The organism is Pseudomonas sp. NPDC089422, assembly GCF_044749405.1.
In the GTDB taxonomy this organism is placed as follows: Bacteria; Pseudomonadota; Gammaproteobacteria; order Pseudomonadales; family Pseudomonadaceae; genus Aquipseudomonas.
On record NZ_JBIVHW010000001.1, the window covers coordinates 1 to 454,949 of the forward strand.

388 protein-coding genes, 7 tRNA genes, 13 pseudogenes and 1 riboswitch (1 of these 409 running past the window's edge) are annotated in these 454,949 nt (G+C 62.4%); of the genes and pseudogenes, 205 read left to right on the top strand and 203 right to left on the bottom strand.

Features of this window, described 5'->3' with window-relative positions:
• From ACIPZ8_RS00005 to ACIPZ8_RS00040, 8 genes are all read left to right on the top strand, one after another.
• The coding region (locus ACIPZ8_RS00005) for a putative PEP-binding protein (RefSeq protein ID WP_400718987.1) at positions 1-180 on the top strand (180 nt) is incomplete at its 5' end.
• 102 nt (positions 181-282) lie between these two features.
• Positions 283-1,275, top strand: coding sequence for an alpha/beta fold hydrolase (locus ACIPZ8_RS00010; RefSeq protein WP_400718989.1), 993 nt, complete (start codon positions 283-285; stop codon positions 1,273-1,275).
• A 91-nt stretch (positions 1,276-1,366) separates the two neighbouring features.
• Positions 1,367-1,858, top strand: a complete 492-nt coding sequence (gene rraA / locus ACIPZ8_RS00015; protein WP_085674904.1) for a ribonuclease E activity regulator RraA — start codon at positions 1,367-1,369, stop codon at positions 1,856-1,858.
• 27 nt (positions 1,859-1,885) lie between these two features.
• Positions 1,886-2,881 (top strand): zinc transporter ZntB, encoded by a 996-nt coding sequence (locus tag ACIPZ8_RS00020; protein WP_400718991.1) that lies wholly within the window; start codon positions 1,886-1,888, stop codon positions 2,879-2,881.
• Between the two features lie 93 nt (positions 2,882-2,974).
• Complete coding sequence (locus ACIPZ8_RS00025; RefSeq protein ID WP_294334533.1) at positions 2,975-3,238, top strand: CrfX protein; 264 nt, start codon at positions 2,975-2,977, stop codon at positions 3,236-3,238.
• A gap of 2 nt (positions 3,239-3,240) precedes the next feature.
• Entirely contained in the window at positions 3,241-4,065 is an 825-nt protein-coding gene (locus tag ACIPZ8_RS00030; RefSeq protein ID WP_400718993.1) for a mechanosensitive ion channel domain-containing protein, read from the top strand.
• Between the two features lie 113 nt (positions 4,066-4,178).
• A complete protein-coding gene (sigX, locus tag ACIPZ8_RS00035) occupies positions 4,179-4,745 on the top strand; it encodes an RNA polymerase sigma factor SigX (protein ID WP_033696348.1) in 567 nt (188 codons plus the stop codon).
• Positions 4,746-4,855: 110 nt separating this feature from the next.
• Complete coding sequence (locus tag ACIPZ8_RS00040; RefSeq protein WP_400718994.1) at positions 4,856-5,893, top strand: OmpA family protein; 1,038 nt, start codon at positions 4,856-4,858, stop codon at positions 5,891-5,893.
• A gap of 74 nt (positions 5,894-5,967) precedes the next feature.
• On the opposite strand, the gene cobA is transcribed toward ACIPZ8_RS00040, so the two are convergent.
• The 5 genes from cobA to ACIPZ8_RS00065 form a co-directional block, all read right to left on the bottom strand.
• On the bottom strand, positions 5,968-6,708 hold the full coding sequence (gene cobA / locus ACIPZ8_RS00045) for a uroporphyrinogen-III C-methyltransferase (protein ID WP_400718996.1): 741 nt from the start codon (positions 6,706-6,708) through the stop codon (positions 5,968-5,970).
• A gap of 27 nt (positions 6,709-6,735) precedes the next feature.
• Positions 6,736-8,403, bottom strand: a complete 1,668-nt coding sequence (locus tag ACIPZ8_RS00050; RefSeq protein WP_400718998.1) for a protein kinase — start codon at positions 8,401-8,403, stop codon at positions 6,736-6,738.
• A gap of 9 nt (positions 8,404-8,412) precedes the next feature.
• Positions 8,413-9,624, bottom strand: coding sequence for a nitrate/nitrite transporter (locus ACIPZ8_RS00055; protein WP_400719000.1), 1,212 nt, complete (start codon positions 9,622-9,624; stop codon positions 8,413-8,415).
• A 200-nt stretch (positions 9,625-9,824) separates the two neighbouring features.
• Positions 9,825-10,400, bottom strand: coding sequence for an ANTAR domain-containing response regulator (locus tag ACIPZ8_RS00060; protein ID WP_110632488.1), 576 nt, complete (start codon positions 10,398-10,400; stop codon positions 9,825-9,827).
• Between the two features lie 11 nt (positions 10,401-10,411).
• A complete protein-coding gene (locus ACIPZ8_RS00065) occupies positions 10,412-11,614 on the bottom strand; it encodes a CmpA/NrtA family ABC transporter substrate-binding protein (RefSeq protein WP_400719002.1) in 1,203 nt (400 codons plus the stop codon).
• A 127-nt stretch (positions 11,615-11,741) separates the two neighbouring features.
• Here ACIPZ8_RS00065 and ACIPZ8_RS00070 point away from each other — a divergent pair, with 127 nt between their 5' ends.
• The gene (locus ACIPZ8_RS00070) at positions 11,742-12,767 is read left to right on the top strand and encodes a quinone-dependent dihydroorotate dehydrogenase (protein ID WP_400719004.1); all 1,026 of its coding nucleotides are present in this window, start codon (positions 11,742-11,744) and stop codon (positions 12,765-12,767) included.
• Positions 12,768-12,866: 99 nt separating this feature from the next.
• On the opposite strand, the gene rmf is transcribed toward ACIPZ8_RS00070, so the two are convergent.
• Positions 12,867-13,082 carry a ribosome modulation factor gene (gene rmf, locus ACIPZ8_RS00075; RefSeq protein ID WP_079227119.1) on the bottom strand — a complete coding sequence of 72 codons (216 nt, stop codon included), beginning with the start codon at positions 13,080-13,082 and terminating at the stop codon, positions 12,867-12,869.
• Positions 13,083-13,645: 563 nt separating this feature from the next.
• Here rmf and rlmKL point away from each other — a divergent pair.
• The gene (rlmKL, locus tag ACIPZ8_RS00080; protein ID WP_400719006.1) at positions 13,646-15,838 is read left to right on the top strand and encodes a bifunctional 23S rRNA (guanine(2069)-N(7))-methyltransferase RlmK/23S rRNA (guanine(2445)-N(2))-methyltransferase RlmL; all 2,193 of its coding nucleotides are present in this window, start codon (positions 13,646-13,648) and stop codon (positions 15,836-15,838) included.
• A gap of 94 nt (positions 15,839-15,932) precedes the next feature.
• A complete protein-coding gene (locus tag ACIPZ8_RS00085; protein WP_400719008.1) occupies positions 15,933-18,326 on the top strand; it encodes a diguanylate cyclase in 2,394 nt (797 codons plus the stop codon).
• An 80-nt stretch (positions 18,327-18,406) separates the two neighbouring features.
• Here the strand turns inward: ACIPZ8_RS00085 and dacB are convergent, their stop codons facing one another.
• The gene (dacB, locus tag ACIPZ8_RS00090; RefSeq protein WP_400719010.1) at positions 18,407-19,870 is read right to left on the bottom strand and encodes a D-alanyl-D-alanine carboxypeptidase/D-alanyl-D-alanine-endopeptidase; all 1,464 of its coding nucleotides are present in this window, start codon (positions 19,868-19,870) and stop codon (positions 18,407-18,409) included.
• Between the two features lie 187 nt (positions 19,871-20,057).
• Between dacB and ACIPZ8_RS00095 the strand changes: the two genes are divergently transcribed.
• Positions 20,058-20,402 carry a YggL family protein gene (locus ACIPZ8_RS00095; RefSeq protein WP_085674884.1) on the top strand — a complete coding sequence of 115 codons (345 nt, stop codon included), beginning with the start codon at positions 20,058-20,060 and terminating at the stop codon, positions 20,400-20,402.
• Between the two features lie 38 nt (positions 20,403-20,440).
• Here ACIPZ8_RS00095 and ACIPZ8_RS00100 read toward each other — a convergent pair whose 3' ends face one another.
• From ACIPZ8_RS00100 to ACIPZ8_RS00130, 7 genes are all read right to left on the bottom strand, one after another.
• Positions 20,441-24,040, bottom strand: a complete 3,600-nt coding sequence (locus ACIPZ8_RS00100; protein WP_400719012.1) for a transporter substrate-binding domain-containing protein — start codon at positions 24,038-24,040, stop codon at positions 20,441-20,443.
• Between the two features lie 8 nt (positions 24,041-24,048).
• Positions 24,049-24,669, bottom strand: coding sequence for a response regulator (locus tag ACIPZ8_RS00105; RefSeq protein WP_400719014.1), 621 nt, complete (start codon positions 24,667-24,669; stop codon positions 24,049-24,051).
• Between the two features lie 282 nt (positions 24,670-24,951).
• Positions 24,952-26,283: a deoxyguanosinetriphosphate triphosphohydrolase gene (locus ACIPZ8_RS00110; protein WP_400719016.1), complete on the bottom strand. Its 1,332-nt coding sequence runs from the start codon at positions 26,281-26,283 to the stop codon at positions 24,952-24,954.
• A 103-nt stretch (positions 26,284-26,386) separates the two neighbouring features.
• Positions 26,387-26,716: a hypothetical protein gene (locus ACIPZ8_RS00115; RefSeq protein ID WP_060508091.1), complete on the bottom strand. Its 330-nt coding sequence runs from the start codon at positions 26,714-26,716 to the stop codon at positions 26,387-26,389.
• Entirely contained in the window at positions 26,713-27,087 is a 375-nt protein-coding gene (locus ACIPZ8_RS00120; RefSeq protein WP_400719018.1) for a phage holin family protein, read from the bottom strand. The genes ACIPZ8_RS00115 and ACIPZ8_RS00120 overlap by 4 nt, the downstream gene beginning before the upstream one ends.
• Before the next feature lie 9 nt (positions 27,088-27,096).
• The gene (locus ACIPZ8_RS00125) at positions 27,097-27,411 is read right to left on the bottom strand and encodes a YqjD family protein (RefSeq protein WP_016500773.1); all 315 of its coding nucleotides are present in this window, start codon (positions 27,409-27,411) and stop codon (positions 27,097-27,099) included.
• A 149-nt stretch (positions 27,412-27,560) separates the two neighbouring features.
• Positions 27,561-27,791, bottom strand: a complete 231-nt coding sequence (locus ACIPZ8_RS00130) for a hypothetical protein (protein WP_400719753.1) — start codon at positions 27,789-27,791, stop codon at positions 27,561-27,563.
• Here ACIPZ8_RS00130 and ACIPZ8_RS00135 point away from each other — a divergent pair.
• The 5 genes from ACIPZ8_RS00135 (at position 27,733) to ACIPZ8_RS00155 (ending at position 31,112) form a co-directional block, all read left to right on the top strand.
• Positions 27,733-28,941 (top strand): ammonium transporter, encoded by a 1,209-nt coding sequence (locus ACIPZ8_RS00135; RefSeq protein ID WP_400719020.1) that lies wholly within the window; start codon positions 27,733-27,735, stop codon positions 28,939-28,941. The two genes, ACIPZ8_RS00130 and ACIPZ8_RS00135, sit on opposite strands and share 59 nt — an antisense overlap.
• A gap of 76 nt (positions 28,942-29,017) precedes the next feature.
• Positions 29,018-29,257 carry a glutaredoxin family protein gene (locus ACIPZ8_RS00140; RefSeq protein ID WP_159409487.1) on the top strand — a complete coding sequence of 80 codons (240 nt, stop codon included), beginning with the start codon at positions 29,018-29,020 and terminating at the stop codon, positions 29,255-29,257.
• A 108-nt stretch (positions 29,258-29,365) separates the two neighbouring features.
• The gene (locus ACIPZ8_RS00145) at positions 29,366-29,797 is read left to right on the top strand and encodes a D-Ala-D-Ala carboxypeptidase family metallohydrolase (RefSeq protein WP_400719712.1); all 432 of its coding nucleotides are present in this window, start codon (positions 29,366-29,368) and stop codon (positions 29,795-29,797) included.
• Between the two features lie 71 nt (positions 29,798-29,868).
• On the top strand, positions 29,869-30,177 hold the full coding sequence (locus tag ACIPZ8_RS00150; protein WP_400719021.1) for a transcriptional regulator: 309 nt from the start codon (positions 29,869-29,871) through the stop codon (positions 30,175-30,177).
• Between the two features lie 50 nt (positions 30,178-30,227).
• On the top strand, positions 30,228-31,112 hold the full coding sequence (locus ACIPZ8_RS00155; protein ID WP_400719022.1) for a pseudouridine synthase: 885 nt from the start codon (positions 30,228-30,230) through the stop codon (positions 31,110-31,112).
• A 73-nt stretch (positions 31,113-31,185) separates the two neighbouring features.
• Here ACIPZ8_RS00155 and ACIPZ8_RS00160 read toward each other — a convergent pair whose 3' ends face one another.
• A complete protein-coding gene (locus ACIPZ8_RS00160) occupies positions 31,186-32,751 on the bottom strand; it encodes a methyl-accepting chemotaxis protein (protein ID WP_400719023.1) in 1,566 nt (521 codons plus the stop codon).
• 308 nt (positions 32,752-33,059) lie between these two features.
• A complete protein-coding gene (acnA, locus tag ACIPZ8_RS00165) occupies positions 33,060-35,801 on the bottom strand; it encodes an aconitate hydratase AcnA (RefSeq protein WP_400719024.1) in 2,742 nt (913 codons plus the stop codon).
• 222 nt (positions 35,802-36,023) lie between these two features.
• Between acnA and rlmM the strand changes: the two genes are divergently transcribed.
• From rlmM to pdxB, 3 genes are all read left to right on the top strand, one after another.
• On the top strand, positions 36,024-37,088 hold the full coding sequence (gene rlmM, locus ACIPZ8_RS00170; RefSeq protein WP_400719025.1) for a 23S rRNA (cytidine(2498)-2'-O)-methyltransferase RlmM: 1,065 nt from the start codon (positions 36,024-36,026) through the stop codon (positions 37,086-37,088).
• Between the two features lie 356 nt (positions 37,089-37,444).
• Positions 37,445-37,687: a sulfurtransferase TusA gene (tusA, locus tag ACIPZ8_RS00175; RefSeq protein ID WP_027919534.1), complete on the top strand. Its 243-nt coding sequence runs from the start codon at positions 37,445-37,447 to the stop codon at positions 37,685-37,687.
• Positions 37,688-37,747: 60 nt separating this feature from the next.
• A complete protein-coding gene (gene pdxB, locus ACIPZ8_RS00180) occupies positions 37,748-38,890 on the top strand; it encodes a 4-phosphoerythronate dehydrogenase PdxB (RefSeq protein ID WP_400719026.1) in 1,143 nt (380 codons plus the stop codon).
• Between the two features lie 86 nt (positions 38,891-38,976).
• On the opposite strand, the gene ACIPZ8_RS00185 is transcribed toward pdxB, so the two are convergent.
• Positions 38,977-39,150, bottom strand: coding sequence for a PA1571 family protein (locus tag ACIPZ8_RS00185; RefSeq protein ID WP_400719027.1), 174 nt, complete (start codon positions 39,148-39,150; stop codon positions 38,977-38,979).
• A 202-nt stretch (positions 39,151-39,352) separates the two neighbouring features.
• Here ACIPZ8_RS00185 and ACIPZ8_RS00190 point away from each other — a divergent pair, with 202 nt between their 5' ends.
• The 4 genes and pseudogenes from ACIPZ8_RS00190 to ACIPZ8_RS00205 form a co-directional block, all read left to right on the top strand.
• Entirely contained in the window at positions 39,353-41,116 is a 1,764-nt protein-coding gene (locus tag ACIPZ8_RS00190; protein ID WP_400719028.1) for an ABC transporter transmembrane domain-containing protein, read from the top strand.
• A gap of 762 nt (positions 41,117-41,878) precedes the next feature.
• A pseudogene (locus tag ACIPZ8_RS00195) lies at positions 41,879-42,037 on the top strand (HAMP domain-containing protein); the annotation flags it as partial.
• A 117-nt stretch (positions 42,038-42,154) separates the two neighbouring features.
• Positions 42,155-42,922, top strand: a complete 768-nt coding sequence (locus ACIPZ8_RS00200; RefSeq protein WP_400719714.1) for a methyl-accepting chemotaxis protein — start codon at positions 42,155-42,157, stop codon at positions 42,920-42,922.
• A 69-nt stretch (positions 42,923-42,991) separates the two neighbouring features.
• Positions 42,992-43,912 (top strand): annotated as a pseudogene (locus ACIPZ8_RS00205) (malate:quinone oxidoreductase); the annotation flags it as partial.
• Between the two features lie 52 nt (positions 43,913-43,964).
• On the opposite strand, the gene ACIPZ8_RS00210 reads toward ACIPZ8_RS00205, so the two are convergent.
• Positions 43,965-44,041: transfer RNA gene (locus ACIPZ8_RS00210), tRNA-Pro, on the bottom strand.
• Positions 44,042-44,120: 79 nt separating this feature from the next.
• On the bottom strand, positions 44,121-44,342 hold the full coding sequence (locus ACIPZ8_RS00215; RefSeq protein ID WP_110631211.1) for a YgdI/YgdR family lipoprotein: 222 nt from the start codon (positions 44,340-44,342) through the stop codon (positions 44,121-44,123).
• A 168-nt stretch (positions 44,343-44,510) separates the two neighbouring features.
• Here ACIPZ8_RS00215 and moaB point away from each other — a divergent pair, with 168 nt between their 5' ends.
• Together moaB and glp are read left to right on the top strand one after the other, a co-directional pair.
• A complete protein-coding gene (gene moaB, locus ACIPZ8_RS00220; protein WP_294341679.1) occupies positions 44,511-45,050 on the top strand; it encodes a molybdenum cofactor biosynthesis protein B in 540 nt (179 codons plus the stop codon).
• The gene (gene glp, locus ACIPZ8_RS00225; protein ID WP_400719029.1) at positions 45,034-46,260 is read left to right on the top strand and encodes a gephyrin-like molybdotransferase Glp; all 1,227 of its coding nucleotides are present in this window, start codon (positions 45,034-45,036) and stop codon (positions 46,258-46,260) included. The genes moaB and glp overlap by 17 nt, the downstream gene beginning before the upstream one ends.
• Here glp and ACIPZ8_RS00230 read toward each other — a convergent pair.
• Positions 46,249-47,496: a glycosyltransferase family 4 protein gene (locus ACIPZ8_RS00230; RefSeq protein WP_400719030.1), complete on the bottom strand. Its 1,248-nt coding sequence runs from the start codon at positions 47,494-47,496 to the stop codon at positions 46,249-46,251. The two genes, glp and ACIPZ8_RS00230, sit on opposite strands and share 12 nt — an antisense overlap.
• A gap of 51 nt (positions 47,497-47,547) precedes the next feature.
• Positions 47,548-49,002, bottom strand: a complete 1,455-nt coding sequence (locus ACIPZ8_RS00235; RefSeq protein WP_400719031.1) for a mannose-1-phosphate guanylyltransferase/mannose-6-phosphate isomerase — start codon at positions 49,000-49,002, stop codon at positions 47,548-47,550.
• A 307-nt stretch (positions 49,003-49,309) separates the two neighbouring features.
• Here ACIPZ8_RS00235 and yegS point away from each other — a divergent pair, with 307 nt between their 5' ends.
• Positions 49,310-50,197, top strand: a complete 888-nt coding sequence (yegS, locus tag ACIPZ8_RS00240; protein ID WP_400719032.1) for a lipid kinase YegS — start codon at positions 49,310-49,312, stop codon at positions 50,195-50,197.
• On the opposite strand, the gene ACIPZ8_RS00245 is transcribed toward yegS, so the two are convergent.
• From ACIPZ8_RS00245 to ACIPZ8_RS00255, 3 genes are all read right to left on the bottom strand, one after another.
• Positions 50,181-50,840 (bottom strand): response regulator, encoded by a 660-nt coding sequence (locus tag ACIPZ8_RS00245; RefSeq protein ID WP_400719033.1) that lies wholly within the window; start codon positions 50,838-50,840, stop codon positions 50,181-50,183. The two genes, yegS and ACIPZ8_RS00245, sit on opposite strands and share 17 nt — an antisense overlap.
• Entirely contained in the window at positions 50,837-51,727 is an 891-nt protein-coding gene (locus ACIPZ8_RS00250) for a sensor histidine kinase (protein ID WP_400719035.1), read from the bottom strand. Before ACIPZ8_RS00250 ends, ACIPZ8_RS00245 begins: the two co-directional genes overlap by 4 nt.
• Positions 51,728-52,116: 389 nt before the next feature.
• Positions 52,117-52,626 carry a histidine kinase gene (locus ACIPZ8_RS00255; protein ID WP_400719037.1) on the bottom strand — a complete coding sequence of 170 codons (510 nt, stop codon included), beginning with the start codon at positions 52,624-52,626 and terminating at the stop codon, positions 52,117-52,119.
• Positions 52,627-52,976: 350 nt separating this feature from the next.
• Between ACIPZ8_RS00255 and ACIPZ8_RS00260 the strand changes: the two genes are divergently transcribed.
• Both ACIPZ8_RS00260 and ACIPZ8_RS00265 read left to right on the top strand, forming a co-directional pair.
• The gene (locus tag ACIPZ8_RS00260) at positions 52,977-53,912 is read left to right on the top strand and encodes a chemotaxis protein CheV (protein ID WP_027919546.1); all 936 of its coding nucleotides are present in this window, start codon (positions 52,977-52,979) and stop codon (positions 53,910-53,912) included.
• Between the two features lie 56 nt (positions 53,913-53,968).
• Complete coding sequence (locus ACIPZ8_RS00265) at positions 53,969-54,772, top strand: MOSC domain-containing protein (protein WP_400719039.1); 804 nt, start codon at positions 53,969-53,971, stop codon at positions 54,770-54,772.
• A gap of 58 nt (positions 54,773-54,830) precedes the next feature.
• Here ACIPZ8_RS00265 and ACIPZ8_RS00270 read toward each other — a convergent pair whose 3' ends face one another.
• Positions 54,831-56,759 (bottom strand): transglycosylase SLT domain-containing protein, encoded by a 1,929-nt coding sequence (locus ACIPZ8_RS00270; RefSeq protein WP_400719041.1) that lies wholly within the window; start codon positions 56,757-56,759, stop codon positions 54,831-54,833.
• A 222-nt stretch (positions 56,760-56,981) separates the two neighbouring features.
• Between ACIPZ8_RS00270 and ACIPZ8_RS00275 the strand changes: the two genes are divergently transcribed.
• Positions 56,982-58,910 (top strand): ATP-binding cassette domain-containing protein, encoded by a 1,929-nt coding sequence (locus ACIPZ8_RS00275; protein ID WP_400719043.1) that lies wholly within the window; start codon positions 56,982-56,984, stop codon positions 58,908-58,910.
• A gap of 57 nt (positions 58,911-58,967) precedes the next feature.
• On the opposite strand, the gene ACIPZ8_RS00280 is transcribed toward ACIPZ8_RS00275, so the two are convergent.
• Positions 58,968-59,408: a universal stress protein gene (locus ACIPZ8_RS00280; protein ID WP_294341649.1), complete on the bottom strand. Its 441-nt coding sequence runs from the start codon at positions 59,406-59,408 to the stop codon at positions 58,968-58,970.
• Positions 59,409-59,518: 110 nt separating this feature from the next.
• Here ACIPZ8_RS00280 and ACIPZ8_RS00285 point away from each other — a divergent pair, with 110 nt between their 5' ends.
• The 7 genes from ACIPZ8_RS00285 to ACIPZ8_RS00315 all read left to right on the top strand — a co-directional run bounded on the left by ACIPZ8_RS00285 (position 59,519) and on the right by ACIPZ8_RS00315 (position 67,752).
• Positions 59,519-59,956, top strand: coding sequence for a hypothetical protein (locus ACIPZ8_RS00285; RefSeq protein WP_400719045.1), 438 nt, complete (start codon positions 59,519-59,521; stop codon positions 59,954-59,956).
• 472 nt (positions 59,957-60,428) lie between these two features.
• Positions 60,429-62,576, top strand: coding sequence for a fatty acid oxidation complex subunit alpha FadB (fadB, locus tag ACIPZ8_RS00290; RefSeq protein WP_400719047.1), 2,148 nt, complete (start codon positions 60,429-60,431; stop codon positions 62,574-62,576).
• A gap of 31 nt (positions 62,577-62,607) precedes the next feature.
• Positions 62,608-63,783, top strand: a complete 1,176-nt coding sequence (gene fadA / locus ACIPZ8_RS00295) for an acetyl-CoA C-acyltransferase FadA (RefSeq protein ID WP_400719049.1) — start codon at positions 62,608-62,610, stop codon at positions 63,781-63,783.
• A gap of 79 nt (positions 63,784-63,862) precedes the next feature.
• Entirely contained in the window at positions 63,863-64,114 is a 252-nt protein-coding gene (locus ACIPZ8_RS00300; protein ID WP_079227151.1) for a DUF1653 domain-containing protein, read from the top strand.
• Positions 64,115-64,214: 100 nt separating this feature from the next.
• Entirely contained in the window at positions 64,215-66,827 is a 2,613-nt protein-coding gene (topA, locus tag ACIPZ8_RS00305) for a type I DNA topoisomerase (RefSeq protein WP_294341641.1), read from the top strand.
• A 125-nt stretch (positions 66,828-66,952) separates the two neighbouring features.
• Positions 66,953-67,468, top strand: a complete 516-nt coding sequence (locus ACIPZ8_RS00310; protein WP_103449819.1) for a DUF6586 family protein — start codon at positions 66,953-66,955, stop codon at positions 67,466-67,468.
• Between the two features lie 50 nt (positions 67,469-67,518).
• On the top strand, positions 67,519-67,752 hold the full coding sequence (locus ACIPZ8_RS00315; RefSeq protein WP_133970879.1) for a hypothetical protein: 234 nt from the start codon (positions 67,519-67,521) through the stop codon (positions 67,750-67,752).
• A gap of 39 nt (positions 67,753-67,791) precedes the next feature.
• On the opposite strand, the gene sulA is transcribed toward ACIPZ8_RS00315, so the two are convergent.
• Positions 67,792-68,268 carry an SOS-induced cell division inhibitor SulA gene (gene sulA / locus ACIPZ8_RS00320; protein WP_400719051.1) on the bottom strand — a complete coding sequence of 159 codons (477 nt, stop codon included), beginning with the start codon at positions 68,266-68,268 and terminating at the stop codon, positions 67,792-67,794.
• Positions 68,269-68,281: 13 nt separating this feature from the next.
• Positions 68,282-68,890 (bottom strand): transcriptional repressor LexA, encoded by a 609-nt coding sequence (gene lexA, locus ACIPZ8_RS00325; RefSeq protein WP_261940922.1) that lies wholly within the window; start codon positions 68,888-68,890, stop codon positions 68,282-68,284.
• Positions 68,891-69,102: 212 nt separating this feature from the next.
• Here lexA and ACIPZ8_RS00330 point away from each other — a divergent pair, with 212 nt between their 5' ends.
• Genes ACIPZ8_RS00330 through nagZ form a run of 3 tightly spaced genes read left to right on the top strand, consistent with a single transcriptional unit; the run spans position 69,103 to position 71,396 of the window.
• Positions 69,103-69,810, top strand: coding sequence for a TetR/AcrR family transcriptional regulator (locus tag ACIPZ8_RS00330; RefSeq protein WP_400719054.1), 708 nt, complete (start codon positions 69,103-69,105; stop codon positions 69,808-69,810).
• 40 nt (positions 69,811-69,850) lie between these two features.
• Positions 69,851-70,375 carry a L,D-transpeptidase family protein gene (locus ACIPZ8_RS00335; RefSeq protein ID WP_400719056.1) on the top strand — a complete coding sequence of 175 codons (525 nt, stop codon included), beginning with the start codon at positions 69,851-69,853 and terminating at the stop codon, positions 70,373-70,375.
• A 22-nt stretch (positions 70,376-70,397) separates the two neighbouring features.
• Positions 70,398-71,396: a beta-N-acetylhexosaminidase gene (gene nagZ, locus ACIPZ8_RS00340; protein WP_400719716.1), complete on the top strand. Its 999-nt coding sequence runs from the start codon at positions 70,398-70,400 to the stop codon at positions 71,394-71,396.
• 48 nt (positions 71,397-71,444) lie between these two features.
• Here the strand turns inward: nagZ and ACIPZ8_RS00345 are convergent, their stop codons facing one another.
• The 3 genes from ACIPZ8_RS00345 to mfd are packed head-to-tail and all read right to left on the bottom strand — an operon-like array spanning position 71,445 to position 78,789.
• A complete protein-coding gene (locus ACIPZ8_RS00345) occupies positions 71,445-74,753 on the bottom strand; it encodes an SNF2-related protein (RefSeq protein WP_400719058.1) in 3,309 nt (1,102 codons plus the stop codon).
• Between the two features lie 4 nt (positions 74,754-74,757).
• A complete protein-coding gene (locus ACIPZ8_RS00350; protein WP_400719060.1) occupies positions 74,758-75,330 on the bottom strand; it encodes a CsiV family protein in 573 nt (190 codons plus the stop codon).
• Between the two features lie 9 nt (positions 75,331-75,339).
• Complete coding sequence (gene mfd / locus ACIPZ8_RS00355; RefSeq protein ID WP_400719061.1) at positions 75,340-78,789, bottom strand: transcription-repair coupling factor; 3,450 nt, start codon at positions 78,787-78,789, stop codon at positions 75,340-75,342.
• A 168-nt stretch (positions 78,790-78,957) separates the two neighbouring features.
• Between mfd and ACIPZ8_RS00360 the strand changes: the two genes are divergently transcribed.
• The 3 genes from ACIPZ8_RS00360 (at position 78,958) to sthA (ending at position 83,195) form a co-directional block, all read left to right on the top strand.
• Positions 78,958-80,421, top strand: coding sequence for a glyceraldehyde-3-phosphate dehydrogenase (locus ACIPZ8_RS00360; RefSeq protein ID WP_159409522.1), 1,464 nt, complete (start codon positions 78,958-78,960; stop codon positions 80,419-80,421).
• Between the two features lie 178 nt (positions 80,422-80,599).
• Positions 80,600-81,598 (top strand): FAD:protein FMN transferase, encoded by a 999-nt coding sequence (locus ACIPZ8_RS00365; RefSeq protein ID WP_400719062.1) that lies wholly within the window; start codon positions 80,600-80,602, stop codon positions 81,596-81,598.
• Positions 81,599-81,800: 202 nt separating this feature from the next.
• Positions 81,801-83,195 (top strand): Si-specific NAD(P)(+) transhydrogenase, encoded by a 1,395-nt coding sequence (gene sthA, locus ACIPZ8_RS00370; RefSeq protein ID WP_400719064.1) that lies wholly within the window; start codon positions 81,801-81,803, stop codon positions 83,193-83,195.
• Between the two features lie 48 nt (positions 83,196-83,243).
• On the opposite strand, the gene ACIPZ8_RS00375 is transcribed toward sthA, so the two are convergent.
• Both ACIPZ8_RS00375 and ACIPZ8_RS00380 read right to left on the bottom strand, forming a co-directional pair.
• The gene (locus ACIPZ8_RS00375; protein WP_400719066.1) at positions 83,244-83,960 is read right to left on the bottom strand and encodes a glycerophosphodiester phosphodiesterase; all 717 of its coding nucleotides are present in this window, start codon (positions 83,958-83,960) and stop codon (positions 83,244-83,246) included.
• 30 nt (positions 83,961-83,990) lie between these two features.
• Complete coding sequence (locus tag ACIPZ8_RS00380; protein ID WP_400719068.1) at positions 83,991-84,575, bottom strand: PilZ domain-containing protein; 585 nt, start codon at positions 84,573-84,575, stop codon at positions 83,991-83,993.
• A gap of 93 nt (positions 84,576-84,668) precedes the next feature.
• Here ACIPZ8_RS00380 and ACIPZ8_RS00385 point away from each other — a divergent pair, with 93 nt between their 5' ends.
• Genes ACIPZ8_RS00385 through ACIPZ8_RS00395 form a run of 3 tightly spaced genes read left to right on the top strand, consistent with a single transcriptional unit; the run spans position 84,669 to position 87,911 of the window.
• Positions 84,669-85,919 carry a lipoprotein-releasing ABC transporter permease subunit gene (locus ACIPZ8_RS00385; RefSeq protein ID WP_400719070.1) on the top strand — a complete coding sequence of 417 codons (1,251 nt, stop codon included), beginning with the start codon at positions 84,669-84,671 and terminating at the stop codon, positions 85,917-85,919.
• 7 nt (positions 85,920-85,926) lie between these two features.
• A complete protein-coding gene (gene lolD, locus ACIPZ8_RS00390; RefSeq protein WP_176506135.1) occupies positions 85,927-86,610 on the top strand; it encodes a lipoprotein-releasing ABC transporter ATP-binding protein LolD in 684 nt (227 codons plus the stop codon).
• 59 nt (positions 86,611-86,669) lie between these two features.
• The gene (locus ACIPZ8_RS00395; RefSeq protein WP_400719072.1) at positions 86,670-87,911 is read left to right on the top strand and encodes a lipoprotein-releasing ABC transporter permease subunit; all 1,242 of its coding nucleotides are present in this window, start codon (positions 86,670-86,672) and stop codon (positions 87,909-87,911) included.
• Between the two features lie 40 nt (positions 87,912-87,951).
• Here the strand turns inward: ACIPZ8_RS00395 and ACIPZ8_RS00400 are convergent, their stop codons facing one another.
• Both ACIPZ8_RS00400 and cinR read right to left on the bottom strand, forming a co-directional pair.
• On the bottom strand, positions 87,952-89,295 hold the full coding sequence (locus tag ACIPZ8_RS00400) for a heavy metal sensor histidine kinase (RefSeq protein ID WP_400719074.1): 1,344 nt from the start codon (positions 89,293-89,295) through the stop codon (positions 87,952-87,954).
• The gene (gene cinR / locus ACIPZ8_RS00405) at positions 89,295-89,975 is read right to left on the bottom strand and encodes a two-component system response regulator CinR (RefSeq protein ID WP_294341565.1); all 681 of its coding nucleotides are present in this window, start codon (positions 89,973-89,975) and stop codon (positions 89,295-89,297) included. The genes ACIPZ8_RS00400 and cinR overlap by 1 nt, the downstream gene beginning before the upstream one ends.
• 150 nt (positions 89,976-90,125) lie before the next feature.
• Here cinR and ACIPZ8_RS00410 point away from each other — a divergent pair, with 150 nt between their 5' ends.
• Positions 90,126-90,650 carry a plastocyanin/azurin family copper-binding protein gene (locus ACIPZ8_RS00410; protein ID WP_400719076.1) on the top strand — a complete coding sequence of 175 codons (525 nt, stop codon included), beginning with the start codon at positions 90,126-90,128 and terminating at the stop codon, positions 90,648-90,650.
• 68 nt (positions 90,651-90,718) lie between these two features.
• Positions 90,719-91,549 carry an NADPH-dependent 7-cyano-7-deazaguanine reductase QueF gene (gene queF, locus ACIPZ8_RS00415; RefSeq protein ID WP_400719078.1) on the top strand — a complete coding sequence of 277 codons (831 nt, stop codon included), beginning with the start codon at positions 90,719-90,721 and terminating at the stop codon, positions 91,547-91,549.
• 45 nt (positions 91,550-91,594) lie between these two features.
• Here the strand turns inward: queF and ACIPZ8_RS00420 are convergent, their stop codons facing one another.
• Both ACIPZ8_RS00420 and ACIPZ8_RS00425 read right to left on the bottom strand, forming a co-directional pair.
• The gene (locus ACIPZ8_RS00420) at positions 91,595-91,858 is read right to left on the bottom strand and encodes a DUF4404 family protein (protein WP_060508039.1); all 264 of its coding nucleotides are present in this window, start codon (positions 91,856-91,858) and stop codon (positions 91,595-91,597) included.
• Between the two features lie 123 nt (positions 91,859-91,981).
• Positions 91,982-92,545: a phosphonoacetaldehyde phosphonohydrolase-related protein gene (locus ACIPZ8_RS00425; protein WP_400719080.1), complete on the bottom strand. Its 564-nt coding sequence runs from the start codon at positions 92,543-92,545 to the stop codon at positions 91,982-91,984.
• Between the two features lie 189 nt (positions 92,546-92,734).
• On the opposite strand from ACIPZ8_RS00425, the gene ACIPZ8_RS00430 reads away from it, so the two are divergent.
• Positions 92,735-93,442, top strand: a complete 708-nt coding sequence (locus ACIPZ8_RS00430) for a VacJ family lipoprotein (protein ID WP_400719082.1) — start codon at positions 92,735-92,737, stop codon at positions 93,440-93,442.
• Positions 93,443-93,493: 51 nt separating this feature from the next.
• On the opposite strand, the gene ACIPZ8_RS00435 is transcribed toward ACIPZ8_RS00430, so the two are convergent.
• Positions 93,494-93,793 (bottom strand): PilZ domain-containing protein, encoded by a 300-nt coding sequence (locus ACIPZ8_RS00435; protein WP_400719084.1) that lies wholly within the window; start codon positions 93,791-93,793, stop codon positions 93,494-93,496.
• Positions 93,794-94,063: 270 nt separating this feature from the next.
• Between ACIPZ8_RS00435 and rssB the strand changes: the two genes are divergently transcribed.
• Together rssB and rssC are read left to right on the top strand one after the other, a co-directional pair.
• On the top strand, positions 94,064-95,248 hold the full coding sequence (gene rssB, locus ACIPZ8_RS00440; RefSeq protein ID WP_400719718.1) for a two-component system response regulator RssB: 1,185 nt from the start codon (positions 94,064-94,066) through the stop codon (positions 95,246-95,248).
• Complete coding sequence (gene rssC / locus ACIPZ8_RS00445) at positions 95,245-95,727, top strand: anti-sigma factor antagonist RssC (RefSeq protein WP_027919583.1); 483 nt, start codon at positions 95,245-95,247, stop codon at positions 95,725-95,727. Before rssB ends, rssC begins: the two co-directional genes overlap by 4 nt.
• A 40-nt stretch (positions 95,728-95,767) precedes the next feature.
• Here rssC and ACIPZ8_RS00450 read toward each other — a convergent pair whose 3' ends face one another.
• From ACIPZ8_RS00450 to dusA, 3 genes are all read right to left on the bottom strand, one after another.
• A complete protein-coding gene (locus ACIPZ8_RS00450; protein WP_400719086.1) occupies positions 95,768-97,609 on the bottom strand; it encodes an alkaline phosphatase D family protein in 1,842 nt (613 codons plus the stop codon).
• A gap of 96 nt (positions 97,610-97,705) precedes the next feature.
• Positions 97,706-98,632 carry a transaldolase gene (gene tal / locus ACIPZ8_RS00455; RefSeq protein ID WP_400719088.1) on the bottom strand — a complete coding sequence of 309 codons (927 nt, stop codon included), beginning with the start codon at positions 98,630-98,632 and terminating at the stop codon, positions 97,706-97,708.
• A gap of 144 nt (positions 98,633-98,776) precedes the next feature.
• On the bottom strand, positions 98,777-99,772 hold the full coding sequence (dusA, locus tag ACIPZ8_RS00460) for a tRNA dihydrouridine(20/20a) synthase DusA (protein ID WP_400719089.1): 996 nt from the start codon (positions 99,770-99,772) through the stop codon (positions 98,777-98,779).
• 171 nt (positions 99,773-99,943) lie between these two features.
• Between dusA and ACIPZ8_RS00465 the strand changes: the two genes are divergently transcribed.
• On the top strand, positions 99,944-100,603 hold the full coding sequence (locus ACIPZ8_RS00465) for a hypothetical protein (protein ID WP_400719090.1): 660 nt from the start codon (positions 99,944-99,946) through the stop codon (positions 100,601-100,603).
• 116 nt (positions 100,604-100,719) lie between these two features.
• Here ACIPZ8_RS00465 and ACIPZ8_RS00470 read toward each other — a convergent pair whose 3' ends face one another.
• Together ACIPZ8_RS00470 and ACIPZ8_RS00475 are read right to left on the bottom strand one after the other, a co-directional pair.
• Entirely contained in the window at positions 100,720-101,322 is a 603-nt protein-coding gene (locus ACIPZ8_RS00470; RefSeq protein WP_400719091.1) for a phosphatase PAP2 family protein, read from the bottom strand.
• A 149-nt stretch (positions 101,323-101,471) separates the two neighbouring features.
• Positions 101,472-103,226, bottom strand: a complete 1,755-nt coding sequence (locus tag ACIPZ8_RS00475) for a phosphoethanolamine transferase CptA (RefSeq protein WP_400719092.1) — start codon at positions 103,224-103,226, stop codon at positions 101,472-101,474.
• 93 nt (positions 103,227-103,319) lie between these two features.
• Here ACIPZ8_RS00475 and ACIPZ8_RS00480 point away from each other — a divergent pair.
• From ACIPZ8_RS00480 to ACIPZ8_RS00510, 7 genes and pseudogenes are all read left to right on the top strand, one after another.
• Positions 103,320-103,791 (top strand): annotated as a pseudogene (locus ACIPZ8_RS00480) (LLM class flavin-dependent oxidoreductase); the annotation flags it as partial.
• Positions 103,792-103,858: 67 nt separating this feature from the next.
• The gene (locus ACIPZ8_RS00485) at positions 103,859-104,671 is read left to right on the top strand and encodes an RHS repeat-associated core domain-containing protein (RefSeq protein WP_400719093.1); all 813 of its coding nucleotides are present in this window, start codon (positions 103,859-103,861) and stop codon (positions 104,669-104,671) included.
• Between the two features lie 297 nt (positions 104,672-104,968).
• Complete coding sequence (locus ACIPZ8_RS00490; protein WP_400719094.1) at positions 104,969-105,451, top strand: formate dehydrogenase subunit gamma; 483 nt, start codon at positions 104,969-104,971, stop codon at positions 105,449-105,451.
• Positions 105,445-107,004 (top strand): formate dehydrogenase beta subunit, encoded by a 1,560-nt coding sequence (locus ACIPZ8_RS00495; RefSeq protein WP_400719095.1) that lies wholly within the window; start codon positions 105,445-105,447, stop codon positions 107,002-107,004. The genes ACIPZ8_RS00490 and ACIPZ8_RS00495 overlap by 7 nt, the downstream gene beginning before the upstream one ends.
• Entirely contained in the window at positions 107,001-109,883 is a 2,883-nt protein-coding gene (fdhF, locus tag ACIPZ8_RS00500; protein ID WP_400719096.1) for a formate dehydrogenase subunit alpha, read from the top strand. The genes ACIPZ8_RS00495 and fdhF overlap by 4 nt, the downstream gene beginning before the upstream one ends.
• Positions 109,880-110,083: a formate dehydrogenase subunit delta gene (locus ACIPZ8_RS00505; protein ID WP_400719097.1), complete on the top strand. Its 204-nt coding sequence runs from the start codon at positions 109,880-109,882 to the stop codon at positions 110,081-110,083. The genes fdhF and ACIPZ8_RS00505 overlap by 4 nt, the downstream gene beginning before the upstream one ends.
• 172 nt (positions 110,084-110,255) lie before the next feature.
• The gene (locus ACIPZ8_RS00510; RefSeq protein ID WP_400719098.1) at positions 110,256-112,061 is read left to right on the top strand and encodes an ABC transporter ATP-binding protein/permease; all 1,806 of its coding nucleotides are present in this window, start codon (positions 110,256-110,258) and stop codon (positions 112,059-112,061) included.
• Positions 112,062-112,098: 37 nt separating this feature from the next.
• On the opposite strand, the gene ACIPZ8_RS00515 is transcribed toward ACIPZ8_RS00510, so the two are convergent.
• Positions 112,099-112,803 (bottom strand): SOS response-associated peptidase family protein, encoded by a 705-nt coding sequence (locus ACIPZ8_RS00515; protein WP_400719099.1) that lies wholly within the window; start codon positions 112,801-112,803, stop codon positions 112,099-112,101.
• Between the two features lie 101 nt (positions 112,804-112,904).
• On the opposite strand from ACIPZ8_RS00515, the gene ACIPZ8_RS00520 reads away from it, so the two are divergent.
• Positions 112,905-113,336 (top strand): LexA family protein, encoded by a 432-nt coding sequence (locus ACIPZ8_RS00520; protein ID WP_400719100.1) that lies wholly within the window; start codon positions 112,905-112,907, stop codon positions 113,334-113,336.
• 6 nt (positions 113,337-113,342) lie between these two features.
• Here ACIPZ8_RS00520 and ACIPZ8_RS00525 read toward each other — a convergent pair whose 3' ends face one another.
• Positions 113,343-114,545 (bottom strand): MFS transporter, encoded by a 1,203-nt coding sequence (locus ACIPZ8_RS00525; protein ID WP_400719101.1) that lies wholly within the window; start codon positions 114,543-114,545, stop codon positions 113,343-113,345.
• Positions 114,546-114,682: 137 nt separating this feature from the next.
• On the opposite strand from ACIPZ8_RS00525, the gene ACIPZ8_RS00530 reads away from it, so the two are divergent.
• Positions 114,683-115,957 carry a Y-family DNA polymerase gene (locus tag ACIPZ8_RS00530; RefSeq protein ID WP_400719102.1) on the top strand — a complete coding sequence of 425 codons (1,275 nt, stop codon included), beginning with the start codon at positions 114,683-114,685 and terminating at the stop codon, positions 115,955-115,957.
• Positions 115,958-116,052: 95 nt separating this feature from the next.
• Here ACIPZ8_RS00530 and ACIPZ8_RS00535 read toward each other — a convergent pair whose 3' ends face one another.
• From ACIPZ8_RS00535 to ACIPZ8_RS00555, 5 genes are all read right to left on the bottom strand, one after another.
• Positions 116,053-117,336, bottom strand: a complete 1,284-nt coding sequence (locus tag ACIPZ8_RS00535; RefSeq protein ID WP_400719103.1) for an arsenic transporter — start codon at positions 117,334-117,336, stop codon at positions 116,053-116,055.
• A gap of 11 nt (positions 117,337-117,347) precedes the next feature.
• On the bottom strand, positions 117,348-117,842 hold the full coding sequence (locus tag ACIPZ8_RS00540) for an RES family NAD+ phosphorylase (RefSeq protein ID WP_400719104.1): 495 nt from the start codon (positions 117,840-117,842) through the stop codon (positions 117,348-117,350).
• Positions 117,824-118,300 (bottom strand): antitoxin Xre/MbcA/ParS toxin-binding domain-containing protein, encoded by a 477-nt coding sequence (locus ACIPZ8_RS00545; protein ID WP_400719105.1) that lies wholly within the window; start codon positions 118,298-118,300, stop codon positions 117,824-117,826. Before ACIPZ8_RS00545 ends, ACIPZ8_RS00540 begins: the two co-directional genes overlap by 19 nt.
• A 104-nt stretch (positions 118,301-118,404) precedes the next feature.
• Positions 118,405-119,496, bottom strand: a complete 1,092-nt coding sequence (locus ACIPZ8_RS00550; RefSeq protein ID WP_400719106.1) for a pyridoxal phosphate-dependent aminotransferase — start codon at positions 119,494-119,496, stop codon at positions 118,405-118,407.
• A gap of 97 nt (positions 119,497-119,593) precedes the next feature.
• A complete protein-coding gene (locus ACIPZ8_RS00555) occupies positions 119,594-120,175 on the bottom strand; it encodes a biliverdin-producing heme oxygenase (RefSeq protein ID WP_400719107.1) in 582 nt (193 codons plus the stop codon).
• 140 nt (positions 120,176-120,315) lie between these two features.
• On the opposite strand from ACIPZ8_RS00555, the gene ACIPZ8_RS00560 reads away from it, so the two are divergent.
• Positions 120,316-120,855, top strand: a complete 540-nt coding sequence (locus tag ACIPZ8_RS00560; protein ID WP_400719108.1) for a histidine phosphatase family protein — start codon at positions 120,316-120,318, stop codon at positions 120,853-120,855.
• 19 nt (positions 120,856-120,874) lie between these two features.
• Here ACIPZ8_RS00560 and ACIPZ8_RS00565 read toward each other — a convergent pair whose 3' ends face one another.
• Together ACIPZ8_RS00565 and ACIPZ8_RS00570 are read right to left on the bottom strand one after the other, a co-directional pair.
• Entirely contained in the window at positions 120,875-121,660 is a 786-nt protein-coding gene (locus tag ACIPZ8_RS00565) for a sulfite exporter TauE/SafE family protein (protein WP_103448188.1), read from the bottom strand.
• 103 nt (positions 121,661-121,763) lie between these two features.
• Positions 121,764-122,009, bottom strand: a pseudogene (locus tag ACIPZ8_RS00570) (cupin domain-containing protein); the annotation flags it as partial.
• On the opposite strand from ACIPZ8_RS00570, the pseudogene ACIPZ8_RS00575 reads away from it, so the two are divergent.
• Both ACIPZ8_RS00575 and ACIPZ8_RS00580 read left to right on the top strand, forming a co-directional pair.
• A pseudogene (locus ACIPZ8_RS00575) lies at positions 121,996-122,556 on the top strand (NAD(P)/FAD-dependent oxidoreductase); the annotation flags it as partial. The pseudogenes ACIPZ8_RS00570 and ACIPZ8_RS00575 sit on opposite strands and share 14 nt — an antisense overlap.
• Positions 122,554-123,244 (top strand): annotated as a pseudogene (locus ACIPZ8_RS00580) (hypothetical protein); the annotation flags it as partial. The pseudogenes ACIPZ8_RS00575 and ACIPZ8_RS00580, both read left to right, overlap by 3 nt.
• Before the next feature lie 43 nt (positions 123,245-123,287).
• On the opposite strand, the gene ACIPZ8_RS00585 reads toward ACIPZ8_RS00580, so the two are convergent.
• The 3 genes and pseudogenes from ACIPZ8_RS00585 to ACIPZ8_RS00595 all read right to left on the bottom strand — a co-directional run bounded on the left by ACIPZ8_RS00585 (position 123,288) and on the right by ACIPZ8_RS00595 (position 126,197).
• Positions 123,288-124,028 carry a methyl-accepting chemotaxis protein gene (locus ACIPZ8_RS00585; protein WP_400719720.1) on the bottom strand — a complete coding sequence of 247 codons (741 nt, stop codon included), beginning with the start codon at positions 124,026-124,028 and terminating at the stop codon, positions 123,288-123,290.
• A gap of 117 nt (positions 124,029-124,145) precedes the next feature.
• A pseudogene (mcpA, locus tag ACIPZ8_RS00590) lies at positions 124,146-125,249 on the bottom strand (methyl-accepting chemotaxis protein McpA); the annotation flags it as partial.
• Positions 125,250-125,318: 69 nt separating this feature from the next.
• Positions 125,319-126,197: a LysR family transcriptional regulator gene (locus tag ACIPZ8_RS00595; RefSeq protein ID WP_400719109.1), complete on the bottom strand. Its 879-nt coding sequence runs from the start codon at positions 126,195-126,197 to the stop codon at positions 125,319-125,321.
• Positions 126,198-126,297: 100 nt separating this feature from the next.
• On the opposite strand from ACIPZ8_RS00595, the gene ACIPZ8_RS00600 reads away from it, so the two are divergent.
• Positions 126,298-126,726, top strand: a complete 429-nt coding sequence (locus tag ACIPZ8_RS00600; RefSeq protein ID WP_400719110.1) for a PACE efflux transporter — start codon at positions 126,298-126,300, stop codon at positions 126,724-126,726.
• Here ACIPZ8_RS00600 and ACIPZ8_RS00605 read toward each other — a convergent pair.
• The 8 genes from ACIPZ8_RS00605 to folD form a co-directional block, all read right to left on the bottom strand.
• A complete protein-coding gene (locus tag ACIPZ8_RS00605) occupies positions 126,723-127,787 on the bottom strand; it encodes a hypothetical protein (RefSeq protein WP_400719111.1) in 1,065 nt (354 codons plus the stop codon). The genes ACIPZ8_RS00600 and ACIPZ8_RS00605 overlap by 4 nt on opposite strands.
• Before the next feature lie 81 nt (positions 127,788-127,868).
• The gene (locus tag ACIPZ8_RS00610; RefSeq protein WP_400719112.1) at positions 127,869-128,549 is read right to left on the bottom strand and encodes a GntR family transcriptional regulator; all 681 of its coding nucleotides are present in this window, start codon (positions 128,547-128,549) and stop codon (positions 127,869-127,871) included.
• A 16-nt stretch (positions 128,550-128,565) separates the two neighbouring features.
• Positions 128,566-129,270 (bottom strand): FadR/GntR family transcriptional regulator, encoded by a 705-nt coding sequence (locus ACIPZ8_RS00615; RefSeq protein ID WP_400719113.1) that lies wholly within the window; start codon positions 129,268-129,270, stop codon positions 128,566-128,568.
• A gap of 44 nt (positions 129,271-129,314) precedes the next feature.
• The gene (locus tag ACIPZ8_RS00620; protein WP_400719114.1) at positions 129,315-130,625 is read right to left on the bottom strand and encodes a C4-dicarboxylate transporter DctA; all 1,311 of its coding nucleotides are present in this window, start codon (positions 130,623-130,625) and stop codon (positions 129,315-129,317) included.
• 342 nt (positions 130,626-130,967) lie between these two features.
• Positions 130,968-135,758 carry a dermonecrotic toxin domain-containing protein gene (locus tag ACIPZ8_RS00625; protein WP_400719115.1) on the bottom strand — a complete coding sequence of 1,597 codons (4,791 nt, stop codon included), beginning with the start codon at positions 135,756-135,758 and terminating at the stop codon, positions 130,968-130,970.
• Positions 135,759-135,822: 64 nt separating this feature from the next.
• On the bottom strand, positions 135,823-136,314 hold the full coding sequence (locus tag ACIPZ8_RS00630) for an Lrp/AsnC family transcriptional regulator (protein ID WP_400719116.1): 492 nt from the start codon (positions 136,312-136,314) through the stop codon (positions 135,823-135,825).
• A 75-nt stretch (positions 136,315-136,389) separates the two neighbouring features.
• Positions 136,390-137,454: an ornithine cyclodeaminase gene (locus ACIPZ8_RS00635; protein ID WP_400719117.1), complete on the bottom strand. Its 1,065-nt coding sequence runs from the start codon at positions 137,452-137,454 to the stop codon at positions 136,390-136,392.
• Between the two features lie 285 nt (positions 137,455-137,739).
• Positions 137,740-138,594, bottom strand: a complete 855-nt coding sequence (gene folD, locus ACIPZ8_RS00640) for a bifunctional methylenetetrahydrofolate dehydrogenase/methenyltetrahydrofolate cyclohydrolase FolD (RefSeq protein WP_400719118.1) — start codon at positions 138,592-138,594, stop codon at positions 137,740-137,742.
• 270 nt (positions 138,595-138,864) lie between these two features.
• Between folD and ACIPZ8_RS00645 the strand changes: the two genes are divergently transcribed.
• The 11 genes from ACIPZ8_RS00645 to ACIPZ8_RS00695 all read left to right on the top strand — a co-directional run bounded on the left by ACIPZ8_RS00645 (position 138,865) and on the right by ACIPZ8_RS00695 (position 148,556).
• Positions 138,865-138,941, top strand: a tRNA-Arg gene (locus tag ACIPZ8_RS00645).
• Between the two features lie 43 nt (positions 138,942-138,984).
• Positions 138,985-139,060: transfer RNA gene (locus ACIPZ8_RS00650), tRNA-His, on the top strand.
• Positions 139,061-139,116: 56 nt separating this feature from the next.
• Positions 139,117-139,201: transfer RNA gene (locus ACIPZ8_RS00655), tRNA-Leu, on the top strand.
• A 44-nt stretch (positions 139,202-139,245) separates the two neighbouring features.
• A tRNA-His gene (locus ACIPZ8_RS00660) sits at positions 139,246-139,321 on the top strand.
• Positions 139,322-139,526: 205 nt separating this feature from the next.
• Positions 139,527-139,826, top strand: a complete 300-nt coding sequence (locus ACIPZ8_RS00665) for a DUF6388 family protein (protein ID WP_400719119.1) — start codon at positions 139,527-139,529, stop codon at positions 139,824-139,826.
• A 249-nt stretch (positions 139,827-140,075) separates the two neighbouring features.
• Complete coding sequence (tig, locus tag ACIPZ8_RS00670; RefSeq protein ID WP_294333553.1) at positions 140,076-141,389, top strand: trigger factor; 1,314 nt, start codon at positions 140,076-140,078, stop codon at positions 141,387-141,389.
• A 91-nt stretch (positions 141,390-141,480) separates the two neighbouring features.
• The gene (gene clpP / locus ACIPZ8_RS00675) at positions 141,481-142,122 is read left to right on the top strand and encodes an ATP-dependent Clp endopeptidase proteolytic subunit ClpP (protein WP_003250240.1); all 642 of its coding nucleotides are present in this window, start codon (positions 141,481-141,483) and stop codon (positions 142,120-142,122) included.
• Positions 142,123-142,230: 108 nt separating this feature from the next.
• A complete protein-coding gene (gene clpX, locus ACIPZ8_RS00680; RefSeq protein ID WP_054883550.1) occupies positions 142,231-143,514 on the top strand; it encodes an ATP-dependent Clp protease ATP-binding subunit ClpX in 1,284 nt (427 codons plus the stop codon).
• Between the two features lie 165 nt (positions 143,515-143,679).
• Positions 143,680-146,076 carry an endopeptidase La gene (gene lon, locus ACIPZ8_RS00685; protein ID WP_159409581.1) on the top strand — a complete coding sequence of 799 codons (2,397 nt, stop codon included), beginning with the start codon at positions 143,680-143,682 and terminating at the stop codon, positions 146,074-146,076.
• Positions 146,077-146,228: 152 nt separating this feature from the next.
• A complete protein-coding gene (gene hupB / locus ACIPZ8_RS00690) occupies positions 146,229-146,501 on the top strand; it encodes a nucleoid-associated protein HU-beta (RefSeq protein WP_054883552.1) in 273 nt (90 codons plus the stop codon).
• Positions 146,502-146,684: 183 nt separating this feature from the next.
• On the top strand, positions 146,685-148,556 hold the full coding sequence (locus ACIPZ8_RS00695; protein WP_400719120.1) for a SurA N-terminal domain-containing protein: 1,872 nt from the start codon (positions 146,685-146,687) through the stop codon (positions 148,554-148,556).
• A 117-nt stretch (positions 148,557-148,673) separates the two neighbouring features.
• Here the strand turns inward: ACIPZ8_RS00695 and ACIPZ8_RS00700 are convergent, their stop codons facing one another.
• Entirely contained in the window at positions 148,674-149,714 is a 1,041-nt protein-coding gene (locus tag ACIPZ8_RS00700) for a patatin-like phospholipase family protein (protein WP_400719121.1), read from the bottom strand.
• Between the two features lie 165 nt (positions 149,715-149,879).
• Here ACIPZ8_RS00700 and ACIPZ8_RS00705 point away from each other — a divergent pair, with 165 nt between their 5' ends.
• The 3 genes from ACIPZ8_RS00705 to ACIPZ8_RS00715 all read left to right on the top strand — a co-directional run bounded on the left by ACIPZ8_RS00705 (position 149,880) and on the right by ACIPZ8_RS00715 (position 151,833).
• Positions 149,880-150,158, top strand: a complete 279-nt coding sequence (locus ACIPZ8_RS00705) for a hypothetical protein (RefSeq protein ID WP_103448165.1) — start codon at positions 149,880-149,882, stop codon at positions 150,156-150,158.
• A gap of 14 nt (positions 150,159-150,172) precedes the next feature.
• Positions 150,173-150,940 (top strand): CHAD domain-containing protein, encoded by a 768-nt coding sequence (locus ACIPZ8_RS00710; protein ID WP_400719122.1) that lies wholly within the window; start codon positions 150,173-150,175, stop codon positions 150,938-150,940.
• Between the two features lie 95 nt (positions 150,941-151,035).
• Complete coding sequence (locus tag ACIPZ8_RS00715; RefSeq protein ID WP_400719123.1) at positions 151,036-151,833, top strand: acyl-CoA thioesterase; 798 nt, start codon at positions 151,036-151,038, stop codon at positions 151,831-151,833.
• Between the two features lie 3 nt (positions 151,834-151,836).
• Here ACIPZ8_RS00715 and ACIPZ8_RS00720 read toward each other — a convergent pair whose 3' ends face one another.
• The 3 genes from ACIPZ8_RS00720 to ACIPZ8_RS00730 form a co-directional block, all read right to left on the bottom strand.
• Positions 151,837-152,205, bottom strand: coding sequence for an Mpo1-like protein (locus ACIPZ8_RS00720; protein ID WP_400719124.1), 369 nt, complete (start codon positions 152,203-152,205; stop codon positions 151,837-151,839).
• 87 nt (positions 152,206-152,292) lie between these two features.
• The gene (locus ACIPZ8_RS00725; RefSeq protein ID WP_400719125.1) at positions 152,293-153,771 is read right to left on the bottom strand and encodes a methyl-accepting chemotaxis protein; all 1,479 of its coding nucleotides are present in this window, start codon (positions 153,769-153,771) and stop codon (positions 152,293-152,295) included.
• 88 nt (positions 153,772-153,859) lie between these two features.
• Positions 153,860-154,657, bottom strand: a complete 798-nt coding sequence (locus tag ACIPZ8_RS00730; RefSeq protein WP_400719126.1) for a TatD family hydrolase — start codon at positions 154,655-154,657, stop codon at positions 153,860-153,862.
• A gap of 158 nt (positions 154,658-154,815) precedes the next feature.
• Here ACIPZ8_RS00730 and ACIPZ8_RS00735 point away from each other — a divergent pair, with 158 nt between their 5' ends.
• The 4 genes from ACIPZ8_RS00735 (at position 154,816) to greB (ending at position 157,781) form a co-directional block, all read left to right on the top strand.
• Positions 154,816-156,222, top strand: a complete 1,407-nt coding sequence (locus tag ACIPZ8_RS00735; RefSeq protein ID WP_400719127.1) for a transglycosylase SLT domain-containing protein — start codon at positions 154,816-154,818, stop codon at positions 156,220-156,222.
• A 114-nt stretch (positions 156,223-156,336) separates the two neighbouring features.
• Complete coding sequence (locus ACIPZ8_RS00740; RefSeq protein ID WP_400719128.1) at positions 156,337-156,771, top strand: DoxX family protein; 435 nt, start codon at positions 156,337-156,339, stop codon at positions 156,769-156,771.
• 216 nt (positions 156,772-156,987) lie between these two features.
• Entirely contained in the window at positions 156,988-157,296 is a 309-nt protein-coding gene (locus ACIPZ8_RS00745; protein WP_400719129.1) for a hypothetical protein, read from the top strand.
• 11 nt (positions 157,297-157,307) lie between these two features.
• The gene (gene greB, locus ACIPZ8_RS00750) at positions 157,308-157,781 is read left to right on the top strand and encodes a transcription elongation factor GreB (RefSeq protein WP_400719130.1); all 474 of its coding nucleotides are present in this window, start codon (positions 157,308-157,310) and stop codon (positions 157,779-157,781) included.
• Positions 157,782-157,824: 43 nt separating this feature from the next.
• Here the strand turns inward: greB and ACIPZ8_RS00755 are convergent, their stop codons facing one another.
• Together ACIPZ8_RS00755 and ACIPZ8_RS00760 are read right to left on the bottom strand one after the other, a co-directional pair.
• The gene (locus tag ACIPZ8_RS00755; RefSeq protein ID WP_400719131.1) at positions 157,825-160,332 is read right to left on the bottom strand and encodes an ABC transporter permease; all 2,508 of its coding nucleotides are present in this window, start codon (positions 160,330-160,332) and stop codon (positions 157,825-157,827) included.
• Positions 160,332-161,015 (bottom strand): ABC transporter ATP-binding protein, encoded by a 684-nt coding sequence (locus ACIPZ8_RS00760; protein ID WP_400719132.1) that lies wholly within the window; start codon positions 161,013-161,015, stop codon positions 160,332-160,334. The genes ACIPZ8_RS00755 and ACIPZ8_RS00760 overlap by 1 nt, the downstream gene beginning before the upstream one ends.
• A 10-nt stretch (positions 161,016-161,025) precedes the next feature.
• Between ACIPZ8_RS00760 and ACIPZ8_RS00765 the strand changes: the two genes are divergently transcribed.
• The 3 genes from ACIPZ8_RS00765 (at position 161,026) to ACIPZ8_RS00775 (ending at position 163,080) form a co-directional block, all read left to right on the top strand.
• Positions 161,026-161,631 carry an arylesterase gene (locus ACIPZ8_RS00765; protein WP_294333510.1) on the top strand — a complete coding sequence of 202 codons (606 nt, stop codon included), beginning with the start codon at positions 161,026-161,028 and terminating at the stop codon, positions 161,629-161,631.
• Between the two features lie 58 nt (positions 161,632-161,689).
• On the top strand, positions 161,690-161,971 hold the full coding sequence (locus ACIPZ8_RS00770; RefSeq protein WP_027919636.1) for a hypothetical protein: 282 nt from the start codon (positions 161,690-161,692) through the stop codon (positions 161,969-161,971).
• A gap of 131 nt (positions 161,972-162,102) precedes the next feature.
• On the top strand, positions 162,103-163,080 hold the full coding sequence (locus ACIPZ8_RS00775) for a L,D-transpeptidase family protein (RefSeq protein WP_400719133.1): 978 nt from the start codon (positions 162,103-162,105) through the stop codon (positions 163,078-163,080).
• Between the two features lie 139 nt (positions 163,081-163,219).
• Here ACIPZ8_RS00775 and ACIPZ8_RS00780 read toward each other — a convergent pair whose 3' ends face one another.
• A complete protein-coding gene (locus ACIPZ8_RS00780; protein ID WP_003250288.1) occupies positions 163,220-163,471 on the bottom strand; it encodes an Lpp/OprI family alanine-zipper lipoprotein in 252 nt (83 codons plus the stop codon).
• A gap of 509 nt (positions 163,472-163,980) precedes the next feature.
• On the opposite strand from ACIPZ8_RS00780, the gene ACIPZ8_RS00785 reads away from it, so the two are divergent.
• Positions 163,981-164,262, top strand: coding sequence for a GNAT family N-acetyltransferase (locus ACIPZ8_RS00785; RefSeq protein WP_023379662.1), 282 nt, complete (start codon positions 163,981-163,983; stop codon positions 164,260-164,262).
• A gap of 65 nt (positions 164,263-164,327) precedes the next feature.
• Here ACIPZ8_RS00785 and ACIPZ8_RS00790 read toward each other — a convergent pair whose 3' ends face one another.
• On the bottom strand, positions 164,328-165,404 hold the full coding sequence (locus ACIPZ8_RS00790) for a 3-deoxy-7-phosphoheptulonate synthase (protein ID WP_400719134.1): 1,077 nt from the start codon (positions 165,402-165,404) through the stop codon (positions 164,328-164,330).
• Positions 165,405-165,605: 201 nt separating this feature from the next.
• Between ACIPZ8_RS00790 and ACIPZ8_RS00795 the strand changes: the two genes are divergently transcribed.
• The 3 genes from ACIPZ8_RS00795 to cysB all read left to right on the top strand — a co-directional run bounded on the left by ACIPZ8_RS00795 (position 165,606) and on the right by cysB (position 168,259).
• Positions 165,606-166,553 carry a putative 2-dehydropantoate 2-reductase gene (locus ACIPZ8_RS00795; protein ID WP_400719135.1) on the top strand — a complete coding sequence of 316 codons (948 nt, stop codon included), beginning with the start codon at positions 165,606-165,608 and terminating at the stop codon, positions 166,551-166,553.
• A gap of 104 nt (positions 166,554-166,657) precedes the next feature.
• A complete protein-coding gene (locus ACIPZ8_RS00800; RefSeq protein ID WP_110631661.1) occupies positions 166,658-167,155 on the top strand; it encodes a universal stress protein in 498 nt (165 codons plus the stop codon).
• Between the two features lie 129 nt (positions 167,156-167,284).
• Positions 167,285-168,259 (top strand): HTH-type transcriptional regulator CysB, encoded by a 975-nt coding sequence (gene cysB / locus ACIPZ8_RS00805; RefSeq protein WP_027593928.1) that lies wholly within the window; start codon positions 167,285-167,287, stop codon positions 168,257-168,259.
• Between the two features lie 86 nt (positions 168,260-168,345).
• Here the strand turns inward: cysB and ACIPZ8_RS00810 are convergent, their stop codons facing one another.
• From ACIPZ8_RS00810 to ACIPZ8_RS00830, 5 genes are all read right to left on the bottom strand, one after another.
• On the bottom strand, positions 168,346-169,080 hold the full coding sequence (locus ACIPZ8_RS00810) for a phosphoadenylyl-sulfate reductase (RefSeq protein ID WP_400719136.1): 735 nt from the start codon (positions 169,078-169,080) through the stop codon (positions 168,346-168,348).
• Positions 169,081-169,170: 90 nt separating this feature from the next.
• Complete coding sequence (gene pabB, locus ACIPZ8_RS00815) at positions 169,171-170,514, bottom strand: aminodeoxychorismate synthase component I (RefSeq protein WP_400719137.1); 1,344 nt, start codon at positions 170,512-170,514, stop codon at positions 169,171-169,173.
• Between the two features lie 207 nt (positions 170,515-170,721).
• Positions 170,722-171,702 (bottom strand): alpha-L-glutamate ligase-like protein, encoded by a 981-nt coding sequence (locus tag ACIPZ8_RS00820; RefSeq protein ID WP_152956369.1) that lies wholly within the window; start codon positions 171,700-171,702, stop codon positions 170,722-170,724.
• Positions 171,702-173,237, bottom strand: coding sequence for an inactive transglutaminase family protein (locus ACIPZ8_RS00825; RefSeq protein WP_294333384.1), 1,536 nt, complete (start codon positions 173,235-173,237; stop codon positions 171,702-171,704). The genes ACIPZ8_RS00820 and ACIPZ8_RS00825 overlap by 1 nt, the downstream gene beginning before the upstream one ends.
• 5 nt (positions 173,238-173,242) lie before the next feature.
• Positions 173,243-173,779 carry an ATP-dependent zinc protease gene (locus tag ACIPZ8_RS00830; protein WP_027919647.1) on the bottom strand — a complete coding sequence of 179 codons (537 nt, stop codon included), beginning with the start codon at positions 173,777-173,779 and terminating at the stop codon, positions 173,243-173,245.
• A 299-nt stretch (positions 173,780-174,078) separates the two neighbouring features.
• Between ACIPZ8_RS00830 and ACIPZ8_RS00835 the strand changes: the two genes are divergently transcribed.
• The 6 genes from ACIPZ8_RS00835 (at position 174,079) to prpD (ending at position 182,386) form a co-directional block, all read left to right on the top strand.
• Complete coding sequence (locus ACIPZ8_RS00835) at positions 174,079-174,795, top strand: GntR family transcriptional regulator (RefSeq protein ID WP_400719138.1); 717 nt, start codon at positions 174,079-174,081, stop codon at positions 174,793-174,795.
• Complete coding sequence (prpB, locus tag ACIPZ8_RS00840) at positions 174,792-175,682, top strand: methylisocitrate lyase (protein WP_060507956.1); 891 nt, start codon at positions 174,792-174,794, stop codon at positions 175,680-175,682. Before ACIPZ8_RS00835 ends, prpB begins: the two co-directional genes overlap by 4 nt.
• A 61-nt stretch (positions 175,683-175,743) precedes the next feature.
• Positions 175,744-176,871 carry a 2-methylcitrate synthase gene (prpC, locus tag ACIPZ8_RS00845; RefSeq protein WP_400719139.1) on the top strand — a complete coding sequence of 376 codons (1,128 nt, stop codon included), beginning with the start codon at positions 175,744-175,746 and terminating at the stop codon, positions 176,869-176,871.
• A gap of 80 nt (positions 176,872-176,951) precedes the next feature.
• Entirely contained in the window at positions 176,952-179,540 is a 2,589-nt protein-coding gene (acnD, locus tag ACIPZ8_RS00850) for a Fe/S-dependent 2-methylisocitrate dehydratase AcnD (RefSeq protein WP_400719140.1), read from the top strand.
• Positions 179,541-179,553: 13 nt separating this feature from the next.
• Positions 179,554-180,744, top strand: a complete 1,191-nt coding sequence (gene prpF, locus ACIPZ8_RS00855) for a 2-methylaconitate cis-trans isomerase PrpF (RefSeq protein WP_400719141.1) — start codon at positions 179,554-179,556, stop codon at positions 180,742-180,744.
• A 157-nt stretch (positions 180,745-180,901) separates the two neighbouring features.
• A complete protein-coding gene (gene prpD, locus ACIPZ8_RS00860) occupies positions 180,902-182,386 on the top strand; it encodes a 2-methylcitrate dehydratase (protein ID WP_400719142.1) in 1,485 nt (494 codons plus the stop codon).
• Positions 182,387-182,457: 71 nt separating this feature from the next.
• Here the strand turns inward: prpD and acnB are convergent, their stop codons facing one another.
• Complete coding sequence (acnB, locus tag ACIPZ8_RS00865) at positions 182,458-185,067, bottom strand: bifunctional aconitate hydratase 2/2-methylisocitrate dehydratase (protein ID WP_400719722.1); 2,610 nt, start codon at positions 185,065-185,067, stop codon at positions 182,458-182,460.
• A 404-nt stretch (positions 185,068-185,471) separates the two neighbouring features.
• Between acnB and ACIPZ8_RS00870 the strand changes: the two genes are divergently transcribed.
• Together ACIPZ8_RS00870 and ACIPZ8_RS00875 are read left to right on the top strand one after the other, a co-directional pair.
• Entirely contained in the window at positions 185,472-185,939 is a 468-nt protein-coding gene (locus ACIPZ8_RS00870) for a DUF1289 domain-containing protein (RefSeq protein WP_400719724.1), read from the top strand.
• Positions 185,940-186,012: 73 nt separating this feature from the next.
• Entirely contained in the window at positions 186,013-186,633 is a 621-nt protein-coding gene (locus tag ACIPZ8_RS00875) for a hypothetical protein (protein WP_400719143.1), read from the top strand.
• Between the two features lie 3 nt (positions 186,634-186,636).
• On the opposite strand, the gene queD is transcribed toward ACIPZ8_RS00875, so the two are convergent.
• Positions 186,637-186,993, bottom strand: coding sequence for a 6-carboxytetrahydropterin synthase QueD (gene queD, locus ACIPZ8_RS00880; protein ID WP_012271598.1), 357 nt, complete (start codon positions 186,991-186,993; stop codon positions 186,637-186,639).
• Positions 186,994-187,046: 53 nt separating this feature from the next.
• The gene (locus ACIPZ8_RS00885) at positions 187,047-188,126 is read right to left on the bottom strand and encodes a patatin-like phospholipase family protein (RefSeq protein WP_400719144.1); all 1,080 of its coding nucleotides are present in this window, start codon (positions 188,124-188,126) and stop codon (positions 187,047-187,049) included.
• A gap of 152 nt (positions 188,127-188,278) precedes the next feature.
• On the opposite strand from ACIPZ8_RS00885, the gene ACIPZ8_RS00890 reads away from it, so the two are divergent.
• The 5 genes from ACIPZ8_RS00890 (at position 188,279) to ACIPZ8_RS00910 (ending at position 192,288) form a co-directional block, all read left to right on the top strand.
• Positions 188,279-188,587 carry a PepSY domain-containing protein gene (locus tag ACIPZ8_RS00890; RefSeq protein ID WP_400719145.1) on the top strand — a complete coding sequence of 103 codons (309 nt, stop codon included), beginning with the start codon at positions 188,279-188,281 and terminating at the stop codon, positions 188,585-188,587.
• Complete coding sequence (locus ACIPZ8_RS00895) at positions 188,587-188,901, top strand: PepSY domain-containing protein (protein WP_400719146.1); 315 nt, start codon at positions 188,587-188,589, stop codon at positions 188,899-188,901. The genes ACIPZ8_RS00890 and ACIPZ8_RS00895 overlap by 1 nt, the downstream gene beginning before the upstream one ends.
• Before the next feature lies 1 nt (position 188,902).
• Complete coding sequence (locus ACIPZ8_RS00900) at positions 188,903-189,571, top strand: response regulator transcription factor (RefSeq protein ID WP_400719147.1); 669 nt, start codon at positions 188,903-188,905, stop codon at positions 189,569-189,571.
• On the top strand, positions 189,568-190,887 hold the full coding sequence (locus ACIPZ8_RS00905) for a sensor histidine kinase (protein ID WP_400719148.1): 1,320 nt from the start codon (positions 189,568-189,570) through the stop codon (positions 190,885-190,887). Before ACIPZ8_RS00900 ends, ACIPZ8_RS00905 begins: the two co-directional genes overlap by 4 nt.
• A gap of 243 nt (positions 190,888-191,130) precedes the next feature.
• Positions 191,131-192,288 carry an HPP family protein gene (locus ACIPZ8_RS00910; RefSeq protein WP_400719149.1) on the top strand — a complete coding sequence of 386 codons (1,158 nt, stop codon included), beginning with the start codon at positions 191,131-191,133 and terminating at the stop codon, positions 192,286-192,288.
• On the opposite strand, the gene ACIPZ8_RS00915 is transcribed toward ACIPZ8_RS00910, so the two are convergent.
• On the bottom strand, positions 192,262-193,128 hold the full coding sequence (locus ACIPZ8_RS00915; RefSeq protein ID WP_400719150.1) for a LysR family transcriptional regulator: 867 nt from the start codon (positions 193,126-193,128) through the stop codon (positions 192,262-192,264). The two genes, ACIPZ8_RS00910 and ACIPZ8_RS00915, sit on opposite strands and share 27 nt — an antisense overlap.
• A gap of 193 nt (positions 193,129-193,321) precedes the next feature.
• Between ACIPZ8_RS00915 and ACIPZ8_RS00920 the strand changes: the two genes are divergently transcribed.
• Entirely contained in the window at positions 193,322-195,211 is a 1,890-nt protein-coding gene (locus tag ACIPZ8_RS00920) for a propionyl-CoA synthetase (protein ID WP_400719151.1), read from the top strand.
• A 95-nt stretch (positions 195,212-195,306) separates the two neighbouring features.
• On the opposite strand, the gene zapE is transcribed toward ACIPZ8_RS00920, so the two are convergent.
• Entirely contained in the window at positions 195,307-196,395 is a 1,089-nt protein-coding gene (zapE, locus tag ACIPZ8_RS00925; RefSeq protein WP_400719152.1) for a cell division protein ZapE, read from the bottom strand.
• Positions 196,396-196,553: 158 nt separating this feature from the next.
• On the opposite strand from zapE, the gene ACIPZ8_RS00930 reads away from it, so the two are divergent.
• A complete protein-coding gene (locus ACIPZ8_RS00930; protein WP_400719153.1) occupies positions 196,554-196,979 on the top strand; it encodes a DUF1810 domain-containing protein in 426 nt (141 codons plus the stop codon).
• 1 nt (position 196,980) lies between these two features.
• On the opposite strand, the gene ACIPZ8_RS00935 is transcribed toward ACIPZ8_RS00930, so the two are convergent.
• A complete protein-coding gene (locus tag ACIPZ8_RS00935; protein ID WP_400719154.1) occupies positions 196,981-197,223 on the bottom strand; it encodes a hypothetical protein in 243 nt (80 codons plus the stop codon).
• Positions 197,224-197,493: 270 nt separating this feature from the next.
• Between ACIPZ8_RS00935 and ACIPZ8_RS00940 the strand changes: the two genes are divergently transcribed.
• A tRNA-Gln gene (locus tag ACIPZ8_RS00940) sits at positions 197,494-197,568 on the top strand.
• Between the two features lie 104 nt (positions 197,569-197,672).
• Here ACIPZ8_RS00940 and ACIPZ8_RS00945 read toward each other — a convergent pair.
• From ACIPZ8_RS00945 to ACIPZ8_RS00955, 3 genes are read right to left on the bottom strand one after another with little or no spacing between them, the layout of a single operon-like run.
• Complete coding sequence (locus tag ACIPZ8_RS00945; protein ID WP_400719155.1) at positions 197,673-200,060, bottom strand: response regulator; 2,388 nt, start codon at positions 200,058-200,060, stop codon at positions 197,673-197,675.
• Positions 200,061-200,073: 13 nt separating this feature from the next.
• Entirely contained in the window at positions 200,074-200,535 is a 462-nt protein-coding gene (locus ACIPZ8_RS00950; protein ID WP_400719156.1) for a response regulator, read from the bottom strand.
• A 15-nt stretch (positions 200,536-200,550) separates the two neighbouring features.
• The gene (locus ACIPZ8_RS00955) at positions 200,551-202,800 is read right to left on the bottom strand and encodes an ATP-binding protein (protein WP_400719157.1); all 2,250 of its coding nucleotides are present in this window, start codon (positions 202,798-202,800) and stop codon (positions 200,551-200,553) included.
• 252 nt (positions 202,801-203,052) lie between these two features.
• Between ACIPZ8_RS00955 and ACIPZ8_RS00960 the strand changes: the two genes are divergently transcribed.
• Genes ACIPZ8_RS00960 through ACIPZ8_RS00990 form a run of 7 tightly spaced genes read left to right on the top strand, consistent with a single transcriptional unit; the run spans position 203,053 to position 209,400 of the window.
• Positions 203,053-203,580, top strand: coding sequence for a spore coat U domain-containing protein (locus ACIPZ8_RS00960; RefSeq protein WP_400719158.1), 528 nt, complete (start codon positions 203,053-203,055; stop codon positions 203,578-203,580).
• Positions 203,581-203,610: 30 nt separating this feature from the next.
• On the top strand, positions 203,611-204,147 hold the full coding sequence (locus ACIPZ8_RS00965; RefSeq protein ID WP_400719159.1) for a spore coat U domain-containing protein: 537 nt from the start codon (positions 203,611-203,613) through the stop codon (positions 204,145-204,147).
• A 19-nt stretch (positions 204,148-204,166) separates the two neighbouring features.
• Positions 204,167-204,700, top strand: a complete 534-nt coding sequence (locus ACIPZ8_RS00970; RefSeq protein WP_400719160.1) for a spore coat U domain-containing protein — start codon at positions 204,167-204,169, stop codon at positions 204,698-204,700.
• Between the two features lie 15 nt (positions 204,701-204,715).
• Positions 204,716-205,219 carry a spore coat U domain-containing protein gene (locus tag ACIPZ8_RS00975; RefSeq protein ID WP_400719161.1) on the top strand — a complete coding sequence of 168 codons (504 nt, stop codon included), beginning with the start codon at positions 204,716-204,718 and terminating at the stop codon, positions 205,217-205,219.
• 42 nt (positions 205,220-205,261) lie between these two features.
• Positions 205,262-206,038 carry a molecular chaperone gene (locus ACIPZ8_RS00980; RefSeq protein ID WP_400719162.1) on the top strand — a complete coding sequence of 259 codons (777 nt, stop codon included), beginning with the start codon at positions 205,262-205,264 and terminating at the stop codon, positions 206,036-206,038.
• Positions 206,039-206,050: 12 nt separating this feature from the next.
• Positions 206,051-208,444: a fimbria/pilus outer membrane usher protein gene (locus tag ACIPZ8_RS00985; protein ID WP_400719163.1), complete on the top strand. Its 2,394-nt coding sequence runs from the start codon at positions 206,051-206,053 to the stop codon at positions 208,442-208,444.
• A complete protein-coding gene (locus ACIPZ8_RS00990; RefSeq protein WP_400719164.1) occupies positions 208,435-209,400 on the top strand; it encodes a spore coat protein U domain-containing protein in 966 nt (321 codons plus the stop codon). The genes ACIPZ8_RS00985 and ACIPZ8_RS00990 overlap by 10 nt, the downstream gene beginning before the upstream one ends.
• A gap of 42 nt (positions 209,401-209,442) precedes the next feature.
• Here ACIPZ8_RS00990 and ACIPZ8_RS00995 read toward each other — a convergent pair whose 3' ends face one another.
• The gene (locus ACIPZ8_RS00995) at positions 209,443-210,591 is read right to left on the bottom strand and encodes a M14-type cytosolic carboxypeptidase (RefSeq protein ID WP_400719165.1); all 1,149 of its coding nucleotides are present in this window, start codon (positions 210,589-210,591) and stop codon (positions 209,443-209,445) included.
• A gap of 505 nt (positions 210,592-211,096) precedes the next feature.
• On the opposite strand from ACIPZ8_RS00995, the gene ACIPZ8_RS01000 reads away from it, so the two are divergent.
• From ACIPZ8_RS01000 to ACIPZ8_RS01010, 3 genes are read left to right on the top strand one after another with little or no spacing between them, the layout of a single operon-like run.
• Positions 211,097-212,143, top strand: a complete 1,047-nt coding sequence (locus ACIPZ8_RS01000) for a SagB family peptide dehydrogenase (RefSeq protein WP_400719166.1) — start codon at positions 211,097-211,099, stop codon at positions 212,141-212,143.
• A 14-nt stretch (positions 212,144-212,157) separates the two neighbouring features.
• Positions 212,158-213,093: a diiron oxygenase gene (locus ACIPZ8_RS01005; protein ID WP_400719167.1), complete on the top strand. Its 936-nt coding sequence runs from the start codon at positions 212,158-212,160 to the stop codon at positions 213,091-213,093.
• Entirely contained in the window at positions 213,086-214,300 is a 1,215-nt protein-coding gene (locus tag ACIPZ8_RS01010) for an MFS transporter (protein ID WP_400719168.1), read from the top strand. The genes ACIPZ8_RS01005 and ACIPZ8_RS01010 overlap by 8 nt, the downstream gene beginning before the upstream one ends.
• On the opposite strand, the gene ACIPZ8_RS01015 is transcribed toward ACIPZ8_RS01010, so the two are convergent.
• Positions 214,280-214,795, bottom strand: coding sequence for a DUF4880 domain-containing protein (locus ACIPZ8_RS01015; protein WP_400719169.1), 516 nt, complete (start codon positions 214,793-214,795; stop codon positions 214,280-214,282). The genes ACIPZ8_RS01010 and ACIPZ8_RS01015 overlap by 21 nt on opposite strands.
• 429 nt (positions 214,796-215,224) lie before the next feature.
• Positions 215,225-215,536 carry a DUF6124 family protein gene (locus ACIPZ8_RS01020; RefSeq protein ID WP_294325582.1) on the bottom strand — a complete coding sequence of 104 codons (312 nt, stop codon included), beginning with the start codon at positions 215,534-215,536 and terminating at the stop codon, positions 215,225-215,227.
• An 87-nt stretch (positions 215,537-215,623) separates the two neighbouring features.
• On the opposite strand from ACIPZ8_RS01020, the gene ACIPZ8_RS01025 reads away from it, so the two are divergent.
• Positions 215,624-216,331, top strand: a complete 708-nt coding sequence (locus tag ACIPZ8_RS01025) for a S24 family peptidase (RefSeq protein WP_400719170.1) — start codon at positions 215,624-215,626, stop codon at positions 216,329-216,331.
• A 118-nt stretch (positions 216,332-216,449) separates the two neighbouring features.
• On the opposite strand, the gene ACIPZ8_RS01030 is transcribed toward ACIPZ8_RS01025, so the two are convergent.
• Genes ACIPZ8_RS01030 through ACIPZ8_RS01045 form a run of 4 tightly spaced genes read right to left on the bottom strand, consistent with a single transcriptional unit; the run spans position 216,450 to position 222,008 of the window.
• Positions 216,450-218,402 (bottom strand): acetyl/propionyl/methylcrotonyl-CoA carboxylase subunit alpha, encoded by a 1,953-nt coding sequence (locus tag ACIPZ8_RS01030; protein WP_400719171.1) that lies wholly within the window; start codon positions 218,400-218,402, stop codon positions 216,450-216,452.
• Positions 218,399-219,214 (bottom strand): gamma-carboxygeranoyl-CoA hydratase, encoded by an 816-nt coding sequence (locus ACIPZ8_RS01035; RefSeq protein WP_400719172.1) that lies wholly within the window; start codon positions 219,212-219,214, stop codon positions 218,399-218,401. The genes ACIPZ8_RS01030 and ACIPZ8_RS01035 overlap by 4 nt, the downstream gene beginning before the upstream one ends.
• Before the next feature lie 3 nt (positions 219,215-219,217).
• Entirely contained in the window at positions 219,218-220,825 is a 1,608-nt protein-coding gene (locus ACIPZ8_RS01040) for a carboxyl transferase domain-containing protein (protein WP_400719173.1), read from the bottom strand.
• 19 nt (positions 220,826-220,844) lie between these two features.
• Entirely contained in the window at positions 220,845-222,008 is a 1,164-nt protein-coding gene (locus tag ACIPZ8_RS01045; RefSeq protein ID WP_110631769.1) for an isovaleryl-CoA dehydrogenase, read from the bottom strand.
• A gap of 206 nt (positions 222,009-222,214) precedes the next feature.
• On the opposite strand from ACIPZ8_RS01045, the gene ACIPZ8_RS01050 reads away from it, so the two are divergent.
• Positions 222,215-223,891: an AMP-binding protein gene (locus ACIPZ8_RS01050; RefSeq protein ID WP_400719174.1), complete on the top strand. Its 1,677-nt coding sequence runs from the start codon at positions 222,215-222,217 to the stop codon at positions 223,889-223,891.
• Between the two features lie 51 nt (positions 223,892-223,942).
• On the opposite strand, the gene ACIPZ8_RS01055 is transcribed toward ACIPZ8_RS01050, so the two are convergent.
• The 4 genes from ACIPZ8_RS01055 to ACIPZ8_RS01070 form a co-directional block, all read right to left on the bottom strand.
• The gene (locus ACIPZ8_RS01055; protein ID WP_400719175.1) at positions 223,943-224,203 is read right to left on the bottom strand and encodes a hypothetical protein; all 261 of its coding nucleotides are present in this window, start codon (positions 224,201-224,203) and stop codon (positions 223,943-223,945) included.
• A gap of 53 nt (positions 224,204-224,256) precedes the next feature.
• A complete protein-coding gene (acpP, locus tag ACIPZ8_RS01060) occupies positions 224,257-224,493 on the bottom strand; it encodes an acyl carrier protein (protein WP_400719176.1) in 237 nt (78 codons plus the stop codon).
• A 224-nt stretch (positions 224,494-224,717) separates the two neighbouring features.
• A complete protein-coding gene (locus ACIPZ8_RS01065) occupies positions 224,718-224,954 on the bottom strand; it encodes a hypothetical protein (protein WP_400719177.1) in 237 nt (78 codons plus the stop codon).
• A 96-nt stretch (positions 224,955-225,050) separates the two neighbouring features.
• On the bottom strand, positions 225,051-225,212 hold the full coding sequence (locus ACIPZ8_RS01070) for a hypothetical protein (protein ID WP_400719178.1): 162 nt from the start codon (positions 225,210-225,212) through the stop codon (positions 225,051-225,053).
• A gap of 140 nt (positions 225,213-225,352) precedes the next feature.
• Here ACIPZ8_RS01070 and ACIPZ8_RS01075 point away from each other — a divergent pair, with 140 nt between their 5' ends.
• The 3 genes from ACIPZ8_RS01075 (at position 225,353) to glgB (ending at position 233,077) form a co-directional block, all read left to right on the top strand.
• On the top strand, positions 225,353-227,371 hold the full coding sequence (locus ACIPZ8_RS01075; protein ID WP_400719179.1) for an alpha-1,4-glucan--maltose-1-phosphate maltosyltransferase: 2,019 nt from the start codon (positions 225,353-225,355) through the stop codon (positions 227,369-227,371).
• 171 nt (positions 227,372-227,542) lie between these two features.
• A complete protein-coding gene (gene treS, locus ACIPZ8_RS01080) occupies positions 227,543-230,866 on the top strand; it encodes a maltose alpha-D-glucosyltransferase (RefSeq protein ID WP_400719180.1) in 3,324 nt (1,107 codons plus the stop codon).
• Complete coding sequence (gene glgB, locus ACIPZ8_RS01085) at positions 230,867-233,077, top strand: 1,4-alpha-glucan branching protein GlgB (RefSeq protein WP_400719181.1); 2,211 nt, start codon at positions 230,867-230,869, stop codon at positions 233,075-233,077.
• 99 nt (positions 233,078-233,176) lie between these two features.
• Here the strand turns inward: glgB and ACIPZ8_RS01090 are convergent, their stop codons facing one another.
• From ACIPZ8_RS01090 to ACIPZ8_RS01125, 8 genes are all read right to left on the bottom strand, one after another.
• Entirely contained in the window at positions 233,177-234,256 is a 1,080-nt protein-coding gene (locus ACIPZ8_RS01090) for an autotransporter domain-containing protein (protein ID WP_400719182.1), read from the bottom strand.
• A gap of 514 nt (positions 234,257-234,770) precedes the next feature.
• Entirely contained in the window at positions 234,771-236,924 is a 2,154-nt protein-coding gene (glgX, locus tag ACIPZ8_RS01095; RefSeq protein ID WP_400719183.1) for a glycogen debranching protein GlgX, read from the bottom strand.
• 135 nt (positions 236,925-237,059) lie between these two features.
• Positions 237,060-237,326 (bottom strand): DUF2934 domain-containing protein, encoded by a 267-nt coding sequence (locus ACIPZ8_RS01100; protein ID WP_294325618.1) that lies wholly within the window; start codon positions 237,324-237,326, stop codon positions 237,060-237,062.
• A 14-nt stretch (positions 237,327-237,340) separates the two neighbouring features.
• A complete protein-coding gene (locus tag ACIPZ8_RS01105) occupies positions 237,341-240,115 on the bottom strand; it encodes a malto-oligosyltrehalose synthase (RefSeq protein WP_400719184.1) in 2,775 nt (924 codons plus the stop codon).
• Positions 240,112-242,181 (bottom strand): 4-alpha-glucanotransferase, encoded by a 2,070-nt coding sequence (malQ, locus tag ACIPZ8_RS01110; RefSeq protein ID WP_400719185.1) that lies wholly within the window; start codon positions 242,179-242,181, stop codon positions 240,112-240,114. Before malQ ends, ACIPZ8_RS01105 begins: the two co-directional genes overlap by 4 nt.
• Complete coding sequence (gene treZ / locus ACIPZ8_RS01115) at positions 242,178-243,920, bottom strand: malto-oligosyltrehalose trehalohydrolase (RefSeq protein ID WP_400719186.1); 1,743 nt, start codon at positions 243,918-243,920, stop codon at positions 242,178-242,180. Before treZ ends, malQ begins: the two co-directional genes overlap by 4 nt.
• A gap of 13 nt (positions 243,921-243,933) precedes the next feature.
• On the bottom strand, positions 243,934-245,493 hold the full coding sequence (glgA, locus tag ACIPZ8_RS01120) for a glycogen synthase GlgA (RefSeq protein WP_400719187.1): 1,560 nt from the start codon (positions 245,491-245,493) through the stop codon (positions 243,934-243,936).
• A gap of 522 nt (positions 245,494-246,015) precedes the next feature.
• Positions 246,016-246,183, bottom strand: a complete 168-nt coding sequence (locus ACIPZ8_RS01125; protein WP_400719188.1) for a DUF6026 family protein — start codon at positions 246,181-246,183, stop codon at positions 246,016-246,018.
• A 204-nt stretch (positions 246,184-246,387) separates the two neighbouring features.
• Between ACIPZ8_RS01125 and gnd the strand changes: the two genes are divergently transcribed.
• The 5 genes from gnd to ACIPZ8_RS01150 all read left to right on the top strand — a co-directional run bounded on the left by gnd (position 246,388) and on the right by ACIPZ8_RS01150 (position 251,744).
• Positions 246,388-247,368 (top strand): phosphogluconate dehydrogenase (NAD(+)-dependent, decarboxylating), encoded by a 981-nt coding sequence (gene gnd, locus ACIPZ8_RS01130; protein ID WP_400719189.1) that lies wholly within the window; start codon positions 246,388-246,390, stop codon positions 247,366-247,368.
• A complete protein-coding gene (zwf, locus tag ACIPZ8_RS01135) occupies positions 247,368-248,873 on the top strand; it encodes a glucose-6-phosphate dehydrogenase (protein ID WP_400719190.1) in 1,506 nt (501 codons plus the stop codon). Before gnd ends, zwf begins: the two co-directional genes overlap by 1 nt.
• A gap of 18 nt (positions 248,874-248,891) precedes the next feature.
• Complete coding sequence (locus tag ACIPZ8_RS01140; protein ID WP_400719191.1) at positions 248,892-250,688, top strand: glycoside hydrolase family 15 protein; 1,797 nt, start codon at positions 248,892-248,894, stop codon at positions 250,686-250,688.
• 79 nt (positions 250,689-250,767) lie between these two features.
• Entirely contained in the window at positions 250,768-251,124 is a 357-nt protein-coding gene (locus ACIPZ8_RS01145) for a VOC family protein (RefSeq protein ID WP_400719192.1), read from the top strand.
• Positions 251,124-251,744: a TetR/AcrR family transcriptional regulator gene (locus tag ACIPZ8_RS01150; RefSeq protein WP_400719726.1), complete on the top strand. Its 621-nt coding sequence runs from the start codon at positions 251,124-251,126 to the stop codon at positions 251,742-251,744. Before ACIPZ8_RS01145 ends, ACIPZ8_RS01150 begins: the two co-directional genes overlap by 1 nt.
• A 131-nt stretch (positions 251,745-251,875) precedes the next feature.
• Here ACIPZ8_RS01150 and preA read toward each other — a convergent pair whose 3' ends face one another.
• The 3 genes from preA to hydA form a co-directional block, all read right to left on the bottom strand.
• On the bottom strand, positions 251,876-253,150 hold the full coding sequence (gene preA / locus ACIPZ8_RS01155; protein ID WP_400719193.1) for an NAD-dependent dihydropyrimidine dehydrogenase subunit PreA: 1,275 nt from the start codon (positions 253,148-253,150) through the stop codon (positions 251,876-251,878).
• A complete protein-coding gene (locus ACIPZ8_RS01160) occupies positions 253,151-254,518 on the bottom strand; it encodes an NAD(P)-dependent oxidoreductase (protein ID WP_400719194.1) in 1,368 nt (455 codons plus the stop codon). It abuts the gene before it with no gap.
• Between the two features lie 146 nt (positions 254,519-254,664).
• Complete coding sequence (hydA, locus tag ACIPZ8_RS01165) at positions 254,665-256,104, bottom strand: dihydropyrimidinase (protein WP_400719195.1); 1,440 nt, start codon at positions 256,102-256,104, stop codon at positions 254,665-254,667.
• Positions 256,105-256,461: 357 nt separating this feature from the next.
• Here hydA and ACIPZ8_RS01170 point away from each other — a divergent pair, with 357 nt between their 5' ends.
• Both ACIPZ8_RS01170 and ACIPZ8_RS01175 read left to right on the top strand, forming a co-directional pair.
• On the top strand, positions 256,462-257,961 hold the full coding sequence (locus ACIPZ8_RS01170) for an NCS1 family nucleobase:cation symporter-1 (RefSeq protein WP_400719196.1): 1,500 nt from the start codon (positions 256,462-256,464) through the stop codon (positions 257,959-257,961).
• Between the two features lie 11 nt (positions 257,962-257,972).
• On the top strand, positions 257,973-259,256 hold the full coding sequence (locus tag ACIPZ8_RS01175) for a Zn-dependent hydrolase (RefSeq protein WP_400719197.1): 1,284 nt from the start codon (positions 257,973-257,975) through the stop codon (positions 259,254-259,256).
• Positions 259,257-259,316: 60 nt separating this feature from the next.
• Here the strand turns inward: ACIPZ8_RS01175 and ACIPZ8_RS01180 are convergent, their stop codons facing one another.
• The 3 genes from ACIPZ8_RS01180 to ACIPZ8_RS01190 all read right to left on the bottom strand — a co-directional run bounded on the left by ACIPZ8_RS01180 (position 259,317) and on the right by ACIPZ8_RS01190 (position 261,671).
• Positions 259,317-260,279, bottom strand: a complete 963-nt coding sequence (locus tag ACIPZ8_RS01180; RefSeq protein ID WP_400719198.1) for a ribonuclease Z — start codon at positions 260,277-260,279, stop codon at positions 259,317-259,319.
• A gap of 60 nt (positions 260,280-260,339) precedes the next feature.
• Positions 260,340-260,903 (bottom strand): lipocalin family protein, encoded by a 564-nt coding sequence (locus tag ACIPZ8_RS01185; RefSeq protein WP_400719199.1) that lies wholly within the window; start codon positions 260,901-260,903, stop codon positions 260,340-260,342.
• Positions 260,904-261,035: 132 nt separating this feature from the next.
• A complete protein-coding gene (locus ACIPZ8_RS01190) occupies positions 261,036-261,671 on the bottom strand; it encodes a dihydrofolate reductase family protein (RefSeq protein ID WP_400719200.1) in 636 nt (211 codons plus the stop codon).
• Positions 261,672-261,833: 162 nt separating this feature from the next.
• On the opposite strand from ACIPZ8_RS01190, the gene ACIPZ8_RS01195 reads away from it, so the two are divergent.
• A complete protein-coding gene (locus ACIPZ8_RS01195; RefSeq protein ID WP_346653674.1) occupies positions 261,834-262,646 on the top strand; it encodes a crotonase/enoyl-CoA hydratase family protein in 813 nt (270 codons plus the stop codon).
• Between the two features lie 34 nt (positions 262,647-262,680).
• The gene (nudC, locus tag ACIPZ8_RS01200) at positions 262,681-263,511 is read left to right on the top strand and encodes an NAD(+) diphosphatase (RefSeq protein ID WP_400719201.1); all 831 of its coding nucleotides are present in this window, start codon (positions 262,681-262,683) and stop codon (positions 263,509-263,511) included.
• Here nudC and ACIPZ8_RS01205 read toward each other — a convergent pair.
• The 5 genes from ACIPZ8_RS01205 to ACIPZ8_RS01225 all read right to left on the bottom strand — a co-directional run bounded on the left by ACIPZ8_RS01205 (position 263,479) and on the right by ACIPZ8_RS01225 (position 268,559).
• Complete coding sequence (locus tag ACIPZ8_RS01205) at positions 263,479-264,258, bottom strand: TSUP family transporter (RefSeq protein ID WP_400719202.1); 780 nt, start codon at positions 264,256-264,258, stop codon at positions 263,479-263,481. The genes nudC and ACIPZ8_RS01205 overlap by 33 nt on opposite strands.
• A 144-nt stretch (positions 264,259-264,402) precedes the next feature.
• Positions 264,403-265,233 (bottom strand): alpha/beta fold hydrolase, encoded by an 831-nt coding sequence (locus ACIPZ8_RS01210; protein ID WP_400719203.1) that lies wholly within the window; start codon positions 265,231-265,233, stop codon positions 264,403-264,405.
• 130 nt (positions 265,234-265,363) lie between these two features.
• A complete protein-coding gene (locus ACIPZ8_RS01215) occupies positions 265,364-266,716 on the bottom strand; it encodes a glutamine synthetase family protein (protein ID WP_400719204.1) in 1,353 nt (450 codons plus the stop codon).
• 9 nt (positions 266,717-266,725) lie between these two features.
• Positions 266,726-267,277 (bottom strand): helix-turn-helix domain-containing protein, encoded by a 552-nt coding sequence (locus ACIPZ8_RS01220; protein ID WP_400719205.1) that lies wholly within the window; start codon positions 267,275-267,277, stop codon positions 266,726-266,728.
• Positions 267,270-268,559 (bottom strand): NAD(P)/FAD-dependent oxidoreductase, encoded by a 1,290-nt coding sequence (locus tag ACIPZ8_RS01225; protein ID WP_400719206.1) that lies wholly within the window; start codon positions 268,557-268,559, stop codon positions 267,270-267,272. The genes ACIPZ8_RS01220 and ACIPZ8_RS01225 overlap by 8 nt, the downstream gene beginning before the upstream one ends.
• Before the next feature lie 233 nt (positions 268,560-268,792).
• Between ACIPZ8_RS01225 and ACIPZ8_RS01230 the strand changes: the two genes are divergently transcribed.
• From ACIPZ8_RS01230 to ACIPZ8_RS01240, 3 genes are all read left to right on the top strand, one after another.
• Entirely contained in the window at positions 268,793-269,647 is an 855-nt protein-coding gene (locus tag ACIPZ8_RS01230) for a LysR family transcriptional regulator (RefSeq protein WP_400719207.1), read from the top strand.
• A gap of 93 nt (positions 269,648-269,740) precedes the next feature.
• Positions 269,741-270,850, top strand: a complete 1,110-nt coding sequence (aguA, locus tag ACIPZ8_RS01235; protein ID WP_400719208.1) for an agmatine deiminase — start codon at positions 269,741-269,743, stop codon at positions 270,848-270,850.
• Positions 270,850-271,947, top strand: a complete 1,098-nt coding sequence (locus tag ACIPZ8_RS01240) for an extracellular solute-binding protein (RefSeq protein ID WP_400719209.1) — start codon at positions 270,850-270,852, stop codon at positions 271,945-271,947. The genes aguA and ACIPZ8_RS01240 overlap by 1 nt, the downstream gene beginning before the upstream one ends.
• 66 nt (positions 271,948-272,013) lie before the next feature.
• On the opposite strand, the gene ACIPZ8_RS01245 is transcribed toward ACIPZ8_RS01240, so the two are convergent.
• From ACIPZ8_RS01245 to ACIPZ8_RS01280, 8 genes are all read right to left on the bottom strand, one after another.
• Positions 272,014-273,975, bottom strand: coding sequence for a DNA topoisomerase III (locus ACIPZ8_RS01245; RefSeq protein ID WP_400719210.1), 1,962 nt, complete (start codon positions 273,973-273,975; stop codon positions 272,014-272,016).
• 257 nt (positions 273,976-274,232) lie between these two features.
• Positions 274,233-274,661, bottom strand: a complete 429-nt coding sequence (locus ACIPZ8_RS01250) for a GNAT family N-acetyltransferase (RefSeq protein WP_060511170.1) — start codon at positions 274,659-274,661, stop codon at positions 274,233-274,235.
• The gene (locus ACIPZ8_RS01255) at positions 274,654-275,820 is read right to left on the bottom strand and encodes a JmjC domain-containing protein (protein ID WP_400719211.1); all 1,167 of its coding nucleotides are present in this window, start codon (positions 275,818-275,820) and stop codon (positions 274,654-274,656) included. The genes ACIPZ8_RS01250 and ACIPZ8_RS01255 overlap by 8 nt, the downstream gene beginning before the upstream one ends.
• An 81-nt stretch (positions 275,821-275,901) precedes the next feature.
• Complete coding sequence (gene purB / locus ACIPZ8_RS01260; protein ID WP_033693092.1) at positions 275,902-277,272, bottom strand: adenylosuccinate lyase; 1,371 nt, start codon at positions 277,270-277,272, stop codon at positions 275,902-275,904.
• A 77-nt stretch (positions 277,273-277,349) separates the two neighbouring features.
• The gene (hflD, locus tag ACIPZ8_RS01265; RefSeq protein ID WP_027919723.1) at positions 277,350-277,976 is read right to left on the bottom strand and encodes a high frequency lysogenization protein HflD; all 627 of its coding nucleotides are present in this window, start codon (positions 277,974-277,976) and stop codon (positions 277,350-277,352) included.
• Complete coding sequence (mnmA, locus tag ACIPZ8_RS01270; RefSeq protein ID WP_400719212.1) at positions 277,973-279,097, bottom strand: tRNA 2-thiouridine(34) synthase MnmA; 1,125 nt, start codon at positions 279,095-279,097, stop codon at positions 277,973-277,975. Before mnmA ends, hflD begins: the two co-directional genes overlap by 4 nt.
• A gap of 59 nt (positions 279,098-279,156) precedes the next feature.
• The gene (locus tag ACIPZ8_RS01275; RefSeq protein WP_400719213.1) at positions 279,157-279,597 is read right to left on the bottom strand and encodes an NUDIX hydrolase; all 441 of its coding nucleotides are present in this window, start codon (positions 279,595-279,597) and stop codon (positions 279,157-279,159) included.
• A 204-nt stretch (positions 279,598-279,801) separates the two neighbouring features.
• Entirely contained in the window at positions 279,802-282,027 is a 2,226-nt protein-coding gene (locus ACIPZ8_RS01280) for an NADP-dependent isocitrate dehydrogenase (RefSeq protein ID WP_400719214.1), read from the bottom strand.
• A 416-nt stretch (positions 282,028-282,443) separates the two neighbouring features.
• Between ACIPZ8_RS01280 and icd the strand changes: the two genes are divergently transcribed.
• A complete protein-coding gene (icd, locus tag ACIPZ8_RS01285) occupies positions 282,444-283,700 on the top strand; it encodes an NADP-dependent isocitrate dehydrogenase (RefSeq protein WP_159409684.1) in 1,257 nt (418 codons plus the stop codon).
• 72 nt (positions 283,701-283,772) lie between these two features.
• On the opposite strand, the gene cspD is transcribed toward icd, so the two are convergent.
• On the bottom strand, positions 283,773-284,033 hold the full coding sequence (gene cspD, locus ACIPZ8_RS01290; protein ID WP_400719215.1) for a cold shock domain-containing protein CspD: 261 nt from the start codon (positions 284,031-284,033) through the stop codon (positions 283,773-283,775).
• Positions 284,034-284,263: 230 nt separating this feature from the next.
• On the opposite strand from cspD, the gene clpS reads away from it, so the two are divergent.
• A complete protein-coding gene (gene clpS, locus ACIPZ8_RS01295) occupies positions 284,264-284,626 on the top strand; it encodes an ATP-dependent Clp protease adapter ClpS (protein ID WP_003251220.1) in 363 nt (120 codons plus the stop codon).
• Positions 284,627-284,656: 30 nt separating this feature from the next.
• On the top strand, positions 284,657-286,927 hold the full coding sequence (gene clpA / locus ACIPZ8_RS01300) for an ATP-dependent Clp protease ATP-binding subunit ClpA (protein ID WP_152955990.1): 2,271 nt from the start codon (positions 284,657-284,659) through the stop codon (positions 286,925-286,927).
• Positions 286,928-287,073: 146 nt separating this feature from the next.
• Here the strand turns inward: clpA and infA are convergent, their stop codons facing one another.
• The 3 genes from infA to aat all read right to left on the bottom strand — a co-directional run bounded on the left by infA (position 287,074) and on the right by aat (position 288,837).
• A complete protein-coding gene (gene infA / locus ACIPZ8_RS01305) occupies positions 287,074-287,292 on the bottom strand; it encodes a translation initiation factor IF-1 (protein WP_002553999.1) in 219 nt (72 codons plus the stop codon).
• Positions 287,293-287,393: 101 nt separating this feature from the next.
• Positions 287,394-288,101, bottom strand: a complete 708-nt coding sequence (locus ACIPZ8_RS01310; RefSeq protein ID WP_313201219.1) for an arginyltransferase — start codon at positions 288,099-288,101, stop codon at positions 287,394-287,396.
• Between the two features lie 55 nt (positions 288,102-288,156).
• Positions 288,157-288,837, bottom strand: a complete 681-nt coding sequence (aat, locus tag ACIPZ8_RS01315) for a leucyl/phenylalanyl-tRNA--protein transferase (RefSeq protein ID WP_400719216.1) — start codon at positions 288,835-288,837, stop codon at positions 288,157-288,159.
• Positions 288,838-289,139: 302 nt separating this feature from the next.
• Between aat and ACIPZ8_RS01320 the strand changes: the two genes are divergently transcribed.
• From ACIPZ8_RS01320 to cysG, 6 genes are all read left to right on the top strand, one after another.
• Positions 289,140-291,758 (top strand): DNA translocase FtsK, encoded by a 2,619-nt coding sequence (locus ACIPZ8_RS01320; RefSeq protein ID WP_400719728.1) that lies wholly within the window; start codon positions 289,140-289,142, stop codon positions 291,756-291,758.
• A 62-nt stretch (positions 291,759-291,820) separates the two neighbouring features.
• Complete coding sequence (gene lolA / locus ACIPZ8_RS01325) at positions 291,821-292,444, top strand: outer membrane lipoprotein chaperone LolA (RefSeq protein WP_060511141.1); 624 nt, start codon at positions 291,821-291,823, stop codon at positions 292,442-292,444.
• Positions 292,445-292,456: 12 nt separating this feature from the next.
• On the top strand, positions 292,457-293,782 hold the full coding sequence (locus ACIPZ8_RS01330) for a replication-associated recombination protein A (protein WP_079227299.1): 1,326 nt from the start codon (positions 292,457-292,459) through the stop codon (positions 293,780-293,782).
• Positions 293,779-294,153 (top strand): fluoride efflux transporter CrcB, encoded by a 375-nt coding sequence (crcB, locus tag ACIPZ8_RS01335; protein WP_400719217.1) that lies wholly within the window; start codon positions 293,779-293,781, stop codon positions 294,151-294,153. Before ACIPZ8_RS01330 ends, crcB begins: the two co-directional genes overlap by 4 nt.
• Before the next feature lie 30 nt (positions 294,154-294,183).
• Positions 294,184-295,464, top strand: a complete 1,281-nt coding sequence (gene serS / locus ACIPZ8_RS01340; RefSeq protein WP_400719218.1) for a serine--tRNA ligase — start codon at positions 294,184-294,186, stop codon at positions 295,462-295,464.
• Positions 295,465-296,856, top strand: coding sequence for a siroheme synthase CysG (gene cysG / locus ACIPZ8_RS01345; protein WP_400719219.1), 1,392 nt, complete (start codon positions 295,465-295,467; stop codon positions 296,854-296,856).
• Between the two features lie 118 nt (positions 296,857-296,974).
• Here cysG and ACIPZ8_RS01350 read toward each other — a convergent pair whose 3' ends face one another.
• The 8 genes from ACIPZ8_RS01350 to ACIPZ8_RS01385 form a co-directional block, all read right to left on the bottom strand.
• A complete protein-coding gene (locus ACIPZ8_RS01350; RefSeq protein ID WP_400719220.1) occupies positions 296,975-297,934 on the bottom strand; it encodes a glutathione S-transferase family protein in 960 nt (319 codons plus the stop codon).
• Positions 297,935-298,030: 96 nt separating this feature from the next.
• Entirely contained in the window at positions 298,031-299,032 is a 1,002-nt protein-coding gene (locus ACIPZ8_RS01355) for a glycosyl transferase family protein (RefSeq protein WP_400719221.1), read from the bottom strand.
• Positions 299,029-299,364, bottom strand: coding sequence for a TusE/DsrC/DsvC family sulfur relay protein (locus ACIPZ8_RS01360; RefSeq protein ID WP_294325731.1), 336 nt, complete (start codon positions 299,362-299,364; stop codon positions 299,029-299,031). The genes ACIPZ8_RS01355 and ACIPZ8_RS01360 overlap by 4 nt, the downstream gene beginning before the upstream one ends.
• A complete protein-coding gene (gene tusB, locus ACIPZ8_RS01365; protein ID WP_400719222.1) occupies positions 299,361-299,657 on the bottom strand; it encodes a sulfurtransferase complex subunit TusB in 297 nt (98 codons plus the stop codon). The genes ACIPZ8_RS01360 and tusB overlap by 4 nt, the downstream gene beginning before the upstream one ends.
• Positions 299,657-300,016 carry a sulfurtransferase complex subunit TusC gene (gene tusC, locus ACIPZ8_RS01370; RefSeq protein ID WP_400719223.1) on the bottom strand — a complete coding sequence of 120 codons (360 nt, stop codon included), beginning with the start codon at positions 300,014-300,016 and terminating at the stop codon, positions 299,657-299,659. Before tusC ends, tusB begins: the two co-directional genes overlap by 1 nt.
• A gap of 1 nt (position 300,017) precedes the next feature.
• The gene (gene tusD / locus ACIPZ8_RS01375) at positions 300,018-300,410 is read right to left on the bottom strand and encodes a sulfurtransferase complex subunit TusD (protein ID WP_400719224.1); all 393 of its coding nucleotides are present in this window, start codon (positions 300,408-300,410) and stop codon (positions 300,018-300,020) included.
• Between the two features lie 173 nt (positions 300,411-300,583).
• On the bottom strand, positions 300,584-301,963 hold the full coding sequence (locus tag ACIPZ8_RS01380) for a nucleobase:cation symporter-2 family protein (protein WP_400719225.1): 1,380 nt from the start codon (positions 301,961-301,963) through the stop codon (positions 300,584-300,586).
• Between the two features lie 178 nt (positions 301,964-302,141).
• A complete protein-coding gene (locus tag ACIPZ8_RS01385) occupies positions 302,142-302,813 on the bottom strand; it encodes a Bax inhibitor-1/YccA family protein (protein WP_060511118.1) in 672 nt (223 codons plus the stop codon).
• A 132-nt stretch (positions 302,814-302,945) separates the two neighbouring features.
• Between ACIPZ8_RS01385 and ACIPZ8_RS01390 the strand changes: the two genes are divergently transcribed.
• Positions 302,946-303,033, top strand: a tRNA-Ser gene (locus ACIPZ8_RS01390).
• Between the two features lie 109 nt (positions 303,034-303,142).
• Here ACIPZ8_RS01390 and ACIPZ8_RS01395 read toward each other — a convergent pair.
• The 3 genes and pseudogenes from ACIPZ8_RS01395 to ACIPZ8_RS01405 all read right to left on the bottom strand — a co-directional run.
• A pseudogene (locus ACIPZ8_RS01395) lies at positions 303,143-303,406 on the bottom strand (integrase); the annotation flags it as partial.
• 469 nt (positions 303,407-303,875) lie between these two features.
• On the bottom strand, positions 303,876-304,514 hold the full coding sequence (locus tag ACIPZ8_RS01400) for an IS3 family transposase (protein ID WP_400719226.1): 639 nt from the start codon (positions 304,512-304,514) through the stop codon (positions 303,876-303,878).
• Positions 304,515-304,633: 119 nt separating this feature from the next.
• Positions 304,634-304,993, bottom strand: a complete 360-nt coding sequence (locus tag ACIPZ8_RS01405; RefSeq protein ID WP_400719227.1) for a transposase — start codon at positions 304,991-304,993, stop codon at positions 304,634-304,636.
• 547 nt (positions 304,994-305,540) lie between these two features.
• Here ACIPZ8_RS01405 and ACIPZ8_RS01410 point away from each other — a divergent pair.
• From ACIPZ8_RS01410 to ACIPZ8_RS01425, 4 genes are all read left to right on the top strand, one after another.
• Positions 305,541-307,007, top strand: coding sequence for an NAD-dependent succinate-semialdehyde dehydrogenase (locus ACIPZ8_RS01410; protein WP_400719228.1), 1,467 nt, complete (start codon positions 305,541-305,543; stop codon positions 307,005-307,007).
• Between the two features lie 16 nt (positions 307,008-307,023).
• The gene (locus ACIPZ8_RS01415; protein WP_400719229.1) at positions 307,024-308,430 is read left to right on the top strand and encodes an aspartate aminotransferase family protein; all 1,407 of its coding nucleotides are present in this window, start codon (positions 307,024-307,026) and stop codon (positions 308,428-308,430) included.
• Positions 308,431-308,594: 164 nt separating this feature from the next.
• Positions 308,595-310,052, top strand: coding sequence for an amino acid permease (locus ACIPZ8_RS01420; protein WP_400719230.1), 1,458 nt, complete (start codon positions 308,595-308,597; stop codon positions 310,050-310,052).
• A 330-nt stretch (positions 310,053-310,382) separates the two neighbouring features.
• Positions 310,383-310,856: an Lrp/AsnC family transcriptional regulator gene (locus tag ACIPZ8_RS01425; RefSeq protein WP_186553627.1), complete on the top strand. Its 474-nt coding sequence runs from the start codon at positions 310,383-310,385 to the stop codon at positions 310,854-310,856.
• Between the two features lie 61 nt (positions 310,857-310,917).
• Here ACIPZ8_RS01425 and ACIPZ8_RS01430 read toward each other — a convergent pair whose 3' ends face one another.
• Positions 310,918-311,271, bottom strand: a complete 354-nt coding sequence (locus ACIPZ8_RS01430; RefSeq protein ID WP_400719231.1) for a RidA family protein — start codon at positions 311,269-311,271, stop codon at positions 310,918-310,920.
• Between the two features lie 460 nt (positions 311,272-311,731).
• Here ACIPZ8_RS01430 and ACIPZ8_RS01435 point away from each other — a divergent pair.
• Positions 311,732-312,706, top strand: a pseudogene (locus ACIPZ8_RS01435) (cache domain-containing protein); the annotation flags it as partial.
• 129 nt (positions 312,707-312,835) lie between these two features.
• Positions 312,836-313,561 carry a methyl-accepting chemotaxis protein gene (locus tag ACIPZ8_RS01440; RefSeq protein WP_400719730.1) on the top strand — a complete coding sequence of 242 codons (726 nt, stop codon included), beginning with the start codon at positions 312,836-312,838 and terminating at the stop codon, positions 313,559-313,561.
• A gap of 47 nt (positions 313,562-313,608) precedes the next feature.
• Here ACIPZ8_RS01440 and ACIPZ8_RS01445 read toward each other — a convergent pair whose 3' ends face one another.
• Together ACIPZ8_RS01445 and ACIPZ8_RS01450 are read right to left on the bottom strand one after the other, a co-directional pair.
• Complete coding sequence (locus tag ACIPZ8_RS01445; protein WP_400719232.1) at positions 313,609-314,442, bottom strand: MurR/RpiR family transcriptional regulator; 834 nt, start codon at positions 314,440-314,442, stop codon at positions 313,609-313,611.
• Between the two features lie 186 nt (positions 314,443-314,628).
• Complete coding sequence (locus ACIPZ8_RS01450) at positions 314,629-315,252, bottom strand: cysteine hydrolase family protein (RefSeq protein ID WP_400719233.1); 624 nt, start codon at positions 315,250-315,252, stop codon at positions 314,629-314,631.
• Positions 315,253-315,616: 364 nt separating this feature from the next.
• Between ACIPZ8_RS01450 and ACIPZ8_RS01455 the strand changes: the two genes are divergently transcribed.
• Genes ACIPZ8_RS01455 through ACIPZ8_RS01465 form a run of 3 tightly spaced genes read left to right on the top strand, consistent with a single transcriptional unit; the run spans position 315,617 to position 319,480 of the window.
• Positions 315,617-316,936 (top strand): glutamine synthetase family protein, encoded by a 1,320-nt coding sequence (locus tag ACIPZ8_RS01455; RefSeq protein ID WP_400719234.1) that lies wholly within the window; start codon positions 315,617-315,619, stop codon positions 316,934-316,936.
• 56 nt (positions 316,937-316,992) lie between these two features.
• Positions 316,993-318,315: an APC family permease gene (locus tag ACIPZ8_RS01460; RefSeq protein WP_400719235.1), complete on the top strand. Its 1,323-nt coding sequence runs from the start codon at positions 316,993-316,995 to the stop codon at positions 318,313-318,315.
• 49 nt (positions 318,316-318,364) lie between these two features.
• Positions 318,365-319,480, top strand: a complete 1,116-nt coding sequence (locus ACIPZ8_RS01465) for a succinylglutamate desuccinylase/aspartoacylase family protein (RefSeq protein ID WP_400719236.1) — start codon at positions 318,365-318,367, stop codon at positions 319,478-319,480.
• A gap of 507 nt (positions 319,481-319,987) precedes the next feature.
• Here the strand turns inward: ACIPZ8_RS01465 and alr are convergent.
• The 4 genes from alr to ACIPZ8_RS01485 all read right to left on the bottom strand — a co-directional run bounded on the left by alr (position 319,988) and on the right by ACIPZ8_RS01485 (position 323,660).
• Complete coding sequence (gene alr / locus ACIPZ8_RS01470) at positions 319,988-321,226, bottom strand: alanine racemase (protein WP_400719237.1); 1,239 nt, start codon at positions 321,224-321,226, stop codon at positions 319,988-319,990.
• Between the two features lie 67 nt (positions 321,227-321,293).
• Entirely contained in the window at positions 321,294-322,049 is a 756-nt protein-coding gene (locus ACIPZ8_RS01475) for an amino acid ABC transporter ATP-binding protein (RefSeq protein WP_400719238.1), read from the bottom strand.
• 5 nt (positions 322,050-322,054) lie between these two features.
• Complete coding sequence (locus tag ACIPZ8_RS01480) at positions 322,055-322,951, bottom strand: amino acid ABC transporter permease (RefSeq protein ID WP_400719239.1); 897 nt, start codon at positions 322,949-322,951, stop codon at positions 322,055-322,057.
• Complete coding sequence (locus ACIPZ8_RS01485; protein WP_400719240.1) at positions 322,890-323,660, bottom strand: ABC transporter substrate-binding protein; 771 nt, start codon at positions 323,658-323,660, stop codon at positions 322,890-322,892. The genes ACIPZ8_RS01480 and ACIPZ8_RS01485 overlap by 62 nt, the downstream gene beginning before the upstream one ends.
• Positions 323,661-324,116: 456 nt before the next feature.
• Here ACIPZ8_RS01485 and ACIPZ8_RS01490 point away from each other — a divergent pair.
• From ACIPZ8_RS01490 to ACIPZ8_RS01525, 8 genes and pseudogenes are all read left to right on the top strand, one after another.
• A pseudogene (locus ACIPZ8_RS01490) lies at positions 324,117-325,098 on the top strand (IS5 family transposase).
• Between the two features lie 415 nt (positions 325,099-325,513).
• Positions 325,514-325,855, top strand: a complete 342-nt coding sequence (locus ACIPZ8_RS01495) for a hypothetical protein (RefSeq protein WP_400719241.1) — start codon at positions 325,514-325,516, stop codon at positions 325,853-325,855.
• A gap of 178 nt (positions 325,856-326,033) precedes the next feature.
• Complete coding sequence (locus ACIPZ8_RS01500) at positions 326,034-326,267, top strand: hypothetical protein (protein ID WP_400719242.1); 234 nt, start codon at positions 326,034-326,036, stop codon at positions 326,265-326,267.
• Positions 326,268-326,482: 215 nt separating this feature from the next.
• Positions 326,483-326,827 (top strand): hypothetical protein, encoded by a 345-nt coding sequence (locus ACIPZ8_RS01505; protein ID WP_400719243.1) that lies wholly within the window; start codon positions 326,483-326,485, stop codon positions 326,825-326,827.
• Positions 326,828-326,924: 97 nt separating this feature from the next.
• A complete protein-coding gene (locus ACIPZ8_RS01510) occupies positions 326,925-328,181 on the top strand; it encodes a TolC family protein (RefSeq protein WP_400719244.1) in 1,257 nt (418 codons plus the stop codon).
• Entirely contained in the window at positions 328,178-329,665 is a 1,488-nt protein-coding gene (locus tag ACIPZ8_RS01515; protein ID WP_400719245.1) for an efflux RND transporter periplasmic adaptor subunit, read from the top strand. Before ACIPZ8_RS01510 ends, ACIPZ8_RS01515 begins: the two co-directional genes overlap by 4 nt.
• Positions 329,662-332,820, top strand: a complete 3,159-nt coding sequence (locus tag ACIPZ8_RS01520) for an efflux RND transporter permease subunit (protein WP_400719246.1) — start codon at positions 329,662-329,664, stop codon at positions 332,818-332,820. The genes ACIPZ8_RS01515 and ACIPZ8_RS01520 overlap by 4 nt, the downstream gene beginning before the upstream one ends.
• Positions 332,817-333,170: a copper-binding protein gene (locus ACIPZ8_RS01525; protein ID WP_400719247.1), complete on the top strand. Its 354-nt coding sequence runs from the start codon at positions 332,817-332,819 to the stop codon at positions 333,168-333,170. The genes ACIPZ8_RS01520 and ACIPZ8_RS01525 overlap by 4 nt, the downstream gene beginning before the upstream one ends.
• 151 nt (positions 333,171-333,321) lie before the next feature.
• Here ACIPZ8_RS01525 and ACIPZ8_RS01530 read toward each other — a convergent pair.
• The 6 genes and pseudogenes from ACIPZ8_RS01530 to ACIPZ8_RS01555 all read right to left on the bottom strand — a co-directional run bounded on the left by ACIPZ8_RS01530 (position 333,322) and on the right by ACIPZ8_RS01555 (position 341,678).
• A pseudogene (locus ACIPZ8_RS01530) lies at positions 333,322-334,003 on the bottom strand (transposase).
• 252 nt (positions 334,004-334,255) lie between these two features.
• Positions 334,256-334,699 carry an EF-hand domain-containing protein gene (locus tag ACIPZ8_RS01535; RefSeq protein WP_400719248.1) on the bottom strand — a complete coding sequence of 148 codons (444 nt, stop codon included), beginning with the start codon at positions 334,697-334,699 and terminating at the stop codon, positions 334,256-334,258.
• A gap of 979 nt (positions 334,700-335,678) precedes the next feature.
• The gene (locus ACIPZ8_RS01540) at positions 335,679-335,933 is read right to left on the bottom strand and encodes a hypothetical protein (RefSeq protein WP_400719249.1); all 255 of its coding nucleotides are present in this window, start codon (positions 335,931-335,933) and stop codon (positions 335,679-335,681) included.
• Positions 335,934-336,203: 270 nt separating this feature from the next.
• Positions 336,204-336,839: a hypothetical protein gene (locus tag ACIPZ8_RS01545; RefSeq protein ID WP_400719250.1), complete on the bottom strand. Its 636-nt coding sequence runs from the start codon at positions 336,837-336,839 to the stop codon at positions 336,204-336,206.
• A gap of 1,081 nt (positions 336,840-337,920) precedes the next feature.
• Positions 337,921-339,051, bottom strand: a complete 1,131-nt coding sequence (locus tag ACIPZ8_RS01550; protein WP_400719251.1) for a TauD/TfdA family dioxygenase — start codon at positions 339,049-339,051, stop codon at positions 337,921-337,923.
• A 107-nt stretch (positions 339,052-339,158) separates the two neighbouring features.
• Complete coding sequence (locus tag ACIPZ8_RS01555) at positions 339,159-341,678, bottom strand: CoA transferase (RefSeq protein WP_400719252.1); 2,520 nt, start codon at positions 341,676-341,678, stop codon at positions 339,159-339,161.
• A 366-nt stretch (positions 341,679-342,044) separates the two neighbouring features.
• On the opposite strand from ACIPZ8_RS01555, the gene ACIPZ8_RS01560 reads away from it, so the two are divergent.
• The 3 genes from ACIPZ8_RS01560 to ACIPZ8_RS01570 all read left to right on the top strand — a co-directional run bounded on the left by ACIPZ8_RS01560 (position 342,045) and on the right by ACIPZ8_RS01570 (position 345,708).
• Entirely contained in the window at positions 342,045-343,205 is a 1,161-nt protein-coding gene (locus tag ACIPZ8_RS01560; RefSeq protein ID WP_400719253.1) for an iron-containing alcohol dehydrogenase, read from the top strand.
• Positions 343,206-343,221: 16 nt separating this feature from the next.
• Positions 343,222-344,718, top strand: a complete 1,497-nt coding sequence (locus ACIPZ8_RS01565) for a CoA-acylating methylmalonate-semialdehyde dehydrogenase (RefSeq protein WP_400719254.1) — start codon at positions 343,222-343,224, stop codon at positions 344,716-344,718.
• A gap of 99 nt (positions 344,719-344,817) precedes the next feature.
• A complete protein-coding gene (locus tag ACIPZ8_RS01570; protein WP_400719255.1) occupies positions 344,818-345,708 on the top strand; it encodes a LysR substrate-binding domain-containing protein in 891 nt (296 codons plus the stop codon).
• Between the two features lie 48 nt (positions 345,709-345,756).
• On the opposite strand, the gene ACIPZ8_RS01575 is transcribed toward ACIPZ8_RS01570, so the two are convergent.
• Both ACIPZ8_RS01575 and ACIPZ8_RS01580 read right to left on the bottom strand, forming a co-directional pair.
• Positions 345,757-346,875 (bottom strand): mandelate racemase/muconate lactonizing enzyme family protein, encoded by a 1,119-nt coding sequence (locus tag ACIPZ8_RS01575; RefSeq protein WP_400719256.1) that lies wholly within the window; start codon positions 346,873-346,875, stop codon positions 345,757-345,759.
• A 308-nt stretch (positions 346,876-347,183) separates the two neighbouring features.
• Positions 347,184-348,806 (bottom strand): BCCT family transporter, encoded by a 1,623-nt coding sequence (locus ACIPZ8_RS01580; RefSeq protein ID WP_400719257.1) that lies wholly within the window; start codon positions 348,804-348,806, stop codon positions 347,184-347,186.
• A gap of 175 nt (positions 348,807-348,981) precedes the next feature.
• On the opposite strand from ACIPZ8_RS01580, the gene ACIPZ8_RS01585 reads away from it, so the two are divergent.
• On the top strand, positions 348,982-349,899 hold the full coding sequence (locus tag ACIPZ8_RS01585; RefSeq protein WP_400719258.1) for a LysR substrate-binding domain-containing protein: 918 nt from the start codon (positions 348,982-348,984) through the stop codon (positions 349,897-349,899).
• A gap of 9 nt (positions 349,900-349,908) precedes the next feature.
• On the opposite strand, the gene ACIPZ8_RS01590 is transcribed toward ACIPZ8_RS01585, so the two are convergent.
• The 3 genes from ACIPZ8_RS01590 to choX are packed head-to-tail and all read right to left on the bottom strand — an operon-like array spanning position 349,909 to position 352,600.
• A complete protein-coding gene (locus ACIPZ8_RS01590) occupies positions 349,909-350,493 on the bottom strand; it encodes an HD domain-containing protein (protein ID WP_400719259.1) in 585 nt (194 codons plus the stop codon).
• Positions 350,493-351,620, bottom strand: coding sequence for a TauD/TfdA family dioxygenase (locus ACIPZ8_RS01595; RefSeq protein ID WP_400719260.1), 1,128 nt, complete (start codon positions 351,618-351,620; stop codon positions 350,493-350,495). Before ACIPZ8_RS01595 ends, ACIPZ8_RS01590 begins: the two co-directional genes overlap by 1 nt.
• 35 nt (positions 351,621-351,655) lie before the next feature.
• Positions 351,656-352,600 (bottom strand): choline ABC transporter substrate-binding protein, encoded by a 945-nt coding sequence (gene choX / locus ACIPZ8_RS01600; protein ID WP_400719261.1) that lies wholly within the window; start codon positions 352,598-352,600, stop codon positions 351,656-351,658.
• 174 nt (positions 352,601-352,774) lie between these two features.
• Between choX and ACIPZ8_RS01605 the strand changes: the two genes are divergently transcribed.
• Complete coding sequence (locus tag ACIPZ8_RS01605) at positions 352,775-353,680, top strand: LysR substrate-binding domain-containing protein (RefSeq protein WP_400719262.1); 906 nt, start codon at positions 352,775-352,777, stop codon at positions 353,678-353,680.
• A gap of 350 nt (positions 353,681-354,030) precedes the next feature.
• Here the strand turns inward: ACIPZ8_RS01605 and ACIPZ8_RS01610 are convergent, their stop codons facing one another.
• Positions 354,031-354,720, bottom strand: coding sequence for a CerR family C-terminal domain-containing protein (locus ACIPZ8_RS01610; RefSeq protein WP_400719263.1), 690 nt, complete (start codon positions 354,718-354,720; stop codon positions 354,031-354,033).
• Between the two features lie 279 nt (positions 354,721-354,999).
• Between ACIPZ8_RS01610 and ACIPZ8_RS01615 the strand changes: the two genes are divergently transcribed.
• From ACIPZ8_RS01615 to ACIPZ8_RS01645, 7 genes are all read left to right on the top strand, one after another.
• Complete coding sequence (locus tag ACIPZ8_RS01615; RefSeq protein ID WP_400719264.1) at positions 355,000-355,932, top strand: HlyD family secretion protein; 933 nt, start codon at positions 355,000-355,002, stop codon at positions 355,930-355,932.
• Positions 355,925-357,499, top strand: coding sequence for an MDR family MFS transporter (locus tag ACIPZ8_RS01620; protein WP_400719265.1), 1,575 nt, complete (start codon positions 355,925-355,927; stop codon positions 357,497-357,499). Before ACIPZ8_RS01615 ends, ACIPZ8_RS01620 begins: the two co-directional genes overlap by 8 nt.
• Before the next feature lie 2 nt (positions 357,500-357,501).
• A complete protein-coding gene (locus tag ACIPZ8_RS01625) occupies positions 357,502-358,905 on the top strand; it encodes an efflux transporter outer membrane subunit (RefSeq protein WP_400719266.1) in 1,404 nt (467 codons plus the stop codon).
• An 8-nt stretch (positions 358,906-358,913) separates the two neighbouring features.
• Positions 358,914-360,416 (top strand): PLP-dependent aminotransferase family protein, encoded by a 1,503-nt coding sequence (locus ACIPZ8_RS01630; RefSeq protein ID WP_400719267.1) that lies wholly within the window; start codon positions 358,914-358,916, stop codon positions 360,414-360,416.
• A 306-nt stretch (positions 360,417-360,722) separates the two neighbouring features.
• On the top strand, positions 360,723-361,982 hold the full coding sequence (locus ACIPZ8_RS01635; protein ID WP_400719268.1) for a carbohydrate porin: 1,260 nt from the start codon (positions 360,723-360,725) through the stop codon (positions 361,980-361,982).
• 67 nt (positions 361,983-362,049) lie between these two features.
• The gene (locus ACIPZ8_RS01640; RefSeq protein ID WP_400719269.1) at positions 362,050-363,537 is read left to right on the top strand and encodes an amidase; all 1,488 of its coding nucleotides are present in this window, start codon (positions 362,050-362,052) and stop codon (positions 363,535-363,537) included.
• 70 nt (positions 363,538-363,607) lie between these two features.
• Complete coding sequence (locus tag ACIPZ8_RS01645; RefSeq protein ID WP_400719270.1) at positions 363,608-364,930, top strand: spinster family MFS transporter; 1,323 nt, start codon at positions 363,608-363,610, stop codon at positions 364,928-364,930.
• 57 nt (positions 364,931-364,987) lie between these two features.
• Here the strand turns inward: ACIPZ8_RS01645 and ACIPZ8_RS01650 are convergent, their stop codons facing one another.
• The 4 genes from ACIPZ8_RS01650 to ACIPZ8_RS01665 form a co-directional block, all read right to left on the bottom strand.
• Positions 364,988-366,358: an aspartate aminotransferase family protein gene (locus tag ACIPZ8_RS01650; protein WP_400719271.1), complete on the bottom strand. Its 1,371-nt coding sequence runs from the start codon at positions 366,356-366,358 to the stop codon at positions 364,988-364,990.
• Between the two features lie 35 nt (positions 366,359-366,393).
• A complete protein-coding gene (locus ACIPZ8_RS01655; RefSeq protein WP_400719272.1) occupies positions 366,394-367,152 on the bottom strand; it encodes an SDR family oxidoreductase in 759 nt (252 codons plus the stop codon).
• Between the two features lie 24 nt (positions 367,153-367,176).
• Positions 367,177-367,914 (bottom strand): sulfite exporter TauE/SafE family protein, encoded by a 738-nt coding sequence (locus tag ACIPZ8_RS01660; protein WP_400719273.1) that lies wholly within the window; start codon positions 367,912-367,914, stop codon positions 367,177-367,179.
• Between the two features lie 73 nt (positions 367,915-367,987).
• A complete protein-coding gene (locus tag ACIPZ8_RS01665) occupies positions 367,988-369,484 on the bottom strand; it encodes a PLP-dependent aminotransferase family protein (RefSeq protein WP_400719274.1) in 1,497 nt (498 codons plus the stop codon).
• Positions 369,485-369,668: 184 nt separating this feature from the next.
• On the opposite strand from ACIPZ8_RS01665, the gene tauA reads away from it, so the two are divergent.
• From tauA to ACIPZ8_RS01680, 3 genes are read left to right on the top strand one after another with little or no spacing between them, the layout of a single operon-like run.
• The gene (gene tauA, locus ACIPZ8_RS01670) at positions 369,669-370,673 is read left to right on the top strand and encodes a taurine ABC transporter substrate-binding protein (RefSeq protein WP_400719275.1); all 1,005 of its coding nucleotides are present in this window, start codon (positions 369,669-369,671) and stop codon (positions 370,671-370,673) included.
• Between the two features lie 54 nt (positions 370,674-370,727).
• Positions 370,728-371,567, top strand: a complete 840-nt coding sequence (locus tag ACIPZ8_RS01675; protein ID WP_400719276.1) for a taurine ABC transporter ATP-binding protein — start codon at positions 370,728-370,730, stop codon at positions 371,565-371,567.
• Positions 371,564-372,433 (top strand): ABC transporter permease subunit, encoded by an 870-nt coding sequence (locus ACIPZ8_RS01680; protein ID WP_400719277.1) that lies wholly within the window; start codon positions 371,564-371,566, stop codon positions 372,431-372,433. The genes ACIPZ8_RS01675 and ACIPZ8_RS01680 overlap by 4 nt, the downstream gene beginning before the upstream one ends.
• 74 nt (positions 372,434-372,507) lie before the next feature.
• Here ACIPZ8_RS01680 and ACIPZ8_RS01685 read toward each other — a convergent pair whose 3' ends face one another.
• Positions 372,508-373,128: a Rid family hydrolase gene (locus ACIPZ8_RS01685; protein WP_400719278.1), complete on the bottom strand. Its 621-nt coding sequence runs from the start codon at positions 373,126-373,128 to the stop codon at positions 372,508-372,510.
• Between the two features lie 81 nt (positions 373,129-373,209).
• Between ACIPZ8_RS01685 and ACIPZ8_RS01690 the strand changes: the two genes are divergently transcribed.
• Complete coding sequence (locus tag ACIPZ8_RS01690) at positions 373,210-373,719, top strand: hypothetical protein (RefSeq protein ID WP_400719279.1); 510 nt, start codon at positions 373,210-373,212, stop codon at positions 373,717-373,719.
• Positions 373,720-373,757: 38 nt separating this feature from the next.
• Here the strand turns inward: ACIPZ8_RS01690 and ACIPZ8_RS01695 are convergent, their stop codons facing one another.
• Positions 373,758-374,012, bottom strand: coding sequence for a hypothetical protein (locus ACIPZ8_RS01695; RefSeq protein WP_400719280.1), 255 nt, complete (start codon positions 374,010-374,012; stop codon positions 373,758-373,760).
• A gap of 181 nt (positions 374,013-374,193) precedes the next feature.
• On the opposite strand from ACIPZ8_RS01695, the gene ACIPZ8_RS01700 reads away from it, so the two are divergent.
• Positions 374,194-375,072 carry a LysR substrate-binding domain-containing protein gene (locus ACIPZ8_RS01700; protein ID WP_400719281.1) on the top strand — a complete coding sequence of 293 codons (879 nt, stop codon included), beginning with the start codon at positions 374,194-374,196 and terminating at the stop codon, positions 375,070-375,072.
• 76 nt (positions 375,073-375,148) lie between these two features.
• Here the strand turns inward: ACIPZ8_RS01700 and ACIPZ8_RS01705 are convergent, their stop codons facing one another.
• Positions 375,149-376,366: an amidohydrolase family protein gene (locus ACIPZ8_RS01705; RefSeq protein WP_400719282.1), complete on the bottom strand. Its 1,218-nt coding sequence runs from the start codon at positions 376,364-376,366 to the stop codon at positions 375,149-375,151.
• A gap of 282 nt (positions 376,367-376,648) precedes the next feature.
• On the opposite strand from ACIPZ8_RS01705, the gene ACIPZ8_RS01710 reads away from it, so the two are divergent.
• The gene (locus ACIPZ8_RS01710; protein ID WP_400719283.1) at positions 376,649-377,803 is read left to right on the top strand and encodes an MFS transporter; all 1,155 of its coding nucleotides are present in this window, start codon (positions 376,649-376,651) and stop codon (positions 377,801-377,803) included.
• 96 nt (positions 377,804-377,899) lie between these two features.
• Here ACIPZ8_RS01710 and ACIPZ8_RS01715 read toward each other — a convergent pair whose 3' ends face one another.
• Positions 377,900-378,085, bottom strand: a complete 186-nt coding sequence (locus tag ACIPZ8_RS01715) for a hypothetical protein (RefSeq protein ID WP_400719284.1) — start codon at positions 378,083-378,085, stop codon at positions 377,900-377,902.
• A gap of 293 nt (positions 378,086-378,378) precedes the next feature.
• On the bottom strand, positions 378,379-379,368 hold the full coding sequence (locus tag ACIPZ8_RS01720; protein WP_400719285.1) for a zinc-dependent alcohol dehydrogenase family protein: 990 nt from the start codon (positions 379,366-379,368) through the stop codon (positions 378,379-378,381).
• A gap of 115 nt (positions 379,369-379,483) precedes the next feature.
• Here ACIPZ8_RS01720 and ACIPZ8_RS01725 point away from each other — a divergent pair, with 115 nt between their 5' ends.
• On the top strand, positions 379,484-380,377 hold the full coding sequence (locus ACIPZ8_RS01725) for a LysR family transcriptional regulator (RefSeq protein ID WP_400719286.1): 894 nt from the start codon (positions 379,484-379,486) through the stop codon (positions 380,375-380,377).
• Here the strand turns inward: ACIPZ8_RS01725 and ACIPZ8_RS01730 are convergent.
• Both ACIPZ8_RS01730 and ACIPZ8_RS01735 read right to left on the bottom strand, forming a co-directional pair.
• Positions 380,370-381,143: an AraC family transcriptional regulator gene (locus tag ACIPZ8_RS01730; protein WP_400719287.1), complete on the bottom strand. Its 774-nt coding sequence runs from the start codon at positions 381,141-381,143 to the stop codon at positions 380,370-380,372. The two genes, ACIPZ8_RS01725 and ACIPZ8_RS01730, sit on opposite strands and share 8 nt — an antisense overlap.
• Before the next feature lie 34 nt (positions 381,144-381,177).
• Complete coding sequence (locus tag ACIPZ8_RS01735; protein WP_400719288.1) at positions 381,178-382,413, bottom strand: MFS transporter; 1,236 nt, start codon at positions 382,411-382,413, stop codon at positions 381,178-381,180.
• A 269-nt stretch (positions 382,414-382,682) separates the two neighbouring features.
• On the opposite strand from ACIPZ8_RS01735, the gene ACIPZ8_RS01740 reads away from it, so the two are divergent.
• Positions 382,683-382,970: a DUF3303 domain-containing protein gene (locus ACIPZ8_RS01740; protein WP_085674329.1), complete on the top strand. Its 288-nt coding sequence runs from the start codon at positions 382,683-382,685 to the stop codon at positions 382,968-382,970.
• 9 nt (positions 382,971-382,979) lie between these two features.
• On the opposite strand, the gene ACIPZ8_RS01745 is transcribed toward ACIPZ8_RS01740, so the two are convergent.
• Positions 382,980-383,216, bottom strand: coding sequence for a hypothetical protein (locus ACIPZ8_RS01745; protein ID WP_400719289.1), 237 nt, complete (start codon positions 383,214-383,216; stop codon positions 382,980-382,982).
• On the bottom strand, positions 383,209-383,988 hold the full coding sequence (locus ACIPZ8_RS01750) for a VacJ family lipoprotein (protein ID WP_400719290.1): 780 nt from the start codon (positions 383,986-383,988) through the stop codon (positions 383,209-383,211). Before ACIPZ8_RS01750 ends, ACIPZ8_RS01745 begins: the two co-directional genes overlap by 8 nt.
• A 167-nt stretch (positions 383,989-384,155) precedes the next feature.
• On the opposite strand from ACIPZ8_RS01750, the gene ACIPZ8_RS01755 reads away from it, so the two are divergent.
• The gene (locus ACIPZ8_RS01755) at positions 384,156-384,866 is read left to right on the top strand and encodes a response regulator (RefSeq protein WP_400719291.1); all 711 of its coding nucleotides are present in this window, start codon (positions 384,156-384,158) and stop codon (positions 384,864-384,866) included.
• A complete protein-coding gene (locus tag ACIPZ8_RS01760; protein WP_400719292.1) occupies positions 384,863-386,218 on the top strand; it encodes an ATP-binding protein in 1,356 nt (451 codons plus the stop codon). Before ACIPZ8_RS01755 ends, ACIPZ8_RS01760 begins: the two co-directional genes overlap by 4 nt.
• On the opposite strand, the gene ACIPZ8_RS01765 is transcribed toward ACIPZ8_RS01760, so the two are convergent.
• Both ACIPZ8_RS01765 and ACIPZ8_RS01770 read right to left on the bottom strand, forming a co-directional pair.
• Entirely contained in the window at positions 386,219-386,683 is a 465-nt protein-coding gene (locus tag ACIPZ8_RS01765) for a nuclear transport factor 2 family protein (protein WP_294325794.1), read from the bottom strand.
• A 407-nt stretch (positions 386,684-387,090) separates the two neighbouring features.
• Entirely contained in the window at positions 387,091-388,542 is a 1,452-nt protein-coding gene (locus ACIPZ8_RS01770) for an alpha/beta hydrolase (RefSeq protein WP_400719293.1), read from the bottom strand.
• Between the two features lie 80 nt (positions 388,543-388,622).
• Between ACIPZ8_RS01770 and ACIPZ8_RS01775 the strand changes: the two genes are divergently transcribed.
• Positions 388,623-389,096, top strand: coding sequence for a sn-glycerol-3-phosphate transporter (locus ACIPZ8_RS01775; protein WP_400719294.1), 474 nt, complete (start codon positions 388,623-388,625; stop codon positions 389,094-389,096).
• A gap of 43 nt (positions 389,097-389,139) precedes the next feature.
• On the opposite strand, the gene dkgB is transcribed toward ACIPZ8_RS01775, so the two are convergent.
• From dkgB to ACIPZ8_RS01795, 4 genes are all read right to left on the bottom strand, one after another.
• Positions 389,140-389,943: a 2,5-didehydrogluconate reductase DkgB gene (dkgB, locus tag ACIPZ8_RS01780; protein WP_400719295.1), complete on the bottom strand. Its 804-nt coding sequence runs from the start codon at positions 389,941-389,943 to the stop codon at positions 389,140-389,142.
• 185 nt (positions 389,944-390,128) lie between these two features.
• Positions 390,129-391,634, bottom strand: coding sequence for a hypothetical protein (locus ACIPZ8_RS01785; protein ID WP_400719296.1), 1,506 nt, complete (start codon positions 391,632-391,634; stop codon positions 390,129-390,131).
• Positions 391,635-391,825: 191 nt separating this feature from the next.
• On the bottom strand, positions 391,826-392,320 hold the full coding sequence (locus ACIPZ8_RS01790; protein ID WP_027919848.1) for a DUF934 domain-containing protein: 495 nt from the start codon (positions 392,318-392,320) through the stop codon (positions 391,826-391,828).
• Positions 392,304-393,956 (bottom strand): nitrite/sulfite reductase, encoded by a 1,653-nt coding sequence (locus ACIPZ8_RS01795; protein WP_400719297.1) that lies wholly within the window; start codon positions 393,954-393,956, stop codon positions 392,304-392,306. The genes ACIPZ8_RS01790 and ACIPZ8_RS01795 overlap by 17 nt, the downstream gene beginning before the upstream one ends.
• A 214-nt stretch (positions 393,957-394,170) precedes the next feature.
• On the opposite strand from ACIPZ8_RS01795, the gene ACIPZ8_RS01800 reads away from it, so the two are divergent.
• Positions 394,171-395,247, top strand: a complete 1,077-nt coding sequence (locus ACIPZ8_RS01800) for an ABC transporter substrate-binding protein (RefSeq protein WP_400719298.1) — start codon at positions 394,171-394,173, stop codon at positions 395,245-395,247.
• A gap of 277 nt (positions 395,248-395,524) precedes the next feature.
• Here the strand turns inward: ACIPZ8_RS01800 and ACIPZ8_RS01805 are convergent, their stop codons facing one another.
• Both ACIPZ8_RS01805 and metH read right to left on the bottom strand, forming a co-directional pair.
• Positions 395,525-395,743 (bottom strand): DUF2970 domain-containing protein, encoded by a 219-nt coding sequence (locus ACIPZ8_RS01805; protein WP_103448030.1) that lies wholly within the window; start codon positions 395,741-395,743, stop codon positions 395,525-395,527.
• Between the two features lie 76 nt (positions 395,744-395,819).
• Entirely contained in the window at positions 395,820-399,527 is a 3,708-nt protein-coding gene (gene metH / locus ACIPZ8_RS01810) for a methionine synthase (RefSeq protein WP_400719299.1), read from the bottom strand.
• A 189-nt stretch (positions 399,528-399,716) separates the two neighbouring features.
• On the opposite strand from metH, the gene ACIPZ8_RS01815 reads away from it, so the two are divergent.
• From ACIPZ8_RS01815 to ACIPZ8_RS01835, 5 genes are all read left to right on the top strand, one after another.
• The gene (locus tag ACIPZ8_RS01815; protein WP_400719732.1) at positions 399,717-402,017 is read left to right on the top strand and encodes a fatty acid cis/trans isomerase; all 2,301 of its coding nucleotides are present in this window, start codon (positions 399,717-399,719) and stop codon (positions 402,015-402,017) included.
• Positions 402,018-402,122: 105 nt separating this feature from the next.
• Positions 402,123-403,157 (top strand): acyltransferase family protein, encoded by a 1,035-nt coding sequence (locus ACIPZ8_RS01820; protein ID WP_400719300.1) that lies wholly within the window; start codon positions 402,123-402,125, stop codon positions 403,155-403,157.
• Positions 403,158-403,215: 58 nt separating this feature from the next.
• Positions 403,216-403,800, top strand: coding sequence for a Fe-S biogenesis protein NfuA (gene nfuA / locus ACIPZ8_RS01825; protein WP_016393607.1), 585 nt, complete (start codon positions 403,216-403,218; stop codon positions 403,798-403,800).
• Between the two features lie 197 nt (positions 403,801-403,997).
• Positions 403,998-404,606 (top strand): SCO family protein, encoded by a 609-nt coding sequence (locus ACIPZ8_RS01830; RefSeq protein WP_400719301.1) that lies wholly within the window; start codon positions 403,998-404,000, stop codon positions 404,604-404,606.
• Positions 404,607-405,089 (top strand): copper chaperone PCu(A)C, encoded by a 483-nt coding sequence (locus ACIPZ8_RS01835; protein WP_400719302.1) that lies wholly within the window; start codon positions 404,607-404,609, stop codon positions 405,087-405,089.
• A 74-nt stretch (positions 405,090-405,163) separates the two neighbouring features.
• On the opposite strand, the gene ACIPZ8_RS01840 is transcribed toward ACIPZ8_RS01835, so the two are convergent.
• The 8 genes from ACIPZ8_RS01840 to ACIPZ8_RS01875 form a co-directional block, all read right to left on the bottom strand.
• On the bottom strand, positions 405,164-405,391 hold the full coding sequence (locus ACIPZ8_RS01840) for a hypothetical protein (RefSeq protein WP_012313790.1): 228 nt from the start codon (positions 405,389-405,391) through the stop codon (positions 405,164-405,166).
• 73 nt (positions 405,392-405,464) lie between these two features.
• Positions 405,465-406,298, bottom strand: a complete 834-nt coding sequence (locus ACIPZ8_RS01845; RefSeq protein ID WP_400719303.1) for an AraC family ligand binding domain-containing protein — start codon at positions 406,296-406,298, stop codon at positions 405,465-405,467.
• A complete protein-coding gene (locus ACIPZ8_RS01850; protein ID WP_027919859.1) occupies positions 406,295-406,609 on the bottom strand; it encodes an AzlD domain-containing protein in 315 nt (104 codons plus the stop codon). Before ACIPZ8_RS01850 ends, ACIPZ8_RS01845 begins: the two co-directional genes overlap by 4 nt.
• Positions 406,606-407,307: an AzlC family ABC transporter permease gene (locus tag ACIPZ8_RS01855; protein ID WP_110632103.1), complete on the bottom strand. Its 702-nt coding sequence runs from the start codon at positions 407,305-407,307 to the stop codon at positions 406,606-406,608. Before ACIPZ8_RS01855 ends, ACIPZ8_RS01850 begins: the two co-directional genes overlap by 4 nt.
• Positions 407,308-407,426: 119 nt before the next feature.
• Positions 407,427-408,125 carry a sel1 repeat family protein gene (locus ACIPZ8_RS01860; protein ID WP_400719304.1) on the bottom strand — a complete coding sequence of 233 codons (699 nt, stop codon included), beginning with the start codon at positions 408,123-408,125 and terminating at the stop codon, positions 407,427-407,429.
• A gap of 150 nt (positions 408,126-408,275) precedes the next feature.
• The gene (locus tag ACIPZ8_RS01865) at positions 408,276-409,370 is read right to left on the bottom strand and encodes a hypothetical protein (RefSeq protein ID WP_400719305.1); all 1,095 of its coding nucleotides are present in this window, start codon (positions 409,368-409,370) and stop codon (positions 408,276-408,278) included.
• A gap of 41 nt (positions 409,371-409,411) precedes the next feature.
• Complete coding sequence (locus ACIPZ8_RS01870) at positions 409,412-410,041, bottom strand: LysE family translocator (protein ID WP_400719306.1); 630 nt, start codon at positions 410,039-410,041, stop codon at positions 409,412-409,414.
• 2 nt (positions 410,042-410,043) lie between these two features.
• Positions 410,044-410,826, bottom strand: coding sequence for a YqcI/YcgG family protein (locus ACIPZ8_RS01875; protein WP_400719307.1), 783 nt, complete (start codon positions 410,824-410,826; stop codon positions 410,044-410,046).
• 161 nt (positions 410,827-410,987) lie between these two features.
• Between ACIPZ8_RS01875 and ACIPZ8_RS01880 the strand changes: the two genes are divergently transcribed.
• From ACIPZ8_RS01880 to ACIPZ8_RS01925, 10 genes and pseudogenes are all read left to right on the top strand, one after another.
• Complete coding sequence (locus ACIPZ8_RS01880) at positions 410,988-411,908, top strand: LysR substrate-binding domain-containing protein (protein ID WP_400719308.1); 921 nt, start codon at positions 410,988-410,990, stop codon at positions 411,906-411,908.
• 34 nt (positions 411,909-411,942) lie between these two features.
• Positions 411,943-414,303, top strand: a complete 2,361-nt coding sequence (locus ACIPZ8_RS01885) for a DNA polymerase II (RefSeq protein ID WP_400719309.1) — start codon at positions 411,943-411,945, stop codon at positions 414,301-414,303.
• A 75-nt stretch (positions 414,304-414,378) separates the two neighbouring features.
• Positions 414,379-418,833 (top strand): NEL-type E3 ubiquitin ligase domain-containing protein, encoded by a 4,455-nt coding sequence (locus tag ACIPZ8_RS01890; protein ID WP_400719310.1) that lies wholly within the window; start codon positions 414,379-414,381, stop codon positions 418,831-418,833.
• Between the two features lie 86 nt (positions 418,834-418,919).
• Positions 418,920-423,488, top strand: coding sequence for an NEL-type E3 ubiquitin ligase domain-containing protein (locus ACIPZ8_RS01895; RefSeq protein ID WP_400719311.1), 4,569 nt, complete (start codon positions 418,920-418,922; stop codon positions 423,486-423,488).
• Positions 423,489-423,764: 276 nt separating this feature from the next.
• Positions 423,765-424,475, top strand: a pseudogene (locus ACIPZ8_RS01900) (dermonecrotic toxin domain-containing protein); the annotation flags it as partial.
• A gap of 216 nt (positions 424,476-424,691) precedes the next feature.
• A complete protein-coding gene (locus ACIPZ8_RS01905) occupies positions 424,692-428,054 on the top strand; it encodes an NEL-type E3 ubiquitin ligase domain-containing protein (RefSeq protein ID WP_400719734.1) in 3,363 nt (1,120 codons plus the stop codon).
• 173 nt (positions 428,055-428,227) lie between these two features.
• Complete coding sequence (locus ACIPZ8_RS01910) at positions 428,228-428,788, top strand: DUF4174 domain-containing protein (protein ID WP_400719312.1); 561 nt, start codon at positions 428,228-428,230, stop codon at positions 428,786-428,788.
• 110 nt (positions 428,789-428,898) lie between these two features.
• Positions 428,899-429,150 (top strand): annotated as a pseudogene (locus ACIPZ8_RS01915) (hypothetical protein); the annotation flags it as partial.
• 77 nt (positions 429,151-429,227) lie between these two features.
• Positions 429,228-430,052 (top strand): DUF692 domain-containing protein, encoded by an 825-nt coding sequence (locus ACIPZ8_RS01920; protein ID WP_400719313.1) that lies wholly within the window; start codon positions 429,228-429,230, stop codon positions 430,050-430,052.
• Positions 430,045-430,743: a DUF2063 domain-containing protein gene (locus tag ACIPZ8_RS01925; RefSeq protein WP_400719314.1), complete on the top strand. Its 699-nt coding sequence runs from the start codon at positions 430,045-430,047 to the stop codon at positions 430,741-430,743. Before ACIPZ8_RS01920 ends, ACIPZ8_RS01925 begins: the two co-directional genes overlap by 8 nt.
• Positions 430,744-430,775: 32 nt before the next feature.
• Here the strand turns inward: ACIPZ8_RS01925 and ACIPZ8_RS01930 are convergent, their stop codons facing one another.
• The 4 genes from ACIPZ8_RS01930 to ACIPZ8_RS01945 form a co-directional block, all read right to left on the bottom strand.
• Positions 430,776-431,267 (bottom strand): DoxX family protein, encoded by a 492-nt coding sequence (locus ACIPZ8_RS01930; RefSeq protein WP_400719315.1) that lies wholly within the window; start codon positions 431,265-431,267, stop codon positions 430,776-430,778.
• 15 nt (positions 431,268-431,282) lie between these two features.
• Positions 431,283-431,885, bottom strand: a complete 603-nt coding sequence (locus ACIPZ8_RS01935) for a hypothetical protein (RefSeq protein ID WP_400719316.1) — start codon at positions 431,883-431,885, stop codon at positions 431,283-431,285.
• 144 nt (positions 431,886-432,029) lie between these two features.
• The gene (locus ACIPZ8_RS01940; RefSeq protein ID WP_400719317.1) at positions 432,030-433,313 is read right to left on the bottom strand and encodes a sensor histidine kinase; all 1,284 of its coding nucleotides are present in this window, start codon (positions 433,311-433,313) and stop codon (positions 432,030-432,032) included.
• Entirely contained in the window at positions 433,310-434,050 is a 741-nt protein-coding gene (locus tag ACIPZ8_RS01945) for a response regulator (RefSeq protein ID WP_400719318.1), read from the bottom strand. Before ACIPZ8_RS01945 ends, ACIPZ8_RS01940 begins: the two co-directional genes overlap by 4 nt.
• A 222-nt stretch (positions 434,051-434,272) precedes the next feature.
• On the opposite strand from ACIPZ8_RS01945, the gene ACIPZ8_RS01950 reads away from it, so the two are divergent.
• The gene (locus tag ACIPZ8_RS01950) at positions 434,273-434,548 is read left to right on the top strand and encodes a DUF2790 domain-containing protein (protein ID WP_400719319.1); all 276 of its coding nucleotides are present in this window, start codon (positions 434,273-434,275) and stop codon (positions 434,546-434,548) included.
• Positions 434,538-435,077 (top strand): thioredoxin family protein, encoded by a 540-nt coding sequence (locus ACIPZ8_RS01955; protein WP_400719320.1) that lies wholly within the window; start codon positions 434,538-434,540, stop codon positions 435,075-435,077. Before ACIPZ8_RS01950 ends, ACIPZ8_RS01955 begins: the two co-directional genes overlap by 11 nt.
• A gap of 52 nt (positions 435,078-435,129) precedes the next feature.
• Here the strand turns inward: ACIPZ8_RS01955 and ACIPZ8_RS01960 are convergent, their stop codons facing one another.
• Both ACIPZ8_RS01960 and aroQ read right to left on the bottom strand, forming a co-directional pair.
• Positions 435,130-435,978 (bottom strand): shikimate dehydrogenase, encoded by an 849-nt coding sequence (locus ACIPZ8_RS01960; protein ID WP_400719321.1) that lies wholly within the window; start codon positions 435,976-435,978, stop codon positions 435,130-435,132.
• A complete protein-coding gene (gene aroQ / locus ACIPZ8_RS01965; protein WP_400719322.1) occupies positions 435,975-436,424 on the bottom strand; it encodes a type II 3-dehydroquinate dehydratase in 450 nt (149 codons plus the stop codon). Before aroQ ends, ACIPZ8_RS01960 begins: the two co-directional genes overlap by 4 nt.
• 217 nt (positions 436,425-436,641) lie before the next feature.
• Here aroQ and ACIPZ8_RS01970 point away from each other — a divergent pair, with 217 nt between their 5' ends.
• Genes ACIPZ8_RS01970 through ACIPZ8_RS01980 form a run of 3 tightly spaced genes read left to right on the top strand, consistent with a single transcriptional unit; the run spans position 436,642 to position 442,253 of the window.
• Complete coding sequence (locus ACIPZ8_RS01970) at positions 436,642-437,895, top strand: TolC family protein (protein WP_400719323.1); 1,254 nt, start codon at positions 436,642-436,644, stop codon at positions 437,893-437,895.
• Positions 437,888-439,099, top strand: coding sequence for an efflux RND transporter periplasmic adaptor subunit (locus ACIPZ8_RS01975; protein WP_400719324.1), 1,212 nt, complete (start codon positions 437,888-437,890; stop codon positions 439,097-439,099). The genes ACIPZ8_RS01970 and ACIPZ8_RS01975 overlap by 8 nt, the downstream gene beginning before the upstream one ends.
• 16 nt (positions 439,100-439,115) lie before the next feature.
• Complete coding sequence (locus tag ACIPZ8_RS01980) at positions 439,116-442,253, top strand: efflux RND transporter permease subunit (protein ID WP_400719325.1); 3,138 nt, start codon at positions 439,116-439,118, stop codon at positions 442,251-442,253.
• A 33-nt stretch (positions 442,254-442,286) separates the two neighbouring features.
• Here ACIPZ8_RS01980 and ACIPZ8_RS01985 read toward each other — a convergent pair whose 3' ends face one another.
• The 6 genes from ACIPZ8_RS01985 to ACIPZ8_RS02010 form a co-directional block, all read right to left on the bottom strand.
• The gene (locus ACIPZ8_RS01985) at positions 442,287-443,621 is read right to left on the bottom strand and encodes an MFS transporter (protein WP_400719326.1); all 1,335 of its coding nucleotides are present in this window, start codon (positions 443,619-443,621) and stop codon (positions 442,287-442,289) included.
• A 165-nt stretch (positions 443,622-443,786) separates the two neighbouring features.
• Positions 443,787-445,937 (bottom strand): TonB-dependent receptor, encoded by a 2,151-nt coding sequence (locus tag ACIPZ8_RS01990; protein ID WP_400719327.1) that lies wholly within the window; start codon positions 445,935-445,937, stop codon positions 443,787-443,789.
• A gap of 68 nt (positions 445,938-446,005) precedes the next feature.
• A complete protein-coding gene (locus ACIPZ8_RS01995) occupies positions 446,006-446,416 on the bottom strand; it encodes a DUF2946 family protein (protein WP_400719328.1) in 411 nt (136 codons plus the stop codon).
• A gap of 64 nt (positions 446,417-446,480) precedes the next feature.
• On the bottom strand, positions 446,481-447,257 hold the full coding sequence (locus ACIPZ8_RS02000; RefSeq protein ID WP_400719329.1) for a ParA family protein: 777 nt from the start codon (positions 447,255-447,257) through the stop codon (positions 446,481-446,483).
• Positions 447,258-447,400: 143 nt separating this feature from the next.
• Complete coding sequence (uvsE, locus tag ACIPZ8_RS02005) at positions 447,401-448,420, bottom strand: UV DNA damage repair endonuclease UvsE (RefSeq protein WP_400719330.1); 1,020 nt, start codon at positions 448,418-448,420, stop codon at positions 447,401-447,403.
• Positions 448,421-448,526: 106 nt separating this feature from the next.
• Entirely contained in the window at positions 448,527-449,006 is a 480-nt protein-coding gene (locus ACIPZ8_RS02010) for a hypothetical protein (protein ID WP_400719331.1), read from the bottom strand.
• Positions 449,007-449,255: 249 nt separating this feature from the next.
• Here ACIPZ8_RS02010 and ACIPZ8_RS02015 point away from each other — a divergent pair, with 249 nt between their 5' ends.
• Positions 449,256-449,567, top strand: a complete 312-nt coding sequence (locus ACIPZ8_RS02015; RefSeq protein WP_400719332.1) for a hypothetical protein — start codon at positions 449,256-449,258, stop codon at positions 449,565-449,567.
• On the opposite strand, the gene ACIPZ8_RS02020 is transcribed toward ACIPZ8_RS02015, so the two are convergent.
• The 5 genes from ACIPZ8_RS02020 to ACIPZ8_RS02040 all read right to left on the bottom strand — a co-directional run.
• Positions 449,553-450,902 (bottom strand): OprD family porin, encoded by a 1,350-nt coding sequence (locus ACIPZ8_RS02020; protein WP_400719333.1) that lies wholly within the window; start codon positions 450,900-450,902, stop codon positions 449,553-449,555. The two genes, ACIPZ8_RS02015 and ACIPZ8_RS02020, sit on opposite strands and share 15 nt — an antisense overlap.
• Before the next feature lie 17 nt (positions 450,903-450,919).
• Positions 450,920-451,699 carry an ABC transporter ATP-binding protein gene (locus ACIPZ8_RS02025; RefSeq protein ID WP_400719736.1) on the bottom strand — a complete coding sequence of 260 codons (780 nt, stop codon included), beginning with the start codon at positions 451,697-451,699 and terminating at the stop codon, positions 450,920-450,922.
• Between the two features lie 5 nt (positions 451,700-451,704).
• Positions 451,705-452,718: a FecCD family ABC transporter permease gene (locus ACIPZ8_RS02030; protein WP_400719334.1), complete on the bottom strand. Its 1,014-nt coding sequence runs from the start codon at positions 452,716-452,718 to the stop codon at positions 451,705-451,707.
• Positions 452,718-453,728, bottom strand: coding sequence for an ABC transporter substrate-binding protein (locus ACIPZ8_RS02035; RefSeq protein ID WP_400719335.1), 1,011 nt, complete (start codon positions 453,726-453,728; stop codon positions 452,718-452,720). The genes ACIPZ8_RS02030 and ACIPZ8_RS02035 overlap by 1 nt, the downstream gene beginning before the upstream one ends.
• A 108-nt stretch (positions 453,729-453,836) precedes the next feature.
• A riboswitch (cobalamin riboswitch) is annotated at positions 453,837-454,035 on the bottom strand.
• A gap of 28 nt (positions 454,036-454,063) precedes the next feature.
• Positions 454,064-454,949: the 3' portion of a DUF1624 domain-containing protein gene (locus ACIPZ8_RS02040; RefSeq protein ID WP_400719336.1), read on the bottom strand. The gene runs 281 nt beyond the window's last position; 886 of the gene's 1,167 nt are visible here — the last part of the coding sequence; its start codon lies off the right edge, out of view; the stop codon is at positions 454,064-454,066.

Sequence of the window (454,949 nt, forward strand, 5' to 3'; positions counted from 1 at the left end):
AACGCCATCCAGGCGTGCAACAAGGCTGGCAAGTACATCGGCATCTGCGGCCAGGGCCCATCGGACCACCCGGACCTGGCCAAGTGGCTGATGGAACAGGGCATCGAAAGCGTGTCGCTGAACCCGGACTCGGTCCTGGAGACCTGGTTCTTCCTGGCCGAAGGCCAGGGCGCGGCCTGATGCGGTAAATTGCGGGGGCGCGTCTGGCGCGCCCCCGCCTGGTTTTTTCCAGGGCGAGTTCCAGTGATGGATCCCGCCCTTTTTTGTGCACCAAGCAACCTTATGCAAAGCAGCAGCAACCTTTTTCCCGTGGCCTTGCTCAGTGCCGAGCGCCGCGGCGACCTCAGCGAAGACGTGTACCGGATCAAGGCCGGCAACGGCCCTGACCCCAGCGTCGAGCTGGCCGTGACCCGCCTGGGGCTGGCTGATCTGGGCCGGCCCCAGGGTGTGCCGGTGATTCTGCTGCATGGCAGTTTCTCCAATCGGCGCTTCTGGTATTCACCCAAGGGCATCGGCCTTGGCGCCTCCCTGGCGCGGGCCGGGTTCGATGTGTGGATCCCGGAAATGCGTGGCCACGGCCTGTCACCGCGTAACCGCAACTGGAAGCACAACAGCGTGGCCGATTATGCCCGCGACGACTTGCCGCTGATCGGTGCGTTCGTGCGCGAGCAGTCTGGCCAGGCGCCGCACTGGGTTGGTCATTCCCTGGGGGGCACCACCCTGGTGGCGGCCTTGGGTGGCGGTTTCCTCAAGGCCGAGCAGGTGGCCAGCGTGGCGCTTTTCGGTACCCAGATCAGCCGGGTCTACTGGCCGCTCAAGGTGCCGCCGCTGACCTGGGGGGCGAAACTGCTGCTCAAGCGCTGGGGGCAGATTTCCGGACCGCGGTTCAAGCGTGGGCCGGAGGACGAGCCGATCGGCCTGGCGCTCGAGAGTATGCGCTGGCATGGCTTGTTCGGGCGCTTTGGCGACAAGCAGAACGACTGGTGGGCAGGGTTGGCCGACGTGGATGTGCCGTTGCTGGCGGTGGCCGGCGCGGGGGACCACCAGGACCCGGTGTGGGCTTGCCGCAAGCTTTTCGATCAGCTGGGTGGCGAGCGCAAGCAGTTCCTGCGCCTGGGCCACGAAGAGGGCTTCGAGGCCTTCGGGCATGTCGACATGCTGGTGAGCAAGGCGGCGCAGGCGCAGGTCTGGCCGTTGGTGGAGCGCTGGTTGCGTGATCCGCTGCTGCCGGTGCATGAGTCGACGGTGGCTGCCGAGCCGGTGCCTGTTGGCTGACTCTGACTGCTCAGTCCCGGATGACTGCGACAGCTTCTACGGTGTAGCCTTGGCCGATACCCGCTTTCGTTGTGACTGACAGGAGCTTCCCATGCAGCATTACGTAACGCCCGACCTGTGTGACGCCTACCCGGACCTGGTACAGGTGCTGGAACCGATGTTCAGCAACTTCGGTGGCCGCGATTCCTTCGGTGGCCAGATCGTCACCATCAAGTGCTTTGAAGACAACTCGCTGGTCAAGGATCAGGTCGAGCTCGATGGCAAGGGCAAGGTCCTGGTGGTCGATGGGGGGGGCTCGCTGCGCCGTGCGCTGCTCGGCGACATGCTCGCCGAGAAGGCCGCCAAGAACGGCTGGGAAGGCCTGGTGATCTATGGCTGCGTACGAGACGTCGACGTGCTGATCCAGACCGACGTCGGTGTGCAGGCGCTGGCCAGCCACCCGATGAAAACCGACAAGCGCGGTATCGGCGACCTCAACGTGGCCGTGACCTTTGCCGGTGTCACGTTCCGCCCGGGCGAGTACCTGTATGCCGACAATAACGGCGTGATCATCTCACCAAGCCCGCTGAAAATGCCGGAGTGACGCGCCGTACGCGCTGATGGAGCTTTGATGTTCGAGGAAGACAACGCGCAGTGGGGGCTGGTGCATGCCCTGGTGCTCGATGGTGAAGGCGGCGCGCGTTCGATCGCCCGGACCGAGCTGGACGAGTTGCAGCTGCAGCCACAGGAAAGCCTGTGGCTGCACTGGGATCGAAGCCATCCGCAAACCCGCACCTGGCTGCTGCAGGACAGTGGCCTGAGCGAGTTCGCCTGCGACCTGCTGCTGGAGGAGAACACCCGGCCACGGCTGTTGCCGCAGGCCGGTGAGCAGATGCTGCTGTTCTTGCGCGGGGTCAACCTCAACCCGGGCGCCGAGCCCGAGGACATGGTGTCGGTACGCATCCATGCCCAGGCGCAGCGGGTCATTTCGCTGCGTTTGCGGCCGTTGCGTGCCAGTGATGAGATCCTTCAGCAGCTTGAAGAGGGCAGGGGGCCGAAATCGGCTTCCGAACTGCTGCTGCTGATGGGCGAGCTGCTGACCGAGAAAGTCCAGAGCCTGGTCAGCGACCTCTCGGAACTGGTCGACGACGAAGAGGAAAAGGTCGAATCCGACGAACGGTATACGCCGGAACATGGCAGCCTGCAGCAGACTCGTCGCCGCGCTGCGGGCTTGCGCCGGTTCCTGGCGCCACAGCGGGAGATCTATGCCCAGCTGTCGCGCAGCAAGTGGAGCTGGTTCTGTGATGCCGACGCTGATTACTGGAACGAGCTGAACAACAGCCTGATCCGCTACCTCGAAGAGCTCGAGCTGACCCGCGAACGGGCAGCGCTGGTGCTGGAAAGCGAAGACCGTAGGCGCAGCGAGCGGATGAACCGGACCATGTACCGCTTTGGCATCATCACCTGCATCTTCCTGCCCATGAGCTTCATCACCGGGTTGCTCGGTATCAACGTCGGTGGCATTCCGGGGTCGAGCAACCCCTATGGCTTCCTGCTGGCCTGCATCGTCGTGCTGGGCCTGGCGGTGGGGCAGTGGTGGTTGTTCCGGCGGTTGCGCTGGGTATGAAGGTGCAGCGTCATCCTGAAACATTCGTCCCAGTGCGATGTGTGACCCATCGCTCGGCCATCTCGTCTCTGACTGACACTGCGCGAGGTGCCCATGCACGATCCGTTTGAAGAATCCCTGCGTGACCTGCTCAAGGCATCGCCCTCCGGTGAGGAGCGAGACGATGCCGCGTGCCTGGGTCGCGTGCTCAAAACCGCCAACCGTCAGGTCGGTGCCGGTGATCTGTTCAGCCTGCTTGGCCGCTGGAGCCAGGCGCTGCTGATCGCCGTGAACAATGGCTCGGCGCACGTTGCGCCGGTGCGTCGACACTCTACCCGCAACGCTGCCACTGGCAGCAAAGCAGATAAGGCCGATTGAATATGGAACTCGATCTCTGGACCCAGAGCCTGGTCACTGCCATGACCGCCCTATGGACCAAGGTAGCGAACTTCATCCCCAACCTGTTCGGCGCGCTGGTCGTGGTGCTGCTCGGTTTCGTGGTGGCCAAGCTGCTCGATACACTGCTTTCCAAACTCCTGGCCAAGTTCGGCCTGGACCGCCTGATGGCCGGCACCGGAGCGACCAAGATGCTTGGCCGGGTTGGCATCCAGGTGCCGATCTCGACCTTGGTCGGCAAGGTCGTCTACTGGTTCGTATTGCTGATTTTCCTCGTCTCGGCCGCCGAATCGCTGGGCCTGGAGCGGGTTTCGGCAACCCTCGACATGCTTGCCCTGTACCTGCCCAAGGTGTTCGGCGCAGCCCTGGTACTGCTGGCCGGCGTGCTGCTGGCGCAGGTGGCCAACGGCCTGGTGCGCGGCGCGGCGGAAGGGATCGGCCTGGAATACTCCGCAGGCCTGGGGCGCATCACCCAAGGTCTGGTGATCATCATCAGCATCTCGGTGGCTATCAGCCAGCTCGAGGTCAAAACCGACCTGCTCAACCACGTGATCGTCATTGGCCTGATAACCGTTGGTCTGGCCGTTGCGCTTGCCATGGGCCTAGGCAGCCGCGAAATCGCCGGGCAGATCCTGGCCGGCATCTATGTTCGCGAACTCTACCAAGTCGGCCAGCAGGTGCGGATTGGAGAGGTTGAAGGAATGATCGAAGAGATCGGCACGGTCAAGACGACGCTGTTGACCGATGATGGCGAACTGGTGTCGCTGTCCAATCGCGTGCTCCTCGAGCAGCGAGTCAATAGCCGCTAACCGCACAAAAGCTGTTAATGTATGCCGCCGCGAAAATCGCCCCATGGGGCTGAGCGGCGACATTGACCTGACTGTCGGCCAGATCCGTTTTGAATAAAGTTCATTCGCCGCCCATGCGTTATGACCCCCGCGAACTCACCGACGAGGAGTTGGTGGCGCGTTCGCATGAGGAGCTGTATCACGTAACCCGCGCCTATGAGGAGCTCATGCGGCGCTACCAGCGGACCCTGTTCAACGTCTGTGCGCGTTATCTGGGGAACGACCGCGACGCTGATGATGTCTGTCAGGAAGTGATGCTGAAGGTGCTGTACGGTCTGAAGAACTTCGAGGGTAAGTCCAAGTTCAAGACCTGGCTCTACAGCATTACCTACAACGAGTGCATTACCCAGTACCGCAAGGAGCGTCGTAAACGCCGGTTGATGGATGCCTTGAGCCTGGACCCTGTAGAAGAGGCGTCCGAAGAGAAGGCTCCGAAACCGGAAGAAAAAGGCGGGCTGGACAAGTGGCTGGTGCATGTGAACCCGATCGATCGGGAAATCCTGGTGCTGCGTTTTGTCGCAGAACTGGAGTTTCAGGAAATCGCCGATATCATGCACATGGGCTTGAGCGCAACGAAAATGCGCTACAAGCGCGCGCTAGACAAGCTTCGTGAGAAATTTGCAGGCCTGGATGAAACTTAGTCCCTTGTAAATATCTCTAACGGATCGGCGAGTTCTGCTAGACTTGCCGTCGAGTTGTCCCCCGGATGTTGGTGGGACTGCTTAACTATCACCAGATGGGGATTTAACGGATGAAATTGAAAAACACCTTGGGCTTGGCCATTGGCTCGCTCGTCGCAGCTACTTCGTTCGGCGTTATGGCTCAAGGCCAGGGCGCAGTCGAAGTCGAAGGCAACGTGACCAAGCAGTACTACGACAGCGAACGTAACTTCAAGAACGACGGCACCAACCCTGGTGTTCGCCTGGGTTACTTCCTGACCGACGACGTATCCCTGGACCTGGGCTACAACGAGACTCACAACGCTCGTGGCGACGACGGCAACAAGGACATCAAAGGTTCCAAGGCCAAGCTGGACGCTACCTACCACTTCGGTACCGTCGGCGACGCTCTGCGTCCGTACGTTTCCGCTGGCTTCGCTCACGAGAGCCTGGGCCAGGCCACTCGTGGCGGCCGTGACCACTCCACCTTCGCCAACGTTGGCGCTGGCGCCAAGTGGTACATCACCGACATGTTCTTCGCCCGTGCCGGCGTTGAAGCCAACTACAACATCGACAGCGGCTACACCGAGTGGGGCCCAAGCGTTGGTGTTGGTCTGAACTTCGGTGGCAGCGGTGGCAAGGTTGCTGCTGCTCCTGCTCCAGTTGCTGAAGTCTGCTCCGACTCCGACAACGACGGCGTTTGCGACAACGTCGACAAGTGCCCAGACACCCCAGCCAACGTTACCGTTGACGCTGATGGCTGCCCGGCTGTTGCCGAAGTCGTTCGCGTTGAGCTGGACGTCAAGTTCGACTTCGACAAGTCGGTCGTCAAGCCAAACAGCTACGGCGACATCAAGAACCTGGCTGACTTCATGAAGCAGTACCCACAGACCACCACCGTGGTTGAAGGTCACACTGACTCCGTCGGTCCAGATGCTTACAACCAGAAACTGTCCGAGCGTCGTGCCAATGCTGTGAAGCAGGTTCTGACCCAGCAGTACGGTGTTGAATCCGGCCGCGTTCAGTCGGTTGGCTACGGCGAAACCCGTCCGGTTGCCGACAACGCCACCGAAGAAGGCCGCGCTATCAACCGTCGCGTTGAAGCTCAGGTAGAAGCCCAGGCCAAGTAATTGGTTTGAAGCTTCAATGAAAAACCCGGCCTCGGCCGGGTTTTTCTTTGCCTGTCATTTGTGCAGGCAGCGCATCACACGGCTTCTGCTACCCATGCCTGCATCACCTGCTCCCCAACCACCTCGCCGATGACCAGAATCGCCGGGCTGCACAGCCCGAATGCCTGGGCATCCTCGACCATCTCTGCCACATTGCTGCGGCACTCCCGCTGCTGCGGTAAAGACGCATTCTCGATCATCGCCACCGGCATCCCTGGCGCCATGTCGCCCTCCAGTAGCCCCCGGCGGATCTGCTCCAGCCGCGCCACGCCCATGTACACCACCAGGGTCGTGCCACCCTGCGCAAGTGCCGCCCAGTTCAGCTCGCTGTCATCCTGGGTATGCGCTGTCACCAGCGTCACCCCGCGGCTGATCCCGCGGGAGGTCAGCGAGATCCCGCACTGGGTCGCACCGGCCAGGCCTGCGGTAATACCGTTGACCAACTCCACTTCGATGCCATGGCCTTGCAACCACGCTGCTTCTTCGCCGCCACGGCCAAAAATGCACGGGTCTCCGCCCTTGAGGCGCACTACGCAACGACCCTGCCGTGCATGACGCAGCATCAGGCGCTGGATGAAGGACTGGGGTGTGGAACGACAGCCGCCGCGCTTGCCCACGGCAATCACCCTGGCCTGCGGGCAATGCACCAGCACCTGCGGATTCACCAGGTCGTCGATCATCACCACGTCGGCCATTTGCAGTGCACGCACGGCCTTGAGGGTGAGCAGTTCAGGGTCGCCAGGGCCAGCGCCGACCAGCCAGACTTTTGCATTCATCAGTGTTTCCTCATCGGCAGGGCGCGTTCAGCCCTTGAGCAGGGCGAACAGCAGTATCAGGTTGAACAGCAGGGACAGCAGGGCCAGGGTGCGCCAGACCTTCAGCGGTTCACGCTCCAGCAATGGACGGGGGCGGCTGAGCAGTTCCTGGCGGTCACCGCGTTCGAGCAACAGCAACCATTGCTCGGCGGTCTCAAAGCGTTGCGCCGGGTCCGCCGCCACGGCTTGCAGCAGGTTGTGCTGCAGCCATTCAGGCAGGTCGGGTCGGTAGCGGGAGGGATTGACGGGCTGGCCATAGCGCGGGCGCTGGAAGGCCTCGATCTCCCCGTAAGGGTAATGCCCGGTCAGCAAGCGATAGAGCGTGACGCCGACGGCGTACAAGTCCTGGCGCGGGCTTGGTGGTTGGCCTTCGAAGGCTTCCGGGGCGATGTACGATGGCGTGCCGGGCAGCTCGTGCAGTGGGTCCTGGGACAGGCCCGGGCAGTACGCCAGGCCGAAGTCCAGCAGGCGCACCTGGCCGTCATCGCCCAGGTGCAGGTTTTCCGGTTTGATATCGCGGTGCAGCAGGTTGCGCCGGTGTAGCACGCCGACGGCCTGCAGCAGCTGGCGGGCGATTTCCAGCCACTGTGCCAGCGTTAAGGGGCCCTGTTCGTCAAGGTGCGTGGCGAGGGTCTTGCCGCTATGTTCGCGCATCACGTAATACAGGTGCTGGCGCTGGCTCGCGGGATGCAGTTCGGGGAAGTGACGGCCAGCGACCCGGCGCAGGTACCATTCTTCCAGCAGCAGGCCCTGGGCGGCACCGGGTTCCTGTTCGCGCTCGCCGGGCAGGGTTTTCAGCAGCCATGGTTGGCCCTGGGTATCGCGTACCCGGTAGAGCAGCGACTGGCGGCTGTGTGCCAGGCGCGTCTCGACCTGCCAGCCATCGAGCGCCTGGCCCTCGCGCAGCGGCCCAGGCAATGGCCATTGCTGCAGTTGCACCAGGGTGTCGCCGAGGTTGGCCGTGCCCAGTTGCTCGACCCGCACCAGCAAGGCGCTGGCGTTGTCCTGGCTGCCGTTGTGATGGGCACTGGCAACCAGGGTGTCGGCGGCCGACTGCAAGTCGGGCTGCTCGCGCAGCACGGCCTGGATGTGTTGGTCGCCGAGACTGGCCCAGACGCCGTCGCTGAGCAGCAGGTAGCACTCGCCAGCGTGCAGTTCGCCGTCCAGGTAGTCGACCAGCAGGTGCTGGTCCAGGCCCAGGGCGCGCTTGAGCACGTGTTGCATGCCGGGCTGGTCCCAGACGTGGTCTTCGCTCAGGCATTGCAGGCGGCCAGCGTGCCAGCGATAGGCCCGGCAATCACCCACGTGCGCCAGGGTGAAGCGGCGCCCGCGCAGCACCAGGGCGCTCAGTGTGGTCAGCAGCGGCTGGCTGCCTTGGGCGCGCAACCAGCGGTTCTGTGCCAGCAGCAGGCGGTCCAGGGCCTGGGCCACGCCCCAGGTGGCAGGCGTGGCATAGTAGTCCATGGCCAGCGCCTGCAGGCTGGCGCGGGCTGCCAGGCCGCCGTCGGCGCACTGGCTGACGCCATCGGCGAGGGCAAACAGGTAGCCCTTGCTGGCGGCCAGTTCCGGGGCTGGCGTGACCAGGCGCAGGGCGTCCTGGTTCTCCGCGCGTGGCCCGGTGGCGCTGGCCTGGGCGAAGCTGAGCAGCAGGCTCATCGGCGTGCCTCAGACCCGTGCAGCGGTAACCGCTGCCGAGCCCCAGGTGGTGCGCCAGCGTTGCTTGACCCCGTGCAGGCCGAACCAGGCGATCAAGCCGAGGCTGGCGAACAGCCACAGGCCCAGCTGATAGTCGCCGGTGTGCTGTTTGATGGCGCCGAGCCCTGCCGCCAGCAGGAAGCCGCCGATGCCACCGGCCATGCCGATCAGCCCGGTCATTACGCCGATCTCCTGGCGAAAGCGTTGTGGCACCAGCTGGAACACCGCGCCATTGCCGGCGCCGAGGCCGAGCATCGCGCTGACGAACAGTGCCAGGGCGGCGGCTGCGCTCGGCAGGTTGAAGCCGACGGCTGCGATGCAGATGGCGGCCACGCTGTACATGCCGAGCAGCGTGCGGATGCCGCCGAAGCGGTCGGCCAGGGCGCCCCCCAGCGGGCGCATCAGGCTGCCGGCGAATACGCAGGCGGCGGTGTAGTAGCCGGCGGTGACCGGGCTCAGGGCGTACTGGTCGCTGAAGTAGCCGGGCAGGGCACTGGCCAGGCCGATGAAACCGCCGAAGGTGACGCTGTAGAAGAACATGAACCACCAGCTGTCACGGTCGCCCAGCGCCTTGAGGTAGTCGGCTGCCGCCTTGGGCTTGGGCCGCTGCGGGGCATTGCGGGCAAGCAGGGCGAACAGCGCCAGGGTCAGCAACAGCGGGAGCACGGCAAAGCCGAACACATTGTTCCAGCCAAACCCGGCGGCCAGTACCGGAGCCAGCAGGGCGGCGAACACGGTGCCGGAGTTGCCCGCACCCGCGATGCCCATGGCCTTGCCCTGGTGCTGCGGCGGATACCACTGCGAGGCGAGCGGCAGCGACACGGCGAACGAAGCACCGGCAACACCGAGGAATACGCCCAGCAGCAGGGCTTGCTCATAGGTGTGCACGCCCAGATGCCAGGCGCAGGTCAGGGCGACGATGACGATCACCTGGCCGATCAGGCCAGCGGTCTTCGGCGACAGGCGATCGACCAGCACGCCCATGACGAAGCGCAGCACCGCACCGGCAAGGATCGGCGTAGCCACCATCAGGCCGCGCTGCTGGGCACTCAGTTGCAGGTCGGCGGCGATCTGCACCGCCAGCGGGCCAAGCAGGTACCAGACCATGAAGCTCAGGTCGAAATACAGAAACGCGGCGAACAGCGTGGGCACATGCCCGGATTTCCAGAAGCTGGTACTCATCGAACACCTCACTCGGCAATGCAACGGAAACGAAAAAGACGCCGCTACCCGGTCCACTGGCGTGGAGGGGAGAGCGACGTCTTTGTCGGGAGTTTTATGAGGCAACCGCCGTTGGCTACCGGTGAAATGTATTCAGCAAAAGCTGGGCCAATTCTGTACCCCTGGCCGGAACGCTCCTACAACAGCTCGCAATTTCAGTGTTAGCCCAGCATTTCATGCATGGCGATGATCTGCTCGGCCACCTGGATGAGCTTCTGCTGCCGGCTCATGGCCTGCCGACGCATCAGGGTGTAGGCCTGTTCCTCGTTGCAGTCTTTCATCTTCATCAACAACCCCTTGGCCTGCTCGATGCGCTTGCGCTCGGCCAGTTGCTGGTCGCGGGCCAACAGCTGGGCCTTGAGCGCCTGGTCGCTCTCGAAGCGCGCCATGGCGACATCGAGAATGGGCTGCAGCCGCGCCGCATGGATGCCTTCGACGATGTAGGCGCTGACCCCCGCCTGGATCGCCTGGCGCATCACCGCCGGGTCGTGCTCGTCGGTGAAGAGCACGATGGGCCGTGGCTGGTCGCGACTGACCAGTACCACCTGCTCCATCACGTCACGGTCGGGTGAGTCGGTATCGATCAGCACCACGTCCGGACGCACCGTTTCGACGCAGGCTGGCAGGTCGATGGTCAGGTCTGGCGCCTCGATCACTTCGAATCCGGCTTCGCGCAGTGCGGCCTTGAGGCGGCCAACCTTCTTCTGGGTATCGTCGATCAGCAGGATGCGCAACATGGTGATGGCCCTCACAGACCGACGTGGGCATCGGGCGCAGGGCCCAGGGCGTGCAGGCGGAAGCTGCGGGCGTAGGCATGTGGGTTCGTGCCGTCCCAGCGCGTGCCGTCGATCAGTAGGCTGCTGCGCATGGCTGACCCGGGGCAGGGTACGCCGAGTGCGTCGGCGGCCTCGCGGTACAGCGTCAATTGCTGCACCTGGCGAGCAACGCCGAGGTAGTCGGGGTCGTCACGCAGCAGGCCCCAACGGCGGAACTGGGTCATGAACCACATGCCGTCCGACAGGTAAGGCAGGTTGGCGCGGCCCTGGTCGTACAGGCGCAGGGCGTGCCGGTCGTGCCAGGCGTTACCCAGGCCGTCCTGGTAGTCGCCCAGCAGGCGCGGCTCGACGTTCTCGATCGGCGTGTCGAGGTAGGCGCTACCACTGAGCAGTTGCGCGGTGCTGCGCAGGTTTTCCGGGCTCTGTTCGATGAACCGGCTGGCAGCGAGTACCGCCTTGACCAGTGCACGTGCGCTATTGGGGTTGTGCTCGGCGAAGGCGCGGGTGCAGGCCAGTACCTTCTCCGGGTGGTCGGGCCAGATCGACTGGCTGGTGGCCAGGGTAAAGCCCTGGCCCTGGCTGACGGCGGCAGCGGCCCAAGGCTCGCCAACGCAGAAACCGTCGATGCGCCCGGCCTGGATATGCGCCGCCATCTGTGCCGGTGGCACCACCACGCTGGTGACGTCATGCAGCGGGTGGATGCCCTGGCTGGCCAGCCAGTAATACAGCCACATGGCATGGGTGCCGGTAGGGAAGGTCTGGGCGAAGGTCAGCCGTGCGCCATGCTGGTGCACCTGTTGTGCCAGTGCCTCAGGGCTGGTCACGCCCTTGCGCTGCAGGGCCGGCGACAGGTTGATGGCCTGGGCATTCTGGTTCAGCCCCATGAGCACCGCCAGGTCGTTCGCCGGCACACCACCGATCCCCAGGTGCACGGCGTAGACCAGGCCATAGAGACAATGGACGGCGTCCAGCTCGCCGCTGGCCAGCTTGTCGCGCAGGCCGGCCCAGGAGCCCTGGCGCTTGAGGTTGAGGGTCAGGCCGTGTTGCTGGGCGAAGCCCTGGGTGGCGGCGACCACCACCGAGGCGCAATCGGTCAGGGCCATGTAGCCGATGTTGAGGCTGGGTTTTTCCGGCGCATCGCTGCCGTTTACCCAGGCTAGAGGTGCTGTATTCACGAAGGTCCTCGGCCGAACTGAACAGGCTGTAGGCAAAGGAAGTAGCAACCCATGTGCCAAGCCCCTGTCATGCCGGGCGCGCGCTGGCTATAATCGCTGGCTCACTCACCCCGAGCCTTGCCCGCCCATGTATACCCTGGCCCGCCAGCTGCTGTTCAAGCTTTCCCCGGAAACCTCCCATGACCTGTCCCTGGACCTGATCGGCGCCGGTGGCCGGCTTGGGCTCAACGGTGTGCTGTGCAAACAGCCGGCCGCGTTGCCGGTGACCGTGATGGGCTTGAACTTCGCCAACCCGGTGGGGCTGGCGGCGGGCCTGGACAAGAACGGCGCGGCCATCGACGGCTTTGCCCAGCTGGGCTTCGGCTTCGTCGAGATCGGCACCGTGACCCCGCGTCCGCAGCCGGGCAACCCCAAGCCACGGTTGTTCCGCCTGCCGCAGGCGACGGCGATCATCAACCGCATGGGCTTCAACAACCTGGGCGTTGATCACCTGCTCGAGCGCGTGCGTGCTTCGCGCTACGACGGTGTGTTGGGCATCAACATCGGCAAGAACTTCGATACCCCGGTCGAGCGTGCGGTAGACGACTACCTGATCTGCCTGAACAAGGTCTACGGCGAAGCCAGCTATATCACCGTCAACGTCAGTTCGCCGAACACTCCGGGCCTGCGCAGCCTGCAGTTCGGCGACTCGCTCAAGCAGCTGCTCGATGCCCTGGCCGAACGCCGTGAGCAGCTGGCCACCGAACATGGCAAGCGCGTACCGCTGGCGATCAAGATCGCGCCGGACATGAGCGACGAGGAAACCGCACTGGTGGCCTCGGCGCTGATGGCGTCGGGAATGGATGCGGTAATTGCCACCAACACCACCCTGGGCCGCGAGGGTGTCGAAGGGCTGGAGCATGGTGGCGAGGCCGGCGGCCTGTCGGGAGCGCCAGTGCTGGAGAAGAGCACCCATATCGTCAAGGTGCTGGCGGGTGAGCTGGGTGGCAAGCTGCCGATCATCGCCGCCGGTGGCATTACCGAAGGCCGTCATGCGGCAGAGAAGATCGCTGCCGGGGCGAGCCTCGTGCAGATCTACTCCGGCTTCATCTACAAGGGGCCGGCGCTGATCCGTGAAGCGGTGGATGCGATCGCGGCAATGCCCAAGGCCTGAAGGCGGGCATAAAAAAGGGCCCCTTCAAGGGGCCCCTGGGCCGAAGCCCGCCGCCCGGATAGGGCGCGCATGGTAACTCGAATTCAGTGTCGTCCTCGTTCAGCCAACGGCGTGATTTTCGTTGAGTCTATGGATGCCAGCGGTGCCAGTCATTCCGTCCCAGTTATCACCGCGACCTTCGCGCCAGCCGTTGATCCAGGCTTGGCGAACTGAAGGAAGAGTAAAGGGGCAAAGTTCGCGGGATTTGCCGGTGACCCCGTATTGGTAGCCACGTGAATATGCTCTTTCCAACGGATCACGCTTAAGTCTTCTCATAGGGTGTTGCCCTCACTTGTTGACTGTAATGTCCCGTCGGCCTCTCCGAGGCCGGGCAGAGTCTTTCTGCCGGTTTTGCGCTCGCTGCCGGCGTGGCGAGCTGAAGGTGCCGCCTCGTTGCGAAGCGGCCTGAGACCAGTTCTATCGAATGCAGGTCACCGTGTGAATGATCGATTTGTCATAAGCACGTAACCTTTCCAAGGGTGAGGGGATAAGTAAATAAATGCGACTCAACCTTGTTTGGCGTTGAGCCCGCTGTGATCAGGGTTTGCCGAACCTTGACGTCATTTCGCCAGCGTTGCGGCGGGATGGCAGAAATATCTGGTAATGCGACGAAGGGTCACACGGGCCCCGAAGTCGACGGAAATTATTGGTACTGCCTGATGATCTAAGCTGTTTTTGCCACCTCGCGAGCGGCAGATCGATCAGGCGGCCCGGCCGCCCGGCTGCGATGAAGCAGCGGGGAAGGCCACTCGGACGCTTGCTGGAAGGGCGTTCGGGCAAACATCGGCCAGGCGATGCGTCGCCTCGTCACTTACATAGCCCAAGGCGCTGGAAAACTCATGTCGGACCGTTTCGAACTCTATCTCACCTGCCCCAAAGGCCTGGAAGGCCTGCTTGCCGAAGAGGCCCGAGGCCTCGGCCTCGATGATGTGCGTGAGCACACCTCGGCCATTCGCGGCGCCGCCGACATGGAAACCGCCTACCGCCTGTGCCTCTGGTCGCGCCTGGCCAACCGCGTGTTGCTGGTGCTCAAGCGCTTCTCGATGAAGAACGCCGACGACCTCTACGATGGCGTGCACGCCGTCGACTGGGCCGACCACCTGGCTGCCGACGGTACCCTGGCGGTGGAATTCAGCGGCCATGGCTCGGGCATCGACAACACCCATTTCGGTGCGCTCAAGGTCAAGGACGCGATCGTCGACAAGCTGCGCAACCGTGAGGGCCTGCGCCCGTCGGTGGAGAAGGTCGACCCGGATGTGCGCGTGCACCTGCGCCTGGACCGTGGTGAGGCGATCCTCTCGCTCGACCTGTCCGGCCACAGCCTGCACCAGCGTGGCTACCGCCTGCAGCAAGGCGCCGCGCCACTGAAGGAAAACCTCGCGGCTGCGGTGCTGATCCGCGCCGGCTGGCCGCGCATTGCCGCCGAGGGCGGCGCGCTGGCCGACCCGATGTGCGGTGTCGGTACCTTCCTGGTGGAGGCCGCGATGATCGCCGCCGATATCGCGCCCAACCTCAAACGTGAGCGCTGGGGCTTCAGTGCCTGGCTCGGCCATGTGCCGGCCACCTGGCGCAAGGTTCACGAAGAGGGCCTGGCCCGCGCGCAAGCCGGCCTGGCCAAGCCGCCACTGTGGATTCGCGGTTATGAAGCCGACCCGCGGCTGATCCAGCCGGGGCGCAACAACGTCGAGCGTGCAGGCCTGGGCGACTGGGTGAAGATCTACCAGGGCGAAGTCAGCACCTTCGAACCACGCCCGGACCAGAACCAGAAAGGCTTGGTCATCAGCAACCCGCCGTACGGCGAGCGCCTCGGTGACGAGGCCAGCCTGTTGTACCTCTACCAGAACTTTGGCGAGCGCCTGCGCCAGGCCTGCATGGGCTGGGAAGCGGCGGTGTTCACCGGCGCACCGGAGCTGGGCAAGCGCATGGGTATCCGCAGCCACAAGCAATATGCCTTCTGGAACGGCGCCTTGCCGTGCAAGCTGCTGCTGTTCAAGGTCCAGCCTGACCAGTTCGTCACCGGCGAGCGCCGCGAGGCCCAGGCCGACAATGGCGAGGCCCGCCGCCCTGCGGCGGTTGCCAGCGAACCGGCACGCCTGTCGGAAGGCGCACAGATGTTCGCCAACCGCCTGCAGAAGAACCTCAAGCAGCTCGGCAAGTGGGCCCGCCGTGAGCAGGTCGACTGCTACCGCCTGTACGATGCCGACATGCCTGAGTATGCCCTGGCAGTCGACCTCTACCAGGACTGGGTGCATGTGCAGGAATACGCAGCCCCCCGTTCGATCGACCCGGACAAGGCCCAGGCGCGCCTGCTCGATGCCCTGGCGGCGATCCCCCAGGCCCTGAACATCGACCCGCAGCGTGTGGTGCTCAAGCGTCGCGAGCGCCAGAGCGGTACTCGCCAGTACGAGCGCCAGGCTACCGAAGGTCGCTTCCAGGAAGTGAACGAGGGTGGTGTCAAGCTGCTGGTCAACCTCACCGACTACCTCGACACCGGGCTGTTCCTCGACCATCGCCCTATGCGCATGCGCATCCAGCGCGAGGCCAATGGCAAGCGCTTCCTCAACCTTTTCTGCTACACCGCCACGGCCACCGTGCACGCGGCCAAGGGCGGTGCACGCAGCACCACCAGCGTCGACCTGTCGAAAACCTACCTGGACTGGGCGCGGCGCAACCTGTCGTTGAACGGTTTCTCCGAGCGTAACCGCCTGGAGCAGGGTGACGTGATGGCCTGGCTGGAAGCCAACCGCGACAGCTACGACCTGATCTTCATCGACCCGCCGACCTTCTCCAACTCCAAGCGCATGGAAGGGGTGTTCGACGTCCAGCGTGACCATGTGCAACTGCTCGACCTGGCCATGGCTCGCCTGGCACCCGGTGGCGTGCTGTATTTCTCCAACAACTTCCGCAAGTTCCAGCTCGACGAGCATGTGAGCACGCGCTACGCGGTGGAAGAAATCAGTGCCCAGACCCTGGACCCGGACTTCGCTCGCAACAACCGCATTCACCGCGCCTGGCGCCTGCAATTGCGTTAATTCGACGAGGCGCATTGCGTGGCTAATGGCCAATAGCTATAACTCTGCACAGGGCCAGAGAATTCGCAGGACGCTGACGTGATGAGATTGATCTATGTCGAAGTGGGGCGTGCGTGCGAAGGTGCTGGGCCTGTGCAGCGAGGCGATGGCTGGCTGGGCGGTGGCGCTGGTGGCGTTGGTCGCCGGCGTCCTGCTGTCGGTTGGCCTGGCGCTGGCCGCGCAGGCCTTCTACAAACAGCAGTTGCGCCAGCGCTTCGAGCTGCTGGCCAGCGAGCGCCATAGCCGTATCGCCGAGCGTTTTGACGACCAGGAGCAACGCCTGGATGGCTTGCGGCGTTTCTTCACCTACTCCAACGAAATCACCCCAAGCGAGTTCGATGGCTACGCCCGGCCCTTGCTGCAGCGGACCCAGGCCTATTCCTGGGCGCCACGGGTCGAGGCCGGGCAACGGCGCGAGTTCGAGCGCCAGGCCAGTATCTGGTTGGGGCAGGATTACCTGATCCGCGAGGTGGATGGGGCAGGCAACTGGCACCCCTCGCCACGGCGCGACCATTACTACCCGGTGCTCTACACCCAGGCCGACCATTTGCAGGGGCAACCCTACGGGCTCGACCTGCGCAGCCAGCCGGCCCGCGAGCAGACCTTGGCGCGGGCACTGCAGCCAGGCAGCATGGCGGTTTCCGAGCCGCTGGACATGCTCAACGTCGCCCCCGGCTTTACCCGAGGGCTGCTGATGGTGGCCCCGGTGTTCTCCGATGCACGGCCTGATGAACCGCCTGCGGGGTATGTCATGGCCTTGCTTAACATGCGCCAGTTGATCACCGAAGGCCTGCCGGTCGCTGCCAATGACAACCTGGTGGTCCGTATCATCGACCCGAGCGGGCGCGATGGCCATGAAGTGTTGTTCGATTCGCAGAACCCGGTGGCGCCATTGGCTTTGGTGAGCACGCAGTTGCTGCACCTGGCCGACCACCATTTCCAGCTCGACATTCGCCCGAGCCAGGCATTCATGCAGGCCAACCAGTCCGCCGCCGTCCTGGCCGTGGGGCTGCTCGGTGGGTTGCTGAGCCTGTTGCTGAGCGCGTTGCTCTACAGCCTGTTCAGCCAGCGCCAGCGTGCCTTGACCCTGGTCGAGCAGCGCACGGCGGAGCTGCGGGTCAGCGAGCAATCGTTGCGCGATACCCACAACCAGTTGCGCAGCGTACTGGATGCCGCAACCCAGGTGGCCATCATCGCGACCAGCCTCAAGGGTGAGGTCAGCACCTTCAACGCCGGTGCCGAACGCATGCTGGGCTATTCGGCCAGTGAAGCCATCGGGCACCTGCAGCTGGAAAACCTGGTGATGCCTGAAGAGCTCAGCCAGCGTGCTCATGCCTTGAGCCTGCGCTATGGGCGGCACATCGCCGGTGGTCAGGCGATGTTCGCCGAGACCATCCAGGACAGCGGTGGCGAACCGGGCGAGTGGACGTTGGTGCGCAAGGATGGCAGCCACCTGCTGGCCAACATGCTGGTGACCGCCGTGCTCGACGAACAGGGGCTGTGGGTCGGCTACCTGGCGATCTGTATCGATGTCACCGAGCGGCGCCGGGTGCACGAGGCCTTGGCCCTGCGTGATCGCCTGCTGGAAAAGCTCAGCGCGGAAGTACCTGGCGGGATCTATCAGTACCAGCTGGATGCCGATGGTCACTCGTGCTTCCCCTATGCCAGCCAGGGGCTGTTCGATATCTACGAGGTCGACCTGCAGTTGCTGCGCGAGGATGCCACGGCGGTATTCGAACGCATTCATCCCGATGACCTGGAGCGCGTGCGCCGTTCAGTGCGCTACTCCGCAGAACACCTGTCACCGTGGCGCGAAGAGTACCGGGTGTGCCTGCCGCGTGCCGGGTTGCGCTGGGTGCGCGGCGAAGCGACGCCGGAGCCCGGCGAGGATGGATGCACGCTGTGGCATGGCTACCTCACCGATATCTCCGACCTCAAGGGGGTCGAGGAGGAGTTGCGTGCACTGTCGGTGACCGACGCGCTGACCGGTATTCACAACCGCCGCTATTTCCAGGAGCGGCTCAAGGTCGAGCTGGACCGCGCCCAGCGTGATGAGCTGGATCTGGCCGTGATCATGCTCGACATCGATCATTTCAAACGGATCAACGATCAGTACGGTCATGCCGTGGGTGACCATGTGTTACGCAGCTTGTGCCAACGGATTGGTCAGCGCTTGCGCCGCACCGATGTATTCTGTCGCTTGGGTGGGGAGGAATTCATGGTGCTGTGCCCGGGCAGCAACGCCGAGCAGGCGCGGATGCTGGCCACGGAGTTGTGGCAAGGCGTGCGCAGCGTGCCGGTGGAAGGGGTGGGCAAGGTGACTGCGAGCTTTGGTGTGGCCGGGTGGCGGCAGGGGGAGGGGGCCGATGCCTTGCTGTTGCGGGCGGATGCTGGGGTATATGCGGCCAAGCAGGCCGGCCGGGACCGGGTCGAAGGTGAGCTGGCCTGAGGTTTCTTGACTGCCTTTACCGGCCTCTTCGCGGGGCAAGTCAGATCGCCGCGAAGAGGCCGGTAAAGGTTATCGACGCATCATTGTGCGGCTGCAGTTGTGCTGTTGTTCAGCTTCGGTTGGCGATACAGGTCCAGCAGCACCTGGTCGAGCACCTGCGAGGCACCCCACGGCTTAGGATCGTTGAGGATCGCTGCCACCGCCCAGGTATTGCCATTGCTGTCGCGGCTGAAGCCGGCAATTGCCCGCACGGTGTTCAGGGTGCCGGTCTTGATGTGCCCTTCACCGGTCATGGCGGTGCGCTTGAGGCGTTTGCGCATGGTGCCGTCCATGCCCACCAGCGGCATCGAGCTGATGAACTCGGCCGAGTAAGGGCTGTTCCACGCCGCCTGCAGCAGCGCCGCCATCTCGCGGGTGCTGACCCGCTCGGCACGTGACAGCCCGGAGCCATTCTCCATCACCAGGTGCGGCGCGGTGATGCCCTTCTTTGCCAGCCACTGGCGCACCACGCGCTGGGCGGCACGGGCGTCGTCGCCATCGGCGTCGGTGCGGAACTGCGCACCCAGGCTCAGGAACAGCTGCTGGGCCATGGTGTTGTTGCTGTACTTGTTGATGTCGCGGATCACTTCCACCAGGTCGGGCGAGAAGGCCCGGGCCAGCAGGCGTGCACTCTTCGGCACGTTCTCGATGCGGTCTCGGCCCTGGATGCTGCCACCCAGCTCGTTCCAGATTGCCCTCACGGCGCCGGCAGCGTAGGTCGGGTGGTCAAGCAGCGACAGGTAGGTTTGCGAGTTGCAGCCATCGCCCAGCTGGCCGGTGACGGTCACGCTGATGCCGTCAGGTTGCGGCACCGGGTTGTAGCGCACGTCGCCGCTGCACTGCTTGGAGGCTACGGCCTTGACCTGGTTGTCGATGCGGATGCTGGCGATCGGGGGCTCGACAGCGACGGTGACCTTGCCGCCGTCATTGCGGGTCACGAAGCGCAGGGCCTTGAGGTTGATCATCAGCGAATCGGGCTTGACCAGGAACGGTTTGTTGACGTCGCCACCGTCATCGTCGAACTGCGGCAGGTTGGGTTGCACGAAGTGGCTGCGGTCCAGCACCAGGTCGCCGGTAACGGTGCGTACGCCATTGGCGCGCAGGTCACGCATCAACAGCCAGAGCTTTTCCATGTTCAGCTTGGGGTCGCCGCCGCCCTTGAGGTACAGGTTGCCATTGAGCACACCATTGCTCAGGGTGCCATCGGTGTAGAACTCGGTTTTCCACTGGAAGGTCGGGCCGAGCAGTTCAAGGGCGGCGTAGGTGGTGACCAGCTTCATGGTCGAAGCCGGGTTGACCGATACATCGGCGTTGAACACCGTGGCCGAGCCTGGGCCGTTCAGCGGCAGCATGACCAGCGACAGTGCGCTGTCCTGCAGCTTGTTGGCCTTGAGCGCCTGCTGGACTTTCGGCGGCAGGGAGGTATTGACGGCAGCTGCCTGGCTGGGCAATGCAAGCGGCAACAGCAGGCCGGCGAGAACGAGGGGGCGGAGCTTTTTGATCATAAGGATTAAATACCCTGCGGACGAGGGGAAAAGACAATGGGGCTGTAGGAGATGATCACCCCAGGATGAAATATAGAGCGCATTATGCCCCAAGCGCAGCGCTCATGCGCCACGTTCGACGGAAAAGCGCCTTTGTAGCGCGGAAACTGGTAAAGTGCCGCGCGTTATTACTCAAGAGGATTGTTTCATGGCTACCAACCGTTCCCGTCGTCTGCGCAAGAAACTGTGCGTTGATGAATTCCAGGAGCTGGGTTTCGAACTGAACCTGGGTTTCAAGGAAGACCTGTCCGACGAAGCCATCGATGCCTTCCTCGACGCCTTCCTGGCAGAAGCCATGGATGCCAACGGCCTGGACTACGTCGGCGGCGATGACTTCGGCCTGGTCTGCCTGGCCAACCGCGGTTCGGTCAGCGAAGAGCAGCGCGCCACTGTCGAAGCCTGGCTCAAAGGCCGCAGCGAACTGACCAACATCGAAGTCAGCCCGCTGCTGGACGCCTGGTATCCGGAAAAGCCGATCAACCCGGCTTCCTGATGCGTGCTTGAGCGGCGCCCCGCACGGGCGTCGCTCAGTCAAGCCCTGGTCAGTTCCCTGGCCAGCGCTTTCTCCACTCGGCGCATATGCCGTGCCAGTACCTGCCGCTGCAGTTTGATGCAGGCTGCAGGCGAACGTGCTTCCTCCAGGGCCTCGCAGGCCTTCATCATGCCCTTGGCTTCCAGCAGCCGTGCCGCGCTGAGGATCTTGTGTGCCTGCTCGCGAATCTCGGCGGCCTGGTGGTGGGGATCAAGGTCCATGAGCAGTGCCAGGTCTTCCTTCAGGCTTGTGTGCACGGCGGTGAGAAAGCGGGTACGGCTTCTGGCGTTGTCGCCGACGATGCCGGCCAGGCCCGCCAGGTTGAACAGTGAGGCAATGGCTGGCCGTCGATGGGGCGCAATCTTGGCCAGGCGTTGGCTGAGGGTGCGCAGGCTGATGGGCTTGAGCAGGCAATCGTCCATGCCGGCACTGAGGCACTTTTGCCTGACTTCGGGTTGCGCGTTCGCCGTGTAGCCCAGGATGACGCAACGCGGGCGCCCGCTCTGGCGTTCCTCGCTGCGAACCGCGGTGGCTAGCTGGTAGCCGTTCATGTGTGGCATGTTGCAATCGAGTACCAGCACGTCGAACGGCGCGTGTCGCCATTTGTCCAGGCCCTCGCGGCCATTGCTGGCGCTGGCATGGCTGAGGCCCAGATAGCCCAGTTGTTGGGCCATCAACAGCAGGTTGGCAGGGTGATCATCGATTACCAGCACCTTCAGGTCGGGGGCGGGGGCTTCGACCTCTTCGACTTCTAATATGGGGGACGCCGGGGCGTCGACACGCTCCAGCGGCATCATCAGGCGAACCTGTGTGCCCAACCCCGGAAGGCTCTTGATGCTCAGGTTGCCACCCATCATCTCGCACAGGCTGCGGCAGATAGCCAGGCCCAGCCCAGTGCCCGCCCGCGCACCCTGGCTGTGTGGGTTGGCCTGGACGAACGGGTTGAACAACCGCAGCAGGTCATCGTCATGAATGCCGATGCCGCTGTCACGTACCTCGAGCTCCAGCGTTGGCGGTGCGTCGGGACCTTCTTCGCGCAAGCCGAGCGTGACGTGGACTTGCCCTTGCTCGGTGAACTTGATGGCATTGCTGACGAGGTTGGACAGGACCTGCTTGAAGCGCAGTGGGTCGAGCAACCCATGACAGCGGGCATCGGGGCTGATGCTGATGTCCAGGGCCAGGCCTTTCTGCCGGGCCTGGCCATCGAATACCCGGCCAACCGACTCGACCAGTACGGCGGGATCGACCGCTTCCGGGCTGAGGGACAGGTGGCCTGACTCGATACGCACGATATCCAGGATATCGCCGATCAGGCCGAGCAAGTCCCTGGCCGAGTGATGGGCGACTTCCAGTGAGGTGGGATCCACCTGCCCCTGCCGGGCGCGCCTCAATGCCAGTTCGAGCATGCCGATGACCGCGTTCATCGGTGTGCGGATCTCGTGGCTGATGGTGGCAAGGAAGGTGCTTTTGGCGCGGTTGGCGTCGTCGGCCAGGCGCTTGGCTTCGCGCAGCTCCTGAACCAGTTTGCGGCGCTCGCTGATGTCGATCCAGCCGCCGATGATCCCTTGCACCTCACCCAGCGAATCGCGATAGGGCAGAATCCAGTGGTAGATGGTGATTTCCCTATCCTTCAAACGCAAAGGGCGGTCGATGATCAGCGGCACGCCGGCAGCCATCACCTGTTGGTAGTCGGCCTGGATCTGGGGGGTGTTCTCGGCGCCCGCGAACAGGGTCTCATCCAGGCGCCTGCCAATCACGTCTTCAAGGCGGGACTGGACGGCTTCGAGATAGCTGGCATTGCAGCTTTGCAGATGGCCTTCCCGGTCGCGCACGTACATGGGGTGCGGAGTGCCGTTGAGCAGCGCCCCCATGAACTCCAGCTGATCGTTCAGTGCGCGTTCGGCGCGTCGGCGCTGTTTGATCTGCCCCCGCAGGTGGGCGTTCCAGATCAGTGCCAGCAACAGTAGCATGCCAGTGCCCAGCAGCACTTTCAGGATCAGGCGTCGCCAGGTTGGCCAGCTGGCATCTTCATGCACGTCGTAGCCGCGCCAACGGTTGTTTATGACCCCCAGCTCTTCCGGTGAAATACTCAGCAGGGCCTTGTCGAGGATCGAGGCAAGCGGCATGTCCTGATTGCTGGTGGCCATGGAGAAGATGGCCGGCTCGCTACCCACCGTGCTGCGAATGATCAGGTCGGAATTGCTTGCCAAGGCGTGGTTGGCATCGATCAAGGGGGTGATCACGGCGTCGACGGCGCCACTGTTGAGCAGCGCCACGGAATAAAAGGGGCTCTCCGTCTCGATCCAGCCAACCTGTGGAAAGCGGGTTGTCAGCAAGTCGTCCAGGTTGCTGTAGCGAGAAATGGCAACCCGCTGCCCGTTCAGATTTTCCAGTGAACCGTACTGTTTGTCTTGGGCGCGCGTGACCAGCACAAATGGGCTTTCGAGGTATGGCCGGCTCAGGTGCAGGCGCTTGTCGCTGGTACCGTCGTTGGTAAGGGCGGCGATCATGTTCACGCGGCCTTTTTCCAGCCGGGCGAGCAAATCGGCGATGCCATTGGCTCGCTGTACCTCAAAGCGCAGGCCGGTACGCAGGCGTATCAGGTCCAGCAGGTCGGCGGTTATCCCGCGAAAATGGCCATTGCCATCGAAATAGGACAGGGGTGCCGCCGTTTCGTCGATGGCGACCTGCGTGATTGGATGGCTCATCAGCCACTGTTCTTCCTCGGGCGTCAGCTGAAGTTTGCGATCGCTCAGCAGCAGTTCAGCGCCGGCACTCCAGCGTTTGAAAAGGCTGGCCCGCACGGCGCTGGACTGGCGGTCGAGCGTCGCATTCACCAGTGCCTTGAGGTGCACGTCCTGAGCGCGCATGGCAAAGCTGAAACCGAAGTTTTCGTGCTGGCCGAAACTGGCCATGCGCAGGCGCGGCAAGTGGCCGCGATTGAGTTGGTAGTGTGTTGAAAGGGTGTCGCCGATGAACACGTCAGCCTGGCCAAATGCCACGGCGTTGAGGGCCTGGGTGGAAGAACCGAACGCCAGTATTTCGGCCATGGGGTAGGCCGCATGGATTTTCTCCTGGGGCAGGTAGTGGTCGAGCATGCCCAGGCGCATGCCCGCCAAGCCCCCGTTGAGGGTTCGTCGTTCATCTTCCCGCGTCACCAGCACGGGTTGGTCGATGGCATAGGGATGCGAAAGCACCAGCCCCTCGGTTGCCGCTTCGTAACCATTGGCGCTGCCGAGCAGGTCGATGTCCCCCCGTTTGAGCGCCTGGACCGCCGCGTGCCGGTTGGGGTAGCGCATGACCTGGATCGGCAGGTGCAGTGCCTCGCCGATCAGGTTGGCGTATTCGGCAGTGAGGCCCTGATAGTCCTGCCCGCCACTGGTGATGTCGAAGGGCGGATAGTCGGGCGCCGAAGTGCCGAGGATGAGGGCATGTCGGCCCTGCAGCCATTGCCGTTGCGGTTCTGTCAGTGGCGGGCTCAGTGGCATGGTTGAAGAGCGGGCCAGCAGCGTATAGGGCATGACTTCATGGGATGAGGCCTGTGCCAGGTTGCAGGCCAGTGTCAGGGCAAGCCCAAGACAGGCAATCATTTGCACCATTGACGACCTCAGACCAGCGCGTTGCGTTTGGCCATTTCGATCAGATCGACCAACGAGTCGGCCTGCAGTTTCTGCATGAGTCGCTTCTTGTAGGTACTGACGGTCTTGTTGCTGAGGAACATCCCTTTGGCGATCTCCTGGTTACTGCGGCCCTGGGCGAAAAGTTGCAGGACCATAAGTTCTCGGTCGTTAACGAGTCGGAAAAGTCGTAAATCAGAGTCTGCAGTTTCGTGGTTGCTGTGAATGGCTTGGCTGGGGAAATAATTGTATCCGGCGAGTACGGCCTTGATGGCACTGAGCAGTTCGTTCAGGTCTTCCTGCTTGCATACATAACCCGCCGCGCCTGAGTGCATGCAGCGCACAGCGAACAGCGCCGGAGACTGCGCAGTGAGGATCAGGACCTTCAGTGGCAGGGCCATTGCCTGGAAGCGCGAAAGGACCTCAAGGCCGTCGAGCTTGGGGATGCTGATGTCCAGAATGACCAGTTCAGGCTGGGTTTCACGAATCATCTGCATGGCTTCCACGCCGTTGTCCGATTCGCCCACTACCTTGTAGTTCTGGTTTTCGAGCAACATGCGGACAGCAAGACGGATGACAGGATGGTCATCGACAATAAATACAGTATTCATGTTCAAGTTTCCTGCGGCGGATGACGGAGGCAGGAGGCACCTTACCCCAGTTGCAACTCGGCAGGGGGACGCGGCAGGGAGATTAGGTATATATGGGAAACGCCTTACAGCTGAGTTCAAATTCGGCTACGAAGTGTAAGGATATGCTTCGCTTTCAGCTGTGTTTTGGCAACTTTTTAGTTGCCTGTTTAGCTGCTGTTTAGTGGCTGAGTGATGCTTGTAGGAAGTTTCTGATAGTCAAGTGCGTCGCTCGGTACTGCACCGGGCGACGCTGCCGTGGCTTCAGGTCGGGCTTGAGCGCCCGGTCATTTCCCGGGCCATCTCGCTGGCATAGCTGTCGGTCATGCCGGCGATGAAATCGATCATGCGCAGGAACGCCTTGTGCAGCGAGTCTTGCGGGGTGGGCGCATTGTTACCGATCAGATCGAGCACGCGGCGGCTCTTGAACGAAGGGGTGCGCCCGCCGTGCTGTTCCAGGGCGGCACCGCAGAACGTGTTGAGGAGGATTTCCAGCGTGGTATAGGCGCCAATCTCATGCAGCGTCTTGCGCTTGTCCTGGAAAATCTTGTTGCGTGCCATGTCCTTGGCCTGCAGTACGCAGCGCTTGGCCGGGCCGTGCATGTGCTCGACCAGGTCACCACTCAGGTGCCCGCCCAGCAGAGCCTGCTGCTGCTCGACGAAGGCGTGGGCCGCGGCATTGGTCAGGTGCTCGATCGCTTTGCCACGCAGGATTGCCAGTTTGCGTCGCCGGGAGTCGGCAGGGCCAAGCTGGCGATAGGTTTCCGGCAAATCGTCACCGACCAGGTCGAGCAACAGTGCCTCGACTTCAGCGTAGTCCAGCAGCTCCATCTCCAGGCCGTCTTCCAGGTCGATCAGGGCATAGCAGATGTCATCTGCCGCCTCCATCAGGTAGACCAGCGGATGGCGCGCCCAACGCTGTGCCTCGAGCAGTGGCAGGCCGAGCTTGCGGGCGATCTGCTCGAGCAGTGGCAGCTCGCTCTGGTAGCAGCCGAACTTGTGCTTCTTGTAACCGAGGGCATCGGCATGCCGGGCAGTCCAAGGATACTTGAGGTAGGTGCCAAGGGTGGCGTAGGTGAGCCGGGTGCCGCCATCGAACTGGTGGTACTCGAGCTGGGTGAGCACGCGAAAGCCTTGGGCGTTGCCTTCGAAGTTGAGGAAATCGGCTCGCTCGTCGTCGCTCATGTCGTCCAGCCAGCCACGCCCGGCGGCCTGCTGGAACCAGTGGCGGATGGCGTCTTCACCGGAGTGGCCGAACGGTGGGTTGCCAATGTCGTGAGCCAGGCAGGCCGACTGCACGATCATGCCCAGGTCGCTGGGCTCGCACCACTCGGGCAGGCTGGCGCGCAGCGTTTCGCCGGCGCGCATGCCCAGTGAACGGCCCACGCAGCTGACCTCCAGGGAATGGGTCAGGCGCGTATGGATATGGTCATTGCTGGAAACGGGATGGACCTGGGTCTTGCGCCCGAGGCGGCGAAAAGCCCCTGAGAAGATGATCCGGTCATGGTCTTTGTGGAAAGGGCTGCGGCCCAGTTCTTCGGCGCTGTAGAGGGCTTTGCCGAGGCGTTCGCGGGTGAGCAGGGTGTGCCAGTCCAAGGCGCGGTCTCCTGTCGATCGAAGGGTATAGCTTCAGCTGTCGTGGGCAGGCGTGCAAGGGGCAGATCGAGACCGGCCCTGAGGGATCAGGGCCGGAAGGCGTTCAAGGGCGCCGGTTGCCTTGCAGGTACAGGCGCACCAGCGGCAACAGGCTGGTACCCAGCCGGACCAGGCGACTCAGGTTACCGCTGCGTACCCCTTTGCCGGTCAGAAAACCCAGTGCCACGACGGCGCCGATGCCCCACAACGGCGCATGCTTGATACCCAGCCCGTCATGCAGCGAGCTGCCCATGCCGCGCAGGCGTTGCAAGGGTTGCAGCAACTGCCCGGACTCATGGCGAATCTCCTGGCGGTGCATTTCCATGCGCAGGCGCAGCAGCGCCTTGCGCAGCTCCCGTGGATTACGGGTATTCGGTAGTTCAGGCAGGTTCATGGCAACAGGCGCTCCCGGTCCTTGGCCAGTTCGTCGAGGGTCGCACCAAAGGGGGACGACTCATCGAACACCGCGGCCTTCAGGCGCAGGCCGCAATACAGTGCCGCAACACCATAGAAGATGCACAGGCCAATGATGCCAGCCAGGCGATAGCTGTCCCACAGCAGCACCAGCAGCAAGCCGGACAAGGCCGTCAGCAACAGCAGCGCGAACACCAGTGCCAGGCCGGCGAACAGCAGCAGGCTCAGGGTGCGTGCTTTCTGTTCCTGCAGTTCGATGCCGAACAGTTCGATATGGCTGTGCAGCAGCCCCAGCAGCGCCGCACCCAGGCGTTTGCCCGAGGCGCTGGTGCCCATGCTGTCATTCTCCATGGGGGCTCCTCAGCGCCGATTGGCCAGCAGGCCGATCAACAGGCCCACGCCTGCTGCAATGCCAATGGCCTGCCAGGGGTTTTCCTGGACGTACTGTTCGGCGCTGCCGAGGGCTGCCTGGCCGCGCTCACGCACAGAGTCCTGAGTCAGTTGCAAGGTTTCGCGGGCCTGGGTCAGGCGGTCGTGGATCTGCTCACGCAGCTCGTCGGCCTGGTCGCCCGCCAGGTTGGCGGTATCGGCCAGCAGCCTCTCGGTATCGCGGACCAGGGCTTGGAAGTCAGCCATCAATATCTCTTGTGCAGTCTTTGCCGATTTGCTGGCCATGGGGCTCTCCCTATGCAGGTGTGCAGGTGTGTAGGTCATTCGAGTGACCGGTTGCGTGGAAGGTTCACTGGCGGCGCTGGTATGGGCCTTGCTAATGAAATTTGCCACAACGCGGGGCGTAACCCGGGGCGGTGCGCCGAACCAGGGCGTCAACCCTGGCGAATACCGATAAACCTTAACCCAATCCACGACAAACCCAAGAAAAAACCACGCAGGCTGCGCCCGGTCAGGCAAAACAGGGCAAAAGCTGGCACCGATTCGGTGCAGGGATGCAGGTTCTTGAACTGTCCTGGTGCTTTTTTCAGCAGGTCTGCCACTTTCATGGAAAACATGCACAGCGCGATGGACTCTTTGGTCCACGGTTCCAACACCTTGTTCATCCTCATGGGCGCCATTCTGGTGCTCGCCATGCACGCCGGCTTCGCCTTTCTCGAAGTGGGCACCGTGCGCCACAAGAACCAGGTCAACGCGCTGTCGAAGATCCTCAGCGATTTCGCCATCTCCGCGCTGGTGTATTTCTTCATCGGCTACTGGATCGCCTACGGCGTGAATTTCCTGCAGCCAGCGTCGCAACTGGCTGCCGACCACGGCTATGCGCTGGTCAAGTGCTTCTTCCTGCTGACCTTCGCCGCGGCGATTCCCGCGATCATCTCGGGGGGCATCGCCGAACGTGCGCGCTTCGCGCCGCAGCTGTGCGCCACGGCACTGATCGTGGCGTTCATCTACCCCTTCTTCGAGGGTGTGGTGTGGAATGGCAACTTGGGTGTGCAGGCCTGGCTGCAGGCCCGTTTTGGTGCGCCGTTCCATGATTTTGCCGGCTCGGTGGTGGTGCATGCCATGGGCGGCTGGCTGGCGCTGGCGGCGGTGCTGTTGCTGGGTGCGCGGCGCGGGCGTTATCGCGACGGCCGGCTGGTCGCCTTCGCACCGTCGAGCATTCCGTTCCTGGCGCTGGGCTCGTGGATCCTGATCATCGGCTGGTTCGGCTTCAACGTGATGAGTGCCCAGACCTTGCAGGGCGTCAGTGGCCTGGTGGCGATCAACTCGCTGATGGCGATGGTCGGCGGCACCCTTGCGGCCTTGCTGGCCGGGCGCAATGACCCGGGCTTCCTGCACAATGGGCCGCTGGCGGGCCTGGTGGCGATCTGTGCCGGCTCTGACCTCATGCACCCCATCGGTGCGCTGGTCACCGGTCTGGTGGCGGGGGTGCTGTTCGTCTGGAGTTTCACGGCCGCGCAGAACCGCTGGAAGATCGACGATGTGCTCGGGGTCTGGCCGCTGCACGGCTTGTGCGGCCTGTGGGGAGGCATTGCCTGCGGTGTGTTTGGTCAGACGGTGCTGGGTGGTATGGGCGGGGTCAGTCTGATCAGCCAGCTGTTGGGCAGCCTGGCGGGCGTGCTGGTCGCGCTGAGCGGTGGTTTTGCCGTGTACGGCCTGATTCGCCAGCTGCATGGCCTGCGTTTGAGCCATGAGCAGGAGTTCCAGGGCGCAGACCTGTCGCTGCACCGGATCGGTGCCACCAGCCAGGATTGAGCGGGGTCAGGTGCAGAGGGGGCAGGACAGACTTAGAATAAGTCTCTTCCTACAGCCAAATCGGGTCTCGCCCTCCATGCTGCCTGAATGCCAACTCTTCGGTACCGTCGGGTGCCACTTGTGCGAAGTGGCCGAAGCCGTGCTGATGCCCTTTGTTGAACACGGCTTGCTGATCGAGTTGGTCGACATCGCCGATGACCAGGCGTTGTTCGAGCGGTACGGATTGATCATTCCGGTGTTGCGGCGCAGCGATACGTCGGCAGAGCTGCACTGGCCATTCGATGCCGAACAGGTCGTGGCCTTCCTCGCCCAGTGACGGGCAGAGTGAATGCTTGCCCTCGTGCATGGACTGCAGGCCAGAAATGAAGATGACGAACCGTTGAATGGTCATCGGTACTTTTGCATCTTCATCGAGAGCCCCGCCATGCAGATCACGCCACATTTTACCTTGGAAGAACTGATTGCTTCGCAAATGGCCGCGAGAGAAGGGTTGGACAACACCCCTACGCCTGAAGTCCTGAGTAATCTGCGCCTGCTTTGCCAAACGCTCGAGCAGGTCCGGGTGTTGTTCGGGTGCCCCGTCATCGTCAGCAGCGGATACCGCAGCGCAGCGGTCAATGCGCGCGTCGGCGGGGCGCGAGGCAGCCAGCACGTGAAAGGCCTGGCTGCGGATTTCACGGTGATCGGCGTCGACAACCGGGAAGTGGTCAAGCAGATAAGCGAGAGTGATGTGGCGTTCGACCAGTTGATCCTGGAGTTCGACCGCTGGGTTCACCTGTCGGTGTCAACCGCCGCACCGCGCCGCGAGGTGCTGACGATTCGCAAGGGTACCGGCTACCTGCCAGGCTTGCAGTGACGTTCGAGCCGATTGACGCAGCGGTGCCGCTCTTCGTATGCTGTATATAAATACAGTATAGGGGTGGGCCCATGCTCAACGTCGAGCAACTCAAGTACAGCGTCAACCGCATGCCGGTAGAGCGGGTGTGCGACGCTGTACTGGAATTGCGCCTCGAAGGCCTGGTCACCGATGACCGCACGCCGTTCGGCAAGGTGCATTTCAACACGTGTTTTGCCGAGATCGAGGCCTTGTTCCAGCGTGCCGGTTACCACCGGGGGCTGGATGTCGTGGGTTACCAGGGCCTGGTCTATGCGCTCTACGATCCCGGGCGCTGGGAGCCCGTGCAGGTATTGCGCTGGTTGAAGGCGCATAGCGAGGGGATGGTCGAGGCTGGTTGAGGCGCCGGGCTTGGGGGATAATGTTCGGCTTTGATTGCTCGAGCCCTGCCATGACCACGCCTTTCGACCCCGCCCACCAGCAAGCCAGCACGGTCTGCCTGCCACCCGGCAACTGGGCGACGGTACTCGATTGCCTGTGCGACCATTTCAAGGCCATCGAGCGCGCGCAGTGGCTTGACCGCTTCGCCCGCGGCCGGGTGCTCGATGCCGAGGGCAGGGCAATTGCTGCCGACTTGCCTTACCGTCGCGGCATGCGCCTTCACTATTTTCGCGAGGTGCCTAACGAGCGACCGATTCCGGTGCAGGAAACCATCCTGCACGTGGATGAGCACGTGGTGGTGGCCGACAAGCCGCATTTCCTGCCGGTGACGCCAACCGGTGAGTACGTCGAGCATACCCTGTTGCGCCGTCTGATCCGGCGCCTGGACAACCCGCACCTGGTGCCGTTGCATCGCATCGACCGGCACACTGCCGGGCTGGTGCTGTTCTCCGCCAATCCGCAGACGCGCAGCGCGTATCAGCGGTTGTTCCCGGAGCGGCGGATCGACAAGCGCTATCAGGCCATCGCGGGTGCCTTGCCGCAGCATGCGTTCCCCCTGGTGCACAAGAGTCGCCTGGTGCATGGCGAGCCGTTCTTCCGCATGCATGAAGTGGCAGGGGAGGCCAACAGCGAGACCTTTGCCGAAGTGCTGGAGAAGCATGGCGAGTTGTGGCGCTACGGGCTGTCGCCGATAACGGGCAAGACGCATCAGTTGCGTGTGCACATGGCGGCGTTGGGGGCGGGGATCTGCAATGACCCGTTCTATCCCGAGTTGCTCAAGGAACAGGACGACTATCAGCGGCCTTTGAAGCTGCTGGCGCAGAGCTTGCGATTTGCCGATCCGTTGACCGGCGAAGAGCGCTACTTCGAGAGCCGGCTGACACTAGACTGGTGAGGCGCCTGTGCGCGATCTGTGTAGGCGCGGCCCGGCAAGGCCGCTCCTACAGTAACCGCGCAGGCAGTGGCCTTTAGCGGTTGAACCGCTCCACCAGCGAATACTGACTGCCGGCAGTGCTGGTCAACTCTTCGCTGAGCAGCGCCGAGTGTTGCGCCTGCTCGGCTGTCTGGTCGGCCAGCTGGGCGATGGTGCTGATGTTGCGGCTGATCTCGTCGGCCACTGCAGTCTGCTCTTCGGTGGCGGCGGCAATCTGGGTCGCCATGTCAGTGATATTGGCCACTGCTTCGCTGATCCCGACCAGTGCCTGATCGGCCTGCATGACACGGTCGACGCCTTCCTGGGCCTGGCGGTGGCCGGTTTCCATGGTCAGCACGGCGTTGTTGGCCGTCTGTTGCAGCTTGGCGATCAGGCCGTGGATCTGCCCGGTCGATTCGGCGGTGCGCTGGGCCAGCTGGCGTACTTCATCGGCGACCACGGCGAAACCACGGCCCATCTCGCCAGCACGGGCCGCTTCGATGGCGGCGTTGAGCGCCAGCAGGTTGGTCTGGTCGGCGATGCCCTTGATCACATCGACCACGCCACCGATCTCGTCACTGTCCTTGGCCAGTTGGGTCACGGTCTGGCCGGTTTCGCCCACGGCGGTCGACAGGCGCTCGATGGCCTCACGGGTTTCCCCGGCGATCTGCCGGCCTTGGCTGGTCAGGCGGTTGGCTTCCTGGGTGGCGTCAGCGGTGCGTTGCACGTGGTTGGCCACTTCCTGTGTGGTGGCGGCCATCTGGTTGACGGCGGCGGCAACCTGCTCGGTTTCCACGCGTTGCCGCTCCAGGCCCGAGGAGCTCTTGTGCGCCAAGGCATCGGACTGGCGGGCCTGGTCGCTGAGGTGCTCGGCGCTGTCCTGCAGGCGGGTCAGGCAAGTCTTCATGCGCGCATCCTGGCTCAGCATGGCCATCTCCAGGCGTGCCTGTACACCACGGCTGTCGGTGTACATCTGCGCGATCAGCGGGTCGGAGGTGGTTTGTTCGGCCAGGCGCAGCAGGCGTTTCAGGCCGCGTTGCTGCCAGCTCAGGCCGAGCAGGCCGAGCGGTACCGACAGGCCGGCGGCCAGTGCGAAGCCCCACGAGTGGCCGAGCCAGTTGCCAATCAGGAAGCCGACCTGGCTGATCAGGATGAACGGCAGCCAGTCCTGCAGCACCGGCAGCCAGCGATCACGGCGCGGGATGGCAGTCTTGCCATCGTTGATGCGCTGGTACAGGGCCTCGGCACGGCGGATCTGCTCGGCGGTCGGTTTTACGCGCACCGACTCGAAACCGACGACCTGGTTGTTCTCGAAAATCGGTGTGACGTAGGCGTTGACCCAGTAGTGGTCGCCGGATTTGCAACGGTTCTTGACGATGCCCATCCACGGCAAGCCTTGCTTGAGGGTTTGCCACATGTGGGCGAACACCGCAGTCGGCACATCGGGGTGGCGCACCAGGTTGTGGGGTGCGCCAATCAGCTCTTCGCGGGTGAAACCGCTGATCTCGACAAACGCATCGTTGCAGTAGGTGATCACACCCTTGGCGTTGGTGGTGGAGATCAACCGTTGTTGGGCAGGGAAAGTCCGTTCCCTCTGGGTAATCGGCTGGTTGTTGCGCATGAGCTGAATAGTCCGTAAGGCTTTCGACAGGTATCGGCAAGCCACTGGTTTTGTTGAATGGATATTTAAATTACTTGATCTGAGGCAATTGGCCATCATCGCGATTGCGTTAAAGGCAATCGCCGTCCAGCGCTGAGAAGGTGGCTTGTTTGCCCGAGTTCATGACCGATAGCTGACAGTTCGGGCCAATGATGACCGACCGGCCATCAAAGTGCTACTGGCAAATGGCAGACTTTTCTTGTGGGCATGCGCCTCCAGCGCCGCAGGCGCGGCGCTGGAGGCAACAGGGCACTAAACGGTTCAGGAGGTCAGTTGCGAATCATCTGCCGCAGCACATAGTGCAGAATCCCTCCTGACTTGAAGTATTCCACCTCGTTAAGGGTATCGATCCGGCAGAGCACTTCGATCTGCTGCTGTTGCCCATCTTCGCGGGTGATCCGCAGCGGCAGGCTCATGCCGGGTCTGATCTGCGCGCCACTGAGGCCCAGCAGGTCGATCTGCTCCTTGCCGGTCAGCCCCAGTTGCTTGCGATCCTGCCCGGCCCTGAACTGCAGTGGCAGCACGCCCATGCCCACCAGGTTGGAGCGGTGAATGCGCTCGAAACTCTCCGCCAGCACTGCCTTGACCCCCAGCAGGTTGGTGCCTTTGGCCGCCCAGTCGCGGCTCGAGCCGGTGCCATATTCCTGGCCGGCGATCACCACCAGCGGTGTGCCTTCGGCCTGGTAACGCATGGCGGCGTCATAGATCGACAGCTTCTCGCCGCTGGGCACATGCACCGTGTTGCCACCTTCCTCGCCCGCCAGCATCTCGTTGCGGATGCGGATATTGGCGAAGGTGCCACGCATCATCACCTCGTGGTTGCCGCGCCGCGAGCCGTAAGAGTTGAAATCCCGTGGCTCCACGCCCTTGCTGCGCAGGTAGCGCCCGGCCGGGCTGTCGGCCTTGATGTTGCCGGCCGGGGAGATGTGGTCGGTGGTCACCGAGTCGCCCAGCAAGGCAAGGATGCGTGCACCCTGAATGTCCTTGATCTCGGGCAGCGGCCCGCCGATGTCATCGAAGAACGGTGGGTGCTGGATGTAGGTGGAGTCGTCCTGCCACACATAGGTCGCCGCCTGCGGTACCTCGATGGCCTGCCATTGCGCATCGCCGGCGAAGACTTCGGCGTATTCCTTATGGAACATGGCCGTGTCGACCTTGGCCACGGCGTCGGCGATTTCCTGCTGGCTTGGCCAGATGTCGCGCAGGTATACCGGCTGGCCGTCCTTGCCGGTACCCAGTGCATCCTGGGTCAGGTCGACACGCACGCTGCCGGCCAGCGCGTAGGCCACCACCAGCGGTGGCGAGGCCAGCCAGTTGGTCTTGACCAGCGGGTGCACGCGGCCTTCGAAGTTGCGGTTGCCCGAGAGGACCGAGGCGACCGTGAGGTCGGCACTGCCGATGGCTTTTTCGATGGCATCGTCCAGTGGCCCGGAGTTGCCGATGCAGGTGGTGCAGCCATAGCCGACCAGGTCGAAGCCAAGTTGGTCGAGGTAAGGGGTAAGTCCTGCGGCCTTGTAGTAATCGGTCACCACCTTGGAGCCGGGGGCCAGCGAACTCTTGACCCAGGGTTTGCGCTGCAGGCCTTTTTCCAGGGCCTTCTTCGCGACCAGGCCGGCCGCCATCATCACGCTGGGGTTGGAGGTGTTGGTGCACGAGGTAATCGCCGCGATCACCACGGCGCCGTCGCGCAGGGTGTAGGTCTGCCCGTCATGGCTGTAGTCGATTTCGCCGGCCTGATCGGCGTTGCCGACCGCCACGCCGCCACCGCCTTCACTCTCCAGGCGGCCGACCTCCTTGGCCAGCGGCTTGGGCTGCAGTTCGATGAAGTGGTCGAAGGCCTGGCGGACCTGGCCCAGGGCGACTCGGTCCTGTGGCCGCTTGGGCCCGGCCAGGCTGGCCTCGACGTCCTGCATGTCCAGGGCCAGCGTGTCGCTGAACAGCGGCTCCTGGCCAGGCAGGCGCCACAGGCCCTGGGCCTTGCAATACTGTTCGACCAGTTGCACCGTTTCGCTTGGGCGGCCGGACAGGCGCAGGTAGTCGAGGGTGACCTCGTCGGCCGGGAAGAACCCGCAGGTGGCGCCGTACTCGGGTGCCATGTTGGCGATGGTCGCGCGGTCGGCCAACGGCAGGTCGGCCAGGCCGTCGCCGTAGAACTCGACAAATTTGCCCACGACACCTTTCTTGCGCAGCATTTGCGTCACGGTCAGCACCAGGTCGGTGGCGGTGATGCCTTCGCGCAGCTTGCCGGTGAGCTTGAAGCCGATCACTTCGGGGATCAGCATCGACACCGGCTGGCCGAGCATGGCCGCTTCTGCTTCGATGCCGCCCACGCCCCAGCCAAGCACGCCTAGGCCGTTGATCATGGTGGTGTGCGAGTCGGTGCCGACCAGGGTGTCGGGGAAGGCATAGGTGCGGCCATCGGCCTCGCGGGTCCATACCGTGCGCCCTAGGTATTCCAGGTTGACCTGGTGGCAGATGCCGGTGCCCGGTGGTACCACGCGGAAGTTGTCAAATGCACTCTGGCCCCAGCGCAGGAAGGCATAGCGCTCGCCATTGCGCTGCATTTCGATGTCGACGTTCTGGGTGAAGGCCTGTGGCGTGGCGTAGCGGTCGACCATTACCGAGTGGTCGATGACCAGGTCCACCGGCGACAGCGGGTTGATCCGATGCGGGTCGCCGCCGGCCTTGGCCATGGCGGCGCGCATGGCGGCCAGGTCGACCACCGCCGGTACGCCGGTGAAGTCCTGCATCAGCACCCGCGCCGGGCGATACTGGATTTCGCGGTCGGAGCGGCGTTCCTGCAGCCAGCCGGCGAGGGCGCGCAGGTCATCGGTGGTGACGGTCTCGCCGTCTTCCCAGCGCAGCAGGTTTTCCAGCAGCACCTTGAGCGACATGGGCAGGCGCTGCAGGTCGCCAAGCTGCTGGCCGGCTTCGGCAAGGCTGTAATAGTGATAGGTGCGGTCAGCCACCTGGAGGGTCTTGAGGGTGTTCAGGCTATCGAGCGAGGGCATTGCCAACTCCTTGTGCGGCGGGGCCCGGCACGGCGGGTCGTGGCCGGTGCCACCGCGCTGTTTCGGCCCGCACGGCACGGACCTGGCTGAATGGTCAGGTTAGCTCTGTTTGGTGCCCCTGACTCTTTTCTGGACCGGCGGGGCATGTCGCAGGTTCCGATCTTCCTTTATCATCGCCGCCCTGCCGGCGCCCGTGGTGCGCCAGCCGTAGTGGAGTGAGAGATGAATACCCTGTTCATGCATTGCCGGCCCGGTTTCGAGGGTGAGGTCTGCGCCGAGATCAGCGAACATGCCGCCCAGCTGGGTGTGGCCGGTTATGCCAAGGGCAAGCCGCAGAGCGCTTGTGCCGAGTTCGTCTGTGCCGAGGCCGAAGGCGCCGCACGGCTGATGGCCCAGCTGCGCTTCGCGCAATTGATCTTCCCGCGCCAGTGGGCGCGAGGCACGTATATCGAGCTGCCGGAAACCGACCGCATCAGCGTGCTGCTGGCGCATCTGGCCGAATACCCGGTGTTCGGCAGCCTGTGGCTGGAAGTGCTGGACAGCAACGAAGGCAAGGAGCTGTCGACCTTCTGCCGCAAGTTCGAAGTGCCGCTGCGCAAGGCCCTGGAAAAGGCTGGCCGCCTGGTCGACAACACCAGCCTGCCGCGCCTGCTGCTGACGTTCATCAGCGGCCGCCGGGTATTCGTTGGTGTGGCCGAGGCGAACAACAGCGCGCTGTGGCCGATGGGTATCCCGCGCTTGAAGTTCCCGCGTGAGGCGCCTAGCCGTTCGACCCTCAAGCTGGAGGAGGCCTGGCACCAGTTCATCCCGCGTGAGCAGTGGGAGCAGCGCCTTGGCGACGACATGAAGGGTGTCGACCTGGGCGCTTCGCCAGGCGGCTGGACCTACCAGCTGGTACGCCGTGGCATGCTGGTCACGGCCATCGACAATGGGCCGATGGCCGAGAGCCTGATGGAGACGGGACTGGTAGAACACCTGATGGCGGACGGTTTCACCTGGCAGCCGAAGCAGCCGGTGGACTGGATGGTCTGTGACATCGTCGAGAAACCGGCGCGGACCACCTCGCTGATCGAGACCTGGCTGGGTGAGGGCTTGTGCCGTGAAGCGGTGGTCAACCTGAAGTTGCCGATGAAGCAGCGCTATGCCGAGGTGCGTCGGTTGCTGGACCGTATGGAGGCGACGTTCAAGGCGCGCAAGGTCAAGGTGTCAATTGCTTGCAAGCAGCTGTATCACGACCGTGAGGAAGTGACTTGCCACCTGCGTAGGCTTGATTTGAAACCGCGTTGAGGTTGCCAGGTGCATGCCTTGAGTGGTGTGTGTGCGTTGAGATCGAGCGCCGCCCGCGCGGCGCATCGCAGGCAAGCCTGCTCCTACATCTGTCTCGGGCCAGTCAGGCCTGTGCCATTCGCGCGCGGACCCTTGGCGTATGGCATGCCATCGCGTCGTACAGACAAGGGGCCGCGCGCCATTGTCTCTGGAATAATTGGCCCGAAACATATGTAGGAGCAGGCTTGCCTGCGATGCGCCGCGCGGGCGGCGCTCGATCTCAACGCACACGCACCACTCAAGGCATGCACCAGCGTCCCACCTCTTGGTCGACACGAGCGGATGCGCCACAATAGCGATCATTTGCGGAGCCCCCCATGACTGATTTCACCCCCGATGCCATCCTCGACGCCACCGGCCTGAACTGCCCGGAACCGGTGATGATGCTGCACCAGCACGTGCGTAACCTGGCCGCTGGCGGCCTGCTCAAGGTTATCGCTACCGACCCGTCGACCCGCCGTGACATCCCCAAGTTCTGCAACTTCCTCGGCCACGAATTGCTGCAGCAGCAGGAAGAAGCCGGTACCTACCTGTACTGGATCCGCAAGAAAGCTGACTGAACCGCGCTGGAACACACCTCGCGTAGCGCCTACACTGCGCTCCCCAGACAGGAGAGCGCCATGCTGATAGTTGCCGACGAGAATATCCCGCTGCTCGATGCCTTCTTTGAAGGCTTCGGCGAGATCCGCCGTTATCCCGGCCGCAGCCTCGACGCCGCCAGCGTCAAGGACGCCGATGTGCTGCTGGTGCGCTCGGTGACCAAGGTCGACCGGCAACTGCTTCAAGGCAGCAAGGTGCGCTTTGTCGGCACCTGCACCATCGGCACCGACCACCTGGACCTGGACTACTTCGCCGAAGCCGGCATCCACTGGAGCAGCGCGCCGGGTTGCAATGCCCGTGGCGTGGTCGATTACGTGCTGGGCAGCCTGCTGACCCTGGCCGACCTGGATGGCGTGGCACTGGCAAAACGCACCTACGGTGTGGTGGGGGCCGGCGAAGTCGGTGGCCGCCTGGTGCGTGTGCTGCACGGCCTGGGCTGGAAGGTGCTGGTCTGCGACCCGCTGCGCCAGGCCGCCGAGGGCGGCGACTTCGTCAACCTGGCGACGATCCTTGAACAATGCGACGTGATCAGCCTGCACACCCCGCTGCAACGGGGCGGTGAGCATCCGACCTGGCATTTGCTCGGTGCAGCGCAACTGGCGCAGCTGCGCCCCGGCGCCTGGCTGATCAACGCCAGCCGCGGGCCGGTGGTGGATAACGCGGCGCTACGCGAGCTGCTGCTGGATCGCGAAGATGTGCACGCGGTGCTCGATGTCTGGGAAGGCGAGCCGCAGGTCGACCTGCAACTGGCAGACCTGTGCACCCTGGCCACGCCGCACATTGCCGGCTACAGCCTGGATGGCCGCCAGCGTGGCACGGCGCAGATCTACCAGGCCTTGTGCCGCTACCTGGCTAAAGCCGAAGAAGTGCAGCTGGCCGACCTGCTGCCACCGCCGCCGCTGGCGCAAATCGAGCTGGACGGCGCTGTCGAGCCTGCCTGGGCCCTGGCGACGCTGTGCCGGGCAGTGTATGACCCACGGCGTGATGATGCCGATTTCCGTCGTAGCCTGAGTGACGATGTGGCCGAGCAGCGGGCGGCGTTCGACCAGTTGCGCAAGCAGTATCCGCCGCGGCGGGAGATCGAAGGGTTGGCGGTGCGCGTGCGGGGCGAGGCGCCGCAGTTGGCGCAGATGGTCAGTGCCCTGGGCGGCGTGCTGGCCTGATTGCTGTGTAACCTGTACCGGCCTCTTCGCGGGGCAGGTAAAAACAAAAAACCCGGCATATAGCCGGGTTTCAACGCATTCGTACTTCAGCCCTGACGTACTTTCTTCACGCGGCTGTCTTCCAGGTCCTTGCAGGCCTTCTGGATCATCTGCTCGGTGATCTCGATCTCGCGGCCCTGGGCGTCGATGATCGAACCACAGGCCTTGGGCTGCGGTTTGTTCTGCGATTTCACGGAGTCGCTGCCATGTTGCAAGCTCATTGAATATCTCCTCATCAGGTTCAGGCTCAGGTTAAACCTGCGCCATGACTGGCCTGTTACAAAAGTTATCGGGCACCAAGGCCTTCACAGTCCATCAGAAAGCGCGGCAAAGCTCCAGAGGCCTGTTAGAACGATGGGTTATAGGCATTCCCAGCGTGGATGAATGGTAGTCTTCAACCTTCCTGTTTTCCTGGTTCACGTCATGCCCGATTCGGCTTCTTCTCGCCAACGCCGTGCCCTGCGCCTGGCCTGGCAGTTCATGCGTCCCTACCGTCGCCAGGCACTGCTGGCGTTGCTGGCTCTGGTCGTCACTGCCGGCATCACCCTGTCCATGGGCCAGGGTATCCGCCTGCTGGTCGACCAGGGTTTCATGACCCGCTCAGCGCACCAGTTGAACCAGACCATCGGCCTGTTCCTGGTACTGGTGCTGGCCCTGGCGGCAGGCACGTTCAGCCGCTTCTACCTGGTGTCGTGGATCGGCGAGCGCTGCGTTGCCGACATCCGCCGCGCGGTCTTCGATCACCTGGTGGGCTTGCACCCGGGCTTTTTCGAGGACAACCGCAGTTCCGAGATCCAGTCACGGCTGACCGCCGACACAACCTTGCTGCAATCGGTGATCGGTTCGTCGTTGTCGATGTTCCTGCGCAATGCGCTGATGGTGATCGGTGGCGTGGTGCTGCTGTTCATCACCAATCCCAAGCTCACCAGCATCGTGGTGGTGGCATTGCCGCTGGTGTTGGCGCCGATCCTGCTGTTTGGCCGGCGGGTGCGCAGCCTGTCGCGGCAGAGCCAGGACCGGGTGGCCGATGTCGGCAGCTATGTGGCCGAGACCCTGGGGCAGATCAAGACCGTGCAGGCCTACAACCACCAGGCACGTGACCGCGAGTTGTTCGCCGGTACGGTGGAGGCTGCATTTGCCGTGGCCCGGCAACGTATCGCCCAGCGCGCCTGGCTGATCACCCTGGTGATCGTGCTGGTGCTGGGCGCGGTTGGCGTCATGCTGTGGGTGGGGGGCATGGATGTGATCGCCGGGCGCATTTCCGCAGGGGAGCTGGCAGCGTTCGTGTTCTACAGCCTGATCGTCGGCAGCGCCTTTGGCACCCTGAGTGAAGTGATCGGTGAGTTGCAGCGCGCCGCCGGGGCCGCCGAGCGCATCGCCGAACTGCTGGCGGCGAGCAGCACGATCCTGGCGCCAGAGGCCCCCGTGACGCTGGCGCAGCAGCGTGCCAGTGGAAGCATCGAACTGCAGCAGCTGACCTTCGCCTATCCCTCGCGGCCCTCGGTGGCCGCCATCGACCACCTCAGCCTGATCATCGAGCCAGGCCAGACCGTGGCGCTGGTGGGGCCTTCGGGGGCGGGCAAGTCGACCTTGTTCGACCTGCTCTTGCGCTTCTACGATCCGCAACAGGGGCGCATCCTGCTCGACGGCCTGCCGATCACGGCGCTGGAGCCAGACGACCTGCGCCGCCAATTCGCTTTGGTGGCGCAGAACCCTTCACTCTTCCGCGGCACCGTCGAGGCCAACATCCGCTACGGTCGGCCCGAGGCGACCCTGGCCGAGGTCGAGGCGGCAGCCCACGGCGCCCACGCCGACGAATTCATCCGGCAGTTGCCACAGGGTTACCAGACGCCACTGGGCGAGGGGGGCATTGGCCTTTCCGGTGGCCAGAAGCAACGCCTGGCAATCGCCCGGGCGCTGCTGGTGGATGCGCCGATCCTGCTGCTCGACGAAGCCACCAGCGCCCTCGATGCGCAGAGCGAGCACCTGATCCAGCAGGCCCTGCCGAGCCTGATGGCCGGGCGTACCACGCTGGTCATCGCGCACCGCCTGGCCACGGTACAGCACGCCGACCGCATCGCGGTGATCGACAAGGGGCGTGTGGTCGCGGTCGGTACGCACCGGCAGCTGATCGAGGAAAGCCCGCTATACGCTCGTCTGGCCGAGCTGCAGTTCACCACAGGCTAGGCATCGTGCAGTTGTAACATTTCTGTAGCAATTGCCTGAGAGTATTGATTTCAACTGTTGCGTAAGTGCTCGACCTGGCTGCTATCGATCGATGGCAGCTTTTTTTTGGCCTGCGAACGAGGACAAGGATGTCTGTCGCGGCGCTGCAACGGCGCGCCGTTTTCTTAATCCTTGTTCCCGAGATCCGCGATGTTGCGTAAATCACTCCGAGTGCAATTTCTTACCCTGCTAGGCGGCAGCCTGGCGGCGATGTTGCTGATCGCCCTGGTGTGCTTTCAGTTCCTGTCCTCCAGCGTGCGTGGCTATGGCGAATTGGTGGACGGGCCGCTGCGGGCTTCGCAATTGATCGATGAAGCCAACCTGCAGTTCAAGATCCAGGTGCAGGAATGGAAGAACGTGCTGCTGCGTGGCCGCCAGCCGGCCGAGCTGGACAAGTACTGGCAGCAGTTCCAGGCCCGTGAGCAGCAGGTTCAACAACTGCTCGGGCAACTGATCGACAGCAGCGACGCCACGCTCAAGGCACCGCTGCAGCAATTGCGAGACAGCCACCGCCAGCTCGGCCAGGCCTACGAGCACGGGCGTCAGGCATTTCTGGCCGCAGGTGGCGATCCGGTGGCCGGCGACCAGGCGGTGAAGGGCGTGGACCGGGCGGCCAGCGAGCAGATGAGCGCACTGGTCGAGCAATTGCGCGCCGACGCCCGCGGCCGTGCCGCCGAGATCAATGCCGGTGCCGAACGCACCGTGTGGCTGGGCGTGCTGGTGATGCTGGTGTCGGCATTGCTGGTCGGCCTGCTCAGCCTGTGGCTGCTCAACCGCAGCCTGATCGAGCCGATCCGCCAACTGATCGAATACGTGGCGCAACTCAGCCAAGGGCACTTCGCCGCCCGCGTGGACAGCCGTCGCGAGGACGAACTGGGCCGTCTGGCGCGTGCTGCCAATACCCTGCGCGACTTCCTGGCCGAGACCGTTGGCCGCCTCAAGGACAACGCCCAGGAACTGGAAGGCGCCAGTGGCCAGTTGCGCAACATTGCCGGTGACATGGCCCGTGGCACCCACGACCAGTTCCAGCGCACCGATCAGGTGGCCACGGCCATGCACGAGATGTCCGCCACCGCCCAGGAGGTGGCCCGCCACGCCGCCGAGGCCGCACGTGCCGCCGATGATGCCGACCACAGTGCCCAGGCGGGCGAGCAGGTGATGCAGCAGACCATCGACATCATTGGCGTGGTCAACCGCGAAATCGCCGGCACTGCTGCGGTGATTCGCGATCTGGAAAATGACAGCTCCCGCATCGGCAAGGTGCTGGAAGTGATTCGTGGCATTGCCGAACAGACCAACCTGCTGGCGCTCAATGCCGCCATCGAGGCGGCCCGTGCGGGCGAGGCCGGGCGTGGCTTTGCCGTGGTCGCCGATGAGGTGCGCAGCCTGGCTCAGCGCACGGCAGCATCGATCGCCGAGATTCACCAGATCATCGAAGCCGTGCAGTCGGGGGCGGTGGAAGCGGTCAAGGCCATCGAGAGCGGCCAGCAGCGCAGCGAGGAGGGCGCCGAGCAGGTGCAGCAGGCCGGGCAGATGCTGCAGCGCATCACCCTGGCGGTGGAGGCGATTCGCGACATGAACCGGCAGATCGCCACAGCGGCCGAAGAGCAGACCAGCGTGGCTGAAGACATTTCCCGCAACCTGATCGAAATCACCCGGATTGCCACCGCCAACCAGGCGGCGGTGAAGCACACCGAGCAGGCGGGGCAGCGTCTGCATGGGTTGTCGGGGCAGTTGGGTGAAGTCACCTCGCGGCTGACCGCCTGATGGATTGCCGGGGCCGCTGTGCGGCCCTTTCGCGACACAAGGCCGCTCCCACAGCAATACGCGATCCCTTACCTCACCGAGCTGGAGCCGAACTGGAAGGTCGGCGTCTACGAGCGCATGGACCAGGTCGCCGAGGAGAGCTCCAGCGCCTGGAACAACGCCGGTACCGGCCATTCGGCATTCTGCGAGCTGAACTACACCCGCGAAGGCAAGGACGGCAGCATCGACATCAGCAAGGCAGTCCCCAACGTCAAGCCCTTCCCGGTCGGTGGCCAGTTCCTGATGACCGACAACCCGGACATCGTCGCCCGGCACAAGGCCAAGCTGTATGGCAAGGCTTCGGTCGGGGCGCCACCGATGTCGGTACCGCACCTGGACACGCGCGTGATCGATGGCCAGGAAGTGCTGCTGTTCGGCCCGTTCGCGACCTTCTCCACCAAGTACCTCAAGCACGGATCGTTGCTGGATATGTTCGCCGCGCTGACTAGCCACAACATCCTGCCGATGGTGAACGCCGGGATCGATAACTTCGACCTCAGCACCTACCTGATGGGCCAGCTGATGCTCAGCTTCGACGACCGCATGCAGGCCCTGCGCGAGTACTTCCCCAATGCCAGTAACGAGGACTGGAAGCTGCTGCAGGCTGGCCAGCGCGTGCAGGTGATCAAGAAGGACCCGGTGCTCGGTGGCATCCTGCAGTTCGGTACCGAAGTGGTGGCCGCACAGGATGGCAGCATTGCCGCGCTGCTGGGGGCTTCGCCGGGCGCCTCGACGGCTGCGCCGATCATGCTGACGGTGCTGGAGAAGACCTTCAAGGACCGCGTCAAGACGCCGGAGTGGCAGGCGCGCCTGAAGCAGATCGTGCCGAGCTACGGGCAGAAGCTGAACAATGACATCGAACTGACCAACCGCACCCGCGAGTGGAGCAGCTCGCGTCTGCAGTTGCTGCATGTGCCGGTACAGGCAGAGCAGGTGACCGCGGTCGAGTAATTTCGCGAGGCAACAAAAAGCCCGCGCAAGGCGGGATTTTTGATGAGGATTCTGGTCGGAGAGACAGGATTCGAACCTGCGGCCTTCTCGTCCCGAACGAGACGCGCTACCTGGCTGCGCTACACTCCGATGAACAAAATCCTACTGCATAGCATTTTCGGCGGCAAGCCCTTGTTGCTGGAAGGGCTTGCCCACCAGAACACCCGGGTCAGAGCTCCTTGACGGTGCGGATCTGGTCCTTGTTCAGGCGCGTGCGCTTGCCGTCGAGCTGTTCGAATTCGTAGAAACCGGAGTCCTCGTCATAGGAGGGGGTATCCACTGCCTGGATTTCGCGGCCGTCGTTCAGGGTGATCACGGTCGGCGATGCGCAGCCGGCGAGGGCGCCAAGGCCCAGGGCAAGCAGGAAGGCGGGAAGGGTCCGTTGAATCATCGTGTTTCTCCAGTGCGATGGTGCAAGATGACTTTATGACGCAGGGCGTCCACGCAAGTTCCTTTTACATTCCAGCATAGCGGCACGCCTGGGTCATTGACCTGTGACTGCCTGCATGGCCGCCTGTGATATAACTGCGCCCATCCCCTTTCCCTGCGAAGGATACCCATGAAAGCCAAGGCAGATACCCCCTTCGTGGCGCTGAACATTGCCGTGCTCACGGTCAGCGACACCCGCACCTTTGAAACCGACACCTCCGGGCAGACCTTCGTCGACCGCCTCACCGCTGCTGGCCACACACTGGCTGCGCGTGTGCTGCTCAAGGACGACCTGTACAAGATCCGCGCCCAGGTCGCCACCTGGATTGCCGACGACAGCGTGCAGGTGGTGCTGATCACCGGTGGTACCGGCTTTACCGGCCGTGACAGCACGCCGGAGGCGGTCGCCTGCCTGCTGGACAAGCAGGTCGAGGGCTTCGGCGAACTGTTCCGGCAGATTTCCGTGGCCGATATCGGCACTTCCACCGTGCAATCCCGTGCCCTGGCCGGCCTGGCCAACGGCACCCTGGTGTGCTGCCTGCCGGGCTCGACCAATGCCGTGCGCACCGGCTGGGACGGCATCCTCGCCGAACAGCTGGATGCCCGCCATCGGCCGTGCAATTTCGTCGCCCACCTGAAGCAGGTAGCGGCCTGTGACAGCCGTGGCTGAGGCACCTGCTGTCCGGCCACTGATGCCGGTGGAAGAAGCCCTGGAGCGCCTGCTGGCGCTGGCCGAGGCCGCGCCAATCACGGAAACCGAAAGCGTCTCGCTGGCCGAGGGCGAAGGCCGCGTGCTGGCCGTCGAGCTGGTGGCCACGCTCGACCTGCCGCCGTGGCCGAACAGCGCCATGGACGGTTACGCCTTGCGCCTGGATGACCTGCAGGGCGAGCCTTTGCCGGTCAGTCAGCGGATCTTCGCCGGGCATGCTCCCGAGCCCCTGCAGCCCGGCACCTGCGCACGGATCTTTACCGGTGCGCCGATGCCGGCAGGTGCCGACTGCGTCGAGATGCAGGAAAACACCGAGGTGCTGGAGGATGGCCGGGTGCGCTTCCTCGAAGCGCTGACGCGTGAGCAGAACGTGCGCCCGCAGGGCCAGGAAACCCGCAAGGGCGAGCAGGTGATGGTGGCTGGTACGCGGCTCGGGCCTATCGAGCTGGGCCTGGCGGCGACCCTTGGCCATGGGCAGTTGCAGGTGGTGCGGCGGGTGCGGGTGGCGGTGCTGTCCACCGGCGATGAGCTGGTCGAGCCTGGCCTGCCACTGGGCCCGGGGCAGATCTACAACAGCAACCGGCGCTTGCTGGTCAGCTGGCTGCAGCGGCTGGGTTGCGAAGTGCGCGACATGGGCATTCTCCCTGATGACCTGGAACGTACCCGCGAGTGCCTGGGTGGCCTGGGCGATGTCGACCTGATCCTGTCCACCGGTGGCGTTTCCGTGGGCGAGGCCGACTACCTCGGTGCCGCACTGCGGGAGGCTGGCGAACTGGCGCTGTGGAAGCTGGCGATCAAGCCTGGCAAGCCGCTGACCTTCGGGCATTACCGCGGTGTGCCGGTGATCGGCCTGCCCGGCAACCCGGCGTCGACCTTGGTGACGTTCGGCCTGTTGACGCGGCCCTACCTGCTGCGCCGCCAGGGCGTGGCCGATGTCACGCCGCTACGCTTCGATGTCCCGGCCGGGTTCGAATGGACCAAGGCAGGCACCCGCCGCGAGTACCTGCGCGCGCGCATCGACAATGGCCAGGTGCGCATCTACAAGAACCAGAGCTCCGGCGTGCTGCGCAGCGCGGCCTGGGCCGAGGGGCTGGTGGAAGTGCGTGAAGGCAGCACGCCGAAGCCGGGCGACAGCGTGCCGTTCATACCGCTGAGCGAACTACTCGGCTGAGCGACCGAGCCAGGCGCCACCGCCCTGGGTGGCGTCGGCCGGCGCCGACTGGGTGAGGCGCATGTGCACCGTTTCCAGTTGCTGGGCGGCCACGCTCCAGTCGTGGCGATTGCGGGCAAACTGGCGGCCGGCCTCGCTCAATTGGCACATGCGCCACGGCTGGTTGAGCAGTTGCGTGACCAGCAGCGCCAGCTGGTCACCGTCGTCACTGCCCAGGTAATGCTCGCCGTTGTTGGCGGCCAGGCCTGATACGCCTTTGCCGGTACTGATCACCGGCAGCCCGGCGGCCATGGCTTCGAGGATCTTCACCTTGGAGCCACCGGCATAGCGCAAGGGTGCAAAGAACAGCGCGGAACGGCGTTGCAGTTCGCGCAGGTCAGGGCGATAGCCGACCCACTCGATGCGCGGGTCGTTCCAGCGCAGTTTCCAGCTGATCGGCAGGGCATGCCCGGCGATGGCCAGGCGTACCGCCGGATTGCTCATCCACACCTGGGGCAGGATTTCTTCCAGGGCCCATTCGATGGCCTCGACATTGGCGGCGTACTCGAAATTGCCCACGAACAGCAGGCGCTGGCTGTGCAGGGCTGGATGGACGTTCTGGTAGTAATCGCAATCGACGCCGTTGACCACCACATTGACCGGGCGGCCGCTGACCTGGCTGATCAGCTCGGCATCATGCGGGCTCACCGCCACCACTTCGGTGGGCTGGCGCAGCACGCGCTGCTCCCAGCGTCGATAGCGCCAACGGTCGAAGGCGTTGAGCGGGCGTAGCCACAGCGGCAGGCGGTCATGGCAGGCGGCGCCGGTTACCGACTCCAGGTTGTGTTCGCAGAGCACGTAGGGCAGTTCGCGTGCCTGCAGTGCTTTTTCGAATGGCTGGAAGCTGTAGCTGTGCTCGATCTGGATGACGTCCCAGGGCTCGTCCAGCAACTGCTCGAACTGGTGCCGCAAGCCAGGGGCCAGGCCGTTGATGATGGCCCGCATCGGGTAATCGATGATGGGCGAGGCGAGCAGGTTGAGCGGGCTGTGCAGTGGGCGCCGAGGCAGTACGATCAAGCGTTCGAGCAAGGGTTCGAGGGCTTCACGGGCGACATCGCACAAGGGAATTTTCGACTGGACCAGCAAGGTGATCCGGTGGCCCTGCTGCGCGAGGGCGCGCAGCAGGTGGTATTGCCGGGTCTTGCTGCCACTGGTGGTGGGCCAGGGCAGGTAAGGCAGAGTCCAGAGAATGCGCATGAACCGGAAACCTCGCTGAAGGCTGCGGACAAAAAACGCGTCCGCCAGCCCTCAACCGATGGCTGCTGCCGGGACGCGTCCGTAGATATCAGTAAAGCGCACGATGTCGTCTTCGCCCAGGTACTCGCCGCTCTGGACTTCGATCATCACCAGGTCGATGACGCCGGGGTTGGTCAGGCGGTGCGTGCGGCCGGGTTTGATGAAGGTCGACTCGTTGGTGTCGAGCAGGAACTCTTCTTCGCCGTTGGTCACGCAGGCCATGCCGCTGACGATGATCCAGTGCTCGCTGCGGTGATGGTGCATCTGCAGCGACAGCGATTCGCCAGGGCGCACCATGATCCGCTTGATCTTGAAGCGCGGGCCTTCCTCGAGCACGGTGTACATGCCCCAGGGGCGGATGACGGTGCGGTGCAGACGGTAGGCTTCATGGCCCTGATGCTTGAGCTGCTGGGCAATCACTTTGACCTCCTGGCTGCGCGCGGCGTCGGCGATCAGCAAGGCATCGGGGGTGTCGATGACGATCAGGTTGTCCAGGCCGACGGCGCCGACCAGGCGCTTTGGTGAGTCGATGTAGCAGTTGGTCACGTCGTGCAGCACGGCTTCACCGTTGCAGTGGTTGCCGTCGTCGTCGGTGTGGCGCAGTTCGCGCACCGCCTCCCAGCTGCCGATATCGCTCCAGCCCAGTTCGCAAGGCACCACGGCAACCTTGTCGGAGCGCTCCATCAAGGCGTAGTCGATGGAGATGTCCTCGGCCAGGGCAAAGCTGTCCGGGTCCAGTTCCACCTGCAGTGCCTTGTCGCCCTCCTTGGTCGCGCTCTGCTCCAGGCAGCAGGTCACGCAGGCCAGCAGTTCCGGGGCATGTGCCTGCAGCTCGGCGAGTACGCTGCCTGCACGCAGGCAGAACATGCCGGCATTCCACAGGTGGCGGCCGCCTTCGAGGTAGTCGCGGGCGGTGAGGGCATCGGGCTTTTCCACGAAGCAGCTGACCTGATGCGCATGCTTGCCGATTGCCTTGCCTTGTTCGATGTAACCGAAGCCGGTTTCGGCGCGACTGGGCAGCAGGCCGAAGGTGGCCAGCCAGCCATCGTTGGCCAGTTGCCGGGCGTGCTCGACGGCGTTGGCGAAGGCTTCGGCGTCCTGGATCAGGTGGTCGGCCGGCAACACCAGCAGCACGCTGTCGTGGCCGTAATGCCTGGCACAGTGCAGTGCGGCTGCAGCGATCGCCGGCGCGGTGTTGCGACCGCTGGTTTCCAGCAGGTAGTCGAGGGCCAGGTTGTCGGGGTTGACCTGGCGGTATTCGTCCTGGGTGCGGAAGAACACTTCGCGGTTGGTCACCGTCAGTATCCGCTCGACGCCCGGTAGCGCCGCAGCGCGGATGAAGGTTTTCTGCAGCAGGCTCTGGCCATCGGGCAAGCGCATGAAGGGTTTGGGCATGGCTTCGCGAGAAACCGGCCACAGGCGGGTGCCGGCACCGCCGGCGATGATGCAGGGGATCAGAACGCTCATTTCACAGCCTCGACTCATGGCGCTGGTTACAGCGCAGTGAAGGGGAACTTCGCGACCTGTCACGGTTTTGGCGGAAAAGTCAAAAAACCGACTTTTCACTAAAGCTTCGTCCATGAAGGCCAAATATTTGTCGATCATGCGCCCGATGAGAAAAGCTTTCAATGATATTTATGTGAATGTGACTGTTTTTTGCTCGGCTGTGATCTCGGTCAATGTGCGATCTAGAGCAGATTTGCCTGCGCCGTGCAGCATTTTGGCCCTGTTTGTGGTCGAGATCTGGACCGAACAAATGCCACGGAGACACGTGATGCCAGAGCGCAAGGCAATCTTGATCCTGCATGGCAAGCAGGCTATGAACGAAGCGGTACGCCAGGCGGTGTGCGCCATGCGCGAGCGTGGCTGGACGCTGGATGTGCGGGTGACCTGGGAAGGCGGTGATGCCCGGCGGCTGGTTGGCGAAGCGTTGGCGGCCGGGTACAGCCATGTGATCGCTGGCGGTGGTGACGGTACCTTGCGAGACGTCGCCGAGGCCATGGGCCAGGCGCGCAGCGAAGCCAGCCTGGCGCTGCTGCCGCTGGGGACAGCCAACGACTTCGCCAGGGCCGCCGGTATTTCACTGGAATCTGCCGAGGCCCTGGCATTGCTGGAACTACCGCCACGGCCGATCGACCTGGGCCAGGTGGGTGACCAATTGTTCCTGAACATGGCCACAGGCGGTTTCGGCAGCCAGGTTACCGCCAGCACCTCTGAAGACCTGAAGAAGATGCTCGGCGCCGCGGCCTACCTGTTCACCGGGCTGTCGCGCTTCAGCGAGCTGCAGGCCGCCTCGGTCGAGTTGTCAGGGCCGGGGTTCGACTGGCAGGGCGACCTGCTGGCGCTGGGGATCGGCAATGGTCGCCAGGCCGGCGGCGGGCAAGTGTTGTGCCCGGAGGCGCACGTCGATGATGGCCTGCTCGATATCGCCATCCTCCCGGCACCCCAGGAAATGGTGGGCGCACTGCGTGATTTGCTGGCGGGTGAGGGGTTGTTCGTGCGGGCGCGCTTGCCGTGGGTCGAGATCACCTGTTCGCAGGGGCTGGACATCAACCTCGATGGCGAGCCCCTGCAGGCCGACAGCTTGCGCTTTGCGGCGGTGCCGGGGGCGTTGCGCCTGCACTTGCCGCCTAACTCGGCGCTGATCAGTCGTCCAGGCTGATGATCTTCTCGCGCACGGCGAACAGGACCAGGCCGGCGACATCGTAGATCTGCAAGCGTTTCATGATCTGCGAGCGGTGGGTTTCCACGGTCTTGATCGACAGGCCCAGGCCGGCGGCGATCTCGCGGGTGGACTTGCCGCGCACGATCAGGCGCAGGATCTCCAGTTGCCGTGCGGTGAGGTTGTGGCGGTCGACGCCAGGCTGCTTGCCGTGCTGCGCACGCATGAGTGCCTGGTTGATCACCGTGTGGGCGATGGCCGGGCTGAGGTAGCGCTCGCCATGGCGCAGGGCAACCAGGGCCTGCTCAAGCTCGGTCGCCGTGGCATCCTTGAGCAGGTAACCGTGGGCGCCGCTTTCGAGCGCCCGCATGATCAGGTCCGGGTCGGTATGCATGGACAGGATCAGCACCTTGCAGGAGTTGCCAGTGGCGCGCAGCTGGGTGAGAGCATCGAGGCCGCTGGTCGAGCGCATGGAAATGTCCAGCAGGACGATATCGGGTGCCAGCTGCCGAACCTGCTCGAGCAACTGATCGCCGTCGTCGGCTTCGCCGACCACGGTATAACCGGGGATGTCGGATACCAGGGCACGGACCCCGGCGCGAATCAGTGAGTGGTCATCCACCAGCAGCAATCTACAGGTCATGATGAAGCGGTAGTCCTGGCGCGTTCATGGGTACGGGGTGGCCACGGGAACAGCACGTCGATCGTCGTGCCCAGGCCGAGCTGGCTGGTGATCGCCAGGCTGCCGTTGAGGGCGGTTGCGCGCTCCTGCATGCCGGCCATGCCGCGCTGGCCGGCCTCGGCCGGATTGGCGGCAGGGAGGAAGCCCTGGCCATCGTCCTGGATTGACAGGGCAAGCCCTGCGGCGCTGCGCTGCAGGCGGATGGTCAGGTTGCGAGCCCGGGCATGGCGCAGCATGTTGGTGACTGCCTCCTGGGTGATGCGAAACGCCGCCATGGCGACCTCTTCGGAGATACCGCCCAGGCGCTGATGGCATTCCAGGCTCCAGTGCACGTCGGTGCTTTCCAGGGTGCGCACCAGGTGCGCCCGCAGGCTGGCCTCGAGGCCAAGGCTGGCCAGTTGCCGCGGGTTGAGGATGGCGGAAACGTCGCGCACCTTGCTCAGGGTGTCTTCGAGGGTGCTGCGCAAGCTGCCACAGTGCACCTGCAAGTCGTTCGGTACGCGGCGTTGCAACCATTCCAGCTGCATCTTGGCGGCGGTGAGCAACTGGCCGATGTCGTCGTGCAGTTCGCGGCTCAAGTGCTGGCGCTCGCTTTCCTGGACCTTGAGCATGCGCCCGGCCAACTCGGCCGGGCGCAGACTGATCGACTTGGCACCGTGGCTCAGGTGCCAGCAGACGCCAAACGTGGCCACCAGCTGCAGGAGCAGCAGACTGGCAGGCATGCCGTGCCCGCCGGCAAACAGGGCCAGGTTGGCAAGCAGGGACACCACGCACAGCAATGCCGTCGCCCAGCGCAGCAAGGTGGCGCGTGAACGGCGGCGCAGAGATATCTTCAAGCGTGGGAACATAAAATGAGAAGCCACTGAAGTCTTGCTGATGGGGGACCGTGCACAGCTCTTGGCAGAGGCATTGGCGTTGTGCTTGCAACAAATGACGAGCGCGGCTCGAAGCGATACGTGAGGGCGCGGCCGGCATTTGTTTGCGCGCATCTTAACACTTCGGTGCAATTTGGTCGCGACTGGGCAATGCTATGAAACCTCGGCATTTTCGGGCTCCGGAGAGGGGCTCGGCGAGGTCGTTTGGTGTCAAGGTGCCACTATTGAGTCAGGTGATGACCGCCGCAAGTTCAACTTGCAGAAGACCGCTAAAGTGCAAGGGCCTGAACTAGTGAAGAACAGCACAAGTTCGGCCTCTTTTGCAGTTTTAATCCTGTGCTTAGTTGCGTTTGCCAAGCCGGCTAGTGGCGCAGCGCGGAGCCGCTGGCTGAAGATCTGGCAGGCACCGCCGAATGCGGATGCATGCAGTTGTTGCGGTTATCGTTGCAAGTCGCACACGTTTGCGGCAGCGGTTGATTCAGGGCGGCCGCCAGTTCGCTCAGTAGCGTGACCTGCTCGCAGGTATCGAGGGCGAGTCGGCCGGTGTGCAGGTCGACCAGTTCCAGTTGCCAGGCCAGCAAGGTCAGGCAGGCATTCAGCGTGGGCAGGGCGGCGTTGTCCAGGCGCTGCTGTTGGCAGGCCGGGGCGAGCAGCAGGTGCAGGACGCTTGCATAGTGGGCGACTTCGAGCAGGCCCAGGGTGCCGGCGCGTCGGGCCAGGGTCTGGAGGGCATTGCTGAGGCATTGGCAGGCGTCCGGATCATTGCGGATCAGTTCCAGATGCTGGAGGCATTCCTGGGACTGGGTCAGCAAGACTTGGGCATCCAGCAGGAAGTCCTGCAGGGTGTCGATGTTAGAGACGCTGCTGTCCATCAAGACACTCCGGCGCGTTGGGCTGGAGCAGGGGATGGCCACGCCATGTCGATCGCTAGCAAAAGCCTGACTCCATTCATGCAGTGAGAATGGCGTCACATTAATGGCTAAAGGATATCGCGAACATCAGGTTGCACCTGATTGCTCCTAGGGGTTTCCCTGAGGGTGCCTAAGGTGCGACAAGTTGCCCTGGAATGGATCCAAGCGGGTCATGCCGCAGTAAAGCATGATGCTAATGTGATATCAATTGCCCTGCAGAGCATTTTTTCGCGAGGGTCAAGATGCGCAGGGAAGCGCCGATATAGAACGGATCATTTCATATTTTTCGACACAACCCTGGGGGTTTTCCAATGGCTGGCATTCTCGACACGGTAGACCAACGCACGCAGCTGGTGGGTGAGAACCGTCTGGAAATCCTGATGTTCCGCCTGGCCGGTCGCCAGTTGTTCGCGATCAACGTATTCAAGGTGCAGGAAGTGCTGCAGCTGCCCAAGCTGACCCTGATGCCGCAGCGCCACGCGTTCGTCTGTGGTGTGGTCAACCTGCGTGGGCAGACCTTGCCAGTGATCGACCTGTCTCAGGCGATCGGCATGCGCCCGCTGCAGCCAGGGCCGGACAGCACCATCATCGTCACCGAGTACAACCGCTCGGTGCAGGCGTTCCTGGTGGGTGGCGTCGATCGCATCGTCAACATGAACTGGGAAGCCATCATGCCGCCGCCTTCCAGTGCCGGGCGCCAGCATTACCTGACCGCTATCACCAAAGTGGACGACAAGCTGGTCGAAGTGATCGATGTGGAGAAGGTGCTGGCCGAGATCGTGCCCTACAACGCCCGGGTCTCCGGTGACAAGCTGGCCGACCCGGTACTGGCGCGTGCGCGTGGCCGCGAGGTGCTGCTGGTGGATGACTCCAGCGTAGCCCTGGCGCAACTGCGCGATACCCTGTCGCAACTTGGGGTGAAGCTGCATGTGGCCAGTGATGGCCTGAAGGCCCTGCGCCTGCTCAAGGGCTGGGCTGATGCCGGGGAGGATGTCTGCGAGAAACTGTTGATGGTCTTCACCGATGCGGAAATGCCGGAGATGGACGGCTATCGGCTGACCACCGAGATTCGCAGCGATGCACGCCTGCGCAAGCTCTACGTGGTGCTGCACACCTCCTTGTCGGGCAGCTTCAACGAATCGATGGTGAAAAAGGTCGGTTGCGACAATTTCCTTTCCAAGTTCCAGCCTGATCGACTGGTCGATGTGGTCAAGCAGCGCCTGCTGCTGGATACCAGCAATGCGTGATCCCGCCGTCGGCCAGGTATAAGCTTGGCTTTTGACAAGGCATGAGGCAGGCAGGGATGTTTCTCAGTGAGTTGTATCGATACCCGGTGAAATCGGGGCAGGCGCAACGCCTGCAGGGTTCGCCGGTGGGGCTTCTGGGGTTGCAGGGCGATCGACGCTGGATGCTGGTCGAGGAAGAGAACGGACGCTTCCTCACCCAGCGTGCCTGGCCACAACTGGGCCAGTTGAAGGCCAGCGCGGGTGAGGCTGGCGAGTTGTGGCTTGAGCTGCCCGGGCAAGCGCCACTGCGCGTGGCGGTGCCTGCCGCTGACGATGCGCTGCGCGGCGTTACCCTCTGGCGCGACACCTTGCGCGTGCCCGATGCGGGCGACGAGGTGGCTGCTTGGCTGTCGCAATGGCTTGGCAAGGCGGTGCGCCTGGTGCATTGCCCGGAGCAGCGGGCACGCTACCTGCCCAATGGTTACGGCCTGAACAGTGACCGTGCGGCTTTCCCCGATGGCTTTCCGTTGTTGCTGATCGGCCAGGGCTCACTGGATGATCTGAGCCACAGGATCGGCCGGCCCATGGAAATGCTGCGCTTTCGGCCGAACCTGGTGGTGCAGGGGGCTGAGCCGTTTGCCGAGGATGGTTGGAAGCGGATTCGCATTGGTACGCTGGAGTTTCGAGTACTCAAGCCCAGTGTGCGGTGCATCTTCACCACGCTCGACCCGGCGACCGGGGAGCGCAGTGCCGACCGCGAGCCCTTGACTACCCTGAAGACCTTCCGCGAGAAGGAAGGCGACATCCTGTTCGGGCAGAACCTGGCCGTGGATGGTGCAGGTTGGCTTGAGGTGGGGATGGAAGTCGAAGTGCTCGAGTAACCTGTACCGGCCTCTTCGCGGGCTGCCCGCGAAGAGGCCGGTACAGGCTCAGCCATGATCACATGTCATCGAAGTACCGCTCATGCCAGTCCACCAGCGGCTGCGGCACATTGAGCTTCTGCCCGTAGATCACCGAGTACGACAGCACGTTCTGCACATACTGGCGCGTTTCGTCGAACGGAATCGACTCCACCCATACGTCGAAGCTCAGGTGCTTGGCGCCCTTGAGCCACTGCCGCACGCGCCCGGGGCCTGCGTTGTAGGCGGCGGACGCCAACACCCGGTTGCCGTTGAACTGGCCGTGCACCTGGCTCAGGTAGGCCGCACCGACCTGAATGTTCTTCTCCGGGTTGAACATCTGCTGCGGCGAGGCCAGCGGGATGCTGAACTTGCGCGCGGTTTCCTTGGCGGTGGCCGGCATCACCTGCATCAGGCCACTGGCACCGACGCTGGAGCGGGCATCCTCCATGAAGGCGCTCTCCTGACGGGTGATGGCGAACACCCAGCTCGAGTGCAGCCCACGCACCTTGGCTTCACGCACCAGGGTGTCGCGGTAGGCCATCGGGAAGCGGATATCCAGGTCGTCCCAGTACTGCGCCTGGCTGATGGTGCGGATGGCCGGGAAGTACCAGTGCATGTCGTAGGCCAGGCGTGCCTGGGCGACCATCTCGTCGCGGGTGAAGTGGCGGCTGACGTGGTACCACTCACGGCGGCCCTCCACGACCTGGCCGCGGGCGTGGAACTCCAGGGCGCGCTGGATGCCCGGGGTGTTGCGCACCTTGTTGACCAGTTGCGGGCTCAGCAGCAGTGGCTTGTTGTTCAACTGGTAAGGGGTTTTTGCCCGATCAGCTGCGAGGAAACCGTAGAAGTCACGCTCGCGCGCCACGTTTTTGTACAGCAACGGAATCTGCGGGTTGTTCGGCTGGGCCAGCTCCAGGCTGCGTGCTTGCCAGTATTTCCAGCGGCTGCTGCTGGCCAGGTCCTGCGGCAGCCGCCGGGTCAGCTCGTAGGCATCTTCCCAGCGGCCCAGGCGCAGCAGCAGGCGCAGGCGCCATTCGCTGACCGTGTTGTCGCGCAGCTCGGGGTCGTAGCGGGTCATCAGGTCCAGCGCGCGCGGGTCGTAACGGCGGGCCAGGGTCAGGCCGATCTCGCGGGCGATGGCGACCTTTTCGTCACGTGAAAAATGCATGCGCTGGGCGTAGTCGTCGAGCATCTCCATGGCCCGATCGGGATCCTGCCGGGCCAGGCGGCGCAGCCCGAGGCTGACCACGTCGGACATGGCCTCGTTGGCCGGGGTGAAGCGTGAAGGTTGGTTGAGCAGCTCAGGCTTCTGTGCCACGTCGATCAGCAAGCGGCCCTGCGGCCCGAGTGTGGTCAGGCCCTGCACCATGTTGCTGGCCAGCGCGTAGTTGCGCGCCTGGGCTGCGAGCTTGGCGCGGTTCCAGCGCCTTGCCTCGGTCAGCTGGCCTTCAGCGGCCCACATGCCGAACAGGATGTCACAGGCAGCTGGCTGCGATTTGCCGACGTTCCACAGTTTTTCGGCGCTGGCGAAGCCTTCGGCGCGTTGGCCGTGGCTCAACTGGTACTGGCCATTGAGGCAGTCGAGTTCGGTGAAATTGAGCTTGGGATCGTAGTATTTGACGAAGGTGTTCCACTCGCCGCGTTCGGCCAGCCAGCGCAGCCAGCGCAATTTCATCCAGTTGGCCTGAGGCAGGTCGCCGTGCTTGGCCAGGAAACCTTCGATTTCCTCGTTGCTGGCACTCTTCAGGCGCGCGGTCAGTTCGTCGTACGCCAAGTACGGCGTGAGCGGATAGTCGCGAAGCGCCTGGGCGTAGCGCAGGTAAGGGCCTTTGTCGCCCTTGGCCAGCGCACGCTTGGCCTCGTCGTAGTACTGGCGTTGCGTGGAAAGGTCGGTGGCCTGCGCCGCACTGACGGTGGCGGCGGTGAGCAGCAGGCAGGAAGCAATCTGTAACAGGCGGCTGCGCATGATACGTCCGGGCAGTTGAACCATGGGGAAGTGACGGCGAAGCCAGCACTGTTGAAATCTGATTGCCTTAGCTTAGCCGTTTGCCGGCGGCGGGTGATAGCGCTGTGCTTGTAACCGGGCGTTAACCCCGACCGGGTGTCACCAAACCCCTGTGCGGTAGTCAACTTAATGCCGGAAAGGGCCAAGTCAGGTAGAATGCGCGCCCGCTTTCTGGAGACGAACATGACCCTGCTCAAATTCAGCGATGTGTCCCTCGCATTCGGCGCGATGCCGCTGCTGGACAAAGTGTCCTGGCAGATCGCCCGTGGCGAGCGGGTGTGCATCATCGGCCGCAACGGTACCGGCAAGTCGAGCATGCTGCGCCTGGTCAAGGGCGAGCAGAAGGGCGACGACGGCGAGATCTGGCGCGCCCCTGGCCTGAAGATCGGCGAGCTGCCACAGGAGCTGCCGGTTGCCGACGAACGCACGGTGTTCGACGTGGTCGCGGCAGGCCTGGATGGCGTTGGCGAGTTGCTGGCCGAGTTCCATCACCTGAGCCAGAACATCCAGGGCGATGACGACCTGGAAAAACTCATGCACGTCCAGCACGAACTGGAGGCCCGCGACGGCTGGCGCCTGCAGCAGGTGGTGGAAAGCACCCTGAGCCGCCTGCAGTTGCCCGCCGACAAGACCCTGGCCGAGCTCTCCGGTGGTTGGCGCCGCCGCGTGCTGCTGGCCCAGGCGCTGGTGTCCGAGCCTGATCTGCTGCTGCTCGACGAACCGACCAACCACCTGGACATCGGTGCCATCGCCTGGCTCGAAGAAGCCCTGCGCGGCTTCAACGGCGCCGTGCTGTTCATCACCCACGACCGTTCCTTCCTGCAGAACCTCGCCACGCGCATCCTCGAGCTGGACCGCGGCGGCCTGATCGACTGGAACGGCGACTACGCCAGCTTCCTGGTGCACAAGGAGGCCGCACTGGCCGCCGAAGAAACCGCCAATGCGCTGTTCGACAAGCGTCTGGCCCAGGAAGAGGTGTGGATCCGCCAGGGCATCAAGGCCCGCCGTACCCGTAACGAAGGCCGTGTGCGTGCGCTCAAGGCCTTGCGCGTCGAGCGCAGCGAGCGTCGCGAGCGCCAGGGCAAGGCGAACATCCAGATCGAGGCGGCGGACAAATCCGGCAAGCAGGTGATGGTGCTGGAGAACGTCAGCTTCCATCACGCCGATGGGCCGCTGCTGGTCAAGGACTTCTCCATGGTCCTGCAGCGCCAGGACCGTATCGGCCTGCTGGGTGCCAACGGTACCGGCAAGACCACCCTGCTGAAGATGATGCTCGGTGACCTGGAGCCTACGGCAGGCAAGGTCGAGCGCGGCACCAAGCTGGAAGTGGCCTACTTCGACCAGATGCGCCATCAGCTGGACCTGGAAAAAACCGTCATCGACAACCTCGCCGAAGGCCGCGATTTCATCGAGATCGATGGCCAGAACCGCCATGTGCTGAGCTACCTCGGTGATTTCCTGTTCAGCCCGCAGCGTGCGCGCACGCCGGTCAAGGCGCTGTCCGGTGGCGAGCGTGCACGCCTGCTGCTGGCCAAGCTGTTCAGCAAGCCGGCCAACCTGCTGGTGCTCGACGAACCGACCAACGACCTGGATGTGGAAACCCTCGAGCTGCTCGAAGAGGTGCTGTCCAACTACAAGGGTACCGTGCTGATGGTCAGCCACGACCGGGCCTTCCTCGACAACGTCGTCACCAGCACGCTGGTGTTCGAAGGTGAGGGCAAGGTGCGCGAGTATGTGGGTGGCTACGAAGACTGGATTCGCCAGGGTGGTTCGGCGAAGTTGCTCGGCGTGACCGAGAGCAAGGGTGGCAAGTCCGAGCTCAACAGTGCCGTGGTCGAAAAGCCGGTGGAAGTGGCAGCGCCTGCGCCAGCCGCGCCGGTGGCGGATGCTTCGAAGAAGAAGCTCAGCTACAAGCTGCAGCGCGAGCTGGAAATGCTGCCGGGGCAGATCGACGAGGTCGAGCAGCGCATGGCCGAGGCGCAGGAAGAAGTGAACGCTGCCGGTTTCTATCAGCGGCCAATTGCCGAAACCTCGGCAGTGCTGGCCAAGATCGAGAAGCTGCAGGGTGAACTGGATGCGCTGGTAGAGCGGTGGGCTGAGCTGGAAGGCTAATCAGTCCTGACTGGCCTCTTCGCGGGTAAACCCGCGAAGAGGCCAGTGCAGGCTCCATCATTCTTTCTTCTGCAGTCGCACCGCCAGCACATCGCACGGCGCCCCGTGCAGCACGTCATTGGCGGTGGAGCCCAGCAGCAATGCCAGGCCATGTCGGCCGTGGCTGCCGACCACGATCAGGTCGCAGTGCTGCTCCTTGGCCAACTGGTGGATTTCCTGGCGCGGCTGGCCGTAAGTCAGGTGCGAATCGCCACGGTTGATGTCGGGGTACTTGTTGAACAGGCGGTCCATGCGCTCCTTGGCCTGGTCGAACTGCTGCTGTTGCAGTTGCGACAGGTCCATCGGCACGTCGCCGCCAAAGGCCATGGCCATCGGTTCGACGATATGCACCAGCGAGACCTTGGCATTCGACGGTGCCGCCAGCGCCATGGCACGTTTGATCACCGGGTCGCATTCTTCGGTAAGGTCGACGGCGACCAGAAGATGTTCGTAGGACATGAGCTGTACTCCTGACAATCGCGATAGTAGAAGTATGGTCGCTTTCCGGCAGGTCATCCGTGAATCCTGAGTAACCCGCTCATTTGCAACGTTTTATGGAATCTACAGATATGACGGTATGGCTAGTGGTGTCAATCCTTGCGCTGATTCTCAGTCCGCTTTCCTGGCTGCGCCTGTCGCGCAAGCAGGGGCAGCAGATGAGCCTGCGTCTGGAGGCGCGGCGCATGGGCCTGGCCATGCAGCTGGCACCGCAACAGTGGCCGCACTGGCTGGAGAACGAGCCGCCGAGCCCGTGCCCGCAGTACCATCGCGGGCGCCGTCGGGGGCATGAAGACAGCTGGTGCTACTGGCAGGTCAGCCCTGGCGTCTGGTGGAACCAGTGGAAGGAAGTGTGCGAGGAACCGCGCCTGAACGAGGTGTTCGCGCGCCTGCCGGAGACCGTCTACAAGGTCGAGGCCGACAAGCGCATGATCGCCCTGTACTGGAGCGAGCGCGGTGATGAATCTGTATTGCAGGATATTGCCCACGCCTTCGACACCCTCGCTTGATGGCCCACAACGACAAAGCGGCAACCCGGTAGCTACCAGGTTGCCGCTTTGTCGTTTCTGCAGCGCAGAAAAGGCCAGGCAGGCCGGGAAATTCTTGAATGCAGTCGCAGTGTAGCCATTGCCTGGCCGGTTGTATGAAAAAAATGCAGCGCCGGCCGTTTCCTTGTGGTCAATCGCTGACATGAATGATCGGCAATCACTGTCATCATGTTTTGCTCTCCGGCGATACAAAATGACCGCAAAGTCGCGTTTTCACCCCGTTCGGGAGCATTTGACAACGCCGATCTTTTCGGAGAATGTGTGCATACCCAAATCAAACGGGCGTATGAATTGAGCGTTTGTATGTCATACCGCTCATACAGAATCCCGACTAGCGCGCTGACGGGTGTGCCTGGGGCAAGGGCGGCAAGACCTACTCTTCCACCAGCGATCGGCGTGTACAGTTCAGCTTCCATATCGTGGAGATCAGTTGATGATTTACGAAGGTAAAGCCATCACGGTTAAGGCTCTTGAAAGCGGCATCGTCGAACTGAAGTTCGACCTCAAGGGTGAGTCCGTCAACAAGTTCAATCGCCTGACCCTGGACGAGCTGCGCCAGGCCGTCGATGCCATCAAGGCCGACGCCTCGGTGAAAGGCGTGATCGTCAGCAGTGGCAAGGACGTGTTCATCGTCGGCGCCGACATCACCGAGTTCGTCGACAACTTCAAGCTGCCCGAGGCCGAACTGGTTGCCGGCAACCTGGAAGCCAACCGCATCTTCAACGCCTTCGAAGACCTCGAAGTGCCAACCGTGGCGGCCATCAACGGCATCGCCCTGGGCGGCGGCCTGGAAATGTGCCTGGCAGCCGACTACCGGGTCATGTCCAGTAGCGCCAAGATCGGCCTGCCGGAAGTCAAGCTGGGTATCTACCCAGGCTTCGGCGGCACCGTGCGCCTGCCACGCCTGATCGGCTCGGACAACGCCATCGAGTGGATCGCCGCCGGCAAGGAAAACCGTGCCGAAGACGCTCTGAAAGTCGGTGCCGTCGATGCCGTGGTCGCCCCTGAGCTGCTGCAGGCCGCTGCGCTGGACCTGATCAAGCGCGCCATCAGCGGTGAGCTGGACTACAAGGCCAAGCGCCAGCCCAAGCTGGAAAAGCTCAAGCTCAACGCCATCGAGCAGATGATGGCCTTCGAGACCGCCAAGGGCTTCGTCGCTGGCCAGGCTGGCCCGAACTACCCGGCACCGGTCGAAGCCATCAAGACCATCCAGAAGGCCGCCAACTTCGGCCGCGACAAGGCGCTGGAAGTCGAGGCCGCAGGCTTCGCCAAGCTGGCCAGGACCTCGGTTGCCGAAAGCCTGATCGGCCTGTTCCTGAATGACCAGGAGCTCAAGCGCAAGGCCAAGGCCCATGACGAAATCGCCCACGACGTGAAGCAGGCTGCCGTACTCGGTGCTGGCATCATGGGTGGCGGTATCGCCTACCAGTCGGCGGTCAAGGGCACCCCGATCCTGATGAAGGACATTCGCGAGGAAGCTATCCAGCTGGGCCTGAACGAGGCCTCCAAGCTGCTCGGCAACCGCGTCGAGAAAGGCCGCCTGACCCCGGCGAAAATGGCCGAGGCGCTCAACGCCATTCGCCCGACCCTGTCGTACGGCGACTTCGCCAACGTCGACATCGTCGTCGAAGCCGTGGTCGAGAACCCGAAAGTCAAGCAGGCCGTGCTGGCCGAAGTGGAAGGCCAGGTGAAGGAAGATGCGATCCTCGCCTCCAACACCTCGACCATTTCCATCAACCTGCTGGCCAAGGCGCTCAAACGCCCGGAAAACTTCGTCGGCATGCACTTCTTCAACCCGGTGCACATGATGCCGCTGGTGGAAGTGATCCGTGGCGAGAAGTCCAGTGAGGTAGCTGTCGCCACCACCGTGGCCTACGCCAAGAAGATGGGCAAGAACCCGATCGTGGTCAACGACTGCCCGGGCTTCCTGGTCAACCGTGTGCTGTTCCCGTACTTCGGCGGTTTCGCCAAACTGGTCAGCGCCGGCGTCGACTTCGTGCGCATCGACAAGGTCATGGAGAAGTTCGGCTGGCCGATGGGCCCGGCCTACCTGATGGACGTGGTCGGCATCGACACCGGCCACCACGGCCGCGACGTGATGGCAGAAGGCTTCCCGGACCGCATGAAGGACGAGCGCCGCTCGGCCGTCGACGCCCTGTACGAGGCCAACCGCCTGGGCCAGAAGAACGGCAAGGGCTTCTACGCCTACGAGACCGACAAGCGCGGCAAGCCGAAGAAAGTCTTCGATGCCACCGTACTGGATGTGCTCAAGCCGATCGTCTTCGAACAGCGTGAAGTGACCGACGAAGACATCATCAACTGGATGATGGTGCCACTGTGCCTGGAGACCGTGCGCTGCCTGGAAGACGGCATCGTCGAAACCGCCGCCGAAGCCGACATGGGCCTGGTCTATGGCATTGGTTTCCCTCCATTCCGCGGTGGTGCGCTGCGTTACATCGATTCGATCGGTGTGGCCGAATTCGTTGCCCTGGCCGACCAGTACGCCGACCTGGGGCCGCTGTACCACCCGACCGCGAAGCTGCGTGAAATGGCCAAGAGCGGCCAGCGCTTCTTCAACTGAGTGGTCAACGAGCTAGAGCGAGAGATTTGATATGAGCCTGAATCCAAGAGACGTGGTGATTGTCGACTTCGGTCGCACCCCCATGGGCCGCTCCAAGGGTGGCATGCACCGCAACACCCGCGCCGAAGACATGTCCGCGCACCTGATCAGCAAGCTGCTGGAGCGCAACGACAAGGTCGACCCGAAAGAAGTCGAAGATGTGATCTGGGGCTGCGTCAACCAGACCCTGGAGCAGGGCTGGAACATCGCCCGCATGGCGTCGCTGATGACCCAGATCCCGCACACGTCGGCGGCCCAGACCGTCAGCCGCCTGTGCGGCTCGTCGATGAGCGCGTTGCACACCGCTGCCCAGGCGATCATGACCGGCAACGGTGACGTGTTCGTGGTCGGCGGCGTCGAGCACATGGGCCACGTCAGCATGATGCATGGCGTCGATCCCAACCCGCACCTGTCGCTGCACGCGGCAAAGGCGTCCGGGATGATGGGCCTGACCGCCGAGATGCTGGGCAAGATGCATGGCATCAGCCGTGAGCAGCAGGATCTGTTCGGCCTGCGTTCGCACCAACTCGCCCACAAGGCGACGGTCGAAGGCAAGTTCAAGGACGAGATCATCCCGATGCAGGGCTATGACGAGAACGGCTTCCTGAAGGTCTTCGATTTCGACGAGACCATTCGCCCGGAAACCACCCTCGAGGGCCTGGCGTCGCTGAAACCGGCGTTCAACCCGAAAGGCGGCACCGTGACTGCCGGTACTTCATCGCAGATCACCGACGGCGCTTCGTGCATGATCGTCATGTCCGGCCAGCGCGCCATGGACCTGGGCATCCAGCCTCTGGCGGTGATCCGCTCGATGGCGGTAGCCGGTGTCGACCCGGCGATCATGGGCTATGGCCCGGTGCCATCGACCCAGAAAGCCCTCAAGCGCGCCGGCCTGACCATGGCCGATATCGACTTCATCGAGCTCAATGAAGCCTTCGCCGCACAGGCCCTGCCAGTGCTCAAAGACTTGAAAGTGCTCGACAAGATGGATGAGAAGGTTAACCTGCACGGCGGCGCCATCGCTTTGGGCCACCCGTTCGGTTGCTCCGGTGCGCGTATTTCCGGCACCCTGCTCAACGTCATGAAGCAGAATGGCGGCACCCTGGGGGTGGCGACCATGTGCGTCGGCCTTGGCCAAGGTATCACCACTGTCTTCGAACGCGTCTGATCGCGTTGCGGGACAGCAGCCGGGGCCTTGTGCCCCGGTTTTTGTTTTTTACAGAATTTGTTTCAAGAGGAAGGGCGACATGCAGATACAACCAGGCGTATACCGGCATTACAAAGGGCCTGAGTACCGTGTCTTCAGTGTTGCACGGCACTCCGAGAACGAAGAGTGGATGGTCTTCTACCAATGCCTGTATGGTGACTACAGCTTCTGGGTGAGGCCCCTTGCGATGTTCCAGGAGTCCGTCGAGGTTGACGGCGAGCAGGTGCCGCGCTTTGCTTTGGTCAAGGCCGAAGAAGGGCTGCCCGAGCTGTCTGGCAAGTCGCAAGCGTGATCGACCACGCTTGACCTCACTCTTTTGCCACTATATATAGCGGTGCCGCGTCCGGCACCTGACGCGTTTTTCATCTTCAGATTCAGGAATACTCCGATCCATGGGCAAATCGCTGGTCATTGTGGAATCCCCGGCCAAGGCCAAGACCATCAACAAGTACCTGGGCAACCAGTACGTGGTGAAGTCGAGTATCGGCCATATCCGAGACCTCCCCACCAGCGGTTCGGCCAGCGCAAGCAAAGAGCCGGCCGCCAAGCGTGGCAAGGCTGCTGCGGGTGAGGCTCCGGCGCTGTCGCCGAAAGAGAAGGCCCGTCGCCAGTTGGTGGCGCGCATGGGCGTCGACCCCGAACACGGCTGGAAGGCCAAGTACGAGATCCTGCCCGGCAAGGAAAAGGTGATCGAAGAGCTGCGCCGCCTGGCCAAGGATGCCGACACCATCTATCTCGCAACCGACTTGGACCGCGAAGGGGAAGCCATTGCCTGGCACCTGCGCGAAGCCATCGGGGGTGACGACACCCGCTACAAGCGCGTGGTGTTCAACGAAATTACCAAGAAGGCGATCCAGGAAGCGTTTTCGCAGCCGGGCGAGCTGGACATCGACCGGGTCAACGCCCAGCAGGCGCGGCGCTTCCTCGACCGCGTGGTGGGCTACATGGTCTCGCCACTGCTGTGGGCCAAGATCGCCCGTGGCCTGTCTGCCGGCCGCGTGCAGTCGGTGGCGGTAAAGCTGGTGGTCGAGCGTGAGCGCGAGATCCGTGCCTTCGTCCCGGAAGAATACTGGGAAGTGCACGCCGACCTCGGCACCGCCAAGAACGCCAAGGTGCGCTTCGAAGTGGCGCGCGAGAAGGGCGAAGCGTTCAAGCCGCTGAACGAAGCCCAGGCGATGGCCGCGCTGGAGAAGCTCAAGGCTTCCAGCTACAGCGTGATCAAGCGCGAAGACCGCCCGACCAGCAGCAAGCCGTCGGCCCCGTTCATCACCTCCACCCTGCAGCAGGCCGCGAGCAACCGCCTGGGCTTCGGGGTGAAGAAGACCATGATGATGGCCCAGCGTCTGTACGAAGCGGGTTACATCACTTACATGCGTACCGACTCGACCAACCTGTCGGCCGACGCCCTGGACATGGCGCGCAGCTACATCGAGCGCGAGTTCGGCAAGCAGTACCTGCCGGAAGCCCCGCTGGTGTATGGCAGCAAGGAAGGCGCCCAGGAAGCGCACGAAGCGATTCGCCCCTCCGACGTCAACACCCATCCGACCAAGCTCAGCGGCATGGAGCGGGACGCGGAGCGCCTGTACGAGCTGATCTGGCGCCAGTTCCTGGCCTGCCAGATGCCACCGGCGCAATACCTGTCCACCAGCGTCACCGTGGCCGCTGGCGACTTCGAGCTGCGTGCCAAGGGCCGCATCCTCAAGTTCGACGGTTACACCCGCGTGTTGCCACAACAGAGCAAGCCGGGCGAAGACGACGTGCTGCCGGAAATGGCCCAGGGCGAAGCGCTCAAGCTGATTCAGCTCGACCCGAGCCAGCACTTCACCAAGCCGCCGGCGCGCTTCACCGAAGCCAGCCTGGTCAAGGAAATGGAAAAGCGCGGTATTGGCCGCCCGTCGACCTACGCAGCGATCATTTCCACCATCCAGGACCGCGGCTACGTGACCTTGCACAACCGTCGCTTCTACTCCGAGAAGATGGGCGACATCGTCACCGAGCGCCTGTCGGAAAGCTTCTCCAACCTGATGGACTACGGCTTCACTGCCGGCATGGAAGAGAACCTCGACGATGTCGCCCAGGGCGAACGTGACTGGAAGAACGTGCTCGACGAGTTCTACGGCGACTTCAGCAAGAAACTGCTGACCGCCGAGTCTGCTGAAAGCGGTATGCGTGCCAATCAGCCGACCATGACCAACATTCCGTGCAAGGAATGTGGCCGGCCGATGATGATCCGCACCGCCTCCACCGGTGTGTTCCTCGGTTGCTCGGGTTACAGCCTGCCGCCAAAAGAGCGCTGCAAGGCGACCGTGAACCTGGTGCCGGGCGACGAGATTGCCGCGGACGACGAGGGTGAATCGGAATCGCGCGTGCTGCTGGGCAAACACCGCTGCCCGATCTGTGCCACGGCGATGGATGCCTACCTGCTGGACGAGAAGCACAAGTTGCACATCTGCGGTAACAACCCGGACTGCGCCGGCTACGAGATCGAAGAGGGCAGCTACCGCATCAAGGGCTATGAAGGGCCGAGCCTGGAGTGCGACAAGTGCGGCAGCGAAATGCAGCTCAAGACGGGCCGTTTCGGCAAGTTCTTCGGTTGCACCAACCCGACGTGCAAGAACACCCGCAAACTGCTCAAGAGCGGTGAGGCAGCGCCACCGAAGATGGACAAGGTGGAAATGCCGGAGCTCAAGTGCGAGAAGGTCGACGACACCTACGTGCTGCGTGACGGTGCCTCGGGGCTGTTCCTGGCTGCCAGCCAGTTCCCGAAAAACCGTGAAACCCGTGCGCCGCTGGTGCTGGAGATCGTGCCGCACAAGCACGAGATCGATCCGAAGTACCACTTCCTGTGCGATGCGCCACAGAAAGACCCGGAAGGGCGCCCGGCGGTGATTCGTTACAGCCGCAAGACCAAGGAGCAGTACGTGCAGTCCGAGGTCGATGGCAAGCCGACCGGCTGGAAGGCGTTCTACGACGGTGGTAGCTGGAAAGTCGAAGACAAGCGCTGATCTGTCAGTGTTGTAGTTGGGGCTGCTTTGCAGCCCTTCGCGGGCTTGCCCGCGAAGGGGCGCAAAGCGGCCCCAATCATTTATGATGCAGCTATCCGCCTTGCAGCCTTACGGAGGGCACTGAAATGGCCCAGGAACTCTACACCCGCACCAACCAGAAACTGTTCTTCGCAGGCCTCGCCCTGGAGTCGATGGCCAAGGCCGAACAGAGCCAGGCCATGAACGCTCAAGGCCTGGTCCAAGCTGAGCGCGAGTCGGCGCTGTTTCACCTGTACGGCGCGCTGCTGGGGCTGTGTCATGAAATCGGTGGTTTCTACCGCCTGCCGGTGGTGGCTTCGGTCGAACAGGCGCTGGCCGACGATGCGCTGAACAACATCGCCATTCCTGAAGTTGCGGAGATGCTCGAGTTGGTTCGCCAACGCGAAACCTGGTTGGCGCAATTGCTCAGCGCTTATGCCGATTTGTTCCGACCACCGGTCGCGAAAAAAGCAGCAAAAACCGACGTCACCCAGCCGCTGATTCAGGCCGTCAATCTCGATGAGCCCGAGCATCCTGCGCTTTCACGGGAAGAGCTGGAAAGCTGGCGTAATAACCTCAAAGGCTTGGTGAGACGTTTCCGCGACGCGTTGAGTGAGTGCTGATAGCCGCAACGGCTGGTACACTAACGGCCTTTCGTGGAGAACAGCCCTATATGTCTACGTCGTTTCTGGAAATTGTCGAGTTGCCTGATGGCCGTATCGAGCTGCGTCGCGCCGAGGATGAAGGCTCCCTGGTAACCCTGGATTTCTCGGAAGACGCCAAGGCGTTTCTGCAGGGGCAACATGTCGAGGTCGCCAAGGCCATGCTGAGCGTTGGCGTGCAGATGGCAGGTCGCCTGATAGATGGTGAGCTGGAACGCGACGAAGGGCCGCGCGTACTGCACTAAAGCTCGCGTTTGCACTGCTTCACAGGCAAAGCCTGAACATCAGCCGAGGCGGATGTTCAGGCTTTGTGCGTTTCCGGCACTGGCTGCGCGTACCAGTTGTTGGCGAGCGGTAGCGTTGACGCTGCCAAGCCAGCTGACGACTGTGTGGCTGCGGCCCAGGCGCAGCGCTTCGCAGGCCAGTTGCAGCGCGCTCTGATTGCCGCGGGGATGCAGCAGCAGGATCCGTTCGCGGTTCAGCCCGGCATCACGCAGCCAGGCCTGGGTCAGGCTGGCCGGTGGGGCGATCAGCGTCAGCCAGCGGGCTTCTTCCTCTTCGCTCAGCTCACGCAAAACCGGTGCCAACAGGCTTTGGCAGTGCTCGGGGGCGCCACGCAGAGACAGCTCGCTGAACAGTTCCGGATGGCTGCTCTTGCGTGCCTGCTCGCTGGCCTTCAGGCCTGGCAGTACCGGCTGGGCGAGGAACGCTTCGAACAGCGGAAGCTGGACTTGCTGATGTGCTTGGATGGACTGCTGCATGACGCCTCCTGGATCAGCGGCGAATGACGCCGACACTCAAACCCTCGATCACCAGTTCCTGTTCTTTCAGGTCGACTTCGATGGGGGCGAACTCGGGGTTTTCGGCGATCAGCCAGACCTTGCTGCCTTCGCGCTTGAAGCGCTTGACGGTGACTTCATCGCCGATGCGAGCGACGACGATCTGGCCATTACGGGCCTCGCGGCAAGTGTGCACTGCCAGCAGGTCGCCGTCGAAGATGCCGACGTCCTTCATGCTCATGCCGTGCACGCGCAACAAATAGTCGGCACGGGGGTGGAAGAAGGTCGGGTTGATGTTGCAGGATTGCTCGATGTGCTGCTCGGCGAGGATAGGGGCGCCAGCAGCTACGCGGCCGATGATTGGCAAGCCGTTTTCTTCGGCCTTGGCCTCGAAGCCCGGGATGCGGATGCCACGGGAAGCGCCCGGGGTCATTTCGATCGCGCCTTTGCGGGCAAGGGCCTTGAGGTGCTCCTCGGCGGCGTTCGGCGACTTGAAACCCAGCTCCTGAGCGATTTCCGCACGCGTCGGTGGGAAGCCGTTGTCTTCGAGGCAGCGTTTGATGAAGGCCAGGATCTCGGCTTGGCGTGGCGTCAGTTTCAACATGGCAGGCGCTCTGTCTTTTTATACAGTGACTGGAATTATATACAGTACTGGATGCGCTGCAAGCACAAAGCAGCGGGAAATACCCAGGATGACGCTTGCAGCCTGCAGTCTGGCGCTTTTAAATGGCGACTGCCCAGTCACCGAGCCTTGACATAAGCAGGCCTGAAACGTATGTTTCAAACACCTGTTTGTCTCTGTCTGGCGGAGTAGTGATGGCCCAATCTGAAACCGTTGAACGCATCCTCGATGCTGCCGAGCAGCTGTTCGCGGAACGAGGCTTCGCGGAAACCTCATTGCGGCTGATTACCAGCAAGGCCGGGGTCAACCTCGCAGCGGTCAACTATCATTTCGGCTCGAAAAAAGCCCTGATCCAGGCCGTCTTCTCGCGCTTCCTCGGGCCGTTCTGCGCCAGCCTCGAACGCGAGCTGGAGCGGCGTCAGGCCAAGCCTGAACAGAAACCCAGCCTCGAAGAGCTGCTGGAAATGCTGGTGGAGCAGGCGTTGGTGGTGCAGCCGCGCAGCAACAACGACCTGTCGATCTTCATGCGTCTGCTGGGCCTGGCCTTCAGTCAGAGCCAGGGCCACCTGCGGCGCTATCTCGAAGACATGTACGGCAAGGTGTTCCGCCGCTACATGCTGCTGGTCAACGAAGCCGCACCGCGCATTCCGCCGCTGGAGCTGTTCTGGCGCGTGCACTTCATGCTCGGCGCCGCAGCGTTCAGCATGTCCGGGATCAAGGCATTGCGCGCCATTGCCGAGACCGATTTCGGGATCAACACCTCGATCGAGCAGGTCATGCGCCTGATGGTGCCGTTCCTGGCCGCCGGCATGCGTGCCGACACCGGTGTCACCGACAGCGCCATGGCCAGCGCCCAGCTGCGCCCGCGCAGCAAGACGGGCAGCGCCACCGCCAAGGCCTGAAGGCTGGGCGGGGCAGGGCGCTTCGGCTAAGCTAGCGCCCATGCCTGACCTCGATTTCCTGCACATCTCCCTTGCCGACCAGCGCCTCTACGGCTTTGCCCAGGGCCAGCTGCGCGTGCGCCTCGCGGTATCCACTGCGCGCAATGGCGCGGGTGAGCGTATCGGCTCGGGTTGTACGCCGCGCGGGCTGCACCAGGTGCGTGCACGGGTCGGCGCGGGCTTGCCGGTCAATGCCGTGCTGCAAGGCCGGCGCTGGACCGGCGAGGTCTGGTCGCCGGCGCTGCACGCGCAGCATCCCGGGCGTGACTGGATCCTGACCCGCATCCTCTGGCTCAGTGGCTGTGAGCCGGGCATCAACCGCCTGGGCAATGTTGACACCTTTCGCCGCTACATCTATCTGCACGGCACTCCGGATACGGAACCCTTGGGCGTGCCGCTGTCCCATGGCTGCATACGTTTGCGCAACACCGATCTGCTTGGCCTGTTCGAGCGCGTTCCGGCGCATTGCCCGGTGCGTATCGACGAGGCCGCCTGCCCCCAGTGGGCTTCACTGAATCTGCAATGAAGGATTGCCTATGACCGCCAGCCTGCAAGGCTCCCTGATGGTGGATATCGCCGGTAAATGGCTGACTGCCGAGGATCGCCAGCTCCTGCGCCAGCCGGAAGTGGCCGGCCTGATCATATTTGCCCGCAACATCGACAGCCCGCGCCAGGTGCGCGAGCTGTGCGCATCGATCCGCGCGATCCGCCCCGACCTGATCCTGGCGGTCGACCAGGAAGGCGGGCGGGTACAGCGCCTGCGCCAGGGCTTCGTGCGCCTGCCGGCGATGCGCGCGATCGCCGACAATGCCAATGCCGAGTACCTGGCCGAGCAGTGCGGCTGGCTGATGGCGACCGAAGTGCTGGCGGTCGGCCTGGACCTCAGCTTCGCTCCGGTGCTCGACCTCGATCACCAGCGCAGCGCGGTGGTTGGCAGCCGTGCCTTCGAGGGCAACCCTGAGCGCGCCACGCAGCTGGCCGGCGCGTTCATTCGCGGCATGAATGCCGCGGGCATGGCGGCCTGCGGCAAGCACTTCCCGGGGCATGGCTGGGCCGAGGCGGATTCTCACGTGGCGATTCCTACCGACGAGCGCAGCCTCGAGCAGCTGCGCCAGGCGGACCTGGTGCCGTTCTCCCGCCTCAGCGGGCAACTGGCGGCGGTGATGCCGGCGCATGTCATCTACCCGCAGGTCGACAACCAGCCGGCCGGGTTCTCGCGGCGCTGGCTGCAGGACATCCTGCGCGGCGAGCTGGGCTTCGACGGGGTGATCTTCAGTGACGACCTGTCCATGGCCGGTGCGCATGTGGTCGGTGATGCCGCCAATCGCATCGAGGCGGCGCTGAGCGCCGGTTGTGACATGGGCCTGGTGTGCAACGACCGGGCGGCGGCCGAACTGGCATTGACCGCAGCACAGCGCTTGAAGGTCACGCCGTCGCCGCGTATTGCGCAGATGCGTGGGCGTGGCTTTGCGCGTACCGATTATCGCCAGCAGCCGCGTTGGCTGGAGGCCCTGGGGGCCTTGAAGGACGCACAGCTGGTCGATTGACTGTGCTGGCCTCTTCGCGGGCTTGTCCCGTGAAGAGGCCGGTACAGGCTATCGGGCTCGCTTGCCAGGCAGCGGCGCAAACAGTGCGTCGATCTCATCATCACCCAGCCGCCACTGCCCCGTCTGCCCACCATCGAGCAGGCTTGCCGCCAGCGCCGCTTTCTCCTGCTGCAGCGCCTGGATTTTCTCTTCCACCGTCCCCCGGGTAATCAACTTGAACACGAACACCGGCTTGTCCTGGCCGATCCGGTAGGCGCGGTCGGTCGCCTGGTTCTCGCTGGCCGGGTTCCACCACGGGTCGAAGTGGATCACGGTGTCCGCAGCGGTCAGGTTCAGCCCCACGCCTCCAGCCTTGAGGCTGATCAGGAACACTTCGCTGTCGCCCTGCTGGAACTGCTGCACCGGTGTGCGCCGGTCGCGGGTGTCACCGGTGAGCAGGCTGTAGCGGATCTTGCGCTTTTCCAGCTCCTGCTCGATCAGTGCCAGCATCGAGGTGAACTGCGAGAACAGCAGGACCCGGCGCCCCTCGCTGAGCAGCTCTTCGAGCATCTCCAGCAGCGCGCCGAGCTTGCCCTTGTCGGCCTGGCTGCCCTTGGTCTCGACCCCTTTGACCAGGCGCAGGTCGCAGCACACCTGGCGCAGCTTGAGCAAGGCGTCGAGGATCACGATCTGGCTGCGCGCCGCACCATTGCGGGCGATTTCGTCGCGGACCTTCTTGTCCATTGCCACGCGCACCGCCTCGTAGGTGTCGCGCTGGGCGTCACTGAGCTCGACCCAGTGAACCATTTCGGTCTTGGCCGGCAGCTCGGTGGCCACCTGTTCCTTGGTGCGGCGCAGCAGGAACGGGCGCACCCGGCTGACCAGGTGGGCCAGGCGCTCGGTGTCGGTGTGGCGTTCGATCGGGGTGCGGTAATCCTGGTTGAAGCGTTTCACGTCACCCAGCCAGCCGGGCATGAGGAAGTGGAAGATCGACCACAGCTCCCCCAGGTTGTTTTCCATTGGCGTGCCGGTCAGGCACAAGCGCTGGTTGGCCTGCAGCTCGCAGACGGCGAGGGCGGCCTTGCTGGTGCTGCTCTTGATGTTCTGCGCCTCGTCCAGCACCAGCACATGCCAGGTTTGCGCGCGCAGGTGTTCCAGGTCGCGTGGTACCAGGGCATAGGTGCTGAGCACCAGGTCGTATTCGTGCAGCTTGGCGAAGTGCTTGCTGCGACCCGGGCCGTGCAGGGCCAGTACGCGCAGGTCGGGGGCGAAACGTCGGGCTTCGTCGAGCCAGTTGGGCACCAGGCTGGTGGGCATCACCGCCAGTGCCGGAGAACTCAGGCGCCCGGACTGTTTTTCCAGCAGCAGGTGAGCCAGGGCCTGCAGGGTCTTGCCCAGGCCCATGTCGTCGCCGAGGATGCCGCCGGTGCCCATTTCGCGCAGCGCCTGCAGCCAGTTCAGGCCCTGCTGCTGGTAGGGCCGCAAGGTGGCGTTGAGCCCGCTCGGCACTTCGACCTGCAGGTCGCGGGCATCGCGCAGGCGCCGGCCGAGGTCGCGCACATGGGCGCCGCCTTCCCAGTGCAGCGGCAGGTGCTCGATGTCGTTCAGGCGTGCGGCGTCGGCGCGGTCCATGCGCAGGGTCGGGCCGACCGCATCCTCGTGCAGGTACAGCTCGCCTAGGGTGCCCATCACCGCCTTGATGCGGCCGTAGGGCAGGGCGACGCGCAGCGCCGGGCTGTCCAGGCGGCCGCGGTTGAGGTCGATCAGCAGGTGCTCGTCGTCGCTGCGCCGTGCCAGCTCGCTGGGGCGCAGCAGCTCGGGGTTGCTGCGCAGCAGTTGCAGCACGATCGGCAGCAGGCTGTGACGCTGGCCTTCGACCACGATGCCCAGTTCCAGGTCGAACCATTCATGCCCTGGCGCCTCGTCGATGCTGGCGTACCAGTCGTCCACGTCCTGCAGGTTGAAGGCGAAATCGCGGTGGATGTCGATGTCCCAGCCAGCCTCACGCAAGCGTGGCAGGCCGTCGCGGGCGAAGCGCAACCAGGCTTCGTCGTCGGGCAGCTGGAGCATTTCGCCAGCACTGTCGGGCAGGGCCTTGCTCTGCCGGGTGGCGGGCTTGAAACCGAGGTCGCGCAGCATCTTGCGCAGCGCCTGCTCGGCCTGGGGCTGGCGGCGGACGCGCTGGCTGGTGGCGTCGACCAGGCGGGTCAAAGGCTTGTCGTCGCTGCCGCTGGCGCGCAGGCCGTCGTAATCGAACGCCAGCGCGGCGCGGTGCTGCATCTGCCGTTGCATGCGCCCGGTCTTGGGCATGTAGGCGCTGAATTCGAGGCTGCCGAGGGTCAGGTGTGGCCTGGGCTGCAGATCGTCGATGAGTTGTTCGTCCAGCGTTGTCGGCGTGGGGAGTTGGTGGTTCAAGGCGTTGAGCTTGTGGCTGAGAGGCACGACGAGGTGTTCCGGGACATCAGGAGCGATGGTCAGTTGCAGGGCAATGTGTGGATCGAGGCTGTGCTCGATCTTGCCCACTTCACTGCTCGAAAAATCGAAATAATAAAGTGGCAGTAGCGCAATCACACAGCTCAGCGGTGTTTCGCCGTGATACCAGATGCCGCGATAGTGACCATTATCCAGCCGCACCCAGCGGAATTCGGCCGCAAGCGCAGGCCCCTCGCGCAGCAGCGGCTTGTTCTCGTCGCACAGCATGCGCCCGGTATCCAGCGCGCGCTGGAACAGTTCGCCGCCTTCCTGGCCTCTGAGCTGGTAGCCGCGGTCCTGGCTACCGGTCTGATTCAGTGCCGAGAGCAGGCGCAGGATGCGGATGTCTTCTTCCTTGACGAAGCGCGGGGGCTCGTAAAGGAATTCGTACAGTGACTGCACGCGGCTGTAGCGCAGGCCCTGCTCTTCGCGCATGCCTTTGCGTACCCGCAGCGCGCAGCCGGGTTCTTCGGTCAGCCTGAGCTGGTAGCAGACCATGCGCCCGCGTTTGTCTTGCGCGTCGGGGGGCGCCTGCGCGGGTTGCTCGAGGCCTTTCAGCCAGCGCTGCAGGTCGGCCGGCAGTGCGTCACCGCCATCTTTCGGCGCTGGCTGCGGTTCGCTCAAAACGAACAATGCGGCGGCGCAATGCTTGCAGTTCTGCCCCACCGGGCAGCTGCACTGGCCGCGTACGTGGCAGCGGCCAGCCAGGGCAGTGAGGGTGATCTTCTGCCGATAGGGGCTGCCTTCGCTGCCACGACAGGTAGCTTCGATGAGCGGGCCGCTGCAGTGTTCGATTTCCACCCGGTCTTCCCGGGCGTAACGCTCGCCGCGCTGCAGAACCGGGTCGGTGAACGACTGGGTCCAGTTCGGGTACTCGCGCAGCAACTGGTGAGCGTCGCGGGTCATTGAATCACTGCTCCATCATCTCCGGGTCCATCACGGGCATTTTCGGCGTGCCCGGTGGCGTGACCTTCAGCAGCAGCGCCAGGTGGCCGCCATCAAGGAAGGTCAGCTGGCCGCCTTTCATGTTGCTGTTGCTCTGCTTGAACTGCTCGCTTTGCAGCACGTTACCGTTGTTGTCGAGCTGGTTGACCCAGAAGTTGGCCTCCACGGCGATAAAGCGGCCGGCGGTGATGCCCAGGTTGCCCTCGATGGGGAAGTGGCCGAACTGCTCGTTGCCGGCGCCCAGGGCGATGCGGCTTGTGTCGTTGCTGACCGGCTGCTGCCAGGCCTTGTGCAGCAGCACGGTGTAGTCGGCGGTGGCCTCCAGCCGGGTGGCCTCGTCCTGCAGGGCCAGCGGGCGTTCGGCGCCCTTGTCCAGGCGCGGGGCGCCTGCGCTCCAGTCTTCCGGGGCGAACGGGCTGGTGAAGGCAGGCACGCTGTTCTGCCGCACCAGGATCATTTCCACCTGATACATCCCTTCGGCAAAGGCGGCTGGCGCGAACAGCGCGAGCAGCAGGGTCAGGCAACGGATGGCACGCATGGATCTTCCTTAGGCAGGCTGTGGGGTCAGGCGCTCGAACAGCGCCTCCAGGGTATTGAAGCGTTCTTCGGGGCGTTCCATCGGTACCAGGAAACGGAACTGCGTCGCGCCCTCGAACTTGTAGCGTTTGGGCTGGCCCTGGATCAGCTTGATCAGGGTCAGCGGATCGACTGGGGTTTCGGCCTCGAATTCGAGCTTGCCGCCGTTGGGGCCGGCGTCGACCTTCTTGATGCCGAGGGTTTCCGCCTGCAGCTTGAGCTGGGTCAGGCGCATCAGGTTCTTGGTCGGCTCGGGCAGCAGGCCGAAGCGGTCGATCATCTCTACCTGCAGGTCCTTGAGGCCTTCTTCGTCGGCCGCCGAGGCGATGCGCTTGTAGAGGATCAGGCGGGCATGCACGTCGGGCAGGTAGTCCTCGGGGATCAGCGCCGGCAGGCGCAGGTTGATTTCCGGGCCGCCACCCAGCGGCTGCTCGAGGTTTGGCTGGGTACCCTTGCGGATGGCCTTGACCGCACGTTCGAGCATTTCCATGTAAAGGGTGAAGCCCACCGCCTGGATCTGCCCGCTCTGGCCTTCGCCAAGCAGCTCGCCGGCACCGCGGATTTCCAGGTCGTTGGTGGCCAGCACGAAACCGGCCCCGAGGTCCTGGGTGTTGGCGATGGCCTCCAGGCGCTTTTCGGCGTCGGCGCTGATCTTCTGCCGCTGCGGCGTCAGCAGGTAGGCGTAGGCCTGGTGGTGGCTGCGGCCAACCCGGCCGCGCAGCTGGTGCAGCTGGGCCAGGCCGAACTTGTCGGCGCGCTCGATGACGATGGTGTTGGCACTGGGCACGTCGATGCCGGTCTCGATGATGGTCGAGGCGATCAGCACGTTGAAGCGCTTGTGGTAGAAGTCGCTCATCACCTGTTCCAGTTCGCGCTCACGCATCTGCCCGTGGCCGATCCCGATACGCGCTTCCGGAACCAGCTCGGCCAGCTCGGCGGCGCACTTCTCGATGGTCTTCACATCGTTGTGCAGGTAGTACACCTGGCCGCCGCGCAGCAGCTCACGCAGCAGCGCTTCCTTGACCGTGCTCTTGTTCTGCTCCATGACGAAGGTGCGCACCGACAGGCGCCGCGCCGGCGGGGTGGCGATGATCGACAGGTCGCGCATGCCCGCCACCGCCATGTTCAGCGTGCGCGGGATCGGCGTGGCGGTCAGGGTGAGGATGTCCACTTCGCTGCGCAGGGCCTTGAGCTGCTCCTTCTGGCGCACGCCGAAACGGTGTTCCTCGTCGATGATGGCCAGGCCCAGGTCCTTGAAGCGCACGTCATCCTGCAGCAGCTTGTGGGTGCCGATGAGGATGTCGATCTTGCCTTCGGCGAGGTCGGCGGCCGCAGCGGCCACTTCTTTGGCCGACTTGAAGCGGCTCATCACCTCGACCTTCACCGGCCATTCGGCGAAGCGGTCGCGGAAGCTGTTGTAGTGCTGCTGGGCGAGCAGGGTGGTCGGCACCAGCACCGCCACCTGGCGGCCGCTGTGCACGGCGATGAAGGCGGCGCGCATGGCCACTTCGGTCTTGCCGAAGCCGACATCGCCGCACACCAGGCGGTCCATCGGCTTGGGTGCCAGCATGTCGACCCGCACCGCCTCGATGGCCGCTTGCTGGTCGGGGGTTTCCTCGAACGGGAAGCCTGCGCTGAAGGTGGCATAGTCGGCAGCCGGGTCGGCAAACGCATAGCCCTTGCGCGCGGCGCGGCGAGCATAGATGTCGAGCAGCTCGGCAGCCACGTCGCGGACCTGTTCGGCGGCCTTGCGCTTGGCTTTCTGCCAGGCTTCGGAGCCCAGCCGGTGCAGCGGCGCCAGGGCGTCATCGCTGCCGGTGTAGCGGGCGATCAGGTGCAGGTTGGCCACCGGCACATACAGCTTGGCGCCCTCGGCGTATTCCAGGGTGAGGAATTCGGCGGCCTGGCCGTCGATCTCCAGGGTAGCCAGGCCCAGGTAGCGGCCCACGCCATGGTCGATGTGCACGACCGGCGCGCCTTCGCGCAGCTCGGTGAGGTTCTTGATGACCGCGTCGTTGGCGGCCTCGCCGCGCTTTTCGCGGCGTCGGCGCTGCATCACGCGCTGGCCGAACAGCGGGCTTTCGGCGACCAGGGCGACGGCCGGATCGTCCAGCAGCAGGCCGTCGTCGAGCGGGGCGATGGTGATCGCCAGGCGCTCGCGGCCGGTAATGAAGTCGGCCCAGCTGTCGACCGTCTGCGGGCGCAGCTTGAGGCGCTCGAGCAGCTCCAGCAGCACCTCGCGGCGGCCCGCCGATTCAGCGGTGAACAACACGCGGCCGCTGAACTGGTCGAGGAACTCGGCCAGCGCCGCCAGCGGCTGGTTGGCCTTGGCTTCGATGGCCAGGTTGGGCAGGGCGCGTGCCGGGAAGCGCTCGCGGCCGGCACCGGCTTCGATGTCGTCGGCGCTGACCACCACCCGTGGCCACTGCTTGAGCTGGGCGAAGCAGTCTTCCACGGGCAGGAACAGTTCGGCGGGCGGCAGCAGTGGGCGGGTCAGGTCGCCACGGCGTTCTTCATAGCGCCCGCGCACGTCGTTCCAGAAGTGCTCGGCCGCCTGCTCGACGCCCGGCAGCGAGAACACCTGGGTGTCGGCGGGCAGATAGTCGAACAGGGTCGAGGTTTCTTCGAAGAACAGCGGCAGGTAGTACTCGATGCCGGCGGGAATGATGCCGCTGGCCAGGTCCTGGAAGATCGCGCTGCGGCGGAAGTCGACATCGAAGCGCTCACGGAAGCGCGCCTTGAAGCGGGTCACCTCTTCCTTCTGCATCGGGAATTCGCGCGCCGGCAGCAGGCGGATCGAGTCGACCTTGTCGATCGAGCGCTGGGTCTCCGGGTCGAAGGTGCGCAGGGTCTCGATCTCGTCATCGAACAGGTCGATGCGATAGGGCAGCTTGCTGCCCATCGGGAACAGGTCGATCAGGGCGCCACGCACGGCGAACTCGCCATGCTCGTAGACCGTGTCGACGCAGCGGTAGCCGGTGGCTTCCAGGCGCGTGCGCATCTGTTCGACATCGATGGTCTGGCCCACGTCCAGCACCAGGCTGCTGCCCAGCAGGAAGCGCGTGGGCGCCAGGCGGTGCAGGGCGGTGGTGATCGGCACTACAAGAATGCCGTGGCTCAGCTCCGGCAGCCGGTAGAGGCTGGCGATACGCTGGGAAATGATGTCCTGATGCGGCGAGAACAGGTCGTAGGGCAGGGTTTCCCAATCGGGGAACGGCAGCACCGGCAGGTCCGGGGCAAAGAAACGAAGTTCCTGTTCCAGACGATCGGCCGCCTGGCTGTCGGCGGTCAGCAGCAGGGTGAAGCGGCCCGCGCTGCTGGCGGCCTCGGCGATGGCCAGGCTGAGGGCGGCACCGGGCAGGTTGCCCCAGGTTTGTTTGCCGGCCGTGGCCGACATTTGCGGTAGGCGCAGAACTGACACGGGAGATTGCACTCCAAGCGTTGCGGCAAAGAGATCGATTGTACCGGTGACAGTGCCTGCTGTCAGGCTTCGCAGGCCATGAACAGCGGGCTTTGCCATCGGCGACAGGCGCTCATTGCCGGTTACGCGCAGGGGCGTCATAATGTAGCCCCTTTTTTCTGTCCCTACATGTGGAAGGTTCCCGTGACTCAGAAGCCCGACCAGTGTCTTGGTGAGTGGATTGATCGTGAAGCTCTGGCTGAAGCGATGATCCCGCTTATCGGTCAGCTCTACCGCAACAACAACGTGGTGAGCTCGATTTATGGCCGTAGCCTGATCAACCGTTCGGTTATCTCGATCCTCAAAGCCCACCGCTTTGCGCGTCACCGTCAGACCGACGAGACCGAACTGTCCGTACACGAGACATTCCCCCTGCTCAAGGCCATGAGCGAGCTGAAACTGGGCGCCGCTTCGGTCGACCTGGGCAAGCTGGCCAACAAGTTCAAGCAGGAAGGCAATGGCCGTACTGCCGAGCAGTTCGTCCGTGAAGAGCTGGCCGACGTGGTTGGCCAGCAGAACGCATCGGCCCGCAAGGGCACCGACGTCGTCCTGTACGGCTTCGGCCGCATCGGCCGCCTGCTGGCGCGCATCCTGATCGAGAAGACCGGTGGCGGCGACGGCCTGCGCCTGCGTGCCATCGTCGTGCGCAAAGGCGCCGAGAACGACCTGGTCAAGCGTGCCAGCCTGCTGCGCCGTGACTCGGTGCACGGCCCGTTCGATGGCACCATCACCATCGACGAAGCCAACAACACCCTCACTGCCAACGGCAACCTGATCCAGATCATCTACGCCAAGAGCCCGAGCGAAGTCGACTACACCCAGTACGGCATCGACAACGCGCTGATCGTCGACAACACCGGCGTATGGCGTGATGCCGACGGCCTGGGCCAGCACCTGGCCTGCCCGGGCGCCGCCCGCGTGATCCTCACCGCGCCTGGCAAGGGCGCGCTGAAGAACATCGTGCACGGTATCAACCACGGTGACATCACTGCCGATGACAAGATCATCTCGGCAGCGTCCTGCACCACCAACGCCATCGTGCCGGTGCTCAAGGCCATCAACGACCAGTACGGCATCGTCAACGGCCACGTCGAAACCGTTCACTCGTTCACCAACGACCAGAACCTGATCGACAACTTCCACAAGGGCAGCCGCCGTGGCCGTGCCGCGCCGCTGAACATGGTCATCACCGAAACCGGCGCCGCTACCGCTGCCGCCAAGGCACTGCCAGTGCTCAAAGGCAAGCTGACCGGCAACGCCATTCGCGTTCCGACGCCGAACGTTTCGATGGCCATTCTCAACCTGAACCTCGAGAAGCCGACCACCCGCGACGAGATCAACGAGTACCTGCGCCAGACCGCCATGCACTCGGAACTGCACAAGCAGATCGACTACGTCAGCTCGCAGGAAGTGGTTTCGACCGACTTCGTCGGTTCGCGCCACGCCGGTGTGGTGGATGCCGAGGCGACCATCGCCAACGACAACCGCGTTGTCCTGTACGTCTGGTACGACAACGAATTCGGCTACAGCTGCCAGGTCGTTCGCGTGATGGAAGAGATGTCGGGTGTGAACCCGCCAGCGTTTCCACGCTGATTCGCTTGTAAGCGCATGAAAAAACGGGAACCTTCGGGTTCCCGTTTTTTTATCCAGATTTTGTGTTGTCTGTACTGGCCTCATCGCGGATAAATCCGCTCCTACACAATCGGTGCATATCCTGTAGGAGCGGATTTATCCGCGATGAGGCCAGCACAGGCAACCGAGAACCCGACCCTTGCGCACAGCCCTCCTGTTCATTCTGATGCTCCTGACTGCCTGCAACCAGGGCCCGACCCTGGAGCGCCTGGGCGGCCCGACCATGGGCAGCAGCTACAGCATCCAGTACGTTCGCGACCCCGGCGGCCCGGCGCCGGCTCAGGTCCAGGCGGCGGTCGAGGCTATCCTCAACGATATCGATCAGCATTACTCGACCTACCGCGGCGACTCCACAGTCAGCCAGTTCAACCTGCTGCCCGCCAACCAGTGCATGGCCTTGCCGCCCGACATGCTCGAACTGGTCGCCTTCGGCCAGCACCTGGCCGAACTGAGTGACGGTGCTTTCGACCTCACCGTCGAGCCGCTGCTCGACCTCTGGGGCTTCGGTCCGCAGGCCCGTCACGAGCAGGTGCCCGACCCGCAGGCGCTGGCCCAGGCCCGCCAGCGCGTCGGTTATCGCCACCTGCGCATCGATGGCCAGGCACTGTGCAAGGACGCCCCGGTACAACTGGACTTCAACAGTATCGCCGCTGGCCATGCCGTCGACCTGATCGCCGAGCGCCTGCGCGCCATGGGCGTGGCCAGTTTCGTCGCCGAAGCCACCGGCGAGCTCAAGGCCGTGGGCCGCAAGCCCGATGGCAGCCCCTGGCGCATCGCCCTGGAACTGCCCCGCGAAGACCATCAGATCGCCCGCCAGATCATTGCGGTCAATGGCTTGGGGGTGTCGACCTCGGGTGACTATCGCCACTATTTCGAGGAGAATGGCCGGCGCTATTCACACACCTTCGATGCCCGCCTGGGGCGCCCGGTCGACCACGACCTGGCCGCGGCCACCGTGCTCGATGCCTCGGCGCTGCAGGCCGATGGCTATTCGACCTTGCTGTTGATCCTGGGGCCGGAGCGCGGTTGGAACTTCGCCGTGGCCCATGATCTGGCTGCGGTTTTGGTGACTCGGGCCGAGGGTGGCTTCGTCTCCCGAGCGACCCCTGCATTCGATCAGGCGGTGAAAGGCGATTGAAAGCGTTGGCAGGGATGATCGCCGCCAGGGATCGGTGAATGACATGTAGTGCAGGCAAAATTGGCCTACGACGCGACCAAGGGTTAATGTGCGCGGCGTTCACGCTTGATTAGACTGCACCCGAATTTTCTCATGACGCCCAGGCGGCATGATCGAGTCCCGCGGGTAACCGTAACCCCGGGCCAGTTCTGAAGGAGTACGCATGGCTGTCTATAACTACGACGTAGTGGTGCTGGGTTCCGGCCCGGCCGGTGAAGGCGCGGCAATGAACGCCGCCAAAGCGGGGCGCAAGGTGGCAATGGTCGACAGCCGCCGTCAGGTCGGCGGCAACTGCACCCACCTGGGCACCATCCCGTCCAAGGCGCTGCGTCACTCGGTGCGGCAGATCATGCAGTTCAACACCAACCCGATGTTCCGTGCCATCGGTGAGCCGCGCTGGTTCTCCTTCCCCGACGTGCTCAAGAGCGCCGAGAAGGTCATCGCCAAGCAGGTTGCATCGCGCACCGGCTACTACGCCCGTAACCGCGTCGATGTGTTCTTCGGCACCGGCAGCTTCGCCGACGAGCAGACCGTCGAAGTGGTCTGCCCCAATGGCGTGGTCGAGAAGCTCAACGCCAAGCACATCATCATCGCCACCGGCTCGCGCCCGTACCGCCCGGCCGACATCGACTTCCACCACCCGCGTGTCTACGACAGCGACACCATCCTCAGCCTCAGCCACACCCCGCGCAAGCTGATCGTCTATGGCGCCGGCGTGATCGGTTGCGAATACGCCTCGATCTTCAGCGGCCTTGGCGTGCTGGTAGAGCTGGTCGACAACCGCGGCCAGCTGCTGAGCTTCCTGGATTCGGAAATTTCCCAGGCGCTGAGCTACCACTTCAGCAACAACAACATCACCGTACGCCACAACGAAGAGTACGAGCGGGTCGAAGGCCTGGAAAACGGGGTGATCCTGCACCTGAAGTCGGGCAAGAAGATCAAGGCCGACGCCCTGCTGTGGTGCAACGGTCGTACCGGCAACACCGACAAGCTGGGCCTGGAGAACATCGGCATCAAGGTCAACAGCCGTGGCCAGATCGAGGTCGACGAGGCCTACCGCACCAGCGTGCCGAACATCTACGGCGCCGGCGACGTGATCGGCTGGCCGAGCCTGGCCAGTGCTGCTCACGACCAAGGCCGTTCGGCCTCTGGCAGCATCGTCGACAACGGCAGCTGGCGCTTCGTCAACGACGTGCCGACCGGCATCTACACCATCCCGGAGATCAGCTCGATCGGCAAGAACGAGCAGGAGCTGACCCAGGCCAAGGTGCCGTACGAAGTGGGCAAGGCGTTCTTCAAGGGTATGGCGCGCGCGCAGATCGCCGGCGAGCCGCAAGGCATGCTGAAGATCCTGTTCCACCGCGAAACCCTGGAAATCCTCGGCGTGCACTGCTTCGGCTACCAGGCCTCGGAAATCGTTCACATCGGCCAGGCGATCATGAACCAGCCGGGCGAGCAGAACAATCTGAAGTACTTCGTCAACACCACGTTCAACTACCCGACCATGGCCGAAGCCTATCGGGTAGCTGCCTACGACGGCCTGAACCGGCTTTTTTGAGCGGCTCCGGCCGGTGGCCTGAGCCGGTCGGGGAGACCGATTTCAGCCCTACCCGAGGGTGGTCTTGGCCAAACCGGGAAAGTCTGTAATCAGGCTGTCCACGCCAAAGTCAGCGAGCCGGCGCATCAGTGCCGGTTCGTTGACCGTCCACACCGACACATGCAGACCCTGGGCCTGGGCTTTGAGCAGGCGCTCGGGGGTGCACAGTGTCCAGTTCAAAGCCAGCATTTCGCAGCCATAGTTCTGCGCGACCTTCAACGGGTCGAGCCAGGCGTACTCGGCAACCAGTCCGCGCTTCACATCCGGTACCAATTCTTGCGCCGCGCTCAGCACTTCGCGTGAGCTTGAGGTGATGGTGACCTTGTCCAGCAGGCCGTATTGCTGGGCCAGTTCGCGGATAGCCAGCACGGTGGTGGCGGCACGGGTGCGCGAGGCGCTCTTGACCTCCAGCTGCCAATGCTCGAACGGGCACTTCTCGAACAGCTCTTCGAGTTTCGGAATAGGGCAGGGCTGCACGTGGCCCGGGCCGCCCTTGCGGGCATCGATCTTGATCAGCTCGGCGGCCGGGTGTTCGACCACCTTGCCGCGTCGGCCGGTGGTGCGCTTGAGGGTAGGGTCGTGGATCACCATCAGCTCGTTGTCGGCCGACAGGTGCAGGTCCAGTTCGCAGCGAGTCACGCCGTGGGACAGGCACTGCTGAAAACTCTTCAGGGTATTTTCGGGGGCTTCGCCCTTGGCGCCGCGGTGGCCGTAGATCAGGGTCACGTTCGTTCCTTCAAATCAGGGGGATAGGGCTCAGGAGGCGGGGCCGTCTTGTTCCAGCTGCTGGCGCCGTTGCTGCTGTTGGCGTTGCAGGATGTAGCGGGCCAGCAGTTGCCGTTGGGCATCGGTCATGTCGGTGAATTCCGTACCGACCCCGAAATCACCCTCCGGGCGCAGGTCGCAGTGGGTGACCCTGCCGCGCAGCAGCAGGCCGTGGGCACGCGGCATCAGCACCATCTTCACCTTCACCTGGGTGCCGGGGGCGATCTGCCGAGGTTGCGCGAACTCGATGCCGCCTTCGGAAATGATCACCCGCTGCGGTTGGCCGATTTCACCGAGCAGGGTTTGCGCGACCACAGCGCTGAGCAGGTCGAGGCGCTTGTTCTGTGCGCGCAGGAAGGCCGCCAGGGTACGGTCCTTGTCGCTCAGCTGGCGCAGCAGATGCTGCGACTCGAAGTCGGACAGGTGCAGCTCGCTGAGCAGGTTGAACAGTGGTGAATCATCCTGCAACAGTTCTGCCTCAAGGGCTTCGGCCGCGCTGAGGGGGCTGATTTCCAGTGCGATCCGATCTTCGATGCGGTAGTATTCGCGGCGATCTTCTTCGTCTAATGTCGTCATGGCGAACCCATGGTTGCGGCGGTGGTCCGAGTGTAAAGCCGCCGTAGGCGCCTCGCCACAAGGACGTTCCCTTTCATCCGAACAAGCCCCGACATGTTCAGACCTCTTTTCGCATTCATCGGTACGCGTTACACCCGTGCCAAGCGCCGTAACCACTTCGTCTCGTTCATTTCCCTGACCTCGATGATCGGCCTCGCCCTGGGCGTGGTAGTGATGATCGTGGTGCTCTCGGTCATGAACGGTTTCGACCACGAGATGCGTACCCGCGTGCTGGGCATGATCCCCCACGCCACGCTGGAGAGTGGCCAGCCGATCAACGACTGGTCTGCCCTTGCCCAACAAGTAAAGCAGAATCCTCAGGTGCTGGCGGTCGCCCCGTACACGCAGATGCAGGGCCTGCTGACCCACGACGGCAAGGTGCAGAAGGTGTTGCTCAATGGCATCGACCCGGCGCGCGAGCGCGAAGTGTCGATCATCGACAACTTCATCCAGCAAGGCAGCCTCGATAAGCTGGCGCCTGGCGAGTGGGGCATCATGATCGGCGACAAGGCCGCGGCCAAGCTGGGCGTCGCCATCGGCGACAAGCTCACGTTCGTCGCTCCCGAGGTCAGCGTGACCCCGGCCGGCATGTTCCCGCGCATGAAGCGCTTCACCGTGGTCGGCACCTTCCACGTTGGCGCTGGCGAGATCGACGGTTACCTGGGCCTGACCAACATCACCGACCTGTCCCGCCTGCACCGCTGGAAGCCGGACCAGGTGCAGGGCCTGCGCCTGAAGTTCGACGACCTGTTCCAGGCGCCGCGTGTAGCCTGGAGCATCGCCCAGCAGCTGGGCGAGCAGGAGTACTACAGCCGCGACTGGACCCGTACCCACGGCAACCTGTACCAGGCGATCCGCATGGAAAAGGCCATGATCGGCCTGCTGCTGCTGCTGATCGTCGCGGTGGCGGCGTTCAACATCATTTCCACCCTGGTGATGGTGGTCAACGACAAGCGTGGCGACATCGCCATCTTGCGTACCCTGGGCGCCACGCCCGGGCAGATCATGCTGATCTTCATGGTCCAGGGCACGGTGATCGGGGTGATCGGCACCCTGATCGGCGCCGTGGTCGGGATCGTCGCCGCGCTGAACGTGAGCGCGGCGATCGCCGGCATCGAGACGCTGATCGGGCACAAGTTCCTCAACGCCGACGTGTATTTCATCGATTACCTGCCGTCGCAGATCCAGGCCCAGGACGTGTACATGGTCTGCGGTGCGGCGCTGGTCCTGAGTTTCTTCGCCACCCTGTACCCGGCCTGGCGTGCGGCCCGCACCCAGCCTGCAGAGGCGCTACGTTATGAGTGAGTCGCGCATGAGTGATAAAGCCGTTCTGAGTTGCCGCAACCTGGGCAAGTCCTACGACGAGGGGCCGGAGTCGGTGCAGGTACTGTCCGGGCTCAACCTGGAGCTGCACGCCGGTGAGCGCGTGGCCATCGTCGGCAGCTCCGGTTCCGGCAAGAGTACCTTGCTCAACCTGCTCGGCGGCCTCGACCGGCCGACCCAGGGCAGCGTGTGGCTGGCCGGCGAAGAGCTGTCGGCCCTTGGCGAGCGCGCCCGCGGCCTGCTGCGCAACCGTGAGCTGGGCTTTGTCTACCAGTTCCACCACCTGTTGCCAGAGTTCACTGCCATGGAGAACGTGTGCATGCCGCTGCTGATCGGCCGCACCGCCATTCCGGAGGCCCGTGAGCGGGCCGAGGCGTTGCTCAAGCGGGTGGGCCTGGGCCATCGCCTGCACCACAAGCCGGCCGAGCTGTCCGGTGGCGAGCGCCAGCGGGTGGCGATCGCCCGCGCCCTGGTCAACCGCCCAGGCCTGGTGATGCTCGACGAGCCGACCGGCAACCTCGACCACCACACCGCCCAGGGTATCCAGGAGCTGATGCAGGAGTTGTCCAGTGCGTCGCGCACCGCCTTCCTGGTGGTGACCCACGACCTCAACCTGGCGCGCCAGATGGACCGCGTATTGAAACTCGACGACGGCCACCTGGTGGCGATCTGACCGAGTGCACGGGGTGGCAGTGCTGCCCCGTTTCCCCGTTTTAATTGGGTGTTTCCTACATGTTCAGACCCTTGCCCATCTTCATCGGCGCGCGCTACACCCGGGCCAAGCGCCGCAACCACTTCATCTCGTTCATTTCGATGACCTCGATGATCGGCCTGTCGCTGGGCGTGCTGGCGATGATCGTGGTGCTGTCGGTGATGAACGGCTTCCAGCGCGAAATGAGCTCGCGCATTCTTGGCCTGGTGCCGCATGCCTCGATCCTTGGCGTGCAGCCGCTGGACGACTGGCACAAGGCAGCCGACGCTGCGTTGCAGAACCCGGCAGTGATGGCTGCGGCGCCGATCACCGAGATGGAAGGCATGCTCTCGTACAAGGGCGCGATGCAGCCGATCCAGGTCAGCGGCATCGACCCGGCCGAGGAAGACAAGGTCTCGATTGTCGGCCAGCATATCGTCCAGGGCCGCCTGCAGGACCTGCAGCCGGGTGAGTACGGCGTGGTCATCGGTGAACTGACTGCGCGGCGCTTCCGCCTCAATACCGGCGACAAGCTGACCCTGATCGTGCCGGAAATCAGCAAGGAACCTGGCGGTATCACCCCGCGCATGCAGCGCCTGACCGTGGTCGGTATCTTCAAGGTCGGTGCCGAGCTGGATGGCTCGCAGGCCTACATGCATGTGGCCGATGCCGGCGAAATGCAGCGCTGGGCGCCGGGGCAGGTACAGGGCGTGCGCCTGAAACTGCACGACCTGTATGCCGCGCCGCAGGTGTCCAAGGCGATCGCTGCCGGGTTGGGCGATGGCTTCCGTGCCGATGACTGGTCGCACACCCAGGGCAGCCTGTTCAGCGCGATGAAGATGGAAAAGACCATGATCGGCCTGCTGCTGCTGATGATCATCGCAGTGGCGGCATTCAACATCATCGCCACCCTGGTGATGGTGGTGAACGACAAGGGGCCGGACATCGCCATCTTGCGGACCCTGGGCGCCACCCCTGCGCAGATCATGGGTACGTTCATGGTTCAGGGCAGCCTGATCGGCATTGTCGGCACCTTGATCGGTGGCGTGCTCGGGGTGATCGCTGCGCTCAATGTCAGCCAGATCGTCGGCTGGCTGGAGCGAGTGAGCGGGCAGCACATCTTCACGTCGGATGTTTACTTTGTAAGCAGCTTGCCGTCCGAACTGCAGGGCGGGGATGTGCTGATGATCTGTGCTGCCGGGTTGGTGATGAGCTTCCTGGCGACCATCTACCCGGCTTATCGGGCGTCGCAGGTGCAGCCGGCGATTGGCCTGGCAGTTTGATGTTTGCCTGGATCCTGGGGGCTGCAAAGCAGCCCCAATTTCACCGAGCTTCAGGCAGCTCGATCACGAACCTTGTCCAGCCGTCCTGGCATTGCGCCCGAATACTCCCGCCATGGGCCTGCACGATCGACCGGGTAATCGCCAATCCCAACCCGGCATGCTCACTGCTACCTTCCCGCCGCGCCGGGTCCACCCGGTAGAAACGATCAAACAGGCGCGGTAACGCCGCTGCTTCGATTGCCGCCCCGGTATTGGCCACGCAAATCCGCAATCCCGGCTCCAGCGTCACCCGGATCTGCCCGCCCGCCGGCGTAAAGCGCAAGGCATTGTCGAGCAGGTTGGACAGGGCCCGGCGCAGCATATGCCGGTCGCCCTGCACTACCGCCTCGCCTTCGCGCAGCAGGTGCACCTCATTGTCCTCGGCCAACGGCGCGTAATACTCCAGCAGTGCATCCACGTCTTCGTGCAAGGCCAGCGCCGCCTGCCCCGGCACCAGCAGGCCATGGTCGGCCTTGGCGAGGAACAGCATGTCGTTGATCATCTGTGCCATCCACTGCAACTCCTCGAGGTTGCCATGCAGTGCCTCGCGGTATTCCTCCAGGCTGCGCGGGCGGGTGAGGGTGACCTGGGTGTGGGTCAGCAGGTTGGACAGCGGTGTACGCAGCTCGTGGGCGATGTCGGCGGAGAACGCCGACAGGCGCTGGAAGGCGTCGTCCAGGCGTTGCAGCATGGCGTTGACCGTTGTGGCCAGCTCAGCCAGCTCCTCAGGCATTTGCGCCACCGGCAGGCGCGTAGTCAGTGAGCGCGCTGACACACTGGCGGCCACCTGGCCCATCTGGCGCAGTGGGCGCAGGCCGCTGCGTGCGGCCCAGGCACCGAGCAGGGCAGTGGTCAGGGCTGAGAGCCCGACGGTGAGCCAGATCAGGCGCTGCATGCCCTGCAGGAAGTGCTGGTGATGGGTGATATCGAGAAACAGCGTCAGTTGCGCAGCCGTCTGATCGTCCGCCGGCACTGCCAGGCTTCGATAATCGACGCCGTCTGCGTGCAGGGTCGTCAACCCGGGCGTTGATGGTTTACCTGGCAGGCCGTCGCGGCTGGCAAACCAGATTGCGCCGTCGCGGCCATCGATGCGCAGCGCCAGGTCAGCCTGGTGGCTGAGCTCGTTGCGCAGGGCTGGCAAGCGGCTTTGCAGTTCGTCAGGGCCCTTCAGGCCGGCGAGCTGGCTGCGAAACAGGGACAGGCGCGACTCCAGCAGTTGCTGGTCCAGTTCGACGAAATGCTGCTCGCTGGCACGGTTGAACAGCAGCCCCGCACCCAGCGACACGCTGGCGGTACAGGCGGCAAACAGCAGTGCCAGGCGCGTGCCGAGGGAAAGCCGGCGCATCAGTCCTGGCGCTCTTCGAGCACGTAGCCCATGCCACGCACGGTATGGATCAGCTTGTTCGGGTGCGGGTCGTCGATCTTCAGGCGCAGGCGGCGTACCGCCACTTCGATGACGTTGGTGTCGCTGTCGAAGTTCATGTCCCACACTTGCGAGGCAATCAGCGATTTGGGCAGCACCTCGCCCTGGCGGCGCAGCAGCAATTCGAGCAGGGCGAACTCCTTGGCGGTCAGGTCGATGCGTGTGCCGGCCCGTTCGGCGCGGCGGCGGATCAGGTCCAGGCGCAGGTCGGCCAGGGTCAGGGTGGTGTCCTGGCTGGGGCTGGCGCCGCGGCGTAGCAGGCTGCGTACCCGGGCCAGCAGTTCGGAGAAGGCGAAGGGCTTGACCAGGTAATCGTCGGCGCCCAGTTCCAGGCCGTGCACGCGGTCTTCGACGGCGTCGCGGGCGGTGAGGAACAGCACCGGGGTGTCCAGCCCGGCAGTGCGCACGGCCTGCAGGATCTGCCAGCCGTCACGCCCGGGCAGCATCACGTCGAGGATCAGCAGGTCGTGGTCGCCGGTCAGGGCCAGGTACTGGCCGGTCTCGCCGTCGGTGGCCAGTTCGGTGGCAAAGCCGGCTTCGCTCAGGCCCTGGCTCAGGTACTGGCCGGTGCGGGCCTGGTCTTCGACGATCAGCAGTTTCATGGGGTTCCCAAAGGGTCGGGTGATGGCTGAAATGATACGTGACGATGTGCCTGCTCGCCCAAGCTGACAAGGTTGTAATCTTCCCGTCAGCTAACCGCCAGCCGTGCCTTTCTAGAGTGGTCTCATCCCGCCGTGATTTTCGGAGTCATCATGAAACACCTGTTCATCGCCGCCGCGCTAGCCCTGGTCAGCTTGCCCACCCTGGCCGGCGAGGCGAAAACCTTCGCTTTCGGCGAGCCCGCCCCGGCAGCCAAGGCCACCCGCACCGTCGAAGTAGTGCTCAAGGACATCGCCTTCGAGCCCAAGAACCTGAAAGTGAAGGCCGGCGAGACCGTGCGCTTCGTGCTGATCAACGAAGGCAAGCTGCCCCATGAGTTCAACCTCGGTGACAAGGCCATGCATGCCGAACACCAGAAGCAAATGATCGCCATGCAGGGCATGATGCACAATGCTGCCATGCAGCATGAGGGTATGGACCATTCGCAGATGGGCCATGCGTCCGCCATGCCGATGGACCACGGTGCCCATCACAACGGCGGCAACACCGTGCTGGTGCAGCCTGGCCAGCGCGCCGAGCTCACCTGGACCTTCCGCAAGTCGGCGCCGATCGAGTTCGCCTGCAACGTGCCGGGGCATTATCAGGCCGGTATGGTCGGGGAGCTGACCATCGAGTGACTTGCACTCCAAGGCGGGGTGCAAAACCGGTAGACTAGGGGCAATTTCGAACCTCCAGGTCAGTTTCCATGCATCCCGCCGCCGAACATTCTCCGCTGGGCAAGTCCAGCGAATACATTGCCACCTACACGCCTTCGTTGCTGTTCCCGATTCCGCGTACGGCCAAGTGGGCTGAGCTGGGCGTGACTGCCCAGACCTTGCCGTGGCAGGGTGTGGACTACTGGAACTGCTTCGAGCTGTCGTGGCTGCTGCCCTCGGGCAAGCCGGTGGTGGCCATTGGTGAGTTCGCCATTGCGGCCGATTCGCCGAACATCATCGAGTCGAAGTCCTTCAAACTCTACCTCAACTCGTTGAACCAGACCGTGTTCGCCTCGATCGGCGAGCTGCAGGCGTGCCTGGTGAAGGACCTTTCGGCGGCCGCTGGCAAGCCGGTGGGTGTGCAGGTGCGCACCCTGGCGGAGGTGGAGGCGCAGGGCGTGGTTGCCTTGCCTGGGCAGTGCATCGATGTCCTGGATGTGGCGATCGACAACTACGAGCAGCCGCAACCGGAACTGCTGAGCTGCAACCCGGAGCGCATGGTCGAAGAGACCGTGCACAGCCACTTGCTCAAATCCAACTGCCCAGTGACTGGCCAGCCAGACTGGGGGAGCGTGGTGGTTGAGTACAAGGGCAGGGCGCTGGACCATGCCAGCCTGCTGACCTACCTGATCAGCTTCCGCCAGCACGCCGACTTCCATGAGCAGTGCGTGGAGCGGATATACCTGGACTTGAAGACCCTGCTGCAGCCTGAGCACCTGACCGTGTATGCGCGGTATGTGCGCCGCGGCGGGCTGGATATCAACCCATACCGCAGCACTGGGGCGATCAGCCCGGCGAACCTGCGACTGGTTCGCCAGTAAGCTCTGTGTAATTGGGGCCGCAAAGCAGCCCCAGCTTTGGCTTTGTCAGATGCCCATGCTGTGCAGCGAGTTGGCAATGCTGCGCAGGGTGGCGGTCAAATCCGGGTGTTCGGCCTCGAAGCGTTCGATCGCCAGGTTCACCCCGTCGACCACGTTGTTGTCCGGCGTGGCTTCCTCGAGCTTCAACTGCGCTTCGATCTGCCTGGCCTCTTCGTGCAGGGCGGCCAGTTCTTCATCCGTAAGCGGTACGTTGCGGTCCAGTTGCTCGCGCAGGCTGTTCAAGCGCTCTTGCAATTCGCGGGCAGGCATTGGCTGTTCTCCATCAATGGCTTGGCAAGGCATGGACCTCAGCGAAGCGGCAAAGGTTCTCGCCTGTCTCCTAGCGTAATCCACTCGCTGACGCTTTGCATGATCCGCATCAATGGGGCTGTGTCAGGGTTTTTCGCCCTTGCTGCAGCGCAGGGCGATGTCGGCAAGGCAGGTGTCCAGTTCGTCGAGGTGGTCGATCACCGAATGCACGCCCAGGCTGAACAGGGCCAGCGTGGCCTTGCCGCGGGCCAGATCCTGCTCTTGCTGGGTCATGGCCTGCCATTGCCTGGAGGAGAGGTCGCACGAGGGGCTGCAGGCCGCCAGGCCCACGGTCCACAAACCGGCGTTGAGGCCTGACTGCAAGAGCTTGGGCTCACCGCTGACCAGCACGCAACCTTCCAGGCGTTCGCTGTCCAGGCTCATCAAGGCCTGCCAGCAGGCATTTGGCGCGGGCCAGCGCACGCCGTTGACCGAGTGGCCCGGCAACCAGTCTGGTAACACGCTGGCCAGGCGCCTGCTTTGCAGGCTGCTCAGGTCGTCCAGCCAGATGCACGGCACCTGGGCATGGCGCAGGCCAGCCAGCGTTTCGAGTGCGCCAGGGGCGGGCAGGGGGCTGCCGTCGGTGGCCTGGACCAGGCAACCGCGCAGGCCGAACAGCACAGCGGTAATGGCGGGTGCAGCGAGCATGGTAACGTCCCTGAAATAGTCCGCAGGCTATTGGACGATTGTTACCGTGCTGTGACGGGCAACAGTTGTTCACAAATTATTGAGCAAAAATGTGTAAAGCTGTTTATCAGCGTGCAAGGCTCTATACTGCCGCGGTACAGCAGCGCACCCGTTGCGCTTGCGGCCGAGAATTTCGATGGAGAAACATCTATGCGTAGGATCGGTGCCGGAGTGATCGAGCGAGTCACCCAGGCCTTTGTCTGCGCCAGCTTGCTGCTGGCGCCCATGGCAGCCACTCAGGCCGCCACCGAGGAGGATCCTTGGGAAGCGGTCAACCGCCCGATCTTCCGTTTCAACGATACGATCGACACCTATGGCCTCAAGCCATTGGCCAAGGGCTACCAGTGGGTCACCCCGCAGTTCCTGCAGGATGGCATCCACAACATGTTCAACAACGTCGGTGATGTCACCAACCTGGCCAACAACGTGCTGCAACTCAAGCCCCATGCTGCGGGCGTGGATACCGCGCGACTGATCGTCAACACCGTGTTCGGCCTTGGCGGCTTCTTTGATGTCGGCACCAAGATGGGCCTGCAGCGCAACGACGAAGACTTCGGCCAGACCCTCGGTCGCTGGGGCGTGCCCAGCGGTCCGTACGTCGTGATCCCGCTGCTCGGCCCGAGCACCGTGCGTGACGGCCTGGCCAAGTACCCGGACAGCTACACCGAACCCTACCGCTACATCAACGATGTGCCGGTGCGTAACTCGATCTTCGCCCTGAACGTGGTCGACACCCGGGCCAGCCTGCTGTCGGCCGAGAAGCTGATCCAGGGGGACAAGTACATCTTCATCCGCAATGCCTTCCTGCAGAACCGCGAGTTCAAGGTCAAGGATGGCGAAGTCGAAGACGACTTCTGATCATTGCTGGCATGAAAACGGCGACCCAAGGGTCGCCGTTTTTGTTACAGATCAATGCATGGCCAGGATGCGCAGGCCTAATTTCTGCTGCCCGCCGGGCTGATCGGCGATCCACACCACTTCGGTACTGGCATGCAGGCCCTTGAGTGCCGGGTGGTCTGAGTCGATGCGCACCTCCAGATGGTCGCCGACCTTGAATGGCCGCGGCGCCTGCACCTGCATGCCGCCGCTGGAAAGGTCCAGGCACACCGCCGCGATGACCTGCCCCTCATGCAGCAGGCTGACCTCGGTGTCGATGCGCATGCGGATGAAATCGCGTTTCTCGCTGTGGTTGGAGGGCGTATGAGGCATGCTGCATCCTTCCCAATAGGTTGTACTGGTTGGCGTTTTTATAACTCTCGGTGATTTACCCTGTAAAGAGCAGCGGACTCCACCCATGTATGCTTGAAACACCTGGCGGATGGGAGTACCGTCTGCGCCTTACGAGTTGCCTCTGCTGGTTGCCTGGCCTGAGTTCTTGGCCTACAACTCAAGTAGAGTGTTACCACAGAGTATTCCAGCAGTTGGATGTCAGCCTTGCAGACGCCCCTGCACCAACCCAAATCGGCGCCGTTCGCCCACATGCAGAAAATCAGTGCAACGCTGCTGATCATCGATGATGACGACGTGGTCCGTGCGAGCCTCGCCGCCTATCTGGAAGACAGTGGCTTCAGCGTCCTCCAGGCCGGTAATGGCCAGCAGGGGCTCCAGGTCTTCGAAGAACACCAGCCCGACCTCGTGATCTGCGATCTGCGCATGCCGCAGATGGGCGGCCTCGAACTGATCCGCCAGATCAGCGAGCGCGCACCGCAGTTGCCGGTGATCGTGGTGTCTGGTGCCGGCGTGATGAGCGACGCGGTCGAGGCCTTGCGCCTGGGCGCTGCCGACTACCTGATCAAGCCGCTGGAAGACTTGGCCGTGCTCGAACACTCGGTACGCCGGGCGCTCGACCGTTCGCGCCTGGTACTGGAAAACCAGCGCTACCGCGACAAGCTGGAAGCGGCCAACCGCGAGCTGGAGGCCAGCCTGCACCTGTTGCAGGAGGACCAGACCGCCGGTCGCCAGGTGCAGATGAACATGCTGCCGGAAAGCCCCTGGACGCTCGGCGAGTTCACCTTCGAGCATCAGATCATTCCGTCGCTGTACCTGTCGGGCGACTTCGCCGACTACTTCCGTGTGGATGACCGGCGCATTGCCTTCTACCTGGCCGATGTCTCCGGGCACGGTGCGTCGTCAGCATTCGTCACGGTGTTGCTGAAGTTCATGACCACGCGGCTGTTGTTCGAATTCAAGCGCAGCAGCAAGCTGCGCGAGTTCAAACCTTCGGAAGTGCTGAGCCACATAAACCGCGGGCTGATCAACTGCAAGCTGGGCAAGCACGTGACCATGGTCGGTGGCGTGATCGACGAAGAAACCGGCCTGCTGACCTACGCCGTGGGCGGCCACCTGCCGCTGCCGGTGCTGTATACCCCGGGCCAGGCCCGCTACCTGGAAGGCCGCGGCCTGCCGGTGGGGCTGTTCGACGAGGCGACCTATCAGGACCAGGTGATCGAGTTGCCGCCACAGTTCAGCCTGAGCCTGATGTCCGATGGCATTCTGGACCTTTTGCCAGGGCATACGCTCAAAGATAAAGAAGCTGCCTTGCCGGAGATCGTCAATGCAGCGGGTGGTAGCCTGGATGGGCTGCGCCAACGTTTCGGATTGGCTACGCTTGGGGAGATGCCGGATGATATCGCCCTATTGGTGTTGAGCAGGAACCTTCAATGAGTACCGGTAGAATCCAGTTCGCCGAGCAGAGCGGTACCTTTGTACTGAAATTCGTCGGTGAAGTGCGCCTGACCCTGTGTTCGGCGCTGGATGCGACGATCGAGAAGATTTTCACCGCGCTGAACTTCTCGACCATCGTCATCGACCTGACCGAAACCGAAAGCATCGACAGCACCACCCTGGGCCTGCTGGCCAAGCTGTCGATCCTGTCGCGGCAGAAGGTTGGCCTGTTGCCGACCGTGGTCACCACCAACCCGGACATTTCGCGCCTCCTGCAATCCATGGGCTTCGATCAGGTGTTCAACATCGTCGACCGCCCGGTGCCACGTCCTGAGTGCCTGACCGACCTGCCGTCGCAGGATCAGAACGAGGATGTGGTGCGCTCCAAGGTGCTGGAGGCGCACAAGATTCTCATGGGGCTCAATGACTCCAACCGCGAAGCCTTCCATGACCTGGTGAATGCGCTGGAGCGGACCTGATCTTCAGCCTGTGCCGGCCTCCACAACGCCACCAGCCCAATCACGCTCGCTGGGCAAACTCGGTTGCCTCGCTGCCATCCGCACTCAGCTGAAACACCCGCGCCGGCCGCCCTTGCTCATCGAACAGCACCTGGCCCAACCCCGCCCCATTCCACAGCCGCTCCCCGGCCTTGCTACGGCTGGGGGGGCGTGGCAACACCTCCATCTGCCGGCGTTTGGTGAACCAGTTCAGCGGTGAGCGTGGCGAGTACAGCCAGCGGTTCAGCCTGTCCAGTACGTCCAGCAAGCGCCGTGGGAACTCGTTCTTGATCCCGCTGCTGGTCACCTGCCACAGATGCGGGCTGCGCTGGCGATGGCGGATCAGCACCTCGTAGACGAACGAATAGTGCACATCGCCCGAGAGGATCACGTAATGCCCCGGTGTGCGCGAATGGCGGAAGATGTTCAGGATCACCTGCGCCGCGCCACGGTGGGCCATCCAGTTCTCGGCATCCACCAGCAGCGGGTAGCCCAGCCAGCTGAACACCTTCTGCACGGTCTCGATCAGCTTGACGCCAAAGATCGGTGCCGGCGAGACGATGATTGCCGAGGGGTGATCCAGCAGCGCCTGCTGCAGCTCGCACAGCGCTTCCCAGTCGAGCAGGCCGGACGGCTTGCCCAGGTCGCTCTCGCTGCGCCAGCGGCGGGTGCGGGTGTCCAGCACCAGTAGCGGAGGCTCGCTGGGCAGGCTGTACTGCCAGCCCTGGAAGCGCAGCAGTTCACCGATCAGCTCATCCTGCTGCTGGGTCAGCGTCTGGCACTGCTCGACCAGTGTGTTGCAGCCATCCGGGTCGTTGCCCCAGGCCTGGCACAGCAGATAGCCCAGCAACGCATTGCCGATTATCCGCCGTGAGAAGGGATGGCCATAGGCGGTTTCTTCCCACTGTGCCGAGAGGTTCCAGTCGTCGGTGATGTCGTGGTCGTCGAAGATCATCAGGCAGGGCAGGTGGGCCATCACCCGTGCCACGTCGCCCAGGCTGGCGGCGAAGGCCGCGATCAGCGGCAGCTCCTCGCGATAGCGCGCCTGGTGCTGCGGGCTCAGGCCGGCAGGCATGTCCAGGTTCACCAGGCGCCAGGGCGCGGGCGCCCACACCAGCAGATACATGGCCATGACTTCGGCGAAGGTCACCAGGTGGTTGTCGGCGTTGCTGGAGGAAAAGATCGGCTTGCGCTTGCCGCCGAAGAAGCGTTCGCGCAGGGTTTCGTTGCGTGCCTGTGCGGGCAGCAGGTCGGCGCGATGGTAGTAGCTGGCTGGATGGCGGTAGAGTGCCTGGCTGTCGGCGACCACCGCGCCATCCAGCGCTTCGTCGAACAGGCCCAGGCGTTCGATTAGCGAATGGATGGCGCGCAGCATAGGGCCGGCGACGTCGTCGGCATAAATCTGGTCGCCGGTCATCAGCAGCACGGCGGGGCGGTCTTCCGGTCGATGGCTGGCCTGTAGCAAGCGGTCGGCGCAGAGCAGGCCGTCGGCTGCCGGGTGATGCGGTTTGCGACAGGATCCGTGCAGCAGTTGGTCGAGGCGGTCGCGCAGTACCAGGCTGGGGCGATGGCTGCCGGGGTAGAGCAGGTGCGGAGCCCAGCCGGCAATGCCTTGGCCGTCGAGCAGCAGGTCATACTCGATGGCGACGTTGCGCGGCAGAGGCTCGGCGAAGTGAATGTCCAGCAGGTGAATGAAGGCGTGCTGGCCGACAGCAACGACCTGGCAATCGACCGTGACGGTGCCGTCGAGGATGAATTCGGGTTGCAGGGGTTGGCTGCCGACCAGCCAGATGGCCAGCCTTTGTGGCTCGAGGCGGCGCAGTACCGGGCCGGCGAGCACGAGGGGCAATGGGGATGAGGTCATTTGGCCTTTGAGTTCAGGACGCGTTCACAGCCCGCTTAAACAAAACGGGCGGGAAATGCTGAACATTCCCCGCCCGCCTGGCAAACCTTAGATGTATCAGGCTTTTTCAGCCATCAACTTCTCGAGCTTTTCCTGATCCCGGGCAAACTGGCGAATACCTTCAGCCAGCTTCTCGGTGCCCATGGCATCCTCGTTCATCGCCCAGCGGAACTGGCTTTCGTTCAGCACCTGTCTGGCTTCACCGGCATTGCCTGGCTTGAGAATGCGCGGCAGTTCGCCCTGGTCGCTGCCCAGCTTGTCCAGCAGGTCCGGGCTGATGGTCAGGCGATCGCAGCCGGCCAGCTGTTCGATCTGGCCGAGATTGCGGAAGCTGGCACCCATGACCACGGTGTCGTAGCCATTGGCCTTGTAGTAGTTGTAGATGCGCGTGACCGACTGCACGCCCGGGTCTTCGGCGCCGACGTATTCCTGGCCGGTGCTTTTCTTGTACCAGTCGTAGATGCGGCCCACGAACGGCGAAATCAGGAACACGCCAGCATCGGCGCAGGCCTGGGCCTGGGCGAAGGAGAACAGCAGGGTCAGGTTGGTCTGGATGCCTTCCTTTTCCAGCTTCTCGGCGGCGCGGATGCCTTCCCAGGTGGAGGCCAGCTTGATCAGCACGCGGTCTTTCGACACCCCGGCGGCTTCGTAAAGGCCAATCAGCTGGCGCGCCTTGTTCAGCAGGGCCGGCTCATCGAACGACAGGCGTGCATCCACCTCGGTGGAAATACGCCCCGGAATGACCTTGAGAATACCCGCGCCCACAGCCACGGCGAACTTGTCGCAGGCCAGGTCGACATTGCCTTTTGCATCGGCCTTCACCTGCTTGAGCAGCTCGGCATAGCCCGGGATGGCGGCGGCCTTGAGCAGCAGGGACGGGTTGGTGGTGGCATCGACCGGCTTGAGACGGGTGATGGCATCCAGGTCCCCGGTGTCGGCAACCACGGTGGTGAACTGCTTGAGTTGTTCCAGCTTGGAGGTCATGGGCGTGCTCTGTCCTGTGCGTTTACTCGACATTACCCGAGGCCCGACGGGCGCTCAAGAGGCCAGTGGGGCGGGGCAGAATTGCCGAAGGTGATGATTCGAGTCAGCAGCGCACGCGAGGTTCCCTGGCCCGCCCAGGCAACCTCACCGCCCTTGCATCAACTCCGCCGCCTGGTCGAACACCTTCAGCGGCTCCGCCGCCTTGTGGATATCCGCCGACAACAACTGCCGGAACCGCCGCGCCCCCGGGAACCCCTGGCCAAGCCCCAGAATATGCCGGGTGATGTGGTGCATCGCGCCACCGCTTTCCATGTGCGCCACGATATAAGGCCGCAACTGCTCCAGTGCCTCGCTGCGGCTCACCACCGGCGCTTGGCTGGCAAACAGCTGCTGATCCACTTCGGCCAGCAGGTATGGGTTGTGGTACGCCTCGCGCCCCAGCATCACGCCATCGAAGGTCTCAAGATGCGCCTGGCATTCCGCCAGGGTCTTGATCCCGCCGTTGAGCACGATTTCCAGGTCCGGGAAGTCCGCCTTCAGCTGCGCGGCCACGTCGTAGCGCAGCGGCGGGATCTCGCGGTTTTCCTTCGGCGACAGCCCCTCGAGAATTGCGATCCGCGCATGCACGGTAAAACTCCGGCAACCGGCGTCACGCACCTGGCCAACGAAGTCGCACAGCTCGGCATAGCTGTCGCGGCCATTGATGCCGATGCGATGCTTGACCGTCACCGGCGTGGACACCGCGTCCTGCATGGCCTTCACGCAATCGGCCACCAGTGCCGGGTGGGCCATCAGGCAGGCGCCGATCATGTTGTTCTGCACCCGGTCGCTTGGGCAGCCGACGTTGAGGTTGACCTCGTCGTAGCCGGCTTCCTCGGCCAGCTTGGCGCAGGCGGCCAGGTCGGCTGGCACGCTGCCGCCCAGTTGCAGGGCCAGCGGGTGCTCGGAGACGTCGTGGCGCAGGAAGCGGTGGGCCTCGTTGTGCAGCAGGGCGCCGGTGGTGACCATTTCGGTGTAGAGCAGGGTGTGCTTGGAGAGCAGGCGCAGGAAGAACCGGCAATGGCGGTCCGTCCAATCCATCATCGGCGCGACGGAGAAGCGCCGGGAGAGTGGGGTGGGTGTGGCGGAGATTGGGGGCATTGGGTTACGAAATCGGTGTGGCTGGGAGGTGGGGGAGTTTATCAGGAATGGCCGGTCGGGCTCAGTGATATCCGGCGGAAATGCAACCTCTTCAAGCGTGGGATTAGGCAAGACAGCCACGAAATGGGCTGATAGCATTGGGCTATCAATTCACAGTAAGGAATGGACCCCATGCTGAAGAAAGTCGCGTCATCCATCCTCGTTGCTGGCGCCCTGCTTGCCTCCGCTCAAGGGGCTTTCGCCGAAGAAAAGCTGTTCAAGAACTACGTCTACCAAACCCCCCTCGCAAAATTCACTGAAGCCGCCGGTTACTATGACTGCTCCGAAGACGTCGGCGGGACCGCGAGGTGTATTGACGATGTGGATTTCCTGGAAGAGAAATTCACCGTCGCGCTGATCTTCTCCGGCGACAAGCTGATGATGGTTTCATTGATCAGCCCGTTTGATCAAAACCTCTACGCCAAAGCCATCGCGGGCCTTTCCAAATCATTCACGCTGGTTTCCATGAACGATGAAAAATCCATCCTGGATGTGTTTGATACCGCGAAGAAGTCGAGAAGCACTGACGAGCTGACGACGAAGATTTCCAATTTTGAGCAGGTCGGTCTGGCGTCCGGAAGCCTGACTTACACCTTTCTCGAAGGGCTGAGTGCTGAAGGGCAAACCAATGCTGTGAGTGCGTTGGCTGCTGCGCCGGAGAATATTCGGTCCGCCGAATTGGTGATGGCTGGGCAAGGTGCGGATTCGGGGATAATTATTCGTTTTACGTTTCCGCGGTTAGAGGCGAACAAGTTCCTGGCTGAGTCTGAGAAGCCTGTTGAGTCGTTTTGATGAGTTGATTGCTACGAAGGCGTTCAGTCCCAGAGCGTCATGATGCATCCGTCTTGTGCGGGGCTGAGGATGCGCCATGGCTTTCTGGGGCTGAACACCTGAACGTCGCTATGAACTCAGCCTCGCACCCAGCCTGCCCGTATGGGTGTCGCCATCAGCCTCCGATAAAGCCGTTCCGTCGTATTGGTGATACGCAGACCGAAACGCCTCCAGATCGGCGAAAACCCTGAATAAACCAGAAACGAAACAACCACCGCCCCCACCATATCCAGCGGAAAGTGCACCCCCAGAAATACCCGCGCCCAAGCCACGCTCAACCCGGTCACCAAAATGACCACGCCCCACCCAGACAAACCATCCAGCAACAAGGTCAAGCCCATGCAGGCAAACACGGTCATATGATCGCTAGGAAATGACGAATCCGGCGCATGCAGCATCCAGTTATGCCCCAACCCGATCATGAACGGTCGTGGATGCGGCCATACCGCCCAGATGACCTGATTGACCACCAACGCGATCACCGTCACCAGCGTCGCCTTGAGCACCAGCCTGCGCTCCCCGCAATGCCCCCACAACCAGAACCCCAGCATCAACACGGGCAGCAGAAAGATCAGCACCTTGGCAATGCCGATGGCGAGCAGGACTAGCCACTGCGGCGTATCACCGCCGCCGTTGATCAGCAGGAAGAGGGAGCGGTTGAATGTTTCGAGTTCGCCCATCGTGTATGTCCCCGCCGTGCGTTCAGACACTGTTTCAATTTCAATTTAAGCCGCATGCGCGCATTGCACCGCAGTCGACAAGCAAAAAAGCCGATGGCGCGATCAGGGATATCGCCATCGGCTTTCAGACGTCTGTTTCCGTCCGCGCGCTACTTCTGGTCGTTGGCCGCCGTCTGCTGAACCTGCTCAGCCTGGTCCTGCGGCAGCTTGTCGAACTCATGCAGCCCATCTTTACGGTACGGGTCGCCAATCCAGCGCGGTGCCGCGGCAAACTGTGCGCTCACCAGGCTTTTCGCCGGCTCGTACTTGTCGTAGCTCAAACCGGCCAGGTCCGACAGCGTGTGAATCAGGTGCGAGCTGCTGTAGGGGCGGCTGGCCATCGACTGCAGGTCGCGTGGGTGCTCGGCCTGCCAGCTCGGTGAGGTCCACAGCAGGAACGGCACGGTGTACATCGGCCGGGTCGGCGCGCCTTCGTTGCGGCCCAGGCGGTCGTGGTTGCCGGAGCTGTACACGTCTTCGCCGTGGTCGGACAGGTACAGCAGGAAGCCGTTGGGCGTGGCTGCCGAATATTGCTTGATCAGGCTCGACACCACGAAGTCGTTGTAGCGCACGGCGTTGTCGTAGAAGTTGTAGGTTTCCACCTGGTCATCGGTCAGCGCAGCCGGCACACCTTTGCGATCGGTGAAGTGCTGATAGGCATCCGGGTAGCGGTAGCGGTAGTCCATGTGCGTGCCCAGCAGGTGGACGATGATGAACTTCTTCGGCGCCGGGTCTTTCAGGGCCTTCTCGAACGGTGGCAGCACCACTTCGTCGTACTGGCTGGCGTTCTGGTTGCGCTGGTTGTTCAGGTACACCGGCTCGTCCGTCTGCTGCGAGAAGGTGGTGAGCATGGTGTTGCGCTTGGTCATGGTCTGCTGGTTGGTGATCCAGAAGGTCTTGTAGCCCGCCTGTTTCATCAGGTTGATCAGCGATGGATCGGTGAGGAAGCGGTCGGGGTGCTCCTCGTCACCGAAGGTGAGGATCTGCTGCATCACCTCGATGGTGTAGGGGCGTGGGGTGACCACATTCTGGAACACGGTCAGGCTCTTGTCGGCGGCCAGGGCATCCAGGTTGGGGGTGGTGTCGCGGTTGTAGCCATACAGGTGCATGTGCTCGCGGGTGGTCGACTCACCCAGCACCAGCACCAGCGTGCGCGGGGCGTCGCCGCTGCTGTCCTGGAGGTTCTGCAGGGGCGGCAGGGCGGCGTTCTGGGCCAGCAGGTTCTGCATGTTGTTCAGCTGCTGCAGGTATTGGCGGTAACCGACCACCAGCTGCCACGGTACGGCCGGTTCCATGCGTTGCTGGACCTTCTCCATGGCATCGGCGAAGTTGCGCTCCTGGGTGACCATCTGCTTGTAGAACGGCAGCACCAGGTTGGCGGCCAGCAACAGCACCACCACCGGGATACGGCTGCGCAGGCGCAGGGTGACCGGGCGTACGCGGGTCCACAGCAGCACGGCGCCCACGGTGTAGGCCAGCAGACCGAGCATCAGGCCAATGCTGAAGTACTGGCTGAAGTATTCGCCCGCTTCGGCGGTGTTCGACTCGAACATCACGAAGATGACGCTTTGCGAGAATTCCTGATGGTAGATGCCGAAGTAGCTCAAACCCACCAGCGAGGCGGCCCACAGCACCACGCCGATGACGGCGGCGAGGGTGCGGGTGAGGCGTGGCAGCAGCAGAACCGGCACGAACCACAGGGTGCTGAGGAACAGGGCGTCACGGAAACCGGCGAAACCGGTGGTGCCACTGAACAGCAGAAGCGCCTGGGTGACGCCGGAGAAGTACCAGAAGAACAGCAGGAGCCAGCCCAGGCCGGCCCAGTCCACGCGCTTGGGCGCGGATGGGGATGCGGTGTTTGCCACGTGTGCCTCGTAGAACCATGGCGGCAGCCAGAAGAAGGGGCTGCCGGAAAGGCAGAGAGGCTAGAGGGCGGATCGTGAAAATTACGTTAACGAAAGATGGAAGAAACCTTAACTGGCGAGCCGTGGCTGGACCATGACGAACGCTATCGCCGTTCCGAGGAATTCATCCGGGCGCTCAAGGGCATCTGGACTGAAGACAACTTCACCTTCAACGGCGACTCCTATCGCTTTCGCAATTACAACCTCAAGCCCAAGCCATTGCAGCAGCCGCACCCGGAAATCTTCCAGGGCGGCAGTTCGCGGGCGGCGCGGGACATGGCGGCGCGGGTGTCGGACTGGTACTTCACCAACGGCAATACGGTAGAAGGGATCAAGGCGCAGGTCGATGACATCCGCGCCACGGCAGATTGCCGAGCGCATCGTGGCATTGAAGGCGGTAGGGGTGGATCTGATTCTGTCCGGATTCCTGCATTTCCAGGAGGAAGTGGCTTACTTTGGTGAGCGTGTGTTGCCGCTTGTGCGGGAGCTGGAAGCCGCCGGGCAGGAAGAGAAAGCGGTCGCCTGATAATTCTGTCAGTTCTCACTCATGCTGGACTTCCCTACAGTCTGTTTTCCTGGGATCGGGGTCCAGCATGGCTAAGATCGCTAGTTTCCGCCGCATAAGGCTTCTGCTCTATACCCCTTATGGTTTCCGCCCTCATTTGGAAGGGACGGTGCTTCGATTTGCCGGCCAGGCTCAGGACCCGGTTACGGGTCACTACCTGCTGGGTAATGGCCAGCGCAGCTACAGCCCATGGCTGATGCGCTTTTGCTCAAGCGACCGGCTAAGCCCGTTCGGTCATGGCGGAATCAACAGTTATGCGTATTGTGCTGGTGATCCTGTGAACCAGGTGGATCCGTCAGGGCATGCGCCCTTGCGGAGACTTTCCGGCGATAGCACTGTGTCCGAACCGTCACGGCTCCAGCATTACGCCGCGCGTGTAGCAACGGCTGCAGGTTCTGGCATCGGGATGGTGATAGCGCTTGTGGACATTGCCAGCGAGCATCAGAACGCGCCTGCGGGGTCCATCCCACCAGGCCAGCGACTCAGGCGCATCGCCGGATTTCACGCGCTGGCAATCGGTGCAATATCCGATGGCTATGAAGTGTTCCTTCCCGTTGGTGATGCTGGTCGAGTCGGTCCGGTCGATAACATGGGACTTGCGGGTGCTGGCTTTTTCGCACTGGACGCTTCAATCGGGGTTGCCTCAAACGTGTATCAGCACGGCTGGCGCGGGTTGGCAGTGAATGTGCGCTCTTTGGCATATGCGTTGGGTGAGGTCAGCCTGATCGGGCCTCTGAAAGACCTGATGATTTATGGTTATAAAAGGATGTCAGCCCGATCGGCGCAGCAAAATCCCGTGGAGCTGATGAATGTAATCAGGCAGTCAGGCTCCAGGGTATGAGTGTTTCCATTCGGTTACGGAGCAGCTGTCGAACTGCCGCAAAGGCACCTTGTCAGCAGTCCAATTCCTCAGGTCGGTTTCAGGATGCGCCTGGTCGCTCGCACACAACCTTCCGGCGCCACAAGTGCCATGCTTGTGGGATGCCCATGAGCCCAGTGCGCGCAGACGCACGGCCATTGGCAAGGAGGCCTCCGTGCCCACGCCACCGTGACGTGGCCGGTGAGCCGCAGCAGAACACGCCGGATACCTGCCCTCCATAACCGTTCAGGCGGGGTCCGTGATGCCGAGGTCCGCTGTATGCCTGATGAACTGCTCCACCTGCCGGTAATCCAGAGCATCCTGACCCGCGAGAAGGACACCCCCGGCGCGCTGTTGCCGATCCTTCACGCCGTCCAGGAAGCCATCGGTTTCATCCCCGAAGCTGCCGTCCCTGAAATCGCCCATGCCCTCAACCTCAGCCTCGCCGAGGTGCGCGGGGTGATCAGCTTCTATCACGACTTCCGCACCACGCCACCTGCTCGCCACACCTTGCGCCTGTGCCGCGCCGAATCGTGCCAGAGCCGTGGCAGTGAAGCCCTGGCGGCGCAACTGCGCGAACAGCTGGCGCTGGATGACCACGGCACCAGCGCCGACGGTGCCATCAGCTTGCGTCCGGTGTACTGCCTGGGCGCCTGCGCCTGCTCGCCGGCGCTGGAGCTGGATGGCCAGGTGCATGCACGGCTTACCCCTGAACGCCTGCGGGCGTTGGTGAACGGTTGCCTGGAGGGTGAAACATGCTGAAGTTGTTCCTGCCCTGTGACTCGGTCGCCCGTGCAGTCGGCGCCGACCAGGTCGCCGATGCTATCAAGGCCGAGGCCGAGACCCGCCAGTTGCCCATCGAGATTCAACGCACCAGCTCGCGCGGCCTTTACTGGCTGGAGCCGTTGCTGGAGTGTGAAGGCAGCGAAGGGCGCCAGGGCTTTGGCCCGGTCACCCCGGCAGACGTGCCGTCGCTGCTTGACGCCCTGGCCGGCGAGCCCGGCGGCCATTCGCTGGCGCTGGGCCCGGTCGAAGACATCGCCTACCTGAAGTCCCAGCAACGCCTGCTGTTCGCCCGTGCCGGTATCACCCGTCCATTGTCGCTGGACGACTACCGCGCCCACGGCGGTTTCAAGGGCCTTGAGAAGGCCGTGGCACTGGATGGCGCCGCCGTGGTCGCTACCGTGCTCGATTCCGGCTTGCGCGGCCGTGGCGGCGCGGCGTTCCCGGCCGGCATCAAGTGGCGCACTGTGCGTGACGCCAAGGCAGGGCAGAAGTACGTGGTGTGCAATGCCGATGAAGGCGACTCCGGCACCTTCGCCGACCGCATGCTGATGGAGGGCGACCCCTTCCTGCTGATCGAAGGCATGATCATCGCCGGCCTCGCCGTCGGGGCCGACAAAGGCTACATCTATGTGCGCTCGGAATACCCCGACGCCATCCGCGTGCTCGACCAGGCGTTCGCCATCGCCCGCGATGCCGGTTACCTGGGCAGCAACGTGGCCGGCAGCGGTCAGGCCTTCGACCTGGAAGTGCGGGTGGGGGCCGGTGCGTATATCTGCGGCGAGGAAACCGCACTGCTCGAATCGATCGAAGGCAAGCGCGGCATTGTTCGCGCCAAGCCGCCGTTGCCCGCGCTCGAAGGCCTGTTCGGCCTGCCAACCCTGGTGCACAACGTGCTCACCCTGGCCTCGGTGCCGACCATCCTGGCCGAGGGCGCGGCGTTCTACCGCGATTTCGGCATGGGCCGCTCGCTGGGCACCATGCCGTTCCAGCTGGCCGGCAACATCCGTCACGGCGGCCTGGTGGAACGCGCCTTTGGCCTGACCTTGCGCGAACTGGTGGAAGGCTACGGCGGCGGCACTGCCAGCGGCCGCCCGCTCAAGGCCGCCCAGGTCGGCGGCCCGCTCGGTGCCTGGGTACCGCCCAGCCACTTCGATACCCCGCTGGACTACGAGGCCTTCGCCGCCATGGGCGCGATGCTTGGCCACGGCGGCGTGGTGGTGGCCGACGACACCCTGAACATGGCCAGCATGGCGCGCTTCGCCCTGCAGTTCTGCGCCGAGGAATCCTGCGGCAAATGCACCCCATGCCGGATCGGCTCGACCCGTGGCATGGAGGTGGTCGACCGCCTGATCGCGACCAGCGATCTCACCGAGCGCCATGACCAGGCTCTGCTGTTGCGCGATCTGTGTGACACCATGCAGTACGGCTCGCTGTGCGCCATGGGCGGCATGACCGCCTATCCGGTGGCCAGCGCCCTCAAGTACTTCCCCGCCGATTTCGGGCTGACCACCACGGAGGCCGCACAGTGATCAATTACTTCGACCCCGCTTCTGATAGAAGCAGCGACCTCGGCACGCCTGCCCGAGAAAGCGACGTGCAGGTCAGCGTGAACATCGACGGCCGCAGCATCAGCGTACCGGCCGGCACCTCGGTGATGCGCGCCGCCGCCATGCTCGGCTCCAGCATCCCCAAACTGTGCGCCACCGACAGCCTCGAAGCCTTCGGCTCGTGCCGCATGTGCATGGTCGAGATCGACGGCATGCGGGGTTACCCGGCCTCGTGCACCACGCCGGTCAGCGAAGGCATGGTCGTGCGTACGCAAACCCCGCGCCTGGCCGACCTGCGCCGCAACGTGATGGAGCTGTACATCTCCGACCATCCGCTGGACTGCCTGACCTGTTCGGCCAACGGCAACTGCGAACTGCAGACCGTTGCCGGCCAGGTCGGCCTGCGCGAGGTGCGCTACGGCTATGACGGCGCCAACCACCTGGCCGAGAAGAAAGACACCTCCAACCCGTATTTCGACTACGAGCCCAGCAAGTGCATCGTCTGCAGCCGCTGCGTGCGCGCCTGCGAGGACATCCAGGGCACTTTCGCCCTGACCATCACCGGGCGCGGTTTCGATTCGCGGGTGGCCGCGGCCGGCGGCGACAACTTCCTGGCCTCCGAATGCGTGTCCTGCGGCGCCTGCGTGCAGGCCTGCCCGACCGCGACCCTCACTGAGAAGAGCCTGGTCCAGCTCGGCCAGCCCGAGCGGGCGGTGATCACCACTTGTGCCTACTGCGGCGTAGGCTGCTCGTTCCGCGCCGAGATGAAGGGCGACCAGCTGGTGCGCATGGTCCCGGACAAGAACGGCGGTGCCAACCACGGCCACGCCTGCGTCAAGGGCCGCTTCGCCTGGGGCTATGCCACCCACCCCGACCGCATCACCAAGCCGATGATCCGCAAGCGCCTGGAAGACCCGTGGCAGGAAGTCAGCTGGGACGAGGCGGTGACCTACGCCGCCAGCGAGTTCCGCCGCATCCAGCTCAAGTACGGGCGCGACTCCATCGGCGGCATCACTTCCAGCCGCTGCACCAACGAAGAAGCCTACCTGGTGCAAAAACTGGTGCGCACGGCGTTCGGCAACAACAACGTCGACACCTGTGCCCGGGTGTGCCATTCGCCGACCGGCTATGGCCTGAAGCAGACCCTCGGTGAGTCGGCCGGCACCCAGAGCTTCGACTCGGTGATGCAGGCCGACGTGATCCTGGTGATCGGCGCCAACCCCACCGACGCCCACCCGGTGTTCGGCTCGCAGCTCAAGCGCCGCCTGCGCCAGGGCGCACGGCTGATCGTCATCGACCCACGGCGCATCGACCTGGTCGACTCGCCCCACGCCCGTGCCGAACTGCACCTGCAGCTGCGCCCGGGTACCAACGTGGCCATGCTCAACGCCCTGGCCCACGTGATCGTCAGCGAGGGCCTGCTGGCCCAGCGTTTCATCGACGCCCGCTGCGAGACCGAAGACTTTGCCCGCTGGCGCGACTTCGTCAGCCTGCCGGAAAACGCCCCGGAAGTTCTGGGCCCCGTATGCGGCGTGCCCGCCGAGCAGATCCGCGCCGCCGCCCGGCTGTATGCTACCGGCGGCAACGCGGCGATCTACTACGGCCTGGGGGTGACCGAGCACAGCCAGGGCAGCACCGCAGTGATGGGCATCGCCAACCTGGCCATGGCCACCGGCAACATCGGCCGCGAAGGGGTCGGGGTGAACCCGCTGCGCGGGCAGAACAACGTGCAGGGTTCCTGCGACATGGGCTCGTTCCCCCACGAGCTGCCCGGTTACCGGCACATCTCCAACGAGGGCGTGCGCGCCGAGTTCGAGCAGGCCTGGGGCGTGACCCTGCAGCCCGACCCGGGCCTGCGCATCCCCAACATGTTCGAGGCGGCGCTGGATGGCAGTTTCAAGGCGCTGTACTGCCAGGGCGAGGACATCGCCCAGAGCGACCCCAACACCCAGCACGTCACCGCCGCCTTGCGCGCCATGGAGTGCGTGGTGGTGCAGGACATCTTCCTCAACGAGACGGCCAAGTTCGCCCACGTGTTCCTGCCGGGCAGTTCGTTCCTCGAGAAGGACGGTACCTTCACCAACACCGAGCGGCGTATCTCGCGGGTGCGCAAGGTCATGGAGCCGCTGGCCGGCAAGGCTGACTGGGAGGCTACCGTGGCCCTGGCCAATGCCCTGGGCTACCCGATGAACTACCGTCATCCGTCCGAGATCATGGACGAGATCGCCCGCCTGACGCCGAGCTTCCACCGCGTCAGCTATGCCGAGATCGACCGCCATGGCAGCTTGCAATGGCCGTGCAACGACGCCGCCCCGGACGGCACCCCGACCATGCACATCGACCAGTTCGTGCGCGGCAAGGGGCGCTTCATGCTGACCGGTTATGTGCCCACCGACGAGAAGGTCAACAGCCGTTATCCGCTGCTGCTGACCACCGGGCGCATCCTCAGCCAGTACAACGTCGGCGCTCAGACCCGGCGCACCGCCAATACCGCCTGGCATGATGCCGACCGGCTGGAGATCCACCCCAGCGACGCCGAAAGCCGTGGCATCCACGACGGCGACTGGGTGGGTATCGGCAGCCGCGCGGGGCAGACCGTGCTGCGGGCCAAGGTCAGTGCGCGGGTGGCGCCGGGGGTGGTGTACACCACCTTCCACTTCCCCGAGTCCGGCGCCAATGTGATCACCACCGACAACTCCGACTGGGCCACCAATTGCCCGGAATACAAGGTCACGGCGGTGGAGGTGGTGAAGGTGTTCCACCCCTCGGAATGGCAGAAGCGCTACCAGGACTTCAGTGACGAACAGCGGCGCCTGCTCAAGGAACGCCGCACTGCGGAGAAAGCCGAGGTGCGCCGATGAGCAGCGACAACCTGGTCAAGATGGCCAACCAGATCGCTCACTATTTCGACAGCGAGCCAAACCGGGCGCTGGCGGTGCAGGGGGTGAGGCAGCATCTGAACAGCTTCTGGACACCGGCCATGCGTCGGCAACTGGGCGAGTGGATTGCCGAGCATGGCCAGGACGGGCTGGATGCCAAGGTGGTGGAGGCCCTGGCTTAGCGGCTGCCTGTCCCGGCCCTTTCGCGGGCAAGCCCGCTCCCACAGGGTGATTGTGTGAGCGGGCTTGCCCGCGAAAGGGCCGGTACAGGAAAAATGAAATGTCCGTCATTTATGCAAGACGAATCCCACCGCGATGCTACGCTCGCGGAAACACTCGTCACGGATACCTGTTATGGACATGAACTGGCACCAGGCCCTGCAAGAGAGCCTGAGCTGGCTTGCAATCGCCTCGTTCATCACCCTCATCGGCTTTACCGCCGCTGCTTCCCTGGCCGTGCGCTACACGCGCTGGGGCAGCCAGTTCTGGCAGCTGGCGGGGCCGTACTTCACCTTCCGGCGCAGCTGGCGCCCGCTGCTGGTGTTCGGCCTGCTGCTGGTGCTGACGCTGTTCTCGGTGCGCCTGAACGTGCTGTTCTCGTTCTGGTACAACGGCTTCTACAGCGCCCTGCAGGCCCTCGACCAGAGCGCCTTCTGGTACCTGCTGGGGGTGTTTGCGGTGCTGGCCACCATCCATGTGCTGCGTTCGCTGTTCACCTTCTACGTGACCCAGGCGTTCAGCATCCAGTGGCGGGTGTGGCTGACCGAGCGCCTGACCGGCGACTGGATGAAAGGCGATGCCTACTACCGCGGCCGCTTCCTCGCCGAGCCGGTGGACAACCCCGACCAGCGTATCGAACTGGACGTCAGCGCGTTCGTCACCAATTCGGTGTCGCTGGCCCTGGGCGCGGTCAGCGCGCTGGTCTCGCTGGTGGCCTTTACCGGCATCCTCTGGGGCCTGTCGGCGCCGCTGACGGTGGCGGGGTACGAGATTCCCCGGGCGATGGTGTTTGCGGTGTATGTCTATGTGCTGATTGCCACCTGGATCGCCTTCCGCCTGGGCCAGCCATTGATCCGCCTGAACTTCCTCAACGAAAAACTCACGGCGAACTTCCGTTATGCGCTGATGCGCCTGCGCGAGAACGCCGAGAACATCGCCTTCTACCAGGGCGCTCCGGTCGAACGGGCGACTCTGCTGGGGCGTTTCGGCGCGCTGATCGTCAACGTCTGGGCACTGGTGTTCCGGAACCTGAAGTTCAGCGGCTTCAACCTCGGTGTCAGCCAGGTGGCGGTGGTGTTCCCGTTCATTCTCCAGGCGCCACGTTTCTTCAGCGGGGCGATCAAGCTGGGTGACGTGATGCAAACCTCCCAGGCGTTCGGCCAGGTACAGGACTCGCTGTCGTTCTTCCGTGAGTCCTACGACACCTTCGCCCAGTACCGCGCCACCCTTGACCGTCTGACCGGTTTCCTCGATGCCAACGACCAGGCCAGCACGCTGCCACGGGTGCTGACCGAAGACCAGCCGCGGGCGCTGGACATCATCGGCCTGCAGGTGCTGCGCCCGGACGGCCACGCGCTGATTGCCGACCTCGACCTGCGCCTGCACGGTGGCCAAGCGCTGTTGATCAAAGGGCCGTCGGGCAGTGGCAAGACCACCTTGCTGCGCGCCCTGGCGGGCCTGTGGCCGTATGCCGAGGGTGAGGTCCGGCGGCCGTTGGGCACCCAGGCGTTGTTCCTGTCGCAGCGGCCCTACCTGCCGCTGGGCGACCTGCGCACCGCCATTGCCTACCCGGCCGACAGCCAGCCGGAGGATGAAGCACGCATGCAGCACGCCCTGCGCGAGGTCAACCTGGCGCACCTGGCCGAGCGGCTGGCGGTGAGCTGCGACTGGTCGAACATCCTGTCGGTCGGCGAGCAGCAACGCCTGGCGTTTGCCCGGGTGCTGTTCAACCGGCCACAGGTGGTGTTCCTCGATGAGTCCACCTCGGCGATGGATGAAGGGCTGGAGCATGCGATGTATGCGTTGTTGCGCAAAGAGATGCCCGAGACCTTGCTGGTGAGCGTGGGGCATCGCAGTACCCTGGCCGATTTCCATACCCATCGGCTGGAAGTGGACGGGCAGGGCGGCTGGGCGCTGCGGCAGCAGGAGGTCCTGGCTTGACCAGTGCCGGCCTCTTCGCGGCACTGGCGGCAAAGATTCAGGGCTGATGCTCGGCATCGAGCATCACGATCAGTTCAGCCCCTTCATTTCGCACATTCCCCACGCCCTTGCCCACCGCAAACCACTCGAACGCCTCCACCGGCAGGCACTGCTCCCGCGCCAGGCGTTCGGCCTCCTCGGCAGGTACCTCAGGGTCGATCCACGCCCTTGCATGCTCAGGGCTCAGCACCAAGGGCCGGCGGTCATGGATATCGACCATCCCCGCATCGCTGGCGGCGGTGATGATGACGAAGCCATCCCCCTCGTTCGGCTCCAGCCCCGCATGCACTTCGGCCAGTGCCGCCATGAACATGGGTGCCTGGCTTTTCAGGCGAATGAACCAAGGCTGCTTGCGCTTGGGATCCTGTGGGTCGGCCACCCACTCATACCAGCCATCGGCCATCACCAAGGCCCGCCCTTGCGGCCAAAGGGCCTTGAAGAACTTGCCGGTGGTCACCGTCTCGACCCGTGCGTTGATCGGTGCCGGCCGTTTACCCGTGGCCCAGAATGGCGCCCAACCCCAATGGCAGGGGTCGATGCGCAGGCCATCGGTGGCGTGATGCAAAATCAGCACGCGGCTGCCGGGGGCGACGTTGTAGCGGCCGATGGGCACGTTGTCGTAGCCGCTGATCACGTCCTGCTCGGCGTCCAGTTCACGCAGGTAGTCGGCCAGGCCCTGGTACTGGGCGAAGCGTCCGCACATGGCATGTCCCCCATTTGTCGAAATATCCTACGGCGAAATTGACCGGATACTCGCTACAGCGTTTACTGTATATACATACAGTTTAATATCAAGGCCGTCGCATGACTTCCATCCTGGGTCCCATCACGGGCGGCAGTGCTGCCGTGCCGCGCTACCTGTTCCGTGTCCCGGCGGGCTTTCCGTCGCCAGCCGCCGACCACATGGAGCAGCCCATCTCGCTGGACGAGCTGCTCAACCTGCGCGCACCGCACATCTATCTGGTCAGGATAGACGGCGACAGCATGCAAGGCGCCGGGATCTTCGACGGTGACCTGGTGCTGGTCGACCGCTCGATCGAGGCGCGCCATGGCCATATCGTGATTGCCGCAGTCAACGGCGAGCCTTTGTGCAAGCGGTTGCAGCGCGTGGCCGGGCAGGTGCTGCTGCGCTCGGAGAACCCGCGCTATGCGCCACGCTACATCATGGAGGGTGACGACTTCATGATCTGGGGCGTGGTGACCTTCAGTGTGCGCAGCCATGACCCGGCAGCCTGAACCGGCTTAGCGCAGCAGCGTCACCCCGACCAGGGTGGCACCGGCAAAGCCCGCCCCGACCAGGAAGGTCGCCTGGAACCCCGCGCCATCCCACAGCAGCCCGGCCACCACGCTGGCGATCAGCAGTGCCACACCGGTCAGCAGGTTGAACAGGCCGAATGCCGTGCCACGCAGGTTGGCCGGCGCACTGTCGGCGATCAGTGCGGCGAAGATGCCCTGGGTGAAACCCAGGTGCAGCCCCCAGGCCGCTACCCCCAGTGCCAGCCCGGCCCAGCCTGGCATCAGTGCCAGCAACAGGTCGGCGGCGATCAGCAGGCCCAGCCCCAGCATCAGCACGCCACGGCGGCCTGCGCGGTCCGACAGCGCACCGGCCGGGTAGGCCGACAGCGAATAGGCCAGGGCCATCAGCACCAGCACCGCGGGCGCCCACAACGGCGCCAGGCCCATGTCCTGGGCGCGCAGCAGCAGGAACGCCTCGCTGAAACGGGCCAGGGTGAACACCATGGCCAGGCCGGTCAGCCGCCAGTAGGCCGGGCCCAGGCGCGCCAGCTCGTGCAGTGCCAGTGGCGAGCGCACCGGCCGTGCGCCGGGCGCCGTCTCGGGCTCGCGGACGAAGGCGACGAGAATGTACACGGCGACGAATGCCGGGATCACCGCCACCCAGAACACCGTCTGGAAATGGCTCGCCGTCAGCCACATCAGCACGATCGCCAGCAACGGGCCGAGAAACGCACCGACGGTGTCCAGCGTCTGGCGCAGGCCGAACGCCGCGCCACGCAGCTCGGGCGGGGTCACATCGGCCACCAGCGCATCACGAGGGGCACCGCGGATGCCCTTGCCGATACGGTCGACGAAGCGCGCCGCCGTCAGCCATTCCAGTCCGGAGGCCATGGGGAACACCGGCTTGGTCAACGCGCCCAGGCCATAGCCCAGCACCGTCAGCAGCTTGCGCTTGCCGAGGCGGTCGCTGAGCGCGCCGGAGAAGACCTTGGTGATTGCCGCGGTGGCCTCGGCGATGCCTTCGATGAAGCCGACGGCGACCACCGAAGTGCCGAGCACGGTGACCATGTACAGCGGCAGCAGGGCGTGGATCATCTCCGAGGAAATGTCCATGAACAGCGACACGAAGCCCAGCGCCCAGACGCTGCGGGGCATCTTCGGCAGGGCCTTGGCGGTGGTGCTGTGCTCGGTTTTTTCGGCGCTGCGCATCGGGAGCCTCGGCGCGGTTGTCACAGTTCGAAACTGTAGGAGCCCGTGCGCAGGATGCAAATCGGATGAGTGGCTGGAGGCATCGGCAGGGTGTTGTGGTTAACTGTATATAAATACAGTATTGCTGGCGCTGCCCGATGAACCCCACACCTGTCTTTGCCCTGATCGACTGCAACAGCTTCTACGCCAGCTGCGAGCGCGTGTTTCGCCCCGACCTGCAGCGTACGCCCATCGTCGTGCTCAGTAACAACGATGGCTGTATCGTCGCTCGCAGCGCCGAGGCCAAGCCGCTGGTGAAGATGGGCCAGCCGTACTTTCAGGTGAAGGACCTGCTGCGTCGGCACGGGGTGGTGGCGTTTTCCTCCAACTATGCGCTGTATGGCGACATGAGTCAGCGAGTGATGACGGTGATCGAAGGCATGGTCCCGGCGCTGGAGGTGTACTCCATCGACGAAGCGTTCGCCGACCTGGCCGGCATGCCCGGCGACCTGGAGCGCCTTGGCCGGGACATCCGCGCCCGGGTGTTCAAGCACACCGGCATTCCGGTGGGGGTTGGCATTGCAGGCACCAAGACCCTCGCCAAGCTGGCCAATCACGCAGCCAAACGCTGGTCGGTGCAGAGCGGTTGGGTAGTTGATCTGCGTGACCCGCTGCGTTACGAGCGGGTGCTGAAGCGCTGTGATGTGTCCGAAGTTTGGGGCATCGGCAAACGCCTTACGGCCCACTTGCAAGAGATGGGTATCCGCACTGCCTGGGACTTGTCCCGCGCCAACCCCGGCCTGCTGCGCAAGACCTTCAGCGTGGTGGTGGAAAAGACCGCCCGCGAACTGGCCGGCACGCCTTGCCTGCAGCTGGAGGAGGTCGACCCGCCGCGCCAGGAAATCTGCTGCAGCCGCATGTTCGGCCAGCGCCTGACCAAGCTCGCGCCGCTCAAGGAAGCGGTGGCCACCTACGTGATGCGCGCGGCGGAAAAACTGCGCAAGCAGCGCTCGCTGGCGCAACGGATGCGGGTGAGCATCCGTACCGGCATGTTCAACCCCGAAGAGCCGTGCTACGCCAACGGCGTGGTGGTGCAATTGCCGTATCCGACCGATGATGAGCGGCTGCTGACACGCATGGCGCTGGAGGCAGTGGAGCGGGTGTATCGCGAGGGGTTCCGCTACAGCAAGGCCGAGGTGTTGCTGATGGAGCTGTGCCAGCGCGGGGAAGTGACGGGCGACCTGTTTGCGCCGACGCAGAGCGTGAAGGCCGAGCGGGTGATGCAGGTGATCGATGGCGTCAACGGGCGCTGGGGGAGGGGGACACTGCGCAGTGCGGCAGTGCCGGCGCAGGCGCAGTGGGCGATGCGGCGGGAGCTGATGAGTGCGGGGTTTACCACGCAGATGGCCGGGTTGTGGCGGGTCAATCCTTGAGCCCATTGGGGGGCGGATGAGCAGGTTCGGTGGGCGCGGTCAGGTGTAGGAACGACCTTGTGTCGCGAAAGGGCCGCGCAGCGACCCCGGCAATCTCAAAGGCTCAACCGCACTGCCAGTGCCGCCAGGGTCACCAGCAACACCGGCACGGTCAGCAGCACGCCAACCTTGAAGTAGTAACCCCAGCCAATCGTCACCCCCTTGCGCGCCAGTACATGCAGCCACAACAGGGTCGCCAGGCTGCCGATCGGGGTAATTTTCGGCCCCAGGTCACAGCCGATCACGTTGGCGTAGATCATCGCCTCGCGGACCGCGCCGTGCGCCTCGCTGGCCTGGATCGACAGTGCGCCGATCAGCACGCTGGGCAGGTTGTTCATCACTGAGGACAGCAGCGCGGCAATCAGCCCGGTACCCAGCGAGGCGGCCCACAGGCCTTGCCCGGCAAGGCCGTTCAGCGCCTGGGTCAGCGAGTCGGTCAGGCCGGCATTGCGCAACCCGTAGACCACCAGGTACATGCCCAGCGAAAACACCACGATGTGCCATGGCGCCTCGCGCAGTACACGGCGGGTCATGATCACGTGGCCACGCGCTGCCACCGCGAACAGCACCAGCGCGCCAGCAGCGGACACCGCACTGACCGGGATACCGAGCGGCTCCAGCACGAACAGCCCGGCCAGCAACCCAACCAGCACCACCCAACCCACGCGGAAGGTGGCGCGGTCGCGAATCGCCAGGGCTGGCAGCTTGAGGTCCGCGATGGCGTAACGGCCGGGAATGTCGCGGCGAAAGTACAGCCACAGCACCAGCAGCGTGGCCGCCACCGCCACCAGGTTGACCGGCACCATCACGGACGCATAGGTATTGAAACCCAGGCCGAAGTAATCCGCCGACACGATGTTCACCAGGTTCGACACCACCAGCGGCAGGCTGGCGGTGTCGGCAATGAAGCCGGCGCCCATGACGAAGGCGAGGGTCGCGGCGGGGGAGAAGCGCAGTGCCAGCAGCATCGACATGACGATCGGGGTGAGGATCAGCGCCGCCCCGTCATTGGCAAACAGCGCCGACACTGCGGCCCCCAGCAGCACCATGAAGGCGAATAACCGGCGCCCGTCGCCACGCGCCCAGCGCGCCACGTGCAGCGCCGCCCACTCGAAGAAGCCCGCTTCATCCAGCAGCAGGCTGATAACGATCAGGGCAATGAACGTGGCAGTGGCGTTCCAGATGATCGCCCACACGGTGGGGATGTCGTGCAGCGAGACCACCCCGAACAACAGCGCCAGCACGGCGCCGAGGCTGGCGCTCCAGCCGACGCCGAGGCCCCTGGGTTGCCAGATGACCAGGGTCAGGGTGAACAGGAAGATCAGCGCGGCTGGGAGCATGAGTAGAGTATTCAGTGGTTGTGGGAGCCGACTTGAAACATCCGTGGGTCGTACATGAAATCGTACATTTCAACCACCTGGATCTGATTCACCGCTGGGTGGCCGGGGTTGATCACGATATTGCGCTCCAGCGGCAGGATGGCAGATGGGATGATCAGCCCAAGGTGGCTGTTCGACTTCAGCCAGGCAGTGCCGAATTCCATGCTTGGGCGGTCGGCAGGCAGGCTGGCCCAACCTTCGGGCAGATCCGCCGCATCGACGTGCAGATACAGCGAAGTCTCTGCAGGTAGCTCGAAGCAGGTGATCTTCAAGGGAACGGTGGGTTCGCCCGCCGCATGTACAAAGGTTTCCAGGCAACAGATTGCCGGCGTCATGCCCATGTATACGGCAGGTACGTCCTGATCGTTCCAGCGCCCGCCTTCGATGGCCGCACCCTTGCCGCTCAAGTCAGTGGCGCGTTTTGCCTTCGCTATTCGCCACCCCCGCATCAGGCAACCCCACCCCATTCCAGGGCCTGCAGTACCCGGCGCACCTGCTTGGCACCGATTTCGGTTTCGCAGAGCAGGATCGGCGCAATATCACCCAGGGCCTTGTTCGGCTTCGATAGCCACTGTGCAGCAGCCTCGCGGCTCTCGAAGACTTCCTCGGCCTGATGGGACACCGAGGCGATGCGGTCCAGGCGTTCGGAGGCAACGGTATCGAGCACTTCGTGCTCCCGAACACGCCGCTCCAGCGTGGAGATCGAGGCATTGAGCAACAATGCCAGACTGGGTTCTTCCAGGTTGAAGGTGTAGCGCACGGCACGGAAGAGGTGGGCAGAAAAGCCGCGCTTGATCTGCACCAGCCGCTCCGACTCCCGGAGTGCATAGCGGCTGGCGCTGAATGCCCAGAATTCATCGATGCCTGAATTGCGCACATCCTCTCTGGCTTTTTCCTGGCGCCGCTGGGCGATTGAAGTGCTCATCACGCCTCCGTCAATTGACTGCTTTTTTTGCGTCAAATGAAGTATAGGTGTGTCTGGCACTCAATTGCACCTACCTTCCGGCAGGTGCATGGTTTCCTGCTCGCTTATCCGGCCGTCACCCTGGCAAAGGCTTCCCGAAAGCGCAGCATGTCTTGTTCATCGCCGACACTCACCCGCATCCAGTTCGGCCAGCTTGGCCACACCCGCCCCACCAGCACGCCGTGCTGCGCCAGCCGGTTCGCCACCGGCTGTGCCGGCCCGCGCATGTCGATCATGAAGCAGTTGGTCTGCGACGCCGTGCAGTGCCAGCCGCGCGCGCCCAGCCAGGCGATGGTGTGGTCACGCAGGCGAGCGTTCTCGGCCTTGCGCCGGGGCACCAGTTGCCGGTCGTTCAGGCTTGCCAGCCCCGCCAGCAAGGTCGAGGCAGCGGCGACGTTGTCGCCGTCATACACTTCCAGGCGCTTAAGCAGCGGCGCCTGGCCGATGGCCAAACCGAGGCGCGCCCCGGCCATGCCGTAGAGCTTGGAGAACGTCTGCAACACCAGCAGCTGCGGGTGCTCCTTGACCAGGCCGATGCAGCTTTGTGCGTCGCTGAAATGGATATAGGCCTCGTCCACCAGCACCACGCTGTCGGCTGGCGTGTGCTCGAGCAGGCGCTCGATATCCCGCCGCGGGGTGAGCGTGCCGGTGGGGTTGTTGGGGTTGCACAGGTAGATCAGCCCGGGGGTGCTGTCGGCCGCCAGCATGGCATCGATGTCATGGGCATGGCGCGCATCCAGGGCCACCGCGTGCACGGCACTGCCATGGCCGCGGGCGGCTTCGGCAGCGGCTTCGTAGGACGGTTCGGCGAGCACCAGGCTTCGTGGACCAGTGAAGGCCATCACCGCGTGCTGCAGGGCCAGTTTCGAGCCACAGAACACCTGGACCTGCGACGGCTCCAGGCCATGTTCGGCAGCGAAGGTGTCGATCAGGCGGTACTGCGCCTTGTACGGGTAACGCCCGCATTGCTCGATGCCGTCACGCATGGCCTGGCGAGCAGCGGGGCTCGGGCCCCAGGGGCTTTCGTTGTAGTTGATGCGCACCGGGCCCCGGTCGGTGCCTGGCGCTACAGGGGCTTCGCCGGCCCAACCCAGTTGGCCAAACAGCGGTAGGGCCATGCCCAGGCCCACCAACGAGCGACGTGTCATATCGGTCATGAATCGACTTCCTTGTTGTCATTGGATACAACAAGTAACGAGAGCCGGCGCTGGCAATTCATGGTGGCAAAGCGCCGAATAGCGCCTGGTAAAGGCTCTAATTCAACACATTGCGCTGGCCGAGCCACTGTTCGAAGTGTGTGAACGTGTCGATGGCGGCCTGTACCGTGGCGGCTTGCGCCGGCCCTGTAGCCGATGCCTGGCCAAGCCGCTCGAGGAAGCTGCGCCAGTAGCTGCCGGTCAGCGGCCCGTACACATCGAGAAAGGCTGCACCGCTGTCGTGGCCGATGCCCAGGCGCTCGGCCATCGCCCGCTTGAGCACCTGGCCACCCAGGGTCGAGCCCTCCAGCACATACATCACCCCCAGCGCGCTGGCCTCGTCGCGAATGGCCGGCAGTGCCTGGCACAGTGGCAGAGCGTCGATGTCGGCTTCGCTCAGCTTCAGGGCCTGCAGGTCGCGGGCCAAGGTCGCGGTCTTGCGGCGTTCCGGCCCCTGATAAGCGCTCAGGTGATGTTCCAGGGGGGCATGAAAGCCGTAGTAGGCCTGCAGCAGGCGACGGTAGGCGGCACTGTCGAAGCCAGGGCTGAAGAAGGGCAGGCGGGCTTCCAGCGCCTTGTGGCAGTCACGGGTGCCTTCACGCAAGGCGAGCAGCAAGGGGCTGGTTGAGGTGGCGGGCATCGATAGGGCTCTGGTGGCATTTCGCCTAGGTTGGAGTGGCGATGCTAACCCGGCGTTCCGCGTTGGCGCGACTTTGTTGCGGTAAAAATGCGGCCGGCGTGTTAAACCAGTCGGCCTGACTTTCAGTGAAGAACGCCCTGGTGAAAGCCGTACGCCTGACCTTGCTCTGCCACGCCCTGACCCAGGCCCAGAAAAGCGCGCGCCTGGCGCAGCTTGACGACGGCATTTTGCCTTTGGTCGTCGAGCCTTTGGCGATCAGCCCCGATACGCAGCTGCTGGCTGCCCCTGAGCGGCGTGCAGCGCAGACGGCGGCGTGGCTCTCGTCCCAGGCGCAGATCGAGCCGGCCTTGGCCGATTGCGATCTCGGCCATTGGCAGGGCTTGCCACTCAAGCAGTTGCAGGCCGAGCAGCCTCAGGCGTTGGCGCAGTGGCTCAACGAGCCGTTCAGCGCACCCCATGGCGGTGAGTCGTTCGCGCAGTTGTGCGAGCGTGTGGGGGCCTGGTTGATGGCCTTCGACAGGCCGGGTGAATGGCTGGCGGTGACTCACCCTTGGGTGATCCGCGCGGCGCTGGTGACGGTGCTGGAGTGCCCGCTCGCTGCCGCGCAGCGGATCGATGTGCTGCCGTTGTCACGGGTCGCGTTGAGCTTTACCGGGCAGTGGCGCTTGCGGCTGGGTTGAGCAAGCGCCGCTTGCCGGGTCAGAACGCCAGCTTGTAGCCGATCAGCAGCAGCATGGTCGCCAGGCACGGGCGCAGCACGCGGTCGGAGATGCGCCCGGTGAGGTGGCTGCCCAGGTAGATGCCGGGCAGCGAGCCCAGCAACAGGTAGCCCAGCAGCGACCAGTCCATGTTGCCCATGCCAGCGTGACCGATACCGGCGACCAGGGTCAGGGGCACGGCGTGGGCGATTTCGGTACCAACCAGGCGGCGGGTGGCCAGGAACGGGTAGAGCAGGAACAGCGCCACGGTGCCCAATGCGCCAGCGCCGATCGAGGTCAGGGTGACCATCACCCCCAGCACCACGCCGGTCAGCACGGTGAGGGTGTTCAGGCTGCGGTCGCTGAGGTGATAGTGGTCACCGGCGTGACGACTGGCGAAGGCTTGCAGGCGCGACTTGAACAGGATCGCCAGGGCAGTGAGGATCAGCACCACCGCCAGGCCTTGCTTGATGATGGCATTCAGCGCCGTGGTGTCGGTGTGCAGGGTGCTGAGGAACCACAGGGTCAGGGCTGCCGCCGGCACGCTGCCGAGGCTGAGCAGGCCGGTGATCTTCCAGTCGATGTTCTTGTTGCGCGCGTGTACCCAGATGCCACCGCCCTTGGTGATGGCGGCATACAGCAGGTCGGTGCCCACGGCAGTCGCGGGGTTGATGCCGAACCACAGCAGGATCGGGGTCATCAGCGAGCCGCCGCCGACGCCGGTCATGCCGACGATGAAACCCACAACCAGTCCGGCAATGGTGAAACCGAAAGATCCTACATCCATACGCTACTCGACTGCCCAGCTTTGCCCGTTATCGGATGGGTGCCAGCATATAGGGAGTTTTTATAGCCAAATAGACTTGTTCGTTATTAGGTTATAACCGGCCTCAGCGATCGGTCATCACCACCATCACATGGGCATCGCCGCCATCCTCGCTTTCCGACAGGTAGATATGCCCCACCTGGCTGTCGAAATACGCCGTTTCCTGTGGCCCGATGCTGACGGCCTCGCCGGTTTCGAATTCGATGCGTACCCGGCCGCTCAGCACCACTGCGAACTCCTGGCCTGGATGGCGGATAAAATCGTCGAACTGGCCACGTTCACGCGCGATGATGCGGGCGCTGGCGCTGGTCCCCAGCCTGAACGCAGACAGCCTGGCCGGTGCGGTGCATGAGCCGGGCGCCATGGACCTCGACGTGCACGCCCTGCACCAGGGCTTCCTGCGTGGCTACCGGGCCGCTGGCGGCGAACTGCGTTGCAACGCCGAATTGCTGCGGGCCTGGTACCTCGACGACCTGTGGCACGTGCAGCTGGCCGATGGCAGCCACGTGCAGGCCGACACCCTGGTCAATGCCGCCGGTGCCTGGGCTGACCGGGTGGCCGAGCAGTGTGGCGTGGCCCGCGTCGGCCTGCAGCCGTGCCGGCGCAGTGCGTTCACCTTCCCCGGCCCGGCCGATCAGGACTTTGCCCGTTGGCCTGCGGTGATCGGTGTCGACGAGCGCTTCTACTTCAAGCCCGACGCCGGCCAACTGTTGGGCTCACCAGCCAATGCCGACCCGGTAGAGCCCCAGGATGCCGCGCCCGAGGAGCTCGATATTGCCCTGGGCATCTACAACATCGAAGCCATGACGTCGCTGTCCATCCGCCGTCCCAGCCACACCTGGGCGGGCTTGCGTTCGTTGTTCACCTTCCTCGGCATGGCCCTGGCCGGGCTGGGCAACCGCCAGCGCGCCACCTCGCACAAGGATGTGATCCAGGCCATCTGCGGGCGCCATCTGGGGCTGTTCGTCGACGGGCTGATCACCTTCTTCATGTTCGCCGTGACTGTGGTCATGCTGGCCGGTGGTGGTGCATTGCTGGAACAGCAGTTCGCCATCCCGGCGCTGACCGGCAGCGTGCTGGTGACACTGCTGGTGGTGGCGATCGTGTGCCTGGACGTGCGCAAGGTCATCGTCGCCATTGGTGCCATTACCCCGTTGCTGATCCTGGTGGCCTCGGCGATTGCCCTGTACGCGGTGTTCACCCGCGGGCAGAGCCTTGCCGCGCTCGACCAGCTGGCCAGCCAGCAGCAGGCCGGCACCCGCCACTGGTTGCTCGGGGCGTTTCTGTACGTGTCCTACAACATCGTTGCCGGGGCACCGATCCTGGCGATCCTCGGCGGTTCGGCCAAGGGCGAGAAGGCCGCCGTATGGGGCGGCCTGCTCGGTGGTGACCGGGGCGGTGGCATTCGTCTGCAGCCTGGTGGGGTTCATCAGCCTGGTGGGCGAGGTGTATCCGCTGTTTGGCTATCTGGGCTTTGTGCTGATGGCGGCGGTGTTGCTGGCCTGGGTGCGGCGGGGCAGGCGCGGCCAGGCAGTGGTCGCGTAGCGCGCTAACCCCTCGTCGGCGAGCGCCGACGAGGGGCGCTGCATCAGATGCGGAAGCTGCCCACCAGCTGCTTCAGGCGCCCGGCCTGCTGCGCCAGGGCATCGCAATGCTGCAGGGTCTGGTTGAGGTTCTCCACCCCTTGCTGGTTCAGCGCGTTGATCTGGGTGATGTCCAGGTTCAGGCTCTCGACCACCGCGGTCTGCTCCTCGGTGGCGGTGGCCACCGACTGGTTCATGCCGTCGATTTCACCGATGCGCTGGGTCACGCTGGCCAGGCGCTCGCCGGCCTGGTTGGCCACTTGCACGGTCTGTTCGCTCGATACCTGGCTGGTGTTCATGGTGTGCACCGCCTCGCGCGAGCCTACTTGCAGGCTGGTGATCATGCGGTGGATCTCTTCGGCCGACTCCTGGGTGCGGTGTGCCAGGTTGCGGACCTCGTCGGCAACCACGGCAAAGCCGCGCCCGGCCTCACCGGCACGGGCGGCCTCGATGGCGGCGTTGAGCGCCAGCAGGTTGGTCTGCTGGGAAATGCCCTTGATCACGTCGAGGATCTTGCCGATCTCGTCGGTGCTGGCATTGAGGGTTTCGATCTGTTCGCACGACTCGCTGATGCGCTGGGACAGCGCGGTCATGGCGTTGATCGCCTGCTCGACCACCTCACGGCCATCATGGGCCTGGTCACTGGCGCCACTGGCGTGTTGCGAGGCATCGGCCGCATTGCGGGCGATCTCCTGGGTCGCGGCGCCCAGCTGGTTGATGGCCGCAGCCACGCTGTTGGTGCGCATGCTCTGTTCTTCGGAGCCGATGATCGAGGCATTGGAGGCGTTGACCACTTTTTCCGACAGGTCGTGCACCAGGCGGGTAGCCGAAGACACTTCGCTGATCGAGGTATGGATACGCTCGACGAAGCGGTTGAACGAGCTGGCCAGTTCGCCGAATTCGTCCTTGTGCTGCACATCGAGGCGGCGGGTCAGGTCGCCTTCACCTTCGGCGATGTCGCGCATGGCGCGGCCCATGGTGGTCAGCGGGCGCATCAGCACTGGGATCAGCAGGCCGAGCAGCACGGCGATGGCGACCACGGCGATGAGCATGGCGATGATCGCCGAGGTGCGGAACTGACTGAGGGCGGCGTAGGCCTTGTCCTTGTCGATCGACAGGCCGATGTACCACTGCGCCGACGGCAGGCCCGCGACCGGGGCGAACGAGATCAGCCGTTCTTCGCCGTTGAGGGTGACGTCCTGCATGCCGGCAGTCACGCGCAGGCCGCTGCCTGGGTAGATGTCTTTGAGGTTCTTCATCAGCTGGTCCTTGTCCGGGCTGACGATCACCTGGCCACTGCTGTCGGCGAGGAAGGCGTGGCCGATGCCGCCGAAGTCGACCGAGTTGATGATCTCGACCAGGGTGTCGAGGGTCAGGTCGCCACCCACCACGCCGATCAGCTCGCCGCTGCGCTTGCTTTTCACCGGTACCGCGATGGTCACCATCAGGCCCCCGACGGCGCCCTGGTACGGGGCGGTGAGCACGGTCTGGCCAGCGCTGACCGCGCTGGCGTACCACGGCCGCTGGCGTGGGTCGTAGCCGGCCGGCATCTGCGTGTCAGGGCGCTGGGTGAACACGCCGTTGGCCTGGCCCAGGTAAGTGAAAAGGAAATTTCGTGTGTAGGAAGGCTGCTCGATCAGCCCGCCCAGAGTCTCTCCTGCCCCTTGTTCGGCAATGTCCTGCGCCAGGTTTTCCAGCACCAGAATGCGCCCGCTCATCCAGTTCTGCACGCTGCTGGCGGTCAGTGCGCCGGCCTGCTGTACAGAAGATTCGATGTTCTGGCGAAGGGTGTTGCGTTGCAGATAATCGTTGTAGAGCGTGAACAGCGCAAAGGCCAGCACCACGACACCGCAGGCGCTGAGGAGGATCTTGTGGCGAAATTTCAGGTTCATGTTTCGAGACCTTGAGCCATGGAGGGGAGGGCGCCGCGCGCTTGTGGCGCGATGGCGGGGCCTGTCCCCTGGCATATCGGCATGGCCGGTAAAAGGTTGAAACACTTAGCTATTTTTTTGCAGCCCCGGTCGACGGACGGTGAGCTAGCCAGCGGCCAGCAGGTCGATCAGCAGGCGTGCGCCCCGGCGCAGGGGCTGCTGCTTGCGCCAGAAGGCGTGGATCGGCAGCTGCAGTTCGTTGCGGGTGTTGCGAAACTGCAGGCGCACCAGGCGCCCGGCATCGACCAGCGGCGCCACCCGGGCCAGTGGCAGGTCACCCCAGCCAAGGCCGGCTTCGACCATCTGCAGGGCCAGGTCGAAGCTGTCGGTGGACCAGTGCGTGGCACCGATCAGCGGGCGTGGGTCGAGCAGTGGCAGGTCGCGGCTGCGGACCAGGATCTGGCGCACATTGACCAGGTCTTCGAGGTAGTGGATACGGCCCTCGCGCAGGGCCGGGTGGGCCGGCGCCAAGGTGGCCACCAGCGACTCCATGCCGATGTGCTGGAAGCTGCGGCGAACATCGACCTGCAGGCCGGCAAAGGCCAGGCACAGGTCGGCGCGGCCGCTGTCGAGCAGGAGCAGGGCTTCTTCCTGTGGGGCGCTGAGCAGCTGGATGTCGAGCAGTGGGTAGCGTGCACCGAGGCTGGCAATGGCGGCCAGTAGCGGGCGATGGTCGATATCGGGGACCACGGCAAGGGTCAGGCTGCTTTCCAGGCCCTGGGAAAGCTCCAGCGCGTGCACCTGCAGCAAGCCCAGCTGTTCGGCGATCAGCCGCGCATGGGGTTCGAGGGCCAGGGCCTGGGCCGTGGCGCGGACCTCGCGTGGGCCGCGCTCGAACAGGGGGTAGCCCAGTTCGGCTTCAAGGTTGCCGATGGCCATGCTCACCGCCGAAGGCACGCGCTGCAGGGCGCGGGCAGCGGCGGAAAACGAACCGCGGTCGAGCACGGCGAGAAACAGCTGGATGTTGTCGCTGGAAAAATTCATGGCAGCCTCCTGTCAGGCAATCTGAAAGCTGCTGACTTTTTCTGTCAAGCGGATTGAATCATTCTTGCGCCTCATCGCATTTCGACACATGAGGTAACCCGTGCAGGGCGTCAAACGCAAACTGGTCTACGTGACCTTCTATGAACTGATCGGCCTGTGCATGTCGACGCTGGGGCTGGCCTACCTGTCGGACACCCAGGCGTCGCACACCGGGCCGCTGGCGGTGATGATCACCACCATCGCCATGCTCTGGAACCTGATCTACAACAGCCTGTTCGAGTACTGGGAGAGCCGCCAGGCCAAGCGGGGGCGCAGCGTGGCGCGGCGGGTGGCGCATGCCGTCGGTTTTCAGCTGACCTTGGTGGTGTACCTGATTCCGCTTATTGCCTGGTGGCTGGACATGAGCCTGGTGGAGGCGTTTCTGGTGGACCTGGCGTTCATCATTCTGATCCCGTGTTACACCTTCGCCTACAACTGGGCGTTCGACCGGATCTTTGGCCTGCCGACTTCGGCCATGGCTGCGGCCTAAGGCAGGCGAATCAGCAGCGGCTCCTGTGATGCCGGCGCCTGCCGTTGTTCACTCTGCTGCTGCATCGAGGGTTGTGGCATGGTCGCCAGCAGGCTGTCCTCGACCTGCCCGGACAGGTAATACACCCCCGCCAGGGCGCCGCTCTGGCGGTTCTCCATCAGCTCCTGCCATTCCTGGTTGAGGGCCACATTCAAGATCACCCGCAACTGTTCGATCATCTGCGGCTGGTCCCGGTTATGGGCCATGATCCCGTAGCCGGTCGAGACAATCGAAATCATCGCCCCGGCCACCTTGCCCACGGCGCTGGCCACGGCGCTGGCGATACCGCGTGGGGCCAGGGTGGCACCGATTTTTTCGCTGGCATCCGTCGCCACGGAGGACAAGCCCGCGTCGGTTTTGCCAGGGCCTTTGGCGGCCTGCTTGTGCAAATGGTCACGCAACGCCAGCCAGGCCGGTTGCTGCTCCAGCGACTTGGCCCGGAGCAATTCATACAGCGAGGCATTGCGGGCAGGTGGTGGCCCCAGGTGGATGGCCGGGATACGGTTAAGACGTTGGCTTATCTGCTCGGGGGCGGCGTTGTAGCGCTGGATGATCGCCGGTAACTGCTGGCCGAAGAGTTGCACGTAAAGCTCGCAGGCACGATCGCGGATGCCTTCGGGGTTGATCTGTTCAGCCACCGGCTCGATCACACGCTCGTGATACTGCTCTTGCAGGTACAGCGCCAGGCGTTTTTCCGCAGGCTCGCGGCCCTCGCCGCTGTCGAGCTTGTACCAGGCCACCTTCATGGTCAGCCATTGCTGGGTCCAGTAGCCGGTGAACCATGGGATGAAGTCTTTTTCGGTGCGTTGCTGCACCTGCTCTTTCCACACCCGCATCGAACGCCGTGCATAGTCGTTGGCCGACCCAGCGGCACCGGCGGATGCCTCGATCAGTTCCTGGTCGATGCGCTGCCAGGTCGCCGGGTCGAGCACCGCCGGCGGGGGCGGGGCAGGCGTGCGCTTGCCGGCGCAGCCGGCGATGGCCAGCAAGAGGCACACTAGAACCAGGATGCGTCGGCTCACTCGGCTGCCTCCCGGGGGTAGAGGCTGGGTGGTTATCCGAGTATAGGGCGGTGCTTATGGGGCCGCACAGCGGCCCACTGCTTAATCGAGGTCGAGCTTGTCTTCGAGGCGGTCGAGGTGATCATGCATCAAGGTCAGCGCCGCCCCCGCATCGCCCGCTTCCACGGCATCGATGATCGCCGCATGTTCCTCCCAGGCGCAGTGGTCGCAGCAAGGCGATTCATAACGGGCGATGATCAACGAGGTCATCGGCACCAGGCCGTTGAGAAAGCGCGCCAGCGGTGCATTGGCCGCCACCTGGGCGAGCTTGAGGTGAAATTCGCCACCCAGGCGGATGGCGGCGCAGCGCTCGCCGCGTTCGTGGTGCTGGCGCTCGCGTTCGACCAACTGGCGTAGCTGGCGAATCTGCGTTGGCCGGGCGCGTTGGGCGGCCAGGCTGATCAGGGTGGTCTCGGCCAGGCGCCGGGCGCTGAGCACCTGACGCGCCTGCTCGGGGTCGGGGGCGGCCAGGTGCGCGGTGTGGCTGGGGCGCTGTACCACCACTTGCTGATCCGACAGGCGCCCGAGCACCCGGCGGATCACCGTGCGGCTGACGCCGAAGGCATTGCCCAGGGCCTGTTCGGGCAACAGGCTGCCAGGTGGCAGGCGCTGTTCGAGGATCGCGTCGAACAGGCGCGGGTAGATCTGCTCGGCCGACAGGCGGGTCTCGCCTGCGGCGAGCAGGGCAGGCAGGCGGGGGGCGGCTTGGGCGCAGGCGGTCATGGTCGCTCTCCTGGGGTCATTGGCCGGGCTGGTCGTCCGGAATGTTGAGTTGAATGCCCATGCGCTGGCCTTCGGCGAGGATGTGCTGGCGCATCTGGGCGCTGGCCTGGGCGCTGTTGCGTTCGCGAATGGCGCGCACCACGGCTTCGTTTTCCTTGAGCCGTGCGGCCAGGTGTTCGGGCGAGTTGCGCAGCATGCTGGCGCTTTGCTTGAGGGCGTTGCCGGTCTGCTGCACCACGCTCTGGAAGATCGGGTTGGTGGTCAGTGCGAACAGTGCTTCGTGGAAAGCGATGTAGGCCCTGACCCCGGCTTCGCTGTCTTCGGCTTCCAGGGCTTCGCGCATGTCCATCAGGGTCAGTCGCAACTGGCCGATGTCCTGATTGTTGGCCGATTGCGCGACCAGGCCGACGATGAACGGTTCGAGGGTGTAGCGCAGCTCCAGCACATCGGCCAGGCTGGCCGCCGCGGCGCTTTCGCTGGCCGGGTCCTGGGAGGCCACCTCGGCATCCAGCACCAGCACGCCCTTGCCTGGCAGCGAGCGCACCAGGCCGAGGGTTTCCAGCACAGTTACTGCTTCGCGCAGGCTGGGGCGGCTGATGCCGAGCTGTTCGGCCAGCTCGCGCTGGCCGGGCAACATGTCGCCGGAGCGCCACTGGCCGCGGGCCAGGGCCTGGCGCAGTTTTTCCACCACTGAGGTGACGACGGTTGATGAGCTGATCACGGTTTGCTCCTGAAAAGGCCGGCGTCGGTGCCGGCCACGCGGGCTCAGAATTCCTGCTGATGGGCGTTGGGTTGTTTGCGCGGCGTATGGGCGAAGCCGGGTTTGCCATCGAGCACGTTCTGCGCGCGCTCAAGGTCGATGTCCTTTTCCCAGCGGGCGATGGCCACGGTGGCCACGCAGTTGCCGATCAGGTTGGTCAATGCCCGGCCAATGCCCATGAACCAGTCCACCGCCAGCACCAGTACCAGGCCCACCACCGGGATCGCCGGCACGGCGGTCAAGGTCGCGGCGAGGATCACCAGCGCCGAGCCTGGGATGCCGTGAGCGCCCTTGGAAGTCACCAGCGACACCAGCAGAATGGTCAGCAGGTCGGTCATCTCCAGCGGTGTGCCGGTAGCGTTGGCAATGAACACGATGGCCAGGGTCAGGTAGATGGAGAAGCCGTCGAGGTTGAACGAGTAGCCGGTGGGGATCACCAGGCCGACGGTGGAACTGCCGATGCCCAGGTGTTCCAGCTTGCGCATGATCTGCGGCAGCACGGCGTCGGACGAAGCGGTGCCGAGAACGATGGTCAGTTCTTCACGCAGGTACTTGATGAACGGCAACAGTTTCAGGCCCGACACGCGCATCACGGTACCCAGGACGATGAGCACGAAGCCGGCGCAGGTCAGGTAGAACAGTGCCACCAGGCCACCCAGGTGCTGCAGCGACTCCAGGCCGTACTTGCTGGTGGTGAAGGCGATGGCACCGAACACACCGATCGGCGCCAGGCGCACGATCATGCCCATGATGCGGAAGATCACGTGGCTCAGTTCGTTGATCAGTCGCGAGATGCCGGCGGCCGATTCGCCCACCAGGTTCAGGGCGCTGCCGAACAGCACCGAGAACAGCAGCACCTGGAGGATGTTGTTGTCGGCGAAGGCGCCCACCACCGAGGTCGGGATCAGGTCCATGAAAAACGCGGTGGCCCCATGTATATGCTGGCCGCGCTCGGCCAGGCTGCTGGCGTCGGCGCTGGACAGTTGGTCGAGGTGGATGTTGGCGCCACTGCCGATGCCGCTGCTGAAAGCGAACACCAGGCCGATGACCAGGGCGATGGTGGTCAGCACTTCGAAGTAGATCACCGATTTCAGGCCGATGCGCCCGACCTTCTTCAGGTCGCCAGCGCCGGAAATGCCGCTGACCACCACGCAGAAGACGATCAGGCCGATGAGCATCTTGATCAGTTTGATGAAGCCATCGCCAAGGGGTTTGAGCTGCAGGGAGACTTCGGGAAAGCTGAGGCCGCAGGCGATGCCGAGGGCAAGGCCGAGCACGACTTGCAGGAAGATCGAACGCGAGCACCATTTGAGCATGGGAGTGATCTCTGATCGGTGTCCTTGCTTCGGTGCCGCACGGGGCGAAAGAGCGCAGGACTTCATTATTGTTGTGGTCTTACCGGTTTGTTCAGCGCCGGATCATAAAACCGCGAAAAATCCGACATTGCAAGGGATTTCGGCCTTACCGGTCTGACCAGTTGTGGGGCATTGGCACCGATCGGGCTCTAGTTCGGTGCATGGGGCGTTACCGCCACCCCAGGCAGCCCGACGAAATGAGGTAAGTACGGGTCAATGCCTGGTCAGGCGATGCAATCAGCTTGCCAGAGTCCCAGGGCGGGGGAGGCGCCCGTGCCGGGTCACCGACACGGGATGACTGGCTCAAACGTCGGGCACGAACGCTCGCGGATGGGCTTCGCTCATGCTGGCGGTCAGGCCGGCCAGTAGCGCTTCCCGGGCTTGCAGGCGACTTTGCAGCAACAGTTGCGAAGCCCGCAGGTAGCGCTCACTGTCGTTGGAAAGGTCGACACGCTGCAGCACACCTGCGCGGCGCCAGGCAATCTGCCCCATGTGCTGCTCAAGGCTGGCGATGTAGCCCGGCGGGACTTCGGGCCCGGTGTAAGCTCCAGTCTCGGCGGTGCTGTCATTGAGCGTGTCGAAGTATTCCGAAGCGCCTTCCCAGTGCCGGGCAAAGGCCTCCATGTCATGAGGGTGCAATCGTTCAAGCCAGCGCTGCCAGAAGGGTTGATCGCTGGCCCAGCCATTGAGGTGTTGCGCGCTGGCCTCGGCCCACACTGCGTGCTCCAGGCGCTGTAATGTGTTGTCGCTCAGGCGCGCGAGATATTCATACTGCATGGTGGCCGGCTGCGCAGGCAGCCGGAGCCGCTGCTGCAGGCGGATGCGTGCGAACAAGGCCATTTCCAGTTCATCCAGAAGGAAGTCCGGTTCGCTCAACAGCGCGTCGCTGAGGTCATCATGGTTCGACAAAGCCGGTGCCGCCTCGCGTTCGTCCGCATTGCCGGCCTCGGCCAAGGCCCTGCGTCGGGCACGCCGTGCGTTATACAGCCCGCCGACGTGCTCATCGAGCAGGTGCTGGCGCATCAGGCTCGCGGCGCTTTCGATGGCGACCTGCTCATTGCTGGCCCCCGGTTGTGCGTGGACCACCGATTGCCACAGTGTCACCTCGGTCTCGACCTGCTGGAAGAGCAGGCTGGCCTGGTCGACGCATTGCTGGCCTGCATCTGTCAGCAGGTCGTTGATCTGCTGCTGCAACTGGGCAATACCTGTACCAGGCTGATCGGCATGCGCACCGTCGACCAGTGTCTGCAGCACGTGGCGCATGCGTTCATCCATCGTCGCTGCGCTGGCCCGGTAAGCCTGTGTACCGGGCATGCGCTGATACAGGTCAAACAGCGGTTGCCAGTTTGCATCCATCCAGTAATGGGACACGTGCTCCCGCAGTGCGCCGGGCCAACCGGCTGACCAGTCTTCTTCGCTGGTGCCTTGCTGGGGCGCCAGTCCGGCGTCGTCGAGCCGTTGCAGCGCCAGATCGCTGAGCGGATTGTCGTCGAAGGCATGGCTCAGTTCAGCGTCGCCTTCGCGTACTCGGCGGGCGAACGCCGTATCGCGCAACACAGGTACATCGATCAGTTCGTTCAGGCTCAGATCGATGGCGCGCAGGTTCATGGGCTCTTGATTCATCAATGCGATCAGCCCGGTAGGCCATTCGAAGATCAGTGTACGTTCCAGGTCGAGTTGTTCGAGCGCGGTCCAGCCGGTCAGGTCGGGCGCCAGTTCCAGCGGGTTGTAGCGCAGCGAAAGCAGGCGCAGGCGGTTCAGGCCGGCAAGCGCCGAGCGGCTTTCTTCGGTCAGCACGATTTCATTGCGCCCCAGTTCGAGGTGGGTAAGGCTGGGCCAGCGCTGCAATGCCTGAAAATGCTCCGCGCCGAAGGTCAGATTGTTGAGGTCGGCCTGGAAAAAGCTCAGGGCCGGCAGTGCGGCCAGCCGCTCAAGGGCGCTGACGGAGAGACTCTGCAAACTTTGTGACAGGTTCAGGCGCTGGAGGTTGAGCAGGCGCGTCAGCGTCGTGAGATCGGCCTCCCGTGAGAGGTCGAGCAGGTTGTGCGACAGGTCGAGCGATTGCATGTCGGCGAGTTCGCCCACCGCTGCAGGAACTGCCCGCAGGGCGTTGTCTTCGAGGTCCAGGTTGCGTACCCGAGGGAAGGCTCTGAGAAAACCATCCAGCTGAGTATCGGCACGATCCGTCAGGCCGCTGATGCGCAGCTGGCGAACTTGGGGAAGGGTTACGCTCAGCGTTGGCAGAGTCCCTAGTTGTGCTGCATCGATCTCGACTATCACGAAGTCGACGGCGCCAGTCGTGTCCACAGGGTTTTCCCGTCGCCACGCCTGGCGTATGAACTGGGCTTGCAGGTCGCGTGCCGTGCGCTGCTGGCCTCGGGCAGTTTCGACCCAGCCTTGCAGCTCGCCGTCGAGGCGTTGGTAATCGGCGCGCAGTCCTTCGAGCAGGCGGGCGAATGCGCCAGGCCAATCGCCAGCTTCATGCCGCAGCTGCTGGCGCAACCATTCGCGCTCCTCAAGGTTGCCGGCCGGGTACAGTTGGTCGAACAGTTCGTCGTCGCTCAGCCAGCCGCGACCGCGGCCACTGAGCCGGTAGCCCGGCTTGCCGGCCAGCCAGCTCGGTGGGTTGTACAGCGGGCGAACCGGCGCCATGCCCAAGTCGCGCGCAGTGGTTTCGCGATCCTGGCATGCCAGTTCGAACAAGGCGTCACGCAGCCCCGTTACATCGTGGATATCCAGCTGCAGAGCGTTGCGTTCGCTATCGGGCAGGGCTCGCAGGATGGATGCCAGCAGCTCGTCGCGGTTGCCCAGGACCTGGCCTGAGTCGTCGGCGGGCTCATAACCCAGGTCGCTGCGCAGCACCTGTTTGCCTGTCGCACCATTGCCGGCAACGTCGATCAGGCGGCCATTGTCGTGCAGCTCCAGGCGTATGTCGCCAGTCCACCCAGGTAGCCGAGGCAGGTTGGCGAACACCAGCCGGTCGCGGTCCGCACCGCTTCCCGGCACTTGCCGGAGCTGACCTAGCGCGCGGTTGAGGCGCGCGTCACGCAGGTACAACCGCGCCTGTTCGGCCAGGCGCAAGGGCAGCCGACCACTGTGCTTGAGAGCGGCCAGGTCCTGGCTGGAAGCGGTTGCCAGGATTTCGTTGCGCATTCTGGGGCTGAGTGAAGGAAAGTCTCGAGCCAGCACGCTGCTATCGCCGAGGCCGGCGTTTTTGGGCAGCTTGGCGCCAAAGGCTTCCAGGCTGTCCAGGAGCAGGGCCGGCAAAGGGCGATGATCCTGCAGCAATCGGCGCAAGGCTGCATCGTCATAGCCACTGCTGCGCAGTGCATGCGTCAGCGCGGTATCGTCCAGACCGGCGCTTGCCTGGCCGAGGCGACGTACCAGGCCAGGGCTTTGCCAAGCCAATGGCCGCTCGTGCTCCAGCAACCAGGTACCGTCACCGTTGCCCAACAGCCTGGGCTGGTGACGATGATACTTGCCAGGTGCGAGGCGCCAGCGGCCCTTGCCGGCAGATTCCACGGCGTATGCCTGGCCTTCGTGTAGCCACCAGCGCTGCCCTTGCCAGGCGTGCAAGCCGTTGGCGGGCAGCGCAGTCTGTGTCGGCCAGGGGCGAGGCTGGGCGAACGCTGACAGGCTCCCGTGCCAGAGGCGTTCGCTGTCGCCGTGACCGACGCGCTGCCAATCATGCAATGGCCCGGTCGGTTCGACGAAGTGCCCGGCGGCGCCAATGGCGGCGAACTGTGCCAGGTTTTCGAACACGGCAAACAAATGGCTGACAGCCGCATCGGTTTCGCCTTCATTGGCCGCATGCACGCCTTCGAGAAATTCGTCGACCACTTGCGCTGCGCCCACCACCAGCATGACTTCGGCAAGCCCGGGGACGAAGAAGCTCGCGACATTCAAGATGTTCAGCCCAGCCCCCAGCCAACCTTCGACGGTTGCGCGCAGGGCCGCCGCATCGCGCTGCTCGGTCGGCACCACGATATGGGCTGCATCCTGGCGTTTGCGCTCAAGCATCGTGCGTGCGCGTTCGGCGAAACAGTCTTTGCGCCAAGGCGTTGCGCTCCACGGCAATCTGGCGTTTTTATCCAGGGTCTCCTGCCACAGATGGCGAGGGTTGGGAAACAGCCGGGAGATCCAGCTGAAATGCTCGCCTTTTTCCAGGCTCGGTGTAACTGGCAGCAGCGTGGCATAGGGGAAGCGAGGAAACAGCGTCTCGCGTAGCCGCTTGGCGAATAGAGGCTGTTGGTCATGGCTGACATAGCGCAGGAAAAAGCGCCGTTGCTCGTCGTGCCAGAGCATTTGCGTCATGGCTTGGCCCAGCGCTGCGAGCGAAGGGTACTGGCGCAGGGCCTTGGTGGGGTGCCCGGGCAGGTAAAGCAGGCACACTTGTTTGTTGGTCTGCGACGGCATACGGATCAGCAGCGGGCCGTTGAGCGGGCAGTCGAGCAGGGTGAGGTAGCAGCATTCCAGTGCTTGCACGCTACCATCGGGGCGCGGGAGCGAAAATGCGCCCGCCAGTGCTGCCTCGCCCAAGGCCTGACCGCGGCTATCGATGTGCCCGTGCAGCTTCGCCAGGCTGGTTTCGGCGGCAAAGGCGGCCTTGTCCTGACGCTGTTGCATGTGCCGTGTCAGGTCGGTGTCGAGCAGATCAGCCAGGTGAGCCTGGTAACGTCGCCCGAGGTCCAGATTCCGGACTGCATTGACGAAGCGTCCGGCATCGATGTCGGTGCCGGCCGCTGCGTCTTTGCTCAGATACAGCCTTACCCGGTCGCCCTCGCCGAAGTTCAGCATGGCCGCCTCCAACCATGACCTGTCGCGTCCTTGGGCGATGTCCCAGAGCCAGCCCTGGCCAACATCAGGCAGTTCCCGTTCGGCAAACCAGTGCGCCAGGGCATCCTCCAGTTGCGGGCGGCAGAAGGCTTCGGGTGTCTGCACACCGGCCAGATGCAGGCGAAGCTGACGGGTGGCACGATGGCTTTCCCGTACACGCAATTCCAGTTGCTTGCGTTCTGCGGGCGTACTGGTTGTCAACCATTGCGGTGCGCGTCGTTGTATGAACGCCAGGTGAGGCGAAGGCTGTCTAGGCATGAGCCGCTCTCCAATGTCGGGACGGCCAGCGTAGTAAGGGGCACGAGGCGATTGGGTTATCGGGTTACAGCCCGGTCGGTGGTGGTATACATTTGATCGCGGCCAGTTCCGGGTGTGCCACCAGTTTGTCGATATGCAGCGAATCGTCGTCCATCCAGCTTTCGCTGAGCACCCGATAATGCTCCATGTCGCGGCAGCGCAGGCGCAGGCTGTAGTCGAAGTGGCCGCTGATCAGTTGGCATTCGTAAACTTCCGGGCACTTCAGCATGGTGGCCTCGAAGGCTTTCTGCGCGGTGCGCCCGCTCTGGTTGGACAGGGCTACCAACACCAGCAGCGACAGGCCTGGCGCAAGTTTCTGCAGGTCGATGATGGCGCCGTAGCCGCGGATCACGCCGCGGCGTTCGAGCTTGCGCACGCGCTCCAGGCAGGGGCGTGGGGTGAGGTGGACCAGGGTCGAGAGCTTTTCGAACGTGATGCGCCCGTCGTGGCGCAGCACCTCGAGGATGGCTTCGTCGATGCGGTCGAGTGGCGGGGCATTGGCGTCCTTGGTGTCCATGCGTGCGGCTTCTTTCGAAAGTGGGCATGGACAGGGTAGGCGCAAACCGGGGCCGTTGCGCGGCCCCAGGGTTGATTACGCGCAGGCGGTATCTGCCTTGTGCATCGACCGTACTCCCACCACCCGGGGTTGCAACAGCGAATACAGGTCCTTTGGGTTCTCCAGCTTGGGCACCAGCGCAATGTCCTGGCCGATTCCCAACATGCGCGCGCTATCCAGCACGTAGCGCAGCGCCGAGTAGTCTTCCAGGGCAAACCCGACCGAGTCGAACAAAGTCACCTGTTCGGCATGCTCGCGGCCTTGCACAAGCCCCGCGATCACTTGCCAGAACTCGACCACCGGCGAGTCGCCAGGCATGTGCTGGATCTCGCCCTCGACACGGCTTTGTGGCTCGTACTCGACGATCACCCGCGCCTGTTCGACGATGTCGCGGTGCAGTTCGGTCTTGCCTGGGCAGTCGCCCCCCACGGCGTTCAGGTGCATGCCCGGCTCGATCATGTCCGGCGTGAGGATGGTCGCACAGGCCTTGTCGGCGGTGACCGTGGTGACGATGTCGGCACCGCGCACGGCTTCGGTAACCGAACTGGCGACGCTCAGTTTAAGGCCGGGCCGGCCGGCCAGGTTGGCCACCAGCTTGGCAGAGGCCGTCGGGTCGATGTCGTACAGGCGGATTTCGTCGATACCCACCAGGGTGTTGAAGGCGATGGCCTGGAACTCGCTCTGCGAGCCATTGCCGATCAGCGCCATGCTGCGGCTGTCTTCACGCGCCAGGTAGCGTGCCGCCAGTGCCGAGGTGGCGGCCGTGCGGATCGCGGTGGTCAGGGTCATCTCGCTGAGCAGCAGCGGGGTGCCGGTGTCGACATCGGCCAGGGTACCGAAGGCCATGACCGTGGGCAGGCCATGGCGGGTGTTCTTCGGGTGACCGTTGACGTACTTGAAGGCGTACAGGTCGGCGTCGGACACCGGCATCAGTTCGATGACGCCGTCGGGCGAGTGGTTGGCCACCCGTGCACACTTCTCGAAGGCCGGCCAGCGCAGGTAGTCCTGGCGGATATACTCGGCCATCTCCACCAGGCAGGTGGGCAGGCCTTTGCGGTTGACCAGGCGGGCGAGGTCTTGCACATCGATATAGCGGGTCATGACGGGTCTCCTTGCGGCGACGCTCCAGTAAGGGCTGTGGAGGTATTGTCAGACGCGCAGCGTTGCGATGCTGGCTGAAGCAGGGGCTGGCGACAGCGGGGGCGGCTGATTTCGGCCAGGTGGCAGCAGAATCGGCTGTGTTCGCCGTGATCGGGTTGGCGCCTGTGAGATCGAGCACCGCGCGGGCGGCGCATCGCAGGTTTGCCCGCGAAGAGGCCTGCGCAGATATCACAGGCAAAAAAAACGGCACCTGCCAGAGGTGCCGTTTTTTCGTATCACGCGCTGTTACTTGTGCAGCTCTTCGGCTGCATACAGCGTGTTCTCCAACAGGCAGGCGCGGGTCATCGGCCCGACCCCGCCCGGAACCGGCGTGATCCAGCCGGCGCGCGGCAGGGCGGTCTCGTAGACCACGTCGCCGACCAGCTTGCCGTCTTCCTGGCGGTTGATGCCGACGTCGATGACGATGGCGCCTTCCTTGATCCACTCACCCTTGACCAGGCCCGGCTTGCCGGCAGCCACGACCACCAGGTCGGCGCGGCCGACGTGGCCAGCCAGGTCCTTGGTGAAACGGTGGCAGACGGTCACGGTACAACCGCCCAGCAGCAGTTCCATGGCCATCGGGCGGCCTACGATGTTGGACGCACCGACGATCACCGCGTTCATGCCGTACAGGTCCTGACCGGTGCTTTCCAGCAGGGTCATGATGCCTTTGGGGGTGCACGGGCGCAGCAGCGGAATGCGCTGGGCCAGGCGGCCGATGTTGTACGGGTGGAAACCGTCGACGTCTTTGTCGGGGCGGATGCGCTCGAGCAGCAAGGATGCGTCCAGGTGCGCTGGCAGCGGCAGTTGCAGCAGGATGCCATCGACGGCCGGGTCGTCGTTGAGGCGGTCGATCAGCTCGGTCAGCGCTTGCTGCGAGGTCTCGCTGGGCAGGTCGAATGCCTGGGAAATGAAGCCGACCTCTTCGCAGTCCTTGCGCTTGTGCGAGACATAGACTTGGGAGGCGGGGTCGGTGCCGACCAGGATCACCGCCAGGCCCGGCGTGCGCAGGCCTTGCTGGCGACGCTCCTCGACACGTTGAGCGATCTGCTTGCGCAGGTTGGCGGCGATCGCCTTGCCATCGATTAGGTGTGCAGTCATAGACGCGTGATTAACCATCGAGAAAGGAACAATAAAGAGGGCGCATTCTCGCACGACATCGCCCAAGGGCAAAGGCGGGTGGTCGGGCAAATCCCCTAACCCCTTAAATAATTTAAATTTTTTGGAGAAAGGTGTTGACGACCTAGAGGCTCGCCTATAAGATTCGCCGCACTTGTCGGGCACAGCCTAGCACTGGTTGGCGAGGTCGGGCAGAATGAGTGGTTTAGCAGTTACCTGTTAAAGGCTTGTTCGGTTAGGCTTCAAGCTTAAGCGCCCGTAGCTCAGCTGGATAGAGCATCCGCCTTCTAAGCGGATGGTCGCAGGTTCGAGTCCTGCCGGGTGCGCCATTTAGGCAGCTTGGGCAAGCAAGTAAGGCTGTAATGCAATATGGTGGGCGTAGCTCAGTTGGTAGAGCGCTGGATTGTGATTCCAGTTGTCGTGGGTTCGATTCCCATCGTCCACCCCATATTCGACGAAGGCGCCTTTGATTGAATGATCTGGCGCCTTTGTTTTAAGCGTTACGCGGACGTGGTGAAATTGGTAGACACACTGGATTTAGGTTCCAGCGGCGCAAGCTGTAAGAGTTCGAGTCTCTTCGTCCGCACCATGCTTCTGTAAGGCTGTATCGCAACACTGCAACACCGCAATATGGTGGGCGTAGCTCAGTTGGTAGAGCGCTGGATTGTGATTCCAGTTGTCGTGGGTTCGATTCCCATCGTCCACCCCATATTTTTCGAAGGCGCCTTGGTCGTGAGATCGGGCGCCTTTGTTGTTTTCGGGGTGTATGCCTTGGGGCTTTCAGCGCCTCAAGCCATGAGCTTCGCAGCCATCACTCAATCCCCCTTGTAATCCTCTGGTGGCACCCCAATAAAAGCTGTTAGATTTCAGCCGGTTGAAACACCGGCCCATTTGGCCGGCAGAGGAACACCCCGATGATTGCAAAAGAAGCCCGCCAGGCCCTGGCGTTGCAGCGCTTTGCCGAAGCCAATCCGCAGCTGCTCGAGGAAATCCGTGAGCTGGATGCGCGTGAGCAGGCCCAGCAGATCGAGTGGGCATTCGAGGATGCCGCCGATGAGCAGGGGGTTCAGCCCTGGGAGTTGGCGCTACAGTTGATCGCCGAAAGCCCCGAGCAACTGCAGGCCATGCGCCTGGAGACCCATCGCGAAGTGGCTGAAGCGCTGGGTATGGAGTGGGAGGAGTACTGCCAGTTCAACGAGATCGATCCTGAGTAAGCGGGTCGCCTTCAAGCTGGCGGTTGTTTGACAAGGTATTTCGGTTGTGTGCCACCCATCGGGAGGTATGCGGCTCTCTGTATAAAGAGGCTCGGCACTTCACCGTGCGGGCCAAGCAAGTTAATTGACCGGCGTGGTTTCCCGTCGTCCCGGGTGGGGTGACTTCTGGTGCGTGACTCACTAGAATGTTTGCCCTTGATTCTGGAGTCGGGCTATCGCCGGCTAACGTCTGTGCAACGAGGAATATCCATGCAAGTTTCTGTTGAAAACACTTCCGCTCTCGAGCGTCGCATGACCATCGCCGTTCCGGCCGAGCGCGTCGAGAACGAAGTCAACAAGCGTCTGCAACAGACTGCCAAGCGCGCCAAGGTCGCGGGCTTCCGCCCAGGCAAGGTGCCGATGAGCGTGATCCGTCAGCGTTTCGAAGCCGATGCTCGTCAAGAGGCTTTCGGTGACCTGGTCCAGGCTTCCTTCTACGAAGCCATCGTCGAGCAGAAGCTGAACCCGGCTGGCGCGCCGGCCGTCGAGCCGAAGTCCTTCGAGAAGGGCAAGGATCTGGAATTCGTTGCCATCTTCGAAGTGTTCCCGGAGTTCACCGTTGCCGGCTTCGAGTCGATCAACGTCGAGCGCCTGAGCGCCGAAGTGGCTGACGCCGACCTGGACAACATGCTGGAAGTCCTGCGCAAGCAGAACACCCGCTTCGAGGCCGTCGAGCGCGCCGCGCAGAACGACGACCAGGTCAACATCGATTTCGTCGGCAAGGTCGACGGTGAAGTGTTCGCCGGTGGTTCCGCCAAGGGCACCCAGCTGGTACTGGGTTCCGGCCGCATGATCCCTGGCTTCGAAGATGGCCTGGTGGGCGCCAAGGCTGGCGAAGAGCGCGTTGTCAACGTGACCTTCCCAGAGGACTACCAGAACCTGGATCTGGCTGGCAAAGCCGCCGAGTTCACCATCACCGTCAACAGCGTATCGGCCCCTGCGCTGCCAGAGCTGAACGAAGAATTCTTCGCCCAGTTCGGCATCAAGGAATCGACCCTGGAAGGCTTCCGCACCGAAGTTCGCAAGAACATGGAGCGTGAGCTGCGTCAGGCGATCAAGACCAAGGTCAAGAACCAGGTCATGGACGGTCTGCTGGCCGCCAACCCGATCGAAGTGCCAAAGGCCCTGCTGGAAAACGAAGTCAACCGTCTGCGCGTCCAGGCTGTTCAGCAGTTCGGTGGCAACATCAAGCCTGAGCAACTGCCGGCCGAGCTGTTCGAAGAGCAAGCCAAGCGCCGCGTGGTCCTGGGCCTGATCGTCGCCGAAGTGGTCAAGCAGTTCGAACTGAAGCCGGACGAAGGCAAGGTTCGCGAAATGATCGAAGAAATGGCTTCGGCTTACCAAGAGCCTGAGCAGGTCATCTCCTGGTACTACAAGAACGACCAGCAACTGAACGAAGTTCGTTCGGTTGTGCTGGAAGAACAAGTTGTAGATACTGTTCTGCAGAAAGCGACTGTGACCGACAAGTCGGTCTCGTACGAAGATGCCGTTAAGCCAGCACAGGCTCCTGCCGCCGCTGAGTAACAGGCTTCTCTCGTAGGAAACCCCCACAAGCCAGCCTTCGAGCTGGCTTGTGCGTATTCAAGCCATGACTATTTGGGAGTGAGCGCAGGACATGTCCCGCAATTCTTATATTCAGCAGAGCTCTGACATCCAGGCCGCAGGCGGCCTGGTCCCGATGGTTATCGAGCAGTCCGCCCGTGGCGAACGTGCCTACGACATCTACTCGCGCCTGTTGAAGGAGCGAGTGATCTTCCTGGTTGGCCCGGTAGAGGATTACATGGCCAACCTGGTAGTGGCGCAGCTGCTGTTCCTTGAAGCGGAAAACCCGGACAAGGATATCCATCTGTACATCAACTCCCCGGGCGGCTCGGTGACTGCTGGCATGTCGATCTACGACACCATGCAATTCATCAAGCCGGACGTCTCGACCATCTGCATCGGCCAGGCCTGCAGCATGGGCGCGTTCCTGTTGGCCGCAGGTGCCAAGGGCAAGCGTCACTGCCTGCCGAACTCGCGCGTGATGATCCACCAGCCACTGGGCGGTTTCCAGGGGCAGGCCACCGATATCGAGATCCACGCCCAGGAAATCCTCAATATCAAGGCGCGCCTGAACGAGCTGCTGGCCTACCACACCGGCCAGGAACTCGAGACCATCAAGCGTGACACCGAGCGTGACAATTTCATGAGCGCCTCGCGCGCGGCCGAGTACGGCCTGATCGACTCGGTATACGACAAGCGGCAACTGGCCTCCTGAACCCAGGTGCCAGAGCAGGTAGGTGCGCAAAGCGCCTACCTGCGGACTTGAAAAAGCCCGCAATTGCCTTCATCTTGTGTTGCAAGCCTACCGGATTGGATCGATCGAATGACTGACACCCGTAACGGCGAGGACAGCGGCAAATTGCTTTATTGCTCCTTCTGCGGCAAAAGCCAGCACGAAGTGCGCAAACTGATTGCCGGGCCCTCGGTATTTATCTGCGACGAGTGCGTCGACCTGTGCAACGACATCATCCGTGAGGAGGTGCAGGAAGCCCAGGCCGAGAGCAGCGCGCACAAATTGCCTTCGCCGAAAGAAATCAGCGGCATCCTGGACCAGTACGTCATCGGTCAGGAACGCGCGAAGAAGGTGCTGTCGGTAGCGGTGTACAACCACTACAAGCGCCTGAACCAGCGTGACAAGAAGGGCGACGAAGTCGAACTCGGCAAGAGCAACATCCTGCTCATCGGGCCTACCGGCTCGGGCAAGACCCTGCTCGCCGAAACCCTTGCGCGGCTGTTGAACGTACCGTTCACCATTGCTGACGCCACCACCCTGACCGAAGCCGGTTATGTGGGTGAGGACGTCGAGAACATCATTCAGAAACTGCTGCAGAAGTGCGACTACGACGTGGAAAAGGCCCAGATGGGCATTGTCTACATCGACGAGATCGACAAGATCTCGCGCAAGTCGGACAACCCGTCCATCACCCGCGACGTTTCCGGTGAAGGCGTGCAGCAGGCGCTGTTGAAGCTGATTGAAGGCACCGTTGCTTCGGTTCCGCCGCAAGGCGGCCGTAAGCACCCGCAACAGGAATTCCTGCAGGTTGATACCCGCAACATCCTGTTCATCTGCGGTGGCGCCTTCTCCGGCCTGGAAAAGGTCATCCAGAACCGCTCCACCAAGGGTGGCATCGGTTTTGGCGCCGAAGTACGCAGCAAGGAAGAGGGCAAGAAGGTTGGCGAATCGCTGCGCGAAGTCGAGCCGGACGATCTGGTCAAGTTTGGCCTGATCCCTGAGTTCGTCGGCCGCTTGCCGGTTCTGGCGACCCTCGATGAGCTGGACGAGGCTGCGCTGATGCAGATCCTCACCGAGCCGAAGAATGCCCTCACCAAGCAGTACGCCAAGCTGTTCGAGATGGAAAGCGTGGACCTCGAGTTCCGCACCGACGCCCTCAAGGCCGTCGCGCGCAAGGCCCTGGAGCGCAAGACTGGCGCCCGTGGCCTGCGTTCGATCCTCGAAGGCGTGCTGCTCGACACCATGTATGAAATTCCTTCGCAGAAGGATGTCAGCAAGGTGGTGATCGACGAGAGCGTCATCGAAGGCACCTCGCAGCCGCTGATGATCTACGAGAACAGCGAGCCGCAAGCCAAGGCCGCGCCCGACGCCTGATTTCAGGTAAATGCCGGGTAATGGCAGCAAGCAAGAAAGGGGCCTACGGGCCCCTTTCTGCTTTTCCTATGCAAGCGCTTGTAATTTCCCAAGCGTGCCCCCACATTAGGTCCAAGCATCATTTCCACCGGTTTCCGGCCATAAGGCCGCTGTAGAGGCGAAATCATGAAGACCACCCTCGACTTGCCTCTTTTGCCATTGCGCGATGTCGTCGTCTATCCGCACATGGTCATCCCACTGTTCGTGGGGCGTGAGAAGTCAATCGAAGCCCTCGAGGCCGCGATGACGGGCGAGAAGCAGATCCTGCTGCTGGCCCAGAAGAACCCGGCCGATGACGATCCAGGCGAAGACGCCCTGTATCGGGTCGGTACCGTCGCTACTGTATTGCAACTGCTGAAGCTGCCCGATGGCACTGTCAAGGTGCTGGTCGAGGGCGAGCAGCGCGGTGCGGTGGAGCGCTTCACCGAAGTAGAAGGGCACATCCGTGCCGAAGTCTCCCTGATCGACGAAACCGACGCCGCCGAGCGTGAGTCGGAAGTCTTCGTGCGCACGCTGCTGTCGCAATTCGAGCAGTACGTGCAGCTGGGCAAGAAAGTCCCCGCCGAAGTGCTGTCGTCGCTGAACAGCATCGAAGAGCCTGGTCGCCTGGTCGATACCATGGCCGCGCACATGGCGCTGAAGATCGAGCAGAAGCAGGAAATCCTCGAGATCGTCGACCTGGCCACCCGTGTCGAGCACGTGCTGGCACTGCTGGATGCCGAAATCGACCTGCTGCAGGTCGAGAAGCGTATCCGTGGCCGGGTCAAGAAGCAGATGGAGCGCAGCCAGCGCGAGTACTACCTGAATGAGCAGATGAAGGCCATTCAGAAGGAGCTCGGCGATGGCGACGAAGGCCACAACGAAGTCGAAGAGCTGAAAAAGCGCATCGAAGCCGCTGGCCTGCCGAAAGATGCCCTGGCCAAGGCCCAGGCCGAGCTGAACAAGCTCAAGCAGATGTCGCCGATGTCCGCCGAAGCCACCGTGGTGCGCTCGTACCTCGACTGGCTCGTGCAGGTGCCGTGGAAGGCCCAGAGCAAGGTGCGTCTGGACCTGGCCAAGGCCGAGGAGATCCTCGATGCCGACCACTATGGCCTGGAAGAGGTCAAGGAGCGGATTCTCGAGTACCTCGCCGTGCAGAAGCGGGTGAAGAAGATCCGCGGCCCGGTGCTGTGCCTGGTCGGCCCGCCTGGCGTGGGCAAGACCTCGCTGGCCGAGTCGATCGCTGCCGCGACCAATCGCAAGTTCGTGCGCATGGCCCTGGGCGGCGTGCGTGACGAGGCCGAAATTCGGGGTCACCGTCGTACCTACATCGGTTCGATGCCTGGCCGCCTGATCCAGAAGATGACCAAGGTGGGTGTGCGCAACCCGCTGTTCCTGCTCGACGAGATCGACAAGATGGGCAGCGACATGCGTGGCGACCCTGCTTCGGCGCTGCTGGAAGTGCTCGACCCGGAACAGAACCACAATTTCAACGACCACTACCTGGAAGTCGATTACGACCTCTCGGACGTGATGTTCCTGTGCACCTCGAACTCGATGAACATTCCACCGGCGCTGCTCGACCGCATGGAAGTCATCCGCCTGCCGGGTTACACCGAGGACGAGAAGATCAACATCGCGGTCAAGTACCTGACGCCCAAGCAGGTCAAGGCCAACGGCCTGAAGGCCGAAGAGCTGGACATCGACGTCTCGGCGATTCGCGACATCATCCGTTACTACACCCGCGAAGCCGGTGTGCGTGGCCTGGAGCGCCAGATCGCCAAGGTCTGCCGCAAGGTGGTCAAGGAACATACCGGGCAGAAACAGGTCAAGGTCAAGGTCACCAGCGAACAGCTCGAACACCTGCTTGGCGTGCGCAAGTTCCGCTACGGCCTGGCCGAGCAGCAGGACCAGATCGGCCAGGTTACCGGCCTTGCCTGGACCCAGGTGGGCGGCGAATTGCTGACCATCGAGTCGGTGGTCATTCCTGGCAAGGGCCAGCTGATCAAGACCGGCTCGCTGGGTGATGTCATGGTCGAATCGATCACTGCCGCGCAGACCGTGGTCCGCAGCCGTGCCCGCAGCCTGGGGATTGCCGCCGACTTCCACGAGAAGCACGACGTGCATATCCACATGCCCGAAGGTGCCACGCCGAAGGACGGCCCGAGCGCCGGTATCGGCATGTGCACCGCGCTGGTGTCCGCGCTGACGCAGATTCCGGTACGCGCCGATGTGGCCATGACCGGTGAAATCACCCTGCGTGGCCAGGTACTGGCCATTGGCGGGTTGAAGGAAAAACTGCTGGCCGCACACCGTGGCGGGATCAAGACGGTGATCATTCCCGAGGAGAATGTTCGCGATCTGAAGGAAATTCCGGAAAATATCAAACAGGATCTGCAGATCAAACCGGTCAAATGGATTGACGAAGTCCTGCAAATTGCGCTGCAATACGCCCCGGAGCCCTTGCCAGATGTGGCTCCGGAGATTGTCGCTAAAGATGACAAACGCGACGGCGATGCTAAGGAAAGAATCAGCACGCACTAGTAGTTTTTGGCCGGGGGGCTTTCCTTGACAGTTTTTTCGGGGCCTTGCTATAAAGCGGCACGCTATTGTCAAGCTGCCACCCGGCACACGTTTCATAAGCTTTTCTTTACATACTTAGAAACAAACTCAATAGAGAAATAAGGGGACTTAGAGTGAACAAGTCGGAACTGATTGACGCTATCGCTGTATCGGCTGACATTTCCAAGGCTGCCGCCGGCAAAGCTCTGGACGCTGTGATCGACTCCGTGACTGGCGCCCTGAAAGCAGGCGACGACGTCGTTCTGGTTGGCTTCGGTACCTTCTCGGTCAAAGAGCGCGCCGAGCGCACCGGCCGTAACCCACAGACCGGCAAGGCAATCAAGATCGCTGCTGCCAAGGTTCCAGGTTTCAAGGCAGGCAAAGGCCTGAAAGACGCCGTCAACTAAGTCGTCTCTTTCAGCCGGACCCGGCCTGGCCAGGTCCGAGCACGCTGATGGCGGGCCGCAAACGTTCCCGCCTGACACGTTTGCTAAGAAAAGGCGCATCCTCGGATGCGCCTTTCTTTTATCAGGATTCTACCCACGCTCCGCGGTTGTCGACGCAGTGGTACAGCCGTTTCTGGGGGACGCATGCTGCAAAATATCAGGGACAATTCACAAGGTTGGATTGCCAAGACCATCATTGGCCTCATCGTCGTGTTGATGGCGTTGACCGGCTTCGACGCCATTTTCAAGGCCGCCACCCATAGCCAGGACGCGGCCAAGGTGAACGGCCACACCATCAGCCTGAACGAGCTGAGCCAGGCCGCCGACATGCAGCGCCGCCAGCTGATGCAACAGCTGGGCAAGGATTTTGACCCAGCGCTGCTGGATGAAAAACTGCTGCGCGACTCCGCGCTCAAGGGCCTGATCGATCGCAAACTGCTGCTGCAGGGTGCCGAAGATGCCAAGTTCGCCTTCTCCGAAGCCGCGCTGGATCAAGTGATCCTGCAGACGCCTGAATTCCAGGTCGATGGCAAGTTCAGCGCCGATCGTTTCGATCAGGTCATTCGCCAGATGGGCTATGGCCGCATGCAATTCCGCGACATGCTCGGGGAAGAGATGCTGATCGGCCAGTTGCGTACCGGTATCGCCGGCAGCAGCTTCGTCACCGACCAGCAGGTCGACGCCTTTGCCCGCCTGGAAAACCAGACCCGCGACTTCGCCTCCCTGACCTTCAAGGCCAACCCGGCTGCGGTCAAGGTCAGCGATGACGAGATCAAGGCGCATTACGACCAGCACGCCAAGGAGTTCATGACGCCGGATCAGGTGGTCATCGACTACATCGAGCTGAAGAAGTCGGCGTTCTTCGATCAGGTCAAGGTCACCGACGAAGAGCTCAAGGCCCAGTACGAGAAGGAAGTCGCCAACCTCGCCGAGCAGCGCCATGCCGCGCATATCCTCATCGAGGTCAACGACAAGGTCACCGACGCCCAGGCCAAGGCCCGTGCCGAAGAGATCGAGCAGCGCCTGGCCAAGGGTGAGGATTTCGCCAAGCTGGCCAAGGAGTTCTCCCAGGACCCAGGTTCTGCCAGCAATGGCGGTGACCTCGGCTTCGCTGGCCCGGGCGTGTATGACCCGGCCTTCGAAGACGCGCTGTACAAGCTCAACGACGGCCAGGTATCGGCCCCGGTGCGCACCGAGTTCGGTTACCACCTGATCAAGCTGCTGGGCAAGCAGGCGCCGGAAGTACCGAGCTTCGCCAGCCTGAAGGACAAGCTGACCCGCGACCTGAAGACTCCGCTGGTCGAACAGCGTTACGTCGACGCCAGCAAACAGCTGCAGGATGCTGCCTACGAGGCTTCCGACCTGGCCCAGCCTGCCCAGGACCTGAACCTCAAGGTGCAGACTTCCGCTGCGTTCGGCCGCGAAGGCGGCGAGGGCATCACCGCCAACCGTGGCGTGATTCAGGCGGCGTTCTCCGAAGAAGTGATGGATGAAGGCGCCAACAGCACCGCCATCGAGCTTGACCCGGAAACCACTGTGGTGCTGCGCGTCAAGGAGCACCGCAAGCCGGAGCAACTGCCGCTGGAAGCTGTGGCCAAGCACATCAGCGAACACCTGGCCAAGGAGAAGGCGACTGCCGAGCTCAAGACCAAGGCGGACAAGCTGATTGCCGGTCTGCGTGACGGCTCCATCGTTGCCGCTGGCGCTCACGACGGTCAGGGATGGAAGACTCACGAAGCCGTGACCCGTGGTCAGGACGGTATCGATCCGGCCGAACTGCAGGCGCTGTTCCGTCTGACCAAGCCGCAAGCCAAGGACAAGCCGGTGTACGGCAGCGTGGTCCTGGCCGACGGCAGCCTGGTCGTGCTGCAGCTCAAGGGCGTCAACGAAGGTGCCGCCGCCAGCGACGACGAGAAGCAGCAGATCCGCCGCTACCTCGCTTCGCGTGCTGGCCAGCAGGACTTTGCGGCCTACCGCAAGCAGCTGGAAGGCACTGCCGACATCACCCGTTACTGAGTGATGGATGCATGATGAAACGGGCCGCTAGATGCGGCCTGTTTCATTTCTGTCGCCTGTGTAGTACCTGTAGGAGCGGGCTTGCCCGCGAAGAGGCCGGTACAGGCAAAACAAGGCCTAGCGCTTCTTGCCTTCGTAATTGTCCAGCGTATCCCGCGCAATCTCCCGCCCCAGCGCTATCAGTTCCGGCGCCTTGTAGAACTCGAAGAAGCGGCACACCCGCTTGGGCACGTTGATCAGCACATCCGGCGGATACCCGGCAATCTTGTACTGCGCCAGTGACGTCTGCATCACCTCGAAGCTCTGGTTGATCAGGTCGAGCAGCGAGGCCGGCCCGACGTTGTCGATGATGAATGAGCCGGTCGCTGACTTCGGTGCGCCTTCGCGCTCCGGCGCCGCAGCGGGTTGCTGGGCCTCGGGGTCGGCCGTGTCGGCCAGCCACGGGTTGGGCGGCGCCAGTCCTTCGGCGACGATCTCCTGCTCGATGCGAATCAGCTCCTCGGCAGGCTTGCGTCGAAACGGCAGGCGCGACCCGAGTGAACTCAGCAAGGCGTCAAAGCGCATCTTGAAGGCTGCGGGCCGCTCGATCACCGGCAGCTGGTACTGCTTCTGGTTGGTGGCGTTGAGGTTGACCGCGATGATCAGGTCACAGTGGCTGGACACCACCGGTACGATCGGCAGAGGGTTGAGAATGCCGCCGTCGACCAGCATGCGGTTGCCCTGCATCACCGGCGTGAACAGGCTCGGAATCGCCGCCGAAGCACGCATGGCCTGATGCAAGCAGCCTTCCTGGAACCAGATTTCCTGCTGGTTGGTAAGGTCGGCCGCTACCGCCGTGTAAGGGATGCGCAACTGCTCGATGTTCATGTCGCCGACGATCTTGCGAATCTGCCCGAACACCTTGTCACCGCGGATGGCGCCAAGGCGGAAGCTGACGTCGACCAGGCGCAGCACGTCCAGGTAGTCCAGGCTTTCGATCCAGTTGCGGTATTCGTCGAGCTTGCCGGCCGCGTAGATACCGCCAATCACCGCACCCATGGAGCAGCCAGCGATACAGGCGATGTCGTAGCCGCGCCGTTCGATTTCCTCGATCACGCCGATATGGGCATAGCCACGGGCGCCTCCCGATCCCAACACCAATGCCACGCGTTTACTCATGAACTTTCCCCGGCTGGTACAACCATGGTCCTACAATGCACTCATCGCTGCCTGTGCTTCAATCCAGAGCGTGCTGAACTACTCTAAGCAAAGCATATCGAACCGGGCACTTTTCAGTGGCGCGGGCGTCGAACAGCCACTCTTTTGACCTTTGAGGTATTACTGATGAAAGCCTGGATCTGCCTTCCACTGATCGCCCTGGCCCTTGCCGGCTGCGCGGGCAAGACGGCCTACCGCGAAAGCTGCGCGACTCAGCTGGATGGCGCCTGGAAGGAGCTGGACCTGGCCAAGGCCGAAGGGTTTGCCGGCACCGTCAGCTATTCCAAGGCCCTGTCGCTGCTGACCGGGGCCAAGACGCAGCAGCAGTTCGAAGGGTACGAAGGCTGCACCCACAAGGCCGAAAAGGCCCGCTTCTACATTCGTGAGTCGCGCGCCGGGCGCTGACCGAGGAGCGTCACATGTCCGCCATGCTCGATCATGTCGTTGCCCAGCTGCTGACCTTGCAGGTGCGCCTGCTGGCCTGTCGCGAGCGCCTGGCCGCCAATACCGACAGCGAGGCCCTGCACGACCTGCGCACCAATCTGCGGCGCCTGCGCAGCCTGTTGCGGCCGCTGAAGGGGCTGCCGGGGGTGGAGCAACTGGAGGAGGCGGCCAGGTCATTGGGAACGTTGACTACCCCCCTGCGTGATCGTGAGGTGCTGGCCGCCGAGCTGATCGGGCGCGGCCATGCCGGCGCCGGGCAGCGGCGCCTGGCAGGGCGGGACAGGACCTTCGCCAGCGTTGCCGCCAGCCCTCAGCTGACTCGGGTGCTGGCGATAGTCGATGCATTTCCGCTGTTCTTGCGGGCAGCGGATCGCGAGGGGCTGGCCAAGTCGCTGGACAAGCGTATCGACAAGCGCCTGGTCAAGCAGTGGCAAAAACTGCGCGAGGCCCTGCAGGACCCCGCCCATGATCGCCATCGCTTGCGCCTGCTGATCAAGCGGGCGCGCTATGGCGACGAGGCCTATCCGCAGCTCGATCATGCCGGCAAGAAACTGCAGCGCCTGTTGAAGAAGGCCCAGGGCGATCTGGGTGATTGGCATGACCGCCTGCAGTGGTTGCTGCAGGCCAAGGATCACCCCGACCTGGCGCCCTGCAAGGCCGGCTGGGAGCAGGAGCTGCACGAGGCTGAGCGCAGGTCCGATATCACCCTTGATGCGTTGCAGGCCGCGCTGAAGCGGCGTTAGCCCGGCAATTGACCGATATGCGGGCTGATCGCCTCGGGTTTGCTGGCTAGTATTGGCGAACCTTTCGCTACAAGGCAGGAGCCAGGAGCCGGCCGATGAATTTCAACCAACTGCTCAACGCCGTGCGGGAAAACCCCGACGCGGTCAGCATTCCGCCCAGCTGGACCCAGGGGCGTGCCGTTTTCGGTGGCCTGATGGCGGCGATGGTCTATGAAAGCATGCGTCTGAAGCTCGCTGACGATCGCCCGGTGCGCTCGCTGGCCATCAGCTTCGTCAGCCCGGCGGCAGCGGATGTGCCCATTCGTTTCGAGGTCGAAGTGCTGCGTGAGGGCAAGGCGGTCAGCACGCTGCTGGGCCGGGCCATTCAGGCGGGTCAGGTGGTGACGCTGGTGCAGGGTAATTTCGGTGCGGGTCGGCCATCGGTGGTCGATGTTGCGGCTGCCCCTGCCGCGCAGATGACGCCGCTTGAGCACGCGGCACCAGAGTTGCCCTACATCAAGGGCGTCACCCCCGAGTTCATGCGCCATGTCGCCTTGCGCTGGTCGGTCGGAGGCCTGCCGTTCAGTGGCAATCAGTCGCGCCACATGGGCGGCTGGGTACGCTTGCGCGATGTTGCCGAAGAGCAGGTCAACGAGGCGCACCTGCTGGCGCTGGTGGATGCCTGGCCACCGAGCCTGCTGCCGTTCCTCAAGCAGCCTGCAGCGGGCAGTACGCTGACCTGGACCATCGAATTCATCCAGCCGACGGCGAAACTGTCAACGCTGGACTGGTGCCATTACCGTGTCGAGACCGAACATGCGCGCGATGGCTATGGCCATGCGGCGGCGGCATTGTGGAGTGCAGAAGGGCAGCCGCTGGCCTTGAGCCGGCAAACGGTCACGGTATTCGCCTGATCATCAGCGCCGGTGCTTGTGCCGTTCGCGCCAGGCCTTCCACCAGGCACCGCTGAGGACGAAGCGTGGGAATGTGATGAACTGCTCGGTCAGCAGCCGCTGCACGGCGTCCTTGCGGTTGGCAAACGGTTCGGGCTGTTCGGCTTCCAGGCGATGCCCTTGGCGCTGCAGGCCCAGGCCGGCGACAAGGGCAATGATGCCGACGGCAATCTGGCCCAGGTCCAGGGCGAACAGGCCTGACAGCACCAGCAGGGCGCCCAGGATGAACAGCGGCACGGCAATCAGGTGCAACACCAGGTTGGTCGGGTGCCGGTGATTGTGGTGGTAGCCGCGCCATTGCCAGGTGTGCAGGTTGGGCAGTCGTTTGCTCATGGGCAGGTCCTCGCGATGTTCGTTGCAAGCATGCCCAAAGCTTAGTGCGGCCCCGGTGGCGGGGCCAATCGAGGCTGGCTATGGCGACTATAGCTTGAGCTGGCCAATGGCCTTGCTCAGTTCGCCGGCCAGGGTCGCCAGCTGGCTGCTGGTGGTGGCCGAGCCGACGGTCTGCTGCACGGTTTCTTCGGTGACATCGCGGATGCTCACCACCGCGCGGTTCATTTCTTCAGCTACCTGGCTTTGCTGCTCGGCGGCGACGGCAATCTGCGTGTTGCTCTCGCGCATCTGGGCGACCGCACCGGTAATCTCGGCCAGTGCCGCGCCGGCCTCCTGGGCCTGGCGGACGCAGTCGTCGGCCTTGTACGAACTCTCCTGCATGAACTCCACGGCGTCACGGGTGCCGGTCTGCAGGTCGGCGACCATTCGGGTGATTTCGTCGGTGGAGGTTTGCACGCGCTTGGCCAGGTTACGCACTTCATCGGCAACCACGGCAAAACCACGGCCCATTTCCCCAGCGCGGGCGGCTTCGATGGCGGCGTTGAGTGCCAGCAGGTTGGTCTGCTCGGCAATGCTGTGAATGACCCCGACCACGCTGTTGATCTTCTGGCTGTCGTCGGCGAGCTGACGAATCATTTCGGCGGTTTGCTGAACGCCGCTGGAAAGCCCGGCGATCGAATCCTGCACCCGGCTGACCACTGCCTTGCCGCTGCCGGCGAGGGTGTCGGCAGTCTGCGACAAGTCCCGGGTGGCGCCGGCATGCTGGGCAATGTGGTGCACGGTGGCCGACATCTCGTTGATCGCCGTGGCCGCCTGGTCGGTCTCGCTCTGTTGGCCGAGCATGCCATGGCGCACATCGTTCATGCTCGCGGCCAGGCGTGCGGCCCCGGAGTCCAGTTGCGCGGCGGTGTGGGCGACGGTGGCGACCACCCGGTGGTAGGTGGCCTGCATGGCGTTGAAGGCGCCGGCCATCTGACCGACTTCATCGCCGCAGGCCAGGGGCACGCGAGCCGACAGGTCGCCAGTCTTTTCCACGTGCAGCATCACGTCCTTGAGGGTATTGAGCTGGCTGAGCAGGAAGCGGATCAGCAGCTGCGAGGCACCGAGCATCGCCAGCATCAGGATCAGCACGCAGAAGGCGTAGTTGCTGAAGCGGTCGAAGAACACCTGGCGCAGGCTTGGCGCTGCAGCCAGCACGGCCAGTTGCTGGTCGCCATGGCGCAGCACCTGGGCGCCGCGCAGCGGGTTGTCGCCCAGGATCCAGGCAGCCGGCAGGGCTACCCAGCCTTGTGCATTGGCCAGGGCTTCGAGATTTTCACCCGCGTAAGTCGGGGTCTGGCCGGGTTGCCAGGTGATCAGGTTGGCCAGGCGGGGCAGGGCCTGCCCGCTGGGCCAGGCAGCCAGCAGTTCGGCCTGGGCTTGCGCCTGGGCCTGCGCGGCATCGGCGCGGGCGCGTTGCTCCAGGTGCACTGCATACAGCACCAGCAGCAAGGTCGTGACGAAGGCCACCGCGTTGACGGCCCAGAATTTGTACTTCAGGGAAATATTGCTAAGCCAGGCACCCATGGGTAGGTCTTCTCTGAGTTGAGCGGAAACAGTATTGGCAAGGTGCCATCATTGTGCCCGCGCACTCGAGAATCGCTCATGACATGGGTCAAGGAAGTTGGAAGAAGGCCTTTGCCGTGGCGCTGGTGTGCTGGGCGCAGTGCTCGATGCGCTCGTTGCGATGCAGCGCCACTTCACGCAGCACCTCGGTGAGGAATGCCGGCTCGTTGCGGCCGTTTTTCGGCTTCGGTCGCAGGCTGCGTGGCAACAGGTAGGGCGCGTCGCTCTCCAGCATCAGTCGGCCTTCGGCAATATTGCCCACCAGTGGGTGCAGGTGGGTGCCGCGCCGCTCGTCACAGATCCAGCCGGTGATACCGATGTGCAGGTCCATGTCCAGATAGGCGAACAAGGCTTCGCGCTCACCGGTAAAGCAATGCACCACGGCGGCTGGCAGGTGGTCGCGGTAATCCTTGAGGATGGCCAGCAGGCGCTCGCTGGCATCGCGTTCGTGCAGGAACACCGGCAGGCGCAGTTCTGCCGCCATTGCCAACTGGGCTTCCAGGGCTTTCTCCTGCAGTGGGCGAGGGGAGAAATCACGGTTGAAATCCAGCCCGCATTCACCCACGGCACGCACCCGTTCTTCAGCCAGCAACTGGCGCAATTGCCGCTCGCTGTTGCCATCCCATGACTTGGCATCGTGTGGGTGTACGCCGGCCGTGGCGAACAGGTGCTGGCCGTCGCCATCGAGCTGCTGGCAGAGCTCCAGCGCCTGCTCGCTGACCTCCAGGCTGGTGCCGGTCAGGACCATCTGCACCACGCCGGCCTCGATGGCGCGCTCGACGATGGCGGCCTGCTGGTCGTGGAAACTGCTGTTGGTCAGGTTGACGCCGATATCGATCAATTGCATGGTGCTACCTCGTGCCGCGGGGCGGCCAGCATAGCAAAAAGCGTGATATTCGGAAAAAACCAAGAACTTCAGGCGTTTGCCGTGGTCTTTTACCGTCATTTCTCACGACTGCGCGTACCGCCATGGCTGCCGCCCACCGACCACGGACACGAATTCGCATGCTGCGATACCTGCTGACCCTGTTGCTGATGCTCGGGCTGACCACGGTCGGTCCGGCTTATGCGCGGCTGCCGGGGCCACAGCAGAGCGTGCCGGTGAGCACGGCCCGTGACCTGCAGCAGATCCGCAGTACCAAGGTGCTGCGTGTGCTGGTCAACCAGAGCCGCAACAGTTCGGGTGAGATCAAGGGCGAGCCGGTGGGTATCGAATACTACCGCCTGCGTGGCCTTGAACATTATCTCAATGCCCGGGCCGGCGATGGCCAGCAGATCAGCCTGAAGATCATTCCACGGGCCAAGGAGCAACTGCTGGGTGCCTTGCAGCGCGGCGAGGGTGACCTGGCTGCTCCGGGCGAACTGCTTGACCCGGCCGTGACCGGTGGGGTCAACAGCAGTGCACCGGTGCTGGACCGCGTGCCGTTGTTGCTGGTCGGACGCAAGGGTGAGCGCAGCTATACCCGTGCCGAGCAGCTGTCCGGGCGTACGGTGGCATTGACCAGCGCCAGCGCGGCGGGTGCGGTGATCCAGCAGCTCAACCAGCAGCTGGCGCTGCGCAAGCGGGCGCCGATCAAGATCGAATGGGTCGATTCGACCCTGGCGGTGGAAGATGTGCTGGAGATGGTCCAGGCCGGTATCTATCCATTGACCATGGTGGAGCGCCCGATCGCCCAGCGTTGGGCCAGGGTCATGCCGAACCTGCGCCTGGACACCCGTGTGCAACTGGGGCAGGCGCAGGCCATGCGTTGGTATGTGCGGCATGATGCGACCATGCTGCTGGCCACGGTTGATCGCTTTCTCCAGGGCTATCATGCACCGGAAAACCAGGATGCGGCCTTCGAGCGCATCTACCGGCGCCAGTACCGTGTGCACAACCCGTTGGCGCGCAAGGACCGTCAGCGCCTGAACGCACTGCGCCCGGTGTTGCAGAAGCATGGCGAGGCGCAGCAGATCGACTGGCTGAACCTGGCGGCCCTGGCGTTCAAGGAGTCCACCCTCAACCCTGCGGCGCGCGGCAGCGGCGGGGCACACGGCCTGATGCAGATCACCCCGTCGGCTGCGCAACGGGTGGGGGTCAGTGACACCGGCTCGGTCGATGGCAATGTCCAGGCCAGTGCGCGCTACCTGGCGCTGATCCGCCGCAAGTTCTTCGCCAGCCCGCAGATCAACGAGCGCGAGCGCATGGCATTTGTGCTGGCGGCCTACAACCTTGGCCCGGAGCGGGTCCAGGCCATGCGCGCCGAGGCCCGCAAGCGCGGCCTCAACGGTAACCAGTGGTTTTTCCAGACCGAGCGCATCGCCATGGAGCAGGTCGGCATGGGGCCGGTCAACTTCGTCAACAGCGTCAACAAGTACTTCCTGGCGTTCAATCGCGAACGCCCGGCACTGGAGCGTGTGGTCAGTCGCTGACAAATCGATTTTGTCGATTGTTATGCTGGGTTTTTTGCGATTTTCATATCGTATGAATTGATTATGATGGCGCCCATCCCAACACAACATCCCGGTTTCAAGGAATCATTCGAAATGAACAACGCAATCAGCAAACTGCTCTCGACCCGCGCTAGCCTGGGCCTCAGCGTGATCCGCATCCTGGTCGGTGTGATCTTCATGGCGCACGGTGCGCAGAAACTTTTCGGCTTGTTCGGCGGCTATGGTCTGGAAGGCACCGGGCAATGGATGGAAAGCATCGGCCTGGCGCCGGGCTACCTGATGGCCCTGTTGTCCGGTAGCGCCGAGTTCTTCGGCGGCCTGGCCCTGGTGATCGGCCTGCTGGCCCGCCCGGCAGCACTGGCGCTGACGGTAACCTTGGTGGTGGCGATCTTCTCGGTGCATATCAACAACGGCCTGTTCATGTCCAACAACGGCTATGAGTTCGCCCTGGCGCTGCTGGCCGGCACCGTGGCGGTGCTGATCGAAGGCGCGGGCCGCTTCTCGCTCGACCGTCTGATCGCCCGCTGATGCGGCAACGCTGCAAACCCGTGGCAGGCTGCGATAAAGGTCTACTTGCAGCTTGCCGCTCCAGGCTCTAGGATACCGTCTGCGCCGATTTAAACAGCTACTTGCGGGGCGCAGGACTGGCCCCCTCTCCGGGTCATCCGAAATACCGCTAAAGCGCTGGTTCGGTGACGCCTCCCACCGCTGCCCAGCGGGATTCGCGAGGCGGAGAGAAACTCCATGAGTTGTCCACGTACCAGTGTCTGTTTGAGCCCATTGCCTGCCAGCCAGGCTTCCCGCACACCGCGCATCCTGCTCGGTGGCCAGCATCAGCCCACTCTCTTGCGCCACCTTGAAGGTTTGTCGCGCCGCAAGGGCCAGGCCCGCGCCTTTCTCATTCAGTTCGCCGAAGAGGCATGCCGCCTGGAGCAGTTCGGCAACGACCGCTTCGACCTGGCGGTGATCCAGGCACCCGCCCGGGAAGACGCGGCCGAAGTCATTGGCCAGCTTACCCGCATCGCGCGTCAGGGCCTGATTACCCGACGCTGAGGAGCGCGCCGTTGAGCACCAATATCATCACCACGGAAGGTCATGAGGCCCTGAAGAAGGAGCTGGATCATCTGTGGCGGGTGTATCGCCCGGAAATCACCCAGAAAGTGACCTGGGCTGCTTCGCTGGGTGACCGCAGCGAGAACGCCGACTACCAGTACAACAAGAAGCTGCTGCGCGAGATTGACCGCCGGGTCCGCTATCTGCGCAAGCGCCTCGAAGACGTGAAGGTGGTCGCCTACTCACCGCAGCAGGAAGGCAAGGTGTTCTTCGGTGCCTGGGTCGAAGTCGAGAACGATGATGGCGAGACCATGAAGTTTCGCATTGTCGGGTATGACGAGATCTATGGCCGTAACGACTATATCTCGATCGACTCGCCGATGGCCCGGGCCCTGCTCAAGAAGGAGGAGGGCGATGAGGTGCTGGTGAATACACCGACCGGCCAAGCGACCTGGTATGTGAACAGCATCCATTACGGGCAATGAACCGGTGTTGCCGGTACTGGCGACGAGCCAGTGCCGGTAACCATCAGGCTTCGCGCAGTACTGTCAGCGGGCTGGCATTCAGGGCTCGCTGAGTCCCCAGCACTCCGGCCCCACCCACCAGCAACGCCCCGGCCAGTGGCAATACCAGCAGCCACGGATGCGGGTTCCATTGCAGGTCGAACGCATAGCGATACAGCACCAGGGTAATCAATTCGCAGCCCAGCGCCGCCAAGGCACCACTGGCCGCCCCCAGCAAACCGAACTCGATGCGCCGAGCCTTGACCAGCAAGGGGCGAGCAGCGCCCAGTGCGCGCAGCAGGGCGCCTTGGCGAATCCGCTCGTCGAGCGTCGCCTGCAACCCGGCGAACAACACGGCAAGCCCCGCCGCCAGCACGAACAGCAACACATATTCGACCGCCAGGGTGACCTGGGCGAGGATGCTGCGTAGCTGCTCGAGCAAGGCATCGACCTGCAGGATGGTCACCGCCGGAAACGCCCGCGACAGCGCCACCACATCCAGGTCATGGCCCGGGGCCAAATAGAAGCTGGTCAGGTAGGTGGTTGGCAGCCCCTGCAGGGTGCCTGGCTGGAAGATCATGTAGAAGTTCGGCTGGAAGCTGTCCCAATGCACGCTGCGCAGGCTGCTGACGCGTGCCTGACGCTGCTCGCCTCCGATGTCGAAGGTCAGCAGGTCGCCCAGTTGCAGCTTGAGGCTGGCCGCCAGCTCGGCCTCGACCGACACGCCGGGGATTTCATTGGCGCCAGGCAAGGCCTGCCGCCAGCGGCCTGCGCTCAGCACGTTGCCCTCAGGCAGTTCGGCAGCCCAGGTCAGGCTGAGGTCGCGTTGCACGGCTCGCTCGCCAGCGGAATCCTTGCTGACGATCTGCTGTACCGGTTGATCGTTGATCTGAATCAACCGGCCGGGAGTCACCGGATACAGCGGTGCCGAGTTGGCATTCACATCGTGCAGGCGCTGGGCGAACGGCTCGCGATCAGCGGGCAGGATGTTCAGGGCAAAATGGTTGGGGGCGTCCTTGGGCAGTTGCGCCTGCCAGTTGTCGAGCAACTCTGCCCGCAGCAGCGCAACCAGGGCCATGGCCAGCAGGATCAGGCCAAAGGCCAGGGCTTGCCCGGCAGCGGCCATCGGGTGGCGCAGCAGCTGGCCGAGGCCCAGGCGCCAGGCCAGTGGCGCGCCAGCGAGTGCCTTGCGCAGGCTCTGCAAACCGAGCAGAAGCAGCCCGCCCAGCAGCAGCGCGGCGATCAGGCCACCGCCCAGCAGGGCGAAGGTGAGGAGCAAGTCGAGGCTCAGGCGCCACATGATCAGGCCCAGGGCGAGCAGGGCGGCGCCATACACCAGCCAGCTGCTCGGTGGTACGGGCAGCAGATCGCGGCGCAGTACGCGCAATGGTGGTACCTGGCCCAGTGCGGCGAGCGGCGGCAAGGCAAAACCGGCCAGGGCCACCAGGCCGGTGGCGATGCCGGCCAGTGCCGGAACCATGCCCCCGGCCGGCACTTCGCTGGGCAGCAGGCCATGCAGCAGGCGGAACAGGCCCAGTTGTGCCAGCCAGCCGAGCAGGGCGCCAGTCAGGGCGGCGACCAGGCCGAGCATCGCCAGTTGCAGGCAATACAAACCCAGCGCCTGGTGCCGCGACAGCCCCAGGCAGCGCAGCAAGGCGCTGGCATCCAGGCGGCGCGCAGCGTAGCGGCTGGCCGACAGCGCCACGGCGACGCCCGCCAGCAGCACGGCGACCAGGCTGGCCATGTTCAGGTAGCGCTCGGCCTTGCCCAGAGCGCCGCCGATCTGCCGGTTGCCATCACGGGTGTCGAGCAGGCGCTGGTTGGCGGCAAGGTGCTTGCCCACGCCCTTGTGATACTGCGCGATGGCTTCGGCATCGCCGCGCCAAAGGTCGCGGTAGGTGACCCGGCTGCCTGGCTGGATGACCCCGGTAGCCTGCAGGTCGGCCAGGTTCATCATCAGTCGGGGTGTCAGGCTGTAGAAGTTGTTGGCACGGTCTGGCTCGTAGGTCAGTACCCGGCTCATGCGCAGGGTCTTCATGCCGACGTCGATGCTGTCGCCCACCTTCAGCCCCAGGGCCGCGAGCAGGCGCGGTTCGACCCAGGCTTCTCCGGGGGCCGGGCCGCCCCCAGGGGCTTCCTCGGCATAGGGGGCGGCAGCACTGCGCACCTGGCCGCGCAATGGATACGCACCATCCACTGCCTTGATGCTCGAAAGCTGGATGCCGGCATCGCTGCCCACCACGCTGGTGAACTCCACCACCTGGGCATGCCGCAGCCCCAGTGCCTGACCCGCGCCGAGCTGTTCTTCACGGGCTGGTGCGCTGCCCTGTAATACCAGGTCGGCGCCGAGGAACTCGCTGGCGCGCAACTGCATGGCGCCATTGAGCCGGGCGCCGAAATAGCCGATGGCCGTGCTGGCGGCGACCGCTACCAGCAAGGCAAAGAACAGTACGCGCACTTCGCTGGCGCGGATGTCGCGCAGCAGCTGGCGCAAGGCCAGGCCGCACAGGCGAGACAGCGGCATGTGCTTCATCAGGCCTCCACCGGCGCCACCAGGCGGCCTGCGTCCAGGCGGATCTGGCGCCGGCAGCGCCGGGCCAGGCGCTCGTCATGGGTCACCAGCACCAGGGTGGTGCCGCGTTCCTTGTTCAGCTCGAACAGCAGGTCGCTGATGCGCTCGCCGGTGTGGCTGTCGAGGTTGCCGGTGGGTTCGTCGGCGAACAGCACTGCCGGTTGCGCAGCGAAGGCGCGGGCGATGGCGACCCGCTGCTGCTCGCCACCGGAAAGCTGGCGCGGGGTGTGGGTCAGCCGCTTGCCCAGGCCGACCCGCTCCAGCAGGGTGCGGGCGTGCTCGCGGGCGTCGCGCCGACCGTCCAGCTCCAGGGGCAGCATCACGTTCTCCAGGGCGTCGAGGCTGTCGAGCAGCTGGAACGACTGAAAGACGAAACCGACATGCTCGGCGCGGACCCTGGCGCGCTGGTCCTCGTCCAGCGGGCCGAGGTCGTGCCCGGCGAGGATGACCTGGCCGGCGCTGGGGCGGTCGAGGCCGGCGAGCAGCCCGAGCAGGGTCGACTTGCCCGAGCCCGAGGCACCGACGATGGCCAGGCTGTCGCCCTGGGCGAGGTCGAGGGAGAGGGCGTGGAGGATGGTCAGGTCACCTTCCGCGCTGGGGACCACTTTGCTAAGGTTCTGCGCAACGAGAATACTGGGGCCCATGGAGAATCCGATGCGAGTGTGGTGGTTGAGTGCCGGTCTGGCCCTGTATTGCCTGGCCCAGAGCGCGGCGGCGGGAACATTGCTGGTTGTCGGCGATAGTATCAGCGCCGGTTTTGGCCTGGATACCCGCCAGGGGTGGGTCTCTTTGTTGCAGACCCGGCTCAAGGACGAAGGTTTCGACGATCAGGTGGTCAACGCGTCGATCAGTGGCGACACCAGTGCAGGTGGCCAGGCGCGGCTGCCGGCGCTGCTTGCAGCGCACAAGCCGAGCCTGGTTGTGCTGGAGCTGGGGGGCAACGATGGCCTGCGCGGGCAGCCTCCGCAGCAATTGCAACAAAATCTTGCCTCGATGATCGAGAGTGCCCGCAAGGCGGGGGCCAAGGTGCTGCTGCTGGGCATGCGCCTGCCACCGAACTATGGCGTGCGCTATACCACGGCCTTCGCCAACGTCTATGAACAGCTTGCAACGGAAAAACAGGTGGCGCTGGTGCCGTTCTTCCTCGAAGGGGTTGGCGGTGTGCCGGGGATGATGCAGGCCGATGGCATCCATCCGGCACAGGGTGCCCAGCAGCGTTTGCTGGAAAATGCCTGGCCGGCGATAAAACCCTTGCTGTGACGCTTTAAACGGGGCCGGCTTTCGGCTAATGTTGCGCCCCCCGTTTCGAGAGCCCCCGATGCCGCGCCCTGCCTGGTCCTTGTTTGCCTACCAACTGATCGAGCCCGATGAGCAGCTCGACCTGTTCGCTTGCCAGGAAATCCGCGTCCACCTCGTGGCCCGTCAGCTCGAACTCGGCGTGCCGGTCGACCGAACCTTGTGCGGCGGCCTGCTGCCTGCGCAGCCGCGCTGGTCCGGTGTGCCTCGCAGCATCTACCGCGACGGGCGCCTGTGCGACCTGTGCCGGGCGATTCTCGATGCCCAGCGCCGCGGCATGCGGCCGGTCTGGCCCGAGCTCTGAGGTGAATGGCAGGTGCGCAACCGAGCGCACCTTTCATCATCTGAAACGTCTGTAAGGCGCCAATGCCTCCCGCTCGCAGCGAGGCGGGTGTACAATCGTGCTTCTTGACTACCTTTCGAAGGATTTACCGGATGTTGCCGCGCTTTCCCGCCGTCACCCGTTGCCTGTCCCTGGCCGCCCTGCTGGTAGCGGGCCCCGCTGCTGCGCTGGAACTGCCACTGCCACCACCCGGTGAAGACGTCGTTGGCCAGGTCCAGACGATCAAGGCCAAGTACGAAGACACCTTTGCCGACATCGGCACTGCCAATGACCTCGGTTACCTGGAAATGATCGCTGCAAACCCGGGTGTCGACCCGTGGCTGCCGGGCGCCGGCACCGAGATCGTCCTGCCGACCCGCTACATCCTGCCGCCGGGGCCGCGTGAAGGCATCGTCATCAACCTGGCCGAGTACCGCATGTACTACTTCCCGAAAGGGCAGAACGTGGTGCATACCTTCCCGCTGGGTATCGGCCGTGAGGGCTGGGGTTCGCCTGTAGCGCTGACCAAGATCACCGCGAAGACGCCGAACCCGACTTGGACCCCGCCCGCTTCGATCCGTGCCGAGCACGCTGCGGACGGTGACATCCTGCCGACCGTCGTGCCTGCTGGGCCGGACAACCCGCTCGGGCCGTTCAAGTTCACCCTGGGTGTACCGGGCTACCTGATCCATGGTTCGAACAAGAAGTTCGGTATCGGCATGCGCACCAGTCATGGCTGCTTCCGCATGCTCAACAACAACGTGCTGGAACTGTCGAAGATGGTGCCGGTGGGGACGCCGGTGCGCATTATCAACGAACCTTACAAGTTCGGCATCAGTGGCGGCAAGGTTTACCTCGAGGCGCACACGCCGCTGGACGATCATGGCAACCCGTCTGTGGTCGACAAGCACACGGCGGTCATCAATGCCTTGCTCAAGCGTGAAGACCTCGCCAACAACCTGCGCATGAACTGGGACATGGTGCGTGACGTGGTTGCGGCAGAAGACGGTATGCCGGTTGAAATTGCCGTGCCTGTCAATAACCAGGGTGCTGCCCCCATGGTTACGAGCATCCCGCCCGAACTGCAGTAACGCTTTTGCAGCACCGCCGGGGCCCGCTCAGGTAAACAGCCTGCTGCGGGCCTCTTCGTTTCCGGTGGGAGACTTTCGTCCAGGCAATAAAAAAGCCGACCCACAAGTGGGTCGGCTCCATAACAATCCGTGAGGACTATTACTTGCGGCTGGCTTTGTCCAGCATACGCAGAGCGCGCTCGTTGGCTTCGTCAGCGGTCTGCTGAGCCTTCTGAGCGGCTGCCATTGCGTCGTCAGCCTTACGGTAGGCTTCGTCAGCACGGGCTTGAGCGCGAGCTGCTGCGTCTTCAGTCGCAGTCAGACGAGCTTCGGTTTCTTTGGATACGCTGCTGCAACCGGTAGCCAGAACTGCGGCCAGAGCCAGAGCAGAGAATTTCAGAACGTTGTTCATCGTGTTCCCCTTCAAGGACTTTCTATTAAATAGCCATCTCTCGGAAAAGAGAAACTGGCCGGCGTACATAGTACCCATTACTTGTAGTAAGTAAACTGACAGAGCGCAAGAACTGCAAAAAAAATGTTGCCGGGGGGCACGCCGACAAGATTTGCGGGTTTTTTGTGAAAAAACCGTGTAGCGGGCGCAAGCGATTGTAGTGCAGGAACTTTTTTGTTGAACTAACGGTGACTTTAACTGTCCTTCAGCGTCTCAAGCACAACAACATCCGGTTGCTGTAGCAGGGCATGCCAGGGCAAGGTCCTGGGTTGCCTTCCTGCTACTATTTAACGCTGGCCACCTTGAGCAATCCCGCTTGCGGCGCCTACTATTTGGGAGTGCCCGATCCGGCCGAACGATTGCTGTCGGCTGATGGTCCAAGGGGCAAGACGTGGCGTTGAGGTTCCTCCGCCGGATAAACCACATCGGTCAAGGTAAGGGTCTGCCAGAAAGACCTGCGAGGAGTAGTGATGAGTGAAGCGCTGACCATCCACCATGACCAGGCCGGTCATCAGTTCGAAACCAACGTGGACGGTCATCGTGCCTACCTGACGTACATGGACCTGGGCAAGCAGACGCTGGACATCTATCGCACTTTCGTGCCCAACGCCCTGCGTGGCCGCGGGATCGCAGCAGCGCTGACCGAGAAGGCCCTCGAGTACGCCGACCAGATGGGTTACACGGTGATCCCTTCCTGTTCGTACGTCGAGCGCTACATGGAGCGTCAGCAGCGCCATTCGAGCAAGGTCTGAACGGGCGACAAGCACCAGATACAATAACGCCGGGCAATGCCCGGCGTTTTTCATTGCGCTGAAACTCAGCTGCGCTTGCGCTGAGGCAACACGTCCTTGAGCTTGGCGTGCATGCTGCGCAGGGTTTTCTCGGTGGCCGACCAGTCGATGCAGGCATCGGTGACCGACACGCCGTACTGCAGTTCGTCGAGGTTTTTCGGGATCGACTGGCAGCCCCAGTTCAGGTGGCTTTCGACCATCAGGCCGATGATCGACTGGTTGCCTTCGAGGATCTGGTTGGCGACGTTCTCCATGACCAGCGGCTGCAGGGCCGGGTCCTTGTTGGAGTTGGCATGGCTGCAGTCGACCATGATATTGGCCTTGATCCTGGCCTTTGCCAGGTCCTGTTCGCACAGGGCGACACTGACCGAGTCGTAGTTCGGCTTGCCGTTGCCGCCACGCAGCACCACGTGGCCATAGGGGTTGCCCTTGGTGGTGACGATCGATACGCCGCCTTCCTGGTTGATACCGAGGAAGCGGTGCGGCTTGGACACCGACTGCAGGGCGTTGATGGCCACGGTCAGGCCGCCATCGGTGCCATTCTTGAAGCCGACTGCCGAGGACAGGCCCGAGGCCATCTCGCGGTGGGTTTGCGATTCGGTGGTGCGGGCACCGATGGCCGACCAGCTGATCAGGTCTTGCAGGTACTGCGGGGAGATCGGGTCGAGCGCTTCGGTAGCGGTCGGCAGGCCCATTTCGGCCAGGTCCAGCAGCAGCTGGCGGCCAATGTGCAGACCGTCCTGGATCTTGAACGAGTCATCCAGGTACGGGTCGTTGATCAGGCCTTTCCAGCCGACGGTGGTGCGTGGCTTTTCGAAGTACACACGCATGACCAGGTACAGCGTGTCAGACACTTCCTCGGCCAGCACCTTGAGGCGTTCGGCGTATTCGTGGGCGGCCTTGATGTCATGGATGGAGCAGGGGCCGACCACCACGAACAGGCGATGGTCCTTGCCGTCGAGGATATTGCGCACCACTTCGCGGCCGGCAGTCACGGTCTGCAGGGCCTTGGCGCTGAGGGGGATTTCCTTCTTGAGCTGATCGGGGGTGATCAAGGTCTCGTTGGAAGCAACGTTAAGGTCGTCGATCGGTAAATCAGCCATCGTGTTACTCGTCAGGTCACGGGTGCCGGCCGCCAGCAATCCCCGTGCGGCCCAGCAGCAATAATGTTCGCAGCGGGGAGCCGAACCTTAGCGCGTTACAGGGGGCGCGACAATGGGATTCGGCGCGTGTTGACACACTTGTGTGTGCCTGGCTGGCCCTGAAGGTGTAAAAAAGCGGATCAACCTGTCCGGGAGAATGACATGGCTTTTCGCAATCCACGTATCGGCATCATTGGCAGCGGTGCTATCGGCGGTTTCTATGGGCTGATGCTGGCACGCGCCGGTTTCGATGTGCATTTCCTGCTGCGCAGTGAATATGACGTGGTCCGCGAACAGGGCCTCAAGCTCGAGCATGCGGTGCATGGCGCGCTGCAGATGCCGGTCAATGCCTATGCCAGCGCTGGCGACATGCCGCCCTGCGACTGGCTGCTGGTGGGCGCCAAGGCGACCCGCAATGCCGAGCTCGCACCGCTGATCGTCCAGGCCGCCGCTGCCGATGCCAAAGTGGTGCTGCTGCAGAATGGCCTCGGCGTGGAGGAGCAGCTGAGGGCGGCCTTGCCGGGCAGCCTGCATTTACTGGGAGGCCTGTGTTTCATCTGCGTCAATCGCCAGGCTCCAGGGGTGATTCGTCACCAGGCGCTGGGTGCGGTCAACCTCGGCTATCACAGCGGGCCAGCCGAAGATGGCGGTGCGGCGATCGTCGAAGCGGGCGCCGGGTTGTTCCGTGCGGCGGGCATCGACTCCCAGGCCATGGCCAATCTCGGCCAGGCGCGCTGGCAGAAACTGGTGTGGAATGTGCCGTACAACGGCCTTTCGGTGTTGCTGGGAGCCAGCACCGCGCCGCTGATGGCCGATGCCGACAGTCGCGAACTGATTCAGGCACTGATGGCTGAAGTGGTGCAGGGTGCCGCCGCGTGCGGTCATGTGTTGCCAGCTGGCTACGCCGAGCAACTGTTGCGCATGACCGAACAGATGCCCGATTACTGGCCGAGCATGTACCACGACCATGCCCAGCAGCGCCCGCTGGAACTGCAGGCGATCTATGCCGAGCCGATTGCCCGCGCGCAGGCGGCCGGCTGCAGTCTGCCGCAGATGCAAATGTTGTATCAGGCCCTGGCCTTCATCGACCGCGCCAACCGGGCTGGCTGAACCCTCTGCAGGCCGCACCAGCAGTGCGCCGGACGGCAAAGCGCGGGTCCGGTGCGCTGCTAAGCTGAAGCTTGCTCTGCCGCAACGGCAGTCGAGGAGGTCGAATGATCCGCTCCATGCTGTACGCCACCGACCTCGGTGTCTACGCGCCTTTTGTCATGCAGCACGCCCTGACCCTGGCTCGCGCCTTCAGCGCAGAGCTCTACGTGATTCATGCGGTGGAGCCCATGGGGCAGTTCGCCGAGTCCCTGCTGCAGAGTTACCTCGATGAGCAGACGCTGGATGAATTGCACAGCGAAGGCGTCAACACGGTGATGGCCAATATCGAACAGCGGGTGCTGGAAAACTTTCGTGACGAATTGGGCGAGGACGCAGATCTGGCACTGATCAAGGCGGTGCGGGTGCGTCAGGGTGATCCGGCGCAGGTCATCCTTGACCAGGCGCAGCGGCTGAGCGTCGACCTGCTGATCTTTGGCAGCCACACCGCCGGTGCCGGGGTGGATGTGCCGATTGGCCGAACGGCAGTGCGCTTGCTGCAACTGTCGCCGGTGCCGGTGTACATGGTGCCGCTCTCTCAGCACCTTGGGCGTAGGAAATCGTGAAGCTGGAGGTAGGCTGTTTCGGAGGCGCGTGTAACAAAATAGTTCTAGTTTTATTTCGAGAACCACTAATATAGTTATATCTCGTCGCTGCCTGCTGCCGCTGACTTACCGCCGATTCGAGGGAAACCTATGAAGCTTCAACAACTGCGCTACATCTGGGAAGTGGCGCACCATGACCTCAACGTCTCCGCGACGGCGCAGAGCCTGTACACCTCGCAGCCGGGGATCAGCAAGCAGATCCGCCTGCTCGAAGACGAACTGGGTGTTGAAGTCTTCGCTCGCAGCGGCAAGCACCTGACCCGGGTAACCCCGGCCGGTGAGCGCATCATCAACACCGCTGGCGAGATCCTGCGCAAGGTCGAGAGCATCAAGCAGATCGCCCAGGAGTTCTCCAACGAGAAGAAAGGCACGCTGTCCATCGCCACCACCCACACCCAGGCACGCTATGCGCTGCCACCGGTGATCAGCAGCTTCATCAAGCAATACCCGGAAGTGGCCTTGCACATGCACCAGGGCTCGCCGATGCAGATCGCGGAAATGGCGGCCGACGGCACCGTCGATTTCGCCATCGCCACCGAGGCGCTGGAGCTGTTCGGCGACCTGATCATGATGCCGTGCTACAAGTGGAACCGTTGCGTGGTGGTGCCGCAAGGTCACCCGCTGACCAAGCTGCCGAAGCTGACCCTGGAAGCCGTTGCGGAATACCCGATCGTCACCTACGTGTTCGGATTCACCGGCCGTTCGAAGCTGGACGAAGCCTTCAACCACCGTGGCCTGACGCCGAAAGTGGTGTTCACCGCTGCTGACGCCGACGTCATCAAGACGTACGTGCGCCTGGGTCTGGGCGTGGGCATCGTGGCCAAGATGGCAGTCGACACCAAGCTCGACAGCGACCTGGTGGCGTTGGATGCCAGCGAGCTGTTCGAGGCCAGCATCACCAAGATCGGCTTCCGCCGTGGCACCTTCCTGCGTGGCTTCATGTGCGACTTCATCGAGAAGTTCGCACCGCACCTGACCCGTGAAGTGATGGCCAAGGCCATTCAGTGCCACAACAAGCAGGAACTCGAAGAGCTGTTCGAAGGCGTCGAGCTGCCGGTGCACTAAAAGCAGCGGCAAGCTGCAAGCGGCAAGATACTAGAAAAAGCAGACCGTACGCGGGCTGCTTTTTTCTTGCAGCTTGCGGCTTGCTTTCAGGCCTTGCCGATCAGGTTGCCGGCATGTAGCCCGCATTCCTTCTGGGTCGACTCTTCCCACCACCAGCGGCCTTCGCGCTCGTGCTGGTTCGGCAGCACCGGTCGCGTGCAAGGCTCGCAACCGATGCTGATGAAGCCGCGTTCGTGCAGGCTGTTGTACGGCAGCTCCAGCATGCGGATGTAACCCCACACTTCCTCGCTGGTCATTTGCGCCAGCGGGTTGAACTTGTACAGGGTGCGCTCGGGCGTGGAGAACGCGCCGTCGATTTCCAGCGCTGCCACCTGGCTGCGGGTACCTGGGCTCTGGTCGCGACGCTGGCCGGTGGCCCAGGCGCTGACGGTGGCGAGCTTGCGCCGCAGTGGTTCGATCTTGCGGATGCCGCAGCATTCGCCATGGCCGTCCTTGTAGAAGCTGAACAGGCCTTTTTCCTTGACGAACGGGTCGAGCTTGGCGCGATCCGGGCTGAGGATTTCGATCGGCAGGTTGTAATGCTCGCGCACCTGGTCGATGAAACGGTAGGTCTCCGGGTGCAGGCGGCCGGTGTCGAGGCTGAATACCTTGACCTGCTTGTTCAGCTTCCAGGCCATGTCGACCAGCACCACATCCTCGGCGCCGCTGAAGGAGATCCACAGGTCATCGCCAAAGTGCTCGAAGGCGAGCTTGAGGATGTCCTGCGGGGACTTGTTGGCATAGGTCGCGGCCAGGGCGGCGACGTCGAAGGGTTGGCTCATCAGGCGGTTTCCATCTTGGCTGTGGCGCTGTGCGCTCGTAATGGGGTGATGGTAACAAAAAATGGCGGGGTAGACGCCTGGCGATGAGCCTCAAAGGCTCTGCAGCGTTTCCATCAGCACCCGCACCTTGGCAATCGATTCCTCGTATTCGGCCTGCCAGTTCGAGTCGGCCACCACTGCGCCGCCGCCCCAGCAACTGACTTGGCCATCCTTGACCAGCAGGCTGCGGATGGCGATGGAGCTGTCCATTTCGCCACGCACGTCCACGTACAGCAGCGAGCCGCAGTACAGCGCGCGGCGGGTGGGTTCCAGCTCGTCGATGATCTGCATGGCGCGGATCTTCGGCGCACCGGTGATCGAGCCGCCCGGGAAGCTGTCGCCGATCAGGTCCAAGGCGTCCTTGTCGCGGGCCAGCTGGCCGGTGACGCTGCTGACCAGGTGGTGGACGTTGGGGTAGCTTTCCAGGCTGAACAGCTCCGGCACCTTCACCGAGCCGATTTCGCAGGTACGTCCCAGGTCGTTGCGCAGCAGGTCGACGATCATCAGGTTTTCCGAGCGGTCCTTGGCGCTGTGGCGCAGCTCTTCGGCATTGCGTGCGTCCTCGGCAGGGTCGGCCGAGCGCGGGCGGGTGCCCTTGATCGGCCGCGTTTCCACCTGCCCCTGGCTGACGCGGATGAAGCGCTCCGGGGAAAAGCTCAGCAGCGCACTGCCGTCAGCCAGCTGCTGGTAGCCGGAGAACGGCGTCGGGCAGGCTTGACGCAGAGCCTGGTAGGCGTGCCATGGGTCGCCCTGGCAGGGCGCGCGGAAGCGCTGGGTGAGGTTGATCTGGTAGCAGTCGCCGGCCTGGATGTAGCGCTGCACCTGGTCGAAGGCGGCTTTGTACTGTTGCGGTTGCAGGTCGCCCCGCATGGGGGCGAGCAGCTGGAAATTACCGCACGTCGAAGTGTCGACAGTCTCGAACAGTGCCGTCAGGCGAGCCCGCTCTTCATGGGCCAGGCTCGGGTGGAACACCAGTTGGCTGGTACCAAGCTGGTGGTCGGTCACCACTGCCCAGGCGTACAGCCCCAGCTGCGCATCGGGCAAGCCCAGGTCGTCGCTCGACAGGCTGGGCAGCTGTTCCAGGCGACGGCCGAAGTCGTAACTCAGGTAGCCGATCAGGCCGCCGGCGAAGGGTAGCTCGATGCCGGCCGGCAGCTGTGCTTCACCCAGTTGCGCCAGGCTGGCGCGCAGGCGTTCGAGGAAGGCCCGGCCGTTCTCGTCGGGCTGGGCCTGTAGCTGCTGCACGGGCCAGGCGCTGAGCAGGTCGAAGCGGCCGCGCTCGGCACCGGGGCGGGCGCTGTCGAGCAGGATCGCGCCGGGTGCCTGGCGCAGGCGGGCGAAATAGGCAGCGGGGTCGGGCTGATAGGGCAGGGGGTGGAGCGTACAGGTCGGCATCAGTGTGGACGGCGATGTAAAAGCGAGGAGGGCGATTGTAGACCTGTGTAGGAAATGCGCCTAGCTCTGATGCGACATTCAAACATCGCGTTTGGACGGGGCCGCTTTGCGGCCCTTTCGCGACACAAGGCCGCTCCTACAGGGGGCGCATCAATCTGTAGGAGCGGCCTTGTGTCGCGAAAGGGCTGCGCAGCAGCCCCAGGGGGCTTAACGCGGATGCACGTGCCCGAACAGGTTCTGGGTCACCCGCACCCGCTGCTCGGCGTCTTCGGTGATCCCTTCCTTGGCCAGCGCTTCGATGTGCGCTTCGATGGCATGGGTGCGCTGGGTCAGCCCGGTGTCGTTGGCGATCTGGATGTTCAGGCCAGGGCGGGCGTTGAGTTCGAGAATCAGCGGCCCCTTGTCCTGATCCAGCACCATGTCCACGCCGATGTAGCCCAGCCCGCACAGCTCGTAGCAGCCGGCGGCCAGCTTCATGAAGCCGTCCCAGTTCGGTAATTGCACGCCGTCCACCGCGTTGGTGGTGTCCGGGTGCTTGCTGATGATGTTGTTCAGCCAGGTGCCGCGCAGGGTAACGCCGGTGGCCAGGTCCACGCCCACGCCGATGGCGCCTTGGTGCAGGTTGGCCTTGCCGCCGGACTGGCGGGTCGGCAGGCGCAGCATGGCCATCACCGGGTAGCCCATCAGCACGATGATGCGGATGTCTGGCACGCCTTCGTAGCTGATGCTCTTGAAGATCTGGTCCGGGGTCACCCGGTACTCGATCAGTGCACGGTCTCGGTGGCCGCCGAGCGAGTACAGGCCGGTGAGGATGCTCGACACCTGGTGCTCGATTTCCTCGTGGCTGATGATCTTGCCGGACACCGTGCGATAGCGGTCCTCGAAGCGGTCGGCGATCACCAGGATGCCGTCACCGCCGGCGCCCTGCGCCGGCTTGATGACGAAGTCGTTGCGCCCGCCGATGATTTCGTGAAGCTTTTCGATCTGCTTCTCGGTCTCGATGATGCCGTACATCTCCGGCACATGGATGCCGGCTGCGAGTGCTCGCTCCTTGGTGATGATCTTGTCGTCGACGATCGGGTACAAATGGCGCTTGTTGTACTTCAACACGTAGTCCGCGTTGCGCCGGTTGATCCCCATGATGCCCCGGGCCTCCAGGGCTTTCCACGTCTTGATCAGGCCAAACATCAGGCGTCAGCCTTCTTCAGGAATGCCTTGAAGCGCACGAGCTCGGTCAGGCGGTAGCCGCGGTAGCGGCCCATCGCCAGCATGAAGCCCACCAGGATCAACAGCACGGCCGGGAAGGTGAAGACGAAGTACACCAGCTCCGGCACCATCATCAGCAGGTGCGCCAGGGATGCGGCGAACAGGGTGCCGATCGCCACTTTCATGGCATGGCCACCACCGCGCTCTTCCCAGGTGATCGACAGGCGTTCGATGGTCATGGTCAGGATCACCATCGGGAACAGCGCCACCGACAGGCCGCGCTCCAGGCCCAGCTTGTGGCTGAACAGGCTGATGGCGGCAATCAGGACCACGACGAAGGTCAGCACCACCGACAGGCGCGGCAGCATCTGCAGCTTCAGGTGCTCCAGGTACGAGCGCAGCGACAGCCCCAGCGCGGTAATCACCGTGAACAGCACGATGCCGAAGCCCAGCTGGGTCTCACGGAAGGCCAGGGCGATCAGTACCGGGGTGAAGGTACCCAGGGTCTGGATGCCGATCAGGTTGCGCAGGATCAGGATCACCAGCACGCCGATCGGGATCATCACCATGATCATGAAGGTCTGCTGGGTCTGCAGTGGCAGGCCGTACAGCGAGTACTCGAGGAAGTCGGCGTCGGTGTTCTCGTCGGTCAGCTTGGCCAGGCGGATGGCGTTCATCTCGCTGTTGTTCATGCTGAAGGTGACGTTGGCCTTCTTGCCGCCATCGACGGTGATCAGGTTGTCGTCACCGGTCCACCACAGCAGGCGGTCGGCTGGCAGGCCCTGTTCGCCGGTGTCCGGGTTGAAGTACAGCCAGTCGTTGCCGTTGAAGCTGCGCAGCCACAGCTCCGGGGTCTGGGGTGTGTCGGCAACCAGCCGGATGGTGTGGACCTTTTCCATCGGCACATGGGCGATCGACAGCAGCAGGTCGATGACCTGGGCCTTCTTCATCGGCGAAGTGTCGCCGGCCAGCAGCAGCTTGACGTTATCGTCGTTGAGGTTGTTGACCCGCTTGATGGTCTCGCTGACGAAGGTCTCGACGTCAGCCGAGTGCTGGCGGATCGGTGCCATCAGGGCTTCGGCGGCGATCTTCTCGGGGCCGTCGATGGCCAGGCTGTCACGGAAGGTCGGGCCCTTGATGGCGGACTTCTCGTTGCTGTAGCGCTTGGTCAGCACCAGGCGGTAGTACAGGGTCTGGTTGCCGCTGACGCGGCGCGCCGACCAGGTCACCTTGCGGTTGCCGTCGACGCGGTTGACGCTGACCCCGTAGTTGTTGGAGATGAAGCTCTCGTTGAGGCTGACGTAGTCACGGTTCAGCGGCGGCACGAACATCTGGATCTTGACCGGGTCCTTGGAGCTGGCGACGAACTCGACCTTGGCGTCGATGTTCCACAAGTCGTCGGTCTCGTCCTCGGTCACCGGGATGCCGAGCACGAAGATCTGATAGGCCGTGACCGCCACGCCGAGCAACACCAGCACGGTGATCAGGACTTTCAGATGGAGGGTAAGAGAGCGCATCGGGGTTACTCTGCTTTGGGAGCGTCGGTGGCACAGGCAGGTTTGCCGGCCGCGTATTTAAGGCTTGGGTCGACCAGCGCGTCGAAGTGCTTGAGCGCCTCGGAGCCGATCAGCAGCGGGAACTGGAAGGCGCTGCGGTCGGTGAGGTTGACTTCGATGGTGCGCCGGGCCTGGCCCATGCAGATTTCAAGTTCGATGACCGGGCGGGCGGTGTAGGCCTTGCCGGATTCCGCATCATAGTCGCCGGCACGGCGCTTGATTTTGCTCACGCGCGCCAGGGGGCGTTCGATGGGGTGCGAATGGGCGGCGTCGATGGCCAGGTAGAAGCGCACCCAGCTTTCGCCGTTACGCTTGAAGCGCTTGATGTCGCGGGCACTGAGCGACGCGGTCTTGGCGCCGGTGTCGAGCTTGGCGGCCACTTCCAGGTCAAGGTCGCCGAGCCGGGCGTACTCGTTCAGACCGTACACGGTCTTGCCCGCCGCCTGGCCAAGGGCCGGCAGCAGGGTGAGGCATAACAGCAATAATACGGGTGTAAGTCTCATAATCCTGGCGCGGTGCTGAGCTGTGCGGGGTTCGGGGCAAAGGTGACTGGCAACGACTGCACAAGCTTCCTCGTTCATCTGTCATCAACATGAATTGATGACAAACACACTATCGATACTCCGTTGGAGGCGCGGCATTCTATCACGCCGACGTCTTGACGCCAGCGTGCCGCGATCTGACAACGCCATCACTGGGTAAGTTCGTTCTTAGACGATTGTCGACAATATTCATTTTGTCTTTGACTGTGCGCCTTTGATTCGCTAGTTTCTGCTCAAGCGATTAGCAAGGTGTCGACAATATGCTGGACCTCACCACCCCAAGCCCCGTCGAGTCAGACGAAACGGAAACCTTGTCCGAGAATGTCTTCCGGCGTATCCAGGCGGCGATCGTCAAGGGTGACATCGCCCCGGGCAGCAAGATCTCCGAACCGGAGCTGGCGCGCACCTATGGCATCAGCCGCGGCCCGCTGCGCGAAGCCATCCATCGGCTGGAGGGTCAGCGCCTGCTGGTGCGCGTGCCGCATGTCGGCGCGCGGGTGGTGTCGCTCAACCACGCCGAGCTGATCGAACTGTACGAAATCCGCGAATCGCTGGAAGGCATGGCTTGCCGCCTGGCGGCCGAGCGCATGAGCCAGGCTGACATCGACGAGCTGCGCCGGGTGCTCGATACCCATGAGCGCGATGCCGCGTTCCAGGCCGGGCTTGGCTATTACCAGCAGGAAGGCGACTACGACTTCCACTACCGGATCATCCAGGGCAGCGGCAACCAGACCCTGGTCAAGATGCTCTGCGGCGAGCTGTACCAACTGGTGCGCATGTACCGCATCCAGTTTTCCGCCACGCCCAACCGCCCACGCCAGGCCTTCGCCGAACACCACCGCATTCTCGATGCCATCGAAGGCCGTGACGGCGAGCTGGCCGAACTCCTGATGCGCCGCCACATCGGCGCGTCCAAGCGCAACATCGAGCGTCACTACCTGGACGCCAACAACAACAGCCCACGAGGTGAGAAATGACTGTGAAGAGCACCCCCGGTCAGCGTTTCCGCGACGCCGTTGCCGCCGAACACCCCCTGCAAGTGGTCGGCGCGATCAACGCCAACCATGCACTGCTGGCCAAGCGTGCCGGTTTCAAGGCCATCTACCTGTCCGGCGGCGGCGTTGCCGCTGGCTCCCTGGGCCTGCCTGACCTGGGCATCAGTGGCCTGGATGACGTGCTGACCGATGTGCGCCGCATCACCGACGTCTGCGACGTGCCCTTGCTGGTGGATGTCGACACCGGTTTCGGCGCGTCGGCCTTCAACGTTGCCCGCACCGTGCGCTCGATGTGCAAGTTCGGCGCTGCGGCCATCCATATCGAGGACCAGGTTGGTGCCAAGCGTTGCGGCCACCGCCCGAACAAGGAAATCGTCACCCAGCAGGAAATGGTCGACCGTATCAAGGCTGCGGTAGACGCCCGCACCGATGACAGCTTCGTGATCATGGCGCGCACCGACGCCCTGGCGGTGGAAGGCCTGAACGCCGCCCTGGACCGTGCCGCCGCCTGCATCGAGGCTGGCGCCGACATGATCTTCCCGGAAGCCATCACCGAACTGTCGATGTACAAGACCTTCGCCGATCGGGTGAAGGCGCCGATCCTGGCCAACATCACCGAATTCGGCGCCACGCCGCTGTATACCACCGAAGAGCTGGCCTCGGTCGACGTGTCGCTGGTGCTATACCCGCTGTCGGCGTTCCGCGCCATGAACAAGGCGGCTGAAAACGTCTATACCGCACTGCGCCGCGACGGCACGCAGAAGAACGTGATCGACACCATGCAGACCCGCATGGAGCTCTACGATGCCATTGGTTACCACGCCTTCGAGCAGAGCCTCGACGCGCTGTTCGCCCAGAAGAAAGGTTGAGCGCACTGCTCCCGAATTAGCCAGATCGCTTCCTATAACAAGTTCAAGAAGGAGAAACACCATGGCCGAAGCAAAAGTACTCAGTGGCGCTGGCCTGCGCGGCCAGGTGGCCGGCCAGACCGCACTGTCGACCGTGGGCCAGGCCGGTGCCGGCCTGACCTACCGTGGCTACGACGTCCGTGACCTGGCCGCCGCTGCCGAATTCGAAGAAGTCGCCTACCTGCTGCTGTACGGCGATCTGCCGAGCAAGGCCGAACTGGCAGACTACAAGCGCAAGCTCAAGGGCCTGCGTGACCTGCCGCAGGCGCTGAAGGAAGTGCTCGAGCGCATCCCGCGCGATGCCCACCCGATGGATGTGATGCGCACCGGTTGCTCGGTGCTGGGTACCCTGGAGCCCGAGCTGACCTTCGATGCCCAGCACGAGAAGACCGACCGCCTGCTGGCGCTGTTCCCGGCAGTGATGTGCTACTGGTACCGCTTCACCCACCACGGCGTGCGCATCGACTGCACCAGCGACGAGGACACCCTCGGCGGCCACTTCCTGCACCTGCTGCATGGCAAGAAGCCGAGCGAGCTGCACGTCAAGGTGATGAACGTGTCGCTGATCCTCTACGCCGAGCACGAGTTCAACGCCTCGACCTTCACCGCGCGGGTCTGCGCCTCGACCCTGTCCGACCTGTATTCTTGTGTCACCGCCGCCATCGGCTCGCTGCGCGGCCCGCTGCACGGTGGTGCCAACGAAGCGGCGATGGAACTGATCGAGCGCTTCCAGAGCCCGCAGGAGGCTACCGCCGAGCTGCTGCGCATGCTCGAGCGCAAGGACAAGATCATGGGCTTCGGCCACGCGATCTACAAAGAGTCCGACCCGCGCAACGAGGTGATCAAGGGCTGGTCGAAGCAGTTGGCCGATCAGGTCGGTGACACCGTCCTGTACCCGGTTTCCGAAGCCATCGACAAGACCATGTGGGAGCAGAAGCGCCTGTTCCCCAACGCCGACTTCTACCATGCCTCGGCGTACCACTTCATGGGCATTCCGACCAAGCTGTTCACCCCGATCTTCGTCTGCTCGCGCCTGACCGGCTGGGCTGCGCATGTGTTCGAACAGCGCGCCAACAACCGCATCATCCGCCCGAGCGCCGAGTATGTCGGCGTCGAACAGCGCCAGTTCGTGCCGATCGAACAGCGCTGAATAGATAAAGAGAGGCAACCCGCTTCCCTTGTGGAAGCGGGGGCAACCTTCCGAATCCTGTGACCGAGCCTGATTCCAAGATGAATACTGCATTCCGCAAGAACCTGCCAGGCACAGCCCTGGACTACTTCGATGCCCGCGCTGCCGTCGAGGCCATCAAGCCCGGTGCCTACGACAGCCTGCCGTATACCTCCCGCGTGCTGGCCGAAAACCTCGTGCGCCGCTGCGACCCGGCCACCCTCGACGCCTCGCTGGGCCAGCTGATCGAGCGCAAGCGCGACCTCGATTTTCCCTGGTTCCCGGCCCGCGTGGTGTGCCATGACATCCTCGGCCAGACCGCCCTGGTCGACCTCGCCGGCCTGCGCGATGCCATCGCCGACAAGGGCGGTGACCCGGCCCAGGTCAACCCGGTGGTGCCGGTGCAGCTGATCGTCGACCACTCCCTGGCCGTGGAGTGCGGTGGCTTCGACCCGCAGGCGTTCGAGAAGAACCGCGCCATCGAAGACCGCCGTAACGAAGACCGCTTCCATTTCATCAACTGGACCAAGAAGGCGTTCAAGAACGTCGACGTGATCCAGCCCGGCAACGGCATCATGCACCAGATCAACCTGGAGAAAATGTCGCCGGTGATCCACAGCGACCGCGGCGTGGCCTACCCGGACACCTGCGTCGGCACCGACAGCCACACCCCCCATGTCGACGCCCTGGGCGTGATCGCCATTGGTGTCGGCGGCCTGGAAGCCGAAAACGTCATGCTTGGCCGTGCCTCGTGGATGCGCCTGCCGGAAATCGTCGGCGTCGAGCTGACCGGCAAGCTGGCACCGAACATCACCGCCACCGACCTGGTACTGGCCTTGACCGAATTCCTGCGCAAGCAGAAAGTCGTCGGCGCCTACCTCGAGTTCCATGGCGAAGGCGCGCGTGCCCTGACCTTGGGCGACCGGGCCACCATCTCCAACATGGCGCCGGAATACGGCGCCACCGCTGCGATGTTCGCCATCGACCAGCAGACCATCGACTACCTCAAGCTGACCGGCCGCGATGACCAGCAAGTGCAGCTGGTCGAGACCTACGCCAAGGTCGCCGGCCTGTGGGCCGACAGCCTGGCCAAGGCCGAATACGAGCGCACCCTGAGCTTCGACCTGTCGAGCGTGGTGCGCAACATGGCCGGCCCGTCCAACCCGCACGCCCGCGTCGCTACCAGCGAGCTGGCGGCCAAGGGCATCGCCGGCGCCTGGGAAGAAGTGCCGGGGCAGATGCCCGACGGTGCGGTGATCATCGCCGCCATCACCAGTTGCACCAATACCAGCAACCCGCGCAACGTGATTGCCGCAGGCCTCCTGGCGCGCAACGCCAACAAGCTCGGCCTCAACCGCAAACCGTGGGTCAAGTCGTCGCTGGCTCCAGGCTCCAAGGCCGTGCAGCTGTACCTGGAAGAAGCGGGGCTGGAAAAGGAACTGGAGCAACTGGGCTTCGGCATCGTCGCCTTTGCCTGCACCACCTGCAACGGCATGTCCGGCGCACTGGACCCGGTGATCCAGCAGGAAATCATCGACCGTGACCTGTACGCCACCGCCGTGCTGTCGGGCAACCGCAACTTCGACGGGCGTATCCACCCTTATGCCAAGCAGGCGTTCCTCGCCTCGCCGCCGCTGGTGGTGGCCTACGCGATTGCCGGCACCATCCGCTTCGACATCGAAAAGGACGTGCTGGGTGTGGTCGACGGCAAGGAAATCCGCCTCAAGGACATCTGGCCGAGCGACGAAGAAATCGACGCGGTGGTGCGCGCGGCGGTCAAGCCGGAGCAGTTCCGCAAGGTCTACATCCCGATGTTCGCCATCGAGGAAGACCGCGGGCCGAAAGTCGCGCCACTGTATGACTGGCGCCCGATGAGCACCTATATCCGCCGCCCGCCTTACTGGGAAGGCGCCCTGGCCGGCGAACGCACTCTGCGCGGCATGCGCCCGCTGGCGGTGCTGCCGGACAACATCACCACCGACCACCTGTCGCCGTCCAACGCCATCCTGCTCGACAGCGCTGCGGGTGAATACCTGGCGAAGATGGGTCTGCCGGAAGAGGACTTCAACTCCTACGCCACCCACCGTGGTGACCACCTGACCGCGCAGCGCGCCACCTTCGCCAACCCCAAGCTGTTCAACGAAATGGTGCGCAAGGATGACGGCAGCGTGAAGCAAGGCTCGCTGGCGCGCATCGAGCCGGAAGGCAAGGTCACGCGCATGTGGGAGGCCATCGAAACCTACATGGAGCGCAAGCAGCCGCTGATCATCGTTGCCGGTGGCGACTATGGCCAGGGCTCGTCCCGTGACTGGGCGGCCAAGGGGGTGCGCCTGGCCGGTGTCGAGGCGATCGTCGCCGAGGGCTTCGAGCGCATTCACCGCACCAACCTGGTGGGCATGGGCGTGCTGCCGCTGGAGTTCAAGCCGGGCACCGACCGCAAGACCCTGGGCCTGGACGGCAGCGAGACCTATGACGTGCTCGGCGAGCGCAAGCCACGGGCGACGCTGACCCTGGTGGTCACGCGGCGCAATGGCGAGCGTGTGGAAGTGCCGGTGACCTGCCGCCTGGACACCGCCGAGGAAGTGTCGATCTATGAGGCGGGCGGGGTGCTGCAGCGCTTTGCCCAGGACTTCCTCGAAGCGACCGCTTGAACAGGACTTGAACATGGCACATGTAGCGCAAGTGAGAATCCCCGCCACGTACATCCGTGGCGGTACCAGCAAGGGCGTGTTCTTCCGCCTGCAAGACCTGCCGGAAACGGCCCAGGTCCCGGGCCCGGCCCGCGACGCCCTGCTGTTGCGGGTCATCGGCAGCCCCGACCCTTATGCCAAGCAGATCGACGGCATGGGCGGGGCCACTTCGAGCACCAGCAAGACCGTCATCCTGTCGAAAAGCATCAAGCCCGGGCACGATGTCGATTACCTGTTTGGCCAGGTCGCCATCGACAAGGCCTTCGTCGACTGGAGCGGCAACTGCGGCAACCTGTCCGCGGCGGTCGGCTCGTTCGCCATCAGCAACGGCCTGGTCGACCCGGCGCGCATTCCGCGCAATGGCATCGCCACCGTGCGCATCTGGCAGGCCAACATCGGCAAGACCATCATCGCCCATGTGCCGATCAGCGAAGGTGATGTGCAGGAAACCGGCGACTTCGAACTGGACGGCGTGACCTTCCCGGCCGCCGAAGTGCAGCTGGAGTTCCTGGATCCGGCCGCTGACGAGGATGGCGACGGTGGGGCGATGTTCCCCACCGGCAACCTGGTGGACGACCTGGAAGTGCCAGGTGTTGGCACCTTCAAGGCGACCTTGATCAACGCTGGCATCCCGACCGTGTTCGTCAATGCCGCCGACATCGGTTACAGCGGTACCGAACTGCAGGATGCGATCAACGGCGATCCGCAGGCGTTGCTGCGCTTCGAGACCATCCGCGCCTATGGCGCCGTACGCATGGGCCTGATCGAGCATGTCGACCAGGCTGCCGGGCGTCAGCACACGCCGAAGGTGGCTTTCGTTGCGCCGCCGAGCACCTACACTGCGTCCAGTGGCAAGGTGGTTGTGGCCGGTGACATCGACCTGCTGGTGCGTGCGTTGTCCATGGGCAAGCTGCACCACGCGATGATGGGCACCGCAGCCGTGGCCATCGGCACCGCCGCAGCCATTCCGGGCACCTTGGTCAACCTCGCTGCGGGCGGGGGCGAGCGCAGTGCCGTGCGATTCGGTCATCCGTCCGGCACGTTGCGGGTCGGGGCCGAGGCGCGCCAGGTGGATGGCCAGTGGACGGTGACCAAGGCAATCATGAGCCGCAGTGCTCGCGTGCTGATGGAGGGCTGGGTTCGCGTGCCCGGCGATAGCTTCTAACGCACCACTGGCGCTCGGCTTTAGTTCGCAGGGGCTGCGTTGCAGCCCTTTCGCGACGCAAGGCCGCTCCTACAAGAGTTACGCGATACCTGTAGGAGCGGCCTCGTGTCGCGAAAGGGTCGCGAAGCGGCCCCGGCAATTCTGAAGGGAGCTGGCTATGAGCGCCAACGTGGACCTGAACGACCGCCCGGACTACGACCGGGTGCTGCAAACCCTCGCCGACTACGCCCTCACATACCGGGTCGAATCCCCCGAAGCCCTGGACACCGCGCGCAACTGCCTGATGGACACCCTGGGCTGCGGCCTGCTGGCCCTGCGCTTCCCTGAATGCACCAAACTCCTCGGCCCTCTGGTCGAAGGTACCGTGGTGCCCAATGGCGCAAGGGTCCCCGGCACCGCCTACCGCCTCGACCCGGTCAAGGCCGCCTGGGACATCGGCTGCACCGTGCGCTGGCTGGACTACAACGACACCTGGCTGGCCGCCGAGTGGGCGCACCCCTCGGACAACCTTGGCGGCATCCTGGCGGTTGCCGATCACCTGTCACAGAAGCGTGTGGCCAGCGGCGAAGCACCGCTGCTGATGCGCGACGTGCTCGATGCCATGGTCATGGCCCACGAGATCCAGGGCGTGCTGGCGCTGGAGAACTCGTTCAATCGGGTTGGCCTCGATCACGTGATACTGGTCAAGGTGGCCTCGACCGCCGTGTGCGCCAGGCTGATGGGCGCCAACCGCGAACAGATGCTTTCAGCCTTGTCCCATGCCTTCGTCGATGGCCAGGCGCTGCGCACTTATCGCCATGCGCCCAATGCCGGTTCACGCAAGTCCTGGGCGGCCGGTGATGCCTCCAGCCGTGGCGTGCGCCTGGCCGATATCGCGCTACGTGGCGAAATGGGCGTGCCCGGGGTGCTGACGGCGGCGCAGTGGGGGTTCCATGACGTCTCGTTCAGTCACACCAACAAGGACCTGGCGGTAAAACCGGCCGGCCATTACGAATTGCGCCTGCCGCAACCCTTGGCCAGTTATGTGATGGAAAATGTGCTGTTCAAGGTCAGCTTCCCGGCCGAGTTCCACGCCCAGACAGCCTGCGAGGCGGCGGTCACCCTGCACCCGCTGGTACGCAACCGCCTGCATGAAATAGACCGCATCGTCATCACCACCCAGGAGTCGGCGATTCGCATCATTTCCAAGCGTGGCCCGTTGGCCAACGCCGCCGACCGTGACCACTGTCTGCAGTACATGGTGGCGGTGCCGCTGATCTTCGGCCACCTGGTGGCCGAGCATTATGAAGATACCTTCCATGCCCATCACCCGAGCATCGATCGCCTGCGCGAGAAGATGGAGGTGGTTGAAGACCCACGTTTCAGTCGCGAGTACCTGGAAGCCGACAAGCGCTCGATTGCCAATGCCGTGCAGGTGTTCTTCAAGGATGGCAGCAGTACCGAGCAGGTGCTGGTGGAATACCCGATCGGGCATCGGCGGCGGCGCGAGGAGGGGATACCGTTGCTGGAAGCCAAGTTCAAGGACAACCTGGCGACACGCTTTGTGCGGCAGCGCTGTCAGCAGATCTTCGAACTGTGCAAGGACCAGCAACAGCTGGAGCAGATGGCAGTGCACAGGTTTGTGGATCTGTTCGTGATCTGAGGCCGGTACAGGTAAAACAAAAAGCCCCGGCATTTCTGCCGGGGCTTTGTTTTACAGCCTACAACCGATGCTTACGCCTGAACCACCGGGATCTTGGCGTTGGCAGCCGCTTCGCGGAACTCGGCGATCTGGTCGAAGCTCAGGTAGCGGTAGACGTCGGCAGCCATGCTGTCGATGTCTTTGGCGTACTGCATGTACTCTTCGACGGTCGGCAGCTTGCCGATGATCGACGCGACCGCAGCCAGCTCGGCCGAGGCCAGGTACACGTTGGTGGCGTCGCCCAGACGGTTCGGGAAGTTACGGGTCGAGGTGGAGACCACGGTCGAACCGGTCTGCACACGTGCCTGGTTACCCATGCACAGCGAGCAGCCTGGCATTTCCATGCGCGCACCGGCCTTGCCGTAGATGCCGTAGTAGCCTTCTTCGGTCAGCTGGTGGGCGTCCATCTTGGTTGGCGGGGCCAGCCACAGACGGGTCGGGATACCGCCCTTGACCTTGTCCAGCAGCTTGCCGGCAGCGCGGAAGTGACCGATGTTGGTCATGCACGAACCGATGAACACTTCGTCGATCTTCTCGCCCTGTACCGAGGACAGCAGGCGGGCATCGTCCGGGTCGTTCGGCGCGCAGAGCACAGGCTCCTTGACGTCGGCCAGGTCGATTTCGATGATTTCGGCGTATTCGGCATCGGCGTCGGCCGACAGCAGCTCAGGCTTGGCCAGCCAGGCTTCCATGGCCTGGGCGCGGCGCTCCAGGGTGCGGGCATCGCCGTAGCCTTCGCCGATCATCCAGCGCAGCAGGGTGATGTTGGACTGCAGGTACTCGGCGATGGCCTTTTCCGGCAGCTTGATGGTGCAGCCGGCAGCGGAACGCTCGGCCGAGGCGTCGGACAGCTCGAAGGCTTGCTCGACGGTCAGTTCGTCCAGGCCTTCGATTTCCAGGATGCGGCCGGAGAAGGCGTTTTTCTTGCCTTTCTTCTCGACGGTCAGCAGGCCCTTCTGGATGGCGTAGTAAGGGATGGCGTGGACCAGGTCACGCAGGGTGATGCCGGGTTGCAGTTTGCCCTTGAAGCGCACTAGGATCGATTCTGGCATGTCCAGCGGCATGACGCCGGTGGCGGCGGCGAAGGCCACCAGGCCGGAACCGGCCGGGAACGAGATGCCGATCGGGAAGCGGGTGTGCGAGTCGCCACCGGTACCCACGGTGTCAGGCATCAGCATGCGGTTCAGCCAGCTGTGGATGATGCCGTCGCCCGGGCGCAGCGACACGCCGCCACGGGTGCGGATGAAGTCTGGCAGGGTGTGGTGGGTGTTGACGTCGATCGGCTTCGGGTAGGCCGCGGTGTGGCAGAACGACTGCATCACCAGGTCAGCGGAGAAGCCCAGGCATGCCAGGTCTTTCAGCTCGTCGCGGGTCATCGGGCCAGTGGTGTCCTGGGAACCGACGGTGGTCATCTTCGGCTCGCAGTAGGCACCTGGGCGTACGCCCTGGCCTTCTGGCAGGCCGCAGGCACGGCCGACCATCTTCTGTGCCAGGGTGAAGCCCTTGCCGGTGTCGGCAGGCTGCTCTGGCTTCTTGAACAGGTCGGAAGCACCCAGGCCCAGTTCGGCACGGGCTTTTTCGGTCAGGCCACGGCCGACGATCAGCGGGATGCGGCCGCCAGCGCGGACTTCGTCGAGCAGCACTTCGGTTTTCAGCGCGAACTCGGTGACCAGCTCGTCGCTGCCGTGACGGCGCACTTCACCTTTGAACGGGTAGACGTCGATGACGTCGCCCATGGCCAGGTTGGTGCAGTCGAATTCGATCGGCAGGGCGCCGGCGTCTTCCATGGTGTTGTAGAAGATCGGGGCGATCTTGGTGCCGAAGCAGAAGCCACCGGCGCGCTTGTTCGGCACGTACGGGATGTCGTCGCCGAAGAACCACAGCACCGAGTTGGTGGCGGATTTGCGCGAGGAACCGGTACCGACCACGTCACCGACGTAGGCAACCGGGAAGCCCTTGGCCTTGACCGCTTCGATCTGTGCCAGCGGGCCGACCGAACCCGGCTGCGACGGCTCGATGCCGTCACGGGCCATTTTCAGCATGGCCAGGGCGTGCAGCGGGATGTCAGGGCGCGACCAGGCGTCCGGAGCAGGGGACAGGTCGTCGGTGTTGGTTTCGCCAGGCACCTTGAACACGGTCAGGGTGTACTTGTCGGCGATGGCCGGACGCGAGGTGAACCATTCGCCGGCAGCCCAGGATTGCAGCACGGCCTTGGCGTGAACGTTGCCGGCCTTGGCCTTTTCGGCCACGTCGTGGAAGGCATCGAACATCAGCAGGGTGTGCTTGAGCTGTTCGGCCGCGACGGCGCCCAGTTCGGCGTCGTCGAGCAGCGCAACCAGCGTCTCGATGTTGTAGCCGCCCTGCATGGTGCCCAGCAGTTCAGCAGCGTGCTTGCGGTCGATCAGTGGCGACTTGGCTTCGCCCTTGGCCACGGCGGAGAGGAAAGCGGCCTTGACGTAGGCAGCTTCGTCGACTCCTGGCGGAACGCGGTTGGTGATCAGGTCTACGAGGAAGGCTTCTTCGCCGGCTGGCGGGTTTTTCAGCAGCTCGACCAGGCCTGCAGTTTGTTCGGCGTTCAGCGGCTGGGGCACGATACCCAGGGCGGCACGCTCTTCGATGTGTTTGCGGTAGGCTTCAAGCACAGTTATTACCCTCATCAGTGGTCCCTAAAGGGAGTCCGGGACGCTCATCCAGCATTCAATGCACCCATGCGCTGCCACGGCTTTGTGGGCCGCCCAGCCAGAGTCGCAAAGAATCCTTACAGAAGCTGCTTTCAAAGTTTTACGCCTGCAGAACGGGAGCTGATGAGGGCTGGCGCGGGCATGCGAGGGGTGCATGGCCCGGGCCAACGCCGTTCTACCGGATGAACTGTGCTCGTGACGCTTTGAAAACAGCTTCCAACGGACATTGTTGCCTTGAAAAGGCGGGATGATTCTACGGCAAAAAAAGCCCGAAGGTAAGGCAGCTATCATGACTTTAACGGGTGACCCTGGTTAGACAAAGGGCTAACATGACCCCGTGTTCCACCGCCAAGCCGTTGTTTTCAATGTCCAACCAGTCCATCAAGACCCCTTGCGTCGGCCTCTGTTCCACTGTTTACGGGGACACCGTGTGCCGTGGCTGCAAGCGCTTCCACCACGAAGTGATCAACTGGAACGGTTACGACGACGAGCAGAAGCGCGCCGTCTGGCTGCGCCTGGAACAGCTGCTGGTGCAGGTGATGATGGCCAAGCTGGAAGTGTTCGACAAAAACCTGCTGCGCCAGCAGCTGCAGCAGCGCTCGATCCGCTTTGTCGAACAGCAGTCGGAATATTGCTGGGCGTATCAGCTGATAGCCCGTGGGGCGCGGATGATTCGCGACCTGGAAGCTTACGGCATGGTGCTGCTGCCGGAGTTTCGCGATTGGGAATTACCGCAACTGCGCGATGCTATCGATCGTGAATTCTTCCTCCTCTCCGAGGCGCATTACCAGCGCTACATTGCCCCCGCCTTTCTCCAGGGCGGCCTGGATTAGGGCTGCTTCCCTCTGCGCTGCCGTGTGGCCCAGGCGTACCGTGCACACCCTTGATCACGGTTAGGACGCCAACATGAAAACCGTCTACATCCACGACCCCGACGATTCCTTTTACGCCCAGTGCTGGTGGCAGCTTGACGGTGTACGGATTGACACGCAGGAGTGGGATTACGCCACGCCGAACCTCGCGCCGATCTGGGTCCAGTTCTACAGCGGCGATGGTGATGACGGCTGGATGCGCAGTGAGCCTGAGGGGGCGAAGCGTTCGGATTTCAAGCTGCCGGTGAGGAGCCCGGCAACGCGGGTTCGCTGTGAACTGCTGTGGTTCGGCCTGTACCGCAAGGGCCTGGCGAGCTACTACGAAATCCGGCCTGTCGACGACAAGTTCGAGCGCAGGCAGTTTCTCATGGAGGACGACGGCGTTGCGGGGTATGTTGGGATGTACGATTGTTCCCACGACGCCGGGCTCGAAAAGGTGTTGGAGAATTGGTATCAGCGCTCCACGATGTGGCAGATCGAAGGGCTGCCGGCAACGCTCCAGCGTCAGCAGCTGATATGCAATCTGCGCTTCATCTCCCCTGGAGGTTACCCGATGAACCGTTACAAGCAGTTCGGGCGCCCGTATTTTTATACGGGGGGCGGCACTCCGGGGTTGGTCGCCATGAGGATCATCCACAAAGGCCTGCGCCCGTAACGGTCAATCGCCGGTGTATTCACAACCGCTGGTGCAGGTTTCATGGATGCGCACTTTCGACAGCTCTGGCATCAGCGGCTTGACCTGGTCCCAGATCCATTTGGCGATCACTTCGCTGGTGGGGTTCTCCAGGCCGGGAATGTCATTCAGGTAGTTGTGGTCCAGTTGCTCATAGATCGGCTTGAAGATCGCCTTGACCTCGGCGAAATCGCGGATCCAGCCGGTGTGCGGGTCGAGCGGGCCGGTCAGGTGCAGGCCGACCTTGAACGAGTGGCCGTGCAGGCGGCCGCACTTGTGGCCTTCCGGTACGTGGGGCAGGCGGTGGGCCGATTCGAATGTGAACTCTTTGAAAATTTCCACGCGGTGATAACTCTGTGTGAATCAATAATGCGCGCAGTCTACCAGCATGCCCGCTACAAGGCTTGCAGGCGTTCATGCAACCGCCCGGTGGCAATCAGTTCCAGCAGCTCATCGCCCAGCCGCTGGCTTTCGGCAATCGCCTTGTACCAGTAGCGCTTGCGGCTCGGCGCGTCGCCCATGAAGCGCTTGAAGTCGTTGCGGTCCGGCAGCTTGCCGAAGGGCAGGGCGGCCAGGTACTGCGGCGAGGGCGTCATCAGCAGCACGTTCTGCAGGCGCGTGGCATCGCCCTTGCGCCAGGGCAGTGCCTTGTCGAACCAGCCGGGCACCACCTTGTCGGTAAAGTGCGGGTACAGCACCAGGTCGTCACCTCGGTAGGGCAGATCGAGGTGGTAGTCGAGCAGGCCGCCGTCGCGGTAGGTGCCAGCACCTGCACCGGGAATGTCACGCACGCCTTCCATTACCATCGGGATCGAGCCCGAGGCGAGCAAGGCCTGGCGCAGGTTGGCCAGGTCCAGCGGCAGGCAGCGCGAGGGGAAGTCGGTCAGCGCATCGAGCGGCGGCTCGCTGCGCTCATCATGCAGGATGATCCGTTCAAAGTGCCGGGCCAGGCGCGAGCGCCCCAGCAGGTTGCTGGCGATCACCGAGCCCAGGCCCATGCCCAGGCGGCCACGATGGTCGTGCGCGAGCTGGCCGTGGCTCTTTACCACCAGGATGTTCAGGCGGTAGTGCGGGTTGGCGAGGATCTGCCCGTCGCGGCCCTGCAGCAGGTCGTCGAGCATGCGCTGGCAACTGCGGCTGATCTCGGCGGGGGTGACGCCCTTGGCAAAGTCCTGTTCGGTGTACAGCTCGCCCAGGCGGCGGAGGCCGGCGACCGGGTCGTCGAGGCAGGCACTGGCGAAGCGCCAGGAGCCGATCGAGGCGCCGATCAGCGAGCGTTGTCGCGGCGCCGAAGGCAGCCATTCACCGAACAGCGCCAGGTCCAGGCCCTGGATACCCAGGGGTTTGGGCCCACCCGCCGCACCTGGCAACACGCCCACATCGGCTGCCTGCAGACCCTGCTCGCGAATTTGCTGCAGCGCACGCCGGCCAGCCTTGAAGCTGAGTGCAGGAAATTTGATGTGAATGGCGCTCATGACGGATCTCGCGACTGACAAGCCGGTCATTATAGGGGCTTGATCCCGTTGCAGCTGCGCTATCATGGCGCCAGCTGTTTTCAGGTTGAATTAAGGACCGCTGGTTAGTCTTAACCCCGTAGACAACTTGAACGTCGCTCAGGAGAGCCACCATGAAAACCTTGACTGCCCTGTTCACCGCCGCCGCCCTTGCCCTGGGCGCCAATGCTGCCTTCGCCAAGGACGTCCAGCCCGACGAAGTGGTCAAACTGGTCAATGCCAAGACCATCAAGTCGCTGGACGAACTCAAAGCCACCGCCGTGGCCAAGCACCCAGGCGCCACCGTCACCGATACGGAGCTGGAAGACGAGTACGGTCGCTACATCTACAAGGTCGAACTGCGCGATCAGCAGAACGTCGAGTGGGATGTCGATCTGGATGCCAAGACCGGTGAGGTGCTGAAGGACAAGCAGGACAGCTGATGATCCACTTGCCCCGGCCTGCGAGGTACCTGGCGCTGTCGTTGCTGGCCGTCTGCTCCCTGGCCGTTGCCCGTGACCTGGATCAGGACGAAGCCCTGAAACTGCGCCAGAAGGGCATCATCCTGCCACTCGAGCAACTGCTGGAAACCGCCCTGGGGCGTTACCCCGGGGCGCGCCTGCTGGAGGCCGAGCTGGAAGAACACCACGGCCGCTACGAATATGAAGTCGAGCTGCTGACTCAGCAAGGCGTGGTGCGCGAGATCAAGCTTGATGCCAGCAGCGGTGCCCTGCTCAAAGACGAGGAAGACGACTGACATGCGCCTGCTGCTTGTCGAAGACAACGTGCCCCTGGCCGACGAACTGACCACTAGCCTGCAGCGCCAGGGCTATGCCGTGGACTGGCTGGCCGATGGCCGCGATGCGGTGTATCAGGGCCAGAGCGAGCCTTACGACCTGATCATCCTTGACCTCGGCCTGCCAGGCTTGCCCGGCCTTGAGGTGCTGGCACAGTGGCGCGCCAGTGGCCTGGCCACGCCGGTGCTGATCCTCACGGCGCGAGGCTCGTGGGCAGAGCGCATCGAAGGCCTGAAAGCCGGTGCCGACGATTACCTGAGCAAGCCCTTCCACCCCGAGGAGCTGCAGCTGCGCATTCAGGCGCTGCTGCGCCGTGCCCGGGGCCTGGCCAACCAGCCAACGCTGGAAGCTGCAGGCCTGCACCTGGATGAAAGCCGCCAGTGCGTGAGCCGCGACGGTGCCGACGTGCAGCTCACTGCGGCGGAGTTTCGCCTGTTGCGCTACTTCATGCTGCACCCGCAGCAGATCCTGTCCAAGAGCCACCTGGCCGAGCACCTGTACGACGGCGAGACCGAGCGCGATTCCAATGTACTGGAAGTGCACGTCAATCACCTGCGACGCAAGCTGGGTCGCAGCGTCATCGAGACCCGTCGCGGCCAGGGCTACCTCTATGCCGGGAGCAGCGGGTGAAGTCCATCCAGGCGCGCCTGAGCCTGGGCCTGGTTGCCGTGCTGGTGGTGGTCGGCGTGGTGCTCGCGCAGCTGACCCTGTGGCTATTCGAGGCAGGTTTGCAACGCTACCTGGAAAACGGCCTGCGCAAGGAAAGCGAGAACCTGCTGGTGGCGTTGGTGCGTGGGCCGTCTGGCCTGCAACTGGATGAGCGGCGCATCTCCGCGGCTTACCAGCGGCCTTTCTCCGGTTATTACTTCCGTATCGATTTCGAGCAGGGCACCTGGCGCTCGCGCTCGCTGTGGGACCTGGACATGCCCAGGCCGGCCGCACCGGGGCTGTCCGATAGCCACGAGCTGGGCCCGGAAGGGCAGCAACTGCTGGCCTTGCGCGCCGATTACCGGCGCCTGGGCCAGGCCATCTCGATCAGCGTGGCGCAAGACTATTCGCCGGTGCGCGAGGGCTTCCGTCGTCTGCAGCAGATCGGCCTGGGCATGGGCCTGGTGGCGTTGCTGATCGTGCTGGTGCTGCAGCGCATCACCGTCACCCGCTCGCTGCGCCCGCTGGAGCGCGCACGCCAGCAGATAGCCCAGTTGCAGCAAGGCCAGCGCTCGCAGCTCGATGCCCAGGTGCCCAGCGAGCTGGCACCGCTGGTGGACCAGATCAACCACTTGCTCAGCCACACCGAAGACAGCCTGCGCCGCTCGCGCAATGCCCTGGGCAACCTCGGCCATGCACTGAAGACACCGCTGGCGGTGCTGCTCAGCCTGGCGTCCAGCGAGCGTCTGCAAGACCGCCCAGAGGTGCAGGCGCAGCTGCGTGAGCAACTGGAGCAGATTCAGCAGCGCCTGGCCCGTGAGCTGAACCGGGCGCGCCTGGCGGGCGATGCCTTGCCAGGGGCGCAGTTCGACTGTGATGCCGAGCTGCCGGGCTTGCTCGCAACTTTGGGCATGATCCATGGCGAAGGCTTGCTGCTCGAGCGCGATGTGCCGCCGGGGCTGCTGCTGCCGTGGGATCGCGAAGATGTGCTGGAGCTGCTCGGCAACCTGCTGGACAACGCCTGCAAGTGGGCGGACAGCGAAGTGCGGCTGGGGATTGCGCCGATGGCCGAGGGCTATCGGCTGTGGGTCGATGATGACGGCCCCGGGATACCCGAAAGCCAGCGCCTGCAGGTGCTCGAGCGCGGCTCGCGGCTGGATGAGCAGGTCGATGGGCATGGGCTGGGGCTGGGGATCGTTCGCGACATCGTCGAGGCGTGGGGCGGGCAGTTGGCGTTGCTGCAGAGCCCGATGGGCGGGTTGCGGGTGAGCATCGAGTTGCCGCGCAAGGCTCGCTAGCGCCGGGGGCGCAAAGCGCCCCCCATGGCCAGATCAGCACTGCAAAAAAATTGCAGTACAGCCGCATTTTTTTGAATTAGCCCAATCGTCCCCTGCCCGGCACAATCCCCCACACGAAACCCTGCGGTTTCCATCTCTCCACGGACGGAGCCCCTTGAGTTATTGCATCGGCAATACGAGGCCCAGGCCACTTCGGCTGGGCTTTCTTTTTAATCAGAAAAACTACAGATCCCGATTACCTAAATGTCTGCCATGCGTTCCGAAAGTCGTCTGCAGCGGCTGTTGCCAGCGCCCCTGAATATCCCCCCCAAACAATGGCTGCGTGCCGGTGTCGGCGCGTTGATCGGCCTGTTCCTCGCCGGCTGGCTGACCAGCCTGGCCTATGGCCCGGGCATTGCCCTGCACCTGCTCGGCCCGTTGGCAGCCTCGGCGGTGCTGGTGTTCGCCGTGCATTCCGGGCCCTTGGCGCAGCCGTGGCCAGTGCTCGGCAGCTATGCCCTGGCCACTGCGGTCGGCCTGGCCATGCGCCAGGGCTTCGGTCCTGAACTGTGGGTGGCAGCCGTTGCCCTGGGGCTTTCGATCCTGGTGATGTGCCTGCTGCGTTGCCTGCATCCACCCGGTGGTGGGGTGGCGGTGAGCGCGGTACTGGCCGACCCGGGGCTGACGGCCCTGGGCGATCACCTGCTCGAACCGGTGCTGCTCAACGCGCTGATCCTGGTGGCCGTGGCCGTGATCTACAACCGCCTCACTGGTGTGCACTATCCGAAAGGCGTGGCACCGCGCAAGGACGTGCACCACACCCACGACCCGCTGCCTAGCGAACGCGTGGGCATCCGTGGCGCCGACCTTGATCAGGCCCTGGAAGAGTTGGGCGAATTTGTCGACGTCACCCGCGACGAGCTGGAACGCATCATCCTCGCCACCGAGCAGCATGCGCTGCAGCGCAGCCTCGGCGGCATCACTGCCGGGGCGGTCATGTCCCGCGATGTGCAGTTCGCTTCGCCGCAGACCACCCTGGAGCAGGCCTGGAAAATGCTCGCCGACCACCACCTGAAAGCCTTGCCGGTGCTGCAGCAGGGCAAGCTGGTGGGCATTGTCAGCCTCAGTGACCTGGTCGGCCCGGCCATGCAGCGCGGCCAGTTCAGCTGGCGTGGCCTGTTCGGCCGCAAGGCGGTGTGCATGGAGCAGGTGATGAGCCGGCGAGTGGTCAGCGTCAGCAGCCAGCACCCGCTGGAGCGCCTGCTGCCGCTGCTGTGTGAGCAGGGCTTGCACTGCCTGCCGGTGCTCGACGGCGAGCAGTTGGTTGGCGTGGTTACCCAGACCGACCTGATCGCCGGCCTCAAACGTCAGTTGCTCAGTGCTGCCGGCGCGGCCTCAGATCACCGGGTCCCAGCGTTGTGACCAATCGCTGGCGCCGGCGGCCACCAGCTGGCGCAGCACCGCGAAGGCCTGCTGCAGGGCCTCGCTGTCGCGCTTGCGCGGGTAGACCAGGTAGGTCGGGTAGGTGAATTCCGGCGCCTGGGGCACGCGCTCGAACACACCGGTCTCCAGGTAGGCCTGTACCACGCGGGTACGAAAATAACCGCTGCCACCCTGGTCGAGGATGAACTGCAGGGCCAACGGCCCGAGGTTGAAACTCAGCGCCGGGCGTGCGCAGTCGGGCAGGGCGGCGTCATGCTGGCGGCGGAAGGCTTCGCCCCAGTCGATGTAGATGTACGGCTCGGGTCGATCGACCCGGCGCACGCGGATCAGCTTCTCTTCCATCAACTGCTCCACCTGCAGCCCCGGGCCATAGGTCGGCTGGTACACCAGTGCGGCGTCGAGCAGGCCCATCTCCACCTTGCGCAGCAACGACTCGCCATCGCTCACCTCGCTGCGGATGGCATGGCTGGGCAGCTCACGGTGCAGGGCGCCGACCCAGTCGAGCAACATCGGGTTGCCCAGGCTCACTTCCGCGCCCACATGCAGCACCTGCTGGCAGCCCTCGGGCAGCGGCAGGTCGCGGCGTGCCGCTTCCCAGGTCTGCACCAGCTGGTTGGCGTAGCTGACGAAGGCTTCGCCGTCACTGGTCAGGCTGGCACCGTTGCGGCTGCGTACGAACAGCTGGCAGCCCAGTTGCTGCTCCAGGCGTTGCACACGGGCGGTGATGGCGGTCTGCGACACGAACAGGCGTTCGGCGGCGGCGACCAGGCTGCCGCAACGCACGATTTCCAGAAAGGTTCGGGCCTGATCAATGTCCATGAGCTGCTCTGTAGCGGGAGGGTGGCCTATTCTAGAGGCTTTGCACCATTCTGGGTCATGGAGAACGGGGCAATTTTGCCATGTCTGCAAATTTGCAGGTCCGTTGTGACTTTAGTCCCATGGCGGCCCCGGTGTGGCGGGCCATACTCACTGTTCGCCCTTCAATAACAACAAGTACCGGGTTTTCATCAACATGACCTACCAGCACAGCTACGCCCAATCCATTGCCGACCCTGCTGCCTTCTGGGCCGAACAGGCCGAATCCCTGGCCTGGTACCGCAAGCCTTCGCTGACCCTGCAGGACAACCCCGACGGCACCCACCGCTGGTTCGCCGACGGCCGCCTGAACAGCTGTTACCTGGCCCTTGACCGGCAGATTGAACTGGGCCGGGGCGAGCAGCTGGCGCTGATCTACGACTCCCCCGTGACCGGTGTGCAGCAGGCCTTCACCTACCACCAGCTGCGCGACGAAGTGGCACGCCTGGCCGGCCTGCTGCGGCAGCTGGGCGTGGGCAAGGGCGATGGTGTGATCATCTACATGCCGATGGTGCCCCAGGCGGCCATGGCCATGCTCGCCTGCGCGCGGATCGGCGCGGTGCATTCGGTGGTGTTCGGTGGCTTTGCCGCCAATGAGCTGGCGCTGCGTATCGACGATGCGCGGCCGACGCTGTTGCTCACTGCGTCCTGTGGCCTGGAGTTCGATCGGGTGATCGAATACAAGCCGCTGGTCGACCGCGCCCTGCAGGTGGCCCGCCATCAACCTCGCAATGTGCTGGTGCTGCAACGGCCCCAGGCCCGTGCGCAGTTGCAGGCAGGCCGTGACCTGGACTGGCAGCAGGCGCTGGCCAGTGCCGAACCGGTGGCGCCCGTCGAGCTGGAGGCCGGCGACCCGCTGTACATCATGTATACCTCCGGCACCACCGGCAAACCCAAGGGCATCGTCCGCGAAAATGGTGGTAACGCGGTCGCGCTGTGCTATGCGATGCGTCATATCTATGGCATGCAGGCCGGGGATGTGTGGTGGGGCATTTCCGATGTCGGCTGGGTGGTCGGCCATTCGCTGATCGTCTACGGGCCGCTGATGAGCGGCTGCACCACGGTGTTCTATGAGGGCAAGCCGATCCGCACGCCGGACGCCTCGGCCTACTGGCGGGTGGTCGAGCAGTACAAGGTCAATGCCTTGTTCTGCGCACCCACCGCCATGCGTGCGATCCGTAAGGAAGACCCGGATGGCGAGTTGATCCGCAAACATGACCTGAGCTCGCTGCGCCAGCTGTTCCTGGCTGGGGAAAAGCTCGATTCCAGTACCCATGAATGGCTGGAGCGGGTCACTGGCAAACCGGTGCATGACCATTGGTGGCAGACTGAAACCGGCTGGCCGGTCACCGCGCCTTGTGTAGGGCTGGAGGGCAGTGCGGCGCGGCCGGGATCGAGCAATCGCGCAGTGCCGGGCTACCACGTGCGCGTGCTGGATGATGACGGGCATCTGCTGGGCCCTGATCAACAAGGCTCCATTGTCATCGCCCTGCCGCTGCCGCCTGGGTGCAGCCAGACCCTGTGGGGCGACCATGATCGCTACCTGCAGGCGTACCTGCAGACCTACCCGGGTTACTACCACACCGGTGATGGCGGCTACCTGGACGAAGAGGGCTTTGTCTACATCATGGGTCGCACCGATGACGTGATAAACGTCTCCGGGCATCGGCTGTCCACGGGGGAGATGGAAGACCTGGTTGCACGCCACCCGGCGGTGGCCGAATGTGCGGTGATCGGCGTGCATGACGAGATCAAGGGCCAGGTGCCGCTGGCGCTGGTGGTGCTCAAGGATGGCGAGGGTATAGCCGAAGCGCAGTTGCTGGTGGAGCTGGTGGGCAGCGTGCGTGAGGAAATCGGCGCGCTGGCGTGCTTCAACCGGGTGCGCCTGGTGAAGCGCTTGCCCAAGACCCGCTCGGGGAAAATCCTGCGGGCGGTGTTGCGCAAGATTGCCGATGGGCAGGCCTATGTGCCGCCTTCGACCCTGGATGACCCAGCGGTGCTGGGGGAGATCGAGGCGGTGCTTGCGGATTTGCCACGGGCTGGTTGATGGGTTGACCTGTTCCGGCCTCTTCGCGGCTAAAGCCGCTCCTACAGGGATAGCACCGTACCTGTAGGAGCGGCTTTAGCCGCGAAGAGGCCCGATCAGGCAATAGCGCTATCGGGCCCGATCAGGTGCAACTGCCCCAGGCGGCTCCGGGTCCGCATCAGGTCGGCCAACGGCCCGCCGAGGCTGTCCTCCAGTGGCCTGCGCCCGATCACGGTCACCTGCCGATCCTGGTCATACAGCACATCCACCAGGTTGACGAAGCGCTGCTGCGCCGCCAGCGAGCATTCCGCCAGATCATCCAGCCCATCGATGACCCACTCGTCGTACTGCCCGGCCAGCACCAGGTAGTCGATGACTGCCGTGGCCTTCTCGCACAAGTCGTCAAAGGCCAGCACCACACGTCGGCCATCGACGGCCAGGGCGCGCAGCGGGCGTTTGTTCACCTCCAGTACCACCGGTTGCTCAGCCGGCACCTTCAGCGCCTGGCGCTGCGCTGCATCCCCTGGCCACACATAGTGCCCCTGGGTAAAGCGCTGGTGCTCGCGGTTGGCCGGCAAGCTGCGAAAATCGGTGTCGCCACCGACTTCAAGCACGTCCATCGAGCTGTTGATCAGGCGGATCACCGGCAGGAAACGCTCGTGGTACAGCGGGTTGGGCAGCAGCCCTTCAGGCGCGTAGTTGGAGGTCACCAACAGGAAGATGCCGCGGGCGAACAGGGCGTTGAACAGCCGGGTGAGCAGCATGGCATCGCCGATGTCATGCACATGGAACTCGTCGAAGCACAGCACCTGGCAGTCACCCAGCAACTCGTCCAGGGTGGCGCCCAACGCATCGTCCAGCAGGCGGTGCTGGTGCATGCCCTGGTGCAGGCGGGCGAAAAAGTCGTGGAAGTGCAGGCGCCTTTTGGCCGCTACCGGTACCGCCTGGAAAAAGCCATCGAGCAGCCAGCTCTTGCCGCGGCCGACCGAGCCATGCAGATAGAGGCTGCGAGGCTGGCCTCCCTCCGGCAGCTGCGCCAGCTGCGCGGCCATGCTGGCGATGACCCGGCGCTGGCCGTCACTGAGCTGATAGCCACGGCTGTGCGCCTTGTCCTCGAACCAGCTGAGCAGTTCACTCTGGTGGGGCGACGCACCGCGCAAGCGCTGGCCGAGCTGGCGCAGCGGGGAAGGGATCCAGGCAGACAAAAGCTAAGCTCCTTGGGCAAAGGCAGGGCAGCGTGCAGCTTGCCCGAGGGCGGCCATTGTGACTAATAGATAAAGTGCCGGGCAATGATCGGCTGGCGAGATAGGTCGGCCGAACAGGCGTAGGCTAGGAGGATGAGCCAAGCAGAGGAGCCGCGGCCATGCCTGCCGATTTCAAGCTCGAGCGTTTCGTCGAAGCCCAGGACCGGGTGTTCGACCAGGTCATGCAGGAGCTGCAGGCCGGACGCAAGCGCAGCCACTGGATGTGGTTCGTGTTCCCGCAACTCGACGGCCTGGGCCACAGCATCATGGCCGAGCGTTATGCGCTGTCCGGCCTGGATGAGGCCCGTGCCTATCTCGCTCATCCAGTGCTGGGGCCACGGCTGGAAGCCTGCGTTACTGCCCTGGTGCAGCACAGCGACAAGAGCGCCCGAGAGATCCTCGGCAGCCCCGACGATCTCAAGTTGCGCTCCTGCCTGACCCTGTTCGGCCAGGCGGCGCCTGAGCATCCGCTGTTCCCGCTTGGCCTGGTGCAGTTCTATGGCGGTGAACCGGACATGCGTACCCTGGCGCTGCTGGAACGGTAGCTCAGGCCTTGCGCTCCAGTTGGCGCTCGATCATGTACTTCACGGTCAACCGGCGTTCTTTCAAATGGCGCAGGTCTTCGTCGACAAAGTTGCCGGCCGAGATCGATTCGGCGGCCAGCACCTGGTTGTCGATGTCCATGTACTCGTCGAGCAGCCGGTCCAGGGTCTTGTCCGCCTGGCGCCGCTGCTGAACGATTTCGCGCGGGTAGTGCAGGTCCTGGTAGAGGTCGTGGGAAACGGGCATGGGGTCCTCCTTGGTCAATGCAGTTCGCTTATCTGATTGGAAGGGAGGAATGCGATTGTGTTGACGCGCAGCGGTGGAAAAACGACGGGCGGTCGCGCGGACAGCCTGTGGGTTTGGCTCGAGAACACTAACTTGCTGTTTTAAAGCATTTTTTTTCACGTTGGGGGTTTACAGGGCGAATCTATGTGTTAAAGTGCCGCGCATTCCAAGACAACAACCCAGTTGTCACTCAGTTGGAATTGTCAGAGCAGCTTCAGCTGCATCCGATACAGGGGCGTCGCCAAGCGGTAAGGCAGCAGGTTTTGATCCTGCCATGCGTTGGTTCGAATCCAGCCGCCCCTGCCATTTTTCAGCTTCAAATACCTATTCCTGATTCAGTGCAGGCGACAGTCGGCGCTGGGTTTTGTCGTTTCTGTCTCTTGCGCCGGCCTCTTCGCGGCGGTGCAGGCCTATCTGGCCGCCCGCAGCAGTTCATTCAGTACCCTGGCCAGTTCATCCGCCTGCACGGGCTTCTGCATCACCAGGCTCCCTGGCACCTCCAGCCCTTCAAGCTCCGCATACCCGGTCAGGAACACCACCGGCAGTTGCGGATAGCGGTCGCGCGCCGCCAGAGCCAGTTGCCCGCCGTTGAATTCGGGCATGGCAAAGTCAGTCAGCAGCAGGTCGATATCGTCGTCCAGCAGGGCCAGCGCCTGCTCCCCACTGTGCGCCTGACGCACCTGGTAGCCGTACTGGCGCAACACGTCACCGAGCATGTCGCGTACCAGGTGATCGTCATCCACCAGCAGCACCGTGCGGTCCCGGCCACTGTCATCGCTCGACGGGGTGACTGTCGGCGCCACAGGGTCGATGGCCATCTGCTGCTTCACCGCCGGCAAGTACACCGCCACCTGGGTGCCATGGCCAGGCTCGGTGTCGATGCGCACACCGCCGCCGGACTGCTTGGCAAAGCCGAACACCTGGGCCAGGCCCAGGCCGGAGCCTTTGCCGATGTCCTTGGTGGTGAAGAATGGCTCGAACACCTTGGCCAGCACCTCTTCACTCATGCCGCAGCCGGTGTCACGAATGCTCAGCATCACGTACTCGCCAGGCTCGGGATCTTCCGGGCGCTGCGGGCGGGCCTTGATGCGGGTGTTGCGGGTCGACAGGGTCAGCTGGCCGCCATCGGGCATGGCGTCGCGGGCGTTGATGGCCAGGTTGAGGATGATCATCTCGGTCTGGGTCGGATCGGTCAGCGCCTGCCACAGGCTGTGGTCCAGGTCCAGGCGCACCAGGATGTTGCCGCCGAGGGTGCGACGCAACAGTTCTTCCAGGCCAGTGAGGGTACGGTTCAGGTTCAGCGGCACCGGCTCCAGCCGCTGGCGACGGGAGAAGGCGAGCAATTGCGAGGTCAGCTTGGCGCCGCGCTCACCGGCTTCGCGGATATGCGTCAGGCGGCTGCTGGCCTTGTCCAGGTTACCCTTGGCCAGGTCGCGCTCAAGGAAGCTGGCGCCGGTGAGGATGACCGTGAGCAGGTTGTTGAAGTCGTGGGCGACCCCGGCGGTGAGCTGGCCGACGGCCTCCAGCCGCTGCATCTGCTGCAGCGCCGCCTCAATGCGTTCGCGCTCGGTGATCTGTTCGCGCAGGCGGGTGTTGGCTTCGGCCAGGCCCAGGGCCGTTTCGCGCTCGCTGGTGATGTCCCGCGCCACCACGTAGAGCAGGGTGTCTTCCGGCACCACCACCCAGGACAACCAGCGCAACTGGCCGCCGGCATGCTGGATGCGGCCGACGAAACGGACGCTGGTGCGGCCGTGGGCGAGGGCGGCCAGCTCGGCGAGCAACGCCTCCTGATCCACTTCGGGCAGCAGGTGCAGCAGCGACGTCTGGCTCAGGCGCTCGCGGGAAAAGCCCAGGCTGGCCTCCCAGGCCGGGTTGAGGGCCACCGGGGTCAGGTCCTTGTTGAGCACCGCCAGCAAGTCCTGGGACAGCTCCCAGGCGCGGTCCCGCTCGCGGGTGCGGCGCTCGACCCGTTCGCCGAGCATTTCGTTGAGCTGCCTGAGCGCCTGGGTCGCCTGGCGCTGGGTATGGATGTCCTGCAGTACCCCGGAAAACCGCGTGCACTGGCCGTCGACGAACTGGCACTGGCCGCTGCTGAGCAGCCAGCGCGGCTCCAGGCCGTTGGGCTGGGCGATGCGGAACTCGACCCGGTACAGGCCGTCGCTGTCCGGGCGCATGGCCTGCTCGACGGCTTCGCGCACCTTGGCCTGGTCGTCGGGGTAGATGCCGGCATAGAACACCTGCAGGTTCATCTCGGTATCGACCGGCAGGCCGAACAGGGTCTTGCAACGGTCGTCCCAGACCAGCTGGCCCTGTTGCGGGCGGAAATCCCAGGTGCCCATGCCGGCGGCATCGATGGCAATGCGCGCGCGGGCCTCGACATCGGCCAGGGCTTCTTCCGCACGGCGCCGGCGCTGGCGCTCCTGCACTTCGGTGAGGGCCCGGCGCACGGCCTTGGGCAGCAGCGGCAGGTTCTTCTTCAGCACATAGTCGGTGGCACCCAGGCGGACCATTTCCACCGCATGTTCTTCGCCATAGATGCCTGAGAGGAAAATGAACGGCGTGTCGGGTGCCAGGCGCTGGGCGATGGCCAGCACCTCGGTGCCGGAAGAACCCGGCAGCACGCAGTCGCAAAGGATCAGGTCGAAGCTGGACTGGTGCAGCGCGTGCTCGACGCCGACATGGTCGAACACCAGCCGTGACTGCACCTGCAACCCGCTGCGCTCCAGGCGCATCAGGGTCAGCTCGGCATCCATCGAGCTGTCTTCGACCATCAACAATTTCAGCGGTGTCGGCAACATCTTTGCGGGGGCCTCAGTTGCTGGCGCGACGGTTCAGGCGCAGCGAGCCGGGTGGCGGCTCGTTGAGTACCGCCCAGAATACCCCCAGGTCGGAAATCGCCGCGACGAACTCCTTGAACTCCACGGGCTTGACCACGTAGGCATTGACCCCCAGCTCATAGGCGCGCAGCAGGTCAGGTTCTTCACGGGAAGAGGTCAGCATCACCGTCGGGATGCTGCGCAGCTCTGCGGTGGCGCGGACTTCCTTGAGCACTTCCAGGCCATCGACCTTGGGCAGTTTCAGGTCCAGCAACAGCACGGCCGGGTTGCCATCGTCGCGATTGGCGTAAGCGTTGCGCCGCAGCAGGTAGTCGAGGGCATCGGCGCCGTCGCGCAGGACGATGACCTCGTTGGCCAACTGGCTGCGCTCCAGGGCCAGCAGCGTCAGCTCCAGGTCCCGGGGGTTGTCTTCGACCAGCAGGATGGGCTTGAGCATGGTGATACGGTTACCTCAGTTGGTTGCGGGTTGACGGGGCAGGGTGAAGTGGAAGCTGGCGCCCCGGTCGACCTGGCCTTCGGCCCAGACTCGCCCGTCATGGCGCTCGATGATCCGCCGCACGCTGGCCAGGCCGATGCCCGTGCCTTCGAAGTCTTCCATGCGGTGCAGGCGCTGGAACACCCCGAACAGCTTGTTGGCGTAGGCCATGTCGAAGCCTACACCATTGTCACGGATGTACACTTCGGTCTCGTCCCGGTGCTGGCGGGCGTGGACCGCAATGTGGGCGGGTTCACGGCCACGGGTGTATTTGATGGCGTTGGCGATCAGGTTGTGCAAGGCCATGTTGATGAACGCCGGGTCGGCGATCACCTTGGGCAGTGGCGCGATGTCCCAGACGATGTCGCGGCCTTCGTAATCGGGGGCCAGTTCCTGGCGGATGCTCTCGACCAGCGCGTTGAGGTCGACATCCGACAGGCGCAACGCCGAGCGGCCCATCTGCGAGAAATTGAGCAGGTTGTCGACCAGGCTGCCGGCGAAGTGCGCGGCTTCCTCGATGTGCTGCAGGAAGCGCTTGCCGCGCTCGCTGAGGCCCTGGCCCTCGATTTCGCCGAGCAGCTCGGTGTAGCCGGCGATATGGCGTAACGGGGCGCGCAGGTCGTGGGACACACTGTAGGAAAAGGCTTCGAGTTCCTTGTTCGAGCGACGCAGCTCGTTGGCCAGTTGCGCCAGCTCCTCGGCCTTGCGCAGCACGATACCCAGCACTGCCGTGCGCAGTTCGAGCACGCCCTCGATGACCAGTGGGGCCCAGGGTTCGCAGTAGCCGCTGATCTGTTCCCGCCAGCGATCGAAGCTGTGTCGCGGGTCGAGCGCACCCTGGGCGCCGATCTGCTTGTCGGGGCGTCCGGCCCAGTCGACCGTGCGCACCTGCTCGGGGCGGAACCACAGCAGGTAATGCGAGTGGATCTGCGAGATGGCCACCGCCAGCACGCCTCCGGCATGGGCTGCCAGCTCTGGCAGCTCATCGATGTCATGGCGCAGGTTGTCGCTGTGGAACACGGTCTCCTCGCCGCGTTGCTCCAGCCAGTGCACCAGGGCCGTGACTTGCGCCGCAGGCGGGGTCTGGCCGATCAGGTCGCAGCGCTCGGCGGAGATGACCGCCGCGCCGCTGGCCCCGGCGAATGCCAGCAGCACCTCAGGCAAGTCGCGCAGGCCATCGCTGACGCTGTCGTGGTCGGCCATCGACGAGATCATGCGCACGATGTGCTGGCGCAGGTCGAGCAACTGGCGCGTCCTGGCGTGCGACTCACGGGTCTCGATCTGCAGCGACAGCACGCTGGCCAGCAGTTCGCAGGCGGTGCGGGTACGGAACTCGACCGCGCGCGGCTGGGCGTGGTGGCAGGAGATCAGGCCCCAGAGCTGGCCATCGACCACGATCGACAGCGACATCGACGCCAGGGTGCCCATGTTGCGCATGTACTGCAGGTGCACCGGTGACACGCTGCGCAAGGCGGTGAAACTCATGTCCAGGGGCTTGCCGGTGCGCGGGTTGATGGCTGGCAGCAGGGGGGAGGGCTGATAGTTGGCATCCTCGATCACGCGGATGCGGTTGACGCGGTACAGCTCGCGGGCCTGGCGCGGGATGTCCGCCGCGGGAAAGCGCAGGCCGAGGTAGCGCGGGTAACCGGTGTCGGCCAGCTCGGCGAGCACCTGGCCATTGCCCTCGGCGTCGAAGCGGTAGGCCTTGACCCGGCCGAAGCCGGTGATGCGCTTGATCTGCACCACGCACTGCTGGAGCAGCGCTTCGAGGCTGTCGGCGTTGTGCAGGCTGCTGACGAATCCGCGCACCAGCGGGTAATAGTCGCCCTGATCGGCCAGGTCCGCTGGCTGGCGGAAGGGTTCGAACTCGGCGATCAGCACCTGGTCGTGGCGGTGCGTCAGCAGGCGCAGCATGCCCGTGAACGGTGCCCCTTGGCGCAAGCGCACATCGCCGATATGGAACGGGAAGGCCTCGTCGCCAGGCAGGCGTTCGAGCCTGGCGCGCAGCTCGAAGCTTTCGCTGACCACGTCAGCGAAGGTGCAGCCGATCAGTTCCCAGGCCGGCACGCCCAGCCAGCGTTCGACATTCTCGCTGGCCTGGAGAATGCGCAGGTCGTGCTCATCCAGCACCAGCAGAAAGCCGTGCGGCTGGATGCTGCCGGGCACCTGGATCGGCTCTTCGGCGCAGCGCTCCATGGCTGCGGCGAGTGCGTTGTCTGCAGTCATCAATGGAAAGGCTCCTGTGATGTTCTTCCATGCCACCTGTGTCGGGCGCCGGGCACCGTAACAGAATGTCGACCGCTTTGCCGGCCCATGGCCATTGGAGGCATGGGATGCCCAGGGGTTCGCCCGGATTGGGAAATTTCTTGCCGGTTCGCCCGCGCTTTGTCGTTAGCACAAAAGAATGGCACCCGGCCATCACGGTTCGGCCACCTGCTGCTACGCTCAAGTTCAGAATAGAGGAACAAGGATCACCCAGTGACGGAACGCTTTCTGGCCGCGCTGTTGGGCCTGTTTTTGAGCGGCATTGCCGGGGCGGCGGACTTCCTCGTGGAAGTGCGGGTCCTGGTAGAGCGTGGCTGCATGCTGACCCTGCAACAGCGTGATGCGGGTGCACAGGCCCTGGGCGTGATCGACCTGGGCACTGCCGCACGCCTGGATGGGCCTGGCGGGCCATTGAGTGGCGTGCTGATCAACCAGCGGCCACCGCGCCTTGAGTGCAACCCCGACACGCCTTACCAGGTGCGGGTAGACGGCGGTCAGCACGGCGGCGTCGGCGAACTGCGGTTTCTGGGCAGCGGCGATGGCCAGGCCAGGCCGATCCCGTATCGGCTGTACCGCGATGCTGCCTGGCGCGAGCCGGTTGTCGTCGGTGAGGCCCATGCCGCGCGCGTACCGGACAGCGGTTCGGTTGAGCTGCCACTCTACGCCCGGATCGACAAGCTGGCCTGGGTGCCACGCGCCGGGCAGTACGGCGACCTGCTCAAGATCACGGTCACCTGGTAGCGAGGCCGCCATGCACAAGGACGACACGCCATGAACCGCACATCGATCCTGTTGCTCAGTCTCGGCCCGCTGCTGTTGCCCTGTGGTGCGGCGCATGGCACCACCACCGGGTTCATCCAGGCCCGCCTGGTGATCAGCGCCGCCTGCCAGATCAACAGCGGTGACCAGCCGCCAGCCACGCTGGGCAACCCGGGCCTGATGGATTTCGGTCAGCGCGGCCCGAACTGGGACACACCGCTGCGCAGCCGGGTCGACGAAGCGGGCGGCGAGGGCAGCCTGCAGATCAGCTGCACGCCCGAGGTGCGGGCATTCAACGTGCGCATCAACGGTGGCCTGAATGGCGACGACGGTGTGCGCCGGCTGAGCAATGGCCGCGAAATGATCCCCTACCAACTGGCGGTCGACCCGGGTGGCAACAGCCGCTACGGCATCGGCCAGGCCCGCGCCTTCACCGTCAGCAGTTCCGCGCAGATCCCTATTCCCATCTACGGTGTGGTAGTGGCGCAACCGCGCGCGCTGCCCGCCGGGCTGTACCGCGACACCCTGAGAGTGACCCTGGACTGGTAAACGACGCAAGGAGACTCCGATGCGAACGACTTTCCCCCGCTGCATGCTCGCCGGCCTCGGCCTGGCCATGGCCGCTCATGCCCAGGCCGCCACGGTGACCGGGACCATCACCTCGACCTTGACCCTGACTTCGGCGTGCCAGGTCAACGGCAGTGGCGGCAACTCAGGGCTGAACTTCGGTACCCTCAACTTCGGCACCCAGGAAGCCCTGTTCACCACGGCCAATGCCCAGGTGCTGGGCGGCGGCGGTGGCGCCATGAGCATTCTCTGCTCGGCCGGCACAGTGCCGGCGATCCGCGTGCGCGCCGGCACCCACGACGGCCAGTCGGCCGGCGGTACCCGTGCGCTGGCCGATGGCGCCGGCAATTTCGTGCCCTACGACTTCTACACCGATGCCGGGCACACCACGCTGCTGGCCATCGACGGCACCATCACCTTGCCGACCAGCACCGGTGTGGCGCAGACCGTCAACCTGTATGGCCAGGCCCGTGGCAAGGCCGGCCTGCCGGCCGGGACGTACACCGACACGGTGGCGGTCGAGTTGTCGTTCTGAGCCATGTTCGCCGCCATGCGCGCCTGGCTCGCGGGTTGCCTGACGGGGCTCGGCCTGTTGCTGGCCGCGCCCCTGGATGCGGCGACCAGCAGCACCTTCCAGGTGAGTGCGCAGATTGTTGCCGGTTGCCTGGTGGTGGGCGGGGTGACCAGCTATGGCGTGCTCGATTTCGGCACCCAGTCGGCGCTGTCCACCGGCATTCTCAGTACCTCGCTGGGCGGCACCACGGTGACCTTCCAGTGCACCCCCGGGGTGAGCCTGAGCATGAGCCTGGACGGTGGCCAGAACAGCGCCAGTGGCACGCGCAACCTCAAGCGTACGGGCGGCACCCAGGTGCTGGCCTACCAGTTGTACCAGGACGCGGCCTACAGCCAGGCCCTGGGCATTGGCCAGAGCGTGGCGGTGAGCTACACCGACGCCACGGCCATCAAATTGCCGGTGTATGGCCGTACCCAGTTGCCCGGCACCTTGCCGGCCGGGACCTACACCGATGTGGTGCAAGTATCGGTGACCTGGTGAATACACCAGCACCCAAGAAGAAAAGAGACCAAGGAGAGCGGCATGGGGGCAGGCGCGAAGTGGGCGCAAGGTGTGATCGGTTTGTTGCTGTTGGCGAGCCTGCCGGCAGGGGCGGCCACCTCGGTGCTGATCTGGCCGATCGACCCGGTGCTGGAGGCTGACCAGAAGGCCGGTGCGCTGTGGCTGGAGAATCGTGGCACGGCGCCGGCCAGTCTGCAGGTGCGGGTATTCGCCTGGCGCCAGGGTGACTATCAGGAGCAGTTCCAGGCCCAGCGCGAGATCATCGGCAGCCCGCCGGTGGCCAACATTCCCCCGGGGCAGAAGCAGCTGATCCGCCTGACCCGCACGGGCAGCTCGCCGGCCGGCCAGGAGCAGGCCTACCGCATCATCATCGATGAGATCCCCTCGCCATTGCCCGCCGATGCCGCCAGCCAGGGCACCACTGCAGCGATCCGCCTGCAGATGCGCTACTCGGTGCCGTTGTTCGTCTATGGCGAAGGTTTGTGGGGCAAGCCCGACCCGCAAGGCAAGCGCAACGCCGACGGCGTCGGCAAACCGCAGCTCAGCTGGCGCCCGGTGACGGTGCAGGGCAAACCCTATGTGGAGATGCGCAACACCGGCCCGGTACATGCGCGCCTGACCGATGTAGTGGTGCAGCAGGGCGGCCAGGGCAAAGCCTTGGCCGAAGGCCTGCTCGGCTACGTGCTGCCTGGCGCCAGCATGCGCTGGCCGGCGCCGGTGGTGCCGAATGCGGGCAGTGTGATCAAGGGGAGGGTGAACGGCCAGGAAGTGGCCGAAGCGATCCGGCAAGGGCAGTGAGCCCGCTACTGAATGAAGGGCAAGGGCCATGGAGGACCTGGCAATGGTCGGAATCCGTGCGTGAGATGGCTGTCGCGGGCTTCGCGTTGCTGGTGCCTGGGGCTGACCTTGTTCGGCCCCGGCCTGACGCTGGCCGACGACTTGCCACCGCCGCCCAGCGAAACCACTGCCATCGCCGACGCCACGCTGTACCTCGACCTGCTGGTGAACCAAGTGCCCAGGGCTGAGCTGGTGGCGGTGCAGCAACGGGCCGGGCGCCTGTACCTGGACAGCGAGGTGCTGCGCAACCTCGGCATCCAGCTGCCAGGCGACCCGCAAGGTGAGCTGGCGCTGGACGATGTGGCGGGCCTGCACACCGATTACGACAGCCAGAACCAGCGCTTGCTGCTGCAGGTGCCCCCGGCCTGGCTGCCAGACCAGCAGGTCGGTGACCGCGGCCTGTACCCGGCCAGCGAGGCGCGCAGCAGCTTCGGCGCTTTGTTCAACTACGACCTGTACCTCAATGACACCGACGATGGCGGTTCCTACCTGGCGGCCTGGAACGAACTGCGGCTGTTCGACAGCTGGGGCACGTTCTCGACCACCGGCCAGTGGCGCCAGTCGTTCAACGGCGCGCAGCGCGATGACAGCCGCCAGGGTTTTCTGCGCTACGACACCACCTGGCGTTTCACCGACGAGCAGCGCCTGCTGACTTACGAGGCCGGCGACTTCGTCACCGGGGCATTACCGTGGACCAGCTCGGTCCGGGTTGGCGGTCTGCAGCTGTCGCGGGATTTTGGCGCGCGTCCGGACCTGGTCACTTATCCCTTGCCGGCCTTCGCCGGTGAAGCTGCGGTGCCGACCTCGCTGGACCTGTTCATCAACGGTTACAAGTCCAGTACGACCGAATTGCAGCCCGGGCCCTACACCCTGACCAACGTGCCGTTCATCAACGGCGCTGGCGAGGCGGTGGTGGTGACCACCGATGCGCTGGGCCGGCAGGTGTCGACCACCTTGCCGTTCTATGTCACCAGCAGCCTGTTGCAGAAAGGCCTGTCGGACTTCTCGGTGGCTGCGGGCAGCCTGCGTCGGGACTATGCCGTGGAAGATTTCGGCTATGGAACGGGGGTTGCCTCGGCCAGCCTGCGCCACGGCGTCAGTGACAGCTTCACCCTGGAGTCCCATGTCGAGACCGCCGAATCGCTGCTGCTCGGTGGTCTGGGTGGCAACATGCGCCTGGGCACGTTCGGTGTGCTCAATGCAGCCTTGGCGCAGAGCCGGTTCGAAGGGGAGACGGGCCACCAGGTCGCCCTCGGCTACCAGTACAACAGCCAGCGCATCGGCTTCAACTACCAGCGCCTGCAACGGTATGGCGAGTATTCGGACCTGACCCGGGTCGACATCCCCGACATGCAACTGAGCCAGCGCAGCGAACAGGTGACCCTGAGCGTCAACCTCGACCAGTACGGCAGCCTTGGCGTTGGCTATTTCGATGTGCGCGCCGGCGACGACACGCGCACCCGGCTGATCAACCTGAGCTGGAGCAAGCCGCTGTGGGGCAACAGCAGCCTGTACCTGTCGGCCAACCGCGAGGTTGGTGACAGCAACTGGGCGGTGCAGGCGCAGGTGGTGATTCCGTTCGACTTCGGCAGCACCCTGGCAGTGAGCACCGAACGCAGCAAAGATGGCGAAAGCCTGCAACGGGTCAACTACAGCCGCGCCGTGCCGGTAGGCGGCGGCGTCGGCTACAACCTCGGCTATGCCGGCGGCAGCGACCGCGATGCCTACCGCCAGGCCGACGTCACCTGGCGCCTGCAATCGGTGCAGGTGCAGGCCGGCGTGTACGGCAGCAGCGGCGAGATGACCCGCTGGGCCGACGCCAGTGGCTCGCTGGTGTGGATGGACGCTGGGCTGTTTGCCGCCAACCGCATCGACGATGCCTTCGTGGTGGTCAGCACCAGTGGCTACGCCGACGTGCCGGTGCGTTACGAGAATCAGGAAATCGGCCGCACCGACCGTAGCGGTCACTTGCTGGTGCCGTACAGCAGCGGCTACTACCGCGGCAAGTATGAAATCGACCCGATGGACTTGCCGCCCGATGTGCTGACGGCCGAGGTCGAACAGCGGGTGGCGGTGCGCCGTGGAAGTGGTTATCTGCTGGAGTTCGCGATCCGGCGTGTCATGGCGGCGAGCGTCGAACTGGTCGATGGCAATCAGCAGCCGCTCAAGCTGGGCAGCAAGGTCAGCCATCAGGAAAGCGGCAGTCAGGCTGTGGTCGGCTGGGACGGCTTGGTGTACCTGGAGAACCTGTCGCCGCACAACCGCCTGCAGGTGGCGTTGGAGGGGGGCGGGCAGTGCCAGGTCGAATTCGATCTGCCGGCATCGGCAGGCTCGATTCCACTGATCGGTCCGCTGGTATGCAGATGAAAGGCCTGTTGTACAGCCTGCTGCTGTTGCCGGCCGGTTCGGCGTGGGCGCTGTGCTCGTCGGTGGCAACCCTGCCCGCGGCGTTCGGCACGATCAACTCGACCCTGGTGCGTACCACGGTACAGAGCGCTTCAAGCACCAACTCCGGGTTGCAGTGCACCGGCTCGCTGCTGAGCCTGCTCAGTTCCACCGACCACTTCTACGCCACCATCACGTCCTCCACCAGTGGGCTGGTCGGCCCTACGGGCGACGTCATTCCATACACCCTGTACGCCGACAACAGCACCAGCTATCCGATCACCCGCGGCGTTGCCTTTGATTTCGCCCGTAACGGCATCCTCGATCTGCTGGGGTTGCTCAATGGCACCACACCCAAGTCCGTGCCGCTGTACATGAAGACCCAGGTCGGCAGCAACGTCGCCGCGGGTGTGTACCAGGAGACCCTGACCATCGCCTGGAGCTGGGACTACTGCTCCGGGATCGGTATTGGCAGCATCTGTTTGGGCCGTGACGTAGGTTCCGGCAGCCGAACTTTGAACGTCAGCTTGACTGTGAGCAACGACTGCCAGATCACCACGCCCAACATCAGCTTCGGCAGCGCGCCGGTAGTGGCGGGGTTCGGTACCGTAAGCCAAAGCGTGAGTCTGTCGTGCACCAAGGGCAGTGCCTACACAGTGGGCTTGAACGATGGGGAGAATGTCTCGGGCGGGCGGCGGCGGATGAAGTCCACGGCCGGCAACTACCTGGCCTATGACATCTTCAAGAGCGCCGGCACCGTGCGTTGGGGTTCGCTGACCACGGCCCGGCGCTCCAGCAGCGATGCCGACGTGAACCCCGGAAACGGCACCGGCACCGGGAGCCAGATGTTCAACTACAACGCCAAGGTCTATACCGACCAGACGACACCGCCGGCGGCAAGCTATGTCGACAATGTGATACTCGATGTGCAGTTCTGACAGTGCAGTCCTGTACTTGCCCCGCGAAGAGGTCGAACCTGCTCAACGCAAATCGTCGACCATTTTCAGCAAGGTCTCCAGCACCGCCCCGGCCAACGCCTTGGAGCGCGCCCCTGACCACTGGGCCACCGGCTCCGGCGCATCGTCATGGTCCTTGAACGGCATCTCCAGGGTCAGCGACAGGCAGTCATAGGCCATCCCCACCGCATTGCACGCCAGCGTGATATTCGCCTGGCCCGGCTCGTCCCGGGTGTAGCCATGTACCGTCTGAAAGTCCTTGGTCACGCTGCACAAGGTCGTGCGGAACTGCTCTTCCAGCCTGGCCAGCCGTGGCGTATACCCCGGGTTGCCCTCACAGGCCGCCGTGAACACATGGGGAATTTCCTCGTCACCATGCACATCGATGAACGCATCCACCCCGTACTGCTTCATCTGCGCCTGGGCGAAGAACACCTCCGGGCTCGACTCGACACTGGCATCCTGCCAGGCCCGGTTCAGGTCCTTGCCCTTGAAATTGGTGCGCAGGTGGCCAAGGAAGGCGCCGTCCGGGTTCATGTTCGGGATCAGGTACAGGTCGGCCTTTGCCAGCAGTTTCTGAACGGTTGGGTCATTGGCTTGCAGCCGGTCGATCACCCCTTCCATGAACCACTCGGCCATGTGCTCGCCCGGATGCTGCTGGGCAATCAGCCACAGCTTGCGCTTGCCCGCCGCGCCATCGCCTGCGCGCAGCAGCGGGATATCCCGGCCTTGCACGCTGCGGCCGCAGGCCAGCAGCTCGACGGCAGGGATCTGCCGGGCACGTTCGATCAGCTGGTTGTGGCGGGCACGCGGGTAAGGCTCGAAGTAGGCGAACCAGACTTGCTCCTGCTCGGCCTTGAGCTCGAACGACAGCGCCTTACCATCGAACTGGCTCGGCACGCGGAACCAGGTCTGCTGGTCGTAGGAGGCCACGGCGTTGTAGCCGCTCCAGGCGTTCTTGTAGGAAGACTCGCTGGCGTTGTCCAGGCTGAAGCGATGGACCTGGCCCGGGGTGAGACCGCTGACCTTGAAGTGGAACCACTGGAAGTGGCCGCTATTTGTGTCCGGGCGGATGGCCAGGTGCACCTGGGCCGGGTTGCTGGCATCCAGGATCAGGATGTTGCCGGAATCGAAATCGCAGTCGATTTGCAGGGGGGACAGCGTCACGGTCATGGGCGGGCTCCTTGGGATTTGTTGTGGGGGTACTGTACACCGCTTGAGGGTGGGGCGTGTGAGGAGAAGGGCTGGATCGCTTCTCTTGATCGCGATCAGTAGTTGCTTTGTAACTTGAGTAACCAAGTCTGAGTTGGCTGAGGAACACCAGAGATTTCATGCTGCTCAGCTGCTGAATGCTGCGATTTCTTTGCTGTTCAGTGAATTGCGAGGTTTGGAGTTTATGGCGGGAACCAAGCTCGAAAAACGCCAGTACTGGAAAATTCCTACAAATCTTTGGGGGGTTTCCTTCAATGATTCAGCTTGTGCATCTTGCATTGATGACTAATTATTAGTTCGTCGCAATGACGCGGCACTCAATGGAGAAATTGAAATGAAAGAAGTCAAAATGGAGTCTCGTAAACTGGCCAATCTGGCTCACCTGGTCAAAAAGGCCTGATTAGGCTTTTAGGCTGATAACTAAGCGCAGAGCCGGCCTGCGCTTAGTCAGCCAGTGGAGGAACTGATGATCAGTGAAGATTGTTTTTTTATAGTGCTCGGCTCATCCCTCATTTGCTGGGATTTCAAGGCGCATAAGCAGTATGAGTTGTCAGCCGCTCATGCTCGGCGCTTGATTTTTTTGATTTATAATCAGGATTGCATTGATCAGAGCTGCAAAGTTGATCAGGAGTTGATTCGCGCAGGGCTCGTGAAAACTACTCAAGAGCAATCGGACTATTGGGGGTGGGACGTACTGTCCAGAATTTTTCACTTCGGCACGAAGAATATTCCCCTGGACGATATACCTCAAGATGAAGAGGAGTGGGCGAAGCTGTATTTGGAGCATTGTGACGGTGCATGGGCGAAACCGCTGCCTATAGATTACGCGCAAGATGGAGGTGGAGCGGGTGTCTTGCTACCTCGGAAGACGTGTAAAGGGGAACTCGAGCAAGGTCTGTGTCGTCGCTCGACTACCAGGGAATTTATTGATATACCACTTCCGCTAGAAATATTGGCGAAAATTTTGCAGTTTACATTGGGGTTTGTAAAAGACCGCGAAGTTCCGGAGGCTAGTGGGTTGCCTGATTCCCTCCGAAAGCGCCGGTGCAGCCCATCCGGCGGGGGACTGAATTCAACTGAAGGCTATGTGCTGGTGAGAAATGTCGAAGGGCTTGACGAAGGGATCTATTACTATGATGCCGCCAGTCATCGATTGCTTCTCAAATCTACTGACGTGCCGTCAGTAGGGCAGATGCTATCGGGGCAACATTTTGCGAATAATCTGTCCGCTGGCGTATTTTTTACATCAAGGTTCGATAAGTTGTGGTGGAAGTATGAGCATTCGCGCGCTTATCGCAATGCACTACTGGAAGTGGGACACATCGCTCAGACGTTTCAGATTATCAGTACTTCCCTTGGTTTGGGGACCTGGCTCACAGGAGCGCTGTGCGAACAGGATATAGAGCCTTTCCTAAAGTTGGAAAATCCCCACGAGCAGGTGCTTTTCTTTGTGGGTTGTGGGTACACCAGTGGTGAGGCCACACCTGAAAGCCTGAGGATGCTGTCACGCTAGGGGGCGTCGTTTGGATGAGCCAACAGAAAGAAGTAAGTCGTGCCGTCATGGTGTTCAATACGTGGGATAGCACCAGTTCCGTTCGTGCTCGCCCTTATGCATATGAACTCTCCGGACAGGATTTTCTACGGGCAGAGCCGAGCTTATGGTTTCCCGCGGCTTTAATGCCGATCATGGAGTGCCCGGGAATAGAAAATTTGCCTCTTCAGGAAGTTCGCAAGCTGCATGTCAGTCATTTGCTGTATTTCCTGGACTATACAACTGAGCTTGAGATGACTATCGTCAACAAGGCGGTCAACTGCATGGTGCATGGCGAGTTATCTATGCACTTTTCGGTGGGGGAGCGTTGTCAGGTCTTAAAGCTGTATGCTGATGAAGGGTATCATGCCCTGTTTTCCAAGGATCTGGCCGAGCAAATTGCTGGTTACCATAGGCTGGAAAGGTATCGTTCAGTTCGCTTAAAACATTTGAGTAGGCTTTTGGCTCGCTATTCCGGCAAGTGGGAAGAACTTGCCTTATTTGTGATGGCGTTCATTTCTGAGACCGTCATAACACGTGAGCTATCGCTGTTGGGGCAGGATGACTTGAATGTGCCTGTTTTCAGCATGCTGACAGATCATTTGCATGATGAGGCCAAGCATTCGGTTTTTTTTGCCGACTGCTTTGTCAAGCTGTGGGGGCAGGCGTCGACCGCCGAAAGGGACTTTGTTGTAAATGCATTGTTAGTGGTGGTGCGTATTTTTTGCCGTCCAGATATTTCATTTATAAGGTTTCAGGTAAAAGATACAGCGCTTTGTCGTGAGCGTGTTGCAAATCATCTTAGGCGAAACTGGCGTCGTAGGGTTGCCTCTACTTTGCAATTGACTCTGAAAGCTGTAAGGCGTACCGATCTGCTCTCGAATGCATCCTACTTTCGCCAGTTGAAAAATGAGGGTTGGATCGATGAATAGACGAGACGCTTCGCAGTCCACTCGCTGTTATGTTTTATTGCTCCTCCTCATCAGTCTTCTGGGCGTGTTTCCGCTCGATGTGATTTTGCCCTCTGTGCCTTTGATGGCCCGGGATTTTCGTGTCGATGCGCAGTACATTGCATATTCGATCAGCCTGTTCGCTGTCGGTGTCGCCATTTCGCAAACTATCATCGGTCCGCTTTCTGACCGAATGGGGCGAAAGCGTCTGCTGATAGCTGGTCTAGTAGTTTCCGTTGCAGGTGCGGTGGGATGCACCCTCGCAACAAGTTACCAAGGCTTCATGTTTTTCCGCCTTCTACAGGCGGTGGGATGCGGGTGCTTCGTGCTTAGCCAGGCCCTGGTGCAGGATAGGTTCAACGGCCATCAGCGCAATGCGATGCGTATCCTGATGACCAGCGCAAGTGGCTTGTTTATTTCTTTATCGCCCCTTGCAGGCAGTGTGCTCCAGCAATATCTCGGTTGGGCAGGCAGCTTTCAGGTCTTTGTAGTGCTGGCCATTGTTGTGCTGGCGCTTGCGTTGAGGTTACTGCAAGAGAAGCCGACATCATCTGGCAGTGCAGGCGTTTTAAATAGTTATCAGGCTTTGCTCAAAGACCGTGCGTTTCTCGTCAGTTCGCTATTTTCATGCTTGGCGTTCGCTTGCCATTTTTCATTTGTGGTCGTCTCCCCATTGTTGCTCATCGAGCAACTTGGCCTGACGGAGTTCGCCTTTTCCATAGTCTTTCTCGGGTATGGACTGGCTTACCTGATCGGCGGCTTCATTGCCAGTTGGCTGAATTGCCGCATCGCGATGCATGCGCAGGTGGGTTGGGGATTCGCACTCATCGGTCTGGCTGGGCTTGCTCTTTGCCTGGTTGTCACCCTGCATGAGCTTGGGGTTTTCAGCCTTCTGCTTCCATTGGTGCTCTGTACCATCGGTACAACCATTGTGCGGCCAGCTGCAACGAGCCATGCGCTGGGGTTGCACCCGGAGCGTGCAGGTGCTGCGGCCTCGCTCAACAATACGATGCTGTTTGCATTCGGTGGGGGCGCCAGCATGCTGGTGGCATCCATGAGGAGTAGCTTGCCGATGAGCCTGGCGCTGGGCTTTGTCGCCTGCAGCCTCGCGGGCTGCTACTTGCTTATCTATCTGAAAGGTTTGGAGCTGCGCCAGCAGGTTTGTGACTCAGGCCCAATACCCAAATAGCAGTAGCGCAGCCAAGCCCAAACCTACCGCCACCGAACACCCACCCACCGAAATCGCCGCACGCCCTTGCCGATACCAGCCATCCTGCCCCAGCTCCCGCGCCGGGACGAGCAGGCTGCGCCAGCGCAGTTCGGTGTCATGAAACGCTTGCAAATGCGCAGGTGACGCATCCAGCCAACGGCGAAAATCGATGCGTTCGCACGATGTCACGTCAGGGCTCTGCAACCGCACATACCATTGCCCGGCCACACTGGCCAACGCATCCCCGCGTGGCTGCACCACTTGCAGGGCCTGGTTCATGTTGCGTTCGATGCTGAGCAGCGGGAGGTCGAGGCGTTTGGCGATGCTGGCAAAGTCCAGCTGATCGAGGCGATTGAGCAGGAACACTTGCTGCACGCGCCGGGGCAGGCGCTTGAGTGCGAACAGCAGTTCAGTCTCGGCAGCATGCTCGCTGGAAGGCGTGGGGTGCTCAAGGGGCAGCAGCAGACGGCTCATGGACAGCTCCTTGCTCGGGGTAGGGGTGGGGGCATCGTCCTTGATGCAGAAACAGCGTAGTAAAAACGAGATTGATTCTCAAGTGCTGATTCCGCAAAGATTTGTAATGAGCGTTCACGCTCTGAAACACTTTTGCTATCATGCGCGCCATCAACGATCTTCATTAGCCTGAAGAGCCAAAAAAATGACCCGGCAAAAAGCCGGGTCAAAAACCGTGATTAGCCTGATGAGGAGATAATCTGGAGCGACCTAAGCTCCGGGTTATCCAGCAGATCTTGCGATCAGCTGAGTGCAATAATAATCGTTATCATTTGCCAGTCAAATGAATTTTCAGTTATCCGGTAAAAAATTTTACCGGCGCGCTTCCTCATTCCGGCAAACGGGGCCTTTCGCCGGTTCGGCCATCACGTTTCTCCCTTCTTTTTTTGCCTATAAACCGTTCTGCAAGGCGCGCCTGTGCTCCAGCAAGGCCCTGGCCATATCGATCATGTGCATCAGTGCGAACGTCAGCTCGCGGGTGCTGCCTTCCTGGTGTGTGGCGGTTTCATGGGCGGTGGCGGCGGCACAGCGGAGCAATTCGATGGCATGGTCCTGGGCCTGCTCGGCGGTGACGCCGGCGTGCAAGGTCCAGATCTGATTGTGCGCGCTGGGGCGCGTGGGGTTGGGGTTCAGGTAGTAGTCGAGGGCGCGGCGGGCCGCTTCGCTGTCCAGATCTGTTACGTCGTTTTTCGTTGGTTTCATCCTGATACCTGCGCATGCCAATGGGAAAAGGTTCTGCCCGAGTTTAATACCTTGGGTATTTGTGTGCTTTTCTAGAAATAATACTGAATGTTTATTGAGCGCCAGAAGGCAGTCCGTATCGTGCCAGCGATGAATATGGATAAATGGATTGCCCTCGTCCGTGACCGGATGGAGGAGTTGAAGCTCACCCAAGAGCAGCTTGCCGAGCGCGTTGGCGTGTCTCAGGGCAGCGTGGGGCATTGGGTGAACAAGCGGCGTCAGCCCAAGATCGAATCGATGAACCGCACGTTCGTCGAGATTGGCATGCCCCACTACAGCGTCAGCTTGCAGTTGCGTATCCAGGGTCAGGTCGGCGAGGCGCGTGGCATCTACGATGTGGATGACACCGATGACGAACTGGACCTCATGCAGTACATCGTGTGCTTCCGCTACCCGGTGTTGGCCTGGCACGCGCTGAGCACTGCAGAGATTGCCGAGCCTGGCCTGTTCGAACAGACGGACTACCTGGCCCAGGGCAAAGCGTTCTGGCTGCCAGTTGAAAACGATGCGATGAGCTCGGCCAGTGGCCGCAGTGTGCCTCAGGGCATGCGCATACTGGTGGATCCGGGGCTGGAGGCGGAGCCGGGGCGGCTGGTGATTGCCCGGCAGCCGGGGAAGACGGCGATGTTGCGTGAGCTGGCCGAGGAGGGGGGGCAGCAGTATCTGAAGGCCTTGAACCGCAGTTATCCGACGCTGGTGTGTGAAGAAGGCTGCGAGTTTCTCGGGGTGGTCGTGCGGGTGCACGGAACCTTCTAGATTGCTGGGGCTGCTGCGCAGCCCTTTCGCGACACAAGGCCGCTCCTACAAGGGATCGCGCAATTCTGTAGGCGCTGCCTTGTGTCGCGAAAGGGCCGCAAAGCGGCCCCTGAATGCCTCACTCAGCCAGTTCGACCAGCACCGTCCCTTCGCTGACCATATCGCCTTCCTGGCAGAACAACGCCTTCACCGTCCCGGCATGGGGCGCGCGAATGCTGTGCTCCATCTTCATCGCCTCCAGCACCACCAGTGCCGTTCCAGCCTCTACCACTTGCCCAGGCGCCGCCAGCACTCGCACGATGCTGCCGTTCATGGGGGCACCGAGTCCGCCCTGATGGCTGTGGCTGGCCTCGGCCTCGGCAATCGGGTCGAAGGCTTCGACGGCATGCACCTCGCCATCCCAGCGCAGGAACAGCGTGCCACCGCGACGTACCGCCAGGTAGCGGCGACGGACACCGTCCTCATCATGGCCCAGCTGTTCGCCATCCAGCTGCCAGGTCGAAGCGGCGCTGCGCTCCAGGGCAACCGCCTGGCTTTCGCCACCACTGCTCAGGTGCAGGCTGCTGCGCGCCGGCAGGCCCAGGCGCAGGCCATTGCGCTCGGCCCATGGCGAACCTGCATCGTCAGCCCGCTGGTGCGGCGCCTGGCCTTGCAGCCAGGCTTCTGCTGCGGCCTCCCAGAAGCCCGCCGGCAATGCCTGAGGTGCTGGCAGCAGCACGTCCTGATGGCGGGGAATGAAGCCAGTGTCCAGTTCCGCCGCCGCAAACGCCGGATGGGCCAGGATGCGGCGCAGGAAGGCAATATTGGTCTTCAGCCCGCCGATGGCGAACTCATCGAGCATCGCCAGCAAGCGCAGGCGGGCCTGCTCGCGGTCCTGGCCCCAGGCGATCAGCTTGCCCAGCATCGGGTCGTAGAACGGCGAGATCACATCGCCCTCGCTGACCCCGCTGTCCACCCGGCGGCCTTCACCCGGTGCCGACTCGCGGTACAGCGTGAGCGTGCCAGTGGCCGGCAGGAATTCGTTGGCCGGGTCCTCGGCATACAGCCGCACCTCGATGGCATGACCGATCAGCGGCACCTGCGCCTGGGTGATCGGCAGCGGCTCGCCGCAGGCCACGCGAATCTGCCAGGCCACCAGGTCGAGGCCGGTGATGGCTTCGGTGACCGGGTGCTCGACCTGCAGGCGGGTGTTCATCTCCATGAAGAAGAACTCGCCACGGGCGTCGAGCAGGAACTCGACGGTGCCGGCACCGACGTAGCCGATGGCCTGGGCCGCGCGTACCGCTGCCTCGCCCATGGCCTGGCGCAGCTCCGCGGACAGGCCCGGCGCTGGCGCTTCCTCGACCACCTTCTGGTGCCGACGCTGGATCGAGCAGTCACGCTCGTTAAGGTACAGGCAGTTGCCGTGCTGGTCGGCGAACACCTGGATTTCCACATGGCGTGGCTTGAGCACGTACTTTTCCACCAGCATGCGCGCATCGCCGAACGATGACTGCGCCTCACGCTGGGCCGAGGCCAGGGCGTCGGCCAGCTGGCCTTCGTCCTCGACCACTTTCATGCCCTTGCCGCCACCCCCGGCGCTGGCCTTGAGCAGCACCGGGTAGCCGATGCGCTCGGCGGCGGCGCGGAAGGTATCCAGGTCTTGCGCTTCACCGTGGTAGCCGGGCACCAGCGGCACGCCGGCTTCTTCCATCAGTGCCTTGGCCGCCGACTTGCTGCCCATGGCATCGATGGCACTGGCCGGTGGGCCGAGGAAGATCAGCCCGGCCTGTTCGATGGCGCGGGCAAAACCCGCGTTCTCGGACAGGAAACCGTAGCCCGGGTGGATGGCCTGGGCGCCACTGGCCTTGGCTGCGGCGAGAATCTTGTCGACCACCAGGTAACTGTCGGCAGCCTTGCTGCCGCCCAGGTCGACGCGAATATCCGCTTCGCGGCTGTGGCGGGCGTCACGGTCGGTGGCGCTGTGCACCGCGACGGTGGTCAGGCCCATGGCCTTGGCGGTGCGCATCACCCGGCAGGCGATTTCGCCACGGTTGGCGACCAGCAGGGTGGTCAAAGCGGGGCGGCTCATGGGCGCGGCTCCTTCTTGTCGTCGGTTTGCCAGGCGGGGCGGCGCTTCTCCAGGAAGGCGCGCAGGCCCTCCTGGCCTTCGGCGCTGACCCGGATGCGGGCGATGGTGTTTTCACAGTAGCGGCGCAGGGCCGGGCTGAGTTCGCCGTCGTCCACTTCGCGCAGCAGGTCCTTGGTGGCACGCAGCGCTTGCGGGCTGTTCTGCAGCATATTGTTCACCCACGCCTCGACCTGTGTGTCCAGCTCACCGGCCGGGTACACCTCGGCCAGCAGGCCCAGTTCGCGGGCTCGCACGCCGCTGAAACGCTCGGCGGTCAGGGCATAGCGGCGTGCGGCGCGCTCGCCGATGGCCTTGACCACGAACGGGCTGATGACTGCCGGGGCCAGGCCGATGCGCACTTCCGACAGGCACAGCTGGGCGTCTTCGGCGCCGATGGCCATGTCACAGCAGCTGATCAGGCCCAGTGCGCCGCCGAAGGCCGCACCTTGCACCACGGCCAGGGTCGGCGCCTTGAGGCGGTGCAGGGCGTACATCAGCTCGCCGAGCTCGCGGGCATCATCCAGGTTGGTGTTGAAGTCCAGTTGCGCCGATTGCTGCATCCAGGCCAGGTCGGCACCGGCGCTGAAGTGCCGGCCGCGGCCGCGCAGCAGCAGGAAACGCAGGCCGGCGTCTTCGGCCAGCTGGTCGAGGGCGACGATCAGCTCGCGGATCATCAGCGCGTTGAAGGCGTTGTTCTTGTCCTCTCGGCTCAGCCACAGGGTGGCGAAGCCGCGCGGGTCGCGAATCACTTCGAGGGTGCTGAAATCGCTCATGGGTCACATCCGGAAAATGCCGAAGCGGCTCTGTTCGATCGGGGCGTTCAGCGCGGCGGACAACGCCAGGCCGAGCACGTCGCGGGTTTGTGCCGGGTCGATGACACCGTCGTCCCACAGGCGGGCGCTGGAGTAGTAGGGGTGGCCCTGGTGCTCGTACTGGTCGAGGATCGGTTGCTTGAGTCTGGCCTCGTCCTCGGCGCTGAAGGCCTGGCCGCTGCGTTCGCTCTGCTCGCGCTTGACCTGGGCCAGCACCCCGGCGGCCTGTTCGGCACCCATTACGCCGATGCGGGCATTGGGCCACATCCACAGGAAACGTGGGTCGTAGGCGCGGCCGCACATGCCGTAGTTGCCGGCGCCGAAGCTGCCACCGATGATCACCGTGAACTTCGGCACCTGGGCGCAGGCCACGGCGGTGACCAGCTTGGCGCCGTGCTTGGCGATGCCGCCTTCTTCGTACTTCTTGCCGACCATGAAGCCGGTGATGTTCTGCAGGAACAACAGCGGGATGCCGCGCTGGCAGGCCAGTTCGATGAAGTGCGCGCCTTTTTGCGCGGCCTCGGCGAAGAGGATGCCGTTGTTGGCCAGGATCGCCACCGGGTAGCCGTGCAGGTGGGCGAAGCCGCACACCAGGGTGGTACCGAACAGCGCCTTGAACTCATCGAACGCCGAGCCGTCTACCAGCCGAGCGATTACTTCGCGCACGTCGAATGGCTGCTTGGCATCGGCTGGCACCACGCCATACAGCTCGTCGGCGTTGTACAGCGGTGCCATCGGCGCCTGGCGCTGCAGCTTGCCGAGCTTGTGCCAGTTGAGGTTGGCCACGCTGCGCCGGGCGATGGCCAGGGCGTGCTCGTCGTTGTCGGCGTAGTGGTCGGCGACGCCGCTGGTGCGGCAGTGCACATCGGCGCCACCGAGGTCCTCGGCGCTCACCACCTCACCGGTTGCCGCCTTCACCAGCGGCGGCCCGGCGAGGAAGATGGTCGCCTGCTGGCGCACCATGATCGCTTCGTCGGCCATGGCCGGCACGTAGGCGCCGCCCGCTGTGCACGAGCCCATCACCACGGCGATCTGCGGGATGCCCAGCGCGCTCATGTTGGCCTGGTTGAAGAAGATCCGCCCGAAGTGCTCGCGGTCGGGGAACACTTCGTCCTGGCGTGGCAGGTTGGCGCCGCCGGAGTCCACCAGGTAGATGCACGGCAGGCGGTTCTGCAGGGCGATGGTCTGCGCGCGCAGGTGCTTCTTCACCGTCAGGGGGTAGTAGGAGCCGCCTTTGACCGTGGCGTCGTTGGCCACGATCATGCATTCCACGCCTTCGACGCGGCCGATGCCGGCGATCACGCCCGCCGCCGGTACGTCTTCGCCGTACACCTCATGGGCGGCCAGCTGGCCGATCTCGAGGAACGGCGAGCCCGGGTCGAGCAGACGGTCGATGCGCTCGCGCGGCAGCAGCTTGCCACGCGAGGTATGCCGCTCCTGGGCCTTGGGCCCGCCGCCCTGGGCCACCTGGGCGAGCAGGCCGCGCAGGGCCTGGACCTGTTCGAGCATGGCCGCGCTGTTGCCGGCGAACTCCGCCGAACGCGGGTTGATCTGGGTGTGCAAGGTAGCCATGTGCGCCCGTCCCTTGTGCTCAGCGGGTTTCGTTGAACAGTTCGCGGCCGATCAGCATCCGGCGGATTTCGCTGGTGCCGGCACCGATCTCGTACAGCTTGGCGTCGCGCAGCAGGCGGCCAGCCGGGAATTCGTTGATGTAGCCGTTGCCGCCGAGGATCTGGATCGCTTCCAGGGCCATTTGCGTGGCGCGTTCGGCGGTGTAGAGAATCACCCCGGCGGCATCCTTGCGGGTGGTCTCGCCACGGTCGCAGGCCTGGGCCACGGCATACAGGTAGGCACGGCTGGCGTTGAGCTGGGTGTACATGTCGGCGATCTTGCCCTGGATAAGCTGGAATTCGCCGATGCTCTGGCCGAACTGCTTGCGGTCGTGGATGTACGGCACTACCAGGTCCATGCAGCTTTGCATGATGCCGGTCGGGCCGCCGGAGAGCACCACGCGCTCGTAGTCCAGGCCGCTCATCAGCACGCGCACGCCGCCGTTGAGCTGGCCGAGGATGTTTTCTTCCGGCACTTCGACGCCGTCGAAGAACAGCTCGCAGGTGTTGGAGCCGCGCATGCCCAGCTTGTCGAACTTGTTGCTGCGGCTGAAGCCTTTCCAGTCACGTTCGACGATGAACGCGGTGATGCCGTGGGCGCCCTTGTCCAGGTCGGTCTTGGCGTAGATCACGTAGGTGTTGGCGTCGGGGCCGTTGGTGATCCAGGTCTTGCTGCCGTTGAGCACGTAGTGGTCGCCGCGTTTTTCGGCGCGCAGTTTCATCGACACCACGTCGGAACCGGCGTTGGGCTCGCTCATGGCCAGGGCGCCGATGTGCTCGCCGCTGATCAGTTTGGGCAGGTACTTGAGCTTCTGCTCGTGGGTGCCGTTGCGGTTGATCTGGTTGACGCAGAGGTTGGAGTGGGCGCCATAGGAGAGGGCGACCGAAGCCGAGCCGCGGCTGATCTCTTCCATCGACACCACGTGGGCCAGGTAGCCCAGGCCGGCGCCGCCGTATTCTTCCGACACGGTGATACCCAGCAGCCCCATGTCGCCGAACTTGCGCCACATGTCGGCGGGGAACAGGTTGTCATGGTCGATCTGCGCGGCGCGCGGGGCCAGTTCGGCGGCAACGAAGGTGCGCACCTGGTCGCGGAGCATGTCGATGGTTTCGCCCAGGGCGAAGTTCAGGGTGGGGTAATGCATGCTGGGGCACCTTGTTGTTCTTGAAATATGGGTAACACCGTAGCTCGCGGAGATGGCGCCGGTGTCATTGATCACCTTTACGTTAACGTAAACCTGCCTTCGGTCACTGTCAATCTACTCATCACCTTTACGTAAACGTAAATCTGCGCCAGAGTATTCCCGGCTCGCTTCAGTCGTGCCCAGAACAACCACAAGAAGGGACACCCATGAGTCAACCAAGCTACACCTGCGGCCGCCAGGACCAACCGCTGCTGACCCTGACCATTGGCCAGGCCTTCGACGCCACCGTGGCCCGCTGCGCCGACGGCGAAGCGCTGGTGGTGCGCCACCAGGGCTTGCGCTACAGCTGGCGGCAGCTGGCTGACCAGGTCGATGTGCATGCCCGTGCCCTGATGGCCCTGGGCGTGAACACCGGCGACCGGGTCGGCATCTGGTCGCCCAACTGCGCCCAGTGGTGCATTTTGCAGTTGGCCAGTGCCAAGGTCGGCGCGATCCTGGTCAACATCAACCCGGCCTATCGCGTGGGTGAGCTGGAGTACGTACTACGTCAGTCCGGCTGCCGCTGGCTGGTGTGTGCCGATGCGTTCAAGACCTCCGATTACCATGCCATGGTTCAGGAGCTGGTACCGGAATTGGCGACCAGCCAACTCGGTGAGTTGGCCAGTGAACGCCTGCCCGAACTGCGCGGGGTGATCAGCCTGGCAGCCAACCCGCCCAACGGCTTCCTGCCTTGGCCGGCATTGGCCGAGCGGGCCGGGCAGACCTCGGCTGAAGGCTATGCGGCGCGTCAGCAGGGCCTGCAGTTCGACCAGCCAGTGAACATCCAGTACACCTCCGGCACCACCGGCGCGCCCAAAGGTGCCACGCTCAGCCATTACAACATCCTCAACAACGGCTTCATGGTCGGCGAGAGCCTGGGCCTGAGCGAACGTGACCGCATGGTGATCCCGGTGCCGCTGTACCACTGCTTCGGCATGGTCATGGCCAACCTCGGCTGCATCACCCACGGCAGCACCATGGTCTACCCCAACGACGCCTTCGACGCCGAGCTCACCCTGCGCGCGGTGGCCGAGGAGCGCGCCAGCATCCTCTATGGTGTGCCGACCATGTTCATCGCCATGCTCGACCACCCGTCGCGTACGCAACTGGACCTGTCGACCCTGCGCAGCGGCATCATGGCCGGCGCCACCTGCCCGATCGAGGTGATGCGCCGGGTGATCGACCAGATGCACATGGCCGAAGTGCAGATCGCCTATGGCATGACCGAGACCAGCCCGGTCTCCCTGCAGACCGGCCCGGACGACGAACTGGAACTGCGCGTGACCACCGTCGGCCGCACCCAGCCGCAGCTGGAGACCAAGCTGGTGGGCGCCGATGGCTGCATCGTCGGCCGAGGCGAAATTGGCGAGCTGTGCACACGCGGCTACAGCGTGATGCTCGGCTACTGGGACAACCCCCAGGCCACGGCGGATGCCATCGACCCGGCCGGCTGGATGCATTCGGGCGACCTGGCGGTAATGGACGAGCACGGCCATGTGCGCATTGTCGGGCGCAACAAGGACATGATCATTCGCGGCGGCGAGAACATTTATCCGCGGGAGCTGGAGGAGTTCTTCTACACCCACCCGGCGGTGGCGGATGCCCAGGTGGTCGGCATTCCGTGCAGCCGTTATGGCGAGGAGATCGTGGCCTGGATCAAACTGCATCCGGGGCATAGCGTCACGGTCGAGGAATTGCAGAGCTGGTGCAGGGTGCGCATTGCGCACTTCAAGGTGCCGCGGCATTTTCGCTTCGTTGACGAGTTTCCGATGACGGTGACGGGGAAGGTGCAGAAGTTTCGGATGCGAGAGATCAGTATCGAGAGTCTCTCCATGCAGGAATAATGAAGATGGAAACAGGTCGGGGTTCCGACCTGTTTCCCGTCAAGGAGGAACTCAGGCGGCGCAGAGTGTTTTGATCAAAGAGCCAACGGTCATCGCATCGCTATAACTTAGAGGTTTGCGGGTGGCGACCCGGAGTGCTTTCAAATACAGATGTAGTGTCTTCTCGCCTAGCGCTTCCCTTAGCATCAGTTCATTGTGAACTTTGAAATCCTGCAGTAACTCGCTATTGCCATAGGCTCTGGTGTGCTGCAGCAGTTTGGTGGACAGAATCCTCTGAAGGCTTCTGACTACGAGCTTGCGATATTGGTCCATGATGGCGTCTCCGGAGGGCGCGAAGCCTTGGTTTGAGGTCGCATGGGCGAACTTCAGGCCTTTTGGGCGTTGATGTAGTCGATTGCATCTTGCACGGAGGAGAGTGTTTCTGCGTCTTCGTCGGGTATTTCCATCTCGAACTCTTCTTCCAGCGCCATGACCAACTCGACGGTGTCGAGCGAGTCTGCACCGAGGTCCTCGGTGAAGGATGACTTGGCCGTGATCTCTTCTTCTTTGACGCCCAATTGCTCTGCAACGATTTTCTTTACGCGTTCCTCAATAGTGCTCATCGCACTCTCCCGTTGATGGCTGGTGTACCCTGTATAGCGCGCAGGAGAAACTTCTGGAACTGGTAAAAATGACAGTTGCCGAAGGCACATAGCGTGCTTGCTGATTGATGTATTTGCGCTGCCGGCCCTTTCGCGGGTAAACCCGCTCTCACAGGTACTGCGCCAAGTTTGAATACGGCGCGGGACCTGTGGGAGCGAGCGTGCCCGCGAAGAGGCCGGCATGGTCAGCGCAGATCCATTGCCTTGCAAAGCCCGGCGGCAAGCTCGGCAACGGTCCGGTAATCACGGCGCAAGTGCACGCCGTAATGTGCCTCCAGCCCCATCAGCGCGAATTCGCATTTATCCCTGTCCTGATGCGCCAGCCAGGTTCCCAGCCACGGATCGACTACCCCGGCATCCTGCAAGTAGTCGATCACTTGTCGCTCGAATTCCATGCGCAGCCAACGGGTCGCGATATGCACGATAGGGGGCTCCTTGGCATAAATAGGGAGCCCCACTATTCAACACCGCCGGCAAACCTCGCTACTGGCAAAAATATCAGGCGCCGTCGTCTACCCTTAAGCCTTCACCGGTGGTTCATCACTCGGCGGATCCCCCACCGTCGGCGGCATGGTCGGCTTGATTGGCAGCTCGTCCGGGTCTTGTTCCGGCAAGGGCGGCGGCAAGCTCGGGTCGTCGATGTTGGGATCGGGTGTTTCCGGTGGAATGGGAATGTTCATGGCCTGACCTCGCGTGGATGAGTTGAAGAGGTGCTGCAGGCTCTGACCGCTGGCAGTTGCCGTTCGCTCAATTTTTTTGAACCCCACGCCTGTGCCCGGCTCTGAACCCTTACCGCCAACAGCCTGAGGGAGCAAGGTCGATGTCACGAAACGAGCCCTTTGAAAGCGTGCCCATGGCGAACGATCACCCGGACCAGGCCATCAGCCTGTCCCAGGCGCTGCTGGCGCCGCGCATCGTGATCGAGGACACCCAACCCGTGCTCGACGCCGGCACCTTCGCCGCCAAGGCCGTCAGCGGCCAACCGGTCGCTGTCAGCAGCAAGGTCTACGGCGACGGCCACGACCGCCTGGCGGTGGTGCTCAACTGGCGCCAGGCCCACAGTCGCCGCTGGCACTGCGTGCCAATGCAGTCGCCGGGCAACGACCTGTGGCTGGCCGAGTTCACCCCCACCGAACTGGGCCCGCACCTGTTCAGCATCGAGGCCTGGATCGACCCGTTCGCCACCTACTGCCACGACCTCGAGAAGAAGTACCACGCCGGGGTCGAGGTCAAGCTGGAACTGGAAGAGGGTCGGCTCATGCTCGGCCAGGGTATCGACCTCAGCGAAGGCGTGCTGCGCGAGGAGATCGAAGCCCTGCAACAGCAACTGGTTTCGCTCAAGGCCGATGACCAGGTGGCGTTGCTGCTGCACCCTGACACATCACGGCTGATGGCCGAGGCCGAGCATCGCAGCTACCTGACCCGCAGCCGCGAATTCCCCGTCGATGTCGACCGGCCGGCTGCGCTGTTTGCCAGTTGGTACGAGCTGTTCCCACGCTCGATCACCGACAGCCCCGAGCGCCACGGCACGTTCAATGACGTGCACGAACGTTTGCCGATGATCCGCGACATGGGCTTCGACGTGCTGTACTTCCCGCCGATCCACCCGATCGGCACCCAGCACCGCAAGGGCCGCAACAACGCCCTGCGCGCCGAGCCGGGCGACCCCGGCAGCCCCTATGCCATTGGCAGCCCCGAGGGCGGCCACGAGGCCATTCACCCGCAGTTGGGCACGCGCGAGGACTTCCGCCGGCTGGTCGCCGCCGCTGCCGAGCACGGCCTGGAAATCGCCCTGGACTTCGCCATCCAGTGCTCCCAGGACCACCCCTGGCTGAAGGAGCATCCCGGCTGGTTCAGCTGGCGCCCCGACGGCACCATCCGCTACGCCGAAAACCCGCCCAAGAAATACCAGGACATCGTCAACGTCGACTTCTACGCCGCCGAGGCCATACCAAGCTTGTGGCTGGCCCTGCGTGACGTGGTGGTCGGCTGGGTCGAGGAGGGCGTGAAGACCTTCCGCGTCGACAACCCGCACACCAAGCCGCTGCCGTTCTGGCAATGGCTGATCGCCAATGTGCGCAGCCAGCACCCCGAGGTGATCTTCCTCGCCGAGGCCTTCACCCGGCCTGCGATGATGGCGCGCCTGGGCAAGGTGGGGTATGCGCAGAGCTACACCTACTTCACCTGGCGAAATACCAAAAAAGAACTGCGCGAATACTTCGAAGAACTCAATCAGCCGCCATGGAGCCAGTGCTACCGGCCGAACTTCTTCGTCAACACACCAGACATCAACCCCTATTTCCTGCACACCTCGGGCCGCGCCGGGTTCCTCATCCGTGCCGCACTGGCGACCATGGGGTCGGGCCTGTGGGGCATGTATTCAGGCTTCGAACTGTGCGAAGGCACGCCGCTGCCAGGCAAGGAGGAGTACCTGGATTCGGAGAAGTACGAGATCCGCCCGCGCGATTTCAACCAGCCCGGCAACATCGTCGCCGAGATTGCCCAGCTCAACCGCATCCGTCGGCAGAACCGGGCGTTGCAGACGCACCTGGGCGTGGCGTTCTTCAACTGCTGGAACGACAACATCCTGTACTTCGCCAAGCGCACGCCCGAGCGCGACAACTACATCCTGGTGGCGATCAGCCTCGACCCGCACAACGCCCAGGAGGCCAGTTTCGAGCTGCCGTTGTGGGAACTGGGACTGGACGACAACGCCGACACCCTGGGCGAGGACCTGATGAACGGCCACCGCTGGACCTGGCATGGCAAGACCCAGTGGATGCGCATCGAGCCCTGGCACCAGCCGTTTGGCATCTGGCGCATCGAAAAGGCCCGGTAATGCATCGCGAAGCTCTGTAGGAGCGGCCTTGTGTCGCGAAAGGGCCGCACAGCGGCCCCGGCAACCTTGAGTGATGCGCATATTCTGGGGCCGCTTCGCAGCCCTATCGCGACACAAGGCCGCTCCTACAGGGATCGTGCAAGCCTTAGAGAGATCTGAAAGGAGTCACCCATGGCCAAGCGTTCCCGCCCGGCAGCCTTCATCGATGACCCGCTGTGGTACAAGGACGCCGTGATCTACCAGCTGCACATCAAGTCGTTCTTCGATGCCAACAACGACGGCATCGGCGATTTCGCCGGCCTGATCAGCAAGCTCGACTACATCGCCGAGCTCGGCGTCAACACCCTGTGGCTGCTGCCGTTCTACCCCTCGCCACGGCGCGATGACGGCTACGACATCGCCGAATACAAGGCCGTGCATCCGGACTACGGCAGCATGGCCGACGCCCGCCGCTTCATCGCCGAAGCGCACAAGCGTGGCCTGCGGGTGATCACCGAGCTGGTCATCAACCACACCAGCGACCAGCACCCGTGGTTCCAGCGAGCCCGCCATGCCAAACGCGGCAGCAAGGCGCGGGACTTCTACGTGTGGTCGGACGATGACCAGAAATACGACGGCACGCGGATCATCTTCCTCGACACCGAGAAGTCCAACTGGACCTGGGACCCGGTCGCCGGTCAGTACTTCTGGCATCGCTTCTATTCGCACCAGCCGGACCTCAACTTCGACAACCCGCAGGTGCTCAAGGCGGTGATCGGGGTGATGCGCTTCTGGCTCGACCTGGGCGTCGACGGCCTGCGCCTGGACGCCATCCCGTACCTGATCGAGCGCGACGGCACCAATAACGAAAACCTGCCCGAAACCCACACGGTGCTCAAGGCGATCCGCGCCGAGATCGACGCCAACTACCCCGACCGCATGTTGCTGGCCGAGGCCAACCAGTGGCCCGAGGACACCCGCCCGTACTTTGGCGAAGGCGATGGCGACGAATGCCACATGGCCTTCCACTTCCCGTTGATGCCGCGCATGTACATGGCCCTGGCCATGGAAGACCGCTTCCCGATCACCGATATCCTGCGCCAGACCCCGGAGATCCCGGGCAACTGCCAGTGGGCGATCTTCCTGCGCAACCACGATGAGCTGACCCTGGAAATGGTCACCGACCGCGAGCGTGACTACCTGTGGAACTACTACGCCGAAGACCGCCGCGCGCGCATCAACCTCGGCATCCGCCGGCGCCTGGCGCCATTGTTGCAGCGTGACCGGCGGCGCATCGAACTGCTCACCAGCCTGCTGCTGTCGATGCCTGGTACGCCAACGCTGTACTACGGCGATGAGCTGGGCATGGGCGACAACATCTACCTCGGCGACCGCGACGGCGTGCGCACGCCGATGCAGTGGTCACCGGACCGCAACGGCGGTTTCTCCCGGGCCGACCCGCAGCGCCTGGTACTGCCGCCGATCATGGACCCGTTGTACGGCTACCAGACCGTCAACGTCGAAGCCCAATCCCACGACCCGCACTCGCTGCTGAACTGGAACCGCCGCCTGCTGGCGGTGCGCAAGCAGCAGAAGGCCTTTGGCCGCGGCAGCCTGCGCACGCTGACGCCGAGCAACCGGCGCATCCTGGCGTACATCCGCGAGTACACCGACGAAGGCGGCAACACCGAGGTGATCCTCTGCGTCGCCAACGTCTCGCGTGCCGCCCAGGCTGCCGAGCTCGAACTGTCGCAATACGCTGACAAAGTGCCCGTGGAGATGCTCGGTGGCAGCGCTTTCCCGCCGATTGGCCAACTGCCGTTTTTGCTGACCTTGCCACCTTATGCCTTCTACTGGTTCCTGCTGGCTGCCCACGACCGCATGCCCAGCTGGCACATCCAAGCTACCGAGGGGTTGCCGGAATTGACCACGTTAGTACTGCGCAAACGCATGGAAGAACTGCTCGAAGCCCCCTCCAGCGAAACCTTGAACGACACGATCCTGCCGCAATACCTGCCCAAGCGCCGCTGGTTCGCCGGCAAGGAAGGCCCGATCGACCAGGTGCGCCTGCGCTATGGCGTGCGCTTTGGCACCGCCACCACGCCGGTACTGCTCAGTGAAATCGAAGTGCTCAGTGACGGCGTGGCCACCCAGTACCAGCTGCCGTTCGGCCTGCTGCCGGAAGAGCAGATCAACACGGCGCTACCGCAGCAGCTGGCGCTGTCGCGGGTACGCCGTGGCCGCCAGGTCGGCCTGATCACCGACGCCTTCGTCCTCGAACCGTTCATCCGTGCCGTGCTGCGCGCCTGCCAGGACGGCATGCAGTTGCCGTGCGGTAACGGCCAGGGCCAGGGCCAGTTGCGTTTCGCCTGCACGGCCCAGCTGGCCGGCCTTGAGCTGAACGAGGAAAGCCCGGTGCGCTACCTCAGCGCCGAGCAGTCCAACAGCTCGGTGGTGATTGGCGACCGCGTGGTGCTCAAGCTGATTCGCCGGGTCAACCCGGGCATCCACCCCGAGCTGGAAATGAGCGCCTACCTGACCGCCGCCGGCTTCGCCAACATCTCGCCGCTGCTGGCCTGGGTCAGCCGCGTCGACGAGCAAGGCGCACCGCACCTGCTGATGATCGCCCAGGGTTACCTGAACAACCAGGGCGATGCCTGGGCCTGGACCCAGAACACCCTGGAGCGGGCCATCCGCGACGAGATGGAGCCGACCTGTATCGATGCCGAAGCGCACACCAACGCGCTGGCCGAGCTCAACGGCTTCGCCGCCTTGCTCGGCCAGCGCCTGGGCGAGATGCACCTGTTGCTGGCGGCACCGACTAACGATGAAGCCTTCCAGCCACGCCCCAGCGATGCCGAGGACAGCCAACGCTGGAGCGCGCAGATCAGCGCCGAACTGAACCACGCCCTTGATCTGCTGGCCCAGCACCGCGACCACCTCGACAGCGACAGCCAGGCCCTGGTCGACGACCTGCAACAGCAGCGTGACGGCCTCGCCCAGCACATCGCCAAACTCGCCGAACAGGCCCGGGGCGGCCTGCTGATGCGCGTGCATGGCGACCTGCATCTGGGCCAGGTGCTGGTGGTGCAGGGCGATGCCTACCTGATCGATTTCGAGGGCGAACCGGCCCGACCGCTGGACGAGCGCCGGGCGAAACACAGCCCGTACAAGGATGTCAGCGGCGTGTTGCGATCCTTCGACTATGCTGCTGCGATGATTCTGCGCAGCGCGTCTGCCGTGGACCTTTCCGACCCGGCGCGGCAAGCCCGGCAACGGGTTGCCCGGCAGTACCTGCACCAGTCGCGGCATGCCTTCGTCGAAGCCTATGGCCTGGCCACCGCCGCCATGCCTCACGCCTGGCAACAGGCCGAGGGCGAGCGCGCCGCACTGGAGTTGTTCTGCCTGGAAAAAGCCGCCTACGAAATCACATACGAAGCCGAGAACCGTCCGAGTTGGCTGGCCGTGCCTTTGCATGGCCTGCATGGACTGATCAGTACCTGGGGAGAGTCATAGATGAATGCAACCACGCGTGAAAACGGCGGCCTTCGGCAACGGGACCTGGATGCCCTGGCCCGCGCCGAGCACGCCGATCCCTTTGCAGTGCTGGGCCCCCACGGTGACGGGCAGGGCGGCCTGTTCGTCCGTGCCTACCTGCCCAATGCCCTGAAGGTACGGGTGCTGGCGCGCCATGATGGGCGCATCCTCGCCGAAATGGTGCAGGGCAGTCTGCCCGGCCTGTTCAGCGCGCACCTTGATGAGGCACAGCCGTACCTGCTGCAGATCGGCTGGGCCGGGGGCGAGCAGGTGACCGAAGACCCTTACAGCTTTGGCCCGCAACTGGGTGACATGGACCTCTACCTGTTCGCCGAAGGCAATCACCGCGACCTGTCCGGGCGTTTCGGTGCCCAGCCGACCCAGGTCGATGGCATCGATGGCGTGTGCTTCTCGGTGTGGGCGCCGAATGCGCGGCGGGTGTCGGTGGTGGGTGACTTCAACAACTGGGACGGTCGCCGCCACCCCATGCGCCTGCGCCACAGCGCGGGCGTGTGGGAGCTGTTCGTGCCGCGCCTGGGCGTGGGTGAAACCTACAAGTTCGAAGTGCTTGGCAAGGACGGCATACTGCCGCTGAAAGCCGACCCCTTGGCCCGTGCCACCGAGCTGCCGCCGAGCACCGCGTCGAAGGTGGCCGCCGAACTGAGCCACGCCTGGCAGGACCACGACTGGATGGAGCATCGCGCCCAGCGCCATGCCTACAGCGCACCGTTGTCGATCTACGAGCTGCACCCGGGTTCCTGGCAATGCGAGCTCGACGAGCTGGGTGAAGTGTCGCGCTACTACAACTGGCGTGAACTGGCCGAACGCCTGGTGCCTTACGTCCAGCAGCTGGGCTTCACCCATATCGAGCTGCTGCCGATCATGGAACACCCGTTCGGTGGGTCTTGGGGCTACCAGCCGCTGTCGATGTTCGCACCGACTTCGCGCTATGGCACGCCTGAAGACTTCGCGGCATTCATCGATGCCTGCCACCAAGGTGGCATCGGCGTGATCCTCGACTGGGTACCGGCGCATTTCCCTACCGACGAACATGGCCTGGCCCGGTTCGACGGTACCGCGCTGTACGAGTATGACAACCCGCTGGAAGGCTACCACCAGGACTGGAACACGCTGATCTACAACCTCGGCCGCAACGAGGTGCGCGGTTTCATGATGGCGTCGGCCTTGCACTGGCTCAAGCATTTCCACATCGACGGTCTGCGCGTCGATGCGGTGGCCTCGATGCTGTACCGCGACTACTCGCGCAAGGCCGGCGAATGGGTGCCCAACCGCCACGGCGGGCGGGAAAACCTCGAGGCCATCGACTTCATCCGCCACCTCAACGGCATCGCCGCCCACGAGGCGCCGGGCGCACTGATCATCGCCGAGGAGTCCACCGCCTGGCCGGGGGTGAGCCAGCCGACCCAGCAGGGCGGCCTGGGCTTTGCCTACAAGTGGAACATGGGCTGGATGCATGACACCTTGCATTACATCCAGAACGACCCGGTGCACCGCACCTATCACCACAACGAGATGAGCTTCGGCCTGATCTATGCCTATTCCGAGCATTTCATCCTGCCGATCTCCCACGACGAGGTGGTGCACGGCAAGCACTCGCTGATCGACAAGATGCCCGGTGACCGTTGGCAGAAGTTCGCCAACCTGCGCGCCTACCTGACCTTCATGTGGACCCACCCGGGCAAGAAGCTGCTGTTCATGGGCTGCGAGTTCGGCCAGTGGCGCGAGTGGAACCATGACCATCAGCTGGACTGGTACCTGCTGCAATACCCCGAGCACCAGGGTGTGCAGCGCCTGGTCGGCGACCTCAACCGCCTGTACCGCGAGCTGCCGGCGCTGCACGAACAGGACTGCCAGCCGCAGGGCTTCCAGTGGCTGATCGGCGATGACGCGCACAACAGCGTGTATGCCTGGTTGCGCTGGAGCAGCCAGGGCGAGCCGCTGCTGGTGGTGGCCAACTTCACCCCGGTGCCGCGCGAGGGCTACCGGATTGGCGTGCCGTTCGGTGAGCGTTGGCAGGAGCTGCTCAACAGCGATGCCGAGCTGTATGCCGGGTCGAATGTGGGTAACCTGGGGGCGGTGGCGAGTGATGCGGTGGCCAGCCATGGGCAGCCGTTGTCACTGGCCCTGAACTTGCCGCCATTGGGTGTGCTGGTGATGAAGCCGGCTTGATGTATTGCCTGTGCTGGCCTCATCGCGGATAAATCCGCTCCTACAAAGATCGCGCAACCCTTGTAGGAGCGGATTGATCCGCGATAGGGCCAGGCCTGCCTACCACCGCATCCGCACCCCAAGGCTGCCAATCAGCCCGTTGATGTCGTTGCCATCCACATCACTGCTGTAATCGGCACTGACAAACAGTGCCACTGTCGGTGTCACCCGTGCCACCAACCCCAGGCCCAGTTCCACCGTGGTCGAATAGCGCGAGCTGGAAATCTTGTCGACCTGGTCCAGCTTCACCTCACTGGTGTCGTTGAAGTCATACCAGACGTTGGTGCGCACGTAGGGCTCGATCGGCATGCCTTTCACATCGTAGCGCCCGGACAATTTGGCGCCGACCCGGCCGCTCCAGCTGGGCTGGCTGTCGAAGGCCTTCAAGGTCTCTGCCTGGACCTGGTTGCCCGGGAAGAACTGCTGGTTGATCAACTGCGCCTGGGGCTCGATCACCCAGCCACCCCCCAGGCCGATCGGGTAACCGCCTTCTACCGAAAAGGTCATCGCATGGCCGCTGTCATCCAGGCGTTGGCCACTGTCGTCGCGGCCCATCACCTCGATGCGCGAGCCCATGGCCACGGCATCCAGGTGCCAGCCTTGCTCATGGGTCATGCTCCAGTACACCCCCAGGCTCTCGCCACTGAGGTTGACCGCGTTGCGCTGCTTGTCGCCCAACAACGGGCGCACGCCGTTGAAGCTGCTCTGCAGGTTGTTGTGCCCCACGAAAATCCCCGCACGGTGGACGTTGCCATCGGCGGTTTCACGCACGAACAGGTCCGGGCCAAGCATCATTTGCTGGCTGGGCGCTTCCAGCTGTTCTGGTGCCCGCGCGCCAGGCTGCGGTGTGGCGCCAGGGAAGAGCTGTGCCCATTGGCCGCCCACCAGGTCGGGTGCTGGCAGGGTGTGCCGTTCGCCCATTTTCTCGCTGAAGGCGTTCAGCGTACCCAGGCTCACGCCGCTGGCGCTGACCGGGTCGAGCGACAACGTCGGCACCGTCGCTTGTTGCAGGTAGCTGGGGGAGATCGGATCTTCCTGCAATTCGAACGCGAAAGTTTCCACCGGGGTTGCCAGAAGCATCGACGTGGAAACCGCGTAGAAAATACGATCGAAGCGCAAGGGATTCGAGGTTCTTTTCATGGCGGATCTCCTCTGTTTTTTGTTGTACAGCCCAAGGACCTGGCCTGCGTGTCACGAGCTGTACGACAAAACAGAGGGCGACCCAAACCAGCGCGCCAGCTTTCGCGGGCGCGAGCAAAGGCGCGAGCTAGAGGCCCGGCGCGAGTTTTTACGTCTAGTGATACTGTTCAGCTAAGGAGAGACCGGCGCTTGCGTCAAGAAAGCGTGAAAGGCCCGTTCAAGCTCTGTGGCTGCGGTTAACCCATTGATTGTTTGAGTTAAAAGGTAGGGTATAGCGAGCTTCGCTATTTCTGCGGCATTGGCTATGCCGAATCATTGCTAAAGTCTGACCCACCGCCAGTGTCAGGTGGTCGGAAAGGCGCGTCCAAGGGTTGTGCCACAGAATCTGCTGCGCATGGCCATCGGCATTACGCAGGTAGGCGCGCTCCGGGCACAGCAGCGGCAGGCGGGCGGGGCCTGGCGCTGCCGGCTTCGAGGTTCACGGTGATTCCTTGCACACACCCGTCTGGCGAGTTCACTCTTCCTCGCGCTGCAGCACCATCAACAGCAATGACCGCCCCTTGACCTCGAACGTGCTGTCGAATTGCAAGTGCTGCGGCTTGCGCATCTCTGGCCGATCAGTGTCGACCAGGCAGCTCCAGTACTCGCCGTCCGGCACGCTCGGCAGCAGGAACGGCACCACATCATGGTGCGCGTTGACGATCAGCAGCAGGGTCGCCTCCGACCCGGGCCGGGCAATGCCACTGACCTGTGCGCGGCCATCGATCAGCATGCCCAGGCAGCGCCCGTGCGGGTCTTCCCACTGCTCCACGCTCATCTCGCTGCCATCCGGCGCCAGCCAGGTGACGTCCTTGACCCCGATCGCCTCATTGTAATCGCCCACCAGGAACCGCGAGCGGCGTAGCACCGGATAGGCCAGGCGCAGGCGGGTCAGGCGCTTGACGAAGGCCAGCAGCGCCTCGCCGTCCTGGTCCAGGTCCCAGTTGACCCAGCCGATCTCGCTGTCCTGGCAGTAGGCATTGTTGTTGCCGTGCTGGGTACGGCTGAATTCGTCGCCGGCGACGATCATCGGCGTACCTTGGGCCAGCAGCAGGGTCGCAAAGTAGTTGCGCATCTGGCGCATGCGCAAGGCGTTGACCTGTGGATCATCGGTGGGGCCTTCCACGCCGCAGTTCCACGACAGGTTGTTGTCGGTGCCGTCCTGGTTGTTCTCGTCGTTGTCTTCGTTGTGCTTGCTGTTGTACGACACCAGGTCGCGCAGGGTGAAGCCATCGTGGGCGGTGATGAAGTTGACCGAGGAATATGGCCGGCGGCCGCGGTTGTTGAACAGGTCGCCCGAGGCGGTCATGCGTGAGGCGAAGTCGGCCAACTGGCCCTCGTCGCCTTTCCAGAACGCCCGCGCGGTATCGCGGAAACGGTCGTTCCACTCGGCCCAGCCCGGCGCGAAGTTACCCACCTGGTAGCCGCCAGGGCCGCAATCCCAGGGTTCGGCGATCAGCTTGACCTGGCTGAGCATCGGGTCCTGGCGGCAGGCGACGAGGAAGCCGTGGCGCTCGCTGTAGCCATCGTGGTAGCGGCCGAGGATGGTTGCCAGGTCGAAGCGGAAGCCATCGACGTGCATCTCCCCAGCCCAGTAGCGCAGCGAGTCGGTGACCAGCTGCAGCACGCACGGGTGGCTGAGGTCGAGGGTGTTGCCGGTACCGGAATCGTTGATGTAGTAGCGCTTGTCGTCGGGCATCAGCCGGTAGTACGAGGCGTTGTCGATACCGCGCATCGACAGGGTCGGGCCACGCTCGTTGCCTTCGGCGGTATGGTTGTAGACCACGTCGAGAATCACCTCCAGGCCTGCATCGTGCAGGTGCGCGACCATCTCCTTGAACTCGGCGATCTTGCCGCTGGCCAGGTAGCGCGGGTGCGGTGCGAAGAAGGCGATGCTGTTGTAGCCCCAGTAGTTGTTCAGGCCCTTGTCCAGCAGGTGCTGGTCGTTGACGAAGGCGTGGATCGGCAGCAGCTCGATGCTCGACACGCCCAGGTCCTTGATGTGCTTGAGCAGCTCGTCGTTGGCAAGGCCCGCGAAGGTGCCGCGGAGTTTTTCCGGGACTGCCGGGTGGCGCATGCTGATGCCACGGGTGTGGGCCTCATAGAGGATCGTGCGCTCCCAGGGGATCTGCACACGCTGGTCGCGGCCCCAGGTGAAGGCCGGGTCGATGACCTTGCATTTGGGCACGAAGGGCGCGCTGTCGCGCTCGTCGAACGACAGATCGCCGTCAGGGTGGCCGATGGTATAGCCGAACAGCGCCTCGGACCATTTCAGGCTGCCGACCAGTTGCTTGGCATAGGGGTCGATCAGCAATTTGTTGGGGTTGAAGCGGTGGCCGTTTTCCGGCTCGTAAGGGCCGTACACGCGGTAGCCGTAGACCAGCCCGGGATGCGCATCGGGCAGGTAGCCGTGGTAGATCTCGTCGGTGTACTCGGGCAGTTCGATGCGCTCGATTTCCTGCTCGCCGGTGGCGTCGAACAGGCACAGCTCGACCTTGGTGGCGTTGGCCGAGAACAGGGCGAAGTTGACCCCCAGGCCGTCCCAAGTGGCGCCCAGGGGGAAGGGCAGGCCTTCACGAATGCGCGATGGGGCAACGGAACGGGTTTTCTTTGGGGTGCGCGGGCTCATGGCGGTCCTCGATTGGCCGTGGTGGAGGGAGTGTTGCGGGGACCTGTGCCGGCCTCTTCGCGGGTAAACCCGCTCCTACAGGATATTGCGTCCCCCTGTAGGAGCGGGTTTACCCGCGAAGGGGCCGGAACAGGCTTAGCCGGCGGTCGGCTTCTTCACTGCGCGAGGCTTCTTGGCGGCAGGCGTTTTCGCCGCAGGCAGGGCAGTGACCTTGGGCTCGGCAGGCGCCTTCGGCTTGGCCGGTGCTCGCTTGCGGGGCGCCGCCTTGGGGGCCAGCGCCTCGGCTTCGGCAAGTTTGCGGGCCATGTCCCAATGGCGCTCCTCTTGCCCCTCCGGCTTACCTTCCGATTCCCAGATCTGGTAAGCAAATTCGCGTACTCGTTTTTCTTCGACACTCATCACGACGCTCCTGAATGCTATGCATGTTCAATCAACAGGTTGACTGGAAATTGCGACAGAACCGCGCTCAACATCAGCTCCCTTGTAGGGCTGACAGCGGCCACACCGAAAAGTCCAGTCCAAGTGGCAGGCGACAAGGCAAACGGCAGGATCACCCGGGTATCGTCCCAGTTCTGTGCCGGGATCAATGGTGTAGAAGCGCTGCCCAGCAGGCCGCTGGCCAGGCGCGGGGCAACGATGATGGCGCGCTCGCCTTCACCCAGGCGGGCGAAGGCGATGACCTGGTCGGCGTGGCGGCCCTGCACGTTCAGTGGCAGGTAGGCCCCCCTACGGAACAACTCTGCATGGGCTTGGCGGCAGTCCAGTACCCGGGCGATCAGGGCCTGCTTGATGCGGCCGTCGCGCCAGTGCGCCAGCAGTTCGCCGGGCGCGGTGGCATCGTCCAGGGTGCGGCGCCTGCAAGCGTAGTCCACGGCGCGGCGGTTGTCCGGGTCGACCAGGCTGAAGTCCCAGTACTCGTTGCCCTGGTACAGGTCGGGCACGCCTGGCACGGTCATGCGCAGCAGGCTCTGCACCAGGCCGTTGAGGGCACCGGGGCAAGCGATCAGCTGTGCGGCATCGGCCAATGACTGGCGCAACTGCTGGTTTTCCCGATCCAGCAGCAGGCCGTCGACATAGGCGGCGCAGGCCGCTTCATAGGCCTCGTTCGGCGCGCCCCAGCTGCTGCGCAGCTTGGCTTCGCGCAGGGCCTTCTGCTGCCATTGGCGGATGCGCTCGGCGTATTGGCTCAGCGCGTTGTCGTCGTTCAGGTCGAGGGTCAGTGGCCAGCTGCCCAACAGCGTCTGCAACAGCAGCAGTTCGTCGCCGGGGCTGGGTGCCACACCGTCGTCCAGTTGCTCGCGCAGCGGTGCGGCCAGTTCGCGCCAGTGCTCTACGCGGCTGGCCAACCAGAGCCCGCGCTCGCTCAGGACGGCAAGGCGCGCGCGGCTGTCCTCGCCACGCTTGTGATCGTGGGTGGCGGTGGCGAGCAGGTTGTCGGGGAAGTCGCGCAGGCGGCGCTGGGCCTCGTTATGGAAATGCTCGGTGCCGGCGCTGAATCGCTCCGCCTCGAAGCCGACATCGTTGCGCGACAGCAGCCGCGCCGAGCGGTAGAACGCGGTGTCCTCCACGGCCTTGGCGGCACTGGGGGCGGTGAGCTGCTGGAAGCGCACACAGGCATGGCGCAGATGCTTGCGCGGCTTGCCCGGTGGCAGCTGGCGCCAGGGCTGCCCGCCGAGCCACTGTTCGAGCTGGTCGAGCAACGGCCAGTCGGCCTCGCCCAGGTCATGGCGGGCGTTGCTCAGGGCCTGCTGGAAGAACCGCTCATCTTCGGCGGGGCGCCCGCAGGCGTTGAAGTAGGTGCGATACACCGGGTAATGCGCGACCAGTGCCTGCAGTGCCCGGCGGATCGCGCCGAGGGTCAGGTCGCGGGTCATCAGGTCGTCGCGGGCGACCTGCAACAGGGCCTGGGCCACGGATTCGCAGTCGCCGGCCAGGCTGGCATTGAGTACCAGGTGACGCGCCAGACGCACTTCCTCGGGGAATTCGGGGCGTTCGCTGACGGTGGCCCATAGCTCGGTCAGCGGTGCTTCACCGGCCGGATCGTGCTGCAGCAGCGAGACCTGGTTCATGAACTCGTAGCCGGTGGTGCCGTCGGTGAGCCAGTCGCGGTGCAGGTGTTCGTCGGTGCCGAGGATCTTTTCCACGTAGATCGGGAAGTGCTCCAGTGCGGCCTGCAACGGGCGCCTGGCGAGCAGGCTGTCGACCCGGCGGCGCAGCTTGCGGCAGTAGCCGCGCGGGTCGGCCAGGCCATCGATATGGTCGATGCGCAGGCCGTCCACCAGGCCGCGCTCGATCAGCTCGAACAGCTTGGCGTGGGTCGCCTCGAACACCACGGCACGCTCGACCCGCAGGCCGCCGAGTTCGTTGATGTCGAAGAAGCGCCGCCAGTTGATGTCATCGGCGGCGGTGCGCCAGCTGGCCAGGCGGTAGGTCTGGCGCTCGAGCAGCAGGTGCAGGCGCCTGAAGCCGTTTTCGCTGCGGCTGTCGAAGGCGATCAGGGCCGACTCCAGGTCCGCGCCATTGCGCACCAGGCGCGCCAGTTCAGCGTGCAGGGGCAGGGCGTCTGCCAGTGGCTCAGGCGCCTCGCGCAGTGCGGTGAAATGCTCGGCCAGGGCCTTCAGCGCAGGCTCCGGGCTCTGCGCGAGTATCCAGCCATAGTCCAGCGGGCAGATGGGAAAGCGGTGCTGGTAGTGGGCGATCTGCAACAAGCCCGATGACGTGTCGAATTGCAGCGGGATTTCGCCATTCTTCAGCGCCGCGCCATAGTCGCTGCCCAGGAACGGCAGCAGCAACTGCCCGGCCAGCAGCGGGTCGCTGGAGTGCCACTGGATGTCGAAGAATTCCGCGTAGGGGCTGCGCCGACCCCAGGCCAGCAGGCTCTGCCACCAGGGATTGTCGGCGCCGCCCACGGCCATGTGGTTGGACACGGTGTCGAGGATCAGCCCCATGCCATGCTGGCGCAGCGCAGCCACCAGCCGTTGCAACGCCGCCTCGCCACCCAGCTCAGGGTTGACGCAGGTCGGGTCGACCACGTCGTAACCGTGGCGCGAGCCGGCGCGGGCCTTGAGGATCGGCGAGGCATACAGGTGGCTGATGCCCAGCTGGGCGAAATACGGCACCAGTGGCACGGCGTCATCAAGGCTGAAGTCGCTGTGAAATTGCAGGCGCAGGGTCGCGGTCAACGGCTTCATCGGTCCCGCTCCCAGGCTTGCTCACGGGCCTGGGCCAGCAGCTCCAGGCGCCGTGCGGCGTCTTCGTCGTCGAGCAGCTCGCGCACCGGTGCGGCGAAGCGCCGGCGCCAGTTGGGGTGGCCGCTGGTGGTACCCGGCAGGTTGGGCTGCTCGTCGCAGCCGAGCAGGTCTTCCAGCGGGATCAGCACCAACGGGGCGCGGGTGTGGCCAACGTAGCGGATGGCGGCATCGATCAATGCGTCATTGTCCGCTTGCGGGCCGTAGTTGGCTTCCAGGGTGCGGCGCAGGCCTTCGCTCTCCTTCTGCCGTTCATGGCGCCAGTGCAGTTCGGTGGCGGCGTCGATCAGCTGCAGGCGCTGGCTCCAGTCGATGTCGCGGCTTTGCAGCCAGCCGGCCAGCGGCGCCAGGTCGTGGGTGCCGGTAGTGGCCAGGGCATAGTCCGGCCAGTCGAGGATCGGCTTGAAGTTGCCGGGCTGGGTCTGCTCGAACGGCAGCACGCGCATGCCCAGTACGGCCTTGGCCGCCAACTGTTCGCGCAGGCCCTCGGGCACGGTGCCGAGGTCTTCGCCGAGGATGATCGCCTGGTGGCGCACCGACTCCAGGGCCAGCAGGCGCAGCAGGTCCTCCAGCGGGTAGTCGAGGTAGGCGCCTTCGGCAGGCTTGCAGCCACGGGGGATCAGCCACAGCCGGCGCAGGCCCATCACATGGTCGATGCGCAGGCCGCCAGCATGGGCCAGGTTGGCCCGCAGCATCTCGATGAAGGCACGGTAGCCGTTGCGCTTGAGGCCCTCGGGGGAGAAGGCGCAGATGCCCCAGTCCTGGCCCGAGCGGTTGAGGATGTCGGGCGGCGCGCCGACCTTGAGGTTGGCCAGCAGTTCGTCCTGGCGGCTCCAGGCCTGGCTGCCGGCGCCGTCGGCACCGACGGCCAGGTCGGCGATCAGGCCGACCGCCATGCCGTTGCTGCGTGCGGCGTGCTGGGCCCGTTGCAGGCTGCGTTCGGTCAGCCACTGGCAGAAGGCATGGAACTCGACCTTGGCCGGGTAGGCGTTGGCGAAGGCCTCGACCTCCGGGTGGTACGGGTCGTGCCAGGCGCTGGGCCAGTTGCGCCAGTCGGCCCCCAGGCCATGCTCGACGGCTTGCGCCTGCAGCACTTCGAAGCGGCAGTGGTGCTCCAGGGCCTGGCCGCGGGCCTCGCGGAAGCTGTCGAAGTCCTTGCGCAGCGGGTGGTCGGCCTGGCTGAAGTCCTGGTACAGCGCTTCGAGCAGGCGCAGGCGGGCGTCGGCGGCGCGGGGCCAGTCCACCAGCGGGCGCTGCTCCAGGTCTTCGAGCACTTGCTCCAGGCCGCACGCCTCGATCGCCATGCGCACGGCGCGCTCGCCCAGCAGCGCGGCGGGGCTGGCGTACAGGGTGTTGAGCAACAGGCGGCTTGACGGCGAGTAGGGGCTGTAGTGCTGCTGGTCGACGGCCGAGAGCGCGTGGATCGGGCTGATCGCCAGGGCATCGGCGCCGCGCTCGGCGGCGCTGCGCGCCAGTTGTTCAAGGGCCAGGCAGTCGCCGTAGCCACCATCGCCGCTGCGGCGCAGGCTGTAGAGCTGTACCGCCAGGCCCCAGCAGCGCGGCGGCGGTTCACCGACGGCGTCAGCCAGGCTGTGGCAGCGCGGCGGTGCCACGGCGAGGGTGAAGCTGCGGTCGTTGATCTGCAGCAGGTGGTAGCCGACCGGCAGGCCGCCGGGCAGGTTGCCTTGGGCATCGAGGGTCAGGTACTGCAGGCGGTTGCTTTCCAGGGTGCAGCGCACGGCGCTGCCCGGCGGGAAGTAGCGTTGCAGGGACAGTGGCTGGTCAAGGTCGGCGGTGATCAGTGGGGGCAGGTGTTCGGCGTCTTCGGCGGCCTCCACGGCGCGCAGGCTGGCCTGGATGGCGGACTCGTCGCCGGCGGGGTGGCCCAGGCCGTCGAGGACCTTGCGCAGGACCTCGTCGCTGACCTGTTGTGGCCGGTTGTTGGCGTCGATCCAGTCGCGGGCCAGCCCGACGCGGGCGGCCAGTCGGTGCAAGGCGGTTTCGCTCATGGGCGCTCCTGGCCAGGTGATAGCAGGCTGACCACACAGCTGTGGGCGGACAGCGCAGTGTCGGGGTGGGTGGTGTCGCTGCTGTCGAACAGGCGCCGTTCGACCGCAGGCAGCTCGACCGCCTGGGGTGTGGCGGCCAGGTTCAGGTCGATGCGCAGGGTGCTGCCATCGCCCAGTTGCCAGCGCGCAGTGAGCGCTTTGTCGCCCAACACCTCGGCGCCCAGGGCGCGGCTGCCGGGCAGGTGGGGGATGACGTGGCGCCGGCGCAGGTCGAGCAGCTGGTGATAAAGGCCGTGCCAGCCGGCGATGACTTCCTTGTGTTGCGGCCGCGATGCCTCGAAGGTCTGTTCAGCATTGGGGTCGGGTATGTGTTCGCGTTGCTCAGGGTCGGCGAATGCCTTGAAGTGGGCGAATTCGCCGCGCCGGCCCTCGCGCACGGCGTCGGCCAGGTCGTCATGGAAATCGGTGAAGAACAGGAACGGCCTGCAGCTGCCATCGTCATCGCCCATGAACAGCAACGGGATCATCGGTGCCAGCAGCAACAGGCCGGTGGCCGCACGCAAGGCCGCAGGCGGGCACAGGCGGGTCAGGCGTTCGCCCAGGGCGCGGTTGCCGACCTGATCATGGTTCTGCAGGAACAGCACGAACGCGCTGGGTGCCAGATGCCCGCTGGGTTCGCCGCGTGGCGTGCCGTGGCGGTTGGCCTGGCCCTGGAACACGAACCCCTCGGACAGGCAGCGGGCGAGCTTTTCGATGGGTTTTTCCTGGTAGTCGGCGTAGTACCCTTCGGTTTCCCCGGTCAGCAGCACATGCAGGGCGTTGTGGCCATCGTCGTTCCACTGGGCGTCGAAACCCTGTTCGAGCAACGAGGCCTGGTTGTGCTCGTTCTCCAGCACCAGCCATACATGCCGGCCAGGCTCGACGGCAGCGCGCACCCGCTGCGCCAGTTCGACCAGGAAGTCGGGCTGGTCGATGGCGTGCACGGCATCCAGGCGCAGGCCGTCACAGCGGTAGTCGCACAGCCACATCAGGGCGTTCTGGATGAAGTACTCGCGCACCTCGCGGCGGCGAAAATCGATGGCCGCCCCCCAGGGCGTCTGACGGTCTTCGCGGAAGAACGGGCTGGCGTACTGGTGCAGGTAGTTGCCGTCCGGGCCGAAGTGGTTGTAGACCACATCGACCATCACCATCAGCCCCTCGCCGTGGGCGCGGTCCACCAATGCACACAGTTGCCCGGGGCTGCCGTAGCTGTGCTGCGGCGCATAGGGCAGCACCCCGTCATAGCCCCAATTGCGTTCGCCGGGGAACTGGCCCAGGGGCATCAGCTCGATGGCGCTGATGCCCAGTTCGGCCAGCCTTGGCAACTGCCGGGCGACGCCCGGGTAGCCTTCGAGCACGCCGACATGCAGCTCCTGGATCACCGCTTCGTGCCACGGCCGGCCTTGCCAGGGGTGCTGCCAGGCGTAGGCGCCGATATCCACCACCTGGCTCGGCCCGTGTACCCCTTCGGGCTGGTAGCGCGACGCCGGGTCGGCTACCAGCAGTTTGCCGTCGATACGGTAGTGATAGCGGTCGCCGGCCTGGCACGGGGCAACCCCCGTGTACCAGCCGTCGTCCTCGGGCAGCAGCTCGATGGCCGGCTGCTGTTCCAGTTCAAGGCTCACGCTGCGCGCATCGGGCGCCCACAGGGCGAAGCGCGCCGACGTGGCGTCCAGCAGGTGTGCGCCATGCCTGTGCATCTTCGAACCCCGCTCAGTAGTGGCTCAGGTGAGCCTGCTTGACCAGGTCCTCGTAGAGGCGCGCGTAGGGCTCCACCGCCTGGCACCAGTTGAACGGCTGGGTCATCGACAGGCAGCGCATGGCATTGAGCAGGTCCTTCTTGCTGTAGATATAGAAGGCCCGGCTCAGGGCTTCGCGGTAGCTGTCGACGGTCGACTCATCGAACAGGAAACCAGTGACGCCGTTCTCGATGGTGTCCGCCAGGCCGCCGGTGTTGCGCGCCACCGGCAGTGATCCGAAGCGCTGGGCGTACATCTGGCTCAGGCCGCAGGGCTCGTAGCGCGAGGGCATCAGCAGGAAGTCGCTGCCGGCGAACATGCGCCGGGCGTCGGTTTCGTTAAAGCCGATGCGCACGCCGATGCGGCCCGGGTGACGCAGGGCCAGCTCGCGCATGGCCTGCTCTTCTTCCGGCTCACCGCGGCCGATGATCGCGATCTGCCCGCCTTGCTCGACGATGTAGTCGGCAACCCCCAGGGTCAGGTCCAGGCCTTTCTGGTAGACCAGCCGCGAGACCACGGCGAACAGCGGCCCTTCGCTCGGCTCCAGTTCGAACAGTTTGCGCACTTCGGCGGTATTGCGTGCCTTGCCGTCCCAGTCGTTGATGCTGAAGTTGTGCTGCAGGTGCTGGTCGGTGGCCGAGTCCCAGCTTTCGTCGATGCCGTTGGGGATGCCGCCAAGCAGGCCTTGCTGGGCCTTGCTGGCCAGGAAGCCATCGAGCCCGCAGCCGAATTCCGGGGTGGTGATTTCCTGGGCGTAGGTGGCGCTGACCGTGGTGATGTGGCTGGAGTAGGCAAGGCCCGCCTTGAGGAACGACAGCTTGCCGTAGAACTCCATGCCTTCCTGTTGCATGGCATGGTCGGGGATCGCCAGCTCCGGGCTGCAGCCGCGGCTGTAGACGCCCTGATACGCCAGGTTATGGATGGTGAACAGGGTCGGCGTGTTCAGCCCGCGCCAGTGCATGTAGGCCGGCGCCAGGCCGGCAGGCCAGTCATGCGCATGCACCACTTCGGGCTGCCAGTGGATCCTGCCTTCGCCGGCCGCGATCTCGGCTGCGGCCAGGCCCAGGCGAGCGAAACGGATGTGGTTGTCGGGCCAGTCGCGGCCATTGTTGGCGCCATAGGGGGTGCCGTCGCGCTGGTACAGTTCGGGGCAGATCAGCACGTAGATGACCAGCCCGTCGGCCATGTCCATGCGGCCGATCTTGCACGGTGGCAGGGCCGCATGGCCGCCCAGTTCGCCGACGACATGAATCGGGTTGTCGCTTTCCATCACCTGGCGGTAGCCGGGGATCAGCACCCGCACATCGTGCAGGTGGGCCAGCGCGCGGGGCAGCGCCGCAGACACGTCGCCGAGGCCGCCGGTCTTGACCAGGTCGGCGATTTCCGAGGTGACGAACAGGATCTTGCGCTTGTTCGGGTTGTGCTGGCGCTGGGCGCCGGGTGCCGTGCCTGTCTTGGCGAAGTCCGGGGTGAGCGGTTCGCGGTTGTCCGGGTTGAATGAATCTACGTGAGGCTCGACAGCGGCACTGATCATACTTCTCTCCGTCCCTAAGTGTTGGCAGGGTGCTGGCACCCCTTGCGATCTTTCGTGTTGGTCTCTCTGAATTTTGTCGTTGCGTAAAGCGATCCATGCCCCGAAGTCGTGCGCGCAGGCACAACGCGATCAGCGTTCCGGCCGAAGGCGATTGGACTGGTTGGGGTAGGCGGGCCGTGCGAAGGAAGTCCTTTTGCGTTTGGCCTACTTAGTTGCTGACCCGCTACCATTTCCAAAAGTTCGACTTTTTTACGTCGCTCTTCCTCTGAGCAAATGGCGGGCCGAAACCTGAGTGTAGGAGAGCTGGAGATAAAAAGGTGACCCACTGGTCACTTTCGTTATGACGCGAGATAGACGCAAACGTTGGCGTGTGTGACGGGATGTGAGCAGGGGTGTTCGAGGGTGGGGCAAGGCTGATTGACGCGTGCGCCATCGGGTGGCTGGCCAGTGTGTCGTGCACCATGATGGGGCGAGATTTCAGCAGTGTGGGAGCGCGAGGCTCCCACCAGGGGAGGGGATGAATCAGAGGCTGACGGTCTTGCCGTCGCTACGCGCCTGTTCCAGCAACTGGTGCAACTGAGCGACCTGCTGGCGCAGCTGGTCACGCTCGTCCTTCAGTTTACGCAGCTCATCGCGGCGCACGGAGACATAGAGGGTCTGGGTTGGAGTAGCAGGCATCAAGGTACCCATGAGCACACCTCGCGGTTTTGGCTGGTGACAGTTAAAGCGTAGACGCTTCACGCGGCGCGCATTCTGAATTCTTTCTCCGCTCATGGGAACTTTTTTGTTTAACGTTGTCTCGCCGTTCGTCGCTGAACCCTCGGGCGTCGTGCTGGACTAATCTGAAAAGTTGAACTGTGTTTGTCATCCATTTCGAAAGGGGAGCATCGGCTCATGCAATTGGGAATCGTCGGGCTGGGCCGCATGGGCGGCAATATCGCAAGGCGGCTGATGCGTGCTGGCCATCGCACCGTGGTCCATGACCGCAACCGTGACGCCATCGTCGGGCTGGAAGGCGAGGGCGCCCAGGGTGCCCACGACCTTGGTGCGCTGGTGCAGAAGCTCAAGGCGCCGCGCGCGGTGTGGGTGATGCTGCCAGCCGGTGAACCTACCGAGCAGACCATCGCCCAGCTGGCCGAACTGCTGGAGCCGGGCGATGCCATCATCGACGGCGGCAACACCTTTTATAAGGACGACATGCGCCGTGCGGCCGAACTGGGCAAGTGCGGCCTGCATTACCTGGATGTCGGCACCTCCGGTGGTGTGTGGGGCCTGGACCGTGGCTACTGCATGATGATCGGTGGCGAGAAGGACGTGTTCGAGCGCCTGGAGCCGCTGTTCAAGGCGCTGGCACCGGGTGTCGGCGACATTGCGCGCACCCACGGCCGCAGTGGTGAGCACGGGCGTGCCGAGCACGGCTACATCCATGCCGGCCCACCCGGTGCCGGGCACTATGTGAAGATGGTGCACAACGGTATCGAGTACGGCCTGATGCAGGCCTACGCCGAAGGCTTCGACCTGCTGCGCAGCAAGGGCGGCAACGAGCTGCCGGAAGACCAGCGCTTCGACCTGAACGTGGCCGAGATCGCCGAGGTCTGGCGCCGGGGCAGCGTGGTCACCTCCTGGCTGCTCGACCTCACCGCCGATGCGCTGGTGGCCGACCCGACGCTTGCGCAGTTCAGTGGCTCGGTGTCCGACAGCGGCGAAGGCCGCTGGACGATTGACGCCGCCGTCGAACAGGCGGTGCCGGTGCCGGTGCTGTCCAGCGCGCTGTTCGCCCGCTTCCGCTCGCGTCAGCAGCAGGGCACCTACGGTGACAAGATCCTCTCGGCCATGCGCCTGGGCTTCGGTGGCCATGTCGAGAAAAAAGACTGATGACCAAACAGACCATTCCTGCTGCTCCGCCCTGCACGCTGTTCCTGTTTGGCGCCAACGGTGACCTGGTCAAGCGCCTGCTGATGCCGGCGCTTTACAACCTCAGCCGTGACGGTTTGCTGGACCGCAACCTGCGCATCGTCGGCGTCGACCACAACCCGGCCACAGCCGACGAATTCGCCGAGCGCCTGCATGCCTTCATGCAAGAACGCGACAAAGGCGGCGAGGGCGCTGCCAAGTGCCTCGACGAAAAGCGCTGGGCACGGTTGGCCAAGCGCCTGGACTACCAGACCGGCGACTTCCTCGACCCGGCGACCTACGCGGCGTTGGCCAGGCGCATCGAGAAAACCAGCCACGGCAATGCCATCTTCTACCTGGCCACTTCGCCGCGCTTTTTCCCCGAGGTGGCTCAGCGCCTGGGCGAAGCCGGCCTGCTCGACGAGTCTGCCGGTGGCTTCCGGCGTGTAGTGGTGGAGAAGCCCTTCGGCACCGACCTGGCCAGTGCCGAGGCGCTCAATGCGTGCCTGCTCAAGGTGATGAGCGAGCGGCAGATCTACCGCATCGACCATTACCTGGGCAAGGAAACGGTGCAGAACATTCTGGTCAGCCGTTTCTCCAATGGCCTGTTCGAATCGTTCTGGAACAACCATTACATCGACCACGTGCAGATCACCGCTGCCGAGACGGTTGGCGTCGAGACCCGTGGCGCGTTCTACGACAACACAGGCGCGCTGCGCGACATGGTGCCCAATCACCTGTTCCAGCTGCTGGCGATGGTGGCCATGGAACCGCCGGCGGCGTTCGGCGCCGATGCCGTGCGTGGCGAGAAGGCCAAGGTGATCGGTGCCATCCGCCCCTGGTCGGCGAAGATGGCCCTGAAGCACTCGGTGCGTGGCCAATACGTGGCGGGCAAGCAGGGCCGCAAGCCGTTGCCGGGGTATCGCCAGGAAAGCAACGTCGCGCCCGACAGCCAGACCGAGACCTACGTGGCGCTCAAGGTGATGATCGACAACTGGCGCTGGGCCGGGGTGCCGTTCTACTTGCGTACCGGCAAGCGCATGAGCGTGCGCGACACCGAAATCGCCATCTGCTTCAAGCCGGCGCCCTACGCGCAGTTTCGCGAGTCGGAGCTGGAACGGCCCAAGCCCAATTACCTGAAGATCCAGATCCAGCCCAACGAGGGCATGTGGTTCGACCTGCAGGCCAAGCGGCCAGGGCCGGAGCTGGTGATGGAGAACATCGAGCTGGGTTTCGCCTACAAGGACTTCTTCAAGATGACCCCGGCCACGGGTTACGAAACGCTGATCTATGACTGCCTGACCGGCGACCAGACCTTGTTCCAGCGGGCCGACAACATCGAGAACGGCTGGCGCGCGGTACAGCCATTCCTCGACGCCTGGGCCCAGGGGGGCGAGGTGCATGAGTATCCGGCAGGGCAGGACGGCCCCGAAGAAGGCAATGAATTGCTGACTCGCGACAAGCGCGAGTGGCACAAGCTGGGGTGACAGCATAAAGGAGGTGCAATGCCCGCCCACATCGAAGACTACGCCCTGCTCGGCAACTGCCGCAGCGCCGCCCTGGTCAGCCGCGACGGCTCGATCGACTGGTTGTGCCTGCCGCGTTTCGACGCCCCGGCGGTATTCGCCGCGCTGCTGGGCAATGAAGCGAACGGCCGCTGGCGCCTGGCGCCCAGCGACCCCGTCGAGCACACCAGCCGCCAGTACCTGGGCGACACGCTGGTGCTGGAAACTACCTGGGTCACTGCCAGCGGCCGCGCCCGGGTGCTCGACTTCATGCCGCTGGACCAGGTCAACTCGGTGGTGCGCATCGTCGAGGGGCTGTCGGGCGAGACCCACTTCGAAATGGACCTGGTGCTGCGCTTCGACTACGGCCGCAGCGTGCCCTGGGTAGAGAAAATCGACCCGCTGACGCTCAGCGCGGTGGCCGGCCCCGATCGTGTGATCCTGCGCAGCAGCGTGGAACCCCACGGCCTCGACCACCACACCGTCGCCCGTTTTCGCGTGGGGGCGGGTGAGCGCCAGCTCTTCAGCCTGCGTCACCAGCCCTCGCACTTGCCAGTTCAACCTGACTGCGACATCGACCAGGCGCTGCAGCACACCTTCACGCACTGGCAGGCGTTCGCCGACCGTTGCCCTGAGGTCGGCCCCTACACCGGCCTGGTGCGCCGCTCGCTGCTCACCCTCAAGGCCATGACCTATGCGCCCACCGGCGGCATCGTCGCCGCGGTCACCACCTCGCTGCCCGAGCGCATCGGCCACGAGCGCAACTGGGACTACCGCTTCTGCTGGCTGCGCGACGCCACCATGACCTTGCTGGCGTTCATGAACCTCGGCTATTTCGACGAAGCCCAGGCCTGGCGCGAATGGCTGCTGCGCTCGGTGGCCGGTAACCCTGAGCAGATGCAGATCATGTACGGCCTGGCGGGCGAGCGCGACCTCACCGAGTACACCTTGCCCTGGCTGGCCGGCTACGAACACTCGCAGCCGGTGCGGGTTGGCAATGCCGCTTCGGAACAGGTGCAGCTGGACATCTATGGCGAACTGGCCGACGCCATGACCCAGGCGATCAAGGGCGGCCTGCCGCGCCACCCACGCAGTGCGGCGATCTCCCGGCTGATCCTGCCTTATGTCGAGCGCATCTGGCGCGACCCCGACGAAGGTCTCTGGGAAGTGCGCGGTGGCCGTCAGCACTTCGTCCACTCCAAGGTCATGGCCTGGGTTGCCTTCGACCGTGCGGCGGGGCTGGCCGACACCACCGAGGAAGGCCGCGAGCATGGCCGCCACTATCGGCAGGTGGCTGACCAGATTCATCGGGAGGTCTGCGCGCGCGGGCTGGATGCCAGTGGCCAGCACTTCGTCCAGGCCTATGGCTCGGCCGAGATGGATGCCAGCCTGTTGCAGATCGCCCTGACCGGTTTCCTGCCGGCCGAGGACCCGCGCTTTCAGCGCACCCTGGCGCAGATCGAGCAGCGCCTACTGAAGAACGGCCTGCTGCTGCGCTACGACAGCGACAGCTGCAGCGACGGGCTGACGCCGGGGGAGGGCACGTTCCTGGTGTGCTCGTTCTGGCTGGCCGATGTGTACGTGCTGCTGGGGCGTCAGGCCGAGGCCCAGGCGCTATACGAGAAACTCACCGGCCTGTGCAACGACGTCGGCCTGCTGGCCGAGCAGTACGACCTTGCCGGCAAGCGCATGCTGGGCAACTTCCCCCAGGCGTTCAGCCATATCGGCATCATCAACACGGCGTTGAACCTGCACCGGGCAGAGTGCCCTGTGCGCGAGAGAGCAAGATGTGGGTGAGCGCCTGTCCGCTGGCTGCTGCACTCAAGCCGGCATTGTCGGGGTAGACTAGCGCAACCCCATTCGGCAAGGAGCACGCATGAGCGTTCGTGGTCACGATCGGCAGATCGACAACATCGAGTTCAACGTCAGCGACATCGCACGGAGCAAGGCGTTCTATGGCAGCGTGTTCGGCTGGCGTTTCATCGACTACGGGCCGACCTACACCGAGTTCAGCGATGGTCGCTTGACCGGCGGTTTCACCACCGGCGAAGCGGTGCGGCCAGGTGGGCCACTGGTGATCCTGTATGCGGACGACCTGGAAGCCACGTTACAGCGGGTCGAGGCGGCCGGGGCAAGCATCAGCCGGGCGACCTTTGCCTTTCCGGGTGGGCGCCGTTTTCACTTCATCGACCCGGACGGGTACGAACTGGCTGTGTGGACGGCCCAAGCCTGATGGCCAACCACAAGATCGAAATCCGCCGTCGCAATATCGAGAAGATTCTCGTCGCCGCTGAAAAGGTGTTCGCCGAAAAGGGCTATGGCGCCACCTCGATGGGCGACATTGCCGAACAGGCCGATCTGCCGCGCTCCAACCTGCATTATTACTTCAGCACCAAGGACGAACTGTTCCGCGCGGTGCTGCAAGACCTGCTGGACGTGTGGAAGCAGGATGCCCTGTGCTTCGAGAACTTCGATGACCCACGGGTGGTGCTGACCAGCTACATCCGCGCCAAGATGGGCCACTCACGTTCGCGGCCGCTGGGCTCGAAGATCTGGGCCGAGGAGATGCTGCATGGGGCGCCGGTGCTGGGGGTGAACCTCGCTGAGAGCCTGGTGCCTTGGGCGAAGCTCAAGGAAGACAAGATCCGTCGCTGGGTGACGGAGGGGCGCATCCTGCCGGTGGAGCCTTCGGCGCTGCTTTACATGATCTGGGCCTCGACCCAGCACTATGCCGATTTTGGTTATCAGGTGATGTTACTGAACGAGGGTGAGCCGTTGTCGGACATGGCGTTCGAAAGTGCGGTGCAGACGGTGACCTGTGTGATCTTGCGCGGCATTGGGCTGGAGCCCTGAACAACTGGGGCCGCTGTGCGGCCCATCGCGGATAAATCCGCTCCTACAGGTAATGCGCAGCCTTTGAATGCGGCGCGGTATCTGTAGGAGCGGATTTATCGGCGATGGGCTGCGCAGCAGCCCCAATGGCCTCAGCTGGCCTCGCGGTAGGGGTTGCGCGGATCCTGGGTCCAGTTCAGGTAAGGCTTGCCGGTATCTTGTGCCACCATCTCGATGCAGTTCTCTACCGGGCAGGTGATCTGGCACAGGTTGCAGCCCACGCATTCGTCCTCTATCACGCTGTAGGCATGGGTCCCGTCAGCCTTCAAGGTGCTGGCAATCGCCTGGTGCGAAGTGTCCTCGCAGGCAATGTGGCAACGCCCGCAACCGATGCACGCATCCTGGTCGATCTGCGCCACCGACTTGTAGTTGATGTCCAGGTACTTCCAGTCGGTGGTGTGCCCCACGGCCTGGCCGCGGAAGGCCTCCAGGTTGCGGTGCCCATGCTGGTCCATCCAGCGTGCCAGGCCATCTTTCATGTCCTCGACGATGCGGAAGCCATGCAGCATCGCTGCCGTACACACTTGCACCGCACCGCTGCCCAGGGCGATGAACTCGGCAGCATCGCGCCAGTTGCCGATCCCGCCGATGCCGCAGATCGGCAGCCCGCGGGTTTCCGGGTCGCGGGCGATCTCGGCGACCATGTTCAGGGCGATCGGCTTGACCGCCGAGCCGCAATAACCCCCATGGGTGCTCTGGTCGCCGACGATGGGGTGGGCGACCATGCGGTCCAGGTCGACGCTGGTGATCGAGTTGATGGTGTTGATCAGCGACACCGCATCCGCGCCACCGCGATGGGCAGCGCGGGCCGACTGGCGAATGTCGGTGATGTTCGGCGTGAGCTTGACGATCACCGGCAGCGAGCAGTGCAGCTTGCACCAGCGGGTGACCATCTCGACGTACTCCGGCACCTGGCCGACCGCCGCGCCCATGCCACGCTCAGGCATGCCGTGGGGGCAGCCGAAGTTCAGCTCGATGCCATCGGCGCCGGTGGCTTCCACCAGCGGCAGGATGAATTTCCACGACTCCTCCACGCACGGCACCATCAGCGACACGACCAGTGCGCGGTCGGGCCAGTCCTTCTTCACCTGGGTGATTTCCCGCAGGTTGATCTCCAGCGAACGGTCGGTGATCAGCTCGATGTTGTTGATGCCCTGCACCTGGCGGTTGGGGCCGTAGTGCGCGGAATAACGTGACGACACGTTGACCGCCGCCGGGTCCTCGCCCAGGGTCTTCCAGACCACGCCGCCCCAGCCGGCCTCGAAGGCACGGACCACGTTGTAGGCCTTGTCGGTGGGTGGCGCGGAAGCCAGCCAGAAGGGGTTGGGCGCCTTGATGCCGGCGAATTCGATGGACAGGTCGGCCATTTACGCTGCCTCCACGTTGAGCATGAGTTGGGCATGGATGGCTTCGGCGGCCAGCTTGCCGTGTTGCACGGCCTGGACGGTGAGGTCCTGGCCCAGCGCGGTGCAGTCGCCGCCGGCGTACACGCCCGGGAGGCTGGTGCGCATGTGGTCGTCGACGCGGATACGCTCGCCGTCACGCGCCAGTTGCGCGGCGACCGGGTCGCCGAGGCTGGCATCGTCGAAGCGTTGGCCGATGGCCTTGAAGATGGCGTCGGCGGCCAGCTCGTAGGTCTCACCGGTGTCACGCAGGCGGCCGTCGGCCAGTTCGGTACGCATGAAGCGCATGCCGCGCACACGGCCGTCGTCATCGAGCAGCACGGCATCGGGGCGGGCCCAAGTGTGCAGGCGCACCTGGTTGGCCTTGGCGATGTCCTGCTCATGGTCGGTGGCGCCCATGTCGGCGTGGCCGCGGCGGTACACCAGGTTGACGTCGCGGGCGCCCAGGCGGCTCATCTGCACGGCCATGTCGATGGCGGTGTTGCCAGCGCCGATCACCAGGCAGCGGTCGGCCAGTGGCAATTGCGCCAGGTCTTCGGCCTGGCGCAGTTCACGGATGTACGCGGTGGCGGCGAGCAGGCCGGGGGCCTCTTCGTCGGCCAGGCCGAGTTGGCGCACGGCGTTCAGGCCCAGGCCGAGGAACACTGCATCGAACTGGTCGCGCAACTCGCCGAGGCCGAGGTTGGCGCCCAGGCGCTGGCCGTGACGGATTTCGATACCACCGATGCCGAGCAGGAACTCCACTTCGCGCTGGGCATAGTCGTCCACCAGTTTGTAGCGGGCGATGCCGTACTCGTTGAGGCCGCCAGCCTTGTCGCAGGCTTCGAACACCACCACGTCATGGCCGTGCATGGCCAGGCGATGGGCGCATGACAGCCCGGCGGGGCCGGCGCCGACCACGGCGATGCGCTTGCCGGTGGCCGGTGAGCGCTTGAACGGGTGTTCGCTGAAATGGGCATTGTCCAGGGCGTAGCGCTGCAGCTGGCCGATCAGCACCGGCGCGCATTCCTGGGCATTGTTGCGCACGCAGGCTTGCTGGCAGAGGATTTCGGTAGGGCACACGCGGGCGCAGCTGCCGCCGAGGATATTGGCCGACAGGATGCGCTCGGCGGCGCCTTGCAGGTTCTCGTCGCTGATGCGGTGGATGAACGACGGAATGTCGATTTCGCTCGGGCAGGCGTTCACGCAGGGGGCATCGTAGCAGTACAGGCAGCGGGCGCTTTCGACGGCCGCCTGGCGGGCGGTGAGGGGTGGGGCCAGGTCGGTGAAGCGCTCGGCCAGCTGGTCGCTGCCGGCGCGCGGGCGCGGCAGATGGTTCAGGGCATCGATCACGGTTGTAGCCTCTCTTTTTATATGGGGCTTGGAATGAGGGCGCTGCGCGCCCTTTTCGCGACACAAGGCCGCTCCTGCAAGGAACCGCGATCTCCTGTAGGAGCGGCCTTGTGTCGCGATAGGGCTGCGCAGCAGCCCCGATGGCCTCAGCGCTGAACGGGTGTCGGGCGCTGTTGCTCGGCGCGTCGGCCCAGCACCTCGTACACCGAGGGGTAGGCCGGGCGCTCCACGTAACGGCCGGCGCCAGGCTCGGCGCGCAGGTCGCCATCGGCCCAGAGCACCTTGCCCTGGCTGATGGTGTGGCTGGGGATGCCGCGCACGGTGCGGCCTTCGAAGATGTTGAAGTCGACCCGCTGATGGTGGGTCTGGGCGGAAATGGTGCGCGTGCCCTGCGGGTCCCACAGCACCAGGTCGGCGTCGGCGCCGACGCGGATGGCACCTTTGCGCGGGAACAGGTTGAAGATCTTCGCGGTATTGGTCGAGGTCAGCGCAACGAACTCGTGCATCGACAGGCGCCCGCTGTTGACCCCGGCGTCCCACAACACCGCCATGCGGTCCTCGATACCGGCAGTGCCGTTGGGGATGCGGCTGAAGTCGTTGCGGCCCATGGCCTTCTGCTCGGCGCAGAAGCAGCAGTGGTCAGTGGCGGTGGTGTGCAGGTTGCCCGATTGCAGGCCGCGCCACAGCGCCTCCTGGTGCTCGCGCGGGCGGAACGGCGGGCTCATCACGTAACCGGCGGCCGTGGACCAGTCCGGGTGGCGATAAACGCTGTCGTCGATCAGCAGGTGGCCGGGCAGTACTTCGCCGTACACCGGCTGGCCCTTGGCCCGTGCGTAGGTGATTTCGTCCAGTGCTTCACGGCTGGAGATGTGCACCACGTACAACGGCGTGCCGATGGTCTCGGCAATGCGGATGGCGCGGCTGGCGGCTTCGCCTTCGACTTGTGAAGGGCGCGACAGCGGGTGCGCCTCAGGCCCGGTCAGGCCCTGGGCCAGAAGCTTCTGCTGCAGGTGGTAGACCAGCTCGCCGTTCTCGGCATGCACCGTGGGCACGGCGCCCAATTGCAGGCAGCGCTCGAAGCTGGCCACCAGGGTATCGTCGGCCGCCATGATGGCGTTCTTGTAGGCCATGAAGTGCTTGAAGCTGTTGACCCCATGCTGGTTTACCAGCTCGCCCATCTCCTCGGCGACCTGCTCGCTCCACCAGGTGATGGCCACATGGAAACCGTAGTCGGACGCACTCTTCTGCGCCCAGCCGCGCCAGGTGTGGAAGGCCTCCAGCAGCGACTGCTGCGGGTTGGGGATGACGAAGTCGATGATCGAGGTGGTGCCACCGGCCAGCCCTGCGGCGGTGCCGCTGAAGAAGTCCTCGCTGGCGACCGTGCCCATGAAGGGCAGCTGCATGTGAGTGTGCGGGTCGATGCCGCCGGGCATCAGGTACTGGCCGCTGCCGTCGAGGATCTCGCAATCGGTAGGGGCTTCGAGGTCTTTGCCAATGGCGCGGATCTGGCCATCGACACACAGGACATCGGCGGGATAGCTCTCTTCATGGGTAACCACGGTGGCGCCACGGATCAACAGGGACATGCCGTCTTCCTCGCAGGCTGACCGGTCTGTGCCGGTTCTTGGAATTGTTGTTCTGGCCATGGCCTGGCGGCTGGTTCAATCCTGTCAGGCCTGACAAGAATCGAGGCTAGTTGCTGATTGGAGTTTGAGCAAGAAAATATTCCAGATAAAAATCATGGTCATTATGTTGCTGATAAATATAGAAAAGTTTGAAAAATTTGAAGCGTGTGGTGCCTTCCATTCATGCTGTCGAACTTGACAGGATCAAAAATTAGGCAAGATTTTCTACGCGAATCCAGCAGTTTCCAGCGTGCGTTTACTCCGGCCATCGCATTAGCCCGATGAGCATACAAATACAAGAAATCTGGAGAAGGCCCCATGCAACAGAGCAGATCGGAAGTGATCGAGCAGTCAGGCCTGTTCGAGCTGTCCGCAGGCAGTGACGTCCTCGACAGCCCGCGCTACAACCACGACATCGCGCCGACCAAGGTGCACCAGCGCACCTGGAACAAATGGCACATCACCGCGCTGTGGGTGGGCATGTCCATCTGCGTGCCCACCTACACCCTCGGCGGCGTGCTCACGGCCTACTTCGGGCTGAGCGTGGGTGAGGCGCTGCTGGCGATTCTGCTGGCCAACCTCATCGTGCTGATCCCGCTGACCCTCAACGCCTTCCCGGGCACCAAGTACGGCATCCCGTTCCCGGTGCTGCTGCGTTCGTCGTTCGGCATCCTTGGCTCCAACGTGCCGTGCCTGATCCGCGCGGTGGTGGCCTGTGGCTGGTTCGGCATCCAGACGATGTTCGGTGGCCTGGCCATCCACCTGTTTCTCGGCTCGATCTTCGACGGCTGGAGGGCGCTGGGCGGAACCGGCGAGGTGATCGGCTTCATGATCTTCTGGGCGCTGAACCTGTGGGTGGTGCTGCGCGGTGCCGAATCGATCAAGTGGCTGGAGACGCTGTCGGCACCGCTGCTGGTAGCGGTCGGCTTCGGTCTGCTGTTCTGGGCCCTGCCGCACATGTCCATGACTGAACTGCTGGCACAGCCACCCAAGCGTCCGGAAGGGGCCAGCGTGGTCGGCTACTTCTGCGCCGGCCTCACTGCCATGGTCGGCTTCTGGGCCACGTTGTCGCTGAACATTCCCGACTTCAGCCGCTATGCCAAGAGCCAGAAGGACCAGATTCTCGGGCAGATCTTCGGCCTGCCGCTGACCATGTTCCTGTTCGCCTCGCTGGGCGTGATCATGACGGCGGCTTCCGCCTCGCTGGTAGGTGAAACGGTGTCCGACCCGGTCAGCCTGATCGGCAAGATCCGCAGCCCCGGCTGGGTGGCGCTGGCCATGGCGCTGATCGTGATCGCCACGCTGTCGACCAACACCGCCGCCAACATCGTTTCGCCAACCAACGACTTTCAGAACATCGCTCCACGCCTGATCGGGCGCAGTCGCGCCGTGTGGCTGACCGGGTTCATCGGCCTGGCGCTGATGAGCCACGAACTGCTGAAGAAGCTCGGCTGGATCGTCTCCGACATCAGCCTGGAAAGCGTCTATTCCAACTGGTTGCTGGGCTACTCCAGTCTGCTCGGGCCGATCGCCGGGATCATGGTGGTGGACTACTTCCTGATCCGCCGCCAACGGCTGGACCTGGCCGGGCTGTACCGCGACGACGTGTACCCGGCGTGGAACTGGGCGGGCTTTGTCGCCTTCGCCTTACCGGTGGCGCTGACCGTGCTGGCCATCGGCAACAGCCGTTTCAGCTGGTTCTACGACTATGGCTGGTTCACCGGGTCGCTGCTGGGCGGGGCGCTGTACTACGCCCTGGGCGGCGTGGCGGTGCGCGGGCCGGCGATCGCACCCGCGCAAACCAATAAAAATGCCTGAGGAGAAACACCATGAGCCAATCCCAGCATGTCCTGACCTCCACCGAGCGCCACGTCGACAGCGCACGCCTCTGGCAATCGTTGATGGACCTTGCCCGTCTCGGCGCCACGCCCAAGGGCGGCGTGTGCCGGCTGGCACTGACCGACCTCGACCGTCAGGCCCGTGACCTGTTCGTCCAATGGACCAAGGCTGCCGGTTGCAGCGTCAGCGTCGATGCGGTGGGCAACATTTTCGCCCGCCGACCCGGGCGTAACCCCAAGCTGCCACCGGTGATGACCGGCAGCCATATCGACACCCAGCCAACCGGCGGCAAGTTCGATGGCTGTTTCGGCGTGATGGCCGGGCTGGAAGTGCTGCGCACCCTCAACGACCTGGGCATCGAGACCGAGGCACCGCTGGAAGTGGTGGTGTGGACCAACGAAGAAGGCTCGCGCTTCCCGCCTTGCATGATGGGTTCCGGTGTATTCGCCGGCAAGTTCACCCTGGAAGACACCCTGGCCAAGCGTGACGCGCAGGGCGTGTCGGTGGGCGAGGCGCTGAACGCCATCGGCTATGCCGGCCAGCGTGCAGTGCTCGGCCACCCGGTCGGTGCCTACTTCGAAGCGCATATCGAACAGGGGCCGATCCTCGAAGACCAGGCCAAAACCATCGGCGTGGTGCTCGGTGCCCTGGGGCAGAAGTGGTTCGACCTGACCCTGCGCGGCGTCGAAGCCCACGCCGGCCCGACCCCGATGCACCTGCGCAAGGACGCCCTGGTAGGCGCCGCAGCCGTCGTCGAAGCCGTCAACCGCACCGCCCACGCCCATCAGCCACACGCCTGTGGCACGGTCGGTTGCCTGCAGGCCTACCCCGGTTCGCGTAACGTGATCCCGGGCGAGGTGCGCATGACCTTGGACTTCCGTCACCTGGAGGGCGATCAGCTGGAAGCGATGATCGCTGAGGTGCGTGGGGTGATCGAGGCGACCTGTGCCAAGCACGGCTTGAGTCATGAGCTGACCCCCACGGCGGACTTCCCGGCGCTGTATTTCGACCGCGGTTGCGTCGATGCCGTACGCCAGTCGGCGCAGGCGCTGGGGTTGCCGCACATGGACATCGTCAGCGGGGCAGGGCATGACGCGATCTTCCTCGCCGAGCTGGGGCCGGCGGGGATGATCTTCGTGCCTTGCGAGAATGGCATCAGCCATAACGAGATCGAAAACGCCACGCCAGAGGATCTTGCAGCAGGTTGCGCGGTGCTGCTGCGGGCCATGCTGGCGGCGTCGGAGGCGATCGCCAGCGGGCGTCTGGCGGCATAAGCCTGTACCGGCCTCATCGCCGGCAAGCCGGCGATGGGCTGCATAGCAGCCCCGACAATCTCAAGTGATGACGCGAACCAGGCACCCATCACGCCCGATATGGTAACGCTGCAGATCCTGCGCCAAAGTCAGGTGCCCGGTGTAATGGGCCAGCGCCTCATCCCGCACATCATCAATGCACGGGCTGCGTTTCGGGTCCCCCTGATAGCGCGCACTGAAATGCGTCAACACCAGATTGCGCACCCCCGCCGCCTCAGCGAACTGCGCCACCAACGCCGCCGTACTGTGGCCGAACGTATTGCCACTGCGCTCGACGATGGGCTGGGTATAGGTCGCCTCATGCACCAGCACATCCGCACCCTTGGCGACCTCGGCGAGCAACGCTGGGTTGTCGTTGTCGCCACAGACGATCACCCGCCGCGCTGGCCGCGAGGCTTTCAGGTAGTCACGCGGCTCGAGCCGCTGCCCGTCATGCTCGACCACCAACCCCTTGGCCAAGTCGCCCCACAAGGGCCCGCGCGGGATTCCTTCGGCCTCCAGCCGCTGAATATCCAGGCGTGGTTCAGGGTTCAGCTCGGTAAACACGAAGCCCACGCTCGGCACCCGGTGCGACAGCTGAACGGCGCTGACCTGGATATGCTCGCTCTGCCACTGCTCAAGGCCCTCGACCGGCAACAGACGCAGTTCGAACGGCAGGTAGGTTTCGCTCGCCGCCAGGCTCAGGCGCACCCAGTCCTGCAGGGCGGCGGGCAGGATCAGGTCCAGCGGTTCGCTGCGCCCGCCCATCCCGGCACTGGCCAGCAGCCCCGGCAGGCCGAAGCAATGGTCGCCATGCACATGGGTGATGAAGATAGCCCGCAGGTCACGCACCGAGAGCGAGCTGTGCAGCAGCTGGTGCTGGGTGCCTTCGCCGCAATCGACCAGGTACCAGTGCTTGCCGCTGGCTTCGATGACGGCGGTGGCGCTGACGTTGCGGGCTTTAGTGGGCACCCCGGAAGAGGTGCCCAGAAACTGCAGGTCCAATGTTTCGCTCCATGCGTGGGGGAGCCACACCTTAGACGGATTACTGCAGGCCGTCGATGCTCAGGGCACGGCAGGGACATCCTGGCGCCAGATCAGCTTGCTGGTGTCATAGCCCTGTTTCTGGGCAATCGCTATCAACTGGTCACGGGTCTGGTCAGTGATCGCCGGCGTGCGCGACAGCAGCCACAGGTATTCACGGTTGGGGTGGCCAACGAGCGCCACGCGGTAGTCCTTGTCGTGGTACAGCACCCAGTATTCGCCCTTGGTCAGCCCCGGTGCCAGTCGGCTGAACCAGTTGTCGAAGCGCACCCAGAGCTTGTCGGTCTTGCCTGGCACCTGGGCTTCAGCGATGCCCCGGGCTTCGTTCCACGCGCCGTCCTTTTCCTTGCAGCGATTGGTCACGTCGATCCGGCCATCCTCGCGCAGGCCGTAATGGGCTTCGGACTGCACGCAGTTACGCTGGAAGAACATCGGCAGGCGCGCCAGCTCGTACCAGGTACCCTGGTAGCGTTGCAGGTCGACCTGCTCGGTGGTCGGCGGGGTGTGGTGGTCGTCTTTGGAACCGACGCAGCCCATCAGGGCCAGGGTCATGCAGGAAAACACAAGGGCCGTACGCATCGCCATGGCAAACCTCCTGTCAGCGAGTGTGGGGCTTACCTTTGGTTCGATGCGGGCAGGGGTTAAAAGTTGTATCGGTTCTTCCTGGCTTGAGTTATGTGGCGCCTGTGAGATCTGTCGGCAGACACCTGTCAGCCCTCACCCATTCTCCGGCGGCAAATCAAACGACCCAGTCTGTACTTCGCCCACACGCACATAACGGGCGATGATCACGCCCTTGGGCGTCACTTGCGAATGCTTCAGGGTGAACGCCCCTGGCGCAGCATCGTCGCCGAACAGCCGCTTGCCATGCCCCAGCAACACAGGGTGGGTGAGCAACTGCAGCTCATCGACCAGCCCGGCGGCGAGCAGTTGCTGAACCACATCGGCACTGCCCTGAGTGAGCAGATCGGCACCATCCTGCTGCTTGAGGGCACGTACCGCCGCGACGATATCCGCACCCAGCGCATGGCTGTTGCGCCAGCTGAGGCTGTCCGGCTCATGGGTGGCAACGTGCTTGGCCACGCTGTTGAACAGGTTGGCGATGGAGAATTCCTCGGTGTCGTCCTTCACCTTCGGCCAGTAGCCGGCAAAGATGTCGTAGGTGCGCCGGCCCAGCAGTAATTCGAACGGCTGGCTGAACAGTGCCTGCATGGCCTGACCGAACACTTCCTCGGCATGGGGCACGAGCCAACCGCCAAAGGTGAAACCGCCACTGGTATCTTCCTGTGGCCCGCCGGGGGCCTGCATGACGCCGTCGAGGCTGACGAAGGCGGCTACGATGAGTTTGCGCATGGGGGCTCTCCTGAAAGACCTGCCGGGGGTGATGATTCACCTATGGTCGAACGGCACGCGGCGATTTCGACAGGGCATGCAGTCCCGTTTTTGGCACAAGCACGGTCACTCGCCTGGGTTACCATCCACGGCGTGAATCCTATCCCCACAGGAGTGCCGCCCGTGACCGAATACACCGCGTTCAAGGTCGAACTGACCGACAACATCGCCCATGTGCAGATCAACCGCCCGGAAAAGATCAACGCGATGAACGCGGCCTTCTGGGCGGAAATCGTCGACATCTTCCAGTGGATCGACGACACCGACGCGGTGCGTGCGGTGGTGATCAGCGGTGCCGGCAAGCATTTTTCCGCCGGCATCGACCTGATGATGCTGGCCTCGCTGGCCGGGCAGATGGGCAAGGATGTCGGCCGCAATGCACGCTTCCTGCGCAAGACCATCCAGCGCCTGCAGGCCTCTTTCAATGCCGTGGACAATTGCCGCAAGCCGGTGCTGGCGGCTGTGCAGGGTTACTGCATCGGCGGTGCCATCGACCTGATCTCCGCCTGCGACATGCGCTACTGCAGCCGCGATGCGCAATTCTCGATCAAGGAAATCGACATGGGCATGGCCGCCGATGTCGGCACTTTGCAACGTTTGCCACGTATCATCGGCGACGGCATCATGCGTGAGCTGGCCTTCACCGGGCGCAATGTGGAAGCCGACGAGGCGCTGCGCATCGGCCTGGTCAACCGGGTCTATGATGATCAGGCCGCGCTGCTCGACGGGGTCTTTGCCATTGCCCGCGAGATTGCCGCAAAATCGCCGATCGCCGTGGCCGGCACCAAGGAGATGCTCAGCTACATGCGTGACCATCGCATCGACGATGGCCTGGACTACATCGCCACCTGGAACGCCGCGATGCTGCAGTCCGAAGACCTGCGCGTGGCCGTGGCGGCGCACATGAGCAAACAGAAACCGACGTTCGCCGACTGACCGGGCCGGGGGACGCAGCAAAGGAACCCCCGACATGTCAGCTCGCTGGACTACCGCAGTACTCGACCCACAGATCACCGGGGGGCTGGCCGTGGCCCGCAGCCCGGAAGGGTTCCTGGTGGACGCCAACGGCGCGCTGTTCCCCCGCGACTGGCTCAAGCGCCAGGACCTCGACCTTTTGTGCGAACACGGCATTGGCCACTTCGACGGCGAGCCGGTATTCCTGCTGGAGTTGCGCAGCGCGGTCGAGGTGCCCGGCTGCAGCTGGCGCGGGCTGCGCGCATTCATGCTGGAAGGCGACTTCGACACCTACAAGGTACTCGGCTATGCCGCACAGATCGGCACCTGGGCCCGCGAGCACCGCTTCTGTGGCAGCTGCGGCCAGGCGATGACGCAGATCCGCTGGGAGCGGGCGATGTACTGCCAGCCCTGCGACCTGCGCAGCTACCCGCGCATCTCGCCGAGCATGATCGTGCTGGTGACCCGCGGCGACGAGATCCTGCTGGCCCGTTCGCCGCGCTTCGTCACGGGCGTGTACAGCACCCTGGCGGGCTTTGCCGAGCCGGGTGAATCCGCCGAGGATTGCCTGGTGCGCGAGGTGCGCGAAGAGGTGGCGGTGGAGGTGCGCAACATCCAGTATGTCGGCAGCCAGTGCTGGCCGTTCCCGCACTCGATGATGCTGGGCTTCCATGCCGAATATGCCGGCGGCGAGATCGTCATGCAGCCGGACGAGATCGAGGATGCCAAGTGGTTCAGCGTGCATGACCTGCCGCCGCTGCCGGCCGGGCGCTCCATCGCCCGGTACCTGATCGACCTCTATGTCGCCAGACGTTTAGGCCTGCCCGAACCAGTGCTGCCACGCTAGGCGCACGGTCAATGCCAGCACCACGGTGATGAACACCGGGCGGATGAACTTGCTGCCGCCGCTGATCGCCGTGCGTGCACCGAAGAAGGCGCCGACCATCACTGACAGGCCCATGCACAGGCCGACGATGTAATCCACCTGCCCGGAAATGATGAACACCGTCAGCGCCGCAATGTTGCTGATGAAGTTCATGCTGCGCGCCACGCCGCTGGCGCGGACCAGGTCGATGGGGTAGAGCAGCAACGTGCTCACGGTCCAGAACGCACCCGTGCCTGGGCCGGCCACGCCGTCGTAGAAACCGAGGGTGAAGCCTTGGGGGAACTGCCATTTCTTCCTGATCGGCGCATCGGCATCCAGCGGCGCCTTGGGCGTGCCGCCGAACAGCAGGTAGATGCCACAGGCGAAAACGATCACCGGCAGCATCTTGTTCAGCCACTCGGCCGGCATGTAATGGGCCACCACCGCACCGATCGAGGCGCCGACCAGCGTTGCGAACAGTGCCGGGCGCCACTGCGCCGGGTGGAACAGCTTGCGCTTGTAGTAGGTGAAACCGGCGGTGGCCGAACCAAAGGTCGAGCTGAGCTTGTTGGTGCCGAGCACCAGGTGCGGCGGCATGCCGGCGGTGAGCAGCGCCGGAGTGGTCAGCAGGCCGCCGCCACCGGCGATGGCATCGATGAAACCGGCGACGAAGGCGACCAGGGCGAGGATCAGCAGGGTGAGTGGTTCTACGGTGAGTTCGAAGGGCATGGGTGTCTGGCAGGCAGAGGGCAGGGCGTGCGGCAAATCGCCGCGCTGGAAGGGAGACATGGTAAGCCTGGGCGCAAACGGTTGCCAGTGCCGGCCTCTGTGGATGCGGGCTTGCCCGCGAAGAGGCCGGTACAGCAAACCCTATCAGCTCTGGATAAACGCCAGCAAATCCGCATTGATCACATCGGCATGGGTCGTCGGCATGCCATGCGGGTACCCCTTGTAGGTCTTCAAGGTGCCATTGGGCAGCAACTTGGCCGACAGCGGCCCGGAATTCTCGTAGGGCACGATCTGGTCATCGTCGCCATGCATCACCAGCACCGGCTGCTTGATGCCCTTGAGATCCTCAGTGAAATCGGTCTGCGAGAACGCCACGATGCCGTCGAAATGCGCCTTGGCGCTGCCGATCATGCCCTGGCGCCACCAGTTGCCGATGATGCCTTCCGAAGCCTCTACACCCGGCCGGTTGTAGCCATAGAACGGCCCGGTGGGCACATCCCGATAGAACTGCGCGCGGTTGCTGGCGACCTGGGCCTGGAAGCCGTCGAACACAGATTTAGGCAAGCCACCGGGGTTGCCGGGCGTCTGCACCATCAGCGGCGGTACGGCGGCGATCAGCACGGCCTTGGCCACCGGGTCACCAGGGTGCCGCGCCATGTAGCGCACCACTTCGCCGCCACCAGTGGAATGGCCGACATGCACCGCGCCCTGGGTACCGAGGTGTGCGACCACGGCGGCGACATCGTCGGCATAGTGATCCATGTCGTGGCCGTCCCAGACCTGGCTGGAACGCCCGTGGCCGCGGCGGTCATGGGCGACCACGCGAAAGCCCTTGGCCAGGAAGAACAGCATCTGCGCGTCCCAGTCATCAGCGCTGAGCGGCCAGCCATGGTGGAAGTGGATGACCGGCGCATCGCGCGGGCCCCAGTCCTTGTAGAAAATCTGAACGCCATCCTTCGTGGTTACGTAGCTCATGGTCGAGTCTCCTCAGTGCAGGAACCGAAGTGAGCTATTGAGAATAGGAGGGATTTCGTTCGGCATCGGGAAATGTGTTGGCAGTACCGGCCTCTTCGCGGGTTTACCCGCGAAGAGGCCAGCATCAATGTCACATGAACCAGCGGTATTCCCGCGCACTGACTTCCTGCAGGAACGCCAGATGGTCCTGGCGCTTGTTCTCGCAATACACCATCACGAACTCTTCCCCCAGCCCCTCGTTGACCGCCGGGTGGCTGCGCATGGCCGCGACCGCGCCGAGCATGTCCTTGGGGAAGTCGATGCCGCTGCTGCGATCTTCATTCAGCGGTGCAATCGGTTCCTGCCCGGCATCCAGCCCATGTTCCATGCCACACAGGATCGCCGCCAGCACCAGGTATGGGTTGGCATCCGCCCCCGCCAGCCGGTGCTCGATGCGCAGGTTGCGGGCATCCGACTCGGGAATGCGAATGCACGCATCGCGGTCTTCGAAGCCCCAACTGGCACGGCTGGCAGCATTGACCATGGCACCATAGCGGCGGAACGCATTGTGGTTGGCGGCGAAAATCGGCATGCAGTGCGGCAGCAGCGCCAGGCAGCCGGCCACCGCGTGGCGCAGCGGGCGTTGCTGGTTGGCAGCCAGCAGGTTGTTGCCGGCCTGGTCGTACAGGCTCACATGCACATGCATGCCACTGCCCGGCGCCTGCAGGTAGGGCTTGCTCATGAACGAGGCGCGCAAGCCGTGCTTGAGCGCGACACCCCGGGTGCTGCGGCAGAACAGGGCTGCCCAGTCGGCGGCTTGCAGGCCGTCGTTGCAGTGGCCGAAGTTGATCTCGAACTGGCCGGGGCCCAGCTCGGCGGTGATGACGTTGGCATCCACACCTTGCGCGTTGGCGGTTTCGACCATGTCGTGCAGCACCTCGCTGAAGCGCGACAGCCGCTCGATATGCATGTTGGGCTGGTCGTCCGGGTCATCGCTCAGGGGATCACGCGGGAACTGCGGCAGGCCCTGCTTGAGCGCCCGGTCGAACAGGTAGAACTCCAGCTCGAATGCCACCACCGGGCGAATGCCGCGTCGTTCCAGGCGCTGCAGCACACGGGCGAGGACCTCGCGGGGTTCGAACTCGATCGGCGCGGCAGTGCCGTCGGAGCTGATCAGCATTTGCCCCAGCGGCTCGCGCTCCCAGGTCACCGGCTTGAGCGTGCCGGGGATCAGGCGGCGGATGGCATCCGGGTCACCGTCGTTGAAGCAGTAGTCGCCAATCGGGAACAGCCCACCTTGTACGCCCAGCAGCACGCAGTTCTGCGGCAGCTTCAGCGGGCTGCCGGCGGCGACTTTCTCCAGCATGTCGATGGGGTAGCGCTTGCCATAAAAGTGCCCGGGGATGTCCAGGCTGAGCAGGTCGACATGGCTGACGTCGGGGTAGCGGGCACGGAACGCGCGAACTTCACTGAGCAGATCGGGAAAGCCTGTTGTTGTGGTCATGCTGTGCTCTCATCGGAAAACCCAGAGGACGCGGGTCGTCTGGTTGGTCAGGTTGGCGTAGCGGAAGTGGCGGTTGGGCGGCAGCTGGAAGCTGTCGTTGGGCGCGAGGGTCACGGCTTGCTCGTCGTCGGCGAGCCAGAGGGTCAGTTCACCTTCGAGGACGAAACCGCCTTGCTCGGAGCTGTCGTCCAGGTGCCCCTCGCCACTGCTTGCGCCAGGCGCCAGGTGGCTTTCGAGCATGGCGAAACGGCCGTTGAGCGTTGGTGAAACCAGCACGTCGCTGATGCCTTCGGCGTAATAGATGGTGCGCCGCTCGCCGGGGCGGGTGACCCAGTCCAGCGCAGGTGGCTGGCTGGCCTGATAGAAGTAGGTGGTCGGTACCTGCAACGCTTCGCTGATGGCGGTAAGGTCGGCCACGGTCGGCTGCGACAGGCCGCGTTCGACCTGGGACAGAAAGCCCAGCGAGCGTTTGACCTTGCCCGCCAGCTCATCGAGCGTCAGCCCGCGGTGCTTGCGCAGGTCGCGGATCAGCAGGGCCAGGCCCTGGGCGTCTTCAGACATGATCGCGCATCCTGTACCAGGCCTTGGCCGCTGCCTCCAGCGGCGCGGCCAGCAGGTCACCGCCCGGGAAGCGGCCGTTGTCGATGCCCTGGTACAAGGCCAGCAGGTCGTCGTCGCCGAGGATGGCATCGCTCACTGCCCGCGCGGCGGCCAGGGTCGGCAGCACGCCGTGGCCGGAGAAGCCTTGCAGCCAGTAGCGCTGGCCCGCGCGGCCGACGTCCGGGGTGCGCTGGATGCTGCAGTCGATGTGGCCGCCCCAGGCATAGTCGATGGCCACCCCGGCCAGTTGCGGGAACACCCGTTCCAGGTAGGGGCGGGTGGCGCCGGCGACGTCCTTGGGGATGCCGCCCAGGTAGGTGCAGCCACCGCCGAACAGCAGGCGGTGGTCGGGGGTGAGGCGGAAGTAGTCGGGCACGAACTGGTTGTCGATCACGCAGCTGTTGCGCGGCAGCAGCGAGCGGGCGAACTCGGCATCCAGCGGCGCGGTGGCGACCTGGTACGAGCCGACCGGTAGCAGCCGGCGCGACAGGCCGCGGTCGAGGCGGTCGATGTAGGCGTTGCAGGCCAGTACCAGCACCCCGCAGCGTACCTCGCCATGCTCGGTGCGGGCCACGTAGCCGTCAGCGCTCGGCTGATAGTCGAGCACCTGGCTCTGCTCGAAGATGCGCCCGCCATGGGCTTCGATCGTGGCCGCCAGACCCTGGGCCAGTTTCAGCGGGTTGAGGTGCGCGCCCCTGGCGTCGTACAGCGCGGCCTGGTAGCGCGGGCTGTCGATCCATTGCGGCAGCTCGTCGCGGCCGATCAGGCGCAGCGCGTCGTAGCCCCATTTATGCTCGGCGTCGTGCAGGGCTTCTTCGAGCATCTTTATGCGCCGAGGCAGCACGGCGGTCCACAGGCTGCCAAGCCGGTAGTCGATATCGAAGCCATGGCGCAGGGGCAGCTCGCGCATCTCGTCGGCGGCCCAGCACATGCTGTCCCACAAGCGCCGGGTGCGTTCCACGCCCAGCGCTTTCTCCAGTGGCGGCATGTCGCACGACCAGCCCAGCAGCGCCTGGCCACCATTGCGCCCGGAGGCGGCCCAGGCCACCCGGCTGGCTTCCAGCAGGGTCACGCGCTTGCCGGCCAGGGTCAGGCGCAGGGCGGTGTGCAGGCCACTGAAGCCGGCGCCGATGATCAGCACATCGGTGTCGTGCGGGCCGTGCAGGGTGGGGCGCAGGGGGATGCTGGCGGGGTAGGTCCGGGCGTAGTAGCTGGCGACGTGCTGGGCGGATTGCTTGAACATGCCTTGGTCTCGTGAAATTTATTGTGATTGTTTTCATGAAAATTTAGCAGAGAATTTTCATGGCGCCAGACCGTTCGTCTTTGAATCTTCGTTGCATATATGATTCGGGGGCCGCTGCGCAGCCCTTTCGCGACACAAGGCCGCTCCTACAGACGAGCGCGGATTCCTGTAGGAGCGGCCTTGTGTCGCGAAAGGGCTGCAAAGCAGCCCCCGAGGCCCTGACAGGAAAAACAATGCGCCGCCTGCCTTCCCTGACCGCCCTGCGCACCTTCGAATGCGCCGCCCGCCACGGCCATTTCGGCCGTGCCGCTGCCGAGCTGTGCGTCACCGACAGCGCCGTGAGCCACCAGATTCGCCAGCTCGAAGAGCAGCTCGGCGTCGCCCTGTTCGAGCGCGTGGGCCGCCAGGTGCGCCCCAGTGCCGAAGCCGAACGCCTGCTGCATCACCTGCAACAGGCCTTCGAGCTGATCGGCAAGGCCTGTGACGAGCTGCGCGACCCGGCCTCGCAAGCGGTGCTGCGGGTCGCGGTGACGGCGGAGCTGGCGCAGAAATGGCTGGTCGCGCGTCTGGCCGACTTCAGCAGCCGTTACCCGCACATCACCCTGCACCTGCACGATCAGCCGATCGATGCCGGCGCCCCGGCGCTGGACGTCGACCTGGCCATCACCTACGGCACCAGCGCCCTGGATGCCAGCACCCACTTCGTCCGGCCACTGCCGCTGCTGCAGTTCTTCCCCGTATGCAGCCCGCGCGACCTGGTGCGTCACTGCCTGTTGCACGACGACCAGGATGGCCGCACCTGGACCACCTGGCTGGCCACCCACGCCGAGGACGCGCTGCCCACCCGCCAGCTGTACTTCCCCCATGCCGCGCTGGCGCTGGAAGCCGCGTTGCTCGGGCAGGGCGTAGCGATGGGCGATAACCTGACCTGCCAGGCCGACCTGCAGAGCGGCCGGCTGGTGCGCCCGTTCAGTGCCAGCGTGACCGCCCAGGGGCAGTACGCGCTGGTGTGCGAGCGGCTGCGTCTGGAGCGAGCGCCGGTGGCCGACTTCATCGAATGGTTCATCGAACAGCAGGGCGATAGCTGAATTAAATTCAGCTATCGCTGAGTTTTCATCGTTGGATGCCGCAAGCGGGGCGGCGTAGCGTGCAGCCATCACTCACCGACACGAGGTTGACCCATGGCACGTTCGCTCACCACCACTCCCAAGGCCGATGGTTTCCGCCTGCCCGGCGAATTCGAGCGCAAGGCCGGCTGCTGGCTCGGCTGGCCTGAGCGCCCGGATGTCTGGCGCAATGGCGCCAAGCCTGCGCAGAAGGTCTGGGTCGAGATCGTCAGCGCGATCGCCTCCAGCGAGCCGGTCACGGTCTGCGCCTCCGCTGCCCAGTACGCCAATGCCCGGCGCCTGTTGCCGGCGCAGGTGCGGGTGGTGGAAATGACCTGCAACGACACCTGGTTCCGCGACAGCGGCGCGTGCTTTGTGGTCAATGACAACAGTGGTGAAGTACGTGGCGTCGATTTCGAGTTCAACGCTTACGGTGGGCTAGATGGCGGCCTCTACTACCCGTGGGACAAGGACGACCAGATCGCCCAGAAGATCCTCGAGATCGAAGGCCTGGACCGCTACCGCGCGCCGCTGATCGCTGAGCTTGGCGGCATCCAGAGTGACGGCCAGGGCAGCTTGCTGACCACCGAGCAATGCCTGCTCAACCGCAACCGCAATGCCCACCTGGGCAAGGCCGAGGTGACCCGTCGCCTGGAAAACTACCTGGGTGCCGAGCAGGTGATCTGGCTGCCGCGTGGCTGCAAGTTCGACGAGACCGATGGCCACGTCGATGACCTGGCCTGCTTCGTGCGCCCTGGTGAAGTAGTGCTGCAATGGACCGACAATCGTGACGACCCGCAGTGGGAAATCTACCAGGAGGCCTATGACATCCTGCGCAGCACCCGCGATGCCCGTGGCCGTGAATTGAAGGTGCACAAGCTGCCGCAACCCGATGTGCTGGAGTGGACTGCCGAAGAAGCGGCCGGGCTCGATCAGGTCGACGGTACCCACTTGCGCGAGGCCGGCACGCGCATCTGCGCCTCGTACATCAACTACTACGCGGGCAACTCGGCCATCGTCGTGCCGCTGTTTGGCGACCGCAATGACGCCATTGCCCAGGCAACCCTTGCTGAACTGTTCCCCGAGCACCGCATCATCGGTATCGAGAACTCCCGCGAGATCCTGCTCGGTGGCGGCAATGTCGCCTGCATCACCATGCCGCAATACGCTGGAGGTCGTCGCTGATGAAGCTGAGCGCACTCACCCTTGCGCTCGCCCTGGGCTGGGCCGCCTCGGCGGCCCAGGCTGCCGACGCACAACAGCCGACCGTCAACCTGTACATCTGGGGCGAGTACCTTGCCCCCGATACCTTGACCCAGTTCGAGAAGGAAACCGGCATCCGTGTGGTCGCCGACCACTTCGACTCGCTGGAAACCGCCGAGACCAAGCTGTTGACCGGTGGCAGTGGCTACGATGTGGTGCTCACCGCCGGCCAGCACCTGAGCCGGGCCATTGCCAGCGGCGCCCTGCAGCCGCTGGACAAGGCCCAGGTGCCGCACCTGGCAGGGGTGGGTGAAGAGTTCCGCCAGCACATGGCCCTGTTCGACCCGGGCAACCGCTATGCCGGGACCTATGCCTGGGGCACCACCGGAGTGGGTTACCAGGAGCAGGCGGTGGCGGCGCGCATGGGTGATGCTCCGCTGGACAGCTGGGCGATGCTGTTCGACCCGCAGGTGGTGGCGAAATTCGCCGACTGCGGGGTGAGCCTGCTCAACGACCCCAACGAGGTGTTTGCGGCGGTGATGCGCTACATGGGGTTGGACATCAACCAGCAGCGCCTTGAGGACCTGAAGGCTGCAGAAGTGCAACTGCGCAAAATCCGCCCGTACATCCGCTACTTCGACAATGACCGCAACATCAACGACCTGGCCAATGGCGAAACCTGCGTGGCGATGTCGTGGAACGGTAACGTGGCCATCGCCGAGGGGCAGGCGCAGCAGGCGGGCAAGGCGTTTGTGCTGGACTACAGCATTCCGAAGGAGGGCACGTTGATCTGGCTGGACGCGCTGGTGGTGCCCAAGGATGCACCGCATCCGGATGCGGCGTGGAAGCTGGTGGATTACCTGATGCGACCGGATGTGATCGCGCCGATTACCGACACCATCCATTACGCCAATGCGATCACGGCGGCGGATGGGCTGGTGGCTGCGCAGATCCGCAATGCGCCGGGGACCTATCCGCCAGCCGAGGTGCGGGCGCGGTTGTATGGCAAGAATGACAACGGCAAAGCCTTCAACCGCGAACTGACCCGGGCATTCAGCCGGCTGAAGAGTGGGACCTAGAATTTGTAGTGGCTGTACCGGCCTCTTCGCGGCTAAAGCCGCGAAGAGGCCAGCACAAGCGCTGCATCAACTAGAGGCCTTGCGCCGTGACTGCCGCGGCTTGCTGGCAGCTGGCTTGCCATCAGCCGCCTTGCCTTTGCCGGCACTGCTGCGCCGCTTCTTCTTCCAAGGCGCCGCCTTGCCCACCGCTGGCCCGGTAATGGTCATGCGCATCCCGCGGCAACGCTCCACCAGCTTGCCCATCCACGCCGACTGCCGGGCAACGAACTCCTCCAGGCTCATCTCGCCGCTCTGCACCATGTCCAACGCCTGTTCCCAGATTGCCGTAGTGCCAGGGTCGGCAATGGCGCGGGGCACGGCGTCGATCAGGCTGAAAGCGGCCGGGGTGGCGGACAGGGCCTTGCCGTTCTTCACCAGATAGCCGCGGTCGAGCAAGCCCTGGATAATGCTGGCACGGGTGGCTTCGGTGCCGATGCCGGTGGTTTCCTTGAGCTTCTGTTTCAGCCTTGGGTCGTCCACCAGCTTGGCGACGTTCTTCATCGCCTTGATCAGGTCCCCTTCGGTGAACGGTTTGGGTGGTTGGGTCCACAGGTCCTTCAACTGCACGCCGTGCACGTTGCAGTCCTGGCCTTCATGCAAGGCTGGCAGCACCTGGGCGGGCTGGGCCTCGCGGCCCTTGGCCGGGGTCAGCGCCTCGGGCAGGGCGCGGCGCCAGCCGGGTTCGACGATCTGCTTGCCGACGGCGCGCAGGGCATGGCCGGCACAGTCGAACTCGGCCTGGGTACGGTCGTACTCGTGGTTGGGCAGGAACTGCGCCAGGTAGCGGGCACGGATCAGCGTGTAGACCGCCTTGTGCTTGGCCGGCAGGCGAGCCGGGTCGCTGGCTGCGGCAGTGGGGATGATGCCGTGGTGGGCGCTGACTTTGGCGTCGTTCCAGGCGCGTGAGCGGCGCTGCGGCTCCAGGTGCACTTGCAGCGGCGCCAGGCTGGCGTCGGCCCGCTGCAGCGCCGCGAGGATGGCTGGTGCTTCGCCGTGCTGGCTGACGGGCAGGTAACCGCAGTCGCTGCGCGGGTAGGTGATCAGCTTGTGGGTTTCGTACAGCGCCTGGGCGATGTCGAGGGTTTCCTGGGCGCCGAGGCCGAACTTTTTCGAGCACAGCTCCTGCAGTGTTCCGAGGTCGAAGGGCAGCGGTGCGGCCTCGCGCACGCGCTCGGTGGCAACCTTGAGTACCCGCGCCGTACTCGCATTGTTCATGTCGGCAGCGGCCTGCTGGGCCAGCGCCTGATTCAGGCAGCGACCCTGGTCGTCGCAGGTGTCTTCAGGTGCGCGCCACTGGGCGTTGAAAGCCTGGCCAGCACTCTCCAGTTGGACATCGATGGCCCAGAACGGCACGGGCACGAAGTCGGCGATGCTGCGGTCGCGGTCTACCACCAGGCGCAGGGTCGGGGTTTGCACCCGCCCCACCGGCAGCACGCCCTGGTAGCCGGACTGGCGGCCAAGCAGGGTGAACAGCCGGCTCATGTTCATGCCGATCAGCCAGTCGGCGCGGGAGCGGCCCAGGGCCGAGTGGTAGAGGTTGAAGGTTTCCTGGCCGGGCAGCAGGCGCGCCAGGGCCTTGCGGATCGAGGCGTCGTCCAGGGCCGACAGCCACAGGCGCTGGATCGGGCCACGGTAGCGACAATGCTCGACCAGCTCTCGGGCGATCATTTCGCCTTCGCGGTCGGCGTCGGTGGCGATCACCAGCTCGCGGGCTTCGCCGAGCAGGCGCTTGACCGCCTTGAACTGGCTGGCGGTCTTGGGCTTGACCAGCATCTTCCACTTTTCCGGGATGATCGGCAGGTCGGCAAGGTTCCAGCGCTTGTAGCGGTCGTCGTAGCTGTCGGGCGGGGCGGTTTCCAGCAGGTGGCCGATGCACCAGGTCACGCAGACGTCGGTACCCTGCCAGCAGCCGTCGGCCTTGCGGTTGGCACCGAGCACCTTGGCGATGTCTTTGGCCTGGGAGGGTTTTTCGCAGAGGAACAGGCGCATGGCCGGGAACGCTTCATCGGGGAATGATGGGCATTAGGATGCGCAAGAGGGGGCGCGGAGGCAAGTTTTATCTGGATGGATGTACAGGTTTATTTTTTGCCTGAAGTTAGCGCGATCCCTGTAGGAGCGGCCTTGTGTCGCGAAAGGGCTGCGGAGCAGCCCCGGCAATCTGCGCCAGTGGCGGAGATCCTGGGGCCGCTGCGCGACCCTTTCGCGACACAAGGCCGCTCCTACAAGGGGGCGGCGCAGTGTGGGAATCAGGCGCGCGAGTCGCGCACCATGTCCACGTGCGGAATGCCGGCTTCGAGGAACTCCTCGCTGACTACGCGAAAGCCCAGGCGCTCGTAGAACGGCGTGGCATGCACCTGGGCACTGAGCATCTGCTGCTTCAGGTCACGGTCCTGTGCTTCGACGATTACCGCATTCATCAGCGCATCGCCGACTTTCAGGCCACGCCAGTCCTTGAGCACCGAGACCCGGCCAATGGTGCCGTCGGGCAGCAGGCGGGCGGTGCCGATCGGGTAGTCGCCTTCCAGTGCCAGAAAGTGCGCGGCGCTCGGATCGTCCGAATCCCACTCCAGCTCCGGCGGAACATGCTGCTCGGCAATGAACACGGCTTCGCGGATACGGCGGATATCAGCGTTGTCCTTGTGCCAGTCGGCAAGGCGCACACGAATCTTATTCATTGGCGAATCCCAGGCTTCCTTGTTTGATCAGCTGCTGTACCAGCATAAGGCCATCTTCATCTTGCAACCACTGCTCAAGGTTGTCGATGTGCAACGCATCGGCCGAGCACACCAGCTTCAGCAGTTCACGCAGCTTGGCCGGCAGCGGGCAGCTGCGGCCGCTGGCGAACAGCATCAGGTCTTCGCCGAGCTCGGACCAGGCCATGCGGGCGCTCGGGTTGCGGATCAGGATGGCGCCGTCTTCCAGGGCCTCGATCAGCTCGTCCTCGTCCATCTCTTCACCGACCACCTGCTCCGGGTAGCGCGGCTCGGTCATGAACTGGCCGAACCAGGTCAGCAGCAGGTCCTTGTCGTTGGTGTGCTTGTCGATCAGCGCCTTGAGGCGGTCGAGGGCGTCGTGCTGGATCTGGTGCGGGTCGCTGGCAGGTTGCGCGTCGGCGTCGCTGTAGCGTTCTTCTTCTGGCAGGAACTGGCCGAGGAAGTCGGTGAAGTGGGTCAGCACTTCGGCGGCGCTTGGGGCGCGGAAGCCGACCGAGTAGGTCAGGCAGTTGTCCACGGCGACGCCATAGTGGGCCAGGCGCGGTGGCAGGTAGAGCATGTCGCCCGGCTCGAGGGTCCATTCGCCGCTCTGTTCGAATTCGGCGAGGATGCGCAGGTCGGCGTGCTCCAGCAGCGGGCTGTCGCTGTTGCACATCTGGCCGACTTTCCAGTTGCGCTCGCCGTGGCCCTGCAGCAGGAACACGTCGTAGTTGTCGAAGTGCGGACCGACGCTGCCACCCGGGGTGGCGAAGCTGATCATCACGTCATCGATACGCCAGCTCGGCAGGAAGCGGAAGTGCTCCAGCAGCTCGGCGACTTCCGGGACGAACTGGTCGACGGCCTGTACCAGCAGGGTCCAGTCCTGTTCCGGGAGCTCGGCGAAGGTGTCTTCGGTGAACGGGCCGCGGCGCAGTTCCCACGGGTGGGCGCCGTGCTCGAGGACGATGCGCGACTCGACTTCCTCTTCCAGGGCCAGGCCGGCCAGCTCGTCAGGGTCGATCGGGCTTTCGAAGTCCGGGAAGGCCTGGCGCACCAGCAGTGGCTTCTTCTGCCAGTAGTCGCGCATGAATTCGCGGGCCGAGATGCCGCCGAGCAGCTGCAGTGGAGTATCAGGATTCATGTTCAACCTATTGAAAAAACGTAATTTTCGTCCGGGAATAAAAACGCCCGGCCAGGCCGGGCGTTGAACGCGACGGTCAGCTTAGATGCGTTTGGCCTGGGCTGCCGCGTTACCGATGTAGGTAGCGGGGGTCAGCAGCTTCAGTTCGGCCTTGGCGTCGGCCGGCATGTCGAGGCCGTCGATGAAGGTCAGCAGCGCGTCTGGCGTGATGCCCTTGCCACGGGTCAGCTCCTTGAGCTTCTCGTAGGGGTTCTCGATGTTGAAGCGGCGCATCACGGTCTGGATCGGTTCAGCGAGGACTTCCCAGCAGGCGTCCAGGTCAGCGGCGATGCGGGCTTCGTTGACTTCCAGCTTGCCGATGCCTTTCAGGCTGGCTTCATAAGCGATGACGCTGTGGGCAAAGCCCACGCCCAGGTTGCGCAGCACGGTGGAGTCGGTCAGGTCACGCTGCCAGCGCGAGATCGGCAGCTTGCTGGCCAGGTGCTGGAACAGTGCGTTGGCGATGCCCAGGTTGCCTTCGGAGTTTTCGAAGTCGATCGGGTTGACCTTGTGCGGCATGGTCGACGAGCCGATTTCGCCGGCCACGGTCTTCTGCTTGAAGTAGCCCAGCGAGATGTAGCCCCAGACGTCACGGTCGAAGTCGATGAGGATGGTGTTGAAGCGGGCGATCGCGTCGAACAGCTCGGCGATATAGTCGTGCGGCTCGATCTGGGTGGTGTACGGGTTGAACTGCAGGCCCAGCTCGTCTTCGATGAAGGCGCGGGCGTTCTGCTCCCAGTCGATCTGCGAGTAGGCCGACAGGTGGGCGTTGTAGTTGCCCACGGCGCCGTTGATCTTGCCCAGCAGCGGCACGGCGGCGACCTGGGCGATCTGGCGCTCCAGGCGGTACACGACGTTGGCCAGTTCCTTGCCCAGGGTGGTTGGCGAAGCCGGCTGGCCGTGGGTGCGCGACAGCATCGGCACGTCGGCGTGGGCGTGGGCCAGGGCGCGAATGGCGTCGGCGATCTGGCGCATCAGCGGCAGCAGCACGTCGTCACGGCCGGCGCGCAGCATCAGGGCGTGGGACAGGTTGTTGATGTCCTCGCTGGTGCAGGCGAAGTGGATGAACTCGCTGACCTTGGCCAGCTCAGGCAGCTTGGCGGCCTGCTCCTTGAGGAGGTATTCGATCGCCTTGACGTCGTGGTTGGTGGTGCGCTCGATTTCCTTGACGCGTTCGGCGTGCTCGAGCTTGAAGTCGGTCGCCAGGCTGTCCAGCAGGGCGTTGGCTTCGGCGGAGAACGCCGGCACTTCGCCGATCTGTGGGTGGGCGGCCAGGCGCTGCAGCCAGCGCACTTCGACCAGGGCGCGGAAACGGATCAGGCCGAATTCGCTGAAAATGGGGCGCAAGGCCTGGGTTTTGCCGGCGTAACGGCCGTCTACAGGGGAAACCGCAGTGAGCGAAGAGAGCTGCATGGGGTGTTCTCGGACAGTCAGGCTTTTGGAAGGGCGCATATCATACATGAAATTTGCGCTCGAGTCGGTGTCGCCTATCAGGAAGGCGAACGCATCATGTCGTACAGTTCGTTGAGCAGCTTGCGCCGGCTGAACACCAGCTGCCAGCGATGCCCGCCCAGCTGGCGCCACAGGCGCGCGGCGCGGATGCCGGCGAGCAGCAGGGCGCGGATCTTCGAGGCGTTGCTGGCCTGCTGCAGGAAGCGCATGTCGCCGTGCACCTGGATGCGCTGGCGCAGGGTGCTCAGGGTGTCCTGGTACAAGGCTCCGCTGGAAGCGATGACATTTTCGTGAACCAGGCCGAAATGGTCGGCCTGGGACTGAATTTGTGGCAGGCGGTTGCCGATGGTGTCGAGCAGGTCGCCGCGCTTGTTCAGCTGGCGCTCCAGGCCGAGCATCGACAGCGCGTAGCGCAGCGGCTCGCGCTGCAGGCTGCTGGGGTCGCGCTCCAAGGCGCCGACCAGGGCTCGATAACCGTCACGCAGGTTGAGATCGTCGCCGCCGAACACTTCCAGGGTGTCCTTGGGGTCACGTACCAGCAGGCTGCCGAGCATGCAGCCGATGTTGGCTTCGCTGGCCTGGCCGGTGCGGGCGATGCGGTCGACCAGCACGGCGGCCTGGAATACGCCGCCCAAAGCAATCAGCTGCTCCTGCAGGTTGCTCATGCGCGCGGGCTCCAAGGCTCGGCGGTTTCGATCACGCCGCCGCCCAGGCACACCTCGCCGTCATAGAACACTACCGACTGGCCCGGGGTCACGGCGCGCTGCGGTTCGTCGAACACGGCGCGGTAGCCGGTTTCGGTCCGCTCCAGGGTGCACTGCTGGTCGCTCTGGCGGTAGCGCACCTTGGCCGTCAACTGGCGCGGGCTGCTCAGGTCGATCGGGTTGACCCAGAAGATTTCCGAAGCGAGCAGGGCGCGGGAGAACAGCCATGGGTGCTCATTGCCCTGGCCGACCACCAGAACGTTGCGGGTCAGGTCTTTGTGCAGCACGTACCACGGCTCGTCACCGGCGTCCTTCAGGCCGCCGATACCCAGGCCCTGGCGCTGGCCGATGGTGTGGTACATCAGGCCGTGGTGGCGGCCGATCACTTCGCCGTCAGTGGTCTCGATGTTGCCTGGCTGGGCCGGCAGGTACTGCTTGAGGAAGTCGCTGAAGCGGCGCTCGCCAATGAAGCAGATGCCGGTGGAGTCCTTCTTCTTGGCGGTAGCCAGGCCGTGCTTTTCGGCGATGGCACGGACTTCGGGCTTTTCCAGCTCGCCAACCGGGAACAGGGTGCGGGCAATCTCTTTGCCGCCGACGGCGTGCAGGAAGTAGCTCTGGTCCTTGTTCGGGTCCAGGCCCTTGAGCAGTTCGGTGAGTGCACCGGTGTCGCGGCGGCGCACGTAGTGGCCGGTGGCGATCAGGTCGGCACCCAGCGACAGGGCGTAGTCGAGGAACGCCTTGAACTTGATTTCGCGGTTGCAGAGGATGTCCGGGTTGGGCGTGCGGCCGGCCTTGTATTCCTCGAGGAAGTGCTCGAACACGTTGTCCCAGTATTCGGCGGCGAAGTTGGCGGTGTGCAGCTTGATGCCAATGCGGTCGCACACGGCCTGGGCGTCGGCCAGGTCTTCACGGGCGGTGCAGTATTCGGTGCCGTCGTCTTCTTCCCAGTTCTTCATGAACAGCCCTTCCACCTGGTAGCCCTGCTCCATGAGCAGAAGGGCGGAGACGGAAGAGTCCACGCCGCCGGACATGCCGACGATGACGCGGGTCTTGGCGGGGTCTTTGAGTGCTGGGCTGGTCATGGGTACCGGTGTGTATCAAGGGGGAAAAACGCCGATTCTATCAAAACCGGCGCGGCGCGTCAGTCACGCAGCAATTCGAGGCTGTGCAGCGGTCCGTCGAGGTAGTCGTCGAGGCAGCGGGGGACGAGTTCGCTGCGCCAGCGCGAGGGATCGGCCAGCAGTTCGTCGCGGGTCAGCCACACGGCGCGGACGATGTCGCTGTCCAGGGCGAGGTCTTGGTGGTGGCGCACGGGGCGGGCGGCGAAGCAGATGCGCTGGTAGGTCACGCCGTTGCTCGGGGCGGTATAGAGGTAAATGCCGACCACGCCGGTGAGCTCGACTTCCCAGGCAGTTTCTTCCAGGGTTTCGCGCAGGGCGGCCTGGGGCAGGGTCTCGTTGGGTTCGAGGTGGCCGGCGGGTTGGTTGAAGACGTGCTGGCCGGCTTTGAATTCTTCGACGAAGAGGAACTTGCCCTCGTGTTCGACGATGGTGGCGACGGTGATGTGGGGTTGCCAGGTCATTTGCGGGTCCCTTCAAGATTGCCGGGACCGCTTTGCGGTCCATCGCAGGCAAGCCAGCTCCCACAGGTACGGTGCAAGGCTCAAGGTTTGCACCGTACCTGTAGGAGCTGGCTTGCCTGCGATGGGCTGCAAAGCAGCCCCAGTGTCCAGAAAGCACAAACCCCGGTGCGTGGCCGGGGTTTGTGCTGTTACTTCAAGCGAACCTTACAGGGCGGCAATGGCGCTGTTCAGGGTCTGGCTTGGGCGCATCACCTTGGCGGTCAGCGCGGCATCCGGCGCATAGTAGCCACCGATGTCGGCCGGCTTGCCCTGAACGGCGTTGAGCTCGGCGACGATGGTCTCCTCGTTCTCGGTCAGGGTCTTGGCCAGTGGGGCGAAGCGTGCCTGCAGGGCGGCGTCGTCGCTCTGGGCAGCCAGGGCCTGGGCCCAGTACAGGGTCAGGTAGAAGTGGCTGCCGCGGTTGTCGATACCGCCAACCTTGCGCGAAGGCGACTTGTTGGTGTCGAGGAACTTGCCGGTGGCCTGGTCCAGGGTGTTGGCCAGGACCTTGGCGCGTGGGTTGTCGTAGGTGTTGCCCAGGTGCTCCAGGGAAGCGGCCAGGGCCAGGAATTCACCCAGCGAGTCCCAACGCAGGAAGTTCTCTTCCACCAGCTGCTGCACGTGCTTCGGCGCCGAACCACCGGCACCGGTTTCGAACAGGCCACCGCCGTTCATCAGCGGCACGATCGACAGCATCTTGGCGCTGGTGCCCAGTTCCATGATCGGGAACAGGTCGGTCAGGTAGTCGCGCAGCACGTTGCCGGTCACCGAGATGGTGTCCTTGCCTTCGCGGATGCGGGCCAGGGAGAACTTGATCGCGTCGACCGGTGCCAGGACACGGATGTCCAGGCCAGCGGTGTCGTGATCCTTCAGGTACTGCTGGACCTTCTCGATCATCACGCCGTCGTGGGCACGGGCCGGGTCCAGCCAGAACACCGCCGGGGTGTTGCTCAGGCGGGCGCGGTTGACGGCCAGCTTGACCCAGTCCTGGATCGGCGCGTCTTTGGTCTGGCACATGCGGAAGATGTCACCAGCTTCGACGTTCTGTTCCAGAACGACCTTGCCCTTGCCATCGACCACACGGACAACGCCGTCGGCCTGGATCTGGAAGGTCTTGTCGTGGGAACCGTACTCTTCGGCCTTCTGAGCCATCAGGCCGACGTTCGGCACGCTGCCCATGGTGGTCGGGTCGAAGGCGCCGTTGGCCTTGCAGTCTTCGATGGTGGCCTGGTAGATGCCGGCGTAGCAACGATCCGGGATGATCGCCTTGGCATCCTGCAGTTCACCGGCGGTGTTCCACATCTTGCCCGAGTCACGGATCATCGCTGGCATCGAGGCGTCGACGATGACGTCGCTCGGCACGTGCAGGTTGGTGATGCCCTTGTCGGAGTTGACCATGGCCAGGGCTGGACGCTCGGCGTACAGGGCCTGGATGTCGGCTTCGATCTCGGCCTGCTTGTCAGCTGGCAGGTCCTTGATGCGGGCGTACAGGTCGCCGATGCCGTTGTTGGCGTTGAAGCCCACTTCAGCCAGGGCGGCGGCGTGCTTGGCCAGCACGTCGTTGTAGAACTCTTCGACGATGACGCCGAACATGATCGGGTCGGAGACCTTCATCATGGTGGCTTTCAGGTGCACCGACAGCAGTACGCCGGAGGCCTTGGCATCGGCGATCTGCTCGGCGATGAAGGCTTTCAGGGCCTTGCGGCTCATGGTGGCGCAGTCGACGATTTCGGCGGCTTTGACGGCGGTCTTGGCTTTCAGCACGGTGGTGCTGCCATCTTTGCCGACCAGCTCGATGCGCAGGCTGTCGTCAGCCTCGATCAGTGCGGCTTTTTCGCTGCCGTAGAAGTCGCCGTTGTTCATGTGGGCAACGTGCGACTGCGAGTCGGCAGCCCAGGCGCCCATCTTGTGCGGGTGCTTGCGAGCGTAGTTCTTGACCGACAGCGGCGCGCGGCGGTCGGAGTTGCCTTCGCGCAGCACCGGGTTCACGGCCGAGCCCTTGATGCGGTCGTAGCGGGCGCGGGATTCTTTCTCGGCCTCGGTGGACGGCTCGTCGGCGTAGTCAGGGATGTTGAAGCCCTTGCCTTGCAGTTCCTTGATCGCGGCCTTGAGCTGCGGTACCGAGGCGCTGATGTTCGGCAGCTTGATGATGTTGGCTTCAGGGGTGGTAGCCAGCTGGCCCAGTTCCGCCAGGTGATCGCCTACTTGCTTCTCTGCGCCCAGTTGCTCCGGGAAGGCGGCAAGGATACGGCCAGCCAGGGAAATGTCGCGAGTTTCGACGGCGATGTCAGCCGAAGCGGTGAAGGCTTCGACGATCGGCAGCAGCGAGTAGGTGGCGAGGGCGGGGGCTTCGTCGGTGAAGGTATAGATGATCTTGGAACGGGTGGGCATGCGGGTTAACTCTCTGTGTGCTGAGCGTGCTCGAGTCTCGTGTTGCGCAGGGTAGGCGCATCGCCCTGGCAACGCCATGAGCGGAAAGTCGAGAGGCTGCGAGCGGTGATGGTGGATGCATCAGTCGAGCGTCAATGCTGAGCTGCGGTAACAGTCCAGACTTTTCTTAGGCCATTCATGGCCAAGGGCGGTCCGCATTTTCCTGGGATTCGCCCCGATGACCCTACGGTCGCGGCGGAGTATACCAAACCATTCGGGCTAATCAGCAAGGCCAAGTGACATCGTTGCCATTTATAAGACCAAAGACGTAGGGGCAATGTGGTGTATTGCCGCACTGCTTGCAGGTCAGCGGATGTGGTTTAGGCTCAGTGGATCGCACGATGTCCAATCACACCCGACAGCGGAGTAGTGCAAGCATGGGATACCAGAAAATCAAGGTTCCGACCGACGGCACCAAGATCACCGTCAATGCAGACCATTCGCTCAATGTTCCTGACAACCCGATCATTCCTTATATCGAAGGTGACGGGATTGGCGTCGATGTCTCGCCGGTGATGATCAAGGTGGTCGATGCCGCCGTGCAGAAGGCCTACGGCGGCAAGCGCAAGATTGCCTGGATGGAGGTCTATGCCGGCGAGAAGGCCACCCAGGTGTATGACCAGGACACCTGGCTGCCCCAGGAAACCCTGGATGCAGTGAAAGACTATGTGGTTTCGATCAAGGGGCCGTTGACCACCCCGGTCGGCGGCGGCATCCGCTCGCTCAACGTGGCCCTGCGCCAGCAGCTCGACCTTTATGTGTGCCTGCGCCCGGTGCTGTGGTTCCAGGGGGTGCCAAGCCCGGTGAAGAAGCCCGGCGACGTCGACATGGTGATCTTCCGCGAGAACTCCGAGGACATTTATGCCGGTATCGAGTGGAAGGCCGGCTCGCCCGAAGCGAACAAGGTGATCAAGTTCCTCAAGGAGGAAATGGGCGTCACCAAGATCCGCTTCGACCAGGACTGCGGTATCGGCGTCAAGCCGGTCTCCCGCGAGGGCACCAAGCGCCTGGTGCGCAAGGCCCTGCAGTATGTGGTGGACAACGACCGCGAGTCGCTGACCCTGGTGCACAAGGGCAACATCATGAAGTTCACCGAAGGGGCCTTCAAGGACTGGGGCTATGAAGTGGCGCGCGACGAGTTCGGTGCCGAACTGCTCGATGGTGGCCCATGGATGAAGTTCAAGAACCCGAAAACCGGCCGCGAAGTGATCGTCAAGGATGCCATCGCCGACGCCATGCTCCAGCAGATCCTGCTGCGCCCGGCCGAGTACGACGTGATCGCCACCCTCAACCTCAACGGTGATTACCTGTCCGACGCCCTGGCGGCGGAGGTGGGTGGCATCGGCATCGCGCCGGGTGCCAATCTGTCCGATACCGTGGCCATGTTCGAGGCCACCCACGGCACTGCGCCCAAATACGCCGGGCAGGACAAGGTCAACCCGGGTTCAGTGATTCTCTCGGCAGAGATGATGCTGCGGCACATGGGCTGGACCGAGGCGGCCGACCTGATCATCAAAGGCACCAATGGCGCGATTGCGGCCAAGACAGTGACCTATGACTTCGAGCGTTTGATGGATGGCGCTACGTTAGTGGGCAGCTCGGGCTTTGGTGATGCGATGATCAAGCATATGTGAGGGAATTGAAAACCGGCCGCTTCTGTTGAAGAAGCGGCCGGTTCTTTCGTATACCGGCAGAGAGCAGGGTGGTCAGACTTGCACGGTCTCGCCCTCGGAGTGGCCTACAGCTTTGTTAGCTGCTGCGGCTGCTGCGTCCGTGATCTTGACCGCATGCAGGCCTTTGGGGCCTTGAATGATCTCGAACACAACGGACTGACCGGCCTTGAGCGTCTTGTATCCGTCCATCTGGATCGCGGAATAGTGCGCGAACAGATCCTCGGTTTTACCCTCCTCATTGACGAATCCGTAGCCCTTGGCATTGTTGAACCACTTGACTTTACCGCTTGCCATCCCTATGTCCCTCTGCAAAGGACTCCATCACTGGAGTATCATCCACTTCATCCGCATACGAACCATGCGAAAAATCTGGTTGACTGCGCGGATCTTTATCGACCACGGTGGGTTCTTATTGGTTGTAACACCGTTTTGCCGATAGTCAAGGTCAGGTGGCGCGTGCGCCAGCGGCCGCAAATGCAGTCAACCCACAACCTTAACCTGACGCTCATGATGAAATTCTTTCCATGCATGCACCCAGTGAGATTCGACTAACATTCAATCAGGATCGCCCGCAATCGAATGAGGACGACGGCTCAGGGCTTGCGGTACAGGAAGCCAAGCCGATCCTGCAGGCGCCACCGATGTACAAGGTGGTTTTGTTCAACGATGACTACACGCCGATGGATTTCGTCGTCGAAGTGCTCGAAACGTTCTTCAGTCTGAACCGCGAGCTGGCGACCAAGATCATGCTGACCGTCCATACCGAAGGGCGGGCAGTGTGCGGATTGTTTACCCGTGACATCGCCGAAACAAAGGCCATGCAGGTCAACCAATACGCCAGGGAAAGCCAGCATCCGCTACTCTGTGAAATCGAGAAGGACGGTTAATCGCCGACCACTTGGGTATGAGGTGAAGCTATGTTAAACCGCGAGCTCGAAGTCACCCTCAATCTTGCCTTCAAGGAGGCTCGTTCGAAGCGTCATGAATTCATGACCGTCGAACATCTGCTGCTGGCACTCCTTGACAATGAGGCTGCTGCGACCGTTCTGCGCGCCTGTGGCGCCAATCTCGACAAACTCAAGCACGACCTGCAAGAGTTCATCGACTCCACTACACCCCTGATCCCCGTCAACGATGAAGACCGCGAGACCCAGCCGACCCTGGGCTTCCAGCGCGTGCTGCAACGTGCCGTGTTCCATGTGCAGAGTTCCGGCAAGCGCGAAGTCACCGGCGCCAATGTGCTGGTGGCGATTTTCAGCGAACAGGAAAGCCAGGCCGTGTTCCTGCTCAAGCAGCAGAGCGTGGCCCGTATCGACGTGGTCAACTACATCGCCCACGGCATCTCCAAGGTGCCGGGCCATGGTTCGCACTCCGAAAGCGACCAGGAAATGCAGGACGAAGAGGGTGGCGAGACTTCCTCTTCGAGCAACCCGCTGGACGCCTACGCCAGCAACCTGAACGAGCTGGCCCGTGCGGGTCGTATCGACCCGCTGGTGGGGCGCGAGCAGGAAGTCGAGCGTGTGGCGCAGATTCTCGCCCGTCGGCGCAAGAACAACCCGCTGCTGGTGGGTGAGGCAGGCGTCGGCAAGACCGCCATCGCCGAAGGCCTGGCCAAGCGCATCGTCGACGGCCAGGTGCCTGACCTGCTGGCGCAGAGCGTGGTCTATTCGCTGGACCTCGGTGCGCTGCTGGCCGGTACCAAGTACCGCGGTGATTTCGAAAAGCGCTTCAAGGCGCTGCTCGGTGAGCTGAAGAAGCGCCCGCAGGCGATTCTGTTCATCGACGAGATCCACACCATCATCGGTGCCGGTGCGGCGTCGGGCGGGGTGATGGATGCGTCCAACCTGCTCAAGCCGCTGCTGTCGTCCGGTGAAATCCGCTGCATCGGTTCGACCACCTTCCAGGAGTTTCGCGGCATCTTCGAGAAGGACCGTGCCCTGGCACGGCGCTTCCAGAAGGTCGATGTCAGCGAGCCATCGGTGGAAGACACCGTCGGCATCCTGCGCGGCCTGAAAGGGCGCTTCGAGAGCCACCACAACATCGAGTACAGCGACGAAGCCCTGCGCGCCGCCGCCGAACTGGCCTCGCGCTACATCAATGACCGGCACATGCCGGACAAGGCCATCGACGTGATCGACGAGGCGGGTGCCTACCAGCGCCTGCAGCCTGAAGCGAACCGGGTCAAGCGTATCGACGTGCCGCAGGTCGAGGACATTGTCGCCAAGATCGCGCGGATTCCGCCGAAGCACGTCACCAGTTCCGACAAGGAGCTGCTGCGCAACCTCGAGCGCGACCTGAAACTGACCGTGTTCGGTCAGGATCAGGCCATCGACTCGCTGGCCACTGCCATCAAGCTGTCCCGGGCTGGCCTCAAGTCGCCGGACAAACCGGTCGGTTCGTTCCTGTTCGCCGGCCCGACCGGTGTGGGCAAGACCGAAGCAGCGCGGCAGCTGGCCAAGGCCTTGGGTGTCGAGCTGGTGCGCTTCGACATGTCCGAGTACATGGAGCGCCACACCGTGTCGCGCCTGATCGGTGCGCCGCCTGGCTATGTTGGTTTCGACCAGGGTGGCCTGCTGACCGAGGCCATCACCAAGCAACCGCACTGCGTGCTGCTGCTCGACGAAATCGAGAAGGCGCATCCGGAAGTCTTCAACCTGCTGCTGCAGGTGATGGACCACGGCACCCTGACCGACAACAACGGGCGCAAGGCCGACTTCCGTAACGTGATCCTGATCATGACCACCAACGCCGGCGCCGAAACTGCTGCGCGGGCCTCGATCGGCTTCACCCATCAGGACCACGCGTCCGATGCCATGGAAGTCATCCGCAAGAGCTTCACGCCGGAGTTCCGCAACCGTCTGGACACCATCATCCAGTTTGGCCGCCTCAGCACCGAGACGATCAAGAGCATCGTCGACAAGTTCCTCATCGAACTGCAGGCGCAGCTGGAAGACAAGCGTGTGCTGCTGGAAGTCAGCGATGCCGCCCGCGGCTGGCTGGCGGTATCCGGCTACGACGTACAGATGGGCGCACGGCCGATGGCGCGGCTTATCCAGGACAAGATCAAGCGGCCGCTGGCCGAGGAGATCCTGTTTGGCGAGCTGGCCGAGCACGGTGGCGTGGTGCACGTCGACCTGCGCGATGGCGAACTGGTGTTCGACTTCGAGACCACGGCTGAGGTGGCGTGACAGCGGGGCCGCTTTGCGGCCCATCGCGGCTGAAGCCGCTCCTGCAGGAGTATCGCAATCCCTTGTAGGAGCGGCTTTAGCCGCGATGCTGTTTCAGCAGGCACAAAAAAGCCCGGCACATGGCCGGGCTTTTTCATGGCTAGAGCTTAGCGCGCACGGTAGGTGATGCGGCCCTTGCTCAGGTCGTAAGGCGTCAGTTCGACGCGGACCTTGTCGCCAGTGAGAATACGGATGTAGTTCTTGCGCATCTTTCCGGAGATGTGCGCGGTTACGACGTGCCCGTTTTCCAACTCCACGCGGAACATGGTGTTGGGCAGGGTGTCGACGACAGTACCTTCCATTTCGAAGCTGTCTTCTTTCGACATGCAGTAGAGCCCTCGGATCCAGTGTTGGCCCGACGCATAACCGCACCGGGCAAAAAAGTGGCGTGGATTATGCCCGAAAACTGTGTGTCAAGCCAATGCTTTCAGTTGAGGGTGACCCAGCGCTGGTTTATCAACAACTCGATAGGCCGATACTGCGTCTTGTAGTTCATTTTCTTGCAGTTCTTGATCCAGTAACCCAGGTAGACCGCCTCCAGGTCCTGGCGCAGGGCTTCGGTGATCTGCCAGAGGATGGCAAAGCGCCCGAGGCTGCGGCGTTCTTCTTCGGGCTCGTAGAAGGTGTACACCGCCGACAGGCCGTTGGGCAGCAGGTCGCAGACGGCGACAGCCAGCAGGCGGCCGTCCAGGCGGAACTCGTAGAACCAGCAGAACGGCAGGTCGCGGACCAGGAAGGTGGAAAACTGGTCGCGGCTCGGCGGGTACATGTCGCCATCGGCGTGACGGGTCTCGATGTAGCGCCGGTACAGGTCGAAATATTCTTCCTTGAACGCCGGGCGGGCGGCTGTCACGGTCAGGTCGGCATTGCGCTTGAGGATGCGCCGCTGCTGGCGGTTGGGAATGAAGCGCGCAGCGGGGATGCGCGCCGGTACGCAGGCATTGCAGTTCTGGCAATGCGGGCGGTACAGGTGGTCGCCACTGCGGCGAAAGCCCATTTCCGACAGGTCGGCATACACATGCACGTCCATCGGCTGGCTGGGGTCGAGGAACAGCGTGGTCGCCTGTTCGTCCGGCAGGTAGCTGCAGGAGTGGGGTTGAGTGGCATAGAACTTCAACCGCGCCAGCTCTGTCATGATCAACCCCTCGGTGAGACTTTGCTTTAAGTGTAAGCCAGCTGGCAGAACTCGCCTAGCAAACCCAGGTGGCGCTGTTGGGCTGGTCGAGGTGGTGTGCCAGGTAGTCGGCGAAGCGGGCGCGGCTGATGGCGCGGGCGCCAAGGCTGTGCAGGTGGTTGGTCGGCATCTGGCAGTCGATCAGCACGAAGCCGGCCTGGCGCAAATGTTCGACCAGCGTCACGAAGCCGACCTTGGAGGCATTGTCGGCGCGGCTGAACATCGATTCGCCGAAGAACAGCTGGCCGATGGCCAGGCCGTACAGGCCGCCGACCAGCTCGCCGTCCTCGCGCACTTCCACCGAGTGGGCGATACCGCGCCGGTGCAGCTCGCAGTAGGCATTGCGCATGGTGTCGGTGATCCAGGTGCCGTCGGCGTAATCGCGCGGCGCCGCGCAGGCGGCGATCACCGCCGGGAAGTCGGTGTCGAAGCTGACCTGGTAGCGGCCCTGGCGCATCAGTTTGGCCAGCGAACGCGAGACGTGCAGCTCGTTCGGGAACAGCACCGTGCGCGGGTCGGGCGACCACCAGAGGATCGGCTGGCCGTCCTGGTACCAGGGGAAGCAGCCATGCCGGTAGGCTTGCTCCAGGCGCTCGGGGCTCAGGTCGCCGCCAGCGGCGAGCAGGCCGTTGGGGTCGTGCAGGGCCTTTTCCAGGGGCGGGAACGTCAGCGAGTCGCGGGTCAGCCAGGTGAGCATGGTCTATCGTGCGGTGGGGGAGGGGAGAGGGCAGCATGGCGCGCAGGGCTTGCGGGGTCAATGCTGGCAGGGTCAAGAGCTATTGGCGGGCAGCAGAATAGGCAATTTCCTACACATTCATGAAAGCATAGGCACCATCCGCTACATTTGCTGTCACACCTGTGCAAAAACACAGCATAAGCCTTTGTCACAAAAGAAAATGCATGCTCAAATTGCACCTATACGAAAGTCGCCCCCATGCGAGAGCCATACGGCGTGCCGTCATGGCGGCTGGCGGGCAGTAATGTTAAAAGTAGTGGTTCATTGGCCAGACACCGGCCGATCACTACTGGACGCGCAGCACGCGCAGGAATAGACGCGTTTTGAAGAAATCCACCGCAACTCCAGCTCCTTTGCCCGTGCCCCTGTGGCGGCAGCAGCTGCATTACCGCCTCAAGGAAGGTGCGTTGATCGCTGTCGGCGCCCTGTGCCTGTACCTGTGGATGGCACTGCTGACCTACGACACGTCGGACCCGGGCTTCAGCCACACCAGCAACATCGATCAGGTGCAGAATGCTGCCGGGCGTGCCGGTGCGTACTTTGCCGACATCCTGTTCATGGTGCTGGGCTACTTCGCCTACATCTTCCCGCTGTTGCTGGCGATCAAGACCTGGCAGATCTTCCGCGAGCGCCATCAGCCCTGGCAGTGGAGCGGCTGGCTGTTCTCCTGGCGGCTGATCGGCCTGGTGTTCCTGGTGCTGTCGGGCGCGGCCCTGGCGCATATCCATTTCCACCCGCCGGCGAGCCTGCCGTTTTCTGCGGGCGGTGCGCTGGGCGAAAGCCTCGGCGACCTGGCGCGCAACCTGCTGAACGTGCAGGGCAGCACGCTGATGTTCATTGCCCTGTTCCTGTTTGGCCTGACCGTGTTCACTGACCTGTCGTGGTTCAAGGTGATGGACATGACCGGCAAGATCACCCTCGACCTGTTCGAGCTGGTGCAGGGCGCGGCCAGCCGCTGGTGGGAAGCTCGCAACGAGCGCAAGCGCCTGGAAGCACAACTGCGTGAAGTTGACGAGCCGGTGTTCGATCTGGGGGCGAAGGCCGCTGACAAGCGCGAGCCGGCCAAGCCAGCGCTGCGCGAGCGCATATTCAAGCGTGAGGAAGCCCCGGCCCCGCCCGTCGAACCGCGCGAGCCGACCCTGGCCCGGGAGCCTGTCGTGCCGCGTGAGCCGACCCTGGCCCGGGAGCCTGTCGTGCCGCGTGAGCCGACCCTCGCCCGCGAGCCGGTGGTACCGCGTGAGCCTGTGGTGCCACGTGAGGTGCCCCGCGAGCAGCCTGCAGCGGCCCCGACCATCGTGCCGCCGGCTGCGGCCAGGGCACCGGAGCCGAGCAAGCGGGTGATGAAGGAAAAACAGGCGCCGCTGTTCGTCGACAGCGCCGTGGAAGGTACCTTGCCGTCGATTTCCATCCTCGACCCGGCCGAACAGAAGAAGATCGAGTACTCGCCAGAGTCCCTGGCAGGTGTCGGCCAGTTGCTGGAAATCAAGCTCAAGGAGTTTGGCGTGGAAGTCTCGGTGGACTCCATCCACCCGGGCCCGGTGATTACCCGTTACGAAATCCAGCCGGCTGCAGGCGTCAAGGTCAGCCGCATCGCCAACCTGGCCAAGGACCTGGCGCGATCCCTGGCGGTGACCAGTGTGCGGGTGGTCGAAGTGATCCCCGGCAAAACCACCGTGGGTATCGAGATCCCTAACGAAAACCGGCAGATGGTGCGCTTCTCGGAAGTGCTCGCCACGCCACAGTACGACGAGCAGAAATCGCCGGTCACTTTGGCTCTGGGCCACGACATCGGCGGCAAGCCGGTGATCACCGATCTGGCCAAGATGCCGCATTTGCTGGTGGCCGGTACTACCGGTTCCGGTAAGTCGGTGGGTGTCAACGCGATGATCCTGTCGATCCTGTTCAAGTCCAGCCCGGAAGACGCGCGGCTGATCATGATTGACCCGAAAATGCTCGAACTGTCGATCTACGAGGGCATTCCGCACCTGCTGTGCCCGGTGGTCACCGACATGAAGGACGCCGCCAACGCCTTGCGCTGGAGCGTGGCCGAGATGGAGCGGCGCTACAAGCTGATGGCGGCCATGGGCGTGCGCAATCTGGCCGGCTTCAACCGCAAGATCAAGGACGCCCAGGAAGCCGGCGAGATCATCCATGACCCGCTGTACCGCCGCGAGAGCATGGACGACGAGCCGCCAGCGCTGAAGACCCTGCCGACCATCGTCGTGGTGGTCGACGAATTCGCCGACATGATGATGATCGTCGGCAAGAAGGTCGAAGAGCTGATCGCCCGTATCGCCCAGAAGGCGCGGGCCGCCGGTATCCACCTGATCCTCGCCACCCAGCGCCCGTCGGTGGACGTGATCACCGGCCTGATCAAAGCCAACATCCCGACCCGCATGGCGTTCCAGGTGTCGAGCAAGATCGACTCGCGGACCATCATCGACCAGGGCGGCGCCGAACAGCTGCTCGGCCACGGTGACATGCTGTACATGCCACCGGGCACCAGCCTGCCGATCCGTGTCCACGGTGCATTCGTCTCCGACGATGAAGTGCATCGCACGGTCGAGGCGTGGAAGCTGCGTGGCGCGCCAGACTACAACGACGACATCCTCAATGGCGTCGAAGAGGCCGGCAGCGGCTTCGACGGTGGCGGCGGCGGTGGCGATGGTGACGATGCCGAAACCGATGCCCTGTATGATGAGGCCGTGCAGTTCGTGCTGGAAAGCCGCCGTGCTTCCATCTCGGCGGTGCAGCGCAAGCTGAAGATTGGCTACAACCGCGCCGCGCGGATGATCGAGTCGATGGAGATGGCCGGCGTGGTCACCCCGATGAACAGCAACGGCTCGCGGGAAGTGATTGCCCCAGGCGGCCCGCGCGACTGATGAACACCTTGCCGGGCGCCAACGGTGGCGCCCGGCCTTTTCAATGCTCAATGAGGATTCCCATGCGCGCGATTCGCATGCTGTTGGTTTCTGCCCTGACCCTGGGCTCGGTTACTGCTTATGCCGGTGAGCAAGACGTACAACGCCTGACCCAGCTGTTGGAAAAATCCCAGACCATCGAGGCCAACTTCTCCCAGTTGACCCTGGACGCCGGCGGCACCAGCCTGCAGGAAACCTCCGGCAAGATGACCGTGAAGCGCCCGGGCCTGTTCTACTGGCACACCAATGCGCCGCAGGAGCAGGTGGTGGTGTCCGACGGCAAGAACGTCACCCTGTGGGACCCGGACCTGGAGCAGGCGACCATCAAGAAGCTCGACCAGCGCCTGAACCAGACCCCGGCACTGCTGCTGTCTGGTGATGTGTCGAAGATCAGCCAGAGCTTCGACATTACCTCCAAGGAGCAGGGCGACGTGATGGACTTCACCCTCAAGCCGAAGACCAAGGACACCCTGTTCGACTCACTGCGCGTGTCGTTCCGCAAGGGCCTGATCAATGACATGCAGCTGATCGACAGCGTCGGCCAGCGCACCAACATCCTGTTCAATGGCGTCAAGGCCAACCAGGCGGTGCCGGACAGCCAGTTCAAGTTCGACATCCCCAAAGGCGCCGACGTCATCAAGGAGTAAGCAGAGCTCGCCATGGACCTGTTTCGAAGCGAACCCGTCGCCCAGCCCCTGGCGGCCCGCCTGCGCCCGTCCAACCTGGACGAATACGTCGGCCAGGAGCACCTGCTGGCGCGCGGCAAACCGTTGCGCGAGGCGCTGGAGCAGGGTGCGCTGCACTCGATGATCTTCTGGGGGCCGCCGGGGGTGGGCAAGACCACCTTGGCGCGTCTGCTGGCGCAGTTCTGCGATGCGCACTTCGAGACGGTGTCGGCGGTACTGGCCGGGGTCAAGGAGATCCGCCAGGCGGTTGAAGTGGCCAAGCAGCAGGCCGGGCAGTATGGCCGGCGCACCATCCTGTTCGTCGATGAAGTGCACCGCTTCAACAAGTCCCAGCAGGATGCCTTCCTGCCCTACGTGGAAGACGGCACACTGCTGTTCATCGGTGCCACCACCGAGAACCCGTCGTTCGAACTGAACAACGCCTTGCTGTCGCGGGCGCGGGTCTATGTGCTCAAGAGCCTGGACGAAGCGGCGCTGCGCAAGTTGGTCAACCGTGCGCTGACCGAGGAGCGCGGGCTGGGCAAGCGTAACCTGCGCGTCGGTGACGACGCCTTCAAGATGCTCATGGCCGCCGCCGATGGCGATGGCCGGCGCATGCTCAATTTCCTCGAGAATGCCTCGGACCTTGCCGAAGATGGCAGCGAGATCGACGTCGAGATGCTGCAAAGCCTGCTCGGTGACAGCCGTCGGCGCTTCGACAAGGGTGGCGAGGCGTTCTACGACCAGATCTCCGCGCTGCACAAGTCGGTGCGCGGCTCCAATCCCGATGGTGCCCTGTACTGGTTCGCACGCATGCTCGACGGTGGCTGCGACCCGCTGTACATCGCCCGTCGCGTGGTGCGCATGGCCAGCGAGGACATCGGCAACGCCGACCCGCGCGCCCTGAGCCTGTGCCTGGCCGCCTGGGACGTGCAGGAGCGCCTGGGCAGCCCCGAAGGCGAGCTGGCAGTGGCCCAGGCCATCACCTACATCGCCTGCGCGCCGAAAAGCAATGCGGTGTACGTGGGCTTCAAGACCGCTTTGCGCGAGGCTGCGGAACATGGCTCGCTGGAAGTGCCGCTGCACCTGCGCAATGCCCCGACCAAGCTGATGAAGCAGCTCGGCTACGGCGAAGAATACCGCTACGCCCACGACGAGCCCGATGCCTATGCCGCTGGCGAAGACTACTTCCCTGAAGAACTCGAGCCGCGCCAGTATTACCAGCCCGTGCCGCGAGGCCTGGAACTGAAGATCGGCGAGAAGCTGCGCCACCTGGCCGAGCTCGACCGCAACAGCCCCCGGCAGCGGAGAAAACCGTGATTGCACTGATCGCCGCGGTCAGCGCGGGCGGTATTGCCGGGACCTTGCTACGCTTCGCCACCGCCAACTGGGTCGCGACCCACTGGCCACGGCACTTCTATCTCGGTACGCTGGCGGTCAACCTGGTCGGCTGCCTGCTGATCGGCCTGCTCTATGGCCTGTTCCTGCACAAGCCGCTGGCGCCGGTCGAACTGCGTGCCGGCCTGATTGTCGGCTTCCTTGGCGGCCTGACGACCTTTTCTTCCTTCTCGCTCGATACCGTGCGCCTGATCGAAAGTGGGCAAGTGCCCCTTGCCTTGGGCTATACCAGTATCAGCGTGGTGGGCGGGCTTCTGGCCACCTGGGCCGGCCTGTCCCTGACCCGATTCTGAACCAACACCTACCTATAACGAGAGAACGATATGCTCGATTCCAAACTGTTACGCGGCCAACTTCAGGAAGTGGCGGATCGCCTGGCCTCCCGTGGCTTCAGCCTGGATGTCGCGCGCATCGAATCACTGGAAGAGCGGCGCAAGGCGGTGCAGACCCGTACCGAGCAGCTGCAGGCCGAGCGTAACGCCCGTTCCAAGTCGATCGGCCAGGCCAAGGCCAAGGGCGAGGACATCGCCCCGCTGATGGCTGATGTCGAGCGCATGGCCAATGAGCTGGCTGCCGGCAAGGCGGAACTGGATGGTATCCAGGCCGAACTGGACGGCATCCTGCTGACCATCCCCAACCTGCCGGACGCCAGCGTACCGGTCGGTGCCAGCGAAGACGACAACGTCGAAGTGCGCCGCTGGGGCACGCCGACCGCCTTCGATTTCGAGATCAAGGACCACGTTGCCCTGGGCGAAGTCAGCGGTGGCCTGGACTTCGAAGCCGCGGCCAAGCTGTCTGGTGCGCGCTTTGCCGTGCTGCGTGGGCCGATCGCCCGCCTGCACCGCGCGCTGGCGCAGTTCATGATCAACCTGCACACCGGCGAGCACGGCTACGAGGAGCACTACACCCCGTACCTGGTGCAGGCCCCGGCCCTGCAGGGCACTGGCCAGCTGCCGAAGTTCGAGGAAGACCTGTTCAAGATCACCCGCGAAGGCGAAGCCGACTTCTACCTGATTCCGACCGCCGAAGTGTCGCTGACCAACCTGGTCGCCGAGCAGATCCTCGACGCCAAGCAGCTGCCGTTGAAGCTGGTTGCCCACACCCCTTGCTTCCGCAGCGAAGCCGGTGCGTCCGGCCGTGACACCCGCGGCATGATCCGCCAGCACCAGTTCGACAAGGTCGAGATGGTTCAGGTGGTCGAGCCGTCGAAGTCGATGGAAGCCCTGGAAGGCCTGACTGCCAACGCCGAGCGCGTGCTGCAGCTGCTGGAGCTGCCATACCGCGTACTGGCCCTGTGCACCGGCGACATGGGCTTCGGCGCCGTGAAGACCTACGATCTGGAAGTGTGGGTGCCGAGCCAGGACAAGTACCGCGAAATCAGCTCCTGCTCCAACTGTGGTGACTTCCAGGCGCGCCGCATGCAGGCCCGCTGGCGCAACCCGGAAACCGGCAAGCCCGAGCTGGTGCACACCCTCAACGGTTCCGGCCTGGCCGTAGGCCGTACCCTGGTGGCCGTGCTGGAAAACTACCAGCAGGCCGACGGTTCGATCCGCGTACCGGACGTGCTGAAGCCGTACATGGGCGGCGTCGAGGTCATCCGCTAAATGGATTACCTGCCGCTGTTCCACAAGTTGCAGGGCGGCCGGGTACTGGTCGTCGGCGGCGGTGAGATCGCCCTGCGCAAGGCGCGCCTGCTGGCTGATGCCGGCGCCGCGCTGCGTGTGGTGGCGCCGGATGTCGACGGCCAGCTGGCCGCGCTGGCCCGGGAAGGTGGCGGTGAGGTGCTGGTGCGTGGCTATCAGGCGGCCGACCTGGTCGGCTGCCGGCTGGTGATCGCGGCCACCGACGACCCTGGGCTCAACGCCCAGGTGTCGGCCGATGCGCAGGCGCTTAGCCTGCCGGTCAACGTGGTGGATGCGCCGGCCCTGTGCACGGTGATCTTCCCGGCCATCGTCGACCGTTCGCCGCTGGTGATTGCGGTGTCCAGTGGTGGTGACGCCCCGGTGCTGGCGCGGTTGATCCGCGCCAAGCTGGAGGCCTGGATTCCGTCGGCCTATGGCGAACTGGCCGGGCTGGCCGCGCGTTTTCGGCACAAGGTCAAATCCTTGTATCCGGACGTCAATCAGCGCCGTGGCTTCTGGGAAACCGTGTTCCAGGGCCCGATCGCCGAGCGCCAGTTGGCCGGGCAGGGCGCCGAGGCCGAGCGCCTGTTGCAGGCGATGGTCGACGGTGCACCGGTGCAGCAGGGCGGTGAAGTGTATCTGGTAGGGGCGGGGCCGGGCGACCCGGACTTGCTGACCTTCCGTGCCTTGCGCCTGATGCAGCAGGCCGACGTGGTGCTGTACGACCGCCTGGTGGCACCTGCCATCATCGAGATGTGCCGGCGCGATGCCGAGCGTATCTACGTTGGCAAGCGACGCGCCGACCATGCCGTGCCGCAGGACCAGATCAACCGCCTGCTGGTCGACCTCGCCCAGCAGGGCAAGCGTGTGTTGCGCCTCAAGGGCGGCGACCCGTTCATCTTCGGCCGGGGTGGCGAAGAGATCGAGGAGCTGGCCGAGCACGGCATCCCGTTCCAGGTGGTGCCGGGGATTACCGCGGCCAGTGGTTGCTCCGCCTATGGCGGCATTCCGCTGACTCACCGTGACTATGCCCAGTCGGTGCGCTTCGTCACCGGGCACCTCAAGGATGGCACCAGCAACCTGCCGTGGGACGACCTGGTGGCGCCGGCCCAGACCCTGGTGTTCTACATGGGGCTGGTGGGGTTGCCGACCATCTGTGCCGAGCTGATTCGCCATGGGCGGGCGGCCAGTACGCCAGCAGCCTTGGTGCAGCAGGGCACTACGCGCAATCAGCGGGTGTTCACCGGCACCCTGGCGGACTTGCCGGACCTGGTGGCCCAGCATGAAGTGCATGCGCCGACCCTGGTGATTGTCGGGGAAGTGGTGCAACTGCGCGACAAGCTGGCCTGGTTCGAAGGCTCGCAGAACAGCTGAAATCGTTGGGGCCGCTTTGCGGCCCTTTCGCGACACAAGGCCGCTCCTACAAGGAATACACGCTCCCTGTAGGAGCGGCCTTGTGTCGCGAAAGGGCTGCAAAGCAGCCCCGGCTATCTCAACCCCGCCAGATCCCTTTGCCCACCAACCGCTCCCGATCATGGGGCTGGTTGAAGTCCTGTAGTGGCCCTTTGGGCACGATCCCGTTCGGGTTGATGGTCTTGTGGCTCATGTAGTAATGCTTCTGGATATGCTCCATATCCACGGTCCCCGCCACCCCCGGCCACTGGTACAGCTCGCGCAGCCAGTGGGACAGGTTGTGGTAGTCGCTCAACCGCTTTAGGTTGCACTTGAAGTGCCCGTGGTACACCGCATCGAAACGCACCAGGGTAGTAAACAGGCGCACATCGGCCTCGGTCAGGTACTCGCCAGCCAGGTAGCGATTGCGGCCCAGCAGCGCTTCCAGATGATCCAGTTCGTTGAACACCTCATCGAACGCCGCTTCATAGGCGTCCTGGGTGGTGGCGAAGCCTGCGCGATACACCCCGTTGTTCACCGCCGGGTAGATGCGTTCGTTCAGCGCCTCGATGGTCGGGCGCAGCGGCTCGGGGTACAGGTCCAGGGTATTGCCGGTCAGCTCGTTGAACGCGCTGTTGAAGATGCGGATGATCTCCGACGACTCGTTGTTGACGATGCGCTTCTCCTTCTTGTCCCACAGCACAGGCACAGTCACGCGGCCGGTGTAGTGCGGGTCATCCTGGGTGTAGCGCTGGTGCAGGTACTGCAAGGCGTCGAGGTGGTCGCCACTGGAGCCTTGCGCGGTGTCGAAGGTCCAGCCATGGTCCTGCATCAGCCAGCTGACCACGGACACGTCGATCAGTGGCTCCAAGCCCTTGAGAGCGCGGAGGATCAGCGTGCGGTGAGCCCAAGGGCAGGCCAGCGACACGTACAGGTGGTAGCGGCCGGCTTCCGGGGCGGGGAGTTGATTGCGGCGCTGGGCGTTTTCGCGCTTGAAGGTGCCGTCCTTGCCGTTTTCATACCACTGGTCGTGCCAACGGCCGTCGATCAAAAGGCCCATGCTGAGCTCCTCGGAAACAAAGTTGTTTGTCGTTGGAGCCCAGTCTAGGGAAAATCGTTCGAACAACTAGCGCAAAGACCGCGCCATATCTATCGACTAATTTGATTGGTTGCGTGCGGCCCAGTAAGCGCGGGCTGTGGCAAACGCCTGCTCGCGGTCCTGGCCCAGGCCGCGCAGGGCCAGGGCCATGGTGGCGACCACGGCCATTTCGCCGTAGCTGTCCTCGGCTTCGCCGCGCCATACGGCAAGTAGCTGCTCGGGTTGCAGGCTTGGCGGCTTCACATGGCGGCGCTCGCTGAGCGCCGGCCATTCCTCGTCCCAGGCTTCACCTGCCGTGGTGCCATAAAGGTGGCTGATCACGTCCGGATTCACCTCGATCTCGCCGCCATCGCCCTTGATCACAATGGCGTGGTCGCCGAGCAGGCGGCTGGCTTCGCGGTGCACGGCCTGGTATCCGGGGTGGAAGATGCTCTGCAGGCCGCAGCGCGCGGCCAGCGGGTTGAGTACCCGCGCCAGGGAGTGGATGGGCGAGCGCAGGCCGAGGGTGTTGCGCAGGTCGATCATCCGTTGCAACTGCGGCGCCCAGTCATGCAGCGGGGCGAAGGCCAGGCCTTGCTGGTCCAGTGCCGTGCTTACCGACATCCAGTCGCGGCACAGCGGAATCTCCAGCAGGGCCAGCAGTTGTTCGGTGTACATGCGCCCGGCCGTGTGCGCGCCGCCACCGTGCATCAGGATGCGCACGCCATTGGCGGCCAGGCACTTGGCGCTCAGCAGGTACCAGGGCAGGTGACGCTTCTTGCCGGCATAGGTCGGCCAGTCGATGTCCACGGCGATGCGCGGCGCCTGCAAGTGGGCGCGCAGGGCTTCGGTGAAGCCGGCGAGTTCGTCGGCGCTCTCTTCCTTGTGCCGCAGCAGCATCAGGAAAGCACCCAGCTGGGTGTCCTCGACCTTGCCTTCGAGCAGCAGGGTCATGGCGGCGCGGGCTTCCTCGCGGGTCAGGCCGCGGGCGCCGCGTTTGCCTTTGCCAAGGATGCGCACGAATTCGGCGAACGGGTGTTCGGCCGGGGTTTCCAGGGTCAGCGGGCGGGCGTCGGTCATATGCAATTGGTCGGCTTGGGCAGGCCCGCCAGCTTGGCGGCGAGTTTGGCGGGGGTGCCGTTGAACAGGCGGTTGAGGTGTGGGCTGTTGCCCTTTTCCGTGCCCAGCTTGAGCGCGGTGTACTTGATCAGCGGGCGGGTGGCCGGTGACAGCTGGTATTCGTCGTAGAACTGGCGCAGCAGTTCGAGGATTTCCCAGTGGTCGGCAGTCAGGGCAATGCTTTCGCGCTGGGCCAACGCCTCGGCGACGGGGTGCGACCAGTCTTGCAGGTCGACCAGGAAGCCGTCCTTGTCCAGGGCGATGGCGCGATCGCCAACGTTCAGCGTACTCATAACCAGCTGTTGACCTTGTCGTAGTGCAGCGACAGCTCGACGAAGGCCTGGTAGTCCACGGCCTTGGCCAGCGTGCTAGTGATGGCACGGGCCTGCAGGTCTTCGTCGAGGGCGAACAGGCGTTGTGCCAGGTTGGCAGCCAGCAGCTGGCGCTGGGTGTCACTGCCGTCGCGCAGGGCATAGACCGCATCGCCGCACAGCAGCACGCCATCGTCAGCACCCAACAGGCGCAGGCAGCTGTCCAGGCGCTCGTCGCCGAACGGGGAGTGGGATAACACGTGCAGGGTTGGCATCAGAGCGTCACCACTTGGTCGAAACGGGTAATCAGGGCTTTCAGAGCAGTGTCGTCCAGCACCTCCACCGGCAGCTCCAGGCCGTCGGCGGCCAGGCCGCGACGCGCCAGGCTGTGCTGGCAGGCAAACAGCTCTTCGACGCCGAACATCGGCAGCGCCTGCAGGTTGGCGGCGAGGTTCTTCTGCTCCACGGCGGCGGGTTGCTGAGCGGGCGCCAGCTGGAACACGCCGTCATCGAGGAACAGCATGGCCAGCGGCAGGTCGAAGGCGCCGCCGGCCAGGGCGATATCCAGCGCCTCACGGGCGGATGGGCCGTTCCACGGTGCCTGGCGGCTGATGATCAACATGGACTTGGCCATTTCAGTCGCCTCCGAAGCAGACCAGCCGGTCGGCAGTTTGTGCAGCTTCATGCAGCTGGCCGAGGCCGGACAGCTCCCATGGCTTGGGCAGGTTCACCGCCGGGCGCTGGTAACGGCTGGCTTCGGCTTCATCGAGCACGCCACGGCGCAGGGCGGCGGCGATGCATACCACCGCATCGAGCCGGTTGATTTCGATGAAGGCCCGCCACTGGGCGGCGATGTCCTGTTCATCCTGGGGTGTGACCACGTTGGCCGAGGCGCTGTGCACCCCGTCCTGGTAGAAGAACAGCCGGGCAATCTCATGCCCGCCAGCCAGCACCGCCTCGGCGAAGCGCAAGGCGCGGCGCGAGGAGGGCGCATGGGCCGGGGAAAGAACCGCGATAGCGAATTTCATGGGCAACTCGTGAAAAGGAATGCCGCCATGATAAAGCAAAAAAGCGCGATCCCGCTTGTACCTGGCGGGCCGGGCTTCCTTATACCTGAAGGCTGATGCTATCCCTGTGGGAGCTGGCTTGCCTGCGATGGGCCGCGCAGCGGCCCCATGGGTCTAACTGACGGGAACAAGGCTCAAGCCTGTTCCTTGCTCTCCGGCAGGAACCAGTTCAGCACCAAGGCGCAGATGCCACCAGTGGCCACACCCGATTCCAGCACATTGCGGATCGCCGCCGGCATGTGCGCCAGGAACTCCGGCACCTGAGCCACACCCAAGCCCAGCGCCAGCGACACGGCGATGATCAGCAGGGCGCGACGGTCCAGGCGAGTACTGGCCAGAATGTTGATGCCCGATGCGGCAACCGCCCCGAACATCACCATGGCCGCGCCACCCAGCACCGGCTCAGGCACCGCCTGAATCACACCGGCCACGCTTGGGAACAGGCCCAGCAGCACCAGCATGACGGCAATCCAGATACCGATATGGCGGCTGGCAATACCGGTCAGCTGAATCACGCCGTTGTTCTGGGCGAAGATCGAGCTGGGAAAGGTGTTGAACAGGCCGGCCAGCAGCGAGTTGGCACCGTTGACCAGCACGCCGCCCTTGATGCGCTGCATCCACAGCGGGCCTTCGACCGGCTGGCGCGAGACCTTGCTGGTGGCGGTGACGTCGCCAATGGCTTCCAGCGAAGTCACCAGGTAGATCACCAGCATCGGAATGAACAGTGCCCAGGAGAAACCCAGGCCGAAATGCAGCGGCGTCGGCACCTGGAACAGCGCGGCTTCGTGCATGCCGGTGAAGTCCAGGCGGCCGAGGTAGCCGGCCAGGGCATAGCCGACCGCCAGGGCGATGACGATCGCGCAGCTGCGCATCCACACCACCGGGATGCGGTTGAGGATCACGATCACCGCCAGCACGGCGCCCGACAGCAGCAGGTTTTCGCCGTTGGCAAAGGTGCCATTGGCCATGGCGCCGAAGCCGCCCCCCATGCTGATCAGGCCGACCTTGATCAGGGTCAGGCCGATCATCAGCACGACAATACCGGTCACCAGTGGGGTGATCAGGCGTTTGACGAACGGCAGGATGCGCGACACGCCCATCTCGACGAACGAACCGGCAATCACCACACCGAAGATCGCCGCCATCACGCTTTCCACGGGCGTGCCCTGCTTGACCATCAGCGCGCCACCGGCAATCAGCGGCCCGACGAAGTTGAAGCTGGTGCCCTGCACGATCAGCAGCCCGGCACCGAACGGGCCGAAGCGCTTGCACTGGACGAACGTGGCAATACCGGAGATCACCAGCGACATGGAGACGATGAGGTTGGTATCGCGAGCCGAAACGCCCAACGCCTGGCAGATCAGCAGGCCAGGGGTGACGATTGGCACGATGATCGCCAGCAGGTGCTGCAGCGCTGCCAGCAGGCCGATCAACAGCCTTGGCTTGTCCTCAAGGCCAAGTACCAGTTCGTTGGCAGGCGCCGTCGCGCCCGGGCTGTGTTCGTGTGAGCTCATCGGTGAAGCTGCCCCGGAAGAAAAAAGGAGCGCATTCTACGGGCAGAAGTACGATTGCGGTAGGGGAATGCACGATACCGGCAAGATCGGCGATCATTTGCATAGTTATCTGACTTTTAAGTCAGAGAATGGGCACAAAAAAGCCCGCCGAAGCGGGCTCTTCCGTAAACCAACCGAATCAGTCGTCGCGGCCCATGATGCCGAACAGCTGCAGCAGGCTGATGAACAGGTTGTAGATCGATACATACAGGCTGATGGTCGCCATGATGTAGTTGCGCTCGCCGCCATGAATGATCGCGCTGGTCTGGAACAGGATGCAGACCGACGAGAACAGCACGAAGCCAGCGCTGATCGCCAGTTGCAGGCCGCTGATCTGGAAGAAGAAGCTCGCCACCACGGCGCCCAGCAGAACAAAGAAGCCAGCGGTGATGAAGCCGCTGAGGAAGCTCATGTCCTTGCGGGTGATCAGCACATAGGCCGACAGACCACCGAACACCAGGGCGGTCATGGCGAAGGCCGAGCTGACCACTTCGGCGCCACCGGCCATGCCCAGGTAACGGTTGAGGATCGGGCCGAGGATGAAGCCCATGAAGCCGGTGAGGGCGAAGGTGGACACCAGGCCCCAGACCGAATCACGCAGTTTGTTGGTCAGGAAGAACAGACCGTAGAAGCCGATCAGCACGACGAACACGTTCGGGTAACCGACACGCATCTGCTGGGCAACGAAGGCCATGACACCGCTGAAGGCGAGGGTGAGTGCCAGCAGGCTGTACGTGTTGCGCAGGACCTTGCTGACCTCCTGCTGCTCGGCTTGCTGGCCGTGGTGTACGGCATAATCCTGTTCGCGCATGGCGACACTCCTTATGGATCCATGGTTTTGGACGTTCAGATGCAAGCAGTCTAACAGAGGCTCCGCAACCCGCGACACAGAGAGTTTGACAGCGTGTTTCATTACGGTATTATGGCGGCCGCAAAACGAGCTGGAAGCGTGGCCGAGTGGTTTAAGGCAACGGTCTTGAAAACCGTCGATGGGCAACTATCCTAGAGTTCGAATCTCTACGCTTCCGCCACATTCAAAGCCCTGATCATTCAGGGCTTTTTGCGTTTCTGGGGCATAGGAAAACCTCCCGTGGGAACACACGTAGGAATGGTTTAATCGGAAGCGCTTCCGATACTTTCCTACTTGGTGGGTTTCGCCAAGGCTCCAACGCGACGGTAAACACGCTCCGTAATGTCACCTTTGGTATGGCCTAGCAACAGACTGGCGTGGTCGACATCGCCGATTTCGGACGCTGCTTTTGGGCGGATGTCGCGAAACTGGAATTGGCTAATACGGTTGGCCAGAACCTGATCACCTTCGGCTACTGCTTCTTTCACTGCGTCCTCTCGGGCATCGTTCCTGCGATGGCGAAGCATGGAGGCTGTGACCCGCTTGCCTGCCTCTGTGAGCAGCAGGTATGGAGACCCAGGGGCCGAGCGTGCATCACGGTACTGGGCGACAAGCGCAGGTGTAATGGCTTCTATGGCTTTGTCGCGCTTGGCGATCAGCGGACCCCACTGCAAGATCTGCTTCACGTTCTCCAGGCTGATCACCCGAGGCTTTTTCTTGCCTGCTCATTTGAGGCCGATCAACGAGAGGTTGCGGATCTCGCGCTTGCGCGGGTGTGCGTATTCATTTGAGCGAGTGACGTCGAACACATCGCACAAACAATCGACGGGCTCATGGTGTGCCGCTTCTCTCGTCTGATGGTATGAACGTGTGTGAAGAGATTCCTAAGAAAGCTCAATTGTTGGGCGCTTCCCGGGGACGCGAAACTGTGAAAAACAACACAGTGGAAGCATTCCCATGCGCCTGGACTCCTCACGCCCTCTGACTGAACTGGTCAACTAGTTTTGGACACCGGTTTAGGTTTTATGCCGCTTCCTTGAGCTTTTTCTCAATGGCTACCGGGGTTTCATAGCCCTCAGCGGGGATCCACTCTGATTTCAGAGCCCCGAAGAAACGCTCCATGGCGGCGTTGTCCCAGCATTGCCCGCGATGACTCATGCTCTGGTTCAGGCTGTACTCTTCAGGTGCAGCCCTGAATTTGTGGCTGGTGTACTGACATCCCTGGTCAGAATGAAACATCACGCCCGCCGGTTTGCCACGTGACTCGGCCGCCATGTGCAGCGCGCTACAGGCCAGCCTGGCGTCCGCAATCATCGAAAATGCCCACCCGACTACACGGCGTGCATAAAGGTCGATCACAGCGGCCAAGTACAGCCAGCGTTTGCCAACCTGGATGTACGTCACGTCCCCACACCAGACTTCGTTGATCGTCGAAACTTTGAAATTTCGCTTCAGCTGATTCTCGGCAATCAGTGCTTCCACGCCTGATGAGCGGTAGCGGTGCGGCCTATGCTGCCTGCATTTAAGGCCAGCTTCGCGCATCAGAGCACGTACCTTGTAACGCCCAATCTTATGGCCGTCGCGCCGTAATTCCTGGGTTAGCGTCCGCGACCCAGCCGAGCCTCGAGAGGCTTTGAAATGGCCCTCTACAGCCGAGCGCAACTGATCCCGTCCAGGATTTTTTCGGGCTTGGCGCTGGCGTCACGCATAGAAACTGCTGCGCTTGACCCCAAGCACGCGACAGCATTCAACAACACCGTATTGCTCACTCAGCTCGTTGATCAGTGAGAACGATCTTTGGAGTCCCGAAGCAGGAGAGCACTGGCCTTTTTTAGGATTTCGATATCTCGATCTTTCTGGCGAACCAGTGCCTCAAGCTCTTGGATTCGATGTTGATCAGGGGTAATGGCCTTAGCTCCTGCCGGCACCTTACCCTCTCGCTCCTTGCGCTCCTGCTCAACCCAGCGACGCAGGGCTGTAGGCCCAATCTCAAGCATTTCGCAGACTTCGGGGACTGACTGGCCACCGTCGAGCACCATCTCGGCAGCCCGGTTTTTCTGTTCTTTCGAGTATGACTTTCGCACTGATTTTGCCTCCAATTGGGCGCCATCATAGCGCCCTAAGAAGGTGTCCAAAATCATTAGGCAAGTTCACTCTGCTTGCTAAGCCGCTTCGCGGGATATGCGACCCACTGGGGCTGGCGCAGGGTGGTCGTCAGGGAATCAAGGCACGGTCATGCTCGCAAAGCTCTTACTGGTTGGGAGGCTGGTCTCTCGGTCATTCAAGCGAACTCTCACAACAGCCGCACCCTGCAACCTGGGCAGGCAGAAATCAGCAATCATGTGCGAAACGTTGGCGAACATCTGAGGCCTTAGCAAAGCATTTTTAGCCCGATGCCTTCTTGGTCAGCAGGCTTTTGATTTCGTGGAAGCTTGTAACCTCGGCCCGGAGAAGGCGACCTTGCCAGTTGAGCGTATCCACATAGTTGTTGCGAGAGCTTGAGCCGAATTAGGTAGCTGAAAATTGTCTTAGACGCTCTACGACGGGCTTTTCCAAAAAAGCGCAGAAATTATGCGAGTTTCTGCTAATAAAGCAGTATTTCTGCGCATGCCGGGTTTTGAAGTACGTTTTTAAGCGCGCAAGATGCATAAGCTATTCATACAGAACAACACATCTGAAGTGGTAGCTATGAAAAACCTTGCCAAGAATGCTTTGAGTCAGCTCAAGCGGCCAGATCTTCTGGAAACGCGTGCCTATATCAATGGGGAATGGATCGATGATGCGAATCGATTGGATGTTACTGACCCGGGTACTGACGAGAAAATTGCAGAAGTCAGCCATTGCGATATCGTCTGGGTTGACCGCGCCGTTGAAGCTGCCAGCGCCGCATTCCCTGCATGGCGCGATCTGCTACCAGTTCAGCGTGGAACTATCCTCCGCAAATGGGCTGCGCTGACTCGTGAGCACGCTCAAGACCTGGCTGTGATCATGACTGCAGAACAGGGTAAGCCTCTGGCTGAGTCCGTTGGTGAAATCGCATATGGCGCCAATTTCATTGACTGGTTCGCCGCTGAGGGTGAGCGTTGCTACGGGGAGACAATCCCTAGCCATCTGCCTAACAGCCAGCTGCTGACTAAACTGCAGCCTATTGGTGTGACCTGCGCCATCACGCCTTGGAACTTCCCAAGTGCAATGATTACCCGCAAAGCTGCTGCTGCGTTGGCGGCGGGCTGCACAATGATCGTTAAGCCAGCCCCTGAAACCCCGCTTTCCGCATTGGCTTTGGCCAAGCTGGCAGAGGAAGCAGGTATCCCCGCAGGTGTGTTCCAGGTGGTTACAGGTGATCCGATCACCCATTCTGCACGCCTGCTGCAGAACCCTCAGGTACAAGCTTTCAGCTTTACTGGCTCGACCCAGGTCGGGAAGATTCTGCTCAAGCAAGCGGGCGACACCGTCAAGAAGGTATCGCTGGAGCTGGGTGGTCACGCTCCTTTCATTGTCTTCGAGGACGCTTCCATCGAAGAAGCAGTGAAAGGCTGCATTGGCGCTAAGTTCGCCACCTCAGGTCAGGACTGCTTGGGTGCTAACCGCATCTATGTACAGCGCTCCAAGTATGACGAGTTCGTCAAGGTGTTCGGGCAAGCGACCGCCAAGCTTCGAGTCGGTCATGGTTTCGAAGCGGGTGTTGATATCGGCCCAATGACCCGTTCAACCGTGGCACAGAAGTGCCAGGAGCACATCACCAACGCCTTGGCTAAAGGTGCTCGCTTGGTAGTTGGCAGCCCTGTGACTCAAGGTAACTTCGTTGTGCCAACAGTCCTGTCCGATGTTACTGACGACATGGCTATCGCGTACGAAGAAACTTTCGGCCCGGTTGCGGCAATTCTTCCGTTCGATACGGAAGCTGAAGTCGTGACCCGCGCAAATAACACCGAATACGGTCTAGCGGCGTATGTGTACACCAACGACTTGCGAAAGGCGCTGCGTCTTTCCGATAGTTTGGAGTATGGCATGGTGGCACTGAATACGCCCAAGTTCACCGGCGCCCCTATTCCGTTTGGGGGATGGAAACAGTCTGGTTTGGGTCGTGAAGGTTCCAAGCATGGATTGTCCGAGTATATGGAAATCAAATACGTCTGTTTCGGCGGCCTGTAATTCCTAGGAGTCAAAAATGAACAAACAAGAACATGATCTGATCTCTGCTCAGGATCGCAATTCCGTACTGCACCCTTTCACTAACCTGAAAGATTTTGCTTCTGGCAAACTTGGCGATCCAACTATCGTAGAGTCCGGCAAGGGCCTTTGCATCACCGACTCGACGGGTCGTGAGTACATTGACGGTTTCGCTGGCCTTTACTGCATGAACGTCGGTTATGGTCGTACTGATGTAGCTGAAGCCATTTCTCGTCAGGCCCACAAGCTCGCTTACTATCATAGCTATGCGGCGCACACCACTGACGAACTGGCACGCCTGTCTGATCGTCTGGTGAAGATGGCGCCAGGTAAAATGAGCAAGGTCTTCTACGGCCTGTCTGGATCCGATGCCAACGAAACTCAAGCCAAGCTTGTGTGGTACTACAACAACCTGCGTGGTCTGCCGAAAAAGAAAAAGATCATTACCCGTGATCGTGGCTACCACGGTTGCTCGGTGGTATCTGGCTCAATGACCGGCATGAGCTTCTACCACGATTACATGGATCTCCCTGTTAGCGGCATCCTGCGCACCGGTGCACCGCACTACTACTGGGGCGCTGAGCCAGGTGAGAGCGAGGAACAGTTTTCTGCCCGTCGCGCCGCTGAGCTTGAAGAGCTGATCCTGCGCGAAGGCCCTGACACTATCGGCGCCTTCATCGCTGAGCCTGTTTTGGGTACCGGCGGGATCACGCCGCCTCCAGCCGGTTACTGGGCAGCAATCCAGCCGATCCTGAAGAAATACGACATCCTGCTGATCGCTGACGAGGTCATCACCGGCTTTGGTCGCACTGGCGCAATGTTTGGCTGCGACAAATACGGTATCGAGCCTGACCTCATTACCGTTGCCAAAGGCCTGACTTCTGCATACGCGCCGCTGTCGGCGTCGATTGTTGGCGAGAAGGTTTACAAAGTCATGGAAGAGGGCGCGGATAAAGTTGGCGCCTTCTCCCACGGCTACACCTACTCGGGTCACCCGATTGGTGTAGCGGCGGCGAATGCTGTTCTGGACATCGTTGAAGGTGAAGATATTCCTGGTAATGCCGCGCGTGTGGGTGCGTACTTCCAGAAGAGTCTGAAGGAAGTCTTCGAGGGGCTGCCAATTGTTGGCGAGGTTCGTGGTGTGGGCCTGATGGCTGCACTGGAGTTCGTAGCTGACCCAGCCACCAAAACCCGCCTTGACCCAGCTCTGAAGGTTGGTGCTCGCATTTCCAAAGCTGCCCGCGACCTTAATTTGATCGCGCGCGCGATGCCGCATGGTGAGATCTTGGGCTTCGCGCCTCCGCTGGTGGCTACCAATAATGATATCGACAAGATCGTTGATATCGCCAGCAAAGCTGTTAACAAAGTTATCAACGAGCTCACCGCTGAAGGTGCTCTGCGCTAAAACATTGCTTGGCAGTGAAGAGCGGGCCGGCTCCAAACCGGCCCGTTTTTCTAATGGCTACCAATTAAAGTTTGCTCTCAGCTGAAAGTCGATGGGCTGATGCTGATGATTCAACCGTTTTAGTACAAAAGTTATAAGATTAAAAATCGTTGATAGGTGTAACAATGGTTGATGTTGCCAAAACCGGAGCGCAGAAGGAATCTGGCTCTGAAGAAGTGCAAGGATTGCATCGAGGACTCTCGAATCGTCACATTCAATTCATTGCATTGGGTGGTGCAATCGGATCGGGTCTGTTCATGGGCGCCGGCAAGACCATCAGCGTCTCTGGTACCTCCATCATTTTCACGTACATGCTCATCGGGATTGTTTTGTTCTTTGTGATGAGAGCAATGGGAGAGCTTCTGCTCTCAAATCTCGAATACAAAACGTTCGGTGATTTTTGCTCTGACTACCTTGGGCCGTGGGCAGGATTTTTCATTGGTTGGTCGTATTGGCTAACCTGGATCGTTGCCGCGACTGCGGATTCTGTTGTCATTGGTGGCTATTTTCAGTACTGGTTCCCGGATCTTCCAGCGTGGGGCCCAGCACTTGTGATCCTGGGCCTGTTGCTATCACTCAATTTTCTGACTGTAAGATTGTTTGGTGAGTTGGAGTTTTGGTTCTCGCTGGTGAAAGTCATTGCGGTCGTCAGCCTAATCGTCGTGGGCCTGGTGCTTATCGCTACCTCGTTCGTATCTCAGACTGGAGTCACCGCCTCTTTCAGCCATTTGGTAGACCGAGAGGCTTTCCTTCCATTCGGCGTAAGCGGTTTCTTCGCAGGCTTCCAGATTGCAATCTTTTCATTCGCAGGAATTGAAATGATTGGCGCAACTGCCGCCGAAGCGAAGGATCCGTATAAGACCCTGCCCAAGGCTATCAATGCGGTGCCAATTCGGGTAATGGTTTTCTATGTGCTCTCTCTGATCTGCATCATCAGCGTGTCATCTTGGTATGCCGTCAGCGCAGACAAAAGTCCTTTCGTTCAGCTGTTCATGCTGACCGGATTGCCTGTCGCTGCGGGCCTGATCAACCTTGTAGTGACCACCTCGGCGATCTCCGCTGCCAACAGCGGCATTTTCTGTACGAGTCGGACGCTGTTTGGGCTTGCTGATGTAAACCAGGCTCCCACTGCCTTCAAAGGAGTCACACGTAGACGAGTGCCTGGGTCGAGCTTGCTGTTCTCGTGCATTTGCATCTCTGGAGGTACGGCGATGCTTATCTTCATTCCCAGCGTAATGACGGTATTCACCATCGTAAGTACGGTCGCTTCGGTATTGCTCATTTTTATCTGGTCGCTGGTGCTGATTGCTTACCTGGTTTATCGCAAGAAAAAGCCTGAGTTGCACGCAGCTTCTACATTCAAAATGCCATTGGGTATTCCGCTCAGCTATTTCTCTTTGGCATTCTTTGTCTTTACCGTCGCATTGTTGGCCCTGGAGCCTGACACGTTATCGGCGCTTTACTTTATGCCCTTGTGGTTTGGATGGCTTACGATTGCCTACCTTGTGAAATATCGTCGCTCATCCATCGCCAAGCCAAAATTTCAGGATGCAGATTATGGTCTTGATGCTGGGGCAAATTAATATCACTAAGTGATTGTCTAATACCTGTCGTTGGGTGTTTTGCGCATTGAGTTGGGTCTGGTCGCCTTTCTCAATGCGCTTTTTTGTGCGTTACCGTTCAGGCAGTGTTGTTGTGCTCTGTCCAAGCAAAAACCGATAGTAAATTGATTGGCGGTTCACGCAGCTTGTGCTCGCATTGCCTAAATTATCTTTAATTGCTTAAGCATCCGAGTAAGTGGCGGGAAGTGCGATATTGCAGTTGACAGCGAGTTCGACTGGGTTTATATAGGATGGAAAGAGGGTGATCTGCGTCTCAGGCGCAAACCTGATAAACGGCTAGGAGTGTGCCTCGTGATTGAACTTGACAGAATTGATGTAAGAATTTTAAGCGCTGTTCAAGTTAACAATCGGCTGACTTCCGATGAGATTGGTGAGTTGGCTGGACTATCACCGACTGCCTGCCAGCGTAGGCTGAAGCGCTTGAGGGCTGAGGGGGTGATCGAGGGTGATGTTTCCATCGTTTCCCCTAAAGCAGTGGGGCGCCACGTAACGATGCTCGTCTTGGTTACCCTTGAGCGAGAGCGGACAGATATCATCGACAAGTTCAAGCATGCTATACGTAACACGCCTGAGGTAATGAGCGGGTTCTACGTGACTGGGGATGCCGACTTTGTGATCGTAGTGACTTGTAAGAATATGGAAGACTACGAAAATTTCACAAGACGTTTCTTTTACGAGAATTGCGATATCAAAAGCTTCAAAACCATGGTGGTTATGGATAGGGTCAAAGCCGGATTTACTATCCCTATCGAAGAAAGCCTCTGAAGGTCCCGAAGGGCGGTATGTGAATACCGCCCAGTGAAAGCGCTTAGTAGCTGATACGCTTTCAGTCTACTGCAGCTACAATCGAAATTTCGACCAGCAAGCTAGGCTTGAACATCGCAGCCTGGACGCAAGCGCGTGCTGGTTCATGGCCAGCGGCCACCCAGTCTTCCCATACTTCATTCATTTCATCAAAATCTGCATCGATATCGGCGAGATAAATGGTGGCCGAGAGGATACGCGTCTTATCGCTGCCTACTTCCCTCAGTAGTGTATCAATATTGCTCAGCGTTTCGCGAGTCTGGGTCTTGATGTCGGCACTGTGTTGGTTGGCCAACTGCCCAGCAAGATAGACTACCCCATTGTGAACTACTGTATTGCTCAAGCGCTTGTTCGCGTGCAGTCGCGTGATGGCCATTTGGCGAATTCCTTGTTTGTACTGAATTGAAAAGTGAGCGGGAAGCTCACCCTGCTTTGTGGGGGATAATATTTTAAAGCTGCGGTATGTGCGGCGCAGAAAAAATACTTGTGAAAGTATAAGTGTGATTGGTCAGAGATATTGCCTGATTTTTATGATAAAAATGGGTAAAAATGTGGAGTCGCGATGTTGTTTGAGAGTGGAAAGTAGCAGGGCACTAATCACTGCGATAAAAATCGCATCATGTGGCTACTCTAGCCGCAAGATGTAAACCCGAGCATTCAGATTTTCTGCGTTATTCATGTAGATAACGCTGTTTTTGATCGTATGAAGCCCCGTTTCGCCGGGCAAATTTGATCAGTTCATGAACACTAATACCCCTTTCCTTGTAGAGACTAGGGGTTGAGAAATGCTGAGGCTTGGTTTCATGAGCAAGATATTGGCTGCTGCTTGCATCGTGATGGTTCTATCATTTGGGACTTTTGGTGTGTTGGTATACCATCAGCAGCGAGATAGGATTTCCAGCGATGTAGAAAAATATTTGGATGATGTCGGTGCATTGGCGGCAAGCAATATCGACAGTTGGATGGGAGGACGCATTCTCCTGGTAGAGCACCTTGCACAATTGGTCGGCTCCCGTCCTGGCGACCTTACAGGGCTCTTAAAGAATAAGACCCTCGCGTCTAATTTTAGATTTATATATTATGGTTCTGACCAGGGGCAGTTTACGCAGATCCCCGATGAGCCCATGCCAGATGGTTACGACCCACGGCAGCGTCCTTGGTACAAGCTTGCCAGTATTAGTAGTTCAACCGCTCTAACAGCGCCCTATATCGACTCCAATACCAATAGATTGACAATTACAATCGCCAATGCGGTTAGGGCGAATAATCGAACCCTAGGTGTGGTCGGGGGTGACCTGGATATTGGACATGTAGCTATAATTCTTAATTCTCTCGATTTGAAGGGGATGGGCCATGCATTTTTGGTAAGCGGTCGAGGAGATATTTTGGTGCACCCTGATTCGGATTTGGTAGAAAAGCCGCTTGCCGAAATTTACCCCACGCTCAAGAATTTTACTGATGGGCGTTTGCATGAGGTGAGCAACGGGGATGTTTCGCAGCTGATGAAGTTTACGAAGATTTCTGGTCTTGCTTCAGCCGATTGGTATGTCGGGCTAACTGTTGATCGAAGAGCCGTATATTCTTCACTCGACAGCTTCCGCCGTTCGGTGATGTGGAGTGCTATGATAATGTCGATTATAATTGTGCTAGTATTGAGTGGCTTAATTACTATGCTTATCCGCCCGCTGCGTGAGATGACCCACGAAATGGAAAATATCTCGCAAGGTGAAGGTGATTTGACTAGAAGGTTGGTGTTTGTCGGGCACGACGAAATCGGAAGACTTGGTCGAGCTTTCAACGTTTTTGTCGAAAGGATTCACGACTCGATTTTCAAAGTCTATAACTCTGCAACGCATTTGAACACTGTCTCTCGTGAATTGGTGAGTCATTCAAATTCGTCTATAATAAATTCTGAGGAACAGGGTACGAGAACCAGGAGTGTGGTTGCTGCAATCCACCAGCTCGGCGCAGCCGCTCAAGAGATTGCCAGCAATGCCGCCAATGCCTCTAAAGAGGCAAGTGGGGTCACCAAGAATGCGGCAGATGGCCGTTCGACAGTTGATCAAACCATTGAGTCGATGCAAACGTTGACGGGACGAATCCGAACAGCCAGCGACGCTATTGAGGCCCTCAGTGCAAAATCTACAAATATTGGTGGGATCTTGGAGGTCATTAAATCTATCTCCCAGCAAACCAATCTACTTGCACTCAACGCCGCTATCGAAGCGGCCAGGGCTGGTGAAGCTGGTCGTGGATTTGCCGTCGTAGCTGATGAAGTGCGTAGCCTTGCGCATCGAACGCAGCAGTCCGCACAAGAGATCCAAAGCATGATCGAGGAGCTGCAGTCGGGGGCTGAAGCGGCAGTGTACATCATGTCAGAAAGCCGTGAACTGAGTATGAAAAGTATGGATATCGCCCACGAAGCGGGTAAAGGTCTTGCTAGCGTCGCATCCAAAATCGAGTCCATGGATGCAATGAATCATTCCGTCGCTGCTGCAACCGAGGAGCAGACGGCGGTGATTGATACTATAAATGAAGACATTGCTCAAATGAACGAGCTTAATGAGGACGCGGCTAGAAGCTTGCAACGCACCCTAGCGGCTTGCAATCAGATGGATAAGCAAGTGTCGGAACTACAGCAGTTAGTTCGAGGCTTTAAAATCTAGAGTAGGGGGCCCAACCCATAGCGAGCCTGGGCCTTTAAAATTAAAAGTCAATCTCGACCGTATGATCGAATAGCCTCAAGCCTCTTCAGTCGGGTGGAGGCGGTTTCGCCGAGTTCCTTAAGCAGAAGCATCGAAAGATATTCCAGTTGTGCCATGGCTGGTACTAGGCTGTCGTATGCCGACCCTGAAGAAATATCGGAAATAACTACATTATTGGTCAGCTCCGATATCGGGGATAGCCATTTATCGGTGAACAGTACAATTTGGGCGCCTTGCTCCGCTGCCAATCTGGCTAGTCGTACGGTGTCTTCCTGGTAGCGACGATAGTCAAAGGCGATTAGAATATCTTTCTTTCCAATGTCAACTATCGTATCGAGGTCGTGCGCAGGGGTCCTGCCTAAAATCTCAGTGTTGCCGCGCATTTCTTTTAAGTGGGCGTATAGGTATTCAGCCAAGGTTTGACTGAATCTTCCTCCACGGACATATACGCGTTGTCTACTGTCCGATAGCAGCTTTACAAGATCAAATCCCGCTGACAGCTCCGCGATAGCGTCTTCAACCATCGAGCCTAAACCCTTTGAGAACGTATGTGCTTCATCCTCATGAGGCTGATTGATCATTGTAAGGGGCGAGCTTAGCTTCAGTTCGAGTTCGTTAAGCCATGCTTTTTGAAACTCAGGAAATCCCGAATAGCCCAGCTTTACGGCAAAACGCAAAACCGTTGGTGCGCTGACATGTGCATGATTTGCCAATTCATGAATGGTACCCAGGGCCAGTATGGGCTTGGCCCCGGTCAAGAGTTTGACAAGCTTGCGTTCACTCGGAGTGAAGCTGGATTTATTGGCTTGAATCAGCTGTCGAATGGTCTTGGGGGAGGTCATGGTTGGCCTAGTGAGTGATGCGTAGTCCGAAATCGGCGATTGGCGTATGGCAACGGCAAGCTAGCATATTTTGAGGAGGGAGCGAAAAGTGGTCAGTCCGGATAGACCATTCCCATAATCTGCGACCTTGAGAATTGCCCTATCACCCCTATCGGGATAGGGCAGCCTTTAGCTAGGCGTGCTCGTTTATCTTCCCAGTTCTGTAACGATTTCTTGTGTGGTCGAGACTCGGCAATATCCGCCAAACGCGGACAACGCCTGCTCATGTCGAGCAGTGGTATAGCTTGCGCAAGCGTCAGATACACAGATCATGAAATAGCCCTTATCCGCGCCGTCTCTGACAGCCATGTCGATGCATTGATCGGTCAACACTCCTGCAACGACAACGGCCTCAATACCCAGGTTACGCAGCACGTAATCCAGATTCGTGGAGTTGAAGACTCCGGACGAGGTTTTGGGGAGCAGGATGTCATCCGCTTCCGGGGCAATAGCTTCAACGACCTTGCCCTCCCATGACCCTTTGGCCACGAAAAGCCCGGAGAGTTTGTGGTCAAGCGATCTGTCGCGACCGTCGCTAGTGAGGCTTTCGATCACGGTGTACACAACCTCGCTCCCCGCAGCCCGGGCGGCGTCAATGAGCTTTCTGATTTGGGGTACAACGTGCTGGGTCACCTGCCGGTAGTAATCCGGTTGGTTTTCCTGGATGTAGGGGGAAACCTCAGCGTTCTGGACATCGACAACCAATAGAGCGGTGCGCTTGGGATCGACCAGCGTGCTGCGTGACAGGCCTTCCGGGTGGGTACGTTTCATCATTCTTCCTCTTGTTGTGATTGCGCGTTGCTCGTGCATTTTTCAAAGCATATCGGCGATCGATTCCCCTCGTGAGCTATCACTCTCGCCGCCTGAATATGCCATGGGATCCCTGTTCACCCTCGGCACGATGGCCATTCGACGGCTGAGCGATCTGACTGTTGCGGAGAACCGAGAGCGCTGCTAATGTAACACCAGTTTCAAGGAATCAACAACGTCGTAATCGTGAAACTTAAATTACGAGGCCGATGCGGTCGAACCCTTTGGGCTAGCAAGGATATCCGTCAAACCAAGTGGCATTTTTTCACGTGACTGGCCGGTCCGCTAACGCCAGGCCAAGCGCGATTCGAAGAGTGAAAAGACGATGCAAAACAAGAATATATGCAGCAACCTTGCCCATTTTATCAGTCACGACTACTGCGGCATTACCCGTGCTAGATCGTTTCCTGAGCATCGATTGGACTCTAACCTTAAAAAAGGGCTCTGCTGGACGCCGGCGAATTTGGCATTGAACCCATTCGGTCAGATTGTGGAAAACGAATGGGGCGCGCTAGGCGACCTAATCATGCTGCCCGATGCCTCTTCTGAGGTGAGCGTGGCCGGTAGTGAATCGGTCAGTCCGCTTCGTTATTTTCATGCAGATTTCTTGAACATGGACGGTTCACCATGGGAAGCATGTCCTAGGCAGTTTTTGAAGCGGCAGCTTAAGAAGTTGGAGCTGCTTGGTATCAAAGCAATCGCGTCGTTTGAGCATGAATTCATGCTAACCGATGTTGCCACGCCTGCTGCGTGTTTCTCGCTGCAAGCAGCGCGGTCGGAGGAAAAGCTCTGCAATGCCATCACCGAGGCGCTGATTGAAGGAAAAGTAGATCCCGAGATGTGTATCCCTGAATACGCAGCTCGGCAGTATGAGGTGACCTGCAGCCCGACCGATGCATTGCAAGCTGCCGATCGCGCAGTGAATGTACGCGAGATCGTTCGCGAAATTTGCCGTCGCCAAGGGCGCTCCGTGTCCTTCTCGCCCATTCTTTCTCTAAATTCTGGGACGAATGGCGTACATGTCCACGTTTCGTTGTGGAGCCTGGAGGGTGAGCCACTGACCTACGATCCGAATCGACCAGGTCAATTGTCTGACCTCGCGAGCCAGTTCACCGCCGGTATTCTTGAGCATATGGCGGCCCTGACTGCTTTAACTGCACCTAGCGTCGTGTCCTACCAGCGCTTGCGTCCTGATAGTTGGAGCGCGGCTTATGCTTGTATCGGTCAACAGAATCGAGAGGCTTCGATTCGGATTGCGCCGATTACCCACCTGGATGGCTGTGATGCAGCGAAGCAAGCGAACATTGAGTACCGTGCCGCCGACGCTCTTGCATCTCCTCACCTTACGTTGGGCGCCATCTTGGCTGCAGGTATAGATGGCATCAACAAGAAACTGGTCATGCCGGATCTAGTTGCCGTGAACCCTTCGTCCATTCCTGAGGATCAACACCATAAATATGGGATGCACCCATTGCCTTCGTCCCTCGGGCAGGCCCTAGAGGCACTGGGTAACGATGAAGTAATGAGATCCAGTATGGGAGAAATGCTCTTTGACTGCTATCGGGCAATCAAACAGAGCGAGATCACGCTGATGCGCGATAAGAAAGACAACGAAATCCGAGATTCCTATTCTGCTGTCTACTAATTAAAAGCCGTTTCAGAGGGCCGCTAAGGCGCCCCTCTGAACTTAGGAGAAAAGACATGCAATCCGCGAATGAAGTTGGTCTCAAGCGCACATTGACGGTGCGCCATATGGTGATCTATGGAATGATCTTTATGATACCTATCGCTCCAATGGGTATTTATGGATATATCGTAAGCGAATCAAAAGGTATGGCCACAATGGCTTACCTGGTAGGTATGATTGCCATGATTTTTACGGCACTCAGTTATGCAAGGATGTCCGCAGCTTGCCCAAAGGCCGGGTCGATTTACGCCTACGCTAGCCATGCCTTGGGGCAAAAGATTGGCTTCTTGGTTGGCTGGTTAGTGCTTCTGGATTATATTCTCTTGCCCGCACTCTGTTACATTGTTGCTGCTTTGGCGCTTGAGGCTGTAACAGGGTTATCTAAGTGGATATGGTTGGTTGCATTTATCGCTTTCAATACTGCTGTCAATGTTCGCGGCATTCATATCACCGCCAAGACAAACGACATTTTTGCCATTTGTTTGATGGCGGTGTTGGTTTGGTTTGTAACGCTGGGCTTGTATATGGTGTTCGGAGGTCATCTTGGTGAACCCTCCATTGCTCCGTTGTACAATCCGGATACGTTCAGCCCAGGCTTGATCATGAGTGCTGTTTCGATTGCTGCGTTGAGCTTTTTAGGCTTCGATGCAATTAGTACTCTTGCAGAAGAAAACTCTGGGAAGTCGAGCGATGTAGGCAAGGCTACCATCATTGTGCTTTTCTTGATGGGTGGACTGTTCATCATCCAGACTTGGGTTGCGGGCATGGCCTGGCCTGATTTTGGGTCACTGGCGCAAGATAAAGATAATGCTTTCTACACCATTGCCTACGCGGTAGGCGGGGCACCGCTGAAAGTGGCTTGCGCTGTGGCTACAGCAGTGTCGTGGGGCTTTTCTTGCGCTCTCGTTGCTCAAACAGCGATATCTCGTATTCTGCTGAGTATGGCAAGGGACGGTCAGTTACCCAAAGCGCTGTCCAAGCTCCATCCTTCCTATCAAACGCCCTATGTAAGCACTTTGTTTGTGGCTGCGGTTTCGCTGGCTGTAAGCATACTGTTCATGTCCCATGTTGACTCGCTGACCTCACTTGTGAATTTCGGTGCTTTGTCAGCGTTCTTTGTGTTGCACCTTTGCGTTTTGAACCAGTTTATGATCAACGCGCCGTCAGGCCAGTGGGTAAGGGACGGTCTTGTCCCCCTCATTGGCTTGGTAGTTATTGGCTATGTATGGATGAGCCTTAACGTCCACTCTCTGAAAATGGGCGCTGTGTGGTTAGGGCTCGGAATAATTTATATGGCGGTAAATAATCGCCGAATTAAAAAACTTCAATTTACCTAACTACCATTGACAAGCGGCATCTTGTGGATGCCGCTTGTTGGAGTTTAACATGATAGAAAATCAACATTCCCTCAGTGACGGATCTATTGGAACCTCGCGCACTGTGCACAGCTTTCACTATGGGGTTCCTGGTGGGCGCAAGGTATACGTTCAGGCTGGTTTGCACGCCAGCGAGCTTCCGGGCATGCTTGTCTGTCATTATCTGCGACAGATGCTCGAAGCTGAAGAGGCTCATGGTGCAATGCTGGGAGAGGTAGTGATAGTGCCAGTTGCTAACCCAATTGGTCTTGATCAGACAGTGCTGTCATATCAAATGGGACGCTTCGACTTGGCCAGTGGCGAGAACTTCAATCGTCGCTTCCCCGACTTGGCTTTGACCATCGCGAAAGAACTGGAGGGTCAGTTTGTAGGTGATGTAGATGCTGATGTCGCCTTGGTCAGAGCTACTCTGCAGCGGCATTTGAACAGCATGAAACCAATAAGACAAGCTGATTCTCTACGTGCAAAATTGCTGGCCATGGCGTGTGATGCGGATATCGTTTTGGATCTCCACTGCGACTGTGAGTCTGTCCTGCATCTTTATGCACACCCACAATCACTTGATGAAGTGATGCCGCTTGCTGCGCTCATGGGGGCGCATGCTACGCTTTATGCAGCTGAACAGGGAAACACTCCCTTCGATGAGGTTTGCTCTTCTTTTTGGGTAAAACTCCAAGAACAAATCCCTCATGCAAGACTGCCTTTGCCAACAGTTAGCATTTGTATTGAGCTGCGTGGTCAGTTGGAGGTAAGTCATTCCCAGGCGCAAGAAGACGCTGCGCGCATCGTCGATTACATGAAACTTCAAGGAGTAATCGCAGGTCAGAGCAGCGTCCATATTCCGGAGCTTATCCAGGAAGCTACTCCGCTCGCAGGTACCGAGGTGCTTTATGCTGAGGCGGCAGGCGTAATTGTTTATCTTGTGGAGTGTGGCCAACTCCTCCATCCAGGTGATCCAGTCGTTGATGTTGTTGATCCAGTCACTGGAGTTACCCAACGATTCCATGCTGGCGTCAAAGGCGTGCTTTTCGCCCGCCAAAACCGTCGATATGCAATGCCAGGAATGGATCTTGCCTACATATCCGGGAGCGAGCTATCGCGGCAAGGTCATTTGTTGTCAGCATGATAGAAGCATTAGCGGCATGGTCACTGTGAATGAGAATGACGCCTAAATTTCAGTGCTGTGAGGGATGGTAATGAAGCCGAAGATCGTAATCGCAGTTGGCCCTTGGAATTACGAAACTCGTTTTGGGGCGAGCCTGTGGCGAGGAATTTACCCAGTTAGATTTTCTGGTCTCTGCTTGGGCGAGAATCCCTCGAGCAGATTGTCCATACACTGTGCATGTTGGCGCTCAGGGATTGCACCAGATTCCACATGCAATGACATCCTGGTTGAACTAAAACCAATAACCATTCGACAGTATGCATGATCGATGCTGCGAATATTCGAATCTTTGGGCATGAAGAGTATGTTTGTAATCTCACATGTTGCCGCAGGCTCTGAGTCGACTCCTATCGCCTCGGAAATGATCCGTATAATTGACCTCCTTGAGCAGGACGAAAGTCTTCAATATCCAGGTTTATCTAATGTGGGGGGATTAAAAAAGGGCGAGATTTCTCGCCCTTTTGTTACTCAGTCGGATGTTAAGATTTTGGGGTTTGAATTTCCCCAGACCGTATACAAATCGGCTAACAGTGCTCCATTGAAGTCCTCGAGCTCAGCCTGGGTGATTTCAGCTGATCCCTGTTTTCCGAATAATATGACTTCATCACCAGGTTTGGCGGAGCCTTTTAAATCAGTCACATCAACCATAAGAGTGTTCATGGAGACCTTGCCAACGGTGGGCATCCGTTGGCCATTTATGAGGACGTAAGCCTTATTAGTAAAGGCTCGCCGATAGCCGTCTGAGTAACCTACAGGAATGTTCGCAAGGATTGAATCGCGTTTGAGCGTGATGGTTCTATCATACCCCACAGTGTTACCTGCTGGGTATTTGTTGATCGAGGCAACAGTTGACTTAAATGACATGACTCGCTTGTAATCTTCGCTATTCTCTACAGGGTCTCCGTAAATGAGGTTTCCAGGCCTTACCATGTCGAACCAAGCTTCAGGAACTTTTTGAATAGCAAACGACGAAGCTGCATGGAGGGTTAGCTTGGATCGATCCAGTTTTGCATTATCGATTAGCCACTGAGACTCTTGTTTGAAGGAGGCGAGTCCTTTAAGCACATCGTCTCTGTCCTCAACGGCAAAGTGCGTCATAATGCCGACAACCTGTAACCCATCTTGCTTCACTAGCTTAAGCGCCTGATCTTTACCGTACTCAGTTTTCATTTCAAGGCCATTGCGGCTCATTCCAGAAGAATTCAAAGCCACGTGTACTTTTAAGATTTTACCATGCTTGAGTGCGGCCTCGCCGGATTTTTGGGCAAAGTCCGCGCTGCTCACAAGCTCTTCCATATCGTACTGAAGAGCGTCTTCAATTTCTGGTAGAGTGGCAGTACGCACTCGCATAAGTCTGCCGTTGAATCCCTTTTCTCTGACTACTTTGGCTTCTTCATTGCTGGCGACAGCGATACAAGGAACTTTCATTGCAATAACTGAAGGCACAAGCAGTGCAATTCCGTGTCCATAAGCATCTGCTTTCATGACTGCACAAATTTGGCTTTTACCATCAAGCTTCTTCTGCAATGTCTGAATGTTGCTTTCAAATGCAGTTTTGTTGACCTCAATCCAAGCGTTGCTTGCAGTGATTGTTTTTACTGCAATGGGGCCACTGCTATCAGTCGCAAGTACGGGGGCGGCATTAAGTGCCTGGCTGAAAGCGAGGGATACTGCCACTGACAGCAGAGAGCGTGTAAGTACATTCATAATGTAATGATCCTCAAGTCCATGTGCTCAGGCTTATTGAGGCCTGCATGGATACACTGCCAATTCATCAAATTTGGTGCTGCAGCACTCTGCCAAGGAATGACGTTACTCTAGGATTATTACTATCCCCAAAAAACTTAGTAGGCGGTAGATCTTCGGCAATTTCGCCCTTATCAAAGAAAACCACTCGATCTGCTACTTGGCTGGCGAAGCCCATTTCATGGGTAACAATGAGCATGGTGATACCTGTCGCTGCAAGCGTCTTCATAACGTCAAGAACCTCGTTAACCATTTCCGGATCTAGAGCTGACGTTGGCTCATCAAATAGCAGAATTCTTGGCTCCATTGCTAAGGCGCGTGCGATTGCAACACGCTGCTGTTGCCCGCCAGATAAGGCATGAGGATACTTGTGGCTATGGTCTCCCATGCCCACTTTATTCAGTAGCTCATGCGCTACCTTTTCTGCCTTGCTGCGGCTGATCCCGCGTACTTTGATCGGAGCGAGGCACAGGTTTTCTAAGACAGTCATGTGCGGGAAAAGATTAAATGACTGAAACACCATGCCAACCTCTCGTCGAAGCTGTGCTAGGTTTGAGGATTTATCAGATACTTCTACTCCATCAATGATTATTGATCCTTCCTCGTGCTTTTCCAGGCGATTCAGCAAACGCAAAAAAGTCGATTTTCCCGATCCAGAGGCACCCAGAATAGCTACCACCTCACCTGCATTGATCGCTAAGCTGACTTTCTTCAAGATACAGGTGCTACCGAAACTTTTCTTGACTTCCGACACTTTGATGAGGGCGTTGTCATTAGTTGTCATGTCAGTTACCTTTTGTCAACGCTAAGGTAGCGTTCAAGTGCGTTTGTCACTTGAGTTAGACCCGTAGTCAGAGTGAGATAGATGATGGCAGAAGTGATTAATACAGGTACCGGTTCGAACGTTGCTGACTGAATGCGGCTTGCCGCGTTGGAAAGTTCAACTACACCAATGGCGTATGCCAGTGAAGAATCCTTCAGAAGAGATACACCATTATTGACCAACGGTGGCAGACAGATACGAAGTGCTTGTGGCATCACGACGCTATTAAAAATAGTTAGTCTAGAGAGACCAAGCGCATGAGCAGCTTCAATTTGACCTTTGGGCACGGAGAGCAAGCCAGATCGTATAGCTTCGGCGTTGTAAGCACCGATGTTGAACGCGAGCGCTACGGCGGCTGAGGTGAAATCGCTGAATTCTAGTCCTGGGATCAAAACCGGAAGAGCAAAGAATACGAACAGGATTTGTAATAGCAGTGGTGTTCCTCGCGCTACCCAGATGTAAAATGAGAACACCCAGCGTACGGGGGCAATGGTTGATACTTTGCCAAGTGCAGCGACTGTACCTACCACGGTACCAAATACCCCAGCGGTGATAGTAAGGGTAACCGTTGTCCAAACGGCATCGGATAAGTCTTTGGCGTTCGCGCCGATCGGATGAGGGAAAAGTGCTAGAATCGTCTCCATGAGAACTAGCACTAATGCCGTGATAGATACCGCTGCGACTCCTTTTAATAGCGATTTGTTTACTTTGTAAGCACGAAGTGTAGTGCTGTATACTTTTGCATCTGAAGACATACCGCTACCTCTGGATGTATCGAGGAAACAATTGGTTGTTATTGTATTATTGCTGACAGCGAATATCTTCTTTAAACCATTTTTGCGAGATTTTTTCGTAGGTTCCATCGGCTTTCATCTCTTCAAGCGCTTTATCGTATGCGGCTGCAAGAGAGCCATTATCTTTTACGGCTGAAGCTACTTTTTCGGTGAAAAGCTGGTTTCCGATAGCCATTCCGCGCTCTGGCTGCTTTTCAATAGATAGTTTTGCTACAAACTTATCGGTTATCCAGGCGTCAGATCTTCCTGAGATCATCGAGTTTCGAGCGTCGCTGTCTGATGCAAAGTTCCTGACCTGCTTGATTCCGGGCAAAGATGTTGCTTTTTGGAAGTAAGTTGAGCCTGTTTGTGCGGAGATAACTTTACCTCTAAGGTCGTCTGCGTTTTTGATGTTTTGTTTGTTGCTAACTATAACTCCGCCAGTGCAATAGAGTGGGCTGGTGAAGTGCACAGCCTTTGCACGCTCATCTGTGATTGTGAATGAGGCGATTACAATGTCCCACCTGTCTTGGGTAAGCCCGGCTAGCAATGAGTCGAAAGCTATTGGCTTCCATTCAGGTTTTACCTTGAGACGTTTTGCCACTTCATCGCCGATGTCGATCTCGAATCCAGTTAGCTTGCCCTCCGAAAAAAATTGAAAAGGAGGGAATGTTCCATCTGTGCCAATGACAATTTTTCCTGCTTGCTGGATTTGTTCGAGGGTTTTCGCGTTTGCAGAGATAGCTGCAAAGGACAGGGCTAGGGCGATCACGCCCAGAATTGGACTGGTTTTATTCATCTTCATAACTCCCACTTATTATTTTTAAGGCAGTATTGGTGATGATTGTTTTTGATCTTGTTCTTCTGTATTCCTTCACTATGGCCATTTTTGGGGCTTGTCCATGATCTCAGTTTATGAGATAGCAAAAGTCGATAATCTGCGTTCTTTCTAGCTGTGGCGCTCTTTTAGTGCGTTTATTGCTGACTGGCTGCATGATTTCTGCGAATGCTTAGAGGCTGTTAGCTTGCGCAGACTCTGTGATGAGAAGGCCCTCTGTGATCAGCATCACCTTTTCGATAGGGCTTATGCCTGAAATGCCTTTGTCTAAATTTGCTATAGAGAAGCTGATATCTTCAGGATTTCACCCGGCGATCCGCGCTGAGTCGACTAGGGATTCTCCGATCAAGTCAGCACAGGCCGCACGACCTGTGCTGAAATTGACCTTCGTTTTGCCACCCCAAGCAAGCCTTGCCCATGAGTCAGATGAGCTTCTCCGATTTCGAGTACGCCGGTAAGCGCAAGCAGACCCGCCGTGAGCGTTTCCTGGCCGACGTGGCGCAGGTCGTGCCGTGGATCGGATTAGTCGCGTTGATCGAGCCGCACTATCCAAAGGCCGGTGGTGGTCGTAAGCCTTATCGATTGAAAACGATGCTGCGAATTCACTTGTTGCAGAACTGGTTTTCGCTGAGCGATCCGGCGATGGAAGAAGCGTTGTACGAGATCACCTACATGCGCCAGTTTGCTCGGCTGACGCTCAGCGCGCCGATTCCCGAAGTCACGACGATAATGAATTTCCGACACCTCCTGGAGAAGCATCAGCTCGCGACAGGGATTCTGGAAACCATAAACAACTATCTGCAAGACAAAGGCCTGTCGCTGCGCCAGGTCACCATTGTCGATACCACGATCACCCATGCGCCCAATTCGACCAACAACAAGGAAAGCAAGCGCGATCCATAGATGTATCAAAAAAGAAAGGCAACCAGTACTTCTTCGGCATAAAGGCGCATATCGTGCTGATACTGAGTCAGGTGCTGGTGCACCACATTCGCGGCACTGCTGCGAACGTGGCTGACGTGTCGAAGGTTGTACATCTGTTGCATGGCGCAGAGAACGTCGTCTGTGCCGATGCGGGCTATACCGGCGTTGAGAAATGACCCGCGCATGAGGGGCGACCAGTCATCTGGCAGATCGCAGCTCGACGTGGCACTTACAAGCAATTGGGCAAACGCAGCGTGCTTTACAAAGCCAAGCGCAAGATCGAAAAGGCCAAGGCCCAGTTGCGTGCATAGGTGGAGCACCCGTTTCGGGTAATCAAACGTCAGTTTGGCTATGTAAAAACTCGCTTTCGTAGCTCGGCCAAGAACACGGCACAACTGACGACGATGTGTGCGCTGTCGAACTGTGGGGGAGGGCGCCGGCAGTTATTGAACCCTGTGGAGAGGTGCGTCCTTAGCGCGCAAGAACCAGGGCAAAGCCATGGTTTTGAGCCGATTGACACCTAAAAAATCTGTCTCGCGGCGTCGAGACGTTGCTCATTGCGCGCTCGGGGCAACCTGCTCGGAGTTTCCCTAAAATGGCGATATTCCGATTATGAAACCTGCAGCGTGCTCCATACAGACCGACGGCAGGCTGGCCCGCAGAACGAATCCTGTCACATAGCCCGACAGTGGCATGAAGCGCATTGCAGGCAGGATGGCGGTACGACTATCACCGAGAAATCGCACCACAGAATATTCCGACCTCTGCGCTGAGTCGATAACGTTCACTTAATACTGGCCTGGCGAAATTGCACCTACTGGACACCTCCTCGGCCTTCTGGGGATGTCTGCTGACGACACCTAAACCAATATCGAAAAAGCATTGCCCCCATGAAGCGCTATCTACGGTTTTGTCTCATTTTCCTGCTTTGTCTGTCGCTTCCCTTGATTGGGATGGCGGGCGTTCAAGCATCGACAGAACCTTGCCTCATGGATGCTGGTGACATGACGACAATAAATGGAACGGCGTGGGACTGCTGCCAAGGTACGAAGAGCCCACTCGACCACAGTAAGTCGTGTAAGCCTGGTCAAGAATGCAAGAGTGGAACCTTGTTTCAGATCACCGGCGTAAAACAACCTATCGGTTGGTCACATCCAATCGGCGTTTCGTTTTCCAATGATTCTTTTCCCCTACAAGTCCCTTCAGGGGTTTGGCGTCCACCCCGGGGTTGATTGATTTCCTACATTGAGTCGGTCTCGACTTCATGGCGGACTCCAATTGCGCCTGCAATGCGCGCGCAGTTGATGGGCACGTCAAAAGATTTGCATTCTGCATATCGACATAGGGCGTTGCAACTTTAAGCGCAACAGCCTGCATCACCTTTCTTAAATCATCGTGGATAAAGATTTTATGAACAAATTCATTGCGGCTTTTGCACTCGTCTCCTTAACTATTACCGGTACCGCTAATGCAGGTCACGGTGGTCATGGCGGCGGCAACCCCAAAAACAATGGAAACTGGGAGGCGGCGAGCGCAGCTGCCCAGTTGGAACCACTCTTCGTGTGGAAGGACGGAAAGTTGGTGGGCAACGTGAACCATGAGAAGCCGCATAGAGATCTCGCAGTTAAAGGGGCTAAGAGCTAGTAAGGTGATACTCGGCACCTCTCCGCTTCATTGGGGAGAGGTTGCCAAGCACCGGCCTAAGCCGACACGTTGCTGAAATTCTCTGTTCAAGACCGTGATACGTAATCATGGCTTAATGCAAGGCTGGTCATATAGGTCTCTCTGAGGGTTTTTGGCAGGCTGTTTGCGGCATTAACTACTTGATACTTAAAGACGTTTTTAATTGCATTGATCCCATGAAGCGCTTTCTGCGGTTATGTCTCATTGTCCTGATTAGCCTTGCGCTTCCCCTCGGTGGGATGGCGGGGGGGCAGGCAGCGACAGAACCTTGCCCGATGCAAACCTTGGGTATGACAATGATGGATGGCATGGGGCCAGACTGCTGTCAAGATATGAAGGGCGGTCCGGCTGACCACGGCAAGCCGTGCAAGCCTGGTCAAGAATGCAAGACCGGCGGGGTGTTGCAAGTCTCTGTGATAAAAACTTCGATTACCCCGCTCCAACCCGTAGTCACTTCCTTCACCAGCAGTTTTTTACCTGTACCAACCCCATCTGGGGTATGGCGTCCGCCGCGCATTTGATTCCTGTTCCTATTTAAAGCTCATTCTGCATTAGCGGGATGGACTAATGGCGTCTGCTTTTTTGCATGCGCAATGGATGATCACAGGAAACACATAAATGAACTCTAAATGCTATTGCATAGGCTGGCCGTTGATGGTTGGTCTTGCGGCAAGCCTATTCGCCTTGCCGAGCTTTGCCGCACCACTGACGCTCTATGAAGCGTTGCGGCTGGCTGAGAACAACGCGCCCTCGCTGCAGGCGCAAAATGCAAAAATCCAGGCTGCCAGCAGTGCAGCCATTCCGGCCGGTGAGTTACCTGATCCGCAGCTAGTTCTTGGAGTGCAAAACTTTCCTATCGGCGGCCCCACTCGCGGGAGCATTGACGACGACTTTATGACCATGCGAACTGTCGGTCTGAAGCAAGAGATGCCCAACAGTTACAAGCGCAAGGCACGTATCGAAATAGCCGATGCGGCAGTTGTTAAGGCGGCGGCAGAGCAGCGTATAGAGCGACTTAATGTACGTCTGTCCACGGCGATGGCCTGGATCAAAAGTTATTCAATTGAACGAAAAGATATGTTGTTTAGGGAGTTCTACAAAGAAAATCGCCTGCTCCGCGATACGGTTCAAGCTCAGATAGCCAACGGGCGCTCCCAGCCGGCCGATGCTGTCACAGCCAAACAAGAAGCAGCACAGTTGGAGGAGCAGCAGGATGAACTTGTACGTCAGCGAGCCCAAGCCCGAGCTTCTCTCCAACGCTGGGTCGGCCCTTCGGCCGACAATGAGCCTGCAGGTAGCTTACCGAATTGGCCGATTGATGCCTCCGGTTACTTCCACCAGCTTCCTCAGCATCCAAGACTCGCAGCGTTTGAATCCATGACCCGCGTAGCGCAGGGCAAGTTGCGCGAAGCCGAGTCAGAAAAACATTCGGATTGGAGCTGGGAGTTCGATTACCAACACAGAGCTCGCGAGTTTGGAGACATGGTGAGCGTACAGTTCACCTTTGACCTTCCGCTGTTCCCTGGTTCCCGCCAGAACCCAAAGATTGCATCCAAATACGCAGAGCTCAATCAGATTGAGGCTGAGCGCGAAACTGTTTTGCGCGAGCATCACCAGGAACTTGAAGATGATTTAGCCGATTATCAACGGCACAGCCGTGCCGTTGAGCGAAGCAAGGACACCCTATTGCCTTTAGCCAAGAAAAAAGTTGAGCTAAGCATGGCTAGCTATCGCGCGGGTAAAGGTGATCTAGGTTCTGTAGTCACCGCTCGCCGCGAATTTATCGAAGCCCGTCTCAAACAGATTGATGTTGAAGAACAGCGTGCACTGGTCACCGCTCGCCTCTATTTAACCTATGGGGAGTCCGCCCAATGAACTCATATGTCTGGAAGGTAGCAGTGCTAGTGGGCGCCTCAGTTGCCTTCGGTTCCGCCGGTGGATATTGGCTGGCGAAAGCACCAATGGAAGGTCTACAAAATGATTCAATGCTCCCGGCAGTCAAAGATTCGGCCGAGAAAAAAGCGCTGTATTGGTATGACCCGATGTTTCCCCAGCAAAAGTTTGATAAGCCAGGCAAGTCGCCTTTCATGGAGATGCAACTAGTACCTAAATACGCTGAGGTAGGTGGAAACACTGCGTCCGTTCAAATTGATCCTAGCCTGACTCAAAATATTGGCATGCGACTAGCTACGGTCAGCAGAGGCGTAGTGGCTTCAAGTGTGAGTGTGGTCGGTGTACTAGCGTTTAATGAGCGAGACATTGCTGTTGTTCAGTCTCGAACGGCAGGATTCGTAGAGCGCGTTTATGCCCGCGCACCGGGTGATGTTCTCTCCGCGAATGCTGCGTTAGTAGATATTCTCGTACCAGATTGGGCGGGGGAGCAGGAGGAATTTCTTGCTCTCAAACGGTATGGCGATCCGGATTTACTAACCTCGGCTCGACAGCGTTTGCGTCTGGCGGGGATGCCGCCTGCATTGATTGCCCAAGTGGAACGCAGTGGTAAGGTTCAACCTATCTTGACTATTACCAATCCTATTGACGGTGTGCTTCAAGAGTTGGATGTCCGCGAAGGAATGGCAGTTGCAGCGGGTGAGACTCTTGCTCGCGTCAATGGTTTGAGTAAAGTCTGGCTGAATGTTGCTGTCCCGGAGGCTGCAGCTGATTCAATCGCCGTGGGGCAATCAGCTGGGGCACGCTTCCCTACATTCCCAGGGCAGGTGATCCAAGGCAAGGTCAGCACGATTCTTCCGGATACCAATCCGGACAGTCGCACTATTCGTGTTCGTATCGAACTGCCTAATCCTGAGGCTCGTCTGAGACCGGGTCTTACCGCTCATGTAGTACTCAATCATTCAACTGATGAAAGTGTGTTGTGGGTACCTAGTGAAGCCATCATTCGCACGGGGAAGCGCGCTCTGGTGATGATTGCGGAAGAGGCTGGCCGCTACCGCCCCGCGGAAGTACAGATTGGTCAGGAGAACGACGGTAAGACCGCAATCTTGAAAGGTTTGGAAGAAGGGCAGCATGTGGTGGCCTCAGGGCAGTTTTTGCTCGACTCGGAGGCAAGCCTAAAAGGAATCGTTGCAACTCCACTGGAAATGTCATCGCCAAGTGTTTCTACCGCTCCGGCGTTGCATGAGTCGCAAGGCAAAGTTCTCGAAATCGACAACACCCAAGTCAAAATCGCCCATGGCCCGTTTAACACTTTGGGAATGCCAGGCATGACTATGACCTTCCCACTTGCTAATGCAGCGCTAAAAGCGGGGATTAAACCCGGAGATAAGGTTCGATTTTCAGTAAGTCAGAACGATGACGGTTTACACGTTGAGCAACTGGAAAAATCAGGGGGCAAGCCATGATTGCTGCCCTGATACGTTGGTCGGTGGGTAACCGGTTCCTGGTATTGCTCGCGGCGCTATTTATCACCGCGTGGGGAGTCTGGTCAGTCCAAAGAACACCTATTGATGCGCTGCCGGATCTCTCCGATGTGCAGGTCATCATCCGTACACCTTACCCAGGTCAAGCACCTCAAATTGTCGAGAACCAGGTAACCTATCCGCTAGCTACCACTATGCTTTCAGTGCCCGGCGCCAAGACCGTGAGAGGATATTCCTTCTTCGGTGATAGCTTTGTATACGTACTCTTCGAAGACAGCACAGATCTGTATTGGGCTCGTTCGCGGGTTCTGGAGTATCTCAGTCAGATTCAAAGCAGGTTGCCTACCAGCGCCAAGCCGGCACTTGGGCCGGATGCAACTGGAGTGGGTTGGATCTACCAGTACGCACTGATAGATCGCACAGGTGGACATGACTTAGCGCAATTACGTGCATTGCAGGATTGGTTCCTCAAGTTTGAGCTCAAGACCTTACCCAACGTAGCGGAAGTGGCAACCGTGGGAGGTATGGTCAAGCAATATCAGGTTCAGCTTGATCCGCTGAAAATGGCCAGCCTAGGCATCACCCAAGGTGAGGTGACTGAGGCCATTGGCAAGGCGAACCAGGAGACTGGTGGGGCTGTGCTAGAAATGGCTGAGACGGAATTCATTGTGCGTGCCTCCGGCTACTTGAAAACGCTCAACGATTTTCGGGCTATCCCCCTCAAACTGGGCTCAAGTAGCGTGCCCGTTACACTGGGAGACGTGGCCACAATTCAGCTGGGGCCTGAAATGCGTCGCGGCATTTCCGAGCTTGACGGTGAGGGAGAGACTGTCGGCGGCGTAGTGATTCTGCGCAGCGGCAAAAACGCACGCGAGACCATCGCAGCGGTCAAGACCAAACTTGAGGCATTGAGAGCCAGCCTGCCGTCAGGTGTGGAGATAGTAACTACCTACGACCGCAGCAAGCTCATTGATCGCGCCGTGGAAAACCTCAGCCACAAATTGATCGAAGAGTTCATAGTGGTAGCACTGGTATGCGGGATTTTCCTGTGGCATCTACGTTCCTCCTTTGTCGCAATCATTTCCTTACCGATCGGCGTATTAATCGCATTCATTATCATGCGTCATCAAGGGATCAACGCCAACATCATGTCGCTAGGAGGGATCGCCATTGCTATCGGAGCCATGGTCGATGCTGCTGTGGTAATGATTGAGAATGCCCACAAGAAGATTGAAGCCTGGCACGGGGCGCACCCAGGAAAGGAACTTAAGGGCCAAGAGCATTGGAATGTTATGACAGAAGCTGCGGCGGAGGTTGGGCCTGCGCTGTTTTTCTGTTTGTTGATCATCACCTTATCATTCATTCCAGTGTTCACGCTGGAAGCACAAGAAGGACGATTGTTCGGGCCGCTAGCTTTCACCAAAACGTATGCCATGGCTGCAGCGGCAGGTCTGTCCGTAACGTTAGTGCCGGTACTAATGGGATATTGGATTCGCGGAAAAATACCAGATGAAAAGCATAATCCGTTAAACCGCTGGTTGATTCGCATTTATCAACCTGCCCTAGACGCCGTATTGAATTGGCCAAAAGCAACGATGCTTGCGGCGTCGTTTGTATTCTTCAGCGCCTTATGGCCCCTAAGTCATCTTGGAGGCGAATTCCTTCCACGCCTGGATGAAGGTGATTTGCTTTACATGCCTACGGCGTTACCTGGTCTATCAGCGCAGAAGGCGTCACAGCTCTTACAGCAAACGGACAGGCTGATCAAAACAGTTCCCGAGGTCGAGCACGTCTTCGGTAAGGCGGGTAGAGCCGAAAGCGCCACTGACCCTGCGCCACTGGAGATGTTCGAAACAACAATCCAGTTCAAGCCTCATGATCAGTGGCGTCCCGGTATGACCCAAGAGAAACTAATTGAGGAGTTGGACAAAGTTGTGAAAGTCCCAGGACTAACCAACCTCTGGATTCCACCGATTCGCAACCGCATCGATATGCTCGCCACCGGTATCAAGAGCCCTATTGGGATCAAGGTTGCCGGTACAAATCTGACTGATATTGACTCGGTTACCCAGGCTGTTGAGAGCGTGGCGAAAAGTGTGCCGGGTGTCAGTTCCGCTTTGGCCGAAAGGCTAACTGGCGGCCGTTATATCGATGTGGATATCGACCGTGCGGCATCTGCTCGTTATGGAATGAACATCGCCGATGTGCAGGCCATTGTGGCTGGTGCAGTTGGCGGTGAAAATGTGGGCGAGACCATTGAGGGACTCGCGCGTTTCCCTATCAATGTGCGATATCCACGTGAGTGGCGTGACTCACCTGATGCCTTGGAACAATTACCCATCAACACACCTATGGGCTTCCAGATCACTCTGGGCACAGTTGCGAAGGTGAAGGTAAATGATGGCCCTCCCATGCTCAAGAGCGAGAATGCGCGCCCCTCGGGCTGGGTGTACATCGATGTACGGGGTAGGGACATCGTCTCTGTAGTTGCAGATCTACGTCAGGCAGTGAGCGAGCAGGTAAAACTACAGCCTGGAATGAGCTTGGCGTACTCGGGGCAATTTGAGTTTTTGGAACGGGCAAACGCTCGCCTCAAATTGGTGATTCCGGCCACTTTGCTAATTATCTTAGTACTGCTTTATCTCACCTTTAAGCGCATCGATGAGGCTGCGTTGATCATGGCAACTTTGCCCTTCGCGCTATCGGGTGGGGCATGGTTCATTTATTTACTAGGTTTCAACCTATCAGTCGCTACTGGGGTGGGCTTCATCGCCTTGGCAGGTGTGTCTGCAGAGTTTGGCGTGATCATGTTGCTCTATTTAAAAAACGCTTGGCAGGAAAGCCAGTGTATTGGGAAAACCTCTGAAAAAGATCTAGTAGCGGCAATTCGAGACGGCGCAGTTCAGCGTGTTCGTCCCAAAGCGATGACAGTCGCAGTCATTATTGCTGGCTTGCTGCCGATTCTACTAGGCACCGGCACTGGCAGTGAGGTGATGAGCCGCATAGCTGCACCGATGGTCGGTGGCATGGTTACAGCCCCCTTGCTTTCCCTATTTGTCATCCCTGCGGCGTATCGACTGATGCGCCGACGTAACCTCGCAGTTGAAACCAACAATCCAGAAGGAACCATCATATGAGACAGCCCCTAGTCGCCATCATAACCGCCGTTGCGGCACTGTCTTTCAATGTGTCTGCAGAGGAAATGAACATGGACGGTGAATCTATGCTAAGCATGCACGCGAGTCAGACTTCTAAGCAGGTAACCAGCGCCAAAGCGGAGGGCAATATCAAAATGATTGACCAAGAGAAGCATATGGTGACGATCGCTCACGGCGCAATTCCGGACATTCAATGGCCAGCAATGACTATGGGTTTTACAGCAACCCCTGAGCAGGTCATGGAGCTCCATGAAGGTGATAGTGTGGCATTCACATTTACCCTTGTAGGTAGCGCTGCGAAAATTGAGTCAATCGAAAAAATTAAGTAACCAGAGATGGATAACCGGCTCGAAATTCGAGCCGGTTAGGGAGTCCCTGAGCAAGTTTATCCACTCCGAAACAACTAACGTCGCGACAGTGCAAGGTCGATTTTTCAGAAATCAAACGCTTCAAAATCAAGGCTGTCCTAGTTTTTGCGCGCTACAGGCGCATCTCTCCCGCCGCCCTCAATAACTGCCGACGCACCATCCTCAGATTCGACATTGCAAACAGCGTGGTCAGTTGCGCTGCGTTCTTGGCCAAACCGCGTAAACGAATCTTGACACAACCGAACTGGAACTCGATCACTTGGAACGGTTACTCTACTTTTGCACGCACCTGCGCCTCAGCCTTCTGAATCTTGCGTATGGCTATTTAAAGCGCTCTGGATCTGCTACAAGTGCTTGTAGATACCGCTTTACGCTACGATCTGCCATATCACTGGCCGCCCTTTGTGTTCCGGTATTTCTCAACACCGGCGTAGCCCACATCAGTACAGATGATGTTGTCTGCGCCATGCAGCAGATGTACAACCTTCGTCAAGTCGGCCACGTTCGCAGCAGTGCCGTAAACGTGCTACACCAGACTTAATTCAACATACATGCCGATGTAGGCTTTCATATTGAATTAGTACTGGTTGCCCTGATTAGCCTGATGCATCGCCGGCTCGCTGAGCGAAAACCAGTTCTGTATCAATGGGATGCGCAGCATGTTTGCAAGGGGTAGGGTTTATGAGCGCAATCGGGCTTCGGGTAGTACGGCCCGATAAACATGACCAATCATCCCCCGGCACCACCTGCTCCATCTCGGCCAGGAAATGCTCACGGCAGGCCTGACTGCGCATACCGGCGTACTCAAAATGGGGAGTTCATCTGACTGACGGTCAGGACTTGTGAGGGGCTGGACTAACGAGGGGCTATTTCAGTACGGGTTGGGCGCACTATGCTTGATCGGAGGATCCCTGGTTTCAGGAACAACAGTACATAGGTTGTTTCGCGATGCAGGCGAAATTTTATATAAAGTCATAAATAATGCGCACGCTACTTAAAAGCGCCCCCGCAATAAGACAGGGGCGCATTGTAGCTAGCGAAATGTATCACTTGTCTATAGAGAACAGGCCCTTGGGAAGATCTTTGCCGTGCTCATTATAGGCCGCCTTAACACTCAGGTACGATTCCATTTCATCGATATACCCGTCATGATTAGTATCTTTCTTTTCGAATACCGCTTCTCCATTCGGTGATACAGTCAAAAACTCAGCGCGGGAAATTCGACTATCATGATCGGTGTCAATTTTGTTGAAAATAGCGTCACCGCACTGGCCTTCGCCACACTTACCTTCAGCCGTCTTCTTTTGATTATCCGCTTTAGCTTCATATGTCCCAGCACCACACTTTCCCTCGCCAGTAACATTTGCAGAAGCGAGCATGTAACCTTGTTTCAAAGGTTCGATCGCGAACGAGGAGCCGCTGACTGCAAGTCCGGCAAGCGCAGCAGTGACAATGCAAGTTTTCTTAAGAGACTTGTTTAAATCAGGCATAGCTATTCTCCGTGCATGATGCGGCTGAGCCGCCTTGTAGTACCGCGATTGCAGTACAAAAAAATTGGACATTAGGATCCGCCATTAAGATAGAGCCCCACCTCGCATGATTAATTAGGGTTCTATCATGTGGTAAAAAAGTTTTATATTTGGGGTCGCTCCGTTATTAGGTATATAGCCCAGCACCGTAAGTGTGTCTGGCTACGGCGCCATGTTATCCGTAATGTTCTGCAGTTTTTATGTTGCCATTATGGCTGCCGAAATTCTAGATTAAGTAATGTCAGACTCCGATCCACTTTTAAGGTTTATCCACCACTATCGCAAGCCTCGGATAGCTTTAAATGCATCTAAGATGCGCAGATGGCCCTTGGAGTCCAGTCCATACACACCTTGATCACTTGGCAACGCACCGAGGAGTCTTCAGGTAGTGATAAGATTTTTTAATGTCTAGACTCATGCTGTAAGGATGTGGTTCTGGGAGAGTTCTGTTATCAGTATGTGCAAGGCTTCCCAAGTTAAACTAATAGCCAGCATGCTAGCAGCTCTCAGATCATGAACCTTCTTCATGAAACTAGTCTCTTCCATATTCATGAAGGTGGAAGTGTAAGTGCAGCGCTACATCAGATGCCGCCAGTGTAAACACTGAAAGTTGCGTGGATGTGTCTGGGCCAAGCAGTATTGTTTAGCAAAGTATCAAAAGGCCACTGAGATACACAGTGATACATTTCTCGTCGTTTAACAGTATGAGTTGGAGCATGGCAACGCTGGAATGCGGAGGTGAGCGGCCTAAAGGACTCAGGCTGACTGACCCGTGCTGAACGTAGCCCGACCCATCGAGAATGCCTCTTGACCTAGATAGAGCCTCTTTTCCCGTGAAGTGGGTTGCTATAGTTGACCGAACCACATTATCCAGCTGTCGGTGGCGGTCGTAAGTAAACCATGCAGCGCACCTACTTGCCGAAGAACTAGATATCGAAGATCAGTCGGACGCGCTATTTCGCATCGACCTATGCTCATTGCGGAAGTCTGCGAAAACGGAGCCATGACGAATTTTCTCTTTCTGCTGGAGATACATCAGGTGGAGACGGGTATCCAGCAGATCATCAATTTTTGCTTGCGAAGAAATGGCTGGTCGTTTTGCCAGGGCGCGATTATCAATATTACGATCATCCAGGCCAATAACAATCAAGATAAGAGACATATAGAAATGCACCAGGCGAAGAAAGGCAATCAATGTCTATCCAATACTGCCCTTGGAAGTGGGTGGTGCATTCAAATTAATTGTATTGATATCGATCTGTGAGGCAAGGCATAAGTTACATTTAATGCGGTTTGCGGAAGTGTGGTTTTCCCGTGGCGGTATGGGTTCGCGTCATGTTGGCGATTATATATAATCGAAGGCGTAACTTGCTCTGAGCCCCATTAGGCTAGTATCGGCTGGGGCGCAGAGGTCCATATGAAATTTGCTTGTTTGTGGCTCAAGCTTGCATCAGCATGAACTCAATTATGCTGCACTTGTTTGCTGTATCCGGCGATGGTTACGTTGTGCCAGTTTGGCAGTGACTTTGAGTACGATGGCGGAAAAAATTATACAAAAACCTAATGCATACCAAGCATTCATAGGTATGCGTTTGCCAAACGATAAGCAGAAGTCCGCTGCGATTAACCAAGTACCCGTGCTGTGCAACAATTTCCAGGCGCGACCACCGAGAGTTTTCATAGCCCACGAGAATGAGGTTAGGCTGAGCAGCAGGATAAACAGATAGCCTACAGAGCCAGGGATATTCGTTGCCGCCGTGCGGCCGGCCCAAAATATATCCGGGAATAGTTGTGCGTATGCCAATATCAGGATGCCATGTAGAAGATGGGAAAATGCAAAGGCCAGTCCAAGAATGCGTCGCTCGCGTAGCAGAGCTTTTGTTGTCGAGTTAGGCAGCAAGAATGCCAGTGATGAAGCGAGAAAAGTCGCTAGGAAAAGCGCGAAAGAAGTACGTGCAGTAGTTCGAATAGCGCTGCGTAATCCATCCACCAACTGAGGCTGCCAGAGAAGTGCAACAGTAGTCACGATGAGGACGAGTAGTGCGAGCATGCTAAATAATCCCCAGCCACGCAGGTTTGAGGAAGCGCCGATACGGTACATATTGAGACCCCTTCAGTTAATCGCGCCTAGTGAAATACCAGGACGTTACCTATCTGATTCTCACCGCGCGGCTCGTCGACTACATGTCCGCAATATATAGACTTGTATCATTGTGTATAATTCTCTATATTTGGTACAGTGCGATACATTAATGTGCGTATGCACCATGCTCGCGTTTCAAAAAGAGACTGGAGCACAGTTCTGTCGTGGTTGGTAAAAAAGATTTCTGGGTGCTGCGGCAGTTTTTCGTTTTCTGAAAGAAGCTGGAGACCAAGGATTCCATGGACTTAAATGCAATGGACAGCTGTCCTCGTGAGTGATCAGGAAAACTCCAATTCACTAAATCCTGCACACGTCGAGGCATTGGCATTTAGGGATTCTCCGATCTAGTCAGCACAGGCCGCACGGCCTGTGCTGACTAGATCGGAGAATCCTTAGTCATTTCAAGCGTGCTTTAACTGGAGCGTTAACAGAAAGGTACTCGCTCCCACGGATTGTCGGTACCCCGGCTCGCACACCCACCCATCGCCGGTGTAATTGATCACGGCGTTTTGGGTGGGTGAATCGCAACACATTCACCGCCGGAGCTACACATCCAGCCATCGCCCGAGTAGTTGATAATGGCGTTTTCGGGCGGATGTACTTCAATACACGTGCTCCCTGACTTGCTGTAGGGGCCCGGAGAGGGGGAGGTCGGTTCAGCTTCAATAACCACCCACTTTTGCTGAATGCCACGAACCAAGGTCAGGATCTTGCTTTGGCCTGGCGTGAATTAGTAAGTCAGCCGCTGAAGGAGAGGGCGCTAGTCGCCCTAGGTTGCCGCTCGCTTCGGGAGCCAACGAGTGGTAAGCGATCTGAGGGTCGCCCCGGTCAGCACCAGCACGTTGACCGCCTGGAGGTAATGGCAGAGTGGGAAGGACTGCCTGCTTGATGACAGTGAAAATTGGCATTTATGCGTTTAACCTTGAGCGATCAAACTCAACAGAAATTTCAGGAAAAAAGAGCCCGCGAATGCGGGCTATGAGCAATTTGCTCAGTCAAGCGCAGCGATGAAGAAGCAAACCAAACCGGGTGACCAAACCTACACCTTGGCGAGCTTTTGTACCGTCCGCTTTGAAACTTCACTATAGCGCTCCAGAGGGCCATCTCTGTCGATGTAGCACCCCTGGAGGTGGCGTAAGCCTTCATTAGGGTTGTAGCTAGTCCGTCCATGCAGGACTCGGCTGTTGTCGAACAGCATCAGCTCGCCTGGCTGCAAGCGGAACTTGAGCTCATAGCGATGGCTATTGAACAACTCCGCCAGGCGCTTGCGTGCTCGATGAAATGCTTGGGTAGTCTCATTCGATAGAAGGGGCAGTTGATCAAGCCTTGGGCTGTAGTGCACACCCACGGTGCGGCCCTTGTCGTCAACGTCGATCATTGGACGGGATGCGGCAAGCTCAACCCCCATATCAACAAAGCGGAAGCGCACGGGTACATCCCGGAGCAATTCATAGCCTTCGCGATCTTCCCGCTTGAGCGCCTCAACCACGCTCACACTATCAACCAAGGTTGAGAGGCCTCCGGTGGTTTCGTTGATCAGGCAGTGAAGCAGCTGGATACCCGGGACAGGATCACGGTATGGATTGTCCGTATGAGGCCCCAGCCTTACGCTGCGGTAGGCCAAGTCATTGGAGAGGGGTTTGGTGTAAACCTCGAAATACTTGCCGAAATTCGTCTCTTTCACGTAGCCGAATTTGCTACCCACTTGGAGCACGTGTTCCTTATCGCCTGGTACGTCTCGCAAGACGATGAAACCGTAGCGCAGGTAGGACTCAAGGGCGGCAGCAAAGGATTCGTCGTTCTCCATTTCCGGCCATTCGTGGGTCACCTCGGCTAGTGCCAGGGTGCTATCCCACGCTTGTGGGCTCGGGCCGTTATAGTGGGGCTGGGTTTCAGCCAAGACTTCGGCTGCTTCATACACGGCTTGGTGTCCGTCACTGAATACCAGCTCCGCTTTGCTGTCTGGGAGCAGAGCGACGCTGATCAGGCTCAGATTTTCGTCTAGCAGATGAGAGTCGAACAAGCGTTGACGGGTGAGGTTGTCCACAGCCTCAGCATCTGGACTTTGTTCGCGTAGCCATAGCGCTGGTAGCTCGACTACTTGGCTTGCAGTCGTCAGCAATACGGCGGGTGGCGAGGTCTGAAAAGTGATCTGCTCTTTCGTGTTCATCTCTTGTTCTCGTTCAACTCCGCGCTTGTGTTGTCGATCATCACGTCGACAACACAAGCACTTCAGCAGCTGAAATCAACGATGTGGAATTTCAAGCTCAACGCTGCTTAGCTGGGCAGGAACTCCTTCGCCCAGCCGAGGCTTGCCACGTTGCGCTCGATCATCGAATCAATCTGATCAGCACGGTAACCTGCATCCGCCAAGACCTCGCGGGTCGAGTGGCCCCAGCGCTCTGGGAGGCTCGGGGCACGAATCGGAGCTACTTCGGGGCGGATGGCCAGCGGGTCAATCTGCGTCAGGCAGTGTCCGCTCGGGTGTTTGCGGTGGATCGAGAACGAGAAACTGCCGTTATCAGTGCCAGGCTTCCCATCTGCCTCGCGGCTGTATTGGCCACGCAGCGATTCGATCGATTGTGGCACGGCGACAGCAACATCAGCCTCGTGGAGGCGGGCCTCCCAGTACGCCGACGGTGCGGCGGAAAGTGCCTTGCGAAGGAAGGCAGAGATGTCGCTTGCCTTGCTGATACCAGCCAGACCCTCGACAGCTTCCAGCTTCGCCAATTCGCTCGGATTGGAGTCGACGAAGACCCAGCCATCCTGAGTGGCGTAGAAGTGGGAAAGAGGGTTGTTGCCCAGTGCTTGTCGACCTGATGCTTCGTTGAAAGGCCCACGATCTGCGTAGTCAAACGCGAACGGAACTTGCGCCAGGTTGGTAATAGCGGACAGGGAGGTGCGCGAGCGAGTTGGTTCGCCAGTGCGGATGCGGTGGTAGATCGATACTGCCATACCCAGCCCAGCGGCGAACCCGCAGTTCACATCCAGTGTTCCCAGGTGGGCATGTTCCTCTGGGGTAGCAGGGCCACCGAAACGGCTCATGATGCCGCTGTGCGCTTGGATGATGTCGTCGTAGCCGATGAAGTCGCTTTTCGGGCCTACCAGCGGGCCACCAAGGCAGTCCAGTCGGCAGAACAGGACGCCAGGGTTGATAGCCTGGAGCGTTTCATGGTCGAGCCCAAGAGGTTTGATCTGGCGCTCAGGGGCGTTGATCACAACGATATCGACGGAGCGAACCAGGCGGTTGAACACTTCACGCCCTTCGGTCGAGGTGATGTCCACCAGGGCGCTACGTTTGCCCATGCCGGTTTGGAAGGTGAACAGCGTACCGATCAGAGGATCGTAAAGCGGCTTCACGGGATCCAGCTTGATGACTTCGGCGCCGAAGCGAGAGAGGAACGCGGTGGAGTGCGGGCCGGCGATCACGTTAGTCAGGTCGAGGATACGCAGACCATCGAGCCAACCTTCCTTGTCGGTGGTCTTGATGTTGCGACCTACAGGGCGGCGGATTTCTTCGGACTGGGCGACTTGCACAAGCTCCTGGCGCGCTTCTTCAAATGTCACGAAGCTACGTGGACGCGGTGTCACCATTTGATCGGCATAGCCTTCCAGCCAGACGATAGGCCCTGGTTGCTTCATCAGCCCATAAACTGGGTCGTTGACTTCAACAATCAGGCCTGCGGCGTTGGTGTGAGGGTGATTCACCCACTCTTGAGTAGTGCGGTGCGGCGCGCCAGGGATTTGTCCTTTACCGAACACCTCACCCCATTCTTCTGAGGTACGGGTGATGAACGCCTTCTTCATCTTGGCGGAAATATGATCTGCCCATTTCTTGGGTAGCGGATACACACCAATCGAGGTTTCACCATCCCACTCACTGATTGGAGCGTGGAGGTCATTCACCTCAGGCAGTCCATCAGCAACCAGCTCGTCGTAGATACCGAGAACCTGCAGGGCCCGCTTAGCATGGTTGCGATGCGATGGGCACACGCAGTAGAACAGGCGACCATCGGCGCACTCGTAGGTGCGATAGAACGGATCCAGGTACTCCTGCAGGTCTTCGTAGCTCAGATCCATCGGCAGGTTGTTTGCCTTGCGATGCTCGATCTCATGCTCACGCATGGTCTTGTAGCGCTCAGGCAGGCCTTCAATCACATACGAGTTGTAAGACAGCCCCTCCATCAGGGCCGAGACTACCGGCACCTCAATCGCATCACCCCGGCCAGTACGCTCACGCGCTTGCAGAGCCAGAGCCACGGAAGAGGCGGCGAGGGTGGTCGCATACGCAGAACCCAGTGGCAGTGGAGAGAAGCTTGGATTGAGGCCCAGCAGGACGCGGTTGAATCCCATGTCAGTGAAGGCGCCGGCAGTTGCGGCGACCACTGCTTCTGTGGCCTTCCAGTCACGGCGCAGCTGGTCGTTGCTGGCAAAGCCTGGAATGGAGAGCGTGATCAGTTCAGGGCGCTGTTCACGCAGAGCGGCAAAGTCGATGCCCAAGCGTTTCATCACGCCTGGACGGAAACTTTCAATGACAATATCTGCAATCGCGATGAGCGATTTGGCATCTGCCAGGCCTTCAGCGGACTTCAGATCCAACCGAATGCAACGCTTGTTGCGATTGAGCACCGCGTTTGCAGGGTGCTCCCATTGCGGGCCTTCAGGCGGATCGATATGAACGACTGTCGCGCCGAGGTCAGCAAGAATCATCCCCACGGCGGGGCCTGCGATCTGCTGCCCGAAATCGATAACGCGCACACCATCAAGCGGCAGTTTTTTATTATTGCTATTGGTCATTGCAGAACTCCTGGATGCAGGAACTGGTTCAAGGTGCCAGCTGTTTTCGTTCCGGTGCCTGATTAAACGGAGCCGTCTCTCCGTCCTTCAAAAGCACCGTCGCTGGGCCATCCTAGGAGCGCTTGTTCGCAATGACCATCAATCAATATTGGCCCTGACCCCCTGTTTTATTTATTGCGCAAGGCATAAGTAAAACCGTCCCTAACTGCCAATATTTATTGCTTTTCAAGCAGGCTTTTCCCTTCGAAGAATAGGGCCGCCCGGTAGCAACAAATCCTGCGTACCACGAACTACGTAATGGCTTTGTCTGCCGGGCATCAAGTAGCGCACCACTCCAGCTGACAACTCGAATAAACCGGAGTCACGATGTCCAGTCAGACCATTCTTCCGCGCATTTTGCAGGTAGGCGAAAACGCCAGCGGCGCCGTCGCGGGTGTCATCAAATCGCTCTCCTGCCAACGCCCCATCATCATCACCGACAGGATGATGGTTCAGCTTGGTTACACCCAGAAAATTGTGGAGGTACTCCGAGCGGAAGGCATGGATGCCGAAGTGTTCGACGATACCGTACCAGAGCCGACGGTGGCGTCTATCCAAGCTGGGGTAGACCGAGTCCGTGAGGGGGATTTCGACTGCATCATCGCTCTTGGTGGCGGCAGCCCTATCGACAGCGCAAAAGCGATTGCGATTCTTGCCCGCTACGGTGGTGTCATGAGGGATTACAAATTCCCTCGCGTGGTGAATGAGGCGGGACTGCCGATCATTGCGATCCCCACTACCGCAGGCACCGGTTCTGAAGTCACCCGCTTCACTATCATTACTGATGAAAAAACCGACGAGAAGATGCTGTGTGTCGGTATCGGATTCATGCCAGTGGCAGCACTCGTTGACTATGGTCTGACGATGAGCCTGCCCCCGCGTATCACCGCAGACACGGGCATTGATGCCCTGACCCATGCGATCGAAGCGTACGTGAGTCGCAAAGCCAATGCGTATAGCGACGCCCAGGCGCTCATGGCCATAAAACTGATCGGGCCGAACCTGCGCAAGGCCTATCACGAAGGCCACAACGCTGAGGCCCGCGAAGCGATGATGCTCGGCTCCACCCTGGCAGGTATCGCCTTCTCCAGCGCCTCTGTCGCCCTGGTGCACGGTATGAGCCGGCCTATTGGTGCTCTCTTCCATGTACCACATGGGTTATCCAACGCCATGCTGCTGCCCAGCGTAACCGCCTGGTCTATCCCTGCCGCTCCCTCTCGCTATGCCGACTGCGCTCGAGCCATGGGCGTCGCTCACCAAGTTGCTCCAGATGACGTTGCCAACGCGTGCCTGCTTGAAGAGCTGCATGCGCTGAACCGGGAGCTGAAGGTGCCCACGCTTGAAGAGTTCGGTGTCGAACGCTCGGTCTTCTTCGACCGGCTGGAAACCATGGCACAACAGGCTCTCGCCTCCGGTTCTCCTAACAACAATCCTCGCGTTCCTAACGCATCGGAAGTCATTGAAATTTACAAATCGCTTTGGTCATAACAACAAGGAATTCACCATGCAAACTCTTGGTCATTTGATTAACGGGCGTGTCGACCTGACCGCAGAACGCACTCAGGATGTGTACAACCCTTCCACGGGCGCCGTCAGCAAGAAGCTGGCGCTGGCTTCCAAAGCAACCGTAGAAGCCGCCATCGCCGCTGCCGATGTTGCTTTCCCGGCCTGGCGCGATACCCCGCCAATCAAACGTGCTCGCATCATGTTCCGTTTCAAGGAGCTGCTGGAACAAAACGCTGATCACATCGCAGCCTTGATCGGAGAGGAGCACGGGAAAATCGTTCATGACGCCCTGGGCGAACTGCAACGTGGCATCGAGAACGTGGAGTATGCCTGTGGTGTGCCAGAGCTCCTGAAGGGTGAGCACACCAAAAATGTCGGCCCGAATATCGACTGCTGGAGCGAGTTCCAGCCACTGGGTGTTGTTGTGGGTATTACTCCTTTCAACTTCCCTGTGATGGTGCCGCTGTGGATGATTCCCATGGCGATCGCTTCCGGTAACTGCTTCGTCCTGAAGCCTTCCGAGCGTGACCCAAGCTCGACCCTGTACATCGCCCAGCTGCTTCAAGAAGCGGGCCTGCCAGACGGCGTTCTGAACGTTGTTCAAGGCGATAAGTTGGCGGTCGACACTCTGATCCGTGACTCCCGCGTGCAGGCTGTCAGCTTCGTCGGCTCGACTCCAATTGCCGAATACATCTACCAAGTGGCGACCACGCACGGTAAGCGTTGCCAAGCTCTGGGTGGCGCCAAGAACCACGCGATCGTCATGCCGGACGCTGACCTGGACAACGCTACGAACCAGCTCCTGGGAGCGGCTTTCGGTTCTTCCGGCGAACGTTGCATGGCCCTTTCGGTCGCTGTTGCGGTCGGAGATGCGACCGCTGATCTGCTGGTAGAAAAGCTGCAGGCCGCGATGAAGAGCCTCAAGGTCGGCCCTTGCCATGACAAGAGCAACGACTTTGGCCCGCTGATCACCCGCGCTCACCAAGCGAAAGTTGTCGGCTACATCAACAGTGCCGAAGCTGATGGTGCAAAAGTAGTAGTGGACGGGCGTAAAACCTCCGTCGAAGGCTACGAGGAAGGCTTCTACGTTGGCGGCACGTTGATCGACCATGTCACTCGGAAGATGGACAGCTACCGCGATGAGATCTTCGGCCCCGTTCTGCAGGTCGTGCGAGTGCAGACCATGCAAGAGGCCATGGAACTGATTGATGCCCATGAATACGGCAACGGTACCTGCATTTTCACCCGCGACGGGGAAGCTGCTCGCTACTTCTCCGACCGTATCAAAGTTGGCATGGTAGGTATCAACGTACCTCTGCCGGTACCGGTCGCCTACCACAGCTTCGGCGGCTGGAAGCGCTCGCTGTTTGGTGATCTCCACGCCTATGGCCCTGATGCTGTGCGGTTCTACACCCGTCGCAAGACCGTAACGCAACGCTGGCCATCCAGTGGAGTACGGGAAGGGGTGGAGTTCTCGATGCCGACCATGAAGTAACGTTTTTCATGTAACGCCCAGCCACGTCCGCCACTGCGGGGACGTGGCTTTTTGCGTTAACATTCCGGCACAGCAAAATAAAAATCGTGAGTGCACCCAATGAAGAAACGCTTGCCTCCGTTGAACTGGCTGAGAGTCTTCGAAGCATCAGCTCGTCATCTTAATTTCACGCAAGCTGCCACCGAGTTGAACCTCACCCAAGCGGCAATCAGCCAGCAAGTCAAAGGCCTCGAAACTCAGTTGGGCACGACCCTATTCAAGCGCTTGCCGAGAGGCCTCGAGCTTACCGAAGCCGGGCAGGCATACATGCCAGTCGTGCACGAAGCGATCGAGCGGCTCATAGTGGCTACTGACGAACTATTCGGACAGGGCCGTAAGCGCTATCTGACAATCCGTGTAAACCTGGTTTTTTTCACGACTTGGCTTGCCGCACGCTTAGGTAAATTTCGTGCGCTTCATCCAGAAGTCGGACTTCATTTCACCAGCAATATCTGGCACGACGATGAAGCGAAGGAGGCCGATCTTGAAATTCGCTATGGGCGCGGCGTTTGGCCTGGGATGCGTTCTGCGCGTTTGACCTGGGATGAGCTGTTCCCAGTCTGTAGCCCCAGCTTGCTGGAGGGCGTTGGCGAGATGTCAGCATCTGAACTGCTCGCTGAACAGACGTTGCTGCACGTCATCGGATATGAGGAAGGGTGGGGCTATTGGCTAAATCAGACCGGACATCACTTCATCGACCCATCACAGGGGATGCGATTCGATACATTGATCACTGCTTTAGAAATGGCGAAGGCAGGCCAAGGTCTTGCATTAGGCAGGTCTTCTCTGGTCAATGACATGCTGTCCGATGGCACACTGGTTGCGCCAGTTTCCCTTAAAGTCCCAACGTCTGAGGCTTTCTACCTGGTTGGCCCTGCTGTCGATTATTCGCGCCCTGAAGTGACACTGTTCTGGGATTGGTTAGTAACAGAGGCAGAATCATCTCGATAAAAAAAGTCCCCGACCTGTCAGATGACTGGCCGGGGCAGAGGTCAACCATCAAATGTGCAGGTGTGCGATTGCGGTTTTCTGAATCGCACTCCAATCAATTTCCAACCCGAGGCCATTCAGTGTTGGGGCAGTGACCATACCCTGGTCATTCGCACGGATCGGGTTCGCTGTGGCAAACTCGAACGCTTCATATTCACAAGCTTGTTCGAAATAGGTGCAATTCGGCTGGCTGAGCATCAAATGTAGATTCGCTGCTTGAGCCAGTGAATGCCCCCAGCTTTGCAGCTCTACCTTGAGGCCACTCTGAGCGGCACGGCGCATGATGGCCAGGGCAGGGGTAATGCCCCCGCAGGTCATTGCATCAACCCGTACCCGGCTCCAGCAATGGTTATCCATGGCGTAGTCCACGAGGAGCGGGTCTGTGATTGCATTGCCGGCGGCGAGCACCGGCACGCTTAGCTTTTCACTAAGCGCCTGGTAGCCGGTGAGGTCATAGTCATCCAGCGGTGCTTCAAACCAGGCGTAGTCGCACTCAGCAAGAATTCCTCCGACGCGGAGGGCTGCGCAAAGGTCATACTTTTGCTCAACGTCGAGCATCAACGCCAAGCCTTTTTCTCCGTGAGCGCGATGCACCGCCTCGACCATCTGGGCGTCTTTATCTGCATCGCACCAGCAGTGGAACTTGAGCGCCCTGAAGCCTTTCTCTACCCATTGACCTACGTACTCAACGTAGGCTTGAGGGCTGGATAGCACCGGGGTACTGGCGTAGGCTTCGATCTGATTGCGGTGGCTACCAAGCATCTTATGCAGGGGCTGACCAGCCGCTTGAGCAGCGATGTCCCAGAGGGCAACATCGATCAAGGCTTGTGCTTGAGCTGAGCGAGCATACGCCTTGGGTTTGAAGTGCTGCCACAGCACTTCACGTTCATGTGCTGATCGCCCCGTCAAGTCTGGGATCATGTCTCGCAGTGTTTCTGCGAGAACTATGTCCGGGCCGTGGAAGGTGTAAGAGTCTGTCCCAGCAGAGCCCACGATGCCTTCGCGAGTAAAAATGCGAATAAAGGTGTGGGTGGTGCAAGGATCTGGCTGTTCAGGCGTCCAGGTCGAGCCGGGTTGAATGGGGCGGCATACGTATACCTCTACCCGATCAATGATCAAGTCGTTCATTACATACCTGCTAGGCAATTTAGAAGTACAGGTTTTTGCGTGTCCACAAGACCGATCTCAATTCAGCTAGAGTATGTGTCAGTCGTTGTGAGTCTCATGAGTAGCGTTTTTAGCTCTCACTTTTTCTTTTGTTAGTGCCGATCACTGATCGGCACTAACTGTTTTCGGTGCTAAGCCATGCTGTAGCGATTAATCAAAGACTCATCTAACTCGATCCCCAAACCAGGCGCGTCTGGAACGCGGACACTGCCGTCTTCAAGTGGCAGTAAATTTCGCACTTAGCCATATCGCCTCTTCGTCAACGATCTTTATGCATGGACTTCCAGGGTGCGCGTTTTAACCGCAGTGAGCGGAATCTCAATCTCTTCGCGCTGCATCATGGCTTCTTCAATGATTTGCTGGGCCGGTACCGAGCCATAGTCTTGATGCAGCCATTTCAGCAGTCCCCAAATTTTCACCAGCAGGATCAGGACAAACGGGATGGCGGAGAGAATGACTGCGGTTTTGAGGGTATGAAGCGAAGCATTGATGTACAGCATGGCCAAGGGGAGGGCGGCAAGCATGATGCACCAGAATAGGCGCAGGCCAGGTGTTGGATCATCGCCTTCACGTAGATTGCGAGTGCTGGTAGCAGCCACGGTATAGGCGACAGCATCCAGGTGAGATGCCAGGAAGACCAGCATCAAAAGGAAGTACAGAACGGAGAACAGCTTGCCGAAAGGAAGGCTATTCAGCAGCAAAGATACTGCAGCTTCGCCGCCGACACCGCTGAGCATCGCAGGCGCGTTGATGGCGCCAGTGATGAACTCATGAATCGCGTAGCTCTGCAGGCTGCCGAAGAAGAACCAGCAACCACCGCAACCACCGAGCACCATCGCCATGATGACCTCACGGATGGTGCGGCCACGAGATACCCGGGTCACAAAGATAGCTACGCCAGGGGTGTAGGTGATCCAGTAAAGCCAATAGAAGACCGTCCAGCCGCGTGAAAATTCGCCAGAGCCGTTCGGGTCGGTGGACAGGCTCATTTGCACAAAATTCTGCACGCTGAGGCCGATGGCATTGGTGAGGTTATTCAAAATGAAAAGGGTTGGCCCCAACAGCAAAACCACAAGTCCGAATGCCAAGGTCATCCCACAGGCCATATGGGCAAGGCGCTGCATACCAGAACCAATGCCGATCCAGGAGCTAGCGGAGAAAACCACAGTCACGGCCAAAACCAGGGCAGCTTTCGTAACGAAACCGTCAGAGACACCCGTAAGGTCAGATAGGCCCTTCGCAACCGTTGAGGTCGTGAGAGTAATGGTCAAAACGAGGCCGCCGAACGTTGCAAACAGGAAGATCACATCGATGATTCTTCCAACTGGGCCATGTGCCTTGAGGCCTGTGATGGCCTCCACAACGGCAGCCAGGCTCAGGCCTTTGTTGCGGCGCACATGGAAGTGGTAAGCCAGTGCGAGCGAGGCAATGCCATAGATCGCCCATGGGGTGATGCCCCAGTGGAAGAAGGAGTAGGCGATGCTGTAGTCGAGCGCCTGCGGGGTTGAGCCGGTGATTCCTAGGCCGGGGGTCAGGTAGTAATAGGCCCATTCCATAAAGGCCCAATACATGGTTGCAGAACCGAGGCCTGCACAAATGAACATGAAAACCCAGCTGGTGTTGCCGTATTCAGGCTTTCCGGAGCCAAGACGGATATTTCCGTATTTGCTGAATGCCAATCCGACGATCAGCAGTACGCAAAAGAAGCCAAGCAGTTGTACAAGTGAACCGAAGGTCATGGTGGCTTGGGTGAACAGCTGATCAGCCAAGGTTTTGGCTTGGTCTGGAAATGCTGTCAGGGCCGCAACGATAGTTGCTACAACCACGATGCTGGTGACGATTAGCGGTACGTCCTTGCGTGGAGCTAGGGTAGAGTCGTGATGATTACTCATGTTGACCTCCTGGAGCGGAGGCGACAGACAGCACAGCAACGATTAATGCTTGCATAGTGGGATCCTGATGTTGTCATTATTAGATAGGGCCGGCCACAGGAGGGCTGGAAGCAATCTAGGCCAGGCGGGTTGGCAAGAAAATCGACGTTTCCTAATAAGTCTATTACGGTCGCTTATGAATGATTTTGAACCTTTGCCTGCAGTGACTCGTCTTCCACATCTGAGTCTTTTACTAGCTTTCAAGTCGGTCGCTGAGCTTGGCAGCTTCACCCGTGCTGCCTCCGCGTTGCACCTTTCCCAGTCCGCCATAAGCCAGCAAGTGGTCAAGCTGGAGGAGGTTCTGCAGTCACAGCTTTTTGATCGTTCCACACGATCAGTGGTGCTCACCAGCGCGGGCCAAGAGCTACTTCAAGATCTGAAAGGGCCGCTTGAACAATTGATTACGGCTCTCAATCGCTGCTCTCGCAAAAACCAGCCACCGGTTCTCCATATCGAAACTGAACCACTGATCAGTGCTTTCTGGCTCACCCCGCGACTTAAGCAATTCACAAAGCAGTTTCCGGAGGTGAGGATTCAACAGATCCTGAGTACCCAGCGTGTAGAATTCCCAGAGCAGGTTGAGGTAGCGATCAAATGGGGAGGGGAGCATTGGCCTGGTTTTGAAGCTGAGTATTTCCTGAGCTTGAACTACGCACCGGTATGCTCGCCTGCCTTACTGGACGGCTCACCTCCGTTGCGACAACCAGCCGACCTGGCGAAGCATTGCTTGCTCCATGATCGAAACTACCAGGATTGGAAGCGGTGGCACGCCCTGTATCCTGATGAGCTTTTGAACGTGGAGAATGGCCACGTTGTCACTGATTCCAACGTGCTGGCTCAGATGGCAATCGAAGGTTACGGAGTCGCTCTGTGCGCGACTGAGCTCATTGAGCGGTCGTTGCGAAGTGGCGAGTTGGTCATCCCGTTTCCCGAGATGACCATGCGCCATACTCTTGCCTATTACATACTTACCCGGCCACAGCACACCTTGAGCCCAACTGCAAAAAACTTCATAGATTGGCTACGGAGAACGGTGGCTGAGCACTCGGATTGATGAAACTGCTCAATCAAGGGGAAACTCTTTACCGATTACTGCGGGATCAAAAGCCCTGCGTCCAAAGATTCTTCGTACCATCGGGGCAAAGTGCTCGAGGGAACGCGTCGGATAGTTGGGGTCGAACGAAGCCTGATCCCATTTTTCGCAAAAATCGACGGCACTTTGGTACCAAGGGTGATCTTTGTAGCGATCACGTTCGTTTCGATCGCCGCCAAAGTGGTGGACGTAATAGAAGTTCTGGAACAAACCATGATGGTGCAGAATCCAGGTCACTTCACCACGAACGTAAGGCCGAATGATTGAGCCGGCATATTGCGAGTGATTGTAGGGAGCAAGGTGGTCACCTAGGTCGTGAATCAAGGCGCCAACAATCATTTCCTCATCAGCCCCGTCAGCTTCAGCCCTGGATGCAGCTTGCAGGGAGTGCTGTAGGCGGTTCACTTTGTAGCCGCTCAGCGTGTGCTCAAGGCCAGCGAGTGCTTCCAGAATCCGCTCTGCGAGACTCTCGTTGTACTTGGCTTCCAGATGCTCAAGGAACTGGTATTCGTCACGAGTGCCGTCTTTCATGCGGATGAATTCTACCTGTTGCATCACGCAACCTCCTTCAAATCACGGGTACGGAGTTCAAGCGAGCTGAAGCGCTCACGAGGGCCGTCAAGATCGATGTAGCACCCTTGCAGGTGCCGATGACCCTCTGCGGGGTCGTATTCAGTGCGGCCATGGAGTACGCGACTGTTATCAAAAAGCATGAGCTCCCCTGGTTCGAGTTTGAAGCGAAGCTCGAACTCCGAGTTATTAAACAGCTCTGCGAGGCGTCGCCGGGCACGGTGGAACGACCTGGTGCTCTCGTCATCCAGAAGTGGAAGGCTGTCCAGCCTCGGGCTGTAATGAACGCCTAAGGTGCGGCCATCTGCGTCCGTCTGGATCATAGGCCGGCGTGTGATGAGCCGAGTACCTTGGTCGATGAATTGGAATCTGACAGGTGTGTCCCGAAGCAGGGCATGCCCGACCGGATCCTCCAGGCGCAACCGCTCGACGACCGAGAGACTGTCGACCAGTGTTGATAAGCCGCCAGTGGTTTCGTTAACCAAGCAGTGTAGTAGTTGGATCCCCGGCACTGGATCTCGATACGGGTTGTCCGTGTGAGGGCCCAGACGCACGCTACGGTACGCCAGATCATTTGCAGAAGGCTTGGAATAAACCTCGAAATATTTGCCGAAATTGGTTTCCTTGAGATACCCAAATTTTGATGCTACTTCGAGGATCTGCTCAGGCAGGGTAGGCACGTCATGGAGCACGATGAAGCCGTAGCGCAAGAATGCTTCAAGTGATGCTTTGAATGCCGGATCTTCACTCATCCGTCGCCAGTCGTGACGGATGAGTTGAATGTTGAGCGAGCTATTCCAAGACTCCGCGACAGGGAACGGGTCGGTGTCCCTCAGCTCACTTAGAAGCGTGCGGGTGTCGTACACGGATAAGTGGCCATCGCTGAAAGAGAGGCGAATGGAATCGTCCGTAACCACCTCAATAGCACTGATTTGAAGCTCTGGATCAAGGAGGTGCGAGTCGAACAGACGCTGTTGGGTGTGGTGATCTACGGCAGTGGCGTCCTGAGATTTTTCACGAAGCCAAAGCGCGCTCAGGTTCGTTTCTGATTGGCCTGCGCAGTACAAAACGCATGGCGGCGACTTTTGGAATTTCAAAAAGCTGCGATTCATGGACAACCTCAAACTGGAATGGTGAGCGACGGAGATCAGAGCCCAAAATGCTTGCGAGCAGCGGCAAGGGCATCCTGACCATCAAACGTAGTTACTCCAGCCAGCCATTTGTCGAGCCAATCGGGGTTCTTCACGATCCAGTCTTTCGCGAGCTTGAGTGGATCCTGCTTTTCAAGCACGCCAACCATGATCTCGCTTTCCATGGAGGTGGTGAACTTCAAGTTATCCAGTAAGCGCGCCGCATTGGGGCAGCGCTCCTCATATTGGGGCGACGTGAGGGTGTAAACAGTAGCTGCACCGTAGTCCGGGCCAAATACCTCATCTCCTCCAGAGAGGTAAGTCATAGGAAACTCGAGATTCATTGGGTGAGGTTCCCAGCCCAGGAACACGATTGGTTTTTTCTGTCGAATCGCGCGGGCAACCTCCATGCGCATGGCTGTCTCGCTAGACTCGATGAGCTTGAAGTCACCAAGGTCGTAGAGATTTTTCGCCACCATCGACTTGAGCCGGGTGTTGCCGCCGCTGCCTGGCTCGATGGCGTAGATCTTGCCTTGTAATTTGTCTTTGAATTTTGAGAGGTCTTGGAAGCTCTTAAGGCCTTGATCGGCGAGGTAGTTGGGAACAGCTAGTGTGTATTTTGCTCCCATGAGGTTTGGCTGGGTTGATTTCCTCAGCTTCCCGTCATCGAGGAACGGTTGCACGGTAGGGTCAAGCGAGGGTGACCAGTAGTCTAGGAAGGCGTCGAGCTGACCCTGGTGGATCGAGGCAAGTGCGATGGGAACCGCTACGGTGGTTTTGCTCGGCGAATAACCAATTGACTCTGCCACTGCCATGGCGATGCCATTGTTGGCGGCGTTGTCAGCCCAGCCTAGATCGGCCAGGCGGATGCTTCTGCATTGCGTGTCATCAGTCGCGGCGCTGACACCTACAGCTGTCAGGGCCAAACAACCGAATACGACTGCGTGCAAGGATCTAGACATCAGATGTCTCCTTTCAACAGGATTTTATCGGTGTTTTAGCTGTTGCTTGGCAGGAGGGAAAAACGCTGAATCTGTGGCGCTTGGTTATGGTTTCTGGCGGCCACGGTTCAAGATTAACCATTCAACGATGGCCTACATACTGGTCTCAGCTTATGGATCGCATGCAAAAAACTTATGGCTTGTAGAAAAGATGTTCCGGCACTCAAGGGGCTCCTGGCATTCGAAGCAGCGGTGCGCCTTGGCTCAATGACGTCTGCAGCTAAAGAGTTGGGTACGACCCAACCGGCAGTGTCGCAACAGATTCGCGCCCTGGAAGAGCTAGTGGGTGGAAACCTGCTCGACCGCTCCGGTACCAAACTGGAGACAACTGCCGCCGGCGCCCGTTTTCATGAAGACATCGTAGGTGCTCTCTCGAATCTTCATTCCGCAGTGCAGAGAGCTCAGGCTAACTTTGCTCAACACGCTCCCACCATCAGCATTGCGGCAAATTTTGGCTTCGCTCACCTCTGGCTGTTACCGCGCTTGCATGAGCTACAGGAGCGATTCCCGCACGTCCGCTTTCAGGTGTTAGCCGATGATCACCAGGAGACTTGGAGCCTTCAGGATGTCGACATTGCCATCAGCTTTGATCGTCTGGGCGACTCTCATCACACTGAAGTTCTCCTCGCGCCGGAGACCGTTTTTCCGGTGTGCAGTCCTCAGTTTGCCCGTGAGCACGGTTTGCAGGGCGAGTTGAGTTGGAGTGATCTAGAGGCGTTACCACTGCTTCATATGGATCAATCAAATCCTCGATGGCTCGACTGGGAGCGATGGTCGGCCCGAGCGGGGATAGGGGCCTGGAGAGGGGGAGGTCGGTTCAGCTTCAATAATTATCCGCTTTTGCTGAATGCCACGACCCAAGGTCAGGGTCTGGCTTTAGCCTGGCGTGAATTAGTAAGTCAGCCGCTGAAGGAGGGGGCGCTAGTAGCCCTAGGCCCCACCGTTGTTCGAGAAGATCACGGCTATCTTCTCAGGTCGAGACATCTTCAGAATGCTTTGATTTCACCTGTAGTTAGGTGGCTCCAGGAGCAGATGTCGTAGCAGTTAATCCCTAATCACCTATGGGTACGCCAACGGCGTCCTAGCCGAGCTGCCATCCCCCAACGGATGACACGCGTTGGCCAGTGCTCCGGGATTGTAGTTAGGGGTACCGCTTGATTGGCCCACTCCGCTGTAGTCAAAGATGGTCACCTGAAAACCGCGCTCGGTGTTCCGTAGGGCAGAGCGCTAAAGCACGGCGTAAGTCCTCGATCTCAGCCCATACTTTGGACGCTGGCATTCAGGAGCACCATTGGAATTTTCTCCCCAAACGGTCTCGAACCTCTGAGCGCGCGAGCAATTGGAACGCGTCGACAAGCGTGTCGGTTATACGAAGTTACCTGCGACGCCAGTCAGAGGCTGTGCAACAGGATGCGGGTCTGCTCGCAGACCATCTCAATGACACAATCGAAGCGTTCACCCTCGAAATCGCGCCAGCCCAGCGCTTCCAGCGCTATACCCGGTGTCAGGTGAAATGGCAACAACTGGCCATGCAGGGTGATCGCTCGCATGGTGCTTGCTTCGTCGATTTCTGCCTGACCGCGCAAGCGTGCAACCAGTGCGCAGGTCACCGCCAGCAGACGCTGGCCCACCAATTCATGTACTTGTCGCTCGCCGTCGCCCGGTCCCAACCCTGCCTGTTCGCGGGCATGGAACTTGCGCCAACTGGCGGTTTCCGGTGACCGCAGCATGAGCTCGGCAATGCTGCGGTGCAGGGTGCAGAAGGCTTCGATCAGCGCTTCCCGTTCACCACCCGCGGCGATGACCGCTTCGGCTTGCTCGATGGCCGGGGCCAGCGCCTCGCTGATGTAGTGGGTCATGTAGGCCACGCACGCCAGATAAAGCCCACGCTTGTTGCTGAAGTAGTAGTTCAGGGCCGGTGCATTGAGGCCTGCACGCTCGGCGATGTCGCGGGTCGAGGCGCCTTCGAAACCCTGTTCGCCAAAGCGTTCGAGGGCCACGGCAAGCAACCGCGCGCTGCTCTCATCACCGCATTGGTACCCACCACTGGAGTCTTGGCGGCGTCGCGTCTGCGCTTTCACATCGCTCTCCTGTCAACGTCAACGCAGCGAGTATGCCCGGCTGCCTGACGAAAATATACCAGTTGACACAATTATAACGACTGCAATAAATATAGCGGTCGTTATAAATCAACCCAACTGGCTATCGAGACCATGACAGCGTTGCACTCACCCGAACTTCCTAATCCGAACCCTGCGCGTTTAGCCTCCGGAAAGCGCCAGAAGGCCAGTCTCGTCGCAGTCGTGCTGGCCATCGCTGCCGTGGGCTGGGCCCTCCACTGGTGGAGTGTGGTGCGCTTTATGGTCAACACCGACGACGCTTACCTGGAGGCCGACAACGTCGGTATTTCGCCACGGGTGAGTGGCACCGTGGCTGCGGTGTTCATTGAGGACAACCAGACCATCGAGGCGGGGCAGCCCTTGGTACGCCTGGATGATCGCCGTTACCGCGTCGCCTATGACCAGCAGTCCGCCTTGATCGCTGCCCGCCGTGCCGAGATCGCCAATAGCGAGGCGCAGTTGGCCGAGCGCCGGGCCACGGTGTTGCAGGCCCAGGCGCGGCTCAAGGGCGAACAGGCCAATGTCACCTACAGCGACGGCCAGGTCCGCCGTTACCAACCACTGGTGGACAGCGGTGCCGAACCCCGCGAGCGTCTGGAGGCGCTGCGCAACGCCGCGCAACAGGCACAGAGCGCGCAGGATGCGCAATCAGCGGCAGTGGAGGTGGCGCAGCGACAGCTGGTGACCTTGCAGGCATCGATCAACCAGGCCCGGGCCCAGCTCGTGTCTGCCGAAGCGGCCGCGGCCAAGGCGCAGCTCGATATTGATGACAGCGTGGTCTTCAGCGAGGTTGCCGGCCGTGTCGGCGACCGTGGCGTGCGCGTCGGCCAATACGTGCAGCCAGGCACTCGTTTGATGACCGTAGTGCCGGTCGAACAGGCCTATGTCACCGCCAACTTCAAGGAAACCCAACTTGAGCGCCTGCGCCCTGGACAATCGGTGCGCATCCATGTCGACGCCTATCCGCAGGCCGTGGTAACCGGTCGCCTGGAAAGCTTCGCGCCCGGTACCGGCGCACAATTCGCCCTGCTGCAACCGGACAACGCCACCGGCAACTTCACCAAGATCGTCCAGCGGGTGCCGGTCCGCATTCGTCTGCAAGATTCCAGCTTGCCGCCGGGCACGTTGGTGCCGGGGCTGTCGCTGCATGTCGAGGTCGATACCCGTGGCTGAGTCCGTGCTTCCCCCGGCCTTGCCGCGCAACGCCAGTCATGCTGACTGGATCGCCGTTGGCGCCGGCGCCCTAGGCGCATTGATGGCGACGCTGGATATCTCCATTACCAACTCGGCACTGCCGCAGATCCAGGGCCAGATTGGTGCCACCGGCAGCGAAGGTACGTGGATTTCCACCGCCTACCTGATGGCTGAGATCGTCATGATTCCGCTCACCGCCTGGCTGACCCGGGTCTTTGGCCTGCGCACCTTCCTGATCGGCAACGCGCTACTGTTCGTGTTCTTTTCGATGGTGTGCGGCTTCGCCGACAACCTGACCCAGATGATCATCGGTCGCCTCGGCCAGGGTTTTGCGGGTGGCGCTATGATACCCACGGCCCATGTGCTGGTGGCGACGCGGCTGCCACGTCACCAGATGCCCATCGGCACGACAGTGTTCGGCCTTACGGTGTTGCTTGGGCCGCTGCTGGGGCCGGTGATTGGCGGCTGGCTGACCGAGAGCATCGACTGGCGCTGGTGCTTTTTCCTCAACCTGCCGGTATGTGCGTTACTGGTGGTGATGCTGGTATCCGGCCTGCCAGCGGTACGCACGCAGTGGTCGAGTTTTTTCAAGGCGGACTGGCTGGGCATCGCCGGGCTGACCCTGGCCCTTAGCGCGCTGACCGTGGCGCTTGAGGAGGGGCAACGTGAGCGCTGGTTCGAGTCGTCGCTGATCGTCGGTTTGAGTGGTGCGACCGTGCTTGGCGCCGTGCTGCTGGGCATCGCCCAGTTCACCGCGAAGGAGCCGGTGGTGCGTTTGCGGTTATTGGCCAACCGGCACTTCGCTGCGGTCATCGGTATCGTGTTTCTGACCGGAGCCGGGCTCTACGGCGTTGCTTACCTGCTGCCGCAGTTTCTTAGCGGGGTGGCGGGCTACAACGCCCAGCAATCCGGCGCGGTCATGCTGATGTCAGGGTTGCCGGCGTTTCTGGTGGTGCCGTTGTTGCCACGTCTGCTGTCTCGCTATGACGCCCGGCTGCTGGTGGTGATCGGTATTGCTGCCTTGTCGCTGAGCTGTTACCTGGCCACCGGCATCACGGCACAGAGCGCCGGCCATGACTTCACCCGCTCGCAGTTGCTGCTGGGAGTAGGGCAATTGCTGGCGATGATGCCCCTTAACCAGTTGTCGATGAGTTCGGTGCCGCAACATCAGGCGGGCGACGCCGCCGGGCTCTTCAACATGGCGCGCAACCTTGGCGGCTCGGTGGGGCTGGCGTTGCTGGGGACTTTTCTTGACCGGCGCACCGCGACGCATGACGACGTGCTGCGAGAGTCGGTGACTGCAGCCTCCGCGACGGGGCAAGCGCATATCGCCAGCCTGCAGGAGATGTTCGTCAGTCGTCATCTGGACGCCGCAACCGCCCATCTCCAGGCCCTGACCAGCTTCGCCGAGCAGATTCGTCTGCAGGCCGTGGTCATGACCTATATCGACACCTTCCAGGCGCTGGCACTGACGCTGCTGATTTGCATGCCACTGGCCTTCCAACTCCGCAAGGCGCTGCCCGGCGCACCTGTTACAGGACACTGACCATGAACGCCTTTTACATGCGCACCGCCTTGTTGGCCTGTGCGATTGCCCACGCATTGCCAGGCTGCACCGTTGGACCGGATTACCAAGGGCCGCCTGCGGTCGCCCATGATGCTGTGCAAACCAGCCAGTTGCACCGTGCCCAGGGCATGACGCCCCGGCAACCCGAACTGTCGCACTGGTGGCTCGCACTGGACGATGCGCAGCTCAATGCACTGGTCGACCTGGCGCTGTCCGCCAGCCCTGACCTGGACATCGCCCGCGCCCGGATGCGCCAGGCCTATGCCGGCTTCGAGGGCAAGCGCAGTGACACGTTACCGAAGCTGAACGCCAACGCCGGTGAACTGATCCGTGGCAACGACGATGCACCAGTATCGCGCTACTACGTGTCCGGGCTGATGGCGAGCTGGGAGCCGGACCTGTTTGGCGCAGGACGTCGCGCCAGCGAAGGCGCTGAAGCTCAAGCCCAGGCCAGCGACGCCGATCTTGCCGATGCCCGCTTGCAGTTGACGGCGCAGGTTGCACAGGCCTACCTGGAATTGCGCAGCCGCCAGTTACGGGCAGCTAAAACCCGTCAGGCGTTGGAACTGGAACAACGCATGTTGCAACTGAGCGAAGCGCGATATGGGGCGGGCACCGTCGGTGCCGGTGATGTGGAGCGTTTCAGCACGCAGGCACAGCAGACCGAGGCAGACCTGATCGCGCTGGAGGGGCAGATCGACGAGTCGCTGGATCAGTTGGCGTTGTTATGCGGCCAGGCCCCGGGTAGTTTGGACGCTCGTCTGGTGGCTCCGGCCCCCATGCCCCAGGTGCAGTCACCACCCGCAGTCGGAAGCCCTGCCGGCTTGCTGCGCCAGCGGCCGGACATTCGAGCGGCAGAGCGGCGCCTGGCGGCAAGCAACGCACTGATCGGCGAAAAACGTGCAGATGCCTTCCCGAAAGTGACGTTGCTTGGCAGCCTCAGCTTTGCCGGCGACAATGCCGAAAACGTGTGGCACAAGGACAATCTCGGTTGGCTGGGTGTGCCGTATCTGCAATGGAACCTTCTGGACTTTGGTCGGAACCGACACATGGTTGAACAGGCTCAAGCCCAGCACGACGAAGCGCTGGCGCAGTACACCTCAAGCGTGCTCAGCGCGCTGCGCGATGCCAATGTCGCCCTGAGCCGCTTCGGCCACGATCGCCGCCGTGTAGAGGTGCTGCGCCAGGCCGAGACATCGGCAGTGCACAGCGCCGCACTCAGCGAGCAGCGTTATCTTGGCGGCACGCGCTCGGCCCTCGACTGGCTGGACGCCGAACGCACCCGCAACGACGCCGAGCAGCAACGGATCAGCGGCGAGGCGCAGTTGCTGGCCAGCTACGTCACCTTGCAGAAGAGCCTTGGCCTCGGCTGGCAGAGCGATTAGGGCCACCCATGCGCAACAGCCGACACGACCTGATGTGGAAGCAGTTGTTGCCGGAAACCCGGCGCAATGACGACCCGTTGCAAGTGCAGTTGAGTACCGCGTTCGTCAACGCCATTCTCGACGGTCGCCTGCTGGCCGGTAGCCGCCTGCCGTCCGGGCGCGACCTGGCCCGGCTTACCGGGGTTTCGCGTAACACGGCGGTGCTGGCCTATGAACGACTGGTCGCCGAAGGTTATGTCGAGGCGCGACCAAGGGATGGCTTTTTTGTCTACTCGGCAATCAAACCCACCGATGCGGTGACCGGCCACGGGCCAAGCAGCGAGCATGGCCCGAACTGGCAAGCGCGCCTGCCCGGCGCCGTATCCCGGGTGCAATGGGCTGACCGGCCGAATATCTGGCGGGATGTGCGTTACCCCTTTGTCTATGGTCAGTTCGACCATCGTCTGTTCCCTATCCACCAGTGGCGCCAGTGCAGCCGCCAGGCACTGGAACTACGTGCGGTGGACCGCTGGTGGCAGGAAGGCGAAGACCTGGATTCCACCCAGTTGATCAGCCAGCTGATTCGCCGGGTGTTGCCACGTCGGGGCATCGCCGCCAGCGAGGACGAGGTCTTGCTGACACTGGGCCGGCAGCAGAGCTTCTACCTGCTGGCACGCTTGTTTGCGCGCCCGGGGAGCAAGATGGCAGTCGAAGACCCAGGTTTTCGGGACCCACGCAATGTCTTTGCCTCCGAAGGTGCCGACGTGGTACTCGTTCCGCTGGACGACGAAGGGCTGCTGCTCAACGAAGCACTGGCGAGCTGTGACTACCTGTATTGCACCCCGGGTTACCAGTGTCCAACCGGTATCACCATGAGCGATGGTCGACGCCGCGACCTGCTACAGCTGGCACAGGACCGCGACTTGGTGATTTTCGAAGATGACGACGACCCGGAAACCGAATACGACGGCCAGGCGCACTCGGCGCTCAAAGCCGGGGACCAGCACGGACGAGTGATTTATATGAGCAGCCTGTCCAAGCTGCTTTCGCCCGGGCTGGGCATCGGTTTCATCGTCGCACCTGCACCGGTGATCGCCGAGCTGCGTGCCCTGCAGCGGCTGATGATCCGGCAGACGCCTGGCAACAACCAGATCGCCACCGCGCTGTTCATCCAGCAGGGCCACTACGACCGTTTGTTGCAGCAGACCCGCGACAGCCTGGCTCATCGAGCGGCGCTATTGGTGCAGGCATTGCGCCAGGAACTTCCCGAAGCGCGCTTCAGCGTGCCCACTGGCGGTGCCACCTTGTGGTTGCGACTGCCCCACTGTGCCGATTCGCTGACTTTCTATTACGAGGCGCTCGCAGAAGGGGTGCTGCTCGACCCCAGCATGGCCTTTTATTTCCACCCTGAGGGCGAACAGCATCAATTCGTCCGTCTGGGGTTCGGCGCCATTTCTGTCGAACGCATTGCACCAGGCATTCGTGAGCTTGCCAGGATCGTGGCGGAACACGGCCGGCGTCATCGCCTTTGATGCGCCTGGTACTGCACGAAAACAGGGCTAACTGCACCAACACTGTTCCTGTGGCAACACTTCCTGGCAACGGTTGGCCAGACGGTTCTGGGATGGCCTCAAGAAACCTATAAAAAGCATTAACAACAATGACTTAGGTGGCACTATCGATAGCTGTCGCTGGCACCATCGAGTGGAGGTAAACCTGCAACGACTCCCCTGACCGACCGGATCACGCACCATCCGGCGACCAGCAACAACCATAAGAGGAGGGGAGTTTTGAAATCGTTACTCGCACCATGCCAATGGTCTACCGGGCTGTTTGCTTTGAGCTTGATCAATTGCGCAGTTGCCGCCGAGGCACAGAAAACCGCACCCGCCTGCGCCAGCTACGAGAAATCCCTGACCCGGGCAGAGCCAGCCAACCGCTCAGCCCCGATCTGTGCCCGTATCGCCCCTGAACTGGGAGGGCTGCGCAAGGCGCTGGCCGAGCATGGCCTGGGTCTTACCATTACCTCCTACAATGGCTATGCGTACGACCTTGGCGGCCACAATGCCAAGCCACAGGTCTATAACGGCCAGAATCCCAGTTACAACGCCTCGCTGAACCTTTACACCACTTATGACCTGACCCGGCTGGGTTTTGCCAACGACGCCCAACTCACCCTCGCCGGGCAACTGGTGCGCTCCACCTACGAACCCGCCAACCCGGAGGTGTCGCAGGTCAGCGTGTTCGCCGTGAACCAGTCGTTCTTCAATAAGCAATTGGAAATCGAGTATGGCTTCATCGCCGGAGTCAAGCTGTTCTATGGCGTATCGCTAGGCGGTAACGCCTCGACCGCGGCATTGGGCCCAAGCAGCGTGGTGCCTTTCCAGGTGGGCATGTCGGCGACCGTGCCGACCCCGACCTTCAACGTCATCACCCGGGATAAGTCGCTGCGCTGGTACAACAGTGCCGCACTGACCCGCAGTGTCAGCCCGCAAGGCATTCTGGAAGACGTCAACCGCAACCCCAACGGCCTGCACTGGAAAGTCGACGGCGCCAATCCGATGCTGATCGACGAGTTCGGCTACAAGCGCGAAGCGTCGGCCAACGAAAATGCGGTGTGGTCGCGTTTTGGCATGATGTACAACACCAGCCACTACACCGAGTTCAAGACCGGTGAAGAGTCGGATAACAACTGGGGTCTGTATTTCGCCGACACCCACCAGTTCACCAAACCTTACGGCGATGCGCGCGGCTGGTACTTCGACACCAAGCTGGATTACTCGCCCGCGTCGGTGAATGCCATCAACAAGGCATTCCAGTTCAGCGCATTCAACATGGGGCCGTTTGCCAGCCGACCTTTCGACATGCTCTCGGTGGGCTTCAGCAAGAGCTACTTCAGCAAGGACCTGCGTGAGGTCTACGACAACTACCGCATGGACAACGCGCCCTACACCATGGCGGTAACAGGCTCTTACGCTGCGCGGCTCAGCCCCGGCATCTACTTGGTGAACGGCCTGACCTGGACCAAGAATCCGGTATTTTCCCCGGAACACCCTGACGCGCTGTTGCTGCAGACCTCACTGAACCTGCTGTTCTGACCCTTTTCCTATTGTCCCCTGTGACCGCCTGTACCGTGGCGGGCAGGGCCATGCCTGTGAGCTTGCGATGAACAATACACTGAGAAGCACCTCGACCCACGCCGTGCTGGACGCCATGGCCAGCGACGAATACCTGGAACTCGATGCGACCGAAATGGCGCGTCGAGTGCGTGATGAAGGGCTGGCACCGGGCGCTTTGCTGGGCGCTGCGCTGGAGCGCTGCACATACGTCAACGACAAGGTCAACGCGGTGGTGATGGACCACTCCGAGCATGCCATCGAACGAATGCTGGCCTATGCCGAGGCGGGTACCAGCCGGCAGGGCGCGCTGGCTGGCGTGCCGATGCTGCTCAAGGACCTCAACACCTACCTGGCAGGCACCCGCACCACCAACGGCTCGCGCTTGCTGGCGCAGGCGCCATTGGCCGAACACAGCAGCACTGTCACCCAACGTTACGAGCAGGCCGGTATGCTGATTTTCGGCAAGACGGCCAGCCCGGAGTTTGGTTTGACCACCACCACCGAATCGGCGCAATGGGGGCCTACCCGCAACCCTTGGAACCTTGCCTACAGCGCGGGTGGCTCATCCGGTGGCGCCGCCGCAGCGGTGGCAGCGGGCATCGTGCCTGCAGCCCACGCCACCGACGGCGGTGGTTCGATCCGTATTCCGGCGTCGTACTGCGGGGTGTTCGGACTCAAGCCCACACGCTATCGAACCCCGCAGGGGCCAAGCAGTTACGAAGGCTGGTTCGGTGCCAGTTGCGGTCATGTGGTGTCGCGCAGTGTGCGTGACTCGGCGCTGCTGCTCGATATCAGCCACGGTCACGAGCCGGGCAGCCCATACTGGCTGGCGCCGATGCAGGGAAGTTTTGTCGAGCAAATGAACCGCGCCCCTGAGCGTTTGCGCATTGGCCTGGTCAGCCGTGGCATGACCGGGGTCGCACTGGACCCGGACGTGCAGCGTGTACTCGATGAAACCGTGGCGCTTTTGTGCAACCTGGGGCACGAGGTTGAGCTGGTCGACCTGCCGATCGACGCCGGCCAGGTGTTCAGCGCCCATGGCGCGGTGACCTCGACCACGCTACTGACCGCCGTCAAGGACCGTGAAGCCGCCATGGGGTGCAGCATGGACGAAGCGCATCTGGAACCGATCAGCCGCTTTCTGCTGGCCAACGCCCGCAACACCACGGCAGAAACCTTGTTCCGGGCCCGCCGCGCTTTCGAGAGCATCGGCGAGCAAATGGAGCTGATGCTGAGCCGCTACGACCTGTTAGTGTCGCCGGTCACCGCCAGCCTGACGCCGAAGCTTGAGCTGCTCAGTCTGCAGAATCGCTACGAAGACTACACCCGCGAGATCGTCGGCAGCGTGGCCTACACCGTGCTGGCCAATGTCAGCGGGCAGCCCTCGATGTCGGTGCCCTCAGGCCTTGGCCGCGAGCGCTTGCCGATCGGCATGATGTTCACCGCCGGGCGTTGCCGTGAAGGGTTGTTGCTGAGCCTGGCACGGCAATTGGAACAAAGCCGACCTTGGGCGCATTTGCGCGCGCCGTTGTAAACCCGTGAGGGCGTCGTCCGCGAAGGACGGCGCCCGTCGCCTGAGCCCGATCATTTGCGAGATTGCACCGATGAATACGCCACTCGGACCGTTGCGCCGACACTACACGTTGTTCCTGTTGTTCGTGGTATCCGCTGTAAGCCTGATCGACCGCCAGATCATGGGCGTTGTGATCGAGCCGATCAAACAGGAGTTCAATGCCACCGACACGCAGATGGGGATGCTTACCGGCCTGGCCTTTGCCGTCATCTACTGCCTGTTTTCCCTTGGCATGGGGCGCTATGCCGATCGCAACAACCGGCGCAATCTGATCAGCGCGTGCTGCGCGGTGTGGAGTTTAATGACCTTGCTGTGTGGCATGGCCACGGGCTTCTGGACCCTCGCGCTGGCCCGGTTGGGCGTGGCAGTGGGCGAGTCTGGCAGTGGCGCGGCTTCGATGTCGGTGATTGCCGACCTCTACCGCCCGGCCCAGCGTCCCAAGGCTATCAGCGTGTTCATGCTGGCGCCGCCGATTGGCACGCTGTTGGGGCTCAGCGTTGGCGCCTGGATCACTTACTACCATGGCTGGCGCGAGGCTTTCATCTGGATGGCGGTACCTGGATTGGTGGCGGCGCTTCTGCTGCGCCTTACCGGTAGCGAACCTCTGCGCGGCCACTGGGAGGCCATGCGCGGCACCGCGCACGAAGGCCAGGGTGAAAGTGCTTTGCGGGTGATCCTCGACGCTTGCCGTAATGGCCCCTACCTGAGCATCGTCGTGGCCGGTGCCTTGCTGGCGTTCGCCGGTTACGCCTTTGGTATCTGGAGTTCGGCGTTTCTGGTGCGCAGCCACGGCCTGTCGATCAAGGATGCCGGCGCGATCATGGGGCTGGCGGCCGGGCCTGGCGCGATCATCGGTTCGCTGTCCAGCGGCTGGCTGACCGCCCACCTGGCCCGTCTGGACGTGCGTTGGCAGCTGGGCATCCCTATCATCGGTGCCTTGCTCGCCATGCCGTTGGCCATTGCTTCAGTGCTGTTTCCGGCAACCGACCCCTGGACCCTTGGTAGCCTTGTGGTGCCCAGAGCCACACCGTTCATTTTCGGTATGTCGGTGTTCGGCATGTGGTGGATGGCGCCCAGTTACACCGCCGTGGCGCAGATGGTTGCACCGGGGCGGCGCGCCACACTGATCGCCTTCTTCAACTTCGGCATCATGGCCCTGGGGGCCGGCCTCGGGCCTTTGGTCACCGGCATGCTCAGCGATGCCTTGACCCCTGGCCTGGGTGGCGATGCGCTGCGCTGGGCGCTGGTGGCTAGCACCGGGGCCTATGCACTGGCCGCCTTGTTGCTGATGCGCACGCTGGGTGGCTATGCCCGCAGTTCCCACGCTCAGATGACGCAGGCGGTGGCGGGGTAGGTAAGCTGCGTGCAATGAGAAGCGCGCCATCAGGCGCGCTTTTTTGTGGCTCTGGGTTCAGACGCTCTTGCCCACGTGCTCCAGCGCTGCATCCAGCGTGGCAAGCATTTCATCTGCCTCGGCTTTACCCAAGGTCAATGCCGGGCTCAGGCACAAGGTGTTGTTGAAGCTGGCAAACGAGCGGTTGGTGCGGCTGATGATCAGCCCCCGGGCCATGCACGCCGCGGCAACCTGCATGGCGACTTTCTCGTTGACCGGCTCGCGGGTCTCGCGATTGGCGACCAGTTCCAGGCCAAGGAACAGGCCCTTGCCCCGTACATCGCCAATCAGCGAGTGCTTTTCTTTCAAGCACAATAGGCCGGCCATGAGGTATTCGCCCATGTGTGCGGCGTTCTCCAGCAGGCCTTCCTGTTCGATGATGCGCAGGTTCTCCAGTGCCGCAGCCGGCCCTGCGGTGCAGCCACCGAAGGTACTGATATCGCGAAAGTAGGCCGCGCGGTCATCGCTTTCACCCCGGAACAGCTCGAACACCGCCTCGGTGGTGACGGTGCAGGAGATGGCGGCATAGCCCGAGGCGACGCCTTTGGCCATGGTCACGATATCCGGCTGGATACCGTAGTGCTGGTAGGCAAACCAGGTACCGGTGCGGCCCAGGCCGCAGACCACTTCGTCGATGTGCAGCAGAATGTCGTACTTGCGGCACAGTGCCTGTACTGCCTGGAAGTAACCGGCAGGGGGAGGGATTACCCCGCCGCCTGCGGTGATCGGCTCCAGCACCAGGGCGCCGATGGTCTCGGGGCCTTCGCGCAGGATCACGGTTTCAATGGCCTGGGCAGCCAGTTCACCGTAATTGCCCACCTCGCCAAACTGACCGCGGTACTCGCAGCAGTGGGGCACTTCGACGAAGCCTGGCGTGAACGGGCCGTACTGCATGCGCCGCTCTTCCTGGCCGGTGGAACTGAGGCAGGTGATGGTGGTGCCGTGGTAGTCGCGCTCGCGGTAGAGGATCTTGGTCTTCTGCCCGCCATATTTGCGGTGGGCTATCTGACGTACCATCTTGTAGGCTTTTTCGTTGGCTTCGGAGCCGGAGTTGGAGAAGTACACGCGGCTCATACCCGGCATTTTCGCAATCAGGGCCTCGGCGAAGCGTGCTGCCACTGGCGTGCCGGCGGTCCCGGCGAAGTAGTTGAGCTGGACCAGTTGATCGCGCACCGCATCGGCGATGGCCTGCCGACCATAGCCGACATTCACGCACCAGACGCCACCGGACGTTGCATCGAGGTAGCGGCGGCCTTGGGCATCCCACACGTGCAGGCCTTCACCACGCACCATCATCGGTGGCGCAGCAGTGTCGAAGTTCTGGTGCTGGGTGAGGTGGTGCCAGACATGCTGGCGGTCGAGTTCCTGCAGGGAGGCGAATTCGGTCATGGACGGGCTTCCTTGGTGGGGTAGGTTGGGGCGGCTCATTGCCGGTGAACGGCAAAGTTGTTCCAGGCCTGGGTGACTGGCATCAGTTCCAGGCTGTTGATGTTGAGGTGGGCGGGCTGGTTGAGGATCCACAGGATGGTTTCAGCGATATCGGCTGGCTGGATGGCGTTGGCGCCCTGATAGATGCTGTCGTATCGGGCCTGATCGCCGCCGAAACGCACTAGCGAGAACTCGCTTTCGCACAGGCCGGGTTCCAGGTTGGTGACGCGTACGCCGGTGCCTTGCAGGTCGCAGCGCAGGTTCAGTGAAAACTGGCGGACGAAGGCTTTGCTGGCGCCGTACACGTGGCTGCCGGGGTAGGGCCAGTTGCCTGCGATGGAGCCGAGGTTGACGATGCCGGCGCCTGCGCCGTGGGCGATCAGGCGTGGCAGCAGCAGGCGGGTGCTGTAGAGCAGGCCTTTGATGTTGGTGTCGACCATGGTGTCCCACTGGTCGAGGTCGCAGTCCTGGGCGGCATCGGTGCCCAACGCCAGGCCAGCGTTGTTGACCAGTCCGCGCAGGCGGCTGAAGCGCTCGGGCAAGCTGGCGATGGCGGCTTGCATGGCGCTGCGGTCGCGCACATCGAGTACCAGCGGCAGCACGTCGGTTTGCGCCGACAGTTTGTCGGCCAGGTGCAGCAGGCGTTCCTGGCGGCGGCCGGTGATGATCAGCGACCAGCCAGCCTCGGCGAAGCGCCGGGCGCAGGCTTCGCCGAACCCTGAGGTGGCGCCGGTAATGAAGACGGTAGGTTGCATCGGTAGTTCTCCTTGATCGACGAGTCAGTGTTGCCACCAGCCGAGCAGGCCCAGGCTGGCGAGAATGAGCAGCAGCCACTGGGTGCCCAGGGCTGCGGTATGCGGGGTGATGATGCGGAACAGGCGTTGGCCGAGCAGCAGGCCGAGGGTGAGGGCGGGCAGCAACCACAACGCCTGGCCGAAGGTGGCGTGCGACAACGAACCGTGCACTGCCAGACCGACCAGGGCGGCCAGGTCGACAGCGCAGAAAAACAGGATCAACGTTGCCCGCAGGGCGCCGGGGCTCAAGCGTAGTTGGCTGAGGCAGGCCACCAACAACGGCCCACCGATGGAGAAGGCAGCGATGAGTGCTCCACTGATGCCACCCACCAGGCTGAGTGTGAGAGGGTCTCGACCTATGGGCAGGCGAATGCGCGCCAGGCCGACGAGGGCCAAGCCACCCACCAGCAGATAAACGCAGAAGGTCAGCCAGTGCGGGTCGCTGCCTGCAAACAGAAGCAGACCACAAGGAACGCCGAGCATTGCGGCCAGCAGCAGGCAACGCAGCAACGGCAGGTCAGCCTCTTGCCAGGCACGTCCCAGCAACAGGGCGCTACTGGCGATTTCCAGGCAGAGGATCAGCGGCACCGCACGCTCCAGCGGCATCAGCAGGATCAGACCGACCACCGACACGGCGGCAAAACCAAAGCCGGTGAGCCCACGCACGATGGCGGCGAAGAACACGCACAGGCTGGTCAGGACAAGGGGCTGTTCAGCGATCACGGGCGACTCCAGTGGGCGGTTGCCGCCACTCTAGTCGTGCGCCCGAAACGCCCCTAGGGCCAGATCGCCCTGGTCATGGTGCCAGTTGCAAGCGGCGCATTTCCTCCCAAGCCGCACCCAGGGCGACGATTCCCGGCTCGATCTGCGCCTCGTTGATGGCGCCGTAGCCGAGACGGAAGTAGCGCGTTGGGGGGTGTGGGCCGAGGAAGTGGATGTCGCCCGGCTCGATCAGCACACCACGCTTCGCCGCCAGCCGCTGCAGTTGCCAGGCGTTGAAATCGGCAGGCCCTTCGACCCACAGCGCCGAACCACCGGCCAGGCCGCTGGTCTGGCAGTCCGGCAGGTGCTCGGCCAGCGCACGACTGATGCATTTCCACTTGCGCGACAGGCTCTCGCGCAGGCGGGCCAGGTGCGCGTCGTAATGCCCCAAGGCCAGGAACAGTGCCAGCATGCGCTGGTTGTTGGCCGGCGGATGGCGGTACTGGTAGCGGCGTAGCGCACGAAGTTCGTGAATCAACTCGGGGGCGGCGACGATGAAGCCAAGGCGAATTCCGGGCAGCAGGCCCTTGGTCAGGCTGCCCAGATAGATGACTCGACCGCTGTCATCGAAACTCTTCAGGGCCGGGTGATTGCCACCGAGGTGATTGTGCTCGCTGTCATAGTCGTCCTCAATGACCAGCAGGTCCCGCTGGCGCGCCTGCTCCAGCAGGGCCATGCGCCGATACACCGGCATCGTCACGCCGGTGGGCGACTGATGGCTGGGGGTGCAGAAGATCATCTCGCAGCCTTGCAACTGCTCGTCCACCACCAGCCCCTGACGGTCGATACGCAGCGGGCGAAGCGTGCAGCCGGCCAGCCGCAGGATGTTGCGGGCGTCGACATAACCGGGGTCCTCCAGCCCGACCACTTGCCCAGGCCGCCCCAGCAGGCAGCTGAGCATGTACAGGGAGCTTTGCGTGCCGACCGTGATGAGAATTTCCCCTTCGTTGGCCTTGATGCCACGTCGGGGCAATACGCGCTGGAGGATCTGCTCCACCAGCAGAGGGTCATCCATCATCACCTGGTCGTCGACCCAACTGCGCATGTGTGCGCCGCTGGCAGCGATCCGCCCGCAGTCGCGCCAGCGGGCGGCGGTCTGTTCGTCGTGCTCGACCTGGCCATAGATGAAGGGGTAGCGGTAGTCACGCCAGTTGCGTGGTTTGACGATGGCCTTGAGCGAGGAGGGTTGCTGTTGCAGCCGGGTTGCCCAGGCCGGTGCATGCTCCGGGCGTTCGGCATGCGCATGGGGACGTGAGGACAGGCTGACATTGAGCTGCTGGCGGAGGAATTTTTCGTTGATGAAATAGCCACGGCGGTCAGACGGAATCAGGAAACTGTCCTGCACCAGATGGTCGTAGACCAGCACCACGGTGTTGCGCGAGACCTTCAATAGCTTGCTCAGCGCACGGGAGGAGGGCAGTGCGTCACCGGGTGGCAGGGCACCATCGAGAATGGCCTGCAGCAGGTTTTCCCGAAGTTGCTCCTGCAGGCTTCGGCCACTGACGAAAGGGCGGAAATAGCGTTCCAGCATAGGGCAGGGTCCATGGTCGTTGCACTGATGGGGAGCGGCGGCGAACACCGCAACCTTGGCGTTGCGCACCCGCGCGGCCTCGGCGGAACTGGCTCCACGCTTCCCGCTGTCTGGATCTAAAGCAAGCTTCGGGCCGGCACTAAGATCGCATGGCACCTCACTGCACCTTTCTGGAGAAACCGCCATGCTGAAGAACCTGCACCGTTTGTTGTTGGCGCCTGCCGTGGTCTTGTCATTCGGGCTGTCTGCCGCCGCCCATGCGGAAACCGTCACCATCGGCATACAGAGCATGTATGCCCCATGGAAGAACGCGATTGCCGAGCAAGCGTTCGAGAAGGCCACCGGCTGGGATATCCAGTGGCGCAATTTCGACAGCGGTGGTGATGTGATGATGGCGATGGCATCCGGTGACGTGCAGATCGGCGTGGCTGGCAGCAGCCCGATTGCCTCGGCAGTCAGCCGTGGCGTCGGCATCGAGGTATTCTGGGTGCTCGACAACATCGCCAATGCCGAAGCGTTGGTGGTTCGCAACGGCAGCGGTATCAATGCACCGCAGGACCTGGCCGGCAAGACGGTGGCGGTTCCCTTTGTCTCCACCACCCACTTCCATACGCTGTTCGCCCTGGAGCAGTTCGGCCTGGTCGGCAAGGTCAAGGTCATCAACCTGCAACCTTCGGACATTCCCTCCGCCTGGGAGCGCGGCGACATCGACGCTGCGTTCATCTGGGACCCCGCGCTGGGCAAGCTCAAGCAGAGCGGCAAGGTATTGATCAGTTCCGGCACCCTCAGCAGCTGGGGCAAGGCGACCTTCGAGGCACTGGTGGCAGACAAGAACTTTGCCGCCAAACACGCCGACGGCATGGCCGCGTTCACCAAGGTGCTGCAAAGCAGCACGGCCGATTACGTGAAAGCCCCTGAGACCTGGAATGCAGCCTCGCCGAAGGTTGCCAATGTCGCACGCATTTCCGGCGGCAAGCCCGAAGAAGTGCCGTCGGTGCTCGCGCTCTATGAATTTCCGCTAGCCGCCGACCAGGCCAGCCCCACCTGGCTCGGCGGTGGCAAGGACGGCGGTGCTGCCAAGGCCCTGGCGGCTACCGCCGAATTTCTCAAGGAACAGAAGAAGGTCCCGGCAGTGCTGCCCGACTACAGCGTTGCCATCAATGCAAGCTTCGTCGACGCGGCGAAGTGATGGTCGAGGCTGCCGGCACGCAGCGGCAGCCTTCACTTCTGAAGGGGAATCGTGATGAGCCATAACCTGAAAATTCATGATGTGTCCGTGGTCTACCCGAGCCAGCAAGGCGGCCAACCGGTAACGGCATTGTCCGGCGTCAACCTGACCATTGAACGCGGCGATTTCGTCATGGCCCTGGGGGCTTCCGGTTGCGGCAAGACCACCTTGTTGAACCTGATGGCGGGGTTCATCCGGCCAAGCAGCGGCGTCCTGACGTTGGGCGAGTTTCAAGGCCAGGTGCCTCAGCAGATCGAACCAGGCGCCCAGTTGCGCGACCAGATCACTGGGCCCGGCGCCGAGCGTGGCGTGGTGTTCCAGAAGCACGCCCTGATGCCCTGGCTCAACGTGATCGACAACGTCGCCCTGGGCCTGAAGTTTCGTGGCGTTGGCCAGAGGGAAAGGGAGGAGAGGGCGATGCACTTTCTCCAGCTGACCGGCCTGGCGGATTTTCGCAATCACGCCATCTATCAATTGTCGGGTGGCATGCAACAACGCGTCGGCATCGCCCGGGCGCTGACCAACGACCCGCACATGCTGTTGCTCGACGAGCCGCTCGGCGCTCTGGATGCACTGACACGCGAACGCTTGCAGGAGCTTTTGCTGGATATCTGGCAGAGCACCGGCAAGATGATGTTCTTCATTACACATGACGTTGAGGAAGCGCTGTTTCTGGGTTCGCGCCTGATCATCATGTCGCCACGCCCCGGGCGGATCACCCACGAATTCAAGTTGGACTTCGGCCAACGCTTCCTGGAGTGCCGTGATGCTCGCCAGGTCAAGTCCATGCCGGAATTCATTGCCCTGCGCGAGCAGGTACTGAGCATCATCCACGGTGAAGAGGAAGCGGCATGAGCCAGTTCAACATGAATCAGCACAAGGCCGTTCAGCGCACCTTGCAAGCGTTGCGGCGTGGGCAGTCGGCCAAGCCAGGCGAACAGTATGGCGCGCCGGGCAATGGGTCGAGCCTGGCGCTCAGTTGCCTGACGGTAGCAGCGTTCTTTGCCCTGTGGTTTGCCGCCACCAACCTGGGTTGGATCAAGCCGTTGTTCCTGCCGAGCCCCCAAGCAGTATGGGACCAGCTGGTCGCAGTGTCTCAGGATGGCTTTGCCGACGCGTCGCTGGCGACCCATATCGGCTGGAGCGCGCTCAGGGTGTTCAGCGCCTTCGCGCTGGCGGTGGTAACGGCAATCCCGCTGGGCATCCTGATGGGGGTGAACCGGGTGGCACGGGGCATCTTCGACCCGTTGGTGGAATTCTATCGGCCGCTGCCGCCGCTGGCCTATCTGCCACTGGTAGTGATCTGGATGGGCATTGGCGAAGGTTCGAAGGTGTTGCTGATTTACCTGGCGATGTTCGCACCTTTGGCGCTAAGCGCAAGAGCAGGGGTTCGCTCGGTGGCCATCGAGCAGATCCATGCCGCGTACTCGATGGGAGCCAGCCGGGGCCAGGTGTTGCGGCATGTGATCATGCCAGCAGCGTTGCCGGAGATGCTCACCGGCATGCGCATCGCCATTGGATTCGGTTGGACGACCCTGGTGGCCGCTGAAATGGTTGCGGCCACGGCAGGGCTGGGCTTCATGGTGCTCAGCGCATCCAAGTTCATGGTCACGGAGGTGGTGATCATGGGCATTCTGGTGATTGGCTTGATGGCGTTGCTGTTCGACATGGGCATGCGCTGGCTGGAGCACCGATTGGTGCCTTGGAAAGGACGGGTTTAACAAGGCCGATATCTGAAATTTGATGGCATGTGGGTGAACTCGGCCTGCAGTCACCCACATGCAGCAGGGCTGCGCTAGCTGTTGTCAATGCGTGTGGTGATGACATCCTGCAACGGCTCGCCGTTGCGCAAGCGTGCCATCAGTTCGGGTTCGGCAAGGTCCGACTGCAGCGCCTTGTCGATCACCGAGGTCAGCTCTGTTGCCGGTAGGATCAGCACGCCGTTATCGTCGGCCAGGACGATATCGCCAGGCTGAACCTCCACCCCGGCACAGTGCACGGGTACGTTCAGCTGGCACGCCTGTAGCTCGTTGAGATCAGTGACCACACCATCGACAATGATGCCGACGGCCCCTGCGCTACGGGCCGCCAATTGCGTCACGGCCCCTGCGCAGGCGTGGGCATGATCGCCAGCCATGTCGATCACCAAGGCGTCTCCCGGCTTTAGCGCGATTTCCAGGCTCACTCCCCAAAGCTGTACGCAGACGGTTGTGCGAGCGGGTGGGGCATGGCCGAGAATTTCCCGGTACACCTCGTTGAATGGCCCGAGCTGATCGGGATCAGTCAGGTAGGCGTTCACTTTGACGATGTGCGAAAGGCTGGAGCCAGCGGCTTCGAGGATCGCGGACAGATTGGCGAAGGTCTGGCGAACCTGGTCTGCGAAACCACCGCTGATCGGCTCGCACGTCGTGAGCAAGCTGCAACTAGGCGAAAAATCTGGTTTCCTGACACCTCTAGCAAACCGTTTTTCGCATGCTGAAAAGCCACCAGGAATGAAATGAGAAAGTACCTCACCGTAGCAATCGCAATGCTGGCCCCGCTGGTGCTCTCTGCTTGCTCCACCACGGGCACCGCAAAGCCGCCTAGCGAAACGGCCATCACAACGCCCAGATACCTGAAAAGTGCCCTGTACGGCGTCTGGTACTCCAACGCCGATGACGGCACCTCCCAGGCGCTGGCACTGTTGCTGCTCAAGGCGGACGGTTCAGCCACCGACTTCCTGATCCTTAACGAAAAAGACTCGATGCAAAAAATCGTGCAACAGTCGTCCTGGTCGTATGACGCTGAACGTAATGTCTTCGAGCAGACAATCAGCGAAGTATCCGTCCAGAAGGGCAAGGCCCCCGCGCAGGTGACTCATCCGCATGAAGTCATCCGGGCGTCTGTTGAACTGGTAACGTTGGATAACAAAGTGATGGGCATCAAGTTCAAGCGGGAAGATGGCGAGGTCACCGGTTACCTCAAAGGCAGCGCCGCCATGCTCGAGAAACTCAAGCGCATCCAGTAAGCACTATTCGAAAGCCCGCCGAAGCGGGCTGATTGCTTTCACGGCTCCATGACCGGGCATTCCACTCGCAAGAAGGGGAAAAGCTCGTCTGGATTTCGGCATTCATCGTTCAGCTTCACGCGCGCCGCTTCCGCCAGCGATCGGGTCGAGTAGCTCGGCTTCAAGCGCAGTTTTTCTTGATTGTCATAAATGTCGAAACCACCTGAAATGGTTGCGGCGTAGAAGCGGGACCCTGATTGAAAGGATTCTTTTTCGATGGGTACAGCTGGAACGATAACAAATCTTGTCTGCATGATTCGCGCCTCCCCAGGCAATGACCTTAGTATTAGCCTGAGGTGTGAATGCATCAATATGACTCATCGAGACGATTCAATGGCGCGCCGTGTCACCGCTGTCAGGCAAGCGTTTGCGACATGGGCGGTTGCTCAGCGTTGAGTCTTGTTCCCAGCCCCATTCGAAAGCCGAACCCCTCCTATGACCGACAGCACCAAACCCAACCGCGCCATCTACGACCTGGACATGCTCCGCGCCGTGGTCATGGTGGCCGACTGTGGCAGCTTCACCACCGCCGCCGCGCGCCTGCATTCCACCCAGTCCACGGTCAGCCAGAAGGTGCGCCGGCTGGAGGAAATGGTTGGCCACCAGCTGCTCGACCGCAGCAACCGCGAGGTGCACCCGACCGATGCCGGGGAAACCCTGCTGCGCTACGCACGGCATCTGCTATCAGTGAGCAACCAGCTTAGCGAAGCGATGTCGGGCGGGGTTTCGGTCACCGTGCGCATCGGCCTGCCGGACGATTTTGTCGCAGGCAAGACGATGCAGGCCCTGGCAGCCTTCAACCGGCTCAACCCGACAGTCAAGCTGGAAATCACCGGCGGCCTGAGCCGTGACCTGATGAGTACCTACGACCGCGGTGAGCTGGACCTGGTGCTGGTCAAGCAGCGGCGCCACAGCCGCGAGGCCAATGCTTGCCAGCCGGAGCGCATCGAGTGGATCGACAGCGCGCAGTATCCGAGCTTCGCCCAGGACCCGATCCCGCTGGTGACCTTTCCGCCGCGGGGCCTGTACCGCGATGACATGATCAGCGCGGTCGAGGCCATGGGCCGCAGTTGGCGCATCGGCTTTACCAGTTCGAGCCTGGCGGGTATCCAGGCGGCGGTGGCCAATGGATTGGGCGTCAGCCTGTTGCCGTCGCGGGTGGTGACGGCTGGGCATCGGGTGCTGGGGGCGGAGGAGGGGTTCAAGCCGATCCGGGTGTTCGAGGCGGCGATCTTCCATCGGCCTACGGCGGATCCGATGGTCAAGGAACTGGCCGAGATACTGATCGGCATTCTGCGGGCAGAGGCTGAATAGAGATCATGCCTGGTTGTAGGAGCGGCCTTGTGTCGCGAAAGGGCGCTCCTACAAAGGGGCCGCGTCAACGAGACGATCAGCGACGCAGTTCGGTGGCGAACTGCGCAGCCTTCAACTGCAACTGCGCAGGCCCGCCCCAGAACGCGCCGTGGCGTACGATCACCCGTTCATGGATGGCTGCAGCCACGGCTGCCGCCGCATTCGGCGCCTTGAACAGGATGAAGCTGGCTTCGTTGCCCACCTTCAGCCCGTAATCCTGCTTGCCCATCACCCCGGCGCTGGCCACGGTCGCCATCTCCAGCGCGACCTTCAGTTCCTCGTCGGTATTGAACCCGGAACGGTAGCTGACCAGCATCGCCCGTTGCAGCATGTCGCCGTTGCCGTAGGGCCACCAGGCGTCCTGGATATTGTCGTTGCCGGTGAACACCCGCACGCCACCCGCGCGCAGGCGCAGCACGGGCGGGAAGGCATGTTCGCCGGGGGCGTTGGTCATGATCGACACGCCAGCAGTAGCCAGCACTTCGGCAGTGCGGTCAACCACGGCGTCGCTGACATCACCCAGGCCATAGGCGTGGCTGACCGCTACCAGACCTTGCATACCCAACGCCTGGGTACGGGTGGCGATGCGTTCGAGCTGGGCGATGCAGATGTCGCCCGGTTCGTGCAGGTGGATATCGACCTTCACGCCATGCCGGTCGGCAATGCCGAAAACGATATCAAGCTGGGCTTCGGCGTCGCCGTCCAAGGTGGTCGGGTCGATGCCGCCGACCACCTGCACGCCTTCGTGCACGGCGGCTTCCATCACTTCGGCAGTGCCGGGGCAGGTCACTACACCGGCTTGCGGGAACGCCACCAACTCGATGTCGATCAGGTCTTTCCATTTGTCGCGGGCTTCGAGGATGGCGCGCAGGTTGGTCAGGCCGGTGCTGGCGTCGACGTCGACATGGCAGCGCATGGCCAGGGTGCCGAACGAGGCGGCCTGGCGCATCAGCGCGTCGGCGCGCTCGACGATCGGCGGGGCGCTGGCGAGCTCGCGTTTCTCCACGGCCAGGCGCTCGCGCAGGCTGGCGACGGGCTGGTGCGGGCGCCAGCGGTCGCCGACGAAGCTCTTGTCCAGGTGGATATGGCCATCGACGAAGCCGGGCAGCACCAGCAGCCCTTCGAGGTCGATGGTCTCACCGGCGGCGGTGCTGGCGCGCTGAGGGCCGATGTGGCTGATGCGGCCGTCGCGCACGGCGATATTCAGAGGTTGGCCATCGGCGTCGATGGCATTGATGAACTCACGGTCGTTCATGATGGGGCCTTTTTTCCGAGGCTTGGGTAGCGTCATACGGTAGGGATGATCCATGCCCCCCACAAATTAATTATCAGGATCGACCGCAGTGCATTTCTTGATGCAGGCAAGGGCTGTTGACCTGCATTAAAAAGTCCACTGAAGTCGATTCCGATAATTAACTTTCAAAGCCTTCAAACTCGGCCCAGGATTGACCGCGTGACCGGCCCGGCCGCCTGATACGGCGCTTTCAGGGCTGCTCAATACCCACAATAAAAACAAATGCCGTGTCGGAGTCCTCCCATGAACAATGATTCCAAGCTGCTGCGTGCCGCCTTGATTTTCATTGCCTGTACTTCATTCATCGTCTGTGGCGTGCAACCCATTTTCATGGGGTTGGTCAGCGAGCAACTGAGCCTGTCGCTCGACCAGCAGGGCTGGGTGGTGTCGGTCGAGATGGTCGGCATGACCCTGGGCACCTTGCTGTGCCCGATCCTGATGAAGCGCCACGGTGGGCGCAGCCTGTGCCTGTCGGTCGGCGCGCTGTGCGTGGCCCTGAGCGTCACCACCGCCTTCGCCAGCACCAACATGGTGTTGCTGATCGTGCGCCTGGCGGCCGGCACCTGCGCCGGGCTGGTGTATGCCTATGCGGTGTCGTCGCTGGGCCGTCTGCCCAACCAGGACCGCTCGTTCGGGCTGATGCTGTTGCTGCAGACGCCTGAATATTCACTGTTTTCCGCAGCCTTGCCGTTGCTCGCCGCGCAGAGTGGGACGGTAACCGCCTTGTGCGCGTTCGGCCTGTGGTACCTGCTGATCTGCGGCGCCAGCCTGGTGTTGCCGCGTCGCCCGGCAGTCTCGCTGGCAAGCGGCGAAAGCTCGCTCGCCCAGGGTGGTTCGGCGCGCACGGGGCGCACGGCATTGCTGGGCATGCTGTTCATGCAGATTGCCATCTACTGCGTGTGGGGCTTCATCGATCAGCTGGCGCGTGACCAGGGCATCGACGGTGTGGATATCGGCTGGGCGTTCGGCCTGTCGGCCATCGGTGGCTTGCCGGGGGCTGGGCTGCCGAGCCTGTTGGGCGCGCGGGTCAACCGCCAGCTGATGATTGCGGTGGGGCTGGTGGCGGTGTTCATCTCCATCGCCATGCTCACCGGCCACACCCGCACGCCGATGCAGTTGTTCGTTGCGCTGCTGCTGATCAACTTTGGCTGGGTACTGTCGCTGTCGTACTACATGGCGCTGATTACCACCAACGACCCGACCGGCAAGCTCACGCCGCTGGTCAGCATTACCTTGATGGGCGCGGCGGCGGTGACCCCGGCGCTGATTGCCCTGCTGGTGGAGGGCTCCAACCCGCAGTTGATCTTCCTGCTGGGCACGGGGGCGCTGGTGATTGCTTTTGCCGTGACCTGCCTGGGGGCGGGGAGCCGGGCAATACGCAGCAAGGCAGCCGCCTGAATGACTGCGCGCCGGTAATGGTCATTCAGTCTCAAGCGCTGCGCCTGAGCTGACGCGCTCGCAACAACGCCCCGCGCTGACGGGGCGATTGCTTTGTTACTGCAGCGTCGGGGGTTTGGCCGCCTCAGGCAATGCAGCCACCACTGCTTCGATCCGCGAAATTTCCCGCCCCAGCCGTTCAGCTTCCTGGTGCTTGCCCTCGGCTTTCAAGCGATCCCGCTCTCGGCGCAGGTTGAGCAAATTCTTCTGCAAGGCCAGGCCAGATTTATTGTATTGATCCATGTTTCTCTCGTGCCATTGGCGTCCGTGCCGTTGTAGGAAAAATGGACCGTAGCAGTCATAAAATCCTGCGGAAACTGAGGTTTCATACAGGAAAGTGCCGCTACCGCGATTCGGCCTACAGGGGCTAAAAGAAACTTCCTACAATTTCGCCTGCTATCTGTTTCAACTCATGTACGTCAAATACCCGTGGTATGCCCGGATTTGCAGGGGTTGCGCGGCATTGCCGTGTTCACACGCAGGTACAGTGCAGCCACAGAGGGTTCACCCGTGGCTGCAACGTTATGTAGCAATTGTCAGACCGTCACCACCACCTTGCCGACCTGCTGGTTGGCTTCCAGGTAGCGATGCGCCGCCTGGATCTCGTCCAGCGGGAACGTACGGGCAATGATGGGCTGCAACTCGCCGCTGGCCAGGCCATCGACAATGAACGCCTTGGCCCGCGCCAGCGCTGCCGGGTCGCTGACGATCTCGGCATACAGGTAGCCCTTGAGGGTCAGGCTCTTGCCCAGCACGGTGAACAGCGGGAAGGGCGTCGGCTCACTGCTCAGCGCACCGTACTCCAGCAGGATGCCCCCGCGTGCCATGCTGGCGGTCAGCGCCTCGAACACAGGCCCGCCTACCGGGTCGAAGACCACGCGGGCGCCCAGGCCGTCGGTCAGGGCCATGACCCGCGTGACGATGTCTTCGTCGTCGCTGACGATCACATGGGCCGCGCCAGCGTCCAGCAGTGCCTGTGCCTTGGCGCGGCTGCGGGTGATGGCGATGGCCGTGGCCCCGACCTTGCGGGCGATCTGGAAGGCGGCCAGGCCGACACTGCTGGACGCGGCAGTCACCAGCACGAAATCACCCTGGGTCAGCCTGGCCTGATCGATCAGCGCCCCCCAGGCCGTCACGTATTGCATCCACGACGCGGCCGCCTGCTCGTAGGACAGGTTGGCCGGGTGCTTGACGGTAAGGTAGGCGGGCACGTTGATGACCTCGCCGTAGGTGCCCCAGCGGGCGATGTCCAGTGGCGGGATCAGGCTGACCGCATCGCCTGCTGCGAAACCGCTGACTTCGCTGCCCACGGCCAGCACGTCGCCTGCTGCTTCATAGCCCAGGCGGCTGGGGAACTCGGCCTGCTGCAGGTAGTGGTTGCTGCGGAACATCACTTCCGCGCGGTTCAGGCCGATGACCTTGACCGCGATCTGTACTTCGTCCGCCGCTGGCGCGGGCACTTCCAGGTTTTCAAGTTGCAGGACGCTGACGTCGCCGTATTCGTGGAATCTGACAATCCGAGACATGTTGACCTCTAGGCTGGTTGGGGCTGGCGTGCCCCGTGACAGGCACCAATCTAGGCATTGGGGGCGGGCTGAAAAAGGCCTAGGATGGCGCAACACTGGAAACAGGATGTTTGTAATGGACCGCCTCACGCAGATGGCTACGTTCGTCAAGGCGGTGGAGCTGGGCTCGTTCAGCGCCGCCGCCGATGACCTGCGCCTGTCGCCGCAACTGGTCGGCAAACAGGTCAAGCTGCTCGAACAGCACCTGGGCCTGTCGCTGCTCAACCGCACCACCCGACGCCAGAGCCTGACCGACTTCGGTCGCGCCTACTATGCGCGCGCCAAGCTCATCCTCAACGACGTCGAGGCCGCCGAGAACCTGGCTGCGGTCACCCGTGGCACGCCCAGCGGCCGGCTGCGCATCAACGCCCCGGTCACCTTCGGCATGCGCGTGCTGTCGCCGCGTCTGCTGGAATACATGGTGCGCTATCCGCAAGTATCGGTAGAGCTGGTGCTGTCCAACGACCTGGTCGATCTGGTCAATGAGGGGTACGACGCGGTATTTCGTGTAGGCGAACTGGCCGACAGCGGGCTCAAGGCCATACCGCTGGCGCCCTATCAATCGGTGCTGTGTGCCGCACCTGCCTACCTGGCCAGGCGCCCGGCAATCCACCATCCGCTGGACCTGGCGCAGCACGAATGCCTGAACTTCGGTTATGCCGACGGCCGCTCCAGCTGGGCTTTCGAGGGGCCGGGTGGGTGTTTCGAGGTGCCGATTACAAGCAGATTGACCATCAATCAGGGCGACCCATTGCTGGCGGCGGCCGTGGCAGGCCTGGGGGTGATGTTGCAGCCGCTGGAGCTGGTGCAGGATGCCTTGCGCGATGGCACCTTGGTCAGGGTACTGCCGTTGTATCACGCGCCAGCTTCACCGATGCATGTGCTCTATGCGTACGATCGCCGCCTGACCCCCAAACTGCGCAGTTTTCTGGACTTTGCACGCGCAGCGTTCGGTGCTCCGATCACTTGAAGAACTGGCTCGGCGTGATGCCGAACTGGCGCTTGAACATGCTGGTGAAGGCGCTGGGGCTGTCATAGCCCAGCGTGCCCGCCACATCGATGATGCGCTCGCCCAGGGCGATGCGCTCCAGTGCCTGCATCAGCCGCGCCTGCTGGCGCCACTGGCCGAAGGTCATGCCGGTTTCCTTGCGGAACAGGCGCTGGATGGTCTTCTCGTCGATGCCCATGTGTGCGCCCCAGTCGGCCACTGTCGAGGTGTCGTGTGGCCGCTCGTGCAAGGCCGAGCAGATGGCCCGCAGGCGTTTGTCGCTGGGATGCAGCAGTTTCAGCGGCAGGGTCGGCAGCACGCAGATCTCGTCGAGGATCAGGCGCATGATCCGCGCCTCTCGCGAGTCCTCGACCAACGGCCCGGCAAAGTCGACCGAGGCCTTGATCAGCTCACTGAGCAGCGGCGAGATGCTGATGGCCTTGCTTGCCAGCGGCAGTCCGAACGCCGCATCGGGGCGCACGAACACGCTGCGCATCTTCACGTCACCGACGCAGCGGATGGCATGCACCTGCCCGCAGGGCATCCAGATGCCGCGGCTGGGTGGTACGGTCCAGCGCTCGGCCTCGGACTCGACCAGCATCAGGCCCTTGATGGCGTAGATCAGCTGGTGCTTGGCATGCGAGTGAGGGGCGATGTACCAGTCTGGCGGGTAGTCGGTTGCCCGGCTGCCCACCGCCCAGGGCCATTCATCGACCTCCATCAGCAGTTCGTGCTGGGGTTTGACCATGATGCTCTCGTCCAGTCCAACAAGCGCGGCCATCTTAGCAGCAGCGGGTAGGCCGTGCTTTCGAACGGGTTGCCGGCAGCAGTGCGGTGGCAAGGCCTAGCAGTGGCAGGAACGAGATCACCTGGTACACCCACACGATGCCATGCCGGTCGGCCAGCTCGCCAAGGCCCGCAGCACCGATGCCGCTGATGCCGAACATCAGGCCGAACATCACCCCCGAAACCATCCCGACCCGGCCAGGCACGGCTTCCTGGGCGTACACCACCAGTGCGGCGAAGGCCGACGACATCACCAGGCCGATGGCCACCGCGAGCACCGCCGTCCAGGCCAGGTTGGCGTAGGGCAGGGCGAGGGCAAACGGCGCCACGCCGAGGAACGAGATCCAGATCACCGCCTTGCGCCCGATACGGTCACCGACCGGCCCGCCGGCAAAGGTGCCCAGGGCCACGGCGGCGAGGAACACGAACAGGTACAGCTGGCTTTGCTGCACGCTCAGGCCGAAGTGCTCGATCAGGTAGAAGGTGAAGTAGTTGGTGAACGACGCGATGTAGACGAACTTGGCGAACATCAGCGCGGCGATCACGCCCACGGCGCGCCACATGGCACCTTTTGAGAGCCCGGGCGCCTGTTGCCCGGCCAGGCCCTTGAGCTGGGTCTGGCCGTGGCGGATGGTCCAGCCGGTGACGCGCAGCAGCACGAAGATGGCCAGCCCTGCCGCCAGCATGAACCAGGCGATGGCGGGCTGGCCGTGGGGGATGACGATGGCGGCGGTCAGCAGCGGGCCGATCGCCGAGCCGGTGTTGCCGCCGACCTGGAAGGTCGACTGCGCGGTGCCGAAGCGCCCGCCGGAGGCCATGCGCGCGACCCGTGAGGCTTCGGGGTGGAAGGTTGCCGAACCGATACCCACCACGGCAGCGGCGAACAGCAGCATCTCGTAACTGTTGGCGAAGGCGAGCAGGGCGATGCCGACCAGGGTGAACAGCATGCCGGTGGGCAGCAGGTAAGGCATGGGGCGCTTGTCGGTGTACATGCCGACCCAGGGCTGCAGCAGCGAGGCGGTGACCTGGTAGATCAGGGCGATCCAGCCGATCTGGGCGAAACTCAGCGAAAAGTCGCTCTTGAGCATCGGGTAGATCGACGGCAGCACGGCCTGGATCAGGTCGTTGAGCAAGTGGGCGAAGGCGGCGGCACCGACGATCCGGACCAGGAAGCCCTGGGGTTGGTCGGCGGCTGTGGCGGGCGGGGCCAAGGAGGCGGCAGGAGTCGTCATGGGTGAGGCTCTTTTTCGAGTGATGGCAAGGCGTTGCCCGACGGAGGTTATCCAGCTGGGCAATGCCTGTCTCACGCTGAACAGGCACTCACTGTCGCGATTCGGACATTTCGGGCTGAGGCCTGCAACGGTGCCCAGATTCCGACAATCAGCCAGGCAACCGGCTGTCCATCCTGCTATGCCTAAACATGGCGCATTCACCCGCCCCAGGCCCCGGCGCCCCCGGGGCGGGTGTCTGGCACAGGTGCCGAGCAACTGGGAGGTGCCACATGCTTTTCATCATCCAATGGAGCATTGCCCCGGAAAACCGCAACGCCGTCATGGCCCGTTTTGCCAAGACCGGCGGCCTGCCGCCTGCCGAGCTGAAGGTCCATGGCCGTTGGCACGCGGTAGGCGAGCTGCAGGGTTTTGCCGTGGTTGAAAGCAATGACCTGCAGCCGGTGTTGCAGTGGACAATGGACTGGAGCGACCTGGCGCACATGCAGGTCAGCCCGGCGATGACCGATGCCGAGCTAGGCCCGATACTGGTGGCCGCTGTGAGCAAGATGACGCACTGAGCGGGAGTATCAGGATGGCTGGGGTGTCGTGTCTGCCCTGGCCATCCACTTGAGCAATGCGGCGATCGGTACGCGGCGATGCACTTCGTGACGCTGGGTGTCGCCACCGTTGCCGTAACGTTCCCGATAACGGCTGACAATCAGTTCGCGTCCATCCTCCGAAACCCGGGCTTCGAGCTCGTGCAGCAGCACAGGCTGCTCGGTCCCGCACTCCACGCGGCGGAACAGTGACACTGCATCATTCACCGGCAGGCCCTCCCTGGCACTGCTCCGGGCGCTTGCCAGGCGCGCCGAGCTGGCCCTCGACAACCCGGTTGGCGCGCTGTTGCGCGGTGAAATCACGCACGGCCTGGTAGTAGTCCGGCTGAGTGCGCAGTTTGTCGGTCAGCGGTAACGCCTGCGCCCGGCCATCCACCATGCCACCGGCCATGGCCACGGTGCCCAGGGTTTCGACCGTATCGCTGTTGTCGCCGAACGGGTCCAATGCCAGCCCCAGTACCCGGCCAGTCGCATCGCGCAGGTTGTGCGAGCCCAGCAGCGGCAGCTCGACGATCGGGCCATCGGTGATGTTCCACACGCCGAAGGTCTGGCCGAAGTCCGACTCATGGCGGGCAAGGCCCATTTTGCCGGACACATCGATCAGGCCGGCCACGCCGAGGGTGGTGTTGAAGATGAAGCGGCTCAGGCTGGTCATCGCCCGCTCGCCGTTGCCTTGCAGCAGGTCGTTGGCGAACACCTTTGGCTCACCGAAGTTGGCCGTGAAGTTGTGTACGCCTTGCTGGGCGAAGTTCGGCAAGGCGGTGTAGCCGCGGGCGACCGGCGCCAGCAGGTAGTCGTCGACGCTGCGGTTGAAGGCGAACACGGCGCGGTTGGCAGGTTCGGCCGGGTCGCTGAGTTGGTAGGCGACCGGCCCGCAGGCAGTGGCCGGCGGGCGCTGGCTGCAGCCGCTGGCGGCGAGCAGTGACAACGCCAGGACCATGTTGCGGGCAGATAACCAGGCTGCGGAGGGGGTGGGCATGGGCACATTCCTGTGAAGAAGTGGCGCCGATGCTGCGGGGGATTGATTGCCTGGGAATGTCCGGATTGTCTCGTGTCTGACACTTTGTTTCCGGGTTGAAATATATGACGACGGCCCGGTGATGGCCTTACAGTACAGGGTAATTGCCTTTGTTTTCGGTGCCTGTTTTGAGCCATTTGCTGATTGTCGACGATGATGTCGAAGTACTCGATCTGTTGCAGAAGTTTCTCCGTCAGCATGGCTACGAAGTCGACGTGGCCCGCGATGGCAAAGGGCTTTGGCAAGCCCTGGAGCGACGCGTGCCGGACCTGGTCATTCTCGATGTGATGCTGCCGGGCGACAGTGGCCTGGTGCTGTGCCAGCGGCTGCGTGCCGAGCACAAGGTGGCGGTGATCATGCTCACGGCCATGGCCGAGCTGAGCGATCGCGTGGTCGGCCTGGAGCTGGGCGCCGACGATTACCTGACCAAGCCATTTGCCGCCCGCGAGCTGCTGGCGCGGGTGCGGGCGGTGTTGCGCCGGGCAGGCGAAGCGGCGGACGGCGCGGCTGACAACCCGCGCACGCTGCTGGAGTTTTCCGGCTGGCAACTGGATGTGGTGCGCCGTGAGCTGCGTTCGCCGGAGCAGGTGATGATCCCCCTCTCCAACGGTGAGTTCGAGTTGCTGCTGGTGTTCGCCGAGCATCCGCGGCGAGTGCTCAGCCGCCAGCAGTTGCTCGACCTGGCCCGGGGTGAGTCCTATGAGGCCTATGACCGCAGCATCGACGTGCAGGTCAGTCGGCTGCGGCGCAAGCTGGAGAGCGAAGCGGGCGCCGAACCGCTGATCCGTACCTTGCGCAATGTCGGTTACCTGTTCACTGCCACCGTGGTCAGGCGATGAGGCTGTTGGCCAAGCTGCGCAAGGCCCTGCCGCGGCCACGCATCACCATCGCCCGCTGGATTGCCCTGACCACGCTGACGGCGATGCTCATCCTGCTGTTGCTCAAAGGGCTCTTCAGCCTGTTGCTGAGCGTGTGGGCGCAGCCGCCGTTGCTGGAAAGCGGGGTGATCGAGAAGGTCGCCACCGTCACCCGCATCCTCGATGCCGCGCCGGTGTCGCAGCGCGCCATCATTGCCAGTGCGGCAGGGGATGGCTCGTACACCGTGCAATGGTTGCGCAGCCATGACCAGGCCGATGTGCCTGCACTGGTCGATGCCGAGTTTCGCAAGGGCACGCCAACCCTGCGTGCGTTGTTGAAACGGCCTGATGCGCAGATCCAGGCCTTCGAGCCGACCAACCTGCTGGAGTATGAACCGGCGCGCGGCTATGCCCTGATGATCGAATTAAGTGACAAGAGCTGGGTGCTGTACCGCGCCACGGATCGTAGCTGGGGCCTGGACGAACTGCCACGCAACCTCATCATCATTGCCGTGATGCTGGTTTCCAGCCTGGCGGTCGCGCTGTTCGCCACACGCTATCTGGCCCATCCGCTGGAACGCTTCGCTGAAGGCGCACGGCGTTTCGGCAAGGATTTCAATGCCCCGCCGATCCCGGTAGTTGGCCCCCATGACCTGCGCCAGGCCATTCTCGCCTTCAATGCCACCCAGGCGCAGCTCAAGCATTTCGTGAATGATCGCACGCAGATGCTGGCGGCGATTTCCCACGACCTGCGCGCGCCATTGACGCGCATGCGCCTGCGTGGCGAGTTTATCGAGGATGCTGAATTGCAGGCCAAGCTGTTCAAGGATGTCGACGAAATGCAGGCCATGGTCGATGCCGCGCTGGAGTTCTTCCGCGACGATGCGCGGCTGGAACAGACCACGGCGTTCGACCTGGCCGAGATGCTGCAAACGGTGGTGGACGACTTCAAGGACGCGGGTATCAAGGTTGCGCTCGATGCGCCGCGGCGTTGCGTCTACGTCGGGCGGCCGGTGGGTATCAAGCGGGTGCTGGTGAACCTGGTCGATAACGCAGTCAAGTATGGCCTGGCGCCTGAGGTGCGGTTGGCGGTCACTGCCGAGCAACTGGAAATCACCGTGCTGGATCGCGGGCCGGGCATCGCCCCTGAACTGCAGGAGTGTGTGTTCGCGCCATTTTTCCGCATCGAGGGTTCGCGCAATCGCGACACCGGTGGTGTCGGGCTCGGCTTGCCGGCGGTGCGCGCGATCGTGCTGGAACAAGGCGGCAGCGTGACCCTGGCCAATCGCCTGGGGGGCGGGTTAGAGGTCAAGGTCAGCTTGCCGGTGGGTTGATCAGAGCCCCAGGTCGCTCAGGCCCGGATGATCATCCGGGCGCCGGCCCAGCGGCCAGTGGAACTTGCGCTCTGCTTCGCTGATAGGGTGTTCATTGATGCTGGAAAAACGGTTTTGCATCAGGCCATCTTCGGCGAATTCCCAGTTCTCGTTGCCATAGGCACGGAACCATTGGCCGCTGTCGTCGTGGTATTCGTAGGCATAGCGCACGGCGATGCGGTTGCCGGTGAAGGCCCACAGCTCCTTGATCAGTCGGTATTCCAGTTCGTGGTTCCACTTGCGGGTCAGAAACGCCTCGACCTCGGCGCGGCCACGGGGGAATTCGACGCGGTTGCGCCAGGCAGTATCGACGGTGTAGGCCAGTGCCACTTTGGCAGCGTCGCGGCTGTTCCAGCCGTCTTCGGCGAGGCGGACCTTCTGGATGGCGGTTTCGCGGGTGAACGGGGGCAGTGGAGGGCGGGACATCGGGTGGCTCCTGGGGAGTGGTTGGCAGGGAGTAGCGTAGTACTCGCCAGCGTGCCCGAGAATAAGTGCGCAGGGCATTTCATTGTTGCGCTTGGTGGAATAGTGGGTGGGTAGCGGGGGCCTCAGCGCATGCCTGGAGCCTTATGGCGCCTTCAAGATCGAGCGCCGCCCGCGCGGCGCATCGCAGGCAAGCCTGCTCCTACATTTGTTTCGGGCCAATTATTCCTGAGGCATTGGCGCGCGCCCCCTTGTTTATACGACGCGATTTCGAGCCATGCACCAAAAGTACGCGCGCCAATGGCACAGGTTCCACTGGCCCGAAACAGATGTAGGAGCAGGCTTGCCTGCGATGCGCCGCGCGGGCGGCGCTCGATCTCACAGGCGCAAAAAGCCTCAAGTCAGGCGCCTCAGCGCAACCGCAATTCCTCATCCAGCCCGTCAAGCATCACCTTGAAGAACGGATTCGAAGTCGCCCGCGAAAAGCTCCCCGCATCCACGATCAACGCCCCACGTTCCCCGCGCATGTTCAAGTTACCCAGGTTCACCCCGTAATTTTCCTGGCCACCAGGCTGCTGCCCATACAGCGGATCGTCGATCGGAAAGGGCAGCGCCACATGGGACAGCGAGATCAGGCCGGGCGGATACACCGCATCCAGCATCTGCTCGTCAGCCGTGGTTGCCTGGGCCGCGAAGCGTGTCGACTTCAGCTGCGCATCACCCGGGCCTCGGGTCGCAATCAAGGTCCGCGCATAGGGGCGGGCCTGGGGTGTGAACATCCTGTCGCGCAGGGCTGCCACCGACGGCCTGAGCATGTCGTCGATACCCAGCGAGGCATTGGTGTCGAACACCACCAGTTCACTGCCATTGGCCGGCAGGCGGTCATACAGGCCGGTCTGGATGGCTTCGGTGCTGACCGTGCCATCGACCAGTGACTGGTAGGTGAGAACCGGTGGCAGCGTGGCCAGGCGCTGCGGATCGCGGGCTTGCACGACCAGCTGCTGGCGCACGGCGTCGGTCAGCTCGTAGGACTGGCGCGCGGCATTGACCGGAAACGAGTTGTACTTGAAGGGGTTGAACTCAGGCAGCACGCTCAGCCAGGCGGCCTTGGCGAACGCCGGGAACAACGCAGGCAGGCCGGCAATGCCGGCAAAGCGGGCAAAGCGGCTGACGCCGATCATGGGTGAGATCAGTACCAGATGGGCGGGCCTGGCCAGGTGCGGGTCCTCCAGCGCGTCTAGGCTGTATTTGACGGCCAGTGCGCCACCATTGGAGAAACCGACGATGTACAGCGGGCTGCCTGCAGGGGCGCGGCGGGTCGCTTCGCGCACGGCCAGGCGGGTGGCGGCCATCCAGTCTTCCCAGTGGGCAGCGGTGAGGCCGGCCGGGACCGTGCCATGCCCGGGCAAGCGCGGGGCGACCACCACATAGCCCAGGTCGTGAAAGTGCCGGGCAAGATGGCGCAGGCTGTACGGCGAGTCGGTCAGGCCGTGCAGCAGCACCACCGCGCCCTTGGCAGCCTGCCTGGGCTCGGCGATGTAGGAGCGGTTCCAGTCATGGCTGAGATTGCCCGGGAACACCCGGCTGCTGGCCACGAAGCGGTTGTAGGCGGACGGTTGCTCGCCAGCCAGTTGCTCGCGCATTTCCCGGTTGACCTGGTTGAGCACGCGTTGCTCGGCAGCCAGGTAGTCGCCCCAGCTGGCGTGGTCGATGTCGCTGGCTGGCATTTCGTCCGGCACGTAGGTGTGCCACGGCTCCAGCTGGAAATCGGCAATCGCGGTGATACGCAAGGCGAACAGCGCAGTGATCAGCAGGGCCAGCACCACGAGTACCACAGCCACCAGCAGACGGCGTATCGGCATCATTCCTCCCTGGATGTTTCCTATGGCGCAATCGGGCGGGCCCGGCTAGTGTCACTGGATTGTCCCGCGAGGCATCGAGCATGAACAGGACGTCGATTGCAGCGATCGGGCTGCTGGCATTGAGTCTGGCCGCAATTGCCGAAGAAGGCGAGCGCGAGGGGGATTATTGGTATGTGCAGACCAGCGCCTATACCAAGCACTGGACCCACGACCCGGAGCACAACAACCACCAGGAACTGATCGGCATCGAGCGCATCTACACCGACGGCCTGCTGTGGGGCGCGGCGACTTTCAAGAACTCGTTCTCCCAACGCTCCTACTACGCCTACCTGGGCAAGGTCTGGGAACACGAGCGCTATCCCGTGTATGCCAAGCTGAGCGCGGGGTTGATCGAAGGTTACAAGGGCGAATATGACGACAAGATCCCGTTGAACCATTTCGGCGTCGCGCCGGTGATCATTCCGTCGTTCGGCGTGCATTGGGGGCCGGTGGGGGCCGAGTTCGTGGTGCTGGGAGGGGCTGCGGGGATGATCAATGTGGGGTTGAGGTTCTGAAGGGGAGCGTGAGGGCTGCAAGGCAGCCCCCGGTGCCCATGCCTCAGTCCCAGACCGGGGCCAGGTTGGCGGGGCTGACTTCGCGGCCATCGCGTTCGAGCGTGGCAATGCGCGCCATGTCGTCGGCATCCAGGCGCAGGCTCTGGGCAAGCAGGTTGCTGGCCAGGTTCTCGCGTTTGGTCGAAGACGGGATCACCGCGTAACCCAGCTGCAGGGCCCAGGCCAGGGCGACTTGGGCGACCGTGGCCTTGTGCTTGTTGGCGATCTCGGCCAGCACCGGGTCTTTCAGGACCTTGCCGTAGGCCAGGGTCATGTAGGAGGTGACGGTGATGCCCTGCTCCTTGAGGAACGCTGTCAGCTTGCTGTTCTGCAGGTACGGGCTGAGCTCGATCTGGTTGGTGGCGATCTCGCCTTTGCCGACCACGGCGATGGCCTGGCGGGTCAGTTCGATGTTGAAGTTGGACACGCCAATCTGACGGGTCAGGCCCAGTTCCTTGGCCTCAGCCAGGGCTGTCATGTATTCGGCCAGTTCAACGCCGTTGCCCGGGGCCGGCCAATGGATCAGCAGCAGGTCGACATGGTCGGTGCGCAGTTTCTGCAGGCTGTCGCGCAGGCTGGGGACCAGCTTGTCGGCGGCGTAGTTGTCTACCCAGATCTTGGTGGTGATGAACAGCTCGCTGCGTGGCACGCCGCTCTCGGCGATGGCCTGGCCGACCTCGGCTTCGTTCTTGTAGATCTGTGCGGTATCGATGACCCGGTAGCCCAGTTCCAGGGCCGACTTGACCGAATCGATGACGGTTTGGCCGGTCAGGCGGAAAGTGCCGAGGCCAAAGGATGGAATGCTCATGAATCTGCTCCTGGTGAGTGAAAGGTGGACCGAACTGAGCCTAGTCGCTCAGTTGCGGTCGATCTTCGAATGGGAGCAGTTTGCGGGTTTCAGCGTGTTTGATTAAGGCAGGGTACGGTCAAGGTCATTTGACGTGAAGTCACGAACAGACCGTTGGCTCATGCAAATCCGGAAAGGCGACGCCATCAGTCCTTGATCAACGTCAGGTTGGACTGCAGCAACCACAGCTGGCTCAGGCCCAGCACCTGTTGCTCCAGCCTGGACTGTGCACCGATGCGCTGTGCTTCACGGTCCTGGCGCAGCAATGCGTCGAGGGTGCCCAGCAGGTCACGTTCCTTGCTGCTGGAAGCATTGTTGACTACGTCCGAAAGCTCAATGCCTTTCTGGTAGGTGCGAACCCGCTCTTTCTGGGTCGCCTGCTGCGACACACTGGCTTCGCTCAGCACGCCATTGCGCAAGCCCAGGCGGGTAGTGCTGTGCGACTGGTCGTTGACTTCGTGGTAGCGGTAGTTCTGCGAGTCGCTGTCGCGGGTCAGCTGCAGGGCCACCAGTGGGTTGAGCCCTTCGTGCCAGGCGGCCTTGAGGTTGGCCTGTTGTTGCTGCTCAACGCTCAGGTTGGCGCCACCCTTGATCCTGGTCGACTGTGAAACCTGGTAGTTGAAGCTATCTGCCTCTTCCGGCTTCGCCGGGTTGGGCTGCTGCGTGGGCTGGCTGATCGATGCGTTGAAGTCGGCCAGGCCGCTGAGCAGCAGGCGGCTGTTGTTGTTCATGGCCGTTGCCGAGCTGGCCAGGTGGTTGTTGTCATCGACGCTGTTGAGCTGGCTGAAAGCATCCTTGAACAGGCTCATCAGCTGTTCGTCGCCGTGGCCGCGCTGTTGCGCAGCGTCAAATTGCATCAGGTAATTGGCCACCGCAGTCTGGCGCATGGCCTGGCTGCCCAGCAAAGCGCCGCCTTGGGTGTCGAAGTTCATCTTCACTTCACCACCGGGGCCCTGCAGTTTCAGGCTACGGGTCTGGTCGTCCAGGCGCAGTTCGAAGGTTTGCTGTTCGCCGCTGCCGGTCACCAGCTGCGCGTCGAGTTGCAGGCCGGTGAACAGGCTCGGGTCGAGCTTGACCAGTGCACCTAGCTGGAGGCTCGGCGGTTCCTGGGTCAGGCCATTGATGGCCGACTGGAAGCTGCTGGCCAGCGCGGCCAGGCCATCAAGTTCCTTGGCGCTGAGCGTGCCGCCCTGCACCTGTGCATCCACAGCCAGGCCTTGCTCGCTGCTGTACAGGCCCAGGGACACGGTCGCGCCGGAAACCGTGGTGAGGTTGAAGGTGATGCTGTTGCTGGCGTATTCGCGCAGGCGCGACTGCTGCAGGCCCAGGATCAGCTGATCTGGTGCGGATGCGTCGTTCACCAGCAAGCCGGATTGGCTAATGGTCTCACCGCCATTGGCGGCCAGTTGCGCCAGCAACGCCGCCCCCAGGCCCTGGAAGCGCGTGCTGGTCGAACTCGATTGCACGGCGCTGGCCATGTACTGGCTGAGCTTGTCGACACCTGGCGTTTCCCAGACGTAGTGGCTGGACGGGCTCTCCAGGGTGCCTTTGGCAGAGTAGATGTCGCTGCCCATGCTGATCGATTGCTGGCCGAGGACCACCTGCGTACTGGCACGGACCAGCGTGCCGGCGGCCTGGCTGGTTGCGTTCATCTGAGCAGTCGCTGCAGGCGCGATCTGGACGGGGAGGGGGCGAACGGCAGCAATCGGGTTCATCATCGGCGCTCCATGCGGATTTTGTGGGTATCCATGCTATCGGCGTGCCATCAGGAAACCTGAGTGTGTATTGCCTGCAAACGAAACGGCCCGCCAAAAGGCGGGCCGTCGGGCACTACGGGTGACGGTCAGCGGCGGCGGAACAGCGGCAGCGGCTCGTCGGTGGCGCCCTGGTAGGTCACCGAGAAGTCCTTCAGGCTCTGCAGCGCGTCTTCCGGGTCCTTGTCGGCACGGATGGCGAACGCGTCGAAGCCGCAGCGGGCCATGAAGAACAACTGGTCGCGCAACACGTCGCCGATGGCGCGCAGTTCGCCCTTGAAGCCGTAGCGGTCACGCAGCAGGCGAGCGTTGGAGTAGTTGCGCCCGTCGGTGAAGGCCGGGAAGTTCAGGGCGATGACCTGGAAGTGCTGCACGTCGTCGCCGATCTCTTCTGCTTGCTCGTCGCTGTCCAGCCACACGCCCAGGCCGCCGTCGCGGGCCTTGAGCACGTGGGCATGGTCGCGCCACATCTGCAGCGGGACGATGTAGTCGTCGCAGTTGCTCAGCTCGTCGAACGAGAAGTCCTTGGGCAGCAGGTGCCAGGTTTCGTCGACGATCTGGTTGTTCTTAATGATTCGCTGCATAGACGCGTTCCTTGAAGGGGTCGATGCCGATACGCTGGTAGGTGTCGATGAAACGCTCTTCCTCGGTACGTTGTTCGACGTACACGGCGATCAGCTTCTCGATCACATCGGCCATGTCATCCTGGGCGAAGGACGGGCCGAGGATCTTGCCCAGGCTTGCGTCGCGCGCGGCATTGCCGCCCAGCGATACCTGGTAGAACTCCTCGCCCTTCTTGTCCACCCCGAGGATGCCGATGTGGCCGACGTGGTGGTGGCCGCAGGCGTTCATGCAGCCAGAGATGTTCAGGTCGATCTCGCCGATGTCGAACAGGTAGTCCAGGTCGTCGAAACGGCGCTGGATGGATTCGGCGATCGGGATCGACTTGGCGTTGGCCAGCGAGCAGTAGTCACCGCCCGGGCAGCAGATGATGTCGGTCAGCAGGCCGATGTTCGGCGTGGCGAAGCCGCTCTCGCGCAGTTCCATCCACAGCGCGTGCAGCTGGCGCTGCTCGACGTCGGCGAGGATGATGTTCTGTTCGTGGGAGGTCCGCAGGAAGCCGAAGCTGTAGCGCTCGGCGAGGTCCGCCACGGCGTCCAGCTGCTTGTCGGTGAGGTCGCCAGGGGCAACGCCGGTCGGCTTGAGCGACAGGGTCACGGCCACGTAGCCAGGGCGCTTGTGGGCGCGGGTGTTGCGCGAGCGCCAGCGGGCGAAGCCTGGGAACTCGGCGTCCTGGGCGCTGTAGTCGACGTTGTCGAGGGCCAGGTACTCAGGGTCGACGAAGTGGCGCGAGACACGCTGGACTTCGGCTTCGGTCAGGGTGGTGCTGCCGCCGCGCAGGTGGGCCATTTCGGCCTCGACTTTCTCGGCGAACACTTCCGGGGTCAGTGCCTTGACCAGGATCTTGATCCGCGCCTTGTACTTGTTGTCACGGCGACCGTAACGGTTGTACACGCGCAGGATGGCGTCGAGGTAGCTGATCAGGTCCTGCCACGGCAGGAACTCGTTGATGAACGAGCCGACCACCGGGGTACGGCCCAGGCCACCACCGACCAGCACGCGGAAGCCCAGCTCGCCAGCGGCGTTGCGCACTGGCTCCAGGCCGATGTCGTGCACTTCGATGGCCGCGCGGTCTTCCTTCGAGCCGTTGATGGCAATCTTGAACTTGCGCGGCAGGTAGGCGAATTCCGGGTGGAAGGTGGTCCACTGGCGGACGATTTCGCACCATGGGCGCGGGTCGACGATTTCATCCGCGGCCACACCGGCGAACTGGTCGGTGGTGGTGTTGCGCAGGCAGTTGCCGCTGGTCTGGATCGCGTGCATCTGCACGGTGGCCAGTTCGGCGAGGATGTCCGGGATGTCTTCCAGCGCCGGCCAGTTGTACTGCACGTTCTGGCGGGTGGAAATGTGGGCATAGCCCTTGTCGTAGTCGCGGGCGATCTTGGCCAGGGTGCGAACCTGGTTGGCGTTCAGCTGGCCGTACGGCACGGCGACACGCAACATCGGCGCGAAACGTTGGATATAGAGGCCGTTCTGCAGGCGCAGAGGGCGGAATTCTTCTTCGCTCAGCTCACCGGCCAGGTAGCGGCGGGTCTGATCCCGGAACTGCTTGACGCGGTCCTCGATGATCCGCTGATCGTACTCGTCGTATACGTACATAAAAGTCCTGTCTCAGGCTGCATGCAGCTATTCGCGCGCACGGCCGCGCACTCCGGTTCGGAGCCGGGGAACGATAGCAGGTTGGGTTTATGCGCTAAAGTGATGTTTTTGCATATGAAAAGAACCAAAAGAACTAAGTGAGACTGACTGCCATTTGTTACCCCTGCGTGCGACAGGTTTATACTCGATGGTTTGTTTCAAAGGGTGTATCCGCATGCTCAAGGCGCTTTGCCAAAGCTTGTGCCTGAGCCTGCCACTGGCAGCCTCCGCTCAGGCCGCCTCGGTGGTCTTTCTCAACCCTGGCCACTCGGGCGAGACGTTCTGGACCAGCTACTCGCGTTTCATGCAGGCCGCCGCCGATGAACTGGGCATGACCCTGCGGGTGGAATACAGCGAGCGTGATGCCGCGCTGGCGATGAACCAGGCCCGGGCGATTCTCAAGGGGCCGCAGCGGCCGGACTACCTGGTACTGGTAAATGAACAGTACGTGGCGCCGGAGATCATCCGCCTCTCGCAGGGCACCGGGGTCAAGCTGTTTCTGGTCAACAACGGCCTCACCGCCAGCCAGGCCAGAAGCATCCAGGCCCAGCCCGACAGATACGGGCAGATACTCGGTACCCTGACCGCCAATGACGAGCAGGCGGGGTTTCGCATGCTGCACGAGATGGTCGCCTTGCTGCCGCGCGACAATGAGCCGATCGACCTGGTGGCCTTTGCCGGGGTCAAGACCACTCCGGCTTCCCAGTTGCGCGAGGAGGGCATGCGCCAGGCGTTGGCCGACTTCCCCCAGGTGCGCCTGCGCCAGGTGGTATACGGCGCCTGGAACCGCGAGCGCGCCTACGAGCAGGCGCAGCAATTGCTTCAGCGCTACCCGAATACCCGGCTGGTGTGGGCGGCCAACGACCAGATGGCTCTCGGTGCCATGCAGGCGTTCGAGGAAGCCGGGCGCAAGCCAGGGCGCGATGTGATGTTCGGCGCCGTCAACAGCTCGCCAGAAGCCTTGCGCGCGCGAATCGAAGGGCGCCTCGGCGTGTTGATGGGCGGGCACACCACGCTGGGCGGCTGGGCCATGGTGCTGCTGCACGACGATGCGCAGGGGCTGGAGGTGAATCGCGATGGCAAACGTGAGCACGTGCTGCCGGTGCTGCAGTCAATCGACAAGGCCAAGGCGCGGCGATGGCTGAAGCTGCTGGAACGGGACGACTACGGCGTCGATTTCCAGCATTACAGCGCCGAAGGGCGTCCGCCGAGCTACCAGTACCCGTTTCTGACGTCACCCGTCGACTATTGAAAGACCTTGCTTGAGAGAAGGGCACTGCTCGTCTTAACTGCTGGTGGTGAAGTGCATTCCCATAACCACTACAAGAGGCAATGCAATGGGAAACTCTACCAAGGTCCGCAAAGCTGACAGCAGTGTCGATGCCTGGGCGATCCTCTGCCTGATCGTCCTGGTGGTGGTCACTGCCGTGTATTGGGTCAGCCACCAGTGACTTGAAACTCAAGACCGTGAAGCCGCCAGAGCGCCTGCGGGAGGGATACCCGCAGGCGTTTTCGTTTTTGTAGAGCGCTCAGTGGGCCGTGAGGTGCAGGGCCAGTTGCACCAGGCCGATCAGCACGGCGATGAACACCAGGGTGAACAGCGTGCCCATCACGATGAAGTGGCTGGCCTTGCCGTGGGTGAAATCGCGGGCGCGGTTCTTGCCGCTCTGCACGCCGAAGGCGGCGGCGAGGATGCTGTGCAGCATCTGCCAGAAGGTTGGGGGTTTACCCTGGCTTGAATCGTCCATGGTGGCTCCTGAACAATCAGAGGCAATCAAGGACAGTGTAGGTGGCCTTTGGGGCTGCTGTGCAGCCCCAGCGGTCTTAGCTGTCGTAACCCAGGTTAGGCGCCAACCAGCGCTCGCTGACGCTGATGTCCTGACCCTTGCGTGCGCTGTAACGCTCGATCTGGTCCTTGTCGACCTTGCCCACGGCAAAGTACTGCGCCTGCGGGTGGGCGAAATACCAGCCGCTGACCGCCGCCGCCGGGAACATCGCGAAGTGCTCGGTCAGGAACACGCCGCTCGGCCCGGTTTCGCCGATGGCGGTGCCATCGAGCAGGCGGAACAGGGTTTCCTTCTCGGTGTGGTCCGGGCAGGCCGGGTAGCCCGGGGCAGGGCGGATGCCGCTGTACTGCTCCTTGATCAGCGCCTCGTTGTCCAGCTGCTCGCCGCGGGCATAGCCCCAGTGCTCCTTGCGCACCTGCTCGTGCAGCCACTCGGCACAGGCCTCGGCCAGGCGGTCGGCCAGGGCCTTGACCATGATCGAGCTGTAGTCGTCGCCCTTGTCCTGGTAAGCCTTGGCCACTTCCTCGGCGCCGATGCCGGCGGTGGTGATGAAACCACCGACGTAATCGGTCACGCCGCTGGCCTTCGGCGCGACGAAGTCGGCCAGGGACAGGTTCGGCTTGCCATCGGGCTTGATGGTCTGCTGACGCAGGTGGTGCAGGGTGGCCAGGGCCTGGCCGTCTTCGCCGTAGACTTCGATGTCGTCATCGGCAACCTGGTTGGCCGGCCAGAAGCCGAACACCGCGCGGGCGCTGATCAGCTTCTCGTCGATCAGCTTGTCGAGCATCTCGCGGGCATCCTTGTACAGCGCGGTGGCCGCTTCGCCGACCACTTCGTCGGTGAGGATGCGCGGGAACTTGCCGGCCAGGTCCCAGGAGATGAAGAACGGGGTCCAGTCGATGTACTCGGCCAGGGTGCGCAGGTCGATGTCATCCAGCACCTTGACGCCGGTGAAGGAGGGCACCGCTGGCTGGTAGCCGGCCCAGTCGTACTGCGGCTTGGCGGCGATGGCCTGGGCGTAGCTCAGGCGCTCGGTGCGGGCGCTGCGGTTGGCGGTGCGCTCGCGCACTTCCACGTAGTCCTGGCGGGTCTTCTCGACGAAGCCGGGCTTGAGTTCCTTGGACAGCAGCTGGGTAGCCACACCCACCGCACGCGAGGCGTCGGTGACGTAGACCACGGCGTCGTTGCTGTACTTGGGTTCGATCTTGACTGCGGTGTGCGCCTTGGAAGTGGTGGCGCCACCGATCATCAGCGGCAGGTGGAAGTCCTGGCGCTGCATTTCGCGGGCAACGTGGACCATCTCGTCCAGCGACGGGGTGATCAGGCCGGACAGGCCGATGATGTCGCACTTCTGTTCGCGGGCGGTCTGCAGGATCTTCTCGGCCGGTACCATCACGCCGAGGTCGACGATGTCGTAGCCGTTGCAGCCCAGTACCACGCCGACAATGTTCTTGCCGATGTCATGCACGTCACCCTTGACCGTGGCCATGAGGATCTTGCCCTTGGCTTCCGGCTTGTCGCCTTTCTCGGCTTCGATGAACGGGATCAGGTGCGCCACGGCCTGCTTCATCACCCGGGCCGACTTGACCACCTGCGGCAGGAACATCTTGCCGGCGCCGAACAGGTCGCCGACCACGTTCATGCCATTCATCAGCGGGCCTTCGATGACTTCGATCGGGCGTGCGCACTGCTGGCGGCATTCTTCGGTGTCTTCGACGATGAAGGCGGTAATGCCCTTGACCAGCGCGTGTTCCAGGCGCTTTTCAACGGGCAGCGAACGCCACTCTTCGTTTTCCACTTCCTTGGTCGCGCCGCCGCCCTTGTAGTCGTCGGCAATCGCCAGCAGGGCGTCGGTGCCGTGCGGGGTGCGGTTGAGCACCACGTCCTCGACCTTCTCGCGCAGCGCGGCCGGGATCTCGTCGTAGATCTCCAGCTGGCCGGCGTTGACGATGCCCATGGTCAGGCCGTTCTGGATCGCGTGGTAGAGGAACACCGAATGGATCGCCTCGCGCACCGGGTTGTTGCCGCGGAACGAGAACGACACGTTGGACACGCCGCCCGAGCTCAGTGCATGGGGCAGGTGATCACGGATGTAGGCACAGGCCTCGATGAAATCGACGGCGTAGTTGTTGTGCTCTTCGATGCCGGTGGCGACGGCGAAGATATTCGGGTCGAAGATGATGTCTTCCGGCGGGAAGCCTACTTCATTGACCAGGATGTCGTAGCTGCGCTGGCAGATTTCCTTCTTGCGCGCGGCAGTGTCGGCCTGGCCGACCTCGTCGAAGGCCATCACCACCACGGCGGCGCCATAGCGCTTGCACAGGCGGGCGTGGTGCTTGAACTGCTCGACGCCTTCCTTCATGGAGATCGAGTTGACAATGCCCTTGCCCTGGATGCACTTCAGGCCCGCCTCGATCACCTCCCATTTGGACGAGTCGATCATGATCGGCACGCGGGAGATGTCCGGCTCACCGGCGATCAGGTTGAGGAAGCGGACCATGGCGGCCTGGGAGTCGAGCATCCCTTCGTCCATGTTGATGTCGATCACCTGGGCGCCAGCCTCGACCTGCTGCAGGGCGACTTCCAGGGCCTCGGTGTAGTTCTCTTCACGGATCAGCCGGGCGAACTTGGCGGAGCCGGTGATGTTGGTGCGCTCGCCGACGTTGACGAACAGCGACTGGCGGTCGATGGTGAACGGCTCCAGGCCCGACAGGCGGCAAGCCTTGGCGATCTCCGGGATCTCGCGCGGCTTGTACTTGGCCACGGCCTCGGCGATGGCCTGGATGTGGCCCGGGGTGGTGCCGCAGCATCCGCCGATGATGTTGAGGAAGCCGCTGGCAGCAAATTCCTCGACCACCGCCGCCATCTCGGCCGGGGTTTCGTCGTATTCACCAAAGGCATTCGGCAGGCCGGCGTTGGGGTGGGCGGACACGTGGGTGTCGGCCTTGGTCGCCAGCTCTTCCAGGTAGGGGCGCAGGTCCTTGGCGCCGAGGGCGCAGTTCAGGCCCACGGAAATCGGCTTGGCGTGGCGCACCGAGTTCCAGAACGCTTCGGTGGTCTGGCCCGACAGGGTGCGGCCGGAGGCATCGGTGATGGTGCCGGAGATCATGATCGGCAGCTCGATGCCATCGTCCTCGAACACCTGTTGCACGGCGAAGATCGCTGCCTTGGCGTTGAGGGTGTCGAAGATGGTCTCGATCAGGATCAGGTCGGCGCCGCCCTCGATCAGGCCGCGGGTGGCCTCGATGTAGTTTTCCACCAGTTCGTCGAAGGTGACGTTGCGGTAGCCGGGGTCATTGACGTCCGGGGAAATCGAGCAGGTACGGCTGGTCGGGCCGAGCACGCCGGCGACGAAGCGTGGCTTGTCGGGGGTTTCCAGGGTCTTGGCATCGGCCACCTGGCGGGCGATGCGCGCACCCTCGACGTTCAGTTCGTAGACCAGCGATTCCATGCCGTAGTCGGCCTGGGAGATCTGCGTGGCATTGAAGGTGTTGGTTTCGAGGATATCGGCGCCGGCATCCAGGTAGGCTTTCTCGATCGCGGCGATCACGTCCGGGCGGCTGAGCAGCAGCAGGTCGTTGTTGCCTTTCACGTCGCTTGGCCAATCGGCGAAGCGCGTGCCACGATAGTCGTGTTCCTCGAGGCGATAGCTTTGGATCATAGTACCCATGCCGCCGTCGAGGATCAGGATGCGCTCTTTGAGTGCGTGCTGGAGTGCTTGGAGACGAGCGCTGCGGTCGGACATAGGAACTACCTGGTCGGGCAAATATCAGAAGGTGCCGAATCATAACAAAGCTGCGCAGTTTTTAGGCGCATTGCCTATTTGCATGAATTCTGTTCATGTTGAGCGGGCGCACTGCACGTTATGCAAACAGAGCACCCAAGGACGACCAGGCAAATCGTGATGGCTTTCAAAACCCAGGACTTTCCGCACATGGTGCATCGTATCCTTGTCAGCGTCTTCGCTCTGCTCATCAGCAGCGTGGCGTTCGGGCAAGCCCCCCAGTCGAGCCCGGTCATTTCCTACACCCGGGACATCCAGCCGATCTTCACCGAGAAATGCGTGGCCTGCCACGCCTGCAACGACGCCGCCTGCCAGCTCAAGCTGGAAAGCCCCGAAGGCGCGGTGCGCGGTGCCACCAAGGTGCCGGTGTACCAGGGCGAACGCAGCAAGGCCGTGCCCCCCACGCGGTTGTTCTACGACGCCCACAGTGAAGATGAATGGCGCAAGAAGGGCTTCTATTCGGTACTCGACAATCAGGGCAGCCAGGCGGCACTGATGGCGCGCATGCTCGAACTGGGGCACAAGACCCCGCTCACGCCCAACGCCAAGCTGCCCGAGGAGATCGTCCTGGGGCTCAACCGCAACAACATGTGCCCGCTGCCCGAAGAGTTCGACGCCTATGCCGGCGCCCACCCCAAGGAGGGCATGCCACTGGCCGTCACCGGCCTGACCGACAAGGAATACGACACGATGCGCCGCTGGCTGGCCGCCGGCGCGCCGGTCGAGTACCAGCCGATCCAGCCAAGTGCGGTCGAGGCCAGGCAGATCGCCGACTGGGAGGAGCTGCTCAATCGCCCGGGTTCCACCGAGGCGCTGGTCGCCCGCTGGCTGTACGAGCACCTGTTCCTGGCGCACATCTACTTCGTCGGCGGCGAGCAGGGCCACTTCTTCCAATGGGTGCGCTCGCGCACGCCAAGCGGCAAACCGGTCGACATCATCGCCACGCGCCGCCCCAACGACCCGCCAGGCACCGACTTCTATTACCGGCTGATTCCGGTGCAGGGCGTGATCGTGCACAAGACCCACATCACCTACCCGATGGGGCCGCAAAAGCTCAAGCGCGTGAAGCAGCTGTTCTACGCCGGCGACTGGCATGCCTCCGCGCTGCCGGGTTACGGCCCGCGCCACCGGGCCAACCCGTTCGAAACCTTCGAGGCGATTCCGGCGGTGGCGCGCTACCAGTTCATGCTGGATAACGCCGAGTACTTCGTGCGCACCTTCATTCGTGGGCCGGTGTGCCGCGGGCAGATCGCCACCGATGTGATTCGCGACAATTTCTGGGCGCTGTTCCAGGAACCGGCCCACGACCGCTACATCACCGATGCCAAGTACCGTGGTGAAGCCACGCCGCTGCTGGCGATGCCGGGCCAGATCGACGATGTCGGCAGCGTGCTGAACCTGTGGCATGCCTACCGCGACAAGCGCAACGATTACGAAAAACTGCGCCGCGAGGCCTATGCCGAAATGCCGGCGCCGGGCTGGGCAACCCTGTGGGCCGGCAACGACAACGCACTGCTGAGCATTTTCCGCCACTTCGACAGCGCCTCGGTGACCAAGGGCCTGATCGGTGACGTGCCGCTGACCGTGTGGCTGTTCGACTACCCGCTGTTCGAGCGCACCTATTACCAGCTGGCGGTCAACTTCGATGTGTTCGGCAACGTTTCGCACCAGTTGCAGACGCGCCTGTACTTCGACCTGATCCGCAACGGCGCCGAGGTCAACTTCCTGCGCCTGATGCCAGCCGACCAGCGTGGCAAGATCCTCGGCAGCTGGTACCAGAACAGCGGCAAGGTGAAGATGTGGCTGGACTACGAGGACATCGACACCGACACGCCGAGCGGCATCAAGCTCGACCCGCGCGACCCCAAGCGCGACTTTGGCCTGAAACTGCTGCAGCGCACCGGCAGCCTGAACGCTGCGCCAGACCCGATCAACCGCTGCACCGGCGCCTATTGCTCGCGGCCGCAGATGAGCGAGGAATTCCGCAACGTCGAGCAGTCGCTGAGCCGCCTGGTGTCGCGCCCGGCCGCCGGCCTGAAGGTGATCGGCCAGTTGCCCGAGGCGACCATGCTGCGCATCGAAGGCGAGGGCGGCCAGCGCCAGGTCTACAGCCTGCTGCGCAACCGCGCGCACAGCAACGTGGCGTTCCTGCTTGGCGAGGCGTACCGCTACCAGCCGGGGCTGGACACCCTGACTCTGTACCCGGGCGTGCTCAGCAGTTACCCGAACTTCATCTTCAACATCCCGGCCAAGGACGTGCCGGAATTTGTCGAGGACATGGAGTACGCCAAGGATGACCCGGCGAAGTTCGAGCGCATCGTCATGCGCTGGGGTGTGCGCCGCAGCCACCCGGAGTTCTGGCGCTACTTCCATGACCTCAGCACCTACATCAAGGAAACCGAACCGGTGGAGGACGGGGTGCTGGACATGAACCGCTACGAGAACCTCTGATCGGGTCGACTGACCTTTGCGAATACGCTGCGGTCGGAACCGGTAGGTGGTCCGGAGGCTGTTACAGCCTCCGGGCCTCAATGCACCGGCAATCGCAGGTATTCCATGCTGTATTCGCTTCAGGCACTGCGGGCGTTCGCCGCCTGGGTGGTGGTCTGCCACCATTTCATGCAGATCTTCTTCGACTTCCATGCCACCGGCCCCATCGGCCAACTGCTTACCGACCGTGGCGCCGTGGGCGTCGACATCTTCTTCGTCATCAGCGGCCTGGTGATCTACCTCTCGACCCGCGACAAGCCCATGGAGCCGCGCCAGTTCCTGCTCAACCGGGCCCTGCGCATCGTCCCGGCCTACTGGTTCTACACCGCGCTGATGGCGGCGCTGCTGCTGGCCTTCAGCCAATGGATGCCGCACCAGGCCTTCAACTGGCATCACCTGCTGCTGTCGCTGCTGTTCATCCCGGCGGAAAACCCCGGCGGTTACGGTCTGTACCCGACCCTGAACGTGGGCTGGACGCTGAATTTCGAGATGTTCTTCTACCTGTTGTTCGGCCTGGCCTTCCTGGTGCGCCAGCGCCACCACCTGCTGCTGGTGACTGCTGCGCTGCTGCTGGTCAGTGAAGTGCTCGGCCGCATGGGCGTGCTAAGCCGCTTCTACAACAACGACATCATTTACGAGTTCCTGCTGGGCATCGGCCTGGGCGTGATCCATCGTCGCGGCCTGATCCGCGAGGGCCTGTGGCTGCCGCTGGCGGTGCTGGGGGTGGCAGGCTATGCGATCTATCACCTGGACGCTTCGCAACGCCTGCTGCACTGGGGCGTGCCAAGCGCCATGATCGTGCTTGCGTTCATTGCCCTGGAGCCGTACTTCAAGGGCAACCGCCTGCTCAAGGCGCTGGGCGACTGTTCCTACTCGGTGTACCTGATCCACGTGCTGGTGCTGTATGCCGGCTGGTTCGCCAGCCAGCGCCTGCGGCTGAACCCGTACCTGGTGTTCGCCGTGTGCGTGCCGTCCATTGGACTAATGTCGTGGTTCAGCTATCAGTGGCTGGAGCGCGGGCTGTACCGGCGGATGCAGGCCTGGCTCGCGGCGCCACGGGAGCAAACTCACGAATTTGCGCTTTCCCGAGTCAAATACTAGGACTTTGTACAAAGGCCAGGTTGGCGTACACTTGGCCGCAAGTCTGTGAGGAACTTCCATGAGCGCTATAACCATTACTGACGCCGCCCATGATTACCTGGCCGATCTGCTCTCCAAGCAGAACACGCCTGGCATCGGCATCCGCATTTTCATCACCCAGCCGGGCACCCAGTACGCCGAGACCTGCATCGCCTACTGCAAGCCGGGCGAAGAGAAGCCCGACGACGAGCCGGTCGGCCTGAAGAGTTTCACCGCCTACCTCGACGCGGTCAGCGTGCCGTTCCTGGAAGACGCGCTGGTCGACTACGCCACCGACCGCATGGGCGGCCAGCTGACCATCAAGGCGCCGAACGCCAAGGTGCCGATGGTCAACGAAGACAGCCCGATCAACGAGCGTATCAACTACTACCTGCAGACCGAGATCAACCCGGGCCTGGCCAGCCACGGCGGCCAGGTGAGCCTGGTGGACGTGGTCGACGACGGTATCGCCGTGCTGCAGTTCGGTGGCGGCTGCCAAGGCTGCGGCCAGGCCGACGTGACCCTCAAGGAAGGCATCGAGCGCACCCTGCTCGAGCGCATTCCGGAACTCAAGGGCGTGCGTGACGTGACTGACCACAGTCAGAAAGAGAACGCCTACTACTGATCTTTCCAGGTCAAGGCCTAGCAACAAAGTGTTACGGTTTCAACCCCTGCGACAACAGGCCGCAGCCCGTATTCAAAGGGCTGCGGGCCATCAGCGCCTTGGTCGGGTAGAAGCCCACCGGGTGTCATGCCAGAATGCCCCGGTTTTTCGACCGGCCCGTCCCGAGGGCCGGCACCTTCCCTCTAAAGGATGGTTTCATGAATGATCAGTTTACCCGGCGCGCGGTTATCGCCGGGATGGGCGTTCTCGGGCTCGGCCTGCTGGCAGGCTGCAACCCGGCCCGGGGGCTTGAGTTCAAGTACGGCAAGAACATGAGCAACGAGATCCTTGGGCGCAAGTTCAGCCTCAAGGACCCCCAGGGCAATGTCCGCACTTTGTCGAGCTTCTACGGCAGCATGCCTATGATCTTTTTCGGTTTCACCCAGTGCCCGGCCGTCTGCCCGACCACCCTGGCGCGTGCGGCACAGATCAAGAAGCTGCTCAGGGGCCGTGATCGCGAGATCTTCCAGGTGGTGTTCATCACCCTGGATCCGGAGCGCGACACCCCCGAGGTACTCGACGCCTACGTGAAGGCTTTCGACCCGTCGTTCACCGCCCTGACCGGCACCCCGGAAGAAATCGCCGCGGTGGCCAAGGAGTTCAAGGTGTTCTACGAGAAGGTCCCGGCCGGTGACACCTACACCATCTCTCACTCGTCCACCAGCTACGTCTACGATACACGTGGCACCCTGCGCCTGAGCCTGGGCCATTCGCTGAATGCCAAGGAATGCGCTGAAGACCTGGCAACCCTGATGGAGATCTGCTGAATGTCGATGCAACCAATCAAGCGCGGCCTGGCCGCCCTGGTACTGGTGGGCCTGGCCCTGCCGGCCCTGGCGCAGACCACCGTGAGCGACGCCTGGGTACGCGCCAGCGTGCCGCACCAGCCGTCCACTGGCGCCTTCATGTCCCTGACCGCCAGCACCGACAGCAAGCTGGTCGGTGTTGCTTCGCCGGTGGCCAAGACCGTGCAGGTGCACGAGATGACCATGAACGGCGACGTGATGGGCATGAAGGAAGTGAAGGCCGTGGATCTGCCTGCGGGCAAGCCGGTAAGCCTGGACCCCAACGGGTACCACGTGATGCTGATGGGCCTGACCCAGCAGGTTAAAGAAGGCGAGAAAGTACCGCTGACCCTGACCATCGAAGATGCCAAGGGCGCCAAGGAAACCGTCGAGGTGCAGGCAGAAGTGCGCCCACTCAACGCCGAGGCCGGCGGTGGGCATGACCACATGCACATGAACCACTGACCGACTGACCGACTGACCGACTGACCGACTAAAGGGCCGCCGCAACAGCGGCCCTTTTTCATGTGCAGCGCGCTTCAGCTACGGAAGCGTGGCAGCGGCCTTTCAAGCGTCAGTGAGGTCAGGGTCTTGCGGACCTGGGCCTCATCAGCCTCCAGCGCTTTCAGGCTGGCGCGGATCTTGCCCGCAGCGGGCACATCGCCCTGGCGGTCGATCCAGTCGGCAATTTCCTTGCAGGCACTGCTCAGGCAGGCTTGGCGCTGGTTCATCAGCGATATCAGGGTGGTGAGCTCTCTTTCGGACATGACAGATCCTCCGTTCTGCTCTGTCAGTGTAGCAGTGGCTGGCCAGCTTGCCTGAGGCCTGGCGTCACAGGCGCTAGCTGTGCAGGCAGGCGCTGCGATAGGCGCCCGGCGTCACGCCAAAGGCCTGCTTGAACTGCCGGCTCAAATGGCTCTGGTCGGCAAAACCCAGGGTAAAGGCTACGTCAGAGGCCGCCAGGCCGCTTTTCAGAAATTCCCGTGCTCGCGCCAGGCGCCGTTGCTTCAGCCAGGCATGGGGCGGCAGGCCCGTGGCCTGGCGGAACACCCGGGCAAAGTGGAACGGCGAAAGATTGACCGCAGCGGCCAGGGCTTCCAGCGACGGCGGGTCCGCCAACTGGCTTTCCAGCAGCTCCCGCGCACGCGCTACCGCCAGCGGTTCGTTGCCGGGGGAGGTGGGTTCCGGACAATGGCCGTGGCGCTGCACCAGTGCCAGCACCGCCTGGCGCCAGGCGGTCTGTTGCTCCAGGGCGCTGGCGCCGGCTTCCGACAGCTGATGCAGCTGGCTGAAGGCCCGCGCCAGGGCCGGGTCCTGGATCACACTGTCCTTGAAGCGCGGCATGCCGTGCCGGCCCAGTTCCAGTTCGTCCAGCACGCCAGTCACCCGTTCATGCTCCGGATAGAAACCCCGGTAGCGCCAGCCGGCTTCGTGGGCGGTGGCGCCGGTGTGCAGTTCGTCCGGGTTGATCAGCACCATGCTGCCGACCGGCGCCAGGTGCTCGCTGCCACGGTGCCAGAAGCGCTGCGCCCCCGACTCGATCACGGTGAACACATAGCCTTCATGCACATGAGGGGCGAAGCGCTGCTGAAAGTAGCGCGCGTGCAGCATCTCGACGTCGCCGAGGGCCGGCGCCTGCCAGAGGTGGGTCTGTTCGCGCAGGGGCGTGCTCATGCCAGCCAGCTGCGCAGCAGGAAGAAGATCAACATGCTCACCAGCATGCTCAGCAACACGCTGCGGGTCAACAGCACCAGCGCAACGGCCACCAGCGCGCCAAGCAGATAGGGGTTGAGCGGGCTCAGGTCGAGCTGGTGGCCGGGCAGGAAGATGATCGGCCCACAGATCGCCGTGAGCATGCCGGGCACGGCAAAGCCGAGGAACTGCCGGGCGTTCGAGCTCAGGCGCAAGGGCAGGCGCGGTTCCAGGAAGGCGTAGCGGTTGAGGAATACCACGGCGCCCATGGCGAAAATCAGCAGCCAGATCATGGGCGGCCTCCGGTGAATTTCTGGCAGACGAAGCCAGCAGCCATGCCCAGCAGGCCGGCGGCGACCAAGGCTGTTTCCCAGTGCCAGTAGCTGAACAGCACCGAGCAGAACAGCGACACCGCCACGCACACCACAGTGGCAAGGTTGCGCACCAATGGCGCGATCAGCGCGACGAAGGTGGCGACGATGGAGAAGTCCAGACCAAGCTGGTCGAGGTGCGGGATGTTCTGGCCCAGCACGATGCCGGCCAGGGTGAACAGGTTCCAGGCGACGTAGAAGGTCAGGCCCACGCCCAGGGCGTACCAGCGATTGAACTGCTGCTGGTCGTAGTGGCTGGTGAGGGCGAAGAATTCGTCGGTGAGCAGGAAGCCCAGGCCCAGTCGCCAGCGCAACGGCTGGTTGGACAGCACCGGGCGCATGGACAGGCCATAGAGCAGGTGCTGGGACGTCAGCAGCAGGGTCGTGAGCAGGATCGACAGCAGGTTGGCGCCGCCCTTGAGCATGCCGATGGCCACCAGCTGCGCGGCACCGGCGAAGACGATCGCCGACAGCCCCTGGCCTTGCCAGGCGCTGAGGTTGGCCTCGATGGCCATGGAGCCGGCGAGCAGGCCCCAGGGGGCGACGGCCAGGGACAGCGGCAGGATGGCGATGGCGCCGTGCAGAAAAGCTTGGCGAGCGATGGGGGGACTGCTGGGCATGATGGCTGCGACACATTTTGCGAGGTAGGGCAGCATGACAGAGCCACGGGGCGGATGGCTTGAACGATCTTGCTTGTTTGCTGGCTGTGCCGGCCCTGTCGGCGGTACAGGGCAAGCGCTCAGCGGCGACTGCTCAGCCGATGCTGCGCCGCCACGCAGCCATTGATGTCCACGGCCTTCTGCAGCAGTGCCTGGCGGTGCTGTGGGTCGAGCTCGCCCAGCAGCCGGTAGATCTCGGCCTGGTAGTCGCGCTGGCGCCCCCACTGCATCTGCAGGCCCTGCGGATGGTCGCGGCTGCAGGCCAGGCGTGCGGCTGGCTGCGGGTAGTAAGGCGCGTACAGGGTCGCCATGCTCGGGATCGCTTCGAGGTCTTCGCGGTAGGCCTGGCTGGCATTGTAGGGCGGGCACCAGGTGGCAATTGCAGTCGCTGGCGGTGCAAAGCCCTGTTTCAGGCTGGCTTCCAGCAGCGGGCAGGCGGCATCGGCGATCTGTGCAGCTGGCAGGTAGGTGGTGTAGTACAGCGCCAGGCGATACTGCGCCACCGGGTGGCCAAGCTCTACCGATTTTTTCAGCAGGGCCACGGCCGTCGGCAGGGTGTGTGCCAGCGCCCGGCCCTGGCGGTTGAGCTCCGGGTCGACGCCCATGGCGGTGCGCAGGGTGCTGTTGTCATCTGGCGTGTCGGCCTGCTCCAGCAGCGGCAGCGCCTGGCGGTAAAGCAGGTCGGCGTGTGGGTCGATACGTACTTCGAGGGCGTTTGCGGCCACCGGAGCCAGCGTGATGAACAGTGCCGATGCCAGAGCGACGCGGCTCACAGGCAAGCCCCGTGCAATGAACGGCGCCGGCAGGCTGCCAGGTACGAGAGGGCGGCTTGATGATTGATCACAACTTCGCGTACGCCTCGGGCGAATCGGAATGACGGGGTATTCTAGCCAAGCGTTGGCCGAAACCCAAACCCCGTCGCTCGTCTGTCAGACGAGCTTGATCGGTGTGACCTTGCGCTGGGCGTGTCGTTCCTGGGCCAGCCCCAGCTTGGCGGTGATCACCTTGGCCAGGGCATTGTTACCCAGGTCGTTCAGGTGCAGGCGGTCGACGAACAGATCGGCACCGAACACCGGTGAGCTGCTGAGCATGCTGTTCATGTCGTAGCAGGGCACAGGGTCCGCCTGGCTCTTGATGCGACGGAAGAAAGCCATGTGCAGTTGGCTGTCGAATGCACCGTCGAGCAGGCGATCGAAATTCCCCGGTTGTTGCGTGAGGGCGGCCAGCATCGCCTGCTCACCCGCTGGCAGGGTTTCCCGGCACCAGGGCAGCAGGGGCTGGAGGATGAAGGTCAGGGTGGCGTGGCTGTCAGCCAGCATGCGCTCCCATTGGCGCAAGGTGCGGCCGATGCTGTCGGCCGCACGTGCCAGGCGTTTTTCCGGGGCGGACAGCGACCAGTTGGGGGCAGGTTGCTGACGTCGGGGTGCCAGTGCCTGGCCCAGGCGCTGCCACAACGACTCGCGGCGAGCCTGGCCAACGGGCGGCATGCCCTCGTTGAAACTGTTCAGGTAAGCCTGGTGAGCCTCGGCCTGCTGTGGGTCGTGCGGGCCGGCCAGGACTTCGCCGAGGGCTTCGTGGGCCAAGGTGTTGAGGCCGCTGAGCAGTACCACATGGCCCACTTCGCCCAAGCGGTGCTGGTGAGTCAGGAACAGCAACAGTTCCTGGCTGGCATTGAGCCCGCAGCCGGCCAGGGTCAGCCATACCTCACCGGTGAGCATCGACAGGTGCGAGGCCACCGTATGTTCATCGGCGCTGGCGCCGATGCCCAGGGCGGTCGAACCGCCGACCAGCAGGTTGATGCGCGGTGCACTGCCACGTTCGGCAGCAGAGAAGCGCTTGCCGGCGCAATGGCTGTAGCGCAGGCCAAAGGCATCGGTGTTGATGGTGCCGGAGCGGTAGCCGCTCTCGTGCACATGCAGGGTGTGGGGGGCACGGCGGTTACCCAGCAGCAGAAAACGCTGGTAGTCCTGATGCAGTGGCGAAGCGAGGCCCGGGACGTGCGTGGTGGTGACGGACGGTGTCATGGGCGCTCCTTCTTGGCTGGCAGTGCGGCGGTGCAGGGCGTTCAGCCCGCCAGCTCCTTGAGGTTATAGGCCAGGCCACCCGCGGCGATCAGCAGCAGGACCACGCCCGAGGCCAGGGAAATCAGGCGGTTGCTGCGCGGCGAGGTGATCTTGCCGATGGCGAAGATGTACAGGCTGAGCACGGCGAAATCGATCAGCACCCACAGCAGCGACAGCACCACCATGCTCTTGCCGAACGATTCGGTGATCTGGATGAACTGCGGGAAGAAGGCGATGAAGAAGATGATGTCCTTCGGGTTGGAAATACCCACCATGAAGCCTTGCCACAAGCCGCCGCGGCCGGGCTTGGCCGGTTGCAGTTCGGCCTCGTCGGCGACAGGCGCCTGCAGGCACTCGCGCAAGGTGCCCACGGCGATGTAGCCGATGAACAGGCAGCCCAGCAGGCTCATGCCACTGAGCCAGGCCTTGTCGATGGCTGCGCTGGTGAGGATGACCCAGGCGGCGGCGCCGATCAGCACCAGTGAAGCCCAGTTGGTGCCGACGGCGGTGAACATGGCCTTGCGCGAGCCGGAGGCCGCAGCGGTGTTGACGATCAATGCCACCACCGGGCCGGGGGTGGCGATCAACAGCAGGACGGTGAGTGCGTATGTCAGAGTCAGGGCGGTATTCACGGTCAGTTCTCGATCAGAGTGTCGGGTGTCGCACGGGCATGAGCATGAAAGGGGCAGCGCGACGGATTGAGCGAGCCTGCTTCCTGCAGTTGGTACTGCTTCCATTCGAAGTTGTCGTCCTGGCCAAAGAAGCCCAGGGTTTCGGGCATGACCCCGTCGTTGTAATGGCGTACGCGATCACGAATGCGGGCACGAATGCGTTGCCCGCTTTCGGTGCTGGCGTTGGCCACTTCGTCGAAGTTTTCCCGCGGGTTGATGACGAAAGTGATGTGCGGGCCGAGATTGCGGCTTTTCATCTGCTGGTGGCCGGGGAAGTTCATGTTGATGAACAGCGGCATGCCGGCAAAGCAGAACGACCAGGCGTTGTCGTGCGGGTCGGTGGGGATCGCCTGCGGCCATGGATGCGGGTCACGGGCATGGACCCCGCGCAGGACTTTCCAGGCCAGTGCCTGTTGTTCGGCGAGGCTGCTGTCGGCGGCCGTTTCGAGAAACACCACCAGCGGGCTGCCGATGCGTTGCTTGATCGGCACAGGCGTTATGGTGCGTATATAGTCGGCCAGGCCTTGAGCGATATCGTCGGCCAGTTGTTCGGCACGTGCGAAGAGGATGTGGCAGGATGCACCGGCAACTGCTTTACGCCCGAACAGGCATGGAAAGTCGGGGTTGGCGAGTACACTGCGAAAGTGTTGTAGGGTTAGTCGCGTCCAGTGCTGAGTGTTCCGTACATGTTCATCGGCCAGCTCTAGCGCATCCAGGCGATAGCAGTTTCCATAAACCGTAAACATGATTTCCCCAGGAGATTGAAGTAAGAGAGAGATCCACTCATATGCAGGCAGGTTGGTTACTTATCTTTGTTATTTACCTGCATTTTCTGAGACGCTCTTCACGTTGTAAAACGCGTGGAACTATGACCTACTATTAGTCTCACTCATGCTTCGAGGGCGTCATGTCAGAACGGATTCAAGCGTTGCACGCTTTGCGTGCCTTCGAGGTTGCCTCGCGCTACGGCTCTTTCACCCGGGCCGCCGAAGAGCTTGCCCTGACCCAGGGCGCGGTCAGTCATCACATCAAGACGCTCGAAGCCATGTTCGGCTGCGACCTGTTCGAGCGGCGCGGCCCCAAGTTGAGCTTGACCGAGCATGGGCGCTTGCTGGCCCAGGAACTCAAGGTCGGTTTCAAGATCATCGAGAACGCCTGTGCGCTGCTGCGTCAGGACCGCTATGGGCTGCGCCTGAAAGCCCCGTCGACGCTGACGGTGCGCTGGTTGCTCAGGGCGCTGGACGGCTTCAAGAAGCTCGAAGACAACTGCAGCGTGCAACTGTCGAGCGTGTGGATGGACATCGATTCGGTGGACTTCTACTCCGAGCCCTACGATTGCGCGATTCTCCTGGCCAACGGCCGTTTCCCGGCCGACGTCGAGAGCGTCAAGCTGTTCGATGAGTGGCTGATCCCGGTGTGCCACCCGGACTACATGGCACAGGCGCAACCGGAGCTGGCCGACCTGCGCCAGTGTGAATTCCTCCACCCGTCACCGGACCGCCGTGACTGGCGGCGCTGGCTGGCGCGCATGGATGCGCTGGACATCAGCATCGACCAGGGCCAGGTGTTCGACACCCTCGACCAGGGCATCTCGGCAGCGCAGCAGGGCCTGGGCATCTCGGTGGTCGACCTGGTGCTGGCCAGTGCCGACCTCGCCGCCGGGCGCCTGGTATTGCCGTTCAAGCACGCGGTGTCGACCGGTGACGGTTACTACATGACCTGGCTCAAGAGCAGCCCCAAGGCACGGCAGATGCACAAGTTGCGCGACTTCCTGCTCAGCCAGGTGCCGCCACTGGCCTACAAGGACATCAACTACCTGTACGGCTAGCGTAGAATCGTCATTTTCAGCAGAGGTCGATGCGGTGGAGTTGCAGCAGGGTTTTGTCCTGACCCGGCATTGGTACGACACGCCTGAAGGCACCTGCGTGGAGTTCTGGCTGGCCACCGATGCCGGCCCACGGCTGTTGCGCCTGGCCGCGCAGGAGTCGGTGGCGTTCATCCCGCAGGCGCAGGCCGAGCACGCCCGGGTGTTGCTGGCCAAGGAACAGGGCGTGCAGCTCAAGCCGCTGCGCCTGAGGGACTTCGACCAGCGCCCGATGCTCGGTCTCTACTCCCGCCAGCACCGTCAGCTGATGCAGTTGGAACAGCGCCTGCGTGCAGCTGGCATCGAGGTCTTCGAGGCCGATATCCGCCCGCCGGAGCGCTACCTGATGGAGCGCTTCATCACCGCCCCCGTGCAGTTCACCGGCCAGCTGGATGCCCAGGGCGTGTACTGCAATGCCCAGCTCAAGCCGTTGCCGGACTATCGCCCGACGTTGCGCCTGGCGTCGCTGGATATCGAGACCAGCGAGCGTGGCGAGCTGTACAGCATCGCCCTGGAAGGCTGCGGTCAGCGCCAGGTCTACATGCTCGGGCCGGCCAATGGCGCTGCCGAGGATCTGGATTTCGCCCTGCAGTACTGCGCGGACCGAGCCGAACTGTTGCTATGCCTGAACCAGTGGATGGCTGAGCACGATCCGGATGCGCTGATCGGCTGGAACCTGATCCAGTTCGACCTGCGGCTGCTGCATGAGCACGCCAAGCTGCTGCAGGTGCCGCTGGCGTTGGGGCGCAATGGCGCGGCAATGACCTTGCGCAGCCATGCCAGCGGTGGCCACGTGTTTGCCGACGCCCCCGGCCGGTTGCTGATCGACGGCATCGAAGCGCTGCGCTCGGCGACCTGGAGTTTCCCCTCGTTCAGCCTGGAGAGCGTTGCCCAGGCCCTGCTCGGCGAAGGTAAGGCCATCGATACGCCTTACCAGCGCATGGATGAAATCAACCGCCGCTTCGCCGAAGACAAGCCGGCGCTGGCGCGCTACAACCTGAAGGACTGCGAGCTGGTCACGCGTATCTTCGCTCACACCCGGCTGCTGGACTTTTTGCTCGAACGCGCGTCGGTGACTGGCCTGGCAATAGACCGCAGCGGCGGCTCGGTGGCCGCATTCTGCCACCTGTACATCCCGCAGATGCATCGGTTGGGCTTCGTCGCGCCCAACCTGGGCAGCCGCCCGGACGAAGCAAGCCCTGGCGGCTTCGTCATGGACTCGCGACCTGGCCTGTACGACTCGGTGCTGGTGCTGGACTACAAGAGCCTGTACCCGTCAATCATCCGCACCTTTCTGATCGACCCGGTAGGCTTGATCGAGGGGCTGCGCCAGCCCGACGACGCGCACTCGGTCGAGGGCTTCCGGGGCGGGCGTTTCTCGCGGCGACGGCATTGCCTGCCGGCGATCGTCGAGCGCGTCTGGCAGGGCCGCGAAGCAGCCAAGCGCGAAGGCAATGCGCCCTTGTCCCAGGCACTCAAAATCATCATGAACGCCTTCTACGGCGTGCTGGGCTCAAGCGGTTGCCGGTTCTTCGACCCTCGCCTGGCGTCCTCCATCACCCTGCGGGGCCATCAGATCATGCGCCAGACGCGTGCCTTGATCGAAGCACGAGGCTATGACGTGATCTACGGTGACACCGACTCTACGTTCGTCTGGCTCAAAGGTGCCCATGGCGAAGCCGAGGCAGCACGTATTGGTCTTGAACTGGTGGCTGAAGTGAATCGCTGGTGGCGCCTGCACCTCGAGCAGACACTGGGTTTGCACAGCGCGCTGGAGCTGCAGTTCGAAACCCATTATCGACGCTTTCTCATGCCCACCATCCGCGGCGCGGACGAGGGCAGCAAGAAGCGCTACGCGGGGCTGGTGCAGCGTGACGATGGCAGCCAGCACATGGTCTTCAAAGGGCTGGAGTCGGTGCGTACCGATTGGTCACCACTGGCCCGTGAGTTCCAGCAGGAGCTCTATGGTCGGGTGTTTCGTGGCGAGCCATACCGTGAGTACGTGCGTGAGTATGTGCGCCGTACCCTGGCCGGTGAACTGGATGAACGGCTGGTCTACCGCAAGCGCCTGCGCCGACCGTTGGCCGATTACCAGCGCAACGTGCCGCCACACGTGCGTGCGGCGCGACTGGCGGACGACTACAACAGCCGCCTGGGGCGCCCGCTGCAGTACCAGAAGGGTGGCTGGATCAGCTACCTCATCACCACCGCAGGGCCGGAACCGCTGGAAAACCTGCAGGCGCCGATCGACTATGAACATTACCTGAGTCGGCAGCTGCAACCGGTGGCCGACGGGATTCTGCCCTTCGTCGGCGACGACTTCCGTGCCTTGACCGACCGCCAGCTCATGTTGTTCTGAGCGGCGGTAGCTAATTAGCCCCGATCATGGATTGCGTTGCTTAGTTTTGCCCTTTCGCTACCGCAGGGGCAGACCATGAACGACAGCGCAATTGCAGCACGCAGGCCAGGCGATATCCTGGCCGTGGAGCAGGGCTTTCAGGATGGGATGATCGCCCGCGCATTGCCAGGCTGGCTGCGTGATCTGGGCATTGATGGGCTGCAGCCCGATGCTCGGCCTGCGCGTGAACAGTTGTCACCCGCGCAGTTGACGACAATGCTCGGCGCATTGAGGACCAGCCTGCAATGCCGGCAACGCCTGAGCGTCGATCTGGCGGGTATCCAGGGCATTCGGCAGTTCTGCAAACCCTTGCTGCAACGCGCCTTGCTTGAGGGTTTCTCGTTGTCAGCCGACAGTGATGGCCTTTTCTTGCGTCATCACTACTTCAGCTTCGCGCCCGATCCTGCATTTCCTGCCGGGCAGTTTCCTCAACAGCAACAGAATGACTACGACATTCCGTTGCTGGACGCTGCACTGGCGAACTTCAGCGCAAGCCAGGCCAGTGGCGATGGTTTGCCGCGCAAGGATCGACTGGTCGAACGCGATGGCGTGACACGCGCGCCGATCACCGCACCGGCCTTCGCAGCATGCTGCCGCAAGCTGGACCTGGGTGAGCGCTATCAGGAGCATCTTGGGGCCACCCTCGATGCAAGTGAGGACAACGCCGCGAGTGGTCACAGGGTCAGCACGTCGCTTGAAGACCTGCAGCGCTCATCCATGCTAATCGATGCGTGCCGGGCCAGAAGCGCGGGCGTGCTGACGGCCGCGGAGCTGGAGCTGGTCTTCGATCTGTACCGCGATGGATGCCCCGGCTCTTTGGCCGGACGAGACGTTCATGTCAGGCAATTGAGTGTATTCCAGTGCAGGCTGGAGCAGATTGTCGTGCTCGATGCCGTAGACACTGTGCTCGGGTTCAAAGCCAGTGCGCGGGTATTGGTCTACATCCCGGGCGATCCCGTCAGCCCGTGGAATGCCGCGGCCGACCTCGATGCCTTCATACGCCGAACACTGGGTAAACGGCTCGGCTCCCAGGCCTACCAGCGTTTTTTCAGCCGGTTCGTGCGCCGGCGTGACCGTCAAGACTTCTTCGGGCGGGTCATCGCGGACTTGATGGGCGTCGCGCACTGGGCCTCTCGAGACATGGACCAGCAGATGTCCGACCATGCGCTGCCGTTGTTTCCTGGCCTGGCACAGGCCTGCATCGCCCAGCTCAAGGATGATGCCGCTTACATTGCGGTACCTGTAGCGGAAATCGACCGGGGGGTTCGTCAGGATCAGCAGGCGCGCCTGGTGCAGAGCGCCTGGATGATCGCCAGTGTGGCAGGGCTGTTCGTGCCGGGGCTCAATGCCTTGCTGCTGGCTGCCGCTGGCTGGGATTTGCTCAAGGATGTTTTCCACGCCTTCGAGGACTGGCGCGAGGGTGATGCCCGGGCAGCCCTGGATCATGTACTAGGCGTTGTCAGGCGCGTGATCGAACTTGGGGTTGTCGCGGTGGCCACGAGCGCGGTGAGCCGGGAGTGGAGCCTGGTCGATCATATGGTGACGGCGCGCCTGGAAAGCGGCGGCGAAAAACTCTGGCAGTTCGACCTGACACCGTTCCGTAGTGCGTCGCCGCCTGTGCAGGCGGTGGTGGATGCGGCGGGTGTCTATCGATTGCACGAACGCTGCTGGGTCATGATGGAGAACGCTTTTTTCGAAGTTGTACAGCGACCGGACGAACAGTGGCAAATCAAGCCGGTCGATGGCCATGGCCCCTTGTTACGCCACAATGAGGCGGGCGCCTGGCGTGTGTGGTGCGAGCAGCCTGTTGAATGGGATGACACCTATCGGATCTTCAAGCGGCTTGGCGGTGCATTCAGCCAGCTCGCGGATGAGCAGATCGACCCTGTGCTGGCGATCCACGGCATGGGGGCCGACGATCTGCGTGGTCTGCATGTGTGCAGCAAAGCCCCTGAGGCGTGCCTGGTCGATACGGTGAGCCGGGTCGCACTGATGAACCGCATTCAGGCTCTGATCCGTCAGTTACGCAGCGAGACTGCGGTGGACGACGCTGCTCTGCTGGCTCGCGTACGGGGCTGGAGTGGCGCTGAACAGGTTTCTGAGGCCGAGCTGGCCGAGCGGGTCTGGGATCGTCGGTACGCTCTGCTGCATCAACTGTACTACGAGCAATTTCCGGTCACCGAGGCCACACAGGAACTGCAAAGGGATTTTGCCAGCCTGCATCGGCTGGCCGCTGAGGAGCTGCTGCAAGCACAGCATCAGAACGTGACTTACCATGCCGCAGACCTGGCCCGGCGCATTCGCTGCGTGCGTGTGCTCGAAGCTGTGTTGTTCGACCTGCCACAGAACCTTGACCTTGGCCGTATAGCCCTGAGCACACTGGAGCAATTGCCTGGTGCTTCTGTCGGGCGACGTTGGCAGTTGTTCGACGGTAGCGCTGCCGAACCTCTGGCCAGCATCAGCGCTGCGGGGCCCGTGAGTCGGCTGAGAACGTTCGGCAACACGTTCGAGTGGGTGGATGAAGCCGAGAACACGATTGGAAGCTCCAGCGATATCTTCCACGTGCTGGCCATCGGGCATACCGAGGCGCAACGTGCAGCGACGGGGCTCGGTGAGCCATTCGCTTCGAACCTGCGAGCGGAGGTAGCGCGACGTTTGACGCAGCAGCCTGCAACCATCGAGAAGGTGCTGGGCATCAAGCGTCCGGCTGGCTTCTTCCTGCCACCCCAGCGTCTGGGGCAAGGCAGGATAGGTTACCCGTTGAGCGGTTTGCGCAATCTGTTGGGTCTCGATCGACAAGGCGCGAGGAACCTCACCACTGAGCTGCGCGATCTTTACCCTGGGTTCAATGAGCAACAGGTCAACGACTGGCTGGCACATCTGCGTGCTGAACAGCGCGATCCCGCCTTGGAACTGCATGCCCTGAAGCAACAGCTGAAAGTCCTGAGGCGTCAGCTTCGCAGCTGGCAGCTGTCCACCGCCCGGCTGTGGGCGTGGCGATCGCGTCGCGAATTCGCCAGGGGGCTTGTGGACTGCTGGCGTTACCTGATCCCCAGACAGACGGGTGAGGCAGGGGTCAGCTACGTGTTGAGCACATACTCCAGCAATCTTGACGAGCTGCCGATAATCCCGGCCCAGGTCAGTTTCCCTCATGTCTGGCACATCTCGCTGCATGCAGTGCAACTGCGCTCGGTGCCAGACGATTTCCTGCGGGCCTTCAGTTCGCTGGTGGCCTTGAGTATCACCAATGCTCGATTGCGCAGGTTATCGCTGTCGGAGGACATGGCCCGACGACTGCAGGTCCTGGACCTTTCAGGTAACCAAATCCACTTCGACGGACGCACCACAGACTGGCTTTCGCGTTGCCGATCGCTGGTTTACCTGAACCTGTCGCACAACCCGCTGCGCCGTTCATTCTCAATTGGCCAGATGCCTCATCTGCGGGCCTTGATGGTGGGCAGTGCGCAACTGAGCGAAGTGCCGGATGGCCTCATGCAGGCGGTGAATCTGCATACGCTCGATTTGGGTGACAACAGTATCCGCACCTTGCCGTTTGGCTTCTACCGGTCGGATCTGTGGTTCAACGGCAGGGTGCGGCTTACCGGCAACCCTTTGGCGGCTGCCGCCAATGTATGGCATGAAGTGGCTGACGATCAGGTGCCCGGGAGCTTTCGCTGGCTCGACCTGGTCAACAGCCACGAACGAGATCGCCTTGCCTACCTCTGGAGCAAGCTCGAGGGGAAGGAAAGCGCCAGAGCGTTCTTCGCGCTATTGAACCGGCTCACATCCTCTGCGGACTTTCATAGCGCATACCTGGCCCGCTACCTCGCTTTGCGGGTGCAGCGCATGCTTTTTTACATGTTCGAGCGACCTGGCCTGCAGGACGAACTGTTCGCGCATTCGCTGGCAGAGCATTGCCAGGACAATGCGACATTGCGTTTCAGTGACCTGGAAGTACGTGTGCAAGTGTGGCGGACCTTACATGACGTGCGCCCTGCAGAACGTGAGGGGGCGCTGCTGCAGCTTGGCGTGCGGTGCTGGCGGTTGGACGCGCTCGACCACGTCGCAGTGCTTAATGCCGTGCGTGTCGGGAGGGCAGAGGAATCCCTGGAGTTTGCCTTGGCTTACCGCCTGGCGCTGGTGGAGGCGCTCGACCTGCCGATCGAGCATGATGCGATGCTCAACCCGGGCGTGGCCGCGCTTTCGGCCCACGACATCGCGCGGGCTGCGCATCAGGTCAGAAGCGCGCAATCAACAGACGTAATAGCCAACTATCTGCCGACCCAGCGGTTCTGGAGGGAGCATCTGGCACAGAGATTCGAGAGCCGGCTGCGGGTGCCAAAGGCCATGCACGATGAACTGGCGTCACTGATGGAGCGCGGTGCCTCGCAAGCGGAAATCGACGCTTTGCAAGACCGCTTGCACAGGCGAGAACTGAATCTGCAGGTGCAGCTCACGCGCGAATCAATGAGCAGCAGCCCACTGCCATGAGCAGTTGCCTGCCCAGGCGAACGTGCGTGCGTTAGTTATCTAACCTCGGTCATTGGCCGGTTCCTCCTAATCTCGGGCCTTCGACATTGCGGAGGCAGAAGATGGACAGGGTAGATTTCGATCAGTCGCAAGAGCGGCAGCTTGCCACCGACCAGGCGTTTCAGGACAGCTTCATCGCCGGGCGCTTGCCGCCGTGGCTGCGAAAGCTGGATGTGGTGCAGCTCAGGGGGTTGAAAGAGGCGTTGCAGGCCGGCCTCGCCTGCCGCCACACGCTGAGCAAGCGCCTTGCCCGTTTGCAAGGCGTGGATGCTTTTGCCAGGCCCTTGCTGCAAAAGGCGCTTGCCGAGCGTTTTGCTGTTCACGCAGATATCGACGGGTTGTACTTCCGTCAATGGTATACCTACACGGCAGGCGCTTCGGCCTGGTCCTGGAGTCGCCAGCCGCCGCTGGACAGCGATTACTTCGACGTACCGTTGCTCGAGGCTGCGCTGGTCAATTTCACCGTCGAGCAGACTCACCAGGGGGGGCAACCGCGGCACAATTGTCTTGTGAATGGTGCGGGCACGGCGCTGTCCAGCCCGAGCGCGCACGATTTCGCTGCGCTCTGCCGTCAGCTCGACCTGGGGAGACGCTATCAGCAGCACCTGGATACGGTCATTTCACCCACTGACAACACTGCGGACGAAGGGAGGGACTTCGCCTCGGTCATTGCCGAAATGCAACGGGCCACGTTCAAGGCAGAGGCCTACAAGGCGTACGCCGACGGGCTGCTGAGCAAGGATGACCTCGAAACGGTTCTGCGCTTTACGCGCGGCAGCGGGCTAGGTCCGCTCGACGGTCACCGGGTGACGGCCAAGCGCCTGGAGGTGTTGGGTTGCAAACTCGAACAGATCGTCGTGCTCGATATCGTACAACCGGGGCTCATCCGCGATTCACGTCAGCGTGTATTGGTGCACATACCAGGCGACCCTGTGAAACCCTGGACGGCCTGCGAGGATTTGCAGAGCTTCGCACGGCACGAACTGGGCAAGCGCCTGCGCGACGAAGAGTATCAGCGGTTTTTCAGCCGTTTTGTCAGGCGTCGGGATCAGCCCGAGTTCTTCGCCAGCGTGCGTGAACGGCTGGGAGACGTAGCCGACTGGGCGACGCGGGATCTCGGTGAACATATGCACCTCTACCAGGAGCCCGTGTTCAGCAGCCTGGCCTCGTTGCGGATCAGCCAGCTCAAAGACGATGCTGCCGTGCTGGCCGTGCCCGTCGCTCAGCTGGACAGGCGTATCCAGCAAGACCAGCAACGTTATCTTGAGTCCATTGGCGAAACGCTGATAGGTGTGGCAGGCCTGTTCGTGCCGGTGGTGGGTGCAGTGTTGCTGGCGGTGATGGCATGGGAAGTCCTCGGTGAAGTTTTCCAGGCGGTGGAGGACTGGGCGGCGGGCGATACCCATGAAGCGCTGGAGCACTTGGTCAATGTACTGGAAGATATGGCCGCGCTGGTTGCTGTGGGCGCTGCTGCCACGCTCGCTGGCCGGGCCTGGAAGGGGTCGGTGATGGTCGACAGCCTGGTGCCGACGCAACTGGAAGACGGCAGCGAGCGCTTGTGGAGTCAGGACCTTGCGCCGTTTCGTGGCGCGTCGCCGCCTTGGCAGGCAGAGCGTGATGGCCTGGGGGTTCATCGTCTGGGCGAGCGCACCTGGGTCGAGATGGATGGCGCGCATTATGAGGTCCGCCATCAACGCCGCAGTGATCAGTGGCAGCTGCTCCCGGTTGCCGGGCACGGGCCACGGCTGCGTCACAACGGTGCCGGCGCCTGGCGTCTGAACAGTGAGCGCCCGACTCAATGGGAAGATGCGCGCTGGATGTTCCGGCGTTTGGGGGAATCGTTCCGCAGCCTGGATGACGAGCGGATCGACGAAGCGTTGGCCATCCACGGCATCGGCGAGGACAACCTGAGGGCGCTGCATGTGTATGGTACGGCGCCTACGGCGGAACTGTTCGAAACCGTCCAGCGTATCCAGGGTGATGTACGTATCCGCAGCCTGGTCGGGCAACTGCGATCGGGACATACCGACAGTGACCCGCAGTTGCGGCAGATTGCGCAATCCTTGCCAGGTCTCTCGAACCTGCCTGATCAGGCACTGGCCGAGGCCATCTGGGCCCAGCGGCGGCAGTTGCTGCAGCAGCTTTACCTTTACTCTCAGCCTGCCGACAGCGCTGGCAGCCGGATACTGCGGCGGGTTTTTCCGGGGCTGCACCAACGGGCGGCGCAAGCGCTGCTGGATGCCGCCAGCAGTGCAGACGTGCAACGGATGCTCGAGACCGATCGCGTACCGATGACATTGGCCGATGCAGCCAGGCTTCGGCTACTGAACATACGCGCAGTGCGCGTGTATGAAGCGCTGCATATCGATGCGCCGCAAAATGCAGACCTCGCACAGGTTGTCATCAGCTTGCTCAAGTATCTACCGGGTGCTTCGTCCGGCGTGCGCTGGCAACTGTTCGACAGTTCGCTCGACAGCGCCCCGCGCGCCTCGACGGCGTCGGGCGCCCATGCATTCGACCTGCTGCACCAGCGTGGGCAGTTCGTGTTGCTGGACAGTGAAGGCGAGCACGTGTTCGGGCCTGGCGAACTCTTCGAGGTCATGGCCTCTGCCTACAGCCATGAGCAGTGGGCGGCGATGAACATGTTCGCGCCTTTTGCCCACAACCTGCGTGTAACGATCATGCGGCTGGCCGTGAGGCATCGCCAGGAAGTGGAGCAGTTGCTGGACCGCCGGCAAGGCGGCTGGTTTCGCATGCCACAGCGTCTGGGAGAGGGGCGCATCGGTTACCCCTTGAGCGGTCGCAGCCCAGGCAGAGGAAACCGGCGTGGCCGGCCGCTGGTGCTGAGCGACAGGGTCTCGGAGCTGTTTCCCGACTATGACCAGGTGCAAATCGATAACTGGGTCATGAATGTGCAGGAGTCCGGTCAGGACCTGCAGTCATTGTTGCAACGTTTACGTGCTCAGCAGGTCGCCTTGAACGATGGCCTGGTGAGTTGGACGGCGCAAGCGCGTGACCTGCACGAACGAACCCGCCGGCAGACCTTCACCAGCGAGCTGCTGGGGGTCTGGCGAAATAGTGTGGCAGAGGCCTCCCGTGGCCAGGCCACGCCGCGAAGCTACTGGTGGAGCCGCACCGGAAACGGTATTGGAGCGTTGCCCCCTCTGCCCACTGAGGTGCGCTTCGAACAGGTAGCGGTAATGTCTCTGCGGAATATGCAGCTCGATGCGGTGCCGGATGAATTTCTGCGTGCGTTTCCGAATTTGCAGACGCTCGAGCTGACGTCCAACAATCTGACCAGCATACCGGCGCAATTGGCGCACTTGCCCCGCTTGCAATGCCTTGACCTGTTCAACAATCGAATCAGCCTGAACACGGCGCAATCGGCAATTCTGGCCAGCTGCGAGTCGCTGTATTACCTCAACCTGTCACACAATCCGCTGCGCCGAGGCTTCTCCGTCCATGCGATGACCCAGCTGACGGATTTGCGTCTGCGCAATACGCAGATCACCAGCCTTCCTCACGGTGTGATGGACCTTGTGCATTTGCGTGCGCTGGATCTTCGCGACAATTTCATCAGGGCACTGCCGGCCAATTTCTATGAGCACGATCTCTGGCTGCATGGCAACGTCTGGCTTGCCGACGAGGCGCTGACTGCCGCGGAAGCGGTACGCCTGCGGGCGGCCTTGCTGGCAATACCACCCCAGGTCGTTGCCAACCAGCCGAGCTGGGTCGCATCGCGCCTGCTCTGGCAGGATGCGATCGGCCAGGAGGTGCGCGATGCCAGTGTGCGTGACAACCTGGCAACCTACTGGGCCGAGGTTCAGAATGTGCCAGGTTCGGATGCATTTTTCGGTCTGTTGGGGCGGGTGACGGAAGTGGCGGATTTTCGCAATCACATCACGGCTCGCGACATGGCCAACCAGTTGCTCGAGATGCTTCAGCTGATGCGTGATAACCCTGAGTTGCGCGACCAGTTGTTTGCCAACGCCGGGGATCTGACCTGTGGTGACAGCGTTACCTTGCGCTTCACCGACCTGCGCATCTGTTTGCTGGTATGGCAAGCAGAGCAGGGCAGGGCCGGCATCAGAAGGGAGCGAGCGCTGTTGCGGCTGGGGCGCCAGCTCTGGCGCCTGGACAGGGTTGATCGAATAGCCCATGAGGATGTTCAGGCGCGGCAGGCCGGCGGTGGCAACCCGGATGTGATCGAAGTGGTGCTGGCGTACCGGGTGGGCCTGCGCATCGATCTTGATCTTCCCGTGCAAGCCAGGACCATGTTGCATGGCCCGACCGCCGGGGTGGATCACGATCGCCTTGCGTCTGCACGTTTGCGCGTATTGCAGGACGAGTCGGGGCCTGAGCTGGCGTCCTCATTGATCGACCGCGAATTCTGGCGTGAACACCTGCGCAGGACACGTACCGCCCGGTTCGAAACTGTGGACGAGCCGTTTCATGAACGCATGTCCGAACTCATGGCGGACGAACGCTTGACCCAGGCACAGGTTCAGGCGCAGACCAGCACACTGCAACATGAACGCACGGCAGCGGAGCGCGAACTGATGCGCACCCTCACACTGAGCGCGCTGGATGTGGAGTCGGAGGTCGATGTGCGGTGATGCGCAGTACTGGCAGGTGTCAGTTATGTAGCCCGTTCACAGCTGCATTGGGGGGTAGGGTTCGCGGGTTCCTTACCTGAAGAGGCATCCGTCATGCAAACCTCGAATCACCCTTCAGCGCCCCCCGAATGCCCACTTGCCATCGAGCGAGCCTTTCAGGACAGTCATATCGTCAAGCAACTGCCTGAATGGCTGCGTGCGGCGTCTGCCCAGGACATTGAAGACTTGCGCAGTACGCTGCAGCATGAGTTGGCCGCCCGTAGAGCCTTGCAGGCCATGCATTCGCGTATCGAAGGCGTGGTTCATTTCTCTCGCGCCTTGCTCGCGCGCTCGTTGCGCGATCGCTACGAGGATGATTTCGACCCGGATGACTGGGCCTTTCTGTCCGGGCATCGCGAACCGGTGATCAATGCGCAGCCAGTCGGTTCTCATTTGACCAAAGTGATCTACCGGCAGATGCCATTGCTGGAAGCTGCAATGCGCAACTTCACCGCCGATCAGGCGAAGGCTGGCGGGCAGCCACCTGGAAACCATCTTTTGCACACCAAGGGGCGGATATCCGTTGGCCCTTCGGCAATCGAATTCGCCAGCCTGAGTCGGCAAGTCGACTTGGGTGGGGCCTACCAGCGCCATCTCGACGCCGTCATACAGCCAGGCGGCTTGCAGCTGCTCGGCGAAGCAGCCCGCTGGGCGATGCTTGCCGATGCCCATAAGGCGAAGTTGCAAGGTGTGCTCGACGCTCATGCGTTCCAGGTGATTCACAGCTTGTGTCATGACCAGCCCTTGCCGCTTCTCGACGGGGCACCGGTGGTAGTCAAACGGCTGAGTGTGCTGGGTTGTAACCTGCAACGGATCGTGGTGTTGGATGTGATCGATCGTGGTCTGATTCGCAACACCAGCCAGCAGGTACTGGTGCATATCCCGGGCGATCCGTTCGGCGCCTGGAGCCGTCACGCCAGTCTTCAGCGGTTCGCCCGGCGGCTACTGGGCGAACGCCTGCGTCACCCGGATTACCAGCGTTTTTTCAGCCGCTTTGTACGCCGTCGCGACAGCCAACGTTTTTTTGCCACCGTCATCGATGGTTATCGGGACCTGGCCGATTGGGCCACCCTAGACCTGGAAGAACACATGCAGGCTCACCCGTTGCCGGTGTTCCCCGGCCTGGCTGCGGCGTGCATTGCGCAGATCAAGGACGATGCGGCGATGATCGCCGTGCCAACCGCGGCGGTGGACCATGAAGTTCAGCGCGAGCATGATCAGCGCCTGGCCGCAGAGGGCCGGGCGCTGATCATGCTCGCCGGCCTGTTCGTCCCTGCACTGGGCGTGGCGCTGCTCGCGAAGACCGCTTGGGAACTGCTGGGGGAAGTGTTCCAAGGCGTTGAAGCCTGGCATGAGGGGGATGACAGCGAGGCGCTTGACCATCTGCTGAATGTCGCTGGCGAGATCGCCATGCTCGGCGTCACGGCGGCAACTGTCACGGTGGCCGGCCGGGTGTGGCAGCGCTGCATCAAGGTGGATCAGATGGTCCCGGTGCTGCTGGAGAACGGCCAGACCAAATTGTGGGACCAGAATATCCAGCGGTATCGCGGGGAGGTTCCGGCCACGGGAGGCGTGCGAGATGCCCGAGGTATCGTACGCATAGGCCCACAGGCCTGGGTCGAGATCGAAGGCCATGCCTACCCCGTGCAGCAACATATGGACGGTGGCTGGCGGCTGCGCACGCTGCACGATCATGCTCCACAGTTGCACGACAACGGCGATGGGGCCTGGCGCTTGTGGAGCGAGCAACCGGCGCAGTGGGACGATGCCAATGCCATGTTTCGCCGTTTTGGCCGGCGCTTTCAGGCGCTGGATGACGAGCAGATCGAACAGGTCATGAGTATCCATGGCCTGAATGATGCCCAGCTGCGCCGGATGCACGTGCTTGACCAGGCGCCACCGCCCGAATGGGTGGATACCGTGGTGCGGGTCAGGATCGGGCGACACATTCGACAGTTGATCACGGATCTGCGTACCGGTGTGGCGGTCAGTGATATCTCACTGTTGGCACAGGCTCGTGAGCTGCCGGGCGCCGTCGGGTTGACCGACCCTGAACTGGCTGATTGTATCTGGGTGCAACGGCGTGAACTGCTGCGACGAATTCATGATCGCCTGCAGGCCACGGATCATCCAGGCACCGTTGCGCTTCGCCGGATTTTTCCCAGCCTGCACCGGCGCGCCGCCCATGCATTGCTACATGCCGCTGCTGCCAGGGATGTGCAGCGTCTGCTTGGCAGCGGGCGCGTACCGTTACGCCTGGCGGAGGCAGCCAGGGCAAGCGTGCAGCGCATTCGCGTGGCGCGGGTTCATGAAGGCTTTCGTCTCGATACCCCGCAGAATGCCGACCTGGCGAGGGTGGCGATTGCCATGCTGCAGCATCTGCCTGGTGCCGAAGAGGGCGTACGATGGCAACTGCATGAGGGCAGTCTCTCGGGGCCAGTGCTGCAGGCCGGCACAAAGGGGCGTGACAGGCTTTACCTGACCCACGAGCACGGGCGCTTTCAGTTGTGGAGTGCTGGAAATACTGCCATCGGTGAGGCCGGTGAGTTGTTCGAGGTCCTGGCCAGTGCTTGCACCGGGCGCCAGTGGGCAGCCATGAACGTTGGCGAGCCGATAGCCGACAACTTGCGCGTGGTACTTGGGCAGGAGGCTGGTGCGCGTCGCGAAGCGATTGTCGATCTGCTGACGCCCAGTATGCGAACGACCTGGTTCAAGGCACCTGTCAGAGTAGGGGGACGTTGGGGTTATCCCCTGAGCGGCCGTGGACAGGCGGGTGGCTCGGGCCCCGGCCGGCCGCAAGCGCTGTTTGCCAGGTTGCGTGCCGTGTACCCCGGCTTCAACGATGCCCAGGTGCTGACCTGGTTGGCTGACACGCGGCAGGCCGGGCTCGACGTCCATGCCGAGCTTGCCAGGTTGGCGCGGGAACTGGAGGCGTTGCAATCGCAACTAAGGCGATGGATGCAACAGCCCGACGACTCCCGGATACAGGGCGAACGACAGTATTTCTCCAACTCTTTGCTGTCATGCTGGCAACGACGCTTGGCTCAAGGCGCACCTTCCGGCGATGGCAACCTCAGTTATCGGTTCACCGTATACGGAGTCGAGCCAGGCCGGCTCCCTGAACTTGCGCAGATTCGCTTTGCGCATATCCACGAGTTGTCGCTGTTGGGCATGCGCTTGGCTGAAGTACCCACTGGCTTCCTGCAGGCGTTTCCGAACCTTCGCACGCTGGAGCTCTCAGGCAACCAGCTGACCCGCTTGCCCCGGTATCTGACGCAACTCGATACGCTGCGTGAACTGGACGTTTTCAACAACCGCATCGTTCTGGACGCCGAGCAAGTGGCGGCGCTGGCCAGTTGTTCACGTCTTGAATACGTCAATCTGTCCTGCAATCCGCTGGGGCGTACTGTCTCTGTAGGTGGCATGCCGCGACTGAGCCGTCTGCTGATGCGCTCCACCGGTGTCTCTCAGTTGCCCCATGGCCTGCTCGAATGCCCCGAGTTGCAGCTTGCCGACCTGCGTGGTAACCGGATCAGCCGCCTGCCACAAGCTTTCGCCCAAGCACCAGAGTGGCTTCGACGCACGGTGCGGCTGACTGATAACCCGCTGCCCGCCGATCAGCAAGGCTTTTTGCCCCCGGTACCGGGCGGCGTCGAAGCTGGAGTGACGATACGCCAGCGATGGCTGGATACCGCAGACAGCGTTTCGCGTGACACCCTGTCGGCCAGCTGGGAGGAGCTGGAAACCGAAGCGGATTCGGCTGATTTCTTCGGTGTCCTTGCACGTTTGCTGGAAACCGCCGATTTCCAGCGCAGTGGGCAGGCCTTGGCCGACCGGGTGTTCGCCATGATCCAGGCCCTGTGTGATCACACCAGTCTGCGGCATGAAATCTTTTCTAACGTGGGAGAAAGTCTGACCTGCCAGGACAGTGTGACGTTGTGTTTCAGCAACCTGGAGCTGCGCATGCTGGTATGGCGTGCCAGGCAAGACAGTACCGAGGCTGATCAAGAGGCAGCGCTGCTGCACCTGGGGCGGCAATTGTGGCGGCTGGACGAAGTCGATCGCATCGCTCTGGAGGATATCCAGCAACGCCGCGCAGCCGGCGGCAATCCGGACGAAATAGAGGTTGGCCTGGCTTATCGGCTGGCGCTGCGCACCGAGCTCGACTTGCCCGCCCAGCCCAGTGATATGTTGTTTGGCGAGATTGCCGCGCTGGGTCGTGCCGAAGTCGCGCGAGCCCGTGAACGCGTCGTTGCCGCTGAAACACCAGACGCACTCGCACATGACTTGGTGCAGCGCGAGTTCTGGCAGGAGCATCTGGCAAGTGATGCAGCGGAACGTTTCGAGCAACTGGATGCGCCGTTCCAGGTACAGATCGCTGGATTGATGGCGGATGCAACGGTGCCTGAAGGGCAGCGCATGGTGCGCATCGGCCAGGTCCGCGATGCGCGCCAGCTGGCGCGCAGCGTGCTGATGGAGGAGCTGACGCTCATTCGCCTGGCAATGCATACCACGCCCCGACAATGAGATTGCTGCAAATTAGGCAGAGCATTGGACTATGCTCAGCTCTGAGGCAGATCTGGTAATGGCAAGTTACTTTTCGCCTGCCCACCTGCTTTGTCAGGTGGTTTAGGCTCGCATGCAGGATCTTTCTCCATCGTCTGTAGTCTTTGTTTTATCGAGAGAATAAGGAGATACGCATGCTCGTTCGGTCACTGACACTTGCCACCTTGCTTGCCGTTGCCGGCCCTTTGCTTGCAGCTGATAGTGACGCGCCGCTGGCGAAGGAGCTGGGCAAGGCCAGGCCCTTGGTGGTGATTGCGCCCAGCAGCGCTGATCCAACCTTGCGCGGGCTGAACGACGCGCTCAAGGACCCGGCTACCCAGTCTGCATTCAAGGAGCGTGGGCTGGTGCTGTTCAGTGTTGCCAACATGATGGGCAAGCGTGAGGACAAGAACCTCGAGCAGCAGACCACCATGGCGTTGATCCGCGAACTCAAATTGGGCGCGAGCAAAGGGACCAAGGTGATCCTGGTGGGCAAGGATGGCGAGCGGCATGTGCTCAAGGATGACGAGTCGGGTGAGAAAATCGACCCGCAGCTCATTCTCAAGGCTGTCGACGAGCTGCCGGCCAGCGAAAAAGCGATGACCGCCCCCGAGCCGGTTGTCGCAGCTCCCGAAGCCAACGCCAAGGACAGCAAACCGACGAAACCCGCCAAGCCTGCCAAGCCGGCCGCCCCCCCCAAGCCTCTCGAGGACTGATCTGACAGCCCGTCAATCCATGTCCTTCACTCGCGGCTGATTCAGGCGATAAAGCTTGGTTAGCTTTGCAGTTTTAATTGCTCTTCATTCAACAGAACGGGAGCAATACCATGAGCAATGCACGTAATACGCTCGGCTTGGTCGGGGTCGCACTGATCGGTGGCATGGCTGTCGCCAACAGCGCATTTGCTGTCGAACCCATGCCGCAGGGCTACCAGGTGGCCTCGGCAAAGGAGTCGGGTGAGGGGAAGTGCGGCGAGGGCAAGTGTGGCGCAAGTGGCAAAGCCAGTCCGGGCGATGGCAAGAGCAGCGAAGGCAAGTGTGGAGAAGGCAAGTGCGGCGGCAGCGATAAATCCAAGTCCTGATAACGCGTAACCAACAATGACACCGCCCCGCCTGAGCTTCAGGTGGGGCGTTTTACTGTTATCAGGAGTTCGTCATGCACGATGTACCTTTGCATTGCGGTCTCGGCCTGCGTCGAGGGCTCATGACCGAGCTACTGGCTCTGGAACAGAGCGACGTGGATTTTCTGGAATGCGCACCGGAAAACTGGATCGGTGTCGGTGGCGTCCATGGCCGCCAGTTCGCTCAGTTGGCTGAACGTTATCCGCTGGTCTGCCATGGCCTGTCCTTGTCACTGGGGGGGAGCTTGCCGCTGGATCGTCGCTTGCTAGAGCAGACGCGGGTATTTCTGGAGCGCTACGGGGTCCGGCACTTCAGCGAACATTTAAGTTACTGTTGCGACGATGGTCACCTGTATGACCTGTTGCCGATTCCGTTTACCGACGAAGCGGTTCGTGCAGTCGCTGCCCGCATCCGTCAGGCCCAGGATTTGCTCCAGCGGCGCATCGCCGTGGAAAACATCAGCTACTACGCGGCGCCTTACCAAGCCATGAGCGAGCTGGATTTCATCCTGGCCGTTGTAGCCGAGGCGGATTGCGACCTTCTGGTGGATGTCAACAATATCACCGTCAACGCCTGTAATCATGGGTACGATGCCCAAGCGTTCCTGCGAGGTTTGCCGATAGCGCGTGTCACCGGAATGCATGTTGCCGGGCATTTCGACCAAGCGTCTGATCTGAAGATCGACAGCCACGGTTCGGCCGTCAGCGACAACGTCTGGTCACTGTTCGCCCTTGCAACTGCACGCTTTGGTAGGCGACCAACCGTGCTGGAGCGTGACTTCAATTATCCGCCCTTGGCGGACTTGCTGCAGGAGGTCGCTCACATGCGTGCCATCCAGAGGGAGATGGCACATGAGTGAAACCTTGCGTCTCCAGCAGTTCGCGCTGGCCCGGCATCTTCGCGATCCCGACCGGTATCCCGCGCCTACCGGCATCGAGGCTCGGCGTCTTGGCGTGTATCGGGCACTGCTGTATGGCGCAATCGAAAGCTTGCTGGCTGGCAGTTTTCCGGTGTTGCGCAGGACGTTGGGGGACAAACGCTGGCATGCGCGGGTACAGCATTTTCATGCCAACTATCGAAGCGATACACCCTTGTTTCCCGAGGTGGCAGGCGTCTTCGTCGATTACCTGCTTGGCATCCAGCTCGATGCGCCCTGGCAGGCAGAACTCGCCCACTATGAATGGATCGAATCGTATCTCTGCTTGAGCGACGCCGAAGACCCCGCGCACGATCCCTCAGGTGACTTGCTGCAGAGGGAGCCGATGCTGTCTTGTACGGCCAGGGTGTTGGCCTATCGCTGGCCGGTGGAGCGTATCTGCCCGGAGTATCAGCCGAATGAGGCACCAGCCTCTCCCACCTTGCTGCTGGTGTACCGTGATCGCCAACTGCAGGTTCGCTTCGCCCGTCTGACGCCTATGGCCTATAGGCTGCTCGTTCAGCAAGAGGGTACCGGGCTGCAGCGGATACGTGCATTGGGTGGAGAGCTGGAACAGGGTCTGGCGTTGCTCGAGCATTTGCGTGATCAGGGTGTCATCATCGGCTCGCGATGACAGGAGGGCTGCATGGCAGCCCTCCTCTGGTGTCACTTCGATAACCAACGCGTCCTGATCCATTGATCCAGGCTCAAGCGGCCGGCCCCCTTGAGCAGCAGAGGGATCAGCGCCACGAGGTAGATGAGTGGCAGCTTGAAGTTGCCGAAGCCCTGATCGCTGATCGAGTACCCCTGGGCCAGTTCTGCCAGGCTCGACCAGTGCGCCGGCCAATGAACTGCAGCAATCGCCACCACAGTCACCACGATCAATCCGGCAGATGCTAGTCGCGTGCCCAGCCCCAACAACAGCAACAGCGGCAAAAGCAACTCGGACCACATCGACAACTGCCAGTTCAGCTCGGCCGGCAGCACATTGAAAGGGAACGGGAAGTTCGATTGCAGATCGCCGAACCAGTTGCTGCCATTGAACTTCTCCCAGCCGGACTCGAAGAACTCCCAAGCCAGGAACAGCCGCAATGGCAGGTCGGCGCTCCAGCTGCCAAAGCGGTCGACAGTTGTGAAGGTACGGGTCAGTGTGGTCATGGTGGTCATCTCGTATCAGGAAAGGGCAGACGCAGTGCGGCGCTGGTGCTGAGCCAGCTTGGCCACGAGCTTGAAGGTGATGGCGCTGAAAATCAGGGCGAAGGCCAGCGGGTAGCCGCCACCTGTAGGGATGCGGGGGTAGAACGACAGACAGAACACCACGGCCAGTACCCACATACCGGTACTGTGCAGGGCCTTCCATGCACGGCCACCGAGCAGGCGCTTGGGTGCCTTGAAGGAGGTCACGGTGAGTAGCAGCAGAAACACGTAGCCGATGCTGCCGGGCAGGCTAGAGCTGAACTGTTCAGGAAACTGCTGGGCGTGACAGTAGATCAGCACAGCATGCACGGCATGTGAGAAGGCGAATGCCAGGCCCAGGTAGCGCCGCTCGCGAACCAACCAGCGGCTGCCGCTGCTGGGCACAAAGGTGAGCAATGACGAGGCCAGGAAAGCCAGCAGGAACAGTATGAAGGAGCTCCGAGCGGTGGCACGGATGGCGCTGAGTAGGCTTTGCGCACCGGGCGGGTAGCTGAGCAGTACCACTGCGGTCATGAACAGGGTCAGGCCAGCCAGGGTGGCGAACAGCTTCCAGCCGGAGGGCACGGTGAGTGGCTTCATGGGGGAGGTCTCCCGGAGTGTCGTTGTGTGGCCGGGAGTGTGTATTGGGAGGGTATCTGCTGTGTGTCGGTAAACGTGGATTTGTGTATCGGACTGTAGCCCCCTGTGTTGTAGGGCGGCGTGTTGGGGCCGCCGCCTAGGTCGTTACAGTTCGATCTGGGCGCACAATCCGCCGTCTTTTCGGTTGCTCAAGGTCAGCCTGCCGCCCATGGCCTGGGTCAGTTGCTGGGCGATGGCCAGCCCAAGGCCGGTACCTCCAGTGCTGCGGTTGCGTGAGCTCTCCACGCGGTAGAAGGGCTTGAGCACTTCATCCAGCTCCGCCTGCGGAATTCCTGGGCCCTCATCGAGAACCCGGATCAACGTCTTGCCCCGCTCGCGACTGACCTCGAGCTGTGCTTTACCCGCAAACTTCAGGGCGTTGTCCACTAGGTTAACCAGTACGCGGCGCAACGCGTGGGGGCGGGTTTCCAGCAGGCTGCCGGTATTGCCGTGGCGCTCCACCTGGGCGCCGCTGTCCTGGTAGTCGAATACCACGCTGTCGAGGAAGGCGTCGAGGTTGATCCGGCAGGGCGCCTCGGTGTTGATGTCCATGCTGCGGGCGTAGGCCACACCTTCGCGGACCAGATGCTCCATGGCGTCCAGGTCATGCCAGAGCTTGTCCTTCTCGACGCCTTCGTCCATGACCTCGACCCGCAGTTTCATGCGCGTGATCGGTGTTTGCAGGTCGTGGGAAATGGCAGCCAGCAATTGCATGCGTTCTTTCAGGTAGGCAGCGATGCGAGCCTGCAGGGCGTTGAACGCCACTGCGGCGTATTTCACCTCGCGTGGGCCGCTTTCATCGAGCTGTACGCCGGGTTTGTCCGGGTCGAGGTCATCCACGGCCTGGGCCAGGCGGGTGAGAGGGCCGATGGCCAGGCGCACGGCCAGCCAGGTGCAGAACAGCAGCACGGCCAGCTGGATCAGCAGTACCAGCGGCAGCCAGCGCGCTACAGGGACGGGAGATGGCGTGACATCGATGGTCAGCGGTGCGCCATCGGCCAGGCGCAGGTGGGCCTGGAAGTGGGCGTTGGGACCGGGGATGTCCTGGAAGGTCAGCGGGTACTGGGCGCCGATGGCCTTGACGATCGACTCGGCGGCCATGGGCGGGTCGTTGCTTGGCATGGCTGAGCCCGGCGAGCCTTCGTCCAGCTGGTAACGGTAGGTGCGCCGTTCCAGCCGCGACAGCCAGGCGGCACGTTCGGCAGCGGGCAGGCGTTCGAGGATGGCCACCGAGGTGATCACGTCCTGCTCCAGGTTGCTGAGCATCATCGATCGGCTGCTGATGTAGCGCTCGTAAGCTTGCAGGCTGAACGACAGCCCATAGGCCAGTACCAGCCCGGTGAAGAAGATCAAGGCCAGGCGCGAGGCGAGGGTGCGGGGCCATTTCATGATGGCGACTCAAGAAGTTGGACTGCCAGCGAGAACACATACCCCTCACTGCGCACGGTCTTGATGCAGCTCGGCTCACGTGCATCGTCGCCCAGGCGTTGGCGCAGGCGGCTGACCAGCAGGTCGATGGAGCGGTCGAAGATGTCTGCCTCGCGCCCCTGGGTCAGGTTCAGCAACTGCTCGCGGCTGAGCACCCGTTGCGGATGGTCGAGGAACACCCGTAACAAGCGGTACTCGGCACCACTGAGGGCCACCAGCGTGCCTTCGCTGTCGAGCAGGTGGCGGGCGGTGGTGTCCAGGCGCCACTGGCCAAAGGCGAGCAGGCGGCTGCTTTCGCTGATGGTCAGATTCGGAGGCAGCATGCGCGTACGACGCAGCACGGCATTGATGCGCGCCAGCAGTTCGCGGGCGGAAAACGGCTTGGTCAGATAGTCGTCGGCACCCATTTCCAGGCCGATGATACGGTCGGTCTCGTCATTGCGTGCGGTGAGCATCAATACCGGCGTGTTGCGGTGTTTGCCGGCGCGCAGTTCGCGGCACAGCAGCAGGCCGTCGTCGCCAGGCATCATGATATCGAGGACGATCAGGTCGACGCTGCTTGCTTCGAGGAAGGCGCGCATTTGCCGGCCGTCGGCGACGATGCTGGTCCGCAGGCCGTTCTTTTTCAGGTAGTTGCCGACCAGTTCGCGGATCTCACGGTCATCGTCGACGATCAGGATGTGATCGACATGTTCCATTCGCGGCGTTCCTGTTCAAGGGGGAGTGGGCGCAGTGTACCGAGCACATTGCAGCTTGCCTGCTGGGTTTTGTATTGCAGTGTATCTGGCCTGTGTACAGATACAGGAGAAAGCAGATCACAGCCTGAGGTGACACATGCGAGATACCTGTCGGACGTGAAATGGCTCTCGACCGGGGAGCACAGATCCCCACCCCTGAAAGTGTTGCCAAGGAGAGATGCCATGAACTTCAAGACTATCGCCAGCGCCAGCCTGTTCGCTGTGCTCAGCCTCGGTACCGTTGCCGCCAATGCAAGCGCCACCTCGATGAACGACGCCAGCGTCATGCAGTACCGCTATGGCGACCATCTGGATGTGAAGAAAGTGCTGTCGGTGAAAGATGACCAGAGCAATGCCTGCGGCCCGGTCAAGACTCGCATGGACTACCTCGACTCCAAAGGCCAGCGTGAGAGCGTCGAATACCGCACCTACGCCACGAGCGGTTGCCATGACAACTGATCGCCGGCGGCTGTTGAAAGTGGGGGGCGTGGCCCTGGCGCTGGTTGGCCTGGGCCTTGCGGCTGGGCAACTGATGGCTCGCGATAACTACGGCGCCATGCCGTCACTGGCTGGTGCCAGCCAATGGCTCAACTCACCGCCATTGGACGCCCCGGCGCTCAAGGGCAAGGTGGTGCTGGTGGATTTCTGGACCTGGGACTGCATCAACTGCCAGCGCAGCCTGCCGCATGTCAACGAATGGGCACGGCGCTATGCCGACCAAGGGCTGGTGGTGGTGGGGGTGCATACGCCGGAGTACGACTACGAGCACGATGTGGGGCAGTTGAAGAGAAAGGTGGCGAGCCTGGGTATCGCGTATCCGGTGGCGGTGGATAACGATTACCAGGTCTGGAATGCCTGGGGTAACCAGTTCTGGCCTGCCCATTACTTTGTCGATCGGAAAGGGCAGGTGCGGCATGTGCACTTTGGTGAAGGTGACTATGCCGGGCAGGAAACAGTCATACAGGCATTGCTAGATGAAAAAGGTTAGATCCGAGTTGCCTTTTTCGCGGGGGAACCCGCGAAAAAGGCGCGGCGGTATGTCAGGAGAAACTGGCGAAATGCGCCTGCATGCGCTCGGCATCCGCCTGTTTGCCACTGAACAGCTCGAACGCCTTCACCGCCTGGAACACGGCCATGTTGCTGCCATCCAGCGTGCGGCAACCCAGCGCCCGTGCTGCTTTCAGCAGCTCGGTCTCCAGCGGGAAATAGATGATTTCTGCCACCCATAAGCGCGGGTGCAACAGCGCCACGGGCAGTGGCGTGCCTGGCAACTTGGCCATGCCCACCGGCGTGGTGTTGACCAGGCCATCGGCCTCGGCCACCTCGACCGCAAGGTCCGTTCCCAGTACCGCCCGACCCGCGCCGAAATGGCCGTTGAGGTTGTCCACCAGCGCCTGGGCACGCGCCGCATCCACTTCGAACAGCACCAGTTGCTCGACCCCTTCGCTCAGCAGTGCATGGGCCACCGCCGAGCCCGCGCCGCCAGCGCCCATCTGCACCACGCGCCGCCGCGACACATCCGGCAGGCCACGGCGCAGGCCTTCGGCGAAGCCCAGGCAGTCGGTGTTGTGGCCGACCCGCTTGCCATCCTTGAGCACCACGGTGTTCACCGCGCCAATGCCGCGCGCCTCGTCTGACAGCTCATCGAGCAGTGGCAGGATTGCCTGCTTGAACGGGTAGGTGATGTTGAGCCCGGTAAAACCGGTGTGCTGGGCAGCATCGAGCAGCTGCGCCAGGGCGCTGTCCTCAAGCTTGAGCTGGTCGGCATCGATCAGGCGGTAGAGGTAGCGCAGGTGCTGGGCGTCACCTTCATGCTCGTGCAGGGCAGGGGTGCGCGACAGCTGGATGCCACGCCCGATCAGGCCGGCAAGGATGGCGGGCTGGCTCATGCGCGCGGCTCCTGGAACATTTCGGCAAAGTGGCTCAGGGCCATGCGGTAGCCGTGGCTGCCCAGGCCGCAGATCACGCCCACGGCAATCGACGAGACGAACGACAGGTGGCGGAACGGCTCGCGCTTGTGGACGTTGGACAGGTGTACTTCGATGACCGGGAGTTCGCTGGCCACCAGGGCGTCACGGATGGCTACGGAGGTGTGGGTCCAGGCGCCGGGATTGATCACGATACCGGCACAGCGACCGCGGGCGGCGTGGATCCAGTCGATCAGTTCGCCTTCGTGGTTGGTCTGGCGGAATTCGATTTCCAGGCCGTGGTCATGGGCAGTGTCGGCGCAACCCTGGGCCAGGTCGGCGAGGGTTTCATGGCCATACTGGGTGGGCTCACGGGTCCCCAGCATATTCAGGTTGGGGCCGTTGAGCACGAGAATAAGGGGCTTCATGGCGGGCATCGCTTTGTTGTTGTTGAATACGCCTATGTTTGTACTGGGTGGTTAATTTCGTCAATTGGATCAGGTGTCGCAGGTTGGCAAAGTGGGCGATTATCGGACTTGTTCGGGCGGATCGCCGGATTACGGAATTGTAATGTTCACGCCACCGCCTCGATAACCAGCTCTCCTTACAGTCCCTCGCCACTGCTTGCCGACGAGGACTCCCGAAGTGCCTACCCCCCGCAAGATCGCTTTGCTCAGCCTGTTGCTGGCAGCCACTGCCAGCGCCCAGGCCGGGCCAGGCATGAGCCTGCCCGAGGCGTTGAGCGCCGCCTTCGCCAACAACCCTGAACTGGCCGCTGCCGGTCGCGAAATCGGCATTGCCGAGGGCGAGCGGCGCCAGGCCGGGTTGATCCCCAACCCTGAGCTGGCCTGGGAAATGGAAGACACCCGCCGCGACACCAGCACCAGTACCGTCACCCTCAGCCAGCCACTGGAACTGGGCGGCAAGCGCGGTGCGCGCATCGCTGTGGCCGCTGCCGGCCAGGCCATTGCCCAACTGGACCTCGAACGCCAGCGCAATGGCCTGCGCGCCGATGTAGTCCAGGCGTATCACGCCGCCCTGCGCGCGCAGACTGCCGTGGAGCTGGCGCAGCAGTCACAGGCGCTGACCGAACGTGGTCTGCGGGTAGCGCAGGGCCGGGTCACGGCCGGCCAGTCGTCACCGGTGGAAGCCACCCGTGCCCAGGTGCAACTGGCCCAGGCCCAGGCCGAGGTCCGCCGCGCCGACACCCAGCGCACGGTGGCCTACCAGACTCTGGCGCGGTTGACCGGCAGCCCGCTGGCGGCCTTCGACACCTTGCCGGCGGCCAGTCTGTCACCTGGCGCTGCACCTTCAGCCGATGCCTTGCTCGGTCAGGTCGAGCGGACTGCCGAATGGCGCCTGGCAGCCGCCCAGGTCGAGCGCGGCGAAGCCTCGCTGGGTTCGGAAAAGGCCCTGCGCATTCCCAACCTCACCGTCAGTGTCGGCAGCCAGTACAGCCGCGAGGACCGCGAGCGGGTCAACGTGGTCGGGTTGTCGATGCCCTTGCCGTTGTTCGACCGCAACCAGGGCAACGTGCTGGCCGCCGCACGCCGCGCCGACCAGGCCCGCGACCTGCGCAATGCAGTCGAACTGCGCCTGCGCAGCGAAACCCGCAGCGCCGTCGATCAGTGGCGCACGGCGATGCAGGACGTGCAGGCCTACGACCGCACCATCCTGCCGTCGGCGCAGCAGGCTGTGGACACCGCCACCCGTGGCTTCGAGATGGGCAAGTTCGCCTTTCTCGATGTGCTCGACGCCCAGCGCACCTTGATCGACGCGCGCGGCCTGTACCTCGAGGCCTTGGCGGCGGCAACCGATGCCCGGGCGCAGGTCGAGCGGATCTACGGTGACCTGGATGGATTGAGCAACATTTCGAGCAGCAGGAGCAACAATGACTAACCCCCGCAAACTCGCCCTCCTGGCCGCTGCCATTGCCGTTCTCGGCGTGGGTGGCCTGGCCTGGACCGGCAACCTTGGCCAGGCCAGCAAAGACCAGGCCGGTATGACAGAGCCCCGGCACGACGATCATGGCGAAGACAGCCACGGTCACGCTGAAGAGACTGGTGAAGAGCACCAGGAAAAGGAAGGCGCACTGCACCTGTCGATCGCCCAGATCGAGTCGGCCGGTATCCAGCTGGCCGCCGCCGTCCCCCGCGAACTGGGCACCGCCATCAGCTTCCCCGGCGAGATCCGTTTCGATGAAGACCGTACAGCCCATGTGGTGCCACGGGTGCCGGGGGTGGTCGAGGCGGTGCTGGCCGAACTCGGCCAGTCGGTCAAGCGCGGCCAGGTGCTGGCGGTGATCGCCAGCCAGCAGATCTCCGACCTGCGCAGCGAGCAGCAGGCCGCCCAGCGCCGCCTTGAACTGGCGCGTCTGACCTTCCAGCGCGAGCAGCAACTGTGGCAGGAGCGCATCAGCGCCGAGCAGGACTACCTGCAGGCGCGCCAGGCCTTGCAAGAGGCCGAGATCGCGCTGGCCAATGCCCGGCAGAAGGTGGCCGCGGTCGGCCCGGCCGGTGCCGGCAACCGCTACGAATTGCGCGCCCCCTTCGATGCCGTGGTGGTGGAAAAGCACCTGACCGTGGGCGAAGTGGTCGACGAGACCAGCAATGCCTTTACCCTGTCCGACCTCAGCCGGGTCTGGGCCACCTTCGCCGTCGCTCCACGGGACCTGGCCCGGGTCACCAGCGGGCGCAGCGTGACTGTCAGCGCACCGGACCTCGGTGCCGAGGTCGAGGGCAAGGTCAATTACGTCGGCAGCCTGCTCGGCGAGCAGAACCGCGCCGCCACGGTGCGCGCCACCCTGGCCAACCCCAACGGTGCCTGGCGCCCCGGGCTGTTCGTCAACATCGCGGTCAATGTCGAGCGCTTCAATGCGGCCGTCGTCGTGCCCGAGAGCGCGTTGCAGAGCTGGGAGGAGCAGACCGTGGTGTTCGCCCGCACCGACGAGGGTTTCGAGGCCCGACCGGTGAAGACCGGCCGCCGCGATGCTGGCCAGGTGGAGATCACCGCAGGCCTGGCGGCCGGCACCCAGGTGGCTGCCGCCGGCAGCTTCGTCCTCAAGTCCGAGCTCGGCAAGGCTTCTGCCGAGCACAGCCATTGATTGCGGGGACGCTTGCATGTTCGAACGCCTGATCCAATTCGCCATCGAGCAGCGCCTGGTGGTGATGCTCGCCGTGGTGCTGATGGCTGCCGTGGGCATCCACAGCTACCAGAAACTGCCGATCGATGCGGTGCCTGATATCACCAACGTCCAGGTGCAGATCAACACCGCTGCGCCGGGCTATACGCCACTGGAGACCGAGCAGCGCATCACCTTCGCCATCGAGACCGCCATGGCTGGCCTGCCGGGCCTGAAACAGACGCGCTCGCTGTCGCGTTCGGGGCTGTCGCAGGTGACGGTGATCTTCGACGATGGCACCGATATCTTCTTCGCCCGGCAACTGGTCAACGAGCGCCTGCAGGTGGCCCGCGAGCAGTTGCCCGAGGGCATCGAGGCCGGCATGGGCCCGATCTCCACGGGCTTGGGGGAAATCTTCCTGTGGACTGTGGAGGCCGAGCAGGGCGCGCTCAAGGACGACGGTACGCCTTACACGGCGACCGACCTGCGGGTGATCCAGGACTGGATCATCAAGCCGCAGTTGCGCAATGTGCCCGGCGTCGCCGAGGTCAACAGCATCGGCGGCCACGCCAAGCAGTACCTGATCGCCCCCGAGCCCAAGCGCCTGGCAGCCTACAAGCTCACCCTCAACGACCTGATCGCAGCGCTGGAGCGCAACAACGCCAACGTCGGTGCCGGCTACATCGAGCGCAACGGCGAACAGTGGCTGATCCGCGCGCCGGGGCAGGTAGCCTCGGTCGAGGACATTGCCAACATTGTCATTTCCAGTGTCGATGGCACGCCGATCCGCGTCAGCCATGTCGCCCAGGTCGGCCTGGGCGAAGAGCTGCGCTCCGGCGCGGCCACCGAGAATGGCCGCGAAGTGGTGCTGGGTACGGTGTTCATGCTGATCGGCGAGAACAGCCGCACGGTGTCCCAGGCGGTGGCGGCCAAGCTCGCCGAGATCAACCGCAACCTGCCCGAGGGCGTGGTGGCGGTCACGGTCTATGACCGCACCAATCTGGTGGAGAAGGCCATCGCCACGGTGAAGAAGAACCTCATCGAAGGTGCGATCCTGGTGATTGCCGTGCTGTTCCTGTTCCTGGGTAACATCCGCGCCGCGCTGATCACGGCCATGGTCATCCCGCTGTCGATGTTGTTCACCTTCACCGGCATGTTCAGCAACAAGGTCAGTGCCAACCTGATGAGCCTCGGCGCCCTGGACTTCGGCATCATCGTCGATGGCGCGGTGGTGATCGTCGAAAACGCCATCCGCCGCCTGGCCCATGCCCAGCAACGGCATGGCCGCATGCTGACCCGTGCCGAACGCTTCCACGAGGTGTTCGCCGCCGCCCGCGAGGCGCGCCGGCCGCTGATCTACGGGCAGTTGATCATCATGGTGGTGTACCTGCCGATCTTTGCCCTGACCGGGGTCGAGGGCAAGATGTTCCACCCGATGGCCTTCACCGTGGTGATGGCACTGCTGGGCGCCATGATCCTTTCGGTGACCTTCGTGCCGGCGGCCATCGCGCTGTTCGTCACTGGCAAGGTCAGGGAAGAAGAGGGCGTGGTCATGCGCACCGCCCGCCTGCGCTATGCACCGGTACTCGACTGGGTGCTGGGGCGGCGCAAGCTGGCGTTTGCCGCCGCCGCGGGGCTGGTGCTGCTGTCTGGGGTGGTGGCCAGCCGCATGGGCAGCGAGTTCATCCCCAGCCTAAGCGAGGGCGACTTTGCCTTGCAGGCGCTGCGCGTGCCAGGCACCAGTCTGTCGCAGTCGGTGGACATGCAACAGCGCCTGGAGCAGGCGATCATCGCCCAGGTGCCGGAAGTGGAGCGGGTGTTCGCCCGCACCGGCACCGCCGAGATTGCTTCCGACCCGATGCCGCCGAACATCTCCGATGCCTACGTGATGCTGCGCCCGCGCGAGCAGTGGGGCGACCCTGGCAAGCCCCGCGAGGAGCTGATTGCCGAGGTCCAGCGCGCTGCTGCGAGCGTGCCAGGTAGCAACCACGAGCTGTCGCAGCCGATCCAGTTGCGTTTCAACGAGCTGATTTCCGGCGTGCGCAGTGATGTGGCGGTGAAGGTGTTCGGTGATGACATGGACGTGCTCAACCGCACCGCCGCGCAGATCGCCAGCAGCTTGCAACAGGTGCCAGGCGCCTCGGAAGTGAAGGTCGAGCAGACCACCGGCCTGCCGGTGCTGACCATCGACATCGACCGCGACAAGGCCGCGCGCCATGGCTTGAATGTGGGTGACGTGCAGGACGCCATCGCCATTGCCGTCGGCGGGCGCACGGCGGGCACGTTGTATGAAGGCGATCGCCGTTTCGACATGGTGGTGCGCCTTTCCGAAACCCTGCGTACCGATGTCGATGGCCTGGGCAGCCTGCTGATTCCGGTACCGGCCAGTGCTGCAGCTGGCGCAGCACAGATCGGCTTCATCCCGCTGTCGCAAGTGGCCACGTTGAACCTGCAGCTGGGGCCGAACCAGGTCAGCCGCGAGGATGGCAAGCGCGTGGTGGTGGTCAGCGCCAACGTGCGTGGGCGTGATTTGGGCTCGTTCGTCGAGCAGGCCGAGCAGGCCTTGCGTGAGCAGGTGCAGATCCCGTCGGGTTACTGGACCCGCTGGGGCGGCCAGTTCGAGCAGTTGCAGTCAGCGGCCGAGCGCCTGCGGGTGGTGGTGCCGGTAGCGCTGCTGCTGGTGATGGCGTTGCTGCTGATGATGTTCAACAACCTCAAGGACGGCCTGCTGGTGTTTACCGGGATTCCGTTTGCCTTGACCGGCGGAGTACTGGCGCTGTGGTTGCGGGATATTCCTCTGTCGATTTCCGCCGGGGTGGGCTTCATTGCCTTGTCGGGTGTGGCGGTGCTCAATGGCCTGGTGATGATTGCGTTCATCCGCAACCTGCGAGAGGAAGGGCGCGGTTTGCGTGCGGCGGTCGAGGAAGGGGCGTTGACGCGCTTGCGGCCGGTGCTGATGACGGCGTTGGTGGCGTCCTTGGGGTTCATTCCGATGGCTTTGGCGACAGGGACCGGAGCCGAAGTGCAGCGGCCGCTGGCGACGGTGGTGATTGGCGGGATTCTGTCGTCAACGGCGCTGACCTTGCTGGTGCTGCCGGCCTTGTATCAATGGGCATATAGACGCGAAGAGGATTGAGATCGCGGGGGCCGCTTTGCGGCCCCACGGGCCTTAAGTCGAAGTGCGGACCTGAGAGCTCACATCATTACCGGCTTCATCATGCAACGATATCCGCGATGTCTCCGGCAACGCCAACCCACCCACCAGCGCCACCAGCGCGATCACCACCAGGTAGAACGCCGGCGCCAGGCTGCTCCCGGTCTGCCCGATCAACCAGGTCGCCACCAGCGGCGCAGTACCGCCAAACAAGGTGTAGGCCACGTTGTAGGTAATCGCCGAAGCGGTATAGCGGGTTCGGGTCGGGAAGCTTTCCGACAGCAACGCCGCCGTCACCACGCCACTGCACAGCGCCCCCACTGCCAGCAGGATCACCCCCAGCAGCGCCCCCGACATCGACCCGGAACTGGCCAGCCAGTAAGCGGGGAACACGCAGACCATCACCCACAGGCAGGTGAAGCCAATGGTCTTGCGCCGCCCGACCCGGTCGGAGAAGGCCCCGGCCAACGGGCAACCGACGGCGGCGAACAGCAACGCCACGGTGGTCACCAGCAGCGACTGGGCACGGGTCAGGTTGCCGACCAGTTGCAGGTAGGTGGCGAAGTAGGTGGTGAACATGTAGAACGACAGCGCTGTCAGCGAGATGAACATGCCCAGGTTGCGAATCGCCCGGCCGTGGTTGCGCAGGGTTTCCTTGAGCGGCGAATGTTCATGTTCCTTGCCCTGGGCGACGGCCTCGCGAAACGCCGGGGTTTCCTCCATGCGCCAACGCAGGTACAGGCCCACCAGCCCGAGCGGCGCGGCCACCAGGAACGGGATGCGCCAGCCCCAGGCCGTCATGGCCTCGGCCGACAGGCTGGCTTCCAGGCCGTAGGCGATCACCGCCGCACAGGCAAAGGCGGAGAAGGTCGAGACCGGCACGAAGCTGCCATAGAACGCACGCTTGTTCCGTGGCGCATGTTCCATCAGGTAGGCGCAGGCGCCGGCGTATTCACCGCCGGCAGAGAAGCCCTGCAGGCAACGCGCCAGGGTCAGCAGCGCAGGGGCTGCAAGGCCGATGCTGGCATAGGTCGGCAGCAGGCCGATCAAGGTGGTGGAGCCGGCCATCAGCAAGATGGTCAGCGACAGGATGCGCTTGCGCCCCAGGCGGTCGCCGAGCGCGCCGAACACGATGCCGCCGAGCGGGCGCAAGGCGAACGCCACGGCGAACACGGCGAAGGTCTTGAGCAGGGCGACGCTGGCATCTTCGCTGGCGAAGAACTGGCTGGCGATCAGCGTGGCGAGGAAGCCATAGACGGCGAAGTCGAACCATTCGACGAAGTTGCCGATGGCCGAGGCGGCGATGACCCTGCGCAGGGTGGCGGGGGATACCTCATGCGATGCAGACATACGGAAGCTCTCCGGTTTCCATAGGCAGCCTGGATGAATGTGGCGCGCTCAAGGCGCGCCATCGTTGTTATCAGGGCCAGTAGACCGAGTAGCGCAGCAGGCTGCTTCGTTCAGGGCGACATCGGGATATCTGTTTCGACCGCGAGGCTGGTACTGGCAAATGCATCAGAAACGCATGTCCACCGCCACCTCGAAGGTCCGTGGTGCCCCCATGTAGTACTGCAGCCCATAGGCCTGCTTGGCATACACCTCATCGGTCAGGTTGCGCACCCGCCCGGTGAGGGTGGTGTGTTCATCCAGCCGATAGCGGGCAAAGGTGCCGAACAAGGTATAGGCCGGCGCCTTGAGGGTGTTGGCATTGTCGGCGTACACCGAACCGACATAGCGAGCATCCACCCCCGCCGACCAGGCCGAGGTGAAGCTGTAGGTCAGCCACAGATTGGCGACATTGGCCGGTACGTTGACCGGGGCATTGCCTTTGCGCGATACCGATACGCCGTTGACCGCTTCGTTGAACGCATCGTACTGCGCGTCGACATAGGCGTAGTTGCCCTCGGCCAGCAGCTTTGGCGTGACCTGCAGCCGCCCGGACAACTCGACCCCGCGTGAGGTCTGCTGCCCGGCCTGGACGGTCAGGTTGGGGTTGCTCGAATCGCGCACGGCAAAGTCCTTGCGCACGATCTGGTACAAGGCCACGGTCGCCGCGCCTCGCCCCTCGAGGAAGTCGAACTTGCTGCCCACTTCCCATTGCTCGCCCTTGGACAGGTCGAAGGTGCCGACGTTGGCGTAGGTGGCTGCCGCCAGCGAACCGGCCGGCAGGTCGGCGGCGGTGCTGTACTGGGCATAGAGGCTGGCCGACGGCGTCAGTTCGTAGGTCAGGCCGACGCGCCCGGACAGTGGTTCCCAGCGCCGCTCGAAGAACGCCGGCGAGCTCGGCGTCACCGCGCCGTAGTTGGTTACCTCCATGTCCAGGTAGTCGTAACGCAGGGCCGTGAGCAAGGCCAGGCGCTCGGTCAGTTGCAGGCGGTTCTCGGCGAACACGGCGCGGTTGCTGGTGACATGCCGGCGCTGCTTGGTCAGCCCGGCGTTCACCCCGGGGATGTTGTAGAAACTGCCGGGGTCGAAGTGGTCCGAATCGACCACATCGGTCCAGCTCCCGGACGTCGGGTACACGGTCTGGCGCATGTGCGAGTAGTCCAGGCCCAGCGACCACTGGCTGGCCAGGCCGAACAGCTGGTTGTCGTGGCGCAGTTCGATGCGGTCGCCCAGCACGCTCTGTTCGTGGCGCTGCAGGTAAGGGCTGGCACGCTGCACATTGCCGTCGCTGGTGTAGCTGTAGCGCTCGACGTTGCGGTAATCGCGCTGGGCGCTGTAGTGGTACAGGGTGTTGTGCACGCTGGTGCTGTCGTTGACCTGGTAGTCGAGCATCGAGCGCAGCCAGCGCACCCGCTGCTCGTAGCGGCCATCGGCGACGTTGTAGTTCTCGAAGCGGCGGTTGTTGTCGATCTTCAGGGTGCTGCGTCCCGGCAGGATCGGCGCCCCCCAGTAGGGGCTGTCTTCACGGTCCTCCTGGTATTCCAGCGCCAGGGTGTGGGTCAGGTCGGGCGTCAGGTCGCTGAGCAGGGAAAACGCCAGGCTGTCAGTCTTGCGCTGGTTGCGGTCGATGTAGCCATTGCTGCCGGTGTGGCTGAAGTCCAGGCGCATGAAATGGCGGGCATCGGCAGGGTTGCTGGCGAGGGCCTGGTTGATGCCGAAGGCCATCTCCGAGTCGTCGTAGCTGCCATAGCGCACGCGGCCATCGATGATCTGCTGGTCGCGGCTGGCGGTCTTGCTGATGTAGTTGATCGAGCCGCCCACGGCGCCTGCGCCATGCAGGAAGGACGACGGCCCGCCAAGCAGCTCGACGCGGTCCAGCACCCAGGCGTCCACCGGCCGGGTGGCGCTGCTGTAGCCGAGGTTGATGCCGTTGTAGAGCTGGGTCACCTGGTTCTGGGTGAAGCCGCGGTAACTGACGAAACCGCCGTAGCCGGGGTTGGCCGAAGCGTTGACGCCGGTCATGGCGTTGATCACATCCTGGCTATCCTTGGCGCCGCGTTCTTCGATGATGCGCCGGTCCGATACGCTGACCGACGCGGGGGTTTCCCGCGCGGTGAGGCCCAGCCGCGAGCCGGTGCTGATGGGCACGTCCAGTTGCACGCCGGAGGGCGCATCGCGCTCGCCATCGATGCTGGTGGCGTTGAGTTCGACGGCGGCATCGTCCGCCCAGGCAAAGGTGCAGGTGCCCATGAGGAGCACCAGGGAGGTATTGCGGAGCATGTTGTTGGGTCTTCCACGCAAAGGTCATGGCTGACGGCGAGCGCGCAGGCAGGCGCGCCCGGCTGAAGTCAGGCGATAAGAGTGATGGTTGCGGGGAAGGTGGCAGGGGGAGCGCGGGGGGGGAGGGCAGGGCGTTGGTAACGGGGCGGCGGTTGCGCCCAGCTGCGCACGACGATGGGCGAGGTGGCGGTGGCCTGTGCAGGGCTGAACGACCAGCCGCTGCTGGCCAGCGGCACGGCCAGGCCGAACGAGGAGCACACCGGGCAGTCGAGCTGGGCCATATGCTGGTCGCCACCGGCGCCGTCGAGGTCGATGGCCACGCCGTGTTCGCTGTTGATCGAGCAGAAACCACCTTCCAGGCCGGCCAGGCGCAGGCCGCCCATCTGGCCGTGGTGCAGGCCACACAGCAACAGGCTGAACAGGACGCTGGCATAGAGCGTCCAGGCAGTCAGCGTGCGGGTGTGCCGGGTGATTTTCATGGCGGCGAATCTATCACCCGGACGAACGGCAGGGTAGTGCCTGGCTGTGGCGTGTTGTCGCAGCTCAGGCGGCGCGTTCGAGCACGTCCAGCAGCTCGACGAACTCCTGCGCCAGCTTGTGGCGGGGCGCCATGTGCACCAGCGGCACCGAAACCTGGTGCGACTCACGCATCTTGATCGAGCTGCTGAGGTATACCGGCAGCACCGGCATGCCCTCGTCGCGCAACTGCTCGACCAGGGTCTGGTGCAGCGCTGTGCGCCCGGCGAACTGGTTGACCACCACGCCCTCCACCTGCAGCGCCGGGTTGTGGTCCTGGCGCAACTCCTCGACCTCGGCCATGACGCTGAGCAGCGCCTGGCGCGAGAAGCTGTCGCAGTCGAACGGGATCAGCAGGCGTTCGGCGGCCACCAGTGCGCTGAAGGTGTAGAAGTTCAGCGCTGGCGGGGTGTCGATGTAGATCCGCTCGTAGTCCTCGCCCAGTTCCACCAGCAGCTTGCGCAGCTTGTTGATCTTGTACTTGCTCTCCAGCTTGCTCTGCAGGTCGCTGAGGTCGGGGCTGGCGGTCACCAGGTGCAGGTTGTCGTAGCGGGTTTCGGTGATTGCCACGCGGTGTTTCTTGCCGGCGGCGGTGACTGGCGAGAGGGTCTGGCGGAAAAAGTCGGCGATGCCGGCAGGGATGGCGTCGTCGGTCAGCCCGGTGAGGTAATAGGTGGCGTTGGCCTGCGGGTCGAGGTCGACCAGTAACGTGCGATAGCCCTCGGCGGCGCTGGCCGCGGCGAGGTTGCAGGCGATACTCGATTTACCCACGCCACCTTTCTGATTGAAAACCACACGACGCATGAGACGCTCATCCATGAAGAGAGAAAATGTCAGGTTGGGGTCAATCCTATGACTGAAACACGACAGATTTATGACAAGCCTTGAAACAATAGTTAAGTTCAACTTTTTCGAACCGCAAGCGCTCTGCTGCGGTGTTCTTGCGGTCATGGCCGCTCAACATGGCGCCGGTAGAAATCCAGGGTCGCCAGGTTCTTGTCCTTGGCCTCGAACATGATGTCGAAACGGTCGACGAACTGCAGGGCGTAGCGGTTGGTCCAGTCGTTCCACATCTGCGCGCTGTGCTGATACAGGTCACGCTTGTTCACTTTCTCCAGCAACGCCGGGATGGTCAGTTTGCCGTCGGCGTCGAAGCCCAGCGCCTGCAAGCTCTCCGGCGGCTGCGAGTAGTGCATGGTCGGCCGCACACCGCGCCAGCTGTCGATGATCCGTGCGATGCGCGGGTCGTGCGGGTCGATGTAGTCGCCCTCGTGGATCCAGCAGTGGTGGATGTCCAGCACGACCGGCGCAAGGTCGGCCAGTGCCAGGCAGTCGTCGACGCCGTAGGTCTTCTCGTCGTTCTCGAAGGTGATCACGTTGCGCGCCACCTGCGACAACCGTGGCCACACCTGGCGTACCCCGTCCGCGCCGAGGCGCCCGGCGATATGCACATTGCACTTGATGTCCTGAAAGCGTTGACCGAAGCCCATCATGCGAATCATGTCGGCGTGGTATTCGAACTCTGCCAGGCTGTTTTCCACCACGTCGGGGCGGTCCGAGCCGAGTACGCAGTACTGGCCGGGGTGGAATGACAGGCGGATATCCTGGTCGCGGGCCTGTTTGCCGATGGCCGCGAAGCGTTCGGCCATCAGGGCCTGGAACTCTGCGTCGCGATAGATCGGCCCTACGCTGGGGTGGCTGTAGAGCGGCAGCAGGTCGCTGCTCAGGCGCACCATGCGCAGCATCGGTGGCAGTTCACTGACGTAGGCCAGCAGGCGCACTTGGGCTTCGAGGTTGTGCTCCACTAGCTCCAGCAGCTTGGCCCGGGCCGCTTCCTGGGTGGCGCTTGACAGCCAGCGCAGCGTGGTGGTCCGCGGATTGAGCGGGCGCTCGATGGCTTCCAGGGCCTTTACCGAAAGGTTGCGATCGGGGTGGCGATACATGCAGGCGAAGCCCAAGCGGGGCATGGTCGGTCTCCAAGGGGGGCGGGATGTCTGTTGGACCCAGCAATTGGGGAAAGATCACCCCAACATGTCCTGCGAACACCGGCGCAGCCGGTGCCAGGCCGCAAAATCAGGACCCAGGTTTCTCCAGTTCATTCAGCTCATCTTCGACCTGCTGCATGCGCTGCCCGGCCAGCGCCTGCACCTTCTCGTCCCGCGCCGTCTCGCGCATCAGCCCGGTGAGCTTGTCGCTCAGGCGCTTGCCTTCCTCGGTCTGTTCCAGCGCCTTGGCCTTGGCCGGGTCGCGGGTGGCGGCGACGATGGTGGCGAACTCGGCGTCGCTGAAGTTCTTCTCGCTGTAGAGCTTGAACAGGTCCTGGCGCTGGTCCTCGACGGTGAGGTGCTTGCGCAGGACGCTGCTGATGGTGGCTGCATCCAGCTGCGGGTGGGTGCGGGTCAGCAGTGCAGCCATGCGCTCGATGTTGTGGTCGTAGGCTTCCTGCAGCGGCAGGTTGGCCAGAATCTGCTCTTCGCGGGTGGGCTTCTGGTCGCAGGCGGCGAGGGCGGCGGTGAACAGCAGGGGGAGCAGCAACTTGTGGATGCGGGGCATTGAGGTGGCCTTGGGCGCGTGTTTGCGAGGGGTGGATTATAGCGGTGCCGGGTTGCCAGCGATCAGTACCTGAGGGAGAAAACGCGGTCGTGCACATCACCTGTTCAAACCCATGACCCGCGGGGTCATTCAATCGCCAGGTAAGACCTTTCCTACGTCCCGCAACTGAGGGTCACCACCGCGTTCATTTCAATTGCCGGGCGTTTTGCTTACCGTCGTCTCCTTCACGATGAATGAGGAAGGATGCCCATGGCACATCTCGCGCTGTACAAACTCGACCTGCTCGACGCGTTCGAGAACCGCAGGGACGACTGGACCTATGCCGACTTCGAAAAACTGCTGATCAAGGTCAGGCCGTCAGCCAACTATCAGGAGGTCAAGGGCATCATCATAGCGGCCCACAAGGATGGCAGCTGGCCGAAGACCGTGAAGCGCTACCTGCTGAGCAGTTATCGTGTGCACCAGAATGTCAGCTCGGAGTTCAACGAGGTATTTGCTGCCGTCGTGGCGACGCTCAGCGAGCAGGAGAAGCAGGTCTGGGGGTTATCAGAAACTGCCTGACAACGGCCATTCCACCGCCAGGCGGATCTGATCGCCATCGAGCTCCGCCTGCGCTGTGTTGCCCCGGTGCACGTTGTGCCGCAGCGAGAACGTGGTGCCCTTGGCCTTGCCACTCTGCACCACGTAGCGGGCTTCGAGGTCCCGCTCCCAATGCTTGCCACCCTTGCCATAACCCAGGTACGCATAGCCACCGTTTGGGTCGACGTGGGTACCGTCGATATCGAAGCCGCGCACATGCAGGGCGGTCAGGTTCAGCCCCGGAATGCCATAGCCGCCCATGTCCAGGTCATAGCGCGCCTGCCATGATTTTTCGTTCGGTGCGTTGAAGTCGGACATCTGCACGGCGTTGGCGATGTAGATTGCCCCGCGGGTGACATAGTCGAACGGCGTGTTGCCATCCACCTGCTGCCAGCCGAGGCTGACGCTGTGAGGGCCTTGGCTGTAGCGCGAGACCAGGCTCCAGGTGGTGTTGTCGATGCGCCCGGACAGCGCCTTGCCGGTGTCGGTGGTGCGGTACAGGTTGAGGTCCAGGCTCAGGCTGCGGCGATCGTCCAGGGCGTGGGTGAGGGTGCTGCCGAGGTAGTGCTGGTTCCAGGTGTCTTCGTAGCGCGAGGTGTACAGGCTGGCGCTGAAGGCAGTGCCGGGGTTCCACACCAGGCCGGCGAGGTCGAAGCTGTTGCCTTGGCGGCCGTCGGAGTAGTTCACCACGAAGCCCTGGTCGTGGCTGGACGCGTTGCGGTCGGTGCTTTCGTTGAAGTGGCCGGCGACCAGCTTGAGGGTGTCGATCTCGCTGCTGGTCAGGAAGAAACCCGTGGCCGTTTCGGGCAGCAGGCGGCTGTCGGAAGAGCTGAATACCGGCGTCTTCACCCGTTGTTCGCCCCAGGACAGCACGGTGTTGGATACTCGCAGTTTCAGTGCCGCACCGCCACGGCTGTATGCGTTCTTGGGGTGGCCGTCGTTGTCCACACTCAGCAGGCGCGCCTTGCCCGCACGGCCGCCGCCGCTGTCGAGCTGCACGCCCTGATAGGCGTGGGCATCGACACCGACGCCGATCAGGCCCTGGGTGAAACCGGACTGGAAGGTGCCCATCAGGCCGTAGGCCCATTCTTCGGCCAGGCCGTTGCGTTCGTTGCGTGGCTTGTAGGCGTTGCGTGCGCTGCTGTTGCGCCCGCCGTGCTTGTAGTCACGCTGGTCGTAGACGGTGCGGTTGAGGATGTTCCAGCTGCTGTCTTCGATGAAACCGTTGCTTTGCGATTGAGCCGAGTCCGCGAGGGCGAATGGGGCCAGGCCTGCCAGTGGCAGAGATAAAAGTACAGCAGCGGGGCGCAGCGACATGGCGGGAACGTCCTGGTTCAGGGGGCACGAAAACGCAGGATGCGCGCGCCGTCGAAGGGGTCGATGAGGTAGTGGGCGTGCACGCTGAAGGTGCTGAGCAGGCGTTCGGGGGTGAGCACCTCCAGCGGTTTGCCGAGGGCCACCAGGTGGCCCTTGTCGAGCACCGCCACGCGGTCGCAGGTCAGCGCCTGGTTGAGGTCGTGCAGGGCCACCAGGGTGGTCACCGGCAGTGCCTGTACCTGTTGCAAAAGGCTTAGCTGGTGCTGGATGTCGAGGTGGTTGGTCGGCTCGTCGAGCAGCAGCACCTGCGGGCGCTGGGCCAGGGCGCGGGCAATGTGCACGCGCTGGCGCTCGCCACCGGACAGCGAACTCCAGAGCCGTTCCCGCAGGTGCGTGGCGTCGAGATCGGCCAAGGCTTGTTCGACGATGGCACGATCCTCCCGGGAGAACGGAGCCAGCGCCGACAGCCAAGGCGTGCGCCCCAGGGCAACGGCATCGAACACACTGATCGCATCGAGGGTGTCGGCCTGCTGCTCGACCAGCGCCAGCGCCTGGGCGACACGCCGGCGCGGCAGGCGCGCCAGGGGCTCGCCGTGCAGCTGCACACTGCCGGTGCCCGGCGTGCGCAACCCGGCCAGCAGCTTGAGCAGGGACGATTTGCCCGAGCCGTTGGGGCCGACGATGCCCAGGGTCTCACCGGCCACCACGTTGAGGTCGATGTTGCACAGCACGGTGTTGCCCGACAGCTGCAAGCCCAGCCCCCGGCAAGCGAGGGGGGCGATGTGCACGGTATTCATGGCGGTCATGGGCGCCCCCGGCGGCTGACCAGGATCAGCGCGAACACCGGCGCGCCGATCAAGGCGGTGACCACGCCGACCGGAATCACCTGGCCGCTGATCAAGGTGCGCGACAGCACATCGGCGGCAATCAGGAACAGCGCACCGCCCAGGGCGCTGGCCGGCAGCAGGCGGCCATGGCCGGGACCGAGCAGCAGGCGCAGGGCGTGGGGGATGACCAGGCCGACGAAACCGATGGCGCCGACGATCGACACCATCACCGCGGTTACCAGTGCCGCACAACTGATCAGCAGCCACTGCGTGCGGCGCACGGCGATGCCCAGCGAGGCCGCCGAGTCGGCGCCGAAGGTAAAGGCATCCAGCGCCCGGCGGTGCCACAGGCACACCACCAGCCCGAACAGCACCACCGGCAACGCCATCCACACCGACGGCCAGCGCACGCCGCTGAGGTTGCCCAGCAGCCAGAACAGGATGCCGCGCGCCTGCTCTGCGGTGGCCGACTTGGTGATGAGGAAGGCGGTGAGGGCAGTGAACAGCTGCGAGCCGGCGATACCCGCGAGGATCACCTGCGCGTTGTGATTGCTCGGCCCGGCCGCTCGGGCCAGCACCAGCACCAGGGCAAAGGCCGCCAGGGCGCCGATGAAGGCACCGCCGGACATGCTCAGGGCGACGCTGCCCAGGCCCATCAGACCAACTAGCACCGCACCAGTCGAAGCGCCGGCGGACAGCCCGAGCAGGTAGGGCTCGGCCAGCGGGTTGCGCAGCAGCGCCTGGAGGATCACCCCACAGGTCGCCAGCCCCGCGCCGCAGGCGGCGGCGACCAGGGCGCGGGTCAGGCGGTAGTTCCAGACGATGCCGGCGTCGATCGGGTCGACCGGGTAGCCGGCCTGCCACAGGTGGTTGGCCAGTACCTGGTAGACCAACTGTGGCGACAGGCTGGTTTCGCCAGTGGCGGTACCGGCCAGCACGGCCGCGAGCAGGGCCAGCAAGGCCAGGGCGGTGTAGGGCAGGGCTTTCATCACTGCGCCGCTTTACCGCTGGCGAAGGCCGCAGACAAGGTCTGCAGGCCACGGAACAGGCGGATGCCGGCCTGCATGGCTTCAGCGTCGAGGATGATGATGCGGTTGTTCCTTACCGCGTCCATGTTCTTCGTCACCGGGTCGTTGCGCAGGAATTCGAGCTTCTTCTGGTAATCGTCGGCGGGGAAGCGGCGGCGGTCCATGCGCGCGATGATCAGCCAGGTCGGGTTGGCCTTGGCCAGGGTTTCCCAGCCCACGGTCGGCCATTCTTCGGTCGACTCGACCACGTTGCGCACGCCCAGGGTGCGCAGCATGAAGTCGGCCACGCCCTGGCGACCGGCGACGTAGGGGTCGATGCCGAGATCGGCGCTGGAGAACCAGAACAGTGCCGACGTGCTGGCCAGGTCCTTGCCGCTCAGTTGCTGTTGCGCGCTGTCCAGGCGTGCCTTGAGGTCGGCATTGAGTGCGGCGCCGCGCTCCTGCACGTCGAAGATCTCGGCCAGCTGGCTGACGCTCTTGTAGATGCTGTCGACCTGGAACGCCTGCAGACGAGTGCCGTCGGCGCCGACCAGGTTGTCCTTGCCTTCGCAGTCCGAGGGCAGCAGGTAGGTTGGAATGTTCAGCTCGCTGAACTGTTCACGGGTAGCGACCGCGCCCTGGGCGCCGACCATCCACTCGAACTGCACCGCCACCAGTTGCGGGCGCTTTCCGACCACGGCTTCAAAGCTGGGTTCGTTGTCGGCCAGGCGCGGCACCTTGTCGTTCAGTGCCTGGTATTCGGGCAGTACATTGTTGAACCACAACGAGGTGGCGGCCACTTTGTCACCCAGGCCCAGGGCGTAGAGCATTTCGGTGCCGGCCTGGCCGATGGTGACCGCGCGCTCGGGCGCCTGGGTGAAGGTCTGCGGCGCGCCGCAGTTGTCGACCGTCAGCGGGAAGTGGGTGGCGGCGGCCTGGGCCAGGCCGGTGAGGCTCAGGCCGGCGAGCAGGGCGGTGATACGGGGCAGCATGCTGGGCGATCTCCTGTCGGACAGTTCTGGTGAGGAACGCACGGACAGGCATCGCCGAGCCCCTGCACGCACAGGGGCAACACGGATGGCCATCCCGGACACCCCGCCGGTTGGTGAATGTTTGCCGGCAGGTCTCCTGACTGGTGCGTCCTCGCCCGGCTCCGGCCTTCCCGGATGATGATCCAGTGGCATCGATGGAGCAGGCTCGGCACCTACAGTTGCGGGGGCAGTTCCGATTGGCACGCCTTGGGCGGGCCCGGGATTCCCTATTATTTCCGTGGTGGAAACCGGCGGGCCGCATGGTAGACCATCGGGCTGCCGGGCAAAAGCGCAAATCAGAGGTACTTCAGCCAGCGGATGTCGCGCCGGCGCCCCTTGAGCCGGGCAAACCAGCGCACCGGAACGTACAGCGCCGCCGCCAGCAGCAGGGCGGCCAACCACACCGCGCCGATGCCGTCGAAGCCGAAGTAGTCGCCGTGGTTGAGGCCCAGCAGCGCCACACAGGCCAGGTACAGCAACTTGAGCACGTACAGGTGCAGCAGGTAGAAGAACATCGGCGCTGCGCCGAACACCGCGAGGGTGCTGATCCAGCGGGCCAGCCCGGCGCGCTCGAAGGCGCGCAGCAACAGCAGGCCGCAGCCCAGGGTCAGGGCCAGGAACAGCAGCGAGGGTGGGTACTTGGTGATGTTGAAGAAGCTCATCAGGGTCTGGGTGACGGTCGGGTAGCCGCTCCATGGCGCCTCGCCGTAGCCGTTGTAGATGCGCAGCACCATGAAACCGAACAGGGCGATGACGCCGGCCATCAGCAGACGGTGCTGGCGCTCGCTGGCGTCGCTGCCACGGGCGAACCAAGGGCCGAGGCCATAGCCCAGGGCGATCACGCCGATCCATGGCAGCACCGGGTAGGAGGTGCGCAGGCGCAGGGTATCCGAGACCTCCAGCCAGCCACGGTCGTGCAGGATCGCCCACGGCACATGCAGGGCCGACTCCACGCCAAAGTGCAGGCCATCGAGCAGGTTGTGCCCGGCGATGATCAGCGTGCCCAGGGCGAGCAGGGCAGCACGCGGCAGCCACACCAGCAGCGACAGGGCGATCATGCTGACGCCGATGGCCCAGATCACCTGCATGTAGACCACGCTCGGCGGCAGCTGGAAGGTCCAGGCGAAGTTGACCAGGGTGAACTCCAGCACCACCAGGAACAGCCCACGCTTGAACAGGAAC

Excerpts from the sequence above, each read along its gene's own strand:
- ACIPZ8_RS00735 (WP_400719127.1), top strand. The coding sequence starts at position 154,816 with ATGCTGCGATACCTGCTGACCCTGTTGCTGATGCTCGGGCTGACCACG.
- cspD (WP_400719215.1), bottom strand. The coding sequence starts at position 284,033 with ATGGCAAGCGGTAAAGTCAAGTGGTTCAACAATGCCAAGGGCTACGGA.
- ACIPZ8_RS01795 (WP_400719297.1), bottom strand. The coding sequence starts at position 393,956 with ATGTACGTATACGACGAGTACGATCAGCGGATCATCGAGGACCGCGTC.
- ACIPZ8_RS02000 (WP_400719329.1), bottom strand. The coding sequence starts at position 447,257 with ATGCGTCGTGTGGTTTTCAATCAGAAAGGTGGCGTGGGTAAATCGAGT.
- ACIPZ8_RS00755 (WP_400719131.1), bottom strand. The coding sequence starts at position 160,332 with ATGAAGCACATGCCGCTGTCTCGCCTGTGCGGCCTGGCCTTGCGCCAG.
- ACIPZ8_RS01495 (WP_400719241.1), top strand. The coding sequence starts at position 325,514 with ATGAAGCGCTATCTACGGTTTTGTCTCATTTTCCTGCTTTGTCTGTCG.
- lolA (WP_060511141.1), top strand. The coding sequence starts at position 291,821 with ATGCGCGCGATTCGCATGCTGTTGGTTTCTGCCCTGACCCTGGGCTCG.
- ACIPZ8_RS00070 (WP_400719004.1), top strand. The coding sequence starts at position 11,742 with ATGTATACCCTGGCCCGCCAGCTGCTGTTCAAGCTTTCCCCGGAAACC.
- ACIPZ8_RS01630 (WP_400719267.1), top strand. The coding sequence starts at position 358,914 with ATGCGCAACAGCCGACACGACCTGATGTGGAAGCAGTTGTTGCCGGAA.
- ACIPZ8_RS01855 (WP_110632103.1), bottom strand. The coding sequence starts at position 407,307 with ATGCCCAGCAGTCCCCCCATCGCTCGCCAAGCTTTTCTGCACGGCGCC.
- ACIPZ8_RS01985 (WP_400719326.1), bottom strand. The coding sequence starts at position 443,621 with ATGTCTGCATCGCATGAGGTATCCCCCGCCACCCTGCGCAGGGTCATC.
- ACIPZ8_RS00525 (WP_400719101.1), bottom strand. The coding sequence starts at position 114,545 with ATGCGCAGCGCCGAAAAAACCGAGCACAGCACCACCGCCAAGGCCCTG.
- rssC (WP_027919583.1), top strand. The coding sequence starts at position 95,245 with ATGAGTACCGGTAGAATCCAGTTCGCCGAGCAGAGCGGTACCTTTGTA.
- ACIPZ8_RS02035 (WP_400719335.1), bottom strand. The coding sequence starts at position 453,728 with ATGCTGCCCCGTATCACCGCCCTGCTCGCCGGCCTGAGCCTCACCGGC.
- rmf (WP_079227119.1), bottom strand. The coding sequence starts at position 13,082 with ATGAGAAGACTTAAGCGTGATCCGTTGGAAAGAGCATATTCACGTGGC.
- ACIPZ8_RS01070 (WP_400719178.1), bottom strand. The coding sequence starts at position 225,212 with ATGAACATTCCCATTCCACCGGAAACACCCGATCCCAACATCGACGAC.
- ACIPZ8_RS00760 (WP_400719132.1), bottom strand. The coding sequence starts at position 161,015 with ATGGGCCCCAGTATTCTCGTTGCGCAGAACCTTAGCAAAGTGGTCCCC.
- ACIPZ8_RS01650 (WP_400719271.1), bottom strand. The coding sequence starts at position 366,358 with ATGACCGAATTCGCCTCCCTGCAGGAACTCGACCGCCAGCATGTCTGG.
- ACIPZ8_RS00785 (WP_023379662.1), top strand. The coding sequence starts at position 163,981 with ATGAGTGAAGCGCTGACCATCCACCATGACCAGGCCGGTCATCAGTTC.
- ACIPZ8_RS00740 (WP_400719128.1), top strand. The coding sequence starts at position 156,337 with ATGAACAACGCAATCAGCAAACTGCTCTCGACCCGCGCTAGCCTGGGC.
- rlmM (WP_400719025.1), top strand. The coding sequence starts at position 36,024 with ATGAATACCCTGTTCATGCATTGCCGGCCCGGTTTCGAGGGTGAGGTC.
- ACIPZ8_RS01475 (WP_400719238.1), bottom strand. The coding sequence starts at position 322,049 with ATGACAACTAATGACAACGCCCTCATCAAAGTGTCGGAAGTCAAGAAA.
- ACIPZ8_RS01945 (WP_400719318.1), bottom strand. The coding sequence starts at position 434,050 with ATGGAACATGTCGATCACATCCTGATCGTCGACGATGACCGTGAGATC.
- ACIPZ8_RS00610 (WP_400719112.1), bottom strand. The coding sequence starts at position 128,549 with ATGACCGCCTGCGCCCAAGCCGCCCCCCGCCTGCCTGCCCTGCTCGCC.
- ACIPZ8_RS01570 (WP_400719255.1), top strand. The coding sequence starts at position 344,818 with ATGAAGAAACGCTTGCCTCCGTTGAACTGGCTGAGAGTCTTCGAAGCA.
- ACIPZ8_RS01535 (WP_400719248.1), bottom strand. The coding sequence starts at position 334,699 with ATGCCTGATTTAAACAAGTCTCTTAAGAAAACTTGCATTGTCACTGCT.
- ACIPZ8_RS01680 (WP_400719277.1), top strand. The coding sequence starts at position 371,564 with ATGAGCCAGTTCAACATGAATCAGCACAAGGCCGTTCAGCGCACCTTG.
- ACIPZ8_RS01585 (WP_400719258.1), top strand. The coding sequence starts at position 348,982 with ATGAATGATTTTGAACCTTTGCCTGCAGTGACTCGTCTTCCACATCTG.
- ACIPZ8_RS00700 (WP_400719121.1), bottom strand. The coding sequence starts at position 149,714 with ATGAGTAAACGCGTGGCATTGGTGTTGGGATCGGGAGGCGCCCGTGGC.
- ACIPZ8_RS01310 (WP_313201219.1), bottom strand. The coding sequence starts at position 288,101 with ATGACAGAGCTGGCGCGGTTGAAGTTCTATGCCACTCAACCCCACTCC.
- ACIPZ8_RS01500 (WP_400719242.1), top strand. The coding sequence starts at position 326,034 with ATGAACAAATTCATTGCGGCTTTTGCACTCGTCTCCTTAACTATTACC.
- hflD (WP_027919723.1), bottom strand. The coding sequence starts at position 277,976 with ATGAGCAACCTGCAGGAGCAGCTGATTGCTTTGGGCGGCGTATTCCAG.
- ACIPZ8_RS01450 (WP_400719233.1), bottom strand. The coding sequence starts at position 315,252 with ATGAAACGTACCCACCCGGAAGGCCTGTCACGCAGCACGCTGGTCGAT.
- ACIPZ8_RS02030 (WP_400719334.1), bottom strand. The coding sequence starts at position 452,718 with ATGAAAGCCCTGCCCTACACCGCCCTGGCCTTGCTGGCCCTGCTCGCG.
- ACIPZ8_RS01150 (WP_400719726.1), top strand. The coding sequence starts at position 251,124 with ATGGCCAACCACAAGATCGAAATCCGCCGTCGCAATATCGAGAAGATT.
- ACIPZ8_RS01240 (WP_400719209.1), top strand. The coding sequence starts at position 270,850 with ATGAAGCTGAGCGCACTCACCCTTGCGCTCGCCCTGGGCTGGGCCGCC.
- ACIPZ8_RS01520 (WP_400719246.1), top strand. The coding sequence starts at position 329,662 with ATGATTGCTGCCCTGATACGTTGGTCGGTGGGTAACCGGTTCCTGGTA.
- ACIPZ8_RS00275 (WP_400719043.1), top strand. The coding sequence starts at position 56,982 with ATGACCCTGCTCAAATTCAGCGATGTGTCCCTCGCATTCGGCGCGATG.
- infA (WP_002553999.1), bottom strand. The coding sequence starts at position 287,292 with ATGTCGAAAGAAGACAGCTTCGAAATGGAAGGTACTGTCGTCGACACC.
- ACIPZ8_RS00300 (WP_079227151.1), top strand. The coding sequence starts at position 63,863 with ATGCAGATACAACCAGGCGTATACCGGCATTACAAAGGGCCTGAGTAC.
- ACIPZ8_RS00780 (WP_003250288.1), bottom strand. The coding sequence starts at position 163,471 with ATGAACAACGTTCTGAAATTCTCTGCTCTGGCTCTGGCCGCAGTTCTG.
- ACIPZ8_RS00885 (WP_400719144.1), bottom strand. The coding sequence starts at position 188,126 with ATGAGCGCCATTCACATCAAATTTCCTGCACTCAGCTTCAAGGCTGGC.
- ACIPZ8_RS01880 (WP_400719308.1), top strand. The coding sequence starts at position 410,988 with ATGTCAGAACGGATTCAAGCGTTGCACGCTTTGCGTGCCTTCGAGGTT.
- ACIPZ8_RS00950 (WP_400719156.1), bottom strand. The coding sequence starts at position 200,535 with ATGCTCAAGCCCATCCTGCTGGTCGAAGACAACCCCCGGGACCTGGAG.
- ACIPZ8_RS01565 (WP_400719254.1), top strand. The coding sequence starts at position 343,222 with ATGCAAACTCTTGGTCATTTGATTAACGGGCGTGTCGACCTGACCGCA.
- ACIPZ8_RS00810 (WP_400719136.1), bottom strand. The coding sequence starts at position 169,080 with ATGAGCCAACCCTTCGACGTCGCCGCCCTGGCCGCGACCTATGCCAAC.
- ACIPZ8_RS01050 (WP_400719174.1), top strand. The coding sequence starts at position 222,215 with ATGAGTCAACCAAGCTACACCTGCGGCCGCCAGGACCAACCGCTGCTG.
- ACIPZ8_RS02010 (WP_400719331.1), bottom strand. The coding sequence starts at position 449,006 with ATGCCCCGCATCCACAAGTTGCTGCTCCCCCTGCTGTTCACCGCCGCC.
- ACIPZ8_RS01015 (WP_400719169.1), bottom strand. The coding sequence starts at position 214,795 with ATGAGCCGTCTGCTGCTGCCCCTTGAGCACCCCACGCCTTCCAGCGAG.
- ACIPZ8_RS00380 (WP_400719068.1), bottom strand. The coding sequence starts at position 84,575 with ATGACGACATTAGACGAAGAAGATCGCCGCGAATACTACCGCATCGAA.
- ACIPZ8_RS01035 (WP_400719172.1), bottom strand. The coding sequence starts at position 219,214 with ATGAGCGATTTCAGCACCCTCGAAGTGATTCGCGACCCGCGCGGCTTC.
- pdxB (WP_400719026.1), top strand. The coding sequence starts at position 37,748 with ATGCTGATAGTTGCCGACGAGAATATCCCGCTGCTCGATGCCTTCTTT.
- ACIPZ8_RS00990 (WP_400719164.1), top strand. The coding sequence starts at position 208,435 with ATGCAGATGAAAGGCCTGTTGTACAGCCTGCTGCTGTTGCCGGCCGGT.
- ACIPZ8_RS01455 (WP_400719234.1), top strand. The coding sequence starts at position 315,617 with ATGCAAAACAAGAATATATGCAGCAACCTTGCCCATTTTATCAGTCAC.
- zwf (WP_400719190.1), top strand. The coding sequence starts at position 247,368 with ATGACCAAACAGACCATTCCTGCTGCTCCGCCCTGCACGCTGTTCCTG.
- ACIPZ8_RS01225 (WP_400719206.1), bottom strand. The coding sequence starts at position 268,559 with ATGTTCAAGCAATCCGCCCAGCACGTCGCCAGCTACTACGCCCGGACC.
- prpC (WP_400719139.1), top strand. The coding sequence starts at position 175,744 with ATGGCCGAAGCAAAAGTACTCAGTGGCGCTGGCCTGCGCGGCCAGGTG.
- lon (WP_159409581.1), top strand. The coding sequence starts at position 143,680 with ATGAAGACCACCCTCGACTTGCCTCTTTTGCCATTGCGCGATGTCGTC.
- ACIPZ8_RS01695 (WP_400719280.1), bottom strand. The coding sequence starts at position 374,012 with ATGCAGACAAGATTTGTTATCGTTCCAGCTGTACCCATCGAAAAAGAA.
- ACIPZ8_RS01205 (WP_400719202.1), bottom strand. The coding sequence starts at position 264,258 with ATGCCCTTCGAACTCACCGTAGAACCACTCACCCTGCTGATCCTCGCC.
- tusB (WP_400719222.1), bottom strand. The coding sequence starts at position 299,657 with ATGCCAACCCTGCACGTGTTATCCCACTCCCCGTTCGGCGACGAGCGC.
- ACIPZ8_RS00410 (WP_400719076.1), top strand. The coding sequence starts at position 90,126 with ATGAAACACCTGTTCATCGCCGCCGCGCTAGCCCTGGTCAGCTTGCCC.
- ACIPZ8_RS00335 (WP_400719056.1), top strand. The coding sequence starts at position 69,851 with ATGCCTGACCTCGATTTCCTGCACATCTCCCTTGCCGACCAGCGCCTC.
- ACIPZ8_RS00555 (WP_400719107.1), bottom strand. The coding sequence starts at position 120,175 with ATGCCCGCCACCTCAACCAGCCCCTTGCTGCTCGCCTTGCGTGAAGGC.
- ACIPZ8_RS00720 (WP_400719124.1), bottom strand. The coding sequence starts at position 152,205 with ATGAGCAAACGACTGCCCAACCTGCACACCTGGCAATGGCGCGGCTAC.
- ACIPZ8_RS01930 (WP_400719315.1), bottom strand. The coding sequence starts at position 431,267 with ATGACCACACTGACCCGTACCTTCACAACTGTCGACCGCTTTGGCAGC.
- clpP (WP_003250240.1), top strand. The coding sequence starts at position 141,481 with ATGTCCCGCAATTCTTATATTCAGCAGAGCTCTGACATCCAGGCCGCA.
- ACIPZ8_RS01740 (WP_085674329.1), top strand. The coding sequence starts at position 382,683 with ATGCTTTTCATCATCCAATGGAGCATTGCCCCGGAAAACCGCAACGCC.
- ACIPZ8_RS01700 (WP_400719281.1), top strand. The coding sequence starts at position 374,194 with ATGACCGACAGCACCAAACCCAACCGCGCCATCTACGACCTGGACATG.
- ACIPZ8_RS01010 (WP_400719168.1), top strand. The coding sequence starts at position 213,086 with ATGAATAGACGAGACGCTTCGCAGTCCACTCGCTGTTATGTTTTATTG.
- prpD (WP_400719142.1), top strand. The coding sequence starts at position 180,902 with ATGAGCGCCAACGTGGACCTGAACGACCGCCCGGACTACGACCGGGTG.
- topA (WP_294341641.1), top strand. The coding sequence starts at position 64,215 with ATGGGCAAATCGCTGGTCATTGTGGAATCCCCGGCCAAGGCCAAGACC.
- ACIPZ8_RS01690 (WP_400719279.1), top strand. The coding sequence starts at position 373,210 with ATGAGAAAGTACCTCACCGTAGCAATCGCAATGCTGGCCCCGCTGGTG.
- ACIPZ8_RS00800 (WP_110631661.1), top strand. The coding sequence starts at position 166,658 with ATGATCCGCTCCATGCTGTACGCCACCGACCTCGGTGTCTACGCGCCT.
- ACIPZ8_RS00530 (WP_400719102.1), top strand. The coding sequence starts at position 114,683 with ATGAACCCCACACCTGTCTTTGCCCTGATCGACTGCAACAGCTTCTAC.
- ACIPZ8_RS00870 (WP_400719724.1), top strand. The coding sequence starts at position 185,472 with ATGTCCAACCAGTCCATCAAGACCCCTTGCGTCGGCCTCTGTTCCACT.
- ACIPZ8_RS00450 (WP_400719086.1), bottom strand. The coding sequence starts at position 97,609 with ATGACCTCATCCCCATTGCCCCTCGTGCTCGCCGGCCCGGTACTGCGC.
- ACIPZ8_RS00330 (WP_400719054.1), top strand. The coding sequence starts at position 69,103 with ATGGCCCAATCTGAAACCGTTGAACGCATCCTCGATGCTGCCGAGCAG.
- uvsE (WP_400719330.1), bottom strand. The coding sequence starts at position 448,420 with ATGCCCCGCTTGGGCTTCGCCTGCATGTATCGCCACCCCGATCGCAAC.
- lexA (WP_261940922.1), bottom strand. The coding sequence starts at position 68,890 with ATGTTGAAACTGACGCCACGCCAAGCCGAGATCCTGGCCTTCATCAAA.
- clpS (WP_003251220.1), top strand. The coding sequence starts at position 284,264 with ATGCATGCACCCAGTGAGATTCGACTAACATTCAATCAGGATCGCCCG.
- ACIPZ8_RS01055 (WP_400719175.1), bottom strand. The coding sequence starts at position 224,203 with ATGGACCAATATCGCAAGCTCGTAGTCAGAAGCCTTCAGAGGATTCTG.
- acnD (WP_400719140.1), top strand. The coding sequence starts at position 176,952 with ATGAATACTGCATTCCGCAAGAACCTGCCAGGCACAGCCCTGGACTAC.
- ACIPZ8_RS01665 (WP_400719274.1), bottom strand. The coding sequence starts at position 369,484 with ATGCTGGAACGCTATTTCCGCCCTTTCGTCAGTGGCCGAAGCCTGCAG.
- ACIPZ8_RS01430 (WP_400719231.1), bottom strand. The coding sequence starts at position 311,271 with ATGGCCATCACGCGACTGCACGCGAACAAGCGCTTGAGCAATACAGTA.
- ACIPZ8_RS01830 (WP_400719301.1), top strand. The coding sequence starts at position 403,998 with ATGAATGATCAGTTTACCCGGCGCGCGGTTATCGCCGGGATGGGCGTT.
- ACIPZ8_RS00635 (WP_400719117.1), bottom strand. The coding sequence starts at position 137,454 with ATGACCCGCTATATCGATGTGCAAGACCTCGCCCGCCTGGTCAACCGC.
- ACIPZ8_RS00310 (WP_103449819.1), top strand. The coding sequence starts at position 66,953 with ATGGCCCAGGAACTCTACACCCGCACCAACCAGAAACTGTTCTTCGCA.
- cysG (WP_400719219.1), top strand. The coding sequence starts at position 295,465 with ATGGATTACCTGCCGCTGTTCCACAAGTTGCAGGGCGGCCGGGTACTG.
- ACIPZ8_RS01485 (WP_400719240.1), bottom strand. The coding sequence starts at position 323,660 with ATGAATAAAACCAGTCCAATTCTGGGCGTGATCGCCCTAGCCCTGTCC.
- ACIPZ8_RS00135 (WP_400719020.1), top strand. The coding sequence starts at position 27,733 with ATGGAAAACATGCACAGCGCGATGGACTCTTTGGTCCACGGTTCCAAC.
- ACIPZ8_RS00085 (WP_400719008.1), top strand. The coding sequence starts at position 15,933 with ATGTCGAAGTGGGGCGTGCGTGCGAAGGTGCTGGGCCTGTGCAGCGAG.
- ACIPZ8_RS01465 (WP_400719236.1), top strand. The coding sequence starts at position 318,365 with ATGATAGAAAATCAACATTCCCTCAGTGACGGATCTATTGGAACCTCG.
- ACIPZ8_RS00695 (WP_400719120.1), top strand. The coding sequence starts at position 146,685 with ATGCTGCAAAATATCAGGGACAATTCACAAGGTTGGATTGCCAAGACC.
- ACIPZ8_RS00970 (WP_400719160.1), top strand. The coding sequence starts at position 204,167 with ATGCGAACGACTTTCCCCCGCTGCATGCTCGCCGGCCTCGGCCTGGCC.
- ACIPZ8_RS01275 (WP_400719213.1), bottom strand. The coding sequence starts at position 279,597 with ATGACCTGGCAACCCCACATCACCGTCGCCACCATCGTCGAACACGAG.
- ACIPZ8_RS01280 (WP_400719214.1), bottom strand. The coding sequence starts at position 282,027 with ATGCCCACCCGTTCCAAGATCATCTATACCTTCACCGACGAAGCCCCC.
- ACIPZ8_RS00795 (WP_400719135.1), top strand. The coding sequence starts at position 165,606 with ATGGCTTTTCGCAATCCACGTATCGGCATCATTGGCAGCGGTGCTATC.
- gnd (WP_400719189.1), top strand. The coding sequence starts at position 246,388 with ATGCAATTGGGAATCGTCGGGCTGGGCCGCATGGGCGGCAATATCGCA.
- ACIPZ8_RS01595 (WP_400719260.1), bottom strand. The coding sequence starts at position 351,620 with ATGAATCGCAGCTTTTTGAAATTCCAAAAGTCGCCGCCATGCGTTTTG.
- ACIPZ8_RS01125 (WP_400719188.1), bottom strand. The coding sequence starts at position 246,183 with ATGGGTACCTTGATGCCTGCTACTCCAACCCAGACCCTCTATGTCTCC.
- ACIPZ8_RS00230 (WP_400719030.1), bottom strand. The coding sequence starts at position 47,496 with ATGCGCATTCTCTGGACTCTGCCTTACCTGCCCTGGCCCACCACCAGT.
- ACIPZ8_RS00965 (WP_400719159.1), top strand. The coding sequence starts at position 203,611 with ATGAACCGCACATCGATCCTGTTGCTCAGTCTCGGCCCGCTGCTGTTG.
- ACIPZ8_RS00630 (WP_400719116.1), bottom strand. The coding sequence starts at position 136,314 with ATGGACACCAAGGACGCCAATGCCCCGCCACTCGACCGCATCGACGAA.
- ACIPZ8_RS00565 (WP_103448188.1), bottom strand. The coding sequence starts at position 121,660 with ATGGATGTAGGATCTTTCGGTTTCACCATTGCCGGACTGGTTGTGGGT.
- ACIPZ8_RS01715 (WP_400719284.1), bottom strand. The coding sequence starts at position 378,085 with ATGGATCAATACAATAAATCTGGCCTGGCCTTGCAGAAGAATTTGCTC.
- dkgB (WP_400719295.1), bottom strand. The coding sequence starts at position 389,943 with ATGAGCATTCCATCCTTTGGCCTCGGCACTTTCCGCCTGACCGGCCAA.
- choX (WP_400719261.1), bottom strand. The coding sequence starts at position 352,600 with ATGTCTAGATCCTTGCACGCAGTCGTATTCGGTTGTTTGGCCCTGACA.
- preA (WP_400719193.1), bottom strand. The coding sequence starts at position 253,150 with ATGGCCGACCTGTCCATCGAATTCGCCGGCATCAAGGCGCCCAACCCC.
- nudC (WP_400719201.1), top strand. The coding sequence starts at position 262,681 with ATGTCAGCTCGCTGGACTACCGCAGTACTCGACCCACAGATCACCGGG.
- glgB (WP_400719181.1), top strand. The coding sequence starts at position 230,867 with ATGAATGCAACCACGCGTGAAAACGGCGGCCTTCGGCAACGGGACCTG.
- ACIPZ8_RS00050 (WP_400718998.1), bottom strand. The coding sequence starts at position 8,403 with ATGAGCCTGCTGCTCAGCTTCGCCCAGGCCAGCGCCACCGGGCCACGC.
- ACIPZ8_RS01025 (WP_400719170.1), top strand. The coding sequence starts at position 215,624 with ATGTTTATTGAGCGCCAGAAGGCAGTCCGTATCGTGCCAGCGATGAAT.
- ACIPZ8_RS00790 (WP_400719134.1), bottom strand. The coding sequence starts at position 165,404 with ATGGCTGATTTACCGATCGACGACCTTAACGTTGCTTCCAACGAGACC.
- ACIPZ8_RS00665 (WP_400719119.1), top strand. The coding sequence starts at position 139,527 with ATGATTGCAAAAGAAGCCCGCCAGGCCCTGGCGTTGCAGCGCTTTGCC.
- clpA (WP_152955990.1), top strand. The coding sequence starts at position 284,657 with ATGTTAAACCGCGAGCTCGAAGTCACCCTCAATCTTGCCTTCAAGGAG.
- ACIPZ8_RS02025 (WP_400719736.1), bottom strand. The coding sequence starts at position 451,699 with ATGAATACCGTGCACATCGCCCCCCTCGCTTGCCGGGGGCTGGGCTTG.
- ACIPZ8_RS01800 (WP_400719298.1), top strand. The coding sequence starts at position 394,171 with ATGCTCAAGGCGCTTTGCCAAAGCTTGTGCCTGAGCCTGCCACTGGCA.
- ACIPZ8_RS01590 (WP_400719259.1), bottom strand. The coding sequence starts at position 350,493 with ATGCAACAGGTAGAATTCATCCGCATGAAAGACGGCACTCGTGACGAA.
- ACIPZ8_RS01940 (WP_400719317.1), bottom strand. The coding sequence starts at position 433,313 with ATGAAATGGCCCCGCACCCTCGCCTCGCGCCTGGCCTTGATCTTCTTC.
- ACIPZ8_RS01775 (WP_400719294.1), top strand. The coding sequence starts at position 388,623 with ATGAACAGGACGTCGATTGCAGCGATCGGGCTGCTGGCATTGAGTCTG.
- ACIPZ8_RS00130 (WP_400719753.1), bottom strand. The coding sequence starts at position 27,791 with ATGAACAAGGTGTTGGAACCGTGGACCAAAGAGTCCATCGCGCTGTGC.
- ACIPZ8_RS00955 (WP_400719157.1), bottom strand. The coding sequence starts at position 202,800 with ATGACTGCAGACAACGCACTCGCCGCAGCCATGGAGCGCTGCGCCGAA.
- ACIPZ8_RS00235 (WP_400719031.1), bottom strand. The coding sequence starts at position 49,002 with ATGAGCGTTCTGATCCCCTGCATCATCGCCGGCGGTGCCGGCACCCGC.
- ACIPZ8_RS01725 (WP_400719286.1), top strand. The coding sequence starts at position 379,484 with ATGGACCGCCTCACGCAGATGGCTACGTTCGTCAAGGCGGTGGAGCTG.
- ACIPZ8_RS00470 (WP_400719091.1), bottom strand. The coding sequence starts at position 101,322 with ATGGGCGAACTCGAAACATTCAACCGCTCCCTCTTCCTGCTGATCAAC.
- ACIPZ8_RS01020 (WP_294325582.1), bottom strand. The coding sequence starts at position 215,536 with ATGAAACCAACGAAAAACGACGTAACAGATCTGGACAGCGAAGCGGCC.
- ACIPZ8_RS00825 (WP_294333384.1), bottom strand. The coding sequence starts at position 173,237 with ATGCGCTCTCTTACCCTCCATCTGAAAGTCCTGATCACCGTGCTGGTG.
- ACIPZ8_RS00200 (WP_400719714.1), top strand. The coding sequence starts at position 42,155 with ATGGCCCGTGGCACCCACGACCAGTTCCAGCGCACCGATCAGGTGGCC.
- ACIPZ8_RS00400 (WP_400719074.1), bottom strand. The coding sequence starts at position 89,295 with ATGCGCCGGCTTTCCCTCGGCACGCGCCTGGCACTGCTGTTTGCCGCC.
- ACIPZ8_RS01625 (WP_400719266.1), top strand. The coding sequence starts at position 357,502 with ATGAACGCCTTTTACATGCGCACCGCCTTGTTGGCCTGTGCGATTGCC.
- malQ (WP_400719185.1), bottom strand. The coding sequence starts at position 242,181 with ATGAGCGAAACCGCCTTGCACCGACTGGCCGCCCGCGTCGGGCTGGCC.
- cinR (WP_294341565.1), bottom strand. The coding sequence starts at position 89,975 with ATGAAACTGCTGATCGTCGAAGACCAGGCCCGCACCGGCCAGTACCTG.
- ACIPZ8_RS00620 (WP_400719114.1), bottom strand. The coding sequence starts at position 130,625 with ATGCTCAAATGGTGCTCGCGTTCGATCTTCCTGCAAGTCGTGCTCGGC.
- ACIPZ8_RS01805 (WP_103448030.1), bottom strand. The coding sequence starts at position 395,743 with ATGGACGATTCAAGCCAGGGTAAACCCCCAACCTTCTGGCAGATGCTG.
- ACIPZ8_RS01415 (WP_400719229.1), top strand. The coding sequence starts at position 307,024 with ATGAACAAACAAGAACATGATCTGATCTCTGCTCAGGATCGCAATTCC.
- ACIPZ8_RS00900 (WP_400719147.1), top strand. The coding sequence starts at position 188,903 with ATGCGCCTGCTGCTTGTCGAAGACAACGTGCCCCTGGCCGACGAACTG.
- ACIPZ8_RS01750 (WP_400719290.1), bottom strand. The coding sequence starts at position 383,988 with ATGCCCACCCCCTCCGCAGCCTGGTTATCTGCCCGCAACATGGTCCTG.
- ACIPZ8_RS01645 (WP_400719270.1), top strand. The coding sequence starts at position 363,608 with ATGAATACGCCACTCGGACCGTTGCGCCGACACTACACGTTGTTCCTG.
- lolD (WP_176506135.1), top strand. The coding sequence starts at position 85,927 with ATGAGTGATAAAGCCGTTCTGAGTTGCCGCAACCTGGGCAAGTCCTAC.
- ACIPZ8_RS00425 (WP_400719080.1), bottom strand. The coding sequence starts at position 92,545 with ATGCTCGCTGCACCCGCCATTACCGCTGTGCTGTTCGGCCTGCGCGGT.
- ACIPZ8_RS00215 (WP_110631211.1), bottom strand. The coding sequence starts at position 44,342 with ATGATTCAACGGACCCTTCCCGCCTTCCTGCTTGCCCTGGGCCTTGGC.
- tig (WP_294333553.1), top strand. The coding sequence starts at position 140,076 with ATGCAAGTTTCTGTTGAAAACACTTCCGCTCTCGAGCGTCGCATGACC.
- ACIPZ8_RS00040 (WP_400718994.1), top strand. The coding sequence starts at position 4,856 with ATGAAATTGAAAAACACCTTGGGCTTGGCCATTGGCTCGCTCGTCGCA.
- ACIPZ8_RS01410 (WP_400719228.1), top strand. The coding sequence starts at position 305,541 with ATGAAAAACCTTGCCAAGAATGCTTTGAGTCAGCTCAAGCGGCCAGAT.
- ACIPZ8_RS01030 (WP_400719171.1), bottom strand. The coding sequence starts at position 218,402 with ATGAGCCGCCCCGCTTTGACCACCCTGCTGGTCGCCAACCGTGGCGAA.
- ACIPZ8_RS00895 (WP_400719146.1), top strand. The coding sequence starts at position 188,587 with ATGATCCACTTGCCCCGGCCTGCGAGGTACCTGGCGCTGTCGTTGCTG.
- ACIPZ8_RS00430 (WP_400719082.1), top strand. The coding sequence starts at position 92,735 with ATGCGTAGGATCGGTGCCGGAGTGATCGAGCGAGTCACCCAGGCCTTT.
- pabB (WP_400719137.1), bottom strand. The coding sequence starts at position 170,514 with ATGCCGACCTGTACGCTCCACCCCCTGCCCTATCAGCCCGACCCCGCT.
- fadA (WP_400719049.1), top strand. The coding sequence starts at position 62,608 with ATGAGCCTGAATCCAAGAGACGTGGTGATTGTCGACTTCGGTCGCACC.
- folD (WP_400719118.1), bottom strand. The coding sequence starts at position 138,594 with ATGACTGCACACCTAATCGATGGCAAGGCGATCGCCGCCAACCTGCGC.
- sigX (WP_033696348.1), top strand. The coding sequence starts at position 4,179 with ATGCGTTATGACCCCCGCGAACTCACCGACGAGGAGTTGGTGGCGCGT.
- glgX (WP_400719183.1), bottom strand. The coding sequence starts at position 236,924 with ATGAGCCCGCGCACCCCAAAGAAAACCCGTTCCGTTGCCCCATCGCGC.
- ACIPZ8_RS00160 (WP_400719023.1), bottom strand. The coding sequence starts at position 32,751 with ATGCGCAACAACCAGCCGATTACCCAGAGGGAACGGACTTTCCCTGCC.
- ACIPZ8_RS01045 (WP_110631769.1), bottom strand. The coding sequence starts at position 222,008 with ATGCATTACCCCACCCTGAACTTCGCCCTGGGCGAAACCATCGACATG.
- ACIPZ8_RS00505 (WP_400719097.1), top strand. The coding sequence starts at position 109,880 with ATGAGCAGCGACAACCTGGTCAAGATGGCCAACCAGATCGCTCACTAT.
- ACIPZ8_RS00915 (WP_400719150.1), bottom strand. The coding sequence starts at position 193,128 with ATGGACATTGATCAGGCCCGAACCTTTCTGGAAATCGTGCGTTGCGGC.
- ACIPZ8_RS00350 (WP_400719060.1), bottom strand. The coding sequence starts at position 75,330 with ATGCGTGCCATCCGTTGCCTGACCCTGCTGCTCGCGCTGTTCGCGCCA.
- ACIPZ8_RS01250 (WP_060511170.1), bottom strand. The coding sequence starts at position 274,661 with ATGAATAAGATTCGTGTGCGCCTTGCCGACTGGCACAAGGACAACGCT.
- ACIPZ8_RS01770 (WP_400719293.1), bottom strand. The coding sequence starts at position 388,542 with ATGCCGATACGCCGTCTGCTGGTGGCTGTGGTACTCGTGGTGCTGGCC.
- ACIPZ8_RS00095 (WP_085674884.1), top strand. The coding sequence starts at position 20,058 with ATGGCTACCAACCGTTCCCGTCGTCTGCGCAAGAAACTGTGCGTTGAT.
- ACIPZ8_RS01995 (WP_400719328.1), bottom strand. The coding sequence starts at position 446,416 with ATGAAAATCACCCGGCACACCCGCACGCTGACTGCCTGGACGCTCTAT.
- yegS (WP_400719032.1), top strand. The coding sequence starts at position 49,310 with ATGCCAGAGCGCAAGGCAATCTTGATCCTGCATGGCAAGCAGGCTATG.
- ACIPZ8_RS00835 (WP_400719138.1), top strand. The coding sequence starts at position 174,079 with ATGCTGGACCTCACCACCCCAAGCCCCGTCGAGTCAGACGAAACGGAA.
- ACIPZ8_RS01515 (WP_400719245.1), top strand. The coding sequence starts at position 328,178 with ATGAACTCATATGTCTGGAAGGTAGCAGTGCTAGTGGGCGCCTCAGTT.
- ACIPZ8_RS00465 (WP_400719090.1), top strand. The coding sequence starts at position 99,944 with ATGCTGAAGAAAGTCGCGTCATCCATCCTCGTTGCTGGCGCCCTGCTT.
- ACIPZ8_RS01040 (WP_400719173.1), bottom strand. The coding sequence starts at position 220,825 with ATGGCTACCTTGCACACCCAGATCAACCCGCGTTCGGCGGAGTTCGCC.
- ACIPZ8_RS01255 (WP_400719211.1), bottom strand. The coding sequence starts at position 275,820 with ATGAATCCTGATACTCCACTGCAGCTGCTCGGCGGCATCTCGGCCCGC.
- ACIPZ8_RS01105 (WP_400719184.1), bottom strand. The coding sequence starts at position 240,115 with ATGAAGCCGTTGACCGCGACCCTGCGCCTGCAATTTCACAGCGACTTC.
- ACIPZ8_RS00420 (WP_060508039.1), bottom strand. The coding sequence starts at position 91,858 with ATGCCTGCCCGCGAATTGCAAGAGCGCTTGAACAGCCTGCGCGAGCAA.
- ACIPZ8_RS01380 (WP_400719225.1), bottom strand. The coding sequence starts at position 301,963 with ATGAGCTCACACGAACACAGCCCGGGCGCGACGGCGCCTGCCAACGAA.
- ACIPZ8_RS01140 (WP_400719191.1), top strand. The coding sequence starts at position 248,892 with ATGCCCGCCCACATCGAAGACTACGCCCTGCTCGGCAACTGCCGCAGC.
- ACIPZ8_RS00830 (WP_027919647.1), bottom strand. The coding sequence starts at position 173,779 with ATGAGACTTACACCCGTATTATTGCTGTTATGCCTCACCCTGCTGCCG.
- ACIPZ8_RS00395 (WP_400719072.1), top strand. The coding sequence starts at position 86,670 with ATGTTCAGACCCTTGCCCATCTTCATCGGCGCGCGCTACACCCGGGCC.
- ACIPZ8_RS01210 (WP_400719203.1), bottom strand. The coding sequence starts at position 265,233 with ATGAGCTACGTAACCACGAAGGATGGCGTTCAGATTTTCTACAAGGAC.
- ACIPZ8_RS01350 (WP_400719220.1), bottom strand. The coding sequence starts at position 297,934 with ATGGGCCTTTTGATCGACGGCCGTTGGCACGACCAGTGGTATGAAAAC.
- ACIPZ8_RS00710 (WP_400719122.1), top strand. The coding sequence starts at position 150,173 with ATGTCCGCCATGCTCGATCATGTCGTTGCCCAGCTGCTGACCTTGCAG.
- prpF (WP_400719141.1), top strand. The coding sequence starts at position 179,554 with ATGGCACATGTAGCGCAAGTGAGAATCCCCGCCACGTACATCCGTGGC.
- ACIPZ8_RS01705 (WP_400719282.1), bottom strand. The coding sequence starts at position 376,366 with ATGAACGACCGTGAGTTCATCAATGCCATCGACGCCGATGGCCAACCT.
- ACIPZ8_RS01925 (WP_400719314.1), top strand. The coding sequence starts at position 430,045 with ATGAGTGAAACCTTGCGTCTCCAGCAGTTCGCGCTGGCCCGGCATCTT.
- ACIPZ8_RS01820 (WP_400719300.1), top strand. The coding sequence starts at position 402,123 with ATGCTGTATTCGCTTCAGGCACTGCGGGCGTTCGCCGCCTGGGTGGTG.
- ACIPZ8_RS00920 (WP_400719151.1), top strand. The coding sequence starts at position 193,322 with ATGACCTACCAGCACAGCTACGCCCAATCCATTGCCGACCCTGCTGCC.
- ACIPZ8_RS00625 (WP_400719115.1), bottom strand. The coding sequence starts at position 135,758 with ATGCCTAGACAGCCTTCGCCTCACCTGGCGTTCATACAACGACGCGCA.
- ACIPZ8_RS00150 (WP_400719021.1), top strand. The coding sequence starts at position 29,869 with ATGCTCAACGTCGAGCAACTCAAGTACAGCGTCAACCGCATGCCGGTA.
- ACIPZ8_RS01760 (WP_400719292.1), top strand. The coding sequence starts at position 384,863 with ATGAGGCTGTTGGCCAAGCTGCGCAAGGCCCTGCCGCGGCCACGCATC.
- aat (WP_400719216.1), bottom strand. The coding sequence starts at position 288,837 with ATGCTCACCTGGCTGACCCGCGACTCGCTGACGTTCCCGCCCCTGGAA.
- ACIPZ8_RS00890 (WP_400719145.1), top strand. The coding sequence starts at position 188,279 with ATGAAAACCTTGACTGCCCTGTTCACCGCCGCCGCCCTTGCCCTGGGC.
- ACIPZ8_RS01640 (WP_400719269.1), top strand. The coding sequence starts at position 362,050 with ATGAACAATACACTGAGAAGCACCTCGACCCACGCCGTGCTGGACGCC.
- tusC (WP_400719223.1), bottom strand. The coding sequence starts at position 300,016 with ATGGCCAAGTCCATGTTGATCATCAGCCGCCAGGCACCGTGGAACGGC.
- ACIPZ8_RS00945 (WP_400719155.1), bottom strand. The coding sequence starts at position 200,060 with ATGTTGCCGACACCGCTGAAATTGTTGATGGTCGAAGACAGCTCGATG.
- moaB (WP_294341679.1), top strand. The coding sequence starts at position 44,511 with ATGAAAGCCAAGGCAGATACCCCCTTCGTGGCGCTGAACATTGCCGTG.
- ACIPZ8_RS01785 (WP_400719296.1), bottom strand. The coding sequence starts at position 391,634 with ATGAACGCAACCAGCCAGGCCGCCGGCACGCTGGTCCGTGCCAGTACG.
- ACIPZ8_RS01790 (WP_027919848.1), bottom strand. The coding sequence starts at position 392,320 with ATGCAGCGAATCATTAAGAACAACCAGATCGTCGACGAAACCTGGCAC.
- ACIPZ8_RS00270 (WP_400719041.1), bottom strand. The coding sequence starts at position 56,759 with ATGCGCAGCCGCCTGTTACAGATTGCTTCCTGCCTGCTGCTCACCGCC.
- ACIPZ8_RS00910 (WP_400719149.1), top strand. The coding sequence starts at position 191,131 with ATGTCTGCCATGCGTTCCGAAAGTCGTCTGCAGCGGCTGTTGCCAGCG.
- ACIPZ8_RS01840 (WP_012313790.1), bottom strand. The coding sequence starts at position 405,391 with ATGTCCGAAAGAGAGCTCACCACCCTGATATCGCTGATGAACCAGCGC.
- ACIPZ8_RS01575 (WP_400719256.1), bottom strand. The coding sequence starts at position 346,875 with ATGAACGACTTGATCATTGATCGGGTAGAGGTATACGTATGCCGCCCC.
- ACIPZ8_RS01560 (WP_400719253.1), top strand. The coding sequence starts at position 342,045 with ATGTCCAGTCAGACCATTCTTCCGCGCATTTTGCAGGTAGGCGAAAAC.
- fadB (WP_400719047.1), top strand. The coding sequence starts at position 60,429 with ATGATTTACGAAGGTAAAGCCATCACGGTTAAGGCTCTTGAAAGCGGC.
- ACIPZ8_RS00020 (WP_400718991.1), top strand. The coding sequence starts at position 1,886 with ATGTTCGAGGAAGACAACGCGCAGTGGGGGCTGGTGCATGCCCTGGTG.
- ACIPZ8_RS00705 (WP_103448165.1), top strand. The coding sequence starts at position 149,880 with ATGAAAGCCTGGATCTGCCTTCCACTGATCGCCCTGGCCCTTGCCGGC.
- ACIPZ8_RS01615 (WP_400719264.1), top strand. The coding sequence starts at position 355,000 with ATGGTCAACACCGACGACGCTTACCTGGAGGCCGACAACGTCGGTATT.
- ACIPZ8_RS01765 (WP_294325794.1), bottom strand. The coding sequence starts at position 386,683 with ATGTCCCGCCCTCCACTGCCCCCGTTCACCCGCGAAACCGCCATCCAG.
- ACIPZ8_RS01550 (WP_400719251.1), bottom strand. The coding sequence starts at position 339,051 with ATGAACACGAAAGAGCAGATCACTTTTCAGACCTCGCCACCCGCCGTA.
- ACIPZ8_RS01545 (WP_400719250.1), bottom strand. The coding sequence starts at position 336,839 with ATGTACCGTATCGGCGCTTCCTCAAACCTGCGTGGCTGGGGATTATTT.
- ACIPZ8_RS00255 (WP_400719037.1), bottom strand. The coding sequence starts at position 52,626 with ATGGACAGCAGCGTCTCTAACATCGACACCCTGCAGGACTTCCTGCTG.
- ACIPZ8_RS02015 (WP_400719332.1), top strand. The coding sequence starts at position 449,256 with ATGGCACATCTCGCGCTGTACAAACTCGACCTGCTCGACGCGTTCGAG.
- nfuA (WP_016393607.1), top strand. The coding sequence starts at position 403,216 with ATGAGCGCTATAACCATTACTGACGCCGCCCATGATTACCTGGCCGAT.
- ACIPZ8_RS00770 (WP_027919636.1), top strand. The coding sequence starts at position 161,690 with ATGCCGCGCCCTGCCTGGTCCTTGTTTGCCTACCAACTGATCGAGCCC.
- rlmKL (WP_400719006.1), top strand. The coding sequence starts at position 13,646 with ATGTCGGACCGTTTCGAACTCTATCTCACCTGCCCCAAAGGCCTGGAA.
- hydA (WP_400719195.1), bottom strand. The coding sequence starts at position 256,104 with ATGTCCCTGTTGATCCGTGGCGCCACCGTGGTTACCCATGAAGAGAGC.
- ACIPZ8_RS01955 (WP_400719320.1), top strand. The coding sequence starts at position 434,538 with ATGACAACTGATCGCCGGCGGCTGTTGAAAGTGGGGGGCGTGGCCCTG.
- ACIPZ8_RS01990 (WP_400719327.1), bottom strand. The coding sequence starts at position 445,937 with ATGCTCCGCAATACCTCCCTGGTGCTCCTCATGGGCACCTGCACCTTT.
- ACIPZ8_RS00155 (WP_400719022.1), top strand. The coding sequence starts at position 30,228 with ATGACCACGCCTTTCGACCCCGCCCACCAGCAAGCCAGCACGGTCTGC.
- ACIPZ8_RS00260 (WP_027919546.1), top strand. The coding sequence starts at position 52,977 with ATGGCTGGCATTCTCGACACGGTAGACCAACGCACGCAGCTGGTGGGT.
- ACIPZ8_RS00490 (WP_400719094.1), top strand. The coding sequence starts at position 104,969 with ATGCCTGATGAACTGCTCCACCTGCCGGTAATCCAGAGCATCCTGACC.
- ACIPZ8_RS00060 (WP_110632488.1), bottom strand. The coding sequence starts at position 10,400 with ATGTTGCGCATCCTGCTGATCGACGATACCCAGAAGAAGGTTGGCCGC.
- ACIPZ8_RS01445 (WP_400719232.1), bottom strand. The coding sequence starts at position 314,442 with ATGACCTCCCCCAAGACCATTCGACAGCTGATTCAAGCCAATAAATCC.
- ACIPZ8_RS00535 (WP_400719103.1), bottom strand. The coding sequence starts at position 117,336 with ATGCTCCCAGCCGCGCTGATCTTCCTGTTCACCCTGACCCTGGTCATC.
- dusA (WP_400719089.1), bottom strand. The coding sequence starts at position 99,772 with ATGCCCCCAATCTCCGCCACACCCACCCCACTCTCCCGGCGCTTCTCC.
- ACIPZ8_RS01245 (WP_400719210.1), bottom strand. The coding sequence starts at position 273,975 with ATGCGCCTGTTCCTCTGCGAAAAACCCTCCCAGGCCAAAGACATCGCC.
- ACIPZ8_RS01865 (WP_400719305.1), bottom strand. The coding sequence starts at position 409,370 with ATGACACCGTCCGTCACCACCACGCACGTCCCGGGCCTCGCTTCGCCA.
- ACIPZ8_RS01170 (WP_400719196.1), top strand. The coding sequence starts at position 256,462 with ATGCAACAGAGCAGATCGGAAGTGATCGAGCAGTCAGGCCTGTTCGAG.
- purB (WP_033693092.1), bottom strand. The coding sequence starts at position 277,272 with ATGCAGCTCTCTTCGCTCACTGCGGTTTCCCCTGTAGACGGCCGTTAC.
- clpX (WP_054883550.1), top strand. The coding sequence starts at position 142,231 with ATGACTGACACCCGTAACGGCGAGGACAGCGGCAAATTGCTTTATTGC.
- ACIPZ8_RS01460 (WP_400719235.1), top strand. The coding sequence starts at position 316,993 with ATGCAATCCGCGAATGAAGTTGGTCTCAAGCGCACATTGACGGTGCGC.
- ACIPZ8_RS01935 (WP_400719316.1), bottom strand. The coding sequence starts at position 431,885 with ATGAAGCCACTCACCGTGCCCTCCGGCTGGAAGCTGTTCGCCACCCTG.
- ACIPZ8_RS00105 (WP_400719014.1), bottom strand. The coding sequence starts at position 24,669 with ATGAATACTGTATTTATTGTCGATGACCATCCTGTCATCCGTCTTGCT.
- ACIPZ8_RS00145 (WP_400719712.1), top strand. The coding sequence starts at position 29,366 with ATGCAGATCACGCCACATTTTACCTTGGAAGAACTGATTGCTTCGCAA.
- ACIPZ8_RS01405 (WP_400719227.1), bottom strand. The coding sequence starts at position 304,993 with ATGATTTTGGACACCTTCTTAGGGCGCTATGATGGCGCCCAATTGGAG.
- dacB (WP_400719010.1), bottom strand. The coding sequence starts at position 19,870 with ATGATCAAAAAGCTCCGCCCCCTCGTTCTCGCCGGCCTGCTGTTGCCG.
- ACIPZ8_RS01905 (WP_400719734.1), top strand. The coding sequence starts at position 424,692 with ATGATCGCCGTGCCAACCGCGGCGGTGGACCATGAAGTTCAGCGCGAG.
- ACIPZ8_RS01950 (WP_400719319.1), top strand. The coding sequence starts at position 434,273 with ATGAACTTCAAGACTATCGCCAGCGCCAGCCTGTTCGCTGTGCTCAGC.
- ACIPZ8_RS00985 (WP_400719163.1), top strand. The coding sequence starts at position 206,051 with ATGAAGGGCAAGGGCCATGGAGGACCTGGCAATGGTCGGAATCCGTGC.
- ACIPZ8_RS01835 (WP_400719302.1), top strand. The coding sequence starts at position 404,607 with ATGTCGATGCAACCAATCAAGCGCGGCCTGGCCGCCCTGGTACTGGTG.
- ACIPZ8_RS00775 (WP_400719133.1), top strand. The coding sequence starts at position 162,103 with ATGTTGCCGCGCTTTCCCGCCGTCACCCGTTGCCTGTCCCTGGCCGCC.
- ACIPZ8_RS00360 (WP_159409522.1), top strand. The coding sequence starts at position 78,958 with ATGTGGAAGGTTCCCGTGACTCAGAAGCCCGACCAGTGTCTTGGTGAG.
- ACIPZ8_RS00875 (WP_400719143.1), top strand. The coding sequence starts at position 186,013 with ATGAAAACCGTCTACATCCACGACCCCGACGATTCCTTTTACGCCCAG.
- ACIPZ8_RS00120 (WP_400719018.1), bottom strand. The coding sequence starts at position 27,087 with ATGGAGAATGACAGCATGGGCACCAGCGCCTCGGGCAAACGCCTGGGT.
- ACIPZ8_RS00510 (WP_400719098.1), top strand. The coding sequence starts at position 110,256 with ATGGACATGAACTGGCACCAGGCCCTGCAAGAGAGCCTGAGCTGGCTT.
- metH (WP_400719299.1), bottom strand. The coding sequence starts at position 399,527 with ATGTCCGACCGCAGCGCTCGTCTCCAAGCACTCCAGCACGCACTCAAA.
- icd (WP_159409684.1), top strand. The coding sequence starts at position 282,444 with ATGGGATACCAGAAAATCAAGGTTCCGACCGACGGCACCAAGATCACC.
- ACIPZ8_RS01710 (WP_400719283.1), top strand. The coding sequence starts at position 376,649 with ATGAACAATGATTCCAAGCTGCTGCGTGCCGCCTTGATTTTCATTGCC.
- tauA (WP_400719275.1), top strand. The coding sequence starts at position 369,669 with ATGCTGAAGAACCTGCACCGTTTGTTGTTGGCGCCTGCCGTGGTCTTG.
- ACIPZ8_RS00265 (WP_400719039.1), top strand. The coding sequence starts at position 53,969 with ATGTTTCTCAGTGAGTTGTATCGATACCCGGTGAAATCGGGGCAGGCG.
- rssB (WP_400719718.1), top strand. The coding sequence starts at position 94,064 with ATGCAGAAAATCAGTGCAACGCTGCTGATCATCGATGATGACGACGTG.
- treS (WP_400719180.1), top strand. The coding sequence starts at position 227,543 with ATGGCCAAGCGTTCCCGCCCGGCAGCCTTCATCGATGACCCGCTGTGG.
- ACIPZ8_RS00190 (WP_400719028.1), top strand. The coding sequence starts at position 39,353 with ATGCCCGATTCGGCTTCTTCTCGCCAACGCCGTGCCCTGCGCCTGGCC.
- ACIPZ8_RS00435 (WP_400719084.1), bottom strand. The coding sequence starts at position 93,793 with ATGCCTCATACGCCCTCCAACCACAGCGAGAAACGCGATTTCATCCGC.
- ACIPZ8_RS00115 (WP_060508091.1), bottom strand. The coding sequence starts at position 26,716 with ATGAACCTGCCTGAACTACCGAATACCCGTAATCCACGGGAGCTGCGC.
- ACIPZ8_RS01525 (WP_400719247.1), top strand. The coding sequence starts at position 332,817 with ATGAGACAGCCCCTAGTCGCCATCATAACCGCCGTTGCGGCACTGTCT.
- ACIPZ8_RS01675 (WP_400719276.1), top strand. The coding sequence starts at position 370,728 with ATGAGCCATAACCTGAAAATTCATGATGTGTCCGTGGTCTACCCGAGC.
- ACIPZ8_RS00585 (WP_400719720.1), bottom strand. The coding sequence starts at position 124,028 with ATGCGCACCAACAGCGTGGCTGCGGCCATCAACCAGCTGGGCGCCGCG.
- ACIPZ8_RS00545 (WP_400719105.1), bottom strand. The coding sequence starts at position 118,300 with ATGAGCACTTCAATCGCCCAGCGGCGCCAGGAAAAAGCCAGAGAGGAT.
- ACIPZ8_RS00385 (WP_400719070.1), top strand. The coding sequence starts at position 84,669 with ATGTTCAGACCTCTTTTCGCATTCATCGGTACGCGTTACACCCGTGCC.
- ACIPZ8_RS00140 (WP_159409487.1), top strand. The coding sequence starts at position 29,018 with ATGCTGCCTGAATGCCAACTCTTCGGTACCGTCGGGTGCCACTTGTGC.
- rraA (WP_085674904.1), top strand. The coding sequence starts at position 1,367 with ATGCAGCATTACGTAACGCCCGACCTGTGTGACGCCTACCCGGACCTG.
- ACIPZ8_RS01420 (WP_400719230.1), top strand. The coding sequence starts at position 308,595 with ATGGTTGATGTTGCCAAAACCGGAGCGCAGAAGGAATCTGGCTCTGAA.
- aguA (WP_400719208.1), top strand. The coding sequence starts at position 269,741 with ATGGCACGTTCGCTCACCACCACTCCCAAGGCCGATGGTTTCCGCCTG.
- ACIPZ8_RS01000 (WP_400719166.1), top strand. The coding sequence starts at position 211,097 with ATGATCAGTGAAGATTGTTTTTTTATAGTGCTCGGCTCATCCCTCATT.
- ACIPZ8_RS00820 (WP_152956369.1), bottom strand. The coding sequence starts at position 171,702 with ATGTTTGGCCTGATCAAGACGTGGAAAGCCCTGGAGGCCCGGGGCATC.
- cobA (WP_400718996.1), bottom strand. The coding sequence starts at position 6,708 with ATGAATGCAAAAGTCTGGCTGGTCGGCGCTGGCCCTGGCGACCCTGAA.
- ACIPZ8_RS01875 (WP_400719307.1), bottom strand. The coding sequence starts at position 410,826 with ATGTTTACGGTTTATGGAAACTGCTATCGCCTGGATGCGCTAGAGCTG.
- ACIPZ8_RS01505 (WP_400719243.1), top strand. The coding sequence starts at position 326,483 with ATGAAGCGCTTTCTGCGGTTATGTCTCATTGTCCTGATTAGCCTTGCG.
- ACIPZ8_RS01145 (WP_400719192.1), top strand. The coding sequence starts at position 250,768 with ATGAGCGTTCGTGGTCACGATCGGCAGATCGACAACATCGAGTTCAAC.
- ACIPZ8_RS01190 (WP_400719200.1), bottom strand. The coding sequence starts at position 261,671 with ATGCGCAAACTCATCGTAGCCGCCTTCGTCAGCCTCGACGGCGTCATG.
- ACIPZ8_RS00930 (WP_400719153.1), top strand. The coding sequence starts at position 196,554 with ATGCCTGCCGATTTCAAGCTCGAGCGTTTCGTCGAAGCCCAGGACCGG.
- ACIPZ8_RS00975 (WP_400719161.1), top strand. The coding sequence starts at position 204,716 with ATGCGCGCCTGGCTCGCGGGTTGCCTGACGGGGCTCGGCCTGTTGCTG.
- ACIPZ8_RS01355 (WP_400719221.1), bottom strand. The coding sequence starts at position 299,032 with ATGACCGACGCCCGCCCGCTGACCCTGGAAACCCCGGCCGAACACCCG.
- ACIPZ8_RS01735 (WP_400719288.1), bottom strand. The coding sequence starts at position 382,413 with ATGACGACTCCTGCCGCCTCCTTGGCCCCGCCCGCCACAGCCGCCGAC.
- ACIPZ8_RS01185 (WP_400719199.1), bottom strand. The coding sequence starts at position 260,903 with ATGGCGATGCGTACGGCCCTTGTGTTTTCCTGCATGACCCTGGCCCTG.
- mnmA (WP_400719212.1), bottom strand. The coding sequence starts at position 279,097 with ATGACCAGCCCAGCACTCAAAGACCCCGCCAAGACCCGCGTCATCGTC.
- ACIPZ8_RS00935 (WP_400719154.1), bottom strand. The coding sequence starts at position 197,223 with ATGCCCGTTTCCCACGACCTCTACCAGGACCTGCACTACCCGCGCGAA.
- acnA (WP_400719024.1), bottom strand. The coding sequence starts at position 35,801 with ATGCCCTCGCTCGATAGCCTGAACACCCTCAAGACCCTCCAGGTGGCT.
- ACIPZ8_RS01920 (WP_400719313.1), top strand. The coding sequence starts at position 429,228 with ATGCACGATGTACCTTTGCATTGCGGTCTCGGCCTGCGTCGAGGGCTC.
- queF (WP_400719078.1), top strand. The coding sequence starts at position 90,719 with ATGCATCCCGCCGCCGAACATTCTCCGCTGGGCAAGTCCAGCGAATAC.
- ACIPZ8_RS01850 (WP_027919859.1), bottom strand. The coding sequence starts at position 406,609 with ATGATCTGGCTGCTGATTTTCGCCATGGGCGCCGTGGTATTCCTCAAC.
- sthA (WP_400719064.1), top strand. The coding sequence starts at position 81,801 with ATGGCTGTCTATAACTACGACGTAGTGGTGCTGGGTTCCGGCCCGGCC.
- ACIPZ8_RS00030 (WP_400718993.1), top strand. The coding sequence starts at position 3,241 with ATGGAACTCGATCTCTGGACCCAGAGCCTGGTCACTGCCATGACCGCC.
- ACIPZ8_RS01815 (WP_400719732.1), top strand. The coding sequence starts at position 399,717 with ATGGTGCATCGTATCCTTGTCAGCGTCTTCGCTCTGCTCATCAGCAGC.
- ACIPZ8_RS01975 (WP_400719324.1), top strand. The coding sequence starts at position 437,888 with ATGACTAACCCCCGCAAACTCGCCCTCCTGGCCGCTGCCATTGCCGTT.
- ACIPZ8_RS00540 (WP_400719104.1), bottom strand. The coding sequence starts at position 117,842 with ATGGGGTGGGGTTGCCTGATGCGGGGGTGGCGAATAGCGAAGGCAAAA.
- ACIPZ8_RS01090 (WP_400719182.1), bottom strand. The coding sequence starts at position 234,256 with ATGAAAAGAACCTCGAATCCCTTGCGCTTCGATCGTATTTTCTACGCG.
- serS (WP_400719218.1), top strand. The coding sequence starts at position 294,184 with ATGCTCGATTCCAAACTGTTACGCGGCCAACTTCAGGAAGTGGCGGAT.
- ACIPZ8_RS00980 (WP_400719162.1), top strand. The coding sequence starts at position 205,262 with ATGGGGGCAGGCGCGAAGTGGGCGCAAGGTGTGATCGGTTTGTTGCTG.
- ACIPZ8_RS01075 (WP_400719179.1), top strand. The coding sequence starts at position 225,353 with ATGTCACGAAACGAGCCCTTTGAAAGCGTGCCCATGGCGAACGATCAC.
- ACIPZ8_RS00995 (WP_400719165.1), bottom strand. The coding sequence starts at position 210,591 with ATGACCGTGACGCTGTCCCCCCTGCAAATCGACTGCGATTTCGATTCC.
- ACIPZ8_RS00550 (WP_400719106.1), bottom strand. The coding sequence starts at position 119,496 with ATGACCGATATGACACGTCGCTCGTTGGTGGGCCTGGGCATGGCCCTA.
- ACIPZ8_RS00280 (WP_294341649.1), bottom strand. The coding sequence starts at position 59,408 with ATGTCCTACGAACATCTTCTGGTCGCCGTCGACCTTACCGAAGAATGC.
- ACIPZ8_RS00055 (WP_400719000.1), bottom strand. The coding sequence starts at position 9,624 with ATGAGTACCAGCTTCTGGAAATCCGGGCATGTGCCCACGCTGTTCGCC.
- ACIPZ8_RS01845 (WP_400719303.1), bottom strand. The coding sequence starts at position 406,298 with ATGAGCACGCCCCTGCGCGAACAGACCCACCTCTGGCAGGCGCCGGCC.
- ACIPZ8_RS00715 (WP_400719123.1), top strand. The coding sequence starts at position 151,036 with ATGAATTTCAACCAACTGCTCAACGCCGTGCGGGAAAACCCCGACGCG.
- ACIPZ8_RS00495 (WP_400719095.1), top strand. The coding sequence starts at position 105,445 with ATGCTGAAGTTGTTCCTGCCCTGTGACTCGGTCGCCCGTGCAGTCGGC.
- ACIPZ8_RS00315 (WP_133970879.1), top strand. The coding sequence starts at position 67,519 with ATGTCTACGTCGTTTCTGGAAATTGTCGAGTTGCCTGATGGCCGTATC.
- ACIPZ8_RS00185 (WP_400719027.1), bottom strand. The coding sequence starts at position 39,150 with ATGAGCTTGCAACATGGCAGCGACTCCGTGAAATCGCAGAACAAACCG.
- ACIPZ8_RS01220 (WP_400719205.1), bottom strand. The coding sequence starts at position 267,277 with ATGTCTGAAGACGCCCAGGGCCTGGCCCTGCTGATCCGCGACCTGCGC.
- ACIPZ8_RS01910 (WP_400719312.1), top strand. The coding sequence starts at position 428,228 with ATGCTCGTTCGGTCACTGACACTTGCCACCTTGCTTGCCGTTGCCGGC.
- ACIPZ8_RS01005 (WP_400719167.1), top strand. The coding sequence starts at position 212,158 with ATGAGCCAACAGAAAGAAGTAAGTCGTGCCGTCATGGTGTTCAATACG.
- ACIPZ8_RS00250 (WP_400719035.1), bottom strand. The coding sequence starts at position 51,727 with ATGTTCCCACGCTTGAAGATATCTCTGCGCCGCCGTTCACGCGCCACC.
- prpB (WP_060507956.1), top strand. The coding sequence starts at position 174,792 with ATGACTGTGAAGAGCACCCCCGGTCAGCGTTTCCGCGACGCCGTTGCC.
- ACIPZ8_RS00730 (WP_400719126.1), bottom strand. The coding sequence starts at position 154,657 with ATGCAATTGATCGATATCGGCGTCAACCTGACCAACAGCAGTTTCCAC.
- glgA (WP_400719187.1), bottom strand. The coding sequence starts at position 245,493 with ATGATCAGTGCCGCTGTCGAGCCTCACGTAGATTCATTCAACCCGGAC.
- ACIPZ8_RS00485 (WP_400719093.1), top strand. The coding sequence starts at position 103,859 with ATGGCTAAGATCGCTAGTTTCCGCCGCATAAGGCTTCTGCTCTATACC.
- ACIPZ8_RS01580 (WP_400719257.1), bottom strand. The coding sequence starts at position 348,806 with ATGAGTAATCATCACGACTCTACCCTAGCTCCACGCAAGGACGTACCG.
- ACIPZ8_RS00345 (WP_400719058.1), bottom strand. The coding sequence starts at position 74,753 with ATGACCCGCGACGCTCACCAGTTGCTGCGCGAGTACCCGAACTGGACC.
- cysB (WP_027593928.1), top strand. The coding sequence starts at position 167,285 with ATGAAGCTTCAACAACTGCGCTACATCTGGGAAGTGGCGCACCATGAC.
- ACIPZ8_RS00285 (WP_400719045.1), top strand. The coding sequence starts at position 59,519 with ATGACGGTATGGCTAGTGGTGTCAATCCTTGCGCTGATTCTCAGTCCG.
- ACIPZ8_RS00765 (WP_294333510.1), top strand. The coding sequence starts at position 161,026 with ATGCGAGTGTGGTGGTTGAGTGCCGGTCTGGCCCTGTATTGCCTGGCC.
- ACIPZ8_RS01655 (WP_400719272.1), bottom strand. The coding sequence starts at position 367,152 with ATGCAACCTACCGTCTTCATTACCGGCGCCACCTCAGGGTTCGGCGAA.
- ACIPZ8_RS01330 (WP_079227299.1), top strand. The coding sequence starts at position 292,457 with ATGGACCTGTTTCGAAGCGAACCCGTCGCCCAGCCCCTGGCGGCCCGC.
- ACIPZ8_RS01230 (WP_400719207.1), top strand. The coding sequence starts at position 268,793 with ATGCGCCGCCTGCCTTCCCTGACCGCCCTGCGCACCTTCGAATGCGCC.
- acpP (WP_400719176.1), bottom strand. The coding sequence starts at position 224,493 with ATGAGCACTATTGAGGAACGCGTAAAGAAAATCGTTGCAGAGCAATTG.
- ACIPZ8_RS00725 (WP_400719125.1), bottom strand. The coding sequence starts at position 153,771 with ATGGGTGCCTGGCTTAGCAATATTTCCCTGAAGTACAAATTCTGGGCC.
- tusA (WP_027919534.1), top strand. The coding sequence starts at position 37,445 with ATGACTGATTTCACCCCCGATGCCATCCTCGACGCCACCGGCCTGAAC.
- ACIPZ8_RS00125 (WP_016500773.1), bottom strand. The coding sequence starts at position 27,411 with ATGGCCAGCAAATCGGCAAAGACTGCACAAGAGATATTGATGGCTGAC.
- ACIPZ8_RS00100 (WP_400719012.1), bottom strand. The coding sequence starts at position 24,040 with ATGGTGCAAATGATTGCCTGTCTTGGGCTTGCCCTGACACTGGCCTGC.
- ACIPZ8_RS01175 (WP_400719197.1), top strand. The coding sequence starts at position 257,973 with ATGAGCCAATCCCAGCATGTCCTGACCTCCACCGAGCGCCACGTCGAC.
- ACIPZ8_RS00520 (WP_400719100.1), top strand. The coding sequence starts at position 112,905 with ATGACTTCCATCCTGGGTCCCATCACGGGCGGCAGTGCTGCCGTGCCG.
- ACIPZ8_RS01890 (WP_400719310.1), top strand. The coding sequence starts at position 414,379 with ATGAACGACAGCGCAATTGCAGCACGCAGGCCAGGCGATATCCTGGCC.
- ACIPZ8_RS01960 (WP_400719321.1), bottom strand. The coding sequence starts at position 435,978 with ATGAGCCAGCCCGCCATCCTTGCCGGCCTGATCGGGCGTGGCATCCAG.
- tal (WP_400719088.1), bottom strand. The coding sequence starts at position 98,632 with ATGACCTCCAAGCTGGAACAACTCAAGCAGTTCACCACCGTGGTTGCC.
- ACIPZ8_RS02020 (WP_400719333.1), bottom strand. The coding sequence starts at position 450,902 with ATGTCGCTGCGCCCCGCTGCTGTACTTTTATCTCTGCCACTGGCAGGC.
- ACIPZ8_RS01605 (WP_400719262.1), top strand. The coding sequence starts at position 352,775 with ATGGCTTGTAGAAAAGATGTTCCGGCACTCAAGGGGCTCCTGGCATTC.
- ACIPZ8_RS00245 (WP_400719033.1), bottom strand. The coding sequence starts at position 50,840 with ATGACCTGTAGATTGCTGCTGGTGGATGACCACTCACTGATTCGCGCC.
- ACIPZ8_RS01360 (WP_294325731.1), bottom strand. The coding sequence starts at position 299,364 with ATGAGTACGCTGAACGTTGGCGATCGCGCCATCGCCCTGGACAAGGAC.
- ACIPZ8_RS01555 (WP_400719252.1), bottom strand. The coding sequence starts at position 341,678 with ATGACCAATAGCAATAATAAAAAACTGCCGCTTGATGGTGTGCGCGTT.
- ACIPZ8_RS00745 (WP_400719129.1), top strand. The coding sequence starts at position 156,988 with ATGAGTTGTCCACGTACCAGTGTCTGTTTGAGCCCATTGCCTGCCAGC.
- ACIPZ8_RS01215 (WP_400719204.1), bottom strand. The coding sequence starts at position 266,716 with ATGACCACAACAACAGGCTTTCCCGATCTGCTCAGTGAAGTTCGCGCG.
- treZ (WP_400719186.1), bottom strand. The coding sequence starts at position 243,920 with ATGCACAGGCATGGCGCACACCTGCTGGACGCCACGTCGGCGCGCTTC.
- ACIPZ8_RS00025 (WP_294334533.1), top strand. The coding sequence starts at position 2,975 with ATGCACGATCCGTTTGAAGAATCCCTGCGTGACCTGCTCAAGGCATCG.
- ACIPZ8_RS01730 (WP_400719287.1), bottom strand. The coding sequence starts at position 381,143 with ATGGTCAAACCCCAGCACGAACTGCTGATGGAGGTCGATGAATGGCCC.
- aroQ (WP_400719322.1), bottom strand. The coding sequence starts at position 436,424 with ATGAAGCCCCTTATTCTCGTGCTCAACGGCCCCAACCTGAATATGCTG.
- ACIPZ8_RS00010 (WP_400718989.1), top strand. The coding sequence starts at position 283 with ATGCAAAGCAGCAGCAACCTTTTTCCCGTGGCCTTGCTCAGTGCCGAG.
- ACIPZ8_RS01720 (WP_400719285.1), bottom strand. The coding sequence starts at position 379,368 with ATGTCTCGGATTGTCAGATTCCACGAATACGGCGACGTCAGCGTCCTG.
- tusD (WP_400719224.1), bottom strand. The coding sequence starts at position 300,410 with ATGAAATTCGCTATCGCGGTTCTTTCCCCGGCCCATGCGCCCTCCTCG.
- alr (WP_400719237.1), bottom strand. The coding sequence starts at position 321,226 with ATGAATGTACTTACACGCTCTCTGCTGTCAGTGGCAGTATCCCTCGCT.
- sulA (WP_400719051.1), bottom strand. The coding sequence starts at position 68,268 with ATGCAGCAGTCCATCCAAGCACATCAGCAAGTCCAGCTTCCGCTGTTC.
- ACIPZ8_RS01510 (WP_400719244.1), top strand. The coding sequence starts at position 326,925 with ATGAACTCTAAATGCTATTGCATAGGCTGGCCGTTGATGGTTGGTCTT.
- ACIPZ8_RS00515 (WP_400719099.1), bottom strand. The coding sequence starts at position 112,803 with ATGTGCGGACGCTTCGCCCAGTACCAGGGCCTGGCCGACTACCTGCGT.
- ACIPZ8_RS01385 (WP_060511118.1), bottom strand. The coding sequence starts at position 302,813 with ATGCGCGAACAGGATTATGCCGTACACCACGGCCAGCAAGCCGAGCAG.
- ACIPZ8_RS01980 (WP_400719325.1), top strand. The coding sequence starts at position 439,116 with ATGTTCGAACGCCTGATCCAATTCGCCATCGAGCAGCGCCTGGTGGTG.
- ACIPZ8_RS01480 (WP_400719239.1), bottom strand. The coding sequence starts at position 322,951 with ATGGAACCTACGAAAAAATCTCGCAAAAATGGTTTAAAGAAGATATTC.
- ACIPZ8_RS00595 (WP_400719109.1), bottom strand. The coding sequence starts at position 126,197 with ATGAATTTTTCCAGCGACAACATCCAGCTGTTTCTCGCCGTGCTCGAC.